This is a genomic window from Morococcus cerebrosus (assembly GCF_022749515.1).
GTDB lineage: Bacteria > Pseudomonadota > Gammaproteobacteria > Burkholderiales > Neisseriaceae > Neisseria > Neisseria cerebrosa.
In genome coordinates, this window is record NZ_CP094242.1 from 979932 (window position 1) to 1441304 (window position 461373).

The 461373-nt window shown below is 50.9% G+C and carries 418 protein-coding genes, 3 tRNA genes, 1 other RNA gene, 24 pseudogenes and 1 CRISPR repeat array (1 of these 447 cut by a window edge); of the genes and pseudogenes, 212 read left to right on the forward strand and 234 right to left on the reverse strand.

The genetic code is table 11. The features are described from left to right. Positions 1-232: 232 nt before the first annotated feature. The 3 genes from MON37_RS04500 to MON37_RS04510 all read right to left on the reverse strand — a co-directional run bounded on the left by MON37_RS04500 (position 233) and on the right by MON37_RS04510 (position 3721). Positions 233-994 (reverse strand): endonuclease/exonuclease/phosphatase family protein, encoded by a 762-nt coding sequence (locus MON37_RS04500; protein WP_039405542.1) that lies wholly within the window; start codon positions 992-994, stop codon positions 233-235. 165 nt (positions 995-1159) lie between these two features. Further along, positions 1160-2713 (reverse strand): glycosyltransferase family 2 protein, encoded by a 1554-nt coding sequence (locus MON37_RS04505; protein ID WP_039405539.1) that lies wholly within the window; start codon positions 2711-2713, stop codon positions 1160-1162. A gap of 48 nt (positions 2714-2761) precedes the next feature. Beyond that, entirely contained in the window at positions 2762-3721 is a 960-nt protein-coding gene (locus tag MON37_RS04510; protein ID WP_082013587.1) for a nucleoside hydrolase, read from the reverse strand. An 89-nt stretch (positions 3722-3810) separates the two neighbouring features. Here MON37_RS04510 and MON37_RS04515 point away from each other — a divergent pair, with 89 nt between their 5' ends. Next, the gene (locus MON37_RS04515) at positions 3811-4776 is read left to right on the forward strand and encodes a tRNA dihydrouridine synthase (protein WP_039405537.1); all 966 of its coding nucleotides are present in this window, start codon (positions 3811-3813) and stop codon (positions 4774-4776) included. A 330-nt stretch (positions 4777-5106) separates the two neighbouring features. Next, positions 5107-5325, forward strand: coding sequence for a tautomerase family protein (locus MON37_RS04520; RefSeq protein WP_039405535.1), 219 nt, complete (start codon positions 5107-5109; stop codon positions 5323-5325). A 194-nt stretch (positions 5326-5519) separates the two neighbouring features. On the opposite strand, the gene MON37_RS04525 is transcribed toward MON37_RS04520, so the two are convergent. Continuing rightward, entirely contained in the window at positions 5520-5978 is a 459-nt protein-coding gene (locus tag MON37_RS04525) for a c-type cytochrome (RefSeq protein WP_003763338.1), read from the reverse strand. 126 nt (positions 5979-6104) lie between these two features. Between MON37_RS04525 and MON37_RS04530 the strand changes: the two genes are divergently transcribed. Continuing rightward, complete coding sequence (locus tag MON37_RS04530; protein WP_039405532.1) at positions 6105-6932, forward strand: SDR family oxidoreductase; 828 nt, start codon at positions 6105-6107, stop codon at positions 6930-6932. Between the two features lie 71 nt (positions 6933-7003). Here the strand turns inward: MON37_RS04530 and MON37_RS04535 are convergent, their stop codons facing one another. From MON37_RS04535 to MON37_RS04600, 13 genes and pseudogenes are all read right to left on the reverse strand, one after another. After that, a complete protein-coding gene (locus MON37_RS04535; RefSeq protein WP_242883576.1) occupies positions 7004-7900 on the reverse strand; it encodes an IS3 family transposase in 897 nt (298 codons plus the stop codon). After that, positions 7804-8154, reverse strand: coding sequence for a helix-turn-helix domain-containing protein (locus tag MON37_RS04540; RefSeq protein ID WP_242883573.1), 351 nt, complete (start codon positions 8152-8154; stop codon positions 7804-7806). Before MON37_RS04540 ends, MON37_RS04535 begins: the two co-directional genes overlap by 97 nt. A gap of 91 nt (positions 8155-8245) precedes the next feature. Next, entirely contained in the window at positions 8246-8944 is a 699-nt protein-coding gene (locus tag MON37_RS04545; RefSeq protein ID WP_039404606.1) for a DUF3108 domain-containing protein, read from the reverse strand. A 145-nt stretch (positions 8945-9089) separates the two neighbouring features. Further along, positions 9090-9674, reverse strand: a complete 585-nt coding sequence (gene purN, locus MON37_RS04550; RefSeq protein ID WP_242883777.1) for a phosphoribosylglycinamide formyltransferase — start codon at positions 9672-9674, stop codon at positions 9090-9092. Between the two features lie 225 nt (positions 9675-9899). Beyond that, positions 9900-10721 carry an FKBP-type peptidyl-prolyl cis-trans isomerase gene (locus MON37_RS04555; protein WP_039404600.1) on the reverse strand — a complete coding sequence of 274 codons (822 nt, stop codon included), beginning with the start codon at positions 10719-10721 and terminating at the stop codon, positions 9900-9902. A gap of 129 nt (positions 10722-10850) precedes the next feature. Further along, a complete protein-coding gene (locus MON37_RS04560) occupies positions 10851-11291 on the reverse strand; it encodes a DNA polymerase III subunit chi (RefSeq protein ID WP_019270068.1) in 441 nt (146 codons plus the stop codon). Positions 11292-11415: 124 nt separating this feature from the next. Next, positions 11416-13026 (reverse strand): NAD(P)-binding protein, encoded by a 1611-nt coding sequence (locus tag MON37_RS04565; RefSeq protein ID WP_039404596.1) that lies wholly within the window; start codon positions 13024-13026, stop codon positions 11416-11418. Positions 13027-13105: 79 nt separating this feature from the next. Continuing rightward, the gene (gene speD / locus MON37_RS04570; protein WP_039404593.1) at positions 13106-13486 is read right to left on the reverse strand and encodes an adenosylmethionine decarboxylase; all 381 of its coding nucleotides are present in this window, start codon (positions 13484-13486) and stop codon (positions 13106-13108) included. Then, positions 13483-13644: a hypothetical protein gene (locus MON37_RS04575; RefSeq protein ID WP_167333215.1), complete on the reverse strand. Its 162-nt coding sequence runs from the start codon at positions 13642-13644 to the stop codon at positions 13483-13485. Before MON37_RS04575 ends, speD begins: the two co-directional genes overlap by 4 nt. 3 nt (positions 13645-13647) lie before the next feature. Then, positions 13648-15168, reverse strand: coding sequence for a DUF4178 domain-containing protein (locus tag MON37_RS04580; RefSeq protein WP_209323743.1), 1521 nt, complete (start codon positions 15166-15168; stop codon positions 13648-13650). A gap of 263 nt (positions 15169-15431) precedes the next feature. Further along, a complete protein-coding gene (locus MON37_RS04585) occupies positions 15432-16454 on the reverse strand; it encodes an SPFH domain-containing protein (RefSeq protein ID WP_039404589.1) in 1023 nt (340 codons plus the stop codon). An 86-nt stretch (positions 16455-16540) separates the two neighbouring features. Then, the gene (locus MON37_RS04590; RefSeq protein ID WP_039404586.1) at positions 16541-16939 is read right to left on the reverse strand and encodes a DUF350 domain-containing protein; all 399 of its coding nucleotides are present in this window, start codon (positions 16937-16939) and stop codon (positions 16541-16543) included. Positions 16940-17166: 227 nt separating this feature from the next. Next, positions 17167-17325 (reverse strand): annotated as a pseudogene (locus tag MON37_RS04600) (IS630 family transposase); the annotation flags it as partial. Between the two features lie 64 nt (positions 17326-17389). Here MON37_RS04600 and MON37_RS04605 point away from each other — a divergent pair. After that, positions 17390-18397, forward strand: coding sequence for an IS5 family transposase (locus MON37_RS04605; RefSeq protein ID WP_242883780.1), 1008 nt, complete (start codon positions 17390-17392; stop codon positions 18395-18397). 127 nt (positions 18398-18524) lie between these two features. Here the strand turns inward: MON37_RS04605 and MON37_RS04610 are convergent. Then, positions 18525-19126 (reverse strand): annotated as a pseudogene (locus MON37_RS04610) (IS630 transposase-related protein); the annotation flags it as partial. 278 nt (positions 19127-19404) lie between these two features. Between MON37_RS04610 and MON37_RS04615 the strand changes: the two are divergent. From MON37_RS04615 to MON37_RS04640, 6 genes are all read left to right on the forward strand, one after another. Continuing rightward, positions 19405-20841, forward strand: coding sequence for an MBOAT family O-acyltransferase (locus tag MON37_RS04615; protein WP_039409839.1), 1437 nt, complete (start codon positions 19405-19407; stop codon positions 20839-20841). A 15-nt stretch (positions 20842-20856) separates the two neighbouring features. Further along, a complete protein-coding gene (gene patB / locus MON37_RS04620) occupies positions 20857-21933 on the forward strand; it encodes a peptidoglycan O-acetyltransferase PatB (protein WP_039409842.1) in 1077 nt (358 codons plus the stop codon). Between the two features lie 114 nt (positions 21934-22047). Beyond that, a complete protein-coding gene (locus tag MON37_RS04625; protein ID WP_039409845.1) occupies positions 22048-23157 on the forward strand; it encodes an SGNH/GDSL hydrolase family protein in 1110 nt (369 codons plus the stop codon). A 369-nt stretch (positions 23158-23526) separates the two neighbouring features. After that, the gene (locus MON37_RS04630) at positions 23527-24351 is read left to right on the forward strand and encodes an amino acid ABC transporter substrate-binding protein (protein WP_039409848.1); all 825 of its coding nucleotides are present in this window, start codon (positions 23527-23529) and stop codon (positions 24349-24351) included. Further along, a complete protein-coding gene (locus tag MON37_RS04635) occupies positions 24341-25057 on the forward strand; it encodes an amino acid ABC transporter permease (RefSeq protein WP_003765700.1) in 717 nt (238 codons plus the stop codon). The genes MON37_RS04630 and MON37_RS04635 overlap by 11 nt, the downstream gene beginning before the upstream one ends. 9 nt (positions 25058-25066) lie before the next feature. Then, positions 25067-25834, forward strand: a complete 768-nt coding sequence (locus tag MON37_RS04640; RefSeq protein WP_039409853.1) for an amino acid ABC transporter ATP-binding protein — start codon at positions 25067-25069, stop codon at positions 25832-25834. A gap of 104 nt (positions 25835-25938) precedes the next feature. On the opposite strand, the gene rep is transcribed toward MON37_RS04640, so the two are convergent. Next, on the reverse strand, positions 25939-27939 hold the full coding sequence (gene rep, locus MON37_RS04645) for a DNA helicase Rep (RefSeq protein ID WP_039409855.1): 2001 nt from the start codon (positions 27937-27939) through the stop codon (positions 25939-25941). A gap of 131 nt (positions 27940-28070) precedes the next feature. Next, a complete protein-coding gene (gene ygfZ, locus MON37_RS04650; RefSeq protein WP_039409858.1) occupies positions 28071-28928 on the reverse strand; it encodes a CAF17-like 4Fe-4S cluster assembly/insertion protein YgfZ in 858 nt (285 codons plus the stop codon). 120 nt (positions 28929-29048) lie between these two features. Here ygfZ and MON37_RS04655 point away from each other — a divergent pair, with 120 nt between their 5' ends. From MON37_RS04655 to recR, 3 genes are all read left to right on the forward strand, one after another. After that, positions 29049-29402, forward strand: a complete 354-nt coding sequence (locus tag MON37_RS04655; RefSeq protein ID WP_039409861.1) for an ArsC family reductase — start codon at positions 29049-29051, stop codon at positions 29400-29402. 81 nt (positions 29403-29483) lie between these two features. Beyond that, a complete protein-coding gene (locus MON37_RS04660) occupies positions 29484-31019 on the forward strand; it encodes a SurA N-terminal domain-containing protein (RefSeq protein ID WP_039409863.1) in 1536 nt (511 codons plus the stop codon). A 76-nt stretch (positions 31020-31095) separates the two neighbouring features. Beyond that, complete coding sequence (recR, locus tag MON37_RS04665) at positions 31096-31716, forward strand: recombination mediator RecR (RefSeq protein ID WP_039409867.1); 621 nt, start codon at positions 31096-31098, stop codon at positions 31714-31716. Between the two features lie 92 nt (positions 31717-31808). Here recR and MON37_RS04670 read toward each other — a convergent pair whose 3' ends face one another. Next, positions 31809-32093, reverse strand: coding sequence for a hypothetical protein (locus tag MON37_RS04670; RefSeq protein ID WP_039409870.1), 285 nt, complete (start codon positions 32091-32093; stop codon positions 31809-31811). A gap of 213 nt (positions 32094-32306) precedes the next feature. Between MON37_RS04670 and MON37_RS04675 the strand changes: the two genes are divergently transcribed. Together MON37_RS04675 and lolD are read left to right on the forward strand one after the other, a co-directional pair. Next, positions 32307-33557 carry a lipoprotein-releasing ABC transporter permease subunit gene (locus MON37_RS04675; RefSeq protein WP_039409872.1) on the forward strand — a complete coding sequence of 417 codons (1251 nt, stop codon included), beginning with the start codon at positions 32307-32309 and terminating at the stop codon, positions 33555-33557. Further along, positions 33550-34251 (forward strand): lipoprotein-releasing ABC transporter ATP-binding protein LolD, encoded by a 702-nt coding sequence (gene lolD / locus MON37_RS04680; RefSeq protein ID WP_039409874.1) that lies wholly within the window; start codon positions 33550-33552, stop codon positions 34249-34251. Before MON37_RS04675 ends, lolD begins: the two co-directional genes overlap by 8 nt. Before the next feature lie 181 nt (positions 34252-34432). Here the strand turns inward: lolD and MON37_RS12320 are convergent, their stop codons facing one another. From MON37_RS12320 to MON37_RS04705, 5 genes are all read right to left on the reverse strand, one after another. After that, complete coding sequence (locus MON37_RS12320; protein WP_039409877.1) at positions 34433-34720, reverse strand: TrbM/KikA/MpfK family conjugal transfer protein; 288 nt, start codon at positions 34718-34720, stop codon at positions 34433-34435. A 25-nt stretch (positions 34721-34745) separates the two neighbouring features. Next, positions 34746-35261: a DUF4189 domain-containing protein gene (locus MON37_RS04690; protein WP_039409879.1), complete on the reverse strand. Its 516-nt coding sequence runs from the start codon at positions 35259-35261 to the stop codon at positions 34746-34748. 10 nt (positions 35262-35271) lie between these two features. Further along, complete coding sequence (locus MON37_RS04695) at positions 35272-36462, reverse strand: TrbL/VirB6 family protein (RefSeq protein WP_052242840.1); 1191 nt, start codon at positions 36460-36462, stop codon at positions 35272-35274. 45 nt (positions 36463-36507) lie between these two features. Continuing rightward, positions 36508-37320 carry a hypothetical protein gene (locus MON37_RS04700; protein ID WP_156122155.1) on the reverse strand — a complete coding sequence of 271 codons (813 nt, stop codon included), beginning with the start codon at positions 37318-37320 and terminating at the stop codon, positions 36508-36510. A gap of 73 nt (positions 37321-37393) precedes the next feature. Next, positions 37394-39844, reverse strand: a complete 2451-nt coding sequence (locus tag MON37_RS04705) for a VirB4 family type IV secretion/conjugal transfer ATPase (RefSeq protein ID WP_039409881.1) — start codon at positions 39842-39844, stop codon at positions 37394-37396. Between the two features lie 58 nt (positions 39845-39902). Between MON37_RS04705 and MON37_RS04710 the strand changes: the two genes are divergently transcribed. The 12 genes from MON37_RS04710 (at position 39903) to recB (ending at position 53337) form a co-directional block, all read left to right on the forward strand. Next, positions 39903-40388, forward strand: coding sequence for a hypothetical protein (locus tag MON37_RS04710; RefSeq protein WP_242883783.1), 486 nt, complete (start codon positions 39903-39905; stop codon positions 40386-40388). A 56-nt stretch (positions 40389-40444) separates the two neighbouring features. Further along, positions 40445-41326 carry a VirB8 family type IV secretion system protein gene (locus MON37_RS04715; protein ID WP_082013662.1) on the forward strand — a complete coding sequence of 294 codons (882 nt, stop codon included), beginning with the start codon at positions 40445-40447 and terminating at the stop codon, positions 41324-41326. 12 nt (positions 41327-41338) lie between these two features. Beyond that, positions 41339-42076 carry a TrbG/VirB9 family P-type conjugative transfer protein gene (locus MON37_RS04720; protein WP_039409886.1) on the forward strand — a complete coding sequence of 246 codons (738 nt, stop codon included), beginning with the start codon at positions 41339-41341 and terminating at the stop codon, positions 42074-42076. Positions 42077-42078: 2 nt separating this feature from the next. Further along, on the forward strand, positions 42079-43296 hold the full coding sequence (locus MON37_RS04725) for a TrbI/VirB10 family protein (RefSeq protein WP_242883787.1): 1218 nt from the start codon (positions 42079-42081) through the stop codon (positions 43294-43296). A 77-nt stretch (positions 43297-43373) separates the two neighbouring features. Further along, positions 43374-44393 (forward strand): P-type DNA transfer ATPase VirB11, encoded by a 1020-nt coding sequence (virB11, locus tag MON37_RS04730; protein ID WP_039409889.1) that lies wholly within the window; start codon positions 43374-43376, stop codon positions 44391-44393. Between the two features lie 314 nt (positions 44394-44707). After that, the gene (locus MON37_RS04735) at positions 44708-45226 is read left to right on the forward strand and encodes a GbsR/MarR family transcriptional regulator (protein WP_039409892.1); all 519 of its coding nucleotides are present in this window, start codon (positions 44708-44710) and stop codon (positions 45224-45226) included. Positions 45227-45394: 168 nt separating this feature from the next. Next, the gene (locus MON37_RS04745; RefSeq protein WP_082013663.1) at positions 45395-45754 is read left to right on the forward strand and encodes an NADH dehydrogenase; all 360 of its coding nucleotides are present in this window, start codon (positions 45395-45397) and stop codon (positions 45752-45754) included. 88 nt (positions 45755-45842) lie between these two features. Further along, positions 45843-46232, forward strand: coding sequence for a DoxX-like family protein (locus MON37_RS04750; protein ID WP_039409894.1), 390 nt, complete (start codon positions 45843-45845; stop codon positions 46230-46232). Beyond that, complete coding sequence (locus MON37_RS04755; protein ID WP_039409896.1) at positions 46229-46711, forward strand: DUF2269 family protein; 483 nt, start codon at positions 46229-46231, stop codon at positions 46709-46711. The genes MON37_RS04750 and MON37_RS04755 overlap by 4 nt, the downstream gene beginning before the upstream one ends. 40 nt (positions 46712-46751) lie before the next feature. Next, positions 46752-47591: an NAD-dependent epimerase/dehydratase family protein gene (locus MON37_RS04760; protein ID WP_039409898.1), complete on the forward strand. Its 840-nt coding sequence runs from the start codon at positions 46752-46754 to the stop codon at positions 47589-47591. Positions 47592-47672: 81 nt separating this feature from the next. Beyond that, positions 47673-49613 carry a PEP/pyruvate-binding domain-containing protein gene (locus tag MON37_RS04765; protein ID WP_039409900.1) on the forward strand — a complete coding sequence of 647 codons (1941 nt, stop codon included), beginning with the start codon at positions 47673-47675 and terminating at the stop codon, positions 49611-49613. Positions 49614-49701: 88 nt separating this feature from the next. Continuing rightward, positions 49702-53337 (forward strand): exodeoxyribonuclease V subunit beta, encoded by a 3636-nt coding sequence (recB, locus tag MON37_RS04770; protein ID WP_039409903.1) that lies wholly within the window; start codon positions 49702-49704, stop codon positions 53335-53337. A gap of 250 nt (positions 53338-53587) precedes the next feature. Here recB and ftsH read toward each other — a convergent pair whose 3' ends face one another. After that, positions 53588-55534 carry an ATP-dependent zinc metalloprotease FtsH gene (gene ftsH, locus MON37_RS04775; RefSeq protein ID WP_039409906.1) on the reverse strand — a complete coding sequence of 649 codons (1947 nt, stop codon included), beginning with the start codon at positions 55532-55534 and terminating at the stop codon, positions 53588-53590. A 64-nt stretch (positions 55535-55598) separates the two neighbouring features. Further along, complete coding sequence (locus MON37_RS04780) at positions 55599-56219, reverse strand: RlmE family RNA methyltransferase (RefSeq protein ID WP_003762741.1); 621 nt, start codon at positions 56217-56219, stop codon at positions 55599-55601. Positions 56220-56327: 108 nt separating this feature from the next. Here MON37_RS04780 and yhbY point away from each other — a divergent pair, with 108 nt between their 5' ends. Next, positions 56328-56612, forward strand: a complete 285-nt coding sequence (gene yhbY / locus MON37_RS04785) for a ribosome assembly RNA-binding protein YhbY (protein WP_039409909.1) — start codon at positions 56328-56330, stop codon at positions 56610-56612. A gap of 197 nt (positions 56613-56809) precedes the next feature. Here the strand turns inward: yhbY and MON37_RS04790 are convergent, their stop codons facing one another. Next, positions 56810-59029 carry a TonB-dependent receptor gene (locus MON37_RS04790; protein ID WP_039409912.1) on the reverse strand — a complete coding sequence of 740 codons (2220 nt, stop codon included), beginning with the start codon at positions 59027-59029 and terminating at the stop codon, positions 56810-56812. 250 nt (positions 59030-59279) lie between these two features. On the opposite strand from MON37_RS04790, the gene MON37_RS04795 reads away from it, so the two are divergent. The 9 genes from MON37_RS04795 (at position 59280) to ruvB (ending at position 68826) form a co-directional block, all read left to right on the forward strand. Further along, on the forward strand, positions 59280-61049 hold the full coding sequence (locus MON37_RS04795) for an ABC transporter ATP-binding protein/permease (protein WP_039409915.1): 1770 nt from the start codon (positions 59280-59282) through the stop codon (positions 61047-61049). Positions 61050-61141: 92 nt separating this feature from the next. After that, the gene (locus MON37_RS04800; protein WP_039409918.1) at positions 61142-62452 is read left to right on the forward strand and encodes a DUF2130 domain-containing protein; all 1311 of its coding nucleotides are present in this window, start codon (positions 61142-61144) and stop codon (positions 62450-62452) included. 109 nt (positions 62453-62561) lie between these two features. Then, the gene (locus MON37_RS04805) at positions 62562-63527 is read left to right on the forward strand and encodes an IS30 family transposase (protein ID WP_242883790.1); all 966 of its coding nucleotides are present in this window, start codon (positions 62562-62564) and stop codon (positions 63525-63527) included. A 157-nt stretch (positions 63528-63684) separates the two neighbouring features. Continuing rightward, positions 63685-64092, forward strand: coding sequence for an NfeD family protein (locus MON37_RS04810; protein ID WP_039404959.1), 408 nt, complete (start codon positions 63685-63687; stop codon positions 64090-64092). Between the two features lie 102 nt (positions 64093-64194). Further along, positions 64195-65154, forward strand: coding sequence for an SPFH domain-containing protein (locus MON37_RS04815; RefSeq protein ID WP_003767900.1), 960 nt, complete (start codon positions 64195-64197; stop codon positions 65152-65154). Positions 65155-65466: 312 nt separating this feature from the next. Continuing rightward, a complete protein-coding gene (locus tag MON37_RS04820; protein ID WP_039404986.1) occupies positions 65467-66702 on the forward strand; it encodes a multifunctional CCA addition/repair protein in 1236 nt (411 codons plus the stop codon). A gap of 10 nt (positions 66703-66712) precedes the next feature. Continuing rightward, on the forward strand, positions 66713-67351 hold the full coding sequence (locus MON37_RS04825) for a hypothetical protein (RefSeq protein ID WP_009311772.1): 639 nt from the start codon (positions 66713-66715) through the stop codon (positions 67349-67351). Between the two features lie 63 nt (positions 67352-67414). Beyond that, positions 67415-67723, forward strand: coding sequence for a hypothetical protein (locus tag MON37_RS04830; protein WP_003767925.1), 309 nt, complete (start codon positions 67415-67417; stop codon positions 67721-67723). 71 nt (positions 67724-67794) lie between these two features. After that, positions 67795-68826 carry a Holliday junction branch migration DNA helicase RuvB gene (gene ruvB / locus MON37_RS04835; protein WP_039404965.1) on the forward strand — a complete coding sequence of 344 codons (1032 nt, stop codon included), beginning with the start codon at positions 67795-67797 and terminating at the stop codon, positions 68824-68826. A 118-nt stretch (positions 68827-68944) separates the two neighbouring features. Here the strand turns inward: ruvB and MON37_RS04840 are convergent, their stop codons facing one another. Together MON37_RS04840 and nadE are read right to left on the reverse strand one after the other, a co-directional pair. Beyond that, positions 68945-70969: a site-specific recombinase gene (locus tag MON37_RS04840; protein ID WP_039404989.1), complete on the reverse strand. Its 2025-nt coding sequence runs from the start codon at positions 70967-70969 to the stop codon at positions 68945-68947. Between the two features lie 156 nt (positions 70970-71125). After that, positions 71126-71917 carry an NAD(+) synthase gene (gene nadE, locus MON37_RS04845; protein ID WP_039404968.1) on the reverse strand — a complete coding sequence of 264 codons (792 nt, stop codon included), beginning with the start codon at positions 71915-71917 and terminating at the stop codon, positions 71126-71128. A gap of 479 nt (positions 71918-72396) precedes the next feature. Here nadE and MON37_RS04850 point away from each other — a divergent pair, with 479 nt between their 5' ends. Further along, complete coding sequence (locus MON37_RS04850) at positions 72397-74424, forward strand: BCCT family transporter (RefSeq protein ID WP_039404972.1); 2028 nt, start codon at positions 72397-72399, stop codon at positions 74422-74424. Positions 74425-74658: 234 nt separating this feature from the next. Here the strand turns inward: MON37_RS04850 and MON37_RS04855 are convergent, their stop codons facing one another. Next, on the reverse strand, positions 74659-77130 hold the full coding sequence (locus tag MON37_RS04855; RefSeq protein WP_039404976.1) for a heavy metal translocating P-type ATPase: 2472 nt from the start codon (positions 77128-77130) through the stop codon (positions 74659-74661). Positions 77131-77549: 419 nt separating this feature from the next. Here MON37_RS04855 and MON37_RS12300 point away from each other — a divergent pair, with 419 nt between their 5' ends. Then, positions 77550-77675: a hypothetical protein gene (locus tag MON37_RS12300; RefSeq protein WP_003757417.1), complete on the forward strand. Its 126-nt coding sequence runs from the start codon at positions 77550-77552 to the stop codon at positions 77673-77675. A gap of 197 nt (positions 77676-77872) precedes the next feature. On the opposite strand, the gene hflX is transcribed toward MON37_RS12300, so the two are convergent. The 7 genes from hflX to MON37_RS04890 all read right to left on the reverse strand — a co-directional run bounded on the left by hflX (position 77873) and on the right by MON37_RS04890 (position 84194). Next, positions 77873-79063: a GTPase HflX gene (gene hflX / locus MON37_RS04860; protein WP_039404979.1), complete on the reverse strand. Its 1191-nt coding sequence runs from the start codon at positions 79061-79063 to the stop codon at positions 77873-77875. A gap of 26 nt (positions 79064-79089) precedes the next feature. Beyond that, a complete protein-coding gene (locus MON37_RS04865) occupies positions 79090-79869 on the reverse strand; it encodes a ferredoxin--NADP reductase (RefSeq protein WP_039404981.1) in 780 nt (259 codons plus the stop codon). A 118-nt stretch (positions 79870-79987) separates the two neighbouring features. After that, positions 79988-80884: an IS3 family transposase gene (locus MON37_RS04870; protein WP_242883710.1), complete on the reverse strand. Its 897-nt coding sequence runs from the start codon at positions 80882-80884 to the stop codon at positions 79988-79990. Further along, positions 80788-81138 (reverse strand): helix-turn-helix domain-containing protein, encoded by a 351-nt coding sequence (locus MON37_RS04875; protein ID WP_039406616.1) that lies wholly within the window; start codon positions 81136-81138, stop codon positions 80788-80790. The genes MON37_RS04870 and MON37_RS04875 overlap by 97 nt, the downstream gene beginning before the upstream one ends. A gap of 264 nt (positions 81139-81402) precedes the next feature. Continuing rightward, positions 81403-81861, reverse strand: a complete 459-nt coding sequence (locus tag MON37_RS04880; RefSeq protein ID WP_039407791.1) for an META domain-containing protein — start codon at positions 81859-81861, stop codon at positions 81403-81405. 109 nt (positions 81862-81970) lie between these two features. Next, positions 81971-82936, reverse strand: coding sequence for an IS30 family transposase (locus MON37_RS04885; protein WP_242883583.1), 966 nt, complete (start codon positions 82934-82936; stop codon positions 81971-81973). A 100-nt stretch (positions 82937-83036) separates the two neighbouring features. Beyond that, on the reverse strand, positions 83037-84194 hold the full coding sequence (locus tag MON37_RS04890) for a trans-sulfuration enzyme family protein (RefSeq protein ID WP_039410495.1): 1158 nt from the start codon (positions 84192-84194) through the stop codon (positions 83037-83039). Between the two features lie 180 nt (positions 84195-84374). Between MON37_RS04890 and folE2 the strand changes: the two genes are divergently transcribed. Further along, the gene (folE2, locus tag MON37_RS04895; RefSeq protein WP_039410498.1) at positions 84375-85148 is read left to right on the forward strand and encodes a GTP cyclohydrolase FolE2; all 774 of its coding nucleotides are present in this window, start codon (positions 84375-84377) and stop codon (positions 85146-85148) included. 111 nt (positions 85149-85259) lie between these two features. Continuing rightward, positions 85260-86225 (forward strand): IS30 family transposase, encoded by a 966-nt coding sequence (locus MON37_RS04900; protein WP_242883792.1) that lies wholly within the window; start codon positions 85260-85262, stop codon positions 86223-86225. A 135-nt stretch (positions 86226-86360) separates the two neighbouring features. On the opposite strand, the gene MON37_RS04905 is transcribed toward MON37_RS04900, so the two are convergent. The 6 genes from MON37_RS04905 to MON37_RS04930 form a co-directional block, all read right to left on the reverse strand. After that, the gene (locus MON37_RS04905) at positions 86361-86915 is read right to left on the reverse strand and encodes a hypothetical protein (protein ID WP_039409329.1); all 555 of its coding nucleotides are present in this window, start codon (positions 86913-86915) and stop codon (positions 86361-86363) included. A gap of 150 nt (positions 86916-87065) precedes the next feature. Next, the gene (locus MON37_RS04910) at positions 87066-87434 is read right to left on the reverse strand and encodes a hypothetical protein (protein ID WP_039409332.1); all 369 of its coding nucleotides are present in this window, start codon (positions 87432-87434) and stop codon (positions 87066-87068) included. 289 nt (positions 87435-87723) lie between these two features. Continuing rightward, on the reverse strand, positions 87724-89646 hold the full coding sequence (locus MON37_RS04915) for an ATP-binding cassette domain-containing protein (protein ID WP_039409334.1): 1923 nt from the start codon (positions 89644-89646) through the stop codon (positions 87724-87726). 166 nt (positions 89647-89812) lie between these two features. Next, positions 89813-90550, reverse strand: coding sequence for a bifunctional demethylmenaquinone methyltransferase/2-methoxy-6-polyprenyl-1,4-benzoquinol methylase UbiE (gene ubiE, locus MON37_RS04920; protein ID WP_003743261.1), 738 nt, complete (start codon positions 90548-90550; stop codon positions 89813-89815). Positions 90551-90759: 209 nt separating this feature from the next. Then, positions 90760-91194 (reverse strand): gamma-butyrobetaine hydroxylase family protein, encoded by a 435-nt coding sequence (locus tag MON37_RS04925; protein WP_039409337.1) that lies wholly within the window; start codon positions 91192-91194, stop codon positions 90760-90762. A gap of 365 nt (positions 91195-91559) precedes the next feature. Next, positions 91560-92846 carry a CAP domain-containing protein gene (locus MON37_RS04930; protein WP_039409340.1) on the reverse strand — a complete coding sequence of 429 codons (1287 nt, stop codon included), beginning with the start codon at positions 92844-92846 and terminating at the stop codon, positions 91560-91562. 331 nt (positions 92847-93177) lie between these two features. On the opposite strand from MON37_RS04930, the gene MON37_RS04935 reads away from it, so the two are divergent. From MON37_RS04935 to MON37_RS04960, 6 genes are all read left to right on the forward strand, one after another. Then, on the forward strand, positions 93178-94506 hold the full coding sequence (locus tag MON37_RS04935; protein ID WP_039409353.1) for an anaerobic C4-dicarboxylate transporter family protein: 1329 nt from the start codon (positions 93178-93180) through the stop codon (positions 94504-94506). 133 nt (positions 94507-94639) lie between these two features. Further along, entirely contained in the window at positions 94640-94825 is a 186-nt protein-coding gene (locus tag MON37_RS04940) for a DUF3460 family protein (RefSeq protein ID WP_003743254.1), read from the forward strand. Positions 94826-94835: 10 nt separating this feature from the next. After that, entirely contained in the window at positions 94836-95504 is a 669-nt protein-coding gene (locus MON37_RS04945; protein WP_039409343.1) for a class I SAM-dependent methyltransferase, read from the forward strand. A 4-nt stretch (positions 95505-95508) separates the two neighbouring features. After that, complete coding sequence (locus MON37_RS04950) at positions 95509-96243, forward strand: tetratricopeptide repeat protein (RefSeq protein WP_039409345.1); 735 nt, start codon at positions 95509-95511, stop codon at positions 96241-96243. Between the two features lie 79 nt (positions 96244-96322). Further along, complete coding sequence (purE, locus tag MON37_RS04955; protein ID WP_003743250.1) at positions 96323-96808, forward strand: 5-(carboxyamino)imidazole ribonucleotide mutase; 486 nt, start codon at positions 96323-96325, stop codon at positions 96806-96808. Between the two features lie 118 nt (positions 96809-96926). Continuing rightward, a complete protein-coding gene (locus MON37_RS04960) occupies positions 96927-98834 on the forward strand; it encodes an ATP-binding cassette domain-containing protein (RefSeq protein WP_039409349.1) in 1908 nt (635 codons plus the stop codon). A gap of 71 nt (positions 98835-98905) precedes the next feature. Here the strand turns inward: MON37_RS04960 and guaB are convergent, their stop codons facing one another. Together guaB and MON37_RS04970 are read right to left on the reverse strand one after the other, a co-directional pair. Beyond that, a complete protein-coding gene (guaB, locus tag MON37_RS04965) occupies positions 98906-100369 on the reverse strand; it encodes an IMP dehydrogenase (protein WP_039409351.1) in 1464 nt (487 codons plus the stop codon). Positions 100370-100558: 189 nt separating this feature from the next. After that, entirely contained in the window at positions 100559-101524 is a 966-nt protein-coding gene (locus MON37_RS04970; RefSeq protein ID WP_242883795.1) for an IS30 family transposase, read from the reverse strand. Between the two features lie 27 nt (positions 101525-101551). On the opposite strand from MON37_RS04970, the gene MON37_RS04975 reads away from it, so the two are divergent. From MON37_RS04975 to MON37_RS04990, 4 genes are all read left to right on the forward strand, one after another. Continuing rightward, positions 101552-101794: an energy transducer TonB gene (locus tag MON37_RS04975; RefSeq protein WP_039409058.1), complete on the forward strand. Its 243-nt coding sequence runs from the start codon at positions 101552-101554 to the stop codon at positions 101792-101794. Positions 101795-102112: 318 nt separating this feature from the next. After that, the gene (eno, locus tag MON37_RS04980; protein ID WP_039409060.1) at positions 102113-103399 is read left to right on the forward strand and encodes a phosphopyruvate hydratase; all 1287 of its coding nucleotides are present in this window, start codon (positions 102113-102115) and stop codon (positions 103397-103399) included. Positions 103400-103415: 16 nt separating this feature from the next. Beyond that, the gene (ftsB, locus tag MON37_RS04985) at positions 103416-103694 is read left to right on the forward strand and encodes a cell division protein FtsB (protein ID WP_003743241.1); all 279 of its coding nucleotides are present in this window, start codon (positions 103416-103418) and stop codon (positions 103692-103694) included. A gap of 307 nt (positions 103695-104001) precedes the next feature. Continuing rightward, positions 104002-104496, forward strand: coding sequence for a hypothetical protein (locus MON37_RS04990; protein ID WP_003743239.1), 495 nt, complete (start codon positions 104002-104004; stop codon positions 104494-104496). A 217-nt stretch (positions 104497-104713) separates the two neighbouring features. On the opposite strand, the gene MON37_RS04995 is transcribed toward MON37_RS04990, so the two are convergent. Then, positions 104714-106087 (reverse strand): DEAD/DEAH box helicase, encoded by a 1374-nt coding sequence (locus MON37_RS04995; RefSeq protein WP_039409062.1) that lies wholly within the window; start codon positions 106085-106087, stop codon positions 104714-104716. 337 nt (positions 106088-106424) lie between these two features. Between MON37_RS04995 and MON37_RS05000 the strand changes: the two genes are divergently transcribed. The 6 genes and pseudogenes from MON37_RS05000 to MON37_RS05025 all read left to right on the forward strand — a co-directional run. After that, the gene (locus MON37_RS05000; protein WP_039409065.1) at positions 106425-107369 is read left to right on the forward strand and encodes a class I SAM-dependent methyltransferase; all 945 of its coding nucleotides are present in this window, start codon (positions 106425-106427) and stop codon (positions 107367-107369) included. Between the two features lie 37 nt (positions 107370-107406). After that, complete coding sequence (locus tag MON37_RS05005; RefSeq protein WP_003758590.1) at positions 107407-107685, forward strand: hypothetical protein; 279 nt, start codon at positions 107407-107409, stop codon at positions 107683-107685. Between the two features lie 48 nt (positions 107686-107733). Beyond that, on the forward strand, positions 107734-108885 hold the full coding sequence (gene earP / locus MON37_RS05010) for an elongation factor P maturation arginine rhamnosyltransferase EarP (protein ID WP_039409068.1): 1152 nt from the start codon (positions 107734-107736) through the stop codon (positions 108883-108885). 40 nt (positions 108886-108925) lie between these two features. Beyond that, positions 108926-109486 carry an elongation factor P gene (efp, locus tag MON37_RS05015; protein WP_002219406.1) on the forward strand — a complete coding sequence of 187 codons (561 nt, stop codon included), beginning with the start codon at positions 108926-108928 and terminating at the stop codon, positions 109484-109486. A gap of 182 nt (positions 109487-109668) precedes the next feature. After that, positions 109669-112434: a DNA gyrase subunit A gene (gene gyrA, locus MON37_RS05020; protein ID WP_039409121.1), complete on the forward strand. Its 2766-nt coding sequence runs from the start codon at positions 109669-109671 to the stop codon at positions 112432-112434. A gap of 136 nt (positions 112435-112570) precedes the next feature. Then, a pseudogene (locus MON37_RS05025) lies at positions 112571-113183 on the forward strand (IS30 family transposase); the annotation flags it as partial. 7 nt (positions 113184-113190) lie between these two features. Here the strand turns inward: MON37_RS05025 and MON37_RS05030 are convergent. Then, positions 113191-113983, reverse strand: a protein-coding gene (locus MON37_RS05030; protein WP_234403659.1) for an IS5 family transposase whose coding sequence is annotated in 2 segments (ribosomal slippage) — positions 113191-113718 and positions 113720-113983 — 792 coding nt in all. Because the reading frame shifts where the segments join, the coding sequence is not laid out codon by codon here. Between the two features lie 41 nt (positions 113984-114024). On the opposite strand from MON37_RS05030, the pseudogene MON37_RS05035 reads away from it, so the two are divergent. The 4 genes and pseudogenes from MON37_RS05035 to MON37_RS05050 all read left to right on the forward strand — a co-directional run. Then, a pseudogene (locus MON37_RS05035) lies at positions 114025-114381 on the forward strand (IS30 family transposase); the annotation flags it as partial. A 196-nt stretch (positions 114382-114577) separates the two neighbouring features. Beyond that, positions 114578-115409 (forward strand): annotated as a pseudogene (locus MON37_RS05040) (IS630 family transposase); the annotation flags it as partial. Positions 115410-115427: 18 nt separating this feature from the next. Then, positions 115428-116633, forward strand: a pseudogene (locus MON37_RS05045) (O-acetylhomoserine aminocarboxypropyltransferase/cysteine synthase family protein); the annotation flags it as partial. A gap of 543 nt (positions 116634-117176) precedes the next feature. Next, positions 117177-118970 (forward strand): 2-isopropylmalate synthase, encoded by a 1794-nt coding sequence (locus MON37_RS05050; RefSeq protein ID WP_039409046.1) that lies wholly within the window; start codon positions 117177-117179, stop codon positions 118968-118970. A 64-nt stretch (positions 118971-119034) separates the two neighbouring features. Here MON37_RS05050 and MON37_RS05055 read toward each other — a convergent pair whose 3' ends face one another. After that, positions 119035-119895 (reverse strand): EamA family transporter, encoded by an 861-nt coding sequence (locus MON37_RS05055; RefSeq protein ID WP_039409043.1) that lies wholly within the window; start codon positions 119893-119895, stop codon positions 119035-119037. Positions 119896-120079: 184 nt separating this feature from the next. On the opposite strand from MON37_RS05055, the gene MON37_RS05060 reads away from it, so the two are divergent. Both MON37_RS05060 and MON37_RS05065 read left to right on the forward strand, forming a co-directional pair. Next, positions 120080-121057, forward strand: a complete 978-nt coding sequence (locus MON37_RS05060) for an IS30 family transposase (RefSeq protein ID WP_242883797.1) — start codon at positions 120080-120082, stop codon at positions 121055-121057. Between the two features lie 170 nt (positions 121058-121227). After that, positions 121228-121674, forward strand: a complete 447-nt coding sequence (locus MON37_RS05065) for a hypothetical protein (protein ID WP_039407378.1) — start codon at positions 121228-121230, stop codon at positions 121672-121674. Between the two features lie 114 nt (positions 121675-121788). On the opposite strand, the gene MON37_RS05070 is transcribed toward MON37_RS05065, so the two are convergent. From MON37_RS05070 to ybaK, 7 genes are all read right to left on the reverse strand, one after another. Next, positions 121789-122481: an aspartate/glutamate racemase family protein gene (locus tag MON37_RS05070; RefSeq protein WP_039407380.1), complete on the reverse strand. Its 693-nt coding sequence runs from the start codon at positions 122479-122481 to the stop codon at positions 121789-121791. A gap of 38 nt (positions 122482-122519) precedes the next feature. Further along, the gene (locus tag MON37_RS05075; RefSeq protein WP_039407382.1) at positions 122520-122870 is read right to left on the reverse strand and encodes an MmcQ/YjbR family DNA-binding protein; all 351 of its coding nucleotides are present in this window, start codon (positions 122868-122870) and stop codon (positions 122520-122522) included. A 77-nt stretch (positions 122871-122947) separates the two neighbouring features. Continuing rightward, the gene (locus tag MON37_RS05080) at positions 122948-126019 is read right to left on the reverse strand and encodes an ABC transporter ATP-binding protein/permease (RefSeq protein WP_039407385.1); all 3072 of its coding nucleotides are present in this window, start codon (positions 126017-126019) and stop codon (positions 122948-122950) included. 295 nt (positions 126020-126314) lie between these two features. Continuing rightward, positions 126315-127712, reverse strand: a complete 1398-nt coding sequence (aspA, locus tag MON37_RS05085) for an aspartate ammonia-lyase (protein WP_039407387.1) — start codon at positions 127710-127712, stop codon at positions 126315-126317. 179 nt (positions 127713-127891) lie between these two features. Further along, entirely contained in the window at positions 127892-128767 is an 876-nt protein-coding gene (locus tag MON37_RS05090) for a DMT family transporter (protein ID WP_039407390.1), read from the reverse strand. Between the two features lie 160 nt (positions 128768-128927). Continuing rightward, positions 128928-129539 carry a DUF4870 family protein gene (locus MON37_RS05095; protein WP_039407393.1) on the reverse strand — a complete coding sequence of 204 codons (612 nt, stop codon included), beginning with the start codon at positions 129537-129539 and terminating at the stop codon, positions 128928-128930. 174 nt (positions 129540-129713) lie between these two features. After that, entirely contained in the window at positions 129714-130196 is a 483-nt protein-coding gene (ybaK, locus tag MON37_RS05100; RefSeq protein ID WP_003765517.1) for a Cys-tRNA(Pro) deacylase, read from the reverse strand. Positions 130197-130433: 237 nt separating this feature from the next. Here ybaK and MON37_RS05105 point away from each other — a divergent pair, with 237 nt between their 5' ends. Beyond that, on the forward strand, positions 130434-130784 hold the full coding sequence (locus tag MON37_RS05105) for a RidA family protein (RefSeq protein WP_039407396.1): 351 nt from the start codon (positions 130434-130436) through the stop codon (positions 130782-130784). Between the two features lie 173 nt (positions 130785-130957). Here MON37_RS05105 and MON37_RS05110 read toward each other — a convergent pair whose 3' ends face one another. The 4 genes from MON37_RS05110 to rpe all read right to left on the reverse strand — a co-directional run bounded on the left by MON37_RS05110 (position 130958) and on the right by rpe (position 134860). After that, positions 130958-132256 carry an adenylosuccinate synthase gene (locus MON37_RS05110; protein ID WP_039407399.1) on the reverse strand — a complete coding sequence of 433 codons (1299 nt, stop codon included), beginning with the start codon at positions 132254-132256 and terminating at the stop codon, positions 130958-130960. A 105-nt stretch (positions 132257-132361) separates the two neighbouring features. Further along, positions 132362-133513: an ATP phosphoribosyltransferase regulatory subunit gene (locus MON37_RS05115; protein ID WP_039407402.1), complete on the reverse strand. Its 1152-nt coding sequence runs from the start codon at positions 133511-133513 to the stop codon at positions 132362-132364. A 255-nt stretch (positions 133514-133768) separates the two neighbouring features. After that, positions 133769-134089 (reverse strand): hypothetical protein, encoded by a 321-nt coding sequence (locus MON37_RS05120; protein WP_039407404.1) that lies wholly within the window; start codon positions 134087-134089, stop codon positions 133769-133771. Between the two features lie 87 nt (positions 134090-134176). After that, entirely contained in the window at positions 134177-134860 is a 684-nt protein-coding gene (gene rpe / locus MON37_RS05125; RefSeq protein WP_039407406.1) for a ribulose-phosphate 3-epimerase, read from the reverse strand. A 255-nt stretch (positions 134861-135115) separates the two neighbouring features. Here rpe and MON37_RS05130 point away from each other — a divergent pair, with 255 nt between their 5' ends. After that, positions 135116-135544: a Spy/CpxP family protein refolding chaperone gene (locus MON37_RS05130; protein WP_003767916.1), complete on the forward strand. Its 429-nt coding sequence runs from the start codon at positions 135116-135118 to the stop codon at positions 135542-135544. 177 nt (positions 135545-135721) lie between these two features. Here MON37_RS05130 and MON37_RS05135 read toward each other — a convergent pair whose 3' ends face one another. The 12 genes from MON37_RS05135 to trpE all read right to left on the reverse strand — a co-directional run bounded on the left by MON37_RS05135 (position 135722) and on the right by trpE (position 151127). Then, positions 135722-136588 carry an ATP-binding protein gene (locus tag MON37_RS05135; RefSeq protein ID WP_039407408.1) on the reverse strand — a complete coding sequence of 289 codons (867 nt, stop codon included), beginning with the start codon at positions 136586-136588 and terminating at the stop codon, positions 135722-135724. A gap of 8 nt (positions 136589-136596) precedes the next feature. Then, positions 136597-137226, reverse strand: coding sequence for a riboflavin synthase (locus MON37_RS05140; protein WP_039407410.1), 630 nt, complete (start codon positions 137224-137226; stop codon positions 136597-136599). Between the two features lie 19 nt (positions 137227-137245). Further along, on the reverse strand, positions 137246-137953 hold the full coding sequence (gene trmB, locus MON37_RS05145; protein WP_039407412.1) for a tRNA (guanosine(46)-N7)-methyltransferase TrmB: 708 nt from the start codon (positions 137951-137953) through the stop codon (positions 137246-137248). 521 nt (positions 137954-138474) lie between these two features. After that, complete coding sequence (gene lpdA / locus MON37_RS05150; RefSeq protein WP_039407967.1) at positions 138475-140259, reverse strand: dihydrolipoyl dehydrogenase; 1785 nt, start codon at positions 140257-140259, stop codon at positions 138475-138477. Between the two features lie 87 nt (positions 140260-140346). Beyond that, positions 140347-141966 (reverse strand): dihydrolipoyllysine-residue acetyltransferase, encoded by a 1620-nt coding sequence (aceF, locus tag MON37_RS05155; RefSeq protein ID WP_039407970.1) that lies wholly within the window; start codon positions 141964-141966, stop codon positions 140347-140349. A 240-nt stretch (positions 141967-142206) separates the two neighbouring features. Beyond that, complete coding sequence (gene aceE / locus MON37_RS05160) at positions 142207-144870, reverse strand: pyruvate dehydrogenase (acetyl-transferring), homodimeric type (RefSeq protein ID WP_039407973.1); 2664 nt, start codon at positions 144868-144870, stop codon at positions 142207-142209. A gap of 392 nt (positions 144871-145262) precedes the next feature. Then, positions 145263-146240 (reverse strand): IS30 family transposase, encoded by a 978-nt coding sequence (locus tag MON37_RS05165; RefSeq protein WP_242883762.1) that lies wholly within the window; start codon positions 146238-146240, stop codon positions 145263-145265. 95 nt (positions 146241-146335) lie between these two features. Beyond that, positions 146336-146953, reverse strand: coding sequence for a Smr/MutS family protein (locus MON37_RS05170; protein ID WP_039408399.1), 618 nt, complete (start codon positions 146951-146953; stop codon positions 146336-146338). Positions 146954-147047: 94 nt separating this feature from the next. Then, positions 147048-147530, reverse strand: a complete 483-nt coding sequence (locus MON37_RS05175) for a GNAT family N-acetyltransferase (RefSeq protein WP_016687430.1) — start codon at positions 147528-147530, stop codon at positions 147048-147050. Positions 147531-147608: 78 nt separating this feature from the next. Then, positions 147609-148745, reverse strand: coding sequence for a 5-(carboxyamino)imidazole ribonucleotide synthase (locus MON37_RS05180; RefSeq protein ID WP_039408396.1), 1137 nt, complete (start codon positions 148743-148745; stop codon positions 147609-147611). 11 nt (positions 148746-148756) lie between these two features. Beyond that, positions 148757-149590: an abortive infection system antitoxin AbiGi family protein gene (locus tag MON37_RS05185; protein ID WP_082013637.1), complete on the reverse strand. Its 834-nt coding sequence runs from the start codon at positions 149588-149590 to the stop codon at positions 148757-148759. A 61-nt stretch (positions 149591-149651) separates the two neighbouring features. After that, positions 149652-151127 (reverse strand): anthranilate synthase component I, encoded by a 1476-nt coding sequence (trpE, locus tag MON37_RS05190; RefSeq protein ID WP_039408391.1) that lies wholly within the window; start codon positions 151125-151127, stop codon positions 149652-149654. 229 nt (positions 151128-151356) lie between these two features. Here trpE and aroA point away from each other — a divergent pair, with 229 nt between their 5' ends. Continuing rightward, positions 151357-152676: a 3-phosphoshikimate 1-carboxyvinyltransferase gene (gene aroA / locus MON37_RS05195; RefSeq protein ID WP_039408401.1), complete on the forward strand. Its 1320-nt coding sequence runs from the start codon at positions 151357-151359 to the stop codon at positions 152674-152676. On the opposite strand, the pseudogene MON37_RS05200 reads toward aroA, so the two are convergent. Further along, positions 152676-153505 (reverse strand): annotated as a pseudogene (locus MON37_RS05200) (IS630 family transposase); the annotation flags it as partial. The gene aroA and the pseudogene MON37_RS05200 sit on opposite strands and share 1 nt — an antisense overlap. Before the next feature lie 175 nt (positions 153506-153680). On the opposite strand from MON37_RS05200, the gene miaA reads away from it, so the two are divergent. Both miaA and tadA read left to right on the forward strand, forming a co-directional pair. Continuing rightward, positions 153681-154622: a tRNA (adenosine(37)-N6)-dimethylallyltransferase MiaA gene (gene miaA, locus MON37_RS05205; RefSeq protein ID WP_242883798.1), complete on the forward strand. Its 942-nt coding sequence runs from the start codon at positions 153681-153683 to the stop codon at positions 154620-154622. Positions 154623-154637: 15 nt separating this feature from the next. After that, the gene (gene tadA / locus MON37_RS05210) at positions 154638-155360 is read left to right on the forward strand and encodes a tRNA adenosine(34) deaminase TadA (RefSeq protein ID WP_242883828.1); all 723 of its coding nucleotides are present in this window, start codon (positions 154638-154640) and stop codon (positions 155358-155360) included. A gap of 42 nt (positions 155361-155402) precedes the next feature. Here the strand turns inward: tadA and MON37_RS05215 are convergent, their stop codons facing one another. After that, entirely contained in the window at positions 155403-156368 is a 966-nt protein-coding gene (locus tag MON37_RS05215) for an IS30 family transposase (RefSeq protein WP_242883604.1), read from the reverse strand. Between the two features lie 217 nt (positions 156369-156585). Here MON37_RS05215 and mfd point away from each other — a divergent pair, with 217 nt between their 5' ends. Beyond that, the gene (mfd, locus tag MON37_RS05220; protein WP_039406044.1) at positions 156586-160281 is read left to right on the forward strand and encodes a transcription-repair coupling factor; all 3696 of its coding nucleotides are present in this window, start codon (positions 156586-156588) and stop codon (positions 160279-160281) included. 115 nt (positions 160282-160396) lie between these two features. Next, positions 160397-161281 carry a putative phage abortive infection protein gene (locus tag MON37_RS05225; RefSeq protein ID WP_039406041.1) on the forward strand — a complete coding sequence of 295 codons (885 nt, stop codon included), beginning with the start codon at positions 160397-160399 and terminating at the stop codon, positions 161279-161281. 263 nt (positions 161282-161544) lie between these two features. Here the strand turns inward: MON37_RS05225 and MON37_RS05230 are convergent, their stop codons facing one another. Further along, entirely contained in the window at positions 161545-162366 is an 822-nt protein-coding gene (locus MON37_RS05230) for a hypothetical protein (protein ID WP_039406039.1), read from the reverse strand. 464 nt (positions 162367-162830) lie between these two features. After that, positions 162831-163637: an integrase core domain-containing protein gene (locus MON37_RS05235; protein ID WP_242883799.1), complete on the reverse strand. Its 807-nt coding sequence runs from the start codon at positions 163635-163637 to the stop codon at positions 162831-162833. Positions 163638-163711: 74 nt separating this feature from the next. Here MON37_RS05235 and MON37_RS05240 point away from each other — a divergent pair, with 74 nt between their 5' ends. After that, the gene (locus MON37_RS05240; protein WP_242883800.1) at positions 163712-163912 is read left to right on the forward strand and encodes a hypothetical protein; all 201 of its coding nucleotides are present in this window, start codon (positions 163712-163714) and stop codon (positions 163910-163912) included. Between the two features lie 154 nt (positions 163913-164066). On the opposite strand, the gene MON37_RS05245 is transcribed toward MON37_RS05240, so the two are convergent. The 11 genes and pseudogenes from MON37_RS05245 to MON37_RS05295 all read right to left on the reverse strand — a co-directional run. Next, positions 164067-164369: an ArsR/SmtB family transcription factor gene (locus tag MON37_RS05245; protein ID WP_039404636.1), complete on the reverse strand. Its 303-nt coding sequence runs from the start codon at positions 164367-164369 to the stop codon at positions 164067-164069. Between the two features lie 79 nt (positions 164370-164448). After that, the gene (locus MON37_RS05250; RefSeq protein WP_039404634.1) at positions 164449-164970 is read right to left on the reverse strand and encodes a rhodanese-like domain-containing protein; all 522 of its coding nucleotides are present in this window, start codon (positions 164968-164970) and stop codon (positions 164449-164451) included. A 12-nt stretch (positions 164971-164982) separates the two neighbouring features. Continuing rightward, positions 164983-165177: a YgaP family membrane protein gene (locus MON37_RS05255; RefSeq protein ID WP_019271712.1), complete on the reverse strand. Its 195-nt coding sequence runs from the start codon at positions 165175-165177 to the stop codon at positions 164983-164985. Positions 165178-166067: 890 nt separating this feature from the next. Then, positions 166068-167006: pseudogene (locus tag MON37_RS05260) on the reverse strand (NAD(P)/FAD-dependent oxidoreductase). A 192-nt stretch (positions 167007-167198) separates the two neighbouring features. Beyond that, on the reverse strand, positions 167199-168353 hold the full coding sequence (locus MON37_RS05265) for an HlyD family secretion protein (protein WP_003763928.1): 1155 nt from the start codon (positions 168351-168353) through the stop codon (positions 167199-167201). Positions 168354-168439: 86 nt separating this feature from the next. Continuing rightward, the gene (locus MON37_RS05270) at positions 168440-170101 is read right to left on the reverse strand and encodes an MFS transporter (protein ID WP_039404627.1); all 1662 of its coding nucleotides are present in this window, start codon (positions 170099-170101) and stop codon (positions 168440-168442) included. 65 nt (positions 170102-170166) lie between these two features. Then, on the reverse strand, positions 170167-171591 hold the full coding sequence (locus tag MON37_RS05275) for a DNA sulfur modification protein DndB (RefSeq protein ID WP_039404624.1): 1425 nt from the start codon (positions 171589-171591) through the stop codon (positions 170167-170169). Next, positions 171588-172940 carry a restriction endonuclease subunit S gene (locus MON37_RS05280; RefSeq protein ID WP_052242804.1) on the reverse strand — a complete coding sequence of 451 codons (1353 nt, stop codon included), beginning with the start codon at positions 172938-172940 and terminating at the stop codon, positions 171588-171590. The genes MON37_RS05275 and MON37_RS05280 overlap by 4 nt, the downstream gene beginning before the upstream one ends. Further along, positions 172927-175089, reverse strand: coding sequence for a type I restriction-modification system subunit M (locus tag MON37_RS05285; protein ID WP_039404621.1), 2163 nt, complete (start codon positions 175087-175089; stop codon positions 172927-172929). Before MON37_RS05285 ends, MON37_RS05280 begins: the two co-directional genes overlap by 14 nt. A 110-nt stretch (positions 175090-175199) precedes the next feature. Then, positions 175200-176630, reverse strand: a complete 1431-nt coding sequence (locus tag MON37_RS05290; RefSeq protein ID WP_242883801.1) for an efflux transporter outer membrane subunit — start codon at positions 176628-176630, stop codon at positions 175200-175202. Positions 176631-176862: 232 nt separating this feature from the next. Then, positions 176863-177735 (reverse strand): annotated as a pseudogene (locus MON37_RS05295) (IS5 family transposase); the annotation flags it as partial. 40 nt (positions 177736-177775) lie between these two features. On the opposite strand from MON37_RS05295, the gene MON37_RS05300 reads away from it, so the two are divergent. Next, a protein-coding gene (locus MON37_RS05300) for an IS5 family transposase (RefSeq protein ID WP_242883556.1) occupies positions 177776-178568 on the forward strand; the annotation gives its coding sequence in 2 pieces (ribosomal slippage) (positions 177776-178039 and positions 178041-178568; 792 coding nt in all). 6 nt (positions 178569-178574) lie between these two features. Here MON37_RS05300 and MON37_RS05305 read toward each other — a convergent pair. The 4 genes and pseudogenes from MON37_RS05305 to MON37_RS05320 all read right to left on the reverse strand — a co-directional run. Next, positions 178575-178715: pseudogene (locus tag MON37_RS05305) on the reverse strand (IS5/IS1182 family transposase); the annotation flags it as partial. A 165-nt stretch (positions 178716-178880) separates the two neighbouring features. Further along, positions 178881-179396, reverse strand: coding sequence for a single-stranded DNA-binding protein (locus tag MON37_RS05310; RefSeq protein WP_003742079.1), 516 nt, complete (start codon positions 179394-179396; stop codon positions 178881-178883). A 3-nt stretch (positions 179397-179399) separates the two neighbouring features. Next, positions 179400-180782: an MFS transporter gene (locus MON37_RS05315; RefSeq protein ID WP_039405656.1), complete on the reverse strand. Its 1383-nt coding sequence runs from the start codon at positions 180780-180782 to the stop codon at positions 179400-179402. Between the two features lie 129 nt (positions 180783-180911). Then, on the reverse strand, positions 180912-181541 hold the full coding sequence (locus MON37_RS05320) for a lytic transglycosylase domain-containing protein (RefSeq protein WP_039405653.1): 630 nt from the start codon (positions 181539-181541) through the stop codon (positions 180912-180914). A gap of 280 nt (positions 181542-181821) precedes the next feature. On the opposite strand from MON37_RS05320, the gene ppx reads away from it, so the two are divergent. Next, entirely contained in the window at positions 181822-183330 is a 1509-nt protein-coding gene (ppx, locus tag MON37_RS05325) for an exopolyphosphatase (protein ID WP_039405651.1), read from the forward strand. A 149-nt stretch (positions 183331-183479) separates the two neighbouring features. Here ppx and argB read toward each other — a convergent pair whose 3' ends face one another. After that, positions 183480-184370 carry an acetylglutamate kinase gene (gene argB, locus MON37_RS05330; protein ID WP_039405649.1) on the reverse strand — a complete coding sequence of 297 codons (891 nt, stop codon included), beginning with the start codon at positions 184368-184370 and terminating at the stop codon, positions 183480-183482. Positions 184371-184679: 309 nt separating this feature from the next. Here argB and MON37_RS05335 point away from each other — a divergent pair, with 309 nt between their 5' ends. The 3 genes from MON37_RS05335 (at position 184680) to MON37_RS05345 (ending at position 187114) form a co-directional block, all read left to right on the forward strand. Continuing rightward, positions 184680-185810, forward strand: a complete 1131-nt coding sequence (locus tag MON37_RS05335) for a M14 family metallopeptidase (RefSeq protein ID WP_039405643.1) — start codon at positions 184680-184682, stop codon at positions 185808-185810. A gap of 111 nt (positions 185811-185921) precedes the next feature. Beyond that, a complete protein-coding gene (lgt, locus tag MON37_RS05340; RefSeq protein WP_039405640.1) occupies positions 185922-186776 on the forward strand; it encodes a prolipoprotein diacylglyceryl transferase in 855 nt (284 codons plus the stop codon). Between the two features lie 191 nt (positions 186777-186967). Continuing rightward, positions 186968-187114 (forward strand): hypothetical protein, encoded by a 147-nt coding sequence (locus tag MON37_RS05345; RefSeq protein WP_003767024.1) that lies wholly within the window; start codon positions 186968-186970, stop codon positions 187112-187114. A 126-nt stretch (positions 187115-187240) separates the two neighbouring features. Here MON37_RS05345 and MON37_RS05350 read toward each other — a convergent pair whose 3' ends face one another. Then, positions 187241-187837, reverse strand: coding sequence for a LemA family protein (locus tag MON37_RS05350; protein WP_039405638.1), 597 nt, complete (start codon positions 187835-187837; stop codon positions 187241-187243). Positions 187838-188043: 206 nt separating this feature from the next. Between MON37_RS05350 and MON37_RS05355 the strand changes: the two are divergent. Then, a pseudogene (locus MON37_RS05355) lies at positions 188044-188178 on the forward strand (IS5/IS1182 family transposase); the annotation flags it as partial. On the opposite strand, the gene MON37_RS05360 reads toward MON37_RS05355, so the two are convergent. Continuing rightward, positions 188138-189232: a metallophosphoesterase gene (locus MON37_RS05360; protein ID WP_039405635.1), complete on the reverse strand. Its 1095-nt coding sequence runs from the start codon at positions 189230-189232 to the stop codon at positions 188138-188140. The pseudogene MON37_RS05355 and the gene MON37_RS05360 overlap by 41 nt on opposite strands. Positions 189233-189364: 132 nt before the next feature. On the opposite strand from MON37_RS05360, the gene MON37_RS05365 reads away from it, so the two are divergent. Then, entirely contained in the window at positions 189365-190273 is a 909-nt protein-coding gene (locus MON37_RS05365; protein WP_039405632.1) for a Dyp-type peroxidase, read from the forward strand. A gap of 167 nt (positions 190274-190440) precedes the next feature. Beyond that, positions 190441-191406: an IS30 family transposase gene (locus MON37_RS05370; protein WP_242883537.1), complete on the forward strand. Its 966-nt coding sequence runs from the start codon at positions 190441-190443 to the stop codon at positions 191404-191406. Positions 191407-191469: 63 nt separating this feature from the next. Here MON37_RS05370 and clpB read toward each other — a convergent pair whose 3' ends face one another. Next, positions 191470-194043 (reverse strand): ATP-dependent chaperone ClpB, encoded by a 2574-nt coding sequence (clpB, locus tag MON37_RS05375; RefSeq protein ID WP_003766015.1) that lies wholly within the window; start codon positions 194041-194043, stop codon positions 191470-191472. 263 nt (positions 194044-194306) lie between these two features. Here clpB and trpS point away from each other — a divergent pair, with 263 nt between their 5' ends. From trpS to MON37_RS05395, 4 genes are all read left to right on the forward strand, one after another. Continuing rightward, positions 194307-195317 (forward strand): tryptophan--tRNA ligase, encoded by a 1011-nt coding sequence (gene trpS / locus MON37_RS05380; protein WP_039410051.1) that lies wholly within the window; start codon positions 194307-194309, stop codon positions 195315-195317. Positions 195318-195392: 75 nt separating this feature from the next. After that, the gene (locus MON37_RS05385) at positions 195393-195932 is read left to right on the forward strand and encodes a hypothetical protein (RefSeq protein WP_039410050.1); all 540 of its coding nucleotides are present in this window, start codon (positions 195393-195395) and stop codon (positions 195930-195932) included. Positions 195933-195949: 17 nt separating this feature from the next. Continuing rightward, positions 195950-196954 (forward strand): adenosine deaminase, encoded by a 1005-nt coding sequence (locus tag MON37_RS05390; protein WP_029609550.1) that lies wholly within the window; start codon positions 195950-195952, stop codon positions 196952-196954. 144 nt (positions 196955-197098) lie between these two features. Further along, positions 197099-198622, forward strand: a complete 1524-nt coding sequence (locus MON37_RS05395) for a phospholipase D family protein (RefSeq protein WP_039410049.1) — start codon at positions 197099-197101, stop codon at positions 198620-198622. Positions 198623-198694: 72 nt separating this feature from the next. On the opposite strand, the gene MON37_RS05400 is transcribed toward MON37_RS05395, so the two are convergent. Then, the gene (locus tag MON37_RS05400; RefSeq protein ID WP_156122160.1) at positions 198695-199825 is read right to left on the reverse strand and encodes a polyamine ABC transporter substrate-binding protein; all 1131 of its coding nucleotides are present in this window, start codon (positions 199823-199825) and stop codon (positions 198695-198697) included. A 228-nt stretch (positions 199826-200053) separates the two neighbouring features. Between MON37_RS05400 and alaS the strand changes: the two genes are divergently transcribed. From alaS to MON37_RS05415, 3 genes are all read left to right on the forward strand, one after another. Continuing rightward, the gene (alaS, locus tag MON37_RS05405; RefSeq protein ID WP_039410047.1) at positions 200054-202678 is read left to right on the forward strand and encodes an alanine--tRNA ligase; all 2625 of its coding nucleotides are present in this window, start codon (positions 200054-200056) and stop codon (positions 202676-202678) included. Between the two features lie 162 nt (positions 202679-202840). Then, positions 202841-203416 carry a hypothetical protein gene (locus MON37_RS05410; RefSeq protein ID WP_039410045.1) on the forward strand — a complete coding sequence of 192 codons (576 nt, stop codon included), beginning with the start codon at positions 202841-202843 and terminating at the stop codon, positions 203414-203416. A 643-nt stretch (positions 203417-204059) separates the two neighbouring features. Then, positions 204060-204296 carry a DUF6429 family protein gene (locus tag MON37_RS05415; RefSeq protein ID WP_003742120.1) on the forward strand — a complete coding sequence of 79 codons (237 nt, stop codon included), beginning with the start codon at positions 204060-204062 and terminating at the stop codon, positions 204294-204296. Positions 204297-204441: 145 nt separating this feature from the next. Here MON37_RS05415 and MON37_RS05420 read toward each other — a convergent pair whose 3' ends face one another. After that, the gene (locus MON37_RS05420; RefSeq protein ID WP_242883802.1) at positions 204442-204780 is read right to left on the reverse strand and encodes a hypothetical protein; all 339 of its coding nucleotides are present in this window, start codon (positions 204778-204780) and stop codon (positions 204442-204444) included. Positions 204781-205130: 350 nt separating this feature from the next. On the opposite strand from MON37_RS05420, the gene MON37_RS05425 reads away from it, so the two are divergent. Together MON37_RS05425 and MON37_RS05430 are read left to right on the forward strand one after the other, a co-directional pair. Then, positions 205131-206096, forward strand: a complete 966-nt coding sequence (locus MON37_RS05425) for an IS30 family transposase (protein WP_242883703.1) — start codon at positions 205131-205133, stop codon at positions 206094-206096. Between the two features lie 56 nt (positions 206097-206152). After that, positions 206153-206644 carry a hypothetical protein gene (locus MON37_RS05430; protein WP_039410857.1) on the forward strand — a complete coding sequence of 164 codons (492 nt, stop codon included), beginning with the start codon at positions 206153-206155 and terminating at the stop codon, positions 206642-206644. A 237-nt stretch (positions 206645-206881) separates the two neighbouring features. On the opposite strand, the gene MON37_RS05435 is transcribed toward MON37_RS05430, so the two are convergent. Next, positions 206882-207847, reverse strand: coding sequence for an IS30 family transposase (locus MON37_RS05435; protein ID WP_242883652.1), 966 nt, complete (start codon positions 207845-207847; stop codon positions 206882-206884). A 364-nt stretch (positions 207848-208211) separates the two neighbouring features. On the opposite strand from MON37_RS05435, the gene ubiU reads away from it, so the two are divergent. The 3 genes from ubiU to ubiT are packed head-to-tail and all read left to right on the forward strand — an operon-like array spanning position 208212 to position 210576. Beyond that, positions 208212-209219 (forward strand): ubiquinone anaerobic biosynthesis protein UbiU, encoded by a 1008-nt coding sequence (gene ubiU, locus MON37_RS05440; RefSeq protein WP_003780356.1) that lies wholly within the window; start codon positions 208212-208214, stop codon positions 209217-209219. Positions 209220-209231: 12 nt separating this feature from the next. Next, the gene (locus MON37_RS05445; RefSeq protein WP_039405845.1) at positions 209232-210149 is read left to right on the forward strand and encodes a U32 family peptidase; all 918 of its coding nucleotides are present in this window, start codon (positions 209232-209234) and stop codon (positions 210147-210149) included. Continuing rightward, entirely contained in the window at positions 210136-210576 is a 441-nt protein-coding gene (gene ubiT / locus MON37_RS05450) for a ubiquinone anaerobic biosynthesis accessory factor UbiT (RefSeq protein WP_003765348.1), read from the forward strand. The genes MON37_RS05445 and ubiT overlap by 14 nt, the downstream gene beginning before the upstream one ends. 133 nt (positions 210577-210709) lie before the next feature. Here ubiT and MON37_RS05455 read toward each other — a convergent pair whose 3' ends face one another. Next, complete coding sequence (locus MON37_RS05455) at positions 210710-212422, reverse strand: proline--tRNA ligase (RefSeq protein WP_039405841.1); 1713 nt, start codon at positions 212420-212422, stop codon at positions 210710-210712. A gap of 449 nt (positions 212423-212871) precedes the next feature. On the opposite strand from MON37_RS05455, the gene fghA reads away from it, so the two are divergent. After that, a complete protein-coding gene (fghA, locus tag MON37_RS05460; RefSeq protein ID WP_039405838.1) occupies positions 212872-213720 on the forward strand; it encodes an S-formylglutathione hydrolase in 849 nt (282 codons plus the stop codon). A gap of 83 nt (positions 213721-213803) precedes the next feature. On the opposite strand, the gene MON37_RS05465 is transcribed toward fghA, so the two are convergent. Together MON37_RS05465 and ppsR are read right to left on the reverse strand one after the other, a co-directional pair. Next, the gene (locus MON37_RS05465; RefSeq protein WP_039405833.1) at positions 213804-214643 is read right to left on the reverse strand and encodes a DUF4198 domain-containing protein; all 840 of its coding nucleotides are present in this window, start codon (positions 214641-214643) and stop codon (positions 213804-213806) included. 220 nt (positions 214644-214863) lie between these two features. Next, positions 214864-215685 (reverse strand): posphoenolpyruvate synthetase regulatory kinase/phosphorylase PpsR, encoded by an 822-nt coding sequence (ppsR, locus tag MON37_RS05470; RefSeq protein ID WP_039405830.1) that lies wholly within the window; start codon positions 215683-215685, stop codon positions 214864-214866. Between the two features lie 418 nt (positions 215686-216103). Between ppsR and ppsA the strand changes: the two genes are divergently transcribed. The 5 genes and pseudogenes from ppsA (at position 216104) to clpP (ending at position 221865) form a co-directional block, all read left to right on the forward strand. Next, complete coding sequence (gene ppsA, locus MON37_RS05475; RefSeq protein ID WP_039405828.1) at positions 216104-218488, forward strand: phosphoenolpyruvate synthase; 2385 nt, start codon at positions 216104-216106, stop codon at positions 218486-218488. An 87-nt stretch (positions 218489-218575) separates the two neighbouring features. Then, positions 218576-218683 (forward strand): annotated as a pseudogene (locus MON37_RS12445) (IS5/IS1182 family transposase); the annotation flags it as partial. Between the two features lie 150 nt (positions 218684-218833). Further along, a complete protein-coding gene (locus MON37_RS05480; RefSeq protein ID WP_039405852.1) occupies positions 218834-219517 on the forward strand; it encodes a peptidoglycan DD-metalloendopeptidase family protein in 684 nt (227 codons plus the stop codon). A 329-nt stretch (positions 219518-219846) separates the two neighbouring features. Beyond that, on the forward strand, positions 219847-221157 hold the full coding sequence (tig, locus tag MON37_RS05485; RefSeq protein WP_039405825.1) for a trigger factor: 1311 nt from the start codon (positions 219847-219849) through the stop codon (positions 221155-221157). 87 nt (positions 221158-221244) lie between these two features. Further along, positions 221245-221865 (forward strand): ATP-dependent Clp endopeptidase proteolytic subunit ClpP, encoded by a 621-nt coding sequence (gene clpP, locus MON37_RS05490; protein WP_003742152.1) that lies wholly within the window; start codon positions 221245-221247, stop codon positions 221863-221865. A gap of 343 nt (positions 221866-222208) precedes the next feature. Here the strand turns inward: clpP and MON37_RS05495 are convergent, their stop codons facing one another. Further along, positions 222209-224434: a DNA internalization-related competence protein ComEC/Rec2 gene (locus MON37_RS05495; protein ID WP_039405820.1), complete on the reverse strand. Its 2226-nt coding sequence runs from the start codon at positions 224432-224434 to the stop codon at positions 222209-222211. A gap of 150 nt (positions 224435-224584) precedes the next feature. Continuing rightward, positions 224585-225937 carry a glutamate--cysteine ligase gene (gene gshA, locus MON37_RS05500; protein ID WP_039405818.1) on the reverse strand — a complete coding sequence of 451 codons (1353 nt, stop codon included), beginning with the start codon at positions 225935-225937 and terminating at the stop codon, positions 224585-224587. Between the two features lie 267 nt (positions 225938-226204). On the opposite strand from gshA, the gene leuC reads away from it, so the two are divergent. The 9 genes and pseudogenes from leuC to MON37_RS05545 form a co-directional block, all read left to right on the forward strand. Next, positions 226205-227614, forward strand: coding sequence for a 3-isopropylmalate dehydratase large subunit (leuC, locus tag MON37_RS05505; RefSeq protein ID WP_039405814.1), 1410 nt, complete (start codon positions 226205-226207; stop codon positions 227612-227614). A 96-nt stretch (positions 227615-227710) separates the two neighbouring features. Continuing rightward, on the forward strand, positions 227711-227932 hold the full coding sequence (locus tag MON37_RS05510; RefSeq protein ID WP_029609583.1) for a lipoprotein: 222 nt from the start codon (positions 227711-227713) through the stop codon (positions 227930-227932). A 216-nt stretch (positions 227933-228148) separates the two neighbouring features. Beyond that, a complete protein-coding gene (locus MON37_RS05515; RefSeq protein WP_003742168.1) occupies positions 228149-228286 on the forward strand; it encodes an entericidin A/B family lipoprotein in 138 nt (45 codons plus the stop codon). Positions 228287-228318: 32 nt separating this feature from the next. After that, positions 228319-228456 carry a lipoprotein gene (locus MON37_RS05520; protein WP_009311431.1) on the forward strand — a complete coding sequence of 46 codons (138 nt, stop codon included), beginning with the start codon at positions 228319-228321 and terminating at the stop codon, positions 228454-228456. Between the two features lie 76 nt (positions 228457-228532). Further along, positions 228533-229174, forward strand: coding sequence for a 3-isopropylmalate dehydratase small subunit (gene leuD, locus MON37_RS05525; RefSeq protein ID WP_003742170.1), 642 nt, complete (start codon positions 228533-228535; stop codon positions 229172-229174). 132 nt (positions 229175-229306) lie between these two features. Further along, entirely contained in the window at positions 229307-230032 is a 726-nt protein-coding gene (locus MON37_RS05530) for an SH3 domain-containing protein (RefSeq protein ID WP_039405808.1), read from the forward strand. A gap of 35 nt (positions 230033-230067) precedes the next feature. After that, positions 230068-230529, forward strand: coding sequence for a NanQ anomerase/TabA/YiaL family protein (locus MON37_RS05535; RefSeq protein WP_003777836.1), 462 nt, complete (start codon positions 230068-230070; stop codon positions 230527-230529). A 244-nt stretch (positions 230530-230773) separates the two neighbouring features. Beyond that, positions 230774-231844, forward strand: a complete 1071-nt coding sequence (leuB, locus tag MON37_RS05540; RefSeq protein WP_003777832.1) for a 3-isopropylmalate dehydrogenase — start codon at positions 230774-230776, stop codon at positions 231842-231844. 226 nt (positions 231845-232070) lie between these two features. After that, a pseudogene (locus tag MON37_RS05545) lies at positions 232071-232160 on the forward strand (IS630 family transposase); the annotation flags it as partial. A 146-nt stretch (positions 232161-232306) separates the two neighbouring features. Here MON37_RS05545 and MON37_RS05550 read toward each other — a convergent pair. Then, positions 232307-233314: an IS5 family transposase gene (locus MON37_RS05550; protein ID WP_242883804.1), complete on the reverse strand. Its 1008-nt coding sequence runs from the start codon at positions 233312-233314 to the stop codon at positions 232307-232309. A 24-nt stretch (positions 233315-233338) separates the two neighbouring features. Between MON37_RS05550 and MON37_RS05555 the strand changes: the two are divergent. Further along, positions 233339-234143: pseudogene (locus MON37_RS05555) on the forward strand (IS630 family transposase). Positions 234144-234241: 98 nt separating this feature from the next. Here the strand turns inward: MON37_RS05555 and MON37_RS05560 are convergent. The 4 genes from MON37_RS05560 to MON37_RS05575 form a co-directional block, all read right to left on the reverse strand. Continuing rightward, on the reverse strand, positions 234242-236722 hold the full coding sequence (locus MON37_RS05560; RefSeq protein WP_039404998.1) for a glycogen/starch/alpha-glucan phosphorylase: 2481 nt from the start codon (positions 236720-236722) through the stop codon (positions 234242-234244). A gap of 204 nt (positions 236723-236926) precedes the next feature. Further along, complete coding sequence (gene glgX, locus MON37_RS05565) at positions 236927-238927, reverse strand: glycogen debranching protein GlgX (RefSeq protein WP_039405001.1); 2001 nt, start codon at positions 238925-238927, stop codon at positions 236927-236929. 332 nt (positions 238928-239259) lie between these two features. Continuing rightward, positions 239260-240315, reverse strand: a complete 1056-nt coding sequence (locus MON37_RS05570; protein ID WP_039405004.1) for an HlyD family secretion protein — start codon at positions 240313-240315, stop codon at positions 239260-239262. A 20-nt stretch (positions 240316-240335) separates the two neighbouring features. Next, a complete protein-coding gene (locus MON37_RS05575) occupies positions 240336-241007 on the reverse strand; it encodes a TetR/AcrR family transcriptional regulator (RefSeq protein ID WP_039405007.1) in 672 nt (223 codons plus the stop codon). A 129-nt stretch (positions 241008-241136) separates the two neighbouring features. On the opposite strand from MON37_RS05575, the pseudogene MON37_RS12450 reads away from it, so the two are divergent. Beyond that, a pseudogene (locus MON37_RS12450) lies at positions 241137-241244 on the forward strand (IS5/IS1182 family transposase); the annotation flags it as partial. Positions 241245-241523: 279 nt separating this feature from the next. Here the strand turns inward: MON37_RS12450 and trpD are convergent. The 5 genes from trpD to MON37_RS05600 all read right to left on the reverse strand — a co-directional run bounded on the left by trpD (position 241524) and on the right by MON37_RS05600 (position 244395). Further along, positions 241524-242558 (reverse strand): anthranilate phosphoribosyltransferase, encoded by a 1035-nt coding sequence (gene trpD / locus MON37_RS05580; protein WP_039405010.1) that lies wholly within the window; start codon positions 242556-242558, stop codon positions 241524-241526. Between the two features lie 67 nt (positions 242559-242625). Beyond that, complete coding sequence (locus tag MON37_RS05585; protein WP_039405013.1) at positions 242626-243216, reverse strand: aminodeoxychorismate/anthranilate synthase component II; 591 nt, start codon at positions 243214-243216, stop codon at positions 242626-242628. Positions 243217-243230: 14 nt separating this feature from the next. Next, the gene (locus tag MON37_RS05590) at positions 243231-243566 is read right to left on the reverse strand and encodes a hypothetical protein (RefSeq protein WP_003767144.1); all 336 of its coding nucleotides are present in this window, start codon (positions 243564-243566) and stop codon (positions 243231-243233) included. 150 nt (positions 243567-243716) lie between these two features. Beyond that, positions 243717-244178: a DUF4124 domain-containing protein gene (locus MON37_RS05595; RefSeq protein WP_039405016.1), complete on the reverse strand. Its 462-nt coding sequence runs from the start codon at positions 244176-244178 to the stop codon at positions 243717-243719. 22 nt (positions 244179-244200) lie between these two features. After that, positions 244201-244395 (reverse strand): hypothetical protein, encoded by a 195-nt coding sequence (locus tag MON37_RS05600; RefSeq protein ID WP_039405018.1) that lies wholly within the window; start codon positions 244393-244395, stop codon positions 244201-244203. Positions 244396-244494: 99 nt separating this feature from the next. On the opposite strand from MON37_RS05600, the gene MON37_RS05605 reads away from it, so the two are divergent. Both MON37_RS05605 and MON37_RS05610 read left to right on the forward strand, forming a co-directional pair. After that, positions 244495-246123: an ABC-F family ATPase gene (locus MON37_RS05605; protein ID WP_039405020.1), complete on the forward strand. Its 1629-nt coding sequence runs from the start codon at positions 244495-244497 to the stop codon at positions 246121-246123. Positions 246124-246271: 148 nt separating this feature from the next. After that, positions 246272-246385: pseudogene (locus MON37_RS05610) on the forward strand (IS5/IS1182 family transposase); the annotation flags it as partial. A 170-nt stretch (positions 246386-246555) separates the two neighbouring features. On the opposite strand, the gene MON37_RS05615 reads toward MON37_RS05610, so the two are convergent. Beyond that, positions 246556-247137 carry a superoxide dismutase gene (locus MON37_RS05615; protein WP_003777725.1) on the reverse strand — a complete coding sequence of 194 codons (582 nt, stop codon included), beginning with the start codon at positions 247135-247137 and terminating at the stop codon, positions 246556-246558. Between the two features lie 169 nt (positions 247138-247306). Between MON37_RS05615 and dnaB the strand changes: the two genes are divergently transcribed. From dnaB to MON37_RS05645, 6 genes are all read left to right on the forward strand, one after another. Next, on the forward strand, positions 247307-248713 hold the full coding sequence (gene dnaB, locus MON37_RS05620; RefSeq protein ID WP_039405025.1) for a replicative DNA helicase: 1407 nt from the start codon (positions 247307-247309) through the stop codon (positions 248711-248713). Between the two features lie 157 nt (positions 248714-248870). Then, entirely contained in the window at positions 248871-249563 is a 693-nt protein-coding gene (locus MON37_RS05625; protein WP_039405028.1) for a GspH/FimT family pseudopilin, read from the forward strand. A 12-nt stretch (positions 249564-249575) separates the two neighbouring features. Beyond that, the gene (gene pilV / locus MON37_RS05630; protein ID WP_203026359.1) at positions 249576-250253 is read left to right on the forward strand and encodes a type IV pilus modification protein PilV; all 678 of its coding nucleotides are present in this window, start codon (positions 249576-249578) and stop codon (positions 250251-250253) included. Continuing rightward, positions 250253-251230 (forward strand): PilW family protein, encoded by a 978-nt coding sequence (locus tag MON37_RS05635; protein WP_039405031.1) that lies wholly within the window; start codon positions 250253-250255, stop codon positions 251228-251230. The genes pilV and MON37_RS05635 overlap by 1 nt, the downstream gene beginning before the upstream one ends. Continuing rightward, positions 251209-251835: a pilus assembly PilX family protein gene (locus tag MON37_RS05640; RefSeq protein WP_039405035.1), complete on the forward strand. Its 627-nt coding sequence runs from the start codon at positions 251209-251211 to the stop codon at positions 251833-251835. Before MON37_RS05635 ends, MON37_RS05640 begins: the two co-directional genes overlap by 22 nt. 17 nt (positions 251836-251852) lie before the next feature. Then, positions 251853-252344 (forward strand): PilX family type IV pilin, encoded by a 492-nt coding sequence (locus tag MON37_RS05645; protein ID WP_039405037.1) that lies wholly within the window; start codon positions 251853-251855, stop codon positions 252342-252344. 190 nt (positions 252345-252534) lie between these two features. Here the strand turns inward: MON37_RS05645 and MON37_RS05650 are convergent, their stop codons facing one another. Then, on the reverse strand, positions 252535-253338 hold the full coding sequence (locus MON37_RS05650) for an IS3 family transposase (RefSeq protein WP_082013575.1): 804 nt from the start codon (positions 253336-253338) through the stop codon (positions 252535-252537). Between the two features lie 40 nt (positions 253339-253378). Between MON37_RS05650 and MON37_RS05655 the strand changes: the two genes are divergently transcribed. Beyond that, a protein-coding gene (locus MON37_RS05655; RefSeq protein WP_234403659.1) for an IS5 family transposase occupies positions 253379-254171 on the forward strand; the annotation gives its coding sequence in 2 pieces (ribosomal slippage) (positions 253379-253642 and positions 253644-254171; 792 coding nt in all). Between the two features lie 8 nt (positions 254172-254179). On the opposite strand, the gene MON37_RS05660 is transcribed toward MON37_RS05655, so the two are convergent. Further along, positions 254180-254530 (reverse strand): helix-turn-helix domain-containing protein, encoded by a 351-nt coding sequence (locus tag MON37_RS05660; protein WP_242883805.1) that lies wholly within the window; start codon positions 254528-254530, stop codon positions 254180-254182. A gap of 159 nt (positions 254531-254689) precedes the next feature. Between MON37_RS05660 and MON37_RS05665 the strand changes: the two genes are divergently transcribed. Beyond that, on the forward strand, positions 254690-255655 hold the full coding sequence (locus tag MON37_RS05665; RefSeq protein ID WP_242883537.1) for an IS30 family transposase: 966 nt from the start codon (positions 254690-254692) through the stop codon (positions 255653-255655). A 207-nt stretch (positions 255656-255862) separates the two neighbouring features. Here the strand turns inward: MON37_RS05665 and MON37_RS05670 are convergent. Continuing rightward, positions 255863-256870: pseudogene (locus MON37_RS05670) on the reverse strand (IS5 family transposase). A gap of 168 nt (positions 256871-257038) precedes the next feature. Beyond that, a tRNA-Glu gene (locus MON37_RS05675) sits at positions 257039-257114 on the reverse strand. Positions 257115-257269: 155 nt separating this feature from the next. On the opposite strand from MON37_RS05675, the gene MON37_RS05680 reads away from it, so the two are divergent. The 3 genes from MON37_RS05680 to dcd all read left to right on the forward strand — a co-directional run bounded on the left by MON37_RS05680 (position 257270) and on the right by dcd (position 259287). Continuing rightward, a complete protein-coding gene (locus MON37_RS05680) occupies positions 257270-258169 on the forward strand; it encodes a recombination-associated protein RdgC (protein ID WP_039405866.1) in 900 nt (299 codons plus the stop codon). Positions 258170-258232: 63 nt separating this feature from the next. Beyond that, complete coding sequence (locus MON37_RS05685; RefSeq protein ID WP_039405869.1) at positions 258233-258649, forward strand: MORN repeat-containing protein; 417 nt, start codon at positions 258233-258235, stop codon at positions 258647-258649. Positions 258650-258720: 71 nt separating this feature from the next. Next, positions 258721-259287 carry a dCTP deaminase gene (gene dcd, locus MON37_RS05690; protein ID WP_003741335.1) on the forward strand — a complete coding sequence of 189 codons (567 nt, stop codon included), beginning with the start codon at positions 258721-258723 and terminating at the stop codon, positions 259285-259287. A 153-nt stretch (positions 259288-259440) separates the two neighbouring features. On the opposite strand, the gene MON37_RS05695 is transcribed toward dcd, so the two are convergent. The 7 genes from MON37_RS05695 to mreB form a co-directional block, all read right to left on the reverse strand. Beyond that, a complete protein-coding gene (locus MON37_RS05695) occupies positions 259441-259812 on the reverse strand; it encodes a hypothetical protein (protein WP_039405874.1) in 372 nt (123 codons plus the stop codon). Positions 259813-259987: 175 nt separating this feature from the next. Further along, positions 259988-260644 (reverse strand): MarC family protein, encoded by a 657-nt coding sequence (locus MON37_RS05700; RefSeq protein WP_039405876.1) that lies wholly within the window; start codon positions 260642-260644, stop codon positions 259988-259990. Positions 260645-260655: 11 nt separating this feature from the next. Beyond that, entirely contained in the window at positions 260656-261819 is a 1164-nt protein-coding gene (rodA, locus tag MON37_RS05705; protein WP_039405878.1) for a rod shape-determining protein RodA, read from the reverse strand. After that, positions 261812-263833, reverse strand: a complete 2022-nt coding sequence (mrdA, locus tag MON37_RS05710; RefSeq protein WP_039405881.1) for a penicillin-binding protein 2 — start codon at positions 263831-263833, stop codon at positions 261812-261814. Before mrdA ends, rodA begins: the two co-directional genes overlap by 8 nt. A gap of 27 nt (positions 263834-263860) precedes the next feature. Further along, entirely contained in the window at positions 263861-264364 is a 504-nt protein-coding gene (gene mreD / locus MON37_RS05715; protein ID WP_039405884.1) for a rod shape-determining protein MreD, read from the reverse strand. Positions 264365-264371: 7 nt separating this feature from the next. Then, positions 264372-265211, reverse strand: a complete 840-nt coding sequence (gene mreC / locus MON37_RS05720; RefSeq protein ID WP_039405887.1) for a rod shape-determining protein MreC — start codon at positions 265209-265211, stop codon at positions 264372-264374. A gap of 11 nt (positions 265212-265222) precedes the next feature. After that, positions 265223-266260 (reverse strand): rod shape-determining protein, encoded by a 1038-nt coding sequence (mreB, locus tag MON37_RS05725; protein WP_039405890.1) that lies wholly within the window; start codon positions 266258-266260, stop codon positions 265223-265225. Between the two features lie 227 nt (positions 266261-266487). Between mreB and gatC the strand changes: the two genes are divergently transcribed. The 5 genes from gatC (at position 266488) to MON37_RS05750 (ending at position 271924) form a co-directional block, all read left to right on the forward strand. Further along, positions 266488-266778 carry an Asp-tRNA(Asn)/Glu-tRNA(Gln) amidotransferase subunit GatC gene (gene gatC, locus MON37_RS05730; RefSeq protein ID WP_009312923.1) on the forward strand — a complete coding sequence of 97 codons (291 nt, stop codon included), beginning with the start codon at positions 266488-266490 and terminating at the stop codon, positions 266776-266778. Positions 266779-266948: 170 nt separating this feature from the next. After that, positions 266949-268406: an Asp-tRNA(Asn)/Glu-tRNA(Gln) amidotransferase subunit GatA gene (gene gatA / locus MON37_RS05735; protein WP_039405893.1), complete on the forward strand. Its 1458-nt coding sequence runs from the start codon at positions 266949-266951 to the stop codon at positions 268404-268406. Next, on the forward strand, positions 268406-269278 hold the full coding sequence (locus tag MON37_RS05740; RefSeq protein WP_039405895.1) for a VirK/YbjX family protein: 873 nt from the start codon (positions 268406-268408) through the stop codon (positions 269276-269278). The genes gatA and MON37_RS05740 overlap by 1 nt, the downstream gene beginning before the upstream one ends. Before the next feature lie 101 nt (positions 269279-269379). Next, on the forward strand, positions 269380-270810 hold the full coding sequence (gatB, locus tag MON37_RS05745) for an Asp-tRNA(Asn)/Glu-tRNA(Gln) amidotransferase subunit GatB (RefSeq protein ID WP_039405898.1): 1431 nt from the start codon (positions 269380-269382) through the stop codon (positions 270808-270810). A gap of 106 nt (positions 270811-270916) precedes the next feature. Beyond that, positions 270917-271924: a 2Fe-2S iron-sulfur cluster-binding protein gene (locus MON37_RS05750; RefSeq protein WP_039405901.1), complete on the forward strand. Its 1008-nt coding sequence runs from the start codon at positions 270917-270919 to the stop codon at positions 271922-271924. A 183-nt stretch (positions 271925-272107) separates the two neighbouring features. On the opposite strand, the gene panC is transcribed toward MON37_RS05750, so the two are convergent. The 4 genes from panC to MON37_RS05770 form a co-directional block, all read right to left on the reverse strand. After that, positions 272108-272944 (reverse strand): pantoate--beta-alanine ligase, encoded by an 837-nt coding sequence (gene panC / locus MON37_RS05755; RefSeq protein WP_039405904.1) that lies wholly within the window; start codon positions 272942-272944, stop codon positions 272108-272110. 171 nt (positions 272945-273115) lie between these two features. Then, entirely contained in the window at positions 273116-273904 is a 789-nt protein-coding gene (gene panB / locus MON37_RS05760; protein WP_039405907.1) for a 3-methyl-2-oxobutanoate hydroxymethyltransferase, read from the reverse strand. Positions 273905-274036: 132 nt separating this feature from the next. Next, positions 274037-274112: transfer RNA gene (locus tag MON37_RS05765), tRNA-Thr, on the reverse strand. Between the two features lie 36 nt (positions 274113-274148). Beyond that, positions 274149-274224, reverse strand: a tRNA-Thr gene (locus MON37_RS05770). Between the two features lie 242 nt (positions 274225-274466). Between MON37_RS05770 and MON37_RS05775 the strand changes: the two genes are divergently transcribed. Further along, a complete protein-coding gene (locus MON37_RS05775) occupies positions 274467-275258 on the forward strand; it encodes a polyamine aminopropyltransferase (protein WP_039405910.1) in 792 nt (263 codons plus the stop codon). A 149-nt stretch (positions 275259-275407) separates the two neighbouring features. Then, positions 275408-276661 carry a glutamyl-tRNA reductase gene (gene hemA / locus MON37_RS05780; RefSeq protein WP_039405913.1) on the forward strand — a complete coding sequence of 418 codons (1254 nt, stop codon included), beginning with the start codon at positions 275408-275410 and terminating at the stop codon, positions 276659-276661. A 260-nt stretch (positions 276662-276921) separates the two neighbouring features. On the opposite strand, the gene metW is transcribed toward hemA, so the two are convergent. Further along, positions 276922-277503 (reverse strand): methionine biosynthesis protein MetW, encoded by a 582-nt coding sequence (gene metW, locus MON37_RS05785; protein WP_039405916.1) that lies wholly within the window; start codon positions 277501-277503, stop codon positions 276922-276924. Further along, on the reverse strand, positions 277500-278639 hold the full coding sequence (metX, locus tag MON37_RS05790) for a homoserine O-succinyltransferase MetX (protein WP_039405918.1): 1140 nt from the start codon (positions 278637-278639) through the stop codon (positions 277500-277502). Before metX ends, metW begins: the two co-directional genes overlap by 4 nt. A 157-nt stretch (positions 278640-278796) precedes the next feature. Between metX and MON37_RS05795 the strand changes: the two genes are divergently transcribed. Next, entirely contained in the window at positions 278797-278997 is a 201-nt protein-coding gene (locus tag MON37_RS05795; RefSeq protein WP_003675061.1) for a protein MIGRI, read from the forward strand. Between the two features lie 120 nt (positions 278998-279117). Here MON37_RS05795 and prfH read toward each other — a convergent pair whose 3' ends face one another. From prfH to MON37_RS05815, 4 genes and pseudogenes are all read right to left on the reverse strand, one after another. After that, a complete protein-coding gene (gene prfH / locus MON37_RS05800) occupies positions 279118-279762 on the reverse strand; it encodes a peptide chain release factor H (RefSeq protein ID WP_039405923.1) in 645 nt (214 codons plus the stop codon). Between the two features lie 2 nt (positions 279763-279764). Further along, a pseudogene (locus tag MON37_RS05805) lies at positions 279765-280073 on the reverse strand (RtcB family protein); the annotation flags it as partial. A gap of 177 nt (positions 280074-280250) precedes the next feature. Continuing rightward, positions 280251-280613, reverse strand: a transfer-messenger RNA (tmRNA) gene (ssrA, locus tag MON37_RS05810). 115 nt (positions 280614-280728) lie between these two features. Next, positions 280729-281943, reverse strand: coding sequence for a pyridoxal phosphate-dependent aminotransferase (locus MON37_RS05815; protein WP_039405929.1), 1215 nt, complete (start codon positions 281941-281943; stop codon positions 280729-280731). A gap of 207 nt (positions 281944-282150) precedes the next feature. Here MON37_RS05815 and MON37_RS05820 point away from each other — a divergent pair, with 207 nt between their 5' ends. From MON37_RS05820 to MON37_RS05830, 3 genes are all read left to right on the forward strand, one after another. Further along, the gene (locus MON37_RS05820; RefSeq protein ID WP_039405931.1) at positions 282151-283269 is read left to right on the forward strand and encodes a methyltransferase; all 1119 of its coding nucleotides are present in this window, start codon (positions 282151-282153) and stop codon (positions 283267-283269) included. Between the two features lie 40 nt (positions 283270-283309). Beyond that, positions 283310-283993 carry a 16S rRNA pseudouridine(516) synthase gene (locus MON37_RS05825; RefSeq protein WP_039405933.1) on the forward strand — a complete coding sequence of 228 codons (684 nt, stop codon included), beginning with the start codon at positions 283310-283312 and terminating at the stop codon, positions 283991-283993. Positions 283994-284491: 498 nt separating this feature from the next. Then, positions 284492-285421, forward strand: coding sequence for an immunity 49 family protein (locus tag MON37_RS05830; RefSeq protein WP_039405936.1), 930 nt, complete (start codon positions 284492-284494; stop codon positions 285419-285421). A 38-nt stretch (positions 285422-285459) separates the two neighbouring features. Here the strand turns inward: MON37_RS05830 and MON37_RS05835 are convergent. Beyond that, positions 285460-286307, reverse strand: a protein-coding gene (locus MON37_RS05835; protein ID WP_242883807.1) for an IS630 family transposase whose coding sequence is annotated in 2 segments (ribosomal slippage) — positions 285460-285992 and positions 285992-286307 — 849 coding nt in all. Because the reading frame shifts where the segments join, the coding sequence is not laid out codon by codon here. A gap of 102 nt (positions 286308-286409) precedes the next feature. Here MON37_RS05835 and MON37_RS05840 point away from each other — a divergent pair. The 3 genes and pseudogenes from MON37_RS05840 to MON37_RS12455 form a co-directional block, all read left to right on the forward strand. Further along, complete coding sequence (locus MON37_RS05840) at positions 286410-286730, forward strand: hypothetical protein (RefSeq protein WP_039410372.1); 321 nt, start codon at positions 286410-286412, stop codon at positions 286728-286730. A gap of 138 nt (positions 286731-286868) precedes the next feature. After that, complete coding sequence (uvrC, locus tag MON37_RS05845; protein WP_039410374.1) at positions 286869-288704, forward strand: excinuclease ABC subunit UvrC; 1836 nt, start codon at positions 286869-286871, stop codon at positions 288702-288704. Further along, positions 288683-288871: pseudogene (locus MON37_RS12455) on the forward strand (IS5/IS1182 family transposase); the annotation flags it as partial. The gene uvrC and the pseudogene MON37_RS12455, both read left to right, overlap by 22 nt. Before the next feature lie 7 nt (positions 288872-288878). Here MON37_RS12455 and MON37_RS05850 read toward each other — a convergent pair. The 4 genes from MON37_RS05850 to ilvD form a co-directional block, all read right to left on the reverse strand. Next, positions 288879-289601, reverse strand: coding sequence for a thermonuclease family protein (locus MON37_RS05850; protein ID WP_039410377.1), 723 nt, complete (start codon positions 289599-289601; stop codon positions 288879-288881). A 69-nt stretch (positions 289602-289670) separates the two neighbouring features. After that, the gene (gene rpiA, locus MON37_RS05855) at positions 289671-290342 is read right to left on the reverse strand and encodes a ribose-5-phosphate isomerase RpiA (RefSeq protein WP_039410379.1); all 672 of its coding nucleotides are present in this window, start codon (positions 290340-290342) and stop codon (positions 289671-289673) included. Positions 290343-290412: 70 nt separating this feature from the next. Next, on the reverse strand, positions 290413-290892 hold the full coding sequence (ispF, locus tag MON37_RS05860; protein ID WP_039410380.1) for a 2-C-methyl-D-erythritol 2,4-cyclodiphosphate synthase: 480 nt from the start codon (positions 290890-290892) through the stop codon (positions 290413-290415). A 251-nt stretch (positions 290893-291143) separates the two neighbouring features. Continuing rightward, positions 291144-293003, reverse strand: coding sequence for a dihydroxy-acid dehydratase (ilvD, locus tag MON37_RS05865; RefSeq protein WP_039410382.1), 1860 nt, complete (start codon positions 293001-293003; stop codon positions 291144-291146). Positions 293004-293294: 291 nt separating this feature from the next. Here ilvD and MON37_RS05870 point away from each other — a divergent pair, with 291 nt between their 5' ends. Continuing rightward, positions 293295-294260 (forward strand): IS30 family transposase, encoded by a 966-nt coding sequence (locus tag MON37_RS05870; protein WP_242883752.1) that lies wholly within the window; start codon positions 293295-293297, stop codon positions 294258-294260. Between the two features lie 130 nt (positions 294261-294390). Here the strand turns inward: MON37_RS05870 and MON37_RS05875 are convergent, their stop codons facing one another. From MON37_RS05875 to MON37_RS05885, 3 genes are read right to left on the reverse strand one after another with little or no spacing between them, the layout of a single operon-like run. Then, the gene (locus tag MON37_RS05875; RefSeq protein WP_039405788.1) at positions 294391-295845 is read right to left on the reverse strand and encodes a LutB/LldF family L-lactate oxidation iron-sulfur protein; all 1455 of its coding nucleotides are present in this window, start codon (positions 295843-295845) and stop codon (positions 294391-294393) included. Further along, a complete protein-coding gene (locus MON37_RS05880) occupies positions 295842-296543 on the reverse strand; it encodes a LutC/YkgG family protein (RefSeq protein ID WP_039405792.1) in 702 nt (233 codons plus the stop codon). The genes MON37_RS05875 and MON37_RS05880 overlap by 4 nt, the downstream gene beginning before the upstream one ends. Continuing rightward, positions 296540-297319 (reverse strand): (Fe-S)-binding protein, encoded by a 780-nt coding sequence (locus MON37_RS05885; protein WP_003743122.1) that lies wholly within the window; start codon positions 297317-297319, stop codon positions 296540-296542. Before MON37_RS05885 ends, MON37_RS05880 begins: the two co-directional genes overlap by 4 nt. 426 nt (positions 297320-297745) lie before the next feature. On the opposite strand from MON37_RS05885, the gene MON37_RS05890 reads away from it, so the two are divergent. Together MON37_RS05890 and MON37_RS05895 are read left to right on the forward strand one after the other, a co-directional pair. Beyond that, the gene (locus MON37_RS05890; RefSeq protein ID WP_039405797.1) at positions 297746-299155 is read left to right on the forward strand and encodes an MFS transporter; all 1410 of its coding nucleotides are present in this window, start codon (positions 297746-297748) and stop codon (positions 299153-299155) included. 287 nt (positions 299156-299442) lie between these two features. Further along, entirely contained in the window at positions 299443-300996 is a 1554-nt protein-coding gene (locus tag MON37_RS05895; protein WP_039405800.1) for a YdgA family protein, read from the forward strand. 85 nt (positions 300997-301081) lie between these two features. Here the strand turns inward: MON37_RS05895 and MON37_RS05900 are convergent. The 4 genes from MON37_RS05900 to MON37_RS05915 form a co-directional block, all read right to left on the reverse strand. Further along, positions 301082-301929, reverse strand: a protein-coding gene (locus MON37_RS05900; protein ID WP_242883808.1) for an IS630 family transposase whose coding sequence is annotated in 2 segments (ribosomal slippage) — positions 301082-301614 and positions 301614-301929 — 849 coding nt in all. Because the reading frame shifts where the segments join, the coding sequence is not laid out codon by codon here. A gap of 426 nt (positions 301930-302355) precedes the next feature. Continuing rightward, positions 302356-303252 carry an IS3 family transposase gene (locus MON37_RS05905; protein ID WP_242883809.1) on the reverse strand — a complete coding sequence of 299 codons (897 nt, stop codon included), beginning with the start codon at positions 303250-303252 and terminating at the stop codon, positions 302356-302358. Then, positions 303156-303506 (reverse strand): helix-turn-helix domain-containing protein, encoded by a 351-nt coding sequence (locus MON37_RS05910; protein WP_242883810.1) that lies wholly within the window; start codon positions 303504-303506, stop codon positions 303156-303158. The genes MON37_RS05905 and MON37_RS05910 overlap by 97 nt, the downstream gene beginning before the upstream one ends. A 94-nt stretch (positions 303507-303600) precedes the next feature. Continuing rightward, on the reverse strand, positions 303601-305142 hold the full coding sequence (locus tag MON37_RS05915; RefSeq protein ID WP_003765386.1) for an L-lactate MFS transporter: 1542 nt from the start codon (positions 305140-305142) through the stop codon (positions 303601-303603). A 183-nt stretch (positions 305143-305325) separates the two neighbouring features. On the opposite strand from MON37_RS05915, the gene MON37_RS05920 reads away from it, so the two are divergent. Beyond that, a complete protein-coding gene (locus MON37_RS05920; RefSeq protein ID WP_039406609.1) occupies positions 305326-305592 on the forward strand; it encodes a hypothetical protein in 267 nt (88 codons plus the stop codon). Between the two features lie 44 nt (positions 305593-305636). Here MON37_RS05920 and MON37_RS05925 read toward each other — a convergent pair whose 3' ends face one another. After that, positions 305637-306602: an IS30 family transposase gene (locus tag MON37_RS05925; RefSeq protein ID WP_242883537.1), complete on the reverse strand. Its 966-nt coding sequence runs from the start codon at positions 306600-306602 to the stop codon at positions 305637-305639. A 211-nt stretch (positions 306603-306813) separates the two neighbouring features. On the opposite strand from MON37_RS05925, the gene MON37_RS05930 reads away from it, so the two are divergent. From MON37_RS05930 to trxB, 3 genes are all read left to right on the forward strand, one after another. Further along, a complete protein-coding gene (locus MON37_RS05930; RefSeq protein WP_039410554.1) occupies positions 306814-307539 on the forward strand; it encodes a hypothetical protein in 726 nt (241 codons plus the stop codon). 153 nt (positions 307540-307692) lie between these two features. Continuing rightward, on the forward strand, positions 307693-308694 hold the full coding sequence (gene hemB / locus MON37_RS05935; protein ID WP_039410551.1) for a porphobilinogen synthase: 1002 nt from the start codon (positions 307693-307695) through the stop codon (positions 308692-308694). Between the two features lie 280 nt (positions 308695-308974). After that, positions 308975-309925 carry a thioredoxin-disulfide reductase gene (trxB, locus tag MON37_RS05940; protein ID WP_039410548.1) on the forward strand — a complete coding sequence of 317 codons (951 nt, stop codon included), beginning with the start codon at positions 308975-308977 and terminating at the stop codon, positions 309923-309925. Between the two features lie 260 nt (positions 309926-310185). On the opposite strand, the gene MON37_RS05945 is transcribed toward trxB, so the two are convergent. The 4 genes from MON37_RS05945 to hpnD all read right to left on the reverse strand — a co-directional run bounded on the left by MON37_RS05945 (position 310186) and on the right by hpnD (position 314070). Further along, positions 310186-310978, reverse strand: a protein-coding gene (locus MON37_RS05945; RefSeq protein ID WP_242883528.1) for an IS5 family transposase whose coding sequence is annotated in 2 segments (ribosomal slippage) — positions 310186-310713 and positions 310715-310978 — 792 coding nt in all. Because the reading frame shifts where the segments join, the coding sequence is not laid out codon by codon here. A 97-nt stretch (positions 310979-311075) separates the two neighbouring features. After that, on the reverse strand, positions 311076-311795 hold the full coding sequence (locus MON37_RS05950; protein WP_003742488.1) for an SDR family oxidoreductase: 720 nt from the start codon (positions 311793-311795) through the stop codon (positions 311076-311078). Between the two features lie 116 nt (positions 311796-311911). Then, positions 311912-313225 carry a hydroxysqualene dehydroxylase HpnE gene (gene hpnE / locus MON37_RS05955; protein ID WP_039406321.1) on the reverse strand — a complete coding sequence of 438 codons (1314 nt, stop codon included), beginning with the start codon at positions 313223-313225 and terminating at the stop codon, positions 311912-311914. After that, on the reverse strand, positions 313222-314070 hold the full coding sequence (gene hpnD / locus MON37_RS05960; protein WP_039406323.1) for a presqualene diphosphate synthase HpnD: 849 nt from the start codon (positions 314068-314070) through the stop codon (positions 313222-313224). The genes hpnE and hpnD overlap by 4 nt, the downstream gene beginning before the upstream one ends. A 196-nt stretch (positions 314071-314266) precedes the next feature. Between hpnD and hscA the strand changes: the two genes are divergently transcribed. The 6 genes from hscA to fdx all read left to right on the forward strand — a co-directional run bounded on the left by hscA (position 314267) and on the right by fdx (position 319752). After that, positions 314267-316129: a Fe-S protein assembly chaperone HscA gene (gene hscA, locus MON37_RS05965; RefSeq protein WP_039406326.1), complete on the forward strand. Its 1863-nt coding sequence runs from the start codon at positions 314267-314269 to the stop codon at positions 316127-316129. Positions 316130-316212: 83 nt separating this feature from the next. Continuing rightward, complete coding sequence (locus MON37_RS05970) at positions 316213-316965, forward strand: DUF695 domain-containing protein (RefSeq protein ID WP_039406330.1); 753 nt, start codon at positions 316213-316215, stop codon at positions 316963-316965. Between the two features lie 76 nt (positions 316966-317041). Then, positions 317042-317800 (forward strand): DUF2314 domain-containing protein, encoded by a 759-nt coding sequence (locus MON37_RS05975; RefSeq protein WP_039406334.1) that lies wholly within the window; start codon positions 317042-317044, stop codon positions 317798-317800. A gap of 124 nt (positions 317801-317924) precedes the next feature. Beyond that, entirely contained in the window at positions 317925-318950 is a 1026-nt protein-coding gene (locus MON37_RS05980) for a CBS domain-containing protein (protein WP_003764444.1), read from the forward strand. A gap of 12 nt (positions 318951-318962) precedes the next feature. Further along, positions 318963-319325: a TIGR02328 family protein gene (locus MON37_RS05985; RefSeq protein ID WP_039406339.1), complete on the forward strand. Its 363-nt coding sequence runs from the start codon at positions 318963-318965 to the stop codon at positions 319323-319325. An 85-nt stretch (positions 319326-319410) separates the two neighbouring features. Beyond that, positions 319411-319752, forward strand: a complete 342-nt coding sequence (gene fdx, locus MON37_RS05990; RefSeq protein WP_039406342.1) for an ISC system 2Fe-2S type ferredoxin — start codon at positions 319411-319413, stop codon at positions 319750-319752. Positions 319753-319887: 135 nt separating this feature from the next. On the opposite strand, the gene MON37_RS05995 is transcribed toward fdx, so the two are convergent. After that, positions 319888-320499, reverse strand: coding sequence for a hypothetical protein (locus MON37_RS05995; RefSeq protein WP_039406344.1), 612 nt, complete (start codon positions 320497-320499; stop codon positions 319888-319890). Between the two features lie 260 nt (positions 320500-320759). On the opposite strand from MON37_RS05995, the gene iscX reads away from it, so the two are divergent. The 3 genes from iscX to metE all read left to right on the forward strand — a co-directional run bounded on the left by iscX (position 320760) and on the right by metE (position 324591). Next, positions 320760-320957 carry a Fe-S cluster assembly protein IscX gene (gene iscX, locus MON37_RS06000; protein ID WP_003742471.1) on the forward strand — a complete coding sequence of 66 codons (198 nt, stop codon included), beginning with the start codon at positions 320760-320762 and terminating at the stop codon, positions 320955-320957. Positions 320958-321300: 343 nt separating this feature from the next. Next, the gene (metF, locus tag MON37_RS06005) at positions 321301-322179 is read left to right on the forward strand and encodes a methylenetetrahydrofolate reductase (protein ID WP_016686752.1); all 879 of its coding nucleotides are present in this window, start codon (positions 321301-321303) and stop codon (positions 322177-322179) included. Between the two features lie 135 nt (positions 322180-322314). After that, positions 322315-324591, forward strand: coding sequence for a 5-methyltetrahydropteroyltriglutamate--homocysteine S-methyltransferase (gene metE / locus MON37_RS06010; RefSeq protein WP_039406349.1), 2277 nt, complete (start codon positions 322315-322317; stop codon positions 324589-324591). A gap of 242 nt (positions 324592-324833) precedes the next feature. Here metE and MON37_RS06015 read toward each other — a convergent pair whose 3' ends face one another. Next, positions 324834-325550 carry an S-methyl-5'-thioinosine phosphorylase gene (locus MON37_RS06015; protein ID WP_003778025.1) on the reverse strand — a complete coding sequence of 239 codons (717 nt, stop codon included), beginning with the start codon at positions 325548-325550 and terminating at the stop codon, positions 324834-324836. A gap of 264 nt (positions 325551-325814) precedes the next feature. Next, a complete protein-coding gene (locus MON37_RS06020) occupies positions 325815-326885 on the reverse strand; it encodes an AI-2E family transporter (protein WP_039406356.1) in 1071 nt (356 codons plus the stop codon). 204 nt (positions 326886-327089) lie between these two features. Here MON37_RS06020 and purM point away from each other — a divergent pair, with 204 nt between their 5' ends. Next, positions 327090-328124 (forward strand): phosphoribosylformylglycinamidine cyclo-ligase, encoded by a 1035-nt coding sequence (purM, locus tag MON37_RS06025; RefSeq protein ID WP_039406358.1) that lies wholly within the window; start codon positions 327090-327092, stop codon positions 328122-328124. A 55-nt stretch (positions 328125-328179) separates the two neighbouring features. On the opposite strand, the gene MON37_RS06030 is transcribed toward purM, so the two are convergent. The 4 genes and pseudogenes from MON37_RS06030 to MON37_RS06040 all read right to left on the reverse strand — a co-directional run bounded on the left by MON37_RS06030 (position 328180) and on the right by MON37_RS06040 (position 330222). After that, positions 328180-329145 carry an IS30 family transposase gene (locus MON37_RS06030; RefSeq protein WP_242883531.1) on the reverse strand — a complete coding sequence of 322 codons (966 nt, stop codon included), beginning with the start codon at positions 329143-329145 and terminating at the stop codon, positions 328180-328182. Between the two features lie 246 nt (positions 329146-329391). Next, positions 329392-329454, reverse strand: a pseudogene (locus MON37_RS12460) (transposase); the annotation flags it as partial. A gap of 23 nt (positions 329455-329477) precedes the next feature. Next, positions 329478-329807, reverse strand: coding sequence for a hypothetical protein (locus tag MON37_RS06035; protein WP_141764163.1), 330 nt, complete (start codon positions 329805-329807; stop codon positions 329478-329480). A 10-nt stretch (positions 329808-329817) separates the two neighbouring features. Then, positions 329818-330222 (reverse strand): SEL1-like repeat protein, encoded by a 405-nt coding sequence (locus MON37_RS06040; RefSeq protein WP_203025977.1) that lies wholly within the window; start codon positions 330220-330222, stop codon positions 329818-329820. Between the two features lie 256 nt (positions 330223-330478). Between MON37_RS06040 and MON37_RS06045 the strand changes: the two genes are divergently transcribed. After that, positions 330479-331271 (forward strand): IS5 family transposase gene (locus MON37_RS06045; protein WP_234403659.1). Its coding sequence is split into 2 segments (ribosomal slippage): positions 330479-330742 and positions 330744-331271, totalling 792 coding nucleotides; the frame shifts between segments, so codons are not numbered across the junction. A gap of 591 nt (positions 331272-331862) precedes the next feature. Here the strand turns inward: MON37_RS06045 and MON37_RS06050 are convergent. Beyond that, the gene (locus MON37_RS06050; protein ID WP_052242825.1) at positions 331863-332306 is read right to left on the reverse strand and encodes a DUF4124 domain-containing protein; all 444 of its coding nucleotides are present in this window, start codon (positions 332304-332306) and stop codon (positions 331863-331865) included. A 168-nt stretch (positions 332307-332474) separates the two neighbouring features. Continuing rightward, positions 332475-332957 (reverse strand): NGO0322 family iron-responsive protein, encoded by a 483-nt coding sequence (locus MON37_RS06055; protein ID WP_003742463.1) that lies wholly within the window; start codon positions 332955-332957, stop codon positions 332475-332477. A 393-nt stretch (positions 332958-333350) separates the two neighbouring features. Here MON37_RS06055 and dnaQ point away from each other — a divergent pair, with 393 nt between their 5' ends. Next, positions 333351-334073 (forward strand): DNA polymerase III subunit epsilon, encoded by a 723-nt coding sequence (gene dnaQ, locus MON37_RS06060; protein ID WP_082013623.1) that lies wholly within the window; start codon positions 333351-333353, stop codon positions 334071-334073. Next, a complete protein-coding gene (gene ispD, locus MON37_RS06065) occupies positions 334070-334759 on the forward strand; it encodes a 2-C-methyl-D-erythritol 4-phosphate cytidylyltransferase (protein ID WP_039407538.1) in 690 nt (229 codons plus the stop codon). Before dnaQ ends, ispD begins: the two co-directional genes overlap by 4 nt. Positions 334760-334864: 105 nt before the next feature. Here ispD and crcB read toward each other — a convergent pair whose 3' ends face one another. Beyond that, a complete protein-coding gene (gene crcB / locus MON37_RS06070; RefSeq protein ID WP_039407535.1) occupies positions 334865-335227 on the reverse strand; it encodes a fluoride efflux transporter CrcB in 363 nt (120 codons plus the stop codon). Between the two features lie 204 nt (positions 335228-335431). On the opposite strand from crcB, the gene MON37_RS06075 reads away from it, so the two are divergent. From MON37_RS06075 to MON37_RS06095, 5 genes and pseudogenes are all read left to right on the forward strand, one after another. Further along, positions 335432-335995 (forward strand): RBBP9/YdeN family alpha/beta hydrolase, encoded by a 564-nt coding sequence (locus tag MON37_RS06075; RefSeq protein ID WP_039407528.1) that lies wholly within the window; start codon positions 335432-335434, stop codon positions 335993-335995. 104 nt (positions 335996-336099) lie between these two features. After that, entirely contained in the window at positions 336100-336915 is an 816-nt protein-coding gene (hpnC, locus tag MON37_RS06080) for a squalene synthase HpnC (protein WP_039407525.1), read from the forward strand. Between the two features lie 204 nt (positions 336916-337119). Continuing rightward, entirely contained in the window at positions 337120-338127 is a 1008-nt protein-coding gene (locus MON37_RS06085; protein ID WP_242883534.1) for an IS5 family transposase, read from the forward strand. A 142-nt stretch (positions 338128-338269) separates the two neighbouring features. Beyond that, positions 338270-338383, forward strand: a pseudogene (locus MON37_RS06090) (IS5/IS1182 family transposase); the annotation flags it as partial. A 130-nt stretch (positions 338384-338513) separates the two neighbouring features. Next, positions 338514-339479 carry an IS30 family transposase gene (locus tag MON37_RS06095; RefSeq protein WP_242883537.1) on the forward strand — a complete coding sequence of 322 codons (966 nt, stop codon included), beginning with the start codon at positions 338514-338516 and terminating at the stop codon, positions 339477-339479. Between the two features lie 66 nt (positions 339480-339545). On the opposite strand, the gene MON37_RS06100 is transcribed toward MON37_RS06095, so the two are convergent. Next, entirely contained in the window at positions 339546-340955 is a 1410-nt protein-coding gene (locus MON37_RS06100; RefSeq protein WP_039408461.1) for a tetratricopeptide repeat protein, read from the reverse strand. A gap of 227 nt (positions 340956-341182) precedes the next feature. Here MON37_RS06100 and MON37_RS06105 point away from each other — a divergent pair, with 227 nt between their 5' ends. The 5 genes from MON37_RS06105 to MON37_RS06125 all read left to right on the forward strand — a co-directional run bounded on the left by MON37_RS06105 (position 341183) and on the right by MON37_RS06125 (position 343141). Beyond that, positions 341183-341614 carry a type II toxin-antitoxin system RatA family toxin gene (locus MON37_RS06105; protein WP_003742453.1) on the forward strand — a complete coding sequence of 144 codons (432 nt, stop codon included), beginning with the start codon at positions 341183-341185 and terminating at the stop codon, positions 341612-341614. After that, complete coding sequence (locus tag MON37_RS06110) at positions 341607-341882, forward strand: RnfH family protein (protein ID WP_039408462.1); 276 nt, start codon at positions 341607-341609, stop codon at positions 341880-341882. The genes MON37_RS06105 and MON37_RS06110 overlap by 8 nt, the downstream gene beginning before the upstream one ends. A 66-nt stretch (positions 341883-341948) precedes the next feature. Then, positions 341949-342527 (forward strand): aminoacyl-tRNA hydrolase, encoded by a 579-nt coding sequence (gene pth, locus MON37_RS06115; RefSeq protein ID WP_039408464.1) that lies wholly within the window; start codon positions 341949-341951, stop codon positions 342525-342527. Between the two features lie 27 nt (positions 342528-342554). Then, on the forward strand, positions 342555-342761 hold the full coding sequence (locus MON37_RS06120) for a hypothetical protein (protein WP_039408467.1): 207 nt from the start codon (positions 342555-342557) through the stop codon (positions 342759-342761). Then, positions 342758-343141 (forward strand): VanZ family protein, encoded by a 384-nt coding sequence (locus MON37_RS06125; protein WP_039408470.1) that lies wholly within the window; start codon positions 342758-342760, stop codon positions 343139-343141. The genes MON37_RS06120 and MON37_RS06125 overlap by 4 nt, the downstream gene beginning before the upstream one ends. A gap of 89 nt (positions 343142-343230) precedes the next feature. On the opposite strand, the gene MON37_RS06130 is transcribed toward MON37_RS06125, so the two are convergent. Further along, complete coding sequence (locus MON37_RS06130; protein ID WP_003677477.1) at positions 343231-343500, reverse strand: HU family DNA-binding protein; 270 nt, start codon at positions 343498-343500, stop codon at positions 343231-343233. 184 nt (positions 343501-343684) lie between these two features. Then, positions 343685-346147 (reverse strand): endopeptidase La, encoded by a 2463-nt coding sequence (gene lon, locus MON37_RS06135; protein ID WP_039408474.1) that lies wholly within the window; start codon positions 346145-346147, stop codon positions 343685-343687. Between the two features lie 200 nt (positions 346148-346347). On the opposite strand from lon, the gene MON37_RS06140 reads away from it, so the two are divergent. From MON37_RS06140 to lipA, 3 genes are read left to right on the forward strand one after another with little or no spacing between them, the layout of a single operon-like run. Continuing rightward, positions 346348-346614: an HP0495 family protein gene (locus tag MON37_RS06140; protein WP_039408476.1), complete on the forward strand. Its 267-nt coding sequence runs from the start codon at positions 346348-346350 to the stop codon at positions 346612-346614. A 1-nt stretch (position 346615) separates the two neighbouring features. Beyond that, positions 346616-347233, forward strand: coding sequence for a lipoyl(octanoyl) transferase LipB (gene lipB, locus MON37_RS06145; protein WP_039408479.1), 618 nt, complete (start codon positions 346616-346618; stop codon positions 347231-347233). After that, positions 347233-348219 (forward strand): lipoyl synthase, encoded by a 987-nt coding sequence (lipA, locus tag MON37_RS06150; RefSeq protein WP_039408482.1) that lies wholly within the window; start codon positions 347233-347235, stop codon positions 348217-348219. Before lipB ends, lipA begins: the two co-directional genes overlap by 1 nt. A gap of 158 nt (positions 348220-348377) precedes the next feature. Here the strand turns inward: lipA and typA are convergent, their stop codons facing one another. After that, positions 348378-350189: a translational GTPase TypA gene (typA, locus tag MON37_RS06155; protein ID WP_003765802.1), complete on the reverse strand. Its 1812-nt coding sequence runs from the start codon at positions 350187-350189 to the stop codon at positions 348378-348380. A gap of 477 nt (positions 350190-350666) precedes the next feature. Here typA and bfr (MON37_RS06160) point away from each other — a divergent pair, with 477 nt between their 5' ends. The 5 genes from bfr (MON37_RS06160) (at position 350667) to recA (ending at position 356810) form a co-directional block, all read left to right on the forward strand. Next, positions 350667-351131, forward strand: coding sequence for a bacterioferritin (gene bfr / locus MON37_RS06160; RefSeq protein ID WP_003755417.1), 465 nt, complete (start codon positions 350667-350669; stop codon positions 351129-351131). A gap of 22 nt (positions 351132-351153) precedes the next feature. Beyond that, positions 351154-351627, forward strand: a complete 474-nt coding sequence (bfr, locus tag MON37_RS06165) for a bacterioferritin (RefSeq protein ID WP_003742426.1) — start codon at positions 351154-351156, stop codon at positions 351625-351627. Positions 351628-352044: 417 nt separating this feature from the next. Beyond that, entirely contained in the window at positions 352045-354330 is a 2286-nt protein-coding gene (gene pflB / locus MON37_RS06170) for a formate C-acetyltransferase (protein ID WP_039408485.1), read from the forward strand. Positions 354331-354716: 386 nt separating this feature from the next. After that, positions 354717-355529 carry a pyruvate formate lyase 1-activating protein gene (pflA, locus tag MON37_RS06175; RefSeq protein WP_039408493.1) on the forward strand — a complete coding sequence of 271 codons (813 nt, stop codon included), beginning with the start codon at positions 354717-354719 and terminating at the stop codon, positions 355527-355529. A 234-nt stretch (positions 355530-355763) separates the two neighbouring features. Then, positions 355764-356810 (forward strand): recombinase RecA, encoded by a 1047-nt coding sequence (recA, locus tag MON37_RS06180; protein ID WP_009173410.1) that lies wholly within the window; start codon positions 355764-355766, stop codon positions 356808-356810. Between the two features lie 63 nt (positions 356811-356873). Here the strand turns inward: recA and MON37_RS06185 are convergent, their stop codons facing one another. Both MON37_RS06185 and MON37_RS06190 read right to left on the reverse strand, forming a co-directional pair. Next, a complete protein-coding gene (locus tag MON37_RS06185) occupies positions 356874-357839 on the reverse strand; it encodes an IS30 family transposase (RefSeq protein WP_242883540.1) in 966 nt (321 codons plus the stop codon). Positions 357840-358224: 385 nt separating this feature from the next. After that, positions 358225-359265 carry a Gfo/Idh/MocA family oxidoreductase gene (locus tag MON37_RS06190; RefSeq protein ID WP_039406961.1) on the reverse strand — a complete coding sequence of 347 codons (1041 nt, stop codon included), beginning with the start codon at positions 359263-359265 and terminating at the stop codon, positions 358225-358227. A gap of 118 nt (positions 359266-359383) precedes the next feature. Between MON37_RS06190 and rbfA the strand changes: the two genes are divergently transcribed. Both rbfA and truB read left to right on the forward strand, forming a co-directional pair. Next, the gene (gene rbfA, locus MON37_RS06195; protein ID WP_003685554.1) at positions 359384-359755 is read left to right on the forward strand and encodes a 30S ribosome-binding factor RbfA; all 372 of its coding nucleotides are present in this window, start codon (positions 359384-359386) and stop codon (positions 359753-359755) included. Positions 359756-359863: 108 nt separating this feature from the next. After that, positions 359864-360778, forward strand: coding sequence for a tRNA pseudouridine(55) synthase TruB (gene truB, locus MON37_RS06200; RefSeq protein WP_039406956.1), 915 nt, complete (start codon positions 359864-359866; stop codon positions 360776-360778). 180 nt (positions 360779-360958) lie between these two features. Here the strand turns inward: truB and MON37_RS06205 are convergent, their stop codons facing one another. After that, positions 360959-362302 carry a polynucleotide adenylyltransferase PcnB gene (locus MON37_RS06205; protein ID WP_039406953.1) on the reverse strand — a complete coding sequence of 448 codons (1344 nt, stop codon included), beginning with the start codon at positions 362300-362302 and terminating at the stop codon, positions 360959-360961. A 148-nt stretch (positions 362303-362450) separates the two neighbouring features. Here MON37_RS06205 and MON37_RS06210 point away from each other — a divergent pair, with 148 nt between their 5' ends. From MON37_RS06210 to yddG, 4 genes are all read left to right on the forward strand, one after another. Then, positions 362451-362846: a hypothetical protein gene (locus MON37_RS06210; RefSeq protein ID WP_039406950.1), complete on the forward strand. Its 396-nt coding sequence runs from the start codon at positions 362451-362453 to the stop codon at positions 362844-362846. 73 nt (positions 362847-362919) lie between these two features. Beyond that, complete coding sequence (locus tag MON37_RS06215; protein WP_039406947.1) at positions 362920-363894, forward strand: class 1 fructose-bisphosphatase; 975 nt, start codon at positions 362920-362922, stop codon at positions 363892-363894. A 423-nt stretch (positions 363895-364317) separates the two neighbouring features. Then, on the forward strand, positions 364318-365370 hold the full coding sequence (bioB, locus tag MON37_RS06220; RefSeq protein ID WP_039406944.1) for a biotin synthase BioB: 1053 nt from the start codon (positions 364318-364320) through the stop codon (positions 365368-365370). Between the two features lie 364 nt (positions 365371-365734). Continuing rightward, a complete protein-coding gene (gene yddG, locus MON37_RS06225; protein ID WP_099048479.1) occupies positions 365735-366643 on the forward strand; it encodes an aromatic amino acid DMT transporter YddG in 909 nt (302 codons plus the stop codon). 168 nt (positions 366644-366811) lie between these two features. On the opposite strand, the gene MON37_RS06230 is transcribed toward yddG, so the two are convergent. After that, complete coding sequence (locus tag MON37_RS06230) at positions 366812-367855, reverse strand: sulfate ABC transporter substrate-binding protein (RefSeq protein ID WP_039406965.1); 1044 nt, start codon at positions 367853-367855, stop codon at positions 366812-366814. A gap of 318 nt (positions 367856-368173) precedes the next feature. Next, positions 368174-368800, reverse strand: coding sequence for an NAD(P)H-hydrate epimerase (locus MON37_RS06235; RefSeq protein WP_082013615.1), 627 nt, complete (start codon positions 368798-368800; stop codon positions 368174-368176). Positions 368801-369116: 316 nt separating this feature from the next. Between MON37_RS06235 and MON37_RS06240 the strand changes: the two genes are divergently transcribed. From MON37_RS06240 to MON37_RS06250, 3 genes are all read left to right on the forward strand, one after another. After that, the gene (locus tag MON37_RS06240) at positions 369117-369383 is read left to right on the forward strand and encodes a FeoA family protein (protein WP_003742387.1); all 267 of its coding nucleotides are present in this window, start codon (positions 369117-369119) and stop codon (positions 369381-369383) included. A 171-nt stretch (positions 369384-369554) separates the two neighbouring features. Beyond that, positions 369555-371417 (forward strand): ferrous iron transporter B, encoded by a 1863-nt coding sequence (gene feoB, locus MON37_RS06245; protein WP_039406933.1) that lies wholly within the window; start codon positions 369555-369557, stop codon positions 371415-371417. Continuing rightward, complete coding sequence (locus MON37_RS06250) at positions 371417-371545, forward strand: FeoB-associated Cys-rich membrane protein (RefSeq protein ID WP_003683546.1); 129 nt, start codon at positions 371417-371419, stop codon at positions 371543-371545. Before feoB ends, MON37_RS06250 begins: the two co-directional genes overlap by 1 nt. Before the next feature lie 54 nt (positions 371546-371599). Here the strand turns inward: MON37_RS06250 and MON37_RS06255 are convergent, their stop codons facing one another. After that, positions 371600-372508 (reverse strand): IS30 family transposase, encoded by a 909-nt coding sequence (locus MON37_RS06255; RefSeq protein ID WP_242883544.1) that lies wholly within the window; start codon positions 372506-372508, stop codon positions 371600-371602. A 75-nt stretch (positions 372509-372583) separates the two neighbouring features. Between MON37_RS06255 and MON37_RS06260 the strand changes: the two genes are divergently transcribed. The 4 genes and pseudogenes from MON37_RS06260 (at position 372584) to MON37_RS06275 (ending at position 374973) form a co-directional block, all read left to right on the forward strand. After that, positions 372584-373552, forward strand: a complete 969-nt coding sequence (locus MON37_RS06260; RefSeq protein WP_242883546.1) for an IS30 family transposase — start codon at positions 372584-372586, stop codon at positions 373550-373552. Positions 373553-373597: 45 nt separating this feature from the next. After that, a pseudogene (locus MON37_RS06265) lies at positions 373598-373711 on the forward strand (IS5/IS1182 family transposase); the annotation flags it as partial. A 111-nt stretch (positions 373712-373822) separates the two neighbouring features. After that, on the forward strand, positions 373823-374173 hold the full coding sequence (locus MON37_RS06270; RefSeq protein WP_003756620.1) for a helix-turn-helix domain-containing protein: 351 nt from the start codon (positions 373823-373825) through the stop codon (positions 374171-374173). Then, entirely contained in the window at positions 374077-374973 is an 897-nt protein-coding gene (locus tag MON37_RS06275; RefSeq protein WP_242883548.1) for an IS3 family transposase, read from the forward strand. The genes MON37_RS06270 and MON37_RS06275 overlap by 97 nt, the downstream gene beginning before the upstream one ends. Before the next feature lie 81 nt (positions 374974-375054). On the opposite strand, the gene mpl is transcribed toward MON37_RS06275, so the two are convergent. Then, on the reverse strand, positions 375055-376431 hold the full coding sequence (mpl, locus tag MON37_RS06280; protein WP_039407990.1) for a UDP-N-acetylmuramate:L-alanyl-gamma-D-glutamyl-meso-diaminopimelate ligase: 1377 nt from the start codon (positions 376429-376431) through the stop codon (positions 375055-375057). Positions 376432-376565: 134 nt separating this feature from the next. On the opposite strand from mpl, the gene MON37_RS06285 reads away from it, so the two are divergent. After that, complete coding sequence (locus MON37_RS06285; protein WP_039407993.1) at positions 376566-377279, forward strand: O-methyltransferase; 714 nt, start codon at positions 376566-376568, stop codon at positions 377277-377279. A 52-nt stretch (positions 377280-377331) separates the two neighbouring features. On the opposite strand, the gene MON37_RS06290 is transcribed toward MON37_RS06285, so the two are convergent. From MON37_RS06290 to MON37_RS06300, 3 genes are all read right to left on the reverse strand, one after another. Further along, positions 377332-378858, reverse strand: a complete 1527-nt coding sequence (locus tag MON37_RS06290; RefSeq protein ID WP_039407996.1) for an ABC transporter permease — start codon at positions 378856-378858, stop codon at positions 377332-377334. A 276-nt stretch (positions 378859-379134) separates the two neighbouring features. After that, positions 379135-380202 (reverse strand): PD-(D/E)XK nuclease family protein, encoded by a 1068-nt coding sequence (locus MON37_RS06295; RefSeq protein WP_039407999.1) that lies wholly within the window; start codon positions 380200-380202, stop codon positions 379135-379137. 91 nt (positions 380203-380293) lie between these two features. Further along, positions 380294-381193 carry an NAD(P)H-hydrate dehydratase gene (locus MON37_RS06300; RefSeq protein WP_039408002.1) on the reverse strand — a complete coding sequence of 300 codons (900 nt, stop codon included), beginning with the start codon at positions 381191-381193 and terminating at the stop codon, positions 380294-380296. 133 nt (positions 381194-381326) lie between these two features. Between MON37_RS06300 and MON37_RS06305 the strand changes: the two genes are divergently transcribed. After that, positions 381327-381986, forward strand: a complete 660-nt coding sequence (locus MON37_RS06305; protein WP_039408005.1) for a cytochrome b/b6 domain-containing protein — start codon at positions 381327-381329, stop codon at positions 381984-381986. Between the two features lie 60 nt (positions 381987-382046). Here the strand turns inward: MON37_RS06305 and MON37_RS06310 are convergent, their stop codons facing one another. Then, positions 382047-382646, reverse strand: coding sequence for an MlaC/ttg2D family ABC transporter substrate-binding protein (locus MON37_RS06310; protein ID WP_039408008.1), 600 nt, complete (start codon positions 382644-382646; stop codon positions 382047-382049). A gap of 127 nt (positions 382647-382773) precedes the next feature. On the opposite strand from MON37_RS06310, the gene MON37_RS06315 reads away from it, so the two are divergent. Beyond that, complete coding sequence (locus tag MON37_RS06315; protein WP_039408010.1) at positions 382774-383277, forward strand: DUF1841 family protein; 504 nt, start codon at positions 382774-382776, stop codon at positions 383275-383277. Positions 383278-383460: 183 nt separating this feature from the next. Here MON37_RS06315 and radC read toward each other — a convergent pair whose 3' ends face one another. Further along, a complete protein-coding gene (radC, locus tag MON37_RS06320) occupies positions 383461-384141 on the reverse strand; it encodes a RadC family protein (protein ID WP_039408012.1) in 681 nt (226 codons plus the stop codon). A 540-nt stretch (positions 384142-384681) separates the two neighbouring features. On the opposite strand from radC, the gene MON37_RS06325 reads away from it, so the two are divergent. The 4 genes from MON37_RS06325 (at position 384682) to MON37_RS06340 (ending at position 389100) form a co-directional block, all read left to right on the forward strand. Further along, positions 384682-385806 carry an ABC transporter ATP-binding protein gene (locus MON37_RS06325; protein ID WP_009312960.1) on the forward strand — a complete coding sequence of 375 codons (1125 nt, stop codon included), beginning with the start codon at positions 384682-384684 and terminating at the stop codon, positions 385804-385806. A 15-nt stretch (positions 385807-385821) separates the two neighbouring features. Next, the gene (locus MON37_RS06330) at positions 385822-386787 is read left to right on the forward strand and encodes an ABC transporter permease subunit (protein ID WP_003766008.1); all 966 of its coding nucleotides are present in this window, start codon (positions 385822-385824) and stop codon (positions 386785-386787) included. Next, entirely contained in the window at positions 386787-387674 is an 888-nt protein-coding gene (locus MON37_RS06335; RefSeq protein WP_003765987.1) for an ABC transporter permease subunit, read from the forward strand. The genes MON37_RS06330 and MON37_RS06335 overlap by 1 nt, the downstream gene beginning before the upstream one ends. 130 nt (positions 387675-387804) lie before the next feature. Next, positions 387805-389100 carry an NAD(P)/FAD-dependent oxidoreductase gene (locus tag MON37_RS06340; RefSeq protein WP_039408015.1) on the forward strand — a complete coding sequence of 432 codons (1296 nt, stop codon included), beginning with the start codon at positions 387805-387807 and terminating at the stop codon, positions 389098-389100. Between the two features lie 177 nt (positions 389101-389277). On the opposite strand, the gene MON37_RS06345 is transcribed toward MON37_RS06340, so the two are convergent. The 6 genes from MON37_RS06345 to hscB all read right to left on the reverse strand — a co-directional run bounded on the left by MON37_RS06345 (position 389278) and on the right by hscB (position 396090). Next, on the reverse strand, positions 389278-390105 hold the full coding sequence (locus MON37_RS06345) for an NMB0938 family lipoprotein (protein ID WP_039408017.1): 828 nt from the start codon (positions 390103-390105) through the stop codon (positions 389278-389280). 111 nt (positions 390106-390216) lie between these two features. Further along, positions 390217-390519, reverse strand: coding sequence for a class I ribonucleotide reductase maintenance protein YfaE (gene yfaE / locus MON37_RS06350; RefSeq protein WP_039408019.1), 303 nt, complete (start codon positions 390517-390519; stop codon positions 390217-390219). A gap of 119 nt (positions 390520-390638) precedes the next feature. After that, positions 390639-391772, reverse strand: coding sequence for a class Ia ribonucleoside-diphosphate reductase subunit beta (gene nrdB, locus MON37_RS06355; protein ID WP_003756859.1), 1134 nt, complete (start codon positions 391770-391772; stop codon positions 390639-390641). A 215-nt stretch (positions 391773-391987) separates the two neighbouring features. Beyond that, a complete protein-coding gene (locus MON37_RS06360; protein WP_203026119.1) occupies positions 391988-392911 on the reverse strand; it encodes an Abi family protein in 924 nt (307 codons plus the stop codon). A 35-nt stretch (positions 392912-392946) separates the two neighbouring features. Further along, on the reverse strand, positions 392947-395226 hold the full coding sequence (gene nrdA / locus MON37_RS06365; RefSeq protein WP_039408025.1) for a class 1a ribonucleoside-diphosphate reductase subunit alpha: 2280 nt from the start codon (positions 395224-395226) through the stop codon (positions 392947-392949). 357 nt (positions 395227-395583) lie between these two features. Beyond that, complete coding sequence (gene hscB / locus MON37_RS06370; RefSeq protein WP_039408028.1) at positions 395584-396090, reverse strand: Fe-S protein assembly co-chaperone HscB; 507 nt, start codon at positions 396088-396090, stop codon at positions 395584-395586. 82 nt (positions 396091-396172) lie between these two features. On the opposite strand from hscB, the gene MON37_RS06375 reads away from it, so the two are divergent. Continuing rightward, positions 396173-396394, forward strand: coding sequence for an alternative ribosome-rescue factor A (locus MON37_RS06375; RefSeq protein WP_003746467.1), 222 nt, complete (start codon positions 396173-396175; stop codon positions 396392-396394). On the opposite strand, the gene iscA is transcribed toward MON37_RS06375, so the two are convergent. From iscA to iscR, 10 genes are all read right to left on the reverse strand, one after another. Then, positions 396354-396674 carry an iron-sulfur cluster assembly protein IscA gene (gene iscA, locus MON37_RS06380; protein ID WP_003685774.1) on the reverse strand — a complete coding sequence of 107 codons (321 nt, stop codon included), beginning with the start codon at positions 396672-396674 and terminating at the stop codon, positions 396354-396356. The two genes, MON37_RS06375 and iscA, sit on opposite strands and share 41 nt — an antisense overlap. Before the next feature lie 68 nt (positions 396675-396742). Then, entirely contained in the window at positions 396743-396988 is a 246-nt protein-coding gene (locus MON37_RS06385) for a recombinase RecA (RefSeq protein WP_039408032.1), read from the reverse strand. A gap of 582 nt (positions 396989-397570) precedes the next feature. Beyond that, positions 397571-398363 (reverse strand): IS5 family transposase gene (locus MON37_RS06390; RefSeq protein WP_242883550.1). Its coding sequence is split into 2 segments (ribosomal slippage): positions 397571-398098 and positions 398100-398363, totalling 792 coding nucleotides; the frame shifts between segments, so codons are not numbered across the junction. Between the two features lie 96 nt (positions 398364-398459). Next, a complete protein-coding gene (gene iscU / locus MON37_RS06395) occupies positions 398460-398846 on the reverse strand; it encodes a Fe-S cluster assembly scaffold IscU (protein ID WP_003746470.1) in 387 nt (128 codons plus the stop codon). A gap of 38 nt (positions 398847-398884) precedes the next feature. Continuing rightward, entirely contained in the window at positions 398885-399487 is a 603-nt protein-coding gene (locus tag MON37_RS06400) for a putative adenosine monophosphate-protein transferase Fic (protein WP_039410749.1), read from the reverse strand. After that, positions 399484-399669 (reverse strand): antitoxin VbhA family protein, encoded by a 186-nt coding sequence (locus MON37_RS06405; protein WP_039410746.1) that lies wholly within the window; start codon positions 399667-399669, stop codon positions 399484-399486. Before MON37_RS06405 ends, MON37_RS06400 begins: the two co-directional genes overlap by 4 nt. A 50-nt stretch (positions 399670-399719) precedes the next feature. Then, complete coding sequence (locus MON37_RS12305; protein ID WP_278250489.1) at positions 399720-399848, reverse strand: hypothetical protein; 129 nt, start codon at positions 399846-399848, stop codon at positions 399720-399722. Positions 399849-399959: 111 nt separating this feature from the next. Then, the gene (locus MON37_RS06410; RefSeq protein ID WP_039410744.1) at positions 399960-400574 is read right to left on the reverse strand and encodes a hypothetical protein; all 615 of its coding nucleotides are present in this window, start codon (positions 400572-400574) and stop codon (positions 399960-399962) included. 71 nt (positions 400575-400645) lie between these two features. Beyond that, the gene (locus MON37_RS06415; RefSeq protein WP_003764834.1) at positions 400646-401860 is read right to left on the reverse strand and encodes an IscS subfamily cysteine desulfurase; all 1215 of its coding nucleotides are present in this window, start codon (positions 401858-401860) and stop codon (positions 400646-400648) included. Positions 401861-401889: 29 nt separating this feature from the next. Continuing rightward, on the reverse strand, positions 401890-402336 hold the full coding sequence (iscR, locus tag MON37_RS06420) for a Fe-S cluster assembly transcriptional regulator IscR (RefSeq protein ID WP_003764827.1): 447 nt from the start codon (positions 402334-402336) through the stop codon (positions 401890-401892). A gap of 352 nt (positions 402337-402688) precedes the next feature. On the opposite strand from iscR, the gene MON37_RS06425 reads away from it, so the two are divergent. Both MON37_RS06425 and MON37_RS06430 read left to right on the forward strand, forming a co-directional pair. Next, the gene (locus MON37_RS06425) at positions 402689-403861 is read left to right on the forward strand and encodes an alpha-hydroxy acid oxidase (protein WP_039410741.1); all 1173 of its coding nucleotides are present in this window, start codon (positions 402689-402691) and stop codon (positions 403859-403861) included. A 132-nt stretch (positions 403862-403993) separates the two neighbouring features. Then, a complete protein-coding gene (locus tag MON37_RS06430) occupies positions 403994-405001 on the forward strand; it encodes an IS5 family transposase (protein WP_242883552.1) in 1008 nt (335 codons plus the stop codon). 214 nt (positions 405002-405215) lie between these two features. Here the strand turns inward: MON37_RS06430 and MON37_RS06435 are convergent, their stop codons facing one another. The 5 genes from MON37_RS06435 to MON37_RS06455 form a co-directional block, all read right to left on the reverse strand. Beyond that, a complete protein-coding gene (locus MON37_RS06435) occupies positions 405216-405998 on the reverse strand; it encodes a TrmH family RNA methyltransferase (RefSeq protein ID WP_039410232.1) in 783 nt (260 codons plus the stop codon). 186 nt (positions 405999-406184) lie between these two features. After that, positions 406185-406760, reverse strand: coding sequence for a sigma-E factor negative regulatory protein (locus tag MON37_RS06440; protein WP_234396110.1), 576 nt, complete (start codon positions 406758-406760; stop codon positions 406185-406187). A 17-nt stretch (positions 406761-406777) separates the two neighbouring features. After that, positions 406778-407377 (reverse strand): RNA polymerase sigma factor RpoE, encoded by a 600-nt coding sequence (rpoE, locus tag MON37_RS06445; RefSeq protein WP_039410227.1) that lies wholly within the window; start codon positions 407375-407377, stop codon positions 406778-406780. Positions 407378-407460: 83 nt separating this feature from the next. Next, complete coding sequence (gene tilS / locus MON37_RS06450) at positions 407461-408804, reverse strand: tRNA lysidine(34) synthetase TilS (protein WP_039410225.1); 1344 nt, start codon at positions 408802-408804, stop codon at positions 407461-407463. A 93-nt stretch (positions 408805-408897) separates the two neighbouring features. After that, complete coding sequence (locus MON37_RS06455) at positions 408898-409857, reverse strand: acetyl-CoA carboxylase carboxyltransferase subunit alpha (RefSeq protein WP_039410222.1); 960 nt, start codon at positions 409855-409857, stop codon at positions 408898-408900. A gap of 218 nt (positions 409858-410075) precedes the next feature. Here MON37_RS06455 and MON37_RS06460 point away from each other — a divergent pair, with 218 nt between their 5' ends. Continuing rightward, on the forward strand, positions 410076-410477 hold the full coding sequence (locus MON37_RS06460; RefSeq protein WP_039410219.1) for an RNA-binding S4 domain-containing protein: 402 nt from the start codon (positions 410076-410078) through the stop codon (positions 410475-410477). Between the two features lie 148 nt (positions 410478-410625). Here the strand turns inward: MON37_RS06460 and MON37_RS06465 are convergent, their stop codons facing one another. The 3 genes from MON37_RS06465 to MON37_RS06475 form a co-directional block, all read right to left on the reverse strand. After that, on the reverse strand, positions 410626-411744 hold the full coding sequence (locus tag MON37_RS06465; protein WP_039410217.1) for a hypothetical protein: 1119 nt from the start codon (positions 411742-411744) through the stop codon (positions 410626-410628). 244 nt (positions 411745-411988) lie between these two features. After that, the gene (gene recD / locus MON37_RS06470) at positions 411989-413746 is read right to left on the reverse strand and encodes an exodeoxyribonuclease V subunit alpha (protein ID WP_039410214.1); all 1758 of its coding nucleotides are present in this window, start codon (positions 413744-413746) and stop codon (positions 411989-411991) included. A 64-nt stretch (positions 413747-413810) separates the two neighbouring features. Continuing rightward, positions 413811-414017, reverse strand: a complete 207-nt coding sequence (locus tag MON37_RS06475) for a hypothetical protein (protein WP_167333232.1) — start codon at positions 414015-414017, stop codon at positions 413811-413813. Here MON37_RS06475 and MON37_RS06480 point away from each other — a divergent pair. From MON37_RS06480 to cah, 4 genes are all read left to right on the forward strand, one after another. Further along, complete coding sequence (locus MON37_RS06480) at positions 413961-414806, forward strand: 23S rRNA (adenine(2030)-N(6))-methyltransferase RlmJ (protein WP_039410212.1); 846 nt, start codon at positions 413961-413963, stop codon at positions 414804-414806. The two genes, MON37_RS06475 and MON37_RS06480, sit on opposite strands and share 57 nt — an antisense overlap. A 94-nt stretch (positions 414807-414900) precedes the next feature. Beyond that, positions 414901-415959, forward strand: a complete 1059-nt coding sequence (gene dinB / locus MON37_RS06485) for a DNA polymerase IV (protein ID WP_039410209.1) — start codon at positions 414901-414903, stop codon at positions 415957-415959. Between the two features lie 129 nt (positions 415960-416088). Beyond that, complete coding sequence (locus MON37_RS06490) at positions 416089-416820, forward strand: phosphoadenylyl-sulfate reductase (protein WP_039410207.1); 732 nt, start codon at positions 416089-416091, stop codon at positions 416818-416820. Between the two features lie 315 nt (positions 416821-417135). Further along, positions 417136-417894: a carbonic anhydrase gene (cah, locus tag MON37_RS06495; RefSeq protein WP_039410204.1), complete on the forward strand. Its 759-nt coding sequence runs from the start codon at positions 417136-417138 to the stop codon at positions 417892-417894. Between the two features lie 143 nt (positions 417895-418037). Here cah and cysD read toward each other — a convergent pair whose 3' ends face one another. Further along, positions 418038-418952, reverse strand: coding sequence for a sulfate adenylyltransferase subunit CysD (gene cysD / locus MON37_RS06500; protein WP_003757409.1), 915 nt, complete (start codon positions 418950-418952; stop codon positions 418038-418040). Positions 418953-419377: 425 nt separating this feature from the next. After that, entirely contained in the window at positions 419378-420385 is a 1008-nt protein-coding gene (locus MON37_RS06505; RefSeq protein WP_242883552.1) for an IS5 family transposase, read from the reverse strand. Between the two features lie 168 nt (positions 420386-420553). Between MON37_RS06505 and cysG the strand changes: the two genes are divergently transcribed. After that, on the forward strand, positions 420554-421969 hold the full coding sequence (cysG, locus tag MON37_RS06510) for a siroheme synthase CysG (RefSeq protein WP_039408703.1): 1416 nt from the start codon (positions 420554-420556) through the stop codon (positions 421967-421969). A gap of 84 nt (positions 421970-422053) precedes the next feature. Here cysG and MON37_RS06515 read toward each other — a convergent pair whose 3' ends face one another. The 12 genes from MON37_RS06515 to hisS all read right to left on the reverse strand — a co-directional run bounded on the left by MON37_RS06515 (position 422054) and on the right by hisS (position 433110). Next, positions 422054-422272, reverse strand: coding sequence for an HP1242/YdcH family protein (locus tag MON37_RS06515; RefSeq protein WP_029609831.1), 219 nt, complete (start codon positions 422270-422272; stop codon positions 422054-422056). Between the two features lie 383 nt (positions 422273-422655). Continuing rightward, positions 422656-423546: direct repeats of the CRISPR family, unit length 32 nt; unit sequence GTTTCAACACACAGCCGCCTGAAGGCGGCTGG. 21 nt (positions 423547-423567) lie between these two features. After that, positions 423568-424360, reverse strand: a protein-coding gene (locus tag MON37_RS06520) for an IS5 family transposase (protein WP_242883556.1) whose coding sequence is annotated in 2 segments (ribosomal slippage) — positions 423568-424095 and positions 424097-424360 — 792 coding nt in all. Because the reading frame shifts where the segments join, the coding sequence is not laid out codon by codon here. 88 nt (positions 424361-424448) lie between these two features. Beyond that, a complete protein-coding gene (gene xerD / locus MON37_RS06525; protein WP_039409944.1) occupies positions 424449-425324 on the reverse strand; it encodes a site-specific tyrosine recombinase XerD in 876 nt (291 codons plus the stop codon). Positions 425325-425494: 170 nt separating this feature from the next. Beyond that, positions 425495-425932: a peroxiredoxin gene (locus tag MON37_RS06530; protein ID WP_003742666.1), complete on the reverse strand. Its 438-nt coding sequence runs from the start codon at positions 425930-425932 to the stop codon at positions 425495-425497. Between the two features lie 110 nt (positions 425933-426042). Continuing rightward, positions 426043-426678, reverse strand: coding sequence for a deoxynucleoside kinase (locus MON37_RS06535; RefSeq protein WP_039409947.1), 636 nt, complete (start codon positions 426676-426678; stop codon positions 426043-426045). 221 nt (positions 426679-426899) lie between these two features. After that, on the reverse strand, positions 426900-427394 hold the full coding sequence (gene folK / locus MON37_RS06540) for a 2-amino-4-hydroxy-6-hydroxymethyldihydropteridine diphosphokinase (protein ID WP_039409950.1): 495 nt from the start codon (positions 427392-427394) through the stop codon (positions 426900-426902). A 15-nt stretch (positions 427395-427409) separates the two neighbouring features. Continuing rightward, a complete protein-coding gene (locus MON37_RS06545) occupies positions 427410-427784 on the reverse strand; it encodes a SirB2 family protein (protein WP_039409953.1) in 375 nt (124 codons plus the stop codon). Positions 427785-427836: 52 nt separating this feature from the next. Then, positions 427837-428406, reverse strand: coding sequence for a tRNA 5-(aminomethyl)-2-thiouridylate-methyltransferase MnmM (mnmM, locus tag MON37_RS06550; protein ID WP_039409956.1), 570 nt, complete (start codon positions 428404-428406; stop codon positions 427837-427839). Between the two features lie 81 nt (positions 428407-428487). Next, entirely contained in the window at positions 428488-428778 is a 291-nt protein-coding gene (hfq, locus tag MON37_RS06555) for an RNA chaperone Hfq (protein ID WP_003755341.1), read from the reverse strand. Positions 428779-429145: 367 nt separating this feature from the next. Further along, positions 429146-430603 (reverse strand): ribosome biogenesis GTPase Der, encoded by a 1458-nt coding sequence (gene der / locus MON37_RS06560; protein WP_039409962.1) that lies wholly within the window; start codon positions 430601-430603, stop codon positions 429146-429148. Positions 430604-431184: 581 nt separating this feature from the next. Further along, entirely contained in the window at positions 431185-431814 is a 630-nt protein-coding gene (locus MON37_RS06565; protein ID WP_003755348.1) for a YfgM family protein, read from the reverse strand. Continuing rightward, positions 431815-433110, reverse strand: coding sequence for a histidine--tRNA ligase (hisS, locus tag MON37_RS06570; RefSeq protein WP_039409966.1), 1296 nt, complete (start codon positions 433108-433110; stop codon positions 431815-431817). Positions 433111-433581: 471 nt separating this feature from the next. On the opposite strand from hisS, the gene MON37_RS06575 reads away from it, so the two are divergent. Together MON37_RS06575 and MON37_RS06580 are read left to right on the forward strand one after the other, a co-directional pair. Beyond that, on the forward strand, positions 433582-433764 hold the full coding sequence (locus tag MON37_RS06575; protein WP_141743189.1) for a hypothetical protein: 183 nt from the start codon (positions 433582-433584) through the stop codon (positions 433762-433764). 569 nt (positions 433765-434333) lie between these two features. After that, the gene (locus MON37_RS06580) at positions 434334-435257 is read left to right on the forward strand and encodes a pseudouridine synthase (protein ID WP_039409970.1); all 924 of its coding nucleotides are present in this window, start codon (positions 434334-434336) and stop codon (positions 435255-435257) included. Between the two features lie 104 nt (positions 435258-435361). Here MON37_RS06580 and cls read toward each other — a convergent pair whose 3' ends face one another. The 8 genes from cls to MON37_RS06620 form a co-directional block, all read right to left on the reverse strand. Continuing rightward, complete coding sequence (gene cls / locus MON37_RS06585; RefSeq protein WP_039409973.1) at positions 435362-436855, reverse strand: cardiolipin synthase; 1494 nt, start codon at positions 436853-436855, stop codon at positions 435362-435364. 305 nt (positions 436856-437160) lie between these two features. Continuing rightward, entirely contained in the window at positions 437161-438222 is a 1062-nt protein-coding gene (gene hemE, locus MON37_RS06590; protein ID WP_039409976.1) for a uroporphyrinogen decarboxylase, read from the reverse strand. Positions 438223-438341: 119 nt separating this feature from the next. Next, on the reverse strand, positions 438342-439565 hold the full coding sequence (locus MON37_RS06595; RefSeq protein WP_009311890.1) for a heme biosynthesis protein HemY: 1224 nt from the start codon (positions 439563-439565) through the stop codon (positions 438342-438344). Continuing rightward, positions 439562-441094 carry a uroporphyrinogen-III C-methyltransferase gene (locus MON37_RS06600; RefSeq protein ID WP_039409980.1) on the reverse strand — a complete coding sequence of 511 codons (1533 nt, stop codon included), beginning with the start codon at positions 441092-441094 and terminating at the stop codon, positions 439562-439564. The genes MON37_RS06595 and MON37_RS06600 overlap by 4 nt, the downstream gene beginning before the upstream one ends. Further along, on the reverse strand, positions 441081-441812 hold the full coding sequence (locus MON37_RS06605) for a uroporphyrinogen-III synthase (protein ID WP_039409983.1): 732 nt from the start codon (positions 441810-441812) through the stop codon (positions 441081-441083). The genes MON37_RS06600 and MON37_RS06605 overlap by 14 nt, the downstream gene beginning before the upstream one ends. Before the next feature lie 278 nt (positions 441813-442090). Next, positions 442091-442387: a chaperone modulator CbpM gene (locus MON37_RS06610; RefSeq protein ID WP_019270561.1), complete on the reverse strand. Its 297-nt coding sequence runs from the start codon at positions 442385-442387 to the stop codon at positions 442091-442093. Between the two features lie 15 nt (positions 442388-442402). Next, positions 442403-443362: a DnaJ C-terminal domain-containing protein gene (locus MON37_RS06615; protein ID WP_039409986.1), complete on the reverse strand. Its 960-nt coding sequence runs from the start codon at positions 443360-443362 to the stop codon at positions 442403-442405. A 146-nt stretch (positions 443363-443508) separates the two neighbouring features. Further along, on the reverse strand, positions 443509-443904 hold the full coding sequence (locus MON37_RS06620) for a hypothetical protein (protein ID WP_039409989.1): 396 nt from the start codon (positions 443902-443904) through the stop codon (positions 443509-443511). A 216-nt stretch (positions 443905-444120) separates the two neighbouring features. On the opposite strand from MON37_RS06620, the gene corA reads away from it, so the two are divergent. The 3 genes from corA (at position 444121) to MON37_RS06635 (ending at position 446520) form a co-directional block, all read left to right on the forward strand. Continuing rightward, complete coding sequence (corA, locus tag MON37_RS06625; RefSeq protein WP_372338591.1) at positions 444121-445197, forward strand: magnesium/cobalt transporter CorA; 1077 nt, start codon at positions 444121-444123, stop codon at positions 445195-445197. Positions 445198-445326: 129 nt separating this feature from the next. Further along, the gene (locus tag MON37_RS06630; protein ID WP_003755401.1) at positions 445327-445809 is read left to right on the forward strand and encodes an acyl-CoA thioesterase; all 483 of its coding nucleotides are present in this window, start codon (positions 445327-445329) and stop codon (positions 445807-445809) included. Positions 445810-446151: 342 nt separating this feature from the next. Continuing rightward, positions 446152-446520 carry a DUF5339 family protein gene (locus tag MON37_RS06635; RefSeq protein ID WP_039409993.1) on the forward strand — a complete coding sequence of 123 codons (369 nt, stop codon included), beginning with the start codon at positions 446152-446154 and terminating at the stop codon, positions 446518-446520. 262 nt (positions 446521-446782) lie between these two features. On the opposite strand, the gene MON37_RS12465 is transcribed toward MON37_RS06635, so the two are convergent. The 4 genes and pseudogenes from MON37_RS12465 to uvrA all read right to left on the reverse strand — a co-directional run bounded on the left by MON37_RS12465 (position 446783) and on the right by uvrA (position 452316). Then, positions 446783-446974: a hypothetical protein gene (locus MON37_RS12465; protein ID WP_423227268.1), complete on the reverse strand. Its 192-nt coding sequence runs from the start codon at positions 446972-446974 to the stop codon at positions 446783-446785. Between the two features lie 280 nt (positions 446975-447254). Further along, complete coding sequence (locus tag MON37_RS06645) at positions 447255-448082, reverse strand: DUF4435 domain-containing protein (RefSeq protein ID WP_039409996.1); 828 nt, start codon at positions 448080-448082, stop codon at positions 447255-447257. Positions 448083-448097: 15 nt separating this feature from the next. Further along, positions 448098-449372 carry an AAA family ATPase gene (locus MON37_RS06650; RefSeq protein WP_039409998.1) on the reverse strand — a complete coding sequence of 425 codons (1275 nt, stop codon included), beginning with the start codon at positions 449370-449372 and terminating at the stop codon, positions 448098-448100. A 71-nt stretch (positions 449373-449443) separates the two neighbouring features. Beyond that, positions 449444-452316: pseudogene (gene uvrA, locus MON37_RS06655) on the reverse strand (excinuclease ABC subunit UvrA). 218 nt (positions 452317-452534) lie between these two features. On the opposite strand from uvrA, the gene MON37_RS06660 reads away from it, so the two are divergent. Then, a complete protein-coding gene (locus tag MON37_RS06660; protein WP_039410001.1) occupies positions 452535-453299 on the forward strand; it encodes a phosphatidylserine decarboxylase in 765 nt (254 codons plus the stop codon). Positions 453300-453404: 105 nt separating this feature from the next. Here the strand turns inward: MON37_RS06660 and MON37_RS06665 are convergent, their stop codons facing one another. Together MON37_RS06665 and MON37_RS06670 are read right to left on the reverse strand one after the other, a co-directional pair. Continuing rightward, positions 453405-453707 (reverse strand): NF038104 family lipoprotein, encoded by a 303-nt coding sequence (locus MON37_RS06665; RefSeq protein WP_372338590.1) that lies wholly within the window; start codon positions 453705-453707, stop codon positions 453405-453407. A gap of 8 nt (positions 453708-453715) precedes the next feature. Further along, the gene (locus MON37_RS06670) at positions 453716-454054 is read right to left on the reverse strand and encodes a hypothetical protein (RefSeq protein WP_039410007.1); all 339 of its coding nucleotides are present in this window, start codon (positions 454052-454054) and stop codon (positions 453716-453718) included. 145 nt (positions 454055-454199) lie between these two features. On the opposite strand from MON37_RS06670, the gene MON37_RS06675 reads away from it, so the two are divergent. Together MON37_RS06675 and MON37_RS06680 are read left to right on the forward strand one after the other, a co-directional pair. Continuing rightward, positions 454200-455381, forward strand: coding sequence for an aspartate aminotransferase family protein (locus tag MON37_RS06675; RefSeq protein WP_039410009.1), 1182 nt, complete (start codon positions 454200-454202; stop codon positions 455379-455381). A gap of 251 nt (positions 455382-455632) precedes the next feature. After that, positions 455633-456568 carry a dihydroorotate oxidase gene (locus tag MON37_RS06680; protein WP_039410011.1) on the forward strand — a complete coding sequence of 312 codons (936 nt, stop codon included), beginning with the start codon at positions 455633-455635 and terminating at the stop codon, positions 456566-456568. A gap of 255 nt (positions 456569-456823) precedes the next feature. Here MON37_RS06680 and ygiD read toward each other — a convergent pair whose 3' ends face one another. The 3 genes and pseudogenes from ygiD to cueR form a co-directional block, all read right to left on the reverse strand. Then, positions 456824-457609, reverse strand: a complete 786-nt coding sequence (gene ygiD, locus MON37_RS06685; protein ID WP_039410012.1) for a 4,5-DOPA-extradiol-dioxygenase — start codon at positions 457607-457609, stop codon at positions 456824-456826. Positions 457610-458011: 402 nt separating this feature from the next. Beyond that, positions 458012-458386, reverse strand: a pseudogene (locus MON37_RS06690) (transposase); the annotation flags it as partial. Positions 458387-458396: 10 nt separating this feature from the next. Further along, a complete protein-coding gene (gene cueR, locus MON37_RS06695; protein ID WP_039410015.1) occupies positions 458397-458789 on the reverse strand; it encodes a Cu(I)-responsive transcriptional regulator in 393 nt (130 codons plus the stop codon). A gap of 147 nt (positions 458790-458936) precedes the next feature. Between cueR and MON37_RS06700 the strand changes: the two genes are divergently transcribed. Both MON37_RS06700 and MON37_RS06705 read left to right on the forward strand, forming a co-directional pair. Then, positions 458937-459146 carry a heavy-metal-associated domain-containing protein gene (locus MON37_RS06700; protein WP_003674677.1) on the forward strand — a complete coding sequence of 70 codons (210 nt, stop codon included), beginning with the start codon at positions 458937-458939 and terminating at the stop codon, positions 459144-459146. A gap of 99 nt (positions 459147-459245) precedes the next feature. Continuing rightward, a protein-coding gene (locus MON37_RS06705) for a heavy metal translocating P-type ATPase (protein ID WP_039410020.1) crosses the window boundary here: on the forward strand, positions 459246-461373 show its 5' portion. Its footprint extends 38 nt past the window's final position; 2128 of the gene's 2166 nt are visible here — the first part of the coding sequence; its start codon is at positions 459246-459248; the stop codon falls past the right edge of the window.

Consider the following 461373-nt stretch of genomic DNA (forward strand, 5'->3'; position numbering starts at 1 on the left):
TCAAAATCGAAAAGGCGTATTTTATCGGGAAACGAAGTATAGGGGAATAAAGGGTTTGAAAATAAAAGAGATTCTTCTATCGTTTTGCAGCAAATTCAAGTAGGAATGTGAATGATGTTATAAGTATCCTGTATTTGAACCTCATACGGTGTGGCGGGCAGGAACGTGGATATGGAAGGTCGTCTGAAAATCCCGATTTCAGGTTTTCAGACGACCTTTGGCATGGGTGCGGTCAAGGCAGTTTGGGTCTGACTTTGACGCTTAAGGGCAAGTGGTCGGAGAGGCGTTGCCAGTTTTTGCCGTTGTGGATTTGGGAGTCTAGGACTTCCAAGTTGCGGGTATAGACGCGGTCGAGGCTGAGGACGGGTAGGCGGGCGGGGAAGGTTTTGGGGCGTTTACCGTTGCTGTCCACGAATACTTCGTTCAGGTTCAAGGCGTTGCCTAAGGACAGGGCGGATTTTTGCCGCCAGTCGTTGAAATCGCCGGCGAGAATCAGCGGGCTTTGCGGGTCGATGTGATGCACGACGTATTCGAAGATGGCACGGTATTGTTTGGCGCGGTCGGGTTCGCGCAGGTTGAGGTGGGCGCACAGGCAGACGAGTGGGGTTTCCCAGCCTTCGGGCAGGACTTCGCAATGGAGTACGCCGCGCTGTTCGAGTTTGTTGACGCTGATGTTGAGGTTGTGGCGGGTTTCCAGCGGCAGGCGGCTGAGGATGGCGTTGCCGTGGTGGCGCTGCGGGTAAACGGCGTTTTTGCCGTAGCTGCGGTTGTAGGAGAGGCGATCGCCGAGGATGTCGTAATGCGGTTTTTCGGGAAAATCGGGCAGCCTGCTGCTGCGGGTCAGGTGTTGACCTTGCACTTCCTGTAAAAACAGGACATCCGAGCCTATGCCGCGCAGCTCTTCCGCCATGCTGTCCACTTGGACTTTGCGGTTGAGCGCGGACATGCCTTTGTGCATGTTGTATGAGGTGATGGTAATCGGGCGGGGGGACATGATGTGTAACCGTAGTGTGTGAGTAGTTTGTCGTTGTATTAATAGTATAACACTGCAAGTGTTTGGTTTCAGTAAAGATTTGATGGTTGAACGGTTGCTTGGCGGTAAAACGTCGTCTGAAAGGTTTCAGACGACGTTTGAGGGGGGGACCGCGCAGAAAACGGTTTATTTTATGAATTCGTCCATGCCGTCTTCGCAGCGGATTTTTTGTTCGGACAGCGTGGCTTTGAGCAGGGCGTCGTTTTGCGGCAGGGCGTCGCGTTCGGCTTCGTGGTGCCAGAGGTGGTAGGCGATGCCGGCGAATTTGAGGTTGTGGCGTTTCATGCCGTTATGGAAGAGGCGGGCGACGAACTCGCTGTCTTCGCGTCCCCAGCCGACAAAGCGGTTGTCGAAGCCGTTGACGGCCAGCGCATCGCTGCGGAAAAAGCCCATATTGCAGGTTTTGATGCCTTTGTGTTTGCGGCTGCTTTGTCTGCCGATCAGGGAGGACAGGCTGCGGCAGCGCAGGGCGGAGAGGCGTTTTTCTATGCCTTGGCTGAACGCGGACAAATCGGGCAATTCGCCGGAATCTAAAATTTCCTGGGTGCGGCTTTGGGTCAGGATGACGCGCGAACCCTGTATCAGCCTGCCTTTGCGTGCGAGCTTGAGGTGGTCGGCGATGAAGGACGGGTCGAGTATCATGTCGCCGTCGATGAGGATGACGTAGTCGCTTTTTGCCTGCGCCAGCGCGCGGTTACGTGATTCGGCGGCGCGGAAGCCGTCGTCCGGCCGCCAAGAATGTTTGACGGGAATGTCGGTATGGCTGCGGATGAACTCGACGACTTCGGCGGTGTCTTGGCGTGAACCGTCGTCCGCGACGATGATTTCGTCGGGCAGGCGGGTTTGCGCGAGTGCGGATTTCAAAACCAGCTCCAGCGCGTCGGGACGGTTGTAGGTGGTTACAATCAGGGCGACGCTGATATTGCGGTTGCGCTCGTAAAGTTTGACATATTTGTAGTACGAACCTTGGGCATTGGCGATGGAAATGGTCAAGCCGTCCGCGCCGTAGGCGAAACCGCGTTTGAGCAGGTAGTTTTTGACAAACGATACGCTGCCGTGCAACAGGGCTTTGAAGGGCGAGCTGTCTTTTTTGTAGCGGTTTTCTTCGGCGTAGAGCGAGCTGTATTGCTGCATTTTTTGAATCAGCCCTTCGGCGTTTTCGAAGGAATAGTGTTTCAGACGACCTTCGAGCGGACGGACGTTTGCATCGGGCGGCAAGATCAGCGATTCATGTACCTGACGGTCGGAAAAACGGGTAAAACGGCGGTGGTAAAGGCGCGGGATAATGTCGGGATACCAGCCGCAGGCTTTGATCAGGCGGCCGTTGTAGTGGTTCAGGCGCGAGAGCGAGAAGATGTTTTGTTCTTTGTTTTCCGCCACGGCTTTGCGGATGGCGGCAATCAGTTCTCCGTCTGCCACTTCGTCGCTGTCTATGCTGAAGATCCAATTGTTTTGCGCGAGGCGGGCGGCAAGATTTTTCATCGGGCCGAAGCCGATGAAGTCGTATTTGTAATAACTGACGTTGGTGAAGCGTTCGGCGATTTCGAAGGTACGGTCGGTCGAGCCGTTGTCGAGCAGCAATACTTCGTCGAAGTCTTGAAGCGCGGTCAAAACTTCGTGCAGATAGCGTTCCGAATTTTTGACCAACATGGCTGCTGTGGCGGGAATTTTCGGGTTCATGATGAGGTCGTCTGAAAAGGGGTCATCTGAAAAATCAAAATCGGGAAATCAAGGCAGTTCGGCAATGGCGGCGGTCAGTTCTTCAAACATACGGTCGGCATCGACTTCGGTTATCCAAAGCGCATTGGGCGTTTTGCCGGTCGTGCCGTGCCAATCGACGGCGCACGCGCCGGTGGACAGTCCGCTTTGCGTCTCCACATCCACGCGGCACATCCTGCCTGAAAACAATTCGGGGAACACGGCACAGATAACGGCGCAAGGGTCGTGCAGCGGGCCGCCCTCCAAGCCGAACTGTTGAATGTCGAAGCGTTCGTAACTTTGCAAAATATCCGCCAAACGGCTGCCGTTGGCGTTTTTCAGACGACGTAGGCGGTTCATGCGTTCGGAAGTGATTTGCGCCTTGTGGGTAACGTCCAGCGGCAAAACCGTAATCGGCGCGCCGCTTTGCAGCACGATTTGCGCCGCGTGCGGGTCGGTGAAGAAATTGAATTCGGCGGCAGGCGTCATGTTGCCCGCTTCAAAATAATTGCCGCCCATCAAGACAATGCGTTTGATGGCGCGGACGGCTTCCGGCGCGATGCTCAACGCCAGCGCGATATTGGTCAGCGGGCCTATCGGGCACAAAGTCATCGAAGCGTCTTCGGCGCGGCTCAAGGTTTCCACCAAATATGCAACCGCGTGCTGCTTTTGCAAAGGACAGCGCGGCTCGTGCAACGCCGTACCGTCCAAGCCCGTTTTGCCGTGTACCGCTTCCGCCGTCTCCAGCTCGCGCAATAAAGGTTTGACTGCACCGGCGTAAACGGGGAAATCTTCCTCGCCCGCCCAATCGCAGACGATGCGCGCGTTTTTTGCCGTCAACGCCATGCCGACATTGCCGGCGACGACGGTCATGCCCAAAAAATCGACCAAGCCGCGCCGTGCCAGACCGTGTGCCGCCAAAATGGCTGCGGCATCGTCCTGCCCGGGGTCGGTATCGATAATCAAACGGATTTTTTCGTTCATCGCCATCGCTTGCGCCGTCTATGTGGAAAGCGTGTATTTTAACCGATATACCGCTACAATACGCATTTCCTTTTTTTCAGACGACCTCCTCCGATATGCAGCTTATCCTTGCGCCCATGCAGGGGCTGGTGGACGATGTGATGCGCGATTTGCTGACCCGTATCGGCGGCTACGACGAATGCGTCAGCGAGTTCGTCCGCATTACCCACACCGTCCATTCCCGTTCCACCTGGCTCAAATACGCCCCCGAAATCGCCAACGGCAACAAGACCCCCGCCGGCACGCCCTGTGCCGTCCAGCTTTTGGGCAGCGATGCCGACAATATGGCGGTCAACGCCTTGGAAGCCGTCCGTTTCGGCGCGGACAAAATCGACCTCAATTTCGGTTGTCCCGCGCCGACGGTCAACAAACACAAAGGCGGCGCGGTCCTGCTCAAAGAGCCGGACCTCATCCACCATATCGTCAAAACCCTGCGCCAACGCCTGCCCGAACACATCCCGCTCACAGGCAAAATGCGGCTCGGCTACGAAGACAAAAGCCTCGCGCTCGAATGCGCCGCCGCCATCGCCGAAGGCGGAGCCTGCGCCCTGACCGTACACGCCCGCACCAAAGTCGAAGGCTACGAACCGCCCGCGCATTGGGAATGGATACGCAAAATCCGCGAACACGTCGCCATCCCCGTAACCGCCAACGGCGACGTGTTCAGCCTCAAAGACTATATCGGCATTAAAGAGATGACGGGCTGCAACAGCGTCATGCTCGGTCGCGGCGCCGTCATCCGCCCCGATTTGGCGCGCCAAATCAAACAATACGAAAACGGCGAAGCCGTCCGCGATACCGATTTCGCCGAAGTTTCGGTGTGGATAAACCAATTTTTCCATTTGTGTCTCGCCAAAGAAGCGAACAACAAATACCCCGTCGCCCGCCTGAAACAATGGCTGGGCATGATGAAGAAAGAATTTGGAGAAGCGCAGGAATTGTTTGACGCGGTAAGGGCGGTCAAAGACGCGGAAGAAGTCGCGCGGATTTTGGCGGCGTTTGAAGACAAGATGAATGCCTGATAATGATGAGGTCGTCTGAAAGTTTTCAGACGACCTTTAAACCCATCGCCTAAGGCGGAATAAAATAAAAACAGGATGTTTCTAAGCCGTTATAGTGGATTAAATTTAAATCAGGACAAGGCGACGAAGCCGCAGACAGTACAGATAGTACGGAACCGATTCACTTGGTGCTTCAGCACCTTAGAAAATCGTTCTCTTTGAGCTAAGGCGAGGCAACGCCGTACTGGTTTAAAGTTAATCCACTATATTTCTCTTCCTGCGCAGGCGGGAGCAAGAAAGACGGTATGAATCGGTTTATTTGAATTTACTACATTTTCAGAAAGGACAATGATGCCTTACGTCAATATCAAGGTAACGGGCGGCAGCGAGGCTCCGAGTGCCGAACAGAAAGCCGAGCTTATCCGCGGTGTTACCGAGCTGCTTGCCCGTGTGTTGAATAAAAATCCGCAGACCACGGTCGTCGTCATTGATGAAGTGGACATGGATAACTGGGGTATCGGGGGTGAAAGCATTACCGTGCGCCGCGCCAAAGCGCAAAAATCGGGATAAGCGCGCCTTATCGGGAATAGATGCCGTCATATCAGCTTGCGTCTGCGCGAAAAAGGAAATGACAGCGATACAAAAAGCCGGTTTGGGATACTTGTCCGCAATGTTCGGATATGACTTTTTTCCTGTTCATCGAAACTCAAAAGGTCGTCTGAAACCGGATTTCAGACGACCTTTTTGTGTTTCTGCGCAGCGGCTTATTCTTCCGGAGCGCGGAAGGTGTCGTGGCAGGATTTGCAGCTTGCGCCGGTTTCGCCGTAAGCGGCTTTGATTTCTTCCAGCTTGCCGGTTTGCGCGGCGGCGTTCAGTTTTTCAACGGCTGCGGCGAATTTGTCTTCTTCGGCTTTGAATTTAGCCGCATCAGACCAAACCGCAGGCAGGGCGCGGCCGTTGCCTTTGTCGTCAGATTGGAAGAAGGTGAAAGGTTTTTTGCTGGTTTCGGCAAAAGTTGCCGCAGCCTGCTTGAATTTTTCCACGTCGTAAGGCTCTTCGCCTTTTACCATTTTGCCCATGCTGGAGAACTCGGGCATCATGGATTTGAACGCGGTGGTACGGTCTTCGGAGATCGGACCTTTGGGTTGCGCGGGTGCGCCGCCACCGCAGGCGGCAAGGGTGAGGGCAGCGAGCAGCGCCGCTGAGAAGAGTTTGGTATTCATGGCTTTGGTGTCCTGTGATAGTATTTTGTTATTCATATTTTTCAGACGACATCCGAAGAGGTCGTCTGAAAAGTCGTAATCATACCTGAAATGGGTTTACAAAACGAGAAAAGAAAGGAAATAGTTATGGCGATTTTGGTTACCGGCGCGTCAGCCGGTTTCGGCGAGGCGATGTGCCGCACGTTTGTACAGGCCGGTTATTCCGTTATCGGCGCGGCGCGGCGCAGCGAGAAACTGCAGGCATTGGCGGCCGAATTGGGCGAGCGGTTTTATCCTTTGGAAATGGACGTTTCGCGTACCGAGTCGATACGCAACGCGCTCGACAGCCTGCCTGAAAATTTTGCCGAAATCGATTGCCTGATCAACAACGCCGGATTGGCGTTGGGTTTGGAAACGGCGGACAAAGCAGATTTCGGCGATTGGGAAACCATGATTCAAACGAACATCGTCGGTCTGACTTTCCTGACGCGCCAAATCCTGCCGCAAATGGCGGAGCGCAAACAAGGCTATATCATGAATTTGGGTTCGATTGCCGGCAGCTATGCCTACGAGGGCAGCAACGTGTACGGCGCGACCAAGGCGTTTGTGCGCCAGTTCAGCATGAACCTGCGCGCGGAATTGGCAGATAAAAACATCCGCGTCACCAACATCGAGCCGGGTTTGTGCGGCGGTACCGAGTTTTCCAATGTCCGCTTTAAGGGCGATGACGAGCGGGCGGAAAAGGTTTATGAGAACGTCGAATCCATCCGGCCGCAAGACATTGCGGATACGGCTTTGTGGCTCTATCAGCGTCCGGCGCACATGAACGTCAACTCCATCGAAATCATGCCCGTCGCCCAAACGTTTGCCGGTATGAAAGTGATCCGCAATACGCTGCCCGTACCTGTGCAGACGGAGAATTTCGAGAAACAGAGTATGTCTTTGTTTGCACGGATTAAGTCGTGGTTCAAATAGGGTTTTGAAAGAAGAAAGGTCGTCTGAAAATTGAACTGGCCCCCAAATCTTGGACACTCATAAAAGCCTTTTCAGGCGCTCTGTGCAAGCTGGGTTCTGTATGCGACAGGACTCAGCTTTTTCAATTTCAGACTGCAACGCTCCCGGTTGTAGTAATCCATATAGTCATCTATCTGCTTCATCAATTCGTCCACCGTCAATTCTCCTGCGTTATAGAAACACTCCGTCTTCAACACCGCAAAGAAGCTTTCCATCGGCGCATTGTCCCAGCAGTTCGCCTTTCGCGACATGCTTTGAACCATGGAATGCTCCGCAAGCAATTCCCTATATCCCGCCGTACGGTACAGCACGCCTTGGTCCGAATGAAGCATCGTTCCTTCGCCGGTCAGCCGGGGTGCGGCTTTTTCGAGCATTTCCTTCACCATTTCGCTGTTAGCATTGCGGCTCATGGCGTAGGCGACGATTTCTCGGTTGAACAGGTCCAAGATTGGCGAGAGGTACAGTTTGCCGTCCTTTCCTTTGAGTTCGGTCACGTCGGTCAGCCATTTCTCGTTGGGCTTTTCGGCTGTGAATAGGCGTTTGAGGAGGTGTTCCGATATCTCGCCCATGGCGGGATGGCGGTAGGCTTTTTTTGCCCGTATGAGGGCTTTCAGTTCCAACTGCTTCATCAACCGCGCTGCTTTTTTGCGGTTCCAATCCAATGCTGCGGCAATGCGCCTTTGTCCGTAGCGTCCTTTATGCCGTTTGTAGGTTTCGACAAGGAGGGCTTTGTCGGCCTCGTCGGGATCGGGTCGATCTTGGTGATGGTAGTAAAAGCTGCTTTTGGGCAGGTTTGCGATGTGCAGCAGGTATTTGAGCGGGTGTTGCGCCCTCAGTGTTTGGACGGTTTGGCTTTGTCCTTTTCGGTCCGCTTTTGGCTGAGGGCTTTTAACTCCTTTAGGTAGGCGACCTCTGCGCGCATATAGCACAACTCTTCGATAAGCTCCGCCTGTGTTTTTTCGTGGTCGGGTTTGTCGGCGATGAAGGGGTTTTTGCGGTGTTGGGGCATGGTTTTGGATTGGGGATGTTCGAGTGCGCCGATGCCGCCTTCTTGATAGGCGCGTATCCATCGTCGCAGGTGGGTTCGGGAGATGCCGTAGTGGTCTGCGGTACGCTGTTGGCTGCGTATATGCAGGTAGTGGAGTACGGCTTGGTATTTAAAGTGTAATGTATATTTGCTCATAAAAAAACTGCACCTTGTGAGTTGGAGGGGGGATGTCCAACTTTTGGGGTGCAGTTCAAATGGTTTCAGACGACCTTTTTAGTTAGGGATTTCAGGGTTTGACAGGTTTGCCGTTGATGCTGACGGAAGTCAGTTTCAAATCGTAGGTTTTGCCGTCGTCGGTATAGCTGATTTGGGCGGGGATGTTGCCCAAGGAGGTGGCGAAGGAATAGGTTACAGTGTCGTCGCCGCGTTGTACGCGGTATTTTTCGACGGGTATGGCTTTGCCGTTCAGGGTATAGCTGCCGCTGCCGATTTTGCTCATACCGCTGACGGGATAGATTTTTTTGCCGTTGGTGATGCTCAGGCGGGCGGGCAGTTTCGCATCGTTGGCGGCAAGCTGCCATGCCAGCGTGAATAAATCGCTGATGTTGCCGCCGACGGTTTCGGTTTGCAGCTCGCCTGTTTTACCGTAGGTAACCTGATTGCCTCGGAATTTGGCTTCGGCATAGGTTTTGCCGCCGCGGACATCTTTATAGTAACTCGGGCGGATGGTGTTGCCGCTGATGCTGCCGCCGGATTCGAAACGGATGTGGTAGAGCGGGACTTTGATGGTTGAGACGACTTTGTAGCCTTTACCGTTGCGGGTAAAAGTCATGGTCGCGGGCAGGGTGAGTCCGTTGTAGTGTCCGGCATATTGCAGGGAGACGGATTGCGGTAAGTTGGCGGCATGGGCGCTAGAGATGAATACGGGTGATGCAAATGCAGCTATCATTAGGTTTAGGGATAAAGCGCGAAGATAGGGTTTCATGGCATTCCTCTATATATTTGATGTCGTGAAAATGCGTCGTTTTGCAATCGGTTAAATCGGTTATTATAAAGCTTAGTTCGTTAGGATATGACTAATTACTTATAGAAATGCAAAAGGCCGGAGTTTATCCGGCCTTTTAAGGGTTTTAAGCCAAGAGGGTTTGTCCTTCGGCGTTGCGTTCTGAGTTGAACACGCGGTTACCTTCGATTTTCAGACGACCTGCGACAAAATCGGCAACGGCTTGCGGGAAAAGGCGGTGTTCGACGGTAAGGACGCGTGCGGCAATGTCGTCGGGCGTGTCGCCGTCGAGTATCGGGACGATGCCTTGCGAGATAATCGGACCACAGTCCAGTTCAGGGGTTACAAAATGGATGGTACAGCCTGCGACGCGGCAGCCGGCTTCAAGGGCGCGTTCGTGGGTGTGCAGGCCGGTAAATGAGGGGAGGATGGACGGGTGGATGTTGATCAGGCGGTTTTGGTAATGGGCGCAGAATTCGGGCGTGAGGATGCGCATAAAGCCTGCGAGGACGACTAGGTCGGGTTGATAGACGTCGATTTTCTCCACCATGGCTTGGTCGAAAGCGAGGCGGCTGGGGAAGTCTTTGTAATTGAGGCTGTCGGTGGCGATGCCGCGTTCGGCTGCCCAAGCCAGTCCGGCGGCGGTTGCGCTGTTGCTGAGGACGGCGGCGATGCGGGCGTCTGGAATGGCGGCATTGACGATGGCCTGCATATTGCTGCCGCGGCCGGAGATGAGGATTTTTCAGGCAGCCATTGTATAGCAAAATAAAATCGGAATGCTATGCATGATACGGATGGGAATCGGATTTGCGAAGGTCGTCTGAAACGGATAAACCGCGCTATTGCTGCCTGAGAACAGATAACGGCAGTTGGGGTGGATTCGTAATGAAAAATGCCCGAAACGGATTGGGTTCGGGCATTGGGTTAAAGCGCGGGCTTATTGGACTTTTTTGATGTCAACTTGACCGGGGGCAGGTTGGAAGTCTTCGGGTTTGCCGATTTTAACTAGCTTCACGTCGAATACCAAAGTGGAATTCGGACCGATTTTCCCACCGGGAACTGCCTGATCGCGGTAGGCAAGTTTGGACGGGATATAGAAGGTGGCTTCGCCGCCTTCTTTCAAAAGCTGGATACCCTCGGTCCAGCCGGGGATGACTTGGCTGACAGGGAAGGTAACAGGACCACCATTGGCTTTACTGCTGTCGAAGACGGTACCGTCAATCAGGCGGCCTTCGTATTCAACGACGACGATGTCGTCTTTGGTAGGCTGTTTGCCTTCGCCTTCTTTGGTGATTTTGTATTGCAGGCCGGAAGCGGTGGTTTTCACGCCTTCTTTAGTCGCATTTTCTTTGAGGAACGCTTCGCCTTTTTCCAAGTTGGCTTTGGCGTCAGCTTGAAGTTTTTCTGCGGCTTTGGTTTGTTGTTCGGTCAGGAATTTCATCATGACTTCCTGCGCCTGGGCTTCGGTCATTTTGTTTTCTTTGTCTTCATAAGAAGCCTGCATGGCTTCGATGAAGACTTTCATATCAATTTCCGCACCTTGATCTTTCATTTGTTTCAAAGATCTGCCGATGTCCATACCCATTGCGTAGCTGGCTTGTTGGGCCGGTGTACCGATAGAAGATGCGTCTGTTGCGGCAGAAGCTACGGATGCGGGAGCAGAGGCAGCCGGAGGTGTATTAGTGTCTTTTTTGTCGCAGGCGGTCAGTGCCAATGCGGCGGCGATTGCCAATGCGCTGAATTTGAAAGTTTTGTTCATGGTGTTTTCGTCTTTTAAAAGGGTCAGTAAAACAAAGTCGGGATTATAGCCCAGTTTGATTCAAAAGGAATCAAAGCTGTTTAAATTTTTGGCTTGGATTGTAAAGCTGTTTTCAGACGACCTTCGGTTTCAGGCTTTTCCAGTCATATTGTGGTGTTCGATGGTAAAGCCGCTTTTTCTGTATGCGCTGAAGCGTTCGCGTGCGTCGGCGAGTTCTTCTAAACTGCTGCCTACGATTTCGAGTACGCGGGCGGGGATGACAGGGGCTTCGTTCCAAAAGTCGGGCGAGAGGTTGAGGACGGTGGCGTTTTCAAGTACGGTGGGCAGTGTGTTGCCGAATGCGAGCCATACGGGTGTTTCAGACGACATGGGTTGGTCAGGCTGCCAGATTTCGTGCGGAATGAAACTTTCGGGGATTTGCTGCCAAAGGTCGCGGTCGAGGCGGCGGATGGTCTCGGCAGAATCTGACCACACCAATATCTGTCCGCCGTCGCGTATGGCGCGCGCAATCAGGCGGCAGGCGAAGGCGGCGGGGTCGGCGGCGTGGGTGTAGAAAGTAGCTTTAGGCATGGCGAGGGAGTGGGGTGGGGAAATGGGGATTATAGTGAAAACGGGTTGAAAGGGCTATTGGGCTTCCTGAATTGGATTTCAAACCTTTTGTCTTTGTTTTTTCAGACGACCTTTTTTGCGGCAGTCAGCCCTGTTCCAACACCTTCCGCGCCGCTTCCGCGCCCCAATACAAAGCTTCTTCGAATACCGAATAGCCGCTCAAATCGCTGTGGGCAAACAGTAATCCTGACGCTCGGTTTCTGATTTTTAACAAAGATTCGTCGTTCAGATACCCGACTTTCGGTACGCTCATGCCGTGTCCGCGCACTGTAACATCGACGTGTGAAACGTGTTGCCAGAAGCCCTCTCCGTAGGCGGCGATCAAGTCTTTGGCGGCCAAGTCGCGCAGTTCTTCGTCGGAGGCGTCGAGCAGTTGGCGGCGGACGGCTTGCGGGGTGTCGTGGTTGAGCGCGGCGTAGGCGGTGAAGATGGTGCGTTCGGGACGGGCGACGCGGATGAGCTGGTTGGTGGCGACGACGTAGCCGAGTCCTTGGCTGCCATAGATGACGTTATCCCACGCCGTTTCGCTGTTGTTTTTTTCTTTCGGGAAGCTGTGCAGCTCGAAATTGGCGACCAACCACGGGGCGTATTCGGGAATGTTCAAACCGTATTGCGCGGGATTTTCGACGATGCGGGCGGCAACCATCAGCGGCATGGCGGAAATAACGTGTTGCGCGGTCAGGGCGACGGTTTCGCCGCTTGAATTGTCGCGCAGCCAAACTTCGATACGGTCGTCTGAAAGCGGTTTGATTTTGACGGCGGATGCGTTGACGGAAGCGGGTTTATCTAGGTGGATGCGGTTTTCAGACGACCATTGCCAACCTTCCTGCAAACCGGCATGGCGGCGCAGGTTTTCGGAAAGGTGCGCCAGACCTTCGGCCCAAGTGAGGACGGTTTCCGCGCTGTTGCGGGCGGCGAAGTAATGCAGTCCGGCAAAGGCGGATACTTGCGCTATGCCCTGCCCGTAATCGTCGCGGCAGCAGTAATCGAGATACCACAAGAGTTCGGGCGAAGTGTAGCCTTCTTGCGTAAGCCATTTTTTGAACGTCAGGCTATCGAGTTTGCGCCACGTTTCGTCTGCCGATGACAGGGCTATCGGAATGGCGAAAATCTTTTTGCCGTCGCTGCCGTAAGCCTGTTTCAGACGACCGATTAAATCGAAAAAGCGTTTGGAATCCGCATCTTCTTTCGGCAACAGGTGTTCCTGCCATTTATCCTGATACAAAAGGCGCGACTCGGGTGCGTAAACCAAATCGGTTTCCCTGAACCTACCGTCCGATTGCAAGATACCAAAATCCGCCAGCATCTCGCGCACATACGCGCTCTCTTTCGACGGCAAGGCAAGATAATGCGCGCCGCTCGGCGCTTTCAGGCCGTCTGAAGCGGCGTAGGCAGCATTGTTGCCATTGCGCTCGAACCCTTCCGCCAGCAATACATCACGATGACTGTGTTTCGCCAGATACCACAACGCCCCCAAACCCGCCGCGCCGCCACCGAGTATCAGCGTATTGCATTCGTAACGTCGAGTCGGCGGATTGAGCAATTTCCCGTCGCGCAACAAATGCCCCAACGGCAGCCCGACGCGGTTGACGGAAACCGGCGGTTTGCGGTTGAGGCGGTTATAAGTCAGCCAAGAAAAAGATGACGCGGCGGCAAGCGCGGCGGTGTAACTGAGGAATTGACGGCGTGTCGGCATGGGGTTGGATGTTGGTTTAGGGTTCTGATAGGTCGTCTGAAAAAATTAAGACGGTTTCAGACGACCATTACAGGTTTTATTATTCTATTGGCGGCTCTATATCGTCCAATATTCCTTCGCCACGTTGCGCAATCGTCCAAACGGCCTGTTCCGCCGCCAATTCCCTGCACAATATTTCCTTCACTCTTTCCAACTTCATGCCGCCGCAGATAAATGCGTCTATGGCGGCGAAGCGGTGTTCCGGCCAAGTGTGGATGCTGATGTGGGATTCGGCGAGCAGTAAGATGCCGGTAATGCCGCCTGCGCCGCCGAAGGTGTGGAAACGTTCGGCGAGAACGGTGGCTTCTGCGGCTTGGGCGGCGGTTTTGAGGGCGTTTTTCAGACGACCTTCGTCTTTCAAGACAGCTTCATCACAGCCATATAAATCTAAAAGGCCGTGGTTGCCGGGGATATGGGTCATTTATGGCCTCCGGAATAACCGCTACCGCCGTAATAACCGCCGCCGTAATAGCCGCCGGAGTGCATACGCGAGCCGTCGGAGTCGGAAGAGCCGTAGCTGATGATCATGGAGATGACGATGATGATAGTGCTGAAAATGATGTAAGTGGTTCTCGACATGGTTTAATCCTCGTCCTCGTCTTTTTTGCCCATAGTCCACATTAACCAGGCTCCTATGAAGATGACGGAGGGGGTGGCAGGATTGTCGCTGATTATCAGAGCAGGGAGGTTGACGACAACCAAAATGGCGGTCATTACGATTCTCAGTGATTTATCAATACCGTCTGCCGCCATTTTTGCGGTGTAATGCGGTGCGCGGCTGCTCAGGCTAAATGCCTCGGCAACTTCGCTGTAATCAATTGGCACGCTTTTGCTCCATGCCATTTCGTGCGTGTTCAATTCGGCAGAAAGTTTGCGGTTTTGTCCGTCGCGGTAGTCGCTGTAATAGTTCAAATCGCCGCTGCGGATGCGCCAGTAGAACGCGCCGGCCGCGACTTCGACCCTGCCGCCGTAGTCGTAAAGTTTGCCGCAGCCTTGCGGTTGGCGGTTGCGGTCGAGGCGCGGCCATGTATTTTGGGTTTGGGAAAGGCTCCAGCCGTCATCGGATTCGACCAGCCACAGGAAACCTTGCGTCGGGTTGTAAAGCAGATATTCCGACCATTGTCCTTCGGGCGTGAGCACGCGGTTGGCGCCGTTAAACAGGTTGTCGAATGTTTCCTGTGCGTCGGTTTCGGAGTATCTGACTGCGCCCATAACGTAAAATTCGCGGTTTTTCAGACGACCTTTCGAACCGACGGGCAGGGTAAACAGGCTTTGCTGCGCCATGCGCATGTCGTTGGCGGTAATGAGTTCGGCTTTTTCTTTGCCGATTGCCAATTCGCTGCCGCAGCTTGGGCAGTTGAGATGGGGGGTGAGGCCGCTGACCCAGTGGACGGACGAGCCGCAGTTGGGGCAGTTCTCAGAGGCGATGCTGCCTTTCAGACGGCCTGCGCTTTCTTTGATTTCATCTTCGCTGCGGGTGTTTTCCAGCTTCAAATCATCCAAGTTCACCATGCGGCCGAAGAAGGTTTCGGGGGTGTCGCCGCTGTAATCGAGCGTGATGAAAAGATCTTCGCAACGCCAGTCGGCGACTTTGTTCTGACGGTCTTCGTTCAAAACAAACGGCAGCTCGCCCTGCGCGGCAGCGCGTTTCAGGCTGATGTGGCGCACGTCTGAGGCGACATAGCGTTTGTTTTGGAAAGTCAGTTCGCTAAATCCCGCCCGAATGTCCTCAAAGCGCGGCGGGTTGTCGGTTTCGACGGGCATGGTCATCACATACAAATCGCCTGCTTCCGAAAGCCAGCCCGTCCTGCCGTCGTCAAACAGCGCGTACCATTCGTTCCATGCGCCGTCGTCGTATTGCACCTGAAGCCGTCCGACCAGGGTGAAGCGTTGCGTAACGAATGTGCCGGTCGTACCGATTTGCAGCGGGCTGAAATCTTCCAGCAATGCGGAATCGCGGCCGGAATCGACGATACCGTCATCCTGCCGCACCAGCATGCTGTTGCAGTAGCCGCATACCAGCGTAACGGCTGAGGCGGAATGCGCTTCGACAGGCGCGCCGCAGCTCGGGCAGTCGGTTTTAAAGAAGGGGGTGTTTGACATGTTTGCTTTTTCGAGTGGAGAGGAAGGTTTCAGACGACCTTTTTACAGCGCGGATTTGAATAAAAACTTACCGTGTCGTCATCTCCGCACAGGCGGGAATCCATTTTTGAGATTCAGAAACGGTTTTTCAAATCAGGGTTTCTTAAGTTTGACGATGGATTCCCGCCTGAGCGGGAATGACGACACTGAATTTTGATGTAAAAACGAATTTTTAAAACCACCGACAGGTCGTCTGAAACCGTTTTCAGACGACCTTCTTAATATCAGCCGATCAACTGCTTCAACACTTCCGCTTTGGCTTTATCGTAATCCTCTTGAGCAATCAAACCGCCATCCAACAGAGATTTGAGTTTCGCCAATTTTGCCTGCGGGTCTTCGGAGGTCGTCTGAATGCTTTGCGCGGGTTGGGCTGCCGGTTGCGCCGCGGGCTGCATCATACCCGCCATCGCGCCAGCCATTGCCTGACCGACGCCTGCGCCGACACCTAAGCCTGCGCCGATTCCGGCAAGCCCGCCTTCGTTTTGCGCGGCAAGCGGGATAGCTTCGGCGGTTTGGTATTGGGTGTAGCGTCCCAAGTCGCCGATGACGCCCATGGAAATTTTCTTATCTAACGCTTCTTGGATGGCGGCAGGCAGAGTGATGCTTTCGACGGTGAAGTTTTCCAGCGTCAAGCCGAGTTTGGCAAATTCCGCGCCGAGCAATTCACCGATTTTTTGCGACAGCAAAACTTGGTTTGCCGCCATGTCTAAAAACGGAATACCGGAGCTGCCGAACGCCGCCGCGAGTTGGGTTACGGCGATATTGCGCAACTGGGCTTCCAACTCCGCGCCGCTGTATTCTGCCGCTACGCCGCTGACTTCTTTAAAGAATTTTGCCGGATCGCTGATGCGGTAGGCGTACATGCCGAACGAGCGCAACTGCACCGCACCGAACTCGGCATCGCGTACGGTAACGGGTTGAGACGTACCCCATTTTCGCGCAAGTTGTTGTTTGGTATTGAAAAAGTAAACGTCAGATTTAAACGGGGATTCAAAGAGCTTGTCCCAGTTTTTCAGGTTGGTCAGCAGCGGCAGCGTTTGCGTGTTGAGTGTATAACGGCCCGGTCCGAACACGTCGGCGGTTACACCCTCGTCAACAAACATCGCCATCTGCGCCTCACGCACGGTCAGGCTCGCGCCGTTTTGGATTTCCTCGTCGGCAATCGGGAAACGCCACATCAGCAGGCTGTCGTCGGGATTCGGCCATTGGATGACGTCGATAAACTGTTTCTTGATAAAGTTGAACATTGCGGTTCCTTATTTTGAAGAATGGAATAACACGGAGCGGGGCGGAAATGCGGCCAGCCGTATATTTTGCAAACTGTTTATATAAATCAGGTCAAACAAGCGGCATTCAAGATACCGATAGACACGGACACCGCGCCAAACAGCGCGCCGACGGCGACGTTGTTGCCGATAAGTTCTTCCGTTGCGCCTTTAATCATCATCGTGGCGGCGAAATACACCAAAATTTGAATCACTGCCGCGGCGAGACCCCACAGGATAAAATCGATGAAACTGACACTATGGGCAATACTGGACGCGAGTGTCAGACAAAATCCGACCAGTGCGCCGCCGAACGAGAAGGCGCAGGCAAGGTTGCCGTTTTTAATCAGCCGCAACTCTTCCGCAGGCGTAATACGCAGATACACCGCGCCGAAAACGACAGTTATCGCTACACCTGCAAGCATATATTGCAGGTAAAGCAGGTATTGGGGCAGGGAAATACTCACGATAGGGATTCCTTGTCAGATATTTTTGATGCTTTTGATTATGCCATATTTCAATAGTAAAGGTCGTCTGAAAAGGGTTTCAGACGACTTTTTACTGTTTTTTGCTTTGTTTTGGGATATATAGTGGATTAAATTTAAATCAGGACAAGGAGATGAAGCCGCAGACATTACAAATAGTACGGCAAGGCGAGGCAACGCCGTACTGGTTTAAATTTAATCCACTATAGTCAATTAAAATCAAAATAGGATAGTAGTGCATCGTCAAATCGGGCGTAATCAGACAAAACGGTTCGCAGATACCGCTTAATATTCGCCCACATCTTCTCAATCGGGTTGAGCTCAGGTGAATAAGGTGCAAGAGGCAATACCTTATGTCTCAATTTTTCCGAGACCTTTGCAAAATTCCCCAAAATCCCCTAAATTCCCACCAAGACATTTAGGGGATTTCCTATGAGCACCTTCTTCCAGCAAACCGCACAAGCCATGATCGCCAAACACATCGACCGCTTCCCATTATTGAAGTTGGATCAGGTGATTGATTGGCAACCGATCGAACAATACCTGAATCGTCAAAGAACCCGTTACCTTAGAGACCACCGCGGCCGTCCCGCCTATCCCCTGTTGTCCATGTTCAAAGCCGTCCTGCTCGGACAATGGCACAACCTCTCCGATCCCGAACTCGAATACAGCCTCATCACCCGCATCGATTTCAACCTGTTTTGCCGTTTTGACGAATTGAGCATCCCTGATTACAGCACCTTATGCCGCTACCGTAACTGGCTGGCGCAAGACGACACCCTGTCCGAATTGCTCAAACTGATTAACCGACAACTGACCGAAAAAAACCTAAAAGTAGAGAAAGCATCCGCCGCCGTCATTGATGCCACCATTATTCAGACTGCCGGCAGCAAACAGCGTCAGGCCATAGAAGTTGATGAAGAAGGACAAGTCAGCGGACAAACCACACCGAGTAAAGACAGCGATGCCCGCTGGACAAAGAAAAACGGCCTCTACAAACTCGGTTACAAACAACATACCCGTACCGATGAGGAAGGCTATATCGAGAAACTACACATCACCCCCGCCAATGTCCATGAGTGTAACCATCTTTCCCCTTTGTTGGAGGGTATTGCCGAAGGTACGACCGTTTATGCTGACAAAGGCTACGACAGCAAGGAAAACCGGCAACATCTGAAAGAGCATCAGTTGTTAGACGGCATTATGCGCAAAGCCCACCGCAACCGTCCGCTGACGGAAGCGCAAACCAAACGCAACCGATATTTGTCGAAGACCCGTTATGTGGTCGAACAAAGCTTCGGTACGCTGCACCGTAAATTCCGCTACGCCCGGGCAGCCTATTTTGGTCTGTGTAAAGTGAGTGCGCAAAGCCATCTGAAGGCGATGTGTTTGAACCTGTTGAAAGCGGCTAACAGGCTAAGTGTGCCTGTTGCCGCCTAAAAGGCGGCCCGGATGCCTTATGTATAAGGTGTCCGGGGAGGATTAAGGGGGTATTTGGGTAAAATCAGGAGTGATTGGGGGCGAAAACAGCCGAAAACCTGTGTTTGGGTTTCGGCTGTCGGGGGAATTGCTGAAACCACGCTTCAAAAAAGACTCCGGTCATCGTATTTTGATAAACCATCGGAGCAATCAGCCGGTTGCCGACTTGTGCGGACACCAGAGATAAGCGTCGGTATCTTTTTCCACTTATCTGCGCTTTCACTATTTGCCCTTTCGGGCTGCGGGCATAGGGACGGAACAGGTAGCGGTCAAATCCTGTTTCATCCAAATAAACACGTTGGTAGCCGGAAAATTCGGCCGGCTGTGTCAAATAATGCGTTACTTTGGCCGGATCTTGTTCTTTGTAAGTGGTGGTCTTTTTTTGCGCGTCATCCCCATCTGTTTGAGTGCATAGCAAACGGCGGCTGGCGTACAATCAAAATGTTTGGCGATTTCATGCAGATAGGCATCCGGGTGTTGCCCAACATATTGAACCAGTTTTTGCCTATCCAATTTTACGGCATTCAGACCGGTAACTTGATGTTTTAGGCTGCCCGTTTGTTTTTTAAGGCGAATCCACAGGTAAAGCGTGTTTCTTGACAAGTTAAATGTTGCTGCGGTTTGGCTGATGTTTTTGCATTGTTCGTAATAGTTTAAAGCTTTGTTTCTTAAGTCCGCAGAGTATGCCATGGTTAGACCTTCAAAGTTGAGTATTGTGCTATTTTGTTTTTAATTGACTATATCGTTCTTTCCCAAGAGGATAGGTATTCATATATAAAATAATTATAAATAAATTGATGTGCTGTCCAAAAAGCCTTGATTTGCCCACTCTTTTGACAAACGGCCATTTTTTTGGATTAACGTTAGTTGTATAAATTCAAACAATTATTTACAATGTGCAGTTTTGGTTTAAACTGCTAAACCTATATTTCGAATTATCCGAACAATAAAAATTTCAAGGAACACTTATGCCGTTGCTGTCGATTGAATTCGCGGTATTTTTTATTGCTTTTTTGCCTATTTATTGGGCATTTGTCCGTATGCCGTCGGTGCAGAATGTTTTGCTTCTGCTGGCGGGGATGGGCTGGCTGTATCACTTGAATCTGATCTTTGCCGCCATAATTGCCTGCTATTCGTCCTGCGTGCATTTGCTCGGCCTGTTGATGACGTCTGAAAACGAAAACGTACGGAAATTCTGGCTGGGCTTCGGCGTAGCAACTGCTTTGGCAGTATTGTGTTTCTTCAAATATTTCGACTTTTTCCGCCCGTTTATCCGCCAATACACGGGGCAGAGCGAGATTGTCGATATCTTGATGCCTTTGGGGCTGTCTTATTACACATTTCAATCTTTGGCTTATTTGGTGTACTGCTGCCGTCACCCGATGGGCGACCGCTTTGCATGGCATGAATTGCTGCTGCATTTGAGCTTTTTCCCGACGATTACTTCCGGGCCGATTATCCGTGCCGCGGCGTTTAAAAGCATAGACGGCGAACAGGCGGGAGCTTTGGAACAGATTCGGACCGCCGAACCGCGCGCATTGGTGCGACCCGCGCTGGCGGTGTGCTTGATTTTGCTGGGCATTGCTAAAAAATGGTGGCTGGCGGGTGCGCTGGGAGACGGCTGGGTATCGCCCGTTTTCGAGAATCCCGCCCAGTTTGACGGCTGGGGCGTGTTGTCGGGGGTGTACGGCTATACTTTCCAGCTTTTCTTCGATTTTTCAGGCTATTCGGATTTGGTAATCGGGATGGCGATGCTGCTCGGTTTTCGCCTGCCGAAAAACTTTGCCGCACCGCTGCGCGCGTTCAATATCCGCGACTTCTGGAACCGTTGGCACATCAGCCTTTCCACTTGGATACGCGACTATATTTATATTCCTTTGGGCGGCAACAAACACGGCTTCGTCCTGACGCAGTTCAACTTGCTGCTGGCGATGGTGTTGTCGGGCGTTTGGCACGGCTACGGCTGGAATTTCCTGCTGTGGGGCGCGCTGCACGGCGTGGCATTAATTTTGCTTAACTGCGGCGACAAAATCTTCGGTCGGGACGGCTCACGTCGTCTGAAAATCTTGCGTCCGCTTGCCTGGTTCGTCACTTTCCATTTCGTCTGCTTCACTTTCGTCGTGTTCAACACCGGCAGCCTCGCCGATACGCAGATGGTGTTTGATGCATTATTCGCCAACGAAGCAGGTTGGGCCACGCCGAAACAGGCGGATGTCTTGCTGCTTGCCGCGTTTGGCCTGATGATTTTGCTCTACCCGTATTTGCTTCGCCTGTTTGACGGCGCAGTAGCGACGTTGGAAAAAATGCCGATATGGCTGTGGTTTATACCGCTGACGCTGGTGTTGGTGTTGATTATCGTATTGGCGCCGTCGGGTATTCCGGGCTTTATTTACGCCGATTTTTAAAAGGACAATCAGAATATGAAACGCTTTATTTCCCTGTTTGCCTCCCTTTTGGTTTGCGCCTTTGGCGCGGCGTGGTTCAGTCAAGATTCCATCAATGCCTATTGGCAGCAAACCTATCATCAGGCTTCTCCGCTGGAGCCTTTGTCCGAATACGAATGGTGGCGCACGGGCGCGAAGCTGCAACAAGACGCATACGCCTTTTCAGACGACCTCAAAGCACGTTTGGCAGGACAGCCTGTGATTGCCGAACCGGAACCTCAAATTGCTGAAAACGACGGGTCGTCTGAACAAAATGCGCAGCTTAATGCGTCCGAACCGCACGAAAAAAACCGTCCCGCCGACGGACGCCAACCTCAAACGGTACAAAACGGCGGACAACCCGAAGCACATCATCTCCCTGTTACCCCGCCTGCCAATATCGTTCTCGGACAAGGCGACAAAGTCTTTTTTGCCGGCGACTCGATGATGCAGGGCGTTGCACCTTTTGTCGAAAGAAGCCTGAAAAAACAATACGGCATCCAGTCGGTAAACTTAAGCAAACAAAGTACCGGATTGTCCTATCCCAAGTTTTTCGACTGGCCGAACACCATCGAACAAACGCTGAAACAACAAACCGACATCCGCCTTCTGGTTGTTTTCCTCGGTCCCAACGACCCGTGGGATTTCCCGAAAGGCAAAAAATACCTGAAATTCGCCTCGCCCGAATGGTCGGAAGAATACCTCAGCCGCGTCAACCGCATCTTGGCCGCTGCTGAGCAACACCATGTGCAAGTCATTTGGATGGGCATTCCTTATATGAAACAGGCAAAACTTAACAAGCAAATGCGATATCTCGATAAACTTTTAGCAGACGAGATCAGTCCAAAAGCCCTGTGGATACCGACCGACAAACTCCTCAGCAACGGCTCGGACACCTACGCCGACTCCGTCAACATCAATGGAAAAATCATCCGCTACCGCAGCAAAGACGGCATCCACTTCTCTGCTGAAGGACAAAAACTGCTCGCGGATAAAATCATGGAAAAAATCGTTTTTCAGACGACCCCTGAAATGAACGGCGAAGAACGCACGGAACAATTATCCGCACGTTAAGCCCGTATCGGCAGCAAAAGGACGGCGTTTAGTTTATCCAATGCCGTCTTTTTCGTTACAATAGCCCTCCGCCGCGTCAAAAGACGTCGTCTGAAAACCACACACAGGAAACTCATGAACATCAAAACCCTGTCCGTATCCCTTACCGCATTGTGCCTGTCTGCCGCCGCCCCCGCCGCCGATATGCTGCTGGAAAACTACGGCAGCAGCCGTCCCGCCTGGCTCTCCAAGCTCAAAAAACTCGACCGCAGCTCGGACGGCAAATTCCGCATCCTCCAAATCGGCGATTCACACACCGCCGGCGACCTTTTCACCGAACAACTGCGCCTGCGCCTCCAGCAAAAATGGGGCGACGGCGGCATAGGCTGGGTTTACCCCTCTACCGTCAAAGGACAGCGCAGCGCAGCCGTCCGCTATGACGGCTCGTGGCAAACCGTCAGCAGCCGCAGCGTTTCAGACGACTTCCCCTTAGGCGGCATCATCGCCAAAGCCAACGGCAGCAGCGTTACCATCAGCGCCAAAGACGGCAGCAGCGGCGAAAGGCAGATTTCCGTTTTCGCCAAACCCGTCCTGCCCGAACAAACCCTGTCGTTCAACGGACGCGAAGTCCCCGCCGGAAGCAGCGGCTGGCAAATCATCCGCAGCAACAGCCACCTGCCGCTGACCCTCAGCAGCTCCATGCCTTGGGACATCGGCTACATCAATATCGAAAATCCCGGACGCGGCGTAACCGTTTCCGCACTCGGCATCAACGGCGCGCAACTGACCCACTGGTCCAAATGGCGCCCCTCTTGGCAGGATGACCTTGCCCAAACCCGCGCCGACCTCGTTATCCTCGCCTACGGCACCAACGAAGCCTTCGCCCGCGATTTGGACATCACAGCCACAGAACAAAGCTGGCGCAGCTACATCCGCCAAATCAAACAAAGCCTGCCCGACGCAGGCATCCTGATTCTCGGCGCGCCCGAATCCCTGAAAAGCACTTCAGGAAGCTGCGGCACACGCCCCGCCACCTTAAGCAGCATCCAACAAATGCAGCAACGCATTGCCCGCGACGAAAAAATCATGTATTGGTCGTGGCAGAACGCGATGGGCGGCGAATGCAGCATGAAAAACTGGATGAGCCAAGGCCTCGCTGCTAAAGACGGCGTCCACTTCTCAGGCAAAGGCTACCGCCAAGCCGCCGACCGCCTCGCCGACAGCTTGATACAAATGGCGGATTAATCAATAACGAATTAATCAAAAAAGGTCGTCTGAAAATTTTCAGACGACCTTTTGTTATGTAGGATTATTTCTGTGCTTTCATTTAAGACTCCAAACCGCAGGCAAAACAGAATGCAGTTCCCTTTGAATCTGAACGCAGCATCATCGTTGCGAATACCAAGCCGCCGTGTGATACGAATGATGCAGAGGGTCGTCTGAAAGCGGAAAAGGGGGTATTAAGACTTTTTCAGACGACCTTTGCTTGATGGATGGGGGGGTACGGCTTCCTTTATCCGTTTCGGAATAAGCAATATAAAAAAGTATTCTTTGTGTTTGCCGCAATTTCACTTAGAATGCGGCTCTTGCTCACTTTTTCTTCAGGAGAGGATTATGTTGAAAAAATTCGTACTCGGCGGCATGACCGCATTGGTTTTGGCGGCCTGCGGCGGAGAAGGCGGCAGCGCGTCTTCTTCTGCTCCCGCTCAATCTGCCGGCGCTTCCGGTTCTTTAATCGAGCGCATCAACAATAAAGGGACGATTACCGTCGGCACCGAAGGTACTTACGCGCCGTTTACCTACCACGACAAAGACGGCAAGCTGACCGGTTACGATGTGGAAGTTACCCGCGCTGTGGCGGACAAACTGGGCGTGAAAGTCGAATTTAAAGAAACGCAATGGGATTCGATGATGGCGGGTTTGAAAGCGGGACGTTTCGACGTGGTGGCAAACCAAGTCGGTCTGACCAGCCCTGAACGCCAAGCGACATTCGACAAATCCGAACCTTACAGCTGGAGCGGTGCGGTTTTGGTTGCGCGCAAAGACAGCAACATCAAATCCATTGACGACATCAAAGGCGTCAAAACTGCGCAGTCCCTGACCAGCAATTACGGCGAAAAAGCCAAAGCCGCGGGTGCGGAACTCGTACCGGTGGACGGTTTGGCGCAATCGCTGACCCTGATTGAACAAAAACGCGCGGATGCGACGTTGAATGATGAATTGGCGGTTTTGGACTATCTGAAGAAAAACCCGAATGCGGGCGTGAAAATCGTTTGGTCTGCGCCTGCCGATGAAAAAGTCGGTTCCGGCTTGATTGTCAATAAAGGCAATGACGAAGTCGTGGCGAAATTCAGCACGGCAATCAACGAGCTGAAAGCCGACGGCACGCTGAAAAAACTGGGCGAACAATTCTTCGGAAAAGACATCAGTGTTAAATAATTTTCTTGCTTCGCTGCCGTTTATGACGGAAACACGCGCCGATATGATTGTCAGCGCGTTTTTGCCTATGGTCAAAGCCGGTTTTATGGTCTCGCTGCCGCTGGCAGTGGCGTCGTTCCTGATCGGGATGGTGATTGCCATTGCCGTGGCTTTGGTGCGGATTATGCCTTCGGGCGGCATCGTGCGGAAAATCCTGCTGAAACTGGTGGAAACTTATATTTCCATCATCAGGGGAACGCCTCTGTTGGTGCAGCTTGTGATTGTGTTTTACGGGCTGCCGTCCGTCGGTATTTTCATCGATCCGATTCCTGCCGCCATCATCGGCTTCTCGCTCAATGTCGGCGCATATGCTTCCGAAACCATACGTGCAGCGATTTTGTCCGTGCCAAAAGGGCAGTGGGAAGCGGGTTTCTCCATCGGCATGACCTATATGCAGACTTTCCGCCGCATCGTCGCGCCGCAGGCATTCCGCGTCGCCGTGCCACCTTTGAGCAACGAGTTTATCGGCTTGTTTAAAAACACCTCGCTCGCAGCGGTGGTGACGGTAACGGAATTGTTCCGCGTCGCGCAGGAAACGGCAAACCGTACCTACGACTTCCTGCCCGTCTATATTGAAGCCGCTTTGGTTTACTGGTGTTTCTGCAAGGTTCTGTTCCTGATTCAGGCGCGCTTGGAAAAACGCTTCGACCGCTATGTCGCCAAATAAGGGGAAGCCATGATTAAAATCCGCAATATCCGCAAAACCTTCGGCGAGAACACCATTTTGCGCGGCATCGATTTGGATGTCGGCAAAGGGCAGGTGGTCGTCATCCTCGGACCTTCCGGCTCGGGTAAAACAACGTTTCTGCGCTGCTTAAACGCACTGGAAATGCCCGAAGACGGACAAATCGAGTTCGACAACGAGCGACCGCTTAAAATCGATTTTTCTAAAAAACCATCGAAGCATGACATCTTGGCTCTGCGCCGCAAATCCGGCATGGTGTTCCAGCAATACAACCTTTTTCCGCACAAAACCGCGTTGGAAAACGTAATGGAAGGTCCGGTTGCCGTACAAGGCAAACCTGCTTCCCAAGCGCGCGAAGAAGCTTTGAAATTGCTGGAAAAAGTCGGCTTGGGCGACAAGGTTAACCTTTATCCCTACCAGCTTTCCGGCGGTCAGCAACAGCGCGTCGGTATCGCCCGCGCATTGGCGATTCAGCCCGAGTTGATGTTGTTTGACGAACCCACTTCCGCGCTGGATCCCGAATTGGTGCAAGACGTGTTGAACGCCATGAAAGAATTGGCGCAGGAAGGCTGGACGATGGTTGTCGTGACCCACGAAATCAAGTTTGCGCTGGAAGTCGCTACTACCGTCGTCGTCATGGACGGCGGCGTCATTGTAGAGCAGGGTAGTCCGAAAGAGTTGTTCGACCACCCCAAACACGAGCGTACGCGGAAATTTCTGCAACAAATCCGTAAGGATTCGGCAGATTATCGACATTAAGCCGTTTCGTTACATCAAAGGTCGTCTGAAAACGGACAGAGCGGGTTTTGCTAAAACATCCGCCGTTTTCAGACGACCTTTTCACGTTCCGTCTTTCCGATGTATCAGCCCTTCCCTTTCGCCGCCAACATATCCAGCATCCCCGCCAGATGGCTTCTGCCCTCTTCCTTGCTCACAATCGGTTCGCCGCCTTTGCGCCCTAAAATCTTGATGTCTTCCTGCGGCATTTCGTCTATGAAGCGGCTGGGTTCGGGGAACTGCCATGTGCCTTGTTTTTTGCGTTTGACGCAGTGGGTCAGCGTAAGCTGGCGTTTGGCGCGGGTGATGCCGACATACATCAGGCGGCGTTCTTCTTCGACGTTGTCTTCTTCGATGCTGTCGTTGTGCGGCAGGATGCCCTCTTCGCAGCCGACAAGGAAGACGTAGGGGTATTCCAAGCCTTTGGAGGCGTGTAGGGTCGAGAGTTTGACGGCATCGACTTCTTCTTCGCTTTTGCCTTCTAAAAGCGTCATTAAGGCGACGGTTTGGGCGAGTTCGATGATGTTTTTGCCGTCTTGCTCGCCTTTGCGCTCTAGCCAGCCGGTCAGGTCGCTGACGTTGCGCCATTTGATTTCGCCGGCTTTGCCTTCTTCACTGGCAAGCAGGTGGTTTTCGTAGTCGATTTCTTTGAGCAGGCCGTTGATGAATTCCCCAGCTTCACTGGTTTCCGCTTTGGCGCGGTAGCTGCCGAACATATCCATAAAGGCTTGCAGGTGTTGGCGGTTGGTGTTGTTCAGTAACGCGAGGGCTTCTTCGGTTTGCGCGGCTTCATACAGGCTGCATTCGTGTTCGTGCGCGTAGGTATTGAGTTTACCCAGCGTTACATCACCGATGCCGCGTTTGGGCGTGGTAACGGCGCGCAGGAAGGCAGGATCGTCGTTGGGGTTGGCAAGCAGGCGCAAATAGGACAAAACGTCTTTGATTTCGGCTTTGTCGAAGAAACTCTGCCCGCCGGAGAGTTGGTAGGGAACGCGCGCGCTGCGCAGGGCTTCTTCAAAAATCCGCGCCTGATGGTTGCCGCGGTATAAAACGGCGAAGTCGGCGTATTGGGTTTTATCGCCGCCGACCAGCTTCTGCTTGACGATTTGGCTGACGACCCAGTCGGCTTCGTGCTGCTCGTTTTGGCATGCAACGACTTTGACGATTTCGCCTTCGCCGAACTGCGACCAAAGTTTTTTGGTGAACAGCTTGGGGTTGTTTTCGATGACTTTGTTGGCGATTTTGAGAATCCGCGCGGTGGAGCGGTAGTTTTGCTCCAGTTTGATGACTTTCATCTGCGGATAATCTTCCTGCATTTTGCGCAGGTTTTCCATGTTCGCGCCGCGCCATGCGTAGATGGATTGGTCGTCGTCGCCGACGGCGGTAAACATGCCTTCCGCGCCGGTCAAGAGTTTCATCAGGGTAAATTGGCAGGTATTGGTGTCCTGACATTCGTCAACCAACAGATAACGCAGCCGCCGCTGCCATTTGTTGCGCACTTCGCTGTTTTGCTGCAACAACACGGCTGGCAGGCGGATTAAGTCATCGAAGTCCACCGCCTGATAGCTTTGCAGGGTTTCCTGATAGCTTGCATACACGCGCGCGATTTGTTCCTCCCAAGCGTTGGAGGTCGTCTGAAGTACGTCTTCGGGCGTTTTCAAATTGTTTTTCCACAGGGAAATTTGGTGCTGCGCTTTGAATAAGGCTTCTTTTCCCGTGCCGCCCAAAAGTTCACCGATGATTTTCGCGCTGTCGGTGGAATCGAGGATGGAGAAGTTTTTTTTGTAACCGATATGGTTCGCCTCTTCGCGCAGAATCTTCATGCCCAAAGAGTGGAACGTGCAAATCGTCAGCCCGCGCGTTTGCGACTTGGGCAGCATTTTGGCGACGCGTTCCTGCATTTCCGTAGCGGCTTTGTTGGTGAAGGTAATTGCGGCGACGGTATGCGGCAGATAGCCGACGTTGACAATCAAATGTTTGATTTTTTGCGTAATCACGCCGGTTTTGCCGCTGCCGGCGCCGGCAAGCACGAGCAGAGGCCCGCCGAGGTATTTGACGGCGGCTTGCTGTTGGGGGTTGAGTTTCATGGGGAAAGAGTAATGGAGTGTGTGAGGAAGAATTATATAACAGCCGTCGAAACGGGATGTAAGGAGGAGACAAAAGGTCGTCTGAAACCTTATTCCGAAAGATTTCAGACGACCATGTTATGTTGGACAGGCTATTCTTCAGAAACGGAAAAGAAAAGTTTTTCCTGTTTCAATACGTTGCCGTCTGCATCCATAAGAGGGGATTGCGCTGCGGAAAACTTGATGACGGCAAGGCTTAAGCTGCCATTTTCAGTTAGCGCAGTGTTGATGATTTGTCCGGCTTCCGCACCTTCGGAAACCACGCCTACACCTGCTGCTTCCAATGAATCTCCGCTCAATACCGCCAGCCCGCGTTTTACTTGGCCTCGATATTGGGCGCGCGCAATAATTTCTTGACCGGGATAGCAGCCTTTTTTGAAATGTACGCCGCCGATGATGTGTTGGTTGAGCATTTGCGCAACAGCGGTTTCTTTGGTCGCAGCAGAAATCCATGGATAGCCGCTGCGGATCTCGTGCAGATTCCACGCATTTTCGGCTTGGGCATCATATTCGGGCAGCTGCGCCGCCTCACCGATTTTCAGACGACCTTTATGGGGCAGGGGAATGGTATATACACCGTTTTCCAGTGATGCCTCAAAAGAAAGGCTGGGTGAGTCGGGCGGGGTAGCATGGCAGCTTTCATCGAGCATGCCTGCAACGGCAAAATCGGGTAGGGGGGTAAATTCAACTTTGGCGCGCAATACGAACATACGCAGCCGTTTCACAATCGATTCAGCCAAATCCGCTGCCATAACCAGCAATAAATCTTCCCCTCGGTTTAATACAACCATATTCGCCAAAACACGTCCCTTAGGTGTGTTGTAAGTCGCGTAGCAGGAATGATTTACAGTTAAGTGATTAATATCATTGGATAGTTGGCCATGGAGAAATGAAGCGCGATCTTCTCCGCCGACACGGATGACGCTGAAAAAAGGTAAACGGCTTTGCATAGGGAATCCTTCTATAACCTGTTTCCCGATTAAGGGATTGCGGACAGGTATTCTAGCTTATTTCACTTGGGGAATGTAGTAAAATGAGAGCTTACCAAGCATCAGCAAGAAAGAAACAGCATGATTGAATTATACGGAATCACAAATTGCGACACTGTTAAAAAGGCACGCAACTGGTTGGCTGAAAATAATATTGTGTACGAATTTTCCGATTTTAAGAAAAACGCCCCAAGCGAGGCAGTTATCCGCCAATGGTTGGAACAAGTTCCTTTGGAAACCCTGCTCAACAAACGTGGTACGACATGGCGCAAACTTGACGATGCCGACCGTCAAGCAGCCGAAAATAATCCGGACGGGGCGATTCGATTGATGGCGGAAAATCCAAGTTTGATCAAACGTCCGGTTTTGCGTAAAGAGGGCAGGGTTTACGTCGGATTTTCTGTTGAAAACTACCAGAAGATTTTTTCGGAATAAAACGTCGTCTGAAAGATGCGGAGTCCCTGAAAAAACGCTACAATGCGCGTTTGCCATTAACCATTACGCCCTCAAACCAATATGTTCCATACCGTTGAAAAATATAAAACTCCCGCCCAAATCCTACTGGGTCTGATTGCGTTGACCTTTATCGGCTTTGGTGTCGAAACTGCGAGAAACACCGGCTCCGACTATATCGTCAAGGTCGGCAGCGAAAAAATAAGCGACTATACCTTGAATAATGCCGTACAGGCGGATCAGGCCGCAGGCGGCGGGCAAAGCCGCGAAGCCATATTTAGCGGGCTGGTTCAGCGTGCCTACCTGAAAGAGGGCGCAAAGATGATGGGCATAGATGTGTCTATGGATCAGGTTAAGCAGGCTATTGTCGATGATCCGGCATTTCATGATGCCAACGGTAAATTCAGTCAAGCATTGTTTACGCAATATCTGAGCCAACGCCATATGTCCGAAGACCAATTCATCGATGATTTGCGCGAGCAATTTGCCTTGCAAAATTTGATTAACTTGGTTCAAAACGGGGCAATTATCAGCGATTCTCAGGCAGAGCAGCTGATTAAGCTGACTCAGTCAAACCGTACCATCCGTTCATTTACATTCAGACCGGAAACATTTGCGGCACAAGTCAAAACGGATGATGCCACTTTGCAACATTATTATGAAGCGCATAAAAAAGATTATCTGATTCCCCAAGCCGTGAAGCTTGAATACGTTGCCCTTAATGCAGCTCATTTGGCGGAAAAACAAAGCGTCAGTGCGGATGAGGTCAAAAAAGTATTCGACGAAGAAGTTGCCGCATTGCCACAAAATGCCCCCAAGCCTGAGTTCGATAAAGAAAAAGCACGCATTGAGGCTGCTTTGAAACTTAAAAAAGCCTCCGCCGATTTTAATGCCTCCAAAGAAAAACTCGCTGAAGAAGCGTTTAATCATCCGAATTCCTTAGATGAGGCGGCGAAAAAACTAGGTTTGAAAATCGAAACTTCCGATCAATGGCTGACGCAGGCCGATGCCAAAGCAGCAGGTATGCCCGATGCGTTGACTAGCGCGGCATTCAGCGAAGATGTCTTGAAGAAAAAACACAATTCAGACATTATCAATATTGACAACAATACCGTTTGGGTCGTTCGCGCCAAAGAAGTCCGTGAAGAAAAAACAGCCGGATTTACCGAAGCGAGAGATAAAGTTCAGGCTTCCTATGTCCGTAGCGAATCGGTAAAACTTGCCGAGAAGAAAGCGCAAGAAACTTTGGCGGACTTGAAAGCAGGAAAGAACGTAGATTTACAATGGTCGCCCGTTGAGCAGTTGTCAGCACAGGACGCTCGAAAATCCATGCCGCCCGAAGCCTACAACGAATTGATCAAAGCCCGCCCTGCGAATGGCAAACCGGCTTTTGCTTTGTTGGAAGGGCTGCCTTCGCCGGTTATTATGGAAGTTCAAAGCATTGCTGCACCGGAAAATGTTTCTGCACAAATTCCCGCTGCCAAACAGGCTTTGGTACAAAACCAATCTGCCAATATATTCAGCCGGTTGCTGCAATATCTGAGTAAGCAGATTGAGCAGGTTCAAGGTTCGCAAAAACTGGATAATTCTGCCGAATAAAACGGCACATTTTAAGCAAACGGTCGGATATTCCCGACCGTTTCGTTTACAAATCCCTCAAAGGTCGTCTGAAAAAATGAGTAAATCACCCGATGCGTTGACACGCCTGATTAACGCTTTGAAAGTTCTGCCCAATGTCGGCCCCAAGTCTGCACAAAGGATGGCACATCAACTTTTGCAGCATAAACGGCAGGAAGCCCAAAATTTGGTTGAAGCTTTGCAATACGCTTTGTTGCAGGTTCAGCATTGCCGGATGTGCAACAATTTTTGCGAAAGTGATTTATGTGAGATTTGTTCGGATGCCAACCGTGATCCCTGCAGGCTGATGATAGTACATATGCCTGCCGATGTTTCCAATATGGAAACCGCCAATTGCCATGACGGACTTTATTTCGTTTTAATGGGACAGGTCAGTCCTGCCCAAGGTATGGATATTTCTCATATTTCTTTAGACAAACTGGTTGCGCGCCTGCAAAACAGCAAAGTTGAAGAAATCATTATTGCAACCAACTTTACCGCCGAAGGTGATGCGACGGCCTATGTGTTGGCAGAACTATTCAAACCTTTGCCCTATAAAGTCAGCCGCCTTGCGCGAGGCATTCCTTTAGGAGGAGAGCTTGAATACGTCGATGCTGGTACTTTGGCACAGGCAGTATATGAACGGCGTATGTTGAAAACCGATTCGATGGAAGAGTAGGGCAATCAACGCTAACAATGACAAAGGTCGTCTGAAAATGTTCAGACGACCTTTGTTATGAAAAAATGATGTAACGAAATCAATCGGATAAATTATTTACAGCTTACGCCTTGAATTTGCGGAGACGAACCGCTGCCGACTTTAAATGTACAGGTTGTCGCGCTGTTGCCGGATACGGTAACAATCTCGCTACCCGCATTCAGGCTGACAGGCTCTTTAACACCCATCCCGACTGCAGTCGCAGCCAGTTTTTGGACGTCTGCATCAGAGTAAGATGTGTTATTTGAACTAATTTTGATTTCTTTTGCGTATGAATTGGCACTCAAAGCCAAGCCGGCAGCAATGATGGGTAAAACCAAAATTTTACTGATTTTCATGAGGTTGTTTCCTTTTTTAATATCGGTAGTGTGTACCGTTTGCTCAGAATAAGGCCATATGACGGATTATGCAAGCCTCAGGGCGAAATTTACGGTACTTGGCAATTTGACCGTCGGCATTTACATACGGATGTCGGCTTATCGGAATGACTCGGACTAGGGCGGTATTTTACGGTACAATATCCGATTTTCAACATACACTGGAGCATTCGGATGGTTTCTTTGGAAACATGGATCGGACTTCGCTATCTCAGGGCGAAAAAACGCAATGGATTCATGTCGTTTATCACCATGATTTCAATTATCGGTATTGCATTAGGCGTTACCGCACTGATTACCGTACTGTCTGTAATGAACGGTTTTCAAAAGGAAATCAGAGGGCAATTACTGAATGTCGCCCCCCATGCTGAAATCGGTTATTACGATAATAGCAATGGGTTAGGATGGCAAAACCTTCGTGAAATCGTCAAAGATAAAAAAGAAGTATTGGCAAGCGCGCCTTACATATCCGATCAAGCCTTACTTGCCAATGCGGGGGAAGTCAGAGGGGTTCAAATCCGCGGTATCTTACCATCCGAAGAAAAGAATGTTGTAGATTATGGAAAAGATATGCCTGCGGGTAGTTTCGACAGTCTGAAACCCGGTAACTTCGATATTATTTTAGGAGAAGGCCTGGCTCAAGCTTTAGGCGCGGAAGTCGGAGGAAAAGTTACCGTTATCACCCCCGAAGGCAATGTTACCCCCGCAGGCGTCGTACCTCGTCTGAAACAGTTCAACGTCGTAGGCTTAGTCAAAACAGGCGTATATGAAGTAGACAATTCCCTGGCGATGACGCATATCCAAGATGCCCAAGTATTGTATAGATTGGGTGAAAATTTCGGCGGGCTGCGCCTGAAACTGGCTGATCCGCAAAATGCTCCCTCGTTTACTGCAAATTTAATCCCGCCTTCCAAAAAATATTCAATTTGGGTTAGAGACTGGACATTCAATAACCGCAGCTACTTTGAAGCAGTAGAGTTGGAAAAACGCATGATGTTTATCATCTTGACGTTGATTATCGCCGTTGCAGCCTTCAATTTGGTATCGTCCTTAGTTATGGCGGTAACGGAGAAACAAGCCGATATTGCCATTTTGCGCACATTGGGTCTTGCGCCATCAGGGGTCATGAAAATTTTCATGGTACAAGGGGCTTTTGCAGGCTTTTTTGGAACGCTTATCGGCGTGGTATGCGGCGTATTACTCGGTTGGAATGTCGGCAAAATCGTTGCATTCTTTGAAAAAATTTTCGGTGTTCACCTTATCAACTCGCAAATCTATTTTATCGACTATTTGCCCAGCGACGTAAACATGCGGGATGTGGCGGTTATTTCCTGTATTTCTTTAGGATTGGCATTCCTTGCCACACTTTATCCAAGTTGGCGTGCAGCCAAAACACAACCGGCGGAGGCCTTACGATATGAATAACAATATAGTATTGAAATGCACAAATATCGGAAAAAGTTACCGGGACGGTTCATTAAACGTACAAGTATTGAGAAACCTGAATCTTGAAGTAAAAGAAGGAGAAGGTATCAGTATTATCGGTTCGTCAGGGAGCGGCAAATCAACCCTTTTACATATTTTAGGCGGTTTGGACAAACCATCAGAGGGAAAAATTACTCTGATGAATCAGGATATAAGCAATATGTCTCAAAGACAACTGGGAGAATTGCGCAATAATTATCTGGGTTTTGTTTACCAATTCCATCATCTCTTACCTGAATTTTCTGCACTTGAAAACGTAATGATGCCGCTTTTAATCGGCAAAAAAAATAAATCGGAAGCAGAAACGCAAGCTGCCGATATGCTTGAAAAAGTTGGATTGAAACAAAGGATATTACATCGTCCAAGCGAACTGTCAGGAGGTGAAAGACAGCGCGCTGCCATTGCAAGAGCCTTAGTTACACGCCCCAAATGCCTTCTAGCTGATGAACCGACAGGTAATTTAGACAGGAAAAATGCCCAAAACATTTTAGATATGATGATGGATCTGAAAACAGAATTAAATACAAGCCTGATTGTTGTTACTCATGATGATGAGCTTGCCATGCGGTTTGAAAGAGTAATGACTATGCAGGATGGGTGTTTACAAGATAAAAATAAGAAAGTCATTTCTTAAAGTTTGATAAGCCCAAAGATTTCAGATAACGTCAGATAACTTTGGGCTTCAAGGAAAAAACACCATACGCAAAAATCATATTTTAGATTTTTTTTGATTTTACCTCTATACTGAAGCTGCAATATTTTAAGGTCGTCTTAAAACTTTTTCAGACGACCTTTAACACGGTATGAGTAGCTTACTACTTAACCAACATATCTACGAACTCATCAAATCCCGTGCGGTCCTCCATGGGACATTTTTTAAGGAAGTTGCGGCGTGCATTTATCGTATCATGCCCATATTTGTACTTGATTGAGTGGAATTTTCTCAACGATGTCGCGCATTCGGGAGGTTTGGTAGGATTAGTCAGGCACATAATTGCCTCGCAGGCCAAGCGCTCATCTCCACCCATCAGTTGGGGTGTAACGGCAAGGGAAAGGGATGGGAGTAAAAATACGGGTAGGAATAGGGAGGGTAGTGTTTTCATAGTAGCCTCGATAAAATATTTAGCATTAAAGTTCCGGAGGTAATGAACAACGTTCGGTTAGTACAATTTTACAATCTTTTGCACCAAGGGCAATGCAGCCATTCAGTGCTTCGGGTTCCGCTTCACCAACTTTACCGGCTCCAGAAACGAGAGGATATTTGTTTCCCATTTTACCTTGAGCAGCTGCCAAACAACCGTTCCTAGTCCATCGAAAAATTATGCAGTTGTTATCACCGCTTTTTTCCCTACAAGCCTTTAAAGCTTTTCTTTTAGCTTCTGCTAATGAGTTTTGCTCTAAAGCACCTGTCAAGTAATTTTTTTTTGTATTGTATGACAACGCCCCATATTTTGAAGGGACTTGGATGACAATATGTTCAACACTGACCGGAGGAGTATAGTAACCTCCCCCACCTCCCCCACAGTTTGAATTGTAACCGTAGGAGCATAATGCGGGATTATTCTGCAAGGCGCCTTGGGTCACATCGTTGGAATAGGCATTCATATTTGCCAATCCGAGTAAAACAAACATCAGTTTTTTCATTGTATCTCCTTTACGCTTTGGTATTCCTATCTTGAGTGAGAGAATTCCTGACGCCATTTGGCTCTTCGGTACTCGGGGCTTTTACTACATCCCCCCGTCCGACAGAAGTTTTTACTCCTGTGCCTACCACCATATTATTATCTATATGACCTAAGGAATCGGGAAGTGTATTTGTCAGACGATTTTGAACATTACTTTCTTTATTGTACGAAACCTCTTGTTTCGCCAAACTACTTCCGCCTATCTGCGGGGGCAGACCGTTCTGTGTAGGTGAGGAATTATTATTCCACTGACTGAACAGCGAGTATCCGTTAAAGTTGCCCATTACCCCATTAAACCAAGCTCCTGCCATAGGAGGCACGGTAATCAATAGAGCGGAGAGCATCAAACCCAATCCCAACTGCTGTGTAACGGTTTTCATAATACCTCCAACTCCTCCGCCGAGCAAAGCAGATGTGATATTGGAAACTGCATCAGTTGTCGCAATATTAGTGACCAAATCCATGGAAATATCCGCCATTACACCAAGCATCACACCCGAAAAGATAGTCGAGAGTCCATAATATAGCCATTTTTGGAATAGCGGGGCAGTCTTTTTGAAGAGCAGGCAGAGAATAAAAATAGGAGCGAAACCGACGAACAGCGCCATAGCGATGCGAAACATAATCAGCATCGTACCAGCGACAATGGCGGGACCTGCCGTACCCACACCAGCAAACCATCGTGCCTGAGTAACTTTACCTTCCAAATATTCGCTATCGGCTGTGTCGATACCATCTAACATGCCCATCATACTTTGTGTGGCAGTTAGGTTTCTGTCGATTTTACAGCCTAAAATTGCCTGTGTCTCTTGCGTCAAGCATTTGCTGCCAACATCGCTGTCACCAGTCATAATTTGAGAAATACCGTCAGATAATGTGTCAGTCAATGTACGTACACCAAATTTTCCGCCAGCAGCAACGCCAAGTGCCATAGCAACAATGAAGTAGGTCTTACCAAGGTTATATATGAATCCCTTTATGCCATCCTGACTTCTTCCGGTAACGATCATATAGCCTTGTATCATGGCCCAAATTGTGAGGAGAGATACAATAACACTAAGAGAAAGAGCTAAATTTTGGGACAGCACCTGTTCGGTAAAAAAACTTATTCGCGCATAGATATAGTCACGGATACTCGAATAAAGGAGAAAGTCTATCATAGGGGAAAGTCCTATCTTAAATAAATTTTATTCTATTTTAGTTAATCAATGCTTATTGCTCATGAATTTATTATATATTTCATTTTGATCAATTCTTTTTTGTTTAGCTTTTTCACGATAATCAGCCGCATTTGATTGTAGGGCAGTTCCTGTGACAGCTTTAGTCAATGTATTAGTATTATTGCCCGATAGTTGATCTTTAGCTATATTAGCCCGTGCCCATTTATAATGTTCGAGCAATGCGTCAATGCGTTTAATTTCAGCTTCATGCTTACTTATCATATTTCCAAGTGCATTTAAATCAACAACCGCCTGGCTTTCTGCAGTTGCCGCCATATTGCTATTATTACTAGCATTAGAATTTTGTTTACCGATAACATTTTTATTAATGTTATCAAAAGTTTCCATAGTTTCTTTTTCTATTTTCTTTAGGATTTCGAATTTACGCTTTTCTAAATCAACTGTTCTATAGCAAAATCTTTGCGAAATTTTCGTAGTAATCCTGCCACAACGTTGTCTACGCTTTTGAAACATTTCTTCAAACTCTTTTTCTTCCCGTTTATCAATCAGTTTTTTAATGCCAGGTATTTTTTCCATCTGACCCCGCACCCACTGCTTCAGTTGAGTCTCCCAGTTTGCTAGTTGAGTAACCCAATTCGCTAAAGTCGTGGCACGGTCGATTGCATCTGCAGCCCAGTTGGCTGCGTCTTGTGCTATTTTTGCACCATCAATTACAGGTAATACGTAAGCATTCGCAGCAGGCATTGAAGATGCCATTATAGTAGCTAGTGAGATAGCTGCAATCAATTGGCGTATTTTGCCTTTAATTTGCTTTTTCTTCGTTATTTGTGTTTGCATATGTTGAATTCCGTTTTTTTGTCAGGGAAACTTTTTTAAGAAGGTCGTCTGAAAAACCTCAGACGACCTTTCATCAGTCCTCATTTCTCATTGCACTAGTGACGTTTTTTTTTCCTGAACCTTTACGTTCAGAGTAAAATCGATCAAGCCACATTTGTGGCATCACTTGATCGACAGTAATGTTATTTGCAGCTGCCGTTTCTTTAACAATTCGATCCATAATATCGATATTGTCTGTGCTGGCAGAAATGACTGCTAATTCGTCATCCATACCTCGAAGATTCAGTTGACATACTGCTGAAGCATGCCCCTGTTTAACAAGGAAACACCTACTCCGCTCATCAAGGCTTTTGACGACTTGAAATTCTGATTCAGTAAGTTTTAGTCCATCGATATAATCATGCCGATCGGCATTTGGATTGGGAAGCAGAATCATGGTAGCAGTTTGTTCTATTAATGCAGCAGAAATGTCACTTTTAAGTGCATCTTCAGGTGATTGTGTCGCAAAAATACCTAACCCATTTTGCTTACGGATAGTTTTCTGTTTGTTTTTAGCAAACTCTTTTAAACCACCTTCCCCATCAAGGATCTTCCAAAACTCGTCCATTACATAGATAAAACGACGCCCATCAATTAACTCCTCCATACGATGGATAAGGTAACCTATAACTGGATCACGAACTAAGGCATTTTCGATTATATCTGTGTAATCGAAACCTATAATGTTTGCACCTACAAAATCAATCTTGTCTACAGGATTGTCAAATACCCAACCAAGGCTATTGCCATGAGTCCATTTTCGGATATTAGCGTAGAGCGAGTCATCACCAGTATTGGGAAGGGATTTTTGAAAGTTGGAAAGACTACGCAGTGAGAGAGGAGTATCAAGCATGGCACGGACAGCACGCAGGATATCGTCATCTTCTGAAGCAGAGTAGTGAGCTTTCCCGCCAAGTTGTTTCATCAGTTTGCAGAGAAACTGGACGTTCGCCTCAGTATTTTCGCATTGAAATGGATTGAAACCTGTCGGTTGTCCACTTTCTAATGCCATATATGTACCACCACAAGCGCGAACAAATATTTCAGCACCACGGTCTTTATCAAAAAAGAAAACAGTCGGTTTAGGTTCATACTTTTGAACCTGACTTAAGAGGAAGTTAATCAATGCAGTTTTACCAGTACCGGACTTACCGATAACCATGGTATTGGCAATTGCTTTTTCTCCTTCGGAATTTTCCCCTTCATGTGTAGCATGAAAATTAAAGTAGTAAGGTTGTCCATTGGTCGTTTGAAGGACGGTAACACACTGCCCCCATGGGTTATAATCACGTTTACCGGTAGCAAAGTTGTGTAATGGGGAAAGTCCGAGGAAATTCAATGAGGATAAATTAGCGATACGGGTGCGATATTTCCAATTAGCCGGTAGTTGTGCATAGTATGCTGAACACACTGCCAAATCTTCCTTAGTCGTAACAAAGCCTGCATTGGAAAGCTCTGCACGGGCAGCAGCAATATTTTGAGAAAGCTGCTCTTGAGAATCAGCATAAACTGCCAAACTGAAGTGGTATCCACCTAATACAAAATTTCCAGAAGCGAGCTGATCCATCGCATGGTCCAGTTCGGCAATTTGTGTAAAAGATTTGTCACCTGAAGAAATCATCATGCCACGAGTACGTTCGAGGGTTTTCATTGCATCGTAACGACTCATGGGGCTGAAGCTATGTGTGACAACGTATTCCATATCTAAATATTTCAGACCATTTAATACACCAGGAAAAGTACCATCAGGATACTCTTTTAGATTAAGAATTGCACCATAGTAGTTCTTATCTTCAGGTGTTCGTATAATGTAATCTCCTGTTTTTGAAGAGAATAGGTGACGACTTAATGGAAGGTAATTATATATAGGTGCAGAGAGAACAGGCACAGGCTCATTAATTCTGTTAAGAATATAACCGAACAATTCTAAGGTTTCAGAGAATACTGCTCCATTTTTTCCCTCATACATACCAAGGCGATAGGGAAGGTAGTCCTTAAGAACAGCTTCAAGATTAGTTGCTAATTCATTAAGCTTTGATATAGCTTGCTCCTGTTCAGCCTTGAGTCTATCTATATTACCAGACTTATCAGCTAATTTTTTGCCATCAACAACAGGGCGATAGATTAGTGTAAGGTAAAGCTCGTTATTCATGAGCTTTTCTTGAGATAGGCGTTGAAAATAGCAATCAGAAAGCTTTTGATTAAACGATTCATCAAATTTTGGTTTGAGAGCAATTCCGCGACGACGACGGATATCGTGTATCCAAAAAGAGATATTGACATAGTCAGGAGCCCTGAGGGACTGAAGAAGACGATTGAAAGTGTTGTGCTTATGCTCTAACTCCCACTCTTCACGACCGACAAATGGAAGTCCAACAAGATGCCATGTTGTTAGGTAATCTCCCCCCGTAGTTTTAATAACTGTGGGCGAGACATGTGTAGAAAGTGATATGAATTGACTGATAGATGCGTCAGGAGTAAACATTTTATTCGTAAGCTTATTTAGATTTAGAATATTTATTTAGAATAAATACAAGCTCCAAATGCATACCTATATACTTGTGAGGAGCTTGATTTATTCTATCTATTTTGTTTTAGGTGGATGCCGATATTCGTTAGGTGAAAAGCACCATACATCAGGAAATTCTTCGCGGTTTCGTACCTTGGTACGAAACTTAAAACGTAAACCTAGAAGACGAAAAATCATATCATCACGTTTTGTCGAGATCCCTCTGATAAAACTTCATTCATATGAAGTAACCCAGTTAGATTCTACCGTAAAAGGTTTATTAGAGCGATGGGGAGAGGAAGCTAGGATGTCGGTTATATATGACCATCCAATTGATTTTACACTATATAAAAAAGTTAAAAGTATACATGCAACTGAATTGCGAGTGGCCTTAAATGAGCTGACACAACTTTACTCAGATAAGAATATGGTTTTCTATATTCAGGATAATGTCATTATGGCCCATGGAAAGATGGAAGAGGGTGAAGGGAGTAAGTATATATCTAATAAAAAAAAATAATAAATTGAAAAAGTAAGTCAAGTGATAATTTTATTTGTAATTTTGTTTGGAATGTTATGTTTAACAAAAAAAAATATATTGAAGATGGAAGTATTCAAAAAACTCTGAAAAAATCTTTAGATTTTGAAAATACATTAGTTGATATTAGAAGGAAGAGTGAAAAAAGGGCATGGATAATTGCTGGAATTTCCACCTTCTCCTCATTGTGCCTGCTAGGGGGGCTATTCTATGTACTTCCATTAAAAGAGAAGGAGCCTTATTTAGTAATGGCAGACATTTACACAGGACAATCTACTGTTGCAAAGTTGTCAGGTAACTGGAATAGTATGGCAATTACTCAGAATGAAGCAGTAAATAAAAGCAATATTTCGCATTTTATTATCGCTAGAGAATCTTTTGATAGTCAAATCATTTATGATAATGACTGGGCAACTGTCTATTCCATGTCAGTGTCTAATGTATCTGATGCCTATCGCAATTTCATGAATAAAAGCAATCCAAATAGTCCCTTTAATATATATGGCTCTTCTCAGTCTATACGTGTGAAAATCCTGAGTATTGTTTTGAATGATAATGGTAAAGTTGATGGTCGTAACCCAAGTGCTACCGTCCGTTTTCAGCGTTTTCTCTTGAATAAAGGAACAGGCATTTCTCAGTTCATTGACAGCAATGTTGCAACACTAACTTATACTTATAATAATAATCTAAAAATGGATGAAAAATATCGGTTAAAAAATCCACTTGGCTTCCAGGTTTTATCTTATAGAGTTGATCCTGATTCTAGTGCAATACCTGATCAAGAGTTCGTAAATAATCCACCTACATCTACTTTAGTAACCCCTGATTCTAATACACAGACAGAGCCTATTAATTCTAATGGCAACGAGCAAAAAAATGCTGTTCAGGATACTTCTGTTCCGATTTCTACTGCTAAATAGGAAAAGTGAATAATGTTCAGAAAATTTAAACATTACTTAGTTTTAACTATGATTTCAACATATATAATGCATAGTCAATCATATGCAACAACAATTCAGGAGTATTTATTTGAAGAAAATAAAACATATCCTGTTTTTACAACATTGGGATTGGTTACTCAAATAGAATTAGACCCAAGAGAAGTTGTCAAGGATTTTGGGTCGGGGCTGTCCAGTAGTTGGGATTTGGCTCGAAGAGAGAATGTTTTTTACTTAAGGCCTAAGACCGAAGCTGCCGATACAAATTTAATTGTTCGTACTCAAGCTCATCAATACATTTTTGAATTAAAAGTTATTAAGGGTAATTGGAAAAAATTATCTGAAGCAAAAGAAAAGGGCGTCAATTACCAAATTAAATTTAAATATCCTGATTCTATTGATTTTGGTTTAAAGTCAAAATCTTTGGCTGGCTACAGTCTGAGATTTGATCCTTCAAGGAACTATCATACATCTTATGATGTTGCGGCAAATAAAAAATCTCAGTGGCTTATACCTTTAAAAGTCTATGATGATGGGAGATTTACATATGTATATTTGAACAAAGGAAAATTTACAGGGGATTTCCCTACAATCTATGGTAGAAAAAGCGAAGATTCTCAAGAGTTTGTTTTAAATAATAATGTAGAAGGTAATATTATTATTGTTCACGGTATCTATCCTATTTTAGTTCTTCGACATGGTGATAATGTTGTTGGGTTAAGGAGAAATTGATAATGTCAGAAAATCATAATGACAAAATTATGCAACAAAATAGTCAAAATAATAATCACGATTATAATGTTGATAATGTACAAAACTTATATAAGAGCCAATATGACCAGCAACAGCAACTAGCAAGCCTAGAGGAAAATGCTCCCAAATTGAATAGTCCTGTGGACATGGCTGTAAATAAAAAAGCTATCACGTTTATTATTTTAGCAGGATTGGGAATAACTGCCTTAGGCATATTTGTTTATCATCAGCTCAGTGACCAAGGAGAAGTTCAGCAACCTGTAAGAGCAGAAGTTGTGAGTGTTCCTGAATTACCTCCTCCTGATCCATATCAATTTGATGAAACTAAACAGGAAGTTATTTCTGTAACAGATGAACAAAAATCGGATCAAGACTCTAAATCTAGCCATAACTCCAACATGCTAGATTTAACAGCTAATGATAAAGCTATTACTCCAACCACATCCCAGCCTCCTGTACAGATTACACAACACACACCTGCGTCAGCTAATATATCCTCTCAACTACAAGGAGATGGGATTGTGAATGAGAATAAAGAACCTTTCATACAGGGAGGGGGAGAATTAGAAAATACTACTCCTGTTCAAATTAGAGCGGCTCGTTATATGCATAATAAGGATAAATTATTAGTTCAAGGAACTTATCTACGTTGTATTTTGGAAACAAAGATCGTGTCAGAGGTTTCAGGTTTTACCTCTTGTATCATTACAGAACCAATTTATTCTTCTAGCGGTAAATATCTCTTATTGCCAAAAGGATCTAAAGTTCTGGGACAATATGGTTCTAGCAATCCAACAGGGGGACGTCTAGGTGTTGTTTGGGATAGGATTATCACACCAGATGGTGTTGATGTAACTCTCAAATCTCCAGGTGTTGACAATTTGGGAGCAGCAGGTCATGTGGGTAAATTTAAGTCACATTGGCCTTCACGTTTGGGGTCTGCTTTATTGATTAGTATGATTTCTGATACTTTTCAATATGCCGCATCAGAATATGGGCCAGAGGGAAAAACTGTAACAACCTCAACATCAACAGTAAAAAATCCTTATGAAAGTGAAAGTGCTGAGACCTTAAAACGCTTAGCGATTCAACAATTAGATCGTAATAATGCTAAGCCTAATACTGTAACTATTAACCAGGGTAGTCTGATTAATATTTACGCTGCTCAGGATATTGACTTCAGCTCTGTCATCCAATAATTTAGCAATCAGTCTATCTAAGAATTTAGGAAGACTGATTTAAATTTCTTTTTATAATGAAAATTTTATAATTATATATGGAAGAATTAAGTTCAAGTATTTCAACTGATTTTTTGAATTATCAGTATGAAATTTTAGGTATTTCACCGTTTTTGAAGGATCCTGATGTAACTGAGATTTGTATCAATAAACCAGGTGAGGTATTTTTAGAAACATCCCAAGGATGGAAAAAAGTTGAAGTTGAAAGTTTAAATTTTGATAGGGCACGGCAATTTTGTACAGCTGTAGTGAATGAGAGCAATACTGGACAAAGAATTACAGAATCTGAGCCCATGGTATCATTAACCTTTCCTACGGGACAAAGGGCTCAATTTGTTATTCCACCTGCTTGTGATGCAGGAAAGGTTTCTATTACAGTTCGACTACCTTCGAAACATACTAAAAGTCTTAGTCAGTATAGTTCAGATGGTTTTTTTAATCAAATTGTTGATTTTAATAACCAACTTTCTGATCATGATAAAGAGCTATTAGATTTGAAAAATGGTAAATGCTACGAAATGTTTTTCAAGAAAGCAGTTGAGTATAAAAAAAATATTGTCGTATCTGGCGCTACGGGAAGTGGTAAGACTACTTTTATGAAAGCATTAGTAAACCATATTCCTTTGCATGAACGGTTGATTAGCATTGAAGATGCGAGAGAACTTTTTATTCCTCACCAGAACGTTGTTCATTTACTTTATTCTAAGGGAGGACAGGGTAGTGCAAATGTATCTGCTAAAAGTTGCATGGAGTCTTGTTTAAGGATGAAGCCAGATAGAATTATTCTTGCTGAGCTTAGGGGTGATGAATCATTTTATTTCATTCGTAATTGCGCGTCAGGGCATCCTGGTTCTATTACTAGTTGCCATGCAGGGAGTACAATACAAACTTGGGATCAACTGGCTTTGATGGTCAAGGCATCCCAAGAAGGAAGCGGTTTAGAGTTTGATGTAATTATGAAGCTATTAAAACAAACTATTGATATAATCGTACATATAAAAGCGTATTCAGGAAGTCGCTATATCACTGGAATTGATTTTAACCCATTAAAAAACTAAGTTTATTCGCATAATGTATATTATGTAAAATTATTTCGGTTGCAACCTTATTTTTATGTTTTATAAATATTTTCTTACTTACAGTTAAAGTCGTTTGAAAATTCAAATTTCAGACGACTTTCTGTTTTTAGAGTTGTTTTTTATCGCGTTTTACTAATCTGTTCTTGATAATCCTAGGCCGAAAGCGCAAACAGCACTGTTAATTTCTAAAATAAACTATCACACTAGAAAAATCATTTTTCGAGAGATTTTTCGCTATAAATAAAATTTTCTGTATTGACAGAAATAAAAGACAAAAATAAAATACCCTCACTATGAAACTGAATCCGACTACTGAAAAATTCATCCTCCACTGGGGCGAAATGGGCACCAAATGGGGCGTCAACCGTACCGTTGCGCAAATCCACGCCCTGCTCTATATCTTAGGCAGACCGATGAATGCCGAAGAAATTACCGAAACGCTCGGCGTAGCGCGCTCCAACGTCAGCAACAGCATCAAAGAGCTGCAAAACTTGAGACTGGTGCATACCGTGCATATTCTGGGCGACAGGCGCGATCATTTTGAAACTTCAGACGACGTCTGGACTTTGTTCCGCACCATCGCAGAAATGCGTATGCAACGTGAAATCGAACCGACGCGGCAATTTTTGCAAAGCCTGATCGACAGCCCTGAATTTAGTCAGGAAAACGAAACCGCCAAGCAGCGAATCCGACAAACCCATGATTTCATCAGTACGCTGACCACGTGGGCAAATGAAATGTTGAAGCTTTCCACCTCAACCATGGTGAAAATTTTAAAAATAGGCGCCGGAATACAAAAATTTTTCCGATGATGCCAATCAAATGGTTTTTTATAGTGGATTAAATTTAAATCAGGACAAGGCGACGAAGCCGCAGACAGTGCAGATAGTACGGCAAGGCGAGGCAACGCCGTACTGGTTTAAAGTTAATCCACTATAATATACCCAACCTGGTTTCTCTTACGCAATCATAGGTGTGTTATGACGCATTCAACAGATGATTATTTCGACTATCCGAGAGGCAGAGTCATCACCGTTTATGCTGCATCTACGGTATTTTTTGCATTTAGTATCGGCTACTATGCTTTATTCTTTACCGTACCTGCCCTAATTTGCGGTTTGATCTTAAGCTTGACGTCTGCATATAGAGACTTACGCGGCCTTATCCGGGCAATCATAACCGGATCATTATGCGGTTGCCTATATCTTTTACTGTTTGGCGCAGATTTTGTCACCAGCCTCCTAGCCGGCGTGGTAATAGGCGGTACTTATTCTTTTATTGTTGGCGTTTTGAGCTTGCCCAATCCTCCGGGAGAGGATGATATTCAGGAACCTGCCTAATTTTTTACCTTTATATTTCTCTTTTGACAGAAATTTTAGAAATTAAAGGCTAAATATAAACAAACCGAAATGAAATTAGGAAACCAATATGTCCGACAAAACTACACACACTCTCCCTGCCTACCTGTCTTACTCGATGGGGCTGCTATGGCTGTGGAGCGGCACTCAACCTCTGTTTTTCATGCCCGAAATGTCATTGGATTTGCTGCATTCGGTCGGCATTCCCGATCCGTTGCAATGGCCGACATTAATCGCCGCTTCACTGCTGGACATCGGTTTTGCCTTTTTATGCTTCAGCCGCTTTCGCGCCCGTTCCGAAATATGGCTGCTGCAATTGCTGACCGTCGCGGCATACAGCCTGATTATTGCTTTCAGGCTGCCCGAAATGTGGGCGCACCCTTTTGCGCCTTTGGTAAAAAACCTGCCGATTATGGCTACTTTATTTTTCCTGTATCAATCCGTAGGAGATAAAAAATGAACACCTATTTAATCGTTAAAACCCTGCACATCATCTCGGCTACCTTAATGGTTGGCACCGGTTTTGGTACAGCGTTTTACCTCTTTTGGGCAAACCGCAGCGGTTCGGTCGCCGCGCAGTCGGTCGTATCGCATTGGGTCATCAAAGCAGATTGGTGGTTTACGACCCCCGCCGTCATTTTCCAACCCTTGTCCGGCTTATGGATGCTGTACGAACGCGGCTATACCGTTTCCACCATGCTGGAACAAAATTGGGTATGGATGACGCTCGGTTTATACATCCTTGCAGGCATTTGTTGGCTGCCCGTTGTCTGGCTGCAAATTCGCATGGCCAAGATTGCCGAAAAAGCGCATAAAGAAAACGCAGACACCATTCCGGAACCCTATTGGCGTTACGCCAGATGCTGGGAATTGCTGGGCTATCCCGCCTTTTGCGCCACTATCGTGATTTACTTCCTGATGGTGATGAAACCGATTTAAAGATTTTCAGACGACCTCAGCAACACCATAAAGAAAAACCATGAACATCATCATTTTCGGAGGCAGCGGCTTCATCGGTAGCCGTACCGCCCAAATCTTAAAAGAACAAGGTCACCAAGTTTGCACGCCCGACCGCCGCGCCTTCGATTTTCTTCATCCTGACGAAACCGCCGCACGCCGTTTATTAGAGGGGCAAGACGTCCTCATCAACTGCATCGGCATCATGAGCCGTCATGCCGAAATACTCGAAACCGTACACCACCGTACGCCCAAACAACTCGCCGCATGGGCAAAAACAGCAGGCATAAAACACTGGGTGCAACTATCCGCACTGGGTGCCGACCCATCTCAATCCATCAACTTTGTCGGCAGCAAAGGACGTGGAGATGATGCCGTCGCCCAAAGCGGCATCCCGATTGCCATAGCCAGACCATCCGTCGTTTACGGGCGAGGAGGAACCAGCTGCGAACTGTTCATCAAATTAGCCCGCCTCCCTTTACTTCCCCTACCGGAAGGCGGACGCTTTTACTTACAGCCCGTCCATCTTGCCGATGTTGCCGAAGGTTTTGCAAAACTGGCTGTACAAACCGACGCCGGCCACAGCATTATCAATATGACCGGCGGCCAAACGCTGACCTTGGCGGAATACCTGACCACCCTCCGCCAAACCCTGCACCACAAACCGCCACAAAATATCCTGCCCATCCCCCTGCGTCTGATTGACCCTGCGCTGCCGTTGGCAAACCTCCTCAGCAACAGCATCGTCAGCCGCGACAGTTTTACCTTACTCGAGCAAGGTTCGTGCGCCGATTATTCCGATTTTGCAGCTTTACTGGGGAGAGAACCATTAGCCGCAGAAAACTTTTCCCGTCAAAGTTGAAAACTCTATACACATATGCACTTGAAAATTAGGTTTCGGACGACATTTACCTGCTAGAATAATCTTTTTATTCCCGACATCATGAAAACTGCCGTCTGCCTTTCTCTGATTCTTTTGTTAGTTGGGTGTCAACCTGAATCCGAAGTCGTCGACACGGCCGCGCCGACCGCGCGCAAGCCTTCTTATTTTGAGTCCGACAAACGCCAAGCCGCCACGCCGGTCAAAACGCAAACGCCCGCGCTGCCCGCCATCCGCAGCCGCGCCGATTTCGACCTGCTTTCGCGCGTTTACGAACAAGACAGCGAATACGAAATCCCGCACGTCCTCTTCCTTATCGACCGCGAAGACAACAACCGCACCGACTACATCAACACGCCGAAATACCGTCTGCACGAAACCTATCTCGCCGAGATTTTGAAGCCGATGCCGACGCGCAAAGAATTGTTCGAACAATACCGCAGCCCGAACCGCCGCTTCCTGTTCGGCACCATCAGTTGGCAGAACAGCACTCAAGAATACGTTTACGAATTTTGGGAAGGCGACAAAATCACGCCCGAATTGCTGAAATTGGCAGAAGGTCGTCTGAAAGACAGTTTCTTCGCCCCGCTGCGTTACAAAACCAATTCCCTGTGGCAGGAAACCGTTGCCGCGCAAAGCAAAGTCCCCTTCGTCACCCAAGAAAGCCTGATACAGAATTTCCCTTATTTACCGTTGCACAGGGGGAAAGCGGTAGGCACATTGCGCGTCATCACTCAGGAAGACGACCTTTACGATGTCGGTGCGGACGACATCATCATTTTGAAAGAAGTGCCGCTGGTGTTGCCGCCCGTAGCAGGCATCATCAGCGAAAAACCGTCCACCGCGCTGTCGCATGTGAACGTCTTGGCGCGCGGCTGGGGCATTCCCAACATCTACCTCAAAGACGCGGAAAAAATCCTCGCCCCCTATATCGGCCGCCGTATCGAATTGGCAGCCGACGCAAAACAATACCGGGTCGCCCAAACCAACCGAAACACAGCCGCCAAAACATTTTCAGACGACCTCTCCCTGCCGCAGCCCGACACTGCCGATTACAACCTGCGGCCGCTTGCCAACTTACGCCGTGAAGACAGCCGTTACTGCGGCAGCAAAGCTGCCAACCTCGGCCATATCCGCGCCCATATCGCAGGCAGCAACGTCCCCGACGGATTCTGCATCCCCTTCGCCTACTACCGCGCCATGATGGACAAACTCGGCATCAACGCGGCAACACTGGCGCAAATCGAATCGCAAAGCGGCGGCGACAACCGCAAACGCCGCACCGCCCTGCTCGCCTTGCAGAAAAAAATCACCGATGCCGAAATCCCGTCCGAATGGAAACGCACCTGGGCGGAACAATGGCGCAGCCAATTAAACAGCAAAGGCGTGTTCGTCCGCAGCTCGTCCAATTCCGAAGACCTGCCGAATTTCAGCGGCGCAGGACTGTACACCACCGTGCCGAACGTAACCGGCGAAAACGCGCTGGCAGAAGCAGTGAAACAGTCTTGGGCTTCCGTCTTCAATTACAGCGCGTACGAAGCCCGCCGCATCGCCGGACTGCCGCACGACAGCGTGAAAATGAGCGTCTTCGTCCAGCAAAGCATCAATGCCGACCTCTCCGGCGTACTCGTTACCGTCAATCCCTACGATACCGCGCAGAAAAACACTTCCTACATCGCCGCCAAACGCGGGCTGGGCATTCGCGTAGTCGAAGGGAAACGGGTGGCGGAACAAGCCGTTTACAACCGTCGCAACGACGCCGTACAACGCCTCAGCTCCTCCAACGAAACCACCGCGCTGCAACTGGATGAAAACGGCGGCGTCAGGGAAGTACCGATAACCGGCGGCAACGTCATGAACCACGACCAAATCCGCCGCCTCGACCAAGCCGGCCAGCAAATCAAACAGCTTTTCGGCAACAGCGAACAAGACATCGAATGGGCTTTCGCAGGCGGCAAACTCGTCATCCTTCAGGCAAGGCCTTATTTAAACGGCGGAAACTGAGAACCAATCTAAAGCACAAAAGCAAAGTCATAGCGAGCTGATTGTTATCTCCATATCCTGTTGTTCCTTAACCTCTCCTTCTTTTATCATGTCAATCACCATTCCAGCCTTCGATCCCCTAAGCATCCCTATAGCAGGTACCAATCTGATTGAAGCTTCTGCCGGCACGGGCAAAACCTACGGCATTGCGGCTTTGTTCACGCGTTTGGTCGTGCTTGAGCAGATGCCTGTCGAAAGCATTTTGACCGTTACTTTTACCAAGGCGGCAACGGCGGAATTGAAAACCCGTTTGCGCGCACGTTTGGACGAAGTATTGCAGGCTTTGGAGAGCGTGGAGGATACGGACAATCTTTCAGACGACCTTGAAGCATACTGCCAAGACAATCATCCGGGCGATGTGTTTCTGACCGGTTTGCTCAAACAAGCATTGGCTCAAGAAAGTCGGACGCGGCTGATTGTCCGCCTCAAGGCCGCCATCGGACAATTCGACAACGCCGCGATTTATACCATTCACGGCTTCTGCCAACGCATTTTGCGCGATTATGCGTTTTTGTGCCGTGCGCCTATGGATGTCGAGCTGACCGAAGACAACCGCGACCGCCTGCTGATTCCCGCTCAAGATTTTTGGCGCGACCGCATCGTCAATCATCCCGTTTTGGCGAAGCTGGTATTTCAACGCCGCCAAACGCCGCAAACCATGCTGGCGGCAATACAAAAGTTCGTCAGCCGTCCGTATTTGGTTTTCAGACGACCCGAAGCAGACCTAGTCGCCGCGCAGGAAAACTTTCGGAAAACATGGGAAAAAGTGCGTTCCAAACTGGACGCTTTAGAAGCAACATTCTGGCGCATCCGTCCGATATTAGATGGCAACTCATATCGTGAAAAAACATTCAAAACCGTCTTTCTCGAACTCCAATCCGCCTCTCAATCCGATGCCCTTCCTTCTTTTAGCAAAACGACGGCAGAAAAGCTGCCCATGTTTGCCGTAGAAGCTTTAGCGTCCAAGGTCAAAAAAGGCAACACTCCCGATGCTGCCGCCTTTGCTGATTTGCAGATATTGGCGAATCTCGGCGCAGACTCGGCTGCCATTGCGCAAGCCGAAGAAGAGACGCTTACCCTGCTCCACCTCGACCTGCTCGACCATCTTAATGCCAGTCTGAGCGAACAGAAAAAAACCAAGCGCGAACGCGGTTTCGACGATTTGCTGCTTGATGTTTATGACGCATTGACCGACAACCCGCAGGCAGATTCATTGGCTCAGGCGGTGGCGCAAAACTGGCGCATCGCCTTGATTGACGAATTTCAAGACACCGACCCGCTGCAATACGAGATTTTCCGAAAAATCTTCATCAGCCAAAACAAGCCTTTATTCCTAGTCGGCGACCCGAAACAAGCCATTTACAGCTTTCGAGGCGCCGACATTTACGCCTATCTGCAAGCCGCAGCCGACGCGCAACACAGTTACACACTGGCAACCAATTACCGCAGCCATGCCAAGTTGATTAACGGCATAGGCGCATTGTTCCGCTGCAAAAACCGCCCTTTCGTCTTGGACGGCATAGACTATACCGAAGTCGGCGCCGCACGTTCCGAAAGCCGGCTTTCGCCGCCCCAAACTGCCATACAGATACGCTGGCTCAACGGCAAAGACGACGAAGTGCTCAACAAAGACATCTTGCGCCGCCGTGCCTCCGAATATTGCGCCGACGAAATCGCCCACACGCTCAACGAAGCTGCCGAGGGTCGTCTGAAATTCAAAGACAGACCGGTCGTTTCAGGCGATATTGCCGTCTTGGTCAGGACGTTTAACGAAGGCGTGATGGTGGCAAAAGCACTGAAAACGCGCGGCATACAAAGCGTTTTGCTCTCAAGAGAATCGGTTTTCACCACGCCGGAAGCCCTTGCCCTTGCCGCGCTGTTGGATTATTGGCTAAATCCCGGACAAATCGGCTCGCTGCGCTTCGTCTTGTCCGGCACATTGTTCGGCTACGACGCGCAAGCCCTGTATCAACTCAACCGCAACGAAGCCGAATTATTAAACTGGATAAACACCGCCGCCGAATCCGTCGCCATTTGGCGGAAAAGCGGGATTTATGCCGCGCTGCAACACTTCTCCTCGTTGCACGGCATCGAAACCGGATTGCTTGCACGAGGTGACGAGCGCGGCCTCACTAATTTCCATCAGCTTTTAGAGTGCCTCTCCGAAGAAGAAGGACAAAGCCTCAGTCCCGCTGCCCTACATCAATGGCTCAACGACCAAATCAGTCTGGCGCAAGACCGATCTGTCGGCGAATCAGGGCTGTTACGGCTTGAAAGCGACGAAGCACTGGTCAAAATTGTCACCATGCATGCCTCCAAAGGTTTGCAATATCCTTTGGTCTATTGCCCTTTCGTTTGGGACGCGAAAGACATGAAGCCCGCCGATTGGCAAATCCTCCACACTGCCGACCACACTACGGAACTGCTTGCCAAATCGCAACTCAACGATGAAGACCGCATCCACCTTGCCGACGAAGAAATGGCAGAACGCCTGCGCCTGCTGTACGTCGCGCTGACCCGTGCCGAAGAGCAGCTTGTCCTTTATGCCGCCCATTGCGGCGATACCGCCGATTCCCCTTTTGCCTACTTGCTTGAAGGCAGCGCCGACAGCAATCGGGCGGATACCCGCCGGGCCTATGACCAGGAACGCAAAGCAAACAAAGCCCTAGGCGAGCTGCAAATGCTGAAAAACAACTGGCTGCGTTTCCTCAACAATCCCCCCGAACATACCGACTTCAGCTTTTCCGAAGACGCGCCGCAACCCACTGCCGCGCAAAACCGCCATCTTTCAGACGACCTCTATCAAGCCGCCGTTATCCCCGCCCGCGGATTTCAGTTCATCCGACATACCAGCTTTACCGGCCTGAGCCGCCAAGTCAAAACCCGAGACGACGAACGCGAAGAATTACAACCCGCACTCGACCCCGCAGAAACCGCCGCCGAAACAGAAAGGTCGTCTGAAACCACCCTCCCCGTTTCGGACGACCTCACAAACACCGACATCCACCATTTCCCTCGCGGCGCCAACGCCGGCGTCTGCTTGCATGAAATGTTGGAAAAATTCGACTTTGCCCAAAGTGCCGAAAGCCAAAGCAGCCTGATAGCCGAAACCTTGACCCGCTACGGCTTCGACCCGCTCTGGACAGATGCCGTCAAACAAATGCTCGACACCTGCCGTAAAACGCGCCTTGTTGCACAAAGCCTGTCTGAAATCCCACCCGAGCGCTGCCTTCCGGAAATGGGATTTACCCTCTACACCGAAGACTTCAAACTCCATGACCTTCGCCGCTGGTTTGCCCGCGAAAACAGCTCACTGCCACCGGAATGTATCGAAGCCGCAGAAAGATTGGATTTCCAAGACGTACAAGGTTTTCTCAATGGCTTCATCGACATGGTCTGCCAAGATTCAGACGACCTCGTATGCATCATCGACTACAAATCCAACCATCTGGGCGACAACGCCGAAGCCTATACGCAACAAGCCATGAACGAAGCCGTAGCAGACCACCACTACTACCTGCAAGCGCTCATCTACGCCATCGCCGTAGCCCGCTATTTCAAACTGCGCGGCAAACCGTTACCCAAAATCGCCATCCGATACCTCTTCCTGCGCGGATTGGACGGCACGGATAACGGCATCTGGCAATGGGACTTGGATACCGAATCCTTAGCACAATGGCTGTAAATGGAATGAAAAAAGAATTAAAAATATGCGCCCCTGATGGAGCGCAATATATAAGGTCGTCTGAAAACACACACATAAGTGTTTTCAGACGACCTTTGCTTGCTTACTGTTTGTAGCTTCCTAGCCTTGTCGTGATTTGAAATTAATCCAATATCATTTAAAGCCAATCGCTGCACTTCTCCTCATTGCCAGTCGGCGCATTTATAATCAAATAAAAACAGCAGCTTTAATAAGCTGCCGTTTTCCATATTTATGATTTATTTGCCGAGTCTTCAAAAGACTCAATCGGAGCAGATTCCTGAGCAACAGTTTGAGGTTTAGGCTCTGGTTCGGATGGTTCCGCATTATCCTGACGTATATTGTGGCTGAAATCTTTAGGCGGGCTAGGTTGTTTGCCTGCCATAATTTCCAACACTTGATCACGATCGATGGTTTCCCAATCCATTAAGGCTTTGCACATGGTCTCCATTTTATCGCGGTTTTCATCAAGGATTTTGTAGGCCACCTGATATTGCTCGTCCAAAATACGGCGTACTTCAGCATCAATATCTTGTTGCGTTTTTTCGGAAATGTTTTGAGAACGGGTAACGCTGCGTCCCAAGAACACTTCGCCTTCATTCTCCGCATAAACCATTACGCCCATTTTATCGCTCATCCCATAGCGCGTAACCATTTCGCGCGCTATTTGCGTAGCACGTTCGAAATCATTGGACGCGCCGGTGGAAATACGGCCGACGAAGATGTCTTCGGCAATACGACCGCCGAACAAGATGGAAAGCTGGCTCAGCATTTGGTCTTTGTACATACTAATACGGTCGCGTTCTGGAAGCTGCCAAGTCAAACCAAGCGCACGGCCGCGCGGCATAATGGTCACCTTGTGGACAGGGTCAGTAAATGGCAGGCTTTCGGCAACAATCGCGTGACCAGCTTCATGGTAGGCAGTCGCACGTTTTTCGTCTTCATGCATTACCATGCTGCGGCGTTCGGGACCCATATAGATTTTGTCTTTGGCATCTTCGAAATCGCTTTGATCAACTTTGGTTTTATTCCGACGGCCTGCAAACAGGGCGGCTTCATTAACCAAGTTAGCCAAATCCGCACCGGAAAAACCGGGAGTACCTCGGGCCAAAGAACCCAAATCGACAGATGCATCCAAAGGCACTTTTTTTGCGTGTACTTTCAAAATCTGTTCACGACCACGGATATCGGGTAGTGGAACCACCACTTGTCGGTCGAAACGGCCGGGACGTTGCAAGGCGGGATCTAATACGTCCGGACGGTTGGTTGCGGCAATGACGATAACGGTCTGATTACTTTCAAAACCGTCCATCTCGACCAAAAGCTGGTTCAAGGTTTGTTCGCGCTCATCATTACCACCGCCCAAACCGGCACCGCGCTGACGGCCGACAGCGTCGATTTCGTCAATAAAAATGATACAAGGGGCGTTTTTCTTCGCTTGTTCAAACATATCGCGCACGCGGCTTGCACCGACCCCGACGAACATTTCAACAAAGTCAGAACCTGAGATGCTGAAGAACGGTACGCCTGCTTCGCCTGCAATGGCTTTTGCCAACAAAGTTTTACCGGTACCCGGGCTGCCTGCCAGTAAGATACCGCGCGGAACGCGTCCGCCCAAACTTTGATAACGGCTTGGAGCTTTCAGGTAATCAACGATTTCCTGCACTTCCTCTTTTGCCTCATCGCAACCGGCAACATCGGCAAAGGTAACTTTGTTGGCATCTTTGTCCAGAAGACGGGCACGGCTTTTACCGAAAGAGAATGCGCCCCCCTTACCGCCGCCACCGCTTTGCATACGCATAAAATAAAACCATGCGCCAATCAGCAGCAATACCGGCAACAGGCTGTAAAACAGGCTGGCGAGCATGCTTGGTTTTTCTTCGGGGATAACGTTGACGCGGACTTTATTGTCCAAAAGCGTTTTAACCAAATTATCGTCCAAAGGCGCATTGGTGAAGAAAGAGGTTTTATCGGTACGCTCGCCTTTAATCAGATAACCGCTGACGACTGAGCCTTCGATATTGACATTGGCTACTTCACCGTTGTTTACCTGTTGGATAAATTGAGAGTATTCGATTTGCTGCTTGTTTTCCTGCTTGCTGGTCAGAGCATTGAACGCAGCCATCAAGCCGACGCACAAAGCAACCCAGAGCAGAATTGACTTAAAGGTATTCCCCACTTAGCCAGGCTCCATGATATAAAGATAAACGAAAGAAAGATTTTAAAACACGCTGCTTGTATTGTCAGCGTTTATTTTTTCCTAATAAATAAATCTCACTGGAACGATTGCGCGATGCCTCGGGCTTGCGCGTCTGCACCGTTCCGAAGATTTCACGCATGGCTGCCATATATTCCTGATAGCCCGCTCCCTGAAATACTTTCACCAAAAAGCTGCCGCCTGTTTTCAAATGATTGACGGCAAAGTCCAAAGCCAGTTCACATAAATAAAAGCTGCGGGCTTGGTCGGTTACGGCGTTACCCGACATATTGGGTGCCATATCGCAAATTACAAGGTCTAGCGGACGGGCGTCCAGCAGGGTTTCAAATTGCGCCAATACTTCGTCTTCCCTGAAGTCGCCCTGAATAAAAGAAACACCTTCTATTTCATCCATAGGCAGGATATCCAATGCGAACACTCGTCCTGAATTGCCGACCAGTTTTGCCGCGACTTGCGACCAGCTTCCCGGTGCGCTGCCTAAATCCGCCAAAACCGTGCCGGGTTTGATTAATTTGTCTTTTTCGTTGATTTCCAGCAGTTTATATGCAGCGCGGGCGCGATAACCGTCTTTTTGCGCCATGTGGACGTAATGATCGTTTACGTGTTCGTGAAGCCAGGCTTTTGATGATTTTGAACGTACTGCCATAATTTATTTAATGATATAGAGAAACGCCGTATTGTACGTTATTTTCCCCCGAGATTGCGCCAAATCGCGTACAATGCCGCATTATTCTTTCTTTTCAAGCATTAGAACATGACTGACAATAAATTAAGCACCAAAGAAATTTTGGAATTGAAAGCCCGCGCCCACTACCTTCATCCCGTTGTAATGGTGGGACAACAAGGTTTGACCGAGTCCGTTATCAAAGAAACCGATGCCGCTCTGACGGCGCATGAGTTAATCAAAGTCCGTGTATTCGGCGACGACCGCGCCGAACGCGTTGAAATTTGCAATGCGTTGTGCGAAGCCGTCGATGCGCAACTGGTTCAGCATATCGGTAAGCTGTTGGTGTTGTGGCGTAAAAACTTGGAGGCTTGAGAAAGCGTTTGGTTCCAAACAATGAGAGGTCGTCTGAAAAACTATCAAGGCTTTCAGACGACTTTCGTTTAATAAATCTTGAAATCAGTATAGAAACAACAGCAGATTATTTATCCCTTGATATAAAAGGTCGTCTGAAAATCCCCAATCAGGGTTTTCAGACGACCTTTGTCTTTGCCGGTTGGTCTATCCGGATATTAGAAATCCAATTCCGCTTTCAGCCAGTAAGTACGCGGCATGCCGACGACGGCGAAGCTGCGGTCGTATTGGCCGCGCTGTACCTGCCAGTAGTTTTTGTTGAACAGGTTTTCTACCGAGCTGCTGACGGTCAGGGTGTTTTTACCCAGTTTGGTTTTGTAGCGCGCGCCTACGTCAACCAAGGTATAGGATGGGAAGGCGTATTGCTTTTGAGTGTCTTGGTAAGACTTGCCGAAGTACGAAACGTTGCCGTTCAAGGTCAAGCCTTTGGCAAACGGGGTGTCCCATTCCACGCCCGCTTTGGCAATCACGCGTGGGTTGGCGACTTGCACGCCGTTAACAAGATTGTCGGCGAAATTCGGGTAATCTTTTACGGTCGATTGCAGATACATCAAACCAAAGCTCGGACGCAGGGTTTTGTTCAACAAATTGGCATAGGTATTGAACTCGATACCGCGGCTGCGTTCCATGCCTTGCTCGGAACCGCTATAAGCCAAGCCTGCATTTTTGCGCATTGCGAAGTCAGTACCTGAAGTCGTATTACCGCGCCAGTAACCCGGACGTTTGATTTGGAATGCGTTCAGCGTCGTTACGAAATCGCCCCAGTTTTTGCGTACGCCGACTTCAAACTGACGGCTGACGCGCGGATCTGCCATCGTTACATGGTCATCATCGGTACGGATGTCGGACGGCTCCAAATCTTCCATATAGTTGCCGTAAACCACCAAGTCAGGCTGCGGAACCCATGCCGCCATCAACATCGGGCTGAAACGGCTCGCATCCGCTTTGCGGCCGTTTAATTTGTTTTTCTGCTCGACGGCTTGGAAACGTCCGCCCAAAGTGAGGCGGTATTTGTTGTCGACAAAACCCAGCGTGTCAGATACCGCCAAACTATTTACTTTGATCACGGTATCCACTGAAGGCGTTGCACTCCATGCCGTTCCTAAGTTGGAATCCAATTTTGCCAATTGAGTTGGAATATCAAGGCTCGGATCGATAACACTGCTTCGTGTTTGACGTGCGCCTTGATAAGTGGTGCGTTTGCGGTCGATACGGTCAAATGCGGCACTCCAGTTGTGACTTACCGGACCGGTTTCAAATTCGCCACGTGCAGTCAGATTCATACTGAGCGTTTTGAAACGCTGGTCGGTCAAACGTGCGCGACCTGAATTGTAGGTCAAACCGCTGCTCGTAACGGTAGGAGAGGCGAAATTACCATAATAGCGCGCATTGTTGTAGCCGATACCGCCTGTAATTTGGGCATTTTCAAACGCATCCCATTCGAAGGTCAGCATATTGGTCTGACCGCGCGTGTTTTGAGCCTGCCAGCTCGGCGCCAGATTCACTTTGCCTTCAGGCGCGTCAAACAAGCGGCCGTTGGCGTTTTGAATATCCTGCATACGCGCGCGGCCGCCGTTGGTTTTGCGTTTCGCGTAGATGGAATCGAACGCCACGCGCAGTTTTTCGCCGCGATAGTCGGCATTCAAGGCAAATTCTTTATTGTCTTCGCTGTAACCGTGGCGCGGGGTGTCGCCGTGGCGCAGTTTGCCGTTGGCGCGCACGCCGAATTCTTTGTTTTCGCCGAAGCGTTGACCCAAGTCGAATGTGCCTTGGGCGCGGTTGTTGCTGAACCAGCCCAAACCGATTTTACGGTTGCCTTCGTCGGCGGCTTTTTTGGTCTCGATATTGACGGAACCGGATACCGCGCCTTCAGGGTCCATGCCGTTTACGGCGGTGGACGCGCCTTTAATCAGTTGCGCGGAGCCAACTTGCACGCTGGCCGTGCCTTGCGTGCCGTACATACCTGCCAAACCGTTGACGCTGAATTGGCGCGCATCAAGCTGATAACCGCGGAAATACAGGCCGGTCAGCGTGTTGCTTTCTCCGCCAAACTGCCAAACGGAAGCGTCTTTTTTTGCTACGGCATCCACCAAAGTACGCGCTTCGGTGTTGTTAAGGGCTTGTTCGTCGTAGTTGACGACGGTAATCGGCGCGGTAAAGGCATTGGCTTTGCCCAATACGCCCAAATTTACGCGGTCGCGCAAGTCGCCGTCGCTGGCGATGGAGTAAGAGCGGGCGGCTTTGACGCGTTTGGCGTCGGCGCGGACATGGACTTCCTGCAACTGCTGTTGCACTGGGGCTTCGGGCGTCGCTTCATCGGCGGCATAAGAAAATGCGCTCATAATCAAAAGCGGCATCAGGGCTAATTTGCTGTTCATAGATTCCTTCTGTCTCTGAGGTGGGTTATTTTTGTTGCAATAAGCGTTAAAAATCACAAAGTAATTTTGCTGCGGAATTATATTTGATAATATTCTGCTTTTCTATAAAAATTGATGATAACTATTTTTAAAAACAAAAATACAACATCAATCAAAACTTTATCCATAGTAATTGTAAATTATTTTATTAAGCGGAGAATCAGGGTTTCAAACGACCCCTGCCCGCTGCCTGCCTCAAGAGACAACGCACATGCAAAAATGGCAAATCGAGCTTTATTCCACGCCGTCTTGGCTGTTACAGACCTTATTGATGGTCGCCGCCGCCTCGGCGGTGATTCTGTTTTTGGCACGCGAAACGCGCTTCGGGCGCGAGTTTGCCTATATCCTGCGGCTGTGTCTGACGCCGAAAAGCGCGGTCAAAGTATTGCTGCTGATTACGGCGATGATTGCGCTGCTGCTGACCGAAGTGCGGCTGAATGTATTGAGTACCTTCATGTCCAAAGGGCTTTACGACTCGATGCAGGATTTGAACGCCTCCGCGTTTTGGATGTTTGCAGCGATGAACGCCGGCGTGGTGCTGGTGCGGGCGTTTAACAACGTCGTCAACGACTTTCTCGATCAAGGCTTGGCGATTAAATGGTCGGAGCGGCTCAATGAAGTGCTGACGACACGCTGGCTTGCCGATAAAAACTACTACCGCCTGCAAATGCGCCGCCATGCGCCGGACAACATCGACCAGCGTATCCAACAAGACGCGCAGGATTTCATCGCCTCAACCATAGAATTTGTGCGCGGCATGGTCAATTCGGTCGTTACCTCGCTGGAATTTGCCGTTGTTTTGTGGGGCTTGGCGGGCATCCTGACCGTGTTCGGCTTCGACATTCCGCACGGTATCGTTTGGTTTGTCTATATGTTTGTGATTTTGGCGACCTTTATCGCCATGTGGATAGGCAACCCTCTGATTCGTTACAACTATGAAAACGAAAAACTCAACGGCGACTATCGTTATTCCCTCATCCGCGTGCGCGACCACGCCGAAAGCGTGGCGTTTTACAGCGGCGAACAACACGAACACGACCAGCTTGCCGACCGCTTCAAAGCCATCATCCGCAACCGTTGGCGCATCGCCCGCCAAAGCGTCTGCTTGAGCGGCTTTAACGATATGTTTACCAACGGAATCAAGCTCTTCCCCATTATTTTGCAAGCCCCGCGCCTGTTTGCCGGACAAATCAAAATCGGCGACATCCAGCAGACCGTCCAAGCCTTCGCCCGACTGCAAAACGCCCTGTCCTTCTTTCGGCTGTTCTACAACAAATTCACCGCCTACCGCGCCCGATTGGAGCGTCTGTACGGCTTTTTGCTGAGTACGGAAGAACAACACAGCGCGCAGCAACCCGACATTACCGAAGTTTCAGACGACCTCTCGCTGGAAAACGTCGTCCTGTTCCGCCACAACGGCGAAATCCTGTTGAGCGGCATCAACGTCAACCTCAAAAGCGGTGATTCCCTGCTGATACGCGGCCCGAGCGGTTGCGGCAAAACCTCGCTGCTGCGCGCGCTGGCAGGGCTTTGGCCGTTCGGCAGCAGCGGCAAAGTCAGCCGTCCGCCGCATCAAGACATCCTCTTCCTGCCGCAACGCCCGTACACGGCACAAGGCAGCCTGCGCGACGCGATTTGTTACCCCGACATCGACAAACAGCATCCCGAACTAGCCGACGCCATGAACACCTGCCGCTTAGGTTATCTCGTTGATAAATTAGACAAACCCGACGACTGGCAACACAAACTCTCCCCGGGCGAACTGCAACGCATCGCCTTCGTCCGCGCCCTGCTCTCGCAACCCAAAGTCATCCTGCTTGACGAAGCCACCGCCGCCTTGGACGAACCGACCGAGGCCCTGCTCTACCGCGCCTTAAAGCAAAAACTGCCGCAGAGCATCATCATCAGCATCGGCCACCGCAGCACGCTCAACGAGTTTCACGATTTCAGTCTTGATGTTGGCAACGTAGCTTGCGATTGAATTTAAAGCGACGAGGTCGTCTGAAAACCCGCAAGGGTTTTCAGACGACCTTTCTGCTAAAATCCCACTCTCAAACAAAAGGGAAACCCGCCATGCACGAAATCAAATGCCCGCACTGCCACACCGCGTTTACCGTCAACGAAGCCAGTTACGCCGACATCCTGAACCAAGTCCGCACCCAAGAATTTCAAACCGAAATCCACGAGCGCCTGCAACAGGCGCAGATGCAGTTTCAAAGCGATATGCAGCTTGCCCAAGCGCAGGCGCAAAATCAGTTCGACAAAATCCTAGCCGACAAAAACCACGAAATCGCCGCCCTGTCCAACCAAATCAACGCCTACGAAAAAGACAGCAAACTCGCCGCCGCCGAAATCGAAGGTCGTCTGAAAGCGCAAATCGCCGAACAGGATAAATTGATTGCCAAATTGAAAGCGCAGGCAAAATCGCTGGAAACGGCGAAAAACATGGAAAAAGAGCTGGAAATCACCAAAGCTGTTGCCGAAAAAGAGCGCGAATTGGGCAATTTGAACACGCAGCTCATGCTGCAATCCAAAGAAAACCAGTTGGAAAAACAAAGCCTGCGCGAAAAATACGAAGCCGAACTCAAACAAAAAGACGAAACCATCGCCTTCTACAAAGACTTCAAAGCCAGACAGTCCACCAAAATGATAGGCGAAAGCCTAGAGCAGCACTGCGAAACCGAATTCAACCGCATCCGCACCACCGCCTTTCCCCAAGCCGTATTCGGCAAAGACAACGACGCCAAAACCGGCAGCAAAGGCGACTACATCTACCGCGAAACCGATGAAGAAGGCAACGAAATCATCTCCATCATGTTTGAGATGAAAAACGAAAACGACGAAACCGCCACCAAAAAGAAAAACGAACACTTTTTCAGAGAGTTGGACAAAGACCGCAGAGAGAAAAACTGCGAATACGCCGTACTCGTCTCACTCTTGGAAGCCGACAGCGACCTCTACAACAACGGCATCGTCGACGTGTCCTACGCCTACCCGAAAATGTACGTCGTGCGCCCGCAGTTCTTCATCCCCATCGTCTCCCTGTTACGCAACGCTGCACTCAATTCATTGAAATACAAACAAGAATTGGCACAAATGCGCGCGCAAAACATCGACATCACACACTTTGAAGAAGACTTGGACAAGTTCAAAACCGATTTCGCCCGCAATTACGAACTCGCCAGCCGCAAGTTCCAAACCGCCATCGACGAAATCGACAAAACCATCAGCCACCTGCAAAAAACCAAAGAAGCCCTGCTCTCTTCCGAAAACAACCTGCGCCTCGCCAACAACAAAGCGACCGATTTGACCGTCAAAAAATTAGTGCGCAAAAACCCGACCATGAAGGCCGCCTTTGCCGCGTTGGAGAAAAAAGAGGATTGAGGTTCGTATGAAGTAAAGGTCGGCGGATTCGCATTTGAAGTGCAACTTTCCATAACAGAAAAAGGCCAGTATGCGGTAGCATACGGCCTTTCCTGCAAGAAAGATTGCCATGGGCTACACACAACTGACCCAAGACGAACGATACCATATCCAATACCTGTCCCGCTACTGCACCATCGCCGAAATCGCCAAACAGCTCAACCGCCACAAAAGCACCATCAGCCGCGAAATCAAGCGGCACTGCATCCAAGGACAGCAATACAGCGCCGAAAAAGCACAGAAGCAAAGCCGGCTGACCAAACAGCACCGGCGAAAACCCTATAAGCTCGATTCGCAGCTGGTTCAACACATCGACACCCTTATCCGCCGCAAACTCAGTCCCGAACAAGTATGTGCCTACCTGCATAAACACCACGGGATCACACTCCATCACAGCACTATTTACCGCTACCTCCGCCAAGACAAAAGCAACGGCGGCACTTTGTGGCAACACCTCAGAATATGCAGCAAACCCTACCGCAAACGCTACGGCAGCACATGGACCAGAGGCAAAGTGCCCAACCGCGTCGGCATAGAGAACCGACCTGCTATCGTCGACCAGAAAACCCGCATCGGCGATTGGGAGGCCGACACCATCGTCGGCAAAAATCAGAAAAGCGCGTTATTGACCTTGGTCGAACGCACTACCCGCTACACCATCATCTGCAAATTAAAGAACTTAAAAGCCGAAGACACTGCCCGGGCGGCCATTAGGGTATTAAAGGCATATAAAGCCAGAGTCCACACCATCACCATGGATAACGGCAAAGAGTTCTACCAACACACCAAAATAGCCAAAGCATTGAAGGCGAAAACCTATTTTTGCCGCCCTTACCATTCTTGGGAGAAAGGGCTGAATGAGAACACCAATGGACTCATCCGGCAATATTTCCCCAAACAAACCGATTTCCGAAACATCAGCGATCGGGAGATACGCAGGGTTCAAGATGAGTTGAACCACCGGCCGAGAAAAACACTTGGCTACGAAACGCCAAGTGTTTTATTCTTAAATCTGTTCCAACCACTGGTACCCTAGTGTTGCACTTGAAATCCGAATCCAAGGTCGTCTGAAAGCGGCCTTCCCCGTTTTCAGACGACCTTTCCCGAGTCAAAGCCGTTTGAATATTACCTGCGATACGGCTATGATGAAGCCTGTCCCTATACATTTACATTGATAATGAAAGGAATCCCGCATGACCGCTTGGTTTATTGCCGCTGCCGCCGTCCTGATTGTCGAGCTGTTTGTCGGTACTGTATATCTCTTGGTTGTCAGCGCGGCTTTGTTTGGCGCGGGATTGGTGTATGGGCTGACCGGTAATACTTCGATTGCCATCGCTGCGGCAGCCGTTTTGTCCGCCGTCGGTATCTGGGTGGTACACAGTAAATTCAAAAAAACTACGCCCCGCCAAGAATTGAACGATGATTTGGACATTGGACAGACCGTTCAAATCCTCCGCCGCCTTCACGGCGATTGCTATGAAGTTGCTTATCGGGGAACGCACTGGCAGGCGCAGGCTGAAAATGCCGATGCTGTTCAGACGACCCCTACCGCCGTAATTACTGGTAAAAACGGTAATGTTTTACTCATTCGTTTCAATTGATTGATAAAATCGAAAGGAGCATCATGGGCGAATTAATTACCCTTCCTGAAAATATTCACCTATTAATATTAATTTTTGCTCTCACCGCATAAGGAAAAAACAATGGAATTTTTATACAGTTTCCCCGTCATCCTGTTGCTTGTCGTTGTAATTTTCGGCTTCAAAGCCTTTATCGTCGTGCCACAGCAGGAAGTTTACGTCGTTGAACGCCTCGGCAGATTTCACAACGCGCTGACCGCCGGTCTAAACATCCTGATTCCTTTCGTTGACCGCGTCGCCTACCGCCACTCGCTCAAAGAAGTGCCTTTGGACGTTCCCAGCCAAGTCTGCATCACCCGCGACAACACCCAGCTTACCGTGGACGGCATCATCTACTTCCAAGTAACCGATCCGAAACTCGCTTCTTACGGCTCCAGCAACTACATCATGGCGATTACCCAACTTGCCCAAACCACGCTGCGTTCGGTTATCGGCCGTATGGAGTTGGACAAAACGTTTGAAGAGCGCGACGAAATCAACAGCATCGTCGTTTCTGCGCTCGACGAAGCGGCAGGCGCATGGGGTGTGAAAGTATTGCGTTACGAAATCAAAGACTTGGTTCCGCCGCAAGAAATCCTGCGTTCTATGCAGGCGCAAATTACCGCCGAACGTGAAAAACGCGCCCGCATCGCCGAATCCGAAGGCCGCAAAATCGAGCAAATCAACCTTGCCAGCGGTCAGCGTGAAGCGGAAATCCAACAGTCCGAAGGTGAAGCGCAAGCTGCCATCAATGCGTCAAACGGCGAAAAAATCGCCCGCATCAACCGCGCACAAGGTGAAGCCGAAGCCCTGCGTCTGGTTGCTGAAGCCAACGCCGACGCCATCCGCAAAATCGCCGAGGCAGTCCGTTCAGAGGGCGGTTCCGAAGCCGTCAACCTGAAAGTTGCCGAGCAATATGTCGCCGCCTTCAGCAATTTGGCAAAAGAAAGCAACACGCTGATTATGCCTGCCAACGTCGCCGACATCGGCAGCCTGGTTTCAGCCGGACTGAAGATTATCGACAGCAACAAAGCGGCAAAATAAACCTTACGTTTTGCCACAAGGTCGTCTGAAAACGAGTGCAACGCGTTTCGCTAGAATAAAGAGTGAATTTCGCCAAACCGTTTTTTCAGACGACCTTTATTCAAATATAGTGGATTAAATTTAAATCAGGACAAGGCGACGAAGCCGCAGACAGTACAAATAGTACGGAACCGATTCACTTGGTGCTTCAGCACCTTAGAGAATCGTTCTCTTTGAGCTAAGGCGAGGCAACACCGTACTGGTTTAAAGTTAATCCACTATACATTCTGATTGTTACCAAAGACCAATTCAATGACTCAGAAAACACACACCATCAAAACCTACCTCGTCGGCGGCGCCGTCCGCGATTATCTTTTAGGTTTGCCCGTCAAAGACCGCGACTGGGTGGTCGTCGGTGCCGACGCACAAACCATGCTGGCGCAAGGCTTCCAGCCGGTCGGCAAAGATTTTCCCGTGTTCCTCCACCCTGACACCCACGAAGAATACGCCCTCGCCCGTACCGAACGCAAAACCGCCAAGGGCTATGCCGGTTTCAGTTTCCACGCCGACAAAGACGTTACGCTGGAGCAGGATTTGATGCGCCGCGACCTGACCATCAACGCGATGGCGCAGGATTCAGACGACCTCATCATCGACCCCTTCGGCGGACAACAGGATTTGGCGGCGGGTATTTTGCGCCACGTTTCCCCCGCTTTTGCCGAAGACCCCGTCCGCATCCTGCGCACCGCCCGCTTTGCCGCGCGCTACGGTTTTGAAATCGCCGAAGAAACCATGAAGCTGATGCGGCAGATGGTGGAAAACGGCGAAGCGGACGCTTTGGTTGCCGAACGCGTCTGGCAGGAGTTGGCGAAAGGTTTGATGGAAAAAAATCCCCGAAAGATGATTGAAGTATTGCGCGAATGCGGCGCACTCAAAGTCTTGCTGCCCGAAGTCGATGCCCTCTTCGGTGTGCCACAACGCGCCGACTATCATCCCGAAATCGACAGCGGCATCCATACCCTGATGACGCTGCAACGCGCCGCCGATATGGGTCTGACGCTACCCGAACGCTACGCCGCCCTGCTGCATGATTTGGGCAAAGCCAAAACCCCGCCCGAAATCCTGCCCAAACACCACGGACACGACCTCGCCGGCGTCGAACCCGTACGCGAAGTCAATCAGCGGCTGCGCGCGCCGAGACACTGCGCCGAGCTTGCCGAACTTGTCTGCCGCTGGCACATCATGTTCCACCAAGTCGAGCAGTTCAAAAACAAAACCATCTTAACCGTCCTAAAAAAAACCGACGCTTTCAGACGACCCGAACGCTTCGCTACCGCCCTGAACGTCTGTATTGCCGACAAACAAGGTCGTCTGAACCGCGAAAACGCCCCCTACCCGCAACGCGCGCACTGGCTCGCCCTACTCGAAGCCGCCAACCAAGTGGATTCAGGCAAAATCGCCGCCGAATGTCGCGCGCAGGAAAAAGCGCACCTAATCGCCGAAGAAATCGACCGGGCGCGGCTGGCAAAAATTGCTCCTTTGCAAAAAGCGTATCAGACAGAAAAATAGGAAGCTCTTAATGACATCCTCACGTTATAAAATCGAACGCGCGCCCGACGGCATTACTGTGTCTGCGCGTGTTATACATGACTCTCAGGAAATCGGTTTTACCGCTCTATTTCTTATATTTTCCTTTGCTATTACATGCATCGCGCCGTTTTACCTTGAAGAGCATTATTTCACTGATCCAATAATAATTCTTATCCATATACTTTTTACTTTCTACCTAGTCGGCTCACTGGTTTACAGCCTTCTCTGGCAACTTTTCGTACGTGAAAACATCAAGATCCGTAACCATACCCTGTCTCATGGATACACCTTGTTCTCCATTGGACGTTGGCGTAGTTTTCCGCTATCAGAAATTTCCGAATGGCAGTTTCGTGACAATATTCCCAAAGCTCCTGTTGCAAGAGGAAGGGAAGCTGAGTACCCAAACAAAAACTACTACCAAAATGGTATAAAACAACCAAAAAACGATATCCCCAATATCTTACATATCCAAAAATGCAAACAAGGCGCATGGTCTTTCGATTATCAGGAAAAAACCATACTTATCGGCGATTTTTTTGACAGCCGTGATGCTCAGATAATCAATACTGAATTGAACAGGTTTATCCCAGCATCCGCTAAAGCCCGTCAACTTTCAGACGACCTTTGAAACAGCCGCCGCCATATCCGCTATAATCTGCCTCTCAGCCATTTCGTTACAAATATAAAAATCATGATCCTACAAACCGATTTATTGCCTAAAATCAACAACGAAGATTACCAACGCCTCATCCTCAAACACAGCGTAGAATTCAGCGAAGGCGAAATCCGCCTGCTGAACGAAATCCTCGAAAAATTCACCTTCGACGTCGTTCAGGCGCAGGCATTGGCGCAGGCGGTGATGCAGCAGGTGCGCTTCGATCCCAACGCCTACCACATCGACAGCGACGACGAAGACACCACAGGCATCTGCCCCCACTGCATCAACCCGCCCATGCCGCCCCTGCGCGATTACCTCGTTTGGCGCGAAACACGCGGCTAACCCCCTTTCAAAAAGGTCGTCTGAAAACGGCAAACCGATTTTCAGACGACCCCAAACCCACCGGAAAACCCATGCTGCAAACCGACAACCTGACCGCCGCCCAGCCCCAGCGCATCATCACCGCCCAAAGCATCTCCTCGCAGGAAGAGTTGCTCGAACGCGCCCTGCGCCCTAAAACGCTGGACGACTATATCGGGCAAGACAAAGCCAAAGAACAGCTCGCCATCTTTATCCAAGCCGCCAAAAAACGCGGCGAAGCCCTAGACCACACCCTGCTCTTCGGCCCGCCCGGACTGGGCAAAACCACGCTGGCGCACATCATCGCCAAAGAGCTGGGCGTCAACCTGCGCCAAACCAGCGGCCCCGTCCTCGAACGCGCCGGCGACCTTGCCGCCCTTCTGACCAATCTCGAGCCGCACGACGTATTGTTTATCGACGAAATCCACCGCCTCAGCCCCGTCGTCGAAGAAATCCTCTACCCCGCGCTCGAAGACTACCAGCTCGACATCATGATAGGCGAAGGCCCTGCCGCCCGTTCCGTCAAAATCGACCTACCGCCCTTCACGCTCGTCGGCGCAACGACTCGCGCAGGTATGCTGACCAACCCTCTGCGCGACCGCTTCGGCATCGTTGCCCGCTTGGAGTTTTATCAAAATCAAGACCTTGCCACCATCGTCAGCCGTTCCGCGCAATTACTGCAACTTGACATGGGCGAAGAAGGCGCGATGGAAGTCGCCAAGCGCAGCCGCGGCACGCCCCGCATCGCCAACCGCCTGCTGCGCCGCGTCCGCGATTTTGCCGATGTGAAAAACAACGGCGTAATTGATGCCGCCATTGCCGATGCCGCTTTAAGTATGCTGGATGTGGACGCGCAAGGTTTGGACGTCATGGACAGAAAATTCCTCGAAGCCATCCTGCACAAATTCAGCGGAGGTCCCGTCGGCCTTGATAATGTTGCCGCCGCCATCGGCGAATCCACGGACACCATCGAGGACGTTATCGAACCCTACCTCATCCAACAAGGCTTCCTGCAACGTACCCCGCGCGGCAGAATGGCCACCGAACGCGCCTACCTGCACTTCGGCTTGAAAATGGAAAAATAAGCGTATTGAAATGAAGAAAGGTCGTCTGAAACCGGATTTTTGGTTTTCAGACGACCTTTTTGTATCCATTCGAATGGAAGACTTGAGTCAGGATAAAGGCAAGTGCTTTTCTCGTAAGCTAGTGTTTGTCCTCACCCTCTTTGGCAGTATCTTTCCCGCCGTCTTTATCTGTCTGAACCGGCGTAACTGGGAAAAACAAGATCAGCGGGTTGGCTTTAATCTGCTGCCAGAAGCTTTTGCACAAATTGCCGACGCTGCCGATTTTCGTGCCGCGCGAGCGCAGGGCGACGAAGAGGGCGAGGGTGAAGCTGACGATGAGGTTGACCAAACCGATGGCGAGGACGCTGCAAATGCCGAGCATGAATGTGCCAAAGCCGACGTTGCCACTGACGGTGGCGTAGCCGAGGTTGGCAGAGGAGAAGGCGACATGGCGGATGTCCAGCGGCAGACCGAGGAGGTGTCCGAAGTAGCCGGTCATGCCCAAGAGCATACCGAAGATGAAGTTGCCGACCAGCGAGCCGTAGTGTTTGTGAATGTAGGCGGCGAGGACGCGGCGGGGTTTGGGGCGCATGATTTTGCGCAACAAGGGATTGAAGGGCAGGCGTTGGCGCAGGTTGAGGTAGTCGGCGCGGTTGTCGAAGAAGCCTGCGATGATGCCGGAACAGAACAGCCACAAGCCCGCAATAGCGGCATACCATAGGGTCGGATGATTGATGATGTCTATGGATTTGAACTGGTAGGCGGTGGTGTGGGCATCAAGTATAGGCTGTTGGTGCAGATGGGCATAGCCGAACGATATGGCACACGCCAAAAGGATGGCGATGGAAACGTTGCCGAAGACGGCGACGCTTTGGGAGCGGCATACGTCGATAAGGAGCTTGGCGAGCTTGTTGTCCACCGCTTTGCCGCCTTCGTTGAGATCGACTTGTTCGGCGAAGCTGGCGGCGGTCATGGCGGGCTGTTTGGTGGCGACGGTGCAGTGCAGCATATGGATGAGCATGAAGCCTATGCCGTAGTTGAGCCCTGACAGCAAGGAGGTAACGAAGGGGCTGAAGCCGAGTGTGCCGATGTGGATTTTGTGCAATGCCATCAGGGCGATGATGACGCCGCCGCCCGCCGCGGAGTAGAACATTTTGAAATATTCTTTGCGGTTGCGGGTGATGTAATGCTCGCCGTGGTGGCTTTTGTTTTCGGTAATGCTGCGGGCGAGCATGCGTATGCTGCTGCGGCGCAGGTGGCGGGTACTGTATTGCTCGACCGCGGCGTAGATGAGGGAGTTCATCAGGGTAATGGTGAGGCGGTTGCGGTTGCCGGCATCGGTTTGGATGTCGGTGAGCAGTTTCAGGCGATCTACGGTCTGCTGGAGCCGTTCAAGCAGGTGGGCGACTTTGACGGACGAGCCTGAACCTGCGCCCGTCCCTTTTCGGCGCAGATAGTCGATCTGGCTGCAACATTGGTCGAACATGACTTCAAGGTGGGCGGTGTCGTAAGGGGTGGTGTCGTTGCGGTAGTGTTCGACCAGTTTGGCGGTTTCGCGCTGGAGGGCGACGAAGGGCGAATCGGCTTCGAGCAGGCGCGGGGCGATGCGGATGAGGTCGGGTTCGATGGCTTCGGAGGCAATCCAAATGGCCAGCATTTCGATGGCGCGCAGGCGGGCGTCAACCAACTGGCGGCAGGCGTTTTGCGGCAAGGCGGGATCGGCGCTTGTGCGTATCAGGTCGTACAGGCTTAACCATTGGCGGATGCTGAGGGTTTGCAGCCATTTGTCGTCGTTTTCGGAGTGGAAAAGGTAGAGGAACACTTCGCGCAGGTTGGCAAAGTCTTTGTAGGACGGGCTGAAGCGTTCGTATATGCGTATGCCCATCTCGCGGGTAAAGCTGTGGCGCGAGAAGATGCCGAGTTTGATCAGCGCGGGATAGATGTGGACTTGCGAAAGCCAGTGGTAGAAGCGGCCACTGAAGTTTTTTCCGAGTTCTTCGTCTTGTTTGAGCGTGGAGATAATCAGGTCGAAGCGTTCTGCCGCCTGTTTTTTGCCGCCGCGCCGCAGGAATTTGATTAAGGCGTTGAGGATAAGGACGAAATCGGTGTCGGTCAGACTTTTGGAAAGTAAGGGATGTAGATTTTGGTGAGTAATTTTTTCCATTGCGGTATTTTTACATAAAACGGCGGGTTTGATAAGTTCGGGTAATTTATGCAACCTGCTGTAAGCACATTCGATATTTTGGAGCAATGTTTGACGATTTCAACCCTCTTTGTTTTGAAAAGGTCGTCTGAAAACCAGTTTCAGACGACCTTTCGCTTATTTCAGCATCTCTTCGGGAATGTTACAGACAGGAATCGGATTGACTTTGTGCTGCATGGCTTTGTGCAGGCGGGTGTAGATTTCCAAGACTTCGCGCTGCCTGCCTTCAAAATCTTCGGGACGGTGCGTGCCGTAAACACTCATCGCCCATTCGAGTTCGGGGTAGCTTGCGCCCATCTGTTCTTCGTCCGTGCGTTCGGTATCCCAAAGCCCGTCGGTCGGCACGGCTTTTTGGATGGACTCGGCGATGTCCAGTTCGCCGGCAATTTGATAAATCTGCGTTTTGGTCAAATCGGCAATCGGGCTGATGTCCACGCCGCCGTCGCCGTATTTGGTGAAAAAGCCTACGCCGAAATCTTCGATTTTGTTGCCCGTGCCGGTAACCAGCAAACCGTTTAGCTGCCCGTAATAATAAAGCGTCAGCATCCGCAGGCGGCTGCGGGCGTTGGCAAGCGCAAGCTGTTTGGCGGGGAACTCGGTTTCATCGACCTCGACATCGGCGGCAAAAGTATCGAAAGTCGGCGTCAAATCCACACGCATCCCGCTGACGTTGGGAAACGCCTGTTCCAACCGGCGGATGTGTTCCTGCGCGCGGCTGACTTGGTCGGCTTTTTGGCGGATGGGCATTTCAAGCAGTAGAACCTTCAGCCCCGTCCGTGCCGCGATGGCGGAAACGACCGCGGAATCGATACCGCCGGAAACGCCGACGACAAACCCTTTGGCGTGTGCGGCGGCGGCATAGTTTTTCAGCCAGTCGGCAATATGGCGGATAACGGCTTGGGTCTGCATAGTCAGGCTCCTGATTTGAAAGGGGGAATCATACCCGATTTTGAGAGGCTGCGGCATATGGACCGGACAGGTCGTCTGAAAATCGGTTTCGCAGCTTTCAGACGACTTTCCCCCTGTTTTCATCAGCAATAAAATCCTGCTGAAATTTCGCACAATCTTTCCCAATTTGAAACAATTTCCTGATTTTGTTATTATTCCTTCAAACAAAGAAATAATCATCATCCAATTTGTCTCACCCGCCCCCCATTACGACCGATTCATCTGTGCGTTTTTACTCTCTTTTTCCCTTGTTTTTCATCCGGCAGGACGGTTTAAACGCCATTCGTTTTTTGTCTGCGTTTTATAGTGGATTACCAAAAATCGGGAAAGTCTCGGACCCTGTCCGACAGACCATGTTTTATTCCTAGTTTTTGTTAATCAACCATATACAGCCTTGCGCCCGTATCCGCCTGCCTCACCATCCCAAAGGAGGTCAAGGTTTGTCTTTATTTCATTTCTTACGCAACCGCTCTTCGTTCAATCCCTTCGTCGTTTCCGTTACGCTGTCCTTCGTGCTGCTGGTCATCGGCATCGCGCTTTTGATTCCGCAGCAGGCAGAAACCGTCCTCAATGCCGCCAAAACAGGCATTTTCAAAAACTTCAGTTGGTTTTACATCTTGGCGTTTTCAGCCTTCTTCTTCTTCCTGCTCGCACTTTCGGTCAGCAGCTTCGGCAACATCAAACTGGGCAGCAACGAAGAAGAGCCTGAATTTAGCTTTTGGTCTTGGCTCGCCATGCTGTTCGCGGCGGGTATGGGGGTCGGGTTGATGTTTTTCGGTGTCGCCGAACCGCTCACCCACTATCTGTCCCCCATCACCGAAGGCGGCAGCGGCGCAAGGCAGCAGGACGCGTTGCTCCACACCCTCTTCCACTGGGGTGTACATGCCTGGTCGGTTTACGCCGCCATGGCGTTGGCGCTCGCCTATTTCGCCTTCCGCTACAAACTCCCGCTTTCCCTGCGCTCCTGCTTTTATCCGCTGTTGAAAGAGAAAATCGACGGTAAGGCAGGCGACATCATCGACATACTCGCGCTGGTCGCCACCCTGTTCGGCATCATTACCACGCTCGGTTTCGGCGCGGCGCAGTTGGGCGCGGGCTTGGCACAAATCGGCTGGATAAGCGAAAACACCTTTTCCGTACAAACCATCGTGATTTTCGCCGTCATGGGTTTGGCAGTCGCCTCCGCCGCCTCCGGCATAGGCAAAGGCGTCAAAATGTTGAGCGAGATGAACTTGACCCTTGCTTTTGTACTGATGGTTTTCGTCCTCGCCACCGGCCCGACCCTCCACCTGCTCTCCGCCTTCAACGACAACCTCGGCACTTACCTGAGCAACCTCGTACAACTCAGTTTCAAAACATACAGCTACGAACAAAACCATACCGAATGGTTCGGCGGCTGGACCATCTTATACTGGGCATGGTGGTGTTCTTGGGCGCCTTTCGTCGGACTCTTCATCGCCCGCATCTCGCGCGGACGCACCATACGCGAATTCATTTTCGGCGTTTTGGCGGTTCCCTCCCTGTTCTGCGTCATCTGGTTTACCATCTTCGGCGATACCGCCATCTGGATTAACGACCACACCGCAGCAGGCGCATTGGGCGAATTGACCGGCACGCCCGAAAAACTCCTCTTCCGCTTCCTCGAATACCTCCCCCTGCCGACCCTCACAGGGCTCGTCAGCCTCATGGTGATCGCCCTCTTCTTCATCACCTCCGCCGACTCCGGCATTTATGTCCTCAACAACATCGCCTCCCGCGACAAAAGCCTGACCGCCCCACGCTGGCAGGCAGTGATGTGGGGGCTGTTGATGTCCGCAGCCGCCATCGTCCTTTTGCGCTTCGGCGGACTGCCCACCCTGCAAACCATGACCCTTATCGTCGCCCTGCCTTTCGCCATGCTCATGCTGATCATGTGTTTCAGCCTCTGGCGCGGATTAAACGCCGACCACAAATACTTCACGACCGCCGTCACCCCCTCCAGTGTCTATTGGAGCGGCGACAACTGGCAGGACAGGCTCGAGCGTATGCTGAACCAAACGCAGGAACAAGACATCCTCAAATTCCTCAAAACCACCGCCCTGCCCGCCATGCGCGAACTGAGCGAAGAGTTGTCCGACAAATACAGCCTGAGCGTCGACATCCAAACCTACTTCGACCGCGAAGAGCCTGCCGTCGAATTCACCATCCACAAAGAGTCCCTGCGCGACTTCATGTACGGCATTAAAACCATCAAGCGCGAAGTGTCCGAACAGCTTATCAAAGACGGCCACCTCCCGCACATCCGCCACAACGTAACCTACGAGCCCTACACCTACTTCTTCGACGGCCGCAGCGGCTACGACGTGCAATACATGAACCGCCGCGAACTCATCGCCGACATCCTTAAGCAGTACGAGCGTTACCTCAACCTCCTGACCAATGTCGGACAAGAACTCATGTCGCACCAGCAAACCGAATTGGCGGAATAAGTTTTGTTTGAATAAGTTGCAACAAAGGTCGTCTGAAAACGGATTTCCCGTTTTCAGACGACCTTTTGTCATGCGTTCAAATCAAACCACACATTCCATCTAAAACCCAACCGTAGCGTGGGCTTTGCCCACGAAAAACCACCGCCCAATCCATCTTTAAAAAAACCAAATAAAAAACGTCGTCTAAAAACCCAAGTCCGGCTTTTCAGACGACCTTTCCCCTCCCCAAACCACCTACTTCCTCTTCTTCAACAGCCTCAACGCGTTGCCCACTACGAACAGCGAGCTGAGGCTCATGCCCAATGCGGCGATCCAGGGTTTGACGTAGCCCAGGACGGCAAGCGGGACGGCGATGATGTTGTATGCGCTTGCCCAGGCGAGGTTTTGGCGGATGATTTCGCGTGTGCGGCGGGCTTGGGCGATGGTGGCGGGCAGGATGTTCAAATCGTCGTTGAGCAAGACCAGATCGGCGCCGTCGCGTGCGACATCGGCACCTGCTGCGACGGCGGCGGATACGTCGGCTTGGGCGAGGACGGGGGCGTCGTTGATGCCGTCGCCGACCATCAAGACTTTTCTGCCCTGTTTCTGCAAGTCTTCAACATAGGCGAGTTTATCTTCGGGCGTGGCTTCGGCGCGGTAGGTGTCTAAACCGAGTGTCTGCGCGACTTGTGCAACGGCATTGGTGCGGTCGCCGCTGAGCAGGTGGGTGCGGATGCCTTGTTGTTTGAGGATGTCGAGCATGGCGGCGGCGCTGTCTTTGATTTGGTCTTCGAGCAGGAAGACGGCTTGGAAACCGCTTTGGTTGCCGAGGAACACCATGCTGCCTGCGTGTTCGATACCGGCGGCTTCGTCAGGCAACACGCCGGCTATTCCAGCGACAAAATCGGCGCGTCCCAATGCCCAAACTTGGGTTTCTCCTTTGTAGGTCATTTGCGCGCTAACGCCTTGCCCGATGCGGTTGACGCGTTGGGAGACTGTGTATTCGGGCGCAGGGGCGGGGTCGTCTGAAAGCGTGTGGTTCAAGATGGCGCGGGCGATGGGGTGTTCGGATTGTTGCTCCAGGGCTTGTGCGGCGGCGAGCGCTTCTTCTGTTTTCAGACGACCTAAGGGGATGATTCGGCTGACGGACAGTTGTCCTTTGGTCAGCGTGCCGGTTTTGTCGAACACGACGTCGTCGATTTGGGCGAGCGTTTCGAGGCTTTGTTTGCCGCTGATTAACACGCCGTCGTCGGCAAGCGCGCCTGTGGAGGCGGCAAGCGCGGTCGGCGTGGCAAGCGAAAGTGCGCACGGGCAGGTAATGACCAGCAGAGCGACGGTAATCCACAAGGCGGTTTGCGCGTCGGCATACCATGCCCAGCCGATGAAAACGGGCACGGCAAGCAGCAGCTCGCCAAACACGAAGCTGGAGGCGTATTTCTCGGCAAGCTCGGCGGCGCGCGGTTTTTGGGCGAGCGCGCGGTCGAGCAGTTTGACGATGTGCGACAGGCGCGTGTTGTTGCCGGTGCGGTCGGTTCGGATAACAAGCGGGCTGCCCGTATTGAGCGTGCCTGCGATAACGTTTTCAGACGACCTTTTGACAACGGGCAGGCTCTCGCCCGTCAACATGGCTTCGTCCACTTCGCTCTCGCCGGACAACACCGTGCCGTCCACAGGAATGACTTCGCCGGGTTTGACAACGATCACGTCGCCCGCCTGAAGCTGTACAACCGCCGCTTCTTCGATTTCCTCGCTGTCGGGATAAGACGGAAGGCGGTGGCAGAACGCGGGAACGAGTTTCACCAGCCGCTCCGCCGCATCCCCCGCCCTGCGCCTTGCGATTTGTTCCATAAACCGCCCACCCAACAGGAAAAACAGCAGCATGGCGATGGATTCGAAATACATCCCCTGCCCCGCGTTGACGGCGAGACTGTAAATACCCGCGACAAAAGTCATCACGACCGCAATCGCAATCGGCGTATCCATGCCGACACGGCGGTTTTTCCAATCGCGCCATGCGCCGCGGTAAAACGGCAACGCGCTGTAAAACACGACGGGCAGCACCATCAAAAAACCGCCCCAGTGCAGAATTTCCAAAAACAGCGGCTCAATGTCGCCGCCGTAAAGATAAGTCGGCACGGCAAACATCATCGTCTGCATCATGCCCAAACCCGCGACCGCCAGCCTGACGATAAACTGTTTGCGCTCTTTTTGCGCCTGCGCCTCGACTTTTTGCGCATCGTAAGGCGCGGCGGTATAACCCGTTTTGCGGATTTTCAAAAGAATGTCCGACAGCGCGATTTTGCCCTCGTCCCACACCACGCGGCAGCGGTGCGTACTGTAATTCAAATCCACGCGCACCACGCCTGCTGTCCGCAAAAGCTGTTGCTCAATCAGCCATACGCACGCCGCGCAGGTAATGCCGCCCAGCATCAACACCGCCTCGCGTTCATCCCCTTCCCCGACCTCGACAAAATCCGCCTGCACTTCGGGCAAATCGTACAATTTCAGTTGCGACAACACTTCCGGCGGCGGCAATTCGGATTTTTCCGCATCGGCGGTACGCTGTTTGTAATAATTGCCCAAACCTGCATCAATAATGCTCTGCGCCACCGCCTGACAACCCGCGCAGCAGGTTTCATGGTCTTCATTTTCGTAGCGGACGGTCAAATGGAGGTGTTCGGGGACTTCCAGACCGCAATGGAAACAGGTTCTTTCCGTTTGATTCATAATATGTGCCTAATGGTGTGCCGGCAGATGGTTTGCCGTTTCAAACTTGGATTTAAAATGTTTAGAAATGTAAACTTTATTAAAGTGTCGCTTTTTAGCAGATTTTTAAAAATATTTTACAAAACGTTTATTTTAAAACAATTTGCATATTTTTATTACTTTTATTTATATTTTTCAATAATATAACCGCTCATCAACAGACGAACGGTTACGTTCTGATACCGCATATCGTGCGAATTTACCGATTATTTTAATGTAAAAATGGAACTTTTTTGAAAAAACGCACTACATTTTTGTTGACCGACTCAATTTGAAGCTGCATACTATGCGCATATTCCGTACAAACAGTGCGGTAAAAAATACAAAACATTACGCTTTTACACAAAATTTTTCATTAACTTCTTACTCGGGAAAACATCATGATTGACCGCCTGCTACCTATTTTTGCCGTTATCGGCATCCTGTCCAGCGTCGCCTACCTGAGCTTGGCGGCATGGATGATTTACGAAAACGTTTTGAAAAAACGCCGCCTCCTCCCCCTCTAAGCGGGAAACCTTTTAAACGGCCGTTTGGAATAAAGATAAACCCTCCCTGATTTATCTTTGTTTTCCAAACGGCCTTTATTTTTTCAGACGACCTTTTGAAACACGCGGCGGCAAACAATGCAAACAATGGATGAAAATCAAAATCCGCCCCGCCGTCCTTCCCATTGAGAAACAACGGCAGTCAAAACACCTTGTTTTTATTCGGACTCAAAGTTTTCAGACGACCTCTTGCCACCGTTTTCCAACGCCCGTTCAATCATCGCCTCACGCAAAGCGTCCAAGCCCAGACTTTTCGTCACCGAAATATTCACACCGACGGCGCGTCCCGAATTATCCCGCAACACGCCCGCATCGCGCACGCCTTGCGGCAGCAGGTCGATTTTGTTGTACACGACAAGCTGCGGCACTTCATGCGCGCCGATTTCCTCCAAAACCACATTCACATCATCCATCTGCCGCTCGAAATCGGGATTGGACGCATCGACGACGTGCAGCAGCACATCCGCCAAAGCCGTTTCCTCCAACGTCGCCGAAAACGCTGACACCAGCTTGTGCGGCAAATCGCGGACGAAACCGACCGTATCCGTCAGAATCACGCCCGCCTCGTGCGACAGGAACAAACGCCGCGCCGTCGTATCCAGCGTGGCAAAAAGCTGGTCTTTCGCCAACACGTCCGCCTTGGTCAGACGGTTGAACAGGCTGGATTTGCCCGCGTTGGTATAGCCGACGATGGCAAAGGTTTTCAGACGACCCTCCATCCGCGATTTGCGGCGCGTGGCACGTTGTTTTTTCACTTGCGCCAACTGTTTTTTCAACGCCGTGATTTTCTGCCCGATCAGACGGCGGTCGGTTTCCAACTGCGTCTCGCCCGGCCCTTTCAGGCCGATGCCGCCCTTCTGGCTCTGCAAATGCCCGTAGCCGCGCACCAGCCGCCCGCTCAAATGGTTCAACTGCGCCAGCTCCACCTGCAATTTCCCCTCTTGCGATTGGGCGCGCTTGGCAAAAATCGCCAAAATCAAACCCACGCGGTCGAGGACGCGGCATTGCAGGATTTTCTCCAAATTGCGCTCCTGCGTCGGCGTCAATTCATGGTTGAACACCGCCAAGCCGATGTCGTGCAGCTTCACCGCCGCCGCCAGCTCCTCCGCCTTGCCCGTACCGACGAAATAAGCCGTATGCGCCTTGTCGCGCTTGGCGGTTTCCCGCAATACCAGCTCGCCGCCTGCCGCCGCGACCAATTCCGCCGCCTCGTCCAAGGTCGTCTGAAAAGTCCGCTCGCGCACTTCGTTCGCGCCCGAATAATCCGCGCTCAACATCACCCCGACCAGCATCACGCGTTCGGGTTGCTCCAAAGATTTGTCGACGGGGAAAATGTTGCGTTTGAACAAGGAAAATCCTTTCTTTTTCAAAGGGCTTAAAACCCGTTTTCCATCATGATTTCGCCGGGGATGCGGTTGCGGTGCATGGCGAAGCCCAAGTCCATCAAGGCTTGGAACGTGTCTTTGACCATGGCGGGATTGCCGCAGACCATAAAGCGCGTGTCCGCTTTGGTGAACTTGAATCCCGCGTATGTTTCGAGGCTGCCGTCTTTCAGCAGCTCGGGAATGCGCTTGCCGCTCAACGCGCCTTCGGTTTCCTCGCGCGTGGTAATGGGGACGAAGCGGAATTTTTGGAAATACTCGCCAATCAGCGGATGGTCTTTCAACGCTTCAACACGTCGTCTGAAAATCAGTTCATCGGCGAAAGAAACCGAGTGCGCCAAAATCAAGCGGTCGAAACGCTGCCAGATTTCGGGTTGCTCGATGATGGAGAGGAAAGGTGCGATGCCCGAACCGGTGCAGAGCATGACCAAGTCCTTGCCGTCGGGGAAGCGTTCGGGCAGGAGGAAGCCCGTAGCGGTTTTGTCGAGCAGTATGGTGTCACCCTCTTTCATGGCGGCGAACCGCGCGGACATGGGGCCGCCTTCGATCAAAACGGCAAAATATTCAAGCGTGTCGGCGTATTCGGCGGACACGACGGAATACGCGCGCCAGATAAAGCCTTCGCCATCGCGAAAACCGAGCCGCGAAAACTGCCCCGCCGAGAAGCGGTAGGATTCGGGGCGGCTGATGGCAAAAGTCATCAGCTTGGGCGTATGGTGTTTAATCCACAAGACTTTTTCTTCGGTGAACTTGGCTTCGGGCGAGGCTGCCATAATGGGATTCCTTGTGTGTGCGGGATGGGAAACGGAAGGTATTATACCCGTTCGCTTGACGAAAGGTCGTCTGAAAACTGAACTGGCCCCCAAATCTTGGACACTCATAAAAGCCTATTCAGGCGCTCTGTGCAAGCTGGGTTCTGTATGCGACAGGACTCAGCTTTTTCAATTTCAAACTGCAACGCTCCCGGTTGTAGTAATCCATATAGTCATCTATCTGCTTCATCAATTCATCTACCGTCAATTCACCTGCGTTATAGAAACACTCCGTCTTCAACACCGCAAAGAAGCTTTCCATCGGCGCATTGTCCCAACAGTTCGCCTTTCGCGACATGCTTTGAACCATGGAATGCCCCGCAAGCAATTCCCTATACCCCGCCGTACGGTACAGCACACCTTGGTCCGAATGAAGCATCGTTCCTTTAGCAGTCAGACGGAGGGCGGCTTTTTCGAGCATTTCCTTCACCATTTCGCTGTTGGCATTGCGGCTCATGGCGTAGGCGACGATTTCCCGGTTGAACAAGTCCAAGATTGGCGAGAGGTACAGTTTGCCGTCGCTCCCTTTGAGTTCGGTAACGTCGGTCAGCCATTTTTCGTTGGGCTTTCGGGCTTTGAACCGGCGTTTGAGGAGGTGTTCCGATATCTCGCCCATGGCGGGATGGCGGTAGGCTTTTTTCGCCCGTATGAGGGCTTTCAGTTCCATCTGCTTCATCAACCGCGCCGCTTTTTTGCGGTTCCAATCTAATGCGGCGGCAATGCGCCTTTGTCCGTAGCGTCCTTTATGCCGCCGGTAGGTTTCGACAAGGAGGGCTTTGTCGGCTGCGTCGGGGTCGGGTCGGTCTTGGTGATGGTAGTAAAAGCTGCTTTTGGGCAGGTTTGCGATGTGCAGCAGGTATTTGAGCGGGTGTTGCGCCCTCAGTGTTTGGACGGTTTGGCTTTGTCCTTTTCGGTCCGCTTTTGGCTGAGGGCTTTTAACTCCTTTAGGTAGGCGACCTCTGCGCGCATATAGCACAACTCTTCAATAAGCTCTGCCTGTGTTTTTTCTTGGTCGGGTTTATCTGCGATGAAGGGGTTTTTTCGATGTTGGGGCATGGTTTTGGATTGGGGATGTTCGAGTGCGCCGATACCGCCTTCTTGATAGGCGCGTATCCATCGTCTCAGGTGGGTTCGGGAAATGCCGTAGTGGTCTGCGGTACGCTGTTGGCTGCGTATATGCAGGTAGTGGAGTACGGCTTGGTATTTGAAGTGTAATGTATATTTGCTCATAAAAAAACTGCACCTTGTGAGTTGGAGGGTATGTCCAACTTTTGGGGTGCAGTTCAAACCTGATTGTCCGGTTTTCAGACGACCTTAAAGCGGAACTATAGTGGATTAACTTTAAATCAGGACAAGGCGACGAAGCCGCAGACAGTACAGATAGTACGGAACCGATTCACTTGGTGCTTCAGCACCTTAGAGAATCGTTCTCTTTGAGCTAAGGCGAGGCAACGCCGTACCGGTTTAAAGTTAATCCACTATAAAACTCAAAATTTACGGCTGACGGCGCAGGCGCATGGTTTTGCCGTTTTGCTCCAAAATCAAATCATTGCCGTCGAAACGATAGTTCCACACGCTTTTCATGTTCAAGAAAGCCTCTTCCAGCTTCATGTCTTCACACAGCATCATCGTCGTGGCAATCGGACCAAAATCAATTTTGCCCGCTCCGGCTTCCTTCGCTTGAAGCGTCAAATGATTGCAACCCATCTTGCCATGCGCCTTGGGCATTTTGCTCAAATCCAAAAAAGCGGTTCTGCCCGCCAAATCTTTTTCGGTGAATTTGTCGAAAGAAACCACAAACCATTTCGCTGCCAAAGCCGGTGTTGACGCTTGACGGGGTTCGGATGGTTTTTCAGACGACGTGACAGGTTGGGACGGCTGCGGTTTTTCAGCAGGCGAAGTACAGGCGGTCAGAATGATTGCGGTCATAAGGGTGGGGATCAGGGTTTTCATGATTTTGCCTTTCTAACGTGAGGTCAGCTAAAAGGTCGTCTGAAACCGCTTCAGCGAAACCCGCTACGCACTTTTCAGACGACCTTGGATTCGGATTTCAAGTGCAACACTAGGGTACCAGTGGTTGGAACAGATTTAAGAATAAAACACTTGGCGTTTCGTAGCCAAGTGTTTTTCTCGGCCGGTGGTTCAACTCATCTTGAACCCTGCGTATCTCCCGATCGCTGATGTTTCGGAAATCGGTTTGTTTGGGGAAATATTGCCGGATGAGTCCATTGGTGTTCTCATTCAGCCCTTTCTCCCAAGAATGGTAAGGGCGGCAAAAATAGGTTTTCGCCTTCAAGGCTTTGGCTATTTTGGTGTGTTGGTAGAACTCTTTGCCGTTATCCATGGTGATGGTGTGGACTCTGGCTTTATATGCCTTTAATACCCTAATGGCCGCCCGGGCAGTGTCTTCGGCTTTTAAGTTCTTTAATTTGCAGATGATGGTGTAGCGGGTAGTGCGTTCGACCAAGGTCAATAACGCGCTTTTCTGATTTTTGCCGACGATGGTGTCGGCCTCCCAATCGCCGATGCGGGTTTTCTGGTCGACGATAGCAGGTCGGTTCTCTATGCCGACGCGGTCGGGCACTTTGCCTCTGGTCCATGTGCTGCCGTAGCGTTTGCGGTAGGGTTTGCTGCATATTCTGAGGTGTTGCCACAAAGTGCCGCCGTTGCTTTTGTCTTGGCGAAGGTAGCGGTAAATGGTGCTGTGATGGAGTGTGATCCCGTGGTGTTTATGCAGGTAGGCACATACTTGTTCGGGACTGAGTTTGCGGCGGATAAGGGTGTCGATGTGTTGAACCAGCTGCGAATCGAGCTTATAGGGTTTTCGCCGGTGCTGTTTGGTCAGCCGGCTTTGCTTCTGTGCTTTTTCGGCGCTGTATTGCTGTCCTTGGATGCAGTGCCGCTTGATTTCTCGGCTGATGGTGCTTTTGTGGCGGTTGAGCTGTTTGGCGATTTCGGCGATGGTGCAGTGGCGGGACAGGTATTGGATATGGTATCGTTCGTCTTGGGTCAGTTGTGTGTAGCTCATGGCAATCTTTCTTGCAGGAAAGGCCGTATGCTACCGCATACTGGCCTTTTTCTGTTATGGAAAGTTGCACTTCAAATGCGAATCCGCCGACCTCTTTATCTTACAGCGTCAAATCCAAAGCCTTGGAAATATCGTTCCAAATATCGTCCGCGTCTTCAATGCCGATGGAGAAGCGCAGCAGGCCGACTTTGATGCCCATTTCCATTTTCACATCATGCGGCACGCCGCTGTGGGACTGGGAATAGCAATGGTTGACCAAACTTTCGACGCCGCCGAGGCTGGACGCCATTTTGACCAGTTTCATGTTTTTAATCACGCTGTTTGCCGCTTCGCGCGTGTCGTTTTTGAGGTAAACCGTTACCACGCCGCCTATGCCTTTGGGCATTTGGGTTTTCGCCAGTTCGTAATGTTCGTGCGACGGCAGTCCTGGATAGAACACTTTTTCTACGGCGGGATGGGCTTCGAGGCGGCGGGCGATGTCGAGCGCGTTTTTGCAGTGCGCTTCCATGCGCAAGGCGAGCGTTTTGATGCCGCGCAACACCAGCCAGCAGTCCATCGGGCCGGCAATCGCGCCGGTATGCACCATCATGTCGTGCAGCGGTTTCGCCAGTTCTTTGGTTTTAACCGCAACGATACCCATCAATACGTCGGAGTGGCCGCAAAGGTATTTGGTGGCGGAGTGGAACACGATGTCGCAGCCCATTTCCAGCGGCTGTTGCAGATACGGCGTGGCGAAGGTGTTGTCGATGCCTACTAATGCGCCAACGGCATGGGCTTTGGCGGCAAGCGCTTTGATGTCTACCAGCCGCAAAAGCGGATTGGACGGGGTTTCCAGCCAAACCAGTTTCACATTGTGCGCGGCAAGCAGTTCGTCCAAGCGGTCGGGGTTGCCCAAATCGGCAAAGACGACGTTTACGCCCCACTCTTTATAGACGTCAACCAGCAAGTCATACGCGCCGCCGTAAATATCGGCGACAGCAACGATGGTATCGCCCGGACGCAGGAAGGTACGCCACACGGCATCAATGCCCGCCATACCGCTGGAAAAGGCAAAACCCGCCGCCCCACGTTCCAAATCGGCAACCGTATCTTCCAAAACCTGACGGGTCGGATTGCTCAGGCGCGAATAGCGGTAGGGAACCTGCTCGCCGATTTCGTGCAGCGCGAACATACTGTTCTGATAAATCGGCGGCATCAGCGCGCGGTTGTGTTCGTCGCAATCGTAGCTGGAATGGATGGCTTTGGTGGCGAATTTCATCTCGGTTCAACCTTATAAAGATATGAATAATTCAGGATTTTATCACTATCCGAAAAATAGAAACAATCAATGCGGACACGGTTTGCAAGTGATATAATCTCGCATTTGCAAAACGGACGGCATGAATCCGTTTCAAACGACACACACCCCAACAATCCGACAATTAAGGACAAACAACGCATGAACGCCATTGCAGACGTGCAATCCAGCCGAGATTTACGCAATCTGCCGATTAACCAGGTCGGTATCAAAGACCTGCGCTTTCCAATTACTTTAAATACCGCCGAAGGCAGCCAATCCACCGTCGCCCACCTGACCATGACGGTTTTCCTGCCCGCCGACCAAAAAGGCACGCATATGTCGCGCTTCGTGGCGTTGATGGAACAGCAAACCGAGGCTTTGGATTTCGACAGGCTGCACAAACTGACCGCCGAAATGGTCGCGCTTTTAAACTCTCATTCCGGCAAAATCAGCGTTTCCTTCCCCTTCTTCCGCAAAAAATCCGCACCTGTTTCCGGCATCCAATCCCTGCTGGACTACGACGTTACCCTGACGGGCGAAATCAAAAACGGCGCATACAGCCATAATCTGAAAGTCATGGTACCCGTGACCTCGTTGTGTCCGTGTTCCAAAGAAATCTCGCAATACGGCGCGCACAACCAACGCTCGCACGTTACCGTCAGCCTGACCGCCAACGCCGAAGTCGGTATCGAGGAAATCATCGACTGCGTGGAAGCGCAGGCAAGCTGTCAGCTTTACGGACTGCTCAAACGCCCCGATGAAAAATACGTTACCGAAAAAGCCTATGAAAACCCGAAATTCGTAGAAGACATGGTGCGCGACGTAGCCACTGCGCTGATTGCGGACGGACGCATCGAAAGCTTCATCGTCGAAAGCGAAAACTTCGAATCGATACACAACCACTCGGCTTACGCTTATATTGCTTATCCTTAAACAAGCAAAAAATCGAAAAGGTCGGCGGATTCGCATTTGAAGTGCAACTTTCCATAACAGAAAAAGGCCAGTATGCGGTAGCATACGGCCTTTCCTGCAAGAAAGATTGCCATGAGCTACACACAACTGACCCAAGACGAACGATACCATATCCAATACCTGTCCCGCCACTGCACCATCGCCGAAATCGCCAAACAGCTCAACCGCCACAAAAGCACCATCAGCCGAGAAATCAAGCGGCACTGCATCCAAGGACAGCAATACAGCGCCGATAAAGCCCAACGGCAAAACCGGCTGACCAAACAGCACCGGCGAAAACCCTATAAGCTCGATTCGCAGCTGGTTCAACACATCGACACCCTTATCCGCCGCAAACTCAGTCCCGAACAAGTATGTGCCTACCTGCATAAACACCACGGGATCACACTCCATCACAGCACCATTTACCGCTACCTTCGCCAAGACAAAAGCAACGGCGGCACTTTGTGGCAACACCTCAGAATATGCAGCAAACCCTACCGCAAACGCTACGGCAGCACATGGACCAGAGGCAAAGTGCCCGACCGCGTCGGCATAGAGAACCGACCTGCTATCGTCGACCAGAAAACCCGCATCGGCGATTGGGAGGCCGACACCATCGTCGGCAAAAATCAGAAAAGCGCGTTATTGACCTTGGTCGAACGCACTACCCGCTACACCATCATCTGCAAATTAAAGAACTTAAAAGCCGAAGACACTGCCCGGGCGGCCATTAGGGTATTAAAGGCATATAAAGCCAGAGTCCACACCATCACCATGGATAACGGCAAAGAGTTCTACCAACACACCAAAATAGCCAAAGCCTTGAAGGCGAAAACCTATTTTTGCCGCCCTTACCATTCTTGGGAGAAAGGGCTGAATGAGAACACCAATGGACTCATCCGGCAATATTTCCCCAAACAAACCGATTTCCGAAACATCAGCGATCGGGAGATACGCAGGGTTCAAGATGAGTTGAACCACCGGCCGAGAAAAACACTTGGCTACGAAACGCCAAGTGTTTTATTCTTAAATCTGTTCCAACCACTGGTACCCTAGTGTTGCACTTGAAATCCGAATCCAAGGTCGTCTGAAAACCGGAAAATCCGTTTTCAGACGACCTTTCTTTGTCGTATTAAAATTTTTAATACCCTACCCATACTGCTTTCTAAACAATGATATTCACTCAAAGTATCACATCCGACTCAATTCCCTTTGTAAAGCTTGGATGTTTTGCTGGCGGTCGAGTACCGCGCTTTGCAGACTGGTAATCTCTTGCTGGTTGACACGCCCTCCTTTTGCTACGCGAGCTTGCGCCAAAGACTTTTGCGCTTCGCCCAATGCCTTACGTTCGTTGCTCAACTCTGTTTCCAAAATCGAACGGCGGCTAGCGCTGCCGGAAGATTTGGGCACAGGACTTGCAGCAACTATAGGAGCTGGACGGATTGGCACAACTTTGGGCTTAGCTTTTGCAGTATTTTTAAGAGCAGGTTTAACAACAATATCCGCTTTTTTCACAGGATCTTCAATAGATTCAGATGGAGGAAAAACAGCAGCAGCATCATAAGGTGCATTACTGTATTTGCCGATGGTTGGTAAATCTGCCGAATGGCAGTTTCCGGATGGGCGCGAAGTATAGACAACTTCGCCGTTGACTGTGCAGGTATAGATTTTAGAGGAAGCTTGTGCGCCTGATGCGGCGGCAAACATCAGCAATGAAGCTGCCAATGCGTGAAGTGATTGTTTCATGGTAAGGTCGTAATGTGAAATAAGTAATTGTTCGATAGATATTGCATTCAACTGTAATAGTATAACAATGCCAGCATATTCTCTCAAATAGGACGGCTGACTTTTTTAATTTCAAACCAAACCGTCTTATTCGTTTTAGCGAAAATTGCCTCACTCGTTTTCAGACGACGTTTTTGCGGCTTTATCCGATTTTTTGGCGCGTGATTTGGCGTTTTTGCTCTTTGTCTCTTGCTCTTGCGCCTTTTCCCGCGATTTTTCTTTTGAACGCGCCCTCTTGAGCTTGGCTGCCTTTTCTTCGGTATCACTGCTTAATTTGTTGATTTTCAGACGGTATGCACCGCCTTGATGGCTGCTGATTTTGGGCAGGTCTGTGCCTGTGCAGTTTCCCGAAGGTTCGGATGTATAGGTTTTGCTGTTGCCGGAATGGCAGCTGAAGACGGCTGCTGCGGTGTGGAGGGATAAGCCCAAAATGAGGGAGGATGCGACGATAAGTGCTCCTTGCTTGATTCGTGAACGCATGAGTTTTCCGTAGTTTGAGTTTTCAGACGACCTATTTTTGTTTTTATAGTGGATTAACTTTAAACCAGTACGGCGTTGCCTCGCTTTAGCTCAAAGAGAACGATTCTCTAAGGTGCTGAAGCACCAAGTGAATCGGTTCCGTACTATCTGTACTGTCTGCGGCTTCGTCACCTTGTACTGATTTAAATTTAATCCACTATATACAGTCCGACGGTCTGAAATGACCATGCCGAACTGTATTTTTTGGCGGCTTCTGAAGGCAAGTACGGAAACCATCGCAGCGAAGTATTTATAGTTGTGTAAATTCTGCGTCGATTTCCGTCAGGATTTGCTCTAGCTCTTCCTGCCACAAAAGCCAGTTTTCTTCTATTTGTGTTAATTTTACTTTAATTTCTGTTAATTGTGCGAGGGTTTGTTGTAATTTTGTTTTATTTTCGTCCGAATAGGCTTCCTCTTGTGCCAAAAATGTTTCACATGCCGTTTGAATTTCGGAAAGCTGCGCCATTTCTTTTTCGGCTTTGTCGATTTTCTGCTGTATCGGCTTGCCGCGTCGGGCTTTTTCTTGACGGATTTGTGCTTCGATACGCTTGGTGTCTTTGCGGTTTTGGCTTTGTGCGGAAGCGGCAGGTGCGGCGGTGGCGTTTTCCTGCGCCAACCTCCATTGACGATAATCGTTTAAATCGCCGTCAAAGTTTTTCAGACGACCTTTGTCAATCAGGAGGAAGCTGTCGGTAGTGGCTTCAAGCAGGCTGCGGTCGTGTGATACGACGATTAAGGCGCCTTGGAAACTTTGCAGCGCGAGCGTCAGAGCGTGGCGCATATCCAAGTCCAAATGGTTGGTCGGCTCGTCAAGCAGCAGCAAATTCGGTTTTTGCCAGATAATCATGGCAAGGGCGAGGCGGGCTTTCTCTCCGCCCGAAAAGGGTTCGGTTTTCTGCAACGCCATATCGCCGACAAAGTTGAAGCCGCCGAGGAAATTTCGGATTTCTTGTTCGCGCACTTCGGGAGAAAGCTGCTGAATGTGCCAAACAGGGCTTTGGTCGGCGCGGATGGTATCGAGTTGGTGTTGGGCAAAATAGCCTATATTGAGTTTTTCGGAACGGACGATGCTGCCGGAGAGCAAATCGATTTTGCCCGCCAAGGCTTTGATAAACGTAGATTTACCGCTGCCGTTAACACCCAATAGCCCGTAACGTGCGCCGCTCTCCAGCGATAGGGTAATGTCGTGCAAAACGGTTTTTCCTTCGTAACCCAAATCAGCGTGCTCCAGCTTCAGCAAGGGATTGGGCAGATGGTCGGGATTGTAAAACTCAAAGGAAAACTCGCTGTCCAAATGCGCGGGAGCGATGCGCTCGAGCTTCGCCAACGCCTTCATGCGGCTTTGCGCTTGAACGGCTTTGGTGGCTTTGGCTTTGAAGCGGTCGATAAAGGATTGCAGATGTTTGATTTGCGCCTGCTGTTTGACATAGGCGGCTTGTTGTTGCGCCAGGCGTTGTGCACGTTCGTTTTGGTAAAAATCGTAATTGCCGCCGTATTGCGTGAGCTTTTGCTGGGACAATTCGATGGTTTGGGTGGTGGCCGCATTGAGGAAGTCACGGTCGTGGGAAATGATGATTTGCGTGCAGGGTAAAGAGGCAAGGTGGTTTTCCAGCCACAAGACGGTTTCCAGATCCAAGTGATTGGTCGGTTCGTCAAGCAATAGCAAATCGGCGCGGCAAATCAGGGCTTGCGCAAGATTCAGGCGCATACGCCAGCCGCCTGAAAAGGATTTGACGGGACGGCTGTGTTCTTCTTGCGAAAAACCCAGTCCGTTCAACAATTTCGCCGCACGGGCCGGCGCGGTATAAGCATCGATTTCTTCCAATTTGGCATGATATTCCGCCTGCTTCATGCCGTCATTTTGCGCTTCCGCCTGCGCCAAGGTCGTCTGAAAAGCCTGCAACTCGGCATCGCCCTGCAAAACGTAGTCCAACGCGGAGATGTCCAAGTCGGGCGTTTCTTGGGAAACGGAAGCCATCCGCCAATTTTTCGGAATCGAGATATCGCCGCCGTCCTGAGTGATTTCACCCTTGATTAAGGCAAACAGGCTGGATTTGCCCGTCCCGTTTTTACCGATCAAACCGACGCGCTGACCGGGATTGACGGTGGCGTTGGCTTTGTCGAGCAGGACTTTCAAACCGCGTTGCAGGGTGAGGCTCTTGATTTCAATCATGATGGTAAAGGACGGGCGGAAAAATGGGAAAGGCGGTATTTTATAGCGAAAACAGCGTTATGTCGCCGTTCGTTGATGCCGCAGCGTTTCAACATAAATCTATGATGAAAAAAGGTCGTCTGAAACTGGATCTGGTTTCAGACGACCTTTTTACAACATTCCCACCTCAGAATTTCACGCCTTTATGCAATGCTACAATTCCTGCGCTCATATTATGATAATCCACGCTGTCGAACCCCGCGTCCAGCATCATCTGTTTCAAAGTTTCTTGGTCGGGATGCATACGGATGGATTCGGCCAGATATTGATAGCTGTCAGCATCTTTCGCAATCAGTTTGCCCATGACCGGTAGCAGCTTGAAGGAATACAGGTCGTACACCCCTTCCAGTGGTTTGTAGACTTTGGAAAACTCCAATACCAGCAGCGTGCCTCCCGGTTTCAACACGCGGTACATCTCTTTCAGAGCGGCATCTTTGTGCGTCATGTTGCGCAGACCGAAGGCGACAGAAACCAGATTGAAATAGTTGTCGGGAAAAGGTAGTTTTTCAGCATCAGCCAGCGATACCGGTAGAATCAGCCCTTCGTTGAGCAGTCGGTCGCGTCCGACGGTCAGCATCGAAGAATTGATATCGGTTAGCCAGACTTCGCCCTCTTTACCCACGCGTTTGGCCCAACCACGCGACAAATCGCCCGTACCGCCGGCAATATCCAATACTTTGTCTCCTTTTTTCAAGCGTGCGGTATTGATGGTGAAATGCTTCCAAACACGGTGCAGGCCGCCGGACATCACATCGTTCATAATGTCATAGTTTTTCGCTACCGAATGGAATACTTCGGCTACTTTGCCTGCTTTTTCGTTCTCATCTACGGTACTGAAACCAAAATGGGTTTTGTGGTCGCTCATGTTGCCTGCCTTTTGAAATTTAAAATTAAAATAATATGAATTCAGATATTGAATACGTCGAAGAAATCGTCAATCGCTTTCGACGCGGGAAATATATTTTTCGCCTATCCCACCTTAAAACGAGCGGCTGTTGAGTAACAGGTAACGTTGTGTGTAGCCCGCTCCGGTACCTAAAAATTTCAGTTCCATCTTTTCAGACGACCTTTTCGTCAATGTCTTCCGCCACAACCTCCGCTGCCACAGGTATGGCCGGATTTCGATTCGGTATTCAAATCGTCAGGAGAAGGGACACGGGACGCACCAGCCAGCTCCATACGGCGCAGGTAGTCCGTCCAAAGTGCGTCGTGATCGTGTGCCAGTTTGTGCAGATAGGCCCAGTCGTACAGGCCGCTGTTGTGGCCGTCTGAAAAAGTGATTTTCAAGGCATAATTACCGACCGGCTCCAAATCAGTAACGGTAACGCTTGCCTTTCCGGTTTGTAAAACCTCCTGCCCTACGCCGTGTCCGCGCACTTCCGCACTGGGCGAATAAACACGCAAAAACTCTGCGGAAAGTGGTTTTTCATCGGCATCGTAACGCAGCGTCAGTGATGCACGGTCTTTCGACAGACGGATTTCCGTCGGAATGAGGTTGTTTTCGTTCACGGGTCATACTCCGGATTTTTTACGCAGCCACGCAACTCTGATGGAAAAAACGCCCCCGGCCGCAGCAAACAGCAAAATTGAATAAAGGGACAGGCGTATCAAATTTATCCTCGTCTGCCCGTTTAAGCCCAAAGGTAACATCATCAGTCCTGCAAATATTAAAAACGCCGAAACCATTAAAGCGATAGAAATGAAGGCATAGCGGGTATTGGCATTGATTTTGTGATGACGCCTTATGGCTGCGCAAGGGTTGCTGAACTTGAAGTTGGGTCATTCTATCAGTTTTGCAGGCTAATTTCGATAAAAGGTCGTCTGAAACGGAAACGCCTGTTTCAGACGACCTTTTGGCTTTTGTTTTATCAGGCTTATTTGATAACTAGGACAACTGCTTTTTCGGTTTCTTCATTCGGCATCAGGCGTACGGCTGTGCCGGTTTTCCCTTTGAGGCGCACGAGGAAGCCTCCGGGTTTGCGTTCCAAAACATCAAGCTTTGCATCACCTCGCGGGCGGAATGTGATTTTTTCGCATTCGCGAAGACACCAGTGGTTTTTCCAATGAATGAAATAAATGTTATCCGGTTTGACGGCAAGCGTTTCTCCACCATTGACGACAAAATAAGGATAATCGGGCTTTTTGGTTTTGAATGTCCATTCTGCTTTCTGTTTCTTACCGTTTTGACTGTATTCGAATACGGCGCGGTAGGCAGTGTCGTATTCGAGCGGCGATAGTGGGAAAAGCGCGAATTGTTTGTCGGTCAACTGTCCGTTTGGATCTGTGTATTTATCCAAAATTTTGGTTTTGTCGATTTCGTTTTTGCCTTGATAAAGTTTGAACGACAGCATCTTGGCTTCGCCCCCATCGTCTGAAAATGCAATGCTGACGGGATTTCCGGTAAATTCATAACCGGGCATGGGATCAGGATGTTCGCCGTAAAAATCCGGCGCGGCAAAATTTCCCTTCGGATAAGCGATATACGCTAATTTTGTTTGATTTTTAATTTCGTCGGCGTAAACGATAGAGCCATTGAAACAAGAATTTTTATAGAAACGGCGACCTGCTTCCGGATAAGATCGCCCTAACGAACACCAATGATTGAATTCCCGGTTGCCCTGATTGAAGACGACGGCGGTTTTTCCGTTGCCACGCTCAACAGCTACTCCCGCTTCGTCAATATTTTGATCAAGCAAAGAAAAACGGTGGTAAATGGCTGTCATCAGGGCATCGGTTTGCTCGTGCAGGACAAGTGTGTTTTTAAATCCATCCTGATGGCGGTACTCGCCCGTGCTGATGTTTTCATGAACACCATCGAAATAATAGCCGGCCTTGCGGGCGCGGTCGGAGGGCTTGTACCCTGTGTAAAATTGATTGTTTCGATGTTTTTCGTCATGGCCGTCTTCAGGATTGATCAGCAGATATTTGGCGTGCCTTCGGGCTGACCGTTCCAATACCGGGGAATTCGACAGAGAATTCAAACCGGCAGCGGCACGCAAAAAATTAAGGTAACCCAAACCGCTTAAAGATTCTACGGACGAACGGTCTTGACCGGCTTGAGGGTGGATAAGGTTGTCTGAAAAGAAATAGCGATTTTGCTGGTAATAAAACAGACCAAGCGCGCCTGCTAATATTACCAGCCAGATGAAGATGGATTTCATATTGTCATTTTATAGAGTGAAATGAGTTTAACGTAATGATGAAAGAACTTGGCGAATCATACAGCATAATATCCGTAAACGTCGTCTGAAAAGCGCTGGTCAAGTGAAATAAATGTATTTTTATTACAGTAAAATATTGTTAAGCGAATCTGCCTGATTTATAATTCCTACCATATTAAAAGATGAAGTTTTTGTATTTTATAGGCAAATGACTTCATCCTCTTTTTTGTCTGTTGAAAATATTGAATATTTGCTCCATCGGTATTGGTGTGACTAGCCTGAAGCTGATATTTGCTTTATATCCTCAAATTACGGAGTTTTCATGTCCACAATGTTTTTTATCCAGTTCGCCATCGTACTGGTGTGTATCTTAATCGGCGCGCAGGTCGGCGGTATCGGCTTGGGCGTACTCGGCGGTATCGGGCTGGCGGTTTTGGCCTTTGGTTTCCATCTTGAGCCGACCAGTCCGCCGATTGACGTGATGCTGATGATTATGGCGGTTGTTTCCGCCGCCGCATCGATGCAGGCAAGCGGCGGTTTGGACTACATGATTAAAATCGCCACCCGAGTTTTACACCGCAATCCGAAATACATCACCTTCATCGCGCCTGCGGTCACTTACCTGTTTACCGTATTGGCAGGTACAGGACATGTCGCATATTCGGTATTGCCCGTTATTGCCGAAGTCAGCCGCCGCAACGGTATCCGCCCGTCGCGCCCGTTGACGATGGCGGTCATCGCGTCACAATTTGCCATTGTTGCCAGCCCGATTGCGGCCGCGGTCGTTGCCTGCGTTACCTACCTTGAGCCTCAACACATTACCATGGCTGATGTGCTGAAAGTGACTGTTCCTTCAACCATTCTCGGTATCGGTCTCGCCTGCGTATTCGTCAACAAGCTCGGCAAAGAGTTGAAAGACGACCCGCATTATCAGGCGTTGCTGAAAGACCCGGAATATGTAAAAGCCAACGAAAAAGATTCGGTTGAAGTATCCAATGCGCCCGTCAGCAAAGAGGCGAAACTTTCAGTCGGGATTTTCCTTGCTGCTGCGTTGCTGGTGGTCGTGATGGGTGCCGTCCCCGAGTTGCGCCCGACCTTTCAAACGGACGAGGGCCCGAAACTGATGGGCATGGCGCACGCCATCGAAATCGTCATGCTTTCTGCTGCCGCGCTGATTATCCTGCTGTGTAAACCGGATGGTAACGCGATTACCAAAGGCTCGGTATTTCATGCGGGTATGCGTGCCGTTATCGCCGTATTCGGCGTGGCATGGCTGGGCGACACGCTGATGCACGGTCATCTGGCTGAAGTCAAAGAAACCGTATCACATCTGGTCGAAACTGCGCCGTGGACTTTTGCGTTTGCCCTGTTCGTTTTGTCCGTCTTGGTCAACAGCCAAGGGGCAACCGTCGCAACGCTGTTTCCCATCGGTATTTCGCTGGGCATTCCCGCTCCGATTATCATCGGTACGTTTGTCGCGGTGAACGGCTATTTCTTCATTCCGAACTACGGTCCGATTATCGCGGCAATTGATTTTGACAGTACAGGCTCAACCAAAATCGGCAAATTTATTTTCAACCACAGCTTTATGATTCCCGGCCTCTTGAGCATGGTGTTCAGTTTGGCATTCGGTTTGCTGCTGGCGAATTACTTCTTTTAAGGTCATCTGAAAAAAGGTCGTCTGAAAACACAAAATGCGTTTTCAGACGACCTTTGCATTAGGATTATCCGCTATAATATCACCGCATAACAAAACCCGTCTTTTACGACCCTATCCCCACGGAGCGTACAAAATGTACCACTACAAATCCGAAGCCACCCAGTTTCTCGACAAACTTATCGAAGACAATCCGCAACTGGAAACGCAACGCCTAGAAAACCGCCACCTGCTTTGGGATGTCGAATTAAATCCGCAAGAGCAGGCAGAGTTTGAGGCTGCCAAAGTCGCCAAAAAACCCTACACATACTATCAAGACTGATCGTGCCGAAATGACCGTCCGTACATTCAACACACCTGCCGGACTACAGGACTACCTCAATACCATCGGACAAGCGGAGCATCCCGTCCTTGCCGCATTGCGCGAGCGCACGCTTTCACACCGATTAGGCAATATGGCCATTGCCCGCGAACAAGCCGCCCTGCTTTCTTGGTTGGCGCAGCTTATCCGTGTCGAAAAATATTTGGAAATCGGCGTGTTTACAGGATACAGCAGCACCGCCGTCGCGCTTGCATTGCCCGAGCATGGCAAAGTTACCGCCTGCGACATCAACGTAACATTTACCGACATAGCGCGCGAAACTTGGCGGGCGGCAGGAGTGGAACACAAAATTTCGCTGTACCTGCAACCCGCCCTTTTGACTTTGGACGACCTGATAGCGCAAGGCGAAGCGGAAAGTTACGACCTGGCCCTGATAGATGCGGACAAGCCCCCTACCCCGCAATATTTCGAACGTTGCCTGAAGCTTGTGCGTAAGGGCGGCATTATCGCCATCGACAATGTTTTGCTGAACGGCAGGGTCTTGCATGAGGGAGACGAACACTCCCCGCCCAGCTTGAAAATACTGCAAACATTCAACCGCAGCCTGCCCGAAGATAAACGTATCGTTCCCATTACCCTACCCGTCGGCGACGGATTGACCCTTCTATTGAAAAAATAAACCGATGAAAACAAACCTGCTTATCCGACTGCTTCCCATTGCCTTTACCGCCGCCTGTACTTCCGTTTCATCCCCGTCTTCAGACGATACTTTTTCGCTGCCGGATATTCCCGATAGCCCGCAGAAAGTATCCATCCCCTATCCCAAGCTCGACGAACAGACACAAATCGACCATTTGGGCGTACAGGTTGCACGCATCGAGCGGGAAATGGAGGCGGTAAACCTTCGTTTGCAGCAAATCGAGCAGCAAAACAAAATCCACTCCCGTCCTGCTAAGAAAACCGTGTCTCAACGCTTGGACGACCAGAAGCTCAAAAAACATTATCTGGAGAACGGCGGTACCGCGCCGACCGAAACAGATTCGCTTACCCTAAACGAAACTCGTCTTTACGAGCGTGCATCCAAATACTACCGCAACGGGAATTATCGGGCGGCGGCAGCCATTCTGAAGGAAGCCGACGGCGGTAACGGCAGCGATATTGCGCGCCGCAATATGTATCTGTTGCTGCAAAGCCAGCAGCGCATGGGCCACTGCGAATCCGTCATCGAAATCGGCGGCCGCTACGCCAACCGCTTCCGCAACAGCCCGCAAGCCCCCGACGCGCTTTTCAGCATCGGACAATGCCAATACAAGCTGCAACAGAAAGACATCGCCCGCAACACATGGCGCAAGCTGATACAGAGCTATCCCGATAGCGAAGCTGCCAAACGCGCCGCTATCAGTATCAAGCAACGATAACTTTTCAGACGATCTCCCCCCTATTCGAAGGTCGTCTGAAATCATTCATTGAATAATGTTTTATACAATAGGAGCAAATATGGCCAAAATCGGCATCATCATGGGCAGCAACAGCGACTGGCCCGTCATGCAGCAGGCAGCGCAGTTTCTCAAAGAGTTCGGCGTCGAATACGAAGCCCGCGTCGTGTCCGCACACCGCACCCCCGATTTAATGTTCGAATACGCTGAAACCGCCCGCGAACGCGGCATCAAAGCCATCATCGCCGGTGCGGGCGGCGCGGCACACCTGCCCGGCATGGTTGCCGCCAAAACCACCGTCCCCGTATTGGGCGTTCCCGTACCCAGCAAATACCTGCGCGGCGAAGACTCCCTGCTCTCCATCGTGCAAATGCCCAAAGGCGTTCCCGTTGCCACTTTTGCCATCGGCGAAGCAGGAGCCGCCAACGCCGCCCTGTTCGCTATCTCGCTGCTTGCCAACGAAGATCCTGAGCTAGCGCAAAAACTTGCCGATTTCCGCGCCAAGCAGGAGCAAACCGTTTTAGACATGGAATTACCCGAAGCCTGATATAAAAAAGGTCGTCTGAAAACGGATTTTCGTTTTCAGACGACCTTTTTGCCTGATTTCAAAGAAACCTTCAAAATCGTTTAAAATCCAAACCCTTTCATCTTTCTCAATCTGCCTTATGAACATCTTATCCGTAGAAAACGCTTCTTTTGCCGTCGGCCATGTCGCCTTGCTCGACAAAACTTCCTTCCAACTCGACAGCGGCGAAAAAATCGGCTTAATCGGCCGCAACGGCGCGGGTAAGTCTTCGTTTCTGAAAATCCTCGCCGACGTGCAGAAGCTCGACGACGGGCAGATTATCGTTCAAAACAACCTCAAAATCGTTTATGTGCCGCAGGAATCGTTTTTCGACAAAGAAGCCACCGTATTCGACACCGTCGCCGAAGGCTTGGGCGAAATCCGCGACCTGCTGCGCCGTTACCACCGCGTCAGCCATGAGTTGGAAAATGGTTCAAGTGAAACCTTATTGAAAGAACTCAACGAATTGCAGCTTGAAATCGAAGCGAAGGACGGTTGGAAGCTGGATGCGGCGGTGAAGCAGACTTTGGGCGAACTCGGTTTGCCGGAAAATGAAAAAATCGGTAACCTCTCCGGCGGGCAGAAAAAGCGCGTTGCCTTGGCGCAGGCTTGGGTGCAGAAGCCCGACGTATTGCTGCTGGACGAGCCGACCAACCATTTGGACATAGACGCGATTATCTGGCTGGAAAACCTGCTCAAAGCGTTTGAAGGCAGCCTGGTTGTGATTACCCACGACCGCCGTTTTTTGGACAACATCGCTACGCGCATTGTCGAACTCGACCGCGGCATTCTGCGCTCCTATCCCGGCTCGTTCTCCAAATACAGCGAAAAAAAAGCGCAAGAGTTGGCAGTAGAAGCGGAACATAACCGCCTCTTCGACAAATTCCACGCTCAGGAAGAAGCGTGGATACGCAAAGGCATCGAAGCGCGCCGTACCCGCAACGAAGGCCGCGTGCGCCGTTTGGAAGAACTGCGCCGCCAGCGTGCCGAACGCCGCAACGTACAAGGACAGGTCAACTTCAAACTCGACAGCGGCGAGAAAAGCGGCAAAATCATCGCCGAGCTGGAACACGCCTCGTTTGCCTATGGCGACAAAGTCATCATGGACAAATTTTCCGCCATCTTGCAGCGCGGTGACAAAATCGGCTTAATCGGCCCAAACGGTATCGGCAAAACCACCTTCCTCAAGCTGATTCTGGGCGAATTGCAGCCGACCTACGGCAGAATCCGCATCGGCAGCAAGCAGGAAGTCGCCTATTTTGACCAGTTCCGCAGCGCGTTGAACGAAAACGACACCGTGTTTTACACGCTCGGACAAGGCAACGATTACGTCGAAATCGGCGGCAAGAAAAAACACGTCATGAGCTATCTGGAAGATTTCCTGTTCCATCCTGCCCGCGCGCAAAGCCCCGTCTCATCGCTCTCCGGCGGCGAACGTAACCGCCTCCTGCTGGCAAAACTTTTTACCCGCCCCGCCAATACCCTGGTCTTGGACGAACCGACCAACGACTTGGACATCGACACCCAAGAGTTGCTCGAAGACCTGCTGCGCGATTACCAGGGCACGGTATTCCTCGTCTCGCACGACCGTATGTTCCTTGATAACGTAATTACCCAAAGCATTGTTTTCGAAGGACAAGGCCGTCTGAAAGAATACATCGGCGGCTATCAGGACTATATCGACGCAAAATCACGCGAAGAGAAAATTCAGACGACCGCTGCGCCGAAAATAACCGCAGAACCGGAAAAAGCCAAACCCAAAGCCAACCGCACGGTCAAACTTTCCTACAAAGAACAACGCGAACTCGACGCCCTGCCCGACGAAATCGCCGCCTTGGAAACCGAACAGGCGGAAATCAACGCGCAACTTTCCGATCCTGAAATTTTCAAAGATTACGAAAAAGCCGGCGCATTGCAAAACCGTGCCGAAGAAATCGAAACACTGCTCTTGGAAAAATTGGAACGCTGGGAGCTTCTGGAGGCTAAGCAGAACGGTGAAGCAATCTGATTTTTAGGGCATTATTCAAACAATAGAAAGAGGTCGTCTGAAACTTTCAGACGACCTCTTTTCACTTTACCTTAGCGGTGATAGTTCGGCGCTTCTTTGGTAATTTGAACATCGTGAACGTGGGATTCGCTCATACCTGCGGAAGTGATTTCCACAAATTCTGCTTTCTCGTGCATTTCAGCAATATTGGCGCAACCCAAATAACCCATGCTGGAGCGCAGACCGCCGGTCAATTGGTGGATGATGTTCACAATCGGGCCTTTGTAAGGCACGCGGCCTTCGATGCCTTCGGGAACATATTTGTCTGTGCTGTCGGTTTTGTCTTGGAAGTAGCGGTCGGCAGAACCTTGGCTCATCGCACCCAACGAACCCATGCCGCGGTAAGACTTGTAAGAGCGGCCTTGGTAAAGTTCGATTTCGCCCGGTGCTTCTTCCGTACCGGCAAACATACCGCCGAGCATGACGCTGTAAGCACCTGCTGCCAGAGCTTTGGCAATATCGCCGGAGAAGCGGATACCGCCGTCGGCAATCAGGGGAACGCCTGTACCTTTCAAGGCTTCGGAAACATTGTGAATCGCAGTCAGCTGAGGCACACCCACGCCTGCCACGATACGGGTGGTACAAATCGAGCCCGGACCGATACCGACTTTAACGGCATCCGCACCGGCAGCCACCAAATCCAAAGCGGCTTGGGCAGTCGCGATGTTGCCGCCAATGACTTGGATGTGCGGATAGGTTTCTTTTACCCAGCGCACGCGATCGATAACGCCTTGGCTATGACCGTGGGCAGTATCAACCACAATCACGTCCACGCCTGCTTCTACCAATGCTTTGACGCGCTCTTCGGTATCGCCGCCGGTACCCACAGCGGCACCGACACGCAGACGGCCTTCGGCATCTTTGCTGGCATTAGGGAATTCGGTTGTTTTCAGAATATCTTTAACAGTAATCAGACCTTTGAGTTCATCTTGGTCGTTCAATACCAAAACGCGCTCTACTTTGTGCGCATGCATGATCTCGCGTGCTTCATCAATGCTGGTACCTTCAGGAACGGTAACCAAACGATCGCGAGGGGTCATGATGGCAGAAACCGGCAGATCGACACGGTTTTCAAAACGCAGGTCGCGGTTGGTCACGATACCGACCACTTTGCCGTTTTCAACAACAGGCAGACCGGACATTTTGCGTTTGCGTTGTGCGCGCATTTCCAATACATCGCGAATCAATGCGGTCGGCGCAACGGTAACGGGATCTTTCACCACGCCGCTCTCGTGGCGTTTCACTTTGGAAACGGCACGCGCCTGCATTTCGGACGTCATGTTTTTATGGATAATGCCGATACCGCCTTCTTGCGCCATGGAAATGGCGAGGCGTGCTTCGGTAACGGTGTCCATTGCGGCAGAAAGTAAGGGGAGGTTGAGAGTGATTTCGCGGGTGAGCTTGGTTTGAAGTTTAACGTCTCGTGGCAGCACGGTTGAATGTGCAGGAACCAACAAAACATCGTCGAAAGTATAGGCTTTTTCTACGATACGCATGATGCTCAGTCTTTCAGTTTGTGCAAGATGCACGGCATTATAGCATTTAAATGCCAACCTTGACAAAATTTTGCAAGGGCTTTGTTATTTTTTTACACGATGATAAATGCCCGGAAATTTTGATACCGATTTTGCTTTTTCAACAAAGTTGCCAATATACCTGCTTGGATTCGGATTTCAAGTGCAACACTAGGGTACCAGTGGTTGGAACAGATTCAAGAATAAAACACTTGGCGTTTCGTAGCCAAGTGTTTTTCTCGGCCGGTGGTTCAACTCATCTTGAACCCTGCGTATCTCCCGATCGCTGATGTTTCGGAAATCGGTTTGTTTGGGGAAATATTGCCGGATGAGTCCATTGGTGTTCTCATTCAGCCCTTTCTCCCAAGAATGGTAAGGGCGGCAAAAATAGGTTTTCGCCTTCAATGCTTTGGCTATTTTGGTGTGTTGGTAGAACTCTTTGCCGTTATCCATGGTGATGGTGTGGACTCTGGCTTTATATGCCTTTAATACCCTAATGGCCGCCCGGGCAGTGTCTTCGGCTTTTAAGTTCTTTAATTTGCAGATGATGGTGTAGCGGGTAGTGCGTTCGACCAAGGTCAATAACGCGCTTTTCTGATTTTTGCCGACGATGGTGTCGGCCTCCCAATCGCCGATGCGGGTTTTCCGGTCGACGATAGCAGGTCGGTTCTCTATGCCGACGCGGTCGGGCACTTTGCCTCTGGTCCATGTGCTGCCGTAGCGTTTGCGGTAGGGTTTGCTGCATATTCTGAGGTGTTGCCACAAAGTGCCGCCGTTGCTTTTGTCTTGGCGAAGGTAGCGGTAAATGGTGCTGTGATGGAGTGTGATCCCGTGGTGTTTGCGTAAGTAAGCGCATACTTGTTCGGGACTGAGTTTGCGGTGGATAAGGGTGTCGATGTGTTGAACCAGCTGCGAATCGAGCTTATAGGGTTTTCGCCGGTGCTGTTTGGTCAGCCGGCTTTGCTTCTGTGCTTTTTCGGCGCTGTATTGCTGTCCTTGGATGCAGTGCCGCTTGATTTCTCGGCTGATGGTGCTTTTGTGGCGGTTGAGCTGTTTGGCGATTTCGGCGATGGTGCAGTGGCGGGACAGGTATTGGATATGGTATCGTTCGTCTTGGGTCAGTTGTGTGTAGCTCATGGCAATCTTTCTTGCAGGACAGGCCGTATGCTACCGCATACTGGCCTTTTTCTGTTATGGAAAGTTGCACTTCAAATGCGAATCCGCCCTGTTCCCAAATATCCTGTTTATTTCCTAGAAAATGGAGAGAAAGGACAAGCCATTCTCGGCGTAAGGGCTTTAAATAATCACTCAAATATGGTTCGCATTATTGAAATCAGCGGCTATCACAGATTAGACAATGCTGCTCTCCCAGCCCTTAAAAATATCCTTATTTATCTTAAAATTTAAAAAGATATTGAATATTATCGGTTGGTTAAATTCTCATTCGAATCGTTTTCAGACAGCCTCTCTGTCTAAAACAAAGCATTCTCGGTAAGCTCCCCTGCCCTGAAACCTCAAAAACTGTTAAAATAAGGTGCTGTTTGAACAAATATTATTTCTTGTGCAAACCTATGTTGATGTGAAACAAACTTACAGTTGGTTTCATCGTAATTTCAATACCACCATCGGTATAATCGCCGTTGATGTGCTTTCAGCGACACTCACAGGTCGTCTGAAATGTAACAAAGCTACTTTTCTTTTTTCATCCTCATTTGGAGAATATTCATGAGCGCAATCGTTGATATTTTTGCCCGCGAGATTTTGGATTCACGCGGCAACCCCACCGTAGAATGCGATGTATTGCTGGAGTCCGGCGTAATGGGCCGTGCCGCCGTTCCTAGCGGTGCTTCTACCGGTCAAAAAGAAGCTTTGGAACTTCGCGACGGCGACAAATCCCGCTACTCCGGCAAAGGCGTATTGAAAGCAGTTGAACACGTCAACAACCAAATTGCCCAAGCCCTGATCGGTATCGATGCCAACGAACAGTCCTACATCGACAAAATCATGATCGAGCTGGACGGCACTGAAAACAAAGGCAATTTGGGTGCGAATGCTACTTTGGCAGTTTCTATGGCTGTTGCCCGCGCGGCTGCCGAAGATTCAGGTCTGCCGCTGTACCGTTACTTGGGCGGCGCCGGTCCTATGGCTTTGCCTGTTCCGATGATGAACGTTATCAACGGCGGCGAACATGCCAATAACAGCCTGAACATTCAAGAATTTATGATTATGCCTGTCGGCGCAAAATCCTTCCGCGAAGCCCTGCGCTGCGGCGCCGAAATTTTCCACGCGCTGAAAAAACTGTGCGACGGTAAAGGCTTCCCGACTACTGTCGGAGATGAAGGCGGTTTCGCACCTAACCTGAACAGCCACAAAGAAGCCCTGCAACTGATGGTTGAAGCAACCGAAGCCGCTGGTTACAAAGCAGGCGATGATGTCTTGTTTGCTTTGGACTGCGCATCCAGCGAGTTCTACAAAGACGGCAAATACCACTTGGAAGCCGAAGGCCGTTCTTACACCAGCGCAGAATTTGCCGAATACCTCGAGGGCTTGGTTAACGAATTCCCGATTATCTCCATCGAAGACGGTATGGATGAAAACGACTGGGACGGCTGGAAACTTCTCACCGAAAAACTCGGCAACAAAGTACAACTGGTTGGCGACGACTTGTTCGTAACCAATCCGAAAATCCTTGCCGAAGGCATCGAAAAAGGCGTGGCAAACGCATTGCTGGTCAAAGTCAACCAAATCGGTACTTTGAGCGAAACCTTGCAAGCGGTTGACTTGGCAAAACGCAGCCGTTACGCCAGCGTAATGAGCCACCGTTCGGGCGAAACTGAAGACAGCACCATTGCCGACTTGGCAGTCGCTACCAACTGTATGCAGATCAAAACCGGTTCATTGAGCCGATCCGACCGCATGGCGAAATACAACCAACTGCTGCGCATCGAGGAAGAATTGGCAGAAGCTGCCTACTACCCTGGCAAAGCCGCATTCTATCAACTGGGCAAATAAGAAAAGGTATTGATGTATGAAGTGGGTAACTGTTGTTTTATCCATCGCGCTTGCTTACTGCCAATACAGCCTTTGGTTTGGAAAAGGCAGTATCGGGCATACGGAAGAATTGCAGGAACAACTTTCCGTGCAGGAGGAAAAAAACCAGACGCTCACTTTGCGCAATCAGTTCCTTGCTGCGGAAGTCGATGATTTGGCGAACGGTCAAGAAGCGATTTCTGAAATTGCCCGTGTGGAATTGGGTTACGTCCAAGACGGCGAAACCTATTACCGTTTTATCGAACGCAGCCGTTAATTGCCCTGATGGGAATAAAAGGTCGTCTGAAAAATTTCAGACGACCTTCTTTTATCTGTAGCTTGGACTTTCCCCGCGAAAACAACTTGGTTTTATAAAAATATTCAGAGTTTGCTGCTACTTCAAACTTTCATATTCCTACCTATGCGGAAATGACGGTATTAATGAGAGTATCTTAATTTTAAATTGTACAAAAAATGAAATGTCCTCAAATAGTGAAATCAACTAAAAATAGAAATAAGAATTGATTGCATTTGACTTTTGAACTAATATAACGCCATTCTTCCTACCTCGTCTGAAGCTTGCCATGCGTTACCACTTTCCGATTTCTGTCGATATGTTTGACTTTCTGACCACAGGCCGATTTGATTATCTGGAAATCGGACAAACTGCAGAAATGATTTTACAAATGTTCCCCGCTCCCGAATGCGTTCCTAAAGGGCTTTTAGTGAAAAAGGGATGGAATATCTGGCTTTATGGCAATATTGAACTGCATTTTTCAGACGACCGCCTTACTCAAATCCGTGCTGATTTCCAACCCGGAGAGCCATTAAACGGAGGACGCTGGTTAAGTCTTAATCCCTGGTTCTTCAATCATGCAGACAAGCTTGATTTGTATTCGACTATTGCAAAACTGGTACAGCACCGCATCGACTTTATCAAAATAGATACACCTTCCGCACTGATTTTGCGCTTGCAAAGCGGTGTGGAGCTGATGTTTGAGAAATTCAGCGGACAGCGGTTATTTGCATTTTGCAAACAGAAAACCACGCTTCCTCAATGGGCGCATGAGCCGGTATAAATTTATGGCGTATTGAACCCATCTGTCTCAAACTCTCCTTCGTCTCATCATAATAAAAAGGTCGTCTGAAATCGATTTTCAGACGACCTTTTTGTTAGGCAACGCGGTATCAAAGTTTCTTCATATAGTGGATTAACTTTAAACCAGTACGGCGTTGCCTCGCCTTGTCCTGATTTAAAGTTAATCCACTATACCCGCTATTGATTTGGCTTTAGCATCAGCCTCTTTTCACTGGACGGCTTGGTTTCGAGTCGAAAGAATCGTTGGCTTTACGTTTGCCTTTGAAGCCTTCGCCGCCTTTCTTAAAGCCTTCTTTTTTGAAACCTTCGCCGCGCGATTTGCCACCGAAGCCTTCTTTGCCCGGTTTCTTATCGCCGCGCCAGCCGCCGGATTTTCTATCGCCCCAGCCACCTTTGCCTTTCGGCTTGCCACCTGCGGATTTGCGCTTGCGGGTCGGTTCCATGCCTTCGACGGTCAGCTCGGGCAATTTACGGCCGATGTATTTTTCGATTTTGTGTACTTTGACGTATTCGTTCACTTCGGCGAAGGTAATCGCAATACCCGTGCGCCCTGCCCGTCCGGTACGGCCGATGCGGTGAACATAGTCTTCCGCCTGTTTCGGCAGGTCGTAGTTGATGACGTGGGTAATGGTCGGCACGTCGATACCGCGTGCAGCAACGTCGGTGGCAACCAAAATTTTGCAGCGGCCTTTGCGCAAATCCATCAGCGTGCGGTTGCGCCAGCCTTGCGGCATGTCGCCGTGCAGGCAGTTGGCAGCGAAACCTTTTTCGTACAAATCGTCGGCGATGACTTCGGTCATGGCTTTGGTGGACGTGAAAATCACGCATTGGTCGATATTGGCGTCGCGCAGGATGTGGTCGAGCAGGCGGTTTTTGTGGCGCATATCGTCGCAATAAAGCAGCTGCTCTTCGATTTTGCCTTGGTCGTCCACACGCTCGACTTCGATGATTTCAGGGTTTTTCGTCAGTTTGCGCGCCAGCTTGCCGACCGCGCCGTCCCAAGTGGCGGAGAATAATAAAGTCTGACGGTCGATCGGTGTGGCTTCGACGATGGTTTCGATGTCGTCGATAAAACCCATGTCCAGCATACGGTCGGCTTCGTCCAAAATCAGCACTTCCAAACAGGCGAAATCGACTTTGCCGCTTTGCATCAAGTCCATCAGACGGCCCGGCGTGGCGACAATCAGGTCGACCGGTTTGCTCAGAGCGCGGGTTTGGTAGCCGAAAGATGCGCCGCCGACGATGCTGACGGTGCGGAACCAACGCATATTTTTGGCGTACGCCAGCGCGTTTTTCTCGACTTGTGCCGCCAATTCGCGGGTCGGCGTCAACACCAACGCGCGCGGGCCTTTGCCCGGTTTTTCGCTGCGTTTGGTCAGCCGCTGCAACGTCGGCAGCAGGAAGGCGGCGGTTTTGCCGGAGCCGGTTTGCGCCGAAGCCATGATGTCGCGGCCTTCCAAAGCAAACGGAATAGCTTGCGCCTGAATCGGCGTCGGGCTTTCGTAACCCTCGCTGCGCACGGCGGACAAGATGTTTTTATCAAGGTTCAAATCGGCAAATTTAATAGACATGGCTATCCTAAAGAGACAACAACGCGCACGCCTGAACGGTTTTCAGACGACCTGAAGCAAAGGAAAGTAACGATACGGGAAATGTGAAGTTACAGGGTTGTCGCAAGCATCTTGCTTGTAGTTAACATCGACGACAACCTGCACAGAAAGGCTTGGCAAATCAGCAAGCAATAAAAGAAACGCGCCCGAAACGGCGGTTTAGGTTGGAAGACGATGGCTTCGTATAAAAAGGCGAACGGCGGATAATATAGATTTTATGGACAACGGTCAAGCAAAAAGGTATCAAGTGCGTTAAAATCCAAACCCTTCCCAATACTTATTCAGGCCGTCTGAAACCATGACCGACATCACACCCTTCGCCAACCGCATGGGCAAAAACATCAAACATCTCATGAAATGGGCGAAACGCAACGGCATCGAAGCCTGGCGCATTTACGACCGCGACATCCCCCAATTCCCCTTTGCCGTCGATGTTTACGGCGACCAAATCCACCTTCAGGAATACGATACCGGCTGGCTGATGCAGCCCGAAGAATACGAAGCGTGGCTTGCCGAAGTATTGGAAGCCGTCGCCTTCGTTACCGGTTTTGCGCCCGAACAAATCCACCTCAAACGCCGCGAACGCCAAAAAGGCTTGCAGCAATACGAGAAAACCGGCAAAACCGGCGACGATTTCGTCATCACCGAAAACGGTCGCAAGTTTTGGGTTAACCTCGACAAATACCTCGACACCGGCCTCTTCCTCGACCACCGCAACACGCGCAAAAAAGTCGGCGAAACCGCAGCGGGCAAACGCTTCCTCAACCTGTTTTCCTACACCGGCAGCTTCACCGTCTATGCAGCCACCGGCGGCGCAACGTCCAGTGAAACCGTCGATTTGTCCAACACTTATCTCGATTGGGCAAAACGCAATTTCGAACTCAACGGTATCCGCCCCGAACAACACAAAATCGTCCGCGCCGACGTGTTCCAATACCTGCAAAACGCCGCCGCCGAAGGCAAACAGTTCGATCTTATCGTCATGGATCCGCCCAGCTTCTCCAACAGCAAAAAGATGCTCGACATCCTCGACATCCAGCGCGACCACAAAAAGTTGATTGACGGCGCGATGAACCTGCTCGTTTCAGACGGCATTTTGTACTTTTCCAACAACTTGCGCAGCTTCATCTTGGACGACTCGGTATCGGAACAATACGCCGTCAAAGACATTTCCAAACAATCCGTTCCCGACGATTTCCGCAACAAGAAAATCCATCAGTGTTGGGAAATCAGACATAAATAACCGCCCTCTTCCAATTATTTTGAACTGATTACACACCATGTCCAAACCGCTCATCATCCGCTGGCTTGCCGTCTGCCTGATACCTTTGGCGACGCTTGCCGTTTTCGCCGTCAATCCGCCCGAAGACGCGGCGCAACACTTAATCAACGGCATCATCCTTGCCTGCGAAGCGACGTTTCTGTTCAAATTCGTCCTTTTCGACACCATCAAGCATCATCTTAAGCAAGAGTTTGATTTGAAACGTCAAACCATGCTGCTGTTTATTCCAATCGTTTTGCTGATTGTGTATTTGTTCCACTATTTCGGCGCGTTTTAGTTTTGAAAAGGTCGTCTGAAACGGATTTCAGACGACCTCGAGTCTTTTATGAATACACACGCTTTTCCTGTTTGTTGGATTTTTTGCAACGTCATCGACAATTTCGGCGACATCGGCGTTTCCTTGCGGCTTGCCCGTGTTTTGCACCGTGAACTCGGTTGGCAGGTGCATTTGTGGACGGACGATGTGTCTGCTTTGCGGGCGCTTTGTCCTGATTTGCCCGACGTTCCCTGCGTTCATCAGGATATTTATGTCCGCACTTGGCATTTTGACGCGGCAGACATTGATGCTGCGCCCATTCCCGATGTTGTCATCGAAACTTTTGCCTGCGACCTGCCCGAAAATGTGTTGCACATCATCCGCCGACACAAGCCGCTTTGGCTGAATTGGGAATATTTGAGCGCGGAAGACAGCAATGAAAGGCTGCACCTGATGCCTTCGCCGCAGGAGGGCGTTCAAAAATATTTTTGGTTTATGGGTTTCAGCAAAAAAAGCGGCGGGTTGATACGCGAACGCGATTACCGTGATGCCGTCCGTTTCAATAGCGAAGCCATGCGAGAGTGGCTGATGCTTCCTGAAAAAAATGCCCCCGAATGGCTGCTTTTCGGCTATCGGAGCGATGTTTGGGCGAAGTGGCTGGACATGTGGCAACAGGCAGGCAGCCCGCTGACCCTGCTGCTGGCTGGGACGCAAATCATCGACAGCCTCAAACAAAGCGGCGTCATTCCGCAAAACGCCCTGCAAAACGACGGCGATGTTTTTCAGACGACCTCAGTCCGCCTCGTCAAAATCCCTTTCGTGCCGCAACAGGATTTCGACAAACTGCTGCACCTCGCCGACTGCGCCGTGATACGTGGCGAAGACAGTTTCGTCCGTGCCCAGCTTGCCGGCAAACCCTTCTTTTGGCACATCTACCCGCAAGACGAGCATGTCCATCTCGACAAACTCCACGCCTTTTGGGATAAGTCACACGGCTTCTACACGCCCGAAACCGCCTCGGCACACCGCCGCCTTTCAGACGACCTCAACGGAGGAGAGGCTTTATCCGCAACACAACGCCTCGAATGTTGGCAAATCCTGCAACAACACCAAAACGACTGGCGGCAAGGCGCGGAGGATTGGAGCCGTCATCTTTTTAAGCAACCTTCCGCCCCCGAAAAACTCGCCGCCTTTATTTCAAAGCTTAAAAAAATACGCTAAAATAGCGCGTTTATTTACAACCGATTTGATTGGACAATACATGAAAACAGCACAAGAACTGCGCGCCGGCAACGTATTCATGGTCGGCAACGATCCTATGGTCGTTCAAAAAACCGAATACATCAAAGGCGGCCGCTCTTCCGCCAAAGTCAGCATGAAACTGAAAAACCTGCTGACCGGTGCCGCTTCCGAAACCATTTACAAAGCCGACGACAAATTCGACGTCGTCATCCTGTCCCGCAAAAACTGTACTTACAGCTACTTTGCCGACCCTATGTACGTCTTCATGGACGAAGAATTCAACCAATACGAAATCGAAGCCGACAATATCGGCGACGCGTTGAAATTCATCGTTGACGGCATGGAAGACCAATGCGAAGTGACCTTCTACGAAGGCAACCCCATTTCTGTCGAACTGCCTACCATCATCGTACGCGAAGTTGAATACACCGAGCCTGCCGTTAAAGGCGATACTTCCGGCAAAGTGATGAAAACCGCGCGTCTGGTCGGCGGCACTGAAATCCAAGTGATGTCTTACATCGAAAACGGCGACAAAGTTGAAATCGATACCCGTACCGGCGAATTCCGCAAACGCGCTTAAGCATCAGCTTCGGTTCAAGATAAAAGGTCGTCTGAAAAGTTTCAGACGACCTTTTATCTATTTTTACAACCATCGTTCTGCAAGTTGCCCAGATTTGCCGCATTGCCCCGCAAAACGCCCTTTCCAAGCCGTTTTTATGCTAAAATTTGAGCTAATTTTTGCCATACGAAATAAAGAAAACCATGACCGACGCAACTATCCGCAACGACCATAAATTCGCACTCGAAACCCTGCCCGTCAGCCTTGAAGACGAAATGCGCAAAAGCTATCTCGATTACGCCATGAGCGTGATTGTCGGCCGCGCGCTGCCCGATGTGCGCGACGGTTTGAAGCCGGTGCACCGCCGCGTGCTTTACGCCATGCACGAGCTGAAAAACAACTGGAATGCCGCCTACAAAAAATCGGCGCGTATCGTCGGCGACGTCATCGGTAAATACCATCCGCACGGCGATTCCGCGGTTTACGACACCATCGTGCGCATGGCGCAGGATTTTTCGATGCGCTACGTCTTAATCGACGGTCAGGGCAACTTCGGTTCGGTTGACGGCGACGGCGCCGCGGCCATGCGTTATACCGAAATCCGCATGGCGAAAATCGCTCACGAAATGCTGGCGGACATCGAAGAAGAAACCGTCAATTTTGGTCTGAACTATGACGGCAGCGAACACGAGCCGCTGGTGTTGCCGACCCGCTTCCCCGCGCTGTTGGTCAACGGCTCGTCCGGTATCGCCGTCGGTATGGCGACCAATATCCCGCCGCACAATCTCACTGACACCATCAATGCCTGTCTTCGTCTTTTGGACGAACCCGAAACCGAAATCGACGAATTAATCAATATTCTCCAAGCCCCCGATTTCCCGACCGGCGCAACCATCTACGGCTTGAGCGGCGTGCGCGAAGGCTATAAAACCGGCCGCGGCCGCGTCGTCATGCGCGGTAAAACCCATATCGAGCCCATAGGCAAAAACGGCGAACGCGAAGCCATCATCATCGACGAAATTCCGTATCAGGTGAACAAAGCCAAGCTGGTGGAAAAAATCGGCGAGTTGGTGCGCGAAAAAACGTTGGAAGGCGTATCCGACCTGCGCGACGAATCCGACAAATCCGGTATGCGCGTCGTTATCGAATTGAAACGTAACGAAAACGCCGAAGTCGTTTTAAACCAACTCTACAAACTCACCCAGCTTCAAGACAGCTTCGGCATCAACATGGTTGCCTTGGTTGACGGTCAGCCGCGCCTGTTGAACCTGAAACAGATTCTGGCGGAATTCCTGCGCCACCGTCGTGAAGTCGTAACCCGCCGCACCCTGTTCCGCCTGAAAAAAGCGCGTCATGAAGGCCATATCGCCGAAGGTAAAGCCGTCGCCCTGTCCAATATTGACGAGATGATTCGGTTGATTAAAGAATCCGCCGACGCGCCTGAAGCCAAAGAAAAACTGCTGTCCCGCGCATGGCGCAGCGGCTTGGTGGAAGACATGCTGAGCCGTACCGACCTCGACCTGCGCATGGCGCGCCCCGAAGGCCTGCCCGCCAACCTAGGCTTGCAGGAACAAGGCTATTATCTGAGCGAAATCCAGGCCGACGCCATCCTGCGCATGAGCCTGCGCAACCTGACCGGCCTCGACCAAGAAGAAATTGTCGGCGACTACAAAACCATCATGGCAAAAATCATCGACTATTTGGACATTTTGGCGAAACCGGAACGCATCACCCAAATCATCCGCGAAGAATTGGAAGAAACCAAAACCAATTTCGGCGACGAACGCCGCAGCGAAATCAACCCGTTCGGCGGCGACATTGCCGATGAAGACCTGATTCCGCAACGCGAAATGGTCGTTACCCTGACTCACGGTGGCTATATCAAAACCCAGCCGACCACCGACTATCAGGCGCAGCGTCGCGGCGGGCGCGGCAAACAGGCGGCGGCCACCAAAGACGAAGACTTCATCGAAACCCTGTTCGTTGCGAACACGCATGACTATTTGATGTGTTTCACCAATCTCGGCAAATGCCACTGGATTAAGGTTTACAAACTGCCCGAAGGCGGACGCAACAGCCGCGGTCGCCCGATTAACAACGTCATCCAGTTGGAAGAAGGCGAAAAAGTCAGCGCCATCCTCGCTGTGCGCGAATTTCCTGAAGACCAATACGTCTTCTTCGCCACCGCACAAGGCATGGTGAAAAAAGTCCAGCTTTCAGCCTTTAAAAACGTCCGCAGCCAAGGCATCAAAGCCATCGCGCTCAAAGAAGGCGACTACCTCGTCGGCGCCGCGCAAACCAGCGGCTCGGACGACATCATGCTGTTCTCCAACTTGGGTAAAGCCATCCGCTTCAACGAATACTGGGAAAAATCCGGTAACGACGAAGCGGAAGATGCCGACATCGAAACCGAGATTTCAGACGACCTCGAAGACGAAACCGCCGACAACGAAAATGCCCTGCCAAGCGGCAAACACGGTGTGCGTCCGTCTGGTCGCGGCAGCGGCGGCTTACGCGGTATGCGCCTGCCTGCCGACGGCAAAATCGTCAGCCTGATTACCTTCGCCCCCGAAGCCGCGCAAAGCGATTTGCAAGTGCTGACCGCCACCGCCAACGGCTACGGCAAACGTACCCCGATTGCCGATTACAGCCGTAAAAACAAAGGCGGACAAGGCAATATCGCCATCAACACCGGCGAGCGCAACGGCGATTTGGTCGCCGCAACCTTGGTCGGTGAAACCGACGACCTGATGCTGATTACCAGCGGCGGCGTCCTCATCCGCACCAAAGTCGAACAAATCCGCGAAACCGGCCGCGCAGCAGCAGGCGTGCGCCTGATTAATCTGGACGAAGGCGAGCAACTGGTCAGCCTCGAGCGGGTAGCGGAAGAGCCGGAAGACGCGTCAGCTTCAGATGAAGAAAACACTACCGAGTCAAACGTAACGACAGAAGACAATACACCGCAATAAAGCAAGAAACAGGCCGTCTGAAAAACAATCTACGTTTTTTCAGACGGCGGCGGATTCGCATTTGAAGTGCAACTTTCCATAACAGAAAAAGGCCAGTATGCGGTAGCATACGGCCTGTCCTGCAAGAAAGATTGCCATGAGCTACACACAACTGACCCAAGACGAACGATACCATATCCAATACCTGTCCCGCCACTGCACCATCGCCGAAATCGCCAAACAGCTCAACCGCCACAAAAGCACCATCAGCCGAGAAATCAAGCGGCACTGCATCCAAGGACAGCAATACAGCGCCGAAAAAGCACAGAAGCAAAGCCGGCTGACCAAACAGCACCGGCGAAAACCCTATAAGCTCGATTCGCAGCTGGTTCAACACATCGACACCCTTATCCGCCGCAAACTCAGTCCCGAACAAGTATGTGCCTACCTGCATAAACACCATGGGATCACACTCCATCACAGCACCATTTACCGCTACCTCCGCCAAGACAAAAGCAACGGCGGCACTTTGTGGCAACACCTCAGAATATGCAGCAAACCCTACCGCAAACGCTACGGCAGCACATGGACCAGAGGCAAAGTGCCCGACCGCGTCGGCATAGAAAACCGACCTGCTATCGTCGACCGGAAAACCCGCATCGGCGATTGGGAGGCCGACACCATCGTCGGCAAAAATCAGAAAAGCGCGTTATTGACCTTGGTCGAACGCACTACCCGCTACACCATCATCTGCAAATTAAAGAACTTAGAGCGTGTTCATAGTCTTCGTAGCAGGACTCCCAAGAAAGCCAAAGCTACCATTTGCAGACTGGTACTCAACTTACGCTCGCAGTTTTTCCAAAGCCGCCTGTTCTTTTCCAACCAGGAAAAGCTGCGCTCTACTACCCATCGCTTCGGCAATACTGCAAAACGGTGCAATTCGTTTCGTTTGGCAATCTCTACCTCCGCACCAATCAACTCCTGTACCGACGAAGCAAATGCCTTACCCGTGTAACCACCGTCAGCAAGGATTTTTTGTATCGCACCAAGATTATCCCGCCCACGTTCCAATGCCACCAGGCAGCCTTTTCTATCCGTAACATCCGCCGTCGTTACCGCAAGGGCATGCGGCAAACCTTGCGTGTCAACCGCTATATGTCGCTTGATACCGCTAACCTTCTTGCCCGCATCGTAGCCTTTTTCCATGGCGGTATCCGTGTTCTTCACACTCTGCGCATCAATAATCAGGAAAGTAGTTGCTTCATGGCGCCCCTGCTTGCGGTGCTCCGCAACTACCTGATTTTTTTAATGCTTCCTCAAGGATGCTGATGCCACTCTCGCGTGGTTCGGTCCATCTCTGGAAGTAGGAATGCACGGTGCGCCATTTGGGGAAGTCGCCCGGCAAAGCGCGCCAGGAGCAGCCAGTGCGTTGCAGGTAGAGAATGGCACAAAAGACATCGTACAAGTCCACCTGGCGTGGCGCTGTGCGTTTACGGGCACTTTCCAGCAGGGGAAGGAGAGGCGCAAATTGCTCGCGACTGATATCGCTTGGGTAGGTTTTTCTGTTCATGCCGATAGTTTACAGCAGAGGCTGAGACAATGAACACGTTCTTAAAAGCCGAAGACACTGCCCGGGCGGCCATTAGGGTATTAAAGGCATATAAAGCCAGAGTCCACACCATCACCATGGATAACGGCAAAGAGTTCCACCAACACACCAAAATAGCCAAAGCCTTGAAGGCGAAAACCTATTTTTGCCGCCCTTACCATTCTTGGGAGAAAGGGCTGAATGAGAACACCAATGGACTCATCCGGCAATATTTCCCCAAACAAACCGATTTCCGAAACATCAGCGATCGGGAGATACGCAGGGTTCAAGATGAGTTGAACCACCGGCCGAGAAAAACACTTGGCTACGAAACGCCAAGTGTTTTATTCTTAAATCTGTTCCAACCACTGGTACCCTAGTGTTGCACTTGAAATCCGAATCCAAGGGCCTCTATTTATTAACGTTTAATTCACTACAAGGATATTCATATGAAACGGGAAACTATCGCCCTACACGCAGGCTATCAATTCGAACCGACCACCAAATCCGCTGCCGTCCCGATTTATAGTCAATTAAAAACAAAATGGTACAATACTCAACTTTGAAGGTCTAACCATGGCATACTCTGCGGACTTCAGAAACAAAGCTTTAAACTATTACGAACAATGCAAAAACATCAGCCAAACCGCAGCAACGTTTAATTTGTCAAGAAACACGCTTTACCTGTGGATTCGCCTTAAAAAACAAACAGGCAGCCTAAAACATCAAGTTACCGGTCTAAATGCCGTAAAATTGGATAGGCAAAAACTGGCTCAATATGTTGAGCAGCACCAGGATGCCTATCTGCATGAAATCGCCAAACATTTTGATTGTACGCCAGCCGCCGTTTGCTATGCACTCAAACAGATGGGGATGACGCGCAAAAAAAGACCACCACTTACAAAGAACAAGATCCGGCCAAAGTAACGCATTATTTGACACAGCTGGCCGAATTTTCCGGCTACCAACGTGTTTATTTGGATGAAACAGGATTTGACCGCTACCTGTTTTCCGTCCCTATGCCCGCAGCCCGAAAGGGCAAATAGTGAAAGCGCAGATAAGTGGAAAAAGATACCGACGCTTATCTTTGGTGTCCGCACAAGTCGGCAACCGGCTGATCGCTCCGATGGTTTATCAAAATACGATGACCGGGGTCTTTTTTGAAGCGTGGTTTCAGCAATGCCTACTGCCCGCATTGACTCAAAAATCGGTGATTATTTTAGATAATGCGCGATTTCACCGTATGGGCGTCTTACGGGAAATGGCGGAAAAATTGGGACATAAGGTATTGCCTCTTGCACCTTATTCACCTGAGCTCAACCCGATTGAGAAGGTGTGGGCGAATATTAAGCGGTATCTGCGAACCGTATTGTCTGATTACGCCCGATTTGACGATGCGTTACTGTCCTATTTTGATTTTAATTGACTATACCAAACCACTTCCTACACTTTCGACAACACGCAGCATGGCGCAGACCTGTTTAACCTTGACGTTGCGGGCAATATCTACACCCGAATCATGAATCCGACCACTGCCGTTTTAGAAGAACGTGTCGCCCGTCTGGAAGGAGGCATTGCCGCATTGGCTGTTGCCAGCGGTATGGCGGCAATTACCTATGCCGTTCAAACATTGGTTGAAGCAGGCGACAACATCATCGCAACCAAAACCCTCTACGGCGGCACATACAATTTCTTTGCACACAGCCTGCCGCGCCAAGGCATAGAAGTGCGCTTTATCGATCCTGCCAAACCTGAAGAAATCGCCGCCAATACCGACAGCCGAACCAAACTGGTGTATTGCGAATCCATCGGCAATCCCGCCATCAATGTCGTCGATATTCAGGCATTCGCCCAAGCCGCACACGCACAAGGGCTGCCACTGATGGTGGACAACACCGTCGCTACGCCCACGCTGTTCCGTCCCATCGAACACGGCGCCGACATCGTTATCCAATCCTTGACTAAATACATCGGCGGCCACGGCACAACGATTGGCGGTGCCATTATCGACGGCGGCAAATTCGAATGGGCAGGTAATCCGCGTTTTAACCGAACCTTCAACCAGCCGGACCCGTCCTACCACGGAGTAAACTACTGCGAGCATTTTGGTTCGGCCGCCTACATCGCCCGCGCCCGTGTCGTCCCGCTGCGCAATACCGGTGCCGCCCTATCGCCGCACAGCGCATTTTTACTGCTGCAAGGTTTGGAAACTCTCGCCCTGCGCATGGAGCGTCATTGTGAAAACGCCTTGAAAGTAGCCGAATTCTTAAAGAAACACCCGCAGGTCGAATGGGTAAACTATCCCGCCTTGCCTGACAGCCCGTACAAAAACTTAATCGACCGCGACTACGGCGGCAAAGCCTCTGGTTTGCTGAGTTTCGGCATTAAAGGCGGACACGAAGCCGGTGCAAAATTTATCGACGCACTGCAACTCTTCCTGCGCTTGGTAAATATCGGCGATGCCAAATCGCTTGCCACCCATCCCGCCACCACTACCCACCGCCAGCTTGACGATACCGAACTTGCCGCAGCGGGCGTCAGTCCCGATATGGTACGCCTGAGCGTGGGCATCGAGCATATCGACGATTTGCTTGCCGACTTGGCGCAAGCATTGGACGCGGCATGGGTATAGGCAAATAACAACCGTAGTTAGATGAAAAAGCTTCCGCTTAAAAAGGTCGTCTGAAAATCGTTTTCTCATTTAGGAGAATACCTGTTTTCAGACGACTTCAATAAATTACCGTCTTCGATGCGGACAAACACTCTATTAATACAAAGAACCCGCTAATATGTAAGAATAAATGTCATGCACTATTCTTAATAATTTAAATAAATTTAGTTATCTCACTCGAACCGCATCAAAATACAACTTATTAATTCTAATAAATTTTATGCTAAGGTATGGATCTATTATCCATTTGCATTTGCAAATAATTAAATCCGTTTCAACATTAACCGTCCTTATCCATTTCAAAATAACTCATCCTCTCAGTAATCCCAGCAAAGTGAATATGCCTCCTAACTCGAAATAATATTAGACAAAATGTATAAAAATAATCCAATTCAAAAAGTAAATTCGTGTTTTTAGAAAAATAGATTGTCGTTTTGTCTAAAATGCGTATAATCCCCTTCCAAAGCAAACCATAATTTCGATAAAGTTTGGACAAGGAACATCATGCAATTAGACATTGACCGCTTAGTTGCTTATTTCGGCGGCGTGAATGCACTTGCCGAAGCGTTGAAACAGCACGATCCCGAAAATGCCGCAACGACCGCCGCCATCTATAAATGGCGCACGCGTGGGTCGCTGCCTTTGGCGCAACTGCAAAAGCTGACCGCGCTGGCGGAAGCGCAAGGCAGGCCGCTGGATTTGAATGCTTTTTTACAAAAAAACGAATCTCTGGAGAGAACAGAAATGACACAGACCAACCGCGTAATTATTTTCGACACCACCATGCGCGACGGCGAGCAGTCGCCCGGTGCATCCATGACCAAAGAGGAGAAAATCCGCATTGCCCGCCAGTTGGAGAAAATGGGCGTGGATGTGATTGAGGCGGGTTTCGCCGCCGCCAGCCCGGGCGATTTCGAATCGGTCAATGCGATTGCCAAAATCATCACCAAATCCACAGTCTGCTCGTTGGCGCGTGCCGTTGAAAACGATGTGCGCAAAGCGGGCGAAGCCGTTTCCCCCGCGCCGAAAAAACGCATCCATACCTTCATCGCCACCAGCCCCATCCACATGGAGCACAAACTGAAAATGAAGCCGCAGCAGGTCATCGATGCGGCGGTCAAAGCGGTGAAAATTGCCAAAGAATACACCGACGATGTGGAATTTTCCGCCGAAGACGCCGTGCGTTCGGATTTGGACTTCCTCGCCAAAATCTTTACGGCGGTTATCGAAGCGGGCGCGACCACCATCAATATTCCCGATACCGTCGGCTACTCCATCCCTTCCGTGTGGTACGAGCGTATCAGCAACATCATCAAAAGCGTACCCAACGGCGACAAAGTAGTCTGGTCGACCCACTGCCACAACGACTTGGGTATGGCGGTTGCCAACTCGCTGGCCGCCGTTCAGGCAGGCGTGCGCCAAGTGGAATGCACCATCAACGGTTTGGGCGAACGCGCGGGCAATGCCAGCCTTGAAGAAATCGTGATGGCGTTGAAAGTGCGCCATGATTTGTTCGGCTTGGAAACCGGCATCGACACCACACAAATCGTGCCGGTATCCAAACTGGTGTCCACCATTACCGGCTATCCGATTCAGCCCAACAAAGCGGTGGTCGGCGCAAACGCCTTTGCACACGAATCAGGCATCCATCAGGACGGCGTGTTGAAACACCCCGAAACCTATGAAATCATGACTGCCGAATCGGTCGGCTGGTCAACCAACCGCCTGACCTTGGGCAAATTGTCCGGTCGCAGCGCGTTCCGCAGCAAACTGGCGGATTTGGGCATCGAGTTGGAAAGCGAAGAGGCGCTGAACGCCGCGTTTGCCCGCTTCAAAGAACTCGCCGACAAAAAACGTGAAATCTTCGATGAAGACCTGCACGCGTTGGTGTCCGACGAAATGGGCAGCATGAACGCCGAAAGCTACAAATTCATCTCCCAAAAAATCAGCACTGAAACCGGCGAAGAGCCGCGCGCCGACATCGTGTTCAGCATCAAAGGCGAAGAAAAACGCGCATCCGCCACAGGCTCCGGCCCTGTCGACGCGATTTTCAAAGCGATTGAGAGCGTGGCACAAAGCGGCGCGACTTTGCAGATTTACTCCGTCAACGCCGTAACGCAAGGCACGGAAAGCCAAGGCGAAACCAGCGTCCGTCTGGCGCGCGGCAACCGCGTCGTCAACGGACAAGGCGCGGATACCGACGTTTTGGTCGCCACCGCCAAAGCCTACCTCTCCGCCTTGAGCAAACTGGAATTCGGTGCCGCCAAACCGAAAGCGCAGGGCAGCGGTACGATTTGAGCTTAAATGGTTTGATTTGATTTTTAAAAGCAAAGAGGTCGTCTGAAAACCGGATTTTGAGGTTTCAGACGACCTTTTTCATGACCGCCCGCTGTACCCCGAATATCGATACCAACACCAACGCAAATCCCGCCAGCGACTTCGCGTCCATCCCTTGCCCTAAAAACAGCCAGCCCAAGATAAATGCCGAGACAGGGCTGAGCAATCCTAGCGACGAAACCGCAGCAGGCGAAAGTTTGGCAATCCCTTTGAAAAACAACACATAAGCCAACACGGCACCAAACAGGCTCAAATACAGATAGCCGCCGATATTGGCGGGGCTTAAAGATTCGAGCCGCGGTTCGGCAAGCAGCGCGACGGGCAGTAAAAACAAGCCGCCGATGAAAAGCTGCCAGCCGGTGAACGCCAATACGGGCAGCGAAGTGCGGCGGTGTTTCGACAAATACACGCCCAACGCCATCGCCGCCGCGCCCGCCAATGCCGCTAAAATGCCCGTCCCGTCATAGTGCGCCTGCGGCGACAAAACCAAAAGCGCAATCCCCAAAACCCCTGCCGCCGACCAAGCCCAAGCCGCTTTAGGCGGCATGGTTTTGCCGATTAACCAAGTGAACACCAGCACCATCAGCGTCTGCGTCGAACTCAAAACCGCCGCAAGTCCGCCCGGTAAGCGATACGCCGCCACAAACAACATGGCCTGAAAAAAGCCGATGTTCAAAAAACCGAGCAAGACAACGGTCGTCCATTCGCTGCGTTTAGGGATACGCCGCGTCCACGCCAACAGCAAAAGCCCGGCGGGTAAAACACGGATAAGCGCAGCAGTAAACGGCCTGTCCGGCGGCAGAAATTCGGTGGTTACGAGATAGGTGCTGCCCCAAATCAGCGGGGCGAACGCGGTGGTCAGGATGGTGGTAATGTGGTTTACCATGATAGCTTCCCAATAAATTAGTACGTTCTTAAACAGTTTTTATTTTCAAATACTATTGAATTTCTTCCCTAACCTCCTCCTTACATTACAGAAGGCGGCGGATTCGCATTTGAAGTGCAACTTTCCATAACAGAAAAAGGCCAGTATGCGGTAGCATACGGCCTGTCCTGCAAGAAAGATTGCCATGAGCTACACACAACTGACCCAAGACGAACGATACCATATCCAATACCTGTCCCGCCACTGCACCATCGCCGAAATCGCCAAACAGCTCAACCGCCACAAAAGCACCATCAGCCGAGAAATCAAGCGGCACTGCATCCAAGGACAGCAATACAGCGCCGAAAAAGCACAGAAGCAAAGCCGGCTGACCAAACAGCACCGGCGAAAACCCTATAAGCTCGATTCGCAGCTGGTTCAACACATCGACACCCTTATCCGCCGCAAACTCAGTCCCGAACAAGTATGTGCCTACCTGCATAAACACCACGGGATCACACTCCATCACAGCACCGTTTACCGCTACCTCCGCCAAGACAAAAGCAACGGCGGCACTTTGTGGCAACACCTCAGAATATGCAGCAAACCCTACCGCAAACGCTACGGCAGCACATGGACCAGAGGCAAAGTGCCCGACCGCGTCGGCATAGAAAACCGACCTGCTATCGTCGACCAGAAAACCCGCATCGGCGATTGGGAGGCCGACACCATCGTCGGCAAAAATCAGAAAAGCGCGTTATTGACCTTGGTCGAACGCACTACCCGCTACACCATCATCTGCAAATTAAAGAACTTAAAAGCCGAAGACACTGCCCGGGCGGCCATTAGGGTATTAAAGGCATATAAAGCCAGAGTCCACACCATCACCATGGATAACGGCAAAGAGTTCCACCAACACACCAAAATAGCCAAAGCCTTGAAGGCGAAAACCTATTTTTGCCGCCCTTACCATTCTTGGGAGAAAGGGCTGAATGAGAACACCAATGGACTCATCCGGCAATATTTCCCCAAACAAACCGATTTCCGAAACATCAGCGATCGGGAGATACGCAGGGTTCAAGATGAGTTGAACCACCGGCCGAGAAAAACACTTGGCTACGAAACGCCAAGTGTTTTATTCTTGAATCTGTTCCAACCACTGGTACCCTGGTGTTGCACTTGAAATCCGAATCCAAGGGCCAATAAAAACAAAGATAACTTCTGATTGATAAAAAAAGAAGGTTACTGTAACCAAAATAGCCGATGTATAATTATATTCTTCCTAATAAGGTCATTTGGGATCAGTTTTGATTTCAGACGACCTATTTCATCAACCCAATCTAAGGAACTATGATGTCCGCCAAACCTTTTCTGCTCTGCCTGCTTCTCGCTTCCCCTGCCGCTTTTGCCGGCAATCTGTCCTGCCATGAAAGCCCGAAATCTACGGGCAACCCCGAACTCGATTCCATCGTGACCCGCTACGAATGCCGTTACACCGGTTCGCTGCAACAAGCTTATTCCGCCTTTATGAAGCAAGGTTACAACGGCGAAGCGCCCTACCCTAAGACCGTTCCTTCCACTCTGCCGCGCAAAAACCTGACCTTGAACAAAAAAGAAAAAATGGAATGCGGCAACGAACCCGAAATTTCCGAATGGTCTCTCAAACTGCGCCGTAAAAATCCCAATCATATCGATATGAAATACCAAGGTTCGGATTGCGCTTCAGCCATTACTACCGAGACGGAATTTAACCGCAAAGGAAAAACCGTCAAAATTATTCACAAAGTTTACGCCTCATAAGCGGATAACATCCATATCGTGAAATTTGGCGTTTGCCGCATCATGGGTGGGACTACGGATAAACTGATACGAAATGGCAAACCCACTCCGTAGCAGTTTAATCAGGAGTCCCACTTATTCCGTCAGCGCCGCATCTACCGCCGCAAGCGCATGGATGGCGGTGCTGTCGAACACGGGTAGCGGGCTGTCGGCTTCGTTCACAAGCAGGCAGATTTCGGTGCAGCCGAGTATCACGCCCTGCGCGCCTTCCTTTTTCAGACGACCTATCACGTCGTAAAAGTAGCGGGCGGATTCGGGGCGGATGCGGTTCAGGCACAGTTCGTCAAAAATAATGCGGTGGATTTCGTCTTGTTCGGCGGCGGTCGGAGTTATGGTTTGTACGCCCTGCGAACCCATGCGCTCCGTATAAAAACCGTCGCTCATGGTAAAGCGCGTACCGAGCAGGCCGACGGCGGACAAGCCCTGCCGTTTGATGGCGGCGGCAGTCGCATCGACGACGTGCAGCAAGGGGATGCCGGCCGCCTGTTCGATGGCGGGGGCGACTTTGTGCATGGTGTTGGTGGCAAGCAGCAAAAAATCCGCGCCGCCCGCTTCCAGCTTCCGCGCGCTTTGCGCCAACACGTTTCCTGCCGCCGCCCAATCGCCGCTTTTCTGCAAACGGACGATTTCTTCAAAATCCACGCTGTCAAGTAGGATTTTGGCACTGCGGTTGCCGCCCAAACGGCGGTTGGTCTCGCGGTTGATGATTTGGTAGTAGAGCACGGTGCTTTCGGGACTCATGCCGCCGATGATGCCTATGGTTTTCATGTTTTTTCCTTTCGTTTGATGTGTGAAGTTAATCAATCCTAGCGTGTCAGCACGAAGCTGTCGTCTATCAGCCGCCACACGTTTTCTGCGGGCGTTTGCGCCAATACAATACTCAACCAGTGTTCTTTGTTCATGTGGTAGGCGGGCAGGATGCCTGCCGTCGCGCGCCATGCGCCGATGTGTTCGGGGCGGCATTTGACGTTGACGATTTCCGTCAGACCGCCCTCGCCCATGCCCAATTTTTCAGACGGCACGGGCATATACAGGCAGAACCATTTGCGGTTGCCTGTGTGGCGGAACACGGCAAAGTCGGGAGATTTCGCCCACGGATATTCCGCCGCCGCGCCGTAACGTTCGGCCAGTCCGTCAAACAGGGTTGTTCGGTTCATGGCGTTTCTTTCTTTAATAGTGGGTTAAGGTTCGGGTCGGGCATCAAGACCCGCCTGCCGAGTTTTCAGACGACCTCTCACTTCTCCTGTTTCTTCAACAACACGCACGCCAGAATCAGGCTGGTGGCGGCAAAGGTGGCGATGGCGGCGTATTCATGCAGCAGGTCTGCGGTGTGCAGCCCTTTGGTGAAGCTGCCGACGCTGACGGTGTAATACCACGACGACGGGAAGGTTTTGCCGATAATCAGCGCGCCGCCTTCCATGGTGGACAGCGGGTAGAGAAAGCCGGAATAGGTTTGCGCGGGGATCATGGTGATGATGGCGGTGGCGAAAATGGCGGCAAGCTGGGAGCGCACGAAGCAGGAAATCAAAAGCCCCAGCGCGGTGCTGGCGGACACCATCAAGAACGTGCCGACGGCGAGTCCGGTAAACGAGCCTTTGAGCGGCACGCCGAACAGGTAAATAATCATCAGCATCATGGCGGCGAAATTGACCATGCCGACGGCGATATAGGGAAGCTGTTTACCGATCAGATATTGCGCCACGGCGGCGGGCGATGCGTAGAAATTGGCGATGGAACCGATTTCGCGTTCGCGCACCACGCCGACCGCCGACATCATGGCGGGTATCATCATCAACACCAGCATCATCACGCCCGGGGCGATGGCGTTGATGCTGTTGAAATCCTGATTGTACATAAAGCGCGGTTCGATGCCGGCGGGGGCTTTGAGCGAAACGGGCAGCCCGCTTTCGGCGATGCGGTCTTTGGTGTAGGCGGTGATCAGGCTGCCGATGTAGCCGCGGATGTTGGTGGCGTTAAACGGCATGGAGCCGTCCACATAAAAACCGACTTCGGGTTTGAGTCCGCGCGCCAAATCGCGCCCGAAACCGCTCGGAATATCGATGACCAATATGGCGCCGGAGCTTTTGAGCACGGTGTCGATTTCGGCTTCGGACTGTATCGGCGGCTGTTGGAGGAAATAGCGCGAACCGTCGAAATATTCGACCAGCTCGCGGCTGGCGGCGGTTTGGTCGCGGTCGTAAACGGCGAATTTCAGATTCCGCACGTCAAACGAAATCCCCCATGATACCGACGCCATGATAATCAACGGGCCGAACACGGCGAAAAACAAACGGATTTTGTCGCGCAGGAGTTCTTTGGCTTCGCGGCGGGCGAAAGTCCAAATCATGGAAAACCGGTATTTGAAATTTTGGGTGTCGGGCGTTACCGACGGAATTTCAGACGGCCTCGGATGGTGTTTTTCAGGGTCGTCTGAAAACTGCGAATGCCCGTTATCCGATTCCCCTTCCACGTGCGTGGCTTGCGCCACACACCCTACGGCCGGAGTTTCCGCCGGCAGGGTGTGCGAACCTTGTTCACGCACGCCGTTTCGGGTTTCAGACGACCCTGTATCTTTTCCTTGAAGGTCGTCTGAAAGTTCAAAATACCTGTCATCCGTTCCCCCTTCCGCGTACGTGGCTTGTGCCGAATACCCTACGGCCGGAGTTTCCGCCGGTAGGGTGTGTGAACTTGGTTCACGCACGCCGTCTGTATTTTGGCGAAACTCGCGCTGTTCACTTTCAGATTGTGCAGCCTCCTGACGGGACGACCTTTCCTCACCTTCCCCGCCTTCCGCTTCAATCAGATACTGCACAAACGCTTCTTCCAAATCCGGCGCATTCTGCCTTGCCGCCAGTTCGGCGGGCGTGCCCACCGCCAGCACGCGGCCTTTGTGCATAAAGGAAATGCGGTCGCAGCGGGCGGCTTCGTTCATAAAGTGGGTGGAGACGAAAATGGTGATTTTGTCTTCGCGGGAGAGTTTCAGAAGATGCCGCCAGAACATATCGCGCGCGGCGGGATCGACCCCCGAAGTCGGTTCGTCCAAAATCAATACTTCGGGGTGGTGCAGGCAGGCGGCGGCAAGTTGCAGGCGTTGGCGGATGCCCAGCGGCAACGATGCGGGTGCGGTGTCGGCAACATCCGCCAAATCAAACTGTTGCAGGGCTTCTTCCACCGCCGCCGCGCCTTTAGCGCCCATCTGGTAGAGTCTGGCGTGCAAATCCAGATTGCGGCGCACGCTCAGTTCCTCATACAGCGAAAACGCCTGCGACATATAGCCGACGCGCATTTTGGTATCCAAGCCGCCCGCGTCTATCGGCTTGCCCAACAGCGTGGCAGCGCCTTCTGTCGCTTCTAGCAAGCCGGTCAGCATTTTCATGGTGGTGGACTTGCCGCAGCCGTTGCTGCCGAGAAAGCCGAAAATCTCGCCTTTTTGAATGGTGAAACTGACATGGTCCACAGCGGTAAAAGCGCCGAAACGCTTGGTCAGCCCGTGCGCTTCCATCGCGGGCGGCGCATCGGGGTCGGGGACGAACGGCGTAATGTCCAAACCGCCCGACCCCTGCTGTTTCTCCGGCGGCAGCATTTTGACGTAGGCTTCTTCCAACACGTCGGTGCCGTAATCCGCCAGCACGTCGGCGGTGGGCTTGTTTTCCAGCAGCCTGCCCGCGTCCATCGCCAGCAGCCGCTCGAAACGCTGCGCCTCTTCAATATAGGCGGTCGCCACAATCACGGTCATGCCCGCGTGTTCCCGCCGCAAATCGTCCACCAACGCCCAAAACTGGCGGCGCGACAAAGGGTCCACGCCCGTGGTCGGTTCGTCCAGAATCAACAAATCCGGGCTGTGCACCAGCGCACAGCACAAACTCAGCTTCTGCTTCATCCCGCCCGATAGCTTGCCCGCCGCCCTGCCGGAAAACGGCGCAAGGCGGGTCGCCTCCATCAGCCGCGCAATCTGCCGCGTACGCTCCTGCCCGTCCAAACCAAACAGCCGCGCGTGGAAATCGATATTCTCATACACCGACAAGGTAGGATACAGGTTGCGCCCCAAACCCTGCGGCATAAAGGCGATGCGGTGCGACAAATCCCGCCGCACGTCCTTGTCCGCCATATCGCCGCCCAACACTTCCACCCGCCCGTCCTGAATCACCTTCACACCCGCCATCAGCGAGAGCAGCGTCGATTTGCCCACGCCGTCCGGCCCGATCAAACCGACCGTCGCGCCTTTCGGAATGTCCAGCGACACACCGTCAAGCGCAAGGGTTTTGCCGTAGCGGTGGGAAAGGTTTTGGATGGAAACGGTGTTCATGATGCAGCCTTTTTTGCAGAAAACGGGATTTCAGACGACCTGTTCGTCACGGCTGATTCCATCGGGCTTACGGCTTAAAAGCTCTGCCGACGCCTCACCCGCAGGTATGTATCCGCTTCATCAGTTACCTACCCGAGGTCGTCTGAAAAAGCGGATAACAGCCTAATCAAGGAAATTGAATATGTCTGAAAATTTCCCTTAATACCGTGAAACATAATGAAAGGATACATCGAACAAAGGTCGTCTGAAAACCTTGTCCATAGGCTTTTAGACGACCTTTTCTTTATGCCCTACCTTACAAATGCGGGTTCATCAGGTTTTCGGGCGACAGGATGCGGTCGAGTTCCGCTTCGCTCAACAGGCCGCGTTCGAGTACGACTTCGCGTACGCCTTTGCCGGTTTGGGCGCAGATTTTGCCGACCAAATCGCCGTTTTCATGGCCGATATACGGGTTCAGGTAAGTGACCAGGCCGATGGAGTTGAACACATAGCGTTCGCAGATTTCGCGGTTGACGGTAATGCCTTTGACGCATTTTTCGGCAAGGTTTACCGCAGCGTTGCCCAAGAGAGAGATGGTTTCAAACATACATTGCGCGATGACCGGCTCCATCACGTTTAATTGCAACTGCCCCGCTTCGGCGGCGAAGGTGATGGTGGTGTCGTTGCCGATGACTTTGAAGCAGACTTGGTTGACCACTTCGGGAATCACGGGGTTGACTTTGGCGGGCATAATTGACGAACCTGCCTGCATTTCCGGCAGGTTAATCTCTTTCAAACCAGCGCGCGGGCCGGACGACAAGAGGCGCAAGTCGTTACAGATTTTCGATAATTTCACCGCCGTGCGCTTCAATGCACCGTGTACCATCACATACGCGCCGCAGTCGGAAGTCGCTTCAATCAGGTTTTCGGTCAATTTGCAATCCAAGCCGCTGACTTCGGACAATTTTTTCACCGCCAAAGCCGCGTAGCCTTTCGGCGTGTTCACGCCCGTGCCGATGGCGGTTGCGCCCAAGTTGACTTCCAACAACAAGGCGCGCGTGCGGTCCAGATTCAAAATTTCTTCTTCCAGCAACACTTGGAAAGATTGAAATTCCTGCCCCGCCGTCATCGGCACGGCATCTTGAAGCTGGGTGCGCCCCATTTTCAAAACATCTTTAAACTCATCGGCTTTGGCGGCAAACGCATCTTTCAGCAACGCCAGTTTTTCCAGCAGTTCGCCGACACTGTAATACACCGCCAGCCTGAAGCCGGTCGGATAGGCGTCGTTGGTGGACTGGCTGGCGTTCACATGGTCCATCGGATTGACGATGTCGTAGCGGCCTTTTTCGTAGCCCAATATTTCCAAAGCAAGGTTGGCAATGACTTCATTAGTATTCATGTTGACCGAAGTCCCTGCGCCGCCCTGATACACGTCGGACGGGAATTGGTCGAGGCAGCGGCCTTTAAGCAACACTTCATCGCAAGCCTTTTCGATGGCGGCGGCGATTTCGGGCTTCACCGCGCCCAGCTCACCGTTTGCCTGCGCAGTCGCTTTTTTCACCATCACCATGCTGCGGACAAACTGCGGCACGTCGGAAATTTTTTGATTGGAAATTTTAAAGTTTTCCACCGCGCGCAAAGTATGGATGCCCCAATACGCCTCGGCGGGGATTTCGCGGTCGCCCAGCAAATCGTGTTCGATACGGACAGTCATTTCTCTTACCTTCTCATTCGTTGGTTTATCAAGTAATGTGCATATGCAGGCGGAACATTAGACCGTTTTGCATGGGTTGTCTAGCTGTAAATGCGCCGTTGTTATCAAAGCAGAAAAAACACTCCCACCCGAAAGGTAAAAGGTCGTCTGAAACCTTTTTCAGACGACCTTTTACATGCTTACATACCGATAAGTCCCCGTATCTGCGGCCAGTAAAACAAACAGGCGATGGCGCAGATGGCGACGCTGATGCCTGCAGCATTGATGCTGCTGATTTTCTCTTTAAACGCCATTGCGCCGACCAGCGTACCCAAGACGATGACGCCGATGTTCATGCCTGCGAAGACCAGCGTCGGGTTGTCTTTCATCATTTGGTGGGCGGTGATGTAGGTAACGATGTTGGCAAAGTTCAAACCGCCCAAAACGATGCCACCGATAATGCCTTCTTTCGTCCATTTGGTCGATTGGGAGAAAAGGTAGCCGAACATCAAAATACCGGCGAGGCTGAAGGCGACCAAAAGGTTGCCGGAAAACGCCGTACCACTTTTGGCAAGCTGTTTGAAGAGGATGTCGATGATGCCGTAGCCCGCCCAAACGCCCGCAAGCAGCGTGATTTGCGTACCCAATCCGCCTGATTTCTTGCCGCCGTCGGCTTTCCACAACAGGCAGAACAAAGCCACAAACGCCAAAGCTATGCCTATCAGCCGCCCTTCGGTCAACGCTTCGCCAAAAATGACGAACGCGGAAATAATCGGCAGTATCAAAGACAAACGTTGCGCCGCATCGGACTTGACGATACCCGCCGCATCGACCGCCTTGCCCATAATCACAAACACCGAAGGCAGCAGCACGCCCAACGCGCCAAACAGCCACCAAGTCGGCAAAAAGGCTTTCGGGTTGCTCAAATCGGGTTTCAACACCCAAGCCGTCAACGCCACTGCGACGATGTAGTTCACCGCCACCGCCTGCGCGACGTCGATTTTGTTCTTACGCGCCAATTTGAGCAAAACCGACACAGACACGCTGCACAGTATGCTTGCCAATAAATAAATCATGTTTTTCCTTTGATTGAATGTGTCGGATGCGTGGACAAATTTTCAGACGACTTTCTTGGTGTCCTGTTTTGATATTTAGTTTCCCGCAAACGACCCATACAAAAATTTCAGACGACCCCGGGATGCGAAGGTCGTCTGAAAACAAGGCGGGCGGTTGCGCTTAGAACCAAGTATCCAAAGACATACGCTTGTTGTCCGTCAGTCTGACGAAACCTGCCGCCAGACGGTAAGCAAACCAAACCGATACCAAAAACAGCAGCACAGAGTCGATGCCGATAAACGCGGTAATTTTACTCAAAACAAACCCCGCCAGACCGCCCCAGAAGGTTTTAATCAGATAGTCTGCGTGGTTATTATAAACCGAGTCGTCCATTTCGCCACGTTTTACATACGCCAAAACGATGCCGGCAACAGGCATCACCAAGGTCGCAAATGCCAAGGCAAACAAGGCATACATCGCCATCACATAAGTCCGGTCGCCGTCTTGGCGCGGCGCTTCCGCCGTATGCTCGCTACCGGTCTGCTGGCTGGCGGTCTGCCCGCTTCTACCGCTGAATTCACGGAGCGACTCGTCGTACCATGCCCGACGTTCGGGATCGACCAGCGTATCGTAAGCCTGACGGATTTCCTTAAAACGCTCTTCCGCTTCGGGATTGCCGGGATTACGATCGGGATGGTATTTCATTGCCGAATCGCGATAGGCTTTTCTGATTTCTGCAATGTCCGCATCCGCCGAAATGCCGAGAATTTCATAAAAATTACGGTTTTCCATATTAGGGTGTGCCTCTTTGGTTTGTGTTTGCCAAAGCCCGATACCGTGAAATCACGCCAACAGGCTGTTTGACAGAATGAAAACAGATATAAAATCAGGCATTGTGTTCTTTTTATAAAACCTTCAAATTTGCCCGAATCTGCGTTTCCCGACTTAAAACCGTTTTGCATCCCTTTAGACGGCGACCTGTACATCCTGCGGATTCAAAGCCCGCAAAGCCTGCGGACTGACACCGATGATAAATCCGCGTTTGCCGCCGTTGATATAAACTTTCTCCAAATCCCAAATACTTTTTTCAACATAAACAGGCAACCGGGTTTTCATACCGAAAGGCGTCGTCCCGCCCACCAGATAGCCCGTCCATTTGTTTGCCTGTTTCGGATCGGCAGGCTCGATGTGTTTCATGCCCAAATCGCGCGCCAGATTGCGGGTCGAAATCTGCTTATCGCCGTGCATCACGACGACCAGCCCTTTCTTCGCTTCGTTTTGCAGCACGATGGTTTTGACCACCTGATGCTCGTCCACACCGAACAACTGTGCAAACTGCCCTGTCCCGCCGTGTTCCTCATAAACATAAATATAAGGCTCAAAATCAATTTGATGTGTACGCAAGAAACGGACGGCAGGAGTAACCGGATAATCGGTATTTTTGCTCATGATGCAGTTCCAATAATATTCAGACGACCTAAAACCAATATGACAATGACGCGTAAAAATAGTTTCCGCATCTTTTCAAAAACAACAAAACCGCCCGCCTGCTGTGGCAGACAATCAAGCTGAATGTTACCATAAGCCCCTGCCCAATATCCGCCATCCTGTTCCGACAAAATCGGAAAACCGAAATCCGACAACAGGACAGAATGCCCCGTACGCCCCAACTTCAAGGAATATCAAATGAATATCCGATACCTCGGTACCGCCGAACGCTACTCCGAAGCCGTCTGCGCCGGAGGATTCGTCTTCCTCTCAGGCATGGTTCCCGAAAATCCCGAAGCCGATGCCAAAGCCCAGACCGAAAACGTCTTGGCGCAAATCGACCGCTGGCTTGAAGAATGCGGCTCCGACAAAGCACACATCCTCGAAGCCACCATCTTCCTGACCGATATGAACGACTACGCCGCCATGAACGAAGCCTGGGATGCCTGGACAGCCCCCGGCCGCGCCCCTGCCCGCGCCTGCATCGAAGCCAAACTCGCCAAACCGGAATGGGCGGTCGAAATCAAAGTATCCGCCGTGTGCAAGTGATTGGATTGGACAAGGGGTCGTCTGAAAACTACAGTCGATTTTTCAGACGACCCCTTTCATAAAAAATGCAACGAAAGCAGAGCGATTGGATTGACGGTAAAGTAAATCACCTATCAATACAAAAAGGTCGTCTGAAAGCCCAAGTTTTCAGACGACCTTTTACAATCAAAGCATTATGCGAACGGATGATGCAAAACGATGGTTTCTTCGCGGTCAGGACCAGTGGAGACGATGGCTACCGGTGCGCCGCAGACTTCTTCGATACGTTTCAAATATGCTTTGGCATTGGCAGGCAATGCGTCGTAGCTTGTCACGCCGACAGTCGATTCGCTCCAGCCGGGCATGGTTTCGTAAATCGGCTTGCAGGTTTCTACCGCATCGGAACCGCAAGGCAGGATGTCGGTTTTGCTGCCGTCGGGTAATTCGTAGCCGACGCAGATATTGATGGTTTCAATGCCGTCCATCACGTCCAGCTTGGTGATACACATGCCGGAAATGCCGTTGACTTGAATGGAACGTTTCAACGCGGCGGCATCAAACCAACCGCAGCGGCGTGCGCGGCCGGTTACGGAGCCGAATTCGTGTCCGCGTTCTGCCAAACCTGCGCCTACTTCGTCGAACAATTCAGTCGGGAACGGGCCTGAACCGACGCGCGTGGTATAGGCTTTGACGATACCCAAAACATAATCCAGCATTTGAGGACCTACGCCTGCGCCTGCGGAAGCGGCTCCCGCCAAGCAGTTGGACGAGGTAACGAAGGGGTAAGTGCCGTAGTCAATGTCCAACAGCGTGCCTTGTGCGCCTTCAAACAGCAGTTTTTCGCCGTTTTTGTTTTTCTCGTTCAACACGCGGGATACGTCGGTAATCATCGGCGTAATGCGCGGCGCGACTTTTTCGATAACCGCCATCACATCTTCTGCTTTAACCGGCTCGGCATTGTGCAGATGTTGCAGTTGAACGTTGTAATAAGCGAGGATGGCATCCAGTTTTTCACGCAGTTTTTCAGGATGCAGCAAATCGACAACGCGGATGGCGCGGCGTGCCACTTTGTCTTCGTAGGCTGGACCGATGCCGCGACCGGTCGTGCCGATTTTGCCTTTGCCGCGCGATGCTTCGCGGGCTTGGTCAAGCGCGATGTGGTAAGGCAGGATCAGCGGACAGGTCGGGGCGATTTTCAGACGACCTTCAACGTTTTTCACGCCTGCTGCGTTCAACTCGTCGATTTCGCCCAACAATGCTTCGGGGGATACGACAACGCCGGAACCGATGAAGCAATCCAAGTTTTCATGCAGGATGCCGCTCGGAATTAGGCGCAAAATGGTTTTCTTGCCGCCGACGACCAGAGTATGACCCGCATTGTGGCCGCCTTGGAAACGCACGACACCGCTGGTTTCTTCCGCCAGCCAGTCGACTATTTTACCTTTGCCTTCATCGCCCCACTGGGCGCCGATTACTACAACATTTTTAGCCATAGCCATATAACCTATTAATATTAAAAAATTATCGTGAATCAACTTCAAACCAAGACGGCTTTGCGCCCTGCCCTGATTTGCCTTTAATCCGCTATGAATGGGTATTTAAATTTTCTCAACCTGCCAAACGCCGTCCGACTTTTTCAGACGACCTGCAACCTCTTCCGAAGCATTGTGTCCGATACCGTAGTCGACAACGACACACTGCCCTTGTTCACGCAAGGCTTCGACTGCTTCGCGAGCCGCTTCGGCATCGTCCGCATCAACCAAGACGACGGGCTGCCGCTCAATGGCGGGCAAACGTCCGATAAAGCTGCGCAAGTCGAAACTGAATCCTGTCGCCGGACGCGCACGGCCGAAATATTCGCCCAATCCGTCATAACGCCCGCCCCGTGCGACCGCGTCATGGAAATTGGAACCGTATGCCGCATACAGCAAGCCCGTGTGGTAATTGTCGACACGCAGTTCGGACAAATCGATATGGACTTTCTGATTCGGGAATGCGTCGCACACTGCCTGCAATTCGTCCAACGCGCTGCCGACCGCCGACAGATCAGGCAATCGTTCGCGCGCGGCAGACAACACTTCACGTCCGCCATACAGACGCGGCAGCAGCGAGAATGCTTTTGCCCACATGCCGTCCAGCTTCCAAGCCTTAACCTGCGTTTCGACCGCCTCGGTATCTTTATCCTGCATCAACGCAAGCAGCGTTGCGGACTGCTCCGCATCCAAATGCGCCGCATCAGACAAAGCGCGGAATACGCCAATGTGCCCCAACGACAGCAAAACCTCGCCCATATCGGCAATCTTCATGCTTTTGAGCATCAGGTCAATCAGTTCGATATCCGCCCGTATGTCGGCGAAACCATACATCTCCGCCCCCGCCTGCAAAGGTTCGCGCATATTGAGCAAACCTTCCGGCCGCGCGTGCAACACAGGACCTGCGTAACACAATCGGTTAATCCCTTGATTGGCGGACAAAAGATGTGCATCGATACGCGCCACTTGCGGCGTAATGTCGGCACGGATGCCCAACTGCCGACCGCTCAGCTGATCAACCACCAAAATGGTTTTTAAAGACAAACCCGCGTCAATGTGCGTCAGCAGGGAATGGCTGTATTCCATCAGCGGAGGCTGTACCAGCTCGTAACCGTGCACTCGGAACAAAGTCAACAACTGCTCTCGCGCGCTTTCCAACTGTCGGGCGTTGGTCGGCAACACATCGGCAACATGTTCGGGAAGCTGCCAAGATTGCATGGGAATCTACCTTCTATCTGTTTTTGTAAACGCAAAGGGCTGCTTGAATTTAAAACCAGACGGACACACAGCCCGCTTCTCGAAATACGCCGCGCAAACGATGCAGCGTTTCCAACAAATCTGATTTTAAATTCAAACAGCCCCTGAATGACGGCTTTAAACCGCCGAGTTATTAAAAGCAGACTTTACCATACAAAACAGTTTTGTGCAGCCTGTTTTCATACAAAAGTCGTCTGAAAAAAGATGGGTAATACTCTATTCGCAATGGAGATTGCTTGTTTTCTCTTTAAAAGAATCCATCGCAATTTGGCACATACGTTGCCGTTGTCCCAAATCTGCCGCAGGCAGCGATTGAAATAAAAATTTTGTATTGTTGCGTTGAAAATCGGCTTTCTTGCCTGCCTTTTTATAACACTCGTCTGCGCGTGCGAAATATTGACGGCAGATTTCCGGCAATTCTTCCAACGATAAAGGTTTGTGCTTATGCATCCCATGCGCTGACACAGCCAGCGGAGAGATTGCCAAAATCGCTGCCGCAACAAATTTCAAACTTTTTTGAAACCAATAATTTTTCATAATAAAACCTTAAAATCTATATCTACATGATGATATTGCTTTTCGCAAAATCCACTACGTTTGTTTTCAGACGACCTCAAAGCCTACTCAACCAAGTTGCGCCAGTTGTCCACGCATCTCGGTAATTACCGCCTTATAGTCCGGCTTGCCAAAGATGGCGGAACCTGCCACAAAAGTATCGGCACCCGCCGCCGCGACGGCAGCGATATTGTCGGTTTTGATGCCGCCATCTACTTCGATGGTAATGTGCCGTCCGCTTTGCGCTTCGTACTGTTCCAACATCGCCCGCACTTGACGGATTTTTTCAAGGGTATGCGGAATGAAGCTTTGTCCGCCGAAACCGGGGTTGACCGACATCAACAATACCATGTCCAGCCTGTCCAATACGTTTTCCAAAACGTAGGCGGGAGTGGCCGGATTCAACACCAATCCTGCCTGACAGCCTGCATCTTTAATCAGACTGAGGCTGCGGTCGATATGGCGGCTGGCTTCGGGATGAAACGTGATAATCGACGCCCCTGCTTTGGCAAATGCCTGAATCAGATCGTCAACGGGTTCGACCATCAGATGCACATCAATCGGCACGGTGGCATAAGGCTTCAACGCTGCGCAGACCATAGGGCCGAAAGTCAGGTTCGGCACATAATGATTGTCCATCACGTCGAAATGAATCAAATCGGCTCCCGCTTCGATAACTTTCGTTACTTCCTCACCCAAACGGGCAAAATCGGCGGATAAGATGCTGGGCGCAATACGGAAATTGTGGTTCATAGAAATCCAGTCGGATGGTATGGTTTGATAAACGGATAATTTTTCATATTCTACCACCAACGCCTCATGCAACACTAACTATGCATTGTTAATATTTAACAAAAGTAAGCATATGCATAAATAATTATAGGTTAAGGATATGTTTTGTCAGAAATAAAATAAAGATATGAAGTTAACAAAAGTTAACTGGAGGGATACTGCCTTTCACACGCTAATCGGGTATATTTGCGCGGTTACGGAAACTAGGAAAACGCTGTGTCTGTCGGATTCAAATCTTATTTACCCCTCTGTGCATTATCGGTTGCGCTGCTGACGGCTGTCGGTCAAGCGCACGCCGGCCCCCAATATATCAAGCTGGACGATTTTCAAGCCAATTGCGACATCCGCTCCCTTAATCTGACGCAAGACCAACACAATGCTTTGCGCCGCATCCGTAATGATTACAAACAGGCATCGGACAAAGCATACCGTAAACTCGTCCGCACAGACCGTAACCGCCGCCAAGTCATTATGAAAATCCTTGCGGCAGATAATTTCGATCAAAACAACGCCCGCGATTATGTCGAAACCCGCTACTTGTCGAGCATGGATTTCGCCGTGGAAGAATTGGAAATCCAACACCGTTTCTACCACCTGCTCAATCCGCGCCAACGCCAGATTTGGCTCTCTTCCTGCCTTCGCTGACATATCGCTTTCCTGATTGATCCGTACAAAAAGGTCGTCTGAAATCCTGTTTCAGACGACCTTTTAAACGATATGGCGATTCAAAGCGATGCGGCCGGAAGCAATTGAACCGGAAAAGGCTTTCCCTACCCTTATCCTCCCGCAGATTTCAGTATGACAGGCATATTTCCGAAAACCTCAATCCAAAACCCGTTGTTCCGGCAAACGTCCCGCCCAATCGCACGCAAACTGCCAAGCCGAACGCCCAGAGCGGTTGCCGCGCATTTGTGCCCATTGCAATGCCGCCTTGCGTGCCGTTTCATCAAAATCCACGCCGAAGTCGCCCAGCCAATTTTCAACCGCTTGGAGGTAGTCGTTTTGATCGAACGGATAAAAACTTAACCACAAACCGAAACGGTCGGACAGGGAAATTTTTTCCTCAACAGCTTCTTTTTGATGAATTTCGCCGCGCATGCCCGTTGTCCCGATATTTTCATCCATATATTCAGGCATCAAGTGGCGCCGGTTGGACGTCGCGTACACCAACACGTTGCTGCATCTTTGCGACAAACCGCCGTCCAATGCGGTTTTTAGGGCTTTGTAGGTTTCATCACCGGTTTCAAACGATAGGTCATCGCAGAATACGATGAATTTCTCGGGACGGTCTTTTAGCAAGGAAAGCAGCGCGGGCAGGCTGACCAAATCGCTCTTATCTACTTCAATCAGACGCAGCCCTTGCTCGGCATATTCGTGCAACAAGGCTTTGACCAACGAGGATTTACCCGTTCCGCGCGAGCCGCTCATCAAAACATTATTCGCGGAGCGGCCTGCCAAAAACTGCTCGGTATTACGTTTGAGCTTTTCGGTTTGCGTCCCGACGGCAGCCAGACGGTCAAGCGGGAATGTATGCGGGTTTGGCAGGCTCTCCAAAATCCCTTTTTTACCGACGCTGTGCCAACGGTATGCCAAAGCGTTCCAGTCGGTTTTACCGGGTTTTTCAGGCAACACCAAATCAAGACGGTCCAAAACGGAATAGGCTTTTTGCAAAAAGGTGGCGAGTTTCATATGTGCTCCTATTGTCCTGACATAGCAGGATTTTGCTGCGCCATCACGCGCATCACGGTATCGACAACGGCTTGGGTTTGCGGGTCGATTTCGATATTGATGATGTCGCCCTCTTTCCGGCTTCCAAACAAAGTGCGCGTTAGAGTTTCCGGAATCAGGTGAACATTGAATTCCGTTTCGGTAACGTCGCCTATGGTCAGGCTGCAACCATCCAAGCCGACAAAGCCTTTGCTCAAAATATAAGGTTTGAGCTCGGGTGGCAGTGCAAACCATACTGTGCAGTTAAACTCACTGCGCTCTATCCGCGTAATCCGCGTAGTCGTCATGATATGCCCGCTCATGACGTGTCCGCCGATTTCATCACCGAAACGGGCGGCACGTTCGAGATTGACGACATCTCCCGTTTTCAGACGACCTAAATTGGTCTTTTCCAAGGTTTCTTTCATCAAATCAAAGCTGACCGTATCGCCGTCGATTTGGGTAATGGTCAGGCAGCAGCCGTTGTTGGCGACAGATGCGCCGATTTGCAGATGCTCGGTCATCTCATCGGGCAGCTTGACGACATGGGTGCGGAAATCGGCGGACGGTTCGCGGATAGCGATAATTTCGCCGACACCTTGGACGATACCTGTAAACATGGGAGATTCTCCAATCGGTTTATTTGATGCGTTTGAAAACCAAATCCCAAACGCCGTGCCCCAAACGTTTGCCGCGGGCTTCAAATTTCGTTTCGGGACGGTAGTCGGGCGTAGGCGCGTAATCGGCGGCGGTATTTTGCAAATTGTCAAAACCGCTCAACACTTCCAGCATCTGCTGCGCGTATTCTTCCCAGTCGGTCGCCAGATGGATATAACCACCGACTTTCAGCTTGGGCAGCAGTTTCTGCACAAACGGCGTCTGCACCAAGCGGCGTTTGTTATGGCGTTTTTTGTGCCAAGGGTCGGGAAAGAAAATGTGGATGCCGTCGAGCACGTCGTCTGAAAGCATATTTTCGACCACTTCGACCGCATCGTGCCGCATCACGCGGATATTGCCGATGTGTTCTTCTTCAATCAATTTCAAAATATTGCCGACACCGGGACCGTGTACATCAATCGCCAAAAAGTCGGTATCAGGCAGGCGCTTGGCGATTTCAACAGTCGCCACGCCCATGCCGAAACCGATTTCCAACACCTTGGGACGGTCGCTGCCGAAACGCTGATTCAAGTCCAACACGGAATCTTGGTAATCGATGCCGAATTGCGGCCACATCGTATCAATGGCACGCTGCTGCGCCGCAGTCATATGCCCTTGACGCAACACAAAGCTGCGGATGGAGCGTTTGTGCGCTTCAGGAACGGTGGAATCCGGAGTTATTTTGTTCATAAATCATTTCTTGTATCTGATAAAACTGGGGAAAGGTCGTCTGAAAATCTGCGATATGGTTTCAGGCGACCTCTGAATGTATGGGGTCAACCGTTAAACGGTTCGGTTTATCGTTGATGAATAAGCATGAGACAAGCTGCTGACAGTATCAATCCTGCCGAACTCGTTTGTTTGCTTGCTGTTTTAAAGCATGACTAAATGGCTCACTTGGAGCTTAGGCACGCATTCTTGTTCATTCATTATATAGTGGATTAAATTTAAATCAGGACAAGGCGACGAAGCCGCAGACAGTGCAGATAGTACGGAACCGATTCACTTGGTGCTTCAGCACCTTAGAGAATCGTTCTCTTTGAGCTAAGGCGAGGCAACGCCGTACTGGTTTAAAGTTAATCCACTATATCGTTAATGAAATCACTATCACTGACAATATGCTGTTTGACGAAAAGGTCGTCTGAAAGATTCAGACGACCTTTGACTGATAAATGCAATATCAGCAGTTTAATTCAACTGACTGAATACACTTATTTTTTCTTTTGAGCCGGCAGGTCGGTACAAGTACCCAGCGCCACTTCGGCAGCCATACCGATGGATTCGCCCAAGGTCGGGTGCGGGTGGATGGTTTTGCCGATGTCTTCAGCGTCGCAGCCCATTTCGATGGCCAGACAGATTTCGCCAATCATATCGCCGCCGTTCGGACCAACGATACCGCCGCCGATGATACGGCCGGTTTCGGCATCAAAAATCAGCTTGGTGAAGCCGTTATCGCAACCGTTGGCAATCGCACGGCCGGAAGCAGCCCACGGGAAGTTGGCTTTGGTGATTTTGCGGCCGGATGCTTTGGCAGACAATTCGGTTTCACCAACCCATGCCACTTCAGGAGCGGTGTAAGCCACGCCCGGAATCACGCGGGCATCAAAGTAAGCTTTGTGTCCGGCGCAATTTTCAGCGGCAACGTGGCCTTCATGAACGGCTTTGTGTGCCAGCATAGGCTGACCGACGATGTCGCCGATGGCGTAGATGTGCGGCACATTGGTACGCATTTGTTTGTCGACTTCGATGAAGCCGCGGTCGGTTACGGCAACGCCTGCTTTTTCGGCGCTGATGAGTTTGCCGTTAGGCGCACGACCGGCAGCAACCAATACGGCATCGTAGCGTTGCGGCTCTTTCGGCGCGTTCGCTCCTTCGAAGGTAACGTAAACGCCGTCTTCTTTCGGCTCGACTGCAACGGTTTTGGTGTTGATCATGATATTGTCAAAACGGTATTCGTTTTGTTTTTGCCATACTTTCACCAAATCGCGGTCGGCACCTTGCATCAAACCGTCCATCATTTCAACGACGTCAAGGCGTGAACCCAGCGTGCTGTAAACCGTACCCATTTCGAGGCCGATGATACCGCCACCGATAATCAGCAGCTTGCCCGGTACTTCTTTCAGAGCCAAAGCACCGCTGGAATCGATGATGCGCGGATCTTCAGGGATAAACGGCAGCTTGGTTACGCGGCTGCCCGCTGCAATGATACAGTTTTTGAACGCAACGATTTTTTTCTCGCCGGTAAGCGTAGCTTGCTCGTACACATCGCCGGTAGTCAGCGACACTTCCAAGTGGTGCGGATCTAAGAATTGACCGTCGCCTTGGATAACGTCCACTTTGCGACCTTTTGCCATACCTGCCAAACCGGTAGTCAGGCGGGAAACCACGCCTTCTTTGTAGCCGCGCAACATGTCGATGTCGAGTTCAGGCTCGGGGTATTTGATGCCGTTGGCAGCCAAGTGGCGCACTTCGTCGATAACCGCAGCGTTGTGCAACAAGGCTTTGGAAGGGATACAGCCGACGTTCAAGCAAACGCCGCCCAAGGTTTTGTAACGCTCGACGATGGCAACTTTCAGACCTTCATCGGCTGCGGCAAATGCAGCGGAGTAACCGCCGGGGCCGCCACCCAATACGACCACGTCGTACTCTGCATCGGCAGAACCGCCGAATTGCGCCGCTTGCGGTGCAGGAGCGGCAGTTTTAGGGGCTTCTTGCGCAGGAGCAGCAGGTGCTTCGGCTTTAGGAGCGGCAGCCGCGCCTTCGGCTTCAACGACTACAATCAAACCGCCTTCGGAGATTTTGTCTCCGACTTTGACTTTAACTTCTTTGACCACGCCCGCAACTTCGGCAGGCACGTCCATCGTCGCTTTGTCGGTTTCCAAGGTAATCAGGGTATCATCAACGGCGATAGTGTCGCCTACGTTCACTTCAACCGCGATAATATCTACATTTTCGTGTCCGCCAATGTCGGGCACTTTCAATTCAACTAAGCTCATGTCTAATCTTTCTGAATGATATTCGGACTTCTGTTTTCAGACGACCTGTCAGGTTGTTTGCCGAAGGTCGTCTGAAATACGCTCGGATTACAGGGTAATACGGCGGAAGTCTTTCAACAGGTTCGCCAGGAATACGGTAAAGCGCATACCGGCGGCACCGTCGATGACGCGGTGGTCGAAGGACAGGCTCAACGGACACATCAGGCGAGGAGCGAACTCTTTGCCGTTCCAAACCGGTTTGATTTGGGATTTGCACACGCCCAAAATAGCGACTTCAGGTGCGTTCACAATCGGAGTGAAGCCTGTACCGCCGATGCCGCCCAAGCTGGAAATGGTAAAGCAGGCGCCTTGCATTTCTTGCGGTTTGAGCTTGCCTTCGCGGGCTTTTTTAGACAATTCGGTCAGCTCTTGGCTGATTTGTTTCAAGCCTTTTTGATCCACATCTTTGATCACTGGAACAACCAAGCCGTTTGGCGTGTCAGCTGCGAAACCGATATTGAAGTAGTTTTTCAGCACTAGGTTGTCGCCATCCAGAGAGGCATTGAATTCAGGGAAGGCTTTCAGCGCAGAAACGGAGGCTTTGATGATGAACGCCAACGGAGACAGTTTCACGCCTTCGCGTTCCCATTCTTTGTTCAGCTGTTTGCGGAATTCTTCCAGCTCGGTCATGTCCGCTTCTTCGTGAACGGTAACGTGCGGGATGACTACCCAGTTGCGGGACAGGTTTTGACCGGAAATTTTCTTAATGCGGGACAATTCTTTAACTTCGACATTGCCGAATTTGGAGAAGTCCACTTTAGGCCACGGCAACAAGTCCAGACCGCCGCCCAAAGATGCGCCGGCAGCAGCAGGTTTCGCCGCACCGCCTTGCATCACGGATTTCACAAAGGCTTTAATATCGTCGCCCATGATACGGCCTTTCAAGCCGGTACCCTTGACTTGACCTAAATCCACGCCCAATTCGCGCGCCAGTTTGCGTGCGGAAGGACCCGCGTGTGCTTTGGCAAAAGCAGCTTCGTCGATTTTGGCTGCGGCAGGTGCAGGTGCGGCAACAGGAGCCGGAGCTGCGGCAGGCGCGGCAGTCGGAGCAGGTGCAGCTGCCGGGGCTGCGGCTTGAGCAGGCGCGGGAGCGGGAGCGGCGGCAGAACCGGCGGTTTCCACTTCGATAATGGCAGTACCTTCGGATACTTTGTCGCCGACTTTCAGGAATACGGCTTTAACGACACCGGCGGCAGTACAAGGTACGTCCATAGTCGCTTTGTCGGTTTCCAGAGTAATCAGCGTGTCGTCTTCGGCAACGGTGTCGCCAACTTTAACTTCAACGGCGATTACATCTACATCAGTATGACCGCCAATATCAGGAACGGCTACTTGAACGGTTGCACCGCCTGCGGGAGCGGCAGCGGGTGCAGCGGCAGGCGCAGGTTGTGCTTCAGCGACAGGAGCCGGAGCGGCTTCAGCAGCGGCAGCACCGGTTTCAACAGTCAGAATTACGCCGCCTTCGGAGATTTTGTCGCCGACTTTGACTTTCACTTCTTTCACAACGCCTGCTGCATCGGCAGGTACGTCCATAGTGGCTTTGTCGGTTTCCAGTGTAATCAGGGTGTCGTCAACGGCGATGGTGTCGCCCGCTTTGACTTCTACTGCGATGATATCGACGTTTTCATGACCGCCGATATCGGGTACTTTGATTTCTACGATACTCATTTGAGTTCCTTTGATGATTTCGGTTTGAGGTCGTCTGAAAAACAGTTTCAGACGACATCACTTATGTTTTCCGGCACGGATAACCATTTCCAAGTCAGCCTTTCTGCGCTTCGAACCTTTTGCACGACTTGCGCCCGCTGCTTGTTAACTAGAGGTTTATCCGTTATACAAACCGTCAACGTATTCTTGATTCAGACGACCCCGCAAGCAAATTTACTTTGAGGTCGTCTGAAAACAGGATTAACGTTTCCAGCTTGGCGCCACGTCGGCATTGATGCCATATTTTTCGATGGCTTGCTGAACGGTTTCTTTGCTGACTTTGCCTTGTTCTGCCAATGCGCTCAATGCTGCCACGGCAACGTTGTAGCGGTCCACTTCGAAGAAGCGGCGCAGGTTGGCACGGCTGTCGGAACGTCCGAAACCATCGGTACCCAAGACATGGTAGTCGTTCGGGATGTACGCGCGGATACGGTCGGCATAGCTGCGGATATAGTCGGTAGCGGCGATAACCGGACCGTCATGACCTTGCAGTTGTGAGGTAACGAAAGGCACTTTTTCAGCTTCCAACGGATGCAGGCGGTTGAAACGTTCTACTTCGATGGCATCGCGGTGCAACAGGTTGAAGGACGGGCAAGACCAAATGTCTGCTTCTACACCGAAGTCGGCTTTCAGCAATTCGGCACCGGCAATCACTTCTTGCAGGATGGTACCGGAACCCATCAATTGAACTTTCTTGTCGCCTTTGCCACCGGCTTTCAGCAAGTACATACCTTTCAGGATGTCTTGTTCCGCACCTTCAGGCATGTCCGGATGAGCGTAGTTCTCGTTCATCAGAGTGATGTAGTAGAACACATCTTCGTTATTGGCATACATACGGCGCAGGCCGTCTTGTACGATAACGGCTACTTCGTATTGGAAGGTCGGATCGTAAGAAACGCAGTTCGGGATCAAATCGGCTTGAATGTGGCTGTGGCCGTCTTCGTGTTGCAGACCTTCACCGTTCAAGGTTGTACGGCCGGCAGTACCGCCCAACAGGAAGCCGCGCGCGTGCATATCGCCGGCAGCCCATGCCAAGTCGCCGACACGTTGGAAACCGAACATAGAGTAGTAAATGTAGAACGGAATCATCGCGAAGTCGCTGTTGGCATAGCTGGTCGCTGCAGCAATCCAGTCAGCCATCGCGCCAGGCTCGTTAATACCTTCTTGCAGGATTTGACCGTCAACGGATTCTTTATAGAACATCAGTTGGTCTTTGTCTTGCGGGGTGTATTGTTGGCCTTTCGGATTCCAAATACCGTATTGGCGGAACATGCCTTCCATACCGAAGGTACGGCTTTCGTCAGGAACGATAGGTACGACACGTTTGCCGATTTTTTTGTCTTTCAGCAAAGTAGACAGGATGCGGACGAAAGCCATAGTGGTTGAGAATTCACGGTCGCCGCTGGATTTCAGTTGAGTCTCAAATGCTGACAACTCAGGCACTTCTAGAACTTCTTGGGTAGGCTTGCGTTGAGGCAGGTAGCCGCCCAAAGCTTCGCGGCGTGCGTGCAGGTATTTGTACTCTTCGCTGTCGGGAGCAAAAGTCAGGTAAGGCAGATCGCCGCTGTCAATTTGCTCGTCGGTAACAGGAATGTCAAAGCGGTCGCGGAATTGTTTCAGAGACGCTTTGTCCATTTTTTTGGCTTGGTGGGCAACGTTTTGACCTTCACCGGAAGCACCCATACCATAACCTTTAATGGTTTTTGCCAAAATTACGGTAGGTTTGCCGTCTGCATGGTTAGCTGCGAGATCATAAGCGTTGTACACTTTTTGAGGGTCGTGACCGCCGCGGTTCAATGCCCAGATTTGCTCATCGGTCATATCGGCAACCAATGCTTTCAATTCAGGGGTATTGAAGAAGTGTTCGCGAACGTACGCGCCGTCTTTGGATTTATAAGTTTGGTAGTCGCCGTCCAAACATTCTTCCATGCGTTTGCGCAGGATGCCGTCTTTGTCTTTTGCCAAGAGACGGTCCCAACGGCGGCCCCAGATGACTTTAACGACATTCCAGCCTGCGCCGGCAAAGTTGCCTTCCAATTCTTGGATGATTTTGCCATTACCGCGGACAGGACCGTCCAAACGTTGCAGGTTACAGTTGATGACGAAAATCAGGTTGTCCAAACCTTCGCGTGCCGCCAATGCGATGGCGCCTTGTGATTCAGGTTCGTCCATTTCGCCGTCGCCGCAGAAACACCATACTTTACGGCCTTTGGTTTTTGCCAGGCCGCGGGATTCCAAGTATTTCAGGAAACGGGCTTGGTAAATCGCCATGATCGGACCCAAGCCCATAGATACGGTTGGGAATTGCCAGAAATCAGGCAGCAAGTGCGGATGCGGGTAAGAAGGCAGACCATGTCCGTCTACTTCCTGACGGAAATTGTTCAGTTGGTCTTCAGTCAGACGGCCTTCAACGAAAGCGCGGGCATAGATGCCTGGAGAAACGTGGCCTTGGAAGAATACCAAATCACCTTCTTCGCCTTCGCCTTTAGCCTTCCAGAAGTGGTTGAAACCCACTTCGTACATGGTTGCTGCGGATTGGAAAGATGCGATATGACCACCCAGCTCCAAATCTTTTTTACCGGCGCGCAATACGATGGCGGCGGCGTTCCAGCGCACGAATGCACGGATGCGGTGTTCGATGTTTTGATCGCCCGGAATGCCTTTTTCGTCTTCAACCGAAACGGTATTCAAATACGGGGTGGTTGTGCCGTGAGGCATACGGACGCCTTTGTCGCGGCTGTATTTAACCAGATGCTCCAACAAGTATTGTGCGCGTTCGCTGCCTTCGTATTCTAGAACTGAGCTTAACGCGTCCAACCACTCTTGGGTTTCAATCGGGTCAACATCGTGTAATTGGGTGGACATAGTATCTATCCTTATGTTGAGTGTTATTCAATGACGGAGGGTTATACCCCTAATGTTTTCGTTTGCGAAAATTGATGTACAAAAACGAAAAATTTCTAAAATCAAATCAAATAAAATTAGATAATCTAAATCTTTTCAATCAGTTAAAAACTGGATTAAAAACAAAAGACGCACTGGTGAATTTATTTGAATCTGCTTCGCTTCGAATCGTATCAGCAAACGGTATAACTAGCAAATTTCAATTTAATATATTCAAAAACAATCAAACTTTTCCCATTTAATTTTCTTTTTTAATACAAAAACGAAAATAAAATGAAAAAAACCGAAATAACCTTTTAACCGTTTTTGAAATAGCTTTGCTGCTATATTTCAGACGACCTTGGATTCGGATTTCAAGTGCAACACCAGGGTACCAGTGGTTGGAACAGATTCAAGAATAAAACACTTGGCGTTTCGTAGCCAAGTGTTTTTCTCGGCCGGTGGTTCAACTCATCTTGAACCCTGCGTATCTCCCGATCGCTGATGTTTCGGAAATCGGTTTGTTTGGGGAAATATTGCCGGATGAGTCCATTGGTGTTCTCATTCAGCCCTTTCTCCCAAGAATGGTAAGGGCGGCAAAAATAGGTTTTCGCCTTCAATGCTTTGGCTATTTTGGTGTGTTGGTGGAACTCTTTGCCGTTATCCATGGTGATGGTGTGGACTCTGGCTTTATATGCCTTTAATACCCTAATGGCCGCCCGGGCAGTGTCTTCGGCTTTTAAGTTCTTTAATTTGCAGATGATGGTGTAGCGGGTAGTGCGTTCGACCAAGGTCAATAACGCGCTTTTCTGATTTTTGCCGACGATGGTGTCGGCCTCCCAATCGCCGATGCGGGTTTTCTGGTCGACGATAGCAGGTCGGTTTTCTATGCCGACGCGGTCGGGCACTTTGCCTCTGGTCCATGTGCTGCCGTAGCGTTTGCGGTAGGGTTTGCTGCATATTCTGAGGTGTTGCCACAAAGTGCCGCTGTTGCTTTTGTCTTGGCGAAGGTAGCGGTAAACGGTGCTGTGATGGAGTGTGATCCCGTGGTGTTTATGCAGGTAGGCACATACTTGTTCGGGACTGAGTTTGCGGCGGATAAGGGTGTCGATGTGTTGAATCAGCTGCGAATCGAGTTTATAGGGTTTTCGCCGGTGCTGTTTGGTCAGCCGGCTTTGCTTCTGTGCTTTTTCGGCGCTGTATTGCTGTCCTTGGATGCAGTGCCGCTTGATTTCTCGGCTGATGGTGCTTTTGTGGCGGTTGAGCTGTTTGGCGATTTCGGCGATGGTGCAGTGGCGGGACAGGTATTGGATATGGTATCGTTCGTCTTGGGTCAGTTGTGTGTAGCTCATGGCAATCTTTCTTGCAGGACAGGCCGTATGCTACCGCATACTGGCCTTTTTCTGTTATGGAAAGTTGCACTTCAAATGCGAATCCGCCGACCTTTTTACTGCTCCTCCGAATGCCGGCGCTTGATAAGGATGCGGACAGCGCCGTCATTACCCTCGCGAGGTTCGATATAGGCAAGGACATCCGGATGCTGCATCAGCCAACGGCGCGTCATATTTTTTAAAACAGGTTTATAGCCTGCCGAACCCAGTCCGCTACCGTGGACAATTTCGGCACAAACGCCGCGCTTTTGGACAAACACGATAAACTCATTTAATACCTGTTGTGCTTCTTCTTGCGTATAGCCGTGCAAATCAACATCAGCAACGACGGGATAATGGCCGTTACGCAAGCGTTGCAGGTCGTTTTTACCTTGCCCGTTCTTACTGAACGAAGCAGGCGGCTCATCCCAACCGCCGCTGCCGATATAAAAATAATCTTCTTCATCTAATGAAGATACTTCTTTCGGACGCGGCTTTATCGGCGATTTATCGCGCGGAGCAGAATAATATTGCGAAGTTTGTTTCAACGGGGTTACCGTCCCGACCATGCTTGCAAAATCCGCATTTTCGGCTTCTTGCTTTTTAGCTGCCGCTTCTTCTGCGGCCTTTTCTTCCGCTTCTTTTTTCGCCTGTTTGCCTAAGGCCTGAAGAGTAGATTGGAAATCTGTTTTCATAAATGGATACCTGAAACGCTAAATGATTTTCAGACGACCTCTTTTACAAACAAGGTCGTCTGAAAATGGGAAAATAATTTACGGTTCTATCTAACTAAAGATATTTCCGCATTAATTCGCATTCGACTTTGACTTCCCGATTCAACTGTAACACCGCAGAACCCAAAGACTCATAACGGTTGATGCGGTAAAAAGGAACAGAATTGAGCGAAGCATAAAGTTTTAAAAAACTCAATCCGGCATGGTGCGCCAACTCTTCGGCACGCCTCAGCAAAGCCGTACCCAAACCTTGATTGTGGAAAATCGGATGCACATAAAGCGCGTCTAATTGCGCTTCCTTAAAATCGACTTGAAAAAATCCACGGATGGCCCCTTTGTATTCCACCACCCACAAAGCCTTATCCGGATCGTCGATGGTATGGCGGTAGCTTTCAGTGTCCAATAGCGCCTCCCATGCCTGAAGCACGTTTTCGTCGTAGCTTCGAATGCAGGCAAATTGGGCGGCATGAAGATGGGCATTATGGATGGCTTGGCAATCTTGTACTGTGGCGGGACGGAGTATGGTCAACAGGCTCATGATTCGGTACGTTATATCTAGCTTTCAGACGACCTTGATTGATTCTGAGGTCGTCTGAACATTCTAAAAATTAGCAAATTATAAACTTTGATGCAGTTTCACTGCCGCTTCAAAAGCAGTATCGGCATCGGCGGACAAAACAGTGAAATGCCCCATTTTGCGGCCTTTCCGCGCGGCTTTTTTGCCGTATAAGTGCAGGTGTGCATTCGGATTGCTTTGCAACGGCAGCCAATTCGGTTCGCCGCCGTCTTCCTGCCAAACGTTGCCCAAGATATTCGCCATGCAGCATGAAGAAAGCAAGTTGGTGTCGGCGGGCGGCAGGTTGCACATGATGCGTACCTGCTGCTGGAACTGGTCTGCGGCGCAGGCATCCAGCGTATGGTGGCCGGAATTGTGCGGGCGCGGGGCGATTTCGTTGACGACCAATTCATGCGTGTCGCCGACGACGAACATTTCCACCGCCAACACGCCGACATAATCCAATTCGTCCGCCAAGCGTTGCGCCATCTGCCGCGCCTGTTGCTGGACGTCGGCACTCAGCCGCGCAGGGACGATGGAATAAGCCAAGATGCCGTTTTCGTGGATGTTTTCGGCGGGGTCGAAGGTTTGCGTGTTTTCATTGTTCAGACGACATACGATAACGGAAATCTCGCCGCGCAAATCCACCATTTTTTCTAAAACGCAATCCACGTCGCCGTGTTCGGCAAACGCGGCTTTGAGTTCGTCCACCGTTTTGACGCGGATTTGACCTTTGCCGTCATAGCCCAGAGTAGCCGTTTTCAGAATGCCGGGCAGGAATTGCGCGCTTTCTTCGCTGATGTCGTCTGAACGGCAAACCGCTTGATACGGCGCGGTTTGCAGCCCCGCTTTGCGTATCCACGCTTTTTCCTGAATACGGTTTTGCGCGATAGCAACGCAGTCGCCGCTGGGGGAAACATTGGTATGTTTTGCCAGAAAGCGCATCGCGTCGGCATTGACGTTTTCAAATTCAGTGGTAACCGCCGCGCATTTTGCCAACTCGTCCAAAGCGGCTTGGTCGTCAAACGGCGCGCACAAATGGCGGTCGGCAAATTCCGCCGCCGGCGCGTTCGGATCGGGGTCGAGAACAGTGACTTTGTAGCCCATGGTTTTGGCGGCAACGGTAAACATTCTGCCTAATTGGCCGCCGCCGAGAATGCCGAGAGTAGCAGGAGGGAGGATGGGGGAAGTGTTCATAGCAAGAAATATTAAAAATCTTTTCTGATAGTATCTAAGGAAATAACTTTTGAAAGTAAAAGAAGCCTTTCATGTTCAGGATGATCCGTAAATATTGTATTAATTTTATTAATAATTGTTGGAATATTAGAATCTTTTGGTACAAAAATGTATTTTATATCTGAAGGTTCAAATTTTAGTGAGGCAACTTTTTTCGTAACAATATTTGAATCCTGTAATTCTTCATTATTGGCTAAAAAATTTAGTAAAAAATTTGGGAAAAGATTGTTTTCATCTGAAGCAGGTGCATACCTCCACTCACATTCTTCATCAAAATTTTTCGTTACCTCCTTCCCATTTACTTTCATCTTTCCTTTCAATGGTTTCAAGAATTTCATAAGTCGAAGTGCAATGTTTGGACTCAATTCCCTACTGATTAACAAATTTATCGCATTCACCGGAATATTGTTTAAGATAAAATTTCGAATTAGATTGGGAATAATACTGTTGTCTGACAGATAGAAAATAGGATTTAATCCCTTTTTTATTCCCCACTCCTTCGTCATTCCAAGACCAAAGCCACCATAAAAATCTGTATGTGCTGTAATTTTGGATAGTGGAATATCACAAAAACAAGACATAGGGTAAGCTATTGAACTGATATTATATTTTATCAATTCTTTAGTACGAGTTTCCCAAAAGTTGTCTTCTTCCTGTTTCTCTAATTCATTTTTAAAATATTTTGGAATTAGCCATTCAATATCTTCAGAACAATATCTAGGCCAAAATCCATTTTCCAAAATATCTAATAGATATTCCTCTTTGGGAGTAAAGTGAAATAAAGAGTTTGATTTTATAGTTGCCATTTTGCAAAGTATTTACTTGAAGTTAAACATATTTCAATTTTTTCAGAATAATTTAGTGAACCTATCTATCCAACCCTTCCTGCACCATCTGCGCCGCCCTGACCACTGCTCGGGCTTTATTCTGCGTTTCCTGCCATTCGGAGGTCGGGTCGGAGTCGGCGACGATACCTGCGCCGCTTTGGACGTATAGCGTGTTGTTTTTCACCACGGCGGTGCGGATGGCAATCGCCAAATCCATGTCGTTGTTGAAACCCCATACGCCGACGGCGCCGCCGTAGATGCCGCGTTTGCTCGGTTCGACTTCTTCGATAATTTCCATGGCACGGACTTTTGGCGCACCGGAGAGTGTGCCGGCGGGGAACGTGGCGGCGAGGATGTCCATATTGGTAACGTCCTCTTTCAGACGGCCTTCGACGTTGGAAACGATGTGCATCACATGGGAGTATTTTTCAATCACCATTTTGTCGGTTACTTTGACTTCGCCTGTTTTGCTGATGCGGCCGACGTCGTTGCGCCCTAAATCGATAAGCATGACGTGTTCGGCGATTTCTTTGGCGTCGCTTAATAAATCCTGCTCGTTGGCAAGGTCTTCGGCGGGGGTTTTGCCGCGCAGGCGCGTGCCGGCGATGGGGCGGACGATGACGTCGTCGCGTTCGCGGCGGACGAGGATTTCGGGCGAGGAGCCGACGATGTGGAAATCGCCGAAATCGTAGTAAAAGAGATAAGGCGAAGGGTTGAGCGTGCGCAGGGCGCGGTAGAGGGCGAGCGGGCTGTCGGTAAATTCCATGCTCATGCGCTGGCTGGGGACAACCTGCATACAGTCGCCTGCAAAGATGTAGTCTTTGATTTTATCGACGCAGGCTTTGAACGGCTCTTCGCCAAATTCGCTGGCGGCTTCGGTGTGTTTGCTGCCGAGCGAAAGCGGGATGGCACAGCTTTGGCGCAGCTGGGTGCGAATGTCTTCGAGGCGTTCGCGGGCGCGTTCGTAACCGTCGGGCTGCGAGGGATCGGCATAAACGATGAGGTGGATTTTGCCGCTCAAATTGTCGATAACCGCCAACTCTTGCGACAGCATCAGCAAGATGTCGGGCGTACCGAGCGGGTCGGCTTTGGCGGTGTTTTTCAGGCGGTGGGCGAAGTGTTCGAAATTGTAGATGGTTTCATAACCGAAGTAGCCGACCAATCCGCCGGTAAAGCGCGGCAAGCTTGGGATTTCGGGCGTTTTGAAGCGGTTGTGGAAGGCTTCGATAAAGGGCAGCGGATTGCCGTCGTGTTGTTCGACAATTTCGCCGTTTTGATAAACATCGACGTGTTTGCCGCTGACTTTGAGATAGTGGCTGCAAGGCAGGCCGATAAAGGAATAGCGGCCGAAACGTTCGCCGCCGACAACGGATTCGAGCAGGTAGGTATAGGGGCGGTTGGCGAGTTTGAGATAGAGGGAAAGCGGCGTATCCAAGTCGGCAAGGAGTTCTTGCACGAGCGGGATGCGGTTGTAGCCTTGGGCGGCTTGGGCTTGGTATTCTTGTTTGCTGATCATTTCGGTTCCGTTGTGCGGGCGTTTTCAGGCGACCTTGCGAACGTGTAAAAGTCTTTGAAAAAGCTTGGAGCGACGTACTTGGCGGGCAGAAAAAACAAGCCCGCGCCATCGTCGCAAAATTGCGGAAAAGTATAACATTTTATGCGGATTGTTGACAGTTTTGGTTTTTCAGACGACCCCTCCCTGCCGTATAATGCCGTTTTCTGTTTCCGCTTCCCAAACGACCATCATGACCGAATCCATCCGCCTCCCCGCTGCCTCGCTCAAGCCCGCCATCGTCGCCCTGCCCGGCTCCAAAAGTATCAGCAACCGCACCCTGCTGCTCGCCGCCTTGTCCGACAACACTTGCGAAATCCATTCCCTGCTCAAATCCGACGATACCGACCGTATGTTGGAAGCCCTTGATAAACTCGGCGTTGAAATCGAATATCTTGCCGAAGGTCGTCTGAAAGTACACGGCACAGGAGGACGTTTCCCCAATCGGACTGCCGATTTGTTTTTAGGCAACGCGGGAACGGCGTTTCGTCCGCTGACCGCCGCGCTGGCCGTTTTGGGCGGCGATTATCATCTGCACGGCGTTGCGCGTATGCACGAACGCCCCATCGGCGACTTGGTCGATGCGCTGCGGATTGCCGGCGCCGATGTCGAATATCTCGGCAACGAACACTATCCGCCGCTTCATATCGGCGAGCGCCAAGACCGCGGCGAGCGCGTGATTCCGATTAAAGGCAATGTGTCCAGCCAGTTTCTGACCGCCCTTTTGATGGCACTGCCGCTGACCGGGCAGGCATTTGAAATCCGTATGGTCGGCGAGTTGATTTCCAAGCCCTATATCGACATCACCTTGAAACTGATGGCTCAATTCGGCGTACAGGTTGCCAATGAAGACTACCGCATCTTCAAAATTCCCGCAGATGCGCACTACCACGCGCCCGAACATCTGCACGTCGAAGGCGATGCCTCCAGCGCGTCCTACTTCCTCGCAGCAGGTTTGATTGCCGCCACGCCCGTCCGCGTTACCGGGATCGGCGCAAACAGCATACAGGGCGATGTCGCCTTTGCCCGCGAGCTGGAAAAAATCGGTGCGGATGTGGTGTGGGGTGAAAACTTCGTCGAAGTCTCGCGCCCGAAGGAACGCGCCGTCCAAGCCTTTGATTTGGATGCAAACCATATCCCCGATGCCGCCATGACCCTTGCCATCGTCGCGCTTGCCACAGGACAAACCTGCACGCTGCGCAACATCGGTTCATGGCGCGTCAAGGAAACCGACCGCATCGACGCGATGGCAAACGAGTTGCGCAAACTCGGTGCAAAAGTCGTCGAAGAAGCCGAAGCGATTCACATCACCCCGCCTGAAACGCTGACACCCGACGCCGTCATCGACACTTACGACGACCACCGCATGGCGATGTGTTTCTCGCTGGTTTCCCTGTTGGGCGTACCCGTCGTCATCAACGACCCGAAATGCACCCATAAAACCTTTCCGACTTATTTTGAAGTGTTCTCATCGCTGACCGACGCGGTTTATAGTCAATTAAAATCAAAATAGGACAGTAGCGCATCGTCAAATCGGGCGTAATCAGACAAAACGGTTCGCAGATACCGCTTAATATTCGCCCACACCTTCTCAATCGGGTTGAGCTCAGGTGAATAAGGTGCAAGAGGCAATACCTTATGGCCCAATTTTTCCGCCATTTCCCGTAAGACACCCATACGGTGAAATCGTGCATTATCTAAAATAATCACCGATTTCTGAGTCAATACGGGCAGTAGGCATTGCTGAAACCACGCTTCAAAAAAGACTCCGGTCATCGTATTTTGATAAACCATCGGAGCAATCAGCCGGTTGCCAACTTATGCGGACACCAGAGATAAGCGTTGGTATCTTTTTCCACTTATCTGCGCTTTCACTATTTGCCCTTTCAGGCTGCGGGCATAGGGGCGGAACAGGTAGCGGTCAAATCCTGTTTCATCCAAATAAACACGTTGGTAGTCGGAAAATTCGGCCAGCTGTGTCAAATAATGCGTTACTTTGGCCGGGTCTTGTTCTTTGTAAGTGGTGGTCTTTTTTTGCGCGTCATCCCCATCTGTTTGAGTGCATAGCAAACGGCGGCTGGCGTACAATCAAAATGTTTGGCGATTGCATGCAGATAGGCATCCTGGTGTTGCCCAACATATTGAGCCGGTTTTTGCCTATCCAATTTGACGGCATTTAGACCGGTAACTTGATGTTTCAGGCTGCCTGTTTGTTTTTTAAGGCGAATCCACAGGTAAAGCGTGTTTCTTGACAAGTTAAACGTTGCTGCGGTTTGGCTGATGTTTTTGCATTGTTCGTAATAGTTTAAAGCTTTATTTCTTAAGTCTGCAGAGTATGCCATGGTTAGACCTTCAAAGTTGAGTATTGTACTATTTTGTTTTCAATTGACTATAAAGCGGGAGAACGTTTGCCCAAACAAGAAGGTCGTCTGAAAATATCGTTCCGCAATCCAACGCCGAACCGTTTTCAGACGACCTTTTGCTATAATCCGTCCGTTTCCCCACGCCCCTTTTGATATGAACACCCCAAAAGCCTTTGCCATCCTCGGCCCGACTGCCGGCGGGAAAACCGCCCTTGCCTTGAAAATCGCCGAAGCCATGCCGGTCGAAATCATCAGCCTCGATTCCGCGCTGGTGTACCGCGATATGGACATCGGCACGGCAAAGCCGACCGCCGCCGAGCTTGATGCCGTGCCGCACCACCTTATCGACATCATCCCGCCGACCAAGTCTTACAGCGCGGCGGAGTTTGTCGGTGACTGCGTGCGGCTGGCGGAGGAAATCCGTGCGCGCGGCAGGCTGCCTTTGATTGTTGGCGGAACGATGATGTATTTCCACGCACTGACCGAAGGCTTGAACGACCTGCCAGAAGCCGATCCCGCCGTGCGCGCCCGGTTGCAGGAAGAAAAACAACGATACGGCTTGGCGCATCTGTATCAAAGCCTGCAAACCATAGACCCTGAAACCGCAGGTCGTCTGAAACCGAACGACAGCCAACGTATCGAACGCGCTTTGGAAGTGTACCGCCTGACCGGCAAGCCCTTGAGTGTGCATTTTGCCGAAAAAGCCGACTACACCCCGCCGCTCGACCTCTGCACCACCGCCCTGATTCCCGAAAACCGCGCCTTGCTGCACGAAAACATCGCCCGCCGTTTTACACAAATGTTGGAACAAGGCTTCATCGACGAAATGCGCGCCCTGCGCCAAAAATATCCCGAACTGACCGCCGATATGCCTTCTATGCGCTGCGTCGGCTACCGGCAGGCATGGGATTACCTCGAAGGCTTGACCGATTACGACACCTTTGTCGAAAAAGGCATTGCCGCCACCCGCCAGCTTGCCAAACGCCAACTCACTTGGCTGCGCAAAATCCCATTGGCGCACAGCATCGACCCCTATACCGACGGCAACCACGTTCAGACGACCTTGGCACTCGTCCGCCGCCATTTCCAAATCTAAAACGCCATGCTGACCCTGTTGACCACACCGCCCGTCGCCCCGCAAACCTTAGCCGCCCTGCAATCGCTTGGCATCCGCAGTATAGAAGAGCTGCGCGACACGGGTTCTGTCCAAGCCTTCCTGTTGCTCAAGGCCGCCGGACTGACCGTTACCCGCAGCACGCTTTGGCAACTCGAAGCCCTGTTGCTCGGTATCAAGCCGCAAGACCTGCCGCAAACACACAAAAACGCTTTGGAGCAAGCCGTCAAAAACCATCCGCCCGTCGCCGTTTTTCCCACGTCGTCTGAAATGGAAACCTTCATGCGCGCCGCCTTGTCGCAGGCAGAACAATCCGCCCGCATCGGCGAAATCCCCGTCGGCGCGGTCATCGTCTTCAACAACCAAATCATCGCCGCCGCCCACAACACCTGCGTCAGCGACCACGATATCAGCCGCCACGCCGAAATCCGCGCCCTTGCCGCCGCAGGTGCCGCCCTCCAAAACTACCGCCTCGACGGCTGCGACCTCTATATCACGCTCGAACCCTGCGCCATGTGCGCCTCCGCCATCATCCAAGCCCGCGTCCGCCACGTCATCTACGGCGCGGCAGAACCCAAAACCGGCGCCGCGGGCAGCGTAGTCAATCTGTTTGCCAATCCGCTGCTGAACAAACACACGGCAATCAAAGGCGGCATCTTGGAAGACGAATGCAAAGCCATTTTACAGGCGTTTTTTCAGACGAGGCGCAAACAGGGTTGAGAAAATCAAAAAGGTCCTTGGATTCGGATTTCAAGTGCAACACTAGGGTACCAGTGGTTGGAACAGATTTAAGAATAAAACACTTGGCGTTTCGTAGCCAAGTGTTTTTCTTGGCCGGTGGTTCAACTCATCTTGAACCCTGCGTATCTCCCGATCGCTGATGTTTCGGAAATCTGTCTGTTTGGGGAAATATTGCCGGATGAGTCCGTTGGTGTTCTCATTCAGCCCTTTCTCCCAAGAATGGTAAGGGCGGCAAAAATAGGTTTTCGCCTTCAAGGCTTTGGCTATTTTGGTGTGTTGGTAGAACTCTTTGCCGTTATCCATGGTGATGGTGTGGACTCTGGCTTTATATGCCTTTAATACCCTAATGGCCGCCCGGGCAGTGTCTTCGGCTTTTAAGTTCTTTAATTTGCAGATGATGGTGTAGCGGGTAGTGCGTTCGACCAAGGTCAATAACGCGCTTTTCTGATTTTTGCCGACGATGGTGTCGGCCTCCCAATCGCCGATGCGGGTTTTCTGGTCGACGATAGCAGGTCGGTTTTCTATGCCGACGCGGTCGGGCACTTTGCCTCTGGTCCATGTGCTGCCGTAGCGTTTGCGGTAGGGTTTGCTGCATATTCTGAGATGTTGCCACAAAGTGCCGCCGTTGCTTTTGTCTTGGCGGAGGTAGCGGTAAACGGTGCTGTGATGGAGTGTGATCCCGTGGTGTTTATGCAGGTAGGCACATACTTGTTCGGGACTGAGTTTGCGGCGGATAAGGGTGTCGATGTGTTGAATCAGCTGCGAATCGAGTTTATAGGGTTTTCGCCGGTGCTGTTTGGTCAGCCGGCTTTGCCGTTGGGCTTTATCGGCGCTGTATTGCTGCCCTTGGATGCAGTACCGCTTGATTTCTCGGCTGATGGTGCTTTTGTGGCGGTTGAGCTGTTTGGCGATTTCGGCGATGGTGCAGTGGCGGGACAGGTATTGGATATGGTATCGTTCGTCTTGGGTCAGTTGTGTGTAGCCCATGGCAATCTTTCTTGCAGGAAAGGCCGTATGCTACCGCATACTGGCCTTTTTCTGTTATGGAAAGTTGCACTTCAAATGCGAATCCGCCGTCGTCTGAAAACCACCCAAACCATCCCGCTCCTTACACCCGCTTTTAATCTGCTAAAATCCCGCTTTTACAAACCACCACGGCGGCCCGAAAAATTTTCCGGCTGCCGCAAGCCATTGTCCCTACGCCATGAACTACCCTATCCCCAAACCCCGTGAAAAATCCCGTTGGCTCAATCTTTCGCAAGGCTCGCTGCCGCTGGCTTTGGCGCGTTATCTGCCGCATAAGCGGCTCAAAGTCGTGCTGACCCAAGATGCGGAACAGGCGTTGCGCCTTCAGACGGCATGGCGGTTTTTCCGTCCGCACGATACGGCGGTGTTCCTGCCAGACTGGGAAACGCTGCCTTACGAGCGTTTTTCGCCGCATCAGGATTTGGTGTCGGAGCGCTTGTCGGCGTTGTGGCAGATTAAGAGCGGCGCGGCGAACGTGTTGTTCGTGCCGGTTGCCACGGCGATGCAGAAGCTGCCGCCCGTGCCGTTTCTGGCGGGGCGCACGTTCTGGCTGAAAACGGGGCAGACTTTGGATATAGGCCGTCTGAAAACCGATTTGGTGGATGCGGGCTACAACCATGTTTCCCATGTTGTCGCGGCAGGCGAGTTTGCCGTGCGCGGCGGGATTGTCGATTTGTTTCCGATGGGCAGCGAAATGCCTTACCGCATCGATTTGTTCGACGATGAAATCGACAGCATCAAAACCTTTGACACCGACACGCAGCGCACCATCTCCCCCGTTTCCGAAATCCGACTGCTGCCGGCGCACGAATTTCCCACCGACAGCGAGGCGCAAAAGATTTTCCGCAGCCGCTTCCGCGAGGAAGTCGATGGCAATCCGAACGATGCCGCTGTGTACAAAGCCGTCAGCAACGGCCATTTCGGCGCGGGCGTGGAATATTATCTGCCGCTGTTTTTTGAAAACGAGCTGGAAACGCTGTTTGACTATATCGGCGAAGATGCGCTGTTTGTCTCTTTGGGCGACGTTCACGCCGAGGCAAACCGCTTTTGGAGCGACGTCAAATCACGTTATGTCATGGCGCAGGGCGACGAAACCTATCCGCCTTTGCTTCCACAGCATTTGTATCTCTCTGCCGATGTGTTCGCAGGCCGCCTGAAAAACTACGGACAGGTGCTGCCCGATGTTTCCGGCAAGGAACACACCCTGCCCGACCTTGCCGTCAACCGCCAATCCGACGAGCCGTTGCAGGCATTGAAGGATTTTCAGACGACCTTTGACGGGCAGATTTTGCTGTGCGCCGAAAGTCTGGGACGGCGAGAAACCATGCTCGGCTTCTTGCAGCAAAATGGTTTGAAGGCCAAACCTGTGTCCGACTGGCAGGGCTTTTTATCGGCGCACGAGCCGCTGATGATTACGGTTGCGCCGTTGGCATACGGGTTTAAACTGGGCGGGCTGCACTCTCCGAGCCAACAGCAACCTATTCCCGCCTCCGAGGGAGAAGGTTGGGAAGAAGGCAAAACGGTTACCGACAAAACCAAATTTTCCGTAGCTGCAACAAGCCCTCTCCCTAACCCTATCCCACAGGAGAGGGAACAAAGTGCCGCCGCCATTTCAGACGACCTGAAAACTGAAAGCAGCCTGCACCCCGTCGAAAATAGTCTGCACGAGCAAATCCGACAGCAACCTGCTCCCACCCCCGTGGGGGAGGGTTGGGGAGAGGGTAAAGCAGTTGCCGCTCAAAGCGCCATCGCCGTCATCACCGAATCCGAGCTCTACCAATACGTTGCCCGTTCGCGCGTCCACAACCACCGCAAAAAACACGCCGCCGTTTCAGACGGCCTGTTGCGCGACCTTGCCGAAATCAACATCGGCGACCCCGTTGTGCACGAAGAACACGGCATCGGGCGGTATATGGGCTTGGTAACGATGGACTTGGGCGGCGAAACCAACGAAATGATGTTGCTCGAATACGCGGGCGAAGCGCAGCTTTATGTGCCTGTTTCGCAACTGCATTTAATCAGCCGCTACTCCGGTCAGGCGCATGAAAACGTCGCTCTGCACAAGCTCGGCAGCGGCGCGTGGAACAAGGCGAAGCGCAAAGCCGCCGAAAAAGCGCGCGACACCGCCGCCGAGTTGCTCAATCTCTACGCCCAACGCGCCGCCCAATCGGGACACAAGTTTGAAATCAACGAGTTGGACTATCAGGCGTTTGCCGACGGCTTCGGCTACGAGGAAACCGAAGACCAAGCCGCCGCCATCGCCGCCGTGATTAAAGATTTGACGCAGGCGAAGCCGATGGACCGCCTTGTTTGTGGCGATGTCGGTTTCGGCAAAACCGAAGTCGCCCTACGCGCCGCGTTTGTGGCTGTGATGGGCGGCAAACAGGTCGCCGTACTCGCTCCGACTACACTTCTGGTCGAGCAGCACGCGCAAAATTTCGCCGACCGCTTCGCCGATTTCCCCGTGAAAGTTGCCAGCCTTTCGCGTTTCAACAACAGCAAAGCCACCAAAGCCGCGCTCGAAGGCATGGCGGACGGCACGGTCGATATCGTTATCGGCACGCACAAATTGGTGCAGGACGACATCAAATTCAAAAACTTAGGTTTAGTGATTATCGATGAAGAACACCGTTTCGGCGTGCGCCAGAAAGAGCAGCTCAAACTCCTGCGCGCCAATGTCGATATCCTCACCATGACCGCCACGCCGATTCCGCGCACCCTCAGCATGGCGCTCGAAGGCCTGCGCGACTTCTCGCTGATTACCACCGCGCCCAGCCGCCGCCTCGCCGTCAAAACCTTTGTCAAACCGTTCAGCGAAGGCAGCGTGCGCGAAGCCGTGTTGCGCGAACTCAAACGTGGCGGGCAGGTATTTTTCCTGCACAATGAGGTGGATACCATCGAAAACATGCGCGAGCGGCTCGAAACCCTGCTGCCCGAAGCCCGCATCGGCGTGGCGCACGGACAACTGCGCGAGCGCGAACTGGAACAAGTTATGCGCGACTTTTTGCAGCAAAGATTCAACGTGTTGCTCTGTTCCACCATCATCGAAACCGGTATCGACATTCCCAACGCCAACACCATCATCATCAACCGCGCCGACAAATTCGGGCTTGCGCAACTGCACCAGCTTCGCGGGCGCGTCGGCCGCAGCCACCACCAAGCCTACGCCTACCTGCTCACACCCGAATACATCACCAAAGATGCAGAAAAACGCCTTGACGCCATCGCGGCGGCAGACGAACTCGGCGCAGGTTTCACCCTCGCCATGCAGGATTTGGAAATCCGCGGCGCAGGCGAAATCCTCGGCGAAGGACAATCCGGCGAAATGATACAGGTCGGCTTCACACTCTACACCGAAATGCTCAAACAAGCCGTGCGCGACCTCAAAAAAGGCCGCCAGCCCGACCTCGACGCACCGCTGGGCATCACCACCGAAATCAAACTGCACAGCCCCGCCCTGCTGCCCGAAAGCTATTGCCCCGACATCCACGAACGGCTCGTCCTCTACAAACGCCTCGCCGTCTGCGAAACCGTGCAGCAAATCAACGCGATACACGAAGAACTCGTCGACCGCTTCGGCCTGCCCGAACAACCCGTTAAAACCCTCATCGAAAGCCACCACCTGCGGCTCGCCGCAAAAGAATTGGGCATAGACGCTATCGACGCGACCAGCGAAGCCGTCACCGTTACCTTCGGCAAAAATCACCAAATCGACCCGACAGAAATCATCCTGCTGATTCAGAGCGATAGAAACTATCGGCTGGCAGGGGCGGATAAGTTGAGGTTTACGGCTCAGATGGAAGATGTGGAGATGAGAATTAAGACGGTGAAAAGTGTCTTGAAGACTTTGAAAGAAAGAGTGGTAGCAAATTAGAGGCTGATTAACAAAAGGCCGTCTGAAAAATTTTCAGACGACCTGTAGCCCCAAATGTCGGCTACGGCTGCTGAAACTAAATCCTAATTTTCATTTTTTTCTGGGAAAACAATCCATGAAACCTTTAAAAAATACTGATGAAAAAATTAATAAATATTGTACTCTTATTTTTTATATTTTCTTAACTATATTAGCTTGTATTGGTGCATTTTATGCTATTTTTGTGGCCTACGACTGGAAAATTGAAAAAAATGATTTTACAAATTGGCTTATTGCAGGAGGTACAATCGCTTCTGCTTTTGGTTTGATATGGTTCAGCTATTTAACTTATAAAAATCAAAAAAATAATGAATTTTATAGTCTATTTAAGGTTCTATTAGAAGAAAATAACAAACTACTAAAGGAAATAATAAGACCTGAAAATAATAACTCACAAATTTCAAATAAATATTATGACCTAGTAACTTTAAATAAACATATTATTGATTTATTTGAAAATATCTTCCTAAAAGATGAGTACAAGTTAAGAAACGAAGCTCAGTTCGAAATAAATTTCAAAGAAGAAGTTGTGAAAAAAATTGATTTACATCATGAATTGAAACCGTACTTAATTATATTATTTAGAATTTTGAAACTAATTTCAACAAGTAACAAAATAAGTGATGATGACAAAAAAGAATATTACGGTCTAATTCGAGGATTAACACCACCAGACATTCAATTTCTTATTTTGTTTAACTCACTAGGTTATAGAGAACAAGAAAAACAACCAAACTATAAAGATTTATTAATTGAATCGAGATTCTTTGAGCATTTACCAATAACTGAAAGCTGGTTAACTCGCGTTTACTTATCCGGTCTGAAAGTTGTAAAAGTTAAAAACCCTTTAAATGAAGAGGAGGTAAAAAACCTTGCCTCACCTCTTAAGAAATATATTTCATCTGGAAAAGTCATAGACCTACAAGCTTTTGGGCAAAGTATTTATTTGAAGCAGGACTGATTTTGGACAACCTTGTCTTACCCGTAATAAATTCAGCAAGCGTAGGTTGGGTTGGCAAACCCAACAAAAACCTGAATGTTGGGTCACGATCCAATCTACATCTGCTTTAAGTGTAAATACAGAAGCAGTATAAAAAGGTCGTCTGAAAATACCAAAAATGTCAGATTCGAGTACCGAATCTACGGCTGCTTTAATGTACCTATCAATGTAATCCGTTTTAAGCCTAAGAGATTTATTGGGAAAAATATCCAACAGATCGTTCCTCAATGACTCAAATTAAAACGAAGCAGTTCGGCAGCCTCATGCTTAGGCTGTTCCAATATCGCCTGCAATGTATCGATTGTAAAACGGCACATCAAAGCCTGTTCATCAGCCGTATATTGCTTTATTTCATCCTCATTGTCGTTATTGATTACCGCCAACTCCTGTTCACTATATTTCTTCCATAAAATCTGATTTACTTTATCTTGTGTTTGCGCTATTTCAGTTTCGTCCGGCATTTTTCGATGAATATCGGCAGATTGCAAAGCTCGTACTCTAGCTTGTTTTATAGAGGCGAAATAGGGCTTCATTTGCTTTGAAAAAAGCGAAATATCAGGAGCTAAATGAGGATACTCCAAATAAAAGCAGTTTACCGTGTCGTTTTCGTTCAGGAGTTTGGTACGCAACTGCATATCTTCCTGAAACATAGCAATTAAGTTGTCATCATCTGCATAAGGCAATTTTCTTAACATGATGTCTATTGTTTCTGAGAGAAAAAAACGCATATCTTGTTCATGATTTTTTGATTTCATAAAATCTTCGGCTTTCGCCACGATTTGGGCATAATCTTGCGGAAACTTGTCTTTGAATATTAAGAATATCATTCGGTTTCCTGGATCTTCCATCATCAACTCCTCTGCTGTACGGGTCGAAAATAGAGCTTTGTCTGCGAGATGGTAAACAGGATTAATCCCAAGAAAAAGACAGAATAAAACAGGTATACCCAAAAATTTAGTCAGTCTGCTTTTACAATATTTTTTCACACAAATATAAGTTAACCACGCTGAAAATAATAAACAGAGTAAATAAAGAATAAGAGGCATCTCATGTGTCCTTAATAAAAAACAAAATTTATATTTTTGGATGTTGAATGTGCGAATATCTAAATGTAATACCCAAACACAGTATAATAAAACTTTTAGATCGCATTTTATATTATACAGACTGCATTAAGAAATGCGTAACTTATATTAATTAGATATAGGTCATAGCAAGCCGTAGCCTGTATGAACCCCGCAGCTAGGTTGCGTAAAGGATTCATGTGCAAATACAGAAGCAGTATAAAAAAGAGCGTCTGAAAATACCAAAACTGTCAGATTCAATAATCCACCCTACGGCTAATAAATTGATCAGGAAATGATGATGAAAATTAAGGCAACCATACTGGGGATTACCGGCTTGATATTGTCCGGCTGCTTTTTCGCCAATGATGAAATTAAGTTGGACGATATTGGGAATTTCAAAATTACTGTCAATGAAGCTGAGGTGTAGAAAATTGTCGCGTTGTTTACACAACAGGTTGAGAAAAATAAGCCTGCAAGACCTCAAACGGCGTATCGCCGTTCAAACTGCGGTGTGGCTTCACAGTGTTATAAAAATTAACAAAGCGGCACAACTCCTTTTGCCGATGTTCCAGACTCTCAAACGACTGTTTCTCATGCCACATCTCCATCAGGGTACGGATAACCCGCTCCGCCTTACCGTTGGTCTGCGGACGGGCAACCCGAGTAAACTTTTGACCAATCCCGTTCTCGTAACAGGCTACACCGAAAGCATGGTTGGCCGAGCCTTTGTATTCCGTACCGTTGTCGGAGTAAACGCACTCAATCAGGTATGGGCAGGGATCAATCAGGTGTTCGGTCAGAAACTTGGCGGCGCTGTCTGCGGTTTTGTCCGGCAAAATGGCGGCGTATAGCTCCCTTGAGAAATCGTCGATGGCGACAAACAGGTAATCCCGCTTATCGGTAGCTTTCTGCCCTTTGAGCAGCGGCAGCCGTTTGGTGTCGAGATGCACCAGCTCTCCGGGGTAGGATTTATTGTAGCGTTTGGCCTGCTTTTTGAGTTTTTCCTGAATGCTGCGTTCTACCTTGGCCGGGCGTTTCATTCCGTACTTTGCCTGTTTGAAACGGTTGTTGGTACTGGTTTGCGGTTTGAGCAGCTTGGCCCTTGCGGCTTTAAGGGCGCGGTAAATGGTGAGGCGGCTGACTTGGTAGCGGCGTGCCAGGGAGGTGACGCTTTCCTTCCCCTGCGTGTAGGCCAGCCAAATGGCTTGGCGGTGGTGCGGGGTGAGACGGGTGTTTTTGTGCATGTTCATGTTTCAGTATTCTCCTGGAAATACTGTAAACAACGCTACTGATTTCTACAGCTGAGGAGTCTAGACAAGTTCATTTGACGGGCTTATTAGGCGATAGCGCAATGGGCATCTCAGATATAAAAACAACTTTCCACAATGATGAGTTGAACATTACTTTATTTCAAGAATTGGCGGGTTCAGAATATTCAGGAAAGCTAGATAAAGAAATAGCTCTGGAACACAATATCAAGAAGATTACTTATGGTTCTAAACACGAGATTATTTGGCAGGAGTAAATAGGTTTATATGCCAGTATCTCTATTGTTTTTTGAAATACTATTAGCTGTTTTTAAATTACTAAACACAACAAAAAGGTCGTCTGAAAAATTTTCAGACGACCTTTTAGCTTAATTTTTCCGATTAGTTTGTCTAAGGCAGTACAACCACATTTCAATCTTTTCCTGCACAGAAAAAGGAATACAACAACTGTATCATCTCGTTGACTCGTGAATCGGCAATGTAATATTGCCGTTCTCGATGGTTCACTTCAAAAGACACCAATCCGGCCTCACGCAGTAGTGCCAATTGGCTGGACATCGCCGCTTGAGGCAGGCCGGATGACTCAGCCAGTTCGGTTACATTGTACGGTCTTTCGTGCAGCTTACACAGTACGGCGAGGCGATGGGGGTTCGCCAGAAGTTTAAGAAACGCGGTGGCTTCTTCGTAGGGCGGTTGATTATCGGCAGTGGTCATTGTTTGCCCTTTTCGGCAAATGTGAAGATCGCATTATCAGCCATAACTGCCGCAGCGGCAACTTTCAGACGACCTCTGTTTAACGGTTCCATGGCATTTTAGCCAGCAGTCGTGCCATGCCGCAGAATCCGGTTAAACCGGCTGTCAGCAGGCCTGCTCCGACTAGCGCATCTATCAGATAAAACCAAGGCGATACCAGCGAACCTGCCAACACGCCGAACAGAACCAACCCGCCCGCGATGGTTTGCACCTGCCGCATGATGTCCGGCGCGGCGTGTTTGGCGATTATGGGGAGACCTGCGGCTTTCCATGCCTGCAAACCGCCTTCAAGAATGTAGCACTCGCGTCCCCGACCGAGTTCCGCCAATGCTGCTTCTGCCTGCGCCGTGCGTTTGCCGCCCAAGCAATAAAAAATCAGACAGGGCGCGGCGTTGTCGCGCAGTTTGTCGCGATGTCGCTCCGGTGGCAGGGACAATGCGCCGCCGATATGCCCACCCTGATATTCTGCTTGGCTGCGAATGTCTGCCGCTATCGCACCTTCACGGATTTTCGCTGCAGCTTCCGCAGGAGTAATTCGTGGAAGTTTTCCTTCTTTACTCATGTTTTGCTTTCTTTATTTTTTGCTGATGTGGCAGGTATTGATGCCCAATAAGCTGTACAACGCGCAGTTTCCTATCAAGGCGGTAGCCAGCGGGATGATGCCCAACCAACCCCACCAGCCGATTTGACCGGTTGCAGCGGCGGCGATTAAGGCTACTCCAATGACAATGCGGAGAGTGCGATCCAAAGTACCTAAGTTCCGTTTCATTTGATTGCTCCTTGTTTAAGAGTGATTCACCTAAAAATAAAAATATATAATAAAAATCATATATAACAAATATTATATTTTTGGGATAATTTTGTCAAACAGTTTGCAACCATGCGGTTTAGAAGGAAGGGATTACCTTATTTTTAAACGGGTATGTGCAAACTAAGTTATACCTAACTTGCGACACACAACAAAAAGGTCGTCTGAAAACCGGTAAAACCGATTTTTCAGACGACCTTTCATGTAATTTCTGTTTTAGAACGGTTGTTTCTATATAAGGAAAGAATGAAAAAATAAAACTCTAATTATTTCAACTTGTTGCAATCAAATATTGATGACTTTCTTAAAAATACGTAAAAATAACCCCGATAACAGAGTAATTATATCATTATATTTTACAATATTAACGTAAAATTTTTACACATTGCTTTCAAGAGCCAACCATTTATGTTCTCTGTTTTACTTTTTGAAAATAAAACAGAGGACTTCTATATTTTGGTGTAAATAATTCTCTTGAATAAATTTCTGTTCTATAGCTATGCTCTATTTTTGAGTTTCAAATGTAGTATGGAGCTATCAAAATTGACAACTCCATAAATAATATTCTTATTCTTTGTTTAATCTAACAAGAAAATGCTTAAATTGTTCTTCGTTGTTATCCAACTTTCCGAAAAATAACTCATCAATTTGCTCAATTAACGGAACAGCTGTTTGTAATATTTCTTCTCCTTTTGAGACCTTTGCAAAATTCCCCAAAATCCCCTAAATGTCTTGGTGGGAATTTAGGGGATTTTGGGGAATTTTGCAAAGGTCTCATTTTAAGATAAACAGGTCGGTGTTTGTCGGGCATCAATGCCCGACCTGCAACTGTTTTCAGACGACATCAACACCTATTCAAACGCCAAATCCCCCACCAGTTCCGCCAGCGTGTTCAGCCGCTGTTCCGATTTTTCTACAAACGGGTTTGCCGTATCCCACGCATAGCCCGCGAGAATGGCGGAAATCATGCGGCTGATTTCGGGCGCGCGGTTGGGTGCGTACACCACGTTTTGGAAACGGTTGTCGTACCAGCCGTCCACATAGGTGCGAAAAGCGTTTACGCCCACCATCAGCGGCTCGGCGAACTCGCGCTGCCAGTCTGCCGCTTCGCCTTTGAGCTGGCGGGCAAGCAGGTCAGCGGCGAGTTTGGCGGAATGCAGCGCGATGGTTACGCCCGATGAGAACACGGGGTCAATAAACTCGGCGGCGTTGCCTAACAGCGCGAAATGTTTGCCGTGCAGGGCTTTAACATTGGCGGAATAGCCTTGGATGCTGCGGTAGGGGAAGCCGTTTTCCCATTCGGAATGTTTAAAAAAATCAACCAGATTGGGGCATTCTGCCACTATTTGTTTCAACACGGCTTCGGAATCGCCCGCCAGTTTGTCGGGTGTGCCGACCACGCCGAGCGAGCAGGTGTTGTCGCCGAAAGGGATTGTCCAAAACCATACGTCGCGGTGCTGCGGGTGGGTGGTAATCAGGATTTTGTTGCGGTCAAAATCGGCTTCGGCGGCGATGTTGTCGGTGATGCGCGTGAAATGCGCCATGCGAACGCTGCGCCGTTTTTAAACTGAAAGCCTTTCTCGGCGCGCACGGCATCGGCAAAACCGGCTTCTTCCAGCATTTCCATGCAGTGCGGCAGCAGGCTCTCGCCAATCACAAAGCGCGGAAAATGCTGTTTTTTCCAGCGCGCATGCTTTGAAGCCCTGTTTGTTAAGCAGGGCGGAGGCAACCGAGCCTGACGGGCCTGCGCCGATGACGGCAACGTCAAATTGGGTGTAGGACTTTCGCAGATAAATGGTTTGGCATAAAAACGTAATTATAGAATTTTACAAGGCAGCCTGAAAATGGGGGAATGGAGTTTGAGGCTGCTTTTTGTTGAGTGGGTTGGGCAATTGATGCACGGATAATGCCCGATTTGCTTTACTTCAATAAAAAAAGCAGTCTGAAAGGCCGTCTGAAAACTTTTCAGACGACCTTTTACCTTACTTCGTAGCAATGTTCACTTCCGCCGACATCCCCGGCGCGAGGCGTTCCAAATCCTGTTGCCCTGCGTCAAATACGATTTTTACGGCGATGCGTTGGGCGATTTTGACGAAGTTGCCCGTGCCGCTGTCGGCTTTAATCAGGCTGAATTCGGAAGCGGTGGCGGGCGAGATTTCGGCGACTTTGCCGCTGAACGCCTTGCCGCCGAGTGCGTCGATACTCACGCTGGCACTCTGCCCGATTTTCACGTTGGCCATATCGGTTTCTTTGATGTTGGCGATGATCCAGCGTTCGGGCGGCACGACGGACATCAGCTGCGTGCCCGCGCTCACAAGCTGCCCTTGTTTTACGCTGACTTCGCCGAGTTTGCCGCTGGCGGGCGCGTAAATCACAGTATGCCCCAAATCCTGTTTTGCCAAGTCCAGCAGGGCTTGCGCGTTGGCGATGCCCGCCTGTGCGCCCTCGCGCCCTACGCCCGTGTTGATGATGTTCTGCTGCGCCACGGCGTATTGCTCCTGCGCCTGTTTCAGGCCCGCTTCGGCTTGTTTAACGGCGGTTTGCGCGGCATCGCGGCTGCTTTGCGACACGGCATCGGCACTCACCGCCTGTATGCGCTGCCATTCGCGGCGGGCGCGGTCAAGCTGGGCGCGGGCGTTGTCAATCGCGGCTTGGTTGGCTTTGGAGACGGCGAGGGCGGAGGCTTTGTCCTGCGCGGTTTTGTTCAACGCCGCCTGCTGCCCCGCCAGCCCAGCTTCGGCTTGGGCGACTTTGGCGCGGTAGGGCGCGGGGTCGATTTCCACCAGCGGCTGCCCTGCTTTTACGTTGTCAAAATCGCGCACCAGCACTTTCTGCACATAGCCGCCCACGCGCGGGCTGACGGCGGTTACGCTGCCGCGCACATAGGCGTTGTTGGTGTAAACCTCGCCCATGCCGAAGGGCGGCAGGCGGAAGGCATACAGGGCAAGCACCACGCCGATTGCGCTGGCGGCGAGTATGCCGATGCTGCCGAAACGGTGTTTTTCAGGCTGCCATTGGGCGGGCTCTTGCGGCTCGGACGGGGTTTCAGACGACGTTTCAGGCTGCATCTCGGGCTGCGGCACGGCGGTTTTTTGGGATTCGGTGTCGGGTTGTTCGGGGGTGTCGGGTTGGGACATTTTTTGCTTTCCGTTGATTTGGGGGTTGATTCGGTTAATGGGTTGGTGCGGTGGTTTTCAGGCTGCCTTTAATGCCGTCTGAAACACTATTTCCCCAACGCCGCAAACACTTTTGCCTTCTCCGCCGCCAGAATATCAATCTTGTAATAACGGCGGTACAGCCACAGGGCGACGGCGACGAGGGTCGATACCGCCGCCATCGCCGCCAGCAGCGCGAACAGGTCGCTGTATGCCGCCACCGACGCTTCTTTGCCCGCCTGCGCGGTGATTTGCGAGACGGCGCGGCCTTGCAGCAGCACCGGGTCGGAGAGGGTGGCGGAGAGGGCGGCGGCGTTGCGCTGGATGTCGGCGGCGAGCGCGGGGTTGGAGAGGGTCAGGTTTTGCGCGATGGCAGCGAGGTGGTCGCGGGTGCGGTAAGTTAAAAACGCGCTGAATGCCGCCGCACCCGCCAGCCCGCCGAGGGTTTGCGACAGGCCGAACACGGCGGAGAAGCTCATCATGTGGTCGGGGCTTTTCGCCAGCGCGCGCAGTGCGCCTTCAAGCATCATCGGCCCCATAAACAGCAGCGAGGCAAAGGCAACGATAAACTGGCTGAAATAAAGTTGCGCGGGGCGGGTCTGCATGCCCACGCCGATTTCCAGCCACGCACCGAGGGCGAAACAGGCGAGCGCAACCATCACGGGGCGGCGGATGTCGTTGATATCCAGCAAAATCAGGCTGCCGACCACACCCGCCAGCATTCCGCCCGCAACAATCAGGTAAAACGTGCTCATCTGCGCGCTGCCCACGCCCACCGCGCCCATCAGCCCCGCCGCGCCGACGGTCTGCTCCGAGGTCAAGAGCCGCGCCATCGCGCCCATCACGGCGAAGATGAGGATTTGCGGCACGGTCATCCAGTGCCAGTCCAGCATCGGCTTGTGCCGCGTCGATTCGATGTACAACGCCAGCCCCGTCAGCCCCACTCCGCCCGCGAGCAGCCAGCCGAGCCACTGCGTCGTCCACCACACCGTGCGCCCCTGCACGAGAAAGGCGCACAACAGCGCGATGCCGGAAGCGAACAGGGTAAAGCTGAGCGCGTCGGTCAGCGTGAACGATTTGCGCACGGTGATGCCGGGCGGCAGCGGCAGGGCGAACAGGCAGGCGGTGCAGGCGAGCGCGAGGGTAGCCTGAAAGGCGAACACGCCGTTGAGGTCGCCGTCGCCATACAGCAGCGGCACGAGGCTCTGCGCCAGCGGCGTGCCGACCTGCATCAGACCCAGCCCGAACACCAGCCCGACCAGCTTTTTCGTGCCGGTAAAGCCCTGCATCATGTAGTAAATCGACAGCACCAGCAGGCCGCTGGCGGCGATGGCGGCGGCAACACACGCGATGAGTTCCACTTCGTAATGGTGATAAACCAGTTGCAGTAGGCTGGCGGCAAGCTGGGCGAACAGGGTGATGCGGACGAAGCGTTGCAGGCCATACGCCTTGCGGACTTTGAAAAAGAGGACGCTCATGCAGGCGTAAGCCATGAAATACGCCGCCTGAATCCAGCCGCCCTGCTGCAAATCGAGCGACAAATCGCCGCGCAGCTGTGGCAGCGAGGCAGTGAGCAGCCCGTTTTGGAAGCCCGACGACAGCGCGAGTAATAAACCGATGGCAAGATACGCGAGCCGCCGCTTTTTCGGATGCTCGGGCGAGGCGGGCGAACCCGGCATAAAGGGCATTTCATGCGGCTTGAAGGTGTAGCCGCCGGATTGCAGGGGCATGGGGTTTCCTTTGGTGGGGTGGACGGGACAAAGTTTTAGATTTTCAGGCTACCTCAGCATGCAGATTAAAAATACCGCCGTTCTTTTAACACGGCTTCGATTTGCGTTTTCAAAACGGCTTTGAGGTTTTGATAGCCTTGAAACTCGTGTCGCAGTTCGTTGTGGTAATCCGATTTCGGGGGAGTTGGGTTTTTATCCTTATTTAACAGCAAAATATAGTCTTTTCCCTTGCCTTTTGCGTATCCAAATTCGTATAGCACATTGGCATTATTGGTGGTGATGTCGGCGATAAAAATCGAGCAGCGGTCTATTTTTTGGAAAATATCCTGTATCAAGTCGCCAGTTGGGGCATTTACCCGCATAATGGGGAATAATTGGACATTTAATCCGTGTTGAGCGGATAACTCAGTGCAAGTCTCCTCAATACTGGCATTATAGTCATCAACTGTGCTGTCATCGTAATACGGCATTGCCACGAAAATTTTGATCTCGTTGCTGTAAATCTGCTCAAACAGATCAATCATACTTTGCGGATTGATATTTTGAAGTTGATACAAGCGGTTGCCTTTTATCCAGTTGATAAATGCGGTAAACCATTTTCCATTGTCTTTTACGGCAAAGATGCACATAACTGTCAGCAGACTAACCGAAAGATGATTTTTGATGTCTTCGCTGTTTGCGATGATATCTTCTACTTTGTGGATTTTTGACTTAATTGTAGCGGCGCTGCAATTTTCCCCTAAATGCTCGTTCAATAGTTCGGTAATATTTTTGAGCAAACTGCAACGGCATTTTTCTTTTTTGCAAAATTCTGCGATATGCGGAATATGGTCAAAATCAATGGAATCAAACAAGTGCTTGGCAAGCAGGAAGCCCTCACCAAAATGCCTTCGTATTTCTCCATCTTCAAATTTGTCTTTTTGAAAAACGGCAAGCAGGTTTTCTTCAAGTGTTAGGGGTAGCCCACGGGAGTTGATATAATGGAAAATCACGCTTTGCTGTTTGTTATCCATATCATTGTCTGAAAACAAAATCAGGCAAAACGGAACTTGGTAATCCCGTTCGTCAGACTGATCTATGGCACTCAAGCGGTGGTTGCCGTCGATTCTGAGTAGCAGGCTTTCCTTTTCAATGGTAAACGAAGCCAGTTTTAGATTTTTAAATGCGCCTTTGCGGGATTTCGCTTCAGTGAGTGCAATATCAATCGGATAATTTTTCTTCTCCCCAATATTGAGTAATTGGGATTCATCTTGTGCCAAAGCAATCGGCGCATCACTGGCTAATCTGTGTCCGAGAATGATTTCAGGGAAAAACAGATATTCTCTCTGCCCCAAATAATATTTAATCTCCTCAATGTGCTGTTTGTTCAATTCCCGCTGATACGAAAATTCCGCACGGGAATGTTTTGCCAATTCTTTAATGCTGGCAAAGCCCCGCAGGCAGGTGAAGCCGCCTAACGAGCGTTCTAAAATACCTGTGAGCGTCATCATTGTGCGCCTCCCAAAATCATCTGTTCAATCTCGGCTTTGGCTTGGCTTAAAAGCTGTTCGGCTTCGGCTTGCAGGGCCGTGGCTTGGGCTTTGATGGCTTGGATATGGGCGATGATTTTTTGTTGCGTGGGTTTGTCGGGCAAAGGAATGTTGAGTTTTGCCAAGTCGTTGGGGTAAACGTGCGGCTGCCCTGCGCCTTTTTGCAACAAATAAATTTCCTGCTGTTTCACTTTCAGCACTTCTGCCAAAAATTCAGTGATCAGTTTATTTTCATCTTTGGAAAAAATGACCGTACAGTCAGAGGCAAAAATCGAGTAATCGTGATACCAGACATAGCCCGAATATGCACCGCTGGCACTGACGGTAATCACGTTGCCTTTGTGGTTGCAGACGTTGTGGCTGTACGGGCTGCTTTGTCCGCCTGCGATCACGGGGTAATCACCGCTGACGATGTCGTCTGAAGTAATGCTTTGCCCTTTTTGCAAAAAGGCGATGTTGTCCAAACGCTCATTGGGGTATTTGCCGCCTTCGATGCGGTAATGTTTGTTGAACTGGGTAAACGGGTCAAATGCACCCCCACCCACTTCGCTCATCTGCACGGTAAATATACGGCTGTTTAGGCTGTTGTCGGTTTCGGGCAGGGTAATGCCCAGCTCGCCCAACAGGTAGTCGTTGATACTGGTTAGCAGGGTTTGGGCTTGTTTTTGTTTACTGTTGCGTGCCAACAAGGCGTTTTCATAGATACGGATAATTTCGTCTTGAACGGCAAGCGGTGGGATAACAATGGGAACAGGGGCTAACTGTTGATAATTGATGTTTTTCTGTGCCGCTTGCGGAGCTAAATCTTCCAAAAACGATTTGATGAATTTGAAATAGATATTGATGTATTCCAGTCGCAAATCATCGGATTTTGGCGTGAGTGCAATCAGACTGTCAGGGTAACAGGCGGGATAGTCCAAAATGGCGGTATCGCCGATATTGGCTGCAATCGTTAGGATAACGGCTTTTTCTGTTTGTAGACGGCTGGTTTTCAAACCTAGTTTGTTTAAGGTTTGGCTATAAGTAATTTTTCCAGCATTTTGGCTGGCTTTGACAATATCGCCTGTTTGGATAAACGGGTAATCTCCGCCGTATAGTTTGGGATCGTTTCTTGGTCGATGTCCAAAACGTCCCCGTTGCATATCGATACAATCCACCATTTTGCTGACGGTGTATTTTTTCTGTTTGGCAAAAATGAAATTGTGAATGGTCTGATAGTAAAGTGGATCAATCCGCCCCTCAATTTCAGACGACCTGACTAAAAACATCTCGCCGAAAGGCAGTTTTTCTGAAAAATCAAACGTTGCCATGGTTCACCTCCTCGATAAAGCGGGCGAGTTCGGCGGCGATGGTGTCCAACTCGTTAATTGGGGTGTCTTTGCCCGTAGCGTCGTAGCCGATTTGTTCGGCAATCGCCATAAAAATCGGGTAGTCGGGAAGCTGACGGCGTTTTTCTTGTAGATATTCTTCAATCATTCGCTCTTTCAGTTCGTTAACTTTATCGCTGTATCCGCTGCTAATTTCGCTTTTCCATTCTTTATAGGCGTCGGTTTTTTTGAATTCGGCGAGTGTTCCGCTGTATTTGATACCGGTAGCATTTTTAAGTATGCTTTTTTTCTCGTTATCCCAGTCTTTGAGTTGGTTGATGTAGCGGTGGCGATTTTTTAAGGCGTTTTGAATATCGAGCTTCAGGGTTTTAATGCGTTCACTTTCGGCTTTGGGATATTTGCGTAAAAACATAACGCTGCTTTTTACGCCTGCGCCGGTGGCGGTAAAGGCGGTCTGCGGCAGGCTGACCACAGCGATAATGCGGAAGTCAGTTTCGATTTGGTCACGCACGTATTGCAGGCTGCTGTTGGTCAAAATGCCGTCAGGGATGACGATGGCGAGATAGCCACCCTCTTTGAGGAAGTTGCGGCATTGTTCGATAAACAGGATTTCGGTTTTTTGGCTTTCCCGGTTTTGTACGCCGCTGTTTTTGATGTCTAGCCAAGAAACGTCGCTCATGCCAAAGCTGTAAGTTGCAAGATAGGCTTGTTCAGTTTGTTTAACGATGCTGCCGAAAGGCGGATTGGTGATGATGAAATCAAAGTGGTTGTATTTGAAACCCAGGTTGTTGCTTTGATTTTGCAGCGCTTTGTCGCTAAGCAAGCCGTCGGCAGTGATGATATTGGTATGGCCATCATCATGAATAATCATGTTCATTTTGGCGGCACGGCTGATTTGTTCATTGATTTCGATGCCGTAAAGTTTTTTTTCGGCAAAATCGTGCCAGTGGCGGAAGTGATCAGCGCTGCCTTCGCTGTAGTATTCGTCGGCTTCTCGGCGCACTTTGTCTAATGCGTGCAGCAAAAAGCCGCCGCTGCCACAACTGGTATCCAGCACAAAATGGTCGTGGCTGATGGGCAGGACATCCACGATGAATTTCACAATGCGGCGCGGGGTGAAATATTGTCCGAAGCTGCCGCGAAAGAAGGAATCCATAAAGGTTTCAAAGGCGCGACCTTTGCTATCAAGGTCGGTTTTGCTCAGGTTTACGTCTTGCAGGTAGCCGACGATGGTGCGCACGCGCTCGGGCGTGAGGCGGATATTGTCTTTAAATACTTCGGCATCTTTCAGACGGCCCTCTTCATAAAGACCGGTAACGCGCTTGAATAATTCTTGTGTATTCTGCGCACGGTTCTTCTGCTGCTGTGTTTCGCTGCCCGCACCTTCATCTGCGGTAAGGATGATTTGAAAATCATAGGGCTCGCCATTTTTGCGCGGTTTGCGCTCGTCCCAGATTTTGCAGAAGATGAGTTTGTCGAGTTCGTCAAAGGCCTCGGAAGGATTGAGCTGGCCGCCTGCCCACAGGGCGTTGTGGGCTTGTTTGAAACGGCGGGTAAGGTCGGCTTCGTCCACAATCTGCAAATCGAAAAACTGCTGTTTGCCTGCGCCGCTGTTTTGTGTTGCGCCTTTAACGTATTTGTATGGGGCGAGTTTGTTTACACCGAAAGGCGGGATATCGGGTAGGGTGGAGCGGCTGTTGCGGTTTTTATCAACGGAAAAATATTCGTTTCTGATGGAAGATGTTACCCATACATATTTGACGTTGTTGGGCAAGGCAAAGGCGTAGGAATAGGCTTGTTCGACTGCTTGGATAAATTCGGCTTCGCTGACTTCGGCCTTTTTGCATTCCACCAAAATATGCGGCATCAGGCACTCGTCATCACGATAAACCACAATGTCCGCTTCTTTTTTCTCCGACCCCATGGTTACGGACACGAAATTGCGGACACGCTTTTGGGGATAGCCATATTGGAGGATCAGGCGGCAATAGGCTTCGGCTTGAACTTTTTCTTCAGGATTACTGAAATTGCGGGAACGTTGTTCAAAGACGTATTCGATACGGTCGGCATCGGTCAGACGGATAAGGTTGGCTTGAATGCCTTGTTTGATAAAGTCAGTTGTTTGGTTCATATTAAAATCCTGTATGAGTAGGGCGGTTTGCGCGATATTTTAGCCAAGAAGAGATTACTGGGATGGGATACTTATATTTGACCTACACGGTTTCAGATTTTCAGGCTGCCTTATTTGTCCGCCGCAAAACCTCCGCCAAAGGCGGTATTTAACGCCAGCCACGCGGTAAATAGCTTCGCCTGTGCCTGCGCCAGTTGCGCTTCGTTTTGCAGGGTTTCGTCCTGCGCGGCGAGCCAGTCAAGCTTGTTGTCCAACCCCGCGCGGTAGCGGCTTTGCGCGGCGGCGGCGTTTTTGCGGGCCAGCGCGGTCATTTCGGTTTGGTCGCGCACGGCTGCGGCAGCGGTTTCGTATTGCGTCAGCGCGTCGGCCGCCTCGCGCAGGGCGGTGTAAACGTTTTTGTTGTAACGCGCCGCCTGCTCGTCAAACTCGGCTTCCTTGCGCGACAGGTTCGCCCGCAACGTGCCGGAAGTAAAAATCGGCAGGCTCACGCTCGGCAGCAGTCCGGCGAGAAACGACGACGAATGCGGCAGGTTGCCGATTTCCACATTGGACAAGCCGGCCAGCGCCTTGATGGTAATGTTCGGATAAAACTCGGTTTTCGCGCTGGCAACCAGATGGCGGCGGGCGGTCAGTGCCTCGCGCTGCGCCGCCAAATCGGGGCGTTTGCCGAGCAAATCGGCGGTGAGCTGCGACACGGGCGGTGCGGGGGTGGTGGTGGCGGGATTGGGCGTGAAAGTGTCCAACGCCTGCGCCGGTTGTCCTGTCAGCGCGGCAAGCGCGTGGCGCACTTGGGCAATATTGCCGTCCAAATCTGACAAGGCAGCCTGAAAACGGCTGTTGCCCTGTTGCACGGCATAGAGTTTGCTCGGTGCAAGTTGTCCTGCGCGAATCAGCTCGCGCACCACCTGCTCGCGTTCGCGATTCAACTGCGCCCGCTGCGCCACGCGCTGCCGCGTTTCCAGCAGCAACTGCCATTGGCGGTAATACGTCGCCACGCCCTGCGCCAGCAGCAGCCGCGTCTGCGCGATTTCGTATTCCACGGCGCGTTGCTGCCCCAGTGCGGCTTCCAGCTGGTGCTTGTATTTGCCGAACACATCGGGCGACCATTGCCCTTGCAGTTGCAGCGATTCATAGGTGATATTGGTGCCGTGGTCGCCCAGCAGCCGCTTTTCCAAATCGCTGATGAGTTCGGGCTTCTCGCGCTCGTTTACGCCGTCGCGGTGCAGCAGTGCGCCGCTCAGCCCCAATCCAATCTTCACGCCGCGCTGCGAATCCGCCAAATCCGCCCCCGCCTGCGCCTGCCGCAAGCGCGCCTGTGCCGCCGCCAAATCGGGCGAGCGCGCGAGGGCGGTGTCAATCAGGCTGTCGAGCTTGGCATCGTTGAGCGCACGCCACCATTGCGGCGCAATCGGTGGTTGCGGTGCGGTGGAAAGACCGAGTGTTTCGGCAGTTTCCACGGCGGCGGGGGTGTGCTTGGGATGAGTGGCGCAGCCCGAAAACAGTGCGGCACAGAGGAAAAATAAAGGGAAGCGTTTGAACATTTTGAAATATATATAAACAGGAATCGGGATGATTATAACGAAAAACGTATCGGGCGGTGGTTGGAAAACTTCAACGCAAAAGGCAGAGACCTTTGCAAAATTTCTTTTCCTCCAACAACCGAAACCCAAAAACAGGTTTTCGGCTGTTTTCTCCCCCAATCACTCCTAATTTTACCCAAATACCCCCTTAATCCTCCCCGGATACCTGATAATAAGGCATCCGGACCGCCTTTTAGGCGCAAACAGGCACACTTAGCCTGTTGGCGGCTTTCAAAAGGTTCAAACACATCGCCTTCAGATGGCTTTGCGCACTCACTTTAATCTGCCCGAAATAGGCTGCCCGGGCATAGCGGAATTTACGGTGCAGCGTACCGAAGCTCTGTTAGACCACATAACGGGTTTTCGATAAATACCGGTTACGCTTCGTTTGATTTTCCGTCAGCGGACGGTTGCGGTGGGCTTTGCGCATAATGCCGTCTAACAACTGATGGTCTTCCAGATGTTGCCGGTTTTCCTTACTGTCGTAGCCTTTATCGGCATAGACGGTCGTACCTTCGGCAATGCCTTCCAACAAAGGGGACAGATGGTTGCACTCATGGGTATTGGCAGGAGTGATGTGCAGTTTCTCGATATAGCCTTCCTCATCGGTACGGGTATGTTGTTTGTAACCGAGTTTGTAGAGGCCGTTTTTCTTTGTCCAGCGGGCATCTTTATCCTTACTCGGTGTGGTTTGGCCGCTGACTTGTCCTTCTTCATCGACTTCTATGGCCTGACGCTGTTTGCTGCCGGCGGTTTGAATAATGGTGGCGTCAATGACGGCGGCGGATGCCTTCTCTACTTTTAGGTTTTTCTCGGCCAGTTGTCGGTTAATCAGTTCCAGCAATTCGGACAGGGTGTCGTCTTGCGCCAGCCAGTTACGGTAGCGGCATAAGGTGCTGTAATCGGGGATGCTCAGTTCGTCAAAGCGGCAAAACAGGTTGAAATCGATGCGGGTGATGAGGCTGTGTTCGAGTTCGGGATCGGAGAGGCTGTGCCATTGTCCGAGCAGGACGGCTTTGAACATGGACAACAGGGGATAGGCGGGACGGCCGCGGTGGTCTCTAAGAACGTGTTCATTGTCTCAGCCTCTGCTGTAAACTATCGGCATGAACAGAAAAACCTACCCAAGCGATATCAGTCGCGAGCAATTTGCGCCTCTCCTTCCCCTGCTGGAAAGTGCCCGTAAACGCACAGCGCCACGCCAGGTGGACTTGTACGATGTCTTTTGTGCCATTCTCTACCTGCAACGCACTGGCTGCTCCTGGCACGCTTTGCCGGGCGACTTCCCCAAATGGCGCACCGTGCATTCCTACTTCCAGAGATGGACCGAACCACGCGAGAGTGGCATCAGCATCCTTGAGGAAGCATTAAAAAAATCAGGTAGTTGCGGAGCGCCGCAAGCAGGGGCGCCATGAAGCAACTACTTTCCTGATTATTGATGCGCAGAGTGTGAAGAACACGGATACCGCCATGGAAAAAGGCTACGATGCGGGCAAGAAGGTTAGCGGTATCAAGCGACATATAGCGGTTGACACGCAAGGTTTGCCGCATGCCCTTGCGGTAACGACGGCGGATGTTACGGATAGAAAAGGCTGCCTGGTGGCATTGGAACGTGGGCGGGATAATCTTGGTGCGATACAAAAAATCCTTGCTGACGGTGGTTACACGGGTAAGGCATTTGCTTCGTCGGTACAGGAGTTGATTGGTGCGGAGGTAGAGATTGCCAAACGAAACGAATTGCACCGTTTTGCAGTATTGCCGAAGCGATGGGTAGTAGAGCGCAGCTTTTCCTGGTTGGAAAAGAACAGGCGGCTTTGGAAAAACTGCGAGCGTAAGTTGAGTACCAGTCTGCAAATGGTAGCTTTGGCTTTCTTGGGAGTCCTGCTACGAAGACTATGAACACGCTCTAAGGTAACGGGTTCTTTGACGATTCAGGTATTGTTCGATCGGCTGCCAATCAATCACCTGATCCAACTTCAATAATGGGAAGCGGTCGATGTGTTTGGCGATCATGGCTTGTGCGGTTTGCTGGAAGAAGGTGCTCATGAGAAATCCCCTAAATGTCTTGGTGGGAATTTAGGGGATTTTGGGGGATTTTGCAAAGGTCTCAATCCGCCTGTGTCAATAAAAGTGTAAAAAAGAGAAACCTTATTTTATAAGGTTTCTCTCATTTTTTTGTGTTATATTTTACAATATTTAATTATATGTAACTCAGAACGGAATATCGTCGTCGATGTCTTCGACAGGGGCTGCCGGTGCGGCGGGTGCTTGGCGGCGTGGGGCGGCAGGAGGCTCTTGGTTTTGCGGGGCGGCTTGGTACTGTTGTTGCGGCGCTTGTTGTTGGTAGCCGCCTTGGCTGTAACCGCCGTCGTCGTAAGGTGCGCCGCCGCTGTTGTCGTTGCGGCCGCCGAGCATTTTCATTTCATTGGCGATAATGTCGTATGCGGTGCGTTCGATGCCGTCTTTGCCTTGGTATTTACGGCTTTGGATGCGGCCTTCCAGATAAACTTGGCTGCCTTTTTTCAGGTATTGTCCGGCGATTTCGGCAAGACGGCGGTACATGGTGATGTTGTGCCACTCGGTGCGTTCCACGCGCTGGCCGTTGCGGTCGTTCCATGTTTCGCTGGTGGCGACGCTGAAATTGCAGACGGCTTCGCCGTTGGGCATATAGCGGACTTCGGGGTCGCGACCGAGACGGCCGATAAGGATGACTTTGTTCAATGACATTTTTTAAACTCCTGTGATGATGTTTTCGGCGGCCTCTTGGTCAAATCCTTTTTGCAACGCCTTGATGTAAATGGTTTGTTTGTCTGCGCTGAAGGTAATGCTTTCGACGCCTTCGACTTGGGACAATGCTTGGTAGAGCGAATCGTGTTTTTCCTGCCATGCGCGGCTGACGGGATAGCTGAGGTTTCTGACGGGTTTGGGCGCGGGTGCGAGTACGGCGATGACCAGCCATAACAGCATCAATATGCTGCAAAAGGTGAAAACGCCTGCAAAGCCGTATTGTTGAAACAGCCATCCGCCGCTTGCGCCGCCTACAAACAGCCCGACGGACTGCATGGTATTGTAAACGCCCATCGCCGTGCCTTTCAAATCGGCCGGTGCAATCTTAGACACCATGGACGGCAGGCTGGCTTCCAATACGTTGAAGCCGATAAAGTAAACAACCAGATAGGCGGTAATCAGCCAAATCGAGTGCATGCCGAACAATAAGCCGATTTGCGCCGCTGCGATGCAGGCGATGCCGAGGATGAAGACTTGCTTGAGCTTGTTGCGGGTTTCGCCGATGATGATGAGGGGGATCATAATCACCAGCCCTGCAATAGTCGAGGGCAGATAGACTTTCCAATGCTGGATTTTTTCCAAACCGAGCTGCGTCATGGCAAAAGGCAGGGCGGTGAACAACGCCATTTGTGCGGCATGCAGCGCGAAAATGCCGAAATCCAAGTTGAGAAGCTGGCGGTCGCGGAGGACTTCGCCCATGCGCGAGGGCTGCGCCTGTGTGTCTTCGTGCAGCTTGGACACTTCGGGATCAGGAGTCATCCAAGCGACAACGCCTATGCTGATGATGGTCAGGATGCCGGTCAGCATAAACAATCCGGGAACGCCGATAATATCGGCAATCATCGGGGCGACCACAAGGCTGACGGAAAAGGTCAAACCTATGCTCAAACCTATCATCGCCATTGCGCGGGTACGCACGCCGTCCCGGGTCAGGTCGGCAAGCAGCGCGGTCACTGCGGCGCTGACTGCGCCCGCCCCTTGGATGGCGCGCGCGGCAACCAGCATGGGCAATGAGTTGGCGGCAGCGGCGAGAAAACTACCGGCGGCAAAGACAATCAGTCCGACATAAATGGTTTTTTTGCGTCCGAATTTATCGGAGGCGATACCCAAAGGCAGTTGCAGCAAAGCCTGCGTCAGTCCGTAGATACCCATTGCCAGACCGACCAAGGTTTTGTTGTTTTCCGCGCCGGGCAACGAGGCGGCATATAAGGACAAAACGGGGAGAACCAAGAACATCCCCAACATACGCAGTGCGTAAACGCCGGAGAGGGTGGTGCTGGCACGCCATTCGTGCGGGAACATTTGGATGCGGGTGTCTTTTGCCATAAACGGTTTTTCAGACGACCCGGTAGGATTTTGAGGTCGTCTGAAATTTTAAAATTATCAGATGTGCGGATTATACAGGATTCAAAAGGGTTTGCATTTGCACGGGCCGCAGCCGTTTATACCCCGCGGTCAGCCCCATTGCCAGCGGTTGCGCCATGCGCCCAAGACGGCGTTGGGGTATTTGTTGCTGCCCAGGCTGCCGTTGAAGCGCGCCAAAGCGCGGACAATGTTGCCTTTTTCGATATTGTTGTAGTGGCGCAGGATGGTGCAGCCGTAGCGCAGGTTGGTGCGGATATCGAACAGATTGTGCGAAGGTTTGCCGATATAGTTTTTCCAAAACGGCATGACCTGCATCAGCCCGCGCGCGCCCACGCCGCTGATGGCATATTGGCGGAACGCGCTCTCGACTTCGATCAAGCCCAAAATCACTTGGGTATTCAGCCCCGCGCGGCTGCTTTCGTATTGGATGTTGATCAGCAGGCGGCGGCGTTCGGCGGCATCGGGAACGTAGCGGGCAAGGCGGGAGGACATCGCCGCCAGCCAGCGTTCGCCTTCGTTTGGATCGGCGAACACGAGGCGCGGCGGATTGACATTGTTGATGGAGCTGCGCATCACTGAAGCGACATCGTCGGCAAGCGTTTCTTCGCGTTGCGCGCCGGCGAGTGCGGCTGCAGGACTGAGCAGCAATGCGCCGCCAGCCAGTAAAAAGCGGCGGCGGGACGGGGATTCGGGCGTGAGGATCAGGTTTTCCGTTTTCATGTGTACTGTCATTCGTTTAGTCGGTTTAAAGGTCGTCTGAAAACCCTATTTTTGTTTTCAGACGACCTTTTGACGTTTGCAAAACGGCTATTATAAGAATATCTCCGTGCGGAATCAAAGGTGGCGTACATCATTGATGAGCAGATTGACTTGAAACAGACAATGCGTGATACATCAATACGGTGCAATATTGCGGCGGTTTAAAGTTGATCTGCGATATTGTCAATCAACGGCGGGACAGAGTAACATTAGAGCTTCGTTTATCCACCGGTATTTCTTCATGACCACTACGCCCACCAACGTCCTGGCATCCGTCGATTTAGGTTCCAACAGCTTCCGCCTCCAAGTTTGCGAAAACAACAACGGACAACTGAAAGTCATCGATTCCTTCAAACAAATGGTGCGTTTTGCCGCCGGTTTGGATGAACATAAAAACCTCGACGAAGCATCCCAAGAGCGCGCCTTGGACTGTTTGGCAAAATTCGGCGAACGGCTGCGCGGGTTCAAACCCGAACAAGTGCGCGTCGTGGCGACCAATACCTTCCGCGTAGCAAAAAATATCGCCCAATTCCTACCAAAAGCCGAAGCCGCACTGGGCTTCCCCATCGAAATCATCGCAGGCCGTGAAGAAGCCCGCCTCATTTACACCGGCGTCGTCCACACCCTGCCGCCCAACGGCGACAAAATGCTCGTCATCGACATCGGCGGCGGCTCGACCGAATTCGTCATCGGCTCCGACCTCCAGCCGCTCGCTACCGAAAGCCTGCCCTTAGGCTGCGTCACTTACAGCCTGCGTTTTTTCCAAAACAAAATCACCGCCAAAGACTTCCAAGCCGCTATCTCCGCCGCACGCAACGAAATCCAGCGCATCAGCAAACTCATGAAGCGTACAGGTTGGGATTTCGCCATCGGCACCTCCGGCTCCGCCAAATCCATCCGCGACCTCATCGCCGCCGAGCTGCCCCAAGAAGCCGACATCACCTACAAAGGCATGCGCTACCTCGCCGACCGTATTATTGAAGCCGGTTCCGTCAAAAAAGCCAAATTCGAAAGCCTCAAGCCCGAGCGCGTGGAAGTGTTCGCCGGCGGACTGGCTGTCATGATGGCAGCGTTTGAAGAACTCGAACTCACCAAAATGACCGTTACCGAAGCCGCTCTGCGCGACGGCGTGTTCTACGACCTGATTGGACGCGGTTTGAACGAAGACATGCGCGATCAGACGACCGCCGAGTTCCAAAACCGCTACCACGTCAGCTTCAACCAAGCCAAACGCGTCGCCGAAACCGCGCAAGCCTTTATGGACAGCCTGTGCCACGCCAAAAACGTAACCGTCCAAGACCTTGCCCAATGGAAACAATACCTCGGCTGGGCAGGCAGGCTGCACGAAATCGGACTCGACATCGCCCACACCGGCTACCACAAACACTCCGCCTACATCCTCGAAAACGCCGATATGCCCGGTTTCTCCCGCAAAGAGCAAACCATACTCGCGCAACTGGTCATCGGACACCGCGGCGACATGAAAAAAATGGCGGACATCGTCGGCAGCAGCGAAATGCTTTGGTACGCCGTCCTCTCCCTGCGCCTCGCCGCACTTTTCTGCCGCGCCCGCCTGCCTTTGGATCTGCCGCCGCAAACCCAACTGCGCGCCGACGAAACCGGCAAAGGCTTCATCCTGCGCATCAGCCAAAACTGGCTCGAACAGCACCCCCTAATCGCCGCCGCGCTCGACTACGAAAGCGCGCAATGGCAAAAGATCGATATGCCTTTTAATGTGCAACCCCAATAGGGTTGAAAATAACAAAAAGGTCGTCTGAAAATCCGTTTCTGCATTCTCTATGAGCGTTGAAACAGGTTTTCAGACGACCTTTTGTGTATTTGGTATTTGGGTATTGGCAAGGCCTGCTGTTTAACAAGCCTTGAATCATCTGCCGACCGTTATGAACTTTCACCCAAAATCATCGAGCCTATGCCCGCATCAGTGAAAATTTCCAGTAAAAGCGCGTTGGGCAGGCGGCCGTCGATGATGTGGGTGGCTTTGACGCCGTTGCTTGCCGCTTCGACGGCGGAGCTGATTTTGGGCAACATACCGCCGTAGAGCGTGCCGTCTGCGATTAATTCGCCGATACGGCTTGGGGTCAGGTTGGTCAGCAGGTTGCCTTCTTTGTCCATCACACCGGCGATATTGGTCATCATCAGCAGTTTTTCCGCGTTCAACTCTTCCGCCAGTTTGCCTGCGACCAAGTCCGCGTTGATGTTGAAGGCTTCGCCTTTTGCGCCGACGCCGATGGGCGCGACGACGGGGATGCAGCCGCGTTCGATCAAGCCTTCAATCAGGCGCACGTCTATGCTTTCGACCGTGCCGACTTGTCCGATGTCCACGCCTGCCCGTTCAGGCGTATCGACCAGCAGTTTTTTCGCTTTGATGAAATGGTTGTCGCGCCCGGTGACGCCGACCGCGCGTCCGCCCTGCAAATTAATCAGCGAGACGATTTCTTTATTGACATGACCGCCCAACACCATTTCGACGATATCCATCGTTTCGCCGTCGGTCACGCGCATGCCTTGCACGAATTCGCCTTTTTTACCGATTTTTTCCAACATTTCATTAATTTGCGGGCCGCCGCCGTGGACGATGACGGGGTGGATGCCCACCAGTTTGAGCAAAACGACATCGCGGGCGAAGCCCTCTTTCAAAGCAGGCTCGGTCATGGCGTTGCCGCCGTATTTGATGACGATGACGGAGCCGGAAAAACGGCGGATATACGGCAGGGCTTCGGCTAAAATGCGCGCTTTATCGGCTGCGGAAATGGGATGGGATTCGCTCATAATCGTGTCTCATTATTAACAATTTAATCATTATAGCGGATTACCTTTGAATCAGTAAAAATCAGCTTCGCAACTGTTTGCTGCCTCGCCGTCTTGTCCTGATTTAAAGTGAATCTGCCCTATCTTAACGTCAAAGGTCGTCTGAAACAACATTCCCCGCCCCTTATCGGTTGAGAACGCGCCCGTCGGAATGGTAGAATCAACGGATTCGGGCATATCGGTTTGACGTCGCCGACGGATACGGTTATCGCCCACACATTTTTTCAAACAACGGTTATCCGGTTCGCCCGATATACCGAGGACTTTCCCATGATTAAAATCAGCACTCAATTTGATGCCGGCTCCGTCGTCGTCAAAGACCTGACCGACCCTGCCAATATCCGCCTCGCCCTGCGTCCGGACAACGCTTCCAATTTCGCCCAATGGTTTTACTTCCGCCTGCAAGGTGCGGCGTATCAGAATTGCGTGATGCACTTTGAAAACGCGGCGGATTCGGCTTATCCGCAAGGCTGGGAAGATTATCAGGCGTGCGCCTCTTACGACCGTCAAAATTGGTTCCGCGTCCCGACCGAATACGAAAACGGCGTGCTGACCATCAACCATACGCCTCTCTCCAACAGCGTTTACTACGCCTATTTCGAGCCCTACTCCCACGAGCAGCATTTAAACCTCTTGGGCGACGCGCAAGGCAGCGGGCTTTGCCGCATCGACGACTTGGGCAGCACGGTGCAAGGCCGCGACATCAATCTGCTGACCATCGGCAACCAAGTCGAAAGCGACATGAAAATCTGGATTATCGCCCGCCAACACCCGGGCGAAACGATGGCGGAATGGTTTATCGAAGGGCTGCTCGGCCGCCTGCTCGATCCGCAAGACCCGACCGCGCGCACCCTGCTCGACCGCGCCACTTTCTACATCGTGCCGAACATGAACCCCGACGGCTCGGTATTGGGCAACCTGCGCACCAATGCTGCCGGCGCAAACCTCAACCGCGAATGGGAAAACCCGACTTTGGAAAAAAGCCCGGAAGTCTTCCTCGTGCGCGAAAAAATGCTGGAAACCGGCGTGGATTTGTTCCTAGACATTCACGGCGACGAAGGGCTGCCGTTTGTCTTTGTCGCCGGTACGGAAGGCGTGCCGAACTACAATCCGCGCATTGCCGCGTTGGAAACTCAGTTCAAAACCGCCCTGCTCTCCGCCAGCCCCGACTTCCAAGACGAATACGGCTATGAAAAAGATGCGCCCGGTCAGGCAAACATGACGCTCGCGACCAACTGGGTGGGCAATCATTTCGACTGCCTCGCCTATACGCTCGAAATGCCGTTTAAAGACAACGCCAACCTGCCCGACGATGACTTCGGCTGGAACGGCCAACGCTCCCTGCGTTTGGGCGAAGCCATGTTGTCGGCTGTTTTGAACGTTGTCGATGATTTACGATAATTATTTTTCCCTATCACACAAAAGGTCGTCTGAAAATCCCAATCGGCATTTTTAGACGACCTTTGTCGGGCTAAAACACATAAACCGCCCTTCCCATAAGGAACACACATCATGATGATACATCCGCAGTTTGACCCCATTGCAATCAGTATCGGACCAGTCGCCATCCGCTGGTATGCCCTCAGCTATATCGTCGGCTTTATGCTCTTCCTATGGCTGGGCCGCCGCCGCATCAAACAAGGCAACACCGCCTTTACCCAAGAAATGCTCGACGACTTCCTGACTTGGGGCGTGTTGGGCGTCATCCTCGGCGGACGGCTCGGCTATATCCTGTTTTACAAATTCTCATACTACCTCGACCATCCGCTTGAAATGCTCAAAGTTTGGGAAGGCGGCATGTCGTTCCACGGCGGCTTCTTGGGCGTCGTCATTGCCATGTGGCTGTTCAGCCGCAAACACAAAATCAGTACCTTGAAAACCATGGATTTCGTCGCACCGCTCGTTCCGCTGGGTTTGGCTTCCGGCCGTATCGGCAACTTCATCAACGGCGAACTCTGGGGCCGCATTACCGACATCAACGCCTTTTGGGCAATGGGCTTCCCGCAAGCGCACGCAGAAGACCTCAACGCCGCCGTGCGTAACCCGCTTTGGGCGGAATGGATGCAGCAATACCACGTCCTGCCGCGCCACCCTTCGCAACTCTACCAATTCGCCCTTGAAGGCATCTGCCTCTTCATCGTCGTATGGATTTTCTCCAAAAAACCGCGTCCGACCGGACAAGTCGCCTCCCTCTTCCTCGGCGGCTACGGCTTCTTCCGCTTCATCGCCGAATATGCCCGCCAGCCCGACGACTATCTCGGCCTGCTCACCTTGGGCTTGTCGATGGGACAATGGTTAAGCGTTCCGATGATTGTTTTGGGTGCCATCGGTTTTGTTTGGTTCGGTAAGAAAAATCGCCTGAACTGATGCCCAAAGGTCGTCTGAAAACCCAAACGGGACGCGATAACCAGCGTTCCGTTATCACGTCAGCTATTCCAAACCGGCACGATTTGCGATTCATCAAACCGAATCGCAAAAAATCTTAAATCCGACTTGGTTTATCCGCCGCCCGATGGTATCGTGGTACACCTTTCCATCTTTTTTAAAGAGAGCCCAAAATGTCAGAAGAAAACAAAATCAAAGTCAACGACCTGCCCGAAGACAAAAAAGAACAGTCTGAAGAAGTCGAGTTGCCCGTAGTCAACAACGAAGAAAAACGCGGCGGACACAGCGAAGGCGGTTGCTGCGGCGCATGCGGCGGTTGATTCCGTTTTGAAAAACAAAGGTCGTCTGAAAACCTGAAACATGGTTTTCAGACGACCTTTTTATCGGACAAGGGATGATGACGATAAGGGAGTCCCATCCAAACCCGTCATACTTTCAAATAAGGATTACGAACGAGCCAGTAAATGTTTGCTCATTTGAGGGCCATTGTTGTCTTCAAATTTAATCAGGCTTGCTTTGACATGATAGCCCAATACCTTCGCAATAATTCCGCTCGTGGACTTTCTCAGTATGCGGTTGTAGCGTTCTGCGGAGCGGTTGTAAGCACGGCGCGCGGAAACAACGTCGTTTTCAGCTGCATCCAGCATTTCAAGCTGGCTTTTCAACCCTTCGTCGGGTCGTTGTTTTAAGTTTTTTTCCAAAGCTTCCTGCAAGCTTCGGAGCAATTTGTTTAATTCTGCTTCCGCATTGCACAGGCGGGAGAGCGATTCCGGCGAAAAAGATTTGGATGCCTGGCTCAATATTGCTTCTGCATCGCCACAGGCGGACAACAAACCTTTATCCATATCGTCACCTTCGCGCCCCAAGTAGATTTTTGACGCATCTAAAACATGTCTGACTGCCTGGTGCCTACACGCCAAAGCGATACGCAATGCAACGAAAGATTCTTGGTAATCTTTTTTACAACGGCTGAGCTTTTGTTTGAAATTAATCAGCAGAAAGCCCAATATCACGGCGATGAAAATAAGACTAATGATTCCCATAATGCTCATCCTTGATTATTTATTGAAGTAATGTGTTGAGTATTTTGCAGATTTTTCGCGAACGAAAACCAATCCGCAGAGTTGATTTAGTTTGATGGCATTATAACCCAAATAGATTTTTTTTGCCCATAAGTCATAAAAAAGGCCGTCCGAATTTTGTTTCAGACGACCTTTTTCATACACCTTATATCTTCATTTCAATAAGTTATAGTGGATTAAATTTAAATCAGGACAAGGCGACGAAGTCGCAGACAGTACAAATAGTACGGCAAGGCGAGGCAACGCCGTACTGGTTTAAATTTAATCCACTATACTTCCCTTCACATCAATCACCCACACTTCCGACTGCGAACCCAAGCGCAGCGGAATCCCCCAGAAACCGTAGCCGGACGTAACAAAAAAGTGTCTTCCGCCGATTTCCTCGTAGCCGTAGGCAAGGCGGTAGAGCGTGCGCACAATCAGGTTTGCCGGCGCGATTTGACCGTTGTGTACATGGCCGGAAACTTGAACATCGATAGGCAGCGTGGCGTGTGTCTCGACTTCGGTCGGGCGGTGGTCCATCAGCAAAACAGGCTGGTCGGTATTGTGGTTTTCCAGCAACTGCGCGACAGACGGACGTTCGTGATCCAAGTCATCGTTGCGGCCGACGAGCAGGAAAGCATCGTGTTGCAACACTTGGTTGCCGAGTACGGTAATGCCTGCCGCTTCGAGGTCATGGCGGATGCGCGCGCTGTCGCCGAACATATCGTGGTTGCCCAAAGTCGCGTAAACGCCCAACGGCGCTTTCAGACGACCCAGATGCGGCTGCATATTCTCTTTGCGGTAGGCATCGACGTTGTCGTCCATCAAATCGCCCGGCAACAGGATTAAATCGACTTTTTCGCGGTTCATGATGTCCACCAGCTTATCCAGTTGCCGCGCGCCGAACAAAATTCCCAAGTGCAGGTCGCTTGCCATGCCGATACGCAGCGGTTTGTCCATTTTCTTATCAATCACGACGGTCTGATGACGAACAACGGGCGTATAGGCGTTGTACATCCCAAAGCCGACCAAGCCGAACACAAACAGCGGCGCAAACAAGCGCAGGCTGCGCGACAGCGACCGGCTGGCCACGAATTTGCGCAGCAGCAGAAACAGGATAAACGTCGCCAATGCCGCATACATCACAAACAGCAGCAACACCATCCAAAACGCCATGATGCGGAACATAAAATGTCCCAATTCCAACAAAAGCCCCGCCAACAGGCCGTTAGTCACGAAATACGACACCCCCATCAGCCAACGCCTGCCCGCCTTGCCGACCACCGGCGCGAACAGCCATTGCAACGAACGCCCCAGTCCGAACGTGAAAAGCTGGAGCAATACAATCATAATCAAAAACATCGTACCGAACATAAAGCGAACCTGTTGAAAATCAAAAAACAAACGGCGGATTCTATCATATCCGCCCTTTCAGACGAGGTCGTCTGAAAACCTTAAGTGCTATAATACCGCCTGAAAAATCCAATAAACCGAAAAGGAAACACAATGCCCCGCCCGCAAACCGCCATCATCCCCGATCACGCCCAAGCCGGCATATTTATCGAAGCCGACATCCGCGGCGGTCGCTACGATGACATCAAAACCGCCTGCCGAAGCTCGCTTGAAGCTTTGGCGAAGCTGAAAACCCGCTTTCCCGAAGATATTTTAGGCATGACCATCGCCTTCGGCAGCGACGCATGGAAAGCATTCGGACACGCAGAAGAAGGCAGCGAAATCAAACCCTTCCCCGTCATGGGCAACGGTCTTGCGCCCTCGACCCAGCACGATATTTACATCCATATCCAAGCCTACCGCCAAAACGCCGCCTTCGCACTCGCCCAATCCGTCCTGACCGCGTTCGGCGACAGCATCAGCGTTGCTACCGAGGAACACGGCTTGCGCCTGTATGAAGACCGCGGACTGGACGGCTTTGTCGATGGCACTGAAAACCCGCAAGGCGATGAAAACGTCCGCAATGTCGCCATTATTCCCGAAGGCCGACCCGATGCCGGCGGCAGCTACGTCCTGCTGCAAAAATACCTGCACGACCTGAAAAAATGGGATGCCGTCCCCGTTGCCGAACAAGAAGCCAGCGTCGGCCGCAGCAAAGAAGCGAATGAAGAGTTCAGCAAAGACGTGCGCCTGCCCGATTCGCATTTGGGTCGCGTCAACCTGAAAGAAAACGGCGTGGGTCTGAAAATCGTCCGCCGCAGCCTGCCCTTCGGCAAAATCAGCGGCGAACACGGCCTGATGTTTACCGCCTACTGCCACACCCTGCACAACATCGAAGTACAACTTTTACATATGTTCGGCGATGCCGACGGCAAAACCGACCTGCTGCTCAAGTATCTTTCCACCGCCGTTTCCGGCGCATATTACTACGCCCCTTCGGTCGAGCGTTTGCAGGATTTGTAAAACCGCATTGCCGATGTGAAATATTGAAGCCCTAAGACGAAAGGTCGTCTGAAAACCCGTAATCAGGTTTTCAGACGACGGCGGATTCGCATTTGAAGTGCAACTTTCCATAACAGAAAAAGGCCAGTATGCGGTAGCATACGGCCTGTCCTGCAAGAAAGATTGCCATGAGCTACACACAACTGACCCAAGACGAACGATACCATATCCAATACCTGTCCCGCCACTGCACCATCGCCGAAATCGCCAAACAGCTCAACCGCCACAAAAGCACCATCAGCCGCGAAATCAAGCGGCACTGCATCCAAGGACAGCAATACAGCGCCGAAAAAGCACAGAAGCAAAGCCGGCTGACCAAACAGCACCGGCGAAAACCCTATAAGCTCGATTCGCAGCTGGTTCAACACATCGACACCCTTATCCGCCGCAAACTCAGTCCCGAACAAGTATGTGCCTACCTGCATAAACACCACGGGATCACACTCCATCACAGCACCATTTACCGCTACCTTCGCCAAGACAAAAGCAACGGCGGCACTTTGTGGCAACACCTCAGAATATGCAGCAAACCCTACCGCAAACGCTACGGCAGCACATGGACCAGAGGCAAAGTGCCCGACCGCGTCGGCATAGAGAACCGACCTGCTATCGTCGACCGGAAAACCCGCATCGGCGATTGGGAGGCCGACACCATCGTCGGCAAAAATCAGAAAAGCGCGTTATTGACCTTGGTCGAACGCACTACCCGCTACACCATCATCTGCAAATTAAAGAACTTAAAAGCCGAAGACACTGCCCGGGCGGCCATTAGGGTATTAAAGGCATATAAAGCCAGAGTCCACACCATCACCATGGATAACGGCAAAGAGTTCTACCAACACACCAAAATAGCCAAAGCATTGAAGGCGAAAACCTATTTTTGCCGCCCTTACCATTCTTGGGAAAAAGGGCTGAATGAGAACACCAATGGACTCATCCGGCAATATTTCCCCAAACAAACCGATTTCCGAAACATCAGCGATCGGGAGATACGCAGGGTTCAAGATGAGTTGAACCACCGGCCGAGAAAAACACTTGGCTACGAAACGCCAAGTGTTTTATTCTTAAATCTGTTCCAACCACTGGTACCCTAGTGTTGCACTTGAAATCCGAATCCAAGGACCTTTTTTATCACTTTATCTCAATCTACACTCAAATCAAGCAAACACCAGCTTGCCACCCTCTTCTTTCACATGAATCGTGCTGTCGGGCGTGTATTTGCCTTCGAGCAGGGCTTTGGCCAGCGGGTTTTCGATTTCCGACTGGATGGCGCGTTTGAGCGGGCGTGCGCCGTACACGGGGTCGAAACCGGCTTTGGCAATCAAATCCAAGGCGGCATCGTCCACTTTCAGGTGCAGGTGCTGCGCTTCTAGGCGTTTTTCCAAGCCTTTGAGCTGGATTTTCGCGATGTTGCGGATATTCTCCTGATTCAGTCCGTGGAACACGACCACTTCGTCGATGCGGTTGATCATTTCAGGACGGAAGTAGGCTTTCACTTCTTCCATCACCGCTTCTTTCACGGCTTCGTAATCCTGCGTACCCATTTGTTGGATGTGCTGGCTGCCGATATTGGAAGTCATGACAATGACGGTGTTTTTGAAGTCCACGGTACGGCCTTGTCCGTCGGTCAGGCGGCCGTCATCCAATACTTGCAGCAGGATGTTGAACACGTCGGGATGGGCCTTTTCCACTTCGTCCAAAAGAATCACGCTGTACGGTTTGCGGCGGACTTGTTCGGTCAGGTAGCCACCCTCTTCGTAGCCGACATAGCCCGGAGGCGCGCCGATCAGGCGGGCAACGGCGTGTTTTTCCATGTATTCAGACATGTCGATACGGATGAGGTGGTCTTCGCTGTCAAACAGGAAGCCTGCCAAGGCTTTGCACAACTCGGTTTTACCCACGCCGGTCGGACCTAGGAACAGGAAGCTGCCGTAAGGTTTGTTCGGATCGGCAAGGCCGGAGCGGCTGCGGCGGATGGCGTCGGACACGGCACGCACGGCTTCGTCCTGACCGACCACGCGGCGGTGCAATACTTCTTCCATTTTCAGCAGCTTGTCGCGTTCGCCTTCCATCATTTTGGACACAGGAATGCCGGTCATGCGTGATACGATTTCGGCCACCTCGTCCGCGCCGACTTCGGTGCGGAAGAGTTTGTTTTGTTTTTTGCCGTCGGGGTTGCTTTCCGCCGCCTGCAACTGTGCACCCAATTTCGGCAACTCACCGTATTCGAGCTCAGACGCGCGGGCGAAGTCGCCTTGGCGTTTGGCCTGCTCGATTTTGACTTTGATGTCGTCCATCTGTTTCTTGATGTCGGCGGTGCTGGAAGACGCGGCTTTTTCGGCTTTCCAGATTTCGTCCAAATCGGCGTATTCTTTTTGCAGGCCGTCGATTTCCTCGTCTATCAGTTCCAAACGTTTTTTGCTGGCGTCGTCGCTTTCTTTGGCAACGTGCATTTTTTCCATTTTGAGCTGGATGATGCGGCGGTCGAGTTTGTCCATCTGCTCGGGTTTGCTGTCCAACTCCATTTTGATGCGGCTGGCGGCTTCGTCAATCAAATCAATCGCTTTGTCGGGCAGGAAGCGGTCGGTGATGTAGCGGTCGCTCAATTCCGCGGCGGCAACGATGGCGGGGTCGGTGATGTCGATGCCGTGGTGGATTTCGTAACGTTCCTGCAAACCGCGCAGGATGGCGATGGTGTCTTCCACACTGGGTTCGCCGACCAATACTTTTTGGAAGCGGCGTTCGAGTGCCGCGTCTTTTTCGATGTATTGGCGGTATTCGTCCAAGGTGGTCGCGCCGATGCAGTGCAGTTCGCCGCGCGCCAAAGCCGGTTTCAACATATTGCCCGCGTCCATCGCGCCGTCAGTTTTGCCTGCGCCGACCAAAGTATGGATTTCATCGATGAAAATCAGGGTGTTGCCGTCGTCTTTCGCCAAATCGTTCAATACGCCTTTCAAGCGTTCTTCAAATTCGCCGCGGTATTTCGCACCGGCAATCAATGCCGCCAAATCCAAAACCAGCAGGCGTTTGTTGCGCAGGGATTCAGGCACTTCGCCGTTGACAATGCGTTGTGCCAAGCCTTCGACGATAGCGGTTTTACCCACGCCCGGTTCACCGATCAGCACGGGGTTGTTTTTGGTGCGGCGTTGCAGCACCTGAATCGCGCGGCGGATTTCGTCGTCACGGCCGATAACGGGGTCAAGTTTGCCGTCGCGGGCGCGCTGGGTCAGGTCGAGCGTGTATTTTTTCAACGCATCGCGTTGGTCTTCGGCATTAGCATCGTTCACGTTTTGTCCTCCTCGTACCGCGTCAATCGCGGCATTGATATTTTGTTCGGTCGCACCGGCTTCTTTCAGGATTTTGCCGGTCGCATCGTTCTGCTGCACCAAGGCAAGCAGGAAAAGTTCGCTGGCGATATAGGCATCGCCGCGTTTGGTTGCCGCTTTGTCCATCAGGTTCAACACCGCCTGCAATTCGCGGCTGGGCAGAATATCGCCGCCCTGGCCGGACACTTTCGGCAGGCTGTTTAAATGCTGCTGCAAACGCTGTTTCACCTGCGGCACGTTCACGCCCGCATGAGCCAAGAGCGCGGCGGCTCCGCTGTTTTGATCGTCAAGCAGGGCTTTCAGTACGAAGCCCGCTTCCAGATAGCTGCTGTCCGCAGCCAACGCCAAACTCTGAGCTTCTGCAAGGGCTTGTTGGAATTTGGCGGTTAATTTATCGAATCTCATCTTTAGGTTTCCTTTTCTTTTGAAATATCATTCTAATGAATGCTATATAGTGCCGCCTGTGGATAACTCAAGGGGGAAAATCTAAGAAAATATTGAAAAAATAATATCTTTATGTTTTTAAAGAAAATTTAATAAAAAAAGCTGTGAATAAGTCCATATGCCAATTATAAAAAGGTCGCCTGAAAACTCGTTGGGAATCAGGTATAATCCATCCCTATTTCATTTTCAGACGACCTTGAGCCATTTCATTTAAGGATATTCCCATGAGCAAAAAACGCGTCCTCACCGGCGTAACCACCACCGGCATCCCGCATCTGGGCAACTACGTCGGCGCCATCCGCCCCGCCGTCCGCGCGGCGCAAAACCCCGATACCGAATCCTTCCTCTTCCTCGCCGACTACCACGGCATCATCAAATGCCACGAGCCGGAGATGATTCACCAATCCACCCAGGCCGTTGCCGCCACTTGGCTTGCCTGCGGACTCGACCCCGAGCGCACCACCTTCTACCGCCAAAGCGACATTCCCGAAGTGATGGAATTGAACTGGATTCTGACCTGTATCACCGCCAAAGGTCTGATGAACCGCGCCCACGCCTACAAAGCCGCCGTGCAGGCAAACGCTGAAAACAATCAGGAAGACCCCGACCACGGCGTAGAAATGGGCCTGTACAGCTACCCCATCCTGATGACCGCCGACATCCTCATGTTCAACGCCAACGAAGTGCCCGTCGGCCGCGACCAAATCCAACACGTCGAAATGGCGCGCGACATCGCCGGTCGCTTCAACCACCGCTTCAAAGAAGTCTTCACCCTGCCCGAAGTGAAAATCGACGAAAACGTCGAACTCTTGGTCGGCTTGGACGGACGCAAAATGTCCAAGTCCTACGGCAACACCATTCCGCTTTGGGAAAACGACAAGAAAACCCAAAAATCGGTCAACAAAATCATCACCAACATGAAAGAGCCGGGCGAGCCGAAACAGCCCGACGAAAGCCCTTTGTTTGAAATCTACAAAGCCTTCTCCACGCCGTCTGAAACCGCAGCGTTTACGCAAATGCTGGCTGAAGGTCTGGCATGGGGCGAAGCCAAAAAACTCTTGGCCGCCAAAATCAACGCCGAGCTGGCTGAACCGCGCGAACGCTACAACGCGCTGACCGCAAATCCTTCGCAAATCGAAGACATCCTGCAGGTGGGCGCCGCCAAAGCGCGCAAAGAAGCACGCGAACTGCTGGACCAAGTACGCGACGCCGTCGGCATCCGCCCATTGAAGTAAATCTCAAAAGGTCGTCTGAAAAAGCAGCCCACTATTTTCAGACGACCTTTTCCTGTTTAAAACAAGGAATATCCGATGAAAGCCTTTCCGATTCTCTTATCCGCCCTTTTGCTCGCCGCCTGCGGCAAATCCGAAGCCCCGGCCGAGCCCGCCCAAAATGCCGCCGAAGCCGCGCCCAAACCCGTATTTAAAGTCAAATACATCGACAACAACGCCATCGCAGGCTTGGATTTAGGTCAAAGCAGCGAAGGCAAAACCAACGACGGCAAAAAACAAATCAGCTATCCGATTAACGGCTTGTCCGAACAAAACGTCATCCAACTGATCGGCAACCACCCCAACGATTTGGAAGTCATCAGCGGCAAATGTATGGAAACCGGCGACAAAGGCGAGCCTTTGGGCTGGACTGAAAACGGCAAATGCCATGCCTTGTTTGCCAAACTGGTCGGCAACATCGCCGAAGACGGCGACAAACTAACCGGCTACCTCCTCTCCCACGCTGCCCTGCAACCCTATCAAGCTGGCAAAAGCGGCTATGCCGCCGTTCAAAACGGCCGCTACATCCTCGAACTCGACAGCGAAGGAATGTTCTACTTCCGCCGCCGCCACTATTGACCGAGCGGGTGTCGCCCATGACCGTACACACCTTAATCCGCGCCCTGCCTAAAGCCGAATTGCACGTCCATATCGAAGGCACGTTCGAGCCGGAATTGATGTTCGCCATCGCCGGGCGCAACGGCGTTTCCATTCCCTATGCGGATGTGGACGCCGTGCGCCGTGCTTACGATTTTCACAACCTCCAGTCCTTCCTCGATATTTACTACGCTGCGGCGGCGGTCTTGCTCCACGAGCAGGATTTTTACGACCTGACCACCGCCTATTTCGTCCGTTGCCGCGAGGACAACGTCGTCCACACCGAAATCTTCTTCGACCCGCAAACCCATACCGCGCGCGGCGTACCGTTTGAAACCGTCATCAACGGCATTACCCGTGCACGTCTGGAAGCGCAGGAAAAATGGGGCATTTCCAGCAGGCTGATTATGTGTTTCCTGCGGCATTTGAGCGAAGAGTCCGCGTTTGAAACGCTTGCCCAAGCGCAGCCTTTCAGACGACATATCGACGGCATCGGACTGGATTCGGGCGAACTCGGCAACCCGCCCTCGAAATTCGAGCGCGTCTTTGCCCAAGCCCGCGCCCAAGGTTTTCCCGCCGTCGCCCATGCCGGCGAAGAAGGCCCACCCGAATACGTTTGGGAAGCGTTGGATTTGCTGAAAGTCGTCCGCATCGACCACGGCGTGCGCTCCGAAGAAGACGAAACCCTTATGCAGCGCCTGATTGCCGAGCAAATGCCCCTGACCGTCTGCCCCTTGAGCAACCTCAAACTCAAAGTCGTCAGCGACCTGTCCCGGCACAACCTGCGCCGTATGCTTGAGTGCGGCGTATTGGTTACCGTCAATTCAGACGACCCCGCCTACTTCGGCGGCTACCTCAACCAAAATTTCATCGAACTTGCCGACGCATTGGATTTGAATGAAGCAGACATCCGCACCTTGTGCAAAAACTCGTTCAAAGCCTCGTTTTTAAACGAGGAAGAAAAAGCAAAACGGTACGCCGAAATCGACGGCATCCATGTTTAGACACAAAGCCGACCTGAAAAACAATCCGGTCGGCTTTGTTCTCGGTTAAAATGCGAACCGTATAAACATCGAACTTCTTTTCAGACGACCCTTCTAAATAAAAACACCGATTCAGTGAGAAGGTCGTCTGAAACACCCTCAAGAATGAAAAAAATCCATCTCATCCTTATGCTTCCGGTTTTCCTGACAGGTTGCGCCGGCCTGCCCTCACTGGACAAGCGCCCTGAGAGCCACTACCTCGACATCCGTTCCGCCCCGCGCATGGATGCCCTGCTCAATACCGCCCCTACCCAAACCGGCAGCGATATTTCCAATGTCTATCTGCTCAACGACGCGCACGAAGCCTTCGTCGCCCGCGCCGCCCTGATTGAAGCCGCCGACCACACCCTAGACCTCCAATACTACATCTGGCACAACGACATCTCCGGCAAGCTCATGTTCAACCTGATCCACCGTGCCGCCGAACGCGGCGTGCGCGTGCGCCTGCTGCTGGACGACAACAACACCAACGGTCTGGACAACGTCCTGCTCGCCCTCGACAGCCATCCCAATATCGAAATCCGCCTGTTCAACCCCTTCGTCCGCCGCAAATGGCGCGCGCTGGGTTATTTGACCGACTTCCCGCGCCTCAACCGCCGGATGCACAACAAATCCTTCACCGCCGACAACCGCGCCACCATCCTCGGCGGGCGCAATATCGGCGACGAATATTTTAAAGTCGGCGAAGACACCATCTTTGCCGACCTCGACATCCTCGCCACCGGCCGCGTCGTGACCGAAGTTTCCCAAGACTTCGACCGTTACTGGGCAAGCCATTCCTCCTACACTGTCGCCAGCATCATCAAAAAAGGCGATATCGAAAAAGGCTTCCAAGAGCTGGGTTACAACGACAAAGACAAAAACGAAACCCTCAGCCGCTACCGCAGCAGCATCGAAAATTCCGAACTCTACAAAAAAATGCAGAGCAACAGCATAGACTGGCAAAGCGTCCACACCCGCCTGATCAGCGACGACCCCGCCAAAGGGCTGGACCGCGACCGCCACAAACCGCCCATTTTCGACCGCATGCAAAACGCCCTGAAAACGCCCGAAAAAAGCGTCTATCTCGTTTCGCCCTATTTCGTTCCCACCAAATCAGGCGTGCGCGCGCTCGACCAACTCGTCAAAAACGGCGTGGACGTAACCGTCCTGACCAACTCGCTCCAAGCGACCGATGTCGCCGCCGTCCATTCAGGCTACGTCAAATACCGCAAGCCCCTGCTCAAAGCCGGTGTCAAACTCTACGAGCTGCAACCCAACCACGCCGTCCCCACCACCAAAGACCGCGGTCTGACCGGCAGCTCCGCCACCAGCCTGCACGCCAAAACCTTCATCGTGGACGAAAAACGCGTCTTCATCGGCTCATTCAATCTCGACCCGCGCTCCGCCAGACTCAACACTGAAATGGGCGTCGTCCTCGAAAGCCCCAAAATCGCAGGCGAAATGCAGCGCACCCTCGTCAATACCACCCCCCAATACGCCTATCAGGTTACCCTCGACAAATACAACAAACTGCACTGGTACGACCCCGCCACCCAGAAAACCTACTCCGCCGAGCCGGAAGCCAAATTCTGGAAACGCGTTACCTCCAAAATCCTCTCCATCCTGCCGATAGAAGGATTGCTGTAAAATCCAAACAAAAGGTCGTCTGAAAACCTGTATTTCCAGTTTTCAGACGACCTTTAATCCATCCGTATCAAATTATTTGCCGGCTTTGACGCCCTGCCATTGGCGGACCATGAATTTCAAAATAGTAGGCTGGATAGGGACCATGATGAAGCTGTTTTTCAAATCTTCGTCGCTCGGGAAAATGGTGCGGTCGTCTCTGAACTCGGCTTCCATCAATTCGCGTGCGGGTTTGCTGGAAGGGGCATAGGTGACGAAATTGCCGTTTTTCGCGGCGACTTCGGGGTCGAGGAAGTCGTTGATGTATTTGTGGGCGTTGGCGACGTTTTTCGCATCTTTTGGGATAACGAAGGAGTCCACCCAAATCCCCACGCCTTCTTTGGGCATCATGACGCGGATTTTTTCTTTGCCGCCCGCTTCTTCGGCGCGCCGTCTGGCGATGTTCAAGTCGCCGCCGAAGCCGATGGTGACGCAGGTGTCGCCGCGCGCCAAGTCGTCAATGAAGCCCGACGAGGTAAAGCGTTTGATATTGGGGCGGTTTTTCTTGAGCAGCTCGGTTGCCGCTTTGATGTCTTCGGTATCGTTGCTGTTGGGGTTTTTACCCATGTAGTTCAACACCATAGGATAAATTTCCGCCGCGCTGTCCAAGTAGCTGATGCCGCATTGTTTGAGCTTGGATGTGTATTCGGGGTTGAACACCAAATCCCATTGGTTGTCCGGCAGTTTGTTCGTGCCCAAGGCTTTTTTCACGCGCTCGGTATTGATGGCGAAGGTATTGGTTCCCCAATAAAACGGAACGGCGTATTCGTGGCTCGGATCGACGCCTTCCATCAGTTTCATCAATTCGGGGTTGAGGTTTTTATAGTTGGGAATCAGGGATTTGTCGATTTTTTGATAAGCACCTGCCTTAATCTGCCTGCCGACGAAGGTATTGGACGGGCCGACGATGTCGTAGCCTGATTTTCCGGTCAATACTTTACTTTCCAGCGTCTCATCGCTGTCGTACACGTCGTAAGTTACCTTGATACCGTTTTTCTTTTCAAAATCGGCGACGGTTTCGGGATCGACGTATTCCGACCAGTTGTAAATCCTCAATACATTTTGGTTTCCCGCCTGACCCGCTTTGTCGGAGGTATTTTTATCCGAACCTCCGCAGGCGGCGAGCATGACGGCGGTCAGGGCGATGAGTGGCAGATGTTTGGTCATTATCATTCCTTGCATATCGGGTGGAAGGGAAAGTAAGGGATTATAAATCAGGCACGCACTATCTGATAGCAATTTCCATTGGGGCGATAGTCGGAAGGTCGTCTGAAAGTCCCTGATTCAATAGCTAGAAACAAGGTTTTGCGGTAATATAGCACCCATTTTCTTTCCACAATTACATACGGCCGGGAAGGTCGTCTGAAACCTTTTTAGTAGAGACATCGAAACATCATGAAAACCTCCGAACTACGCCAAAAATTCCTAAAATTCTTCGAATCCAAAGGCCACACCATCGTCCGCTCTTCCTCGCTCGTGCCGCACGACGACCCGACGCTGCTGTTTACCAACGCCGGTATGAACCAGTTTAAAGACGTATTCCTCGGCTTTGATAAACGCCCATACACCCGCGCCACCACCGCGCAAAAATGCGTACGCGCAGGCGGCAAACACAACGACTTGGAAAACGTCGGCTACACCGCCCGCCACCACACCTTCTTTGAAATGATGGGCAACTTCTCCTTCGGCGACTACTTCAAACGCGATGCGATTCATTTTGCTTGGGAATTTTTGACTTCTCCTGAATGGCTGAACCTGCCCAAAGACAAACTCTTGGCGACCGTGTATGCCGAAGACGACGAAGCCTATAACATCTGGCTGAACGAAATCGGTATGCCTGCCGAGCGCATCGTTCGCATCGGCGACAACAAAGGCGCGAAATACGCATCCGACAACTTCTGGCAGATGGGCGACACCGGCCCCTGCGGCCCATGCTCCGAAATTTTCTACGACCACGGCGAAGAAATCTGGGGCGGCATTCCCGGCAGCCCTGAAGAAGACGGCGACCGCTGGATTGAAATTTGGAACTGCGTGTTCATGCAGTTCAACCGTGACGAGCAAGGCAATATGAATCCGCTGCCCAAACCGTCCGTCGATACCGGCATGGGCTTGGAGCGCATGGCGGCCGTGATGCAGCACGTCCACAGCAACTACGAAATCGACCTGTTCCAAGACCTGCTCAAAGCCGTTGCCCGCGAAACCGGCGCGCCGTTCAGCATGGAAGAACCAAGCCTGAAAGTCATCGCCGACCACATCCGCTCCTGCTCCTTCCTGATTGCCGACGGCGTGATGCCGTCCAACGAAGGCCGCGGCTATGTACTGCGCCGCATCATCCGCCGCGCCGTGCGCCACGGTTACAAACTCGGTCAGAAACAGGCGTTTTTCTACAAACTCGTGCCCGATTTGGTCAAAGCGATGGGCGACGCGTATCCCGAGTTGAAAGAAAAACAAGCGCAAATCGAAGATGCCCTGAAAAACGAAGAAAGCCGCTTCGCCCAAACTTTGGAAACCGGCATGGCTTTGCTGGAAAACGCGTTGACCAAAGGCAGCAACAAATTGGACGGCGAAATCATCTTCAAACTCTACGATACTTACGGCTTCCCATACGATTTGACCGCCGATATCTGCCGCGAACGCAATATCGATTTGGACGAAGACGGCTTCAACCGTGAAATGGAAGCCCAACGCGCCCGCGCCCGCGCCGCGCAAAACTTCAAAGCCAACGCGCAACTGGACTACACAGGCGCGGACACCGAATTCACAGGCTACGAAAAACGCAGCCAAGACACCAAAATCATCGCCTTATACAAAGGCAGCGAAGCCGTGGATGAACTCCAAGCAGGCGAAGCAGGCGTGGTCGTTTTGGAACAAACCCCGTTCTACGCCGAAAGCGGCGGCCAAGTCGGCGATGTAGGCTTTATCTTCACAGGCGAAAACCGCTTCCGCGTCGAAGATACGCAGAAAATCAAAGCAGCGGTACACGGACAATTCGGCGCGGTCGTTTCAGGTCGTCTGAAAGTGGGCGATGCCGTATCCGCCGAAATCGACAACGACATCCGCAACAGCATCATGCGCAACCACAGCGTTACCCACCTGATGCACAAAGCCCTGCGCGATGTTTTGGGTACACACGTCGAACAAAAAGGCAGCCTGCAAAACGCCGAGCTGACCCGCTTCGACATCTCCCATCCGCAAGGCATCAGCGCGGAAGAAATCGCCGAAGTCGAACGCCGCGTCAACGCCGCGATTATCGCCAACGTGCCCGTCAAAGTCGAAACCATGTCCATTGAAGACGCGCAAAAATCCGGCGCCATGATGCTCTTCGGCGAAAAATACGGCGACTTCGTCCGCGTCATCACCATGGGCGACTACTCCACCGAACTGTGCGGCGGCACCCACGTCGCCCGCACCGGCGACATCGGTTTCTTTAAAATCATCAGCGAAGGCGGCATCGCCGCAGGCATCCGCCGCGTAGAAGCCATCACAGGCCTTGCCGCGCTGGCATGGGCGCAAAACCAAGAAAGCCTGATGAAAAACATCATCGCCGAAGTCAAAGCCCAAACCGAAAAAGACGTACTCGCCAAAATCCAAGCCAACGCCGCCAACGCCAAAGCCTTGGAAAAAGAGTTGGCAAAATCCAAAGCCGAACTCGCCGTCCACGCAGGCGCCAAACTCTTGGACAACGCCAAAGACTTGGGCGCAGCCAAACTCGTCGCCGCCCAAATCGAAGCCGACGCAGCCGCCCTGCGCGAAATCGTTACCGATTTAACCGGAAAATCCGACAACGCCGTGATTCTTTTGGCGGCAGTAAACGACGGCAAAGTCTCCCTGTGTGCCGGCGTATCCAAACCGCTGACAAACAAAGTGAAAGCCGGCGATTTGGTCAAATTCGCAGCCGAACAAGTCGGCGGCAAAGGCGGCGGCAGACCGGATTTGGCACAGGCTGGCGGGACGGATGTAGAGAAACTCCCCGCCGTATTGGATGGCGTGAAAGACTGGGTCGGCGCGAAGCTGGCTTGATGTAAGAAAGGCAGCCTGAAAGTTTCAGGCTGCCTTTTGTGCAAAGAGGCCGCCTGAAAAGCCTCGTTTGCCATAGGTTGGGGCGCGACCCAACAGATTTTGTGAAGTATAAAAAATGTTGAGGCATGATCCAAGCTACTTAATGAAATGGAGAGAAAATAAATGGATTGTACAAATGATATAGGTCAATTAATTTCATCTGTTGTGAGCGGTGTTGCAGCAATTATAACTGCCTGCGCAACAATATTTCTCTACAAAGTAACAAAAATTCTTGCAGTAGAGACAAAAAAGATGGCAGATGCTTCCAAGCCACATATTGTTGCTACTTTGGTTATAAATAAATGGTCAATGAAGCATATGGATTTGCATATTGATAATACGGGGAACGCAACAGCCTATGATATTGAAATCTCTTTTAATCCTCCATTGGAAAATACTGGGGTAAGAGAAAAATTAGAAACATTGCCTTTTCAGAAAATAAGTGTATTAAATCCAAATCAAGGATTATCTACCTATTTATCTGAATATTCGGATATAAAAGATAAGTCCTATTTTGTTGAAATTAGTTGGAAAAATAATTCAATGGCAACTGAGCGAGAATACAATAGGTATATTTTGAACATTGGGCATTACGAAGGTGTTACCAAACTTGGTGATGATAATCCTTTATGTAGTATTGCTAATAAAGTTGAAAAAATTTCTGACGATATTCGGAAAATTACAAATAAACTTAAATAATTCTTAAGAGATATTTTTTATATATTCCTTAAGGTTCGATAAAATAAGTAACCACATTTACTATCATCAATGGCAAATTTACCGACCGTTACAGCAAGCGCGGCAGCAGCATTTATGCCCGACTCTTTACAAATGGGATTTGTCGGGCATAAATGCCCGACCTACAAATCCAAGTTTCCCAACTGCCTGCTAATATCTGAATCTTTGCAAGGCCGTCTGAAAACCCAAAACCCCGTTTTCAGACGGCCTTTTTCCGCTAAAATCCCGATACCATCCAATCCGAAAACATAGGAGAATCATCACGCAAGTTACCATCTCCGCCATCATCAATGGCGAATTTGCCGACCAATACGGCAAGCGCGGTAGTCAGTTTAGTGAAAACGGGATGCTGATTTAATTCTATTTCCTTTGAAACTACCAATAACCTGCCTCCATCATAAAACTAAAAGCAAGCCGTAGCCTGCATTCCCACAAACCGCGTGCGTTGCCATGTCACACACCCTACCTGCGGGCGATGCAAACCTTAAGATTAAGGTGTAGGGTGTGTGCGGTACGCACGCACGCGATTGCTGCCGTTATCGAATCGATACTGCATCCTTCCACATCCCGACCCCATCAATCCAAATCAAGAAAGCTCCAATCTATGTCCTATAACCGCCAAAAAATGGAAAACGCCCTGCTTGCCCTAATCGGCGCATTGGAATTTGAAGACGGACGTTTTTGGAAAGGCTACGATTTTGACCTGCTCAATAGCCTGCACGAGCAAGGCCTAATCAGCCAGCCTTGGGGCAAAGCCAAATCCGCCTATCTCACCCCCGAAGGTTTGGAAAAAGCCAAAGCCTTAGCAGAAGAGATGTTTGGCGGGGAATCGGATTTGTAGAAAAGCCTGCTCCCGCTAACTGCGTGCCCAACTATTCCGCTCTAGCCATAAATTACAAGAAAACAAAACCGGTGAATAGGGTATGTGCAATGCACACCCGAGGTTTTTGTTATTACTGAATCGGCAAACGTATAGTGGATTAAATTTAAATCAGGACAAGGCGGCGAGCCGCAGACAGTACACACATTACGGCAAGCAAGCCGTAGCCCGCACCCCTGTCAACCGCGTGCGTGGCTAGACCACACACCCTACCACTGCGGGCGACGTAAACCTTAAGATTGAGGTGTAGGGTGTGTGCGGTACGCACGCACGCGGTTTTTGTTGTTACCGAATGATTCCAAACCATATCGTAATCCAGTCGGCAGCAAACGCAGCTTGGGTCATGATCCAACGAAATCCCCATATTACCCGTAATCTCAAAGCCGTCTGAAAAATAATTTTCAGACGATCTATCTTTATCAAAAGCAGCCTGTACTTTCAGCAAACCGTAGCCCCTTCCAACCGCGTGCATAGGCTACGCCATACGCTGTGCGCCGGTATATCCAAAGCCATGACCGGAAAAGTGAAAGCCGGAGATTTTGTCAAATTCGCAGCCGAACAAGTCGGCGGTAAAAGCGGTGGCAGACTGGGTTTGGAACAGGTCTGAGGTACAGATACTGCAAAACTGCCTGAAGAAGATTGGCTAAGCGGCAAGTTGGTTTGATTAACATAGAGAAAAGAGGTCATCTAAAAAATTTCAGACGACGGCGGATTCGCATTTGAAGTGCAACTTTCCATAACAGAAAAAGGCCAGTATGCGGTAGCATACTGGCCTTTCCTGCAAGAAAGATTGCCATGAGCTACACACAACTGACCCAAGACGAACGATACCATATCCAATACCTGTCCCGCTACTGCACCGTCGCCGAAATCGCCAAACAGCTCAACCGCCACAAAAGCACCATCAGCCGAGAAATCAAGCGGCACTGCATCCAAGGACAGCAATACAGCGCCGAAAAAGCACAGAAGCAAAGCCGGCTGACCAAACAGCACCGGCGAAAACCCTATAAGCTCGATTCGCAGCTGGTTCAACACATCGACACCCTTATCCGCCGCAAACTCAGTCCCGAACAAGTATGTGCCTACCTGCATAAACACCACGGTATCACACTCCATCACAGCACCGTTTACCGCTACCTTCGCCAAGACAAAAACAACGGCGGCACTTTGTGGCAACACCTCAGAATATGCAGCAAACCCTACCGCAAACGCTACGGCAGCACATGGACCAGAGGCAAAGTGCCCGACCGCGTCGGCATAGAAAACCGACCTGCTATCGTCGACCAGAAAACCCGCATCGGCGATTGGGAGGCCGACACCATCGTCGGCAAAAATCAGAAAAGCGCGTTATTGACCTTGGTCGAACGCACTACCCGCTACACCATCATCTGCAAATTAAAGAACTTAAAAGCCGAAGACACTGCCCGGGCGGCCATTAGGGTATTAAAGGCATATAAAGCCAGAGTCCACACCATCACCATGGATAACGGCAAAGAGTTCTACCAACACACCAAAATAGCCAAAGCATTGAAGGCGGAAACCTATTTTTGCCGCCCTTACCATTCTTGGGAAAAAGGGCTGAATGAGAACACCAATGGACTCATCCGGCAATATTTCCCCAAACAAACCGATTTCCGAAACATCAGCGATCGGGAGATACGCAGGGTTCAAGATGAGTTGAACCACCGGCCGAGAAAAACACTTGGCTACGAAACGCCAAGTGTTTTATTCTTAAATCTGTTCCAACCACTGGTACCCTAGTGTTGCACTTGAAATCCGAATCCAAGGACCTCTTTCGAAACTATAAAGGAAACCATATGAACCATGACATTATCAGGGTACGTCTCCAAAAAATTCGGCACACAAGAAAATTACTTCAAATAGCCGACAACAAACTGTCCTTAGCATCAACTGATACCGATCATACGGCAAAAACCGAATTGTTGGACATATTTACCAAGAGCAAAGCAATATCCCTATGGTCTAGTTATGCCTCTTCGAGTGCCCAAAGAAGTTTGCAAGAAGCAAAACAGGCAATTAACAATCTAAACCAAGCATTGGCTGTGATAGCAGAAGAAAAGTTGGATTACGATGCTAATATTCCGATAGATATATTGGATTTAAGCGTAGACCTTTTTTTCTCTCCCAATATGGATATATTATCCATGTCAAACTTCAGTAGCTTGTGTTCTGCAAGCAGTAAATTCAGCCAAATGAAACAGGCTTTAAGCGATTTGGACAACAAATTAGAACAATATGAATTTGAATTGCAAAAATATTTATCAGATGATAAAGAAAGTGATTGGTAACCTGCATACTTATCCATAATTCTCTGTCTGCTTCGTCCTGACGGGCTGCTGTCGGTTTCCGAAACGGCAGACCCCGACAAACCGAGCCGCGCTGAATGACGCAATTTAATGCGCAAAACGGGTTTGAGACGGCAGACGAATACGGCGGCGAACGCAATTTCACGTTGAATTTTAAAGCAAGCAGCCGTCTGCTTCCGCCTAAATAAAGGTCCTTGGATTCGGATTTCAAGTGCAACACTAGGGTACCAGTGGTTGGAACAGATTTAAGAATAAAACACTTGGCGTTTCGTAGCCAAGTGTTTTTCTCGGCCGGTGGTTCAACTCATCTTGAACCCTGCGTATCTCCCGATCGCTGATGTTTCGGAAATCGGTTTGTTTGGGGAAATATTGCCGGATGAGTCCATTGGTGTTCTCATTCAGCCCTTTCTCCCAAGAATGGTAAGGGCGGCAAAAATAGGTTTTCGCCTTCAAGGCTTTGGCTATTTTGGTGTGTTGGTAGAACTCTTTGCCGTTATCCATGGTGATGGTGTGGACTCTGGCTTTATATGCCTTTAATACCCTAATGGCCGCCCGGGCAGTGTCTTCGGCTTTTAAGTTCTTTAATTTGCAGATGATGGTGTAGCGGGTAGTGCGTTCGACCAAGGTCAATAACGCGCTTTTCTGATTTTTGCCGACGATGGTGTCGGCCTCCCAATCGCCGATGCGGGTTTTCTGGTCGACGATAGCAGGTCGGTTTTCTATGCCGACGCGGTCGGGCACTTTGCCTCTGGTCCATGTGCTGCCGTAGCGTTTGCGGTAGGGTTTGCTGCATATTCTGAGGTGTTGCCACAAAGTGCCGCCGTTGCTTTTGTCTTGGCGGAGGTAGCGGTAAACGGTGCTGTGATGGAGTGTGATCCCGTGGTGTTTATGCAGGTAGGCACATACTTGTTCGGGACTGAGTTTGCGGCGGATAAGGGTGTCGATGTGTTGAACCAGCTGCGAATCGAGCTTATAGGGTTTTCGCCGGTGCTGTTTGGTCAGCCGGTTTTGCCGTTGGGCTTTATCGGCGCTGTATTGCTGTCCTTGGATGCAGTGCCGCTTGATTTCTCGGCTGATGGTGCTTTTGTGGCGGTTGAGCTGTTTGGCGATTTCGGCGATGGTGCAGTGGCGGGACAGGTATTGGATATGGTATCGTTCGTCTTGGGTCAGTTGTGTGTAGCTCATGGCAATCTTTCTTGCAGGAAAGGCCGTATGCTACCGCATACTGGCCTTTTTCTGTTATGGAAAGTTGCACTTCAAATGCGAATCCGCCGTCGTCTGAAACAGGTTTCAGACGACCTTTTATTGTAAAAATCTATAAATTTAATAGATAATAACTAATCTCATATTATCAAATTGGAAAAGATAACCCACTGATTAGCTTGATATTTAACATAGTTAAATTATGTTAACTAAAACATACGTTATCCAAACCTGATTTCACAATTGATTTAAATCATAATATCTTGTGTCCAAATCTCTAAAATACCCGAAATCATACTAGATATTGATTTTCGAATAACAAACTACAAGAGTCGAGGAACGCAAAATGCCGAAAATCCCTGAGTTGGTTTGTCCCGCCGGCAACCTGCCCGCTTTGAAGACGGCGGTGGACAATGGCGCGGACACGGTTTATATGGGGCTGAAAGATGCGACGAATGCGCGCAATTTTCCTGGGCTGAATTTCGATATGAAATCGGCGCAGGAAGGGGTGGCTTACGCTCATGCGCGCGGCCGTAATGTGTTGATGGCCATCAATACTTTTGCCCAGGCGGGGCAAATCGAGCGGTGGCATCGGGCTGTCGATACGGCGGTGCAACTGGGGGCGGACGCGATAATCGTTGCCGATCCTGCGATTATGGCTTATGCCGCCGAGCGTCATCCTGATTTGAGGCTGCACATGTCGGTGCAGGGTTCGGCGACCAATTACGAAGCCATCAATATGATGAAGGAGCTGTTCGGTATCCGCCGTGCCGTGCTGCCGCGCGTTTTGACCGTGGATCAGGTCAAACATGTGATTGACAATACGGATGTGGAAATCGAAGTGTTCGGTTTCGGCAGTTTGTGCGTCATGGTGGAAGGGCGCTGCATTTTATCGAGTTATGCGACGGGCGAATCGCCGAATATGCAAGGCGTGTGTTCGCCTGCCAAAGCCGTACGCTGGGAGCAGTTGCCCGACCGCATGAACGTGCGGCTGAACCAGGTGTTAATCGACCAATACAAACCGGACGAACCAGCAGGCTATCCGACCCTGTGCAAAGGTCGTTTTGAAGTCAATGACGAAACCTATTACGCGCTGGAAGAGCCGACCAGCCTGAATGTTTTGGAAATGCTGCCCGAACTCATCAAAATCGGTGTGTCCGCCATCAAAATCGAAGGCCGTCAACGCAGCCCGATGTACACGGCGCAGGTAACCAAATCGCTGCGGCAGGCTTTGGACGCGGCCGCTGCCGATCCGGCGCATTTCAAAGTCAATCCGGTGTGGAACAACGCGCTGAGCAAGGTTTCGGAAGGGCATCAGACGACCTTGGGCGCATACAGCCGTCCGTGGAAATAAGGGGGAGGGAAAATGAATCCGATGAAACTATCATTGGGGCCGGTTTTGTTTTTCTGGCAGAAGGAAGCCCTGCTGGAATTTTACGCCGCCATGCTGGATGCACCGGTGGATACCATTTATCTGGGCGAAGTGGTGTGTTCGCGCCGCCAGAAAATGCGTTTTGCCGACTGGGTCAGCCTGGCGGAAGATTTGGCGGAAAGCGGCAAGGAAATTATTCTGTCGTCGCAGGTGCTGCTGGAAAGCGAATCCGATTTGAAACGCCTGCGCAAAATCACGGGGCAGGAAAAATTCAAAGTCGAAGCCAACGATATGGGCGCGGTCAAACTGGCGCGCGAGCACGGCATTCCGTTTGTCGCCGGCGCCAGCCTGAACATTTACAACGAAAGCACGCTGGCGCTATTTCAAAAACTGGGCGCATACCGCTGGATTACGCCGTCCGAGTTGAGCCGTGATAAAGTTGCCGAAATCATCAAGGCTTCAGACGACATTGAAACGGAATTGTTTGCTTGGGGTAAAATGCCTTTGGCGTACTCTTCACGCTGCTTTACCGCGCGTCATTACAACCTGAACAAAGACGGCTGCGAATTCCGTTGCTTGGATTACGAGCAAGGCATGGACATGAATACCCGAGAGGGCAAGCCTTTTTTAACCATCAACGGCATCCAAACCATGTCTTACGGCTGCCAAAACCTGCTGCCGCACCATGAGGATTTGCGGCAAATCGGCGTGAACATGCTGCGCCTGTCGCCGCAAATGCACGGCATGGCGGAAATTGTCCGTATCCACCGCGATGTATTGGACGGCAAAGCCGCCCTGGCAGATGCACTTCCCGAATTGGAAAGACTGACCACCGGCACGCTGGTGGACGGCTATTGGCATGGCCAGCCCGGTATCGAAGCTGTGAAGGAGGAATATTATGGCGTTGCCTGAAATCGTATTGCCCGCATGGGCGGGAAAAATCGGCGGTAAATTACCGGGCAGGCCGCCGCGTTTCGCTTTGGTTTTTGCCCTCAACACCATGCTCAAACGCGGATTGCTGCCCGCCGACATGAGCCTATTTGACGGCAAAAAATTCGAAATCGACGTATTGGACGCGGGCATCAAGGTGCGTTTCACCGCCAATGCCGAAAAATTCATCGATGCGGATTTTTTCGGCACACCCGATTTGCGCCTTGCCGCCAACGGCATCGACTTTATGCGCATGATGATGCGCGAGGAAGACCCCGATACTTTGTTTTTCAACCGCAAACTGCAAATCGAAGGCGATACTGAACTGGGGCTGATTACCAAAAATCTGCTCGACAGCGTGGACTGGCCATTCGGCGATTGGTTTTTGAAACGGCAGTTGTCCGATTGAATGCCGGTTCGTGCAAGAATGAAGCAAAGCATTCATCCGTTAAGCTTCTGATTTCACAATAATGAAGGTCGTCTGAAACCTGTTTCCAGTTTTCAGACGACCTTCTTTCATCTGCATCCGTTTTAAACCGTCATTAGTCTTTCAATGCAGCCAATACTTTGCCGGCGATTTCATTCAAGCCCACGGTTTGTGCCTGATTGTCGCGGCGTTCGGCGTATTCGACATTGCCTTCTTTCAAGGCGCGGTCGCCGATGACGATGCGGTGCGGGATGCCCAAAAGCTCGGAGTCGTTCAACAATACGCCTGCGCGTTCGTCGCGGTCGTCGAGAAGGACGTCCGCGCCTGCGGCCAGCAGTTCGGCGTAGATTTTGTCGGCGGCTTCGCGTACGGAGTCTGATTTTTTGTAGTTCATCGGCACGATAACGACTTCAAACGGCGCCATTGCTTTGGTCCAGATAATACCTTTTTCGTCGTTATTTTGCTCGATGGCAGCGGCCACAACGCGAGTAATACCGATACCGTAGCAGCCCATTTCCATGATTTGCGATTTGCCGTTGTTGTCAAGGAAGTTTACGTTCATGGCTTGGGTGTATTTGTCGCGCAATTGGAAGACATGTCCGACTTCGATGCCGCGTGCCAGTTTCAGACGGCCTTGTCCGTCGGGGCTTTCGTCGCCTTCGACGACGTTGCGCAAATCGACGAATTCAGGCTCGGCGGCGTCGCGGCCGAAGTTGAAGCCGGTATAGTGGTAGTCGTCTTCATTCGCGCCGATAACCCAGTCTGCGCCTTTTTCGGTGGCGAAATCGGCATAGACTTTGCCTGTGAAGCCGACAGGGCCGAGCGAGCCGCCGTTTGCACCGAACTGCACTCGGATGGCGGCAGGATCTGCCATGGTCAGTGGCGATTTCACGCCTGCGAGTTTTTCGGCTTTGATGTCGTTGAACTCATGGTCGCCGCGCAACAGCAATAAGACGATTTCGCCTTCGTTTTCGCCTTCGACCACGATGGATTTCAGTGTTTTTTCAATCGGAATGCTGAGGAAGTCAACCAATGAATCAATGGTTTTGACGTTCGGCGTGTGTACTTTGGCCAGCTCTGCCTGAGCGGCTGCGCGTTCGCCTTTGAGCGGCAAGGTCGGAGCCAGCTCGATATTGGCGGCGTAATCGGAAGTGTCGCTATATGCAATCACATCTTCGCCGCTTTCCGCCAACACTTGAAACTCGTGCGAACCGGTACCGCCGATGCTGCCGGTGTCTGCGGCGACGGGGCGGAATTCCAAGCCCAGACGGGTGAAGATGCGGCAGTAAGCATCGTACATGGCATCATAGGTCGTCTGAAGCGAGGCGTAGTCGGCATGGAAGGAATAGGCGTCTTTCATGACGAATTCGCGCGCACGCATGACGCCGAAGCGCGGGCGCACCTCGTCGCGGAATTTGGTTTGGATGTGGTAAAAGTTTTTCGGCAGCTGTTTGTAGCTGTTGATTTCTTTGCGCACGATGTCGGCGATGACTTCCTCGCAGGTCGGTCCCATGCAGAAATCGCGGTCGTGGCGGTCTTTCAGGCGCAGCAGTTCTTTACCGTAAAATTCCCAGCGGCCGGATTCCTGCCACAGCTCGGCAGGCTGCACCACCGGCATCAGCAACTCCACGCTGCCCGCGCGCGCCATTTCTTCGCGCACGACGTTTTCGACTTTACGCAACACGCGCAACCCCATCGGCATCCAAGTATAAAGGCCGGACGCGTTGGCTTTAATCAGACCGGCGCGAATCATCAGCTTGTGGCTGGCAAGCGCGGCTTCGGCGGGGGCTTCTTTCAGGGTGGAAATGAAAAATTGGCTGGCTTTCATGGTGTGTTTTTCTGTGTAAAAAAGTAAGCGCGTATTGTAACGCGAAAGGCAGGGGGATTGAAGTTTTTCCCTATGCGGGAGCCGCCGCAGTCTTTCTTTTTGAGTCGATTCATCTGACATTTATCGGGCGTGTCAATCACTTTTTATACACAATTTCGCATTGGCTTGTTTTGCTTATAGATTTTTCCCATAAGGGCTTTGAAATTTTTTATTTTTATAACTAATTGATTTTATTGTATTTTATTTGACTATTTTTTAAGCACCGAAAGGCTTGGGTTGTTCCAAAAGCAAAAATTCCGATTACCCAAAGCTTATCAACAAACTTATCCACAGAGTTTGTGTATAGATTGATGTCGTCTGAAACCATACCGTTCGATAGGTTTTTAAAAGCCCGTAACGCGGTCTTTCTGTTAAGATGATGCCTTCGCTTTTTTCACGCCATACTATCTATGTCCGCACACGAATTACACCTGCTTTCACGCGCCAAAATGTTCAACGGCCATCAAGAACAATACCGCTGCTTTTCCGAAACCTGCCAAACCGATATGACCTTCGGCATCTACCTTCCGCCGCAGGTATTGAAAGGCTATCCCGCGCCGGTTTTGTATTTCTTGTCGGGACTGCACGGCGACGGCTCGGAACTGATACGCCAAACCGGCATCCAGCGTTTCGCCGCGCAATGGAACATCATCGTCGTTTTCCCCGACACCTCGCCGCGCGGCAGCCATATTAGCGACAGCGCGAACGAATTTATCGGACAGGGCGCGGGATTTTACGTCGATGCAGCCGAACAGCCGTGGGCGGCGCATTATCAGATGTACAGCCATATCAGCCGCGAACTGCCCGATTGGGTGGAACGGCATTTCCCCGCCACCCAAGAACGCAGCATCGCAGGTTTCAGCATGGGCGGACACGGCGCGCTTTCCATCGCCCTGAAAAACCCCAGCCGCTATGTCGCCGTTTCCGCGTTTGCACCCTTGTGCCATCCGACCGCCAGCCGGGGTGGGAAGCAGGCGTTTGCCGCCTATCTGGGCGCGGAATCGGAGGCTTGGCAGGCTTACGACAGCGCATCGCTCGTTCAGACGACCTCACGCAAGCTGCCGATACTCATCGACCAAGGCAGCATTGATCCGCTGTTCCCCGACGAATTACAACCCGAAGCCTTCGTCAATGCCGCCCGCGCCAACGGCTTTAACGTGCAATATAAAGTCCGCCCCGGCTACGGACACGATTATTTCTTCATCGCCAGCTTTATCGACTCGCATATCGAGTTTCATGCTGAGGCATTAGGTTTGTAAATCCACTATAAATTTAATCCACTATATAAAGAAAGGTCGTCTGAAAACTTTTTCAGACGACCTTTTCGATCTTTCACACTCAATTAGTGTTGATGATGATGGTGTTCATGCCGTTCAGCCGCGCGTTTCGTTCCGACGGGCATAATCAGTGTTGCATAGGCATTGTCTTGTTGGCAAACACTTTTATCGGCATAATCCGCCTGATGGGTGGCTTTGATTTTCCACAAACCTTCAATCAAAGGAATCACATTGACGACGCCGTCTTTATCCGTTTTCCCTGAAAAACCTTGCGGCTCGCGGTGGTCGTGCGTAGCCGCCAAATCCATTTCCGCCAGCGTATCCGAGCTTGCCGTTACCGTCGCTTTTGCCAACGGCTTGCCTTTATAAAGCACTTTAATCGGCAGCAGACCGCCCACCTTGACTTCATTCGGATTTTTCAGCGGCACCAGTTCCAATTCATGACCGACCGGACGGGTCAATACGCTTTCATCCAAGCCTGCGCCACCCACTTGCAAAAACGCTTTGCCGAACATCTGAGCCTGTTCGCAATAAGTCGCGCCGGGCAGGTCTTTCAAGGTTTTCTGTTTCCAGCCTTCGCTGTTTTGCGACCAGAACGTCGGTTTGTACACCGCGCCGACCCAATACGAGCCGTCTTTCAGGCGGGATTTGGAAACATATTGGTAATTTTCGCCTTTATTCGTCAAATCGATCGTTTTTCCGGATTTGTCCGTCAATTGCAGCGGTTTGAAAATGTGCACGCGGTCGTCGGCGATTTTTTCGACATTCGGGAAATCATGGCTGTAACCCAAATCCGCTTTCAACGTACTGCCCGAATCTAAACGCACCGGAGCCGACACCCACAAATCATGCGCCTGCGCCGCCATGCTCAAGCCCAATGCGCCAAGTATCCATAATTTTTTCATGTTTCTTCCTCAAATTTGATTGTTTACGGTTCAAAAGCCAACGGAAAGCCCGAAAAGCAAGGCAACCTTACTCTTTTTATTTCGAAATGTAAATATTATTGATGATTGTTTATAGTTACAAAGAACTAGAAATCTATTTAGACTGAACGATAGAAAACAAGAGGTCGTCTGAAACACCAAATTGCTTTTTAGACGACCACTTGCTCATACTTTAAGAAAATCAAAAACGCCGCTTCAATTTGCAGGCTTGAAGGATATGGACGGCAAGTTCCTCCACCGATTTATCCGTCGTATTGGTGAACGGGATGCCATGGCGTTTGAACATATTTTGCGCATCGGAAATCTCACTGCGGCAGGTATCGATTTTGGCATAAGTCGAATTCGGACGGCGCTCTTGACGGATGGCCTGCAGGCGTTCGGGTTGAATGGTCAGGCCGAACAGCTTGTCTTTGTAAGGTTTGACCATGCGCGGCAGGTCGGTGGATTCCAAATCGTCGGGAATCAGCGGGTAATTGGCGGCGCGGATGCCGTATTGCAGAGCAAGGTAAAGACAGGTCGGCGTTTTGCCTGAACGCGATACGCCCATCAGGATCACATCGGCTTCTTTCAGGTTTTTATCGCTGACGCCGTCGTCATGGTTGAGCGAGAAATTGACCGCCTCCATACGCGCATCATAGCGTTGCGTATCGCCGATACTGTGGTGCCCCTGTTCGGCAGCAACCGCCTCGGTGTTGAGTTCTTTTTCCAAAAGCCCGAGGAAGGTTTCGAAAAAATTGATATGGAAAGCGCCCGCTTTTTTGATGATTTCACGGATTTCGTCATTGACGACGCTGACGAAGGCAATCGGGCGCAAACCGTTTTCCTGAGCGTTGCGGTTGACTATTTCGACGACGGTACGCGCTTTTTCAGGCGTATCAATGAAAGGATAGGTGTGGCGTTTGAATTCGATTCTGCCAAACTGATTCAGCAGTGCCTCACCGATATTTTCAGCAGTCAGGCCGGTACGGTCGGAAATATAAAACACATGGCGCGGTGCGGTCATTCGGTTATCCTCTAAAATTTTAAATGGTTGCAGGCAGTCATCATAGCAGCTGAAACCTTCTAAATAAAGGGAATACGCTTAAATTACACCCAACTACGCCAAAATCAAACTACTTTATAAACGCATTTTTATTCCAATAATTAAATTATCTTAAAATTTTATACCCATCCAAAACCTTTCCAAACTCTACCAATCAGTCATTAATCTATTTCAAACCTTATGTTTTACAAAGAAATAGACAATGGGAATAATGGTTTCCCCATCAGATTTCATTTGACTACACGCCTGAAGCCCGCAATTTTTCAGACGACCCGCAAATAAATCGAGACAGAAAAAGCATGACAGCGGTCGTTTGAATCGCTTAAAATAACAAAGCGTATTCGTTTCTTTTTTAACATATCTTGGATTGGACACACAAATGGCTGACAACTACGTAATTTGGTTTGAAAACCTGCGTATGACTGATGTTGAAAGCGTGGGCGGCAAAAACGCCTCCCTAGGTGAAATGATCAGTCAGCTGACTGAAAAAGGCGTCCGCGTCCCCGGCGGCTTTGCCACTACTGCCGAAGCCTACCGCGCATTTTTGGCGCACAACGGACTGAGCGAGCGTATTTCCGCCGCACTGGCACAACTGGATGTGGAAGATGTCGCCGAACTGGCGCGCGTCGGTAAAGAAATCCGCCAATGGATTTTGGATACGCCCTTCCCCGAACAACTGGATGCCGAAATCGAAACGGCATGGAACAAAATGGTTGCAGACGCAGGCGGCGCGGATATTTCCGTTGCCGTCCGTTCTTCTGCGACCGCCGAAGACCTGCCCGACGCATCGTTTGCAGGTCAGCAGGAAACCTTCCTGAATATCAACGGCTTGGAAAACGTCAAAGAAGCCATGCGCCATGTATTCGCCTCTTTGTACAACGACCGTGCCATCTCCTACCGCGTCCATAAAGGCTTCGAACACGACATCGTCGCCCTCTCCGCAGGCGTACAACGCATGGTGCGTTCCGACAGCGGCGCGTCCGGCGTCATGTTCACCCTCGACACCGAATCCGGCTTCGACCAAGTCGTTTTCGTGACTTCATCTTATGGTCTGGGTGAAAACGTCGTACAAGGCGCGGTCAACCCCGACGAATTCTATGTATTCAAACCCACGCTGAAAGCAGGCAAACCTGCCATCCTGCGCAAAACCATGGGTTCGAAACAAATCAAAATGATCTTTACCGACAAAGCAGAAGCCGGTAAATCCGTGATGAACGTCGATGTTCCTGAAGAAGACCGCAACCGTTTCTCCATTACCGACGAAGAAATCACCGAGTTGGCACACTACGCGCTGACAATCGAAAAACACTACGGCCGCCCGATGGATATCGAATGGGGCCGTGACGGCTTGGACGGCAAACTCTACATCCTGCAAGCCCGTCCTGAAACCGTGAAATCCCAAGAAGAAGGCAGCCGCAACCTGCGCCGCTTCGACATCAACGGCGACAAAACCGTATTGTGCGAAGGTCGCGCCATCGGTCAAAAAGTCGGTCAAGGCAAAGTCCGCTTGGTGAAAGACGCCTCCGAAATGGATTCCGTTGAAGCAGGCGACGTACTCGTTACCGACATGACCGACCCGGATTGGGAGCCGGTAATGAAACGCGCTTCCGCCATCGTCACCAACCGCGGCGGCCGTACCTGCCACGCTGCCATCATCGCGCGCGAACTGGGTATTCCTGCCGTAGTCGGCTGCGGCGATGCGACCGAATTGTTGAGCAACGGTCAAGAAGTAACCGTATCCTGCGCCGAAGGCGATACCGGCTTTATCTATTCCGGCCTGCTGGACGTACAAATTACCGATGTTGCCTTGGACAATATGCCCAAAGCGCCGGTTAAAGTCATGATGAACGTCGGCAACCCCGAACTGGCATTCAGCTTCGCTAACCTGCCGAGCGAAGGCATCGGCTTGGCACGCATGGAATTCATCATCAACCGCCAAATCGGCATCCACCCGAAAGCCTTGTTGGAATTTGACAAACAAGACGATGAATTGAAAGCGGAAATTACCCGCCGCATCGCCGGCTACGCCTCCCCTGTCGACTTCTACGTCGATAAAATCGCCGAAGGCGTGGCAACATTGGCCGCATCGGTTTATCCGCGTAAAACCATCGTCCGTATGTCCGACTTCAAATCCAACGAATACGCCAACTTGGTCGGCGGCAGCATTTACGAACCGCACGAAGAAAACCCGATGCTGGGCTTCCGTGGTGCGGCGCGTTATGTTGCCGAAAGCTTCAAAGATTGCTTCGCGCTCGAATGCAAAGCCCTCAAACGCGTCCGTGACGAAATGGGGCTGACCAACGTCGAAATCATGATTCCGTTCGTCCGCACTTTGGGCGAAGCCGAAGCCGTCGTCAAAGCCTTGAAAGAAAACGGTTTGGAACGCGGTAAAAACGGCCTGCGCCTGATCATGATGTGCGAACTGCCGAGCAACGCGGTATTGGCAGAACAATTCCTGCAATACTTCGACGGCTTCTCTATCGGTTCCAACGACATGACCCAGCTGACCCTCGGCCTCGACCGCGACAGCGGCTTGGTGTCCGAATCGTTTGACGAACGCAACCCTGCCGTCAAAGTGATGCTGCATTTGGCAATCTCTGCCTGCCGCAAACAAAACAAATACGTCGGTATCTGCGGTCAAGGCCCGTCAGACCATCCGGACTTCGCCAAATGGCTGGTTCAAGAAGGCATCGAAAGCGTTTCCCTGAATCCGGATACCGTCATCGAAACTTGGCTGTATTTGGCTAATGAGTTGAATAAATAAGATTTTTTATAAAATCTAAAAATCCCCCATCCCTAAAGCGGACGGGGGATTTGTTTTAGCCATCTAACGGCAGATATAATTTGACTTTATAGTGGATTAAATTTAAATCAGGACAAGGCGACGAAGTCGCAGACAGTACAGATAGTACGGCAAGGCGAGGCAACGCCGTACTGGTTTAAAGTTAATCCACTATATTTTACGCTGAGTAAAATATGCTTCTAATCAAAAAGATAAAATTCTGCGGCCATTTAGCATTCATAAAACATCTCAAAAGCCGATGAACCTTCACCCAAATAAAGCGTCTGAAGACAATTCATTCGCTAATTTTTATTAAATAAACATATGATGAACACCATTCCTATTTTTCAGACGACCTTCAAACGACTAAGCCCTTTCTGCCTGACACTTTTTTTGGCTGCCTGCGCCGGAAGCGGTTCACCGACAGGCAGAGCCCCGGACGGATATTACAGAGTCAAGTCCGGCGACACACTATCCCAAATTGCCAAACGCCACGGCCAAAGCATCCATACATTGGCATCTTGGAACAACCTGCAAGACACCTCTAAAATCGAAGTAGGTCAAGTCTTACGCGTCCGACGCAATACGCGCCCTATTTCCCAATCAAAGCAAGCAACTCAGGCCGTCGCACCGATCAACCGCCTGAACTTACAATGGCCTGTTGAAAACGGACGCAACTCCGTTATCAAGCAATACAACGGAACAACCAATAAAGGCATCGATATAGCAGGCACACCCGGAGAACCTGTAAAATCCGCAGCTGCGGGGAAAGTATTGTATGTCGGAGAAGAAGTACGGGGTTACGGCAAACTGATTTTAATTAGCCACAATGATTATGCGATTACAGCTTATGCACATAATGATGCCTTACTGGTACAAAAAGACCAACAGGTCGCAGCCGGCCAGCAGATTGCAACGATGGGCAGCACAGACACCGACAGCGTAAAGCTACATTTCGAAGTCCGTCTGAACGGCAAAGCCGTCAATCCTATGCCATACTTGCCCAATTAACATCCTCAAACTTCAAAAGGTCGTCTGAATACTCTCTTCCGACTTTCAGACGACCTTTGTAGCTCCGCATAAGTTTATCGGAATGCCGCCATCTATCTCCCATCCAACTACTTTTTCCAAGCCGGAGCGGACAGATGTGGCAACCGTTTTGCAATGATTTCACTATATTATCCAGTCAATCAAACATTGTGATATACTAGCCAGCTAATTTTCCTGCCTTTTGCAAGCAACGGACGATAAAAGCCCCGATGGGTCGGAGCCGCTTTTGCAGTCATCATTGGCAAAAGGATTCCCATTTTTTATTTAACACAACAAATTAAGGTCTTACGATGAGCGTAACTGTTGAAACTTTAGAAAATCTGGAACGCAAAGTAGTGTTGTCTCTGCCTTGGTCCGAAATCAACGCAGAAACCGATAAAAAACTGAAACAAACCCAACGCCGTGCAAGAATCGACGGTTTCCGTCCGGGTAAAGCACCTTTAAAAATGATTGCACAAATGTACGGTGCAAGCGCTCAAAATGATGTCATCAATGAAATGGTCCAACGCCGCTTCTACGATGTTGCCGTTGCCCAAGAATTGAAAGTTGCCGGCTATCCGCGTTTCGAAGGCGTTGAAGAACAAGACGATAAAGAATCCCTGAAAATCGCTGCGATTTTCGAAGTGTTCCCTGAAGTCGTTATCAGCGATTTGTCTGCACAAGAAGTCGAAAAAGTAACCGCTTCCGTCGGCGATGCCGAAGTGGACCAAACCGTAGAAATCCTGCGCAAACAACGCACCCGCTTCAACCATGTTGAACGCGAAGCCCAAAACGGCGACCGCGTCATCATCGACTTCGAAGGCAAAATCGACGGCGAACCTTTCGCCGGCGGCGCATCCAAAAACTACGCCTTCGTATTGGGCGCAGGTCAAATGTTGCCTGAATTTGAAGCCGGCGTAGTCGGCATGAAGGCAGGCGAAAGCAAAGACGTTACCGTCAACTTCCCTGAAGACTACCACGGTAAAGACGTTGCCGGTAAATCTGCCGTCTTCACTATCACATTGAACAACGTATCCGAACCCACCCTGCCTGAAGTTGACGCCGACTTCGCCAAAGCATTGGGTATCGCCGACGGCGACGTTGCCAAAATGCGCGAAGAAGTGAAGAAAAACGTAGGCCGCGAAGTTGAACGCCGCGTAAACGAACAAACCAAAGAATCTGTAATGAACGCGCTGCTCAAAGCCGTAGAGCTGAAAGCGCCTGTTGCTTTGGTAAATGAAGAAGCCGCCCGTTTGGCAAACGAAATGAAACAAAACTTCGTCAACCAAGGCATGGCTGACGCTGCCAACTTGGATCTGCCTTTGGACATGTTCAAAGAGCAAGCCGAACGCCGCGTATCTTTGGGTCTGATTTTGGCTAAACTGGTTGAAGAAAACAAACTGGAACCGACTGAAGAGCAAATTAAAGCCGTTGTTGCCAACTTCGCAGAAAGCTACGAAGATCCTCAAGAAGTGATCGACTGGTACTACGCAGAGCCTTCCCGCCTGCAAGGTCCGACTTCTTTGGCAGTAGAAAGCAACGTCGTTGATTTCGTTTTGGGCAAAGCCAAAGTAACCGAAAAAGCTTTGTCTTTTGACGAAGTGATGGGCGCACAAGCCTAATCATCTTCAAAAGGTCGTCTGAAACAGACAACTTGAAAGCACCAAAGCACCCCTTTGGTGCTTTCGCAACATTGACAGGAGACAAAAATGTCCTTCGATTTCAATAATTACCTCGTTCCTACCGTTATCGAACAAAGCGGCCGCGGCGAGCGTGCATTTGATATTTACTCGCGCCTTTTGAAAGAGCGCATCGTATTTTTGATTGGCCCGGTAACCGACGAGTCTGCCAATCTGGTGGTTGCCCAGCTGTTGTTTTTGGAAAGTGAAAATCCGGACAAAGATATTTTCTTCTACATCAATTCCCCCGGCGGCTCGGTAACGGCAGGTATGTCGATTTACGACACCATGAATTTCATCAAGCCCAATGTCTCCACTTTGTGCTTGGGACAAGCGGCAAGCATGGGCGCATTCCTGCTCTCGGCAGGAGAGAAAGGCAAACGTTTCGCTCTACCCAACAGCCGTATCATGATCCACCAGCCTTTAATCAGCGGCGGCTTGGGCGGTCAGGCATCCGACATTGAAATCCATGCCCGCGAGCTGTTGAAAATCAAAGAGAAACTTAACCGCCTGATGGCGAAACACTGCGGCCGCGACTTGGCAGATTTGGAGCGCGACACCGACCGCGACAACTTCATGTCTGCCGAAGAAGCCAAAGAATACGGTTTGATTGACCAAGTTTTGGAAAATCGCGCTTCTTTGCAGGCTTAAAAATATTTTTGACAGAATAAAAGGTCGTCTGAAAACTATTTGAAGATTTCAGACGACCTTTGCTTTATTATAAAACCCCTTTATCAACACACTATTTTTAGATTCATACTTTTTACTACGCCGTTTCATTCAATTTCTTTGAACAACTGTAAACTGGCCAACAGAAAATAAATACAGCTCCCCCCCACCTGTCGGATACAGCCTTCCCTCCCCCAAATCCCTCCGAACAAACCCATATCTGGGCTGATGACCACCAATATTTCGACTATAAAAAAACCAACAGAAACGTTATCCCCTGCCTTGCCGATAAAGCTGAAGAAAGTCGTCTGAAAACCCGTTTCATTTACTCAAACGGCTTTTTCTGCCAATAAAACTTATCCTTTTTCAGACGACCTTTAAAGATTTCATCGCCGTCCAATTCAAACACCAGCGCGCCCGACAAATCCGTCCGCAACAAAGTCGCGCCGTGTGCGCGGACGCGGGTTTGGACGGCGGGCGTGGGGTGTTTATAGGCATTGGCGTAGCCGCTGGAAGCGACGGCGTATTTGGGTGCGACCGTGTTGAGGAAACCGCCGGATGAAGCCGTATTGCTGCCGTGGTGTCCCAATATCAAAACCTGGCTGTACAGAGAGCTGCCGTAGCGTTCTACCAGCCCCGCTTCGCCTTTGACGCCCAAATCGCCCGTAACCAGCAATGCCTGCCCGTCGGAAACGATGCGCAAGACGCAGCTTCGGTCATTGTCTTCACCGACCGGGTTTTCAGACGACCTCAATAACTCGAAATCCACGCCGTCCCATTGCCATTGCGCTTCGGCGCAAAATTTTGCGTTCGGATAAAACTCAGGTTGTCCCGCCAGCGTTTCGCCGATTTCAATATCGGAAACGGCGTCCAAACCGCCGTCGTGGTCGCTGTCGTGATGCGACAGAATCAGCTTGTCCAAACGGCGCACGCCCATGGCGTTCAGACTTGGCACGATACCCGTTTGCGCCGCCTGCGCCGTACCCGTGTCAAACAGCAGGTTGCGGTCGCGCGTTTGTACCAACACCGACAAACCCTGTCCCGCATCCATTACGGTAATCCGCGCTAATCCGTCATCCAAACGGTCGGGGCGGTAAAACACAAATCCAGCCAACACCAAACACGCCCACGGTCGCAATCCCAGTCCGCGCGGCAACAGCCACAGCAAAGCCGCCGTAAAAGCCAAAACCAACAGCGGCATAGGCGCGGCGGCTACGGCAAATTCAGGCGACACCTCCGCCAGCCAAACCAAGCCGCGCAAAGTGTATTCAGCCAAACCTGCCGCCGCCCATTGCAAAGGTGCGAACGGCAACACCGACCCCAGCAGCGCCAAAGGCGTCAGCACCCAAGAAAACCAAGGAATCATCGCCGCATTGACCAAAGGGCTGATGATGGGCAACGACGCAAAAATATAGCCCAACAATACCACCGACAACACCGTCGCCGCCCATTGTCCGCGTACAGCCAAACGCCAGCCGCGTTCTTTCAGACGACCTGCCGAAGCCCAAATCAAGGCGGCAACCAAGCCGAACGACAGCCAAGTACCCACGCCCAAAACCGCCAATGGATCGAGCAGCAACACCACCGCCAAAGCCTGCCACCACGCCGTCCAACCCGAAGACAGACTGCCGCGCCACCAAGCCCAGGCAAACGCCGCCAACATCAAGACGCTTCGCTGCGTCGGCACGGAAAAGCCCGCCAGCAGTGCATAAAACAAAGCCCCTGCCGCGCCGCCCGCCAAAATCCACACGCGCGGTTTTGCCGGTATCCAAGGCAGTCGTCTGAAAATCAGTTTGACCAGCCAACCCGCCAACACCGCCACCATCGTAACGTGCAGCCCCGAAATACTGACCAAGTGCGTCAAACCCAAAGGTCGGAACGCCTGCCACAGTTCGGGCCTCAACGCCGATTGTTCGCCTATGCTCAAAGCCCGCATCAGACCGATACCGTCCGAAAAATCCAGACTTCCCGCCCCGACAGCCTGCCAACGGCGGCTGACTGCATCGCGCCACACCGCCAAGCCGACACCGCCGCCCTCGCGAACCAAGCTCCTGCCTTTGCCCAGCGTACCCGCACCATCCAAACCGTTTGCCAACGCCCAAGCCTCGCGGTTCGGCCCGCGCAGGTTCACTTCGCCGATAACCGGCTTGAGCCGTGCCGACACTTTCCAGCGGCTGCCCACCGCCCAATCGCGTTTCTGATAATCCGACAGCAATAAATCAAACTGCCGCCCATCCTCTGTCCACGCCTTCGCCGCAAACTGCACCCGCCGCCCGTCGCCGCGCGGCATATCCGCGACTTCAACCGTCAACACCGACTCCGAAGACCCGTTCAGCGGCCATTGCGCCGACAAAGCCGCTTCCGTCCGAAACACGCCGTAAGCCGCGCCGAGCAGGACGCACAGCATCATGCCCGCTGCTGCAAACCGCCGCGAAGCCGCCAGCAAAACCAATGCCGCCGCCAGCCACACACCCCAATGCGGTACGGACGGCAAAGCGAACGAGGCAATGACGCCGACTGCCCAAAACGGCAATCCATAATATTTCAGCAAAACTGTTTCCCTTTTTATTATTAGTTTTGAAATCAGGTGGGGATAATAATTGAATTTCCTACAAACGTCATGAAAAAGGTCGTCTGAAAACCTGAATCTCAAGTTTTCAGACGACCTTTTACTATTTCAAATAATCAGACCAAACGCGCTTTATGGAGCAGTTTGTTCCAACTCAAGCGCGGCGGCAAGCAGCGACAAACGAGCCATTACGCCGTAAACGTAGAGGCGGTTGTGTTCGTTGTCCACGTCGCAGTCTTTTTCGGAACGCGGCATACCGAGCGAGTCCCATTGTTCAAATACGCGTTTGCAGGCTTCGGGGGCTTCTTGGGAGTTGTCGCCGCTGCCGGTGGGGATACTGTTGGACAGCGGGACGAACACCATGCCTCCGGCGTTGAGGTTTTCGTCCGCTCCGCGTCCTTCGTGTACGCGGAAGAAGCCGCCGATAACGAAACGGTCCATCATATAAACGACGGGTTCGCACACGGCGCCGTTCATGGTTTCATAGGTATAAATGCCTTCTTGGACAATCACTTCGCTGACTTCCAAGCCTTCTTTCACCTTCGCCATTTTGTTGCGGTTTTTGCGGTTCAACCCGCGCACTTCATCGGCGGATTTAACACTCATCACGCCCATGCCGTAAGTACCTGCGTCGGCTTTGACAATCACGAAAGGCTGGTCGGTAATGCCCAATTCGTCGTATTTGGCTTGAATTTTTGCCAGCATGCGTTCTACCGCTTCCGCCAACGCGTCTTCACCTTCGCGCTCTTGGAAGTCCAAACCGCCGATTTTTTCGAAATACGGGTTAATCTGCCATTCGTCGATGTCAATCAGCTTGGCAAATTCGGCGGCGACTTGGTTGTATGCGCTGAAATGTTCTGTTTTACGGCGCGTCGTCCAACCGCCGTGCAGCGGAGGCAATACGGTTTGGCTGATGCCTTTGAGAATGTCGGGAACGCCCGCGGACAAGTCGTTGTTCAACAAGACGACGCAAGGCGAGAAGCCGTCGGCAAGATGGACGCGCTCGCGGGTACGCAATAAAGGTTCCAGCAGGATTTTATCGCCCAACGCGGTTTCAAACTCGGTCGGCTCGGTAACTTCCGGATTCAGGCTGCCCAAACGGACTTCATACCCTGCCGAGCGCAAAATCTCGCTGAGTGCGTAAACGTTTTGCAGGTAGAACGTGTTGCGGGTATGGTTTTCGGGAATAATCAATACGGATTTTGCCGTTTCGCAAGCGCGTTGTACCGCATCTTGCGCCGCGACTGCCGCCAGCGGGATGAAATTCGGATTCAGATTGTTGAAACCGCCGGGAAACAGGTTCATATCAATAGACGAAATTTTGTAACCGGCATTGCGGATGTCGACCGAACCGTAAAACGGCGGGCGGTGCGCGTTCCATTGCGAACGGAACCATGCTTCGATTTTGGCGTGGTTGCACAAGATTTTCGCTTCAAACGCCTGAAGTTGCGACAGATGTTCGGCAGCCATAACCGGTAATTTCATTCTCTATACCTCTGTTGTCGGATGTGGGATACGGATGGAAATGATAGTGCTTTTTTAGGCGGTACGACAAGCATTGTTTCAAATAAAATACCTCTTTTTGTCAACAATTCTACAATTTGTCTAATTTTTGAAAGTTATTTTTAGGTTTTTATATGAAAGTGTAGAAATTAGACAAATTTCTATTGCGCTACCCCTACAAAAAGCCTAAAATCCGCCCATCAAAACAAACCATCTACTCCTATTATTAATAAGCAAAGATAAACCATCATGAGCGCACAAACCCTCTACGACAAACTCTGGAACAGCCACGTCGTCCGCGAAGAAGAAGACGGCACTGTCCTGCTCTACATCGACCGCCATTTAGTGCACGAAGTCACCAGCCCACAGGCATTTGAAGGTCTGAAAATGGCGGGACGCAAGCTTTGGCGTATCGATAGCGTCGTCTCCACCGCCGACCACAACACTCCGACCGGCGATTGGGACAAAGGTATCCAAGACCCGATTTCCAAGCTGCAAGTCGATACTTTGGACAAAAATATCAAAGAGTTCGGCGCACTCGCCTACTTCCCGTTCATGGACGAAGGTCAAGGCATCGTTCATGTTATGGGTCCGGAGCAAGGCGCGACCCTGCCCGGCATGACCGTCGTCTGCGGCGACTCACACACCTCTACCCACGGCGCGTTCGGCGCGCTGGCGCACGGTATCGGCACTTCCGAAGTCGAACACACCATGGCGACCCAGTGCATTACCGCGAAAAAATCCAAATCCATGCTGATTGCTGTTGAAGGTCGTCTGAAACCGGGCGTTACCGCCAAAGACGTCGCCCTCTACATCATCGGACAAATCGGCACGGCAGGCGGCACGGGCTACGCCATCGAGTTCGGCGGCGAAGCCATCCGCAGCCTTTCGATGGAAGGCCGCATGACCCTGTGCAACATGGCGATTGAAGCAGGGGCGCGCTCCGGCATGGTTGCCGTCGATCAAACCACCATCGACTATGTTAAAGACAAACCCTTCGCTCCTAAAGGCGAAGCATGGGACAAAGCCGTCGAATACTGGCGCACGCTGGTTTCCGACGAAGGCGCAGTATTCGACAAAGAATACCGTTTCAAAGCCGAAGACATCGAACCACAAGTAACATGGGGCACATCGCCTGAAATGGTTTTGGACATCAGCGGCAAAGTACCGAATCCTGCCGAAGAAACCGATCCCGTCAAACGCAGCGGCATGGAACGCGCCCTCGAATACATGGGCTTGGAAGCCGGCACACCGCTGAACGAAATCCCCGTCGACATCGTATTCATCGGCTCCTGCACCAACAGCCGCATCGAAGACTTGCGCGAAGCCGCCGCCGTCGCCAAAGGCCGTAAAAAAGCCGACAACGTACAGCGCGTGTTAATCGTTCCCGGCTCCGGCTTGGTTAAACGGCAGGCGGAACAGGAAGGTTTGGACAAAATCTTCATCGACGCCGGTTTCGAATGGCGCGAACCAGGCTGCTCAATGTGCCTCGCCATGAACGCCGACCGCCTCACTCCGGGTCAACGCTGCGCCTCCACTTCCAACCGCAACTTCGAAGGCCGCCAAGGCAACGGCGGGCGCACGCACTTGGTCAGCCCCGCTATGGCTGCTGCCGCGGCGGTCAACGGACGCTTTACCGACATCCGTACCATGGCATAATCTTTCAGACGACCTTGCATAACCACCAAAGGCCGGCTGTAACCACTATCTCCGCGCAAAGGAGATTCTCCAACTCTTAAATCAAGGAATCCAATGATGAACAAACTGTTGATAACCACCCTTGCTGCCCTTACCCTGGCTGCCTGCTCCAGCACTTGGTCCGGAGCGAAAGATGACGCCAGCCGCAACTGGGATAAAACAGAAAACGCTGCCGAGCGCGGCTGGGACAAAACCAAAGCTGCCGTGAAAAAAGGCGGTAACGCTGTTGGCCGCGGCATGACCCATGTCGGCGAAAAAATTGAAGAAGCTACTGAATAAACTGCTATCTTTACACAAGGCTGCCTAAAATATATTTTCAGGCAGCCTACTACGCAAACAATAAGAGTTATAAAAACCTTTACTCAAACCACCGTTTATATTCATGTAACTCCGCATTTTTTCATTTATACCAACTATTGCCTTTTGTGAAGATGCCGAATATTATTAGTAATACAGTAACACAGACTGTACTTTTCAAACTATTAGGAGCTTCAAATGAAAAAATTCGCCCTCATTGCTTTGACCGCTATGACCTTGCTGTCTGCCTGCAATACCATTTCCGGCATGGGCAAAGATGTCAGCGCCGCCGGTAACGCAGTCAGCGGTTCCGCTGAGTCTGTAAAAAATTACTAATCCAAAATCCAATTTCACGCAGGAATCCATACATGAAGAAATTTGCCTTGATCGCTCTGACCGCGATGACCTTGCTCTCTGCCTGCAACACTATTTCAGGCGTAGCTAAAGACGTCAGCGCCGCCGGTACTGCTGTCAGCAATACCGCTGAAAATGTCAAAACCTACTGACTAAACAAAATTTAAACGTAAATGCCCCGGAAATCGGGGCATTTTATAATCCTCGACAAACGAAAAAGTACAGAACATGAAAGCCTTTACCAAAATCACCGCCATCGTCGCCCCGCTCGACCGCAGCAACGTCGATACCGACGCCATCATCCCCAAACAATTTTTAAAATCCATCAAACGAAGCGGCTTCGGTCCCAATGCCTTTGACGAATGGCGTTACCTCGACCACGGTGAACCGGGCATGGACAACAGCAAACGCCCGCTGAACCCCGATTTCTCGCTGAACCAGCCGCGTTACCAAGGCGCGCAAATCCTGTTGACGCGCAAAAACTTCGGCTGCGGCTCCTCGCGCGAACACGCCCCTTGGGCATTGGACGACTACGGTTTCCGCGCCGTCATCGCCCCCAGCTTCGCCGACATCTTCTTCAACAACTGCTACAAAAACGGTCTCCTGCCCATTGTGTTGACTGAAGAACAAGTTGACCAGCTTTTCAAAGAAGTCGAAGCCAACGAAGGCTATCAGCTCTCCATCGACCTTGCCGAACAAACCCTGACCACACCTAGCGGCGAGACGTTCAAATTCGACATTACCGAACACCGCAAACACTGCCTCTTAAACGGTTTGGACGAAATCGGCTTGACCCTGCAACATGCCGACGAAATCCGCGATTTCGAAGAAAAACGCCGCCAAAGCCAGCCTTGGCTGTTTAACGGTTGATAAACGATGAGGTCGTCTGAAAACGAGTGTAGCGAATTTTCAGACGACCTCTTTTATTAACACACAATCAGATCGTTACTCTTTACCATCATATTTGAAAAACATACCCAACAATTTCACACACACAACACCATGAAAAAAATTATCCTGCTCCCTATACTTTTTATCAGCCTCGCCACACATGCGGAATTCTCAGAAATTCAAGATCCTGACGGATACAGTAACTTACGCGAACAACCGAACACCCAAAGCCGAATCCTGACCAAAATTCCAAACGGCACTCATGTTTATACCCCCGAGATGGAGGGAAAGCTTCATTTAGAACACGGTTGGCAGATGACCTACGATTTGCGCGGCAAAAAAAGCCTGGATGGCTGGGTGCATACTTCGCGACTGATTCCGTTGTCGCGTTATGAAAGCATCCCCGTTACGGCTACTGCCGACGGTTTTACCTGTCAAAAAAACGGCATGGGCGTGCGCATTAAATCGGAACGTTTCAACTATAAGAAAGAAAAACATCTGTTTACACACGATCAATACGGACTCTCCCATTATCGCGGAAAAGAAATGTTCGGCACTGACGGTACAATTCCATTCAGCCACTATCGTGAAATTGCCTTTTTCCGCAACGGTAAAACACAAATCGCCCCCCGAGCCCAATATGACCACCTGTTCGACCCATATTTTGAAAAGGCAGGCGATAATACGCAACTGAGCCACTGTTACTACCGCGCTAAAGACGACACCCTTTTCTTAACGACCGTCATCGGAGATGGTGCCGCCTATACCGAAGTCTTATTTGTCTTCCGGCAAGGCATCTTGAAGAACGTATTGGCTTCGCTACACCCTGAGGTTTAATTTTCAGACGGCCTTTTTATCTCTTTCTGCAAAACATGATTACCGACACCATCACCAACGCCGCCCGCTACGCCGCGCTGCACCCCGACTTTGCCGAAGCCTTCCGCCTGCTGCAAAGCCTGGATTTGGCCGCCCTGCCCGACGGCCAAGTGCCGTGTGCAAATCCCAATATCCGCCTCTTTGTCGGCAGCGAACCGATGAGGAGCAAAGCCGAAGCCAAGCCCGAAGCGCATTTGAAACACATCGACATCCAAGTCCCCATCAGCGGGGAAGAAACCTACGGCTGGATAGACAGGGGTCGTCTGAAAAACGGTTTGGGCTACGACGAAAAGCGCGACATCGAATTTTTCGACTGCGAACCGGAAACCTGGCTCACGCTCCAACCGGGCGAGTTCGCCCTCTTCTTTCCCAACGACGCGCACGCCCCACTGGTGGGCGAAGAAAAGTCCATACGCAAAGCCGTCTTTAAAATCCGTATCGAAGCAGAACGCTACTGATTTCCTTCGCCTTCGCAAATACTGTAAAACTCGGCTACATCGCCCATCGCGTTCCCGACGAATCCGCCTGCATGATTTCCACGCAGCTTTCTCGATGCCGCAATGGTACAATCAGCCTCGTTCAAACAAACCGACCTGCAAACAGACACAAAAGGTCGTCTGAAAACACCATCCTTACAAATGGAAAACGCTTCGCCGTTTTCAGACGACCTCCCCTTTTCCAAACCCTCATAAGGATTTTGCCATGACCAAACATATCGCCATCCTCCGAGGCGACGGCATCGGCCCCGAAATCGTCGCCGAAACCGTCCGCGTACTCGACAAACTCATCGCCCAAGGCTTGGACGCCGGCTACGAATACGCCCCATTGGGCGGCGAAGCCTACGACGAATACGGCCATCCCTATCCCGAATTCACGCAAAACCTCTGCCGCAAAGCCGATGCCGTCCTGCTCGGCGCGGTCGGCAGCCCGCAATACGACAATCTCGACCGCCCGCTGCGTCCTGAGCGCGGACTATTGGCAATCCGCAAAGACCTGAACCTGTTTGCCAACCTGCGCCCCGCCATCCTCTACCCCGAGCTTGCCAACGCCTCCACGCTCAAACCCGAAATCGTCGCAGGCCTCGACATCCTCATCGTGCGCGAACTCACCGGCGACATCTACTTCGGCGAACCGCGCGGCATCCGCGTTTTGGAAAACGGCGAACGCGAAGGCTACAACACCATGAAATACAGCGAAAGCGAAATCCGCCGAATCGCCCACGTCGCCTTCCAATCCGCCCAAAAACGCAGCAAAAAAGTCTGCTCCGTCGGCAAAGCCAACGTCTTGGAAACCACCGAACTCTGGCGCGAAATCTTTGAAGAAATCGGCAAACAATACCCTGACGTCGAACTCTCCCACATGTATGTGGACAACGCCGCCATGCAGCTCGTGCGCGCGCCCAAACAATTCGACGTCATCGCCACCGGCAACATCTTCGGCGACATCCTCTCCGACGAAGCCTCCATGCTGACCGGATCCATCGGTATGCTGCCCTCCGCCTCGCTGGACGAAAACGGCAAAGGCCTGTACGAACCGTCACACGGCTCTGCTCCCGACATCGCCGGACAAAACAAAGCCAACCCACTTGCCACCATCCTCTCGCTCGCCATGCTGCTGCGTTACAGCCTGAACGACGAAGCCCGCGCGCAACAAGTTGAAAGCGCCGTCCAAAAAGTGCTGCAACAAGGCTTACGCACCGGTGATATTTACGAAGAAGGCACAAAACTCGTTTCCTGCTCCGAAATGGGCGACGCAGTACTCGCCGCCTTGTAAAAGGCCGTCTGAAAACGAAAGTACGTTTTAAGCAAAATGCGCGGAAAACTCCGCGCATTTTTTTCAGACGATTTTTATAGCTTTTTGAGGCCTTATCGAGAATAGTGCAGGACAGGTTATATAGTGGATTAAATTTAAATCAGGACAAGGCGACGAAGCCGCAGACAGTACAGATATAGTCAACTAAAAACAAAATAGTACAATACTCAACTTTGAAGGTCTAACCATGGCATACTCTGCGGACTTGAGAAACAAAGCTTTAAACTATTACAAACAATGCAAAAATATCAGCCAAACCGCAGCAACATTTAACTTGAGACCTTTGCAAAATTCCTTTTCCCCCAACAGCCGAAACCCAAACACAGGTTTTCGTCTATTTCCGCCCCTAATTGCTCCTGATTTTACCCAAATACCCCCTTAATCCTCCCCGGATACCCGATAATCAGGCATCCGGACCGCCTTTTAGGCGGCAACAGGCACACTTAGCCTGTTAGCCGCTTTCAACAGGTTTAAACACATCGCCTTCAGATGGCTTTGCGCACTCACTTTACACAGACCAAAATAGGCTGCCCGGGCGTAGCGGAATTTACGGTGCAGCGTACCGAAGCTTTGTTCGACCACATAACGGGTCTTCGACAAATATCGGTTGCGTTTGGTTTGCGCTTCCGTCAGCGGACGGTTGCGGTGGGCTTTGCGCATAATGCCGTCCAGCAACCGATGTTCTTTCAGATGTTGCCGGTTTTCCGCACTGTCGTAGCCTTTATCGGCATAGACGGTCGTACCTTCGGCAATGCCTTCCAGCAAAGGCGACAGGTGGTTGCACTCATGGGTATTGGCGGGGGTGATGTGCAGTTTCTCGATATAGCCTTCCTCATCGGTACGGGTATGTTGTTTGTAACCGAGTTTGTAGAGACCGTTTTTCTTTGTCCAGCGGGCATCTTTGTCTTTACTCGGTGTGGTTTGGCCGCTGACTTGTCCTTCTTCATCGACTTCTATGGCCTGACGCTGTTTGCTGCCGGCGGTCTGAATAATGGTGGCGTCAATGACGGCGGCGGATGCTTTCTCTACTTTTAGGTTTTTTTCGGTCAGTTGGCGGTTAATCAGTTCCAGCAATTCGGACAGGGTGTCGTCTTGCGCCAGCCAGTTGCGGTAGCGGCATAAGGTGCTGTAATCGGGGATGCTCAGTTCGTCAAAACGGCGAAATAGGTTGAAATCGATGCGGGTGATGAGACTGTGTTCGAGTTCGGGATCGGAGAGGCTGTGCCATTGTCCGAGCAGGACGGCTTTGAACATGGACAACAGTGGATAGGCGGGACGGCCGCGGTGGTCTCGAAGGTAACGGGCTCTTTGACGATTCAGGTATTGTTCGATCGGTTGCCAATCAATCACCTGATCCAACTTCAATAATGGGAAGCGGTCGATGTGTTTGGCGATCATGGCTTGTGCGGTTTGCCGGAAGAAGGTGCTCATGGAAAATCCCCTAAATGTCTTGGTGTGAATTTAGGGGATTTTGGGGAATTTTGCAAAGGTCTCAACTTGTCAAGAAACACGCTTTACCTGTGGATTCGCCTTAAAAAACAAACAGGCAGCCTAAAACATCAAGTTACCGGTCTGAATGCCGTCAAATTGGATAGGCAAAAACTGGCTCAATATGTTGAGCAACACCCGGATGCCTATCTGCATGAAATCGCCAAACATTTTGATTGTACGCCAGCCGCCGTTTGCTATGCACTCAAACAGATGGGGATGACGCGCAAAAAAAGACCACCACTTACAAAGAACAAGACCCGGCCAAAGTAACGCATTATTTGACACAACTGGCCGAATTTTCCGACTACCAACGTGTTTATTTGGATGAAACAGGATTTGACCGCTACCTGTTTTCCGTCCCTATGCCCGCAGCCCGAAAGGGCAAATAGTGAAAGCGCAGATAAGTGGAAAAAGATACCGACGCTTATCTTTGGTGTCCGCACAAGTCGGCAACCGGCTGATCGCTCCGATGGTTTATCAAAATACGATGACCGGGGTCTTTTTTGAAGCGTGGTTTCAGCAATGCCTACTGCCCGCATTGACTCAAAAATCGGTGATTATTTTAGATAATGCGCGATTTCACCGTATGGGCGTCTTACGGGAAATGGCGGAAAAATTGGGACATAAGGTATTGCCTCTTGCACCTTATTCACCTGAGCTCAACCCGATTGAGAAGGTGTGGGCGAATATTAAGCGGTATCTGCGAACCGTATTGTCTGATTACGCCCGATTTGACGATGCGTTACTGTCCTATTTTGATTTTAATTGACTATATTATGAGCCTCTCTTAAAATATTACACAATAAAAAACAGCCGATACTTTTCCGTATCGGCTGTTTTTTGTTTACTACCTAATTCATATCCACCTTATTGGTGTTTAGGCAACTCTTTCAAAGTCAGCGGCTTGATGTACCAAATATCGCGGCAGTAGTCGGCGATGGATCGGTCGGACGAGAAGAAGCCCATATTGGCGATGTTGATCAACGCGGATCTACGCCATGCGGCAACATTGCGGTAGTGTTCGTCCGCTTTGTATTGCGTGTCAATGTAGCTGCGGAAATCCGCCATCAGTTGATAGAAATCGCCGTAAGGTTGCAGGACGTCGTTGTAGCGGTTCGGCTCTTCGGGGGAGAACGTGCCGCTGCTGATTTGGTTGACGACGCGGCGCAGGTCGTGATCGCGTTCGATGTAGCCCAGCGGGTCGTAGCCGTTGCGGCGGAGTTCTTCCACTTGTTCAACGGTGTTGCCGAAGATAAAGCAGTTGTCCGCGCCGACTTTTTCCAGAATTTCAACGTTCGCGCCGTCCAGCGTACCCATACAGAGCGCACCATTGAGGGCGAACTTCATGTTGCTGGTGCCGGATGCCTCTGTGCCTGCCAATGAGATTTGTTCGTGCAAATCGGCGGCGGGGATGATGATTTGGGCGAGGCTGACGCTGTAATTCGGGATATAGACGACTTTAATCAGGTCGCGGATGCGTTCGTCGTTGTTGATGGTTTTCGCTACGTCGTTAATCAGGCGGATGATTTTTTTCGCCATGTAGTAGGCGGATGCGGCTTTACCGGCAAAGATGAAAACGCGCGGCTGCCAGTCGAAATCTGGGTTTTCCAAGATTTTGTTGTAGCGGTCGACGATGTGCATCACGTTCAACGCCTGACGTTTGTATTCGTGGATGCGTTTGATTTGAATGTCAAACAGCGCGTCCGTGTTAACCTTGATGCCCAATTCGGTTTCGATGTATTTGGCGAGGCGTTCTTTGGCGGCTTTTTTCACTGCGCCGAATTCTGCCTGCACGCTTGCATCGTCAACTTTTTCGTTGAGCTTGGTCAGATTGTCCAAATGCAGGCGCCAGTCTTGTTCGCCCAAGTGTTTGTCGAGGAAACGGGTCAGCTCGGGGTTGGCGATGTTGATCCAGCGGCGTGGGGTTACGCCGTTGGTTACGTTGGTGAAGCGTTCTGGGAACACTTTGGCAAAGTCGGCGAAGATGGAAGTGGTCATCAGGTCGGAGTGGATTTTCGCCACGCCGTTGACTTTGTGCGAACCGATGACTGCCAGCCATGCCATGCGGACACGGCGGCCGTTGTTCTCATCGATGATGGACACGCGGCGGACGAAGTCGTCGTCGAAGTTGCCGATGGCGCGCAGGGCGTTCAAGAAGTAGGCGTTGATTTCAAAGATGATGTCCAAATGGCGCGGCAGCAGGCGCCCCATCAAATCGACCGGCCAAGTTTCCAAGGCTTCACTCATCAGGGTGTGGTTGGTGTAAGAGAAAATCTTACAACACATATTCCATGCTTCGGTCCATGCAATGCCTTCTTCGTCAATCAGGATGCGCATCAGCTCGGGAATCGCCAGCACGGGGTGGGTATCGTTCAGGTGGATGGCGACTTTATCGGCTAGGTTTTTGATGCTGGGGAAACGGCATTTGTGGCGCGCCACGATGTCTTGTACGGATGCGGAAACCAGGAAATATTCCTGTTTCAGGCGCAGTTCGCGGCCGCTGTCGGTGGAGTCGTTCGGATAGAGGACGCGCGAGATGTTTTCATCGCTGTTTTGCGCACGGACGGCGGAAGCGTAATCGCCGCGGTTGAAGTCTGCCAAATCGAAGCGGTTGCCGGCGTGAGCCGTCCACAGGCGCAACGGATTAGCAACGTCGCCGCCGTAGCCGGGAATGATTTCATCGTATGCCATCGCGGAAATTTCTTCGCTCGGATGCCATTCTTTTTTGTCACCCATATTGATGACCTGTCCGCCGAAGCTGACGGCGTATTGTTTGTTCGGGCGGCCGATTTGCCATGCCAAATCTTGGTCGAGCCACAAATCGGGTTTTTCGACCTGCTGGCCGTCCACGATTTCTTGTTTGAACATACCGTATTGATAGCGGATGCCGTAGCCCATGGCGGGAATGCGCAAGGTGGCGAGCGAGTCGAGGAAGCAGGCGGCCAGGCGGCCCAAACCGCCGTTGCCCAAGCCGGGGTCTTGTTCTTGTTCGCAGATGTCGGCGAACTCTTTACCCAGTTGTTTGAACGCCTCTTCAAATTCGGCATACACGCCTTCGTTAATCAACGCGTTGACGAAGGCGCGTCCCAACAGGAATTCCATGGAAAGGTAGTAAACCATGCGTTTGCCGTTGTCAATGTGGGCGCGGCGGGTTTGCAGGAAGTCTTCGGCAATCAGGTCGCGCGCGGCGAGCATGGCGGCGTTGAGCCATTGGTGTTCGGTCGCCTCTTTCGGATCGACGCCCAAAATGAAAATCAATTTATAGACGATGGACTTGCGGATGGTTTCGGCATCCGGTTTCGGCATGACATAATCAAAACCTGAAATGGGTTGTTTTTTCTTAGCCATGATAGCCTTTCTCTGTTGGGGATGGGATGATGAAGCGGGGAATTTGTATCTTTTGGCAGTCTGAGGTCGTCTGAAAAGCCGTATGCCTTTATGTTCCGTCAAGCAAAGTTAATCAGGTAAATTTATTACTCATCTTCAGCATTATAACCGAGGCAGTGTAAATAATAGGGTTTTCTTTTAAAAACATCCTATTAATGACATATGTCATATATTCGGCGATGTATTCTTACGCTGCAAAATCCAAATACCCATATGTTCGACTGTCAGCTTGCCGTCTGCATTGTAATTAAACTTCTCGGATGGTACGCAAGAAATCTGCCAACTTCCTTGAGGCAGGTTAAATATTTGTTGACTACGCTTGGCATTGATCAACAGCAGCCATTCATCGTCCAAAACGATCTGCATGGCTTTTGCGCTGCGGTTGTGCCAACAAAGCTCGCTCATCGGTTCGCCTTGAATATTGAGCCAGCGGACGCGCTCTTGTTTCCACCAGACATCATCGCCCAACAATTTGATTTCTTGGCGCAGGCGGATTAAATCGCGCGTATAGCCTTGCAACGCTTCGTCCGCCTGCTGCCAATCCAGCCAAGTAATCGGGTTGTCCTGACAATAACTATTGTTGTTCCCCTGTTGGCTGTTGCCGAACTCGTCACCCGCCAGCAGCATGGGCGTGCCGTTGGCAAGGAACAGCGAAGCAAGCAAGGCTTTGACGGTGTAGGAGCGGTCTTCCAAAATTGCCGCATCTTCGGTTTCGCCCTCGATGCCGTGGTTGTAGCTGATGTTTTCGTTATGCCCGTCGCGGTTGTCTTCACCGTTGGCATGGTTGTGTTTTTCGTTGTAGCTGACCAAATCGCGCAGCGTAAAACCATCGTGTGCGGTGATGAAATTGATGCTGGCGGAAGGATGGCGGCCGCTGTGGTTGAAAATATCAGACGACCCCGCCAGACGTTCGGCAAACGCGCCCAAATTGCCGCTTTCCCACACCCAAAACGCGCGCATATCGTCGCGGAAACGTCCGTTCCACTCAGCAAAAGGCTGCGGGAAATTGCCCAAGTGATAGCCGCCTTCGCCGATGTCCCACGCCTCGACAATCAGTTTGCAGCATGCCAACACGGGGTCTTGGTAAACCACCTGAAAAAAGCGTCCGTAAGCCTGAAAATCCGGTTCGCGCCCCAATACCGTTCCCAAGTCGAAGCGGAAACCGTCTACATGAAACGCTTCCGCCCAATAGCGTAGGCTGTCCGCCGCCCAACGGGTTACGTCGCGGCGGACGATGTTCAACGTATTGCCGCAGCCCGACCAGTTTTCATAGCTGCCGTCGGGCTTCAACCAATACCACAAAGCATTGTCTATGCCGCGCTGGCAAAGCATCGGGCCTTTTTCGTCCTGCTCGGCGGTATGGTTGTACACAACATCCAAAATCACTTCCAAACCTGCTTGATGCAAGGCTTTGACCGCCTGCTTCAACTCTTCCGCTGCGCATTCGGCATCGGCGGCATAAGACGGCTCGACGGCAAAATGGGAATAAGTGTTGTAGCCCCAATAATTGCTCAAGCCCATTTTTTGCAGATGGTATTCGTCCAAATGCTGGTGTACCGGCAGCAGCTCGACGGCGGTAACGCCCAAAGTTTTCAAATAATCAATCACGCGCAGATCGGTCAGCGCTTGATACGTTCCCGCGTGTTCCAAATCAGGGAACTGCTTGGTAAACCCTTTCACATGGGCTTCGTACACTACCGTCCTGCCCCACGGATGGTTCGGACTGCAGTCGTCGCCCCAATCAAAATCATCATCGCCCACCACCACGCTTTTGGGCGCCACCGCCGCATTGTCCCGCCCGTCTTCCGGACGAAACCATGCCATTTCCTCCTCATCCCGATAACTCGGTTTGCCGTCGATTTTTTTGGAATACGGGTCAATCAACAATTTGTTTGGATTGAAACACGAGCCGCCCGGCGCATCAGCGCGTCCGTAAACACGAAAACCATACCGCTGCCCTGCCCCGACCTCCGGCACAAAACCATAAAACACCGACCCGCGCCGCGAAGGCATTTCCAAACGGGTTTCCCCTCCCTTGTCAAAGAGGCACAGCTCAACTTTTTCGGCATGGATGGAAAACAGCGCAAAATTCGCCCCTTCCTCAGTCAGCGACACGCCCATCGGATAAGGCGCACCTTCTTCAATGCGCCATGTTTTGGTTTTCATTTTGTTTGTCCTGATTTGATGGAGACGCTTCGGGCTGCGCTTCCGGATAGATGTTCTTTTTATAGTGGATTAACTTTAAACCAGTACGGCGTTGCCTTGCCTTAGCTCAAAGAGAACGATTCTCTAAGGTGCTGAAGCACCAAGTGAATCGGTTCCGTACTATCTGTACTGTCTGCGGCTTCGTCGCCTTGTCCTGATTTTTGTTAATCCACTATATAGTGGTGATGCTTGAATGGAAAGAGGTCGTCTGAAAAGCAAAATCCCGTTTTCAGACGACCTCTTCTAGCCATAACCCTTTGTTTTAACTTGAGGCCGTCCGAATTTGAGCGCTATTAATTCGGCAACCTCACCGCCAACTCGGCAGGCCATGCTGCCTTAGCGTCGGTTTTTACGAAACCATTGCCCGTCAGCCCGCCTTTCAGCAGACGGTTGTATTTCACCGCCGTTTCGCGCGGCACTTGCAATTTCACTTTAAACATCAGCTTCGCGCGTTCATCGACCGTTTCCACCGACTTGGGCGTAAACTGCGCGTCCGTCGCGATAAATTTGATTTTGGCGGGGAACACCGCGTCAATGCCGTCCAAACGGATACGCGCATCATCATTGACTTTCAGACGACTCATGCTGTCGGTCGGCAGGAAAATATTCATCGAAACATCGGCAGGATCAAGCAGGCTGACCACTTTCGAACCCGCCGCGACCACGTTGCCCGCTTCCGCAATGGTGTATTCCACCCTGCCGGCTATCGGCGCGCGGATATTCATATCATCGTTGGCGGATGTGGCCGATTTGACTGCCGCCCTCGCCTGTTCCACACCGGCGCGCGCTTCTGCTTGTGCGGCGGCACTTTGCGCTACCGTCGCCTGCGCTTCGTCCCGCGCCGCTTCTGCCGCTTTGACCGCCGCGACAGCACGCTCATAATCCGCCTGACGCTTGGTAACTTCCGATTGCGACACCAGCTGGTCGGCAAGCAATTTACGGGCATTGTCCAGCTCCATTTTCGCCACGCGCAGCTGCTGCCTGTTCGCGTCCACATTCGCCTGCGCGCGCGCAACCGTCTGCTTCATCTGCGCTTCGGCGGCTTTGGCGCGACCGACCGCCTCTTCTTGCCGCAATTCCGCTGCCCGCGCTTCTTCCAAACGGCTGTTGCTGGTTTCAGACGACAGTTCCGCCAGAATATCGCCCTCTTTCACGTCCGCGCCCTCTTCCACCAGTACCGCCTTCACCCGCCCCGGATACAGGCTGGAGACATCGATGCGGTTCAGCTCCAGCCGCCCGTTGGATTGCGCAATCCATATCGGCAGGGTTTCTTTTTGGTTTTGAAGGACATACCACACGCCGCCCGCAGCCAGCGCGACGGCAAGAGAAGCAATAACAGCTTTTTTCATGTTGCGTTACACCTTAATCGTCAAAACGGACGCGCCTTAGAGCGGTATTGCGGAAACAGCGCGGCAAACGCCCAATCTATCCTTTGGTGGATGGACGAATCGGTCAGCAAATCCTCATGCCGCCCGTTCATCTCATCGGTCAGTATCCCCAACATACGGTAGCGCGTGTTCATAATCATCGGCGAGATGACCGCGCCGTTGAGGAACTCAAACTGATTCAACAATTCCAATTCCGACACACCCTCCCTACCGTTGCACTTCTTGATATGCCGGATCATCCCGTAGGCAAGCATCTTATGCTGCTTTTTCAACGCTTTGGTAATCAAATCCACGCCTTCTTCGCTGTCCAGCAGCATCCTGTGTATCCACGCCAAATGCTCGCGTATCGTTACCGCCAGCCGCCAGACAATCTGATACAGCCGCTCCGTATCTTCGATATTTTGGGCAAAATCGAACGACACCCGCCCCAAAGCCCGATTGCTGTACTCAATCAACATCGCCTTCACAAATTCGTCTTTATCGGCAAACATCCTGTTGAACGTTTCCAAATTCGAATTCAAATGCTCCGCGATCGCCTGCTCGGACAGCCGCTTGTAGCCGCATCTGGGATAAAAATGAATGCCTGCGGAAATAAATTGCGCACTGGTTACACCGTTCATTATCTTCACCTCATCTGCCTGTATTGTTGTCATAGGACAAATATCCAAGACCCAAATGAAACAAAAATCTTCTGAAATATCAGGCTGTCTGCGGACGCTGCCGTCAACCGTCAACGCATCATCCCAACCCTGCCCGATACAAATGCCAACCAACTCTTATTTTATAGTGGATTAAATTTAAATCAGGACAAGGCGACGAAGCCGCAGACAGTACAGATAGTACGGCAAGGAGAGGCAACGCCGTACTGGTTTAAAGTTAATCCACTATATAAAGCACGCAAAACGCCCCGACTCAATCATCCGGTCTGTTTTTTTATTTCACTATATAACAAACCGCCCCCGCCTTCAATGCAACCACATTCCCAATTATCATTAAAATCCGATAGTTAAATCTGATTTAAGAGGATATGGGTCGTCTGAAAAAACGGTTTCAAACGATTTGAAGGCAAGCACCAAAATAAATAAACGCCTTATCAATAATCCGAATGTTTGGAAGAAGCTATAAAAAATCGTCTGAAAACTGGCTTCCCGTTTTCAGACGACCTTTGCTTACTCTTTGGCAAATTGCTGCGTAAAGCGGACAAATTCTTCTTTTTTCGCTTTTGCCTTGCCTGAATCGATGGCAGCTTCGGCGGCTTTGACACCGTCCGCCAACGAAGGCACGACATTGCCGGCATAAAGCGCGGCGGCGGCATTGAGCAGGACGATGTCGCGTGCCGCACCATGTTTGCCACTCAACACTTCATCCATTTTCTCCAAAGATTCTTGCGCGTTGGCGACTTTGATTTCGTCCAAATCGCGGCGGATTTCGATACCGAAATCGGCGGGGCTGATGTCGTATTCGCGAATTTCTCCGTCTTTCAGCTCGGCAACGCGGGTTTTGCCCGTCAGCGTGATTTCGTCCAAACCGCCTTCGCCGCACACGACCAAAACGTGTTTGGAACCAAGCTGTTTCAATACGCGCGACAGGATGCCGCACAAGTCGATGTGGAACACGCCCAAAAGCTGGTTTGGCGCACCGGCAGGGTTAGTCAGCGGGCCTAAGATATTGAAAATACTTCTAAACCCGAGCGAGCGGCGCACGGGCGCGACGTGGCGCATCGCGCTGTGGTGGTTTTGGGCAAACATAAAGCCCAAGCCTGTTTGACGGATGCTTTCGGCGACTTGCTCCGGTGTAATGTTCAACACCGCGCCCATCTGCTCCATCACGTCTGCCGCGCCGCTGGACGAGGAAACGGAGCGCCCGCCGTGTTTGGCAACTTTCGCGCCTGCCGCTGCCGCGACAAACATCGAAGTCGTGGAAATATTGAAGGTTTTTGCACCGTCCCCGCCCGTGCCGACAATATCGACGAGGTCGTCTGAATTTTCCAGTGGCACTTTGGCGGCAAATTCGCGCATGACGGCGGCGGCGGCGGTGATTTCCGATACGGTTTCGACTTTAATCCGCAATCCGGTCAAGATGGCGGCGATTTGTTCGGGCGGCACCTGTCCGCTCATAATCTGGCGCATCAGGTCGGTCATTTCGTCGTAAAACAATTCGTTGTTGCTGATTAATCGTTCGATGGCTTGTTGCGGTGTAATCATGGTTCAATCCTTTTTACGGGTATTTTTACGTCAAACGTCGTCTGAAAATTTTCAGACGACGTTTGGTTTAAGCGACGGACGCTTGGAAGTCTTTAAATTCTTCCAAAAAGTTTTTCAACATATCGTGTCCGTGTTCGGTCAACAGGGCTTCGGGGTGGAACTGCACGCCTTCGACGGCGTATTCCTTGTGCCGCACGCCCATGATTTCCTGATCTTCCGTCCATGCGGTTACTTCCAAGCAATCGGGCAGCGTATCGCGGGCGATGACAAGGCTGTGATAACGCGTGCAGGTGACAGGATCGGGCAAATCTTTAAACATACCTTTGTTCAAATGGAACACGGGCGAAACTTTGCCGTGCATCAGCGTTTTTGCCCGCACCACATCCCCGCCGAACGCTTCGCCTATCGTCTGATGCCCGAGGCACACGCCCATAATCGGCAGCTTGCCGGCGAAATGGCGCATGGCGGCGACGGAAATACCTGCCTCTTTCGGCGAACAAGGACCCGGCCCGATAACGAGATATTGCGGTTTCAAAGCTTCGATTTCTTCAAGCGTAATATCGTCATTGCGGCGGACGACGACTTCCTGACCGAGTTCGGCGAAATATTGGACGATGTTGTAGGTGAAACTGTCATAGTTATCAATAAACAAAAGCATGGGGGTACGGCCTTTTAGGGTTGTTTGACGGCGGCAATGTTTTCGGGCGAATTGATAAACGCCCACATCTGCTCTTCGGTTCGGAAAACGCCGTTACGGACAATATAATGCAGCGGATGCTTAATCAGCGCATCCGCTTTGCGGACAAATACACGCATATTGCTGCTGTTTGCCGCCATTTCCAACACTTTGGCGGCAAAAGCGGGGCGGTGCAGCTTGTCGTGCATCAGCGGATGGCGGGCGATGTATTCGTTCAGAGGCTTGCCGCTGCTGTGGAAATCCGTGTGCAGCGGGTCGAGGAATACAATAAAAAAAGGCATCTTGCCCAAATAATCGTCTGCATCGTTCATAAGCGTTTCGGACGGAATATTTATATCGACATAATAGCACAGTTAACCGCGATACTCGGAAAGCTGCGCCTGCCCCTCCGATTGAAAGGTCGTCTGAAAATAAACGAAACGGTTTTTCAGACGACCTTTTTATTGACATCTTTTTCTCTATCAATACTCAGGCATCATCTCACCTTCACCGCCCATACTGTTTGCCGCATTAACCCGTTCCTGCGCGGCTTTCACTTGATTTTCCAAGCCTTTAATCCGTTCTTGATAGCGGGCGTAGTTTCGCTCATTGCCATAACGAACCTGTTTGCCCTCTTCCAGATTTTTCTGTGCCTGAGCCAATTCGTTTTGCGCCGAAGATGAACCGGGTATTACGCCGGCTGGTGGAGGCGGCATTTGTTCGGAAGGAACGTTTCCTGAAGCAGCGTTTGCTGATGCCGAGTGTGCGGACGGTGCGGCGGAGGTATAAACCGAAGGTCTGCCGATATTGCCCGGTTTGCAGTTTTTGCCGCCGGTCTGCGTATAGGTTTTACGTCCCGATTTGTCGATACACTCAAACACGGGTGATGCCGTCGTAGCGGCGGAAAATGCGAGCAGTAATGTGCTTAAAATCAATTTATTCATTCTTATACCTTTCATCAAATCATCAAAACCATATCCACCATGCCACCAAAGCAATGATCATCACCAAATTCGCAATAATAATCGGCTTCCATTGCCGAGGTGCGTGGCGTAATTCTGCGCCTGAACGTGTGCGGCGGATGTAGAAAAACGGACTGAGCAACATAGATGCGGCACACAACAGAATAATCACGGCGTAATAGATTTTTTCGGTTTCCATTTCCTCCGCCCCCGTTTCAGACGACCTATACAAAATATGCTACAATCGCCGGCGATTATAACACCCTGTTTATCTATATTTATAAAGGTTTTACCAATAATGATTTCTACCAACGGCATTACCATGCAGTTCGGCGCGAAGCCGCTGTTTGAAAACGTATCCGTCAAATTCGGCGAAGGCAACCGCTACGGCTTGATTGGCGCGAACGGTTCGGGCAAATCCACTTTCATGAAAATCCTCGGCGGCGATTTGGAACAGACTGCGGGCGAAGTCGCGATTGAAAACGGCGTACGCTTGGGTAAGCTGCGCCAAGACCAGTTTGCCTACGAAGACATGCGCGTGCTGGACGTGGTGATGATGGGGCATACCGAAATGTGGGCGGCAATGACCGAACGCGACGCGATTTACGCCAACCCCGAAGCCACCGAAGACGATTACATGAAAGCCGCCGAACTGGAAGCCAAGTTCGCCGAATACGACGGCTACACCGCCGAAGCGCGCGCCGCCGAACTGTTGAGCGGCGTGGGCATTTCTGAAGATTTGCACAATGCGACCATGGCGGAAGTCGCCCCTGGCTTCAAGCTGCGCGTATTGCTGGCGCAAGCCCTGTTCTCCAAACCTGATGTTCTCTTGCTTGACGAGCCGACCAACAACTTGGACATCAACACCATCCGCTGGTTGGAGGGCGTGTTGAACCAATACGACTCCACCATGATCATCATCTCGCACGACCGTCACTTTTTGAACGAAGTCTGCACGCACATGGCGGATTTGGACTACAACACCATCACTATCTACCCGGGCAACTACGACGACTACATGCTCGCTTCCGCCCAATCGCGCGAACGCGCCCTGAAGGACAACGCCAAAGCCAAAGAGAAACTGCAAGAGCTGCAAGAGTTCGTCGCCCGCTTCTCCGCCAACAAATCCAAAGCCCGTCAGGCAACCAGCCGTCTGAAACAGGCAGACAAAATCAAAGCCGAGATGGTCGAAGTGAAACCTTCTACCCGCCAAAACCCGTATATCCGCTTTGAAGCCGATGAAAAAGCCAAGCTGCACCGTCAGGCGGTGGAAGTCGAAAACCTGGCCAAACGCTTTGAAACCCAGTTGTTCAAAAACCTGAGCTTCATCCTCGAAGCCGGCCAGCGCCTCGCCATCATCGGCCCCAACGGCGCGGGTAAATCCACCCTGCTGAAACTCCTTGCCGGCGCGTTCAACCCCGAATATTCAGACGGCCTCACCCCCGATGCAGGCACCATCAAATGGGCGGAAAAAGCCAACGTCGGCTATTATCCGCAAGACCATGAAAACGACTTCGACGTCGATATGAACCTGAGCGAATGGATGCGCCAATGGGGCCAAGAAGGCGACGACGAACAGGTCATCCGCGGCACTTTGGGGCGTTTGCTCTTCGGCAGCAACGACGTGGTGAAAAAAGTGCAGGTTCTCTCCGGCGGTGAAAAAGGCCGTATGCTCTACGGCAAACTTCTGCTGTTGAAACCCAATGTACTGATTATGGACGAACCCACCAACCACATGGACATGGAAAGCATCGAATCGCTGAACATGGCGCTGGAGAAATACAACGGCACGCTGATTTTCGTATCGCACGACCGCCAATTCGTCTCCTCGCTCGCCACCCAGATTATCGAGCTGGACGGCAAGGGCGGCTACGAACACTATCTGGGCGATTACGAAAGCTATCTGGAGAAAAAAGGCTTGGCTTAATTACGCCGTTTTAATCAATGTCTGAAACACCAACGTCGTCTGAAAGACTGTATCTTTCAGACGACGTTTATTTTTTAAAATCCGTTTATAAAATGTTTAAACAAGTTGCATCTACTTCGGTTGCCTATGATGGAAATAAGCAGGCATATATAGTGGATTAAATTTAAATCAGGACAAGGCGACGAAGCCGCAGACAGTACAGATAGTACGGCAAGGCGAGGTAACGCCGTACTGGTTTAAAGTTAATCCACTATATCGTGTTACCAAACTTGCGCCGCCATTAATCTTATTGCCAGAAACTAATCCAAGTTTCTGAAGTTTCAGCCATTTCCAATATTTCTAAAATATCGGAGAAATCATAAGCAACAACAAAAGGTCGCCTGAAAACCCAAATCCAAGTTTTCAGACGACCTTTTCATATCAACCGATTATTTAAGCAGCAAAGCGTTTGGCGACTTCGTCCCAGTTGACGATTTCCCAGAAACCTTTCAGGTAGTTGGGGCGGCTGTTGCGGTAGTCGATGTAGTAGGCGTGTTCCCATACGTCGCAGGTCAGCAGCGGAGTGTTTTCAGTGGTCAGCGGAGTTGCCGCGTTGGAAGTGGAAACCAAATCCAATTCGCCGGCAGGGGTTTTCACCAGCCATGCCCAACCGGAACCGAAAGTACCTGCCGCGCAAGCGGAGAATGCTTCTTGGAATTTCTCGAAGCTGCCCCATTTGGCGTCGATGGCGGCGGCCAGTTCGCCGGAAGGTTTGCCTTGACCTTTAGGCGTGAAACCCAGCCAGTAGAAGGTGTGGTTCCAAGTTTGGGCTGCGTTGTTGAACACACCGCCTGAAGATTTTTTCACAATCTCTTCCAAAGGCAGGTTTTCAAATTCGGTACCTTTGATTTGATTGTTCAGATTGGTGATGTAGGTTTGATGGTGTTTGCCGTAGTGGAATTCCAAAGTCTCTTTGCTCAGATGCGGGGACAATGCGTCCAGTTCATAAGGCAGTTGTGGCAGCTTATGTTCCATTTTTAGTGCTCCTAAATTATTTGTATATGATTGTATTTTGGTAGTGTCCGCTGCTCGGGATAAACCGGACAGCATCGCTATTCTACCTGCTTTAAATCAGGGAAACCAATTAAACTTGTGCTGCGCTATAATAGCAGATTCCAATTTCCATTCATTTAGGATTGCCGCCATGAACGATTATCCCGATACGTCGTCTGAAGACCGCGAAGTCAGCGCGTTGTCGCTGCCGCCGCATTCGATGGAGGCGGAGCAATCCGTTTTGGGTGGTCTTTTGCTCGAGAATTCGGCTTGGGACAGAATCGCCGATGTGGTTACCGGTGAAGACTTCTACCGACACGAACACCGCCTGATTTTCCGCGCCATCGCCAATCTGATTAACGAAAGCCGTCCTGCCGACGTGATTACCGTTCAGGAGAGTTTGGAGCGTAACGAAGAACTAGAGGCGGCGGGCGGGTTCAATTATCTGATTACCTTGGCGCAAAACACGCCGTCTGCTGCGAATATCCGCCGCTATGCCGAAATCGTGCGCGAGCGTTCTATCATGCGCCAGCTTGCCGAAGTCGGTACCGAAATTGCCCGTAGTGCCTACAATCCGCAAGGCAGGGATGCGGGGCAGCTTTTGGATGAAGCGGAAAACAAGGTATTCCAAATTGCGGAAAGTACGGCTAAATCCAAACAAGGTTTTCTCGAAATGCCTGCGCTTTTGAAGGAAGTAGTCGAGCGCATCGACATGCTTTATTCACGCGATAATCCGGATGAAGTTACCGGTGTGTCAACAGGGTTTATCGACTTGGATAAAAAAACCTCAGGTCTCCAGCCCGGTGATTTGATTATTGTGGCAGGTCGTCCCTCTATGGGTAAAACTGCCTTTTCCATCAATATCGCGGAACATGTTGCCGTAGAGGGCAAGCTGCCTGTCGCCGTATTTTCGATGGAGATGGGCGGCGCGCAACTGGTGATGCGTATGCTGGGTTCGGTGGGCAGGCTTGATCAGAGCGTCTTGAAAACAGGCAGATTGGAAGATGAACATTGGGGTCGTCTGAATGAAGCAGTAGTTAAGCTTTCCGATGCGCCTATGTATATCGATGAAACACCGGGTTTGACCGCGCTTGAATTGCGCGCCCGCGCCCGTCGTCTTGCACGCCAGTTCAACGGAAAATTGGGCTTAATCGTGATTGACTACCTGCAATTAATGGCAGGCTCAGGCCGTTCGGACAACCGAGCCTCAGAACTCGGCGAAATTTCGCGTTCTCTCAAAGCCTTGGCGAAGGAGCTGCAAGTGCCCGTCATTGCCTTGTCGCAGTTGAGCCGTACCGTAGAGCAGCGTACCGACAAGCGCCCAATGATGTCCGACTTGCGGGAATCCGGTGCCATCGAGCAGGATGCCGACCTGATTATGTTTATGTACCGTGACGAATACTATAACCAAGAATCGCCCATGAAAGGACTCGCGGAATGTATTATCGGTAAACACCGTAACGGTCCTGTCGGGAAAGTATTCCTCACTTGGATTGGGCAATTTACCAAATTCGATAATGCAGCCTACATACCCGAATCCGCATTGATGGAAGATTGAGACAAATCAGCCTAAAAACCAAGCAAATTTCATATTTTATTAGGCAATCCATCCCAATATCGTTTAAAATGAGCCAAACCGCATAATTACCGGCGATAAAAACATTCTAAGCCGGATGATAAAACACATTACTTAACTCCAGACGTTTTTACCACTCATGTACGCACAACAAAAAGGTTTTACCTTAATCGAATTGTTGGTCGTGATCGCTATTACCGCCATCATGGCCACTATCGCCCTTCCCAATATGAGCGAATGGATTGCCTCACGCCGTGCTGCCAGTCAGGCAGAGCAGGTGGCAAACCTCTTGCGTTTCGCGCGAGCCGAAGCAGTCCGTCTCAATCTCCCTGTCTATGTCTGTCCCGTAAAAGTTAGAAAACACGGCCTGGCTGACGGCAAATGCGACAGCAGCCAAAAAAGCAGCGGCCTGCTCGCCTATGCCGATAAAAACCGGGACAAAGCCTATGAGAATGACACAAGCGATATCTCCCTGCGCTCCATAGTCCTCAACGGTACCGACCCTGCCAAAGTTTCCCATACATTCCAACACGTCGCATTTGGAAAAGATAATGCCGATGACGGTGAGGCCGTATTTTGGTCATTTATGCCCAACGGCACATTCGGCTATACCGCCTCTAAAACACTGGATAAATCAACAACTTTCAAATACGCCGACGGCTACATCAAAATCAGCATGACCGATTCCGCCGCAACGACCGAAGAAACCAAAAAATCCCGCGCCAGTATCGTCCTTATCGACAGCAGCGGTCGCGTCGAAATCTGCGCCAAATCAGATTCGCGCCCCCTCTGCCAATATTCAGAATCTCAAAGTCCCGAACCCAAAGAATAAAAATACCATCCTATGAAATACATAACATTACATAAAAAAGGTCGTCTGAAAACGAGCAAAGCGAGTTTCGCTAAAACCCGTTATTCAGATTTTTCCAAACCTAACCAAGCAGGTATGACTTTAATTGAAGTCTTGGTGGCCATGTTCGTTCTTGCAATCGGCGTACTCGCCCTACTCGCCATCCAACTGCGTACCGTTTCCAGCGTACGCGAAGCGGAAGGGCAAACCATCGTATCCCAACTCACTCAAAACTTAGTTGAAGGTATGCTGATTAATCCAAGGCTGGAAGAATGCACTCGTAACAATAGTCAGCGTGGATTTTGTAAAACATACATTGATGACTACATTACTGCCGGTTCTAGTGATAATCCTAAAAACGAAAAATTAGATCCCACAACCAGCATGAGCAAAAAAAGTTTAGCAAAAGCACAAATCGCACAATTCGATCAAGCCTTGCGTGCTGCTTTACCTGAATCCGAATTTCATTATGAAATCTGCCAAGACAGTTCTAATAAAGAACCTACTTATGATGGATCATTTAATTCTCATTGTGACAAAAAGGCAGATGCTGATACTGTTATTAAAGTGTTATGGCTTAAAGATGCAGAAAGCGACAAAGCAGCAAGCGGCATAAAAAGACACGAAGACTCTATTGTTTACACCTACCAAGTACGCGTAAGGGAAAGATAATGAATAATAAAAACCGCCCACACATTCCGGTAAAAGCAGGTATGCAAGGCTTCAGCCTGATTGAATTCCTTGTAGCAAGCGCATTGAGCATGATAGTCCTGCTAGCCGTCAGCTCGGGCTATTTTACCGCCCGCAGCCTGAACACCGCTGCAACCTCCCGCCTAAACGTCCAACAGGATTTGCGCAATGCATCTAACCAAATCGTGCGTGATGCCCGTATGGCTGGTAACTTCGGCTGTTTCAATATGTCGGCATATGATGCCCAAGCCGTTATCGCTGATTCTGGTTCCAAAGACTTTCTCAAGCTTAAAGGTAGTGGAAAAATGCTTCCTGCCGTCAGAGAAACAGACTCCTTAGGGGCAGCTGATTTTAAGCAGATCGGCAAGGCGCTGATTTTCCAATATGGCATAGATACCGCATCACCAACTGCGGCAACAGTAGTGGCCAGCAGCTGCACAAACATTACCAAACCAGGCAAGCAAATTACTGATAGTAAAGCAGCTTTAAAGACAGATGGTTCTCAAGCAGGCAATATCTCCATCATGAAACATGAGGTGAATGCCTATGCAGTCGGTACTGTGGGAGAGCAAAAGGGTCTTTATCGTTTCCAACTGACAGACAAAGGTGAGTGGAGTAATCCGCAGTTGCTGATTAAGGGAATTGAAAGTATGAGTATTCATTACTTTTATACCGAAGGCTGTCCTGAGACATTTGAGGAAAGTGAAGTAGCATCTGCGTCTGCACCTGCCCCAACTCCTGCCGGAAATGCTCAGAAGCAGGGTGAGGATAAGTCAAAAGATGAGACATTTAAATATACTTCGACACTGTCTAGCGATGAAGCCCCAGCCTCTATCGAACTCTTGTTGAACAGCGGCAGTATTAATGCTGGCGGAAGCAATTATGAAAACAAAGTTCAACTCTATCAAATCAACGCAACTGTACGCGGAGGAAACAAATGCGCAGACCGATTACTCTAAACCATCCTGCTAAAGCCTCTGCACAAAAGGGCTTTGCATTGTTCATCGTCCTGATGATCATGATCGTCATCGCCTTGCTCGTCGTTACCGCGACCCAGTCCTACAATACCGAGCAGCGAATCAGTACTAACGATGCCGACCACAAGTTTGCTACCACGCTTGCGGAAGCAGCATTGCGTGAAGGTGAGAATAATATTTACGAAATTGAGGATGGGGACTACCCGTTTACTGATGATTGTATTTCGATCTCGAAAACTAAAAAAGACAAAAAAAACGGTTTATGCAAAGCGGCACAAGTTAATGCAGGTTCATATTCCACTTCCGCAGGCACGATTACTGTCAGTGGTACTTCAAAAGATGAAGCATGGATTCGAGAAGATGGTTGTATTGACACGCACAATAAGGCAAAAACAAAATGTATCGATGTAAACGGTATGCAATACCCTGGTAAAAATAGTGGGGCTGCAAAAGATGCGCGTTATATCATCGAATACCTAAGCACCAATTCTACCGACAACCGTACCATTTACCGCGTTACCGCCAAAGCATGGGGAAAAAACGAAAATACGGTGGTTATACTACAATCTTATGTGGCCAACGAATAAAATAAATAGATAAAATCATGAATACGTCTATCACTAAATCTCAAGGGTTTACGCTGGTTGAGATGCTGATTGTTGTTGCCATTATTGGCATCCTCAGTACCATCGCTTACCCTTCCTATATCCGATACATCGAACGTGGCTACCAATCCCAAGCACATACGGAACTGCTTGCTATTAACAATGCCTTAAAAACCGAATTAGTCAAAAATCCTACCCTTAAAATAAAAGATGAAATTGAGGGAGATACGGGATTGGTTAAGACCTACAAAGCTGCGCCCGAGGTCGCTGCCAAATACGACTTCAGCGGTGAAATGAAAAATAAGGACGCTAAAAATAGCAGGGCTTATTATCTTTTTGCTACTCCGAAAACCGGTACTGATTACAAACTTTCCGTTTGGATGGATAGTTTGGGCAATGCCTATAAATGTACTGATGCAGAATCGGCTAAAGCCAAGTTAACAAGCAAAAACGGCAATACAGGCTGTGAACAGGTAGGTTACAAGAAATAAGGGCCCGAATCGGCCACTATCTTTCCTTATTAGTAAAGATATACTATGTCATCCAGTTTTTATTGAATACTATAAGCCATATACATCAGTCGTGCTCCCAATATATGACTAAACAATGAATAAAGGTCGTCTGAAAACTTTAAAGCAAAGTGAACTGCCCCCCAAATCTTGGACACTCATAAAAGCCTATTCAGGCGCTCTGTGCAAGCTGGGTTCTGTATGCGACAGGACTCAGCTTTTTCAATTTCAAACTGCAACGCTCCCGGTTGTAGTAATCCATATAGTCATCTATCTGCTTCATCAATTCGTCCACCGTCAATTCACCTGCGTTATAGAAACACTCCGTCTTCAACACCGCAAAGAAGCTTTCCATCGGCACATTGTCCCAACAGTTCGCCTTTCGCGACATGCTTTGAACCATGGAATGCTCCGCAAGCAATTCCCTATACCCCGCCGTACGGTACAGCACACCTTGGTCCGAATGAAGCATCGTTCCTTTATCAGTCAGACGGGGGGCGGCTTTTTCGAGCATTTCCTTCACCATTTCGCTGTCGGCTCTGCGGCTCATGGCGTAGGCGACGATTTCCCGGTTGAACAAGTCCAAGATTGGCGAGAGGTACAGTTTGCCGTCGCTCCCTTTGAGTTCGGTAACGTCGGTCAGCCATTTTTCGTTGGGCTTTCGGGCTTTGAACCGGCGTTTGAGGAGGTGTTCCGATATTTCGCCCATGGCGGGATGGCGGTAGGCTTTTTTCGCCCGTATGAGGGCTTTCAGTTCCAACTGCTTCATCAACCGCGCCACTTTTTTGCGGTTCCAACCCAATGCGGCGGCAATGCGCCTTTGCCCGTAGCGTCCTTTATGCCGCCGGTAGGTTTCGACAAGGAGGGCTTTGTCGGCTTCGTCGGGGTCGGGTCGGTCTTGGTGATGGTAGTAAAAGCTGCTTTTGGGCAGGTTTGCGATGTGCAGCAGGTATTTGAGCGGGTGTTGCGCCCTCAGAACGTGTTCATTGTCTCAGCCTCTGCTGTAAACTATCGGCATGAACAGAAAAACCTACCCAAGCGATATCAGTCGCGAGCAATTTGCGCCTCTCCTTCCCCTGCTGGAAAGTGCCCGTAAACGCACAGCGCCACGCCAGGTGGACTTGTACGATGTCTTTTGTGCCATTCTCTACCTGCAACGCACTGGCTGCTCCTGGCGCGCTTTGCCGGGCGACTTCCCCAAATGGCGCACCGTGCATTCCTACTTCCAGAGATGGACCGAACCACGCGAGAGTGGCATCAGCATCCTTGAGGAAGCATTAAAAAAATCAGGTAGTTGCGGAGCACCGCAAGCAGGGGCGCCATGAAGCAACTACTTTCCTGATTATTGATGCGCAGAGTGTGAAGAACACGGATACCGCCATGGAAAAAGGCTACGATGCGGGCAAGAAGGTTAGCGGTATCAAGCGACATATAGCGGTTGACACGCAAGGTTTGCCGCATGCCCTTGCGGTAACGACGGCGGATGTTACGGATAGAAAAGGCTGCCTGGTGGCATTGGAACGTGGGCGGGATAATCTTGGTGCGATACAAAAAATCCTTGCTGACGGTGGTTACACGGGTAAGGCATTTGCTTCGTCGGTACAGGAGTTGATTGGTGCGGAGGTAGAGATTGCCAAACGAAACGAATTGCACCGTTTTGCAGTATTGCCGAAGCGATGGGTAGTAGAGCGCAGCTTTTCCTGGTTGGAAAAGAACAGGCGGCTTTGGAAAAACTGCGAGCGTAAGTTGAGTACCAGTCTGCAAATGGTAGCTTTGGCTTTCTTGGGAGTCCTGCTACGAAGACTATGAACACGCTCTCAGTGTTTGGACGGTTTGGCTTTGTCCTTTTCGGTCTGTTTTTGGCTGAGGGCTTTTAACTCCTTTAGATAGGCAACCTTTGCGCGCATATAGCACAACTCTTCAATAAGCTCTGCCTGCGTTTTTTCTTGGTCGGGTTTATCTGCGATGAAGGGGTTTTTTCGATGTTGGGGCATGGTTTTGGATTGGGGATGTTCGAGTGCGCCGATACCGCCTTCTTGATAGGCGCGTATCCATCGTCTCAGGTGGGTTCGGGAAATGCCGTAGTGGTCTGCGGTACGCTGTTGGCTGCGTATATGCAGGTAGTAGAGTACGGCTTGGTATTTGAAGTGTAATGTATATTTGCTCATAAAAAAACTGCACCTTGTGAGTTGGAGGGGATGTCCAACTTTTGGGGTGCAGTTCAAAGTTTTCAGACGACGGCGGATTCGCATTTGAAGTGCAACTTTCCATAACAGAAAAAGGCCAGTATGCGGTAGCATACGGCCTGTCCTGCAAGAAAGATTGCCATGAGCTACACACAACTGACCCAAGACGAACGATACCATATCCAATACCTGTCCCGCCACTGCACCATCGCCGAAATCGCCAAACAGCTCAACCGCCACAAAAGCACCATCAGCCGAGAAATCAAGCGGCACTGCATCCAAGGACAGCAATACAGCGCCGAAAAAGCACAGAAGCAAAGCCGGCTGACCAAACAGCACCGGCGAAAACCCTATAAGCTCGATTCGCAGCTGGTTCAACACATCGACACCCTTATCCGCCGCAAACTCAGTCCCGAACAAGTATGTGCCTACCTGCATAAACACCACGGGATCACACTCCATCACAGCACCATTTACCGCTACCTTCGCCAAGACAAAAGCAACGGCGGCACTTTGTGGCAACACCTCAGAATATGCAGCAAACCCTACCGCAAACGCTACGGCAGCACATGGACCAGAGGCAAAGTGCCCGACCGCGTCGGCATAGAGAACCGACCTGCTATCGTCGACCGGAAAACCCGCATCGGCGATTGGGAGGCCGACACCATCGTCGGCAAAAATCAGAAAAGCGCGTTATTGACCTTGGTCGAACGCACTACCCGCTACACCATCATCTGCAAATTAAAGAACTTAAAAGCCGAAGACACTGCCCGGGCGGCCATTAGGGTATTAAAGGCATATAAAGCCAGAGTCCACACCATCACCATGGATAACGGCAAAGAGTTCTACCAACACACCAAAATAGCCAAAGCCTTGAAGGCGAAAACCTATTTTTGCCGCCCTTACCATTCTTGGGAGAAAGGGCTGAATGAGAACACCAATGGACTCATCCGGCAATATTTCCCCAAACAAACCGATTTCCGAAACATCAGCGATCGGGAGATACGCAGGGTTCAAGATGAGTTGAACCACCGGCCGAGAAAAACACTTGGCTACGAAACGCCAAGTGTTTTATTCTTAAATCTGTTCCAACCACTGGTACCCTAGTGTTGCACTTGAAATCCGAATCCAAGGACCTTTATTGAGCTCAGCTATATCTTTTAATGAGACCTTTGCAAAAAAGCCCTTCCCCCCCGACAGCCGAAACCCAAACACAGGTTTTCGTCTATTTCCGCTCCTAATTGCTCCTGATTCTACCCAAACACCCCCTTAATCCTCCCCGGATACCCGATAATCAGGCATCCGGGCCGCCTTTTAGGCGCAAACAGGCACACTTAGCCTGTTGGCGGCTTTCAAAAGGTTCAAACACATCGCCTTCAGATGGCTTTGCGCACTCACTTTAATCTGCCCGAAATAGGCTGCCCGGGCATAGCGGAATTTACGGTGCAGCGTACCGAAGCTCTGTTAGACCACATAACGGGTTTTCGATAAATACCGGTTACGCTTCGTTTGATTTTCCGTCAGCGGACGGTTGCGGTGGGCTTTGCGCATAATGCCGTCTAACAACTGATGGTCTTCCAGATGTTGCCGGTTTTCCTTACTGTCGTAGCCTTTATCGGCATAGACGGTCGTACCTTCGGCAATGCCTTCCAACAAAGGGGACAGATGGTTGCACTCATGGGTATTGGCAGGAGTGATGTGCAGTTTCTCGATATAGCCTTCCTCATCGGTACGGGTATGTTGTTTGTAACCGAGTTTGTAGAGGCCGTTTTTCTTTGTCCAGCGGGCATCTTTGTCTTTACTCGGTGTGGTTTGGCCGCTGACTTGTCCTTCTTCATCGACTTCTATGGCCTGACGCTGTTTGCTGCCGGCGGTCTGAATAATGGTGGCGTCAATGACGGCGGCGGATGCTTTCTCTACTTTTAGGTTTTTTTCGGTCAGTTGGCGGTTAATCAGTTCCAGCAATTCGGACAGGGTGTCGTCTTGCGCCAGCCAGTTGCGGTAGCGGCATAAGGTGCTGTAATCGGGGATGCTCAGTTCGTCAAAACGGCAAAATAGGTTGAAATCGATGCGGGTGATGAGACTGTGTTCGAGTTCGGGATCGGAGAGGCTGTGCCATTGTCCGAGCAGGACGGCTTTGAACATGGACAACAGTGGATAGGCGGGACGGCCGCGGTGGTCTCGAAGGTAACGGGCTCTTTGACGATTCAGGTATTGTTCGATCGGTTGCCAATCAATCACCTGATCCAACTTCAATAATGGGAAGCGGTCGATGTGTTTGGCGATCATGGCTTGTGCGGTTTGCCGGAAGAAGGTGCTCATGGAAATCCCCTAAATGTATTGATGGGAATTTAGGGGATTTTGGGGAATTTTGCAAAGGTCTCTTAATATGAGACCTTTTCGAAAAGCCCTCAGCTTGTTCAAAGGAAACAAAAAATCTGTTTTAAAAATAAACCCTTACTGTTCTCCAGTAAGGGTTTATTGAAAATCTGGCACGCCCACGGGGATTCGAACCCCGGTTGCCGCCGTGAAAGGGCAGTGTCCTAGGCCTCTAGACGATGGGCGCGTAACCGAGTTGCGAACTATACATAAGCGTTAAAACGCTGTCAACGGGTTAGGCGTTTTTTATGGTCAAACTGGTTTCAGACAACCCTTCTGCTCCTTATCTTTGTATCGGCTTTGCCTGTATAATGCCGCTTTTAATGAAAAGGAAAACAAACCATGTGGTTCAAGCAGATCAGTTTTTATCCGCTCAACAAAGAAAAGCTGCCCGAAGCGGACGTACTTGCCGACAAACTTGCGGAGGCTGAATTCACCCGCTGCCAAGGTTTGGACTGGTCCAGCGAGGGCTTTGCCGCACCGGTTTCGTTCTCTCCCGAACTCGTTTTTCCTGCCGACTTTACTTTGCGCGTCGCCCTGAAAAAAGAAGAAAAAGTCCTGCCTGCCGGCGTCATCCGCGATATTCTGGAAGAGAAGATGGCGGAAATCCAAAACAATGAAGCCCGCAATGTCGGCCGCAAGGAAAAACAAGAGCTTAAAGAACAGATTACAGACGACCTGCTGCCCCGCGCGTTTACCCGCAGCAGCCGTACTGAAGCGGTGTTCAACACCCGCCACGGCTATCTGCTCGTCAACAACGCGGCTTCCGCCAAAGCGGAAAACATCCTGACCAAGCTGCGTGAAGCTTTGGGCGGTTTGGAAGCCTCGCTGCCGAATACCAAGCAATCGCCCTCTTCCCTGATGACCGAGTGGCTGTTGCAAGGGCATTGCGAAGGCGGTTTTGAATTGGACAGCGATTGCGAACTCAAAGGCGTGGGCGATGTTGTTCCCGTCGTCAAAGTGTCCAAACAAGATTTGACCGCCGATGAAGTGGTCCAACACGTCAAAAACGGCAAAACCGTGACCCAGCTCGGCTTGGTGTGGCGCGAACAAATCGCCTTCATCCTCACGCAAGACTTCACACTCAAGCGCATTCAATACCTCGACGTATTGCAGGAAGAAGCCGAAAGCAACGGCGACGATGCCGCCAGCCTTGCCTTCGCCTCGCAAATCCTGATGGCGGAATCCGTCAGCACCATGTTGGAAGAGCTGGTTTCCTATTTGGGCGGCTGGCAAGACTAATTTTTCAGACGACCTTTACACGATAAAAGGTCGTCTGAAACCTACCTCCGATGGACAACCTTTATGTTTAAACACTTCGCATTCCTGCCGCTCGCTATTATGCTTGCCCTCCCCACTTCGGCCGCCGTCCTGACTTCCTATCAGGAACCGGGCTGCACCTACGACGGCGATGTCGGCAAAGACGGCAAACCCGCCGGCAAAGGCACTTGGCGCTGCCAAGACGGACGCAGCTACACCGGCGCGTTTAAAAACGGCAAATTCGACGGACAAGGCGTTTACACCGTCTCCGCCAACCGCGAAACCTTCATCGAGCCGTTCAATTCCAACAGCACCAAGTTCCGCAACATGGTACTGTCGGGCACATTCAAAAAAGGCTTGGCACACGGCAAATTCACCGCATCGCAAAACGGCGAAACCGTCTTCATCATGAAATGCGAAAACGGCATGATTAAAGAAGTGAAACTGCCCAAAACCAAATAACCCCGTCCCGCATTTTCAGGCGACCTCTCCGCAGACGTCGTCTGAAAACCGCAAGAAACAAGGAAAACATTATGAGCATCAAGTCCGACAAATGGATACGCCGCATGAGCGAAGAGTTCGGCATGATCGACCCCTTCGAGCCGAACCAAATCAAAGAAGCCAACGGACAGCGCATCATCTCCTACGGCACGTCCAGCTACGGTTACGACATCCGCTGCGCCAACGAATTTAAAATTTTCACCAACATCAACAGCACCATCGTTGATCCCAAAAACTTCGACCCGAAAAACTTCGTCACCGTCGAAGACGACTGCTGCATCATCCCGCCCAATTCCTTCGCGCTGGCGCGCACGGTCGAATACTTCCGCATCCCGCGCAACGTCCTGACTGTCTGCTTGGGCAAATCCACCTACGCCCGCTGCGGCATCATCGTCAACGTCACCCCGTTTGAGCCGGAATGGGAAGGCTACGTTACCCTCGAATTTTCCAACACTACCCCCCTGCCCGCCAAAATCTACGCCGGCGAAGGCGTGGCGCAAGTCCTCTTCTTCGAGAGCGACGAAATCTGCGAAACTTCCTACAAAGACCGCAACGGCAAATACATGGGACAAACCGGCGTTACCCTGCCGAAAACGTGATGATTGGATAAGCCGGCAAAATATAGCGCGTTTTATTTTGCCGCAGATAAAATGCAGGCACGATACAAGAAGGTCGTCTGAAATCTTGGACTCAAAGTTTCAGACGACCTTCTTTGTTGCCAATATGGCAAAGCAGAAACAGAATGCCCCGTTTTATCTCAATCCGTTATGTTCAGAATGAAGCTGCATCCTCCTGTCTGCTTCGACTGACAAAACGCCTTTGACCATACGGAAGTGTGAGACGGCTTTTTCCATATCCGTACCATTCGGCAGCTTGATTGCGATGCCATTGAAGTTTCTATATTCATAAACAATCTTTGCACCATATTCGCGGACCGCATTCATAAGCCTTTCCGAACCGGTTTCGGGATCGTAAAAAATAATCAGGGTATTCGTAGCTTCTGTCGTTTCTAAAAGTGAAGATGATGAATACGGCTGCCTCTCGGGATGCAGTATGCTGGTTGACGTACAGGCAGCAAGCGTAAAGGCAGGCAAAACGACATAAATCAAATCGCGTTTTTTCATAATATTTCAATTTTTGATGAGGCATTATTTCGACAATATATCCAAAGTCAGGACAACTAAAGAATATTACAGGACACGTCGTCTGAAAACACAAAACCTATTTTCAGACGACCTTTCCCTTTAGGAAGGATGGGGGGATAGGCAGTAAAGTTTGCCTTCTGCACAATCCGACAAACTAGCCTGCCAATTGCGGGAAAATGGATTTCAATCCGGCAACGATGATTTCTACGGAGACGGCGGCAAGCATCATGCCCATGATGCGGTTGAGGATGGTCAGCCCTGTCGTGCCCAGTTTTTTGCTGATTCGTCCGGCGACAACGAGGATGGCGTAGCAAATCAGGCTGACAAGGAAGCCTGCGGCGAGAATCAAAGCAATATCGCTGTAATTTTTGGCGGCTGAGGCGTAGATGATGACGGTGGAGATACCGCCGGGACCGATGGTGATGGGGATGGCGACGGGAACGACGGCGATGGCTTTGGCGTTTTTCTGGATGTGTGGTACGACGCCCTCTTCTTTGTCTCCACCGATATTTTGTTTGGCAGGGTTGTCGTTGCCGTTCATCATGGAGATGGCGATAAGCAATACCAAAATACCACCGCCGACTTGGAAAGAGCCGACGCTGATGCCTAAGATTTTCAACAACACCCCGCCCGTCAAGGTGAAGACGGCAATAACGATAAAGACGGCGAGCGCGGCAGTGCGGGCGATGCGGCGTTTTTCTTTGGTGCTGTGATCCTGCGTCAAATCAAGGTAAATCGAGAGCGCGCTGAACGGGTTGATCAGTACAAGGAAGGCAACCAAAAGTTTGCCGATTTCTACACCTAATTCCATTTTTTATTCCCTTATTGGTTTTTTGTAGAGACGTTTACGTCCGCTTTGTCATTGAATTCGTAGCGGCGTTTGGTTTTGTGTTCGCTGGAAATACCCATCAGCAGCGCAAGTACGGTCATGATGGAGAGTGTTGCAGTGCCGCCGTAGCTGACCAACGGCAGGGGAACACCGACAACGGGCAAAATGCCGCTCACCATGCCCATATTCACAAAGGCGTAGCAGAAAAAGGTCATGGTCAATGCTCCGGCAAGCGTGCGGCTGTAAAGCGATTGGGCTTTGGCGGCAATCAGCAGTCCGCGCGTCAGGATAACGAGGTAAACCAGCAGCAGCAAGATGTTGCCGATCAAACCGAATTCTTCGCCATATACGGCAAAAATGAAGTCGGTCGTGGACTCTGGAATGTAATCCAAATGCGTTTGCGTGCCGTTGAGCCAGCCTTTCCCCCAAATGCCGCCGGAACCGATGGCAATCATGGATTGGATGATGTGGTAACCTGCGCCCAAAGGGTCCTGCGTCGGGTCAAACAGCGTCAGGACGCGGGTTTTCTGATAGTCGTGCATCCCGTAGTTCCACAAAAGCGGCAATGCGGCAACAAAGGCAATGATGGCAGCAAAGATGACTTTCCACGGCAGGCCTGCGAAAAAGACGATGAAAATACCCGATGCCATAATCAAAACTGCCGTACCCAAGTCGGGCTGTTTCAAAATCAGCGCAACGGGGATGAGGATTAAAAGCATGGCGATGATGTAGTGAAACCATTTCAGACGACCTTCGTGCCGTTGGAAGTACCAAGCGACGGTCATGGGCAGGACGATTTTCATGATTTCGGACGGCTGGATGCGCGTGAACCCCAGTTCCAACCAGCGTGTAGAGCCATTGACGGTCACGCCTGCGACTTCGACGGCGACAAGCAGCAACACGCCAATCAGGTACATCGGCAGCGCAACCTTTGCAGCATCACGCGGCTTGAACGAGGCGACAAACCACAGCAGGGCGAAGCCGAAAACCGTATGCAGGGTTTTGTGTTCAAGCTGGCCGAAATCCTGCCCGTCCGCCGAATAGAGCAAAAACAGGCTCATGATGTAGATGGCGAGCATGGGGAAAAACAGCCACGGGTCTATCGGAGCAGATACGGTGCGCTTGATTTTTGCCCACATTCCGACCGTTTCATTCATGATTTGCTTCCTCCTGTTTCAGACCGTAGGCTTTTTGGAATATGGTCGGCGGTTGGGGTTGTGTGCGGTGTTGCTGCGGTTCGGGCATTCCGCCTGCGTCGGGGTCGTCTGAAAACTGCTGCGGCTTGACGTTGAGCATATAAAAATCGGTCAGGCTGCGGGCAAGCGGTGCGGCGTAGGCACCCCAGCCGCCGTTTTCCAGAATCACGGCAATGGCGATTTCAGGCTTCTCCAAGGGAGCGAACGAAATAAACCACGCATGGTCGCGGTGTTGCTCGCGCAAGGCTGCGGCGTTGTAACGACCGCCCTGCTTGATTTGCACAACCTGCGCCGTGCCCGTTTTGCCGCCCATGCTGTAAGCCAAACCGCCGCCGATGCGGTGTGCCGTACCGCCCGGTTTCAAGACTTTCTCCATTGCCTGTTTGACGTATTCGAAATTGTCTTGTTTGAACGGGATTTTGTATTCGGGATTGGGATTGATACGCGTGATTTTGCGTTTGTCGAAATCCAACAATTCTTTCACCAAATGCGGTTGATAAACCACGCCGTTATTGGCAAGCGAAGCGGTGGCGTGTGCCATTTGCAGCGGGGTGTAGGCGTTGTAACCCTGCCCGATGCTGACCGAGACCATCTCGCCTGCGCGCCATTCTTTGGCGGTAGGATCGGACGATTTGGCAAAGCGTTTCGCCTTCCATTCGCGGCTAGGCAAAACGCCCGTATATTCGCTGGGCAGGTCGATGCCGGTTTTTTTGCCGAAACCGAATTGCGCTAAATACGGCGATGCTTTGTCTATGCCCATTTCGTAGCCCAAGCGGTAGAAAAAGGTATCGGACGACACCTGTATCGCCTTGCTCAAATTTGCTGAACCGTGACCGCTGCGTACGGAATCTCGGAAAACGTGGCGGCTGCCGGGAATGCTCCATGCGCCGGGCGCGGGAACGACCGTCGTTTGGGTAATTTTGCCGCTTTCCAGCAAAGCCATGCCCATAAACGGCTTAAACGTCGAGCCCGGTGGGTACAAACCTTGCGTTACACGGTTGACCAACGGTTTTTTCCAGTCATCATTCAAGGCTTTCCAAGTTTCGCTGTCGATGCCGTCGATAAAGAGATTGGGATCGAAAGAAGGTTTGGAAACGAAAGCCAACACCGTACCGTCTTGCGGATTGATGGCGACAATCGCCCCGCGCCTGTCTCCCAATATTTTATCCGCCTCTTGTTGCATGCGGATGTCCATGCCCAAGCGCAAAGTTTGCCCCATGCGCGACGGCACGTTTTTCAAGACGCGCACAATATTGCCGTAAGCGTCTTTTTCCACTTCTTGATAGCCAGGCGCGCCATGAAGCTGCGGTTCGTAATATTTTTCCAGCCCCGATTTGCCGATGTGCGTGCTGCCGCGATAGAGCGCAGTTAAGCCCTCTTCTTCCAAAATTTCCTGATCTTTGTCGCTGATGCGGCCGATGTAGCCTAAAAAGTGTGAGGTCAGCTTGCCATAAGGATACTCGCGGAAAGTACGCGAATTGACTTCTACGCCTTTAAATTCATTAAGATACACGGACAATTTTGCTGCTTCTTCATCTGTCAGGCGCAGCTTGAGCGGGATGTTTTCAAATTTGCGGTAGCTTTCGCGATATTTGTGGAAACGCTTCAAATCGGTAGGCGTAATATCGACATACTTCCGCAGGGCTTCGATGACATCCTCCATCTTACCCTCAATGCGGCTGGGGATGACTTCCAGCGAAAACACGGGATAGTTTTTTGCCAGCGGTACGCCGTTGACATCTACGATTTCGCCGCGGACGGGCGGAGTCGGAATTAATGTGATGCGGTTGCTGGATGCCTGTCCGGAAAAATCGTCATGCCGGAACACCTGCAAATAGACAAACCGCGCCACCAATGCGGCAAACAAAACCACAATCAGGATAAACGCCACCAGCAGACGCAATAAAGAATCGGCTTGCGCCGCCTTTGCAGTCTGTGTTTTACCGCTACCGCCATTTTTCAGACGACGTTTCATAGTATTCAGTATGGACATGGTTTCACGTTATCTGTTGGCGCGATAAAAATTGGTCAGCACCAGCATCAACTGGCTCAAGAAAGGCCAAAGCAGCGCGCCTGCCAAAGGTGCGATGAAACTTTGCCAAGTGATGATTTGATTGTTGAGGAACAGGCGCGCCGCCACCAAGACCGCCTGATGGCAGAACAATGCTGCCAATACCGCCCCTATCTGCATGATGTGGCCGTAGAGCATGATTTGACGGCGCGTGTTCAAGACGAAATACACCATGACCGTATAAGACAATGCGTGCAGCCCCAAAGTTGCTGCCGTTGCGGCATCGACTATCAAGCCGAGCAAAAACGCAATGCCCATGCCGACACGTTGGGGATGATGCATAGACCAATAAAGCAGCATCAGCGCAGTCAGTTCGGGCAGCCAAAAAAACACATCAAAGGGAAAAGGCATGAAATCGACAAGCATGGTTACGGCAAAACTTGCCGCAATCCCGCCGACGGGCATGGCACGGTAGGAATCGTCAAAATCGTTCATGAATGATTTATTGGGAAGAATGGGAAGAAGACAGAACCAAAACAAAGCGGCTGCGGCGCAAGGCGGCAAACGGGGTCAGTTCTGTGTCGTAATAAGGCGTACCGGAAGCGCGGACGACTTTATCCACGCGCGCTACGGGAATACCTGCCGGATAAATGCCGTCCAAGCCGGAAGTAATCAAAACATCCTGCGGCTTCAAATCCGATCCTGTCGGGAAATAACGCAAATCCAAACCCACGCCGTTGCCGTAGGCGAGATTGCGTTCACCCGTACGCTCAACGGCAACAGGGACGATACTTTGTGCAGCCGCCATCAGCTCGACTTCCGCGCTGTTTGCGTGAACCAATGTAATCCGCCCGATTAAGCCGTTTTGGTCGATAACGGCATCTCCTGCCGCCACCCCTTCGCCACTGCCTTTATTGATAATCAAACGCTCGGACAGCGGGTCTTTGCCACTGGACAATACTTCAGCACCGATGACATTGCTGATGCCTTTTTGTTGCAAGCCGTATAGCTTTTTCAGCTCCTGCAATTCGCTCAGGTTGACCTTATCGCGTTGAAGCTGGATTTTCAGACGACCGTTTTCCTCCAAAAGGAGACGATTTTGTTCCAACAGCTCGGTTTGTGATTGAGATTGGTTGGAAAAATATTGATAGAGACGGACCGGCTGGGTTGCCAGCCATTGCACCGGATAAAGAATCTCCGCCGCCGCAGTGCGCACGGGCTGCATCAGGTTGAAACGGCCGTCCGCCACCATAATGCCGGCACCCAGCAAAAGATACGCAATAAAACGAGGCAACAGCTTTTGGCCCTTTGCCTCGTCAAACCGTAAAGAAGAATGTTCCATTTCAGCCTGCCTTACGGGTTATCCACAAAGACGGCATTCCATTTGCCGATATAATCCAAGGCTTTGCCCGCACCATAAGCCACACAGTTCAAAGGCTGGTCGGCAATACCGACAGGCAGCCCCGTCGCATCCGCCAAAACCGTATCCATACCGTGCAGCAGCGCGCCACCGCCCGTCAACATAATCCCCCTGTCGGCAATATCGCCGGCCAACTCAGGCGGAGCCTGTTCCAACGCAAGGAGAACGGCGCGGATAATCTGATTAACCGTTTCGCTCAAAGCCTCGCGCACCTCTTCTGAAGTAATGGCAAGCGACTTGGGCGTACCTTCCGCCAAATCGCGACCTTTAATCCGCATGGCGGTTTCGGTTGCAAAACCGGAGGCAGAACCGATTGTTTTCTTCAATTCTTCAGCCGTTGCTTCACCAATCAACACGCCGCGATGACGGCGCAGATAATGCACGATGCTTTTATCAAACTCATCGCCTGCCGCACGAACAGAGGCGGAATAAGCCATACCACCCAACGACAAAATGCCGATTTCCGTTGTGCCGCCGCCGATATCCACCACCATCGAACCGGCAGTATCCTCAATCGGCAAGCCTGCACCCAAAGCAGCCGCCATCGGCTCCTCAATCAAATGTACGGAAGATGCACCTGCGGCGAACGCAGAATCCAAAATTGCCTTGCGTTCCACTTGAGTTGCCCCGCCCGGCACGCAAATCACTACGCGCGGCGGCACAACCGAATTGCCCTGTATTGCTTTCTTAATCAACATGCCCAGCATACGCTCGGCAATCGTAAAATCAGCAATCACCCCGTCCCGCATAGGACGGACGATTTCAATATTGCGCGGCGCGCGCCCCTGCATTTTCTTGGCTTCCGTACCCACGGCGACAATTTTGCTTTTACCGCCCGTACCCGATTGAACCGCCACCACAGACGGCTCGTCCAAAACAATGCCTTTACCACGCACATAAATCAACGTGTTCGCCGTACCCAAGTCAATGGCGATATCGTTTGAGAAAAAACGGGATAAAAAACGAAACATAAAATACCTGAATATCGGCCCAGCACCGATTTTATTTAATTGTTATTCAAAATATTAAAAACATGGGAACAGCACCTTTTCAGACGACCTCCCCACTCCCCGTATGAAACGCATGGCGAAATCACACGCCGTTTGAGTAGTTTTCGGTTATAATTCCTCGTTTCATCGAAGAAGAATGCAATGATACCCCAAATAAGGGGGTGTCTGCTATCAGACAAGGATTTTTTATGGCTCTAAGCTTAACCGATGTGGAAAAAATTGCCAAACTCTCACGCCTTTCGCTGACCGAAGAAGAAAAAGGCAAAACCCTCTCAGAATTGAACGACATTTTCGCCATGGTCGAAAAGATGCAGAGCGTGAATACCGATGGTGTCGAGCCGATGGCACACCCCCACGAAGCCGCCCTGCGCCTGCGCGAAGATACAGTTACCGAAACCGACCATGCCGCCGAATATCAAGCCGTCGCACCCGAAGTGCGCAACCGCCTGTATATCGTGCCTCAGGTAATTGAAGAATAATTTTTTCAGACGATCTCATTATCTTGAAATATGAAATCTAAACTTGGGTCGTCTGAAACTCGTTTTTTTCCTTCGAAATTTCAATCACTGTTCAGCCTACGTTTTCGGCAACACTTTTCCGAATATTTGCCTGAAAACAGAAACCGTCTCAAATTAGGAATCATGGCGCAATGACCCAATACACCCTCAAACAAGCCAGCCAACTGCTGCAATCCAAACAAATCTCCGCCGTCGAACTGGCAACCGAATACCTCGCCGCCATTGCTGCACAGAACCCGGCCATCAACGGCTACATCACCCTCGACCAAGACAAGACCCTCGCCGAAGCCCGTGCCGCCGACGCGCGCATTGCGCAAGGTAATGCCACCGCGCTTACCGGCGTACCCATCGCCTACAAAGATATTTTCTGTCAAACAGGTTGGCGCAGTGCGTGTAGCTCCAAAATGCTGGACAACTTTGTTTCCCCCTACACTGCCACCGTCGTCCAAAACCTGCTCGACGAAGGCATGGTAACGCTCGGTCGTACCAATATGGACGAGTTTGCCATGGGCTCGACCAATGAGACCTCGTTCTACGGCGCGACTAAAAACCCGTGGAATCCCGAACACGTCCCAGGCGGTTCATCCGGCGGTTCCGCAGCGGTCGTTGCCGCACGCCTTGCTCCTGTCGCACTCGGTTCAGATACCGGCGGCTCTATCCGCCAGCCTGCTTCACACTGTGGCATCACCGGTATCAAACCCACCTACGGCACGGTTTCCCGCTTCGGCATGGTTGCCTACGCATCCAGTTTCGACCAAGCAGGCCCAATGGCGCAAACCGCCGAAGACTGCGCGATTTTGCTTAATGCGATGGCGAGCTTTGACGAGCGCGATTCCACCAGCTTGGAACGCAGCAAAGAAGACTATACCCGCGACTTGGACAAACCGCTCAAAGGCATGAAAATCGGTCTGCCTAAAGAATATTTCGGCGAAGGCGCGGATGCTGATGTGCAGGCTGCTTTGCAAAACGTCATCAACCTTTTAAAAGCACAAGGCGCGGAAACCATTGAAGTTTCCCTGCCGCAAACCGCCCTGTCCATCCCCGCTTACTATGTCCTCGCTTCCGCCGAAGCCAGCACCAATCTTTCCCGCTACGACGGCGTGCGCTACGGCCACCGCGCCGCCCAATTCGGCGATCTTGAAGAAATGTACAGCAATACCCGTGCCGAAGGTTTCGGCAGCGAAGTCAAACGCCGCATCATGATTGGCACTTATGTGTTGTCGCACGGCTACTACGATGCCTATTACCTGAAAGCCCAAAAACTGCGCCGCCTTGTTGCCAACGATTTTCAGACGGCCTTCGCGCAATGTGATTTCATCCTCGCGCCGACTGCGCCCACCGCCGCCCCCAAACTCGGCAGCGACATCCATGATCCCGTGCAGATGTACCTTTCCGACATCTACACCATCGCCGTGAATCTAGCCGGCTTGCCCGCCCTGACCCTGCCCGCAGGTTTCAGCAGCAGCGGACTGCCCATCGGCGTGCAGTTCATCGGCAACCACTTCTCCGAAGCCAAAATCCTTGGTGCGGCGCATCAAGTACAGTTGGCAAGTGATTGGCACACCCAAACCCCTGATGGAAAAGCATAATGCCGGAGCAGTTTGTTTTTCCAGATTTCAAAACCGTGTATAAAAACGCTCCAAAATTTCAAATCCAACATTTGAAATTTACCTTGCGCAAGTTGTTTGCACGGAGGCAGATTAAGGATTTTGAGACCTTTGTCAATGCTTCCGCACTACGTCGTGTTTTTTTCCAAAAGCTGCCACAAGATGCCTATCCTTTGATTCATGCCTTTATTGATAAGCGTTTTGACAGACAGCGCAGACTGCAAGCTATGAAAGAAGACCTGTTGGCAGCCGAAAAACTGTTCGGACAGGAAACACTTACCGGTATGGAGACTCGCGAATTCCATATCGTCTTAGCACATCTTTCAGACGACCTGACTTTGTGGCTGAACCGGAACGATAATTGCGTGGATGAAGGAATGTGGTCGCTATCCTTGCGCGATAACGAAGGAAAACGTCTCTACATGGCAACCTTCGCTCTAGTTGACGGTAAACTGCTGGTCGCTTCTATCCAAGGCCCCGCAGGGGAAGAAGCCAAAAACCTTGTCCGCAGCCTGACCAAACAACTCCACGGCCTGCGCCCGCAGCAACTGATGGTAACCGCCCTACAATATTTTTCGGCATCACTCAAGTTGGGTGGCGTTATCGGCATTGCCCAAGGGCATCAGGTCAAACTGCGCTGGCGGCTGAAGAAACGGGTCAAAATGAATTACGACCTGTTTTGGCAGGAAAACGGCGCAACGCTCGAAAGCGACGGCTACTGGCATCTGCCGCAAACCCCGCCGCGAAAAGACTTGGCGGAAATCGAAAGCAAAAAACGATCGATGTACCGCAAACGTTACCAAATGCTGGATAACATGGCGACTGAGATGCAGGCTTGCTTTCAGAAGACTTGATACCGGGCTTTCAGACGACCTGTTGTCTCTACAAACCAAAACAGGTCGTCTGAAAACGGCTGACCACTTTATATTATTGACATCAAAAGAAAGAACCTCTTATGACTTGGGAAACAGTAATCGGCTTGGAAATCCACGTCCAATTAAACACCCAATCCAAAATCTTCAGCGGCGCATCAACCGCATTCGGTGCGGAACCCAATGCGCACGCCAGCGTGGTGGAATGCGCGCTGCCGGGCGTGCTGCCGGTAATGAACCGAGAAGTCGTTGAAAAAGCTATCAAATTGGGCTTGGCGTTGGATGCGAAAATCAACCAGAAAAACGTGTTCGACCGCAAAAACTACTTTTACCCCGACTTGCCCAAAGGCTATCAAATCAGCCAATTGGATTTGCCGATTGTCGAACACGGCAAATTGGAAATCGTGGTTGGCGACGATGTGAAAACCATCAACGTCACCCGCGCGCACATGGAAGAAGACGCGGGCAAATCCGTGCATGAGGGCTTGAACGGTGCAACCGGTATCGACCTGAACCGTGCCGGCACGCCGCTGTTGGAAGTGGTCTCCGAACCCGAAATGCGCTCCGCCGCCGAAGCCGTTGCCTACGCCAAAGCCTTACACAGCTTGGTAACCTGGCTGGACATCTGCGACGGCAATATGGCGGAAGGCTCGTTCCGCATCGATGCCAACGTATCTGTGCGCCCGAAAGGCCAAGCGGAATTCGGCACGCGCCGCGAGATTAAAAACCTCAATTCCTTCCGCTTCTTGGAGCAGGCGATTAATTACGAAGTGGAAGCGCAAATCGAGATTTTGGAAGACGGCGGCAAAGTACAGCAGGCAACTATGCTGTTCGACCCGGAAAAAGGCGAAACCCGCGTGATGCGTTTGAAAGAAGACGCGCACGACTACCGCTACTTCCCCGACCCCGATTTGCTGCCCGTCATCATTTCAGACGACCGGTTGCAAAAAGCCAAAGCAGAAATGCCCGAGCTGCCAAAAGAAATGGCGGCGCGTTTCGTGGCGGACTACGGCGTATCCGACTACGACGCGCGCCTGCTTACCGCCAGCCGCGTGCAGGCTGCCTATTTTGAAGAAGCCGCCAAAGCCAGCGGACAAGGCAAGCTGACTGCCAACTGGATGAACGGCGAACTCGCTGCCACGCTGAACAAAGAAGGTATGGAACTCGCCGACAGCCCGATTACCACCCCACGCCTCGCCGCGTTGGTAGGCAAAATCGCCGATGGCACATTAAGCAGCAAGTTAGCGAAAAAAGCCTTCGAAGCCATGTGGGCGGAACCCGAAGCCACTATCGCCGAAATCATCGAAAAACACGGCTTGCAGCAGATGACCGATACCGGCGCGATTGAAGCCATGGTGGACGAAGTGCTGGCAAACAACGCCAAAGCCGTGGAACAATTTAAATCCGGTAACGAAAAAGCCCTGAATGCGATTGTGGGACAAGTGATGAAGGCCAGCAAAGGCAAAGCGAATCCCGCACAGGTTCAAGAACTAATTAAAGCCAAACTGGCTTAATCCGTTATCACACAGGTCGTCTGAAAGCAAAGTTCCAACGAAGGTAAAACGGGAAACAAGCTTTCAGACGACCTTTTAACTTAATCTATTCAAACCACGCCAAGCTATGACCCATACCATTACTCTACCCGACCAAACCACCTTTACCGCCAACGATGGCGAAACCGTTTTAGCTGCTGCAGCCCGTCAAAACCTCAATCTGCCCCATTCCTGCAAAAGCGGTGTCTGCGGGCAATGCAAAGCCGAACTGGTCAGCGGCGATATTCAAATGGGCGAACACTCGGAACAGGCTTTATCCAAAGCAGAAAAAGCCCAAGGCAAGATTTTGATGTGCTGCACCACCGCGCAAAGCGACATCAGCATCAACATCCCCGGCTACAACGCAAACGCCCTCCCCGTCCGCACCCTGCCTGCCCGTATCGAAAGCATGGTTTTCAAACACGATGTCGCCCTCTTGAAACTTGCGCTACCCAAAGCCCCACCGTTTGCTTTCTACGCCGGGCAATACATTGATTTACTGCTGCCGGGCAACGTCAGCCGCAGCTATTCCATCGCCAACTCGCCCGACCAAGAGGGCATTTTGGAACTGCACATCCGCAGGCGCGAAAATGGCGTCTGCTCGGAAATGATTTTCGGCAGCGAACCCAAAGTCAAAGAAAAAGGCATCGTCCGCGTCAAAGGCCCGCTCGGTTCGTTTACCCTACAAGAAGACAGCGACAAACCGATCATTCTCTTGGCAACCGGCACAGGCTATGCCCCCATCCGCAGCATCCTGCTCGACCTTATCTGCCAAGACAGCAGCCGCGCCGTCCATCTCTACTGGGGCGCGCGTCATCAAGATGATTTGTACGCACTCGAAGAAGCGCAAGAGCTGACAGGTCGTCTGAAAAACGCCCGCTTTACCCCAGTTCTTTCAAAAGCCGATGAGGGCTGGCAAGGCGAAAAAGGATACGTCCAAACCGCAGCCACTAAAGATTATCCCGATTTAAGCGGTTACGAAGTCTATGCCTGCGGTTCTGTCGCCATGATCGAAAGCGCGAAATCTGTGTTGGCTGCACAATGCAGCCTGCCTGAAACAGCCTTCTATTCAGATGCTTTTTCTCCGGCGCAATAGTCCCAGTTCACCATTTTTTATCACTTACATGGCTGATTAAAATATCTACTTCGTCATTCTTACCCTTCCTATATTGGAATAAACATAACGGCATAAATTTACTTATTTTAACCAGTAATACCTGTAAAAAAGGTCGTCTGAAACCCAAACCGGTTTTCAGACGACCTTTTTCTATTCCAACAATCAAGCCAAGCTGACTTCCAAGTTGTCAATCAGACGCGTCGTTCCCAAGCGGGCGGCGGCGAGAACGACGAGGGCTTTGTCGCCGGTGCGTGCGACGGCGAGGCTTTCGGCATGGCGGATTTCGATGTAATCAACCACCCAGCCGGCTTCGGTCAGGCGGCGGACGGTTTCTGTTTCCAGACCGACATAATCGAGATTGCCGTTTTTAAGTTCGGCGGCGACGCGTTGCAATTCGCGGTACAGACGCGGGGCTTCGGCGCGTTCGGCTTCACTGAGGTATTGGTTGCGGCTGGAAAGCGCAAGCCCGTCAGGAGCGCGGCCGGTATCGACGGGAACGATGTCGATATTGAAATTCAGGTCTTCGACAAAGCCTTTGATAATCGCCAACTGCTGATAGTCTTTTTTGCCGAAACAGGCAGTATCGGGTTGGACGATGTTGAACAGTTTGCTGACGACAGTAGCGACACCGCGGAAATGCCCGGGGCGGAATTTGCCGCACAATTCGTTTTGAAGGTTGGGCGGCTCGACGTTGAAACGTTGCTCGACATTGGGATACAGCTCTTTTTCGCCGGGCGCAAACACGACGGCTACGCCTTCGTTGGCGAGTTTGTCGGCGTCTTGCTGCAAGGTACGCGGGTATTTGTCGAAATCCTCGCCCTGCCCGAATTGCAGGCGGTTGACGAATATGCTGACGACGACGTTGTCGGCGCGTTTTTTGGCTTCGCGAACGAGGGCGAGATGGCCTTCGTGCAGATTGCCCATAGTCGGCACAAAGGCAACGCTGCCTGCATTTTTGCGCCATTCGCGTAATTCTTTAATGGTATGAATGATTTGCATGGTGGAAAATGTCCTTTATCTTTTTCGGGATTGCGGCGCGCAGCCGCCATATTTTGTCAGCCCGAAAATCACGCGCCGATTATACGCTGGGAACACGGACAAACAAAGGTCGTCTGAAATTCGGTTTTCACGATGAAAACCTTTTCAGACGACCTTTTTCAGTTGAGGGTATCAAGCAAACGAATGTTCCGCAGCGGGAAAGGTTTTGGCTTTGACTTCATGGACATAGGCTTCAACGGCGGCTTGGATGCTGTCTTTGCCCTGCATGAAATTTTTGACGAATTTGGCAGTTTTGCCCGGAAAAATGCCGAGCATATCGTGCATGACCAAAACTTGTCCGTCGCAATCCACACCTGCGCCGATGCCGATGGTCGGGCAAGAGACGGTTTCGGTTACTTTTTTCGCCAATTCCGCCGGTACACATTCCATCAATACGATGGCGGCACCCGCTTGGTCGTGCGCTTTCGCATCTGCCAACAAGGCTTCCGCCTTATCGCCCCGCCCTTGCACTTTATATCCGCCAAACGCAAACACGGACTGCGGGGTCAAGCCGATATGGGCGCAGACGGGAATGCCACGCATTTGCAGGAATTCAGTGGTTTCCGCCATCCAAACGCCGCCTTCGAGTTTGACCATATGCGCGCCCGCCGCCATCAGTTCGGCAGCGGCGGCAAACGCCTGTTCTTTACTCTGTTGATACGCACCAAAAGGCAAGTCGCTGACAATCATCGCATTTTCCGTACCACGCGCGACGTTTTCGGTGTGGTAACACATATCGCGCAGGCTGACGGGCAGCGTGGATTTGCGTCCCTGCACGGTCATGCCCAAGGAATCGCCCACCAGCAAAACATCGACTCCGGCATTATCCATCAACGCGGCAAAGCTGGATTCATAGGCGGTCAGCATGGCGATTTTTTCGCCTTCTGCCTTCATCTTTTGCAGTGTGTTCACAGTAATCATTAGAATGTATTCCGCCTTTTTCAGACGACCTTTTAGATTAAAACGGGCTATTATAGTGAAATGCCCGCCGCCCTGCCACCCGAACGGCAAACGCAAAACAGCCCAACTGCTTTCACAATCGGGCTGTTTGATTGGTGCCGGCACCAAGAGTCGAACTCGGGACCCCCTGATTACAAGTCAGGTGCTCTACCAACTGAGCTATACCGGCTTACTGAAATACCTTGCGGCACCTTCAGCGATAAACTGGTGCCGGCACCAAGAGTCGAACTCGGGACCCCCTGATTACAAGTCAGGTGCTCTACCAACTGAGCTATACCGGCAAAGAAGCCGAATTATGCCGTTAACTGCCCCGCTTGGCAAGAGCCTGTCGCCCACAAAGTAAATTTTTATAAAAAATATCTGATTTAAAAAGAAATTTATTTCAGACGTAATGATTACCCCATATATAAACCAAGCCGCTCAGGTATATAGCCGAAAGGTCGTCTGAAAAACACCCGCACAAAAAGCATTTCAGACGACACTCTGATAAAATACCCCCCTTTCCCCTTCATCCGTCCACATCATGCCACGACACCCCTACCGCCGCCTGCGCCCCGCCAAGTCCGACCTGCCCGAAGTCGGCATTTCCGAAGAAGGCAACATCCGCTCGTTGCATCTGGGCAGCGACACCATCCAAAGCTCGATGAACCTCGACCATCCCGCCGAACTGGTTTTATCGTACAGCCGCGCGATGATGGGCTGGCTTCTGTTTGCGGAAGAAACGCCGAAACACATCACCCAAATCGGCTTGGGCGGCGGCTCGTTCGCACGCTGGATAGACAGCTACCTACCCAACACCAAGCAAACCGCCGTGGACATCAACCCGCAGGTCATCGCCGTCGCCCGCAGCCTGTTCGAGCTGCCGTTTGAAGGGGAAAACTTCGAAATCGTCGAAGCGGACGGCGCGGAATACATCAAAGTGTTCCGCCACAATACCGACGTGATTTTGGTGGACGGTTTCGACGGCGAACAAATCATCGACGCGCTGGTGGAAGAACCCTTCTTCCAAGACTGCCGCCACGCCCTCTCGCCCGACGGCGTGTTCGTCACCAACTGGTGGAGCGGCGACAAACGCTACCAACGATTCATCGAACGCCTGCTCAACGTCTTCGAAGGCCGCGTGTTGGAACTGCCCGCCGAAAGCCACGGCAATATGGCGGTGATGGCGTTCCAAAGCAGTCCGAAAGAGCAAAACCTCGACAAGCTGAAAAAGCGCGCGGAAAAGTTAAGCGAACAATACGGCTTGGATTTCAAACGGATGTTGAACGATTTGAAAGCAAACAACCCCAACAACGGCAAACATTTTTATCTGTGAGATGAGCAGGTCGTCTGAAAACCTAAAGCTGCCGACACATAAAATTTCAGACGACCGCCACCTACCCGCTCCTCCTTATCCGTTCATTTCATACCTGAATTGGGCTATAATACCGCCCGACACACACCATTCCGCAAAACACCCTCCCCATGCAACTCACCGCCGTCGGACTCAACCATCAAACTGCACCCCTGAGCATACGCGAAAAATTAGCATTCGCCGCCGAGCATCTCCCCGATGCCGTTCGTGCTTTGGCACACAGTCCGGCTGCTGACGAAGCCGTCATTCTGTCTACCTGCAACCGTACTGAGCTCTATTGCGTCGGCAATACAGAGCGGATTATTGAATGGCTCGCCGAATATCATAATCTCCCTATCGAAGAAATCCGTCCCTACCTATACACTTTAGACAACAACGAAACCATCCGACACGCTTTCCGCGTGGCCTGCGGGCTGGATTCCATGGTATTGGGGGAACCGCAAATCCTCGGACAAATCAAAGATGCCGTCCGTATCGCCCAAGAGCAGGAAAGCATCAATTCACACCTCAATGCGCTGTTCCAAAAAACCTTCTCAGTAGCCAAAGAAATCCGTACCGATACCGCCGTCGGTGAAAATTCCGTATCTATGGCATCCGCCTCAGTCAAAATGGCGGAACAAATTTTCCCCGATATTGCCGATTTGAATGTCTTATTTATCGGCGCAGGCGAGATGATTGAATTGGTGGCCACCTACTTTGCCGCGAAAAACCCCAAACTGATTACCGTCGCCAACCGTACCCTACCCCGTGCGCAAGAATTGTGCGACAAACTCGGCATTACTGCCGAACCTCGCCTGCTGACCGACCTGCCTGAAATTTTGCACGAATACGATGTCGTCGTTTCTTCAACCGCCAGCCAGCTGCCATTGGTCGGCAAAGGCATGGTTGAACGCGCTCTGAAACAACGCCATAACATGCCTGTTTTCCTATTGGATTTGGCCGTCCCCAGAGACATCGAAGCAGAAGTGGGCGAACTTGGAGATGCCTATCTTTATACCGTCGACGATATGATGAACATCGTCCAAAGCGGTAAAGAATCACGGCAAAAAGCCGCCGCGGCCGCCGAAGCCATGGTTGAAGAAAAAGTCGGCGAATTTATCCAACAACAAAAAAGCCGCCAAAGCGTTCCGCTTATCCGCGCACTTCGCGATGAGGGCGAACGCGCCCGCAGACAAGTGCTCGAAAATGCAATGAAGCAACTGGCGAAAGGTACGTCCCCCGAAGAAGTCCTCGAACGCCTCTCTATACAACTGACCAACAAACTGCTCCATTCCCCTACCCGCACCCTCAATAAAGCAGGCTCAACCGACAGTGATCTTGTAGAAGCCGTTGCCCAAATTTATCATTTAGACAAAAATGATTGAAGCTATAAAATATAAGGGTCGTCTGAAATCCTAAAAGGGATTTCAGACGACCTTTTTAACAAGTTATGCTTTATCAGCACGAATCTGCCAACATACAGTATTTCATTTTTCAAACACAACAAGAATTTTATTCAGCTTAAGTCGAAATTCACCAAACCTCATCTTCTGTCAGATAAAAAATGAGGTTTGACTACATCCAACATAACTTATTTGAAAGCAGATTCCCAATTTTTTATAGAAAAGACTGCTCACAATATTCTTTACCCGACGCGGTAAAACGCCAAGCTGCCCAACAGGTTGGGGAAATGTTTGACCTGTTTGTTACCCGTCATGACCGCGCGCTCGAGGACGCGGATTTTGTTTTTGGCGCACAATAAATCAAAGTCTTTGAGCGTACACCAATGGATGTTCGGCGTATCGTACCAATGGTAGGGCATGCGTTCGGAAACCGGCATATGGCCGCCGATGGCGATTTGGAAGCGGTTGCGCCAGTAACCGAAATTCGGGAAGCTGACAATCGCCTGTTTCGCCACGCGCATGAGGCAGCGCAGGATTTTTTCGGTGTTTTGCATGGCTTGGATGGTTTGGCTCAAGACGATAACGTCAAACGTCTGGTCGCCAAATTCCGCCAAACCCTGCTCCAAATCGGCTTGGATGACGTTCACGCCGCGCGACATGGCGGAGATGACGCTGTCGGTGTCGATTTCGATGCCGTAGCCGCTGCATTTTTTGTGCTCCACCAAAGCCGCCAGCAATTCGCCGTCGCCGCAGCCCAAGTCCAAGACGCGGCTGCCTTCTGGAATCCAGTCGTAAATCAACTGCAAATCGTCGCGCAAGTTCATGATCGGCAATCCTTGTCAACATTGTTCATATAAACCGCTACGGCGCGCATATAGGCCTCGTCTTCCATCAAAAAGGCGTCATGGCCGTGGTTGGATTTGACTTCGATATACTGCACCGGCTTGTGCGCGGCAATCAGCGCTTTGACCAGCTCTTTGGAACGCGCAGGCGAGAAACGCCAGTCGGTACTGAAGCTGGCGACAAAAAATTTCGCTTTCACATTTTGCAGGGCGCGGGTCAGGCTGTCGCCGAAATCTGCCGCCGGATCAAAATAGTCCAAAGCCTTGGTCATAAGCAGGTAAGTGTTGGCGTCGAACCGCCCGACGAATTTGTCGCCCTGATAGCGCAGATAGGATTCCACCTCAAATTCAACGCCGTAGCCGTATTGATAGCCGTTTGAACGCAAATCGCGTCCGAATTTTTTGCCCAAACCGTCTTCGGCAAGATACGTAATGTGCCCCATCATGCGGGCAATCCGCAAGCCCCGTGCGGGAACGGTATTGTGGCTGCGGTAATGTCCTTCGTTGAAATCGGGGTCGGTCAAAATCGCCTGACGCGCCACATCGTTGAACGCGATATTTTGCGTCGAGAGTTTGGGCGCAGACGCAATCACCAAGGCATGGCGCACGCGCTCGGGATAGGAAATCGTCCACTGCAAAGCCTGCATGCCGCCCAAGCTGCCGCCGACAACCGCCGCCCATTGTTCGATACCGAGATAATCGGCAAGCGCGGCTTGGGATTTTACCCAGTCCTTCACCGTAACCACCGGAAAATCCGCACCGTATTCCCTGCCCGTTTCAGGATTGATCGACAAAGGCCCGCTGCTGCCGTCGCAGCCGCCCAGATTGTTCAAACCGACCACGAAAAAACGTTCCGTATCAATCGGTTTGCCGGGGCCGACCATATTGTCCCACCAGCCCGCATATTTATCCTCCGCCGAATGTCTGCCCGCAACATGATGGTTGCCCGACAGCGCATGGCAGATTAAAACCGCATTGTTTTTTTCGGCATTCAGCTCGCCGTAGGTTTCAATCATCAGATCGAAACGCGGCAAAGTTTTACCGTTTTCCAAAACCAGCGGCATCTCAAACGGAATTTTTTGGGGCGTTACAATGCCCACCGAGGCACTTTGACTCATATCCTGTTCCAACAAATGCGGCGAAAAGCGTTATTATATAGCAAACGGCATGACTTTTTGACACGGTCGGACAAGCAGCCTGACGCGCTGAAACATCTGTCCCCATGCCGCTACGCTCGAACCATACTTTTTCAGACGACCTCCCCCGCTTCCCGATATGATAGGCAGACTTTTCCGTATTTTTTTCTTTTTCGCACTTGCCGCGCTAATCATCAACCGCCTCTTCAGCCGCAAGCAAAAACGCGCCCTGCGCGATGTCGCCAAAATCAGCGCATGGGTGCTGCTCGGTGCAGCCGCAGCGACGCTGTTTTGGTATCTGGTCATGCTGTATTTCAAACACATTCCGGATTCTTATTGACCGGATGTTGATAGCCAAACAAAAGGTCGTCTGAAAACACAAATTCAGGTTTTCAGACGACCTTTTCCCGTATATTAAAAACACAGGTAATCGCGACATTGCCAAAGCCGCAGTCTCAGCTCAAGATTTAGCATCCGGCTTCTCCTTAAATTCCGTTCCGACGAACGTCCGTTTCGGATTGCCGCGCTCCACCTGATAAAGCCGGCTGTGCTGTGCGCGGGCGTAATCGTCGGTCTGTCCGGCATGGTGTTCCGCCAACTTTTGCGCCAGCAGGGTCAAAGCCAATTTTTTGTTGGCATGCTGACTGCGTTCGCTTTCGACCCGCACGGAAATACCGCTTGCTTTATGAGTGGCACGGACGGCACTTTCAGTTTTATTGACGTGCTGCCCGCCTTTGCCGCCCGAACGGCAGGTTTGAAACTCAATTTCGCTTTCAGACGGCATTTCAGGCATATCGGGCATGCGGAAAACGCCGATATACCAGTTTTTACGCGGATGTTTCGGACGGACGGGGCTGGCGCATATCCATTGGAGCGAACCTTGCCAACGCTGTGCCAGAGTTTCGGCATGTTTGCCGTCCAATTTAAGCACCGCCGACATCATGCCGTGTTTATCGGCGGTTTCGGAGATGATTTCCGCCTCAACACCTTCCGCCTTTGCCTCGGCAAGCAGCCTGCCCAATACGAAACGGGCAAAGATGCGGCATTCGGCAGGCCCTTGGGCTGTAGAAATTTGCAGATAAACCGTTTGTAAGTTTTGCTTCATTTTTATTCTCCGCATCCGCCGCTGGTTTTATAAGTCAAAACGGGTTTGAACCGAGCGACCAATTCAATCAGACCTGCGTTTTTCATGGCTGAAATGACGCTGTCTATGTCTTTATAAGCCTGCGGAGCCTCTTCAAAAATCAAAGCCTTATCCTGACAAACGACCACGCTGCCGAATGCGGTTTGGCGCAGGCTGTCGGCGGAATATTTGTGCGACAGGCGGCCTTTGCATTCGCTGCGCTGCCATTTCCGTCCTGCGCCGTGTGCCAATGTGTTCAACGAAATTTGGCAATCTTGGGTCGGCAGAACCAGTTCGAATAGACAAACGGTACATTTGAAACACGTTTTGATGAAATTCCTGAAAACTTACCCAAAAAGTTACCCCATAAATGATAAAAACCCGAGCATATTCAAGGTAACAAAAAAGCCTTGAAACCGTTAAGGCTCAAGGCTTTATGCGTATTACAGGATACTGCTGAAAATAGGGTATGGTGGAGGCGGGGGGAATCGAACCCCCGTCCGGAAGTCCTCTACAGAGCGTTCTACATACTTAGTCGTGTCTATTTAAAATCTCGTTCCTATCATGCCAACCGACAGGCCTTCTAGGAACCAGTTACCTTAAATCTTATTTCCCGCCAAGTAACCCGGCGGAAAACCAGTCAATGTAAAATGACGTTGCGGTAGCTTGCGCTACACAGCCCATTGACCAACTGCTGCAACGGCAGGCCTTAAGCGGCCAGTGCGTAAGTTTCGTCGTTTGCGACTATTTAGATTCAGTGTTTTACGGGAAATCTGAGATCCCGGTATGCCCGCATCTGCTTTGCAACCCCCGTCGAAACCAAGATCGCCCCCAGATGGGAAATGTTAATTATACGCATATCAGGCTGTTTTGCCAAGCAGAACGGGCATAACAAAGGTCGTCTGAACACGCAAATCATGCTTTCAGACGACCTTTCGCCTTATTAGATTATTGCCGATAAGTCTGCAAGAAGCGCTCGAGTTTGCCCATGGCTTCTTCGATTTGGTGGGTGTACGGCAGGGTAACGATGCGAAAATGGTCGGGGCGTATCCAGTTGAACCCCGTTCCTTGGACAAACAAGACTTTTTCGCGCACGAGCAAGTCGTAGATAAATTTCATGTCGTCATGGATGCCGTACATTTCGGTGTCGATTTTGGGGAACATATAAAGCGCCCCCATCGGCTTGACGCAGGATATGCCGGGAATTTGGTTCACCATTTCCCACGCTTTATTGCGCTGCTCCAGCAGGCGGCCGCCTGGCAGGATGAATTCATTGATGCTTTGATAGCCGCCCAAAGCGGTTTGGATGGCGTGTTGCATGGGCGTGTTGGCGCATAGGCGCATGGACGAGAGCATATCGAGGCCTTCGATATAGCCTTTGGCATGTTCTTTCGGACCGTTGAGCACCATCCAGCCTTGACGGAATCCGGCAACGCGGTAGGCTTTGGAGAGTCCGTTGAAGGTAATGGTCAGCAAGTCGGGCGCGAGTGCGGCGATGTGGTGGTGAACCACGCCGTCGTAGAGGATTTTGTCGTAGATTTCGTCGGCGAAGATAATCAGACCGTGTTTGCGCGCCAACTCGGCGATTTCGAGCAGGATTTCTTTGCTGTACACCGCGCCGGTAGGATTGTTGGGATTGATGACAACGATGGCTTTGGTTTTGGGCGTGATTTTGGCTTCCATATCGGCAAGGTTGGGAAACCAGTCGTTTTCTTCGTCGCACAAATAATGGCGCACCGTACCGCCCGCCAAAGTGGCGGCAGCCGTCCACAGCGGATAGTCGGGCGCGGGAATCAGGATTTCGTCGCCGTCGTTCAAAAGTGCCTGCATGGACATGGTAATCAGCTCGGACACGCCGTTGCCGATATAAACGTCGTTGACCGAAATGTCGCGCAGACCTTTGGTTTGATAGTAATGAACGATGGCCTTACGGGCGGAATACAGCCCTTTGGAATCGCAATAGCCCTGCGCGGTCGGCAGGTTGCGGATCACGTCCACCAAAATTTCATCGGGCGCTTCAAAGCCGAACGGCGCAGGGTTGCCGATATTGAGCTTGAGGATTTTATGGCCTTCTTCTTCGAGTTGCAGGGCTTTTTTGTGTACCGGGCCGCGGATGTCGTAGCAAACATGGTCCAGCTTGGACGATTTGGGAAATTTCTCCATGATGTGTGTTCCGTAAAATTGTTAACAATGGGGGTAAATGTACTCCGTTTGCAGACGGAAAGAAAGTATTTTATGCAATTGAGAATAGGTCGTCTGAAACCACATTTCAAATTTCAGACGGCCTTTATTACAACCCTATTCCGCTTTCAATACATACTTCCCGAAATATAGTAAACTTGCCGCCGTTTTCCCTTCCTCCTTCCCGTCATGTTCCCCATTATCCCCACTGACCGCGCCGCTGCCGAATGGCGCAACGAAAGCACGCAAAAGCCGCCCAAGCAGGCGGTTTATGTGCATGAAAGCAATGCCGCCGATATTCTGAAAAACGCCCACGCCCAAACGGCAACCGTTTGGACGGGCGATTTCCACAACGCCAAACAAGTGTTGGCAGCGATGAAAAAGCGCGTCCGCAGGTCGTCTGAAAAAACAAAAAACGTGCCCGCCGATATTCAGACGACCTTCCACACCCACCGCATGAAGCAGGCGCAGCAAAGCCGCGTGCTGAACATGCTTGCCGTCGAAATCGGCGTGGGTTTTCAGTTAAGCAACCCGCGCGCGCCGGACGTCCGCGCCGCCCTTGCTGATGTGTACGCCGAGCCGAACGATGCGCCGTTTTTGCTGCCGCTCAACCAGCTTTTGGGTTTCATCGGCGCACACGAATGGCACAAAAAAGGCATAGACATTCCGCAGCTTGGCGGCAAAATCCATATTCCCTTCGGCGTGTTCTCGCCCCTGCGCGGCGAATATTTGGACTTAATCGCCCAAGCGCCGTTAAATCCGAATATTCAGACGGCGTTCGACATCGGTACAGGTTCCGGCGTTATCGCCGCCATCCTCGCCAAACGCGGCATTCCCGACATCACCGCTACCGACACCAACCCCAAAGCCATCGCCTGCGCAACCGCCAACCTCGCCCGCTTGGGGCTGGACAAACAAGTTGCCGTCCAAGCCGTCGATTTGTTTCCCGAAGGACGCGCCGACCTGATCGTCTGCAACCCGCCGTGGCTGCCCGCCAAACCGACTTCCGCCGTCGAAACTGCCCTCTACGATCCCGACAACGCCATGCTGACCGCCTTCTTAAACGGCGTGCGGCAGCATTTAAACCCGCAAGGCGAAGCGTGGTTAATCATTTCCGACTTGGCGGAACATCTGCATCTGCGCGACCGTGATTTTCTGGAACAATGTTTTCAGACGACCTCTTTAGAAGTGGTCGATATTCTGAAAACCAAACCGCGCCACCGCAAAGCCGCCGACGAATCCGACCCGCTCGCCTTCGCCCGCAATCGGGAAACCACTTATATCTATCGTTTGAAAGCGAAGTCCTGATATACAATTAGGTCGTCTGAAACCCGTTCCCGCCATTCCCATGCAACTGATCAAATACCTTCAATCCCAAGGCATAGGCAGCCGCAAACAATGCCAGTGGCTGATTCAAAACGACTGTGTCGAAATCAACGATACGGTCTACAACGACGCCAAAGCCGACATCGATCCCGCTGAAGTCCAAACGCTGCGCATAGACGGCGAAGACATCGTCGTCGTCCCCATGCCCTATTTTTATATCCTGCTCAACAAGCCTGCCGATTACGAAACCTCGCACAAACCGCAGCAATACCCCAGCGTTTTCAGCCTTTTTCCCGATCATATGCGCAACATCGATATGCAGGCGGTCGGCAGGCTGGATGCGGATACGACGGGCGTTTTGCTGATTACCAACGACGGGCAGTTCAACCACCGCGTTACCTCGCCGAAACACAAAGTGCCCAAAATCTACCGCGTTACCCTGAAGCATCCTGCCGATGACAGCCTGTGTGAAACGCTGAAAAACGGCGTCCTGCTGCACGACGACAACGAAACCGTCCGCGCAGCCGAAGCCGTTTTGGAAAATCCGACCACCCTGCTGATGACCATTACCGAAGGCAAATATCATCAAGTCAAACGCATGGTCGCCGCCGCCGGCAACCGCGTCGAACACCTCCATCGGGACGAATTCAACGGACGAACGGTAGAAAATTTAGCCTCAGGGGAGTGGAAATTCATCACAGTTTGAAAATTTTGAAGTTTTTTCAAAAAAATTTTAACCATTATGATTTTTTTATTTGTTTTAAAACATGATGATATGATTGTTAAGATGTCATTAACCAAACTTAACGCCATCATTCGTGAACTATTATATAATTCGCGTGTCTGAGTAACACTTGCTTCGAGAGAAGTGAGTAAGTGAGTAAGACGTTTTCCCCGTAATGTGTTTGGCCATCTATACTTTTCCCCTTAGTATAGATGGTTTTTTTTATCTGCAATTTTCTCAGCCCTTCCTACCGTATAGCTCCCTTCCCTTAATCAGGCAAATAGAGTGGACTGGTAAAACAAATTATTTTATTCACAGACTGATGCCGAATGCCTGTTTGCTTAGCTGGATATAGTTCCGGGTAAAGGTTAAGCGAGACTGGCCTATAAAGCAGCGAAAGCGGAGAAAAATTTACAAGACTTGGAAAGAACCTTGGATAATGCCGCAACCGTTGCCTAAAACCAATATAAGGAGATAACAATGGGGCACAATATGATGACCACCCAAAAATGGTATGAGCATATTACTAAAGTAATCATAGGCAATACTGCTAATTTCAATAGCGGTTGCCTTGACTCTATAGATTATGTAGATGAAAGAAAAGGCGTTCCGCTTGCAGCTATGCAACATATTTTCATGGACGTTAGAGCTGCAGCTTCCCATGCCTATCTATTTGAACATGATCTTAAGAAATTCAAGCAATATGCTTATGTTGCAGGAAAGCTGGGAGTTTTGCTGAGTGTAAATTCTACAGACCCTGAACCCTTCTTTTTTCCCTGCGATATGCTCAACATTCAAAATCCGATGTTTCTGATGCTGATGAGCGACAGCCCGCAGCTGCGTGAGTTTCTAGTGCGCAATATTGACAACATCGCCAACGATACAGAAGCCTTCGTAAACCGCTACGACCTCAACCGTCATATGATTTACAATACTCTGCTGATGGTAGAGGGTAAGCAGCTTGAACGTTTGAAACAACGTAGCGAGAAAGTCTTGGCGCATCCCACCCCTAGCAAATGGCTGCAAAAGCGGTTGTACGATTACCGCTTCTTCCTCGCTTTCGCCGAACAGGATGCAGAGGCGATGAAGGCCGCCTTAGAGCCGCTTTTCGATAAAAAAACCGCGCGTATGGCTGCCAAAGAAACATTGTCCTATTTCGATTTCTACCTGCAGCCGCAAATCGTTACCTACGCCAAAATCGCATCCATGCACGGTTTCGATTTAGGCATAGACCACGAAATCGCACCGAGGGATTTGATTATTTACGATCCGCTACCGGCAGACGAATACCAAGACATCTTCGATTTTATGAAACAGTATGACTTGTCTTACCCGTATGAATATCTGCAGGATTGGATTGATTACTATACGTTCAAAACCGATAAGCTGGTATTTGGTAACGCGAAGTGAGAGTGAGCCGTAAACCTCTGAGCACCTGTTTTATATAGTCAATTAAAATCAAAATAGGACAGTAGCGCATCGTCAAATCGGGCGTAATCAGACAATACGGTTCGCAGATACCGCTTAATATTCGCCCAAACCTTCTCAATCGGGTTGAGCTCAGGTGAATAAGGTTCAAGAGGCAATACCTTATGTCCCCATTTTTCCGCCATTTCCCGTAAGACACCCATACGGTGAAATCGTGCATTATCTAAAATAATCACCGATTTTTGAGTCAATGCAGGCAGTAGGCATTGCTGAAACCACGCTTCAAAAAAGACTCCGGTCATCGTATTTTGATAAACCATCGGAGCAATCAGCCGGTTGCCGACTTGTGCGGACACCAGAGATAAGCGTCGGTATCTTTTTCCACTTATCTGCGCTTTCACTATTTGCCCTTTCGGGCTGCGGGCATAGGGACGGAACAGGTAGCGGTCAAATCCTGTTTCATCCAAATAAACGCGTTGGTAGTCGGAAAATTCGGCCAGCTGTGTCAAATAATGCGTTACTTTGGCCGGATCTTGTTCTTTGTAAGTGGTGGTCTTTTTTTGCGCGTCATTCCCATCTGTTTGAGTGCATAGCAAACGGCGGCGGCCGTACAATCAAAATGTTTGGCGATTTCATGCAGATAGGCATCCGGGTGTTGCCCAACATATTGAGCCAGTTTTTGCCTATCCAATTTGACGGCATTTAGACCGGTAACTTGATGTTTTAGGCTGCCTGTTTGTTTTTTAAGGTGAATCCACAGGTAAAGCGTGTTTCTTGACAAGTTAAATGTTGCTGCGGTTTGGCTGATGTTTTTGCATTGTTCGTAAAAGTTTAAAGCTTTGTTTCTCAAGTCCGCAGAGTATGCCATGGTTAGACCTTCAAAGTTGAGTATTGTACTATTTTATTTTTAATTGACTATAGATTTCAATTTTGCAAAGTACTCATTCAATCCTACAAACAGGAGTTCGTCATGTTACTCAAAAAAGGCTTGCTTTCTACTTTGTCCATTGCACTGATACTGGGTTTTTCCGCCCAAACTGCCGATGCAGACACCCATAAACGCCACCATCCGCGAACTCAAGCCGAACATGGCAAACTGCATCCCGCTTGCAAAAATTACCTCGACCGCCGCGCTGCATGGTACAAATACAAAGGCAACCGTGCCGAATTGAAAAAAAACCGAAAAGCCCGCAAAGCTTTCCGTCAGCTACCCTATAAAGAACAACGCATCCAATGCCGCGCCGCTTACGAAGCATTTGATGATTTCGATCAAGGCAAATTCCGCCGTTAACAATCATATCGGTAAAGGTCGTCTGAAAACGGGTTTCTATTTGAGAAAACCCGTTTTCAGACGACCTTTTGTTATATTCCTGAAATATAGTTTCCCCTATAATTCCGACTTTCCAGCCCCTATACTACCACCCGCCCCATGACCACGGACTTCGACATCCCCCTATTCCTCAAAAACCTGCCCAACCTGCCCGGCGTATACCGTTTTTTCGACGAAGGCGGCAACGTTTTATACGTCGGCAAAGCCGTCAACCTCAAGCGGCGCGTGTCCGGTTATTTCCAGAAAAACGACCATTCCCCGCGCATCGCGTTGATGGTGAAACAGGTTCACCACATCGAAACCACCATCACCCGCTCCGAAGCCGAAGCCCTGATTCTCGAAAACAACTTCATCAAAGCCCTGTCGCCCAAATACAATATCCTTTTCCGCGACGACAAAAGCTATCCCTACCTCATGCTCAGCGGACATCAATATCCGCAGATGGCGTATTACCGCGGCACGCTGAAAAAGCCGAATCAATACTTCGGCCCCTATCCCAACAGCAACGCCGTGCGCGACAGTATTCAGGTGCTGCAAAAAGTCTTCATGCTGCGTACCTGCGAAGACAGCGTGTTCGAACACCGCGACCGTCCTTGCCTGCTGTATCAAATCAAACGCTGCACCGCGCCCTGCGTCGGACACATCAGCGAAGAAGACTACCGCGACAGCGTGCGCCAAGCCGCCACTTTCCTCAACGGCAAAACCGACGAACTGACCCGCACCCTGCAACACAAAATGCAGACCGCCGCCGCCAACCTGCAATTTGAAGAAGCCGCCCGCTACCGCGACCAAATCCAAGCGCTCGGCATCATGCAGAGCAACCAGTTCATCGACAGCAAAAACCCCAACAACCCCAACGACATCGACCTGCTCGCGCTCGCCGTTTCAGACGGCCTCGTCTGCGTACACTGGGTCAGCATACGCGGCGGGCGGCACGTCGGCGACAAAAGCTTTTTCCCCGACACCAAAAACGACCCCGAACCAAACGGACAAGATTACGCCGAAGCCTTCGTCGCCCAACACTATCTGAGCAAAAGCAAACCCGACATCATCATCAGCAACTTCCCCGTCCCCGACGCATTGAAAGAAGCCTTGGAGGGCGAACACGGCAAACAAATGCAGTTCGTGACCAAAACCATAGGCGAACGCAAAGTCTGGTTGAAAATGGCGGAACAAAACGCACAAATGGCGATTGCCCAACGCCGCCTGCAACAAAGCAGCCAGCAACACCGCATCGACGAGTTGGCAAAAATCCTGAACATGAATTCAGACGACCTCAACCACCTCGAATGCTTCGACATCAGCCACACCCAAGGCGAAGCCACCATCGCCTCCTGCGTCGTGTACGACGAACAAAACATCCAACCCTCGCAATACCGCCGCTACAACATCACCACCGCCAAACCCGGCGACGACTACGCCGCCATGCGCGAAGTCCTCACCCGCCGCTACGGCAAAATGCAGGAAGCCGAAGCCAACGGCGAGGCCGTCAAATGGCCCGATGTCGTATTGATTGACGGCGGCAAAGGACAAATCGGCGTCGCCGTATCCGTATGGGAAGAACTCGGGCTGCACATCCCCTTGGTCGGCATCGCCAAAGGCCCCGAACGCAAAGCCGGCATGGAAGAACTCATCCTCCCGTTCACCGGCGAAACCTTCCGCCTACCGCCCAACAGCCCCGCCCTGCACCTCCTGCAAACCGTGCGCGACGAATCACACCGCTTCGCCATCACGGGGCACCGCAAAAAACGCGACAAAGCCCGCGTTACCTCATCCCTCAGCGACATCCCCGGCGTAGGCAGCAAACGCCGCCAAGCCCTGCTCACCCGCTTCGGCGGCCTGCGCGGCGTCGTTGCCGCCAGCAAAGAAGATTTGGAACAAGTCGAAGGCATCAGCAAAGCATTGGCGGAGACCATTTACGAGCATCTGCATTAAACGATGGGATGAATAAAGCAAGAGGTCGTCTGAAAAGTTTTCAGACGACCTCTTGCTTATATAGTGGATTAAATTTAAATCAGGACAAGGCGACGAAGCCGCAGACAGTACAAATAGTACGGCAAGGCGAGGCAACGCCGTACTGGTTTAAATTTAATCCACTATATTTCCTTCTTACCAAATCCCCAACCAGTTTTCTTCCAATTTTGAGTTTCCGCGTCCTTCTTGCGCTTCGCGTTCACCCCTTCGGAAATCCCACGGAGCTTGCGGATTTTTACCGCTCCACAAACCTTTACGTTTTTGTTTTGCCTGCTTTTGGCTGGCGGCGTAATCGGCATAGGCGGTTTTGCTTTGCTGTTTTTTGGCATAGCTGTCGTAATGCCATGCCGCGCCGTCGCGCAGCTGCATAAGGTTCAAATCGGTTGTCCCAACGGATACCTGCGCAACTTCGCGTTGGTAGCGGTCTTTCTCGAATACGCGTACTTTCACTTTTTTGCCGACGGCTTCGGCAATCAGGTTGTCACGCGAACGCGTACCGTATGCCTGATTGATTTCGGGCGCGTCGATATACGCCATGCGGATTTTGTGTTTTGCACCGTCTCCGTCGATGACATGAAGGGTATCACCGTCGTGGATTTTGATGATTTTTCCGTGATAAGTATAGGGGGCTTTTTTATGTATGCCAGTCTTGTCCACTTCGTTTTCAGACGACTTTGGCCTGATTGTATCGGTCAGTAGCGCACCGACGGCCTCTAAGCCGAAATGACGGCTGTCTGTAATATCGGAAACAATCTGAACGCCTGATTGAACAAGTTCGGTATCGCGTGAGCTGTAACCCAATGCGCCCAATACAGACAGGAAAACGGGCAGCCATTTGAGCATGGTAGTGGTCTTCATAATTTGAGAATGATAAGGTCGTCTGAAAACCGAAATTGGTTTTCAGACGACCTTCGCTGTTTATTGCCTTTAATTTTGTCCGGGTTTGATGACTTTGGCGCCCTGCTCTGTACCCAATATCAACACATCCGCAGCGTTGCGGGCGAAGATGCCGTTTTCGAGAACGCCGGTGATGCGGTTGATTTCATCTTCCATAGTCAGCGGACGGTCAATATGCAAGTCATAGACATCAATGATTTGGTTACCGTGGAAGGTGGTGTAGTTCAGGCGCAATTCTGGCTGTCCGCCCATTGCCAAAAGTTTGCGGGACACCAGCGAACGTGCGCCGGGCAACACTTCTACGGGCAGCGGGAATTTTCCCAAACGCGAAACATATTTGCTCTCGTCGGCGATACAGATGAATTTGTCGGACGCGCTGGCGACAACTTTTTCGTTTAAATGCGCGCCGCCGCCGCCTTTAATCATTTGCAGCATATGGTTCACTTCGTCCGCACCGTCAACATAGACAGCCAGCCCCATCACATCATTCAGTGATACTTCTGGGATGTCGTATTGCGCCATCAATTCGCTGGACTTTTTAGAAGTCGAAACCGCGCCTTTGATTTTTTTGCCGCTTTTGCCCAACGCTTCAATAAACATATTCACAGTCGAGCCGGAGCCGATGCCGATGTATTCGTTTTCGGGTACGAATTCCACCGCTTTCTCGGCGGCAATGCGCTTCAATTCGTCTTGAGTAGCCATGAGTTCTCCTTAATGGGATGTCGGTTGATGGACATATGTTAACATTTTCATGCCATTTGTGCTTGCCTGCTTACGCTTTTTCCAGCAACACCGCCGCCTGCGCCTCGATGGCTTCCATGCGCCCCAGATAGCCGAGTTTTTCGTTGGTTTTGCCTTTGATATTGACACAGGCCGTCTGAATGCCCAAATCGGCGGCAATGTTGGCGCGCATGGCTGGAATGTGCGGCGCGAGTTTGGGCTTTTGTGCGATGATGGTTGTGTCCACGTTCACAATGCACCAGCCCAATGCCTGCACGCTTTGATACGCTTCGCGCAACAATACGCGGCTGTCGGCATCTTTAAACTCGGCGGCGGTATCAGGGAAATGGCTGCCGATGTCGCCCAAGCCCGCCGCGCCAAGTAAAGCATCAGTAATCGCGTGCAACAGCGCGTCGGCATCGGAATGACCGAGCAGGCCTTTTTCAAACGGGATCTTTACGCCGCCGAGAATCAAATCGCGGCCTTCGACGAGTTGGTGGACATCGTAGCCTTGTCCGATGCGGATATTCATGTTTTGTCCTTTTTTCAATGTCAGGTCGTCTGAAAAACGGGTTTCAGACGACCTGACATATGGGTATCAAAGTTTCGCAGCCTTTTGCCTAATTTTCCATCAGATACCCGCTTGAAACTTTTTCAACCGATACAAGCAATAAAATAAATTGCTGAGAGATAAGTCATGGATACGGTTTCGCCGTAAACATTGATTCAAACAGAAAAAGGGCAGGAGCGTTTCCGATGGCCTCCTGCCCGTAATATACCGAATCAACGCTCGATTTGCGATACGTCGCGCACCGCGCCTTTGTCGGCGGAAGTCGCCATTGCGCCGTAGGCGCGCAGGGCGGCGGAGACGTAGCGGTCGCGGGTTTCCGGTTTCCACGCTTTGCTGCCGCGTGCTTCCATTTCAGCGCGGCGTTTTGCGAGTTCTTCGTCGGACACTTTCAGATTGATGCTGCGGTTGGGAATGTCGATTTCAATCGTGTCGCCTTCGTGCACCAAGCCGATGGCGCCGCCTTCCGCCGCTTCAGGCGAAGCGTGGCCAATGGAGAGGCCTGATGTGCCGCCGGAGAAGCGTCCGTCAGTCAGCAAGGCGCAGGCTTTGCCGAGGCCTTTGGATTTCAGGTAGGAAGTCGGATACAGCATTTCCTGCATACCCGGGCCGCCTTTGGGGCCTTCGTAGCGGATGATGACGATGTCGCCGGCGACGATTTGGTTGCCCAAAATGCCTTCGACGGCGGCTTCCTGGCTTTCAAACACGCGGGCGCGGCCGGTGAATTTGAGGATGCTCTCGTCCACGCCTGCGGTTTTCACCACGCAGCCGCGCTCGGCGATGTTGCCGAACAAGACCGCCAAACCGCCGTCTTGCGAGTAGGCGTGTTCGACGTTGCGGATGCAGCCCTTTTCGCGGTCGAGGTCGAGGGTTTTCCACATGCGGTTTTGCGAAAACGCTTGGGTGGTGCGCACGCCGCCGGGCGCGGCTTTGAAGCGTTCGATGGCGTGGGTGTTTTCGGGATTGGTCACGTCCCATTTTTCAATCGCGTCTTTCAGCGTCGGCGCGTGGATGGTGTACACGTCGGTGTGCAGTTTGCCCGCTTTGTCCAGTTCTTTCAGAATGGCGAAGATGCCGCCGGCGCGGTGCACGTCTTCCATGTAGTAGTCGTGGTTGTTGGGCGCGGTTTTGCAGATGCAGGGCACGACGCGGCTTAAGCGGTCGATGTCGGCCATTTTGAAATCCACGCCCGCTTCGTTGGCAACGGCGAGCAAGTGCAGGATGGTGTTGGTGGAGCCACCCATGGCGATGTCCATGGTCATGGCGTTTTCAAACGCTTTTTTGGTGGCAATGCTGCGCGGCAACACGGTTTCGTCGTCTTGCTCGTAATAGCGTTTGGTGATTTCGACAATCATGCGGCCTGCTTCGAGGAACAATTCCTTGCGGCCGGCGTGGGTGGCGAGGTAGGAACCGTTGCCGGGCAGGGACAGGCCGAGCGCTTCGGTTAGGCAGTTCATGGAGTTGGCGGTGAACATGCCGGAGCAGGAGCCGCAGGTCGGGCAGGCGTTTTGTTCGACTTCTTCGACTTGCTGGTTGCTGACATTGTCGTCCGCCGATTCAATCATGGCGTCAATCAAGTCCAAACGGCGTTCGGGCTGGATGTTGGCCACGCCGATGACCTTGCCCGCTTCCATCGGGCCGCCGGAAACGAAGATGGTCGGGATGTTCAGGCGCATGGCGGCAATCAGCATTCCGGGGGTGATTTTGTCGCAGTTGGAAATGCACACCAGCGCGTCGGCGCAGTGGGCGTTCACCATGTATTCGATGGAGTCAGCAATCAAATCGCGGCTGGGCAGGGAATACAGCATGCCGCTGTGTCCCATGGCGATGCCGTCGTCGATGGCGATGGTGTTGAATTCTTTAGCGATTGCGCCCGCTTTTTCAATTTCGCGGGCAACCAGTTGGCCCATGTTGTGCAGGTGGACATGTCCGGGCACGAATTGGGTGAACGAGTTGGCAACGGCGATGATGGGCTTGCCGAAGTCGGTTTCCATCACGCCGGTGGCGCGCCACAATGCGCGTGCACCCGCCATATTGCGGCCGTGGGTGGAGGTTTTGGAGCGGTAGTCTGGCATTTTGCATTCCTTTATTCATATGATAAGGCCGTACCTAACAGGCAGGCTTCGCATTCTGAAAATACGCTGAAATGATTGCCTGCGGCCTATAAAAATAGTTTGGTATTTTATACCAATTATGTTTGGCAAAGAACCGCTATTTTGTAATAAAACTAAGCAGTATTTGCTTATCCTGCATTTGCTTCAACAATAAACAGAAGGTCGGCGGATTCGCATTTGAAGTGCAACTTTCCATAACAGAAAAAGGCCAGTATGCGGTAGCATACGGCCTTTCCTGCAAGAAAGATTGCCATGAGCTACACACAACTGACCCAAGACGAACGATACCATATCCAATACCTGTCCCGCCACTGCACCATCGCCGAAATCGCCAAACAGCTCAACCGCCACAAAAGCACCATCAGCCGCGAAATCAAGCGGCACTGCATCCAAGGACAGCAATACAGCGCCGAAAAAGCACAGAAGCAAAGCCGGCTGACCAAACAGCACCGGCGAAAACCCTATAAGCTCGATTCGCAGCTGGTTCAACACATCGACACCCTTATCCGCCGCAAACTCAGTCCCGAACAAGTATGTGCCTACCTGCATAAACACCACGGGATCACACTCCATCACAGCACTATTTACCGCTACCTCCGCCAAGACAAAAGCAACGGCGGCACTTTGTGGCAACACCTCAGAATATGCAGCAAACCCTACCGCAAACGCTACGGCAGCACATGGACCAGAGGCAAAGTGCCCGACCGCGTCGGCATAGAGAACCGACCTGCTATCGTCGACCGGAAAACCCGCATCGGCGATTGGGAGGCCGACACCATCGTCGGCAAAAATCAGAAAAGCGCGTTATTGACCTTGGTCGAACGCGTTACCCGCTACACCATCATCTGCAAATTAAAGAACTTAAAAGCCGAAGACACTGCCCGGGCGGCCATTAGGGTATTAAAGGCATATAAAGCCAGAGTCCACACCATCACCATGGATAACGGCAAAGAGTTCTACCAACACACCAAAATAGCCAAAGCCTTGAAGGCGAAAACCTATTTTTGCCGCCCTTACCATTCTTGGGAGAAAGGGCTGAATGAGAACACCAATGGACTCATCCGGCAATATTTCCCCAAACAAACCGATTTCCGAAACATCAGCGATCGGGAGATACGCAGGGTTCAAGATGAGTTGAACCACCGGCCGAGAAAAACACTTGGCTACGAAACGCCAAGTGTTTTATTCTTAAATCTGTTCCAACCACTGGTACCCTAGTGTTGCACTTGAAATCCGAATCCAAGGTCGTCTGAAATACTTTTCAGACGACCTTTATAACTTTTACAAGAAAAAAGCTTAGACACATATCATGTTCAGATATGGGTCATTACCCTTATGAATTTCGGCTTTACGCTTTTTCTTTTTGGCGCATTTTTTCCGCCATCATTTCATGCAGCGTTTTCTTGGCAGGTTTCATCGGAACGCGGTTGTCCGTCCAGCCCAGTTGCTTGCTTGGCGTCAATGCACGGAATTTGGTGGCCGCCCAACCGAAGGCGCGGTAGGCCTTGCTGCCGCTGAAAATGCCGTTGAATGTGCGCCATGCCATTTGTTCGCCGAAGGTATGCGATGCGCCTTGTCCGCGGATAGGATGCGGTACGACTTCGGACGGCGAACGTTGCGCTTCGACACGCAAACGCTGCATTTGTTCGGTAATCGGGATACGCACCGGACAAACTTCTACACACGCGCCACACATGGTGCAGGCGGTCGGCAGGTCACGGGTGGCATCCAGACCCAACAGGTGCGGAGAAATAATCTCGCCGATAGGGCCGGGGTAGGTTGTGCCGTATGCTGCGCCACCGATACGGGTATAAACCGGACAATGGTTCATACACGCGCCACAACGGATACATTGCAAGGTACGGCGCATTTGGTCTTCGGCATAGGCTTGGCTGCGGCCGTTGTCGAGCAGAACCAAGTGCATTTCCTGCGGACCATCCAGCTCTTCGCTGCGGCGCGGACCGGTAATCATGTTGAAATAGGTGGTAATGTTCTGACCGATGGCAGAACGCGGCAGCAGGCTGTACAAGGGAGGAATGTCGGACAATTTCGCCACAACTTTTTCAATACCGGTAATGGCGATATGCACGGGCGGAACGGTGGTACTCAAGCGACCGTTGCCTTCGTTTTCCACTAGACACAACGTACCTGTTTCAGCAACAGCAAAGTTTACGCCGCTCAAGCCGACATCGGCAGTGCTGTAAATATCGCGCAGGGCTTTGCGGGCGAAGCCGGTCAGTTGGTCTACGTCGTCCGTAAGCGGAGTTCCAAGATTTTGGTGGAAAAGTTCGCTAACCTGTTCTTTGGTTTTGTGAATGGCGGGCATCACGATGTGGGTTGGTTTTTCGCCTGCCATTTGGACGATAAACTCGCCCAAGTCGCTTTCCACCGCTTTAATGCCTTTTGCTTCAAGATAATGGTTCAGCTCGATTTCCTCGCTGACCATGGATTTGCCTTTGACCATCAGCTTGCCGTTTTTGGCAGTAATGATGTCGTGGATGATTTGGCAGGCTTCGGCCGGAGTTTCCGCCCAGTGTACTTTCACGCCCAACTTAGTCAGGTTTTCTTCCAGCTGCTCCAGCAGGGCGGGTAATTTGGATAATGAGCGTTGACGGACGTGTTCGCACAAATCGCGCAGGCTTTGCAGCTCTTCTTCGTCGCTCAAAACGGCTTTTCGCTTGGTCATCAGCATATCCATCGCGGTACGCAGACTCTTACGCAAAGGCTTGTCTTGAAGGGAAATTGCGGCGTTTTGTTTGAAAGTTTCCGGCTTCATGTGGAACTTGATGGTTTGCGTAGTCATGCGTTTTCCTCCAAATCGGCAGGGGAAATGTGGTCAGGCAGGATGGCGAGGATGACCAAATCACGCGGACCGTGTGCGCCGTAAGCAAGCGTCAGTTGGATGTCTGCGGTTTTGGACGGGCCGGAAATCAGGAAAACATTGGTCGGCATACCGTTTTCCACCAGTTTTTCACCTTCGACGGCGTTGTGAAATTCGTTATACATTTTCGCCGTATCAAACAGGCAGAAATGCACGGGCGGAACAAGGCTTAAAGTACGCGGTTCTTCGGGACTGGAAAACAGCATCAGCGTACCAGTGCGGGCGATGCCGCATTGCGAGCCGCTGAAGCCTGCATCGATGTTCGCGAAGAACTCGGTTTTCCAAGTATCGATTTCGCGTTCGAAAGCAATCGGTTCGATATTGCTGTCCACCAGCGCGGCACGGGCGATTTGTCCGTGTTCAGTCGCCAACGGCAGCAGAATGTTTTTCAAACCTTTGCCTTCGGCAGCTTGACGGAATACTTGCGGCCAGCCGGTTTTGGTCACCCAATAAATTTCGGTTTTGACGGCGCGCATAGCGGCAGCCCAATGTTTCAGACGCTCAACTTCGCTGCCCCAAGAAACGCCCATTTCACGGTAATAATCAAAAACCGCAGGCTCTTCCATCGGCAATGCGTCGGCTTTTTTCAGTTTTGCCAAAATATTTTCGCGCGCGCTCATGCTTTGCCTCCGGTACGTTCCAACAAGAAGGATGCGATGTGTTTCGGACGCGGCATGTTCGGCTCGTCCTTAGCGATTTTGCCGCCGATGTTCATCATGCAGCCGCAGTCCGCACTGATGATTTCGGTCGCGCCGGTTTCTTTCAGCGCGGCAACTTTGTCGGTTACCATCGCGCCGGAAATATCCGCTTGTTTGACGGAGAATGTACCGCCGAAGCCGCAGCATTCGCTTTCGTGATCGTGAACGATACGTTCAACGTTTTCCATGCCGTCAATCAACTGCCAGCCTGAAATATGGACGTTCATTTCGCGGCGTGCCGCGCAGGAAGTGTGGACGGCTACTTTGACCGGCTCGCCTTTGTCTTCAGGCTTGTAGCCGATGGCAAGCAAGAAATGAGTAAACTCAATGATGCGGTTGGCACAATCAACCGCTTTGGATTCGTATTCTGTATTTTTAAACAGAGTAGGCCAGTGATGTTTCATCATGCCGCCGCACGAGCCGGACGGTACGACGATCGGCCAGTTTTCAGGGAAAAGGTCGAGTTGCGCTTTGGCGACATCAAACGCCTCGGTCGGATGGCCGGAAGAGTAGGCGGGTTGGCCGCAGCAGCTTTGCGCCATCGGGTAATGAACCCGTATACCTTGCTGCTCGATTAAAGTAATGGCATCCATGCCTGCTTCGGGCATGAAAAGATCGAGAACGCAGGTGCCGAAGAAATAGACATCCGTCGGCTTGCTGTCGAATGTAGTGATTTTGGGTGGGGTGATTGCGCTCATTTTTTCGTTAACGGGAGTACCCGTTTTTCTTTGTATAAATAGACGGCTACTTTAAGTAATTGCATGTAGGCGGTCAAGTATAATTTTAAAAAATAATATTGGAATCGGATGACTGCTAAAACCTAATACCCACATATCTTGAATCGTCCTCATATATGCTAATTATTATCATTATAATTAATCTCTGATATATTCATAATTAAACAATACCCGAAATAAATTGCTTATGAACTCATTGCCGCTATAACGACTGTCATTCCATCACTCAACTTCAAAGGTCGTCTGAAACTCATCGCTTAAAAGTACATTGCTCAAACAATATTCTAAAACTGAATTAGATTTGCAACATTCTTTGCCAATAGCTGCCTTTTGCTACCCTTACCCTCTTTCAGACGACCTCCTGCCAAATCAGTTACAATTCATCCTATGAACAAAACTGAATCAAATGTTTCGGAAACGCCGCCCGTCCGCCCGTCCCGATGGCTGCCCCTGCTGTTGGCGATTGCGATTTTCATGCAAATGCTGGACGCGACGATTCTGAACACCGCCCTGCCCGAAATCGCCAAAGATTTCAAAGTATCGCCACTCAATATGCAGCTGGCGGCGATTTCCTATACGCTGACCGTTGCCCTGCTGATTCCTTTAAGCGGCTATTTGGTGGACAAGTTCGGCACTAAAAACGTATTTTTCGGTTCAATCGGTATTTTTATGCTCGGTTCGGCATTGTGTGCGGCGGCAGCCAATCTGCCCATGCTGGTGATGGCGCGGGTGATTCAGGGCATAGGCGGGTCGATGTTGGTACCCGTACCGCGCCTGACGATTTTGCGCGTGTACGACAAATCCCAACTGCTCAACGCCATCAACTATGCCGTCATGCCCGCGCTGATCGGTCCGATATTCGGACCTTTGGTCGGCGGCTATTTGGTCGAATACGCATCTTGGCATTGGATTTTCCTGCTGAACCTGCCCATAGGGCTGCTTGGCGTCTTGCTGGGCTGGCGGATTATGCCCGATGTCAAAGGCGAAAATACCACGCTGGACTTGAGCGGCTACCTGACTTTCGCTTCGGCGGCGTGTCTCTTGATGTTGGCAGTGGAAATGGTGTCCCACTCTGGCGCGGTTTGGTTTTCGCTCTTGCTCGCGCTCGGCGGCACGGCATTCGCCCTGCTCTACTACCGCCACATGAAAACCGCCGCCAACCCGATTTATGCGGCGGATTTGTTCCAAGTCCGCACCTTCCGGCTGGGTCTGACAGGCAATCTGTTCAGCCGGCTCGGCATCAGTTCCATCCCTTTTTTGCTGCCGCTATTGTTTCAAGTCGCGTTCGGCTTTGCCGCCAGCGTATCCGGCTGGCTGGTCGCGCCCGTCGCTTTCGCCTCGCTTGTTGTCAAACCGCTCATCAAGCCCCTGATGTCGCGCTTCGGCTACCGCAACGTGTTGATTTGGAACACGCGCCTCCTCGCCATACTGATTATGCTGCTTGCCCTACCCGACGCCGACACGTCCTTAAGCGTCTGGATAGTCCTGCTGCTCCTCATCGGCACCTGCAACTCCATCCAGTTTTCCGCCATGAACACCCTGACCATCGCCGACCTGCGCGCGCACCAAACCGGCAGCGGCAACAGCCTGATGGCGGTCAACCAACAACTCGCCATCAGCCTCGGCATTGCGCTCGGCGCGCTTATCCTGCAAAACTGGTCGCAAAGCAGCTTCACCGCAGGCAACCTCCATCTCTCATTCCGCCTCACCCTGCTTTCCATCGGCTTGATTACGCTTGTCTCCAGCACCATATTCAGCCGCCTGCACATTTCCGACGGACGCAACCTAACCGACTGAACATTTCCCCAAACCTTAAAGGTCGTCTGAAAGATATTCCACGCTTTTACCCGCACCACCCATCCGTCAAAGCAACTAACGGAAACAGTAAAAACTGCATTTGAACATCATTTGAAACCTAATACAGACATATCCAAACACTACCCGCCAACACCTACCGAACAATCGAAAAAACAGCCCAAAATTTTTCAGACGCCCCATATTCTTCACAGGAAGCCGCCACACCGAAAAGACAAGCAAAGCAAAAAATGCTATGCTTAACGCTTTCAATCTGTGTGTCTGAAGCAATGAAAAAGTATCTTATCCCTGTTGCTGCCGTAGCCGTAGCAGCCGTACTTGGTACCCCCTACTACCTCGGCATCAAAGCAGAGGAAAGCCTTACCGCACAACAAAAACTCTTACAAGACTCCGGTTTTCTGACCGTAGAATCGCATCAATACGAACGCGGCTGGTTCAGCGCAACGGAAACCACCGTTATCCGCCTGAAGCCTACCCTTCTTCAAAATACGCAAAAATACCTGCCCGACAATCTGAAAACCATCCTGCAAGAGCCGATTACGGTTATCAACCACATCAGCCACGGACCGTTTGCCGGCGACATAGGCACTCAGGCGCACATCGAAACCGAGTTCAAATATCACCCTGAAACCGAAAAAGCATTGTCGCGCTTCTTCGGCAAACAAACGCCGGTAACGATGAGCAACACCATCTATTTCAGCGGCAGCGGCAAGCTGGATTTGAGTATCCCTGCTTTCGATTACGAAGAGCTTTCCGGCATCAAGCTGAACTGGAAAGGTCTGAGCGGGCATACCGACTATAAAAAAGATTTCCAAAGTTACAGCCATGACTATCTGGCTCCCTCCCTTCAAGTCAAGCTGGCGGACAAGGGCGACATTTCTCTGGAAAACCTACATTTCCAATCTGAAACCACAAGCGGCCTCAACAAACTGTCTTTAGGCAAAAGCAGCACTACGCTGGATAAATTCCTGCTCCAGTGGAAAGACAACATCGATTACAACATCAAGCTGAATGAATTGGTGAACTTAGTTACCAATCTACAAATCGGCGCGTTTATCAATCCGACAGGCAGCATCCCTCCGTCAAAAATCGAAGTCAGCAAACTGAAATTTGAAACCGATACTCACGAAGCGGACAAATTCATCAACAGCGAAGGCCGCTTCCAATTTCAAGATCTGACTTACGGCGATGAAAAATACGGCCCACTGGACATCAATATTGCCGCCGAACACTTGGATGCATCCGGCCTTCTTGCGCTGAAAAATAAATTTGCCGAAATCGCAGATAAAAAAATGAGCGAAGAAGAAATCCAAAACGCCTTGATACAGACCGCCAAGAACGAGGCTTCAAGCCTGTTTACCAATAATCCTATCTTGAATGTTAAGACCTTCAAATTCACGATGCCTCAAGGCGATGTCGATGTCAGCGGCAAACTGCTGTTTAAAGGTTTGGTAGTAAAAGATTTGAACAGCCTCAGCGATATGCTGAAAAAAACCGAAGCCGGATTTGACATGGCGGTTCCGCAAAAACTGCTCGAACAACTGGCAATCAGTCAGGCACGCAGCATTTTCAGCGTTAATCCCGAGGACGAAGCAAATGGGCAGGCAGGTATCGAAGACGTTACCGAGACCCTGCGGCTGATGGTGGAAAGCACCATCCGAAGCATGGCGGACGAAAAATATCTGACGCTGGAAAACGGTACGGTCAAAACCAAGATGACTTTGCAAAACGGTGAACTAAAGCTCAACGGTAAAGTCCTTCAAAGCGATTCCGAACCGGATTTTGATGAGACGGATATGGTTTCCGAACCATCCCATCCATAAACCGAAAGGTCGTCTGAAAATTCAGACGACCTTTTTTCTTAGCGGGTTTAATTTATAGCAAATATATAGTGGATTAACTTTATAGTCAATCAAAATCAAAATAGGACAGTAACGCATCGTCAAATCGGGCGTAATCAGACAATACGGTTCGCAGATACCGCTTAATATTCGCCCACACCTTCTCAATCGGGTTGAGCTCAGGTGAATAAGGTGCAAGAGGCAATACCTTATGTCCCCATTTTCCCGCCATTTCCCGTAAAACACCCATACGGTGAAATCGCGCATTATCTAAAATAATCACCGATTTTTGAGTCAATGCAGGCAGTAGGCATTGCTGAAACCACGCTTCAAAAAAGACTCCGGTCATCGTATTTTGATAAACCATCGGAGCAATCAGCCGGTTGCCGACTTGTGCGGACACCAGAGATAAGCGTCGGTATCTTTTTCCACTTATCTGCGCTTTCACTATTTGCCCTTTCGGGCTGCGGGCATAGGGACGGAACAGGTAGCGGTCAAATCCTGTTTCATCCAAATAAACACGTTGGTAGCCGGAAAATTCGGCCAGCTGTGTCAAATAATGCGTTACTTTGGCCGGATCTTGTTCTTTGTAAGTGGTGGTCTTTTTTTGCGCGTCATCCCCATCTGTTTGAGTGCATAGCAAACGGCGGCTGGCGTACAATCAAAATGTTTGGCGATTTCATGCAGATAGGCATCCTGGTGCTGCTCAACATATTGAGCCAGTTTTTGCCTATCCAATTTTACGGCATTTAGACCGGTAACTTGATGTTTTAGGCTGCCTGTTTGTTTTTTAAGGCGAATCCACAGGTAAAGCGTGTTTCTTGACAAATTAAACGTTGCTGCGGTTTGGCTGATGTTTTTGCATTGTTCGTAATAGTTTAAAGCTTTGTTTCTGAAGTCCGCAGAGTATGCCATGGTTAGACCTTCAAAGTTGAATATTGTACTATTTTGTTTTTAATTGACTATAAAATCAGGACAAGGCGACGAAGCCGCAGACAGTACAGATAGTACGGAACCGATTCACTTGGTGCTTCAGCACCTTAGAGAATCGTTCTCTTTGAGCTAAGGCGAGGCAACGCCGTACTGGTTTAAAGTTAATCCACTATACAAAATAAGAATGACCCTTTCGTTTTTCCCTCAAGGCAAGAGAACTCTGATTTTTAGAAATATTCAAAAATCACCCTAATTTCGACTTTCCAAACCCCTCCCCACAAAAATGACTGGATGGAGAGTCTCATATAAACCCACTATATCGACACAGCCTCCAATCATAACCAATATCAAAAAGGTCGTCTGAAAAATGAACTGGCCCCCAAATCTTGGACACTCATAAAAGCCTATTCAGGCGCTCTGTGCAAGCTGGGTTCTGTATGCGACAGGACTCAGCTTTTTCAATTTCAAACTGCAACGCTCCCGGTTGTAGTAATCCATATAGTCATCTATCTGTTTCATCAATTCGTCCACCGTCAATTCACCTGCACGATAGAAACACTCCGTCTTCAACACCGCAAAGAAGCTTTCCATCGGCGCATTGTCCCAGCAGTTCGCCTTTCGCGACATGCTTTGAACCATGGAATGCTCCGCAAGCAATTCCCTATACCCCGCCGTACGGTACAGCACGCCTTGGTCGGAATGAAGCATCGTTCCTTTATCAGTTAGACGGGGTGCGGCTTTTTCGAGCATTTCCTTCACCATTTCACTGTCGGCTCTGCGGCTCATGGCGTAGGCGACGATCTCGCGGTTGAACAGGTCCAATATCGGCGAGAGGTACAGTTTGCCGTCGCTCCCTTTGAGTTCGGTCACGTCGGTCAGCCATTTTTCGTTGGGCTTTCGGGCTTTGAACCGGCGTTTGAGGAGGTGTTCCGATATCTCGCCCATGGCGGGATGGCGGTAGGCTTTTTTCGCCCGTATTTTGGCTTTCAGCTCCAACTGCCTCATCAACCGCGCCGCTTTTTTGCGGTTCCAACCCAATGCTGCGGCAATGCGCCTTTGCCCGTAGCGTCCTTTATGCCGCCGGTAGGTTTCGACGAGGAGGGCTTTGTCGGCTTCGTCGGGGTCGGGTCGGTCTTGGTGGTGGTAGTAAAAGCTGCTTTTGGGCAGGTTTGCGATGTGCAGCAGGTATTTGAGCGGGTGTTGCGCCCTCAGTGCTTGGACGGTTTGGCTTTGTCCTTTTCGGTCTGCTTTTGGCTGAGGGCTTTTAACTCCTTTAGGTAGGCGGCCTCTGCGCGCATATAGCACAACTCTTCGATAAGCTCTGCCTGTGTTTTTTCTTGGTCGGGTTTATCTGCGATGAAGGGGTTTTTGCGGTGGTCGGTCATGGTTTTGGATTGGGGATGTTCGAGTGCGCCGATGCCGCCTTCTTGATGGGCGCGTATCCATCGCCGCAGGTGGGTTCGGGAGATGCCGTAGTGGTCTGCGGTACGCTGTTGGCTGCGTATATGCAAGTAGTGGAGTACGGCTTGGTATTTGAAGTGTAATGTATATTTGCTCATAAAAAAACTGCACCTTGTGAGTTGGAGGGGATGTGTCCAACTTTTGGGGTGCAGTTCAAAATTTTCAGACGGCCTTTTCCTCATCAATCCGCTTTTAACGGAACAAATCCAATGCCTTGACGAACACCATCACTACGCCGTAAGCCAGCGGGACACCGACCAAAGTCCAACGCCACCAAACCGAAAAACCGCCTGCCGCAACTTTTTCCTGCAGCAAGTAGGCATCAGAAACGGCGGTTTCGTCATCGGGATTGCCGCTGTGCGCCGCTGTTTTAATGTCGGTTTCGTGGTGTTTTTCATGAACCGATCTGACGGCAAGGTTGCACAGCAAACCGACAATCAACAATCCTGCCATGATGTACATGGTAACGCCGTATGCCTGCGCGGCGGGAACACCGCTGTCGATTTGGCTTTGGCGGATGTAGTTCACCAAAACCGGACCGATCACGGCAGCGGTTGACCACGCCAGCAAAATACGTCCGTGAATCGCGCCGACCTGATAAGTACCGAACAAGTCTTTCAAATAAGCCGGAATCGCGGCAAAACCGCCGCCATACATGGAAATGATGACGCAGAATCCAATAATAAACAAAGCCTTGTTTCCACTTTCGCCAATGGACGGAACGGCAAAATACAGCAGCGAACCGAGTACGAAAAAGATGGTGTAGGTATTTTTACGTCCGAGTTTGTCGGAAACGCTGGACCATAAAAACCGCCCGCCCATATTGAACAGGCTCAAAAGGCTGACGAAACCTGCCGCCGCCCCAGCGCCGATTGCCGCTTGTTTGCCGACCGACGCCTCTGAAAACAGCTCCTGAATCATGACCGAAGCCTGCCCCAAAACGCCGATACCAGCAGTCACGTTCAGGCACAACACCCAAAACAACAGCCAAAATTGCGGCGTTTTCATCGCTTGGGAAACATTGACATGATTGCTGCTGACCAGCTTGTTTTTCACTTTCGGCGCGACATAGCCTTCAGGTTTCCAACCCTCCGCCGGCACGCGGATGGTGAAGGCGCCGAACATCATCAACACAAGGTAAAACAGTCCCAACACGACAAAAGTCGGGGCGACGCCGACCGACACGTCGTCTGAAAACGCATTCATCAATGATACGGACAACGGCGAAGCAAGCATCGCACCGCCGCCGAACCCCATAATCGCCAAACCCGTCGCCATGCCCGGTTTGTCGGGAAACCACTTCATCAAAGTGGACACAGGCCCGATATAGCCCAGCCCCAAGCCGATGCCACCGATCACGCCGTTGCCCAAATACAGGAGAAACAGATTATGCGTACTGACGCCGAGTGCCGACACAAAAAAGCCCAAGCTGAAACAGCACGCCGCGACAAACATCGCCTTGCGCGGGCCGACACGCTCCATCCAAGTGCCGAACAAAGCAGCAGACGCGCCCAACATAGCCAGCGCGATACTGAAAATCCAGCCCACAGTCGTCAGCTTCCAATCTCCGGCTGCCGATTCGGTAATGCCGATAAGCTTGGTCAGCGGCGCGTTAAACACGGAATACGCATAAATCTGCCCGATGGCAAGATGCACCGCCAAAGCGGCAGGCGGCACCAGCCAACGGTTGAAACCCGGCTTGGCAATCGTCGCCTCACGGTCTAAAAATTTCATAAAAGCCTCTTGATGTCGAATGAAAAACAGCGTTCTCCGCGAGGAAAACGCCTTAAATTGTTGACAATATTGTACCACGCTTCCGCATGGGCTTTACTCCGCTTAACATGAGTTTTTTGAGTAAGAAAGAGAAAAATCATTCATAATATGGACTTACTCCCACCTAATCATGCACGCTCCAACATGACTTTTATCGCCCTCACCAATATTTTTCTGATTGTCTTATTTGTTTTCACCATGCTGTTCGTTCGGTGGCGCAACCGTAAACTCAAGCAAGCATACCTCGCACGGCTTCTGAAACAGCCCGAAACTTTCGAATGGCTCTCACACAATCTGAGCGGCGATGAGGTCAAAGATATTCAAGCAATCCACACACATTTTGGTTTGCCATTACAGGAATCCAAACAACTCATTAATATTTTCCGCAGTCAAAATCCCGGAAAAATGTAACGCCTATTTTCAGACGACCTTGGATTCGGATTTCAAGTGCAACACTAGGGTACCAGTGGTTGGAACAGATTTAAGAATAAAACACTTGGCGTTTCGTAGCCAAGTGTTTTTCTCGGCCGGTGGTTCAACTCATCTTGAACCCTGCGTATCTCCCGATCGCTGATGTTTCGGAAATCGGTTTGTTTGGGGAAATATTGCCGGATGAGTCCATTGGTGTTCTCATTCAGCCCTTTCTCCCAAGAATGGTAAGGGCGGCAAAAATAGGTTTTCGCCTTCAAGGCTTTGGCTATTTTGGTGTGTTGGTAGAACTCTTTGCCGTTATCCATGGTGATGGTGTGGACTCTGGCTTTATATGCCTTTAATACCCTAATGGCCGCCCGGGCAGTGTCTTCGGCTTTTAAGTTCTTTAATTTGCAGATGATGGTGTAGCGGGTAGTGCGTTCGACCAAGGTCAATAACGCGCTTTTCTGATTTTTGCCGACGATGGTGTCGGCCTCCCAATCGCCGATGCGGGTTTTCCGGTCGACGATAGCAGGTCGGTTCTCTATGCCGACGCGGTCGGGCACTTTGCCTCTGGTCCATGTGCTGCCGTAGCGTTTGCGGTAGGGTTTGCTGCATATTCTGAGGTGTTGCCACAAAGTGCCGCCGTTGCTTTTGTCTTGGCGAAGGTAGCGGTAAATGGTGCTGTGATGGAGTGTGATCCCGTGGTGTTTATGCAGGTAGGCACATACTTGTTCGGGACTGAGTTTGCGGCGGATAAGGGTGTCGATGTGTTGAACCAGCTGCGAATCGAGCTTATAGGGTTTTCGCCGGTGCTGTTTGGTCAGCCGGCTTTGCTTCTGTGCTTTTTCGGCGCTGTATTGCTGTCCTTGGATGCAGTGCCGCTTGATTTCTCGGCTGATGGTGCTTTTGTGGCGGTTGAGCTGTTTGGCGATTTCGGCGATGGTGCAGTGGCGGGACAGGTATTGGATATGGTATCGTTCGTCTTGGGTCAGTTGTGTGTAGCTCATGGCAATCTTTCTTGCAGGAAAGGCCGTATGCTACCGCATACTGGCCTTTTTCTGTTATGGAAAGTTGCACTTCAAATGCGAATCCGCCGACCTCGACTTCCCCATTAAGCAACCATTCAAGCCCAAATCCCTCCGCTTGAAAAATATTTTGCTATTGACTGCATTTTTGTGTTAAATAACGTAATCTGTCACTAAACAATAATATCTCATTATGGCAAACATTAAACTCAAAACACATACTTCTTACATCCTGCTCGCTTCCGCATTGCTTTCCGGCTGCCATACTTATCAGGTAGACCAAAGCCGTCGCAGCAAAATCGCGCAATTTGCCATCAACCACCCTGTTGCGGCGCAAGTGATCGGCGTTGAAGACAAAAACTCGACCAACCTGACCAGTAACGCCGCACGCTTTGCTACCCGGACCGGTTTAGACGACCTCGCCAACGGCGAAGGACGCGGGACACAGGTCAATGCCGTCCGTCAGGCCTTATGGCAGGCCGCTATTTCCTCTCAATTCGACAGCGAAATTGCCAACAGGGCCGGCAATGCCTACCTGTCCGACATGGAAATTCGAGAGGGTAAAACCGATTATTACAGCCGTTTCCTTGCCGACCAAGCCGTCGATCAGCGCAACAACCGTATCGGACGCAGTATCGGCAGCGGCAAGCCCGGTGCGGACATGAAAGCACTCCTGCAAAGCGTTTTGTTCTACTACCACAAGGTAGGACTGTGGACTGCCTCCGAAGTTAAAGCCTCCGGCCGCAAAGTATGGAGAATCAGCCAAGAAAAATTAAGTGAAGCAGAATACCGCCGCGCTTTGAAAAACATCGCTCCGCTGAACACCAACGGAATGTTGCCGAACGAACAAAACCTCAAAACAGATACGTTCAAAGAAATTAAAAAAACAGTCAAAGTGATTACCAAAGTCGAAGACTGATTCGTATCAACATTCTATCTACTGCTTCAGTAATCGCCCAAAACAGCGTAAACTGTAACAAACCCATTTTCAGACGACCCCTGCTTGCAAAGAGGTCGTCTGAAAACATTTCTCCTGCCGATTCAGCCGTTTCCAAAAGGACAAAGGACGATTATGAACTTCCCACCGCGTTACGTTTCCGCCACCCGTATGCGCCGAATGCGCAAAGATGACTTCTCCCGCCGCCTGATGCGCGAGCATACCCTGACCGCAGACGATTTGATTTACCCCGTTTTCGTACTCGAAGGCAGCAACCAAGAAGAAGCCGTCCCTTCCATGCCCGGCGTGAAACGGCAAAGCCTGGACAAATTATTGTTCACCGCCGAAGAAGCTCTCAAGCTCGGTATCCCTATGTTGGCACTCTTTCCCGTCGTTACCCGAAATAAAACCGACTTGGCGGAAGAAGCCTACAACCCCGAAGGACTCGTTCCTACCATCGTACGCACCCTGCGCGAGAAATTCCCCGAACTCGGCATCATGACCGATGTCGCCCTCGACCCCTACACCATCCACGGGCAAGACGGGCTGACCGATGAAAACGGCTACGTCCTCAACGACGAAACCATCGAAGTTTTGGTGAAACAAGCATTGTGCCACGCCGACGCAGGCGCGCAGGTCGTCGCCCCGTCCGACATGATGGACGGCCGCATTCTCGCCATCCGCGAAGCCCTTGAAGACGCAGGACACATCCACACCCGCATCATGGCGTATTCCGCCAAATACGCTTCCGCATTTTACGGCCCGTTCCGCGATGCGGTCGGCAGTTCCGGCAATCTGGGCAAAGCCGACAAGAAAACCTACCAAATGGACCCCGCCAATACCGACGAAGCCCTGCACGAAGTCGCCCTCGACATTCAGGAAGGCGCGGATATGGTGATGGTCAAACCCGGCCTGCCCTATCTTGACGTTGTCCGCCGCGTCAAAGACGAGTTCGGCGTACCGACCTACGCCTACCAAGTTTCCGGCGAATACGCCATGCTTCAAGCCGCCATTCAAAACGGCTGGCTGGACGGCGAAAAAGTCATACTCGAAAGCCTGCTCTCCTTCAAACGCGCCGGTGCCGACGGTATTCTGACTTATTACGCTCTCGAAGCCGCCAAATTGCTGAAAAAATAAAACACACATAACGGCATTGGTTTTCCTGTAAGTTAGCCCAATGCGCTGGATATAGTAAATTCGGCAAAAGGCTGGTTGAAAGGCAAAAGGTCGTCTGAAAATTTTCAGACGACCTTTCTTGAATACACTTTCCCGATAACTAATTTACTATTCACGATCGACCCTTGTTAATTTCAATACTGCCAACATATCCACCAGCATGCCAAAGGACGCAGCTTAGATTTTCAAGTAAAATCTACCTCGTCTGAAACACACTCAATCTCTCAGTAAGGAAAACATCATGAGCAACCATCACAAACTCATTATCCTCGGCTCAGGTCCTGCCGGCTACACCGCCGCCGTCTATGCCGCCCGCGCCAACCTCAAGCCCGTCATCATTACCGGCGTCGAACAGGGCGGACAACTGATGACCACCACCGAAGTCGACAACTGGCCCGCCGATGCCGAAGGCGTACAAGGCCCTGAACTGATGGCGCGTTTCCAAGCCCATGCCGAACGCTTCGGCACCGAAATGATTTTCGACCAAATCCACACCGTCGATTTGCAAAACCGCCCCTTCACCCTCAAAGGCGACATGGGCGAATACACCTGCGACGCCCTGATCGTCGCCACCGGCGCATCCGCCAAATATCTAGGGCTGCCCAGCGAAGAAACCTTTGCCGGCAAAGGCGTATCCGCCTGTGCGACCTGCGACGGTTTCTTCTATAAACAGCAAGATGTAGCTGTCATCGGTGGCGGCAATACTGCCGTAGAGGAAGCCCTTTACCTTGCCAACATCGCTAACACCGTTACCCTGATCCACCGCCGCGACAGCTTCCGCGCCGAAAAAATCATGGTGGACAAACTCATGCAGCGCGTTGAAGAAGGCAAAATCATCCTCAAGCTCAACAGCAATCTGGATGAAGTCTTGGGCGACGAAGGCGGCGTTACCGGCGCTCGTTTGAAACACAATGACGGCACTACCGAAGACATCGCCGTCAAAGGCGTTTTCATCGCCATCGGCCATAAACCCAACACCGACATTTTCAAAGGCCAGCTCGATATGGACGAAACCGGCTACCTGAAAACCAAAGGCGGTACGGGCGACAACGTCGGCGCGACTAACATTGAAGGAGTATGGGCGGCAGGCGACGTCAAAGACCATACTTACCGCCAAGCCATCACCAGCGCGGCCTCAGGTTGCCAAGCCGCACTTGATGCCGAACGCTGGCTCGACCGCCAAGGGTTGTAAAACAACTCTGTACCGGGTAAAGACAGTTCGATTAGACTCATTCCAAACGGACAGGCTGCGAACCCAATGTCCATATGGCATTCTAAAAAGTAAAGCATAAGAAAAGGTCGTCTGAAACATTTTTAGCGAAACCCGCTATGTTTGTTTTCAGACGACCTCGTTGTTTAAATCAGGGGATTTCAAACAAAGCAATCACATTACACCCCTTTAATTCTGGCGACTGTTATTCCTGCCCGGTTAAAAAAACCCTAAGAGCGTGTTCATAGTCTTCGTAGCAGGACTCCCAAGAAAGCCAAAGCTACCATTTGCAGACTGGTACTCAACTTACGCTCGCAGTTTTTCCAAAGCCGCCTGTTCTTTTCCAACCAGGAAAAGCTGCGCTCTACTACCCATCGCTTCGGCAATACTGCAAAACGGTGAAATTCGTTTCGTTTGGCAATCTCTACCTCCGCACCAATCAACTCCTGTACCGACGAAGCAAATGCCTTACCCGTGTAACCACCGTCAGCAAGGATTTTTTGTATCGCACCAAGATTATCCCGCCCACGTTCCAATGCCACCAGGCAGCCTTTTCTATCCGTAACATCCGCCGTCGTTACCGCAAGGGCATGCGGCAAACCTTGCGTGTCAACCGCTATATGTCGCTTGATACCGCTAACCTTCTTGCCCGCATCGTAGCCTTTTTCCATGGCGGTATCCGTGTTCTTCACACTCTGCGCATCAATAATCAGGAAAGTAGTTGCTTCATGGCGCCCCTGCTTGCGGCGCTCCGCAACTACCTGATTTTTTTAATGCTTCCTCAAGGATGCTGATGCCACTCTCGCGTGGTTCGGTCCATCTCTGGAAGTAGGAATGCACGGTGCGCCATTTGGGGAAGTCGCCCGGCAAAGCGTGCCAGGAGCAGCCAGTGCGTTGCAGGTAGAGAATGGCACAAAAGACATCGTACAAGTCCACCTGGCGTGGCGCTGTGCGTTTACGGGCACTTTCCAGCAGGGGAAGGAGAGGCGCAAATTGCTCGCGACTGATATCGCTTGGGTAGGTTTTTCTGTTCATGCCGATAGTTTACAGCAGAGGCTGAGACAATGAACACGTTCTAAAAAAGTCGTCTGAAACCTTTTCAGACGACCTTTCAAATTACGGTAGAAGCAAATCAAAGATAAACGATTTCGCCGCTACGCCCCCTGCTCTCTTCACTTGCCCACCAAACAAACTGGGGCAATACGTCTTCGTAGTTTTTACGTTCGCTCTTCGATTCGCCGGGATGGGATTTGATGCGCTGCGGAGAATTAATCGGACCGGGGACCAAAACATTGGCACGCAGGTTTTCAAAGCGTTCCCATTCGTCGGCGGCAACTTTACACAAATAATTCAATGCGGCTTTGGATGCACCGAAACCGCCCCAGTAAGCTTTCGGGGTTTCGCCGTGGCTTTCGCCGACGAAGATGACGGACGCGTCGGGCGACTGCTTCAGCAGCGGAAGCAGCGCGCGGGTCAGACCCATCGGTGCAACGGTGTTGATACGGTATTGGTTGACCCATTCGGCGACGGTTTGAAAATCCAAAGGCGAGAGCGCGTAAAAATAGCTGGCGCAATGGACGATACCGTCGAGTTTCCCCTGAATCGCTTCGCCGATGGTTGCGGCAAACTGCTCGAATTCTTTTTCTTCCGCGCCGATTAAATCGAAACAAATGGCAAACGGCTCGGGACAGCCTGCTTCGACAATCGCATCATAAACTTTTTCCAGCTTTTTTTGATGGCGCGCAACCAAAATCACGGTCGCCCCCGCTTCGGCATAGGCTTTGGCCACCTGTTCGCCCAAGCCTTGCGATGCTCCGGTTACCAGAATCGTTTTATTTTGCAATGTCGGCATAATTCTTCCTTGATTGTGAAATTTGAGGGATTTAGGGTATTTTAACGGTTTGCCGTGTCTTGTAAAGGCAATCGGAATAGGTCGTCTGAAACTCGGATTTGAGTTTCAGACGACCTTTATATTAACCCGAAATCTGCCAAACACATTTCCGCAGCCGTCAAACCCGACTGTACCGCCGCTTCCAGCGTAGCCGGATAGCGCGGGTGCAGGTAGTCGCCTGCCGGATAGATACGCCGCTGGTGCAACCAAGCAAAATCAGGAGTAGCGGAATCGGGCGTGCAGGCTGTGGTTGCGCGTTTTTCGGTGATGACGCGGACAGCTTCGGGTTCGTCCAAATAAGGGCAGATGCGTTTTACGTCGGCATGGACTTTCTCTGCCCACTCTTGGCTTTTAAACGCGCCGACATGGTCGGAAACGCTGATGACGGCGGCGACTTCATTTGTCGGCAAACCAAGTGCGCCGCGATACACCAGCCATTGCGCCGTACCGTCGGCAAATCCGGTCAGCGGCGCGGGCAGATGGACGGGAACGGCATAGCGAAGATAGACGGTAGTAATTGAGTGATAACGGAGATTTTGATAGGTCGTCTGAATATAGTCCGGGGTATCTTCAGGGAAAAGATGAACGGCATGATACGGCGCAACCGCAACAATAACGGCATCAAAAACCTCGTCATTCACAACGACACGTCCGTCAGGAAGGTTTTTCAGACGACCTACGCGGGTTTCAAGACGGATGTCCGCACCGTATTGCTTGAGTTTTGCCAACGCAGGTTCGGCGATGATTGCGCCTAAATCGCGCTTGGGCAAAAGGTAGTCGCTGCCGGATTTATCCGCCCATACGCCGTCGGACAAAACATTGCACAACACCCGCAAACTTGCATGTTCCAAAGGCGTATTGAGCGCGCCCCACACCAGCGGCTGCCAAAACTCTGCAACCAGCCTGCGCGGGACATTGCGCTGCCGCAGCCATTGGGCAACGGCCAAATCAGCGCGCTTGCCGCGTGCGTAACGCTGCAACGCAGCCATATCGGATAACAGCCTGATTTTCAGCGAGAACGAAACGTTTTTAGCACGCAATATGCCGGTCAAAATATGCAGCGGCGAAAGAAAGTTGGTACTTTGAAACTGCAAACCCTCATACATATGCCATTGCAGCGGCAAACGGCAAAAAGCGGTTTCAGGGTCGGTACCGATGTGTTCCATCAGCGTCAATACGCCGCGATACGCGCCAAGCAAGATATGCTGCCCATTGTCCAAAAAACTGAATCCGTCGGTATTCCCAGCCAAAGTACGCGCCCGTCCGCCCGCCTGCCGACCGGCTTCAAACACAGTAACATCAACACGGCGCGCCAACGACACTGCAGCAGACAAACCTGCCCAGCCTGCGCCGACGACGGCAATTTTCGGGCGAAGATGCGGAGTGTTCATGGCTTAAATCCGAATAACCAGGTTTTCAGGGCAATACGCTTTTTGCGCGGCGAAGGAATGGCAATTTTATAAGTCAGGACGTTTTGCGCGCCGTCGCGGTCGATTTCGTTCAGCAACGCGTAATAAATCGCCGCCATCACCAACCCGACTTTTTGAGATTTTTTATCGGCGGCGGGCAAGAGCGACATCGCCTCACGATACATCTCGCGGGCGCGTGAAACTTGAAAACGCATCAGTTTGGCAAAATTATCCGTCGGCTTACATTGCATAATCACGCTTGCAGGTACATCAAACCGCTGCATTTCCTCCATCGGCAGGTAAATCCGACCGTTGCGTGCATCCTCGCCGACATCGCGGATAATGTTCGTCAGTTGCAGCGCAAGTCCCATTTTATCGGCGTATTCCAACGTTCGGTCGTCTGAAAATCCCAAAATCCGCGCAATTAGGCAACCGACTACACCTGCGACGCGGTGGCAATACAGTTTTAACTCTTCAAAACTGCCGTAACGCGCCTGAACCAAATCCATCTGCATCCCGTCGATTAAGGCTTCCAATTCATATTTCGGCAGCTTGAAAGTTTCCTTAACCTGTCGCAAAGCCTGATTGACCGGATGCTCCGGCATCATGCCGCCGAATACCTTGTCCAAATCGCCGCGCCACCAGTTCAACGTTGCCTGCGCCACATTCGGATCGGAACAGTCATCGACCACATCGTCCAATTCGCGGCAAAAAGCATACAAAACCGTTATCGCATCCCGCTTTTCCTGCGGCAGGAAACGGAAGCCCGACAAAAAACTGGAGCGGCTTTCTTCTGCCTTCTGACGGCAATAATCAAGTCCTTGCACGGCGTGTCCTAAAAATTATCATAATAGTAAAATCGGATTTTATCGGATTTGGGGCAGTAGGGAAATTTCAGACGACCTTTATAAATAAACGGAATTTGATTATCGCAATTCCCTACCAAACCACTCAACTATCCGCCCGAAATCTGTTAAAATACCGACCTATCCTAATAAATACAGCATCAAAAGGCACACAATCATGGCTCTTTTGCAGATTTCCGAACCCGGCATGTCCGCCGCTCCGCATCAACACCGCCTCGCCGTCGGCATCGACTTGGGTACGACCAACAGCCTGGTTGCCACCGTCCGCAGCGGCAGCCCGGTTTGTCTGACCGATATGGACGGACGTACCACCCTGCCCTCCGTCGTCCGCTACGGCGAAGGCGATGCCGTCGAAGTCGGCAAAGCCGCCCTTGCCGCCCAAAAAACCGACCCGCTGAACACCATCAGCTCCGCCAAACGCCTGATTGGCCGCACGCTTGCCGACCTCGCGCAGGATGCGCAATACCTACCCTACCGGTTCACGCCCAATGAGCGCGTGGTCGAGTTGAACACCCGCCAAGGTGCCAAAACGCCTATCGAAGTGTCGTCTGAAATCCTCAAAGCCCTCAAATCGCGTGCCGAAGAAACTTTAGGCGGCGATTTGGTCGGCGCCGTCATTACCGTTCCCGCCTATTTCGACGATGCCCAACGCCAAGCCACCAAAGACGCTGCGCGTTTGGCGGGCTTGAACGTATTGCGCCTGCTCAACGAGCCGACCGCCGCTGCGATTGCCTACGGGCTGGACAACGCCTCGGAAGGCACATTTGTCGTTTACGACTTGGGCGGCGGTACGTTCGACGTATCCGTATTGCAACTGACCAAAGGGCTGTTTGAAGTCAAAGCCACCGGTGGCAACAGCGCATTGGGCGGCGATGATTTTGACCACCGCCTGTTCTGCCACCTGCTCGAACAAAACGACCTTTCCAAACTCAACGAGCGCGACAGCCAGCTTCTGCTTTCCCTTGTCCGCGCCGCCAAAGAACAACTGACCGGTCAAACCGAAGCCGTCGTTGAAGCCACGCTTTCAGACGGCCGCAAAATCCATACCGTCATTACCCGCCAAGAATTTCACCACCTGACGCAAAATTTGGTGCAAAAAACCATAGAGCCGGTGAAACAGGCACTGAAAGACGCAGGCGTGACCAAAGCCGACATCAAAGGCGTGATTATGGTCGGCGGTTCCACCCGTATGCTGCACGTTCAACAAGCGGTCGCCACCTTCTTCGGACAAACCCCGCTGAACAACCTCAACCCCGACGAAGTCGTCGCGCTCGGCGCCGCCATACAGGCGAACGTCCTTGCCGGCAACAAAACCGACGGCGAATGGCTGCTGCTGGACGTTACCCCCTTGTCGCTCGGTTTGGAAACCTACGGCGGACTCGCCGAAAAAATCATCCCGCGCAATTCCACCATCCCCACCGCGCGCGCGCAGGATTTCACCACCTTCAAAGACGGTCAAACCGCCATGACGATACACGTCGTACAAGGCGAGCGCGAACTCGTTTCCGACTGCCGCAGCCTTGCCAAATTCACCCTGCGCGGCATTCCACCCATGACCGCAGGCGCGGCGCGCATCCGCGTTACCTTCCAAGTTGACGCCGACGGCTTGCTGTCCGTTTCCGCCCAAGAACAAAGCACCGGTGTACAGGCGCAAATCGAAGTCAAACCTTCCTACGGCTTGGACGACAACACCATCACCCAAATGCTCAAAGACAGCATGAGCAACGCCGCCGAAGACATGGCGGCACGCGCCCGCGCCGAAGCCGTGGTCGAAGCTGAAAGCCTGACCGACGCCGTCAACGCCGCCCTTGAGTTGGATAGCGATTTGCTGGATGCCGAAGAGCTTGCACAAATCCAGCGAGATATCGCCGATTTGCAAGGTCGTCTGAAAGACGGCAACGCCGAAGACATCCGCGCCGCCGTCGCCAAACTCAGCCGCAGCACCGACAACTTCGCCGCCAAACGCATGAACCGCAACATCCAACGAGCGCTAACAGGGCAAAGTGTGGACGATATTTGACGGCAAACAGTTTCAGACGACCTCGAAGGATACAAAGGTCGTCTGAAAAAATTCAAACACTATTTTTCAGACGACCCCATCCTATGCAAAACCCTTCCATCCCCCAAGACTGGAACGTTTATTTCAGCCGCATTGGCGACGCCCCCGCCGCCTTACGCATCAACCTTGCCTTAATCGAAGTCGCGCCGCTGGCAGAGTATCCGCAACATGTGCGCGTCAGCATGAAATTGGAACAAACCAACGAACACGGCTTCCCGACGCCCGAAGAAAGCGAAACAGTTTACGACATCGAAGACCAAATCGACCGACTGGCGGGCAACGACAACATTCCCGCAGGCATAGTCACCACAAACGGCGTGGCAAATTGGCATTTTTACAGCCGAGATGCCGAAACCTTCGCCCAAGCCTGCCGTAACTTGCTGACAAAAAACGACCGCGTTTGCGACATCACAATCAGCGAAGATGCCGAATGGTCGTTTTATCAAGAATTCCTGTATCCGGACAGCTACGAGTTGCAAGCCATCCGCAACGAACAGGTTTTACGCCGTTTCCGACAAGACGGCGACCGCCTCGATAAGCCCCGCCCCATCGACCACTGGCTGTTTTTCCACACCGAAGCAGACCTGAACGCCGCAGCCGCCAAAGTCGGCACATTAGGCTATACCGTCAGCGACAGCGGCCGCATCGAGCAGGAAGAAGACCATCCGAGCTACCGCCTGCAACTTTCCAAAAACGCCCCGCTTACCGACATCGACAACGACACATGGGAGTTGATTGATATCGCCCAAGAAAACAACGGCGACTACGACGGCTGGGGCAGCATATTAGTCCAATAAAGCATCAGGTCGTCTGAAAACACACCGGCAGCCCCGTTCAGACGACCCGCATCCACTTTGACCTTAGGAGAATCCCATGAGCGAATCCATTGTTTACGGTATCGATCAGGAAAATGAACTCATGAACCGCGCCTTCGAACAGGCACGTTCCACATTCAAATATTTCTGGCGCGAGCTGTATTGGGAAAACCGCCGCATCATACCCGCCTTGGATTTTGCTATGGTCAAAGTGCCTTTTTTCCAAGACAGCGAAGACGGCGAAATTTGTGAACATATGTGGATAAACGACATCTACTTCGACGGCCTCCACATTTACGGCACGCTGGTCAACGAACCCAACGACCTGACCAATGTAGAACAAGGCGAAAGCGTTTGCGTTCCGGTTGACGATATCAGCGACTGGATGTTCCTGTGTAACGGCATCCCCTACGGCGGCTTCACCGTACAGGCAGTCCGCATCCAAATGACGCCGCAAGAGCGCGCAGAACACGATGCCGCATGGGGCATCGACTTTGGCGATCCCGAAGAAGTCTTGCTGGTTTACGAAGAAAAAGAACACCCAGAAAATCTGGACGAACATCCGATGTGCCGAAACTGTCTGGACGACTTCCGCCAACATCTGGCACAAAACCCGGATTACCTGCGCGATCAAGACGAAGACGGCTACACTCCGCTCCATCACGAAGCCATCGCAGGCAACGCGCCCCTGGTCAAAACCATGCTCGAATTGGGTGCAGACCCTGCCGCCACCACGCAAGAAGGACTGACCGCCCTAGACTTTGCCCGCCTTATGGACTGGCAAAACGTCATCGAGATACTCGAACCACGCCACTAAACCATAGGTCGTCTGAAAGGGAACACTAACTGATTTGTTACAAAACACCTGGAGGAAATCTTTAGCGTATACCAACAGAGTACAACATTGATAATATTTAACTTACAAATTAAGGTTAAAGGTAATGAAAGAATATGAAAATCAGTTTATTGCTATAAAAGATGCATTAAATTCAAAAGAACCTACTAATAAAAAACAAGTCTTTCCTCTGCGCAATGTTTTAGAATGGTTCGAGGCATCTAGAAGAGGAGCAAAGATAACCCATAAAATTCGTTATGAATTAGGAAAATATGAGTTAATTACCGAACCAGATTTTGAACAAGCAAACATAAATGGGACTGTTACATTTAAAAAGGCCTCATCTAAAACCTCTTCAAATAATTTTAATATAGACCCTAGTCATAAAATTGAGAGACTAGATGCCGCAAATAAAAAACCTATTTCCATTACACGAACAGAGCCACTATCTAAAGCTTTAACTATTATGCTCTTAAATGATTTTTCCCAACTACCTGTTATGCAAAATGAAAGGAGAGTAAATGGTTTTATCAGTTGGAAAACTATTGGAGAAAAACTGATTACTACTAAGTCGTTAGATATATCCCAAAAAACTGTTTCAGATTTTATGTCTGAGGATATCATTATAGTTACTAAAAATGAAACAATTTTCAGTGTTTTAACAAAAATCCCACAAAATGATTTTGTATTAATTAAAGACTCCACAAACAATGAAGAAATTATTGGAATTGTAACAGTCAATGATTTAAATGAACAATTTCATTTGCTTTCAAAACCTTTCTTACTTATAAGTGAAATAGAAAATGGCATACGCCATATTCTTGACAAAATTGACCTATCAGATGAAGAGCTAAAAAAAGCAAAAAAGCCTGATAGTTCAGAAGAAATAGAATCAATTGCTGATCTAAACTTTGGGGGCTATCAAACTATTTTAGGTAATTCTGAAATTTGGAAGAGGCTCAATTTAAACCTGGATAGACAAGAATTTATAAAAACATTGGATAAAATTCGTGAAATTAGAAATGATGTTATGCATTTCGACCCTGATGGTTTAGATAAAAACAGTATTGAATTACTAGAAGAATTTTCTCATTTTCTTAAATCATTAAGAAAATGTTTAATTGAAAAATGATTTAAATACTAAATGAGACTCTGGCACCAAACCCTCATCCCCCTGCTCCCCCGCGCCCAGCTTTTAGGACAACACCGCGAATGTGCCGCCCTGCGCGGAGCAGGCTGGGGCAAGCCGCACGCGACGGTAAACTATGTTTTCACCCATTCGCCTGACAAGCTCTATCTGTATCACGCGCTGATTATGGAAGAAATGGAAAAACGCGGCTACAAACCCGACCCGTTGTGGAAAGACCCGCTGTACCGCGGAAAAGCAGTTGCCCCTTATCCCGCACACGATACCGAAGCCGCCGATTCGCCGATTTACCCCGAACACGATGATGCTTATCTGGACGAATGTCTGGAAAATTTAAAAAACAAAGGCATCGTGTTATAAACGGTTTCAGACGACCCTTTCATCACAAAAGGTCGTCTGAAAATTACCCACAAACCCTATCCACTCATTACAAGAGACAATAAAAATGCCCAAAATCACCGTACTCCCACACGCCGTATTATGCCCCGAAGGCGCAGTCATTGAAGACGCGCCCGAAGGCAAAACCGTCCTTGACGTACTGCTCGACCACGACATCGAAGTCGATCACGCCTGTGAAAAATCCTGTGCCTGCACCACTTGCCACGTCATCATCCGCAAAGGCTTCGACAGTTTGGAAGAGCCGACCGAATTGGAAGAAGACCTGCTCGACCAGGCATGGGGCTTGGAAGCCGACTCGCGCCTGAGCTGCCAGGCGGTTGTTGCCGACGAAGACTTGGTGGTGGAAATCCCCAAATACACCATCAACCACGCGCGCGAAGAGCATTGATGCAAAGAGGTCGTCTGAAACGGATACAGCAATGTTCAGACGACCCCTGCCAAATTTTGAGCAAACAAAAAGTCGTCTGAAACTGCCTTACCGACCGTTTTCAGACGACCTTCCGTCAAATCGCTGCCAAATCGTTTATTTGGAACGTGGAACGACAAACCTTAAGCGGGATACTTTCATCGAAGCGACGGTTTGCGCAACAGGGTAATTTTCCACTCTGCCTTTGGCGTTCAGCATACTGAGGCTGCTGCCATGACGGGTAATGATGCTCTTAGGTTCGGGCTTCGGTGCCGGTTCGTTTTTTGTTGCGGTTGTGACGGATTTCGGCGGTTCGGGTACATATCCCGCCAAGCCGAAGCGTTTGATGATTTCGTTTGCGGCATCCATATAACGTTGTTTTGCTTCTTCGTTTTCCACCACCATATCGTCAAGCGCCACAGACACGTCGTTGCTGCAGCCGACAATGCGTTCCGCAATACGCGAATACACCATCCAGCGTTTCAAACGCAAAGCGCCCGCATCTTCGTCCGGCGTGGCGGCATCCAAAGCAATCATGCCGTAACGCTTGCCATAACGGAGGCGCAGCGAAAGCCGCTTCAGCCCCTCACTATCGTCCAGCATCTGATAAAGCTCGCGGACAAGCAGCAGCAGGCGGTCGAACACCCCCGCTTTGGCAAGATAATTAGGATCATCGGAGGCGAGCGCGTAAATAAGTTTGGATAATTTGGCATTGAGTGCGTTGTTCATCGATTTTCCTGTTATTCATACTATAATGGATTTCTTTAAGAACCATTCCAAATGATTTGGTTGCATGACAAAGTGTAAATTTTCCTTAGTGAAAGTCAGAAAAATGTATTAACGTATGCCTTGAAAATATTACATAGGAAAATACCATATGCGATTTCGGACGCATTAATCATCGCCGACACGAATTTCCCCCAAAGCATTAACACCTAAACAAGCCATCCCGAATCAAACCATTCGGACACTCCAAAAGGAACGACATCATGAAATGGACAGACACCCAACGCATCGCCGAAGAACTCTACGACCTGCACGGCGACAGCATCGACCCGAAAACCGTTCGCTTCACCCAACTGCGCGACCTGATTATGGCGCTGCCCGACTTCGACGACGATCCCGCACGCTGCGGCGAACGCATCCTCGAAGCCGTACAACAGGCATGGATTGAAGAGGCTGAGTGAGGCAACATCATTTGCAAGCTAAAAACCAAGACGTCGTCTGAAAAATTTTCAGACGACGTTTGAATGGGTTGATAGCCAACTCAAGCGCAAAACATCTTATTGCTTTTGCTTTACCAACAAGAATACAAGCCATTGAAATCCATTTAATTTCAAGATATTCCTACATATCTGAATATGTATTTTCTCGCCGGCTTGCCCTCATATGAATAGAGGCAAGCATAATGGCAGTCACATTAAAATAATTCATAAACTTTCTGAAAATTTTGAATTTGACTCATACACAAGGCAAATTTATCATACAAGCCTGAAAACGTTTAAAAAAGACAACCGAGGTACACAGCCAATGAGTTACGCAAAAGAAATCAATGCGTTAAACAACAGCCTTTCCGACTTGAAGGGCGACATCAACGTTTCGTTCGAATTTTTCCCGCCGAAAAACGAACAAATGGAAACCATGCTGTGGGACTCCATCCATCGCCTGCAAACCCTGCATCCCAAATTCGTCTCCGTAACCTACGGCGCAAACTCCGGCGAACGCGACCGTACGCACAGCATCGTCAAACGCATCCAACAGGAAACCGGCTTGGAAGCCGCGCCGCACCTGACCGGCATCGACGCCTCGCCCGACGAATTGCGCCAAATCGCCAAAGACTATTGGGACAGCGGCATCCGCCGTATTGTCGCCCTGCGCGGCGACGAGCCGCCCGGTTATGAGAAAAAACCGTTTTACGCCGAAGACCTGGTCAAACTCCTGCGCTCCGTCGCCGACTTCGACATCTCCGTAGCGGCATACCCTGAAGTGCATCCCGAAGCGAAATCTGCACAAGCCGACCTGATTAATCTGAAGCGCAAAATCGATGCAGGTGCAAACCATGTCATCACCCAATTCTTCTTCGACGTAGAACGCTACCTGCGCTTCCGCGACCGCTGCGTGATGTTGGGCATCGACGTCGAAATCGTTCCCGGCATCCTGCCTGTTACCAACTTCAAGCAACTCGGCAAAATGGCGCAAGTAACCAACGTCAAAATCCCGAAATGGCTGTCGCAAATGTATGAAGGTTTGGACGACGACCAAGGCACACGCAATCTGGTGGCGGCAAGTATCGCCATCGACATGGTCAAAGTCCTGTCCCGCGAAGGCGTGAAAGATTTCCACTTCTACACGCTCAACCGCAGCGAGCTGACTTACGCTATCTGCCATATTTTAGGCGTGCGTCCTTAAAGCCGAAAACGGTTTCAGACGACCTCAGGGGTCGTCTGAAAAACAAAACGCCGCCCCATCCGCCCTATTCTGATTTACAATACCGACCGATTCGGATTGAACCGGTCCTTACAAAATCCAACTGGAGAGTTCAACATGACAACATTACATTTCTCAGGCTTCCCGCGTGTCGGCGCCTTCCGTGAATTGAAATTCGCCCAAGAAAAATACTGGCGCAAAGAAATCAGCGAACAAGAGCTGCTCGACGTCGCCAAAGACCTGCGTGAAAAAAACTGGAAACACCAAGCCGCTGCCAACGCCGATTACGTTGCCGTAGGCGATTTCACTTTCTACGACCACATCCTTGACCTGCAAGTCGCTACCGGCGCAATTCCCGCCCGTTTCGGCTTCGACAGCCAAAACCTGTCTTTGGAACAATTCTTCCAACTGGCGCGCGGCAACAAAGACCAATTCGCCATCGAAATGACCAAATGGTTCGACACCAACTATCACTACTTGGTGCCTGAATTCCACGCCGATACCGAATTCAAAGCAAACGCCAAACACTACGTTCAACAACTGAAAGAAGCCCAAGCTTTGGGTCTGAAAACCAAACCGACCATCGTCGGCCCGCTGACCTTCCTGTGGGTCGGTAAAGAAAAAGGCGCAGTCGAATTCAACCGCCTGAGCCTGTTGCAAAAACTGCTGCCCGTTTACGTTGAAATCCTGAACGCTTTGGTTGAAGCCGGTGCCGAATGGATTCAAATCGACGAACCTGCTTTGGCTGTTGACCTGCCAAAAGAATGGGTGGAAGCCTACAAAGACGTTTACGCCACTTTGAGCAAAGTAAACGCCAAAATCCTGTTGAGCACTTACTTCGGTTCTGTTGCCGAACACGCCGCATTGTTGAAAGCCCTGCCCGTTGACGGCCTGCACATCGACTTGGTACGCGCTCCCGAACAACTGGATGCGTTCGCCGACTACGACAAAGTCCTGTCTGCCGGCGTTATCGACGGCCGCAACATCTGGCGCGCCAACCTGAACAAAGTTTTGGAAACTGTCGAGCCTCTGAAAGCCAAACTGGGCGACCGTTTGTGGATTTCCAGCTCTTGCTCGCTGCTGCACACCCCATTTGACTTGTCAGTTGAAGAAAAACTGAAAGCCAACAAACCCGACCTCTACTCTTGGTTGGCATTTACCCTGCAAAAAACCCAAGAATTGCGCGTTCTGAAAGCCGCATTGAACGAAGGCCGTGATTCCGTTGCCGATGAACTCGCTGCCAGCCAAGCTGCTGCCGATTCACGCGCCAACAGCAGCGAAATCCACCGCGCAGACGTCGCCAAACGCCTTGCCGACCTGCCTGCCAACGCAGACCAACGCAAATCACCGTTTGCCGACCGCATCAAAGCGCAACAAGCATGGTTGAACCTGCCCCTGCTGCCGACGACCAACATCGGTTCTTTCCCACAAACCACCGAAATCCGCCAAGCACGCGCAGCCTTCAAAAAAGGCGAACTGTCTGCCGCCGATTACGAAGCCGCGATGAAAAAAGAAATCGCCTTGGTGGTTGAAGAGCAAGAAAAACTGGACTTGGACGTACTGGTACACGGCGAAGCCGAGCGTAACGACATGGTCGAATACTTCGGCGAATTGTTGAGCGGTTTCGCATTCACCCAATACGGCTGGGTACAAAGCTACGGTTCACGCTGCGTGAAACCACCGATTATCTTCGGTGACGTAAGCCGCCCAGAAGCCATGACTGTCGCTTGGTCTACTTACGCACAAAGCCTGACCAAACGCCCGATGAAAGGCATGTTGACCGGTCCTGTAACCATCCTGCAATGGTCTTTCGTCCGCAACGACATTCCACGCGCTACCGTGTGCAAACAAATCGCACTGGCTCTGAACGACGAAGTATTGGATCTGGAAAAAGCAGGCATCAAAGTCATCCAAATCGACGAACCTGCCATCCGTGAAGGCCTGCCTTTGAAACGCGCCGATTGGGATGCCTACCTGAACTGGGCCGGCGAATCCTTCCGCCTGTCCTCTACCGGTTGCGAAGACAGCACACAAATCCACACCCATATGTGTTACTCCGAGTTCAACGACATCCTGCCTGCCATCGCAGCTATGGACGCCGACGTCATCACCATCGAGACTTCACGTTCCGACATGGAACTCTTGACCGCGTTCGGCGAATTCAAATACCCGAACGACATCGGCCCAGGCGTTTACGACATCCACAGCCCACGCGTACCGACAGAAGCCGAAGTGGAACACCTGTTGCGTAAAGCCATCGAAGTCGTACCGGTTGAACGCCTGTGGGTAAACCCGGACTGCGGTCTGAAAACACGCGGTTGGAAAGAAACTCTGGAGCAACTCCAAGTCATGATGAACGTTACCCACAAACTGCGTGCCGAATTGGCGAAATAAGTTTGAACTAGCGTAATCAAAAGGTCGTCTGAAAATTTTCAGACGACCTTTTTATATGGTTTAGAGAATCAAGGGAAAAACATAGCGGATTAACTTTGAAGCAATACGGCATTGCCTCACCTAAGCTTCAGAAAGATGATTCCCAATGATGAGACAACAGATAAATCAGCTTCGTACTGCTTACGCTACCCACAGTTTCATTGCCATGTCCTGATTTAAAGTCATTCCACAAAAGATGGTGTTTACAAACCCGCAAGCAAACGACGGATTTTGCCGATGGCAAGCTCGGTTTCCAAGCCGCATTCCGTCCCTTCCGCTCCGCCGCTGAGGCAGCGGATGTCGGTGATGCCGCAGAAGTGGGCGTATTGGATGCCCAGTTCGCGGGCGAGGAAGGCTTCGGGCATTCCGGTCATACCCAATACGTCCACACCGTCACGGCGGTAACGTTGGATTTCTGCGCGGGTCGGCCAGCGCGGGCCTTGCAGGCAGCCGTAAACGGCTTGGGTGTATAAGGGCATTTGGTGCTGTTGCGCGTGTTCGGCAATTTTTTCGCGCAGTCCGGCGGAGTAGGGTTCGAGAAAATCGGTGTGTACGACCGGTTCTTCCTGTCCTTCAAAAAAGGTGTCCTTGCGGCCGTAGGTGTAGTCGATCAAGTCGTCGGGCAGGACGAGCGCGCCGTTTTCAAAGCGGTCGTTGATGCTGATGACGGAGGAAACGGCGACGATGTATTCCGCACCTATGGAATGCAACGCCCAAATGTTGGCGCGGTAGTTGATTTCGTGCGGCGCGACGGTATGGCCGAAGCCGTGCCGCGCGAGGAAGAAAATGTCCTGACTGCCCAGTTTGCCGCTTAAGACGGGGCTGCTGGTCAGTCCGTAGGGGGTGCGGACGATTTTGCGGTCGGTGATGCTCAGTTCGGGCAGCTTGGTCAGGCTGCTGCCGCCGATGATGGCTAACATATGGTCCTTTATATAAGTGATTTCAGGGAGTGAGTGTCGGAAAGAAAAAGGTTTGCAAAACAGCCATGATGATGGAAAACAGGATTAATACCTTCATTTTTTCCGGAAAGCTGTATCCGTCGTCTAGGGGAAGCATTTCCCATAGCAACATCGATAGGAAACCGGATATAAACCAAAGTGCAAAATTGTTCAACATGGCTGTCGAAGAAAGGCTGGGAGGTCGTCTGAAAACCCATATCTGATTTCAGACGACCTTTTGTCCTTTTACTTGTGTTTGTAAAAACGGCTGTGGAAATAAGCATTCACACCTTCGCGCAACAGGACTAAGGTTACGGCGGCAAGCGGCAGGCCGGCGAGCATGCCGACGAAGCCCATGAGTTGTCCGAAAGCCATCAACGAGAAAATCACCCAGAAAGGCGACAGGCCGATGCGGTCGCCGACGATTTTTGGGGTAACGATAAAACTCTCGAGGAATTGTCCGATAGCGAACACTACCCACACCATAATCAGACCGTTCCATGTGCCAAATTGCAGCAAAGCGGCGACGGTTGCCAGCAAAAGTCCGGTAAACGCGCCCAAATACGGGATAAACACCAAAATACCGGCAATCATACCGATAGCGAAACCGGAATCCAGTCCGACCAGCATCAGCCCGACCCCGTACACCAGCCCCATAATCAGCATCACCATCAACTGCCCGCGCAGGAACTCGCCCAAAACTTCATCCATGTTGCTTGTGATGCGCGTATAAGTGTCGATAAAGCGGCGCGGAACCAACGCGCTGATGCCGTAAGACCAGCGTTTCCAGTCCAAAAGGAAATAATACAGCAAGAGCGGCAGCAGGATCAGGTTGCTCATGCCGCTGATGACGTTGCCGCTTTGGCGCATCAGCGTCGGGACCCAAGCCTTGAGCGTGTTGCTCAATTCCCCTATATGCGACTGCAACCATTTGACCACCGAATCCTGATCGATATGCACATAATTACCCGCCACATGGTTCAGCCAAGGCAGCAGCCTGTTTTGCGTAAAATCGACGATTTGGGGAATGCGGCTGACCATATTGTTAAACTGGTTGATCAGCATAGGCACGATAATCAGCATCAACGACAGCAGCAACAGCAAAGCGAATACCATCACCATCATGGACGCGGGGCCGCGTTTAATCTTTTTCTTCTGCAACCATTCCACCAGCGGATTCAACACATAAGCCAATACCGCCGCCACAATAAACGGCGTCAGGATCTCGCCCAGCGCGTACAGCAGCCAGACAAAAGCCGCAATCACGCAGCCCATAATGATCCACGGCTTCATGCCGCGCGTTTTTTTCTGATACATAAAACCTTTCCATGTGTGTTTCAGCGGAAGCCGCCGCAATCGTTTTCAGACGACCCCTGACCGTCCAGTATAACAGAATAAACGGGGTCGTCTGAAACCTCAGATTGTTTACAAAATCACCGAAAAATCCAAGCCCACGCCTGCAAAATAAGGTAAAATACGCCCCATCGTTTTTCCGTCCCAATCACGATAAGGAACCCATTCATGAGCACTTCACTGAGCTACCGCGACGCAGGCGTTGACATTGACGCAGGCGACCAACTGGTCGAAAACATCAAACCTTTTGCCAAACGCACCATGCGTCCCGAAGTGTTGGGTGATTTGGGCGGCTTCGGCGCATTGGTCGAAATCAGCAAAAAATACAAAAATCCCGTCCTTGTCAGCGGCACTGACGGCGTGGGAACCAAGCTCAAACTCGCCTTCGACTGGGACAAACACGACACCGTCGGCATCGACCTCGTCGCCATGAGCGTCAACGACATTTTGGTTCAAGGCGCAGAACCTTTGTTTTTCCTCGACTATTTCGCCTGCGGCAAACTCGACGTCGCCCGCGCTACCGATGTGATTAAAGGCATTGCCCAAGGCTGCGAAGAATCCGGCTGCGCCCTTATCGGCGGCGAAACCGCCGAAATGCCCGGCATGTATCCCGAAGGCGAATACGACTTGGCGGGCTTTGCCGTCGGCGTGGTCGAAAAAGAGCGCGTCATCAACGGCCGCAGCATCAAAGCGGGCGACATCGTGTTGGGCCTAGCTTCCAACGGCGCCCATTCCAACGGCTATTCCCTCGTCCGCAAAATCATCGCCCGCGACAATCCCGATTTGGACGCCGAGTTCGACAACGGCAAAACTCTGCGCGAAACCATCATCGCCCCGACCCGCCTGTATGTGAAACCCATCCTCGCCGCTTTGGAAAAATTCACCATTAAAGGCATGGCGCACATCACTGGCGGCGGCATCACTGAAAACGTGCCGCGCATCCTGCCGGAAAACACCGTTGCCCAAATCGACGCCAAAGCGTGGGAATTGCCCAAGCTGTTCCAATGGCTGCAACAGGCAGGCAACGTGGAAACGCAAGAAATGTACCGCACCTTCAACTGTGGCATCGGCATGGTGGTCGTGGTTGCCGAAGAAGATGCCGACGCGGTGCAGGCGTTCTTAACCGAACAAGGCGAAACCGTTTACCGTTTGGGTAAAATCCGCGCACGCAACGGCGACGAGCATCAAACCCAAGTGGCTTAAATCACAAGCCTGAAGCTAAATAAAAGGTCCTTGGATTCGGATTTCAAGTGCAACACTAGGGTACCAGTGGTTGGAACAGATTTAAGAATAAAACACTTGGCGTTTCGTAGCCAAGTGTTTTTCTCGGCCGGTGGTTCAACTCATCTTGAACCCTGCGTATCTCCCGATCGCTGATGTTTCGGAAATCGGTTTGTTTGGGGAAATATTGCCGGATGAGTCCATTGGTGTTCTCATTCAGCCCTTTCTCCCAAGAATGGTAAGGGCGGCAAAAATAGGTTTTCGCCTTCAAGGCTTTGGCTATTTTGGTGTGTTGGTAGAACTCTTTGCCGTTATCCATGGTGATGGTGTGGACTCTGGCTTTATATGCCTTTAATACCCTAATGGCCGCCCGGGCAGTGTCTTCGGCTTTTAAGTTCTTTAATTTGCAGATGATGGTGTAGCGGGTAACGCGTTCGACCAAGGTCAATAACGCGCTTTTCTGATTTTTGCCGACGATGGTGTCGGCCTCCCAATCGCCGATGCGGGTTTTCTGGTCGACGATAGCAGGTCGGTTCTCTATGCCGACGCGGTTGGGCACTTTGCCTCTGGTCCATGTGCTGCCGTAGCGTTTGCGGTAGGGTTTGCTGCATATTCTGAGATGTTGCCACAAAGTGCCGCCGTTGCTTTTGTCTTGGCGAAGGTAGCGGTAAACGGTGCTGTGATGGAGTGTGATCCCGTGGTGTTTATGCAGGTAGGCACATACTTGTTCGGGACTGAGTTTGCGGCGGATAAGGGTGTCGATGTGTTGAACCAGCTGCGAATCGAGCTTATAGGGTTTTCGCCGGTGCTGTTTGGTCAGCCGGCTTTGCTTCTGTGCTTTTTCGGCGCTGTATTGCTGTCCTTGGATGCAGTGCCGCTTGATTTCGCGGCTGATGGTGCTTTTGTGGCGGTTGAGCTGTTTGGCGATTTCGGCGATGGTGCAGTGGCGGGACAGGTATTGGATATGGTATCGTTCGTCTTGGGTCAGTTGTGTGTAGCTCATGGCAATCTTTCTTGCAGGAAAGGCCGTATGCTACCGCATACTGGCCTTTTTCTGTTATGGAAAGTTGCACTTCAAATGCGAATCCGCCGTCGTCTGAAAACTGAACTGCACCTTTGTGGTTGGATATCCCCCAACCACCAAGGTGCAGTTTTTATAGTGGATTAACTTTAAACCATTACGGCGTTGCCTCGTTTTAGCTCAAAGAGAACGATTCTCTAAGGTGCTGAAGCACCAAGTGAATCGGTTCCGTACTATCTGTACTGTCTGCGGCTTCGTCGCCTTGCCTTGATTTAAATTTAATCCACTATAAGACCTAATCCACGATTACTGTTTTAAGGAATCGAAATAACATCTGCAATGCATCTTGGACCATCAAAAATTTTAAATTTCGTATCTAATGGTATTTTTTCGTTTTTTCTTATCAGGAACCAAGCGTTTGCATAACTGATGTTTTTATTTGGTATATGCTCGTAAATGTCTAAAACTATACTTCTAGGAAAATTTTCTTGAAAAACACCATCTTCAAATTTACTTACGGGATAAAAGAGACCAATGGGAGGAATCGTCTGACAACCTCCGTCTTCTCGTAACTTCCAAAAAATTTGAACATTAGTAGTATTTTCAGCATTTATCATTGAATCCTCCCAGTGTTCTAGTTTCAAAAGGTTGAGGTTATTTTATTAAGATTTTTAATTCATCCGGTAGCTTAGCACCATTTTCATATGCTTTCTTAGCCCAAAATGTGGCTTTTTCTTTATTTCCTTGTGCTAAAGATAAATCAGCTAAATTGGATTGGGCAATAGGATGTCCATTTTTTGCCGCTATCTCTAGCCATTTAAATTCTAAATTTTGATTTAGAGATACAAACATATGGTATTGATATAATTTGAATGATGAATTTTTATCTCCATGAGAGGCTTTTTCTTCCAGAGTATGAATTTCTTCATCCGAAATCCAATAAGTACTACCCGTTGATATGGAGTCAGCTATTTTTTCATTTCTTTTCGGATATTGTTTACATGATAGTATAGAAATTGATAACACCAATAAAATTAAGAAATTTTTAAATATTTCCATGGTCAATACCTTTCACATTGGTCTTTTTTATTTGAGGAGTGAAACCACTCATAATGCATTTATATTTAAGGTCTCCTTTAACTTGTGATCTTAATTTGGAAAAGGGTCATCGGAAATTAATTTCAGACGACCTTACTGTGCGGTTTGATCTTTATATGGTTTACTAAGTTTATGTGCTTTCTAGATTTTTCAATAATTGACCAGCTTCTTCCTTAGAACGTGTTCATTGTCTCAGCCTCTGCTGTAAACTATCGGCATGAACAGAAAAACCTACCCAAGCGATATCAGTCGCGAGCAATTTGCGCCTCTCCTTCCCCTGCTGGAAAGTGCCCGTAAACGCACAGCGCCACGCCAGGTGGACTTGTACGATGTCTTTTGTGCCATTCTCTACCTGCAACGCACTGGCTGCTCCTGGCGCGCTTTGCCGGGCGACTTCCCCAAATGGCGCACCGTGCATTCCTACTTCCAGAGATGGACCGAACCACGCGAGAGTGGCATCAGCATCCTTGAGGAAGCATTAAAAAAATCAGGTAGTTGCGGAGCACCGCAAGCAGGGGCGCCATGAAGCAACTACTTTCCTGATTATTGATGCGCAGAGTGTGAAGAACACGGATACCGCCATGGAAAAAGGCTACGATGCGGGCAAGAAGGTTAGCGGTATCAAGCGACATATAGCGGTTGACACGCAAGGTTTGCCGCATGCCCTTGCGGTAACGACGGCGGATGTTACGGATAGAAAAGGCTGCCTGGTGGCATTGGAACGTGGGCGGGATAATCTTGGTGCGATACAAAAAATCCTTGCTGACGGTGGTTACACGGGTAAGGCATTTGCTTCGTCGGTACAGGAGTTGATTGGTGCGGAGGTAGAGATTGCCAAACGAAACGAATTGCACCGTTTTGCAGTATTGCCGAAGCGATGGGTAGTAGAGCGCAGCTTTTCCTGGTTGGAAAAGAACAGGCGGCTTTGGAAAAACTGCGAGCGTAAGTTGAGTACCAGTCTGCAAATGGTAGCTTTGGCTTTCTTGGGAGTCCTGCTACGAAGACTATGAACACGCTCTTAGAGATTTCAGTAATATAATCGCTCTTGGTAGCAAACTTAAGTAATTCTATTATCTTATGATAATCCCTCTTGTTTTTCCTATTAATTAAGAATTTTGCATAATCAAGAGCTGCATCTCCATCATTTAATTCTAATATTGCTTTATTCCACCAAAATTTAGCCTGCCTTATATTACCTAAACCGGCATAAAGTGATGCAATATTAGAACATACCCCACCACTTTTCCCTTCATATTGCCAACTTTTTCTATACCATTTAAGCGCCAAAAGTGGATTTTTTTCAATCTCATATCCAATATCATATAAAACTGCTAAATTATTATAACAATTAACATCTCCTTGCAAGGCTCCTTTCTTCAAAAAATAAAAGCTTTTTGATAATCTTCATGTTTAAGGAAATAACTAGCTTGTAAAAAATCATCAGTATGATAATCGTCTTACCGTTTGGGCAAAATCCGCGCACGCAACGGCGACGAGCATCAGACCCAAGTCGCTTAAATCAAAAACCTGAATCTAAATAAAAGGTCGTCTGAAACAGCAAAACTATCTGTTTCAGACGACCTTTTAAATTTTACACTCCATTAATTGCAATATTTGGCAACATCCCCTTGATACCGTTTGACCAAATCATCACGATTGGCAACGCGCGCGCTTTCGGCAGACTGTTGGTTCATTCGTGCGACACGGCAGTTGTCTTCTTTGTTTTTACGGTTTTCTTCCTCAATTTTTTTGTTTTGCTCCTCAATCAGTTTATTCTTAGCCAACATCCGCTCATTTAATTTCGCCTGTTGCTCTGCCAGCGTACCCTCGTCCGCAGCTTCGGATTTGGGTTTGACTGCCGCCTTGACGCTGTGCGTACGGATATTCATCACATTGGAGCGGTCAAGCTGGAGCCGGTTCGGCGTATCGGAATAGCTGTTCCCCTTGCCGTTTTTCCATGTATAGACACTGTCAGCCGCCAATGCGCCGGAAGAACACAAAACTGCCGCCGCCAATACGGATAATGCAGAAAGTTTCAATTTCATTAAAATTCCCCTATTCAAATGATGAGCGATTAATTTGAAATGACAATATTGTACTTGATTTTAAATAATATGTCATAACAAGACGATTACTGTGTATCAAAAGCAAAAAAAATCGCCCCTTTAAACATTTAAGGGGCGCAAAAGGAACACAAACCACTACCAAAACTGTTACAAGGCAAATCCTCCTGATTTTAATTGATGGGTTGCCGGATAAAGTGCTTTCATCAAATCATGCGGTGAAAGCGATAAATCTCTGCTGCCTGTCGTCAGACGCCCCTGCTTCGGGGTCAGTTCAAGCAGGCAAGTATCTTTAGCCTGGATAAACTTATTTTTCGTCTGCCGCAACCGGCGTTGTAAAGCGGAAACAACTTTTTCATATAAGCTGTCTTTTTTCTGTACTTCCCGGGTATTTGCCACCCAGCTCAGACGAATATCACTGGTTTCGTCCTCAATCAGCAAAATGCCCGCTTCTACTTGCTCTGCCTTATTCATACAAGGCAGCCAAACATAATAGCGTCCGTCCAGCGTAATGTAGAATACATCGTGAACTTCACAATCGTTGCAGCATTGGGTTGCCAAAAGCGAACGGATGGTTTGTTGATGCAGTCTCAGAATATCAAGGGAGACTTGCTTGAAAATACTTTCCGGCATTTCATTCTCCTTTCGTTCTGTTGCGCTGTCGTTTCGTTTCGATGAGTTGCATTATACGAGTATTTTTTAATTTTGCAAATGATAATTGTTACTATTTTTTAAAACAGAAATAACACAATGATTTAAAAAGAAATTAATTTTTTAAAAGTTGAGTATTTTACTCAGGATTTAGTATCCATCAGCCTTTTGAAAGACAAACTGCTTTCGCTCGTCTGAAAATTGTCAGCAATTTCTACTTTTGGTAACCATAAGACGGCTCATACCCCACTTGTCTAAAATATTTTCCCTCATCTAAACAACATCCCAATAAGAATACAAAGCAACACCACTCTATACTTTCACCCCCTCCTTGAGTATGATACGAGACATTTTTTCATTCAGTCATTGGAGCATTTGATGAGACGCCAGATTATCCTTGATACCGAAACCACCGGCCTTTACGCCGAAAACGGCGACCGCTTGGTCGAGTTTGCAGGACTGGAAATGGTCAACCGCCAAATGACCGGACGCTTCCTGCACCTTTACGTCCATCCCGAGCGCGATATGCCTGAAGAAGCCGCACGCGTACACGGGCTGACGATTGACGTTTTGGAAGAGAAAAACGCTCCGCCATTTGCAAAGGTCGGACAGGAAATCAGCGAATTTATCCGTGGAGCGGAATTGATTATCCACAATGCAAAATTCGACGTAGGCTTCTTAAATATGGAATTCCGCCGCATGGGTCTGCCCTCCGTCGAAGAGCTTGGTTGTGAGATTACAGATACGCTGGCGATGGCGCGTGAAATGTTTCCTGGGCAAAAAGCCAGCCTGGATGCCTTGTGCAACCGTCTTTCCATCGACAGAAGCAAACGCGTACTGCATGGCGCTTTAATCGACTGCGAACTTTTAGGCGAAGTTTATTTGGCGATGACGCGCCAACAATTCGACTTAATGGGTGGAGAAGGTGAAGAAGAAACAAAAGAAGACAAGCCTGTCATCATCGCCGAAACAAAACGTTCGTCGCACTTAAAAGTTATCAAAGCCAATTCTGAAGAGCTTGCAGAACACGAAAAATATCTCGACGTGCTGGGAGAGACCTGCATATGGAGGCAGGCAGCCGCGGGAGAGAATGTATGAACAGACGGCACATCGCCCTGATTCCCGCCGCAGGGATCGGCGCTCGCTTCGGTGCAGGCAAACCCAAACAATATATCCAGATACACGGCAAAACCGTCTTAGAGCATACGGTTGCCATTTTTACACAACATCCGTTTATCGACTTGGTCGCCATTATTGTCTCACCTGATGATCCTTTTATTAATCATCTTCAGACAACCTCTGATAAGACAGTGGTTTTCAACGTCGGAGGCAATACCCGGGCAGAAACCGTCCGTAATGGTGTGCAAACACTGATAGAAAAGAAGTTGGCGGATAACCATGATAATATTTTGGTTCACGATGCCGCCCGCTGCTGCCTGCCCCACGATGCCCTGTCTCGCCTGATTCAGGAAGCCGGAACAAAAGCAGAAGGCGGCATTTTGGCCATTCCCGCAGCCGACACCATCAAACGTTCCGATACCGACGGACAAATCCTAGAAACCGTACCTCGTGCAGACTTATGGCAGGCACAGACACCGCAACTTTTTCAAGCAGGATTATTGAATCGCGCCCTATCCGCCTCCGACTTAAACGGTATTACCGATGAAGCCTCTGCCGTAGAACAACTGGGCATAAGGCCTCTACTGGTGCAGGGGGATATCCGCAATCTCAAATTAACCCTCCCTCAGGACGAATTTATCATACGGCTGCTTTTGAATACTTGAATAACCTCGACAAAAAGGTCGTCTGAAAACCAGAATTTGGATTTTCAGACGACCTTTTTTCGGCAAGCAGTCAAGTAATGCCACATCAACGCCTACAGTTTTGCCTCATTTCAAACAATGTGCCAACCAAATACCCGCTGCCGTTAATATAAACGAACCGCCGACATGGAGGCATACGGATAATGCAGCAGCCCCCCACCGCCCCTCCTGCATCATAGCCACCGATTCAAGGGAAAAAGAGGACAATGTGGTCAGACTGCCTAAGAAACCCGTAATCAACAGCAAACGCCATTGGGGATCTGCGACCCATTCGGCACAAAATCCGATAAGCAAAGCCCCTATCCAGTTTGCGGCCAGCGTCCCCCAGCCCAAAAGCGGCGCAACGGGAAGCAGCAAACCAAGTATCCAACGCAACACCGCGCCGACAACCGCCCCTAGTGTGACCGGAAAAATATTTAAGAAGTTCATAATCAAATTAAAAACAAACTAAAATTACCGTACGCAAGGTTGTCTGAAAATAAAAATACCGATTTCTTCAAGCTTTTACAGACATACTTGCTTAGATTGCAACCAAAGTTCAAATTACTTTTACCAAAGGTAACGATAAAACTGAAATAAACGATGAGTGTTATAATAAGTAAATTGTAGGTCGTCTGAAAAGGAGTAATCGACATGCCCCGACGCGTCTTTATCGTACACGGTTTTGAAGGCAATCCGCACGGCAACTGGTTTGACTGGCTCTCGGCACAAGTCCGCGCCGCAGGCTTCCAAGCCGACTCGCTGGCGATGCCCAATCCCGAACGGCCGACCATTTCTTCTTGGCAGTTCGCCCTCGACCAACACATCGGCAAACCCGACGAAAGCACCTTCTTAGTCGGACACAGCCTAGGCTGCATCACCCTTCTGCACTTCCTCAGCCGTCAGCAGCCCGAAAAAATCGGCGGCTTAGTACTGGCGGCAGGATTCACTGACCCACTGCCCCCTCTGCCCGTCCTTGATGCCTACATCAAAGGGGCCGCGCCCGAATTCGACATCCTGCGCAAAATCCAAATGCCTAAACACTGCATTGTCTCCGACAACGACACCCACGTTCCGCCCGAATTGACCTTGAGTATGGCGGAAAAACTCAAAAGCCCCGTTACCCACATCGCCAAAGGCGGACACCTGATGGCATCCGACGGCTTCACAGAACTGCCGCAAGCTTGGGAAGTATTGAAACCGATGCTTACGGGCTAGAATATCAGCCGTCAAGCACTTCAAATTTCACATTACAGGGCATCTGCCCGCAAAAAAACGAATCGACATTCTATCACCTGCAATACCTGAATCCCGAATCCATCATGTCCGTCAACCATTACGAAAATTTCCCCGTCGGCTCGCTTGTCATGCCGCGCCGCCTGCGCAAGCCTACCCATGCCGTTTACACTTTTGCGCGCACTGCGGACGACCTCGCCGATGAAGGCAATGCCGAGTCCGATGAACGCTTGCGCGCTTTGGACGAACTCAAATCCGAACTCGACCGCATACAGCGCGGTGAAGCGCCGCTGACCCCGCTAATGCAACGTTTGCAACGTGAAGCCATCGCGCCTTTCAAGCTGCCGCTGCAGCCGTTTTACGATCTTTTGTCCGCATTCAGTCAAGATGTTGTCAAAACCCGTTATCAGGATTTTGGCGACCTGATCGATTACTGCCGCCGTTCCGCCAATCCGGTCGGGCGCATTATGCTGCACCTGTACGGACAAACCGACGAAGTCAGCATCGCCCAAAGCGACGGCATCTGTACCGCGTTGCAACTCATCAACTTTTGGCAGGACGTTGCCGTTGATTGGCAGAAAGGCCGCGTCTATATCCCGCAGGACGACTTGCAAAAATTTAATGTCAGCGAAGCGCAAATCGCCGAAGGCAAAGCGGATTTTGCGTTCCAAAGACTGATGGCGTATGAATGCAACCGCGCGTTCCAAATGCTCAAAGGCGGTTCGCCCTTGGGTAAAACGCTGAAAGGCCGCTTGGGATTTGAATTGCGGATGATTATTGTCGGCGGACAACTGATTTTGCAGAAACTGGACGGCTGCAAATACGATATGTTTACACAACGCCCTGTTTTGGATAAAAAAGATTGGCTGATTATTCTGAAACGGGCATTCTTGAAGAAATAAACCGACCAGCGCAAGAGGTCGTCTGAAAAGCAGCTTGAAGACTTCAAGACTGTTTTCAGACGACCTCGTCGCAGTCTTCTCATCAAACGTATCTTAAAAAATAGTTACCTTAGCCCCGTTTATAGCAATAGTACATCGCCAGAGACCTTTGCAAAATTCCCCAAAATCCCCTAAATTCCCACCAAGACATTTAGGGGATTTCTCATGAGCACCTTCTTCCGGCAAACCGCACAAGCCATGATTGCCAAACACATCGACCGCTTCCCACTATTGAAATTGGATCAAGTGATTGATTGGCAACCGATCGAACAGTACCTGAACCGTCAAAGAACCCGTTACCTTAGAGACCACCGCGGCCGTCCCGCCTATCCCCTGTTGTCCATGTTTAAAGCCGTCCTGCTCGGCCAATGGCACAGCCTCTCCGATCCCGAACTCGAACACAGCCTCATCACCCGCATCGATTTCAACCTGTTTTGCCGTTTTGACGAACTGAGCATCCCCGATTACAGCACCTTATGCCGCTACCGCAACTGGCTGGCGCAAGACGACACCCTGTCCGAATTGCTGGAACTGATTAACCGACAACTGACCGAAAAAAACCCAAAAGTAGAGAAAGCATCCGCCGCCGTCATTGATGCCACCATTATTCAGACTGCCGGCAACAAACAGCGTCAGGCCATAGAAGTCGACGAGGAAGGACAAGTCAGCGGACAAACCACACCGAGTAAGGACAAAGATGCCCGTTGGACAAAGAAAAACGGCCTCTACAAACTCGGTTACAAACAACATACCCGTACCGATGAGGAAGGCTATATCGAGAAACTGCACATCACCCCCGCCAATGTCCATGAGTGTAACCATCTTTCCCCTTTGTTGGAGGGTATTGCCGAAGGTACGACCGTTTATGCTGACAAAGGCTACGACAGCAAGGAAAACCGGCAACATCTGAAAGAGCATCAGTTGTTAGACGGCATTATGCGCAAAGCCCACCGCAACCGTCCGCTGACGGAAGCGCAAACCAAACGCAACCGATATTTGTCAAAGACCCGTTATGTGGTCGAACAAAGCTTTGGTACGCTGCACCGTAAATTCCGCTACGCCCGGGCAGCCTATTTTGGTCTGCTCAAAGTGAGTGCGCAAAGCCATCTGAAGGCGATGTGTTTGAACCTGTTGAAAGCGGCTAACAGGCTAAGTGTGCCTGTTGCTGCTTAAAAAGCGGCCCGGATGCCTGATTATGGGGCGTCCGGGGAGGATTAAGGGGGTGTTTGGGTAAAATCAGGAGCAATTAGGGGCGGAAACAGACGAAAACCTGTGTTTGGGTTTCGGCTGTCGGGGGGGGAAGGGCTTTTTTGCAAAGGTCTCATATAGTGGATTAAATTTAAATCAGGACAAGGCGACGAAGCCGCAGACAGTACAGATAGTACAGCAAGGCGAGGCAACACCGTACTGGTTTAAAGTTAATCCACTATAAATCAAACGTCGTCTGAAAGCCTGACGGTTTTCAGACGACGGCGGATTCGCATTTGAAGTGCAACTTTCCATAACAGAAAAAGGCCAGTATGCGGTAGCATACGGCCTGTCCTGCAAGAAAGATTGCCATGAGCTACACACAACTGACCCAAGACGAACGATACCATATCCAATACCTGTCCCGCCACTGCACCATCGCCGAAATCGCCAAACAGCTCAACCGCCACAAAAGCACCATCAGCCGCGAAATCAAGCGGCACTGCATCCAAGGACAGCAATACAGCGCCGAAAAAGCACAGAAGCAAAGCCGGCTGACCAAACAGCACCGGCGAAAACCCTATAAGCTCGATTCGCAGCTGGTTCAACACATCGACACCCTTATCCGCCGCAAACTCAGTCCCGAACAAGTATGTGCCTACCTGCATAAACACCACGGGATCACACTCCATCACAGCACCATTTACCGCTACCTTCGCCAAGACAAAAGCAACGGCGGCACTTTGTGGCAACACCTCAGAATATGCAGCAAACCCTACCGCAAACGCTACGGCAGCACATGGACCAGAGGCAAAGTGCCCGACCGCGTCGGCATAGAGAACCGACCTGCTATCGTCGACCGGAAAACCCGCATCGGCGATTGGGAGGCCGACACCATCGTCGGCAAAAATCAGAAAAGCGCGTTATTGACCTTGGTCGAACGCACTACCCGCTACACCATCATCTGCAAATTAAAGAACTTAAAAGCCGAAGACACTGCCCGGGCGGCCATTAGGGTATTAAAGGCATATAAAGCCAGAGTCCACACCATCACCATGGATAACGGCAAAGAGTTCTACCAACACACCAAAATAGCCAAAGCATTGAAGGCGAAAACCTATTTTTGCCGCCCTTACCATTCTTGGGAAAAAGGGCTGAATGAGAACACCAATGGACTCATCCGGCAATATTTCCCCAAACAAACCGATTTCCGAAACATCAGCGATCGGGAGATACGCAGGGTTCAAGATGAGTTGAACCACCGGCCGAGAAAAACACTTGGCTACGAAACGCCAAGTGTTTTATTCTTAAATCTGTTCCAACCACTGGTACCCTAGTGTTGCACTTGAAATCCGAATCCAAGGACGTTCGATTTATGATCTATTGAAATGCCGGCGGTCGGCTTAAGCCGCAGCCTGCCGCCATTGTGCCAAAAGCTGCTTCAATACCTCAGGCTGATCGTGTCCGTTGCGAATAGCGGCCTCCAACCATTTACACGCTTCATCTGCATCATGCGCTATGCCCGTTCCGTTAAAATAAAGGCAGGCAAGATTGTATTGCGCCATTGCATCATGATTTAGAGCCGCTTTTTCGAACCATTCTGCCGCTTTGGCATAATTCTGAGCCGTACCGTGTCCATTGTAATACATCATACCCAAATTGGTCTGCGCCTTTCCATGACCCAATAAAGCCGAACGTTCATACAGCCTCAATGCCTCTAAATGATCAGGATGGCGGTTCAAACCATAATGCGCGGCAAACGCCTGCTGATAAAGTTGCTCTGCCTCCTGCTTCTTCAAGGCTTTTTCTTTTGCTTCGGCATATTCCTCGGGTTTATTGCCCAAGGCAATATCGGCAAGCAGTTTCTGATGTGCCTGGATATTTCCTTTATCCACTGCCTGACGGTAATAGCGCCGTGCCTTGATAGGATCGGGAACCACACCCAGACCATAACGGTAAATATCGCCCAAAATCCTTAAAGCTTCGGAATGCTGCTGTGCAGCCGCTTTTTCCGCATACGCATGAGCCTTGCCGGTATTGCGTTCCACCCATTTTCCCAAGAGGTAAATCTCTGCCAATCTTACCTGCGCGTCGCTGCTGCCGCCTCTTGCCGCAGCCTTCAAACGGTGTATGGCCTCTTGCGGATCAGTTTCCAGCAGTAAATCCGCCAACATGGTTTGTGCGGCAACAATCCCACTATCAGCCGCATGGCGCAGATGAACAACGGCAAGCTGCTTGTTCGGGTCGGTTCCCTGTCCTAATTTATATTGCAGTCCCAGCTGCCAATGTGCTGCAGGAAAATCCTGCTCCGCAGCTTGTCGGTAAAACAAATGTGCCTGAGCAAAATCGGGAGGTGAGGCATATTGATGGTGTTGCGCTAAAAAGTATAATGCCTGTGGATGATGCTGAGCGGCAGCCATGTACGCCCATTGCAACGCCTCTTCATGCCGCCCACCGTCATGCAAACTCCGCATCAGCTTAAGCTGGGCATGGATGATACCTTCTTCAGCCAGCTCCTTGTAAGCTGCCATCAATGTATTGAAAGGCATGCCTTGTGATTCTTGAATCTGGAGCAGATTGTATCGAGCATAAGGATGCCCGCTTCCCGCCGCCTGCTGCATCAGTCTGATACCTGCCTGCCTATCCGCCGAAGTCCCTAAGCCCTGCAACAGACAGCCTGCAAGTTGGAATGCAGATTCCGCATGCCCAGCTTGCGCAGCCTGACGCAACAAAGGAACGGCTGCCTCAAAATCAGGAGGTGTCCTAGTCAAATGTGAAATTGCTTCCCTGTAAAATGTGTCAGCGGTATTCATTTTTATAATCCGATTTGTCTAAAATGCGCCGGATAATTAATTTTTCTTGTTTTATGCTATACAAGCCAACCGGCGGCCAAGTCGCGCAAGTTTATCAGAATTTCGCCTTCTTGTTTATTCTATTATAATAATTCTTTTATTCTCAAATATATAATACGGTAAAGTGTCGTCTGAAAAAGACGGTAAACTCGTTTATAATACGATTTTTCTTTCAGGCCGTTTTAACCATGAAAAAGGTTGAAAAAAACGTATTGGTGCTGCACAGCGCAAAACAGATGTTCGACTTGGTCGATAAAGTTGAGGACTATCCAAACTTTCTCCCATGGTACAGTAAAACCGAAGTCATAGAGCGCAAAGATAAGGAACTCAAAGCACGGCTGTTCATGGACTATATGGGTGTGCGTCAATCTTTTGCGACACACAACCACAACATTCCCGGCTCGGAAATCCGTATGGACTTGCTGGAAGGCCCTTTCAAAACCTTGCGCGGTACATGGAAGTTTATCGATTTGGGCGGTGATATGTGTAAAATCGAATTTCGTTTGGAATATGATTTTTCCAATATGCTGCTTTCTACCGTCATTTCCCCCGTATTCAACCACCTCTCCGGTACGCTGGTCGATGCATTCGTCAAAGAGGCAGACAGACGCTATGCTTGAAATCGAAATTGTTTACGGCACGGCTGAAAAACAGATATTGCGCTCAATCCGTATTGAGCAAGGAGCAACCGCAAGGACGGCTGTGCGTCAAAGCGGCTTGGATAAAGATTTTCCTGAATTGGATTTGAATGCGGCCCCTTTGGGTATTTTTGGAAAAAGAGTCAAAGATGACGTTTTGTTGCGCGACCGAGACCGTATCGAGATATACCGCCCTTTACTGATTGACCCGAAAGAAGCAAGACGCAAACGGGTCGGTAAAACCAAATAAAATGCTTGAAAAGGTCGTCTGAAAACCGTTTGCTGTTTTCAGACGACCTCTCTTTGAGGAAACACAATGTCAAATAAAATCAAAATGATTGTAGGACTGGGAAATCCCGGTTCGGAATACGAACAAACGCGCCACAATGCCGGATTCTGGTTTATCGACGAATTGGCATGGCAATATAAAGCCACTTTAAAAGAAGAAAAAAAATTCTTCGGCTCAGTAGCCCGCATCAGCATATCCGGCTCAGACTTATGGTTTTTAAAACCTTCAACATTTATGAACCGCTCCGGTCAGGCAGTAGCCGCGCTGGCGCAATTCTACAAAATCAAGCCTGAAGAAATCCTGGTCGTCCATGACGAACTGGATATACCGTGCGGCAGGATAAAATTTAAATTGGGTGGGGGAAACGGCGGTCATAACGGCTTAAAAGACATTCAGGCACGCTTGGGAACGCCTGATTTTTACCGCCTGCGCTTGGGTATCGATCATCCGGGAGACCGAAATCTGGTTGTCGGCTATGTCCTGAATAAACCCAGCCCGGAACACAGGCAGCAAATTGATGAAGCCATCAATAAATCATTAAAAGCCGTTCCCATGCTGTTAGCCGGAGAATGGGAAGAAGCCGTACGTTTTTTACACAGCAAATAAATTTCAGACGACCTTTGGGAGCAAACAATGAATGAGCTTCTAGAATTAATTCAAACAGAATCTGTCGGAACGGTAGAAGAAACACTGGACTTTTTCTTATACGAATGCAGCTTGGACGAAGCACCGACCATTGAAGAAGTCAAACTATGGTGTGATGAACTGGACAAACGGGGGGATAAATTTATCCGTTTGTCCGCCATCTGCCAAAAATGGCTGGATGAGGAAACACAATGAAACTGCCTTTGAATAAGTTTACCTTGTTAGCAGCAGCTTGGTTTGCAGCAAGTATTTACGCATTACTTTTCAAAGAGTCCGGCAATGCGCCCCCTCCCTTTCCCAATTTCGACAAGGTTGCCCATTTCATTACGTTCTTTGCACAAATATGGTTAATAGCCAAAATCTTTTTAGCCGAGCAAAAACACGTGCCTTATAAAAAACTATTGATATTCGCCTTATTGTTTGCCTTCTTTAGCGAATGGGCTCAAGCAACATTTACAACGACGAGGGAAGGTTCACTTGGAGACGGAATAGCGGATATGCTTGGCACAATGGCTGCCTTATGGTTTGCTAAAAAGGTAGAAAATGCGAAATTACAGAATCAAAAGCCTATCTGATGCCATATTCAAATACTGAAAACTTCTTAGGCAGTCTATAAAATAAAAAACCGATTCCCCATATGGAATCGGTTTTTTACAAGGGAAAATTACAGGGCATCTTTCAATGCTTTACCGGCACGGAATTTAGGAGTTTTAGCAGCAGCGATGGTCAGAGGCTCACCGGTTTTAGGGTTGCGGCCTTGACGTTCTGCGCGTTCGCCAACGTAGAAAGTACCGAAACCGACCAGAGTTACGGTGTCGCCTTTTTTCAGAGCGTTGGTTACAGCATTGGTAGTGGCATCCAGAGCTTTTTGGGCGGCAGCTTTAGAAATGCCGGCTTCTTGAGCAATTGCTTCGATCAATTCAGACTTATTCACAATCAGTCCCTTCCTATCGTTGAAAATAATGAAATGCCCGAATACTCGGGGCTTCGTACTTTTGAGTACCTTTGCGCTTTATAGCAATTCTGAAAATACCGTGTCAAGCAAAAAATGCGGAATTGCCCTATTTTACAGGCTTTCAAGGCAAACCCGCATCTTTTGCAACACATTTTTTACAAAATCAGTGTTTGGTCGCTTTCGCCCTTGACTTAGGCTTGGCGGCTTCAACCTGCGCCTCTTCGGTACTTAAAGGCGCAACCCAAGGTGTCGGCTGGCTTTCTAAGCCCAAAGCAAGGACTTCGTCTATCCATTTGACCGGATGGATGGTCAGGCCGGTTTTCACGTTTTCAGGGATTTCTTCCAAGTCTTTGACGTTGTCTTTCGGAATCAGGACGTGTTTGATGCCGCCGCGCAAGGCAGCCAACAGTTTTTCCTTCAAACCGCCGATTGGCAAGACTTCGCCGCGCAGGGTGATTTCGCCTGTCATCGCCACATCGGCGCGCACCGGAATTTTGGTGAAGGCAGACACCATCGCCAAAGTCATGGCAATACCTGCGCTCGGGCCGTCTTTCGGCGTTGCGCCTTCGGGAACGTGAACATGGATGTCTTTTTTCTCGTAAAAATCAGGAGCCAAACCCACTGATTCTGCACGGGAACGGACAACAGACCATGCCGCGGACACAGATTCCTTCATCACGTCGCCCAACTGGCCGGTACACTGGATCACGCCCTTGCCCGGCAACGCCACGGCTTCGACAGTCAGCAATTCGCCGCCGACTTCCGTCCACGCCAAACCGGTAACCTGTCCGATACGGTTTTCACTTTCGGCAACGCCGTAATCGAAGCGGCGCACGCCCAAGTAGTCATGCAGGTTTTTCTCATTGACTTTAATCGCTTTAGGCTTGGCTTTGCTGGTTTTTTTGGTTTCAGACGACCTCTTCTTATCTTCGTTCAAGGTAATCTGCATCACCACCTTGCGGCAGATTTTGGCAATCTCGCGATCAAGCGAACGCACACCGGCTTCACGCGTGTAATAACGGATAATATCGCGCACCGCGCTTTCTTCGACGACCAATTCGCCTTCTTTCACGCCGTTGCGTTTCATTTGCTTCGGCACGAGATACTGCATGGCGATATTGATTTTCTCGTCTTCGGTATAGCCGGACAAACGGATGATTTCCATGCGGTCGAGCAACGGGGTCGGGATGTTCAAGCTATTAGATGTGGCGATAAACATCACATCGCTCAAATCGTAATCCACTTCCGCATAATGATCGGCAAACTTGTTGTTTTGCTCAGGATCAAGCACCTCAAGCAACGCACTGGCGGGATCGCCTCGGAAGTCGCTGCCCAATTTGTCGATTTCGTCGAGCAGGAACAGCGGATTCTTCACGCCTGCCTTAGCCATGTTTTGCAGGATTTTGCCGGGCATAGAGCCGATATAGGTGCGGCGGTGGCCGCGGATTTCGCTTTCGTCGCGCACGCCACCCAAAGCCATACGGACATATTGGCGGCCTGTTGCTTTGGCAATGGATTCTCCCAAAGAGGTTTTACCCACCCCCGGAGGACCGACCAAACACAGAATCGGACCTTTGAGCTTGTCCATACGTTTTTGGACGGCGAGGTATTCCAAAATCCGTTCTTTGACTTTTTCCAAGCCATAGTGGTCGGCGTTCAACACCAAATCGGCTTTGGCAATATCTTTGCTGACACGGGATTTTTTCTTCCACGGCAGCTCAAGCAAAGTATCGATGTAGTTGCGTACCACGGTGGATTCCGCAGACATAGGCGGCATCATTTTGAGCTTTTTCAGTTCGGACAGACATTTCTCTTCAGCCTCCTTGGTCATGCCCGCTTCTTTGATTTTTGCTTCCAACGCATCCAATTCGCCGCGTTCGTCTTCTTCGCCCAATTCTTTCTGAATCGCTTTCACTTGCTCGTTCAGATAATACTCACGCTGGGATTTTTCCATCTGGCGTTTGACGCGGCCGCGGATGCGTTTTTCGACCTGCATGATGTCCAGTTCGGATTCCAACTGGGCAAGCAGAAACTCCATACGGCCGATAATGCCGAAGGTTTCCAAAATCTGCTGACGCTGCTCCAGTTTCAACTGCAAATGCGCCGCAATCGTGTCCACCAAACGGCTGTTATCATCGATGCTGTTGATGGTATTAATGATTTCGGCAGGGATTTTTTTATTTAACTTGGCATATTGGTCAAACTGGGTAAGCAGCGTGCGGCGAATGGCTTCAATATCGGGATTGTCCGCATCCGCATACTCGTTGACAGCTTCGACATGGGACAGGAACAGTCCGCCGCTCTCTTCAATGGTCAACACCCTGCCGCGCCGGATACCTTCGACCAACACTTTCACCGTGCCGTCAGGCAGCTTCAACACCTGCAAAACCTGCGCGACCGTACCCGTACGGTGCAAATCGGACGCAGTCGGATCTTCGGTGTTCGGGTCGATTTGCGCCAGCAAAAACACCGGATCGTCATTCGCCATTGCCGCTTCCAATGCCGCAATGGATTTCGGGCGGCCTACAAACAGCGGCAACACCATGTGCGGATAAACGACGACATCGCGTAAAGGCAGGGTTGCCAGTGCGCTGTATTCCTCAAAATGTTTTTCTTTTGTCGGCATATTGTTCTCTACTTGGTAATAAATTCGGAATGTGGCTTAAATTGGGATGGAAAAGCGTATTTCAAGACTTGAAAAAGCCGATGTACGCTTCTATTTTTATCGGCAACTTTTTGCGATAAAATACACGCCGTTCGAGGTCTTCTGAAAGGCTGGAAACTTTTCAGACGACCTCTCGGCATACAGCACATCAGGAGTCAGCCATGACCGACCAAACCTCACTCATCGAATTCCCCTGCCAATTCCCCATCAAAGTCATGGGCAACGCGCATCCCGAATTTGAAAAAAATATCTTGGAAACCGTCCGCCAACATGCACCCGATACGGAACCCCACCACATCGCCACCCGTCAAAGCAGCAAGGGCAACTATACCGGCGCAACCGTCAAAGTAAACGTCGAAAGCAAAGAGCAACTGGACAAAATCTACCGCGCCCTGACCGATCACGAAATGGTGAAAGTAGTGTACTGATATGAAAATCGTGCATAAAGGCTTGGTCGAGTACCAACCGACTTTCGAAGCCATGAAAGCGTTCAACGCAGCCCGCGACGAACATACCGAAGACGAATTATGGGTGGTCGAGCATCCGCCCGTCTTCACACAAGGCCTGGCAGGCAAACCGGAACACCTCCTGATCCGCGACGACATACCCGTCGTCCAAATCGACCGGGGCGGACAAATCACCTATCACGGTCCCGGCCAGTTGGTCATTTACACCATGATCAACTTCAAACGCCGCAAAACCAGCGTCCGCAACATCGTCTCCGCGCTTGAAAACAGCATCATCGCCACGTTGGCGGAATACGGAATCGAAGCGGCGGCAGACCCGAAACGCCCCGGCGTTTATGTCGGTGAGCGCAAAATCGCCTCACTCGGTTTGCGCATCAAAGACGGTTCCGTCTATCACGGCCTGGCATTAAACGTAAACATGGACTTAAGCCCGTTTACCCACATCAATCCCTGCGGCTATGCCGGCATGGAAATGACACAAATCGCGGATTTTGTCCAACCCTGTCCCACCTTGGACGAGGTTGCACAAAAACTGACCGCACACCTCGAGACACAACTCACACCGAAAGCGAACAATTAATGAGCGAAATCAAAGTTGACGATCCCAAACGCGGCGTCAAACTCAAAGGCGCGGACAAAACCGCCCGCATCCCCATCAAAGTCGTCCCCCTTCAGGAAAAACTGAAAAAGCCCGAATGGATACGCGCCAAGCTGCCGTCACGCAAATTCTTTGAAATCAAAGACATTTTGCGCGAACAAAAAATGCACACTGTTTGCGAAGAAGCCTCCTGCCCGAATATCGGCGAATGTTTCAGCAAAGGCACAGCGACCTTCATGATTATGGGCGACATTTGTACCCGACGCTGCCCGTTCTGCGACGTGGGACACGGCCGTCCGAATATGCTTGACCCCGACGAACCGAAACACCTCGCAGAATCCGTCAAAGCCATGAACCTGCGTTACGTCGTCATCACTTCCGTTGACCGCGACGACCTGCGCGACGGCGGTGCACAGCATTTCGCCGACTGCATCAAAGCCATCCGCGAAACCAGTCCGAACACCAAAATCGAAATCCTCGTTCCCGACTTCCGCGGCCGCTTGGACATCGCGCTGAGAATCCTTGCCGAAACCCCGCCCGACGTGATGAACCACAATTTGGAAACCCATCCGAGCCTGTACAAAAAAGCCCGTCCGGGTGCCAACTATCAACACTCCCTCGACTTGCTGCGCCGCTACAAAGAAATGATGCCGCACATCCCGACCAAATCCGGCATCATGGTCGGCTTGGGCGAGACAGATGAAGACGTGCGCGAAATCATGCGCGATATGCGGGCGCACAATATCGAGATGATTACCATCGGCCAGTACCTCCAGCCTTCAGACGGACACCTGCCCGTCTTGCGCTATGTCACGCCCGACCAGTTCAAAATCTTTGAAAAAGAAGCATACGAACTGGGCTTCACCAACGCTGCCATCGGCGCCATGGTCCGCTCAAGCTACCATGCCGACGAGCAGGCTGCCGAAGCATTACGCGAAAGTCATGGCGGCGGTTGCGGTCATCATTGATAAATGGAAAAGACGTAAGTAATTTTAGTATTGCTTACACTGTTCGCTTTTTTGCATGACTGTTTTAAAAAGCTCTAACAACTTAATCATTTTCTGTAAAAAAGGTCGTCTGAAAATTTCAGACGACCTTTTTTCATTTCATCAACAGCCTAGTGGAATCAATCCAGCTTTTTAAAGTGGCGGCGGCGTTCCAGTTCGCTCAGGTAACGCTTGCGCAGGCGGATGGACTGCGGCGTGATTTCAACGAGTTCGTCATCGTCGATAAACTCGACCGCGCCTTCCAGCGTCAGCTTGATCGGCGTGGTCAGGCGAACGGCTTCGTCGGTGCCGCTGGCGCGGATGTTGGTGAGTTTTTTGCCTTTGAGCGGGTTGACCACCAAATCGTTGTCGCGGCTGTGGATGCCGATAATCATGCCTTCGTAGATTTTGTCGTTAGGCGACACGAACATACGGCCACGGTCTTCCAGATTCCATAAGGCATAAGCGACGGCTTCGCCTTGCTCTTGGGAAATCAGTACGCCGTTGTGACGGCCGGGCATATCGGGTTTCACGGGCGCGTAGTCGTCGAATACGTGGCTCATCAGGCCGACACCGCGCGTCAGGGTCATGAATTCGCCTTGGAAACCGATTAAGCCGCGCGCGGGAATATGGTATTCGAGGCGGGTACGGCCGTTGCCGTCGCTTTCCATATTGGTCAGTTCGCCACGGCGGCGGCCGAGTTCTTCCATTACCGCGCCTTGGTTTTCGTCCGGTACGTCCACGGTCAGGTTTTCATAAGGTTCGCATTTTTGACCGTCGATGTCGCGGTACACGACGCGCGGCTTGCCGACTGCCAGTTCAAAGCCTTCGCGGCGCATGTTTTCCAACAAAATGGTCAGGTGCAGTTCGCCGCGTCCGGATACGCGGAACACGTCGGCATCGGCGGTATCTTCCACGCGCAGGGCAACGTTGGTCAGCAACTCTTTTTGCAGGCGGTCGCGGATTTGGCGGCTGGTCACGAATTTGCCTTCGGTACCCGCCAGCGGGCTGGTGTTCACCATAAAGTCCATGGTCAGCGTCGGTTCGTCCACGCTCAACATCGGTAGACCTTTGGGATTGTCTTTGTCGGTGATGGTTACGCCGATACCGATGTCTTCGATACCCGAAATAATCACGATGTCGCCGGCTTCGGCTTCTTCAAGCGGTACGCGCTCCAAACCTTTGAAACCCAAAAGTTGGTTGATGCGGCCTTGGGCGATTTGCTGATCGTGGTTCATCACGGCAACGACTTGACCGGGTTTGATACGTCCGTTCAGGATGCGGCCGATCCCGAGACGGCCGGTGTAGTTGTCGTAGTCGAGTTGGGAAATTTGCAGTTGCAGCGTTTCGTCCGCGCTGCCGCTCGGTGCGGGCGTGTGTTTTAAGATGGTGTCGAACAGCGGACGCATGTCGTTGCTCTCGTCGGTTTCTTCCAGTTTGGCGAAACCGGACAGGCCGGAAGCGTAGACAATCGGGAAGTCCAATTGTTCGTCGGTTGCGCCCAAGTTGTCGAAGAGTTCGAAAGTTTGGTCGATGACCCAGCTCGGACGGGCGGACGGTTTGTCGATTTTATTGATGACGACGATTGGTTTCAGTCCCAAAGCCAAGGCTTTTTTGGTAACGAAACGGGTTTGCGGCATCGGGCCCTCCTGCGCGTCCACCAACAATACGACGCAGTCCACCATACCCAAAACACGCTCCACCTCGCCGCCGAAGTCGGCGTGTCCCGGGGTATCGACGATGTTGATGTGGTAGCCTTCGTAATCGATGGCGGTGTTTTTGGCGAGGATGGTAATGCCACGTTCTTTTTCAAGGTCGTTGCTGTCCATCACGCGTTCGTCAACCTGCTGGTTGGCGCGAAATGTACCGGATTGGCGCAGCAGTTGGTCAACTAATGTGGTTTTGCCGTGGTCGACGTGGGCGATGATGGCAATGTTGCGAATTTGTTTCATGGTGATATGTATTTCAAATGATTTTTATCAAAAAGTAACTCGCGATTATATCACGGTTCATCTTATCGGACGGAGGGGGAGTAGATTAAATTTGAATCGGTACGGCGTTTATCCCGGTTCAACCATCAGTCACTATGCACACTGCGGCACAGTTTGACGATAAAAGCATTTGAGAATAATTAATAATAAAATTTGATTAGGTTTTGTAATTTATTTGCTTTTATTTATGGTTAAAGAGTGTAAATGTTTTTGAATGTTGAAATGGATTCTTAATACCAATGGCAACAAATATCTATATAAAACAAGGTATTGAATTTTCAGACGACCTTTTAAGGCTTCTGTTTCTTTTGATAATTGTTTGTATTTTAAATAGAAAATTTGTCAAGCGTCAGGCTTTTTCATACAATTCAGCCATCAAGAAACAACACGCAATGTTTTTTACAGACACTTTACAATTTCAAAGAAAGAGAAAGAATTATGCAAGGCAATCAAGCTGTTATCGATTATATGAACGAACTGTTGTCCGGCGAGTTGGCTGCACGCGATCAATACTTCATCCACTCACGCCTGTACTCCGAATGGGGCTACAACAAACTGTTCGAGCGTCTGAATCATGAGATGGAAGAAGAAACCACTCACGCCGAAGACTTCATCCGCCGTATCCTGATGCTGGGCGGTACGCCTAAAATGACCCGTGCCGAACTGAACATCGGTACCGACGTGATCTCCTGCCTGAAAGCGGATTTGAACACCGAATACGAAGTGCGCGATGCATTGAAAAAAGGCATCAAACTGTGCGAAGAAGCACAAGACTACGTTACCCGTGATTTGATGATTGCCCAGTTGAAAGACACTGAAGAAGATCACGCGCACTGGCTGGAACAACAACTGCGCCTGATCGAACTCGTCGGCGAAGGCAACTACTACCAAAGCCAACTGTAATTAAGCGTATAAGGAGCTGAAAATGAAAGGCGATCGCTTAGTTATCCGCGAATTGAATAAAAACTTGGGCTTGCTCTTGGTTACCATCAACCAATATTTCCTGCATGCCCGCATTTTGAAAAACTGGGGCTTTGAAGAATTGGGCGAACATTTCTTCAAACAGTCCATCCGCGAAATGAAATCCGCAGACGATTTAATCGAGCGTATTTTGTTCTTGGAGGGTCTGCCTAACCTGCAAGAATTGGGCAAACTGCTGATTGGCGAATCAACCGAGGAAATCCTGACCTGCGATTTGACAAAAGAACAGGAAAAACACGATGCCCTCGTCGCTGCCATCGCCATCGCGGAACAACAGCAAGACTACGTCAGCCGTGATTTGTTGGAAAAACAAAAAGACATCAACGAAGAACACATCGACTGGCTCGAAACCCAGCAGGAGCTGATCGGCAAAGTCGGTTTGCCGAACTACCTGCAAACAGCGGCGCAAGAGGACTAAAACACAAACCACTGCCAAATATAGCAGTCCCTGCACCCATAAACGGCATATCTTTTCGGATATGCCGTTTTTCTTTACATCAAGCTCGTCTGAAAAACAGTATTTCAGTTTTTCAGACGACTTACCTTCTTCTAAAGAATATGTAACCCCATGAAACCCCAACCCCATACAAAAGCCCTGAAAACCGGACAAGTTTTCAGGGCTTAATTTTATATTCTACACTTGTTTACACGCTAAAGGCTTGAAAAATAAAATGTAGTTTTAAGTAATAACTGTTCTCATTGATGTAAGTCAAAAAAACATCGGGTATGCATTCACATCTCCGCCAATCGTTACACTTCATAGAGCTAAAGTGCTATTCTGCAAAGGTAAATTTCTTCTACCTATAAATTCTATCTGACAAATTAGGAGCTTGATATGTCAACCGATGTACAGCAACGCCCTGCCGCTTGGGAAGGTTTTGTCGGCGGTAATTGGGAAACCAATGTCGACGTGCGCGATTTTATTCAGAAAAACTACACGCCTTATGAAGGCGATGCATCTTTCCTCGCGCCTGCAACCGAGGCAACGACCAAACTGTGGGCGGAAGTGATGGAAGGCATCAAAGTCGAAAACCGCACGCACGAACCCTACAAAATCGACGCGCAAGTCGTGTCCGGCATTACCAGCCATGCGCCGGGTTATATCAATAAAGATTTGGAAACCATCGTCGGCCTGCAAACAGACGAGCCTCTGAAACGCTCGATCATGCCGTTCGGCGGTTTGAAAATGGTACAAGACGCGTGCAAAGTGTACAACGTCGAGTTGAACCCCGAAGTCAGCGAAATCTTTACCAAATACCGCAAAACCCACAACCAAGGTGTGTTTGACGTTTATACGCCCGACATCCGCCGTTGCCGTAAATCAGGCGTGATTACCGGCTTGCCAGATGCTTACGGTCGTGGCCGCATCATCGGCGACTACCGTCGCGTAGCATTGTACGGTATCGACTTCTTAATGAAAGACAAACTCAACCAGTTCAACTCGCTGCAAGCCGATTTGGAAAACGGTGTGGATTTGGAAGAAGTCATCCGCCGCCGCGAAGAAATCAACGAACAATACAAAGCCTTGGGTCAAATGAAAGAAATGGCGGCTTCTTACGGCTACGACATTTCCGACCCTGCGAAAAATGCGCAAGAAGCCATCCAATGGACTTACTTCGGCTACCTTGCCGCCGTTAAATCGCAAAACGGCGCCGCCATGTCGTTCGGTCGCGTATCTTCGTTCTTGGACATTTACATCGAGCGCGACTTGAAAAACGGCGTAATTACCGAAACCCAAGCGCAAGAATTTATCGACCATTTGGTGATGAAACTGCGTATGGTTCGTTTCCTGCGTACGCCCGAATACGACCAACTCTTCTCCGGCGACCCGATTTGGGCAACCGAATCCATCGGCGGTATGGGTTTGGACGGCCGCACGCTGGTAACGCGCACCAACTTCCGCGTGCTGCACACCCTGTACAATATGGGTCCGTCTCCCGAACCGAACATCACCGTATTGTGGTCCGAACAGCTGCCGCAAGGCTTTAAAGAATTTTGCGCCAAAGTGTCCATCGACACCTCGTCCATCCAATATGAAAACGACGATTTGATGCGTCCGGACTTCAACAGCGACGACTACGCCATTGCCTGCTGCGTCAGCCCGATGGTGGTCGGCAAACAAATGCAGTTCTTCGGCGCACGCGCCAACTTGGCGAAAACCCTGCTGTACGCAATCAACGGCGGCGTGGACGAAAAATCCAAAGACCAGGTCGGCCCGAAAACCGAACCGATTATGGACGAAGTTTTGGACTACAACACTGTCTTTGCGCGCATGGACAAATTCATGGATTGGCTGGCCACCCAATACGTTACCGCGTTGAACATCATCCATTACATGCACGACAAATACAGCTACGAAGCCGCGTTGATGGCGCTGCACGACCGTGACGTGAAACGCACTATGGCTTGCGGTATCGCCGGTTTGTCTGTGGCCGCCGACTCACTGTCCGCCATCAAATACGCCAAAGTCAAACCGATTCGTGATGAAAACGGTATTGCCGTCGACTTTGAAATCGAAGGCGAATATCCGCAGTTCGGTAACAACGACGACCGCGTGGACGATATTGCCTGCGATTTGGTGGAACGCTTCATGAAAAAAGTGGCGACTCACAAAACTTACCGCAACGCAACGCCGACCCAGTCCGTGTTGACCATTACCTCCAACGTCGTGTACGGCAAAAAAACCGGCAACACGCCGGACGGTCGCCGCGCAGGCGCACCGTTCGGTCCGGGCGCCAACCCGATGCACGGCCGCGATGTCAATGGCGCCGTCGCTTCGCTGACTTCCGTAGCCAAACTGCCGTTTGAGTTTGCCAAAGACGGTATTTCCTACACCTTCTCCATCGTGCCGGGCGCATTGGGTAAAGACGAAAACTCCCGCGAACGCAACCTCGCAGGCCTGATGGACGGTTACTTCCACCACGAAGAAGGAGAAGTGGAAGGCGGCCAACACCTGAACGTCAACGTATTGACCCGCGAAACGCTGGAAGACGCGATGAACAATCCGGACAAATATCCGCAACTGACCATCCGCGTGTCCGGTTACGCCGTACGCTTCAACTCGCTGACCCGAGAACAGCAGCTTGACGTGATTACCCGTACCTTTACACAAACCATGTAAAGCAAAGGGTTTACAGTAAACCAAGCCGGGGGACGGATTATCCGGAACCCGGCTTGATTTTGCCTGAAGCAATGGTTTGATATAGTGGATTAAATTTAAATCAGGACAAGGCGACGAAGCCGCAGACAGTACAGATAGTACTGAACCGATTCACTTGGTGCTTCAGCACCTTAGAGAATCGTTCTCTTTGAGCTAAGGCGAGGTAACGCCGTCCTGGTTTAAAGTTAATCCACTATATCACTAAAACGCGTTTACCTATTCCCAAACAGCCCATAAACTTCTCACAACAGGGAACGCAATGCCCGCATATTAATCCAATAAGAAGAACCCTCTGCAACACAAAAGCAAGTTTTCAGACGACCCCAATATCCGGTACATCAGACACCATGCAGACATCCATCGCCATCAACCCCGAAACACCCGCCCCCGCCAAAGACCTCGGACACCGCCATTACAACGGCAAAGGCATCGTCCATTCTGTAGAATCCTGTGGCGCGGTGGACGGCCCTGGATTGCGTTACGTCCTCTTTCTGCAAGGCTGCCTCATGCGCTGCCTATACTGCCACAACCGCGACACATGGGACTTGCACACCGAACAGGCCCAGGAAATGACCGTACCCGAAGTCATGAAGCAAGTCATGTCCTACAGCCACTACCTGCGCGCCACAGGCGGCGGCGTTACCGCCACAGGCGGCGAACCGCTCCTGCAATACGAATTCGTACGCGACTGGTTCACCGCCTGCCGCGAACACGACATCCACACCTGCCTCGACAGCAACGGCTACGCCCTGCATTACGATTCCATCCTTGACGACCTGCTCGACCACACCAACCTCGTCATGCTCGATTTAAAACAAATCGACCCCGAAATCCACAAAGTCCTCGTCGGCATCCCCAATACCAAAACCCTCAAATTCGCCCACTACCTCGCCGAACGCAAACAGCCCGCCCGCGTCCGCTACGTCGTCGTGCCGGGCTATACCGATGACGACCGTTCCGCCCACCTGCTCGGCGAATTCATCGCAGACATGGACAACGTCGAAATGGTCGAACTCCTTCCTTATCACGAACTGGGCGCGCACAAATGGGCATTGTGCGGCGACACCTACAAACTCACCGGCGTACATCCGCCTCCCAAAGAAACCATTCTCAAAATCAAATCGATTTTGGAAAGCTACGGCAAAAATATTATTTATTGAGTTCAAATCCAAAAAGGTCGTCTGAAAATGAAATATTCGCTTTCAGACGACCTTTTAGCACTCTTAATACATCCAAACATACAACTCATAAATCATATAATTCAGATAGTTAACAACTAATTATCTAAAATATGAAATAAAACCGAAATAAAACTATACTTTTTCTTAATTTATGCGATAATAGCTAAACAAATTCTTAGCTACTTTGATAACATCCCTTACGAGAACAGCACCATGTCAGACGAAAAAAGCAAAGCCCTAGCCGCCGCCCTTGCCCAAATTGAAAAAAACTTCGGCAAAGGCTCCATCATGAAAATGGACGGTAGCCAGCAAGAAGAAAACCTTGACGTCATCTCCACCGGCTCGCTCGGCGTGGACTTGGCACTAGGCGTCGGCGGTCTGCCGCGCGGCCGTGTCGTGGAAATCTTCGGCCCCGAATCCTCCGGTAAAACCACGCTCTGTCTCGAAGCCATTGCCCAATGCCAGAAAAACGGCGGTATCTGCGCCTTTATTGACGCCGAACACGCCTTCGACCCGATTTACGCCCGCAAACTCGGCGTTAAAGTAGAAGAACTCTACCTCTCCCAACCCGACACCGGAGAACAGGCTTTGGAAATCTGCGACACGCTGGTACGTTCCGGCGGCGTGGACATGGTTGTCGTTGACTCCGTAGCGGCCCTCGTACCCAAAGCCGAAATCGAAGGCGAAATGGGCGACAGCCACGTTGGCCTGCAAGCCCGCCTAATGAGCCAAGCCCTGCGCAAACTGACCGGCCACATCAAACGTACCAACACACTGGTCGTCTTCATCAACCAAATCCGTATGAAAATCGGCGTGATGTTCGGCAGCCCCGAAACCACCACCGGCGGTAACGCCCTCAAATTCTACGCTTCCGTCCGCCTCGACATCCGCCGCACAGGACAAATCAAAAAAGGCGACGACGTTATCGGCAACGAAACCAAAGTCAAAGTCATCAAAAACAAAGTCGCCCCTCCGTTCCGCCAAGCCGAATTCGATATCCTGTACGGCGAAGGCGTAAGCTGGGAAGGCGAACTGATCGACCTTGGCGTCAAATATGACATCGTTGAAAAATCAGGCGCATGGTACAGCTACAACGGCGCCAAAATCGGACAAGGTAAAGACAACGTCCGCGTATGGCTGAAAGAAAACCCCGAAATCGCCAACGAAATCGACGCCAAAATCCGTGCCGCCGTGGGCATCAACGTTGATATTACCGAAGGCAAACTGGACGATACCGACGGAGAACGTCCGGAAGAATAAGCTTCTGTTTGACTTCCAATTAAAAATATATAAGGTCCTTGGATTCGGATTTCAAGTGCAACACTAGGGTACCAGTGGTTGGAACAGATTTAAGAATAAAACACTTGGCGTTTCGTAGCCAAGTGTTTTTCTCGGCCGGTGGTTCAACTCATCTTGAACCCTGCGTATCTCCCGATCGCTGATGTTTCGGAAATCGGTTTGTTTGGGGAAATATTGCCGGATGAGTCCATTGGTGTTCTCATTCAGCCCTTTCTCCCAAGAATGGTAAGGGCGGCAAAAATAGGTTTTCGCCTTCAATGCTTTGGCTATTTTGGTGTGTTGGTAGAACTCTTTGCCGTTATCCATGGTGATGGTGTGGACTCTGGCTTTATATGCCTTTAATACCCTAATGGCCGCCCGGGCAGTGTCTTCGGCTTTTAAGTTCTTTAATTTGCAGATGATGGTGTAGCGGGTAGTGCGTTCGACCAAGGTCAATAACGCGCTTTTCTGATTTTTGCCGACGATGGTGTCGGCCTCCCAATCGCCGATGCGGGTTTTCTGGTCGACGATAGCAGGTCGGTTCTCTATGCCGACGCGGTTGGGCACTTTGCCTCTGGTCCATGTGCTGCCGTAGCGTTTGCGGTAGGGTTTGCTGCATATTCTGAGATGTTGCCACAAAGTGCCGCCGTTGCTTTTGTCTTGGCGAAGGTAGCGGTAAACGGTGCTGTGATGGAGTGTGATCCCGTGGTGTTTATGCAGGTAGGCACATACTTGTTCGGGACTGAGTTTGCGGCGGATAAGGGTGTCGATGTGTTGAACCAGCTGCGAATCGAGCTTATAGGGTTTTCGCCGGTGCTGTTTGGTCAGCCGGCTTTGCTTCTGTGCTTTTTCGGCGCTGTATTGCTGCCCTTGGATGCAGTGCCGCTTGATTTCGCGGCTGATGGTGCTTTTGTGGCGGTTGAGCTGTTTGGCGATTTCGGCGATGGTGCAGTGGCGGGACAGGTATTGGATATGGTATCGTTCGTCTTGGGTCAGTTGTGTGTAGCTCATGGCAATCTTTCTTGCAGGAAAGGCCGTATGCTACCGCATACTGGCCTTTTTCTGTTATGGAAAGTTGCACTTCAAATGCGAATCCGCCGTCGTCTGAAAACAAATATAGCGTGTTCCGCTAAAAAGTTTTCGGGCGACCTTTCTGCACTCAACAGAAACATAGCTTTAAAATGATAGAAATGCCTACATCGTCACTCCTAAAGGAAGGAATCTAGAAATTAGAAATTACGGCAATTTTTAAATGTTACTGAAACAAACATCCAAGGTCTGGATTTCTGCCATGCCCCTCCCTCACGCGGGTGCAGCAGACAATGACGACTTTGAGATTCATCTACTGTAATTTTAAAAATTTCAGAAATCCTGCTCCCTGTAACTTTTAATCTCCCTACACCTTCACCCTACATCCTGATTTCGCGCTTTCATATACTTTTTCCAGCAACCACAGCACCTCCGCCACTTGGCGCGGCTGCACCGCTGCGGGAGATTTGCCTTGCAGCGCGTCATAAAGGTTTTCATAAAACGCCGCATAATTGCCGCTGACGCTTTCGATTGTTTTGCGGACGACCACCCCGTCGATTTCTGTATGCAGGATGCCCCATTCGTCTTCCGGCTCACGGTTCCACGCTCCGACGGGTTGCGCGCCGCCGAGCAGCAGGGCTTCTTGGTTGTCGGCGTTTTGTTTGACGTATGACCCGCGTTTGCCGTGCAAGGTCATGAACGGCAAAGGTTCGCGGGCATATTTGCTTGCAGTCAGGGCGACTTTTTTGCCGTCGGCGTAATAGAGCGCGATATAGAAATTGTCGTCGCTGACTGCTCCTTCATGCTGATAGCGCACGTCGGCATAAAGCTCGTCGGGCATCCCGAAAACATCGACCGCCATATCCATGAGGTGCGAACCCAAATCGTACACCAGCCCCACGCCCGCCTCGCCGGTTTCCTTCCAGCGTTTTTTGTTCAATGCAGCCGCATAACGCTCGAAACGGAACTCTGCATCCACAATTTCGCCCAAAAGGTCGTCTGAAAGCAGTTTTTTGGCGGTCAGCGGCGCGCTGTCCCAGCGGCGGTTTTGGTAAACGGTCAGCAATACGCCCTGCCGCTCGGCAAGTTCCGCCAGTTCCAAGGCTTGCGCCGCCGTGGCGCACAACGGTTTTTCCACCACCACATTTTTACCTGCACGCAAAGCCTGAGCGGCAAAATCGAAATGCGTTTGGTTCGGCGTGGTAATGACCACCAAATCCACATCGTCGGTAAGCAACTCCACAAACGAACGCACGGTCTGCGCCTGCGGCAGGACTTCCTGCGCCCTATTGCCGCTGCGTTCAAACACGCGCACGACTTCAAACCGCGCATCCGCACGCCAAAACGGCAGATGAAACACCTGCGCCGACATGCCGAACCCCGCCAATCCGATTTTGATTTTCTGCATAGCCAAACTCCTTTTCAGACGACCTCAAATTGCCGTATATCCGTTATAATACCGCATTTATTTCACACAGGCCGTCTGAAAACAAAGTTGAAACGGCCGCCGCCGTTTAAGGAAAACCATGAGAAAACCGCAACGCGGCTATGCCCGCCAAGACCGTGTCAAAGAACAAATCATGCGCGAACTGGCCGAGCTGGTCCGCACCGGCCTGAAAGACCCGCGCGCAGGCTTCATCACCATCAACGAAGTCGAAGTCACCCGCGATTACAGCCACGCCACCGTGTTCTACACCGTCCTCGACGACAGCACCCGTGACATCACCGAAGAAGCCTTGGAACACGCCAAAGGCCACTTGCGCAGCGAATTGGCGAAACGCATCAAACTCTTCAAAACGCCCGAACTGCACTTCAAATACGACGAATCGCTCGAACGCGGCATGAGCATTTCCAGCCTCATCGACCAAGTAGCGGCGGAAAAGCCGGTGGAAGATTAAAGGTAAAGGTCGTCTGAAAACGCCGCAGCAAAACCGCGAATCTGTTTTCAGACGACCTTTTGCAATCTTTCCCACCCACACAACTGCCACTTACCCTTCCCCACCATCATGACCGCCAAACCCGCCAAACGCCCCGTCAACGGCGTCCTCCTGCTCGACAAGCCCGAAGGACTTTCCAGCAATACCGCCCTGCAAAAAGCCCGCCGTCTCTACAACGCCGAGAAAGCGGGGCATACCGGCGTACTCGATCCTTTGGCGACCGGACTTTTGCCCGTCTGCTTCGGCGAAGCGACCAAGTTCGCCCAATACTTGCTGGATGCCGACAAAGCCTACACCGCCACGCTGAAACTTGGCGAAGCCAGCAGCACGGGGGACGCCGAAGGCGAAATCATCGCCACCGCCCGCGCTGATATTTCCTTAGCCGAATTTCAGACGGCATGCCAAGCCCTGACAGGCAACATCCGCCAAGTGCCGCCGATGTTTTCTGCCCTCAAATACGAAGGCAAACCGCTGTACGAATACGCCCGCAAAGGCATCGTTATCGAACGCAAACCGCGCGACATCACCATTTACGCCATTGATATTACCGAGTTTGACGCGCCCAAAGCCGTCATCGACGTACGTTGCAGCAAAGGCACCTACATCCGCACCCTCAGCGAAGACATAGCCAAACACATCGGCACGTTCGCCCACCTGACCGCCCTGCGCCGCACCGAAACCGCCGGTTTCTCCATCCGCGAAAGCCACACGCTCGAAGCCTTGGCAGAATTAAACGAAACCGAACGCGACGCCCTGCTCCTGCCCTGCGACGTTTTAGTGCGGCACTTTCCCAAAATCGAACTGAACGACCGTGCCGTAACCATGCTCAAATGCGGCCAACGCCCGCAGTTTACCGAGGACATCTCCGCCAATCAGCCCATCCGCGTTTACGACAAGAGCGGAATATTTATCGGCTTGGTGGAATACCAAAAAGAAATCGGCCGCCTCAAAGCCCTGCGGCTGATGAACACGGCGAAAGACTGAATGGTTTGATAATTAAATTAAAATATAGGAAAGGTCGTCTGAAATACAGTTTTTCAGACGACCTTTCCAGTTGAATTTCTTAAAATATTGGCAGATTTGAAACAACCGTTCTAACCCCATGAAAAAAGTCGTCTGAAAACCTGTCATACCCGTTTTCAGACGACTTTTCGACTATTATCTCTATTGCCCTTGTTCCGTTTTCTTTTTGCGCGGACGGCGGCGGCGTTTCTTTTTCACACCTTCATTGCCCTGCGCACGAGCATGGTTTGTCGTCATTTCGTTGCGCAAACCCTCATCGGCATGCTGGAAACTGTTCCACCATTCGACCGTTTGGCGGTCAATCTCGCCCACTTCGCCGCGCAACACCAGAAAGTCGTAAGCAGCCCGGAAACGCTGCTGCGCGAGCAGGCGGTGCGGACGGGCGCCGCGCATCTGTTCGAATTGGGGTTGGAACTGCCAAATTTCCCGCATGGTCGCGGCAAAACGCTGCGGCACGCCCCAACCTTTTTCAACATCGCTCCGCAGGGATTCGATAGCGTCTGTCAGAGCAGGCGCAGGCTTTTGCCCCTGTGCCAGATTCCGTTGCCAGCGTCGGTTGACATCCGGCCACAATACGGCAGCCAAGACGAAGCCGACTGAAACCGATTTGTCCTGACGCAGCCGCTCGTCAGTGTTTTTCAGTGCAAGCGAAATAATGCGGTTTTCAGGCTTTTCCGCCGATTTTAACGCAGTCAAAAGCGGATGGATGTCGTCTGAAACACCCAAGCTGTTAAGTTTTTTCAAACATTCCCGCGCATGGCCGGAAAACAGCAGCTTCATGATTTCGTCAAACAGGCGGGCGACAGGTTCGTGTTTCAGATGACCAGCATACTCCGGAATCGGAGCGGCAGTGGATTCTTCCACCGAAAAGCCAAGTTTGCCCGACAAGCGTACGGCGCGCAGGATACGGACAGGATCTTCACGATACCGCTCCGCAGCATCGCCTATCATAACCAGGCTTCTGGCGGCTATATCGTTGACGCCGTTATGGAAATCCAAAATTTCTTCGCGTATCGGATCGTAATACAACGCATTGCAGGTAAAGTCTCGGCGCATCGCATCTTCTTCTATGCTGCCATAAGTGTTGTCTTTCATAATCCTGCCGTGCGCGTTTTGCTGCACCTTGCCGCCGCCGCGGAATGTCGTTACTTCTATGGTTTCCGGACCTGTCATGACATGGACGATTTGAAAACGTCTGCCGATGATGCGGCTGCGGCGAAAAATTTTTCTCACCTGCTCCGGCGTAGCATCGGTGGCGACATCGAAGTCTTTAGGCTCTACACCCAACAGCATATCCCTGACCGCCCCACCTACGATATAGGCTTTGAATCCTTCCTCTTGCAAACGTTTGACGGTTTTTTCCGCTGCAAAACTGATCATATCCGCGCTGATACGGTATTCTTCAGCGGGGATGATTTCTTTGCGAACCTCGGTTTGCCTGCTCTGTCTGCCGGACAAAACTTTGTTCAGCCATTTTTTCAACATATTCCTGATACTCTTTCTTGTTATCCTTCTGCCTGCAAACGGAAGCCACCGATGCGGGCGGGGCGTCATTATACCTTAAGTTGCGCTAACCTACGTCGTCTGAAGCCTTGCCGCCTCCGGCTGGCAGGCGCAGCAGTTTTAAATTACAATGAACCAAACTTATCCTTCCTGTCCGATGATGAAAAAAACCAACGTATTATCCTTATTCCTCGCCCTTGCTGCGACCGCCTGTTCAGACGGGTCTTCCGACAGTGTTACCGACAAATTCAAAAGCGAATTCCGCAAAGGTTTTGTCGAAGGCGCAACAGAGCAATGCGTCGCCAAAGTACCGAAAACAAGCCTGCTTTCGGAAGAAACCGTACTTCAAGTCTGCACCTGCACTGCCGAAAAGATGGCAGACCGCATTTCGGTGGAAGATATGTCTGCCATCCTGTCGGGCAATATCAGTGAAAACGTTAAAGAACAAATCAAACAGAGCACCACGGACTGTTTGAAAGAAACTGTCGGTTTGGACGGCAAGCGCGCCGCTTCGGACAGCAAATAAGCCCCCCTTCTTCAAACCTCGTCTGAACCTTCTTCGGACGTTTTTCAAAATCATTCAAGAAATCGAGTTTGACATGACCACATTCGCGCAATTCCTTCCGGAACATTTACAGCAAAACGCCCTGCCCGAACAATTAGGCAGCGTATTGGAATCCGTCATCTCCGCCTGCAGCGAAATCAGCGGAAAAGTCCGCCTGGGCGCGCTTTCAGGCGTTTTGGGCATGGCAGGTACGGGCAACATCCAAGGTGAAGACCAAAAAAAACTCGACGTTATCGCCAACGATATTCTCATCCGTATCTTAAAAGACAATCCGTCTGTTGCCGGTTTGGCAAGCGAAGAGGAAGACACTTTTGTCGCCGCCCATCCTGACGGACGCTATTTGGTTTTGTTCGACCCGCTGGACGGCTCGTCCAACATTGATGTCAACATCTCCGTCGGCACAATTTTTTCCATTTTGGAGAAACCCGAAGGCGATTTGGAAACGGCGTCATTTTTGCAGAAAGGCCGAGACCAAGTTGCCGCAGGTTATGTTTTATACGGCCCGCAAACCCAACTGGTCTTGACCGTCGGACACGGCGTTTCCGTCTTTACTTTGGATGAGGACGGCAATTTTGTGATGACCAAAGAAAATCCGCGCGTTCCCGAAACCACCAAAGAATTTGCCATCAATATGTCCAACCGCCGCCATTGGCTGCCGCCCGTCCAACGTTATATCGACGAATTGCTGGCAGGTGAAACCGACAGTCGCGGTAAAAACTACAATATGCGCTGGGTTGCCAGCATGGTTGCCGAAATCCACCGCATCCTGATGCGCGGCGGCGTGTTCATGTATCCTCAAGACAAACGCGACCTCTCCAAACCGGGCAAACTGCGTCTGATGTACGAAGCCAACCCGATGAGCCTGATTTTGGAACAGGCAGGCGGAGCGGCTTTCGACGGACAAATCGACATGCTGGATGTCAAGCCGGTCGGATTGCACCAACGCGTCGCCGTCTTCATGGGCAGCAAAGAAGAAGTGGACTATATCCGCAAACTTCATCAAGCCTGACAGGTGTAAAAATTAAATGTAAAAAGGTCGTCTGAAATTACCGTGTATGTTTCAGACGACCTTTTCCCAATATTCTGAAAATTGGAATGACCAGATAAAAAAATACCTCCTTACCTTGCTTCCGATTATCCATGCTTTATGTGAATTCCGCTGTGGATATATCAAATTAATAATTGATATAAAAGAAGAAAATATAATTGATTAAAAAACAGGCAGATAAAATTCCCAAAAAATAAGCAGAATTTGTCAAGCCTTTGCTGACCGCCGACTAGAATTTTTTTGCCCCCGTTTTTCAAACGCGTTACACTTCCCTCCTCGTCTGTTTTCAGACGACGTTTCACTCCAACCGTGCCGCTGCCGTCATTGCGCCGGCAGTCAGGCAGTCAGCGTCATTGCGCCGCTGTAAATACGAAAGAACACACTATGACCATCTCTCCCGTCGCCTTGCGCCGTAAGACCGAGCGCAAGCCGCATCCGACCGCGCGCTATTGGAAAAAATGCGATGTCGAAGCCCTGTTCGGACTTCCCTTCCTCGACCTCGTTTACCAAGCCGCCGAAATCCACCGCCAAAATTTCAACCCGCGCGAAATCCAGCTTTCCACCCTGTTGTCCATCAAAACCGGCGGCTGCCCCGAAGACTGCGCCTACTGCCCGCAATCGGCGCACCACAACACCAATCTGGGCAAAGAGCAGATGATGGATGTGGACGAAATCGTCGAAAAAGCCAAAATCGCCAAATCGCGCGGCGCAAGCCGTTTCTGCATGGGCGCGGCATGGCGCGGCCCCAAACCGAAAGACGTGGAGACGGTTTCCGCAATCATCAAAGCCGTGAAGGGTTTGGGCATGGAAACCTGCGGCACCTTTGGTATGCTCGAAGACGGTATGGCGGAAGACTTCAAAAAAGCAGGTTTGGATTACTACAACCACAACCTCGATACCGACCCCGACCGCTACAACGACATCATCCATACCCGCAAACACGAAGACCGCATGGACACCTTGGGCAAAGTTCGCAACGCCGGTTTGAAAGTCTGCTGCGGCGGCATCGTCGGCATGAACGAGACCCGCGCCGAGCGTGCCGGACTGATTGCCAGCCTCGCCAACCTCGACCCGCAGCCCGAAAGCGTACCGATTAACCAGTTGGTTAAAGTGGAAGGCACGCCGCTGGCCGATGCCGAAGATTTGGATTGGACGGAGTTCGTCCGTACCATCGCCGTGGCGCGGATTACCATGCCGCACAGCTATGTCCGCCTTTCCGCCGGACGCTCGAGTATGCCCGAATCCATGCAGGCAATGTGTTTCATGGCGGGTGCGAACTCGATTTTCTACGGCGACAAGCTCTTAACCACCGAAAACCCCGACGAAGACGGCGACCGCCTGCTGATGGAAAAGCTGGATTTGTATCCGCTGCGGTTTGAGTTGGAAGAAGAATACGAAGCGGCGCAGGAAACGCCCAAGATTAAGGTCGATTATTAATCCTTCCACAAAAACACAAGGTCGCCTGAAAACGGGTATCAACGTTTCATTTCGTTGAAACAGATTTTCAGACGACCTTTTTTGTAGAGATGAAAATAAGATTCAAGCATTATGCCACCTTGTTTGCCTCCCATCTATTCCATTATAATTCGCCCTTGAAAAAACCTTCGTTTTTCTGTGGAATCGCTCTCTAAAAAGAGCAAGTTTTTCCTAGATTCCCGCAAAACGATACAAAGGTCGTCTGAAAGCGTCATTCAATGAAGCGATGTTTTCAGACGGCCTTTTTGAACACGCAGACAGGCAGATTCAAACAAAAACATTACCGTCTCTCGCCATTTCATCCGCACTTCCAATACACCGCATCATGTTCCGTCTTACCGCCTATCCCATCTCCCCGAAACAGGCCACCTTCATCGGCCTTTTCGCCGTCTGTTTTTGGAGTTCCGTTATCGGGTTAATCCGTACCTTGAGCCTGCACATGGGGGCGGTAGGCGGCGCAGCAGTCATGTACAGCCTTGCCACGATATTGCTGCTGCTGATTTTCGGCAAACCCGATTTGCGCCGCTTCAGCCGGAATTACCTTTTTTGGGCAGGTATCTTTTTTGTCGGCTGCGAATTGTGCCTGTCCCTTTCCATCGGATATGCGGACAACGCCAGACAAACCGTCGAAATCGGCATGGTCAATTATTTATGGCCGACTTTTACCATCATCGGCGCTGTCTGGTTTAACAAACAGCCGGCAAAATGGTGGATCGCCATAGGCTTTGCACTATCCTTCATCGGCATTGCCATTGTCTTGGGCGGGGAAGGCGGATTGTCCCCAGCCCATATTTACCGCAATGTCCTCGCCAATCCCGCAGGCTATATCATGGCGCTCTTGGACGCGCTGTTTTGGGCGGCATATTGCACACTGACCGCGCGGGTTAAGGCGCAGGGTAATGCCGTCGGCTTTTTCTTTTTCCTCGTTTCCTGCGTTCTGTGGGCAAAATATTTTGCAGGCAGCTACGGCAGCCTCAATTTCGATACCGAATCAGTCTTATATGCGCTTGCTGCCGCATCCTGTATGGGTTTGGGCTATGCAGTGTGGAACATCGGCATCTCGCGCGGCAACATGACCGTTTTGGCAGGAGCATCTTATTTTATCCCCGTTTTCTCCGCCCTGATTTCATCCTTCCTGCTCGACGCACCGCTTCCTACGGAATTTTGGCAAGGTGCGGCGATGGTATGCATCGGATCGGCCGTATGCTGGTTGGCAACACAAAAGAAAGCATGACCGCACCTCTAAATCATAGAAATAAGATTTTCGGTTGAAACATATACCGATAAAAGCGTAACCGCCCCCGACCGTATCACATCTCAACACAACGTCGTCTGAAAACCGACATGGCAGGTTTTGCTCAAGCCGGTTTTCAGACGACGTTTTTCTTATCAAATTACAAACTTATCTTTTGGGCGACAGTTTATCGACCAGACCTCCGTCAGCGAAGAATTTTTTCATGATTTCATCCCATGTACCGAATTTTTCGTTGGGGCTGAAGGTTTCGATTTCGGGGAAATCTGCTTTGTGCGCGGCGAAGACTTCGGCATTGCGCGGACGCAGGTAAAGTTTGGCGGCAAGCTCCTGCGCGGGTTTGCTCCATAGATATTCCAAATATTCCTTAGCGGCTTCCTGCGTACCTTTCTTGTCGGCAACGCTGTCCACGACGGCAACAGGGGTTTCAGACAGAATGGTATAGCTCGGATAAACGATTTCAAACTGATCTTGGGTCAGTTTTTTACTGACGTGATTCGCCTCGTTTTCAAAGGTAACCAAAACGTCGCCGATATTGCGCTGACTGAATGTTGTCGTGGCGGCACGTCCGCCGTTTTCAAACACAGGCGTATTTTTCAGGACGGAAGCGGCAAATTCCTGCGCTTTGGCCTCATCGCCGTTGTTTGCTTTCAATCCGTAAGCATATGCGCCAAGGAAAGCATAGCGGCCATTGCCGGAAGTTTTCGGGTTGGCGAGTACGATTTTGACACCGTCTTTCGCTAAGTCGTTCCAGTCTTTGATTTGTTTGGGATTGCCTTTGCGGACAAGGAAAACGGTTACGCTGGTATAGGGAACGGCATTATCCGGCAGACGTTTTGCCCAATCGGGTTTAATCAGCCCTTTTTGAGCCAACAAATCGATGTCGGAAGTCTGGTTCATGGTAACGACATCCGCCGCCAGGCCGTTGGCAACAGACAATGCCTGCTTGCTGGAACCGCCGTGCGACTGTTGAATGTCTATGTCTGCGCCCTTGTGTTTGCTTTGATATTCTTTGACAAACAAAGGGTTGTATTCCTTATAAAAATCTCGTGCCACATCATAAGAAACATTCAACAGTTTGACACCTTTGCCGTCTGCCGCAGGAGAAGACGGTGAAGCGGTGTTTTGTTCAGATTGCGGCGAGCATGCCGCTAAAACGGCGGCGGCGAAAAGGGCGGTTGTGCGGACAGTCATTTTGTTCTCCAAATATTTGACAGGCACACTTTATACCGACGTTTCAGACGACGGAAATAATGTTTGCTTTCGGGTTTAGCGATTTTGGTTATAAACCCCAAACTTCGGCCAATGCCCGATGATTTCATATCGATTGGGAATTTAAAGCGCTCGGAAGTTTTTCTGCACGATATACTTTCTGATCGTATCGGCTTCTTCCATATTGCAGGACTTTATTCTATATCCAATCTCAAAAACAACGTCGTCTGAAAACAGGCAGAGCAGACTTTGCTAAAGCCATATTTTCAGACGACGTTTTTATCTAAACCCAGAAGAGGGCTACTCTATCCCAATATCCAAACACACGGTTTCGCCGCAATATGCTTTGCCTGCGTCGATCATATGCGCGGGCTTGTAGGCGGCGAAGGCGTAAGTTAGGTCGGCGCGGAAGGTGTCTTTGTCTGCTTCGCCGGTGTCGCAGTTCAGCCCGGTCGGGATGTCTAACGCGATTTTGAAGCCGTCGGCTTGATTCAGCAGGCGGCAGACGGCGGCGGCTGTTTCGGGCAATGCTCCGCTGAAACCTGTTCCGAAAATGCCTTCGATAACGAGGTCGTAACCTGTTTTCAGCCGGCCTTCCAGTTCATCGGGGCGGATAAAGCTGACGCCGTCCGAATGATTCAAACGCTCGCGGTTCAACTGCGCCAGCGGCGACAGTTTGTCTCCCAAGACGAAAACGACATCTACCTGCCAATCCTGTTCGGACAACACGCGCGCGATGACCAAACCGTCGCCGCCGTTGTTGCCCTTGCCGCAAACGATTAACGCGCTCCCTGCTTTGGGGAAACGGCGCAGCAAATCTGCCGCGGCGGCTTGTCCCGCGTTTTCCATCAGTTGCTCGAAAATCGTGCCTTTATCGACTGCCATTTGCTCGTGTTCGCGCATTTCTGCGGCGGTGTAGATTTTCATCATTCGCTCCTTTTCTCTTTACGCCTATCAAACATCCAAATGCAAACCTTATCAATAGCCCTGCCCGACTTTCCCGTCAAATCATTCGCTTTTTTTGATTTGCCGCAAGAGGTCGTCTGAAAATCAGGAACTTGGTGGCTTTGTATTTGATTTTTATGTTAACAAGATTTATTATCAAAATAAAACAAAGTGATAAACAATCAAAACTACTTCTTTTGCGGGAACGGGCGTTGGAACATGCCTCGGCCTACCCTGTGTCAAATTCGTCTTTACTTGCCGTCTCTTTTTTCAATCGACAACGAAAGTAAAACACCCTATGTCTGCCATACCTTTGTCAAAACTCAGTAAAGGCGCAGTCGCGCACATCGACTCCATCGTCCCCAATTCGACTTTCGGCGAACTCGACCCGCTGGTTACACGCCGCCTTGCCGACTTGGGCTTTTCAAGTGGAATGCCGTTGCAAGTGATTGCCGTCGGCGGATTCGGACGCGGCCCGTTTGCCGTACGTTTGGGCAACCAGTCGCAATTCTCGTTACGGCAGGAAGAGGCGGGAAAAATTATGTGCCATGTGATTGACGGCTGACCGCCGTACACGCAGGCAGGCTTCTATTTTGAAAATGCGGCATAGGCGGATTTAATCTGACCGCCCCATCCTTTTCAGACGACCTAGGTCGTCTGAAAACACAATTTCAAAACCTTTCCCCCAAATCCCACTCCAAACTTATCAAACAATCAAAAAAGGAGAGTTCAATTCATGGAACTAAGCTATTTTGCCTTGATTGGCGCGCCAAACTGCGGCAAAACCGTTTTATTCAACGGTTTGACCGGCGCACATGCCAAGGTTGCCAATTATCCGGGCGTAACGGTCGATAAGCGCGAGGGTGCCTTCCTCGACGATGCGGCCGTCCGCATTATCGACCTGCCGGGCACATACAGCTTACGCACGACCAGCCCCGACGAAGCGGTGGCGAAAGATGTCGCCGTAGGCAAGCTGGGCATTCCGCCCGACGCCATCATCGCCGTTGCCGACGCGACCAACCTGCGTATGACCCTGCGCATGATTTTGGAACTGAAAACGCTGGGACTGCCTATGGTGGTGTCGCTGAACATGAGCGACGTTGCCCGCAGAAGGGGTTTGAATATTGATGCCGCCAAACTGAGCGAGTTGTTGGATGCACCTGTTTTGGAAACAGTCGCAGTGAGCGCGTCGGGCGTACAGGCGGTACGCGAAGCCGTGGCGAAGCTGCCGCGCAAACGCTCTTTCCCCGCCAACCCCGCTTCTGCCGAACGCACGCTCGAGGCGCTGGAGAGCGACAAACTTTATCAAGAAGTCGAATCGATTTTGGCACAAGTGGTACGCACCCAGATGACGCTGCCCGCATGGCACAAAAAACTCGACGACATCGTGCTGCACCCCGTCTGGGGCATAATTATGCTGCTGGTCATCCTGTTTATGGTGTTCCAAGCGGTTTACACATGGGCGGCGCCGATTATGGACGCCATCGAAGGCGGCTTTACCGCGCTGGGCGAATGGATAGGCGCCAACATGGAGCCGGGCATCCTCAGCGACTTGCTCGTCAACGGCGTCATTGCCGGTATGGGCAGCGTGTTGGTGTTCGTGCCGCAGATTACGATTTTGTTCGCCTTCATCCTGCTTTTGGAAGACTCAGGCTACCTGCCGCGTGCGGCTTTCCTGCTGGATAACGTGATGGCGAAAAGCGGCCTGTCCGGACGCTCATTCATCCCGCTCCTGTCGAGTTTCGCCTGTGCCGTTCCCGCCGTTATGTCGGCGCGTACGATTAATGACCCGCGCGAACGCCTCGTTACCATCGCCGTCGCCCCGCTGCTGACCTGCTCCGCGCGGCTGCCCGTTTACGCGCTGATTATCGCCGCCGTCATTCCTAATCGCACCGTAGGCGGGATTTTCAACCTGCAAGGACTGACGCTGTTCATCCTCTATCTCGCAGGCATCCTGTCTGCCGCCTTGGCAGCGTATATCATGAAACGCTTGGCGCGTATGAAAGGCAACGTGCAGCAATTCCCGCTCTTGATGGAGCTGCCGACTTTCCGCACGCCCAACTTCAAACACATCATGACCAGCCTGTGGGACAGGGTAAAAGCCTTCCTCAAACGCGCCGGTACGATTATCTTCGCCCTTGCCGTAGTTTTGTGGGGCTTGGTAAGCTGGCCGCAACCGCCCGCAGGTGCAACAGGCGCGGCAATCGACTACAGCTTGGCGGGTATGCTCGGCCACGCTATCCAACCATTGTTCGCCCCGCTGGGCTTCACTTGGGAAATGTGTATCGCCATGATTCCAGGCATTGCCGCGCGTGAAGTCGTTGTTGCCGCACTGGGTACGGTCTATGCCGTCAGCGCGTCGTCTGAAGACGCCGTACAAAACGCGCTGATTCCGATCATACACAACAACTGGGGCCTGCCGACCGCCTTCGCCTTCCTGGCATGGTATGTGTATGCCCCCATGTGCGCCGCGACATTGGCTGTGATTAAACGCGAAACCAAATCCACAAAAAATATGGTGATGATTACCGGCTATCTGTTCCTGATGGCTTACTTTGCCGCATTTGTGGTTTACCAAATTACTTCAAGGATACTGTGATGACTCAATATATTATCGTCGGCTTGATTATGCTCGCCTGCGTATTCTTCCTCTTGCGAAAATTCGTATTCAAACCGAAAAAACGCGATTGCAGCAGCGGCTGCGGCAAATGCGGCGGTTGCGGCTGAGTATGGATAGCTAGGAAGCAGAAAGGTCCTTGGATTCGGATTTCAAGTGCAACACTAGGGTACCAGTGGTTGGAACAGATTTAAGAATAAAACACTTGGCGTTTCGTAGCCAAGTGTTTTTCTCGGCCGGTGGTTCAACTCATCTTGAACCCTGCGTATCTCCCGATCGCTGATGTTTCGGAAATCGGTTTGTTTGGGGAAATATTGCCGGATGAGTCCGTTGGTGTTTTCATTCAGCCCTTTCTCCCACGAATGGTAAGGGCGGCAAAAATAGGTTTCCGCCTTTAATGCTTTGGCTATTTTGGTGTGTTGGTAGAACTCTTTGCCGTTATCCATGGTGATGGTGTGGACTCTGGCTTTATATGCCTTTAATACCCTAATGGCCGCCCGGGCAGTGTCTTCGGCCTTTAAGTTATCCAATTTGCAGATAATGGTGTAGCGGGTAGTGCGTTCGACCAAGGTCAATAACGCGCTTTTCTGATTTTTGCCGACGATGGTGTCGGCCTCCCAATCGCCGATGCGGGTTTTCCGGTCGACGATAGCAGGTCGGTTTTCTATGCCGACGCGGTCGGGCACTTTGCCTCTGGTCCATGTGCCGCCGTTGCTTTTGTCTTGGCGGAGGTAGCGGTAAACGGTGCTGTGATGGAGTGTGATCCCGTGGTGTTTATGCAGGTAGGCGCATACTTGTTCGGGACTGAGTTTGCGGCAGATAAGGGTGTCGATGTGTTGAACCAGCTGCGAATCGAGCTTATAGGGTTTTCGCCGGTGCTTTTTGGTCAGCCGGCTTTGCTTCTGTGCTTTTTCGGCGCTGTATTGCTGTCCTTGGATGCAGTGCCGCTTGATTTCTCGGCTGATGGTGCTTTTGTGGCGGTTGAGCTGTTTGGCGATTTCGGCGATGGTGCAGTGGCGGGACAGGTATTGGATATGGTATCGTTCGTCTTGGGTCAGTTGTGTGTAGCTCATGGCAATCTTTCTTGCAGGAAAGGCCGTATGCTACCGCATACTAGCCTTTTTCTGTTATGGAAAGTTGCACTTCAAATGCGAATCCGCCCACAACTGACCCAAGACGAACGATACCATATCCAATACCTGTCCCGCTACTGCACCGTCGCCGAAATCGCCAAACAGCTCAACCGCCACAAAAGCACCATCAGCCGAGAAATCAAGCGGCACTGCATCCAAGGACAGCAATACAGCGCCGAAAAAGCACAGAAGCAAAGCCGGCTGACCAAAAAGCACCGGCGAAAACCCTATAAGCTCGATTCGCAGCTCATTCAACACATCGACACCCTTATCCGCCGCAAACTCAGTCCCGAACAGGTATGTGCCTACCTGCATAAACACCACGGGATCACACTCCATCACAGCACCGTTTACCGCTACCTTCGCCAAGACAAAAGCAACGGCGGCACTTTGTGGCAACATCTCAGAATATGCAGCAAACCCTACCGCAAACGCTACGGCAGCACATGGACCAGAGGCAAAGTGCCCGACCGCGTCGGCATAGAAAACCGCCCCGCCATTGTCGACCAGAAAACCCGCATCGGCGATTGGGAGGCCGACACCATCGTCGGCAAAAATCAGAAAAGCGCGTTATTGACCTTGGTCGAACGCGTTACCCGCTACACCATCATCTGCAAATTGAAGAACTTAAAAGCCGAAGACACTGCCCGGGCGGCCATTAGGGTATTAAAGGCATATAAAGCCAGAGTCCACACCATCACCATGGATAACGGCAAAGAGTTCTACCAACACACCAAAATAGCCAAAGCATTGAAGGCGAAAACCTATTTTTGCCGCCCTTACCATTCTTGGGAGAAAGGGCTGAATGAGAACACCAACGGACTCATCCGGCAATATTTCCCCAAACAGACCAATTTCCGAAATATCAATAATCGGGAGATACGCAGGGTTCAAGATGAGTTGAACCACCGGCCGAGAAAAACACTTGGCTACGAAACGCCAAGTGTTTTATTCTTAAATCTGTTCCAACCACTGGTACCCTAGTGTTGCACTTGAAATCCGAATCCAAGGAACCTTAAAAGCGAACTTTATAGTGAATTAAATTTAAATCAGGACAAGGCGACGAAGCCGCAGACAGTACAGATAGTACGGCAAGGCGAGGCAACGCCGTACTGGTTTAAAGTTAATCCACTATATCGGGTCTGCCCCATCCCATTCCTTCACCACAAAAAGGTCGTCTGAAAACCAAACTCCGGTTTGAACTGCACCCCAAAAGTTGGACATCCCCTCCAACTCACAAGGTGCAGTTTTTTTATGAGCAAATATACATTACACTTCAAATACCAAGCCGTACTCCACTATCTGCATATACGCAGCCAACAGCGTACCGCAGACCACTACGGCATTTCCAGAACCCACCTGCGGCGATGGATACGCGCCTATCAAGAAGGCGGCATCGGCGCACTCGAACATCCCCAATCCAAAACCATGCCCCAACACCGCAAAAACCCCTTCATCGCAGATAAACCCGACCAAGAAAAAACACAGGCGGAGCTTATTGAAGAGTTGTGCTATATGCGCGCAGAGGTCGCCTACCTAAAGGAGTTAAAAGCCCTCAGCCAAAAGCAGACCGCAAAGGACAAAGCCAAACCGTCCAAACACTGAGGGCGCAACACCCGCTCAAATACCTGCTGCACATCGCAAACCTGCCCAAAAGCAGCTTTTACTACCATCACCAAGACCGACCCGACCCCGACGCAGCCGACAAAGCCCTCCTTGTCGAAACCTACCGGCGGCATAAAGGACGCTACGGACAAAGGCGCATTGCCGCAGCATTGGGTTGGAACCGCAAAAAAGCGGCGCGGTTGATGAAGCAGTTGGAACTGAAAGCCCTCATACGGGCGAAAAAAGCCTACCGCCATCCCGCTATGGGCGAAATATCGGAAAACCTCCTCAAACGCCGGTTCAAAGCCCGAAAGCCCAACGAAAAATGGCTGACCGACGTTACCGAACTCAAAGGAAAAGACGGCAAATTGTACCTCTCGCCAATCTTGGACTTGTTCAACCGCGAGATCGTCGCCTACGCCATGAGCCGCAGAGCCGACAGCGAAATGGTGAAGGAAATGCTCGAAAAAGCCGTACCCCGTCTGACTGATAAGGGAACAATGCTGCATTCCGACCAAGGTGTGCTGTACCGTACGGCGGAATATAGGAAATTGATTGCAAAACATTCCATGGTTCAAAGCATGTCGCGTAAGGCGAACTGCTGGGACAATGCGCCGATGGAAAGCTTCTTTGCGGTGTTGAAGACGGAGTGTTTCTATAACGCAGGAGAATTGACGGTGGATGAATTGATGAAACAGATAGATGACTATATGGATTACTACAACCGGGAGCGTTGCAGTTTGAAATTGAAAAAGCTGAGTCCTGTCGCATACAGAACCCAGCTTGCACAGAGCGCCTGAATAGGCTTTTATGAGTGTCCAAGATTTGGGGGCCAGTTCAGTTTTCAGACGACCTCAATCATTCCAAACTTTCAACCGACCTTATTTCAAGGCTTCCAGCAGCTTCCCGTGTATCCCGCCGAAACCGCCGTTGCTCATCACCAAAATATGGTCGCCTGCTTCGGCATGTTTCACGATTTCGGCAACGAAGGCATCAAAGTCTTGTCCGACGTGCAGCTTGCCGCCCAAAGGTGCGAGGGCTTCGGCGACGTCCCAGTCCACGCCGCCGGCGTAGCAGAATACTTGGTCGGCACCTTTGAGGCTTTCGGGCAGGGCGGCTTTCATGGTGCCGAGTTTCATGGTGTTGGAACGCGGCTCAAGGACGGCGAGAATGCGGGCGTTTCCGACGCGCTGACGCAGGCCTTCGATGGTGGTTTCGATGGCGGTCGGATGGTGGGCGAAGTCGTCGTAAACGGTGATGCCGTTCACCGTGCCTTTGATTTCCATGCGGCGTTTGACGTTTTTAAACGCGCTCAAGGCTTCGCAGGCCGTCTGAATATCGACTCCGGCATGGCGCGCGGCGGCGATGACGGCGAGCGCGTTCATGCGGTTGTGTCCGCCCATCAAATCCCATGCGACGTGTCCGGCTTTTTTGCCGTCAAGCAACACGTCGAACGAGCCGTTGGCATTGACTTCGCCGACCTGCCAGCCATGTTCGATGCCGAATTTTTCCACCGGCGTCCAGCAGCCTTTGTCGAGAGTGTCTTGCAGGCTTTGCTGCTGTCCGTTGCAAACGATTAAGCCTTCGGACGGAACGGTGCGCACGAGGTGGTGGAACTGGGTCTGTATCGCACCCAAGTCGGCAAAGATGTCGGCGTGGTCAAATTCCAGATTGTTCAACACGGCGGTACGCGGACGGTAATGCACGAATTTGGAGCGTTTGTCGAAAAAGGCGGTGTCGTATTCGTCGGCTTCGATGACGAAAAACGGCGATTTGCTGTTCGGGTCTTGACGCGGCGTTTGCGGCAGACGGGCGGAAACGCTGAAGTTTTCCGGTACGCCGCCGATGAGGAAGCCCGGCGCGAGTCCGGCATATTCCAAGACCCATGCGAGCATGGACGCAGTGGTGGTTTTGCCGTGCGTCCCCGCCACGCCGAGCACCCAATGATGGTGCAGCACGTTTTCCGACAGCCATTGCGGACCGGAAATATAAGGCAGGCCGCGGTTCAAAATCGCTTCAACCACATCCATCCCGCGCTTGGCGACATTGCCGATAACGTAAACGTCGGCTTTAAATTCGTCCAACTGCGCGGCATCGAAGCCTTCGTGTACGTCTATGCCCAAGGCTTCGAGCTGGGTGCTCATCGGCGGATACATCTTCGCGTCGCAACCGCTGACTTTAAACCCCGCTTCTTTGGCAATGGCGGCCACCCCGCCCATAAACGTGCCGCCGATACCGATAATGTGGATGTGTTTCATGATAAGACCGTCTTTTGAATGAAATAATGGGAAAGCCGCCATTATAGCGGAGTTTGGACGGAGGGGTCGTCTGAAAAGCGAAGCTGTGGCAAGATGGACAATATAGAGGATTTGAACTGAACAGGAGAAAGCCCATGCCCAAGCTGACACCCCAAATGTTCGCTTTTCTGCAAGCGCCTCAAGCCGAATCCGTCTTACTGCGGCTCTACACCCAAGCCTTAAAGCAAAACAGACAGATGTTTTTTCATTTTCTGCCCAAGATTTTCAAGCTCTTGGGCAAAGGGCTGGATTGGACGGGGGAAAACGAAAGTTTTTACGAAGACAAATACATCCCCATCGCACCGCGACAAGGCAAGTTTTTGTATATGCAGGCTTTGGCATCGGGAGCAAAAAACATTGTCGAATTCGGAACTTCCTACGGCATTTCGACGCTGTATCTTGCCGCAGCCGCCAAGCGCAACGGCGGGCGCGTCATCACTTGCGAATATCTGCCGCACAAAGCCGCAGCGGCGAGAAAACATTTCCAAGAAGCCTGTTTGGCAGACTATATCGAGCTTCGCGAAGGTGATGCGCTGGAAACCTTAAAAGACTTAGCCATCTGCCCCGATTTCGTCTTACTCGACGGCTGGCCGGATTTGGTATTCCCCGTATTCAAGCTGCTGGAACCTAATCTTGCCGACCGCGCGGTCATCGCCGTGGACGATGTGGAAGGCTTCTCACCTGCCATGCAGGATTATCTCGATTACGTCCGCCGTCCTGAAAACGGTTATATTTCATCCACGCTAAAACCTTACAAAGCGTTGGAATATACGGTCAAAACAGGCAACCATACCGAAAAGGTCGTCTGAAAACCGGTTTCACCAAGATGAAACCGCCTTTTCAGACGACCTTCAATATGATTCAGTCCTCGTCCTTTCCGTCCAGCAGCAAAAACACCATCGTCGCAAACAGCATCAATACCGCCGTCAACACCATCGCCCTCGAATAATTGTCCGCCCCCGCCCTGCCCAGATAGGCGTAAATCAGGGTGGTCAGCGTCTGCCATTCGGGACGCGCCAAAAACAGCGTTGCCGCAAACTCGCCGACGCAGGTTGCCGCCGCCAAAGTCAGCCCGCGCCTGAAAGCAGGTTTCAGCAATGGGGCGGTGATGTAAAAGGTCGTCTGAAAACGGTTTGCCCCCATAGTTCTCGCCGCCTCGCCATAGCCTTGCGGCAACGCATCCCATGCCGCCAAAACATCTTTGGCAACAAACGGATACGCCAACAGCGCATAAGCGGCAATCAAAAGCGGCAGCGATGCCGTCCATTGCGGATACAGCAGCAGCACGCCGAACGCCACACAGACCGGCGACACCATAAACGGCAAAAATACCGCCCCCCTCACCCACGCCGCGCGTCTTGCCAAGCAGGCATACGACACGCCCAATACCGCAGCGGCAGCAACCGCCGCTGCCGAAAAACGAACGGTGTTCCAAAGCGCCGCCAGCGTTTCGCCCTCGAGCAATACCCGCCAAGACCCTCCGGCAAGGACAGCCTGCCGGACAACCGCAAGCAGGGGCATCAGGCAGCACACACACAACACCGACAATACCGCCGCGACCATCAGCCGTTCCGCCGCTGTTTCGGGCTTGCGCGGGCGCGGTGCGGCGTGTGCCTTATCCGCATCCGTCCGACGGCTCAACCGCGCATACAGCAACCCCGCCGCTGCGGTAATCCCCAACACCAGCCATACCAAGACGGAAGCCTGCGCCATATCCAATTCATACGCAATCAGCCGGTAAATCTCTACTTCCACCGTCGCATAGCGGTCGCCGCCCAACAGCAAAGCCAGTCCGAACCCCGAAAAACAATACAGGAAAACCAAACACAAACCGCCCGCCAACCACGGGCGCAATACCGGCCATTCCACCCTTAAAAACCGCTGCCAAGCCCCCGCCCCCAAAGCCTGCGCCGTTTGCAGGCGCGCCTCGGGAACCTGCAAAAATCCCTGATACGCCGCGCGCACCAAAACCGGCAGGTTGAAAAACACATTGCCGTAAATCAACAGATACGGCGTATCCTGCCAGCCCGCCCAAACGGCACCGTTTGTGCCGAACAAAGCCAACACGCCCATCCCCGCCACCAAAGTCGGCATCACGAAAGGCAGCATCAACAGCCTCAACACCAAAGCGCGTCCCCGGAAATCCAAACGCGCCAACACCCACGCCGCAGGCACGCCCAAAATCCCCACCAGCACGCAGGTTGCCAAAGCCTGAAACACCGTCCATAAGATAAGGTGCTGCATATAGTCATCTCGCAACACCCCGCCCCATGCACTCCCATCGTAAAAAGCCAGCGCAACCAAAGGTGCGACGACCATCACGATAAGGAAGCCCAAAGGCAGCAGCGCGAGCAGTAAAGTGGAACTGAAAGAGCGGATGGAAGACATGGTTTGATGCTGTATGAAAATTAAAAAAATATAGGATTAAGTCGTCTGAAAAACGGTTTCAGCAAACCTGCCAAGCTGCTTTCAGACGACTTTTTTAAAACTAAGATGCTTGATGGTAAGGTATCAGGCAGATGGCAAGCCAATGGATGATGAGCGGTTTGGACATAGTGTGTGATGGACAAAATAAGGATGATGGAAAAAGAGCAAGTCGGCAGTTTAATCGGTACGGGAAAGGATTTCAAACGGATGGTTAGGTCGTCTGAAATCCTTTCTGTATTATTTTTTAAAACGTAAACTGGGTATTTGTGCCTGCTTTGGAGACTGCGTATCAGCTTTGAATTTTTTCTGGAACGCTATAAAAAATTCCTGATACTTCAGAATATTTTTAATAACACCCTCCCTATCCAATTTATCGTTACCAAACCACCCCTCTCTTTCAACCACGGCAAACGTCATGGTTTTCCCCTTCCCAAACCTTTCCGGTTTTTTAATCTCGAAGAAACCTTCTTTACGAGCTTCCGATATAAACAACTTAAAAAGTTTATTTCGTATTTGTCTTCTATCGTTTTCAACACTCTCGTCAGATATATTGACCTTAAAGCAAAGCCTTACCTTACTTTGCTCCAACTGCATATAAATAAAATTTTTGTCTGTCAGCGGCAATTTAGAAAAGGCATACCACCAAAAACCGCCACTGGGATTATTTGCATAATCCCACCACATATCTGCCGCTGGTAATTCATTTTCTAAAAATTGAAAAAATCCCTGCCAATCAATACCCTGCCATTCCGTAATGGCTATCTCTCCAAATTGATTATTTTTCTCCTCCAGCCTTTTAATCCGCTCGAGAAAATCTATAAAAATATTATTCTTTATAAGATCCGTATATTTTTCGAGAATACAAATAAGGTTTTTCCTGTCAAAAACCTTGAACCCTTTATTTTCCACTCTTGTCAGGCTTGCTTTGTTTTCATTACCGGTTTTTATATAAATGCAGACAATGCTTTTACCTTTCGCCATTCTCTCCGCAGCTTCCCTATACCGGTTTAGCTGATTAGAATGCTCCTTAGTATTGGTTTTGTCTTCAATTACAATAAAATATTTATCATTTACCTCAGCCCATATATCAATATTTTCCCTTTGCCTCCCTGCTTTCACAGAAGTAATTTTTTCATCAAAATTCGGATAGTGTGATTTGATTAATTCTGTAACAAATTTCCGCGCACATTCATTTAAAACCTCATCTTCTCGTTTGCATCCCTCATCGGCAAACATCAATAGCCAAGTAATAAAAGCATCCTGACTCAGTTCTTTAGTGGCTATATCAAAAATATTCGGTTTCATTTTTTCCCTTTTTTATCTGAATAACAACACACAGGTCGTCTGAAAACGGCTTGGAGGCTGTATCTTTGTTTTCAGACGACCTCCTTCCTGCTCAATTTTTTGTTTTCTCTGTCATCAGCCGATTCCTCAACCATCTGGCGGTAGGTGCGATTTCGCCTGCGAGCATACCGGTTTCTACGCCTGTCGAGTGTTTGATGACATCCGCCGCCGCGCCGTGCAGCCATACGCCGGCGCAAGCGGCTTGGAACGGCGGGATGCCTTGCGCGAGCAGGCTGCCGATGATGCCGCTTAAAACGTCGCCGCTGCCTGCGGTGGCAAGTCCGGCGTTGCCGCTTGGGTTGGTATAGACCGTGCCGTCGGGCGTAGCGACCAGTGTGCGGTGTCCTTTTAAGACGGTTACGGCTTGGAACGTTGCGCTGATGGTGTGGACGGCGGACATTCTGTCTTGCTGAACGGCTTGGGTGGATGTACCGAGCAGGCGGGCGGCTTCGGCGGGATGCGGGGTCAGAACCAGATGGCTGCGTTTTTGTGCAGCTTCGCGGTTTTCGGGATGCGACCTTGCCAGCAAAGTCAGTGCATCGGCATCGAGCAGCAGCGGCGCGTCCTGATTTTGCGTCAACACGGTATTTAAGATTTGGCTGGCGGTTTCGTCCAAACCCATGCCGCAGCCGACCGCCCATGCGCTGATGTCCTTGCGTTTCAGCAGGTCTTCGGCAGTCGCCAGCATGATTTCGGGGCGTTCGGGGATGACGGCGAAGGGTAAGGCGGTTTGATTGAAGCCCGCCCACACTTTGCCGCTGCCTTGATAAATCGCGGCGGTGGAAGCGAGAACAACGGCTCCGCTCATGCCCGATGCGCCGCCGACGACGGCGAGCGTGCCGTATGTCCCTTTGTGCGATTCCGCTTGGCGTGGGGCGAATACGTCGGGAAATTGCGAGGTCGTCTGAAAAAAATCGGGCGTATCGGGGAACTTATAGGACGGGTTCATCATCAATCTGCCTGAGTTTGGTAAAATGGCGGTTGCGTGGCGAAAAGAGGTTGTAATCCCTCTTTTATCGACTGTTGTTTTCACGATTCTACCGCCCCGTATAGGAACACTACAACCACACAACAAGGAATATTTAATGAAACAAAAAGTCAAAGTCTGGGATTTGCCAACGCGCCTGTTTCACTGGCTCTTGGTCTTGTCGGTCGGATTTATGTGGTACAGCGCGCAGGCAGGCGGCGGGATGCTGGTTTGGCACTTGCGCTGCGGGCTGCTGGTGGCAGGGCTGATTGTCTTCCGCCTGTGTTGGGGCTTGTGGGGCAGCGATACGGCGCGTTTTTCACAATTCGTGCGCGGCCCGTCGTCCATCCGCCGCTACCTGCAAGGCAGCCTGACGGAAAACGAACAGCCCGGACACAACCCTTTGGGCGCGCTGATGGTCATCGCGCTGATTGCGGCGGTCTTGCTGCAAGTAACGACGGGTTTGTTCGCCGCCGATGAAAACACGTTTACCGACAGCGGCTATCTGAACCATTTGGTCAGCTCGGACACGGGCAGCCTGATGCGCAAAATCCACGTCAATTTCTTCAACCTGCTGGCGGCATTGGCAGGCTTACACATCGTTACGGTCTTGGCGTATAAGTTTTTGAAGAAAAAAGATTTGATCCGCCCGATGATCAGCGGCTACAAGTATATCGAGGGGCAAACCGTTACCTTGAAATTTGCTTCCGCCGCCAAACTGATTGCCGCATTGGCAGTGGCGGCTGTGGCGGTGGCTGCGATTTTGATGTTGAAATAACAATTTAAACAAATAGGAAAAGGTCGTCTGAAACTTTCAGACGACCTTTTGTCATTGGATTTATTGCTTTTTCAGCCCTTTGGCTTTGACGGTCGCAATGGTGCCGTCTATGCCTTTTTGCTTGATAAGTTCGCCGAACTGGTTGCGGTAAACCGTTACCAGGCTCGTTCCGTCCACGCGGATGTTGTAGATTTTATAGACAGGGCCGACCTTATAAAGCTGGTAGGCTACTTCGTATTTCGTCCCTTTTTTGGTGTGCAGTTCAGAAAATACGTCGAACTTATTGCCGTTGACCGTCATTTTCGGCAACAGCCTTACCTGCGCATCTGCCGCGCCGATTAAGGCGGAATGCGAATACATGGCTATAATCATGTCTTTAAAAGCGCGGATAAATTCCGTTTTCTGAGTAGCGGAGAATTCACGCCAAGGCGCGCCGACCGCCAAAGCGGAAATGCGTTCGTAATCCAGATAACGGTCTGCATACTGCTCAATCTGCTTGACCTTTTGCGCCTCGCTCAAAGAGCCGTTGCGCGCGATTTTCAAAACTGCATCTATATTCTGCTGCATCTGAGCCTGTGCGGGGTGTGTTTCAGCCGCCACATAAGGCGCGGCAACCACCATCGGGACAGATAATACAAAAGCGGACAAATAAGGGTTCATCGTTACTCCATAAGATAAGAAGCAAAGCTGCATTTTAAAACGCCCTGAGGCATAAACCGTTAATCAAATGTAAAAGCAGGAAAGATAACTATATAATCGCCCTATCCGAATTTCTGAAATTCCCGCCATGTACGATGTCAACACACACGATGTCCGCCGATTTTTCGCCCATGTCTGGCGACAACGCCTCACCCCCCTGCAACTGGACGGCCTGCAACAAAAAGCCCTGCGGATTATCGAAGCCCATCCCGAATACGCCCGCTATCTCGAAAATATCGAAGACTATCTGGACAAGACCTGGACGCCCGAAGAAGGAGAAACCAATCCCTTCCTGCATATGTCCCTGCATCTCTCCCTGCAAGAACAAGCAGCCATCGACCAGCCGCCCGGCATCCGCGCCATACACGGACAACTCTGCGTGCGCTATGGCGGCGATTGGGTACGTGCCGAACACGATATGATGGATGCGCTGGCAGAAACCATATGGGAAGCGCAACGCTACGGACGCGGCTTGGATGTCAATGCCTATATGACTCGGCTGCGCAAACTGGTCGGACTGGGGCAGGAAGAAACCGCCCGCATCAATCTGCACGAAGTCGGCGTGTCCGGCATCATCAGCGAAAGGGCTTGAGTTCATCTAGTCTCACCTAGTTTCCAGTTTATAGAAAAGAATTTTCAGACGACCCTTCATGCCCGTTTAGTTCAAAATATCGGCTACCTTACATATCTATCACACTAAAATCAGTAAAGAGGTCGTCTGAAATCCGTTTTCAGACGACCTTATCTTAACCTTTACCCCCCCGGCAATATCACTTTACCCTTCCATATACCCCCGCTCCCGCATAGAGCAGACTTCTTTCGCCGTAACAATGAAATGATCCAAAAGCGAGACATCAACCAATGCCAAAGCCTGTTTCAGACGACTTGTGAACGCAATATCGGATTGCGAAGGCGTTGCCGAACCGCCGGGATGATTATGCGCGATAATCAGGCTGTCGGCGTATTCGTCCAATGCGAGCTTGACGATTTCCCTGATATAGACGGTATTTTCTGCCACCGTTCCGCGCGAGAGTTCGCGCATGGCAATCAGCCTGTTTTGGCGGTTGAGCAAAAGCGCGGTGCTGACTTCTATCTTTTCGTGCCCTAAATGCAGGCGCAGATAATCGGCAACGGCTTTCGGACTGGAAAGCGTGATGTTTTCCTGCAAATCCTCGCCCAAAATCCGTCTGCCGATTTCTTTGACGACGGCAAACTGGGTAAAACTCGCCAAACCCATGCCCTTGTATGCGGAAAGCGTTTTCGCGTCGGCGCTCATCAGCTTGCCCAAGCTGCCAAACTCGTTCAACAGATAACGCGCCAAATCCACTGCACTCATCCCGCGCGTACCGACCCGCAGCAAAATCGCCAATAACTCCGCATCGCTCAATGCACCTGCACCATGTGCCAACAATTTCTCGCGCGGCCGCTCGCCTTCAGGCCATTGTTTGATACTCATGTTTTACCCCTTGCGTGAACATTCACGAAAAAATTTGTTTGAAAATCTGCTTGTTATTGCACTTTCTGCAATGAAATGCTTATTAAGCAACTATTGTAAATATTTTATATTTTATTATATTTTGAATGAATATTTAAAATATAAGCATAATATCCATATAAATTAATTGCATAAAAACAACGCGCTCAACTTCGCTTGTGAAAGCGATTGCCTTTCCTTATTCACCCGTATGGATTGACCGCAGATTCAATCTGACAGGTTTCAAAATGTCCTGTTTAAATCAAATCCGCGGGAAATCAGCCCCTTCGGGCAATTTCGTATTGCCCCTGCGTGCCATAGGCTAATATAATAGCGAGTTCGGCGGAGACGGTTTATCCTTGGATTTCCACCCGTTTCCCATCCATGCTGCCCGTGCGCTTCACAAGAGTTTCAGACGACGTTGCGACGTTGCGACTCCCGCCAGCAATCAAACAGCTTTTTATCACCCTTTCGAAAATCCGTTTTGCCGGTACTCGTCATTTTTATTGGAGTATTGCCATTATGACCGCAACCACTGCGTCTTCAGCCAAACCTTATCTTAAAATCCAAGGCTTGGTGAAAAAGTTTGGTGACAATTACGCTGTCGATAACATCGACTTGGATATTTATCAACATGAAATCTTTGCCCTTTTGGGCAGCTCCGGCAGCGGCAAATCCACGCTGCTGCGTATGCTGGCGGGCATGGAAAGCCCCAATCAGGGCAAAATCATTCTGGACGGTCAAGACATTACCAAACTTGCCCCCTACGAGCGCCCCATCAATATGATGTTTCAAAGCTATGCCCTGTTCCCGCACATGACGGTGGAGCAGAACATTGCCTTTGGTCTGAAACAAGACAAAATGCCCAAAGATGAAATCGCCGCACGCGTAGAAGAAATGCTGCGTTTGGTGCAGATGACCAAATACGCCAAGCGCAAACCGCATCAATTATCCGGCGGTCAGCAACAACGTATTGCTTTGGCACGCAGCTTGGCAAAGCGTCCGAAAATCCTGCTGCTTGACGAACCTCTCGGCGCATTGGACAAAAAATTGCGCCAACAAACCCAGCTCGAATTGGTCAATACGTTGGAACAAGTCGGCGTAACCTGCATCATGGTCACGCACGACCAAGAAGAAGCGATGACGATGGCGACCCGCATCGCCATTATGTCTGACGGTCAGTTGCAACAGGTCGGTACGCCCAGCGACGTGTACGACTACCCCAACAGCCGCTTTACCGCCGAATTCATCGGCGAGACCAATATTTTCGGCGGCGTCGTGATTGACGACCATGCCGATTATGCCGTTATCGAATGCGAAGGCTTGGAAAACCACGTCCGCATCGACCACGGTCTGGGCGGCCCGAGCGAACAAGACATTTGGGTCAGCATCCGTCCCGAAGACATTGATTTGTACAAAGAAAAACCCGACCACTTGGGCAGCTTCAACTGGGCAAAAGGCACGGTAGAAGAAATCGCCTACTTGGGCAGCTTCGCCATCTACCACATCAAACTCGCCAACGGCCGCGTCGTCAAAAGCCAAGTTCCCGCACCTTATTGGTATGTCCGCAACATCACGCCGCCGACTTGGGACGAAACCGTCTATATCAGCTGGCCGGAAAACCAACCGACTCCGTTGTTCCGTTGATTTAAGGGGAATGAGATGAACCTTAAAAAACTGAAAAACAAACTGTTCCGCCGCCCGGGTCAGCGCGCGGTCATTGCCGTGCCGTATATTTGGCTTTTGGTGCTGTTTCTGATTCCGTTCGCCATCGTGCTGAAAATCAGCTTTGCCGAACAAGAAATCGCCATTCCGCCGTTTACGCCGCTGACCAGCGTCGATGAAGATTTAGGTCGTCTGAACATCGCCATCAGTTATCAAAACTATGCCGATATCTTCCAAAATTTTTGGAATACCCTGAATCCGTTCGGCGACAGCGAAAACAGCAATATCTATCTAATGACCTACTGGTCTTCGATTAAGACTGCGCTGACGACGACCATCATTTGTCTGCTGATTGGTTATCCGACTGCCTATGCGATTTCGCGCGCCAATCCCGCTATGCGCAACGGCCTGCTGCTTGCCATCATGCTGCCTTTCTGGACCTCTTTCCTGTTGCGTGTTTACGCATGGATGGGCCTGCTGGGACACAACGGCATCATCAACAATTTCCTGCTCAAAATGCAGATTATCGAAGAGCCTTTAGACCTGTTTTACAACGCGTTCTCGCTGAACTTGGTCATGGTTTATGCCTATCTGCCGTTTATGATCCTGCCGCTTTACACGCAACTGGTGAAACTCGACAACCGCCTGCTCGAAGCTGCTTCTGATTTGGGCGCAGGGCCGATTAAATCGTTCTTCACCATTACCCTGCCCCTGTCTAAAACCGGCATCATCGCAGGCTCCATGCTAGTTTTCGTACCCGCAGTCGGTGAATTTGTGATTCCCGAGCTGGTCGGCGGTTCGGAAAACCTGATGATAGGTAAAGTCTTGTGGCAGGCGTTCTTCGATCAAAACAACTGGCCGTTGGCTTCCGCCGTCGCCGTCGTCATGGTCGCACTGCTGGTCGTACCGATTGCACTGTTCCAGCATTATGAAAACCGCGAATTAGAGGAAGGATCCAAATAATGCAGAAATCCCGATTATCCTGGTTCCTGAAACTGATGCTGATGCTGTCGCTGGCGTTTCTGTATATTCCGCTGGTCGTCTTGGTCATCTATTCGTTCAACGAATCCAAGCTGGTTACCGTTTGGGGCGGCTTTTCGACCAAGTGGTACAGCGCATTGTTGGAAAACGACACTATCTTGGAAGCCGCTTGGCTGTCGCTGCGCATTGCCGCCGCATCCTCGCTTGCAGCCGTCGTTTTGGGCACGCTGGCAGGCTACGCGATGGCGCGCATCAAACGCTTCCGCGGCAGCACCTTGTTCGCCGGTATGATTTCCGCGCCTATGGTCATGCCTGACGTGATTACCGGTCTGTCCATGCTCCTGCTGATTATTCAGGTGCAAATGTTCCTGCAAGGCAGCGAATTGCTCCAAAACCTGTACTTCGACCGCGGTTTCTTCACCATTTTCCTCGGACATACGACGCTTTGTATGGCATACATTACCGTCGTCATCCGCTCGCGTTTGGTGGAGCTGGATCAATCGCTCGAAGAAGCCGCAATGGACTTGGGTGCGCGTCCGCTGAAAATCTTTTTCGTCATCACCCTGCCCTTGATTGCCCCTGCCATCGCTTCAGGCTTCCTGCTCGGTATTACCCTGTCGCTGGATGATTTGGTGATTACCTCCTTCCTGTCCGGCCCTGGTTCTTCCACATTGCCGCAGGTGATTTTCTCCAAAATCAAGCTGGGTCTCGACCCGCAGATGAATGTGTTGGCAACCATTCTGATCGGCATCATCGGTACGCTGGTCATCGTCATCAATTATTGGATGATGCGCCAAGCAACCAAACGCGATCGGGAAGCCGCCGAAGCCTACCGTCAGGAAAAGCTCGCCGCAGAAAAAACAAATTGACCCAATCAGACAGGCTGACCGCATCAATGCAAGGTCAGCCTGTTTTCTTCACACAACCCGTTTGACAACTTTTCAGACGACCCTTAACTACCCTCCAAAGGTCGTCTGAAACCACACAAAGCATTACCCCATGATTCATCCCAATTTCAAAGAATACCTTCCCTCCTATTATTTCAGCACCATCAATCCCCACGCCGCTTATCCCAAGCTTGAAGGTCGTCTGAAAACCGAGACCTGCGTTATCGGCGGAGGATTGACAGGACTTTGCACCGCCCTTCCCCTTGCCGAAAACGGACACGAAGTGATCGTACTCGAAGCCGCACGCGTCGGCTTCGGCGCATCAGGGCGCAGCGGCGGGCAAGTCATCAGCGATTACGCCTGCGGTATGGAAGAAATCGAAAAACAAGTCGGCTTGGAACAAGCCCGCTGGTTTTGGCAGCAATCCCTGCAAGCCGTCGAACTCGTTGACGAACGGGTTAAAAAACATCAAATCGCCTGCGACTGGCAGCGCGGCTATGCCACCGTCGCCATCCGCCCGCAGCATTGGGAAGAATTGCAACAATGGCATGAACACGCCCGACAACATTACGGCGCTACCCATTACCAACTCTGGGATAAAGCCACGCTCAAGCAACAACTTGCCAGCGATATATACTTGGGCGCACAGTTCGACCCCCATTCCGGCCACCTCCATCCGCTCAACTACACCCTGGGCATCGCCCGCGCCGCCACCGAAGCAGGCGCTCAGATTTTCGAACAGTCCCCGATGACCCGTATCGAACCCTATCAAGGCGGCTGGCTCGTCCATACCCCGGACGGCAGCATCGAATGTCAAAACCTCGTGTATGCCGTCAACACCTACGCCGGTTTGCATCAAAAATTCAAGCCGTTGGAAAAAAAAGCCATCGCCGTCAGCACCTTCATCATCGCCACCGAACCGCTGGGCGAACGCGCCAAAGAACTCATCCGCAACAACATGGCCGTCTGCGACAACCGCCACGTCCTCGACTACTACCGCCTCAGCGCCGACGGCCGCCTGCTCTTCGGCGGCAAAGACAACGAGTTCATCGACGATCCCGACCGCATGACCGAGCTTGTCCGCCAAGACATGCTCAAAGTCTTCCCCCAGCTTGCCGATGTCAAAATCGAACATTCATGGGGTGGCGAATGCGACATTACCGCCAACCTCGCCCCCCACTTCGGCAGGCTCGCGCCCAATGTTTACTATGCCCAAGGCTACTCGGGACACGGCATGGCGATTACCGGCATAGCAGGCCTTGCCATCGCCGAAGCCATCATGGGTGACGATGGTCGTCTGAAACCGTTTGAAAAACTCAAACACCCCAGCATCATTACCCAACCTTTCCTGCGCAAACTCGGCTCCTTCCTCGGCTCGAAATATTACCAATGGAAAGACAGCCGTTAAGCATTTGGTTAAGCTCGAACACATCAACAAAAGGTCGTCTGAAAACCCGATTCAGGTTTCAGACGACCTTTTTGATATTGAATTGAAGGCTTCCAATCAAAATGCTATCGCATCAAATGCTCAATGAACGCTCAATAAGCCCAGATTTTCCCCTTCTCCGTTTGTGTTCCAAACCCATTACATCAAATGAATCCCGCTTGCCGGATTGGAAACATTTTCATATACGGTAATCGAAACGATTTTTCCACTTTCGTCAAACACAATTTCCAGATAGGGCTTATCAGGGCTGCGGTCGTGGTTGAAAAGGCGGAATACCCTTTGCGCCTCAAAAATCTTTCCGTGTGCTTTCAAATATTCGGGCAACTGGCTGATGTTTTGAAAACTACCGCCAAACCCGCCGCCATGTTTCTTAAGATATTCCGGCGTTCCTTCTATGTCGAAATTGTGCGTTACCCTCAGCGGCTGATCCGAACCTTGGCTTGTCTGTTTGCCTGTTGATAAAACCAAAGTATCCCGACGCCTGAGTGCTTTCATTTCTTGTACCACCGGTTCAACCGCCTGCTGATTATAGCTCCGCTCCCCTTTTCCCATCTGATCAATAGCCTCTATCACTTTATCAACGTTTTTAGGATCATTCGGATCAATATCAGGGAACAGTGCCTGCTCCAGCGGATCATCTCCGCCGGGAATGCCCCAAATCGCCGCCAATTCTTTAGGGCTGCGTTCAAACAAACAACTGGAATCGATATTCTCGGCAACCTGACGGACAAAATCATCAATGCCGCCAATCTGATGCAGGTTGGTGCAATTTGAAGAAGGTGCGCTTTCTACTTTGTTTATGTCCGTTTCTACGGTCTTATCATTTGTATTGGATTTCTCGAAAACAGAAGATAAAGGCACAGAAGCGGCAGATTCTTTTACCTTATCCTGTTTTTCAGGAGAGCAAGCCGCCAATAAGACGGCGACGGATAATAAGAAAAATTGGGATGTATTGTTTTTGATCATTTTATTTTTCCAGTAATGTGTATTTAAAATATAAAAATCAGTCAGTTGATAGCTTCAAATAAAAATACCCATATCCCTATTCGAATCCACTACCAATCTAATCAATTAAAGTTATTCCTGTTCATCAAACAAGCCGACATCGAACAAATCCGGTTCACTCACCCGCCCGCGGCAATCAACCTTAATGTCTTCATTTACCCGACAGCAACACGGCAGAATTTCACCGGGCGCGACAAAGGCCAGCGGGAAATCGTCGTAGGACACCCTGCCGTCCAATATTTTGACGCGACAGGAACCGCAATAGCCGCTGCGGCACTGGTATTCGACCTCGTGGCCGGTGCGCTCCAAGCCCTCCAATAAGGTTTCTCCCTCTTGAAGCTCGAAGGTTTTGTCGTGTGTGCTGATAAGTGCCATTATTATCTGTTTAAGCGGGAAAGGTCGTCTGCACAGTGTAACCGAAATCTTTGATTTCGTTTCTACACCTGTTCAGACGACCCCTGATAATGGAAATGCGGAAAAACCGCTGAGTTTGATTATAGTTCGAAATCGCCCAAATCGTCCGCGCTGACTTCCGAATCGATCTGACCGATTAAGTAAGAAGAAATTTCCACTTCCTGCGGCGCGACTTGTACGTTGTCGGACGACAGCCACGCGTTAATCCACGGAATCGGGTTTTGGGTCGCACCTTCGAATCCGGCAGGCAGACCGACCGCCTGCATACGCAGGTTGGTGATGTATTCGACGTATTGCGCCAGAATTTCCTTGTTCAGACCAATCATGGAACCGTCTTTAAACAGATAGGCCGCCCATTCTTTTTCCTGCTCCGCCGCTTTTTTGAAGAGTTTGAAACATTCGTCCTGCAATTCGACGGCGATTTCCGCCATTTCAGGGTCGTCTGAACCGGCACGCATCAGGTTGAGCATATGCTGGGTGCTGGTCAGGTGCAGGGCTTCGTCGCGGGCAATCAGTTTGATGATTTTGGCGTTGCCTTCCATCAACTCGCGCTCGGCAAAGGCAAACGAGCAGGCGAATGAAACGTAGAAACGGATGGCCTCCAACACGTTGACGCACATCAGGCAGAGATAGAGTTTTTTCTTCAACTCGCGCAAAGACACGGTAACGAGCTTGCCGCCGACATTATGCGTCCCTTCTCCCAACAGGTTGTAATACTGGGTGTATTCGATCAAATCATCGTAATAACAGGCGATGTCTTCGGCGCGGGCGATGATGTATTCGTTCTGCACGATGTCATCGAACACAACCGAGGGATCATTGACGATATTGCGAATGATGTGAGTATAGCTGCGCGAGTGGATGGTTTCGCTGAAGCTCCACGTTTCAATCCAAGTTTCCAGCTCGGGAATCGACACCAAAGGCAGCAAGGCAACGTTCGGACTGCGGCCTTGAATGGAATCGAGCAGGGTTTGGTATTTCAGATTGCTGATGAAAATGTGTTTTTCGTGTTCGGGCAAGTTGGCGTAGTCAATACGGTCGCGCGACACGTCGATTTCTTCCGGCCGCCAGAAAAACGACAATTGTTTTTCAATCAGTTTTTCAAATACTTCGTATTTCTGCTGATCATAACGAGCGACATTCACCGGCTGACCGAAAAACATAGGCTCTTTAAGCGCATCGTTTTTGGTTTTGGAAAAGGTGCTGTATGACATGACTAGGTGTTCGCAGGACATGGGTTTTTCTCAGGTTTATTTAAATTTAGGAATTTGGATTTCAGACGACCTTATATGTTTTAAGTAAGGTCGTCTGAATGTATCTGTACATTAAATTCTTGCCTTAAATATAGCTGTTAGTTATAATCCTCCCTAACAACTCCCCCAACTTTGCCAACCTACGCGGTTGGAGCAACAAGGTTGGGGGCTTTCTTTTATCTTTGCCACAATCTCCAGTTTCGCGGATCATTTTCCAAACCCATATCGCGCAAACTTACAGCTTTATTCACGACATCAGGAAACTCATCCAGTAAAGCAAGGAGACGGCTTCCCCATTCGGTTCTCGGACAAATAACATCCAACATCCGTTTCATCAAGCAAAAATACACAAACGGTTTATTGATAGACAGTGATTTCCATTCTGCATCAGACAAACCTTTCAAGCTGGCTTTAAACGTAATGTCTCTATTCCATAATCGACTGTGATGTGCCGAAACGTTGCGAATAAAGTTAAATGCGTGCAGATGTGTTTGTAGATGCTTACCATCTTTCAAACGATACAATTTGGCAATAGGGTCTTTATCTTTATTCAACATCCCTTTATACAGCATAGACATCGTGCCGAAATCCCATACTTCGCAGGCTACCCAGACAGGTAAGTCGGCATAATGTTCCAAATGATGTTTAACAAAACTGGTTTTCTTTTCGCGCTCGACCAGCTTGTTATGCCTATCCAGCCATTCAGCATGGTCGAAGCCTGGGGTAGAATATTTGCTATCCTTGTAAGCCAAGGGACCATGCCGCCCCAATGTATGGGCAATATTTACCCGAAGAGCTACTTCAATTCTTTCCAGTGCATCTAATGCCAATTGCCGCAATTTCTTATCGAACATATAAAGGCTTTTGACATCTTCAAAACGAGTATCTGTAATAAACTCATCCAACCTGCTCTTAGGATTTTCAGGAGCAAATTGTCGGAAAGAGTAAAAATAACCGCTTAATCGGTAATAACCGATGGTGCGTAAATATCCTAATGCCTTTTTCTCATCATCAATCTGCAATCCTCTACTTCTCAGAATTTCCAACTGCTCATCGTAAGATTTCCAAAGCTTGGGTTCTTTTATCTGCTTGCTTTGCATAGCCTGTTTCACTTTCAAATAGGTTAATTGCAAAGTTAAATCTTACAAGCCCCGCCTGCGCAGCCGTCATCCTGAATATCAGTCTGCGTATCGTCCGCTCCGTCGCGGGTGTTGTGGTAGTACAGGGTTTTGACGCCGTATTTGTAGGCGGTCAGCAGGTCTTTGAGCATTTGTTTCATGGAAACTTTGTTGCCTTCAAATTTGCCCGGGTCGTAGGCAGTGTTGGCGGAAATCGCCTGATCGACGAATTTTTGCATCACGCCGACAAGTTTCAGGTAGCCTTCGTTGCCCGGAAGCTGCCACAGGGTTTCGTAGGCGTCTTTCAGGGTTTCAAATTCCGGTACGACCTGTTTCAGGATACCGTCTTTCGATGCTTTAACCGTTACCAGTCCGCGCGGAGGCTCGATGCCGTTGGTGGCGTTGGCGATTTGCGAACTGGTTTCAGACGGCATGAGTGCGGTCAGGGTGGAGTTGCGCAGACCGTATTTGACGATGTCGGCGCGCAGGCTTTCCCAGTCACACAACAGCGGTTCGCTGCACACGGCATCCAAGTCTTTTTTGTAGGTGTCGATGGGCAATTTGCCTTGCGAATAAACGGTTTGGTTGAACAGCGGGCATGCGCCGTATTCTTTGGCGAGGTTCACCGATGCTTTGAGCAGGTAATACTGCATGGCTTCAAAGGTGCGGTGGGTCAGGCCAAGCGCGGAATCGTCGCTGTAACGGACGCCGTTTTTCGCCAGATAGTAGGCGTAGTTGATAACGCCGATGCCGAGCGTGCGGCGGTTCATGGTCGCGGTGCGGGCGGCTTCGACCGGATAGTCTTGATAATCCAACAAGGCATCGAGTGCGCGCACGGTCAAATCGGCAAGCCCTTCCAGCTCATCCAAGCTGTTTAATGCGCCCAAGTTGAAGGCGGACAGGGTACACAGGGCGATTTCGCCGTTCGGGTCGTTGATGTTGTCCAGCGGTTTGGTCGGCAGGGCGATTTCCATGCATAGGTTGGACTGGTGCACGGGCGCGACGCGCGGGTCAAACGGGCTGTGCGTGTTGCAGTGGTCAACGTTTTGGATGTAGATACGTCCCGTTCCGGCGCGTTCCTGCATCAGCGTGGAAAACAAATCGGTAGCCGACAAGGTGCGTTTGCGGATGTTCGGATCTTGCTCGTATTTTGTGTAGAGACGCTCGAATTCGTCTTGGTCGGCAAAAAATGCGTCGTACAGGCCGGGAACTTCGTTGGGCGAGAACAGCGTGATGTTGCCGCCTTTAATCAGGCGGGTGTACAGCAGGCGGTTGATTTGCACGCCATAGTCCAACTGGCGGATGCGGTTGTCTTCCACGCCACGGTTGTTTTTCAACACCAACAGGCTTTCGGCTTCGATATGCCACAAGGGATAGAACAAAGTTGCCGCGCCGCCGCGCACGCCGCCCTGCGAGCAGGATTTAACCGCCGCTTGGAACATTTTGAAAAACGGGATGCAGCCGGTGTGTTGCGCTTCGCCGCCGCGGATTTCGCTGCCCAAGCCGCGGATACGTCCGGCGTTGATACCGATGCCCGCACGTTGGGAAACGTATTTCACAATCGCGCTGGTGGTGGCGTTGATGGAATCCAAACTATCGTCGCATTCAATCAATACGCAGCTTGAGAACTGGCGCGTAGGCGTGCGCACGCCGCTCATAATCGGGGTCGGCAGCGATACTTTAAATGTAGAAACGGCGTCGTAAAAGCGTTTGACGTAATCCAAACGGGTCTCTTTCGGGTATTTGCTGAAGAGGCACATCGCCACCAAAATATATAAAAACTGCGGCGTTTCATAAATCTGGCGGGTCACGCGGTTCTGCACCAGATATTTGCCTTCGAGCTGCTTCACGGCAGCGTAGGAAAAGGTCATGTCGCGGCTGTGGTCGATATAGGTATTCAGCTCGTCAAACTCTTCGCGGCTGTAATCTTCGATGATGTGGCGGTCGTATTTGCCCGCATCGGTGAGTTTTTTAACGTGGTCGAAGAGATGCGGCGGTTCGAACTCGCCGTAAGCGATTTTGCGCAGGTGGAAAATCGCCAAACGCGCAGCGAGATATTGATAGTCGGGCGTATCCTGCGAAATCAGGTCGGCAGCCGCCTTGATGATGGTTTCGTGGATGTCGTCGGTGCGGATGCCGTTGTAAAACTGGATGTGCGATTTGAGCTCGACTTGCGATACGGAAACGTTTTTCAAGCCTTCCGCCGCCCAAGTAACGACGCGGTGGATTTTGTCTAAGTCGAGATTTTCCAAACGTCCGTCGCGCTTGGTTACTTTCAAATCAGTCGGTGCATTCATCGTGAGCTTTCTCCATCCTGAAACACAAGATACAGTATGTATTAATATCGAGTGGCACAATATAGTGTATTTTTCGTCGCTTATCCAGTCTTGACAAGGCCGCTGTTTTGAAATCGGGCTTTTCCCAATTTTCTTTCAGACGACCTCTTTCCCTATGATTCAAGCCTTACCGCAAAGATGCGTTTTTTAGCATCAAAACCCCCATTCGGCTATGCGCTTATGAAATAAGGCAAATTCGGATTTGTGTTAAATTTTGAAAATATAATGGCATACAACATGATGGAATAAGCAATAAAGGTCGTCTGAAACCTTACTCCGGTTTTCAGACGACCTTTCAGATGCTCAAAATCTGGGTATTTAATCTTGCAACGCGGCGGCGATTTCGTTGCGCAGTTTGTTTAAAAACCTGCCGTGGCGCACCCATTGGGCGGCGGTTTCGTGGTCTTTCCCGGCAAAGGCCGTCTGCAAATCTTGATACAGCTTGTCTTGTTCGCGGCTGATTTCTTGGTCCAACGCGCGCAGGGCTTCGTTGTTTTGCGCCATTTGCGCATCCATCAGCGTTTCGCGCCATTCCATTTGCTGCATGAGAAATTCAGGAGCAAAAGAGGTATGCTCCGGCGCGTCGGCGTCTATGCCCAACGTTTTCAACAGATACGCGGCGCGGTCGATGGGATTTTTCAAGGTGCGGTAGGCATCGTTGATGGTGGAAGACATCATCACTGCCTGCTTTTGTTCGAAGGCGGAGGCTGAAGCGAATTTATCGGGATGGAAACGGGCAGCCAAGGCGCGGTAGGTTTGCTCCAAGCTTTCGGCGTCGATATCGAAAGCGGGTTCAAGCTGGAAGAGTGTGAAATATTGAGACATGGCGGGATAATTAATGTGAAATTTTCGGCAGAAACCTGATTTTGCCTTATAATCTGCTGATTCTTAACCAAAAGGACTGAATATGAGCAGTAAAGTGCAGCACAATAAAGGCAAAATACGCGACAATGCTTTAAAAGCCTTAGTGAAATCCGATTTGTTCCGACACAAGGTGGAACGGAAAAGAAAAGGCAAAGGCAGCTACAACAGGCAGGAAGCGAAAAAATGGCGGGACGGTTTTGATACTGTCCCGCCATTTTTATGTCTTAAACGTGGAAGCTCTCGCCGCAGCCGCAAGAGTCTTTGACATTCGGGTTTTCAAATTTGAAACCTTCCTGCAAACCTTCTTTGGTGTAATCGACTTGCGTGCCGTCCAGATAAACCAAGCTTTTCGGGTCAATATAAACGCGCGCGCCGTGTTCTTCAAAAATCAGGTCGTCTTCGTTCACTTCATCGACAAATTCAAGGTTATACGCCATGCCCGAGCAGCCGCTGGTTTTCACACCCAAGCGCACGCCCAAGCCTTTGCCGCGCTTGGTCAGGTAGCTGTTGATGTGTTTGGCTGCGTTTTCTGTGATGGTAATCATGCTTTTTTCCTTATTTCGCAATCATTGTTTTGTTTGCCTACTTTCATTTTCAGACGACCTCATATCTTTCAGGTCGTCTGAAAACGCTGTTTTGCCCACTCTATCGCGGCGGAAACGGCAGCTTTTGCCTGCGGACTGTTTTTCCAACAAGTCGAGCCGGTCAATTTTGCGCCTTGTTCCAAAACGTCATCCAAATTCGCTGCCGCCAGCGTGGTAACATCATCCAAACCCATTTGCTGCAAACGCTGCAATACAGTTTTACCTATGCCTTTGACGGCAAGCAGGGATTGGGCCTCTTCATCGGTAAAAGGCATTTCGTCTCCTTTTATTTTGCAGGCGTATTGACTAAATATAAGCCTACGGCTTATCGCCCTCTCCCTAACCCTCTCCCGCTGGGAGAGGGAATAGATTGGCAGGCAGTCCCAAATTTGGCGGCCACTTCCAAACAATTAAGTTATTGTGCCCTTATCCTCTTCTTCACGAAAGAAGGCATGTCGTCTCTTTTGATTTTTCAAGCGTATCGACTCAATATAAGCCTGCGGCTTATTACCCTCTCCCTAACCCTCTCCCGCGGGGAGAGGGGATAGATTGGCAGGCAGTCCCAAATTTGGCGGCAACTTCAAAAGGATTAGGTTTCTGTGTCCTTACCCTCTTCTTCACGAGAGAAGGTATGCCATCTCCTTTGATTCTGGAGGCGTATCGACTAAATATAAGCCTACGGCTTATCGCCCTCTCCCTAACCCTCTCCCACGGGGAGAGGGGATAGATTGGCAGGCAGTCCCAAATTTGGCGGCAACTTCAAAAGGATTAAGTTTCTGTGCCCTTGACTTCCGACCTCCGAGGGTGAAGAGAACAAATCATCAGGTTTGCTTTTCCCGAAAATCCTAAGAGCGTGTTCATAGTCTTCGTAGCAGGACTCCCAAGAAAGCCAAAGCTACCATTTGCAGACTGGTACTCAACTTACGCTCGCAGTTTTTCCAAAGCCGCCTGTTCTTTTCCAACCAGGAAAAGCTGCGCTCTACTACCCATCGCTTCGGCAATACTGCAAAACGGTGCAATTCGTTTCGTTTGGCAATCTCTACCTCTGCACCAATCAACTCCTGTACCGACGAAGTAAATGCCTTACCCGTGTAACCACCGTCAGCAAGGATTTTTTGTATCGCACCAAGATTATCCCGCCCACGTTCCAATGCCACCAGGCAGCCTTTTCTATCCGTAACATCCGCCGTCGTTACCGCAAGGGCATGCGGCAAACCTTGCGTGTCAACCGCTATATGTCGCTTGATACCGCTAATCTTCTTGCCCGCATCGTAGCCTTTTTCCATGGCGGTATCCGTGTTCTTCACACTCTGCGCATCAATAATCAGGAAAGTAGTTGCTTCATGGCGCCCCTGCTTGCGGCGCTCCGCAACTACCTGATTTTTTTAATGCTTCCTCAAGGATGCTGATGCCACTCTCGCGTGGTTCGGTCCATCTCTGGAAGTAGGAATGCACGGTGCGCCATTTGGGGAAGTCGCCCGGCAAAGCGCGCCAGGAGCAGCCAGTGCGTTGCAGGTAGAGAATGGCACAAAAGACATCGTACAAGTCCACCTGGCGTGGCGCTGTGCGTTTACGGGCACTTTCCAGCAGGGGAAGGAGAGGCGCAAATTGCTCGCGACTGATATCGCTTGGGTAGGTTTTTCTGTTCATGCCGATAGTTTACAGCAGAGGCTGAGACAATGAACACGTTCTAAGACTTTCAGAAATCCTATGAACGTCTGCCGACAAAACACCAACCGAATCGGGTTATTTGTTTTCCTGACGTTTGCGATAGTCGGCAACAGCCGCTTTTACCGCATCTTCAGCCAAGATGGAGCAGTGGATTTTCACAGGCGGCAGTTCCAATTCTTCGGCGATTTCGCTGTTTTTGATTGCCAGCGCGTCATCCAGGCTTTTACCTTTTACCCACTCGGTAATCAGGCTGGACGAAGCGATGGCGGAGCCGCAGCCGTAAGTTTTGAATTTAGCGTCTTCGATGATGCCTTCGTCGTTCACTTTGATTTGCAGGCGCATAACGTCGCCGCAGGCGGGCGCGCCGACCATGCCGGTGCCGACAGACTCGTCGTCTTTGTCGAAAGTACCGACGTTGCGGGGGTTTTCATAGTGATCGATTACTTTATCGCTGTATGCCATGATGTGGTTTCCTTAAAATATCGTGGTTTGTTGATGTTTTAGTCGTCTGAAAAAGACGATTGTTCTAAATTTTCTAAAATTAGGCGTGCCAATAAGCTGCTATCGGCATGGTATGCCTGAATACAGGCTTGAATCATTTGTTCGGCAGAGATATTTTGCCAATGTATCTGCAAACCGTTTTTCATTGCCAATTGCGTCATAAACAGGCGCAATGTTCTGCCGTTTCCTTCACGAAAAGGATGTAGGACGTTCAACTCGCCCAAATAATAGGCTACACGCTCGGCGAATTTATCTTTATCCAACCCCTGCAAATAGTTTTCGTTTCGCAGCTTCTCTAAAAGTTTACGGCTTTCGTTTTCGATAAAAGCAAAATTGGCAAATCGGGTATTACCTTTGGAAATATCAATCCGCCGGATTTCGCCTGCCCAATCATAAACATCGCCAAACAGTTCGCGATGAATAGTCTGTAAATGGGCCAAATCAAAATTGTCCGTAATGGGTTGCAAAAGCAGATATTGGGCGCGAACAGCGGAAAATTCTTTTTCGGCGGTTTTCAGCAATTCACTATCTTGGATGGAGAGCTTGTTTTTAAATACGCCTCCATTCATATAAATAGTGTCTTCTCCGCCGTATTTGCTCATTTTTCCGCCATTCTTTGTTTGATGCCGTCCAAAGCCTCATCCAAACTGATTTTGCCTTCCACCAAACGCTGCATATCATGTATGGTCTCTAGACTGATGTTCAACTGCTCCATCCGCCACGAACCAATAATGGAATGCGTCGTTTGCGGCAAATGATGCTGTTCCTGAATTTGTAGGGACATGGGATTCCTTATTTTGCTTCCGAACAATATTTCAGACGACCCCTGCCGCCTTAGATTTTGCACGCGCCGCCTTCGCAGCCGTCGTCGTTTTCCGAATCGACGCCGCCTTCCACAGTAACGCCGTCAAAATTTTCAAGCAGGTTGTCGAGATTGTCCAAGTCGAGTTCTTGTTCGTTCATAATTTATATACCTATATTTGTAAAGTTTTAAGTATGTTCAAAAAAGTTTTATAATTTGATTTAGATAGGTTGATACTTATTATTCATTTGTGTTTGCACCTTCTTACTTAGCTATTTTTTGTATGGCCAAAAATTTTTAGAAGTTCTAAGAACTGTATACCAATTTTTCACTTGAGAGTTATTATTTTCCTCTTCAGTGTCATGATTCTCCATTTGAAATTTATTATTCTTCAGTTTAATTTTTTTATTTTTCTGTTTTATATTATTTTTCTGTTTTATATAAAGAGTAAGTATTCCACTATCTTCTTTACAAATAGCTATAAATTCAATATGTTCACTCTTCAATAAATTGGTATTTTTAGATTTAAATTTTATTATTCCAAAATTTGGAATAATGATTTTTGTAGTATTTAATTTTATTTTCGTTATATCTAAAAATAGATACCTAGGAATTTTATTACTTAACTTATAACACTCAATATAGTGTTTTATTTGATCAGGTACATTTTCCATCGAGTCATAAATTTGGCATTGCTCTGCATCTTTTAATAAATTTTTATAAGGGAAACGTAGCTCATTCCAATTTTGTTTATTGTTAAGTATTTGTTTATTACTAAGCAATATATTTGAAAATTTTTTAATTATTTCAAATAAATATTCTAATTCATCTTCCTGTTTTGAATCTAACGTTGATAAGATTGTATGTCTAGATAAAATAGGCTTCATAATTATTATCTATTTCTATATAGGTCGTCTGAAAAGGTCCCTTGCTATTTTCAGACGACCTTTTCTCTCAATCAATGCGCTGCCCATTCAATTGAGTTCAAATCAATCCCGTCTTTGAACATTTCCCACAACGGCGACAGTTCGCGCAGTTTGCCGATTTTGGATTTGATCAGTTCTGCCGCAAACTGTACTTCTTCTTCGGTGGTCATGCGGCCGAAGGTGATGCGCAGGGATGAGTGCGCCAGTTCGTCGTTGCGGCCGAGCGCGCGCAGGACGTAGCTGGGTTCGAGCGAGGCGGAGGTGCAGGCGGAGCCGCTGGATACAGCGAGTTCTTTCACCGCCATAATCAGGCTTTCACCTTCGACGAAGTTGAAGCTGACGTTCAGGTTGTTCGGGGCGCGGTGTTCGAGGTCGCCGTTGATATAGACTTCTTCGATGCCTTCGATGCCTTTGAGGAAGATGTCGCGCAGTTTGCGGTAGTGCGCCATGTCTTGCTCGAGTTCTTCTTTGGCGATGCGGAAGGCTTCGCCCATGCCGACGATTTGGTGGGTAGGCAGGGTGCCGCTGCGGAAGCCGCGTTCGTGGCCGCCGCCGTGCATTTGGGCTTCGAGGCGGACGCGGGGTTTGCGGCGGACGTACAGTGCGCCGATGCCTTTGGGGCCGTATACTTTATGACCGGACATGGACAGCAGGTCGATTTTGGCGGCTTCAACGTCAACAGGCACTTTGCCGCAGGCTTGGGCGGCATCGACGTGGAAGATGATTTTGCGTTCGCGGCAGATTTCGCCGATGGCGGGAATGTCTTGCACTACGCCGATTTCGTTGTTCACCCACATCACGGAAATCAGGATGGTGTCGTCGCGGATGGCGGCTTTGAGTTCTTCCAAATCGATCAAACCGTTTTCTTGTACGCCGAGGTAAGTTACTTCAAAACCTTGGCGTTCGAGTTCGCGCATGGTGTCGAGCACGGCTTTGTGTTCGGTTTTGACGGTGATGAGGTGTTTGCCTTTGGTTTTGTAGAAGTTTGCCGCGCCTTTGATGGCGAGGTTGTCAGACTCGGTCGCGCCGCTGGTGAAGATGATTTCTTTGGGGTCGGCGTTAATCAGGGCGGCGATGTCGGCGCGGGCTTTTTCGACAGCTTCTTCTGCTTCCCAGCCGAATGCGTGGCTGTTGGAAGCGGGGTTGCCGAAGGTTTCGGTCAGATAGGGAATCATTTTTTCGGCAACGCGTTTGTCAACGGGGGTGGTGGCGGCGTAGTCGAGATAAACGGGGGTTTTGACGGTCATGGTTTGCTCTTTCTTTTTCTGTAATGTACTTAATGGATATGTGTAAATTGGATGACGTGGCTGCCGTCATCGCTGTTTTTCTGTTCGATGATGCTTTGCAGGGTAACGCTGCTGAGGTAATCGTTGATGGTTTTGTTCAGGTTTTCCCAAAGGTCGTGCGTCAGACAGGGCGCGCCGTGGTGGCAGTTGGCTTTGCTGCTGCATTGGGTGGCGTCCAGCTTGTCTTCGGCGGCGGAAATGATTTGGGCGATATTGATTTGTGCGGGAGGGGCGGCGAGGATGTAGCCGCCGCCGGGGCCGCGCAGGCTTTCGACCAGCCCGGCGCGCCGCAGTTTGCTGAATAGTTGTTCGAGATAGGAAAGCGAAATACTTTGGCGTTCGCTGATGGCGCTGAGTTTGACAGCGCCGGTTTGCGCGTTCATCGCCAAATCAATCATGGCGGTAACGGCAAAACGCCCTTTTGTGGTCAGTCTCATGGTAGGTGCCTGTGTCGGCTTTTTTATAGTGGTGCGATTGTCTAATATCTGAGTGATTCAGTCAAGTATATTTGGGCGTCTTCCGATTGTTTGTTTAAATGGCTGGGCGAATGGATTTTTATCTGCCTAAAGATTTCTCTTTTTTTATCTGAAACTTGAATCCGAGGTCGTCTGAAAAGTGCTATTACCCTGCTTTTGGCGGGGTTAAAACCATTTGCTTTATAATTGCGATTGATATAGATTATCTAATTCATACTAAATCATTATGGTATTGCAAAAGGTCGTCTGAAACCGCCCTGCCCGTTTCAGACGACCCAAGCCATAAGCAACCCCTTAACAGAGGCAATCAACAATGAAACGCGATTTGAGCAAAATGACCTGTATCGAAGACCTGCGCCTTGTCGCCAAGCGCAAGATGCCGCGCATGTTTTACGATTACATCGATTCAGGTTCTTGGACGGAAACCACCTACCGCGAAAACACTACGGATTTCAAAGACATCCGCTTCCGCCAAAAGGTATTAGTCAATATGGAAGGCAGAAGCTTGGAAACCAAAATGATCGGTCAGGATGTGAAAATGCCGGTGGCGATTGCGCCGACGGGCTTTACCGGCATGGCGCACGCCGACGGCGAAATCTTGGCGGCGCGGGCGGCGGAGAAGTTCGGCATTCCGTTTACCCTCTCTACCATGTCCATCTGCTCGATTGAAGACGTTGCCGAAAACACCAGCGCGCCGTTTTGGTTTCAGCTTTATGTGATGCGCGACCGCGAGTTTATGGAAAACCTGATTAAGCGCGCGAAAGATGCCAAGTGTTCGGCATTGGTTTTGACCGCCGATTTGCAGGTTTTGGGTCAACGCCACAAAGACATCAAAAACGGCCTGTCCGCGCCGCCGAAACCGACCATCGCCAATTTAATCAACCTGGCGACCAAGCCTGAATGGTGCATGAAAATGCTGAACACGGAACGCCGCACGTTCCGCAATATCGTCGGACACGCTAAAAATGTCGGCGATTTGTCTTCGCTGTCTTCATGGACTTCCGAACAATTCGACCCGCGCCTGAGCTGGGACGACGTTGCCCGAATTAAAGATTTGTGGGGCGGCAAGCTGATTATCAAAGGTATTATGGAACCTGAAGATGCGGAAAAAGCAGTGAAAAGCGGCGCGGACGCATTGGTCGTTTCCAACCACGGCGGCCGCCAGCTCGACGACACCATATCCGCCATCAAAGCCTTGCCCGACATCGTCAGCGCAGTCGGCAGCGACATCGAAGTGTGGATGGACAGCGGCATCCGCAGCGGTCAGGACATCCTCAAAGCATGGGCTTTGGGCGCGAAAGGCACGATGATAGGCCGCGCATTCCTCTACGGCTTGGGCGCATACGGCGAAGAAGGCGTTACCCGCGCGCTGGAAATCCTGTATAAAGAAATGGACGTATCCATGGCGTTTACCGGCCATCGCAATATTCAGGACGTCGATGCAAGCATCCTGCAAAGCACACGCTGGCCGAATGACAAATTCTGATTGCTTTGAAACATCAAACCGGCGGTTAAACAAATTAACCGCCGGTTTGATATTCTAAAATTGCAGAAGGAGACCTTTGCAAAATTCCCCAAAATCCCCTAAATTCACACCAAGACATTTAGGGGATTTTCCATGAGCACCTTCTTCCGGCAAACCGCACAAGCCATGATCGCCAAACACATCGACCGCTTCCCATTATTGAAGTTGGATCAGGTGATTGATTGGCAACCGATCGAACAATACCTGAATCGTCAAAGAGCCCGTTACCTTCGAGACCACCGCGGCCGTCCCGCCTATCCACTGTTGTCCATGTTCAAAGCCGTCCTGCTCGGACAATGGCACAGCCTCTCCGATCCCGAACTCGAACACAGTCTCATCACCCGCATCGATTTCAACCTATTTTGCCGTTTTGACGAACTGAGCATCCCCGATTACAGCACCTTATGCCGCTACCGCAACTGGCTGGCGCAAGACGACACCCTGTCCGAATTGCTGGAACTGATTAACCGCCAACTGACCGAAAAAAACCTAAAAGTAGAGAAAGCATCCGCCGCCGTCATTGACGCCACCATTATTCAGACCGCCGGCAGCAAACAGCGTCAGGCCATAGAAGTCGATGAAGAAGGACAAGTCAGCGGCCAAACCACACCGAGTAAAGACAAAGATGCCCGCTGGACAAAGAAAAACGGTCTCTACAAACTCGGTTACAAACAACATACCCGTACCGATGAGGAAGGCTATATCGAGAAACTGCACATCACCCCCGCCAATACCCATGAGTGCAACCACCTGTCGCCTTTGCTGGAAGGCATTGCCGAAGGTACGACCGTCTATGCCGATAAAGGATACGACAGTGCGGAAAACCGGCAACATCTGAAAGAACATCGGTTGCTGGACGGCATTATGCGCAAAGCCCACCGCAACCGTCCGCTGACGGAAGCGCAAACCAAACGCAACCGATATTTGTCGAAGACCCGTTATGTGGTCGAGCAAAGCTTTGGTACGCTGCACCGTAAATTCCGCTACGCCCGGGCAGCCTATTTTGGTCTGCTCAAAGTGAGTGCGCAAAGCCATCTGAAGGCGATGTGTTTAAACCTGTTGAAAGCGGCTAACAGGCTAAGTGTGCCTGTTGCCGCCTAAAAGGCGGCCCGGATGCCTGATTATCGGGTATTCGGGGAGGATTAAGGGGATATTTGGGTAAAATCAGGAGCAATTAGGGGCGGAAATAGACGAAAACCTGTGTTTGGGTTTCGGCTGTCGGGGGGAAGGGCTTTTTTGCAAAGGTCTCAGAAGATAAGGTTTTCAGACGACCTTAATTGGGTTTCTCCTAAACTGACCGGTCGTCTGAAAGTGTTTATGCAATACGTTGGCGCATTTGCTCAAAGAGGCATACCGTTGCCGCCATGGCGACGTTTAACGACTCGGTCTGTCCCAGCATCGGGATTCTGACGCTGCCGTCGACTTTTTCCAAAATTTCCCGACTCACGCCGCTGCCTTCATTGCCGAAAACCCAAGCACAATGAGCGTTTAAATCCAGTTGGTACAAATCGGAAGGATTGCGCCCGTCCAAAGCGGTTGCCCATATTTTGTCCTGATAAGCATCCAGCCATTGCGGTAGAAAAACGCGGCTGTATATGTTCAACAGAAAATGCGCTCCCATACCCGCCCGCAATACCTTGGGCGACCAAATATCAACGCAGTCATTACCCAACACAATCTGCTTGACGCCCGAAGCTGCTGCGCTGCGTAAAACCGTACCGACATTGCCTGGATCTTGCAGTCTATCCAACACGACGCAATCGCCGCTTAAAGGCAAATCATCTTGCGGCGGAATCTCTATCCAAGTCATCACATCATCGGCGTCATTCAGACTGGTGATTTTAGACAAGGCTTCGTTTCCGACCCAAGTAATACAATCCTCATCCAAGCTGCTGATTAAATCTCGGATTTCAGAATGCGTGTTTTTACTTTCGGGCAAATACACTTGTTTGGGCGTATATCCCGCCTCTAAATAGACCTGCAAAAGATGCACGCCTTCCAACACGGTTTGCCCGTATTCACGGCGTGCTTTAGATTGTGTCAGCAGCTTGGACAAATGCTTGAGCTGCTCGTTTTGCGCGGAGGTAATCAATTTCATGTGCCGCATTATATAGCGGATTCAAATAAAAAAGATACAGAAAGGCAGCCGCACGATACCGTTCGACTTTTTTCAAACCGCTTTTTCAGACGACCTCAAGATGCATCCGTTCAAAAATAAAACCCCTGCCCGAATAGCTCGGGAAGGGATTTCTCTACTTGATGGAAATCTGTCTCTATATGCAGTTTAGTGGACGATGGAATCCTGTTGAACCTGCATTTCAGTTCGAACCGTAGTCTGACTCACACCTTTTTCGTTCTTTATCGATTCAGGTAATACCACAGCGTCCGAAGCATTTTTAACAGCTGGATTAGCCACTACGGACACTATATTTTCCTGTTGTGCTTTGGTTTCAACAGCTTTTTCTGCGACCATATCTGCTGATCCAACACTTTGCATTTGCGGAGCAAATTGCCATACGGCTACGGCAACTGCAGCAACGCTGGCAGCAACGGCGAAAGATTTAAAGAAGGAATTGTTTGCAGCTTGAACACCCTTAGCAGACATCGCTGCGGCAACTTCAGCCTTATGACGTTGCTTATGTTCTTCGCTGATTTCAGCAAGCGTAGCAGTAAATGCTGCGCTTTGCATGAAATCCGCATCACGCCCCGTACCTGCTTTATAGCGCATGTAATCGCCAATCAGATGGTACTCGTACCACGCTTCGGCAGCGGCATCGTCGGACAACAGACGATCAAGCATCTCTTCAGATACATCGTCGTTATCCATCAACATGGAGATATATTCGTGTGTTGTGTTCATAGTTATTACCATTTTTATTACCACCTTTGATTTTCAGAAGTTTCCAGCAACGGCCTCAAATCTTTTGCTATCACTTCCCGTGCCCTGAAAATACGGGATCTAACCGTCCCTATCGGGCAATCCATAATCGTGGCGATTTCCTCGTAAGACAAACCGTCCATTTCCCGCAAGGTAATGGCTTTGCGTAAGTCCTCGGGCAAATGCGAAATTGTTGATTCGACTGTTTGCAGGATTTCCCGATTGATCATCTCAGCTTCCGGCGTATGGTAATCCGCAATCTGATCCGACAAATCCAGAATATCCCCATCTTCATTGGCAGCCTCTGCACTGACGAACGGCTGCTTTCCTGATGTTACTAAGAAATTTTTGGCAGTATTGATAGCAATCCGGTACAGCCAGGTATAAAACGCGCTCTCGCTACGAAAATTCGGCAAGGCACGGTAAGCCCTGATCATTGCCTCTTGCGCCACATCGTTGACTTCGTGTTCGTCTTTGACAAAACGGGAAATCAATCTGATGAGCCGACGCTGATATTTGGACATCAGCATCTCGAATGCTTTTTGTTCGCCTTTCTGCGCGCGCTCTACCAAGACCTGATCAATCTGGCGATCATTCATATTTTACCTTTTTATAATAACTGCATTATAAGCTATAAAGTAGTAAAGCGTGCTGTGCCAGTTAAAGACAGCTATTGCCGCATTTAGTTCCATTTATATCTCAAAAATTTTCCATAAACCGGTAAAAAACCGTCAATCCCTTGAAAATCGTGGCTTACCGTAAGGTTAACAATAGCAATGCAGTTTCCGTCAGTATTTGTGATAATCGGCCAGCATTTTCTGACGAACGGTACAATATGGTTTTCCTGCAACATTTTCTTAACGTTTTTATACAAAAAACCTACATTCATCATATCATCACTACCCGCCGTCCGAATGATTCCTTCTTCTTCCAAGACCGATTCCGGCAATCCGTTGCGGTGTGGCACCAGAAAAAAACCGTTTTCTTGGAGAATATCTTTCAGACGACCTCTGACTTCTTTTCCCTTTATCCAATCCGCGTCCGCAAACTGGTTTTGTTTCAATATGAATAAAAAATCCCGGTATAAACATACCGATGTTTCGCCGAACTGCCATTGTGCAGTTTCTGCTTCCAACAGTATCCGCGCGAAATCCGCCAGCTTTCTCGGAGAACTTTCCACAATCCCATTCTCCTTAAAAAAACGCCAAAGAATCCGGCTGCGGCGTGCTTCGCTGAATGTCTGCCAACGGCTGACTTGGAAACGCCCGCTTTGGCAAACCGTCTGATAATCCGCATCGACAACTTCGTCCAAAATCGCCAAATCGGTTTGCAAAGAACGAATGTTGGCACAAACATGACGATCGAAATTCGGAATGCGCTCCCGCCAAACCGGCAACGCTTCGTAACGCATCCAATTCCTTAAAAAGGCAGTATCGGCGTTACTTTCGTCTTCAATGTTCGGCAGGTTGCAGGCAGCGGCGTAGCTTTCCAATTCTTTTCGAGAAAACGTCAGCAGCGGCCGCCAAATTTGCGTTCCCTCATCCAGCTTGCGCCATTGTGGCATGGCGGCAAGTGCTTTAATGCCGCCGCCGCGAACCGCCGCGAGCATGAATGTTTCAATTTGGTCATCCTGATGGTGCGCCAACGCGATGACACCAGAGGGGTCGTCTGAAAACGCCTGATAACGTGCTTTCCGTGCGGCGGCTTCGATTCCCAACCCGTCTTTTTTGACTTCAACTTTTACGCTTCTGAACGGCACATTCCATTCTTGGCATAAGCGTGTGCAAAACACCAGCCAGTCATCCGCATTGCGGCTCAATCCGTGATGAACGTGCAAAGCGTGTACATTCAAACCAAGCTCTTCCCGCAAACACGCGAGCATATGCAGCAACACCACCGAATCCAAACCGCCGCTCAATCCGACCGTTACCGTACAACCATCAGGAAGCGAACGCGCCGAAAGACGCAGGGTTTCCAACAAACTGCGGCATTGAGGCGGAAGGTTTTCAGACGACGTCGGGTTCATATGGCGTAATCTATATTGTGTCGGCAAGGCAAGTTCTTAGAAATGAAAAAGCAGGCAGGGGGGCTTCTGCCTGCTTTTCTGCACATTAATTGTTTACTTATCCGTAAACTTACCGTAAGCCATAATCCGGTCGAAACGGCGCGCCAGCAAGTCCGCCATCGGCATATTTTGCGCCTCGTGCAACTCGGTTTCCAACACCGTTTTGACGTTTTTCATGGTCGTTTCAAAATCACGGTGCGCACCGCCCAAAGGCTCGTTGATCACGCTATCGATCAAATCCAACTCTTGCAGGCGTTTGGCGGTAATACCCAAGGCTTGCGCGGCATCTGCCGCTTTTTCGGCGGTTTTCCACAGAATAGACGCGCAGCCTTCCGGAGAAATAACCGAGTAAGTCGAATATTGCAGCATATTGACGTAATCGCCGACCGCAATCGCCAGCGCGCCGCCGGAACCACCCTCGCCGATAATGGTACACAAAACCGGCACACGCAGTCGGGTCAATTCGTACAGGTTGCGTCCGATGGCTTCGGACTGACCGCGCTCTTCCGCGCCGATGCCCGGATACGCACCCGGCGTATCGACAAAAGTCATCACGGGAATATTGAATTTCTCGGCAGTCTGCATCAGACGCAACGCTTTACGATAGCCTTCAGGACGCGGCATACCGAAATTGCGGCGGATTTTTTCTTTGGTGTCACGGCCTTTTTGATGGCCGATAACCATCACGCTTTGTCCGTTGAAGCGCGCCAAACCGCCGACGATGGCATGGTCGTCTGAATAATGGCGGTCGCCGTGCAACTCTTCAAAATCGGTGAAAATGGCTTGGATGTAATCTAAGGTGTAAGGACGTTGGGGATGGCGTGAAACCTGCGAAATCTGAGCGGGCGTCAGCTTATTGAAAATCGATTTGGTCAAGTCGTTGCTTTTCTTCTGCAATCTGGCGATTTCATCGGAAATATCGACGGCGGATTCGCCCTGCACAAAGCGCAGCTCTTCGATTTTATTGGTTAATTCGGCGATGGGTTGTTCAAAATCCAAAAAAACTGGTTTCATAGGGTGAAGCTCTCGGTAGGGACGCTGCCGCTATCATACGCCAATCAGGCATATTTGGCAGCATTTCTCATGGAGGATATGCCGTGCAAAACGGCAGATAATCGGGCGGATGCCTTTTCAGACGACCTTTTACAACGATATAGTATATCTGCACTAAACAAATGAAGTGCCGTATCTTATGATAAACTTCCATTCAGTTCAATCATTTCAAACAGGCTATGAAAAACGAACACGACAATACGGCGATGCGGCTCGACAAATGGCTTTGGGCTGCACGCTTTTTCAAAACCCGCGCGCTGGCTCAAAAACATATCGAATTGGGCAGGGTTCAGGTCAACGGCGCCAAAGTCAAAAACAGCAAAAACATCAGCGCGGGCGACATCATCGACCTGACGCTCAATTCGCTGCCTTACAAAATCAAAGTATTGGCACTCAACCACCAGCGCCGCCCCGCCCCCGAAGCGCGCCGGCTTTACGAAGAAGACATGAAAACCGCCGCCGAACGCGAAGCGCAGAAACAACTCGACCAAGCAAGCCGCATCAGCGCGGCGTATCCCGACGGCAGGCCGACCAAACGCGACCGCCGCCAACTCGACCGCATGAAACGCGACAGCTGGTAGGATTCGGAGTTTGTCTTGGTGGAATCGTACTTTTCAGACGACCTTTATCAGGAAACAGGTAAAGGTCATCTGAAATCTTATCCGAACTAAAACAGGCAGGTTTTCCCTGCCTGTTTTTTCGTTTCTACAAAACCTTTATCCAAACGGCTTAGAATTTGTATTCCACTTGACCGCGCAAGACGTTGACGTCTTGTCTGCTTGAGCCGGCAGTCGGGGTAACTTGTTTGCCCGCCAAGTAAAAGCCTGACACTTTCCAGTTTTTCCAAGGAACGTAGGTCGCGCCGACTTGTACGCCTTGTACGTTTTTACTGTAGTCTTGTACGGAAGATACGCCCGAAAGCGCACCGACGCGGCGGTAATTCAGGAAGGCGTCGTAGGAATTGCGGACTTTCCAGTCGGCAAGTTTATAGCGGACTTCGGTAAACACGCCGTCGTTTTTGATTTTTTGTCCTGCGTCGTTATAGGCTTTGATGTTGGACTTGCTGACTGCCGCCATCCAACGCCAATCGTCATTGAATTTGACATCTGCGCCGATTTCGCCGAAGACGGCGTTTTTCTTCGCGCCGCGCACGTCTATGTCTTTCATGTAGCTGACGGTTGCGCCGACGTTGATGTTTTCGTTAATCGGCAGGCTGCTTTGAATGGCGGCGAAGTGTTTGCGGCGGCCGCCTATGCCCCATACGTTGTCGTTGAGGCTGCCGGTACGGCGGCCAGCATAGATTTTGGTGGGCAGGGTTTTGTTGTCAAAGAAGATTTCGCCGCCGGTTACTTCGGTATCCCAGACGCGTCCGTAGGAGGAGAATGCACCGAATTTACCGACGCGGGCTTTGACGCCTTCGGTAATTGAGCCTTCAGCATAGAGTTTGTTCACGGGAACATCATGGTCGCCGTTGAATTTGCCGGTTTTCAAGTCGATGTTGGGTTCGATTTGGGTCACCAGTTTCCAGTCTTTATAAAGTTTGGCGCGCAACCAGAATTCGGCGTTGAAATTGGTATTGGAGGCGTCGGGCGTGGGATTGGTGCTGCTGTTGTTGGCATTGATGTCTTTGGTGTCGGCACGGACGCGGAATGTGCCGTTTACGGTCAGCAAATCGTTGAAAATGCTGATTTTGTCTTCGTCTTTGCGGATGACGCTGCCCGAATTGACGTAATCGCTCGTCGTTGCCAATGCGGCGGCATCGCGCTCTACGCTAGCGGTTTCTGCAAATGCGGTGGGTAATGCCGCCAAGGCAGCACATACAACGGCAAAGTTTTTTTGGATGTTCATGCCAATCTCCGATTGAAGGGTAAAAGGTATTTTTAACAAAAATTCCTAATCAATATTTGTTAGAAATTTACTAATTTTTGTAATCGAACGGCTGTAATCCTATGAAAGACGGCACAAACCGTCAAGAAGATTTAGAGTATTATGCTTATTTCCAAACTGATTTTGACGCATATCAATAGAGAAAGGTCGTCTGAAAACTCCCGGCAGCATCCGTTCCGTTTTCAGACGACCTTTAGGGTTTGATTCAAGCTTTCGGCACGAACATCGCGTCCAAGATGTCGCCCAATGCCGTGCGGCGGGTTTTGCGGGTCTCCACCGCCAACCGCCATTGTTCTTCATTTCCCCAAAAGACGAAGCGTTCCCGCGCGCGGGTGATGGCGGTGTAGAGCAGCGCATTGTTTAAGCCAGACAGCGCGTCATCTCCGCCCTGCTCTATTTTCCCCGACGGCGGCAGCAGCCAGACTTCCCGATATTCCGAACCTTGGCTTTTATGCACGGTCATGGCGAACGCGGAATCAAACTGCGGCAGGCGGCTGATGGCGATTTTTTTGAAACCGTCCGCATTCGGAAAATACGCCGCCAAGCCGTTCGCCGATTCCGCGTCGGGCATAATCAGCCCGATGTCGCCGTTGAACACTTCCAGCGTATAGTCGTTGCGCGCAATCATGATGATTTGTCCCGCGAACCACGGCGTATCCGCGCCCGCCCGATGTTTGCGTTGCAGATAACGGCAATACTCTTCGTTGAACGCCTCCGCGTCCTGCCGCCATGCCGCCAAAACGACCACATCCGCCGCGTGTCCGAACGCCAGCGCCACATCGTTTTTATCGACTGCCTGCCAGTATTTTTCGTGTTTGCGGTAAAGCAGCTCCGCCTGCTGTTTCAGACGACCTTCGCGGATTTCCAGTTCGTCGGGGAACAAGGCAAACTGCGCCCAACCTTCCCCGCTCTTGCCCGATACGACCGCCCTAGCCAGACAGCCGATGCCGCTGTCTGCGCCGAAACGGTGGCTGACTGTCAGTTGCGCGACGTTTTGCGACAAAACCGGCGGATTTTCCTCCACGGGGAAACCGTGTTCCGGCAGATAAATGCTCAGCTGATCCGCCGTCTCCTTATCCAAAACCGTCCGTCTCGACAACGCCGCCAATACCGCGCCGACGCCGACCGAAGGCAGTTGGAACTCGTCGCCCAAAAAAATCACGCGGCAGCCCGACGGAATCGCACGCAGCAAGTGAAGCAGCAGGGAAACATCCAACATCGAAGCCTCATCCACCACCAACACATCCAAAGGCAGCGGGTGGTTGCCGTCAAACGCAGGCAGCATTTGCGGCGGGCGCAGTTTCAAAAGGCGGTGGACCGTCTGCCCTTCCAGCGCGGACAAATGATTGCGCACCGCATCCGGCATCTCGAAACCGTCCACTGCCCGATGCAGCGCGCGCGCCATATGCGCCGCCGCCTTGCCCGTCGGCGCGGCAAGCGCAATACGCGGCAGGCGCGTGGCAGAGTTGGTGCAAACCAGCCCCAAAAGTTTCGCCACAGTCGTCGTCTTGCCCGTACCCGGCCCGCCCGTAATCAGCATAAACGCTTGAAGCAGGGCAAGCCCCGCCGCATCCCGCTGCCCTGCGCTGCCTTTGTCGGCAAACCAGCCGGACAAGTTTTGCGACGCGCTCATCCAATCCACAGGCTCGACTTCCGCTTCTGCCAAACGCTTGATTTCAGCCGCCAAATCATGCTCGAGCTGCCACATCCGCCCCAAAAACAGCTTTCTGCCCTGCAACACCAACGGCGACGTGCCCTGCCCGACCGTCGGCGCCAATCCCGCCAATTCCTCCGCCTCGCCCTCATCCAGCCAAACAAACGAATGCCCGTTCTGCAAAGCAGCAAACAGCCGCAACACATACGGCGTCAGCACCGCAGCATCCTCCGGTACGCAACGCTCCAGCAAATGCCCGGCCGCTTGTGCGGCGGCAAGGTTCAAATCATCGGCAGTATTCTCAGCCATCTTCGTTTCCCGTATTGAAAAAAGGTCGTCTGAAAACGGAAATCCGAGTTTCAGACGACCTGTATTATATCGGACAAAACAAAAATTTCCGCGACGGCAGCCTGTCAGGACGGTTTACTTCCAGCGCAATCCCAAGGTCGTCTGAAAGCCCGGCAACAGTCCCGCTGCATTTGCGGATATAATCGCCCTTCACTGTTTTCAGACGACCCCTGCCATGCTCAGCTACCGCCACGCCTTCCATGCCGGCAACCACGCCGATATGCTCAAACATTTCACCCTCTTCCTGACACTGGAATATTTCAACCTCAAAGACAAACCGTATTGGTATATCGACACCCATAGCGGCGCAGGTTTGTATGATTTGCGTGGCGAGCAGGCGCAGAAGGTCGGAGAATACCGGCAGGGGATTGCACGGTTGCTTCAAGCAGATGCGCTGCCCTCGGATTTGTCCGACTTTACCGGTCGTCTGAAAGAAATCCTGCCCGATGAAAACCTCTACTGCGGCTCGCCCTGGCTTGCCCGCTTTCTCACCAGAGAATGCGACAAACTTCGCCTGTTCGAGCTTCATCCTGCCGATTTTGCGCATTTGCAAAACAACATGAAAGAAGCCCGCCTGGGCAAACGCGGGCAAATCGCGCAAGCCGACGGCTATCGCGGACTGATTTCGCTGCTTCCCCCTCCGCCGCGCCGCGCCGTGGTACTGATCGACCCACCCTATGAGGAGAAACAAGATTACCGCCGCGTCGTCCAAACCCTGCAAGACGCGCTCAAACGTTTCGAGTCGGGCTGTTATCTGGTTTGGTATCCCTGCTTGAACCGCGAAGAGAGCCGTAAGATGCCGGAACAGTTGAAAAAACTCATGCCCGAAAATTACCTTCAAGCCGAGCTTTATGTTCACAAAGCTCGTGAAGACGGCTTCGGTATGCACGGCAGCGGGATGCTCGTCATCAATCCGCCCTATCTGCTGGCAAAAAAATTGGCGGATACGCTGCCCAAGCTGACGGAAATTCTGGCTCAAGATGATGCGGCGCGTTTCGTTTTAGACTATCAAATCAAATAAACCGGCAAAGGTCGTCTGAAACTGGTTTCAGACGACCTTCCTCTATCGTTTTCCGCTAAAATACCCGTCTCTTTTTCCTTCCCGACCGTCTTCAATGTCCCAGCGCAAAATCATCCATATCGACATGGACGCGTTCTACGCATCGGTAGAACTGCGCGAGCAGCCGCATTTGAAAGGACTGCCCGTGGTCGTCGCGTGGGAGGGCGCGCGTTCGGTGATTTGCGCCGCATCGTATGAGGCGCGGCAGTTCGGGCTGCATTCCGCGATGTCGGTGGCGACGGCGAAAAGGCTGTGTCCGCAAGCGGTGTATGTGCCGCCGCATTTCGATTTGTACCGTCAGGTTTCCGCGCAGATTCACGCCGTATTCAGGCGCTATACTGATTTAATCGAACCCCTGTCGCTGGACGAAGCCTATCTTGACGTGACCCATAATTTCAAAAACATCCCATACGCCAGCGAAGTTGCCAAAGAAATCCGCGCCGCCATTTTTGCGGAAACCGGCCTGACCGCTTCCGCAGGCATCGCGCCGAACAAATTTCTAGCGAAAATCGCATCGGACTGGCGCAAGCCGAACGGGCAATTCGTCCTGCCGCCGCACAAAGTCATGGCATTTTTGGAAACCCTGCCCTTGGGCAAAATTCCCGGCGTGGGCAAGGTAACGTTGAAAAAAATGCAGTCGCTGGGTATGCAGACGGCAGGCGATTTGCGCCGTTTCGAGCGCGGCGAACTGTTAAACCATTTCGGACGCTACGGCTACCGCCTTTATGATTTGGCACGCGGTACGGACGAACGCCCCGTCAAAGCCGAACGCGAACGCCTCCAAATCTCCACCGAAATCACCTTGCCCGAAGACCTGTCGCTCGAACAGGCCGCCGGACATCTGCCCCATCTTGCCGAAGACCTGTGGCGGCAAATCACGCGCAAAAACGTCGAAGCCAAAGGCGTAACCCTCAAGCTGAAAACCCACGATTTCCGCATCATCACCCGCTCCCTGACCTACTCTTCCGTCCTGCCCGACACCAACGCCCTGCTTTGCGCCGCGCAAACCCTGATGCAGCGCGTGCCGCCCCAGCGCGAAGACGCCTTCCGCCTGATCGGCATAGGCGTGAACCACCTCGTGCCGAAAGACCAGCAGCAATCGCTTTGGTTATAAAGAAATAGAAAAGCATTCTTTCCCCTTCGCGCGAGACCGCCCGACAATAATGTTCCGTACAAACTTTCAGACGAGCCCTTTGCCGCAAGAGGGGTCGTCTGAAAACAAAAAACAAGGAACAAGCCAACCATGTCCCTCTTCCGTCCCCAGCTTTGGCGCATCCCGACGACAGGCGAAGCCGAACGGCGCCGGCTGCCCGAGTTGACCGCCACGCTCGAAACCCGCCTCAAACACATCGCCCGCCGTTATCCGCAAGCCGTCTTCGCCTCCAGCCTTGCCGTCGAAGACATGATCATTACCGACGCCATCTGCCGCCTGAAACTCCCCCTGCGCATCATCACCCTCGACACAGGCAAGCTCAATCCCGAAACCGCCGCCCTGATTACCGCCGTCAACGTCCGCTACCAAATCGATCTGGAAGTTTTCCACCCCGACCCCGAAAGCGCGCGACAGTTTGAGCAGGAATTCGGCGCAACCGCCATGTACGACAGCGTCGAGCTGCGCCGCCGTTGCTGCCACATCCGCAAAATTGAGCCGCTCAACCGCGCCCTGAAAAACGCCCCCGCCTGGCTGACCGGACAACGCCGCAGCCAATCGGCCACCCGCAGCGAATTGGATTTCGAAGAAACCGACCACAGCCGCAACATCGCCAAGTTCAACCCCATTTTCGACTGGGAAGAAAACGACGTCTGGGCATACGCCCAAGCCTACGACGTCCCGCTCAACGCCTTGTATTTCCAAGGCTACCCGAGCATAGGCTGCGAACCCTGCACCCGCCCCGTCAAAGCAGACGAAGACATCCGTGCCGGACGCTGGTGGTGGGAAAGCAAAGACAGCAAAGAATGCGGGCTGCACAAATAACCCTTGTCAGGCAAAGCAAAAGGTCGTCTGAAACCCAAATTCAGGTTTTCAGACGACCTTTTTCATAGGGCGGTTTTCCTTTAATTTTTCTCTCGCGCCAATCAGCGTTTTTCTATTGCAAATTATTATCCATTCCTAAAACGACAATATCGTTTTTTAAAAAATGAATTCGCTTTAACTTCATAGCCTTAAATTAATTAGCAAAAGAAGGCTTGACCTGATGATTTAATATGGCTATGGTTCAATAAAAAATAACAATATTCTATACACGCACCGCAATGCTTTTCCCCTCCTCCTTACAGAAAGGATATTGCAATGCCCTGCTTGACCCGTACGTTGCCTCGTCTGACTGTTTTCCTGCTGTCCACCTTCGCAGCATTCTCCGCCGCCGCACACGGAAACCACACCCATTGGGGTTACACCGGACACGACTCCCCCGAAAGCTGGGGCGAGCTTTCTGAAGAGTTCCGTTTGTGTTCCACAGGCAAAAACCAATCCCCCGTCAACATCACAGAAACCGTCTCCGGCAGACTGCCCGCCATCAAAGTCAATTACAAGCCGAGCGCGGTTAACGTGGAAAACAACGGCCACACCATTCAAGTCAACTACCCCGAAGGCGGCAATACCCTCAGCGTGAACGGACGCACCTACACCCTGAAACAATTCCATTTCCACGTCCCCAGTGAAAACCAAATCAAAGGCCGCACCTTCCCGATGGAAGCCCACTTCGTCCACCTAGACGAAAACCGCCAGCCTTTGGTATTGGCAGTATTGTACGAAGCCGGCAAGACCAACGACCGCCTCGCGCCTATATGGAACGTGATGCCGATGAAGGAAGGAAAGGTAAACCTCGACAAAGCTTTCGACGCCGGCACCCTGCTGCCGAAACGGCTGAAATACTACCGCTTTGCCGGCTCACTGACCACGCCGCCGTGCAGCGAAGGCGTATCGTGGCTGCTGTTGAAAACCTACGACTACATTGATCAGGCGCAGGCAGAAAAATTCACCCGCGCCGTCGGCTCGCACAACAACCGCCCCGTCCAGCCGCTTAACGCGCGTGTTGTCATCGAATAAACATTAAAGCCGTAAACGAAAAAGTCGTCTGAAAACCTAAATTTGGTTTTTCAGACGACTTTTTTCGCTCTTCATCACAATGTTTCCGGAACAAAGTCATCGGCTTGGGTTTCAACTCAAACCGATTTTGCCAGCAGCTCCGCTCAAAAATACCCCGCCTTTTTGCGCTCTTCCATCGCCGCTTCCGACACGCGGTCGTCCATGCGCGTGGCGCTGCGCTCGGAGATGGTTGCCGCTGCGGTTTCGGCGATGATGTCTTCGGGCGTGGCGGCGGTGCTGGCTACGGGGCAGGTGCAGGAAATGTCGCCGACGGTACGGAAGCGCACGTCGCGGATTTGGGAAACTTCGCCTTCGCGTTTCGGCGTCAGCGGGGTAACGGGGACGAGCAGCCCGCCGCGTTCGACGACCTCGCGTTTGTGGCTGTAATAAATCGGCGGCAGCGCGAGGTTTTCGCGGGCGATGTATTGCCAGATGTCGAGTTCCGTCCAGTTTGAAATGGGGAACACGCGCATGTTTTCGCCGCTGAATAGCCGCGTATTGTAGAGCGACCACAGTTCGGGACGCTGGCTTTTCGGGTCCCATTGTCCGAATTCGTCGCGGAACGAAAATATCCGCTCCTTCGCCCGCGCTTTTTCCTCATCGCGCCGCGCGCCGCCCATCAGCGCGTCAAAGCCCTGTTCTTCAATGGTTTCCACCAGTGTAACCGCCTGCGCGGCGTTGCGCGAATCGGTTTCGCGGCGCAGGACGACCGTGCCTTTTTTGATGGAATCTTCGACGCTGCCGACCACCAGTTGCACGCCCGTGCGCGCGACGGTTTCATCACGGAACTGAATCACTTCGGGGTAATTGTGTCCCGTATCGACGTGCAGCAGCTTGAACGGCAGCTTGAGCGGACGGCCTTCGAGTTTGAACGCTTTGACCGCCAGCGCCAGCAAAACGACGGAATCCTTGCCACCGGAAAACAGCAGCGCGGGATTTTTCGCTTCGGCAACGACTTCGCGGATGATGTAGATGGACTCGGCTTCGAGCCAGTCTAGGTGGTGGTTTTGAATAGACATATTGTTCTCTTTAGCAAAACTCGGATAAGGCGGTACTCTAAAGAGGTCGTCTGAAAAACGGAAAGAATGGTTTGTTTGAAGCAAAGATGATTTCGTTATATTGGCGGGGTCGTCTGAAAAGGGATTGGCGTTTTCAGACGACCTTTTTGCCGCGCGGCAACGGAAACGACACATATAGTGGATTAACTTTAAACCAGTACGGCGTTGCCTCGCCTTGCCGTACTATCTGCACTGTCTGCGGCTTCGTCGCCTTGTCCTGATTTAAATTTAATCCACCGAGACCTTTGCAAAAAAGCCCTTCCCCCCGACAGCCGAAACCCAAACACAGGTTTTCGTCTATTTCCGCCCCTAATTGCTCCTGATTTTACCCAAATATCCCCTTAATCCTCCCCGAATACCCGATAATCAGGCATCCGGGCCGCCTTTTAGGCGGCAACAGGCACACTTAGCCTGTTAGCCGCTTTCAACAGGTTTAAACACATCGCCTTCAGATGGCTTTGCGCACTCACTTTGAGCAGACCAAAATAGGCTGCCCGGGCGTAGCGGAATTTACGGTGCAGCGTACCAAAGCTTTGCTCGACCACATAACGGGTCTTCGACAAATATCGGTTGCGTTTGGTTTGCGCTTCCGTCAGCGGACGGTTGCGGTGGGCTTTGCGCATAATGCCGTCCAGCAACCGATGTTCTTTCAGATGTTGCCGGTTTTCCGCACTGTCGTATCCTTTATCGGCATAGACGGTCGTACCTTCGGCAATGCCTTCCAGCAAAGGCGACAGGTGGTTGCACTCATGGGTATTGGCGGGGGTGATGTGCAGTTTCTCGATATAGCCTTCCTCATCGGTACGGGTATGTTGTTTGTAACCGAGTTTGTAGAGACCGTTTTTCTTTGTCCAGCGGGCATCTTTGTCTTTACTCGGTGTGGTTTGGCCGCTGACTTGTCCTTCTTCATCGACTTCTATGGCCTGACGCTGTTTGCTGCCGGCGGTCTGAATAATGGTGGCGTCAATGACGGCGGCGGATGCTTTCTCTACTTTTAGGTTTTTTTCGGTCAGTTGGCGGTTAATCAGTTCCAGCAATTCGGACAGGGTGTCGTCTTGCGCCAGCCAGTTGCGGTAGCGGCATAAGGTGCTGTAATCGGGGATGCTCAGTTCGTCAAAACGGCAAAATAGGTTGAAATCGATGCGGGTGATGAGACTGTGTTCGAGTTCGGGATCGGAGAGGCTGTGCCATTGTCCGAGCAGGACGGCTTTGAACATGGACAACAGTGGATAGGCGGGACGGCCGCGGTGGTCTCGAAGGTAACGGGCTCTTTGACGATTCAGGTATTGTTCGATCGGTTGCCAATCAATCACCTGATCCAACTTCAATAATGGGAAGCGGTCGATGTGTTTGGCGATCATGGCTTGTGCGGTTTGCCGGAAGAAGGTGCTCATGGAAAATCCCCTAAATGTCTTGGTGTGAATTTAGGGGATTTTGGGGAATTTTGCAAAGGTCTCCCACCATATAACCAAATTCGATAAGATAAGCAAAAACCATTCTTTCCGCCGAAGCCTGCGGGATTTTAAGATGGGCGGCACGATAACTTAATAAGAGAACACGCCATGAACCATTATCCCCTGTTTGCCGATTTGAACGGCCGCCCCGTCCTGCTGGCGGGTGCGGGCAAAGTGGCGGAACGCAAAGCCGAAAGCCTGTTGCAGGCAGGGGCTGCGGTCAGGGTTGTCGCCCGCGAACTCAATCCCGTTTTCCAAAAGTGGGCGGACGAAGGCAAAATCGAATGGCTGGGCAGCGAATTTCACGAGGACGATTTGGATGACGTGTTTTTCGCCGTCGCCGCCACCGACGATTACGCCTTCAACCGCCGCATCTTCCAAGCGGCGGAGCAGCGGGCGAAACTCTGCAACACCGTCGATACCGCGGATTTGTGTTCCTTCACCGTCCCCGCCGTCATCGACCGCAGCCCGCTCAAAATCGCCGTCTCCAGCGGCGCGACCGCTCCCGTTTTGGCGCGCAAGTGGCGGCAAATCATTGAAACGCTCATCCCGCTGCACACCGGTCAAATGGCGGCACTCGCCGGCAAATGGCGCAACGCGGTCAAAGCCAAAATCAAAGGCACGGCAAACCGCCGCCGTTTTTGGGAAAACCTGTTCGACAGCCGCTTTAATGCGCTCGCCGCCCAAGGCAACCTTGATGCCGCCGAAGCAGAGCTTGCCGCGCAGCTTGACGGCTTCGGCGCGGCAAAAGGCGAAGTCGTCCTTGTCGGCGCAGGCCCCGGCGACGCAGGGCTGCTCACCTTGCATGCTTTGCAGGCGATACAGGCGGCGGATGTTGTGTTCCACGATGCCTTGGTTTCAGACGACGTCTTAAGCATGGTGCGCAAAGATGCCGACAAAATCAGCGTCGGCAAACGCGCAGGCTCGCACCACGTCCAACAAGAAGAAACCAACCGCCTCCTGGTCGAATACGCCCGCCAAGGTTTGCGCGTCGTCCGACTCAAAGGCGGCGACCCCTTCGTTTTCGGGCGCGGCGGCGAAGAAGCCCAAGTCCTGCGGCAGGCAAACATCCCCTACCGCATCATCCCCGGCATCACCGCCGCACTGGGTGCGACCGCCTACGCAGGCATCCCCCTGACGCACCGCGACTGCGCCCAAAGCGCGCTCTTCGTTACCGGACACAGCAAACATGACGGCCACCAACCCGACTGGCGCACGCTCGCCCTGAGCAACCAAACACTGGTCGTCTATATGGGCACGCTCAAAGCCGCCGAAACCGCCGAAAAACTGATGGCACACGGACGCAGCGGCGACACACCCGTCGCCATCGTCTCCAACGGCACGCTTCCGCATCAGAGCGTCGTGACAGGTCATCTGAAAAACCTGTCCGAGCTGGCAGAAAACGCCCCGCGCCCCGCGCTGATCGTTATCGGCGAAGTCGTTTCCCTGCGCGACGAATTGAAATGGTTTCAAGAAAACCCTGCGCAAAGCCGCCTTCACACAATGCACGAACAAGCCGCCTGAAGCGTTGGTTCAAATTGTTTAAATAAACGAAAGGTCGTCTGAAAAACCAAATCCGGTTTTCAGACGACCTTATTCAAATCCCGATTACTTGCCTGAAGCCTTTTGCAACAAAGCGTACAACTCGTCTTTCAGTTTCAATTTGGCTTTTTTCAGCTCTTCAATCTCATCAGCACCGCTGGTAACAGGATTATTAACCAAACCTGTAATCTTATCGTCCAACTCATTATGCTCGTCAAACAGACGGGCGAAGTGGGCGTCTTCTTGTTTTAATTTGGAAATTAAATCGCGATATTCTGGAAACATTTTGTTTTCCTCTTTCGTTAATATGAATAAAACGGCGCAATGCCAAGAAAAGTATGTAACTGCCAGTAGTTTTATTATAACAAAGCTGCCATTTTTATCCAGCCCCTTGCCAATCAAACCCTGCATTGCATCAAATTTATCCGACAGCCCGAAGCTGGAAAATCTGATTTGATCAGAACAGAACAAATCCGATTTCAATCGTCTGAAAGACAGAGATTTGATGGATTAAAAATTTCCTATTTTACAGATAATTTTTCAGAGATAACCATCAAAAAGTAAATGGTTACAGGCGGTTTAAATCAGGAAAGCACCGTCTGGTTTCGACATATGGTTAGCTGAAGATGGCTGAGCCTGCGCCTCTACATCTGCTCCCTCGGCTACGGGTTTCAATACACAGTCGCCTGAAGGCAGCTAGCAAAATCAATCGCCAGTACGGTAGAGGTCGTCTGTTTCAACACACAACCACCTGAAAGCGGCTGGGGCGGTTTTCCGTGTAGCATTTTAATCAATCCGTTTCAACACACAGCCGCCCGAAGGCGGCTGCAAACGCAGACGGCGGCATACCGCCCGAATCGCTGTTTCAACACACAGCCGCCCGAAGGCGGCTGCCGACAACTTAGATTTGCCGCGCATCAAACACTTGTTTCAACACACAGCCGCCCGAAGGCGGCTGGACTTCGCGCAGCACATGCCGCCTGCCATCAGTCAGTTTCAACACACAGCCGCCTGAAGGCGGCTGGTTCCGCGTGAGGTTTACCTCTGATACGGTGGATTTTGTTTCAACACACAGCCGCCTGAAGGCGGCTGGTTCCGCGTGAGGTTTACCTCTGATACGGTGGATTTTGTTTCAACACACAGCCGCCTGAAGGCGGCTGGGGGCTTGGCTTGGATAAAACCCCCGTCCGCATTACGGTTTCAACACACAGCCGCCTGAAGGCGGCTGGAACGCATCAATGTTGATAAGTTTCATGCCTTATACGTTTCAACACACAGCCGCCTGAAGGCGGCTGGGAACATCTGCGCGAACTTGCGGGTTCCGTTTTGGGTTTCAACACACAGCCGCCTGAAGGCGGCTGGGCCACTGGTCGCCGCTTCAACCACTGGGTCAATGTTTCAACACACAGCCGCCTGAAGGCGGCTGGGTTTATGAGTAATCGCAGCGCAAAAGTAATACAGGTTTCAACACACAGCCGCCTGAAGGCGGCTGGTATATCGCTTGCCGAAGCACGCGAAAGGCGGAAAGTTTCAACACACAGCCGCCTGAAGGCGGCTGGCGTGGACGCCTTAGAGCGTGTTCATAGTCTTCGTAGCAGGACTCCCAAGAAAGCCAAAGCTACCATTTGCAGACTGGTACTCAACTTACGCTCGCAGTTTTTCCAAAGCCGCCTGTTCTTTTCCAACCAGGAAAAGCTGCGCTCTACTACCCATCGCTTCGGCAATACTGCAAAACGGTGCAATTCGTTTCGTTTGGCAATCTCTACCTCCGCACCAATCAACTCCTGTACCGACGAAGCAAATGCCTTACCCGTGTAACCACCGTCAGCAAGGATTTTTTGTATCGCACCAAGATTATCCCGCCCACGTTCCAATGCCACCAGGCAGCCTTTTCTATCCGTAACATCCGCCGTCGTTACCGCAAGGGCATGCGGCAAACCTTGCGTGTCAACCGCTATATGTCGCTTGATACCGCTAACCTTCTTGCCCGCATCGTAGCCTTTTTCCATGGCGGTATCCGTGTTCTTCACACTCTGCGCATCAATAATCAGGAAAGTAGTTGCTTCATGGCGCCCCTGCTTGCGGCGCTCCGCAACTACCTGATTTTTTTAATGCTTCCTCAAGGATGCTGATGCCACTCTCGCGTGGTTCGGTCCATCTCTGGAAGTAGGAATGCACGGTGCGCCATTTGGGGAAGTCGCCCGGCAAAGCGTGCCAGGAGCAGCCAGTGCGTTGCAGGTAGAGAATGGCACAAAAGACATCGTACAAGTCCACCTGGCGTGGCGCTGTGCGTTTACGGGCACTTTCCAGCAGGGGAAGGAGAGGCGCAAATTGCTCGCGACTGATATCGCTTGGGTAGGTTTTTCTGTTCATGCCGATAGTTTACAGCAGAGGCTGAGACAATGAACACGTTCTGAAAACGAAATTTCCGTTTTCAGGCGACCTTTTTCAATAGAATCGTTTAATTCCGCGAATGGTGTTCGTCAACGATGTTTTTCAAGCGGATGTTGGCGACGTGGGTGTAGATTTGGGTAGTGTTGATGTTGGCGTGTCCGAGCATAAGCTGTACGGCACGCAAATCGACGCCGTGGTTGACGAGGTGGGTGGCGAAGGCGTGGCGCAGGCCGTGCGGGCTGAGTGAGGTGATGCCGGCTGCTTCGGCGTAGTTTTTGACAATCATCCACGCGAGTTGGCGGGAGATGCCGCTGCGTTTTTGGCTGACGAAGACTTCGTCGCAGATTTTGTTTTTGAGCAGCAGCGGGCGCGATTCGGCGCAATAGCGTTCGATCCAGTAAACGGCTTCTTCGCCCATAGGCACGATACGCAGTTTGTCGCCTTTGCCTATGGTGCGGATGCAGCCGCGGTTGAGGTCGAGATCACCCAGTTGGAGCTTGACGGCTTCGGTTACGCGCAAACCTGTGGCGTACATGACTTCGAGCAGGGCTTTGTCGCGCAGGCCGTGCGGCGTGTCGGTATCGGGTGCGGCAAGCAAATTTTCGATTTGCGCTTCGGTAATCAGGGTGGGCAGCTTTTGCGTCTGTTTCGGGGCTTTGAGGAAACGGGTCGGGTTGTCCGTCCGACGCTCAGTCTCTTCCAACCAGGCGTATAGGCGTTTGCAGGCGGACAAGGCGCGCGCCTGCGAGCTGTGTTTTTCGTCCGTCACATAGACGGCATCCGCCAAATCGGCGGCTTCGGCATCCAGCCAAGTATGCCCGCCCGCTTCCAAACGCGCGGCGATTTTTTCCAAATCGCGGCGGTAGCCTTGCAAGGTGTTATGGCTGAGACGGTCTTGCAGCCACAGGGATTCGAGCAGTTTGTCTATGAGTTCGTTGGTCATGGGGTTTTACAGGCAGTCCGAAGATGGGGTATCGTGGATCGAATATGAATCAGGACAAGCCAACCCTGCCCTGATTGACGTCCATTATAAAAGGTCGTCTGAAAATGAAAACCTGCTTGGGCAGAGCCCGCCATGTTCGTTTTCAGACGACCTTTTGCTGCATTATCGGTTTATCGGGACAGCGTTTCCAACACTTCCTGCGCGTGTCCGGCGACTTTGACTTTCCGCCATTCGTGGATGATTTCGCCGTTTGCGTCCAATACGAATGTGCTGCGTTCAATACCCAAAGACTCTTTGCCGTACAGTTTTTTCAGCTTGATCACGTCAAACATTTTGCACACGGTTTCGTCTTTGTCGCTCAACAATTCAAAATTGAAGCCTTGTTTGGCGCAGAAATTCTGATGCGATTTCACGCCGTCGCGCGAGATGCCGACGACGGTGTAGCCGAGTTCTTTAAATTGCGGCAAACGGGCGTTGAAATCCAAGCCTTCGGTGGTGCAGCCGGGCGTGCTGTCTTTGGGGTAGAAATAGACAATCAGCGGCAGATGTTCGGCGGAATCGAAGTCGTTGCCGCTGCTTGAGGGCAAAGTGAATCGGTATTGGGTCATGATGTCTCCTTTCAGACGACCTAAGACGGAAACGCAGAAGCGGGCAAGGAAATAAAATAAATCCCCCAACATAGCCGCTTCGGCGTTTCACCACAATCTTGCAAACTGCGTCAGCGTTCGCTCAAATTCAGATAATTGCGCGTTCCCTGCAAATCATTCAGCGCATTGAGCAACAGCCGGAAATGTTCATCATTGCCTTGCAAGTCCAACTCGTCGGCATTGACGGTCAGCAGCGGGGCGTTTTGATAAAGGTGGAAAAACTGGCTGTATCCCTCGTGTATCCGCCCCAAATAGCCTTCGGGGAAGAGATTGATGATGCCGTCGCCGCGTTTTTGCAGGCGTTTGCGGTTGCCGTCCACGGCGGTTTGCAGGTAGATCACCAAATCGGGCGCGGGATACTGCGGCAGGATTTTTTGTTTCAAATCGGCGAAGAGCTGCTGCTCGTCTTCATTCAACACGACCGGCGTGAAAATCCGGTCCTTTTCCAACAGGAAATCGGCGACGACCATGCCGCCTTGTGCGTATTCGTTTTTGATGATGTCCACGCTTTCGGCGCGGCGCATCAGGAAAAAAAGCTCGGTTGCCAAGCCGTGATGGGAGGCGTTGGCGTAAAACTTCATGAGGAAGGGGTTGTGTTCGGGGTTTTCCGCCAGCGACAGCGCGCTGAAATGTTCTGCAAGGCGGCGGCTCAAGGCGTTTTTCCCGCTGCCGATGGAGCCTTCGACGACAATATAACGGTAGTTCATGGTTTGATGGATGATTTTGTTTTGATATTTTGGAAAGGTGGCATTTTATCAGACCGACGGAGTTTGCCCAAACCTGCCGCCGTCCTTCTTGAAAGGTCGTCTGAAAAAGGAAACTTCCAAGCCATTTCCCTTTTCAGACGACCTCTTGAACCTAGCTTGCTTCAAATAGAAACTTCGACACGCGATCAAAGCAAACTGGCGTTTTATTTCACTACCTTGCTTCAAACAGCTTCAAACAGGTGTACACCTTCATCGCCCAAAGCGACCGCCAAATCCGCCGCCCGTCCGTGTCCGCCCAAAACAAAATCGGGCAGGATTTCTGCCAGCGGCTTCATCACAAAGCTGCGTTCGTGCGCGCGCTGATGCGGTAGGGTCAGATGCGGGTCGCTGCTGGAGATGCCGTCAAAATCGATGATGTCCAGATCCAATGTGCGCGGGGCGTTTCGGAACGTGCGTTCCCGCCCGAAATCCGCCTCGATGCGGTTCAACACGGCAAGCAGCGAAACGCCGTCTAATGAAGTGCGGACGGAACAAACGGCATTGACGAAATCAGGCTGATTGTCGTAGCCGACCGGCGCGGTCACATACAGCGAGGAAGTTTTTTCGATTTGAATCTGCGGATGCGCCTCCAGCACGGACAAGGCGGCGCGGACTTGGCGGGCAGGTTCGGCAAGGTTGCTGCCCAAAGCGATGACGGCAAAATGGGTTTGCGGCATTTTCAGACGACCTCTTTAAAACGGCAGCGTTTTGGTTTTGGCAAGATAGACGATGCAGCCGACGCAAGCCATCGACAACACATAAATGGCGTAAAACTTCGGCGAACGCGGACGGGCGCGCATCATGACCATGCCCAGCCCGATGTAAACCAGCAGCAGCAGGATTTTGCTGCCGAGCCAGGGCGCGTTGAAGGGCGAAAAGTGGGTAATCTTCATCAGCCACAAGCCGGTAAAGAGCAGCATGGTGTCGTTCAGGTGGGGAAGGGCTTTCCAGAATCCCGCCAAAGGTTTGTCGGGATGCCGCCAAAGCAGGAAGAAGCGGATATTGAACACCAAAATGGTGATGGTGACGAAAATCTGATGGCTGTATTTTACAAACAGATATTGCATAGCGGTCGCACGTTATTGTTTTTGAAAGAAGCGCCTATTCTACCCCAAACATTCATTCTTGACGTAACTTTTCAAACGCCAACAAATACGGCGGGCAGTTGCGGCGGTTGATAAAACCATAACGCAAAACGGCAAATTCATCCTGCGGCAACCGCTGCGCCCAATCTTCGATTGCCTGCGCTTCATGCAGCCCCGCCTCATGCCCGGGATACAGGACGGCAACCGCCACCCCGCCCGTTTTCAGCAGCGACAAGGCGGATGCCAACGCGCGGATACTGGTTGCCGCTTTTGTCGTACAGCTTTTATCGCCGCCGGGCAGCCAGCCGAAATTGAATACCGCCGCGTCCAGCGCTTCGCGGATATGGACGGCAAGGTTTTCATGTCCGTCCAATATCAGCGCCACCCTATCCACCATGCCCGCTTCTTCCAAGCGCATTCGGGTGTTTGCCAATGCCTGCTCTTGAACGTCAAACGCCCACACTTTCCCGCCGCTGCCGATCGAACGCGCCAGCATCAGCGTATCGTTGCCGTTTCCCGCCGTACCGTCCAAAGCGCGGGCATCGGGTTTTAAGGCTTGTTTGAGAAGCGAGTGTGCAAAAGGGAGGATGTTTTCGAGCTGCATAAAATTAAAGGTCGTCTGAAAATAAAAATACCTTACCGGCCAAGCGGTAAGGTATCAGAATCGATTAATGCGTTACATACATTATTCGGCAGGTTGTTGCACGGTCTCAACTTGAACCGGGGCAGCCGCGGCGGCTTGGGGTTTGTTCTCGTGTTGCAGGCTTACGGCACGGGCAGGGACGATAGTTGAAATCGCGTGTTTATAAACCATTTGGGTAACGGAAGTATTACGCAGCAGAACGACGTATTGGTCAAACGACTCGACTTGGCCTTGCAGTTTGATACCGTTGACCAGATAAATCGAAACCGGAACGTGCTCTTTACGCAACGCATTCAAAAAAGGATCTTGTAACATTTGTCCTTTAGCTGTCATATTCTAAGCTCCATTATTATGATTTTGAAATCGTTTTGAAAACGAACATGAGTCGGATTGTAGACCCGAACGAGAAAAATTACCAACTATTTTTCCGTAAGAATATGCAAACCTCTATCAAACGACGGGCTTTCCAACGATTTTTTACCCAAATGCGTTATATAAATCATTTTAATACAAACGATTTTTACCATAGGGAACAGGTCGGCAGATTTGGATTTTCAGACGACCTTATCATCAGATAAAAAATTTTTATTACAATCCCTTAGCTAAAATCTTTAAGAGGATTCACCTCCAACCGCCCTATTCGTCCCGACAGCAATCTAAAAGGGGCAAGCCTCGCGGTGCGCCCCTTGTTCCGTCAGATTTATTTGCTGTGCTGTTTTTTCACGCTGACTTTGGTTTTCTTTTTAAAACGGTTTTTCTCTTCCTTGCGGCCTTCGCGTTTTTCGATGCGGTTGCTCAGGCTGACCCGGCGCAGCGGTTTTTTCTTCGGTTTGTCTTCCACATTTTCATACGGGTTTTCCGAAACATTGTATTGAATCCGCAGCGGCGTGCCTTGCAGGTTGAAGGCTTTGCGGAACGTCTGGGTCAGGTAGCGCGTATAGCTGTCGGAAATCGCGTGCAGCGAATTGCCGTGTACGACAATCACAGGCGGGTTCATGCCGCCTTGGTGGGCATAACGCATTTTCGGGCGTACCAAACCTGCGCGCGGCGGCTGTTGACGCTCGACGGCGCTTTGCAGGACGCGGGTGATTTTCGGCGTCGGCATCTTAATCATGGCAGCGTTGTAGGCTGCCTGAATGCTGTCGAACAACCCGTCTATACCGCGTTCTTTCAATGCGGAAATGAAGTGGAACTTGGCAAAATCGAGGAAATACAGTTTGCGGGAAATGTCGCGTTTGATCTGCTCGCGCCGCTCTTCGCTGATGCCGTCCCATTTATTGACGGCAACCACCAGCGCGCGCCCTGCTTCCAAGGCGAAACCGGCAATCGTGGCATCTTGGTCGGCGATGTCCTGCTGCGCATCCAACACCAAAACGGCAACGTTTGCCGCTTCAACCGCCTGCATGGCTTTGATAACGGAGAACTTTTCCACCGCCTCATCGACTTTGCCGCGGCGGCGCACACCTGCGGTATCGATGATGGTAAACGGTTTGCCTTCGCGCTCGAAATCGATGTGGATACTGTCGCGCGTCGTGCCTGCCATATCGAAGGCAATCACGCGCTCTTCGCCGAGAATGGCGTTAACCAGCGTGGATTTGCCGACATTCGGACGACCGATAACGGCAAAAACGGGATGTTTTACATCGGCTTCTTCGGCTTCAGGCTCAGGGAAATTTTCTAAAATTTCTTCAATCAGGTAATACACACCGTCGCCGTGCGCACCGGAAATAACGTGCGGCTCGCCCAATGCCAACTCGTAAAACTCGGCGGCAAGCACGGCTCTGTTGCCGCCCTCGCCTTTGTTTACCGCCAGATAAACGGGGCGCGGACTTTGGCGCAGACGGTCGGCGATGATTTTGTCTTGCGGGGTCAAGCCGGTGCGGCCGTCCACCAAGAACACGACGGCATCGGCTTCATCGACAGCCTGCAAGGTCTGCTTCGCCATTTCGTGCAAAATCCCGCTGTCCACAACCGGCTCGAAACCGCCGGTATCGATGACGAGATAAGGTTTGCTGCCGATTTTGCCGTGTCCGTAATGGCGGTCGCGGGTCAGGCCGGGCAGGTCGTGCACAAGCGCGTCTTTGGTGCGCGTCAGGCGGTTGAACAAGGTGGATTTGCCAACATTCGGGCGGCCGACAAGGGCGATGGTGGGTTTCATGATGAGGTCTTTCTGTGTCAAGTGTCGGTTCGGAAGCGAACCTGCAACACAAGCAGGTGTTTTCAAAACACGGTAGGTTAAAAAAGATAAGGGGTCGTCTGAAAATAGATTCAACAGTAACAATGGCTTGAGCTGGAATTTCCGTCCCATACAGCCATCTTTGACTTGGGGAACTTGCCTGCGCTTATCAACTACAAATATGGTATGGCGAGTTTCATCCAGCCATAGTTAATGGATTTTACGCAATGAAAAAAATCATCTTAACATCACTATGCATTTTTCTCCCTGTAAATTTCGGGATTGGCTTATTGCTCGGCGTGTATCAAACAGACCGACCACTCAAAATCATAGTCTCATTAATTATCAGCACGCTTTTTTATATCGTACCTATGTATTTTCTACTCAAACGCAAAGCCAAATAATCTGCCTTTTCAGACGACCTGTTCGGCGAATCTTGTCCCTGCATGATGCATATTCAAACAAAAGGTCGTCTGAAAATATAGTGGAACACAATTAAAACAGACAAGGCTTGCCGGAAAGATTCCGACAAGCCACATAGTCTTTCAATTTTTCAGATGACCTTATTTTTGCGAATCCAGCTTCATTTGCAGCAATTCGCGTTCGATGGCGTCTTTAGGCAGCTTTTCCAAAGCCTGCTGATAGCTTTGCGCGGCTTCTTTGGTTTTGTTTTGCGCGGCATAAACATCGCCTTTCGCTTCCAAAAGCAGCGGCTCGAAATCTGCTTCAACTTTCGTATTCAAGGCTGCAATCGCGGCATCGTATTTTTTCTGCTGCAACAGGACGATGCCCAAACGCTGCGCCGCCAATGCTTGAACCAGCGGGGCTTTTTGGTTTTTCAACACCCAGTTCAGATGACCTTCCGCCACATCGTAACGGCGGGCATCATATTCGGTCGCAGCCGCCATCAGCGTCGCTTGCGCGGCGGCAATGGAGTCCGGGTAATTTTGCTGGAGGTTGGTCAAATCGGCATTCACTTCGGCTTGCGAGGCTTTTGCCTGCATTTTATCGACGATTTTCGCCAATACTTCGGCAGCTTCCTGACTTTGCGAGGCTTTATGGCTCTTATACATGGTATAGCCCAAATAGCCCAATGCCGCCGCGATCAGCAGGGCAAACAGCCATCGGCCGGTACTTTTCCAAAAGTATTTAAAATTGTCTAATTCTTGTTGTTCTTCGAGATGGGCTGCCATTTATGCGTTCTTCCATTGTTGTAAAGTGTGGATTAAATCGTCGGCGGCGACGGTTTGCTGACCGTGTGCGCCGTTCATGTCTTTAAGCGTAACCGTACCGTTCGCCAATTCGTCTTGCGCAACAATCAGGGCAAAGCGCGCGCCGCTGTTGTCGGCTTTTTTCATTTGCGCTTTCAGGCTTTGATAGCCGGAATGCTGCATCACGTTGAAACCTTGTGCGCGTAAGGCTTGCGCGTATTTCATCACTTGCAAATCCGCGCCCTCGCCCTGATGCATGGCGTACACGTCAGGCGCGGCATTGACTTCCAGCGAACCGTATTCGCTAACCAGCAGCAGCAGCCGCTCGATGCCCATTGCAAAGCCGATAGACGGAGCGGGCTTGCCGCCGAGTTCTTCAATCAAACCGTCGTAACGGCCGCCGCCGCACACCGTCGCCTGCGCGCCGAGTTTGTCGGTCGTCCATTCAAAAACGGTTTGGTTGTAATAATCCAAGCCGCGCACCAGCCGCGGATTTTCAACATATTGAATGCCCAAGCCTTCCAGCATGGCTTTGAAACGGCTGTAATGATTGCGCGATTCCTCGCCCAGATAATCAGTCAAATGCGGCGCGGCATTGCAGATTTCCTGCAAATCGGGATTTTTAGAATCCAAAACGCGCAACGGATTGGTTTTCAGACGACGTTTGCTGTCTTCATCCAATTTGTCTTCATAACGGGTCAGATATTCGACCAAAGCCGCACGGTGCGCCGCACGCTCTTCGCGGTTACCCAAGCTGTTGATTTCCAAAGTCAGGTAATCGCGGATACCCAGCTTGTCCCACAAATCCGCCGACATCGCGATGATTTCGGCGTCGATGTCCGGACCTTCAAAACCCAACGCCTCGATACCGACCTGATGAAACTGGCGGTAGCGTCCTTTTTGCGGACGCTCGCGGCGGAACATCGGCCCCATGTACCACAGCTTTTGCGGGCTGTTGTACAACAGATTGTGTTCGACCACCGCACGCAGGCAGGATGCCGTACCCTCCGGCCGCAGACTCAGGCTCAAAGAATCGTTGGAATCGGAAAAAGTGTACATTTCCTTACCGACCACATCGGTTTCTTCGCCGATGGAGCGGACAAACAAACCCGTCTGCTCGACAATCGGCGTACGGATTTGCTGATAACCATAAGCACGCGTCCAGCGGCCGACCACATCTTCAAACGCCTGCCAAAACGCAGCGGTCAGCTTGAAATCTTTTTGTTCGACGGGCAAAAGGTCGTTCATGCCTTTGACGGATTGGATTTTTTGTGCCATTTCAAATAGGGATACCGGAATCAAAATAGTCGGCAATTATAGCTGATTTTTAAGGAGTTGTGAGGTTTTGGCAATGAAGGGTTTGGGCCAAAAGGTCGTCTAAAAAAATTTTCAGACAACCTTATTGGCTCAAATTCAAAATGCACGCCACCATTTTATCTGGCCGACTGCGTACTCCGTCTGACATTTCGGACTTCAAGTAAAAAAACGATGTATCACGTTCAGCTTCCTCTTCATAAATAATTTGTATAAAAGAGTAACACCATTCTCATTATATTCACCAAGAATAAATATACAACAGCATATATCATCTTGACTGCCGTATATCTCACCATTTCACATAATGAACAAATATGTGAATATTAAGAAAAAAGATAACAAAATAATAGATGAACTCACACCAACCATTTTTACAAGCAAATTTTTTATATAATTTGCGTAAAATAATATTGAATGCAATCATCAAAGCAAATGTTATGTACAAATTTGACATTTCGCATCACCATTCAAATTGGAGTCAGCAGCGGTTTTCTTGATGGAGAAGATGCAGATAAATATGATGGCGAACATCCACCAGCAGCTCCTCCTATAACTCCGCCAACAAATGATTTAATAAAGCCGGATTTTCACCGTCCTAAACAGCAGTATAATTAATCCCTAATTGATATTTTATAGGCTCTTATCCTTGGCTTTATTTTAAGCATACCATTTAAATTACGGCTTTCCTCCCATAAATAACTGACGTTACCATACAATTCTGCCTTTTCTCTTATATCATAAGGTATGCCTACCATACTCAAGCCCATATTCTTATTCCGATTATTTTCTTGAAGTTCAGTTGAAATGAAAATAAACTTGCTGGGTCTGTCTGGATGTAGATAGCAGAAGATAATTCCGAATACCAACTTTCACTATTTACATAAATGACAGCAGCTTATAATTTAACCCTTTCCCTATCAGTAAAGAAAATTCAGCTAAAGCAACAGACGGCACAAAGGAAAAATTGGGATGAAAATATTTTTCATGCCTTCCTCGGTTTCTCATCATATTTTTTAAAAAATTAATTTATCAAATATTTATTGTCAACAATTTTTGTAAATTTTTTTTAAAAAACGATGATAAAACGCTAAATCAAAAGCTTAAATCCGTTTAGACAGTCGAATTTATCAATTACAGAACCATTCAATCATTTTTATACAATTTTTTTATAAGCAATCCGCCGCATGAAAAAACGCTCCAACCCCCTCCCCCTTTTAAACGGTATAAAGCCCAGCTATTTGGTGCTGCCGCATGAAAAAGAGTTCTACGGCCTGCCGCTTTTGCATTTTCTCTGCACACGCTTTCCTTTTGTCGGTGAAGAAAATTGGCGCAGGCGGCTGAACAGCGGCTTTGTGGTAGGTGCGGACGGGACGCCGTTTAACGAGCATACGGTGTTTGAAGCGGGCGAGACGATGTTTTATTACCGTGAAACCAGCAGGGACAGCGAACCACGGATTCCGTTTGAAGAGAAGATTCTGTTTGTCGATGAACATCTTATCGTGGTTGATAAACCGCATTTTCTGCCCGTCATCCCCAGCGGGCGTTTTTTGCGTGAAACGCTGCTGACCCGCCTGCGCCTGCGGCCGCAATTGCAGCATTTGAATGTAGCGGACATTACGCCGATTCACCGCTTGGATAAGGATACGGCAGGGGTCATGCTGCTGTCGCACAATCCTGCCACGCGCCGAGATTATCAAACCATGTTCCAAAATAAAACTGTCTGCAAAACTTATCAGGCAATCGCACCGACGCGGACGGATTTGGTTTATCCGCTGAACATTTCTTCACGCATGGTGCGCGGGGAAAAATTTTTTACGACACTTGAAGTGGAAGGTGAGCCGAACGCACACACGACAATCGAGCTTATCGAAAACCGTGGCGCGTTCAGCCTCTACCGCCTTACGCCGCATACGGGAAAAAAACACCAACTGCGCGTGCATATGATGAGCCTGGGCATGCCGCTGATGAACGATGCACTTTATCCCGTTCCGTCTGCGGCGGGTGATGAGGATTATGGGAAACCTTTGAAACTTTTGGCAAAAAGAATTGAGTTTACCGATCCTATCAGCGGACAGGCACGGATATTTGAAAGCGGTTTTGAGTTTTAGCGGTAGAGTTGTATTTGATAAAGGTCGTCTGAAAGCTGGTTTTCAGACGACCTTTATTATTGGAATTCCTGCGGAAAATGACGGTACGAGTCCATTTTCATCTGCTACAAAAGCGGACTGACTAAGCGGACGGTATTTTCAATCAGCCCGCGGAATTTGGAGCGTTGCTGCCATGCTTTGACGGTGATGTAGCTGCTGTTTTTGAGGTAGTCGCGTTGGAGGTTGCAGATTTGTTTGGTGATGTCGCGGTCGTAGATGGCGAGGCTGATTTCGAGGTTGAGGAAGAAGCTGCGCATGTCCATGTTGACCGTGCCGAAGAGGGCGTAGTCTTCGTCTATGGTCATGGTTTTGGCGTGTAGCAGTCCGCCTTCGAACATGGCGATTTTGACGCCTGCGTCGAGCAGCATGGGGTAGTAGGCGCGGGAGGCGTAGCGCACCATGAGGGAATCGACTTTGGCGGGCAGGATCAGGGTAACTTTGACGCCGCGTTTGGCGGCGATGGTCAATGCCATCAGGAGGGGTTCGTCGGGGACGAAATAGGGGGTGGTGATGGTGATTTGTTTGGTGGCGGCGTAAATCGCGCTGATGATGGTTTCGTAAATGACGTGGCTGCCTTGTTCGGGCGCGGAGGGGATGACTTGGGCGACGATGTCGCCCTGCTGCATTTTTTCGGGAAGGATTTCGGGAATGCGCTCTTGCGCCTGCGTCAGATATTGCTGCACGCTTTCGAGGTTTTCGTCGGTTTCGACGGCAAGGTCGGCAAAGAAGACGGCGGAGAGTTCGAGTACCAGTGGGCCGGTGCAGCGCATCATGACGTCCACCCATTCGCCGACGCCTGAATCTTTTTTGAAGAAGCGGGGATCGGCGAGGTTGAAGCTGCCGGTGTAGCCGATTTTGCTGTCAATGACGAGGATTTTGCGGTGGTTGCGCAGGTCGGTGCGGGTGAAGAAGGTGCGCCAGACGCCGACGGGCAATGAGGCGTGGACCTCTACGCCGGCTTCGCGCAGGGTTTCTACCCAGCCGCTGTCGAAAAAGCGGCTGCTGCCGACGGCGTCGGCGAGGATGGCGCAATCCAAACCTCTGTCGGCGGCGGCGAGGAGTTCGTTTAACAATTCTTCTATCCTGCCTTCGGGTTCGATGATGTAGAAGGCGAGCATGCAGGAATGGCGGGCGGCGCGGATGTCGGCAAGCATGGTGTCGATGATTTCATCGGTGGTGGACAGCAGCGTCATGGCGTTGTTGCGCGTGGCGCCGAGTCCCGTTCCGCTCGCAGCGACTTTGCTGATGCCGTGATAACGGGATTTGACTTTGTCGCCGATATCAAGGTAAAGATTAGACAGATAAGTTTCGACGAAACCTTGATAAAAACGGTTCATCTCGCCCGTGCGCTTTGCCCGCGCCGTGCCGAGCCGCGGTTCGCCGATAAGCAGGTAGGCGATGGTACCGAAGACGGGGAATAGGAAGAGGATAATCAGCCAGGCGAAGGTGGAGCCGATGTTTTTTTGTTTGTACAACACGCGCAAGACGCAGCCGAGCGCGGCGCAGGTGTGGGCGAAAATGAAGATTTCTGTCCAGGTGATGTCTTTTAGAAAAGTCATGTTCGATAGGCGGTAGAGGAATGGCGGGAGCGGATGTATAGTGGATTAACTAAATCAGGACAAAGCGACGAAGCCGCAGACAGTACAGATAGTACGGAACCGATTCACTTGGTGCTTCAGCACCTTAGAGAATCGTTCTCTTTGAGCTAAGGCGAGGCAACGCCGTACTGGTTTAAAGTTAATCCACTATATTTTTGAGTCTGACTGGTTTGAGGCGGTAAGGTTCAGATGGTAAGTATATACAAAGGTCGTCTGAAAAACGAGTATAGCGATTTTTCAGACGACCTTTTACGTTACACGCTCAATCAAGCGTGATATTGGCGCGACAGTTCGTGTACGGTATCGACTAAGATTTTGGCGTGTTCGGGGTCGGCGTGTTGGTTGATGCCGTGTCCGAGGTTGAAGACATGGCCGCTGCCGTTTCCGTAGTCGGCTAGGATGCGCGCGACTTCGGTGCGGATGGATTCGGGCGTGCCAAAGAGGGCAAACGGGTCGAAGTTGCCTTGCAGGGCGACTTGGTTGCCGACGCGGCGGCGTGCTTCGCCGATGTTGCACGTCCAGTCCAAGCCCAATGCGTCTGCGCCGATTTCCGCCATACCCTCCAGCCACAGTCCGCCGCCTTTGGCAAACACGATAACGGGAACGCGCCTGCCTTCGCTTTCGCGTTTCAATCCGGCAACGATTTGGCGGATATATTTGAGGCTGAACTCTTTAAACGCCGCATCGCTCAGGACGCCGCCCCAAGTGTCGAAAATCTGCACGGCCTGCGCGCCCGCGTCGATTTGGGCGTTGAGGTAGGCGGTAACGGCTTGGGCGTTGGTGTCGAGGATTTTGTGCAGCAAATCGGGGCGCGAGTACATCATGGTTTTGATGGTGCGGAATTCTTTGCTGCTGCCGCCTTCGACCATATAGCAGGCGAGCGTGAACGGGCTGCCGGAGAAACCGATAAGCGGTACGCGGCCGTCCAATGCTTTGCGGATGGAGCCAACGGCGTCAAAGACGTATTGCAGTTTTTCCATATCGGGAACTTGCAGCTTGGCAATGTCGGCTTCGTGTTGCAAGGCGCGTTCGAATTTCGGGCCTTCGCCTTCGGCAAAATACAGACCCAAGCCCATTGCGTCGGGGACGGTCAGGATGTCGGAGAACAGAATCGCCGCGTCCAAATCGAAGCGGTCTAAGGGCTGGATGGTGACTTCGGTCGCCAATTCGGTGTTTTTACACAAATCGAGAAAGCTGCCCGCTTTCGCGCGTGTGGCTTTGTATTCGGGCAGATAACGCCCCGCCTGACGCATCATCCAAATCGGTGTGTATTCGACGGGCTGTTTGAGCAGGGCGCGGAGAAAGGTGTCGTTTTTCAAAGAGGTCATGTGGGGCTTTCGGTTTGTTTGTAAAACGGGGAAGGAAAACGGTTTTCAGACGACCTTTGCGGCGGTTTCCGCAATGAAAGGTCGTCTGAAAAGGAGATAGATAAAGATGTTTCCCAAACTCAGCTATGCTGCTCCAACGCTGCGTGGCGTTCGTCATCGGAGACGGCTTCCAAAACCAATTTCCGCTGTTCCTGAGCTTTTTGCGGCTGTCCGGTTTCATCGAGTACGCGCGCCAGCATGAGGCGGGCGGCAATGCTCGGTTGCAGGGCGATGCTGGCTTCGAGGTAACTTTGTGCCTTGCCCCACAGGCTGCGGCCGTAGGCAAGCTGTCCGAGGTACATCAAGAGCGGTGCGTCGTCGGGTTTGTCTTTCAGCCAAGAATCGGCAAGGTCGATGGCTTTTTGCTGGCCGCGTTCGTTGAAGAAGCGGACGCTTTCGACGAAGGCTTCCAAAAGTTCGGGGCGGCGGTTTTGCGGGTAGTATTGGCGCACCCATTTGACGGCTTCGGTATAGAGTCCGAGACGCTCGTATTTTTCGGCAATGGCGACACACAATTCGTCCGCCTTGAGTGCTTCGGGAATGCGCTTCAGACAGGTTTTCAGACCGGCTGCGTCTGATGCTTCAGCCAACAGGCGGCGGTATGCCCAGCTTTGGTATTGCTCCGCTTCAAAATCGTTAATCGCGCCGACTTTCATCAATTTTTCGGATTTCGCCAACACGTCTTCCGCATCGCCGTGGTCAAAGGCATAACGCAGTTGCAGGCGGGCGAGGCGGGACAGGTTGGGATGGATGCGCGCGGCGGCGTTCAGATTTTCCAGGGCGGTCGGATAATCGCGGCGGCCGAGTGCGGATTCTGCCAACAACAGATAGCGGGAAAGCTGCTGTTTGTTCGGCAGTTTTTCGATGTCTTTCAGGTAGTGGTCGCGCAGTTCGAAGTTTTCCATTTGGTCGGCGGCGTGCGCGCCCAGCATCAACGCGAGGTTGCGGTTGTCGCCGGCTTCTTTGTTTTCCAATACTTTGGCGGCTTCCTGCTCCGCTTTTTCAAAGCGGCCTTCAAAAAACGCCAAACCTGCGCTGTTCAAAGCGACGGCTGCCTGACGGCCTTTGCGCGCCGTGCCGAAACGCTGCATACGGGCGGGGATGTTCATCAGGCCGACGATGAATTTGATCAGGAAATACAGGGTAACGACAAACAGAACCAGCCCTAAGATAAAGGCGTGCAGGTTGACCCGCATCATGACCTGTCCGACGACGATATAGACATTACCCGTGTAAATACCGGAAGTTAGGACGATGCCGACTGCGGCGGCGAATAAAACGACAATCCAGACAACGGCTTTCATGCACGGCCTCCTTTGGTCTCAGCATCGGTGGCAGGGCGGCTTTGTTTTTCAGGGGCCGCTTTCTTTTCCGGCTCGGAAATGTTTTGCGATTTGGCCTCGGAAGGCAGCGCCGGAGCTTCTAAAGGCTTCGCGTCTGTTTGGGCGGCAGGTGCGGATTTCTGCGCAGGAGCGGGTCTTGCTTTGGCAGGATGGGCAGCCCTCGGAGCCGGTGCGGTTTTCGGTGCGGAAGCAGTTTCATTCACCTGAGAGGCGGCTTGAGGAGCGGCAGCTTCGGACGCGGCGGAGGGCAGGGGCGCGGACGCGGCGGTCGTTACGGGTTCGGGCAGCGCGACCGGAGTACGCGTACCGTCTTGATAGGCGCGGATTGCGCTGAGGCTGGCTTTCAGGCTGTCGTCTGAAATCATGCGCACATCCAGCGCTTTCAATTCGGACAACTCTTTCAGCCATGCCTGTGTTGCGGGCGATTTGCCGTCAAAGTATTGCTTGACTGCCGCTTCGACGTAGTTCAAATCGCTTTGATAAACCTCGCCGTTGTGCTGCATCAGCGCGGTACGCGCATCCAAAAGGCGCAGGCGCAGGTTTTCGCGGACGAAATACGCCTGTTCGGGCGACAGCAGCATCGCGTCTTTATTGTCGAGTCGGCGGACTTCCACCAGCCCTTTCAGTGCAACCAAAGATTTATCCCAAGTATTTTGCCACCAAGAGCCTGAAGACGCGCCGTTGCTTTGTGCCTGCTCGCCCGGCTGCAATACGCCGTCCAACACCAGCGGTAGGCCGGAAACGGCGGTTTCCAAGCGGTCGAGGCGCAGCGCCGTACCGGAAATATCGACATACGGACGGTTTTTCAATGCCGCCAAATCATGGCTGACGGCTTGTTTGATGGGCAGCAGCTCGGGCTGGTCGAAACGGCTCAGGCGGCCGTCGATGTGTTCCAACACCGCCGCCGCGCCTTGTACGTTGCCCGACAGCAGCAGTTGCTGCGAGGCGAGGTTCAACATGGTTTCCGCTTCGTCAACCAGCCAGTTGACGCGCCCTTTGGTCAGCTCCTGATACGCTTTTTGCGTCAACAGGATTTGTTCGCTGTTTGCCATTTGGGCTTTGCCCAAGCGCTCCAATTCGGCTTGGATGGCGGTTTGGCGGTTTAAATGGTCTTTCAGAAGTAAAGCGTTTTCAGATTCGCCCAAGGCGGCTTTATCGAGCTTTTGGTTAAACGAAAGCTCTTGGTTTTTCAAGACATTTTGTCCTTGCACAAACAAAAAGCCGCTTGCGCCCAAACCCAGCAGCGCCAGCACCAGCGCGCCTACCGCCAGCCCTCTGCCGCCGGATTGTTTGATGATGACGGGGGCGGGTTGGTTTTGAGGAAGATTTTTAGATTCAGACATGTGTGTTCCTGCGTATTCGGAGGTTTTAGGCTGCTTGGCCTTTTTCGGAGCCGCTGTTTCAGACGACCCCGCGTTGCCCTGACTGTCGACGATAATCGGCCGACCGGCTTCGTTTGCTTCGGATGGATTGTCTTCAGACCGGCTCATCGGTTTGCTCCTTAGGAAATGATGAAAGTGCCGCTTTCAGAGAAGCGACGACCCGTATGTGGCGCGCACCCGCCTCGCGAAGCGCGTCAGCTATGCGCGGATGATGGGTGAAGTATAACAAGGATTCGAAGAATCGGGAAAATTGCGGCGGAACCTGCGCAAACAGCCCGCGTACCAGTTCGCCCGAAGCGATAAAGGCGGCATCAATGGATTCGGCATCAAAATCCTGCCAATTCAATTCATTAGGTCGTCTGAAATACGCTTCCACGATTTCCACTGCAAAGCCTTTTTTCTTTAACGACTCCGCCAAAAAATCGCGCCCGCCGCGTCCGCGCACAATCAATACGCGTGCGCCCTGCGGCAGCGTATCCCAAACCGGCAGCCGCAACACTGCCTCGCTGTCGTTGCCTTCTTGCGGCACAGACACATTTTTCGCGCCACACCGCTGCAAAGCCTGACCGCTTGCCTGACCGACCGCTACCTGAACCTTCAGGTCGTCTGAAAAATCCACATACGGCGCAGCGGTTTCGATGGCTGTCGGACTGACCCAAAATACCGCGTCCGCACGGGAAAACTGTTCTTTCAAGCTGCGCAACGCCGTTTCATCCGGCTCGATTTCAACCGGACTCAACACCCGCGCGCGCCACCCTGCCTGCGAACAGGTGCGCACATCATCTCCCGCGCGCGCGGACGGACGGACAATCAGCATGACAGGCATTTCAGACGACCTCTTTAAATAAGGTTAAACCCAAGTTGTACAAAAAATATGGGAAAAAGTAAATATAAAAGCGCAATGCCGACATAGGTGGGAATTCATCAAATCCAGCAAATAAACAGACGGCAAAACGTCGATGCTGATTGTATTGGGAGTTTTCAGATAAAGCCCAAGCTAAACTTTTATTTATCCCAAACCCTTGTTACCTGACTATACTTAAAAAGGTCGTCTGAAAACCTGTTTCGTTTTCAGACGACCTTTCTTCACATATAACAACGCCCTTATTGTCCTTCTTCTTCCAGCAACACCGACGGCCGCTGCGCTTTCCGCAACTCTTCCACTTCGTCCAAAAGCCGCATAATCAAGCCCAACGCCGGGATGCCGGCTTCAAAATCACGGCTCAAACGCTGTGCGCGGCGGATACGTGCAAGGTGGAAACCGCTGAACGTAGTTTGTTCGGGCTTGCCGCCTATGCTGATGATGTCTTCCTCGATGAGTTCCAACAGCCAATCGCGGCGGCAATGGCTGACAGCAATGATTTCTTCAAAAGTCAATGTGATGTCGGTGGATTGCGTCATGGTTTATCCTTTCTTTCATGCGTGTTTCGCAGCGAAATGTTCTGCCAGTTTCTCCCATGCGGCACGGTCGGCTTCACTTTCTGCAACAGGGACATTGATGCGGATATTCAAGTATAGGTCTCCCGCCTCTTTCGCCGGAATGCCCTTGCCTTTAAGGCGGATGGTTTTGCCGCTCTGAGTGTTGGCAGGCAGATTGACCTGTAAGCGGCCGGATGCGGTAGGAACGATGATTTTGCCGCCCAATACCGCCTCCCACGGTTTGACGTCTATCGTCTGATATACGTCTTTTCTGTTTTTGACGTACAAGTCCGGCCGGTCGTGGAACTTGATTTTCAAGTACAAATCCCCGTTCGCTCCGCCGTTGCTGCCCGGCAGCCCTTGCCCTGTCAGACGGATTTGCTGGCCTTCGGCGATGCCTTTGGGAATTTTGACGTTGAGGGTTTTGCTTTGGTAAGCCATACGGCCATATTCGTCCAAAGTCGGCACATTCAAAGTCAGACTGCGTTCCGCACCGGTATAGGCTGCGTAAATATCAATGCTCAATTCGGCGTGTTGGTCTTCTCCCTTGACAGGGCCGCGCGGCTGCTCGGGTCGGGAGCCGGCGTGGCGGAACGATGAAAACAAGTCTTCAAAATTAAAGTCGCCCGCGCCGAACGGTTCCCCTTCCCGATACTCATAACGGAAACCTCCGCCGTCGAAACCGTTGCCGAACGGGTTTCCGCCTTGTCCGAACGGATTGCCCCCTGCGTTGCGGCCATAAGGGTTTGCCAACATTTCATCATACTCGGTACGTTTCTCCTTGTCGGAAAGCGTCTCGTAAGCACGGTTGATTTCCGCCGTACGCTCAACGGCATCCGGCTCTTTGCTCACATCAGGATGGTATTTGCGCACCAGCTTACGGTAGGCTTTTTTAATAGCGGCTTCATCCACATCTTTAGCGACGCCCAATATTTCATAATAATTTTTTTCTGCCATGTTATTCCTTTGATTAATAATACACAAAATTTTTATTGATTTTATAGTTAAGGGCAATCGCTCTAAAATCAAGCCCGACGGAAATAAAAAACGCCGTTTCGGCAAACGGCGTTTTGACAGATTGATTTGATGCTTGACCAACCGAATTATTGGACATTACGCGATTTTTTCCATTTAAATGCATATCCGGCAACGACAGGCAGCAAAGCCAGAAAAGACTTGAAAATCCAGCCTGCGTACCAAGGTTTCGCAACTACAATCGCACCCGTCTCAGAATTCGGCACAACAATATCTTTGACGGCGAGCCAATCCAACATCGGCCACCAGCAAACGACAAGGCATCCCAAAAAAACAGGCCAAATATTACGCTCCCAGCCTTTCTGCCAAAAGCGGAAACATACTGCCGCCCAAACCAAAGTCAGCCCCGTGATCAATATCACCGTATAAGCATCCGCCCCGCAATATGCGGCCAAAAAATACGTCAAGACCACCCATAAAACAGCCAGCACCAAAACAATGATTTCTTCAGGACGTTTAAACATTCTTACAGCTCCAAAAACTTTTCCCGCAAAGGAAACAACCGTGTACCAACAGACGACACTATACCCGAAACAACATACTTTGAATATGCGCCGCCTTTCACTTTTCAGGCGACCTCGGTGTCTGCCCTACTCTGTTACAATGCTAATAATTTAAAACCAAGGTCGTCTGAAAAAACATTCCGTTTTCAGACGACCTTCAGACATACCTTTTCAATCATGATGAACACACCACCCGCTCCCGAGACAATACCCGCAGAAATCCCGCAAGACCAAACTGTCCCGCGCAGCAATACCGACAACGCGCCGCGTTCCGCCATCCACCAGACGCTTTATTCCGCCGATACGTTTGCCCAGCACGATTATCTCGCGGGTAAAAAACTGCCCGACATCGTCCGTCCGCAAGCGGGGCAGACCAACTGGCTGCATTTCGTCGGCATCAACGACGCCGCGCTGCTCAAACACACGCTGGAGCCTTACGGCATACACGAACTGGTCATCGAAGACATCCTCAGCCGCAAACAGCGCCCCAAAATCGAAGACTACGACAATTATCTGTTTATCGCCGCGCAGGTTTACCACTACACCGCCGCCGGCAAACTGAATTCCGACCAAGTGTATCTGATTATCGGCAAGGATTTCGTGTTGTCGTTCCAGCAAAAACCGCTGGGGCTGTTCAGCCAGCTGCGCCGCCAAATGAGCGAAAACCCGCGCGGCATCCTCGGCAAAAATACCGCCTTCCTCGCCTATTGCCTGCTCGACCGCATTGTGGACGACTATTTCATCGTTTTGGAAGAGTACAACAACCGTGTCGAAGCCATAGACAAATCCCTGTTTAAAGATGAAAACAGCGACATCCTCGGCAAAATCCACCGCCTCAAGCGCGATGCCGTCCGCCTTCGCCGCACGCTCTTGCCTTTACGCGACGTGTTCTATCAACTTGCCGTGCGCGTCGATTTCACCATTTTCAAAGGCGAGTCCACCGTCTATCTGCGCGACGTTTACGACCACAACATGCAGCTTCTCGAATCGCTCGACGCCTCGCGCGACATGGTGTTGAGCATGATGGACATCTACCTTTCCTTCCAATCCAACCGCATGAACCAGCAGATGCGCGTCCTGACCGTCATCACCATCATCTTCATGCCGCTGACCGTCATTACCGGCATCTACGGCATGAACTTCGACAACATGCCCGAGTTGCATTGGCATTACGGCTATTTTATCGTTTTAGGTTTGATGCTGTGCATCATCGTCGGGCTGCTGATTTTCTTCTCGCGCAGAAAATGGTTATAAACCCATAAAAAAATCCAATTTCCGTATATTCATATATTAAATACAATCGGCAAGGTCGTCTGAAAACCATCCCAACCACTGAACGGCCGCCCGTCTAACACAAACATTCATTTTTAAAAGAGGAACACCATGGACCAAACCCGCCAACTCCCTTCACACGAACTCATCATGTCCGAACTGATGATGCCGGACACCGCCAATTTCAGCGGCAACGTCCACGGCGGCGAACTTTTGCGCCTGCTCGACCAAGTCGCTTATTCCTGCGCCAGCCGTTACAGCGGTAATTATTGCGTTACCCTGTCTGTCGATAAAGTCTTGTTTAAAGAGCCGATACACGTCGGCGACTTGGTAACTTTCTACGCCAGCGTCAACTACACAGGCCGAACTTCTATGGAAATCGGCATCCGTGTCGAAGCGCAAAACATCCGCACCGGCGAAGTGCGCCATACCAATAGTTGCTACTTCACCATGGTTGCGGTTGAAGACGGCAAACCCGTTCCCGTCCCGCCGTTGGAAATCACCACCGAGCGCCAACGCTGCCGCTATGAAAAAGCCAAAAAACGCAAAGCCTTGAGCCTCCAGGCATCGGACGAGGCTTCCTGCGGATGCTGAAAACAGACGGATAAAACGGATTGCAAGACAAAGGTCGTCTGAAAACCAAGGTTCAGGTTTTCAGACGACCTTTTCTTTCATTATTGAACAAGAAAAATAATGTAACCATTAAAACGCCAAATAAAACAAAGTTGCTATTTAAATAATTTTAGATCTTTTCGTATAAATTCAATTAAGAAACACTATTTAATAACGGTATTTATTAAATAAAATCCCTTTTTTTTATATGCCAAAAATATATTTAATTACATGATTTAAAAAAAAAAGAATAACTATACTTGACACACTACTCAAATAATTTAATATATCGTTTCTTTTAACCAAAATTCAAAAGAGAGACTCATGAAAACATCAGTTTTATTGGCAACTCTGCTAACCGCACTGTCCTTGTCCGCATGTGGAGGCAGCTCTTCTTCTGCTGTTTGCGACGAATACGAAAAAGCCTTTGCCGACATTACTAAAGGTGTTGATGCAGGCACAAAAGACCTGATGCAAAAATCATTTGAGCAAACTAAAGCAGCCTTAAAAGATATGCCTGCCGACCAAAGAGACGCTACCTGTAAAGCAGCTTTGGATGGATTGAAAGGCGATGCCCCTGCCGCTTCTCCTGAAGATAAAGCCGAAGAAGCAAAAGAAGCTGCTGAAGAAGCGAAAGACACTGCGGAAGAAGCCAAAGATGAGGCTGCGGCAGCTAAAGAAGAAGCTAAATAATACGAGACATCTTATAGCGAAAACGGATTCCGACTACTCAGAATCCGTTTTTTATTTATGCCTTCCAATCTGCAATTTGCTTTCAGACGACCTCAAAGGTCGCCTGAAACATTCAAAACGGCAAACCGTCAATTAGATGACCACGTTCGTGCCGCCGCTGTTTGCTGGCAGACAGGTTTTCGGCACGAGGGAAATGTGCGGAGAATTTGGTTTTAATCAGCCGCCAGCGCAGGGAATAATCCGCATCGTCGGGCGGCAGCGTCTAAATGGCGTGAATATGGTTCGGCAGCACGCATACGGCGACGGTTTCAAAGGGATATTGTTTTTGCACATCCATATAGGCCGCACGCAATAGGTCGATATGTTCGACAAGCAGGCGCGATTTTGGGTCGGCGAGTTTGACGGTGAAAAAGAATGTGCCGCCGGCAATGAAGTTTCTGCGATAACGCGCCATAGGATTGTTGTTTGTGGTTTGGGTGTTGGAGAAGGAACGGTTTGTTGTTTAAGGTTTTAACTTTGTTGGAGCTGATGTTTTCAGACGGCATTGGAGGTCGTCTGAAAGCGCTAGCTTCAACGAAGTTAAAAGTTAAAACGGCGAACCGTCAATCAACCCACCGCGTGCGTGCGTACCGCACACACCCTACACGTTGGTTTTAAAGTTCCGTGTGATTCACAGGTAGGGTGTGTGGCGCAGCCACGCACGCGGTGAGTGTGTAAACTACGGCATGCTATGGCTAATTAAGTAATTGATTTATCCGGTTACAAATATTCATATAGTAATTTTTTCTTATTTCATCATCTAAAAGAGTGTATTTTAAAAGACCGCATGCCTGAGAAAATAAATTATCAGATGGCAAAGACTTAATATCACCTAAATTTTTAATAAATACTAACAATGCACTCTGTAAAAAATGTCCACGTAGCCATCGTATAAAGTCATCTAAAGAAGGCTCTATATGCTCTTTTATTTTAATCTCATTTTCTAAATTTAATATTTCATTTTTAATAAAATCAATATTAAATTTAAAGTTGTTTTGCTTCATAAGAAATTTAGAGCAATTATCTCCTAAAACTTTTTTACTGCAACCTTCTGTTACGCAAAAATAATCAAATTCCCATAAATATAATAAATTTTCAAACAAGTAATTATAAAAAAATTCTATATTTTCCTCACAACTTTCATTATTTCGACAATTGCTTTTTATCAATTCTGCGATTGCATCCTTATTAAAGATACAGTTTTCTATAGAGTACCCATAAGTATAAATTACTCTATCATTATATTTAGCTTTACTACTCAATACTATATAATCAGCATCCCTTGCTACTAGAATGGTATTCCCAAGTTCAAATTTAATGATTTTCTCTATTTTATTATCTAGCTCAGCACAACCACCAACTGGTTCAAAATAATACGTAAACTTAACTTTATTTAACTTAAATATAGTATCCCAAAAATATTTATCATCCTCATCCTCAACATAGATAATAAAATCTGTCTCATGAAACTTACTTAATACATTAACAGCATCTCTAGAGTATTCTAAAAATCTACTATCCATTATTTAGCTCCTATTTTATTCCATAGGAAACAATGATTTTTTTATTTGAATGATATTATCATTATATTTCCCTGCAATTTCTGGTGAGTGTGTTGCAACAATAACTTGAGCATTTGGATTTATCCTTCTTACTGCAGGTAAAATTTCCCTTTGCCATTCTATATGCAAGGATAATTCAGGTTCATCTGCCAGGAAAATAAAACTTTCTTTATTTTGCAAAAGAGCTTCCGTAAGAAGAATTAATAATTGCTTTTCCCCAGAAGATAATTTATCTATCGGATATCCCTTACCATCAATTTCAAGGTCTCCTGACTTAGAAAAAATAAAATTCTTATCCATAAATCTTTTTAATTCAGATAAATACAGATCTAGCTGCTTAAATAGTTCGTCTGTATTTTTTTCAGCTAATAAGGATAGTTCTATGATTTTTTCTATTCGATTTTGTACATGAAGAGCATAGAAATCAATTTCTACACTATCTCGACCTTTATTGATATTGAGTTGTTCTTTTAGTTTCTCCATAGAATTAATATGATTTGTAATTTTATTTTCTACTTCCTTCGAGACTAACCCGAGTCTGCTATATGCATTCGATAAATTTTCTTTTTGTTGATTGGAATCAAATTTATTAATAAAATCAATGCTCCAACTACGCTTCTGATCCTTGTCAAGCAAAGATAAAAGGACGTCCTTTTGTAGCTGTGCAGAAATCTCCCTTGCTTGGGATGATAACTGCAATTGATATCTAGTTAATTTCTCTAATAAATTATTTAATCGTTCATCCACAGGAGAAAAAAAGTATCTATCCCTTTTATCGCGATATTCTCTATGGTCAAAATCATATTCATAGTTATTTCTATACACTGACAAAGAAGACACTGATACAAATTCTTGAAATTCATTTTTTAGTTGATCATAACTATCTTTCATTTTTCTCCGAAGAGAAAGAGGATACATACGTAAAGAGTCGTTTGTTATGATTGGTAGTTCAATAGAATTTTTATTAGAAATCTGATACTTAACAATAGGCGCGCTATGAAAATCTTCTATTTTGGTAATTTTCACTGTTTTGCGGCTATTTTTGTTATTCAATTTAATAATTACATTAGAAAATGTAATTTCTGCTAGCTTATCAATATCGATTGTCAAAACAGCATGAAGGAGATTCATGAATGTAGTTTTACCAGATCCATTTTTTCCAATTAAAATATTGACTTCTTCATCAAACTTCATATCAACATGATAATTTTCCCAGAAATTATCTATAGTTATATTGCTAATTTTATACATAAATATATATCCTTTGAAATAATTTATACAGTCAACCTGTTTGCTGTTATTTAGTAATGTAACGTTTAACCTTATAGTAACATTTCCTTCAAATACTTCCCAGTATAACTCCCCTTAACCTTCGCCACTTCTTCAGGGCTACCTGAAGCAATAATCATACCCCCCCATCGCCACCTTCCGGCCCTAAGTCCACAATCCAATCTGCGGTTTTAATCACATCAAGATTATGTTCGATAATCACAATCGAGTTGCCTTTGCCTTTCAGACGACCTATCACTTCCAGCAGCAGGGCGATGTCGGCGAAGTGCAGGCCGGTGGTGGGTTCGTCGAGGATGTAGAGTGTTCTGCCGGTGTCGCGTTTGGAGAGTTCCAAGGCGAGTTTGACGCGCTGGGCTTCGCCGCCGGAGAGGGTGGTGGCGGACTGGCCGAGGCGGATGTAGCCGAGGCCTACGTCCATCAGGGTTTGCAGTTTGCGCGATACGGTGGGGACGGCGTCGAAGAATTCGCGGGCTTCTTCGACGGTCATGTCGAGGACTTGGCTGATGTTTTTGCCTTTGTATTGGATTTCGAGCGTTTCGCGGTTGTAGCGTTTGCCGTGGCAGACTTCGCAGGGGACGTACACGTCGGGCAGGAAGTGCATTTCGACTTTAATCACGCCGTCGCCTTGGCAGGCTTCGCAGCGGCCGCCTTTGACGTTGAAGGAGAATCTGCCGACGTTGTAGCCGCGTTCGCGCGAGAGGGGGACGCCGGCAAAGAGTTCGCGGATGGGGGTGAACAGGCCGGTGTAGGTGGCGGGATTGGAGCGCGGGGTGCGGCCGATGGGGGATTGGTCGACGTTGATGACTTTGTCGAGGTGTTCGAGGCCGTGGATGTTGTCGTATGGGGCGGGTTCTTCTTGGGCGCGGTTGAGTTCGCGGGCGGTGATTTTGGCGAGGGTGTCGTTAATCAGGGTGGATTTGCCGCTGCCGGATACGCCGGTGATGCAGGTAATCAAACCGAGCGGCAGTTCGAGGGTAACGTTTTTGAGGTTGTTGCCGCGCGCGCCTTTGAGGACGAGCATTCGGTCGGGATTGACGGGCGTGCGTTCAGATGGCACGGCAATGGATTTTTTGCCGCTGAGGTATTGTCCGGTAACGGATTTTTCGCATTTGGCGACGTTTTCGGGCGTGTCGGCAATTAGTACGTTGCCGCCGTGTTCGCCCGCGCCGGGGCCCATATCGACGACGAAATCAGCTTCGCGGATGGCGTCTTCGTCGTGTTCGACCACAATCACGCTGTTGCCCAAATCGCGCAGGCGTTTGAGGGTGGCGAGCAGGCGGTCGTTGTCGCGCTGGTGCAGGCCGATGGAGGGTTCGTCCAAAACGTACATCACGCCGGTCAGGCCGCTGCCGATTTGGCTGGCGAGGCGGATGCGCTGGGCTTCGCCGCCGGAGAGGGTTTCGGCGGAACGGGAGAGATTCAGGTAATCCAGCCCGACGTTAATCAGGAAGCCGAGCCGCTCGGTGATTTCTTTGAGGATTTTTTCGGCGATTTGTTTTTTGTTGCCGTCCAAATCCAGCGTTTCGAAAAATTGGTGGGTTTTGGTCAGCGGCCAGGCGGAGACTTCGTGCAACGGTTCGCCGCTGACGTAAACGTAGCGGGCTTCTTTGCGCAAACGTGCGCCGCCGCAGCTTGGGCAGGCGCGGTGGTTTTGATATTCGCGCAGTTTTTCGCGCACGGTTTCGCTGTCGGTTTCGCGGTAACGGCGTTCGAGATTGGGAATGATGCCTTCGAAGGCATGGCTGCGGTTGAAGGTGGTACCGCGTTCGGACAGGTAAGTGAAATCAATGACTTCTTTGCCCGAGCCGTGCAGGATGACTTTTTTCACTTTTTCAGGTAGCGTTTCCCAAGCAGCCTGCACATCGAAACCGTAATGCCGCGCCAGTGATTGAATCATTTGGAAATAGAACTGGTTGCGCTTGTCCCAGCCGTCAATCGCGCCTGTTGCCAGCGACAATTCGGGATGGGCGACCACTTTTTCGGGATCGAAGAAATTGGTGTTGCCCAAGCCGTCACAAGTCGGGCAGGAGCCCATCGGGTTGTTGAACGAAAAGAGGCGCGGCTCCAATTCGGGCAGGCTGTACGAACACACGGGGCAGGCGAAACGCGCGGAAAACCAATGCTCTTCGCCGCTGTCCATTTCCATCGCCAGCGCGCGCTCGTTGCCGTGGCGCAGCGCGGTTTCAAAACTTTCCGCCAGCCGCTGCTTGATGTCTGCCTTCACTTTCACACGGTCGATGACCACGTCGATATTGTGTTTGATGTTTTTTTCCAGCTTCGGCACTTCGTCCAACTGATAGACCTCGCCGTCCACGCGTACCCGCGCAAAACCCTGCGCCTGCAAGTCGGCAAAGAAATCGACAAATTCGCCTTTACGCTCGCGCACCGCCGGCGCCAGAATCATCACGCGCGTGTCTTCAGGCAGCTTCAACACGGCATCAACCATCTGCGATACGGTCTGGCTCGACAGCGGCAGCTTGTGTTCGGGGCAATACGGCGTGCCGACGCGGGCGTACAAAAGGCGCAGGTAATCGTGGATTTCCGTAACCGTGCCGACGGTGGAACGCGGGTTGTGGCTGGTGGATTTCTGCTCGATGGAAATCGCGGGCGATAAGCCTTCGATCAAATCGACATCGGGCTTGTCCATCATCTGCAAAAACTGCCGCGCATAGGCGGACAGGCTCTCGACATAACGCCGCTGCCCTTCGGCATACAGCGTGTCAAACGCCAGCGACGACTTGCCGCTACCCGACAGCCCCGTCACCACCACCAACTTGTGGCGCGGAATGTCCAAATCGACGTTTTTCAAATTATGCGTACGCGCGCCGCGGATGCGGATGGTGTCGTTGTCGCGGGCTTCTAAGTGGGGAGTTTTGCTGTCGTTTTGATGATGGTGGTTGCACATGGTCGGACTGTCTTAAGCGGCTAAAATAAAACGGCTATTGTAACACTTTTCGCTTGGGTTTCAGATTGCGAGAGGTCGTCTGAAAAGCTGGGGAGCGGATTTTCAGACGACCTTCTTTCGCATTCTGTCCAAAAAACGGGCGCAACCGCTAAAAGCGTATCGGATTCCGTTATAATGGCGGCGATTTGAATAAAATTTGCATAGAAAAGGATTGACTTATGAACCGTCTGTACCCCCACCCGATTATCGCCCGCGAGGGCTGGCCGTTTATCGGCGGCGGTTTGGTATTGAGTTTACTGGTGTCTGCCTGCTGCGGCTGGTGGTCGCTGCCGTTTTGGATTTTCACCGTATTTGCCCTGCAATTTTTCCGTGACCCCGCCCGCGAAATTCCGCAAGATCCCGAAGCGATTTTAAGCCCCGTTGACGGACGCATCGTCGTCGTCGAGCGCGCGCGCGATCCTTACCGTGATACCGAAGCGTTGAAAATCAGCGTGTTCATGAACGTCTTTAATGTCCACTCGCAAAAATCGCCTGCCGACTGCACCGTAACCGCCGTCGAATACAATAAAGGCAAATTCCTCAATGCCGATTTGGACAAAGCCAGTACCGAAAACGAACGCAACGCCGTACTGGCGACCACTGCGTCAGGTCGCGAAATCACCTTCGTCCAAGTTGCAGGCCTAGTTGCCCGCCGTATTTTGTGTTACACCAAAGTGGGTGAAAAATTGACCCGCGGCGAACGCTACGGCTTTATCCGCTTCGGTTCGCGCGTCGATATGTACCTGCCGGTTGACGCGCAGGCACAAGTTGCCATCGGCGACAAAGTAACCGGCGTGCGCACTGTTTTGGCGCGCCTGCCGCTCCAAGCCCCTGAAGCTGCCGCGCCGACTAAAACTACAAGCGCTGCCGAAGTTGCTCAATCCGAAATCGAAGCGGCTGCCGATAAAGTCCGCAATGCCGCTAAGCAGGCTTTAAAGGATTAACCTTCCCACAAACAAAAAGGTCGTCTGCAAATGAGTCGAGCGGGTCGCGCTCAAACCTTTCAGACGACCTTTTTATATGGCTGCAAGGACAAAAGACATCCGTCCCTACCATCCCCTGTCCGAATATCCTGAATCTTGCGGAACAGAGTAACCGCCCTCTTCCGATGCAGGCGGATAAGAACCCGGATACACACCGTCGTCTGAAACAGGACGGCGTTTTTTGCTTTTATCCTTTTCTCTGTCTTTCTTTTTGTCCCTGTCGGGAATGGCGGCATCAATGACTGCGCCCGTACCTTTGACGACAACCTTGCCCGCCGTCATGACGGTCGTTGCCGCCAAATCGACTGCCGCCCCGACGACGCAGCCGTTCAGCGCCAGGCAGACCAAAGGCAGAAGCAAGGTTTTCATCTTTATTTTCATGAATGCGAACATCCGCAATGACCGTCATGCCCGCCATTGCAGCCCGCCGCATGTTCATGCCACGCGTCATCGTCGCCTTCAAACTCTTCCATTTCGTCAAACTCACCGTTTTCGACCAATTCGACCAACTCTTCCAAACTTTGCGCCCCTTCTACCCAAAAACACGGAATATCGGGTGGCGTATCGGGAGCCAGCAGGGCTGCATCGCCCTCGTGCCAAGCTATCCAATAGCCGTTGGCCGTTTGAACAAATTGCGCGCCGGGATGAATGGTTTCGCCTTCGGTGCCAACCAGCATACGCTCGGCAATTTCAGTCTGATAAGGCAGGATGTTCATAATCTTCTTTCTACGGTCGGTAAAATCCATATTGTAGTCGAAATTTCTACTCTCATTGCGTCCCGCCCATTCCTGCTTGAAGCTTTGTTTCAGGCGGCGCATAATCCCCGCTTATTTTCAATAAATCCACTGCAAAGGAAATCGGATGCAAAACTACCTGACCCCCAATTTTTCATTTGCCCCCATGATTCCCGAACGCGCCCTCGGCAGCCGCGTCTGGGATACCGAAGGCCGTGAATACATCGACTTGTCGGGCGGTATCGCGGTCAACGCGTTGGGACATTGCCATCCCGATTTGGTTGCCGCGCTGGCGGAGCAGTCGCAAAAATTGTGGCACATTTCTAATATCTACACCACCAAACCCGCACAGGAATTGGCGCAAAAGCTGGTAGAGCATACCTTCGCCGACAAAGTATTCTTTTGCAATTCCGGCGCGGAAGCCAACGAAGCCGCGCTGAAACTGGCGCGCAAATACGGTCGCGATCATTTTGGCGGACACAAAACCGAAATCATCTCCTGCCTAAATAGCTTCCACGGCCGCACGCTGTTTACCGTCTCAGTCGGCGGTCAGCCCAAATACAGCAAAGACTATGCGCCGCTGCCGCAAGGCATTACCCATGTTCCGTTCAACGATATTGCCGCATTGGAAGCTGCCATCAACGAAAACACTTGCGCCGTAATCATCGAGCCGATTCAAGGCGAAAGCGGCATCCTGCCCGCGACGCAGGAATATCTGCAAGCCGCGCGCCGTTTGTGCGACGAACACGGCGCATTGCTGATTTTGGACGAAGTGCAAACCGGTATGGGGCATACGGGCAAACTGTTTGCCTACGAGCATTACGGTATTACGCCCGACATCATCAGTTCCGCCAAAGCATTGGGGGGCGGCTTCCCTATCGGCGCGATTCTGACCACTGACAAAATCGCGCCGACCTTCGGGCCGGGGACGCACGGTTCGACTTTCGGCGGCAATCCGATGGCGTGCGCCGTTGGTAGTCGTGCGTTCGACATTATCAACGCGCCGGAAACCTTAGCTCATGTTGAAAAACAAGGACAAAAATTTCAGACGACCCTGCGGGAGTTGGGCGAGAAAACCGGTGCGTTTAAAGAAGTACGCGGTATGGGTCTGCTCATCGGCTGCGTACTGGCGGACGAATACAAAGGCCGAGCTTCGGAAATCACCGCTGCCGCTTTGAAACACGGCCTGATGGTATTGGTTGCCGGAGCCGACGTCGTACGTTTTGCACCTAGTCTGCTGCTGAATGATGAAGATATGGCAGAAGGGCTGAAACGCTTGGAGGCTGCATTAACTGAATGGATAGCCTGATTTAAGAAATTATGAACCAAGGCTTTCTTGGTGATTTCAAAAATTTTTCAATCACCATGGCTTATTTACATTAAAGGTCGTCTGAAGACAAACAAAACAGGTTTTCAGACGACCTTTTTTGCACCTTTCCTTCATCATATAAAACAACATTTCCCTACATTGTCTGTCATTTGATGTTTGTTAAAAATTTTGCCGACTATTCGTGTTACGCTTCGCAAACAAATTGATTTTTCAAGGGAAAGGAGCAGGATATGCCGTCATTGAGAACGCAAATCGCCGGTTTTTCTTTTGACAACTGTCTGATGAACGCCGCAGGCGTGGCGTGTATGACCGTAGAAGAATTGGAAGAAGTCAGGCAATCCGCCGCGGGCAGCTTCGTCACCAAAACGGCGACGCTGGAAGCGCGGGCGGGCAATCCAGAGCCGCGTTACCGCGATGTACCGCTGGGCAGTATCAATTCCATGGGTTTGCCGAATCAAGGCATTGATTACTATCTGGATTATTTGCTGAGCCTTCAAGAATCGCAGCCCGAACGGACATTTTTCCTCTCGCTGGTCGGTATGTCGCCCGATGAAACACACACGCTGTTGAAAAAAGTGCAAAACAGCGGTTTTAAAGGCATTACCGAACTCAACCTTTCCTGCCCGAACGTCCCCGGCAAGCCGCAAATCGCCTACGACTTTGAAACGACCGAGCGGATTTTGGGCGAAGCCTTCGGCTACTTCGACAAGCCTTTAGGCATCAAACTGCCGCCGTATTTCGACATCGTCCATTTCGACCAAGCGGCGGAAGTGTTCAACCGCCATCCGCTGAAATTCGTCAACTGCGTCAATTCCATCGGCAACGGCATGTATATCGAAGACGAATCCGTTGTGATCCGACCTAAAAACGGCTTTGGAGGCATAGGCGGCGAATACATCAAACCGACCGCGCTTGCCAACGTCCACGCGTTCTACCAAAGATTGAATCCGTCCATCCAAATCATCGGTACAGGCGGCGTTTATACCGGTCGCGATGCGTTCGAACATATCTTGTGCGGCGCAAGCATGGTGCAAATCGGTACGGCGCTGCATCAGCAAGGTGTCGAAGTTTTCGAACGCGTTTCGCTTGGCTTGAAAGCCATCATGGTACAAAAAGGCTACGAGACGCTCGAAGACTTCAAAGGCAAACTGAAATATCTGGGGTAAGTCTGCTCGGATGAAGGGGAAAAGGTCGTCTGAAAACCTGAATCGGGCTTTCAGACGACCTTAGTATTTACGCATTCAGAAATACTCTTCATCTCCCGAACCCGGGTAACTTGCCAAACAACCATTTTCTTTACATGCAAAGCTTTTCTGCGCTTTTTGATTGACATCCCATTCCCAAGAACGGTAAGCGGATCAACACCATCTACGAAAGCGGAACGAACCAATAAGAATCTTTTTCGCTGCCATATTTTTCTTTTACCCCACTAAAAGCGAAGTCATACTGAGCGAACCTGCGACAAGGTTGTCGTTGAAAAACGTAATGGCATCATCCGGTTCGCGCAATGCCATGATGCAAAGAAAAGGCAGATAATGTTCCGGCGTCGGCACGGAGAGCATCGCCTTTTCGCCCAGCCGTTCGTAATGAATCAAAGTGTCGTCATCCCGCTCAACAATCGCCTGATTGACCGCTTCGCGGAACGCAAACGCCCAATCATAACCCGCGCCGATTTGATTGATATGCGCCCTGCTCATCACGCTCAGATTATGGATAATATTGCCGCTGCCGATAATCAACACACCCTGTTCGCGCAAGGCGGATAATTTTTTCGCCAAATTGAAATGCCATTCCGCCGATTGCGAACGGTTCAGGCTGAGTTGTACCACAGGAATATCAGCATCAGGATACAGAAATTTCAACACCGCCCACGCACCATGATCAAAACCGCGTGTCGGGTTCAGTCCGACATTTTCCGGCTGCAATAACGAGCGCACCTGCTCCGCCAATTCGGGCGAACCGGGCGCCGGATACTGAACTTGGCTCAGCTCTTCAGGAAATCCGTAAAAATCGTAAATCATTTCAGGATGTTCGCCCGATGTAACCTGCAAACGGCTGCTGTACCAATGCGCTGAAATCATCAAAATCGCTTTGGGTTTGGCAAACTTTTGCGTAATCAGGCTGAGATTTTGGTTGAACGGATTTTCCTTATCCAACACATTCATCGGACTACCATGCCCAACAAACAATACAGGCATTTTTTTCATCATTGCCTCCTTAAAATATTTGATGAGGCGGATTGTACGGATAAATGATTAAGCAATAAATCTCAATTTATGAACAATATAATTTCCCAATAGGAAATGATGAAGTATTCTTTGGCTTTGCTGCAAAGTTAAAAAGAGGTCCGAAGATTCGGATTTCAATAGCAATACCTAAATCAATCTAACAAATCTGCCTAAAAGCACTTAATTCTATGACTGATAACTCAACGCCAGAATATTATTTTTTAATAGCAAATTGAGACCTTTGCAAAAAAGCCTTTCCCCCAACAGCCGAAACCCAAACACAGGTTTTCGTCTATTTCCGCCCCTAATTGCTCCTGATTTTACCCAAATGCCCCCTTAATCCTCCCCGGATACCTGATAATCAGGCATCCGGGCCGCCTTTTAGGCGGCAACAGACACACTTAGCCTGTTAGCCGCTTTCAACAGGTTCAAACACATCGCATTCAGATGGCTTTGCGCACTCACTTTGAGCAAACCAAAATAGGCTGCCTGGGCGTAGCGGAATTTACGGTGCAGCGTACCAAAGCTTTGTTCGACCGCATAACGGGTCTTCGACAAATAGCGGTTACGTTTGGTTTGCGCTTCCGTCAGCGGACGGTTGCGGTGGGCTTTGCGCATAATGCCGTCCAGCAACTGATGCTCTTTTAGATGTTGCCGGTTTTCCTTACTGTCATAGCCTTTATCGGCATAGACGGTCGTACCTTCGGCAATGCCTTCCAACAAAGGCAACAGGTGGTTGCACTCATGTGTATTGGCCCCAAGCCGCCTAACGCTCCTCCAGCCCGGCCAAAATCGCACAATCCGGGCAGTCGTCTCCCGCGCAGGCATCGTGCCAGCGTTGCAGCTCGGCCACCATGCCCTGCAAGCGTTCGATTTTGGCTTCCAGCTCGGCGATGTGCCGCGCGGTGAGAGTTTTCACTTCGCGGCTGGTGCGCTGCGGATTGTGTTGCAGGCTCAAAAGCTGCCCGATCTGCGGCAGCGAAAAGCCCACTTCCCGCGCATGGCGGATAAAGCGCAGCCGGGCAAGGTCGGCCTGTCCGTAGCGGCGGTAGCTCGCTTCGCTGCGCGCGGCCGGGGCGATTAGGCCGTGCTTTTCGTAGTCGCGGATTTGTTTGGCGGAAAGGCCGCTCTCGGCCGCGGCCTGGCTGATGTTCATCATGATGCTTGACCTTTACTTCGGGTGAAGCTTTATAGTGGTGGCACTCAGCGGGAAAGCAAGAGCAGACCCATCATTTCAGGCTACCTGAAAGCTTTGGCTGCAACGGACTTTAAAACCTCAGCCTCATTCCAACAGAAAGGAAACCCTATGCAAACCATCACATTAAACATCGAAGGCATGACCTGCGGCGGCTGCGTGAAAAGCGTTACCAGCATCCTCGAAGGCGTAAACGGCGTGGACAAGGCCGAAGTGAGCCTGGAAAACAAGAACGCCGTCGTGGAATTCGACCCCGCCCAAACCAACCCCGCCGCGCTGATAGAAGCGGTGGAAGACGGCGGCTTTGATGCGGCTTTGTAAATCGAATCGCAACAAATCGACTGCAACACCCCAAAGGCTACCTGAAAACCCTGCTCCGCTTTTTTCAGGTAGCCCAACCACATTCAGAAGGAAGAAACCATGCAACAAAGAGTCCGTTTCCAAATCGAAGGCATGACCTGTCAGGCCTGCGCTTCGCGCATTGAGAAAGTGTTGAACAAAAAAGACTTTGTCGCCGAAGCGGGGGTGAACTTCGCCAGCGAAGAGGCGCAGGTGGTGTTTGACGACAGCCAAACCTCCGCCGCCGACATCGCCAAAATCATCGAGAAAACCGGTTACGGCGCAAAAGAAAAGACAGAAGACGCGCTGCCACAGCCCGAAGAAACAACGCATGTAAGCTGGCGGCTGTGGCTTTTGCTGGCAATCAATATCCCGTTCCTTATCGGTATGGCGGGCATGATGATTGGTCGGCACGATTGGATGATTCCGCCGTTGTGGCAGTTCGCATTGGCGAGTGTGGTGCAGCTTTGGCTGGCAATCCCGTTTTACAAAAGCGCGTGGGCGAGTATTAAAGGCGGGCTGGCGAATATGGACGTACTCGTTACCATCGGCACGGTGTCGATTTATCTGTATTCCGTCTATATGCTGTTTTTCAGCCCGCACGCAGCGCACGGCATGGCGCATGTGTATTTTGAAGTAGGCGTGATGGTGATTGGTTTTGTGTCGCTGGGTAAGTTTTTGGAACACCGCACCAAAAAATCCAGCCTGAACAGCTTGGGCTTGCTGCTGAAACTCACGCCGACTCAAGTCAACGTGCAACGCGATGGCGAATGGAAACAACTGCCCATCGACCAAGTGCAAATTGGCGACCTAATCCGCGCCAACCACGGCGAACGCATTGCCGCCGACGGCATTATTGAAAGCGGCAGCGGCTGGGCGGACGAGAGCCACCTCACCGGCGAATCCAATCCCGAAGAGAAAAAGGCGGGTGGCAAAGTGTTGGCGGGCGCGCTGATGACCGAAGGCAGCGTGGTGTACCGAGCCACACAGCTCGGCAGCCAAACCCTGCTCGGCGACATGATGAATGCGCTCTCCGAAGCGCAGGGCAGCAAAGCGCCGATTGCGCGCGTGGCGGATAAAGCGGCGGCGGTGTTCGTGCCTGCCGTCGTGGGCATCGCGCTTTTGACCTTTATCGCCACTTGGCTGGTTAAAGGCGATTGGACGGTGGCGCTAATGCACGCCGTTGCCGTTTTGGTGATTGCCTGCCCGTGCGCGCTCGGTTTGGCAACGCCTGCCGCGATTATGGTCGGCATGGGCAAGGCGGTGAAACACGGGATTTGGTTTAAAGACGCGGCGGCGATGGAAGAAGCCGCCCACGTCGATGCCGTCGTGTTGGACAAAACCGGCACGCTGACCGAAGGCAGGCCGCAGGTTGCCGCCGTCTATTGCGTGCCCGACAGCGGCTTTGACGAAGACGATTTGTACCGCCTCGCCTCCGCCGTCGAACAAAACGCCGCCCACCCGCTCGCCCGCGCCATCGTCTCCGCCGCCCAAGCGCGCGGTTTGGAGATTCCCGCCGCACAAAACGCGCAAACCGTCGTCGGCGCAGGCATTACCGCCGAAGTCGAAGGCGTGGGCTTGGTAAAAGCGGGCAAAGCCGAATTTGCCGAATTAAAGTTGCCTGAAAACCTTTCAGACGACGTCTGGCGCATCGCAAGCATCGTCGCCGTTTCCGCCAACGGCAAACCCATCGGCGCATTCGCACTCGCCGACGCGCTGAAAGCCGATACCGCCGAAGCCATAGACCGTCTGAAAAAACACGGCATCGACGTTTACATCATGAGCGGCGACAACCAAGGCACGGTCGAATACGTCGCCAAACAACTGGGTATCGCACACGCCTTCGGCAACATGAGTCCGCGCGACAAAGCCGCCGAAGTGCAGAAACTCAAAACTGCCGGCAAAACTGTGGCAATGGTCGGCGACGGCATCAACGACGCACCCGCGCTCGCCGCCGCCAACGTCAGCTTCGCCATGAAAGGTGGAGCGGACGTTGCCGAACACACCGCATCTGCCACACTGATGCAGCATTCAGTCAACCAGCTCGCCGATGCCCTGCTGGTATCGCAGGCAACTTTGAAAAACATCAAGCAAAACCTGTTTTTCGCTTTCTTCTACAATATCTTGGGCATCCCGCTCGCCGCGCTTGGCTTCTTAAATCCCGTCATCGCAGGCGCGGCAATGGCGGCAAGCTCGGTTTCGGTGTTGG

Coding starts and splice junctions, on each gene's coding strand:
- MON37_RS06650 (WP_039409998.1), bottom strand. CDS start 449,372: ATGTATAAAATTAGCAATATAACTATAGATAATTTCTGGGAAAATTAT.
- MON37_RS05135 (WP_039407408.1), bottom strand. CDS start 136,588: ATGAAACTCGCCACCTTTTTGCAAAAAGCCTATTCCGTTTTGGACCGT.
- MON37_RS05520 (WP_009311431.1), top strand. CDS start 228,319: ATGAAGAAATTTGCCTTGATCGCTCTGACCGCGATGACCTTGCTCTCT.
- MON37_RS04810 (WP_039404959.1), top strand. CDS start 63,685: ATGACCGCTTGGTTTATTGCCGCTGCCGCCGTCCTGATTGTCGAGCTG.
- MON37_RS05750 (WP_039405901.1), top strand. CDS start 270,917: ATGACCCATACCATTACTCTACCCGACCAAACCACCTTTACCGCCAAC.
- MON37_RS06290 (WP_039407996.1), bottom strand. CDS start 378,858: ATGTCTTCCATCCGCTCTTTCAGTTCCACTTTACTGCTCGCGCTGCTG.
- purN (WP_242883777.1), bottom strand. CDS start 9,674: ATGCAGGCCATCGTCAATGCCGCCATTCCAGACGCCCGCATCGCCGCC.
- MON37_RS06300 (WP_039408002.1), bottom strand. CDS start 381,193: ATGATGAACCCGTCCTATAAGTTCCCCGATACGCCCGATTTTTTTCAG.
- MON37_RS06435 (WP_039410232.1), bottom strand. CDS start 405,998: ATGAAATTGATTACCTCCGCGCAAAACGAGCAGCTCAAGCATTTGTCC.
- trpE (WP_039408391.1), bottom strand. CDS start 151,127: ATGATCAGCAAACAAGAATACCAAGCCCAAGCCGCCCAAGGCTACAAC.
- MON37_RS05360 (WP_039405635.1), bottom strand. CDS start 189,232: ATGTTCGGTACGATGTTTTTGATTATGATTGTATTGCTCCAGCTTTTC.
- MON37_RS05775 (WP_039405910.1), top strand. CDS start 274,467: ATGCCACGACACCCCTACCGCCGCCTGCGCCCCGCCAAGTCCGACCTG.
- alaS (WP_039410047.1), top strand. CDS start 200,054: ATGAAAACCTCCGAACTACGCCAAAAATTCCTAAAATTCTTCGAATCC.
- ybaK (WP_003765517.1), bottom strand. CDS start 130,196: ATGAGCAAAAATACCGATTATCCGGTTACTCCTGCCGTCCGTTTCTTG.
- MON37_RS06665 (WP_372338590.1), bottom strand. CDS start 453,707: ATGAAAACCTTGCTTCTGCCTTTGGTCTGCCTGGCGCTGAACGGCTGC.
- mreB (WP_039405890.1), bottom strand. CDS start 266,260: ATGTTTCGTTTTTTATCCCGTTTTTTCTCAAACGATATCGCCATTGAC.
- recB (WP_039409903.1), top strand. CDS start 49,702: ATGTCAATCACCATTCCAGCCTTCGATCCCCTAAGCATCCCTATAGCA.
- MON37_RS05055 (WP_039409043.1), bottom strand. CDS start 119,895: ATGGTAAACCACATTACCACCATCCTGACCACCGCGTTCGCCCCGCTG.
- MON37_RS04525 (WP_003763338.1), bottom strand. CDS start 5,978: ATGAATACCAAACTCTTCTCAGCGGCGCTGCTCGCTGCCCTCACCCTT.
- panB (WP_039405907.1), bottom strand. CDS start 273,904: ATGATTACTGTGAACACACTGCAAAAGATGAAGGCAGAAGGCGAAAAA.
- MON37_RS05230 (WP_039406039.1), bottom strand. CDS start 162,366: ATGCCTCTTATTCTTTATTTACTCTGTTTATTATTTTCAGCGTGGTTA.
- MON37_RS12320 (WP_039409877.1), bottom strand. CDS start 34,720: ATGAAAACACTACCCTCCCTATTCCTACCCGTATTTTTACTCCCATCC.
- recR (WP_039409867.1), top strand. CDS start 31,096: ATGAGTAAATCACCCGATGCGTTGACACGCCTGATTAACGCTTTGAAA.
- hscA (WP_039406326.1), top strand. CDS start 314,267: ATGGCTCTTTTGCAGATTTCCGAACCCGGCATGTCCGCCGCTCCGCAT.
- MON37_RS06375 (WP_003746467.1), top strand. CDS start 396,173: ATGAGCAGTAAAGTGCAGCACAATAAAGGCAAAATACGCGACAATGCT.
- MON37_RS06120 (WP_039408467.1), top strand. CDS start 342,555: ATGAATGAGCTTCTAGAATTAATTCAAACAGAATCTGTCGGAACGGTA.
- MON37_RS05885 (WP_003743122.1), bottom strand. CDS start 297,319: ATGAGCGCAATCACCCCACCCAAAATCACTACATTCGACAGCAAGCCG.
- MON37_RS05075 (WP_039407382.1), bottom strand. CDS start 122,870: ATGAACCGAACAACCCTGTTTGACGGACTGGCCGAACGTTACGGCGCG.
- tig (WP_039405825.1), top strand. CDS start 219,847: ATGAGCGTAACTGTTGAAACTTTAGAAAATCTGGAACGCAAAGTAGTG.
- dcd (WP_003741335.1), top strand. CDS start 258,721: ATGAGCATCAAGTCCGACAAATGGATACGCCGCATGAGCGAAGAGTTC.
- hpnC (WP_039407525.1), top strand. CDS start 336,100: ATGTCCGTCAACCATTACGAAAATTTCCCCGTCGGCTCGCTTGTCATG.
- MON37_RS06635 (WP_039409993.1), top strand. CDS start 446,152: ATGAAAACATCAGTTTTATTGGCAACTCTGCTAACCGCACTGTCCTTG.
- cysG (WP_039408703.1), top strand. CDS start 420,554: ATGAACCATTATCCCCTGTTTGCCGATTTGAACGGCCGCCCCGTCCTG.
- MON37_RS05275 (WP_039404624.1), bottom strand. CDS start 171,591: ATGATGACGCTCACAGGTATTTTAGAACGCTCGTTAGGCGGCTTCACC.
- MON37_RS04555 (WP_039404600.1), bottom strand. CDS start 10,721: ATGAACAAAACTTTCAAATTCAGCGCATTGGCAATCGCCGCCGCATTG.
- MON37_RS05005 (WP_003758590.1), top strand. CDS start 107,407: ATGTCCAAACCGCTCATCATCCGCTGGCTTGCCGTCTGCCTGATACCT.
- guaB (WP_039409351.1), bottom strand. CDS start 100,369: ATGCGTATCGTAGAAAAAGCCTATACTTTCGACGATGTTTTGTTGGTT.
- ilvD (WP_039410382.1), bottom strand. CDS start 293,003: ATGCCAGACTACCGCTCCAAAACCTCCACCCACGGCCGCAATATGGCG.
- MON37_RS05635 (WP_039405031.1), top strand. CDS start 250,253: ATGAATAATAAAAACCGCCCACACATTCCGGTAAAAGCAGGTATGCAA.
- MON37_RS05120 (WP_039407404.1), bottom strand. CDS start 134,089: ATGAAAAATTATTGGTTTCAAAAAAGTTTGAAATTTGTTGCGGCAGCG.
- MON37_RS05575 (WP_039405007.1), bottom strand. CDS start 241,007: ATGACAACAATACAGGCAGATGAGGTGAAGATAATGAACGGTGTAACC.
- bioB (WP_039406944.1), top strand. CDS start 364,318: ATGACCATCTCTCCCGTCGCCTTGCGCCGTAAGACCGAGCGCAAGCCG.
- MON37_RS05550 (WP_242883804.1), bottom strand. CDS start 233,314: ATGAGCACCTTCTTCCGGCAAACCGCACAAGCCATGATCGCCAAACAC.
- hfq (WP_003755341.1), bottom strand. CDS start 428,778: ATGACAGCTAAAGGACAAATGTTACAAGATCCTTTTTTGAATGCGTTG.
- trpD (WP_039405010.1), bottom strand. CDS start 242,558: ATGATTACACCGCAACAAGCCATCGAACGATTAATCAGCAACAACGAA.
- typA (WP_003765802.1), bottom strand. CDS start 350,189: ATGAAACAAATTCGCAACATTGCCATCATCGCCCACGTCGACCACGGC.
- MON37_RS06345 (WP_039408017.1), bottom strand. CDS start 390,105: ATGATCAAAAACAATACATCCCAATTTTTCTTATTATCCGTCGCCGTC.
- ispF (WP_039410380.1), bottom strand. CDS start 290,892: ATGAATATCCGCATCGGACAAGGCTACGATGTCCACCAACTCGTCGAA.
- MON37_RS06610 (WP_019270561.1), bottom strand. CDS start 442,387: ATGACGCAATCCACCGACATCACATTGACTTTTGAAGAAATCATTGCT.
- MON37_RS05110 (WP_039407399.1), bottom strand. CDS start 132,256: ATGGCTAAAAATGTTGTAGTAATCGGCGCCCAGTGGGGCGATGAAGGC.
- MON37_RS05175 (WP_016687430.1), bottom strand. CDS start 147,530: ATGAGCCTGTTGACCATACTCCGTCCCGCCACAGTACAAGATTGCCAA.
- MON37_RS05695 (WP_039405874.1), bottom strand. CDS start 259,812: ATGAAAAAACGCGATTTGATTTATGTCGTTTTGCCTGCCTTTACGCTT.
- pilV (WP_203026359.1), top strand. CDS start 249,576: ATGAAATACATAACATTACATAAAAAAGGTCGTCTGAAAACGAGCAAA.
- MON37_RS06215 (WP_039406947.1), top strand. CDS start 362,920: ATGACCACATTCGCGCAATTCCTTCCGGAACATTTACAGCAAAACGCC.
- purM (WP_039406358.1), top strand. CDS start 327,090: ATGAGCACTTCACTGAGCTACCGCGACGCAGGCGTTGACATTGACGCA.
- cysD (WP_003757409.1), bottom strand. CDS start 418,952: ATGTCTATTCAAAACCACCACCTAGACTGGCTCGAAGCCGAGTCCATC.
- MON37_RS04510 (WP_082013587.1), bottom strand. CDS start 3,721: ATGGCGATGAACGAAAAAATCCGTTTGATTATCGATACCGACCCCGGG.
- mreC (WP_039405887.1), bottom strand. CDS start 265,211: ATGGAACATTCTTCTTTACGGTTTGACGAGGCAAAGGGCCAAAAGCTG.
- hemB (WP_039410551.1), top strand. CDS start 307,693: ATGAACTTCCCACCGCGTTACGTTTCCGCCACCCGTATGCGCCGAATG.
- MON37_RS06530 (WP_003742666.1), bottom strand. CDS start 425,932: ATGACCCAATACCGATTCACTTTGCCCTCAAGCAGCGGCAACGACTTC.
- MON37_RS04655 (WP_039409861.1), top strand. CDS start 29,049: ATGATTGAATTATACGGAATCACAAATTGCGACACTGTTAAAAAGGCA.
- MON37_RS04755 (WP_039409896.1), top strand. CDS start 46,229: ATGAACACCTATTTAATCGTTAAAACCCTGCACATCATCTCGGCTACC.
- MON37_RS05820 (WP_039405931.1), top strand. CDS start 282,151: ATGTTCCCCATTATCCCCACTGACCGCGCCGCTGCCGAATGGCGCAAC.
- MON37_RS12305 (WP_278250489.1), bottom strand. CDS start 399,848: ATGAACGAACAAGAACTCGACTTGGACAATCTCGACAACCTGCTTGAA.
- MON37_RS05335 (WP_039405643.1), top strand. CDS start 184,680: ATGATTAAAATCAGCACTCAATTTGATGCCGGCTCCGTCGTCGTCAAA.
- clpB (WP_003766015.1), bottom strand. CDS start 194,043: ATGAGATTCGATAAATTAACCGCCAAATTCCAACAAGCCCTTGCAGAA.
- glgX (WP_039405001.1), bottom strand. CDS start 238,927: ATGAAAACCAAAACATGGCGCATTGAAGAAGGTGCGCCTTATCCGATG.
- MON37_RS04875 (WP_039406616.1), bottom strand. CDS start 81,138: ATGAGCAAATATACATTACACTTCAAATACCAAGCCGTACTCCACTAC.
- MON37_RS06125 (WP_039408470.1), top strand. CDS start 342,758: ATGAAACTGCCTTTGAATAAGTTTACCTTGTTAGCAGCAGCTTGGTTT.
- MON37_RS04960 (WP_039409349.1), top strand. CDS start 96,927: ATGAACATCTTATCCGTAGAAAACGCTTCTTTTGCCGTCGGCCATGTC.
- bfr (WP_003742426.1), top strand. CDS start 351,154: ATGAAAGGCGATCGCTTAGTTATCCGCGAATTGAATAAAAACTTGGGC.
- MON37_RS04690 (WP_039409879.1), bottom strand. CDS start 35,261: ATGAAAAAACTGATGTTTGTTTTACTCGGATTGGCAAATATGAATGCC.
- cah (WP_039410204.1), top strand. CDS start 417,136: ATGCCCTGCTTGACCCGTACGTTGCCTCGTCTGACTGTTTTCCTGCTG.
- MON37_RS06580 (WP_039409970.1), top strand. CDS start 434,334: ATGAAAAAACGCTCCAACCCCCTCCCCCTTTTAAACGGTATAAAGCCC.
- MON37_RS04945 (WP_039409343.1), top strand. CDS start 94,836: ATGACCGTCCGTACATTCAACACACCTGCCGGACTACAGGACTACCTC.
- yddG (WP_099048479.1), top strand. CDS start 365,735: ATGTTCCGTCTTACCGCCTATCCCATCTCCCCGAAACAGGCCACCTTC.
- MON37_RS05685 (WP_039405869.1), top strand. CDS start 258,233: ATGTTTAAACACTTCGCATTCCTGCCGCTCGCTATTATGCTTGCCCTC.
- MON37_RS12465 (WP_423227268.1), bottom strand. CDS start 446,974: ATGGCGCGTTATCGCAGAAACTTCATTGCCGGCGGCACATTCTTTTTC.
- hisS (WP_039409966.1), bottom strand. CDS start 433,110: ATGGCACAAAAAATCCAATCCGTCAAAGGCATGAACGACCTTTTGCCC.
- MON37_RS05840 (WP_039410372.1), top strand. CDS start 286,410: ATGTTACTCAAAAAAGGCTTGCTTTCTACTTTGTCCATTGCACTGATA.
- nadE (WP_039404968.1), bottom strand. CDS start 71,917: ATGCAGACCCAAGCCGTTATCCGCCATATTGCCGACTGGCTGAAAAAC.
- MON37_RS06645 (WP_039409996.1), bottom strand. CDS start 448,082: ATGGATAGTAGATTTTTAGAATACTCTAGAGATGCTGTTAATGTATTA.
- MON37_RS05400 (WP_156122160.1), bottom strand. CDS start 199,825: ATGACCAAACATCTGCCACTCATCGCCCTGACCGCCGTCATGCTCGCC.
- MON37_RS04790 (WP_039409912.1), bottom strand. CDS start 59,029: ATGAACAGCAAATTAGCCCTGATGCCGCTTTTGATTATGAGCGCATTT.
- MON37_RS05585 (WP_039405013.1), bottom strand. CDS start 243,216: ATGCTTTTGTTTATTGATAACTATGACAGTTTCACCTACAACATCGTC.
- MON37_RS05875 (WP_039405788.1), bottom strand. CDS start 295,845: ATGACTACGCAAACCATCAAGTTCCACATGAAGCCGGAAACTTTCAAA.
- MON37_RS05605 (WP_039405020.1), top strand. CDS start 244,495: ATGATTTCTACCAACGGCATTACCATGCAGTTCGGCGCGAAGCCGCTG.
- earP (WP_039409068.1), top strand. CDS start 107,734: ATGAATACACACGCTTTTCCTGTTTGTTGGATTTTTTGCAACGTCATC.
- MON37_RS05285 (WP_039404621.1), bottom strand. CDS start 175,089: ATGAACCAAACAACTGACTTTATCAAACAAGGCATTCAAGCCAACCTT.
- MON37_RS06050 (WP_052242825.1), bottom strand. CDS start 332,306: ATGAAATTGAAACTTTCTGCATTATCCGTATTGGCGGCGGCAGTTTTG.
- MON37_RS05515 (WP_003742168.1), top strand. CDS start 228,149: ATGAAAAAATTCGCCCTCATTGCTTTGACCGCTATGACCTTGCTGTCT.
- MON37_RS06255 (WP_242883544.1), bottom strand. CDS start 372,508: ATGAGCTACACACAACTGACCCAAGACGAACGATACCATATCCAATAC.
- rpiA (WP_039410379.1), bottom strand. CDS start 290,342: ATGGCTACTCAAGACGAATTGAAGCGCATTGCCGCCGAGAAAGCGGTG.
- eno (WP_039409060.1), top strand. CDS start 102,113: ATGAGCGCAATCGTTGATATTTTTGCCCGCGAGATTTTGGATTCACGC.
- aspA (WP_039407387.1), bottom strand. CDS start 127,712: ATGACTGTCCGTATCGAACACGATTTGCTGGGCGACCGCGAAATCCCC.
- MON37_RS06360 (WP_203026119.1), bottom strand. CDS start 392,911: ATGCAAAGCAAGCAGATAAAAGAACCCAAGCTTTGGAAATCTTACGAT.
- MON37_RS05980 (WP_003764444.1), top strand. CDS start 317,925: ATGAAAGAATATGAAAATCAGTTTATTGCTATAAAAGATGCATTAAAT.
- fdx (WP_039406342.1), top strand. CDS start 319,411: ATGCCCAAAATCACCGTACTCCCACACGCCGTATTATGCCCCGAAGGC.
- MON37_RS06385 (WP_039408032.1), bottom strand. CDS start 396,988: ATGCCTTTTACCGATGAAGAGGCCCAATCCCTGCTTGCCGTCAAAGGC.
- MON37_RS04560 (WP_019270068.1), bottom strand. CDS start 11,291: ATGCCTAAAGCTACTTTCTACACCCACGCCGCCGACCCCGCCGCCTTC.
- hemA (WP_039405913.1), top strand. CDS start 275,408: ATGCAACTCACCGCCGTCGGACTCAACCATCAAACTGCACCCCTGAGC.
- MON37_RS05290 (WP_242883801.1), bottom strand. CDS start 176,630: ATGTTCAAACGCTTCCCTTTATTTTTCCTCTGTGCCGCACTGTTTTCG.
- gyrA (WP_039409121.1), top strand. CDS start 109,669: ATGACCGACGCAACTATCCGCAACGACCATAAATTCGCACTCGAAACC.
- MON37_RS05645 (WP_039405037.1), top strand. CDS start 251,853: ATGAATACGTCTATCACTAAATCTCAAGGGTTTACGCTGGTTGAGATG.
- trxB (WP_039410548.1), top strand. CDS start 308,975: ATGAGCAACCATCACAAACTCATTATCCTCGGCTCAGGTCCTGCCGGC.
- crcB (WP_039407535.1), bottom strand. CDS start 335,227: ATGAACTTCTTAAATATTTTTCCGGTCACACTAGGGGCGGTTGTCGGC.
- MON37_RS04795 (WP_039409915.1), top strand. CDS start 59,280: ATGCAAAAATGGCAAATCGAGCTTTATTCCACGCCGTCTTGGCTGTTA.
- MON37_RS05930 (WP_039410554.1), top strand. CDS start 306,814: ATGGCAAACATTAAACTCAAAACACATACTTCTTACATCCTGCTCGCT.
- MON37_RS05245 (WP_039404636.1), bottom strand. CDS start 164,369: ATGACCACTGCCGATAATCAACCGCCCTACGAAGAAGCCACCGCGTTT.
- MON37_RS06670 (WP_039410007.1), bottom strand. CDS start 454,054: ATGAACATCCTGCCTTATCAGACTGAAATTGCCGAGCGTATGCTGGTT.
- leuC (WP_039405814.1), top strand. CDS start 226,205: ATGAGCGCACAAACCCTCTACGACAAACTCTGGAACAGCCACGTCGTC.
- MON37_RS04640 (WP_039409853.1), top strand. CDS start 25,067: ATGATTAAAATCCGCAATATCCGCAAAACCTTCGGCGAGAACACCATT.
- MON37_RS04830 (WP_003767925.1), top strand. CDS start 67,415: ATGATCCTACAAACCGATTTATTGCCTAAAATCAACAACGAAGATTAC.
- ubiT (WP_003765348.1), top strand. CDS start 210,136: ATGGCGTTGCCTGAAATCGTATTGCCCGCATGGGCGGGAAAAATCGGC.
- MON37_RS06100 (WP_039408461.1), bottom strand. CDS start 340,955: ATGAATACCGCTGACACATTTTACAGGGAAGCAATTTCACATTTGACT.
- MON37_RS06230 (WP_039406965.1), bottom strand. CDS start 367,855: ATGACTGTCCGCACAACCGCCCTTTTCGCCGCCGCCGTTTTAGCGGCA.
- MON37_RS05870 (WP_242883752.1), top strand. CDS start 293,295: ATGAGCTACACACAACTGACCCAAGACGAACGATACCATATCCAATAC.
- MON37_RS05435 (WP_242883652.1), bottom strand. CDS start 207,847: ATGAGCTACACACAACTGACCCAAGACGAACGATACCATATCCAATAC.
- mpl (WP_039407990.1), bottom strand. CDS start 376,431: ATGAAACACATCCACATTATCGGTATCGGCGGCACGTTTATGGGCGGG.
- MON37_RS06440 (WP_234396110.1), bottom strand. CDS start 406,760: ATGAACACAACACACGAATATATCTCCATGTTGATGGATAACGACGAT.
- ubiU (WP_003780356.1), top strand. CDS start 208,212: ATGCCGAAAATCCCTGAGTTGGTTTGTCCCGCCGGCAACCTGCCCGCT.
- hscB (WP_039408028.1), bottom strand. CDS start 396,090: ATGTCTCAATATTTCACACTCTTCCAGCTTGAACCCGCTTTCGATATC.
- MON37_RS05315 (WP_039405656.1), bottom strand. CDS start 180,782: ATGGCAAAAGACACCCGCATCCAAATGTTCCCGCACGAATGGCGTGCC.
- MON37_RS05975 (WP_039406334.1), top strand. CDS start 317,042: ATGAGCGAATCCATTGTTTACGGTATCGATCAGGAAAATGAACTCATG.
- ppsR (WP_039405830.1), bottom strand. CDS start 215,685: ATGACCGCACCGCGCCATGTGTTTTATATTTCCGACCGTACCGGCCTG.
- MON37_RS04745 (WP_082013663.1), top strand. CDS start 45,395: ATGACGCATTCAACAGATGATTATTTCGACTATCCGAGAGGCAGAGTC.
- feoB (WP_039406933.1), top strand. CDS start 369,555: ATGGAACTAAGCTATTTTGCCTTGATTGGCGCGCCAAACTGCGGCAAA.
- ygfZ (WP_039409858.1), bottom strand. CDS start 28,928: ATGCAAAGCCGTTTACCTTTTTTCAGCGTCATCCGTGTCGGCGGAGAA.
- radC (WP_039408012.1), bottom strand. CDS start 384,141: ATGAGTATCAAACAATGGCCTGAAGGCGAGCGGCCGCGCGAGAAATTG.
- rbfA (WP_003685554.1), top strand. CDS start 359,384: ATGAGAAAACCGCAACGCGGCTATGCCCGCCAAGACCGTGTCAAAGAA.
- mrdA (WP_039405881.1), bottom strand. CDS start 263,833: ATGAAACGTCGTCTGAAAAATGGCGGTAGCGGTAAAACACAGACTGCA.
- MON37_RS04660 (WP_039409863.1), top strand. CDS start 29,484: ATGTTCCATACCGTTGAAAAATATAAAACTCCCGCCCAAATCCTACTG.
- lon (WP_039408474.1), bottom strand. CDS start 346,147: ATGCCGACAAAAGAAAAACATTTTGAGGAATACAGCGCACTGGCAACC.
- MON37_RS05350 (WP_039405638.1), bottom strand. CDS start 187,837: ATGGGAATCATTAGTCTTATTTTCATCGCCGTGATATTGGGCTTTCTG.
- rep (WP_039409855.1), bottom strand. CDS start 27,939: ATGAAACTCAACCCCCAACAGCAAGCCGCCGTCAAATACCTCGGCGGG.
- nrdA (WP_039408025.1), bottom strand. CDS start 395,226: ATGAATGCACCGACTGATTTGAAAGTAACCAAGCGCGACGGACGTTTG.
- MON37_RS05425 (WP_242883703.1), top strand. CDS start 205,131: ATGAGCTACACACAACTGACCCAAGACGAACGATACCATATCCAATAC.
- MON37_RS05070 (WP_039407380.1), bottom strand. CDS start 122,481: ATGAAAACCATAGGCATCATCGGCGGCATGAGTCCCGAAAGCACCGTG.
- MON37_RS04575 (WP_167333215.1), bottom strand. CDS start 13,644: ATGTCGAGAACCACTTACATCATTTTCAGCACTATCATCATCGTCATC.
- MON37_RS05880 (WP_039405792.1), bottom strand. CDS start 296,543: ATGAGCGCGCGCGAAAATATTTTGGCAAAACTGAAAAAAGCCGACGCA.
- MON37_RS06700 (WP_003674677.1), top strand. CDS start 458,937: ATGCAAACCATCACATTAAACATCGAAGGCATGACCTGCGGCGGCTGC.
- MON37_RS04825 (WP_009311772.1), top strand. CDS start 66,713: ATGACATCCTCACGTTATAAAATCGAACGCGCGCCCGACGGCATTACT.
- MON37_RS05625 (WP_039405028.1), top strand. CDS start 248,871: ATGTACGCACAACAAAAAGGTTTTACCTTAATCGAATTGTTGGTCGTG.
- bfr (WP_003755417.1), top strand. CDS start 350,667: ATGCAAGGCAATCAAGCTGTTATCGATTATATGAACGAACTGTTGTCC.
- lipB (WP_039408479.1), top strand. CDS start 346,616: ATGAAAATCGTGCATAAAGGCTTGGTCGAGTACCAACCGACTTTCGAA.
- mnmM (WP_039409956.1), bottom strand. CDS start 428,406: ATGCAGCTCGAAAACATCCTCCCTTTTGCACACTCGCTTCTCAAACAA.
- MON37_RS05680 (WP_039405866.1), top strand. CDS start 257,270: ATGTGGTTCAAGCAGATCAGTTTTTATCCGCTCAACAAAGAAAAGCTG.
- MON37_RS06630 (WP_003755401.1), top strand. CDS start 445,327: ATGGACCAAACCCGCCAACTCCCTTCACACGAACTCATCATGTCCGAA.
- MON37_RS05000 (WP_039409065.1), top strand. CDS start 106,425: ATGACCGACATCACACCCTTCGCCAACCGCATGGGCAAAAACATCAAA.
- MON37_RS05345 (WP_003767024.1), top strand. CDS start 186,968: ATGTCAGAAGAAAACAAAATCAAAGTCAACGACCTGCCCGAAGACAAA.
- miaA (WP_242883798.1), top strand. CDS start 153,681: ATGAACACCCCAAAAGCCTTTGCCATCCTCGGCCCGACTGCCGGCGGG.
- metW (WP_039405916.1), bottom strand. CDS start 277,503: ATGAACTTGCGCGACGATTTGCAGTTGATTTACGACTGGATTCCAGAA.
- MON37_RS04695 (WP_052242840.1), bottom strand. CDS start 36,462: ATGATAGACTTTCTCCTTTATTCGAGTATCCGTGACTATATCTATGCG.
- MON37_RS05060 (WP_242883797.1), top strand. CDS start 120,080: ATGAGCTACACACAACTGACCCAAGACGAACGATACCATATCCAATAC.
- MON37_RS04900 (WP_242883792.1), top strand. CDS start 85,260: ATGAGCTACACACAACTGACCCAAGACGAACGATACCATATCCAATAC.
- ppx (WP_039405651.1), top strand. CDS start 181,822: ATGACCACTACGCCCACCAACGTCCTGGCATCCGTCGATTTAGGTTCC.
- lpdA (WP_039407967.1), bottom strand. CDS start 140,259: ATGAGCTTAGTTGAATTGAAAGTGCCCGACATTGGCGGACACGAAAAT.
- MON37_RS04545 (WP_039404606.1), bottom strand. CDS start 8,944: ATGAAACCCTATCTTCGCGCTTTATCCCTAAACCTAATGATAGCTGCA.
- MON37_RS06055 (WP_003742463.1), bottom strand. CDS start 332,957: ATGCCGGAAAGTATTTTCAAGCAAGTCTCCCTTGATATTCTGAGACTG.
- hemE (WP_039409976.1), bottom strand. CDS start 438,222: ATGACCTCTTTGAAAAACGACACCTTTCTCCGCGCCCTGCTCAAACAG.
- MON37_RS06415 (WP_003764834.1), bottom strand. CDS start 401,860: ATGACCGTCAAAACCCCCGTTTATCTCGACTACGCCGCCACCACCCCC.
- MON37_RS05415 (WP_003742120.1), top strand. CDS start 204,060: ATGTCCTATAACCGCCAAAAAATGGAAAACGCCCTGCTTGCCCTAATC.
- MON37_RS05600 (WP_039405018.1), bottom strand. CDS start 244,395: ATGGAAACCGAAAAAATCTATTACGCCGTGATTATTCTGTTGTGTGCC.
- MON37_RS06285 (WP_039407993.1), top strand. CDS start 376,566: ATGCCCAAGCTGACACCCCAAATGTTCGCTTTTCTGCAAGCGCCTCAA.
- MON37_RS04530 (WP_039405532.1), top strand. CDS start 6,105: ATGGCGATTTTGGTTACCGGCGCGTCAGCCGGTTTCGGCGAGGCGATG.
- MON37_RS05915 (WP_003765386.1), bottom strand. CDS start 305,142: ATGAAATTTTTAGACCGTGAGGCGACGATTGCCAAGCCGGGTTTCAAC.
- MON37_RS06260 (WP_242883546.1), top strand. CDS start 372,584: ATGCGAATCCGCCCACAACTGACCCAAGACGAACGATACCATATCCAA.
- MON37_RS04935 (WP_039409353.1), top strand. CDS start 93,178: ATGTTTTTTATCCAGTTCGCCATCGTACTGGTGTGTATCTTAATCGGC.
- MON37_RS04990 (WP_003743239.1), top strand. CDS start 104,002: ATGCGTTACCACTTTCCGATTTCTGTCGATATGTTTGACTTTCTGACC.
- speD (WP_039404593.1), bottom strand. CDS start 13,486: ATGACCCATATCCCCGGCAACCACGGCCTTTTAGATTTATATGGCTGT.
- MON37_RS06075 (WP_039407528.1), top strand. CDS start 335,432: ATGCCCCGACGCGTCTTTATCGTACACGGTTTTGAAGGCAATCCGCAC.
- MON37_RS05235 (WP_242883799.1), bottom strand. CDS start 163,637: ATGAACATGCACAAAAACACCCGTCTCACCCCGCACCACCGCCAAGCC.
- MON37_RS06545 (WP_039409953.1), bottom strand. CDS start 427,784: ATGCAATATCTGTTTGTAAAATACAGCCATCAGATTTTCGTCACCATC.
- panC (WP_039405904.1), bottom strand. CDS start 272,944: ATGCAAATCATTCATACCATTAAAGAATTACGCGAATGGCGCAAAAAT.
- MON37_RS05465 (WP_039405833.1), bottom strand. CDS start 214,643: ATGAAAAAATTATGGATACTTGGCGCATTGGGCTTGAGCATGGCGGCG.
- MON37_RS04950 (WP_039409345.1), top strand. CDS start 95,509: ATGAAAACAAACCTGCTTATCCGACTGCTTCCCATTGCCTTTACCGCC.
- MON37_RS05170 (WP_039408399.1), bottom strand. CDS start 146,953: ATGAAAACAGATTTCCAATCTACTCTTCAGGCCTTAGGCAAACAGGCG.
- lipA (WP_039408482.1), top strand. CDS start 347,233: ATGAGCGAAATCAAAGTTGACGATCCCAAACGCGGCGTCAAACTCAAA.
- nrdB (WP_003756859.1), bottom strand. CDS start 391,772: ATGTCATACAGCACCTTTTCCAAAACCAAAAACGATGCGCTTAAAGAG.
- MON37_RS05850 (WP_039410377.1), bottom strand. CDS start 289,601: ATGAAGACCACTACCATGCTCAAATGGCTGCCCGTTTTCCTGTCTGTA.
- MON37_RS06605 (WP_039409983.1), bottom strand. CDS start 441,812: ATGCCTGTCATGCTGATTGTCCGTCCGTCCGCGCGCGCGGGAGATGAT.
- dnaB (WP_039405025.1), top strand. CDS start 247,307: ATGAACGATTATCCCGATACGTCGTCTGAAGACCGCGAAGTCAGCGCG.
- MON37_RS04720 (WP_039409886.1), top strand. CDS start 41,339: ATGTTCAGAAAATTTAAACATTACTTAGTTTTAACTATGATTTCAACA.
- MON37_RS06400 (WP_039410749.1), bottom strand. CDS start 399,487: ATGAGCAAATACGGCGGAGAAGACACTATTTATATGAATGGAGGCGTA.
- MON37_RS05825 (WP_039405933.1), top strand. CDS start 283,310: ATGCAACTGATCAAATACCTTCAATCCCAAGGCATAGGCAGCCGCAAA.
- gatA (WP_039405893.1), top strand. CDS start 266,949: ATGACCCAATACACCCTCAAACAAGCCAGCCAACTGCTGCAATCCAAA.
- MON37_RS05140 (WP_039407410.1), bottom strand. CDS start 137,226: ATGTTTACAGGTATCGTCCAAGGTGTCGGCGAAATTATCGCTATCCGC.
- ubiE (WP_003743261.1), bottom strand. CDS start 90,550: ATGAGCGACCACAAAACCCATTTTGGTTTCAGTACCGTAGATGAGAAC.
- MON37_RS06620 (WP_039409989.1), bottom strand. CDS start 443,904: ATGTTTAAACGTCCTGAAGAAATCATTGTTTTGGTGCTGGCTGTTTTA.
- xerD (WP_039409944.1), bottom strand. CDS start 425,324: ATGACCAACGAACTCATAGACAAACTGCTCGAATCCCTGTGGCTGCAA.
- gatB (WP_039405898.1), top strand. CDS start 269,380: ATGACTTGGGAAACAGTAATCGGCTTGGAAATCCACGTCCAATTAAAC.
- leuB (WP_003777832.1), top strand. CDS start 230,774: ATGACCAAACATATCGCCATCCTCCGAGGCGACGGCATCGGCCCCGAA.
- MON37_RS06405 (WP_039410746.1), bottom strand. CDS start 399,669: ATGTCCCTACAAATTCAGGAACAGCATCATTTGCCGCAAACGACGCAT.
- MON37_RS05095 (WP_039407393.1), bottom strand. CDS start 129,539: ATGGAAAACCGTAATTTTTATGAAATTCTCGGCATTTCGGCGGATGCG.
- MON37_RS06680 (WP_039410011.1), top strand. CDS start 455,633: ATGCCGTCATTGAGAACGCAAATCGCCGGTTTTTCTTTTGACAACTGT.
- MON37_RS06595 (WP_009311890.1), bottom strand. CDS start 439,565: ATGAAAGCCGTTGTCTGGATTGTCGTTTTATTCGCCGCCGCAGTCGGC.
- MON37_RS04910 (WP_039409332.1), bottom strand. CDS start 87,434: ATGCGTTCACGAATCAAGCAAGGAGCACTTATCGTCGCATCCTCCCTC.
- MON37_RS05920 (WP_039406609.1), top strand. CDS start 305,326: ATGACTTTTATCGCCCTCACCAATATTTTTCTGATTGTCTTATTTGTT.
- MON37_RS05985 (WP_039406339.1), top strand. CDS start 318,963: ATGAGACTCTGGCACCAAACCCTCATCCCCCTGCTCCCCCGCGCCCAG.
- MON37_RS05480 (WP_039405852.1), top strand. CDS start 218,834: ATGAACACCATTCCTATTTTTCAGACGACCTTCAAACGACTAAGCCCT.
- ruvB (WP_039404965.1), top strand. CDS start 67,795: ATGCTGCAAACCGACAACCTGACCGCCGCCCAGCCCCAGCGCATCATC.
- iscR (WP_003764827.1), bottom strand. CDS start 402,336: ATGAGACTGACCACAAAAGGGCGTTTTGCCGTTACCGCCATGATTGAT.
- MON37_RS06185 (WP_242883540.1), bottom strand. CDS start 357,839: ATGAGCTACACACAACTGACCCAAGACGAACGATACCATATCCAATAC.
- MON37_RS06315 (WP_039408010.1), top strand. CDS start 382,774: ATGTACGATGTCAACACACACGATGTCCGCCGATTTTTCGCCCATGTC.
- MON37_RS05090 (WP_039407390.1), bottom strand. CDS start 128,767: ATGATTTATTTATTGGCAAGCATACTGTGCAGCGTGTCTGTGTCGGTT.
- MON37_RS06110 (WP_039408462.1), top strand. CDS start 341,607: ATGCTTGAAATCGAAATTGTTTACGGCACGGCTGAAAAACAGATATTG.
- MON37_RS04540 (WP_242883573.1), bottom strand. CDS start 8,154: ATGAGCAAATATACATTACACTTTAAATACCAAGCCGTACTCCACTAC.
- MON37_RS05830 (WP_039405936.1), top strand. CDS start 284,492: ATGGGGCACAATATGATGACCACCCAAAAATGGTATGAGCATATTACT.
- recD (WP_039410214.1), bottom strand. CDS start 413,746: ATGGCTGAGAATACTGCCGATGATTTGAACCTTGCCGCCGCACAAGCG.
- MON37_RS04995 (WP_039409062.1), bottom strand. CDS start 106,087: ATGTCTATTAAATTTGCCGATTTGAACCTTGATAAAAACATCTTGTCC.
- MON37_RS05530 (WP_039405808.1), top strand. CDS start 229,307: ATGAAAAAAATTATCCTGCTCCCTATACTTTTTATCAGCCTCGCCACA.
- MON37_RS06535 (WP_039409947.1), bottom strand. CDS start 426,678: ATGAACTACCGTTATATTGTCGTCGAAGGCTCCATCGGCAGCGGGAAA.
- MON37_RS05065 (WP_039407378.1), top strand. CDS start 121,228: ATGTCCGCCAAACCTTTTCTGCTCTGCCTGCTTCTCGCTTCCCCTGCC.
- aroA (WP_039408401.1), top strand. CDS start 151,357: ATGACCGAATCCATCCGCCTCCCCGCTGCCTCGCTCAAGCCCGCCATC.
- MON37_RS05050 (WP_039409046.1), top strand. CDS start 117,177: ATGCAATTAGACATTGACCGCTTAGTTGCTTATTTCGGCGGCGTGAAT.
- MON37_RS06240 (WP_003742387.1), top strand. CDS start 369,117: ATGTCTGCCATACCTTTGTCAAAACTCAGTAAAGGCGCAGTCGCGCAC.
- MON37_RS05615 (WP_003777725.1), bottom strand. CDS start 247,137: ATGGAACATAAGCTGCCACAACTGCCTTATGAACTGGACGCATTGTCC.
- MON37_RS05320 (WP_039405653.1), bottom strand. CDS start 181,541: ATGAAAACGGAAAACCTGATCCTCACGCCCGAATCCCCGTCCCGCCGC.
- MON37_RS04890 (WP_039410495.1), bottom strand. CDS start 84,194: ATGAAATTCGCCACCAAAGCCATCCATTCCAGCTACGATTGCGACGAA.
- MON37_RS06600 (WP_039409980.1), bottom strand. CDS start 441,094: ATGAGCCGGTCTGAAGACAATCCATCCGAAGCAAACGAAGCCGGTCGG.
- MON37_RS06085 (WP_242883534.1), top strand. CDS start 337,120: ATGAGCACCTTCTTCCGGCAAACCGCACAAGCCATGATTGCCAAACAC.
- MON37_RS06040 (WP_203025977.1), bottom strand. CDS start 330,222: ATGGAAATATTTAAAAATTTCTTAATTTTATTGGTGTTATCAATTTCT.
- MON37_RS05080 (WP_039407385.1), bottom strand. CDS start 126,019: ATGAACACCGTTTCCATCCAAAACCTTTCCCACCGCTACGGCAAAACC.
- leuD (WP_003742170.1), top strand. CDS start 228,533: ATGAAAGCCTTTACCAAAATCACCGCCATCGTCGCCCCGCTCGACCGC.
- MON37_RS05740 (WP_039405895.1), top strand. CDS start 268,406: ATGCCGGAGCAGTTTGTTTTTCCAGATTTCAAAACCGTGTATAAAAAC.
- MON37_RS05250 (WP_039404634.1), bottom strand. CDS start 164,970: ATGAGTAAAGAAGGAAAACTTCCACGAATTACTCCTGCGGAAGCTGCA.
- MON37_RS06305 (WP_039408005.1), top strand. CDS start 381,327: ATGAAACAAAAAGTCAAAGTCTGGGATTTGCCAACGCGCCTGTTTCAC.
- metX (WP_039405918.1), bottom strand. CDS start 278,639: ATGAGTCAAAGTGCCTCGGTGGGCATTGTAACGCCCCAAAAAATTCCG.
- MON37_RS06030 (WP_242883531.1), bottom strand. CDS start 329,145: ATGAGCTACACACAACTGACCCAAGACGAACGATACCATATCCAATAC.
- aceE (WP_039407973.1), bottom strand. CDS start 144,870: ATGTCCACCCAATTACACGATGTTGACCCGATTGAAACCCAAGAGTGG.
- MON37_RS04750 (WP_039409894.1), top strand. CDS start 45,843: ATGTCCGACAAAACTACACACACTCTCCCTGCCTACCTGTCTTACTCG.
- uvrC (WP_039410374.1), top strand. CDS start 286,869: ATGACCACGGACTTCGACATCCCCCTATTCCTCAAAAACCTGCCCAAC.
- MON37_RS05395 (WP_039410049.1), top strand. CDS start 197,099: ATGAAAAAAATCCATCTCATCCTTATGCTTCCGGTTTTCCTGACAGGT.
- MON37_RS04970 (WP_242883795.1), bottom strand. CDS start 101,524: ATGAGCTACACACAACTGACCCAAGACGAACGATACCATATCCAATAC.
- MON37_RS06475 (WP_167333232.1), bottom strand. CDS start 414,017: ATGTTTGAGCATATCGGCGTGGTTGCCGGCATGGAAGGCGTGGCGGTA.
- MON37_RS04670 (WP_039409870.1), bottom strand. CDS start 32,093: ATGAAAATCAGTAAAATTTTGGTTTTACCCATCATTGCTGCCGGCTTG.
- MON37_RS06430 (WP_242883552.1), top strand. CDS start 403,994: ATGAGCACCTTCTTCCGGCAAACCGCACAAGCCATGATCGCCAAACAC.
- MON37_RS06615 (WP_039409986.1), bottom strand. CDS start 443,362: ATGGCAGAAAAAAATTATTATGAAATATTGGGCGTCGCTAAAGATGTG.
- MON37_RS05595 (WP_039405016.1), bottom strand. CDS start 244,178: ATGAATAAATTGATTTTAAGCACATTACTGCTCGCATTTTCCGCCGCT.
- MON37_RS05970 (WP_039406330.1), top strand. CDS start 316,213: ATGCAAAACCCTTCCATCCCCCAAGACTGGAACGTTTATTTCAGCCGC.
- MON37_RS06490 (WP_039410207.1), top strand. CDS start 416,089: ATGTCCCTCTTCCGTCCCCAGCTTTGGCGCATCCCGACGACAGGCGAA.
- MON37_RS05215 (WP_242883604.1), bottom strand. CDS start 156,368: ATGGGCTACACACAACTGACCCAAGACGAACGATACCATATCCAATAC.
- MON37_RS05165 (WP_242883762.1), bottom strand. CDS start 146,240: ATGAGCTACACACAACTGACCCAAGACGAACGATACCATATCCAATAC.
- MON37_RS06335 (WP_003765987.1), top strand. CDS start 386,787: ATGCAGAAATCCCGATTATCCTGGTTCCTGAAACTGATGCTGATGCTG.
- ispD (WP_039407538.1), top strand. CDS start 334,070: ATGAACAGACGGCACATCGCCCTGATTCCCGCCGCAGGGATCGGCGCT.
- MON37_RS05185 (WP_082013637.1), bottom strand. CDS start 149,590: ATGGCAACTATAAAATCAAACTCTTTATTTCACTTTACTCCCAAAGAG.
- MON37_RS06020 (WP_039406356.1), bottom strand. CDS start 326,885: ATGTATCAGAAAAAAACGCGCGGCATGAAGCCGTGGATCATTATGGGC.
- MON37_RS06410 (WP_039410744.1), bottom strand. CDS start 400,574: ATGAAGCCTATTTTATCTAGACATACAATCTTATCAACGTTAGATTCA.
- patB (WP_039409842.1), top strand. CDS start 20,857: ATGAAACGCTTTATTTCCCTGTTTGCCTCCCTTTTGGTTTGCGCCTTT.
- MON37_RS06325 (WP_009312960.1), top strand. CDS start 384,682: ATGACCGCAACCACTGCGTCTTCAGCCAAACCTTATCTTAAAATCCAA.
- MON37_RS05795 (WP_003675061.1), top strand. CDS start 278,797: ATGATAGGCAGACTTTTCCGTATTTTTTTCTTTTTCGCACTTGCCGCG.
- MON37_RS05270 (WP_039404627.1), bottom strand. CDS start 170,101: ATGCCCCTGCAATCCGGCGGCTACACCTTCAAGCCGCATGAAATGCCC.
- lgt (WP_039405640.1), top strand. CDS start 185,922: ATGATGATACATCCGCAGTTTGACCCCATTGCAATCAGTATCGGACCA.
- MON37_RS04675 (WP_039409872.1), top strand. CDS start 32,307: ATGGTTTCTTTGGAAACATGGATCGGACTTCGCTATCTCAGGGCGAAA.
- MON37_RS04815 (WP_003767900.1), top strand. CDS start 64,195: ATGGAATTTTTATACAGTTTCCCCGTCATCCTGTTGCTTGTCGTTGTA.
- cls (WP_039409973.1), bottom strand. CDS start 436,855: ATGACTTTTCTAAAAGACATCACCTGGACAGAAATCTTCATTTTCGCC.
- MON37_RS05995 (WP_039406344.1), bottom strand. CDS start 320,499: ATGAACAACGCACTCAATGCCAAATTATCCAAACTTATTTACGCGCTC.
- fghA (WP_039405838.1), top strand. CDS start 212,872: ATGTCCGCACACGAATTACACCTGCTTTCACGCGCCAAAATGTTCAAC.
- folK (WP_039409950.1), bottom strand. CDS start 427,394: ATGCCGCAAACCCATTTTGCCGTCATCGCTTTGGGCAGCAACCTTGCC.
- aceF (WP_039407970.1), bottom strand. CDS start 141,966: ATGAGTATCGTAGAAATCAAAGTACCCGATATCGGCGGTCATGAAAAC.
- MON37_RS04800 (WP_039409918.1), top strand. CDS start 61,142: ATGCACGAAATCAAATGCCCGCACTGCCACACCGCGTTTACCGTCAAC.
- MON37_RS05510 (WP_029609583.1), top strand. CDS start 227,711: ATGAACAAACTGTTGATAACCACCCTTGCTGCCCTTACCCTGGCTGCC.
- MON37_RS05700 (WP_039405876.1), bottom strand. CDS start 260,644: ATGGAATTAGGTGTAGAAATCGGCAAACTTTTGGTTGCCTTCCTTGTA.
- MON37_RS05895 (WP_039405800.1), top strand. CDS start 299,443: ATGAAAAAGTATCTTATCCCTGTTGCTGCCGTAGCCGTAGCAGCCGTA.
- virB11 (WP_039409889.1), top strand. CDS start 43,374: ATGGAAGAATTAAGTTCAAGTATTTCAACTGATTTTTTGAATTATCAG.
- argB (WP_039405649.1), bottom strand. CDS start 184,370: ATGAGCGAATCCCATCCCATTTCCGCAGCCGATAAAGCGCGCATTTTA.
- iscA (WP_003685774.1), bottom strand. CDS start 396,674: ATGATTACCATCACAGAAAACGCAGCCAAACACATCAACAGCTACCTG.
- MON37_RS06675 (WP_039410009.1), top strand. CDS start 454,200: ATGCAAAACTACCTGACCCCCAATTTTTCATTTGCCCCCATGATTCCC.
- MON37_RS06505 (WP_242883552.1), bottom strand. CDS start 420,385: ATGAGCACCTTCTTCCGGCAAACCGCACAAGCCATGATCGCCAAACAC.
- MON37_RS05310 (WP_003742079.1), bottom strand. CDS start 179,396: ATGTCATTGAACAAAGTCATCCTTATCGGCCGTCTCGGTCGCGACCCC.
- MON37_RS04715 (WP_082013662.1), top strand. CDS start 40,445: ATGTTTAACAAAAAAAAATATATTGAAGATGGAAGTATTCAAAAAACT.
- MON37_RS05225 (WP_039406041.1), top strand. CDS start 160,397: ATGAAACCTTTAAAAAATACTGATGAAAAAATTAATAAATATTGTACT.
- MON37_RS05445 (WP_039405845.1), top strand. CDS start 209,232: ATGAATCCGATGAAACTATCATTGGGGCCGGTTTTGTTTTTCTGGCAG.
- MON37_RS05370 (WP_242883537.1), top strand. CDS start 190,441: ATGAGCTACACACAACTGACCCAAGACGAACGATACCATATCCAATAC.
- metF (WP_016686752.1), top strand. CDS start 321,301: ATGAGTTACGCAAAAGAAATCAATGCGTTAAACAACAGCCTTTCCGAC.
- MON37_RS05560 (WP_039404998.1), bottom strand. CDS start 236,722: ATGGCTAAGAAAAAACAACCCATTTCAGGTTTTGATTATGTCATGCCG.
- mfd (WP_039406044.1), top strand. CDS start 156,586: ATGAACTACCCTATCCCCAAACCCCGTGAAAAATCCCGTTGGCTCAAT.
- MON37_RS05665 (WP_242883537.1), top strand. CDS start 254,690: ATGAGCTACACACAACTGACCCAAGACGAACGATACCATATCCAATAC.
- MON37_RS06190 (WP_039406961.1), bottom strand. CDS start 359,265: ATGCAGAAAATCAAAATCGGATTGGCGGGGTTCGGCATGTCGGCGCAG.
- lolD (WP_039409874.1), top strand. CDS start 33,550: ATGAATAACAATATAGTATTGAAATGCACAAATATCGGAAAAAGTTAC.
- folE2 (WP_039410498.1), top strand. CDS start 84,375: ATGAACGCCATTGCAGACGTGCAATCCAGCCGAGATTTACGCAATCTG.
- pth (WP_039408464.1), top strand. CDS start 341,949: ATGTCAAATAAAATCAAAATGATTGTAGGACTGGGAAATCCCGGTTCG.
- MON37_RS04765 (WP_039409900.1), top strand. CDS start 47,673: ATGAAAACTGCCGTCTGCCTTTCTCTGATTCTTTTGTTAGTTGGGTGT.
- MON37_RS06340 (WP_039408015.1), top strand. CDS start 387,805: ATGATTCATCCCAATTTCAAAGAATACCTTCCCTCCTATTATTTCAGC.
- recA (WP_009173410.1), top strand. CDS start 355,764: ATGTCAGACGAAAAAAGCAAAGCCCTAGCCGCCGCCCTTGCCCAAATT.
- tilS (WP_039410225.1), bottom strand. CDS start 408,804: ATGAACCCGACGTCGTCTGAAAACCTTCCGCCTCAATGCCGCAGTTTG.
- MON37_RS04565 (WP_039404596.1), bottom strand. CDS start 13,026: ATGCCGACACGCCGTCAATTCCTCAGTTACACCGCCGCGCTTGCCGCC.
- MON37_RS06575 (WP_141743189.1), top strand. CDS start 433,582: ATGTTATGTACAAATTTGACATTTCGCATCACCATTCAAATTGGAGTC.
- MON37_RS05265 (WP_003763928.1), bottom strand. CDS start 168,353: ATGTCCCAACCCGACACCCCCGAACAACCCGACACCGAATCCCAAAAA.
- MON37_RS05410 (WP_039410045.1), top strand. CDS start 202,841: ATGGATTGTACAAATGATATAGGTCAATTAATTTCATCTGTTGTGAGC.
- trpS (WP_039410051.1), top strand. CDS start 194,307: ATGAGCAAAAAACGCGTCCTCACCGGCGTAACCACCACCGGCATCCCG.
- MON37_RS05590 (WP_003767144.1), bottom strand. CDS start 243,566: ATGAACGATGCAGACGATTATTTGGGCAAGATGCCTTTTTTTATTGTA.
- MON37_RS05255 (WP_019271712.1), bottom strand. CDS start 165,177: ATGAAACGGAACTTAGGTACTTTGGATCGCACTCTCCGCATTGTCATT.
- MON37_RS06480 (WP_039410212.1), top strand. CDS start 413,961: ATGCTCAGCTACCGCCACGCCTTCCATGCCGGCAACCACGCCGATATG.
- cueR (WP_039410015.1), bottom strand. CDS start 458,789: ATGATGAACATCAGCCAGGCCGCGGCCGAGAGCGGCCTTTCCGCCAAA.
- iscU (WP_003746470.1), bottom strand. CDS start 398,846: ATGGCATACAGCGATAAAGTAATCGATCACTATGAAAACCCCCGCAAC.
- MON37_RS06565 (WP_003755348.1), bottom strand. CDS start 431,814: ATGGCAGCCCATCTCGAAGAACAACAAGAATTAGACAATTTTAAATAC.
- MON37_RS06330 (WP_003766008.1), top strand. CDS start 385,822: ATGAACCTTAAAAAACTGAAAAACAAACTGTTCCGCCGCCCGGGTCAG.
- MON37_RS04580 (WP_209323743.1), bottom strand. CDS start 15,168: ATGTCAAACACCCCCTTCTTTAAAACCGACTGCCCGAGCTGCGGCGCG.
- prfH (WP_039405923.1), bottom strand. CDS start 279,762: ATGAAGCAAAACTTACAAACGGTTTATCTGCAAATTTCTACAGCCCAA.
- MON37_RS04880 (WP_039407791.1), bottom strand. CDS start 81,861: ATGAAAACCCTGATCCCCACCCTTATGACCGCAATCATTCTGACCGCC.
- MON37_RS06455 (WP_039410222.1), bottom strand. CDS start 409,857: ATGAAACCAGTTTTTTTGGATTTTGAACAACCCATCGCCGAATTAACC.
- yfaE (WP_039408019.1), bottom strand. CDS start 390,519: ATGGCACTTATCAGCACACACGACAAAACCTTCGAGCTTCAAGAGGGA.
- MON37_RS06140 (WP_039408476.1), top strand. CDS start 346,348: ATGACCGACCAAACCTCACTCATCGAATTCCCCTGCCAATTCCCCATC.
- MON37_RS04505 (WP_039405539.1), bottom strand. CDS start 2,713: ATGAACCCGAAAATTCCCGCCACAGCAGCCATGTTGGTCAAAAATTCG.
- MON37_RS04855 (WP_039404976.1), bottom strand. CDS start 77,130: ATGAATCAAACGGAAAGAACCTGTTTCCATTGCGGTCTGGAAGTCCCC.
- MON37_RS06465 (WP_039410217.1), bottom strand. CDS start 411,744: ATGAACATCCAAAAAAACTTTGCCGTTGTATGTGCTGCCTTGGCGGCA.
- ftsB (WP_003743241.1), top strand. CDS start 103,416: ATGAAGTGGGTAACTGTTGTTTTATCCATCGCGCTTGCTTACTGCCAA.
- MON37_RS05535 (WP_003777836.1), top strand. CDS start 230,068: ATGATTACCGACACCATCACCAACGCCGCCCGCTACGCCGCGCTGCAC.
- MON37_RS06250 (WP_003683546.1), top strand. CDS start 371,417: ATGACTCAATATATTATCGTCGGCTTGATTATGCTCGCCTGCGTATTC.
- MON37_RS05925 (WP_242883537.1), bottom strand. CDS start 306,602: ATGAGCTACACACAACTGACCCAAGACGAACGATACCATATCCAATAC.
- MON37_RS06105 (WP_003742453.1), top strand. CDS start 341,183: ATGAAAAAGGTTGAAAAAAACGTATTGGTGCTGCACAGCGCAAAACAG.
- MON37_RS04915 (WP_039409334.1), bottom strand. CDS start 89,646: ATGATTGAAATCAAGAGCCTCACCCTGCAACGCGGTTTGAAAGTCCTG.
- MON37_RS06015 (WP_003778025.1), bottom strand. CDS start 325,550: ATGTTAGCCATCATCGGCGGCAGCAGCCTGACCAAGCTGCCCGAACTG.
- MON37_RS04515 (WP_039405537.1), top strand. CDS start 3,811: ATGCAGCTTATCCTTGCGCCCATGCAGGGGCTGGTGGACGATGTGATG.
- MON37_RS06095 (WP_242883537.1), top strand. CDS start 338,514: ATGAGCTACACACAACTGACCCAAGACGAACGATACCATATCCAATAC.
- MON37_RS05890 (WP_039405797.1), top strand. CDS start 297,746: ATGAACAAAACTGAATCAAATGTTTCGGAAACGCCGCCCGTCCGCCCG.
- MON37_RS04905 (WP_039409329.1), bottom strand. CDS start 86,915: ATGAAACAATCACTTCACGCATTGGCAGCTTCATTGCTGATGTTTGCC.
- MON37_RS04700 (WP_156122155.1), bottom strand. CDS start 37,320: ATGCAAACACAAATAACGAAGAAAAAGCAAATTAAAGGCAAAATACGC.
- purE (WP_003743250.1), top strand. CDS start 96,323: ATGGCCAAAATCGGCATCATCATGGGCAGCAACAGCGACTGGCCCGTC.
- MON37_RS04725 (WP_242883787.1), top strand. CDS start 42,079: ATGTCAGAAAATCATAATGACAAAATTATGCAACAAAATAGTCAAAAT.
- MON37_RS05455 (WP_039405841.1), bottom strand. CDS start 212,422: ATGAAAGCCAGCCAATTTTTCATTTCCACCCTGAAAGAAGCCCCCGCC.
- pflB (WP_039408485.1), top strand. CDS start 352,045: ATGTCAACCGATGTACAGCAACGCCCTGCCGCTTGGGAAGGTTTTGTC.
- iscX (WP_003742471.1), top strand. CDS start 320,760: ATGAAATGGACAGACACCCAACGCATCGCCGAAGAACTCTACGACCTG.
- MON37_RS04630 (WP_039409848.1), top strand. CDS start 23,527: ATGTTGAAAAAATTCGTACTCGGCGGCATGACCGCATTGGTTTTGGCG.
- MON37_RS04625 (WP_039409845.1), top strand. CDS start 22,048: ATGAACATCAAAACCCTGTCCGTATCCCTTACCGCATTGTGCCTGTCT.
- MON37_RS06660 (WP_039410001.1), top strand. CDS start 452,535: ATGAACCGTCTGTACCCCCACCCGATTATCGCCCGCGAGGGCTGGCCG.
- yhbY (WP_039409909.1), top strand. CDS start 56,328: ATGACTGACAATAAATTAAGCACCAAAGAAATTTTGGAATTGAAAGCC.
- MON37_RS06460 (WP_039410219.1), top strand. CDS start 410,076: ATGAAAAACGAACACGACAATACGGCGATGCGGCTCGACAAATGGCTT.
- MON37_RS04605 (WP_242883780.1), top strand. CDS start 17,390: ATGAGCACCTTCTTCCAGCAAACCGCACAAGCCATGATCGCCAAACAC.
- der (WP_039409962.1), bottom strand. CDS start 430,603: ATGAAACCCACCATCGCCCTTGTCGGCCGCCCGAATGTTGGCAAATCC.
- MON37_RS06210 (WP_039406950.1), top strand. CDS start 362,451: ATGAACCAAACTTATCCTTCCTGTCCGATGATGAAAAAAACCAACGTA.
- MON37_RS05660 (WP_242883805.1), bottom strand. CDS start 254,530: ATGAGCAAATATACATTACACTTCAAATACCAAGCCGTACTCTACTAC.
- MON37_RS05385 (WP_039410050.1), top strand. CDS start 195,393: ATGAAAGCCTTTCCGATTCTCTTATCCGCCCTTTTGCTCGCCGCCTGC.
- dinB (WP_039410209.1), top strand. CDS start 414,901: ATGTCCCAGCGCAAAATCATCCATATCGACATGGACGCGTTCTACGCA.
- MON37_RS05115 (WP_039407402.1), bottom strand. CDS start 133,513: ATGCAATCTTGGCAGCTTCCCGAACATGTTGCCGATGTGTTGCCGACC.
- MON37_RS05815 (WP_039405929.1), bottom strand. CDS start 281,943: ATGGAGAAATTTCCCAAATCGTCCAAGCTGGACCATGTTTGCTACGAC.
- MON37_RS06295 (WP_039407999.1), bottom strand. CDS start 380,202: ATGAAACCGAATATTTTTGATATAGCCACTAAAGAACTGAGTCAGGAT.
- MON37_RS04940 (WP_003743254.1), top strand. CDS start 94,640: ATGTACCACTACAAATCCGAAGCCACCCAGTTTCTCGACAAACTTATC.
- gatC (WP_009312923.1), top strand. CDS start 266,488: ATGGCTCTAAGCTTAACCGATGTGGAAAAAATTGCCAAACTCTCACGC.
- MON37_RS04885 (WP_242883583.1), bottom strand. CDS start 82,936: ATGAGCTACACACAACTGACCCAAGACGAACGATACCATATCCAATAC.
- ygiD (WP_039410012.1), bottom strand. CDS start 457,609: ATGAAAAAAATGCCTGTATTGTTTGTTGGGCATGGTAGTCCGATGAAT.
- MON37_RS06310 (WP_039408008.1), bottom strand. CDS start 382,646: ATGAACCCTTATTTGTCCGCTTTTGTATTATCTGTCCCGATGGTGGTT.
- ppsA (WP_039405828.1), top strand. CDS start 216,104: ATGGCTGACAACTACGTAATTTGGTTTGAAAACCTGCGTATGACTGAT.
- MON37_RS06515 (WP_029609831.1), bottom strand. CDS start 422,272: ATGTTTCCAGAATATCGCGATTTAATTTCCAAATTAAAACAAGAAGAC.
- clpP (WP_003742152.1), top strand. CDS start 221,245: ATGTCCTTCGATTTCAATAATTACCTCGTTCCTACCGTTATCGAACAA.
- MON37_RS04805 (WP_242883790.1), top strand. CDS start 62,562: ATGGGCTACACACAACTGACCCAAGACGAACGATACCATATCCAATAC.
- rodA (WP_039405878.1), bottom strand. CDS start 261,819: ATGAATGAAACGGTCGGAATGTGGGCAAAAATCAAGCGCACCGTATCT.
- MON37_RS04840 (WP_039404989.1), bottom strand. CDS start 70,969: ATGGAAAAAATTACTCACCAAAATCTACATCCCTTACTTTCCAAAAGT.
- MON37_RS05365 (WP_039405632.1), top strand. CDS start 189,365: ATGCCCCGCCCGCAAACCGCCATCATCCCCGATCACGCCCAAGCCGGC.
- MON37_RS04975 (WP_039409058.1), top strand. CDS start 101,552: ATGCTACCGCATACTGGCCTTTTTCTGTTATGGAAAGTTGCACTTCAA.
- corA (WP_372338591.1), top strand. CDS start 444,121: ATGATGAACACACCACCCGCTCCCGAGACAATACCCGCAGAAATCCCG.
- trmB (WP_039407412.1), bottom strand. CDS start 137,953: ATGAACAAAATAACTCCGGATTCCACCGTTCCTGAAGCGCACAAACGC.
- MON37_RS04760 (WP_039409898.1), top strand. CDS start 46,752: ATGAACATCATCATTTTCGGAGGCAGCGGCTTCATCGGTAGCCGTACC.
- MON37_RS12300 (WP_003757417.1), top strand. CDS start 77,550: ATGATTGACCGCCTGCTACCTATTTTTGCCGTTATCGGCATCCTGTCC.
- MON37_RS06425 (WP_039410741.1), top strand. CDS start 402,689: ATGAAACGCGATTTGAGCAAAATGACCTGTATCGAAGACCTGCGCCTT.
- MON37_RS05180 (WP_039408396.1), bottom strand. CDS start 148,745: ATGAACACTTCCCCCATCCTCCCTCCTGCTACTCTCGGCATTCTCGGC.
- MON37_RS05570 (WP_039405004.1), bottom strand. CDS start 240,315: ATGAAAAAAGCTGTTATTGCTTCTCTTGCCGTCGCGCTGGCTGCGGGC.
- MON37_RS06205 (WP_039406953.1), bottom strand. CDS start 362,302: ATGTTGAAAAAATGGCTGAACAAAGTTTTGTCCGGCAGACAGAGCAGG.
- MON37_RS05430 (WP_039410857.1), top strand. CDS start 206,153: ATGAACCATGACATTATCAGGGTACGTCTCCAAAAAATTCGGCACACA.
- gshA (WP_039405818.1), bottom strand. CDS start 225,937: ATGAAATTACCGGTTATGGCTGCCGAACATCTGTCGCAACTTCAGGCG.
- MON37_RS04500 (WP_039405542.1), bottom strand. CDS start 994: ATGTCCCCCCGCCCGATTACCATCACCTCATACAACATGCACAAAGGC.
- MON37_RS05910 (WP_242883810.1), bottom strand. CDS start 303,506: ATGAGCAAATATACATTACACTTCAAATACCAAGCCGTACTCCACTAC.
- MON37_RS04615 (WP_039409839.1), top strand. CDS start 19,405: ATGCCGTTGCTGTCGATTGAATTCGCGGTATTTTTTATTGCTTTTTTG.
- MON37_RS04585 (WP_039404589.1), bottom strand. CDS start 16,454: ATGTTCAACTTTATCAAGAAACAGTTTATCGACGTCATCCAATGGCCG.
- hpnE (WP_039406321.1), bottom strand. CDS start 313,225: ATGAACACTCCGCATCTTCGCCCGAAAATTGCCGTCGTCGGCGCAGGC.
- rpoE (WP_039410227.1), bottom strand. CDS start 407,377: ATGAATGATCGCCAGATTGATCAGGTCTTGGTAGAGCGCGCGCAGAAA.
- MON37_RS06270 (WP_003756620.1), top strand. CDS start 373,823: ATGAGCAAATATACATTACACTTCAAATACCAAGCCGTACTCCACTAT.
- pflA (WP_039408493.1), top strand. CDS start 354,717: ATGCAGACATCCATCGCCATCAACCCCGAAACACCCGCCCCCGCCAAA.
- MON37_RS05950 (WP_003742488.1), bottom strand. CDS start 311,795: ATGCCGACATTGCAAAATAAAACGATTCTGGTAACCGGAGCATCGCAA.
- MON37_RS05105 (WP_039407396.1), top strand. CDS start 130,434: ATGAATATCCGATACCTCGGTACCGCCGAACGCTACTCCGAAGCCGTC.
- MON37_RS04865 (WP_039404981.1), bottom strand. CDS start 79,869: ATGGCAGCCTCGCCCGAAGCCAAGTTCACCGAAGAAAAAGTCTTGTGG.
- MON37_RS04735 (WP_039409892.1), top strand. CDS start 44,708: ATGAAACTGAATCCGACTACTGAAAAATTCATCCTCCACTGGGGCGAA.
- rpe (WP_039407406.1), bottom strand. CDS start 134,860: ATGAACCACAATTTCCGTATTGCGCCCAGCATCTTATCCGCCGATTTT.
- MON37_RS05280 (WP_052242804.1), bottom strand. CDS start 172,940: ATGGCAACGTTTGATTTTTCAGAAAAACTGCCTTTCGGCGAGATGTTT.
- metE (WP_039406349.1), top strand. CDS start 322,315: ATGACAACATTACATTTCTCAGGCTTCCCGCGTGTCGGCGCCTTCCGT.
- MON37_RS04520 (WP_039405535.1), top strand. CDS start 5,107: ATGCCTTACGTCAATATCAAGGTAACGGGCGGCAGCGAGGCTCCGAGT.
- MON37_RS04930 (WP_039409340.1), bottom strand. CDS start 92,846: ATGAAATCCATCTTCATCTGGCTGGTAATATTAGCAGGCGCGCTTGGT.
- MON37_RS05640 (WP_039405035.1), top strand. CDS start 251,209: ATGCGCAGACCGATTACTCTAAACCATCCTGCTAAAGCCTCTGCACAA.
- MON37_RS04705 (WP_039409881.1), bottom strand. CDS start 39,844: ATGTTTACTCCTGACGCATCTATCAGTCAATTCATATCACTTTCTACA.
- truB (WP_039406956.1), top strand. CDS start 359,864: ATGACCGCCAAACCCGCCAAACGCCCCGTCAACGGCGTCCTCCTGCTC.
- MON37_RS05390 (WP_029609550.1), top strand. CDS start 195,950: ATGACCGTACACACCTTAATCCGCGCCCTGCCTAAAGCCGAATTGCAC.
- MON37_RS04710 (WP_242883783.1), top strand. CDS start 39,903: ATGCATACCTATATACTTGTGAGGAGCTTGATTTATTCTATCTATTTT.
- MON37_RS06235 (WP_082013615.1), bottom strand. CDS start 368,800: ATGAAAATCTACACCGCCGCAGAAATGCGCGAACACGAGCAAATGGCA.
- MON37_RS04780 (WP_003762741.1), bottom strand. CDS start 56,219: ATGGCAGTACGTTCAAAATCATCAAAAGCCTGGCTTCACGAACACGTA.
- efp (WP_002219406.1), top strand. CDS start 108,926: ATGAAAACAGCACAAGAACTGCGCGCCGGCAACGTATTCATGGTCGGC.
- mreD (WP_039405884.1), bottom strand. CDS start 264,364: ATGAACGATTTTGACGATTCCTACCGTGCCATGCCCGTCGGCGGGATT.